Source organism: Roseomonas sp. CCTCC AB2023176 (assembly GCF_042259275.1).
Classification (GTDB): Bacteria; Pseudomonadota; Alphaproteobacteria; order Acetobacterales; family Acetobacteraceae; genus Roseomonas.
This window is the reverse complement of record NZ_CP170086.1, coordinates 1506222-1950851: the sequence shown is the minus strand read 5'-3', so window position 1 is coordinate 1950851 and position 444630 is coordinate 1506222. Positions and strand designations below refer to the sequence as shown.

The window sequence follows — 444630 nt, the reverse complement described above, 5'->3', positions numbered from 1 at the left end:
CCGCCCGCAGCAATTCGGAAAAGCCGATGTCGCAGCCCAGGACGTTGGAGCCGGCGCCGGTCGGGATCACCACGGCGTCCGGCGCGCGGAAGCCCAGATCCTCCCAGATCTCGTAGGCCAGGGTCTTCGTGCCGTGCAGGAAGAACGGGTGCCAGTTGTGGCTGGCGTAGAAGAAGCCGGACGAGGGGTCGTTGCCATACATTGCCCCTTGGCGCACGGCCTCGTCGGAGGTGTCCTGGCGCGTGCCGGGCACCAGCACGATCTCCGCCCCGGCGGCACGGGACTGCACGGTCTTCGCGGGTGACGTGGATTCCGGGACGAGGATGCGGGCGCGCATCCCGCCCGCCGCGGCATAGGTGGAGATCGCGGCGCCCCCGTTGCCCGACGAATCCTCCAGCACCGCGCCGATCCCCTGGTCGCGCAGCAGGGACAGCATCACCGTCGCGCCGCGGTCCTTGAAGGACCCCGTGGGCATCAGCCATTCGCATTTCAGCAGCGCATCCAGCCCATGCAGGCGCCGCATCACCAGCGGCGTCCGGCCCTCCCCCATCGTGATGGGGCGCGCGGGCTGGAAGGGCAGCGCGGCGCGGTAGCGCCAGAGGCCAGGCTGTTCGCGCTCGATATCGTCCGGGCCGATCCCCGGCAGGTCGGTCAGCAGAAGCGGCGCGCCGTCCTCGCCGCGCCAGCGGGGCTGCGCGAGCGGGTAGGTCCGGCCGGATCGGGGATCGAGGTAGTCGGCCACGGGCGCTCCTTGCTGGCGGCGTTCTGCCAAGGGATACGGGGGCATGACCGACCGCGATAGGGTGGCGACGCTCGCCGCCGACCTCGTCCGCCTGGACAGCCGATCCAGCCTGTCCAACCTGCCGGTCGCCGCCCGGATCGAGGCGGAGCTGGCGGGCTTCGAGGTCGAGCGGCTGGACTACGCGGACGCCGCGGGCGTGCCGAAGCGCGTCCTCGTCGCGCATCGGGGAGGGCCCGGCGGGATCGCGCTGTCCGGCCATATGGACACGGTGCCCGCGACGGGCTGGCAGGACGACCCGTGGTCCGGGGCAGTGGACGCGAACGGGCGCCTGCACGGCCTGGGTTCGACGGACATGAAGGGTCCCGTCGCCGCCTGCGTCGTCGCGGCCGCCGGGCTGCCCGCCGACGTGCCGGCGACCCTGCTGATCACGACGGACGAGGAGACGACGAAGCAGGGCGCGACGCTCCTCGCGGAACGGTCGGAGCTCGCCCGCCGCGCGGGGCTGCGCGGGATCGTGGTGGCGGAACCGACGCGGCTGGTGCCGGTGCGCGGCCACCGCGCGGCGATCAACTTCGCCGCGGTCGCGACGGGGGTGCAGGCGCATTCCTCGACGGGTCGCGGCGTCAACGCGAACTGGGCGCTGATCCCGTTCCTGGTGGAGTTGCAGGCGATCCAGGCGCGGCTGCGGAGCGAGCCGTCGCTGCAGGACGCCGCCTACGACCCGCCCTTCGCCGACTTCAACCTCGTGCTCGACAACCACGGCACCGCGATCAACGTCACGGTCGGGCGCGCGACGGCGCGGGTGAAGTTCCGCTTCTCGCGCGCGCTGGATCCGGAGCCGATCGTGGACGCGGTGCGCGCGGCCGCGGACCGTGCGGGCCTGGCGCTGGAGGTCGTGCGCGACGGCACGCCGCCGGAGGTCGAAGCGGACCATCCGATGGTCCGCGCGGCCGTCGCCGCGACGGGGCGGGAGGCGACGACCGCGCCCTTCGGCACCGACGCCACGCGCCTGAACGCCATTGCCCCGTGCATCATCCTCGGCCCCGGCGACATCGCGGAGGCGCATACGCCGGCCGAGGGCGTCGCGTTGGACGACCTCGCGGCTGCGGTCCCCGTGTTCCGGCAGATGCTGCGGGGCTGATCCGCCGCCGGCGCGTTTGACGCCCCGCCCGCGCCGCGGGAGCGTGGCGGCATCGAGCGCGGAGCGATCCCGATGGACATCGCCGGACTCCTGGTCTTCGCCGGGGCCTACCTCGTCGCCACCGCCTCGCCCGGGCCGGGAATCGCGGCGGTCGTCGCCCGCGTCCTCGCGCGGGGGCGGGGCGGAAGTGCCGCCTTCATCGCGGGGTTCGTCGCCGGCGACCTGATCTGGTTCGCCGTCGCCGCGACGGGGCTCGCCGTGTTGGCCAGCACCTTCGCCATCCTGTTCCAGGTCATCAAGTATGCCGGCGCCGCCTACCTGCTGTACCTCGCCTGGCGCCTCTGGACCGCGCCGGCCCAGGCGCCGTCCGACGTCGCGGCGCCGGTTGCGGAGGGTCCCGCGCGGCTGTTCCTGACGGGACTCGCGGTCACGCTCGGCAACCCGAAGGTCATCGTGTTCTTCCTGGCGCTGCTGCCGACGGTCGTGGACCTCGGCGCCCTCACGCCGCTCGGCTTCGCGGAACTGGCGGCGATGATCGCGGTGATCCTGTCCGCGGTGCTCGCGGCCTATACGGTCGCGGCGGCGCGGGCGCGGCGCCTCATCACGTCGCCCCGTGCGATGCGGCGCGTGAACCGCGGCACCGGCGTCGTGATGGCCGGCGCCGCGGTCGCCGTCGCGACGCGCTGAGCGCGCGTCAGGCGGCCTGCACCCCGACCTCGCGTGCGGCCTCGATCATCGCGCCGGACAGCATGGCGTAGGCGGCGGTCCAGGCGTCTTCGACCGCGGGGGTGAAGGCCTCGCCCAGGCCCTGCCGCAGGGTCCAGATCAGGGCCGCGCCGACCGTGGCATAGTGTTCCTCCCGCACGCCGTAGCCGACGTGGCGTCGGGCCAGGCCCTGCGCGGCCGGGACGACCGATCCGGGGTGGCCGAGGTTCATCACGACGAAGCCGAGCGTCGCCATGAGTTTCCGGCCCTGCTCCACCATGTCCGTGTCGCGGAACAGCGCGCGGAGCGCAGGGTCCACTTCGAAGAGGCGGCCGTAGAAGAGCGCGGCCGCGGTCTCCTTGATCGGCACGACCTTCGCGAAGCTCCGTTTGACGAGCTCGATCTGTTCGGGAGTCATCACGGTCTCTCGCATGTTCGTGGCCGCGATGTGCCCGGGGGAACTTACCTTCCGCAACCGCGTTCATGTCGCGTCCGTATCGCCCGCGCTTCGCAAATGACGCGGGAAACGATGCCCACCCGAAGACCGTTCCTGCGTTGAGGGACGGATCAAGGCTTCGAGGTGCCCATGAGCGATATGTCCACCTCTTCTTCCGCGGGCCATGCGCGGCACGCCGCGGGCGGAGCGTCGGCGAAACGCGTCAACCGCGGCAACTTCGCCGCGGACCCCGCACGCGCCGCGGCGGCGGGGCGAAAAGGCGGCCAGAGCGTGCCGCCGGAGAGCCGGTCCTTCTCGCGCGACCCCACGCTCGCCGCGACAGCGGGCCGCAAGGGTGGGCAGAGCGTGCCGGCGGAAAGCCGGTCCTTCTCGCAGGACCGGGACCTCGCGGCGCAGGCCGGACGCAAGGGCGGGCAGCGCTCGCACGGCGTGCGTGCGGCCGGCGATGGCGGGCCGGAGCCGGACCAGGACGGCTGAAGCGGAACGGCGCGCGGGACCGGGCGTCCGGAAAGGGCCAGGTCCCCACGCCGTCGTCCTGACGCGCCGGCCGCCGATAGCGGCCCTCCCCGAGCGGGCCCCGAGGGCCTAGAGGGGGGCGCATGCCACGCGCCTTCATCGCCGCCGGGGCCCTGCTGGGCCTGCTGTCCGTCGCGCTCTCCGCCTATGCCGCGCACGGGCTGTCGCCGGAGGCCGCGCGGCTGGCCGGGACAGCGCTGACGCAGGGCGGCTGGCACGCGCTCGCGCTCATCCTGACCGGCATCCTGGCGGAGCGCTGGGGCGGGCGGCTTCTGGTGGCGGCAGGCGCCTGCTTCCTGCTCGGCACGGTCCTGTTCTGCGGCGGGGTGTTGTTCGTCGCGCTGCGCGGGGTCTCGCCCGGGCCGGTCGCGCCGGTGGGCGGGACGCTGCTGATGCTCGGCTGGCTGCTGCTGGCGGTCGCCGCGCTGACGCGCCGCCCCTCGCCCGGCGCATGATCCGGGCGGCCTACCTCTCCGCCCCCGGCTTCGAGGCCGAACTCGCCGAGGACCTGCAACGTGCAGGGCGAGGCGTGTCGGGATGGCACGGACCGCTCGCGCTCTCGCCCGACCCGGTGCCGGATGCGGTCAACGCGGTGCCCTGGGCGCTGGAGGCCTGGGACGCGCCGCGGGAGATCGCCGTGCCCTCCATCAAGGCGGCCGCCGACGCGCTGCGCGCGATCCAGCGCAACTGGGCGCTGCTCGACGTCTCGCACCACCGCCGCGCCGCGCTGATCCGCGACGCGCTGCCGCCGCTGCGGCCGAAGCCGCTGGCCTTCCCGACGCCGGGGCCGACCTCCCACCTCGGCACCTGGACGCTGCTCTCGCCGGAACGGATGCTCGCGAGCCCGACGAAGACCAGCCCCTTCGCCAACGGCGCTGTCGCCTTCGTCGAGGACCGCGAGGGGCCGCCGAGCCGCGCCTACCTGAAACTGTGGGAAGCCCTGACCCGCCTGGGGCGCTGGCCCGGACCGGGCGAGACTTGCCTGGACCTCGGCGCCTCCCCCGGCGGCTGGACCTGGGCGCTGGCCCGGCTGGGGGCGCGCGTGACGGCGGTGGACAAGGCGGAGATCGAGCCGCGCATCGCCGCCATGCCCGGCGTCTCCGTCCGGCAGGAAAGCGCCTTCGGCCTGACGCCGGAGCCGGTGGATTGGTTGTTCTCCGACGTCATCTGCTACCCCGCGCGGCTGCTCGGGCTGGTGCGGCGCTGGATGGAGGCGGGGGCGGCGCGGAACATCGTGGTGACCGTGAAGTTCCAGGGCGGGACGGACCACGACACCGCCGCGGCCTTCGGCGCGATCGAGGGCGGGATGCTGTTCCACGGGGCGCACAACAAGCACGAGTTGATGTGGTGCTGGCCGCGGTGAGCGGCGCGCGGACCCCGAAGGACGAGGAGGACCGGCTCTACGCCGACCCCGACCTCGCGTCCTTCTACGACCTCGACAACCAGTGGCGTCCCAGCCTGGACGTCTGTCGCAGGCTCGCGCGGGGACGGGCGAGGGTGCTGGACCTCGGCTGCGGCACGGGGCTCTTCGCCGCGACCCTCGCGGGGGGGGAAGGCCTGACGGTCTGCGGCGTGGATCCGGCCGGGCCGATGCTCGACATCGCGCGCCGGCGTCCCGGCGGCGATCGGGTGGCATGGGTGCAGGGCGACGCGCGGACGGTGCGGCTGGAGCGGCCCTTCGACCTGGTCGTCCTGACGGGCCACGCCTTCCAGGTCTTCCTGACACGGGAGGATCGAAGCGCCGTGCTGCGGACGATCGCGGCGCATCTGGCGCCGGACGGCGTCTTCGCCTTCGACACGCGGAACCCGGACCTCGAGGCCTGGCGCCGCTGGACGCCGGACGACCTGCGGGTCCTCCACCATCCGGTCTTCGGCGCGGTGCGGGCCTGGAACGACGTGTCGCAGGACCCGGCGACGGGCGTCGTGACCTATGAGAGCTTCTACAAGGTCGTGGCCGACGGCCGGACGTTGCGTTCCGCGTCCCGCATCGCCTTTCCGGCACGGGCAGAGGTGGCGGATGCCATCGAGGCCGCCGGCCTCGTCGCGGAATCGTGGATGGGTGACTGGCACGGCGCGCCGCTCTCGCCGGAGGCCCCGGAGATCATCCCGATCGGCGGTTGGCCCTGCCCCGCCCGACGGACCTAGCCCCGCCCGTTCCCGAGCACCCGCAGCACCCCTGCGAAGCACAGCACCACCACCGGCGGCACGGCGATCAGCACCAGCATGTCCCGCGTCGCCGCGTCCCACGGCCCCGTCAGGCTGTCGTGGAACACGACGAAGGACAGCACCAGCCAGACGGCGATGATCAGCGCCGCCAGTTTCAGCGGCTGGTTCCCCAGCCCGAGGTCGAGGCGAAGTTTCAGGCCCATCCCCGCCCCCTAACGCCCCCCGGCGCCCGCGGCTACTGTCCCGCCGGTTCCGAAGCGGAGCCGAAGGGGGAGAATGCCGTGCGCGCGTGCTTCGTGGATGCCGGGGACGGCCTGGCCGCGGTGATGGAGCGGCTCCGGCGGCCGTCCGACGTGCCGGTTACGGTGAACCGCCAGCCCGACATCCGTCCCGACGCGTTGCCCGGCGTCCTGGCGGGGCATGGGATCGCGATCATCGACCACACCGCCTTGCCGACCGCGATCGCGAAGCAGGTCCCGTCGCTGAAGCACGTCGTCTTCCTCGGCACCGGCGCGCGGTCCTACATGAACCCGGAGGAGCTGGCGGCGGAATGCGGCGTCGCCGTCCACATCATCAAGGGCTACGGCGACACCGCGGTGGCGGAGATGGCCTTCGCCCTGATGTGGGCCGCGGCGAAGGGGCTCTGCCGCATGGATCGCGGCATCCGCGGTGGGCAGTGGCTGCGGACCGACGGCGTGGAGCTGACGGGCAAGACCGTCGGCCTCATCGGCTACGGCGGCATCGGCGCGGAGATGGCGCGGCTGTGCAACGGCGCGGGGATGCGCGTCATCGCCTGGAACCGCTCACCACGCGAGGCGCCAGGGGTGGACTTCGTGGAACTGGATGACCTGCTGTCGCAGTCCGACGTCGTCTCCGTCCACCTGCTGCTGAACGACGAAACACGCGGCTTCCTCTCCACCGACCGCATCGCCCGCATGAAGCCCGGCGCGATCCTCGTGAACACGGCCCGCGGCGCGGTGGTGGACGAGGCGGCGATGGAAGCCGCCGCCCGCGCCGGGCGCATCCGCGTCGCACTGGACGTGTACGGCACGGAACCCCTGCCCGCCGGCGCCTCCATCGCGACGGTGGAGGACGCGACGCTGTCCGCCCATTCCGCCTTCCGCACGCCGGAAGCGAGCGACAACCTCATCGAGGCCGCGCTGGAGCATTGCCGTCGCATCGCGCGGGAGGGCAAATAGGCGCGCCCCCCTTGGCGGAATGGTAGACGCAGGCGACTTAAAATCGCTTGCCCGTAGGGGCGTGTCGGTTCGAGTCCGGCAGGGGGGACCAGGCCGCCTCCTCCAGCACCAGCGCGCGCCGGCGCCGGGGCGGGTGCTGCCGTCGCGCTGCGGGACCTCGATCGGCGCGACCTCGACCCGCGCCGTACCGTCGCGCGTCATCCCGAGTTCCCGCGCGGTGCGCGGGCTGACGTCGAGGATGCGGCCGCGCGCATAAGGGCCGCGGTCCTCGACCTCGACGGTCGTGGAGCGGCCGTTCTCCAGGTTCGTCACCCGCGCGGTAGTGCCGAGCGGGAGCGTGCGGCTGGCCGCCGAATTGGAACGGACGTCGAAGGGCTCCCCGTTCGCCATCTCCTGCCCGTGCAGGCTGCGATGGTAGAAGGAGGCCGCGCCGCGTTGGGGGCGGCCGGAGGTGTCGTCGCCGGTACCGGCGCGTTGCTCCCGCTCATTCCGGTCGGTGTTCGTCGCATCTGCGTCGGGCATCGTCAGGATCGCGGCGGCGCAGGCCGCCAGCCACCACGTCGCGTTCCGCATCGCCCAAGCCTCCTCTCGCCGTCGTCCCGCAAGACCGGGCGCGACAACGCGGCGCGGCGGCGAAGGATGAGTCAGGCCCGGAGCGCCTCCTCACCCCCCGCGCGATCGCGAGGAGGCGGCGGTCGCCCATCGTCTCCCCGATCAGCATCAGCCCGACCGGCGGATCGCCGGGCATGTGGCAGGGCAGCGAGATCGAGCAGCGGTCGAGGAAGTTGCCGACCGCCGTGTTCCGCAGCAGCAGCAGGTTGATGCGCCCGAACTCCGATGCCTCCGCGATCTCGGAGATGCGCGGGGGGACCAGCGGCGTCGTCGGTGCGATGATCGCGTCGAACGGCGCGGTATGCGCGTCCGCTGCCGCGATGATCCGCGCGCGTTCCGTTCGCAGCGCGATCAGGTCGGCGGCGGTCATCGCCGCGCCGGCCTCGATGCGGGAGAGGACGAGCGGGTCGTACTCCCCGCGCTTGCGGGCGATCAGGTCGCGGTGGATCGCCCAGGCCTCGGACGCGGCGAAGGTGCCGCGGGCATTGGCGGCGGGGATCTGCGCGACCTCCGGCATTGCCACGTCCAACAGGCGCGCGCCCGCCGCTTCCAGGCGGCGCAGGGCCAGGTCGAAGGCGGCGATCACCTCCTGCTGCACGCCGTCGAACAGGTAGGTGGCCGAGGGGATTCCGAGCCGCAGCCCGGCGACGGGGATGGCGGGCGGCGGCGCCAGGTCCTCCTCCCCCGCCATTGCCGCGTCGAGCGTCGCGCAGCAGGCGGTCGTGGGCGCCAGCGGCCCGATGCTGTCGAGCGTCTGCGACAGCGGGAAGGCCCCGTCCGTCGGTACGCGCCGTGCCGTCGGCTTGTAGCCGGCGATCGCGCAATGCGCGGCGGGCACGCGGCAGGACCCGCCGGTGTCCGACCCGATGGAGCCGAACCCCATCCCGTCCGCGACCGCGACCGCTGCGCCGGAGGACGACCCGCCCGGCAGCCGCCCCGTCACGCGGTCCCACGGCGCCCGCGGCGTGCCGTGGTGCGGGTTGAAGCCGGTGCCGGAGAAGGCGAATTCCACCATGTTCGTGCGCCCCAGCACGACGAAGCCCGCACGTTCCAGCCGCGCGATCGCCGGCGCCGTCCGCGTCGCGGGCGCGGCGTCGCGCAGCGCGACGGAACCGGCCGTCGTCACCACGCCCGCCTGGTCGAACAGGTCCTTCACGCTGATCGGGATGCCCGCATAGCGACTCGGCGCGCGGCCTGCGCGGCGCAGCACGTCCATCGCGCCCGCGGTGGCCCGCGCCGCTTCCGCCTGCACGGCCAGGAAGGCGCGGGAGCCCTCACCGGCAGGATCGGTAATCCGCCCCAGGGCCTCCTCTGCCAGGGCGAGGGCCGTCGTCTCGCCGGCCTGGAGGCGCCGCGCCGCGGCTTCGATGGTCTCTAGGGTCATGTCCCGCATCATGGCGCGGGAGGCGGGCGCGTCCAGGGTGCGGGGGCTGACGCGGGGCGTCCGGCGCGGCACCATCGCCCCAACCATACCGGAGACGCCCGCCTTGCCCGACCCGTCACGCCCCGTCCTCATCACCGGCGCCTCCGGCAACCTGGGCCGCATGCTCGCGCGGGAATTGACGAAGGAGGGCTGGACGGTCCGCCTGACGGACATCGCGCCCTTCCCCGACCCGATGCCGGAGCGTGCGGCCTTCACGAAGGCCGACCTGTCGGACGGCGTGACCCTGCTGCGCCTGGCCGAGGGGTGCAGCCACATCCTGCACTACGGCGGCATCTCCAGCGAATATCCCTGGGAGGTCGTGGCGGGCCCGAACCTCCGCGGCCTGTTCCACGTCTATGAAGCCGCACGGCGCGAAGGCGCGCGGGTGATGTTCGCCTCCTCCAACCACTCCATCGGCTTCCACACGCGTCCCACCGGCAACAACGAATTGCTGGACTTCGACTGCGCCTTCCGCCCGGACGGCTTCTACGGCCTGTCGAAGGCCTATGGCGAACTGATGGGCCGCCTCTATTGGGACAAGCACGGGGTGGAGAACCTGAACGTCCGCATCGGCTCCTGCTTCCCGGAACCGGTGGATGAACGCATGCTCTCGACCTGGCTGTCCTATGCCGACCTCGCGCGGATGATGGCCTGCCTGCTGCGGACGGAGGCCGGGCGCGTCGGCCACGCCGTGGTCTGGGGCGCCTCGGCCAACCCGAAGACCTATTGGGGCGAGGACCATCGCGACCGCATCGGCTGGCAGCCGCAGGACACGGCGGAGGCCTGGCGCGACAAGGTCGCGGGCAAGGTCAGCGGCAACGTGGTGACCGAGCGCTACCAGGGTGGCGCCTATACCGCGATGGACTACACGCGCGGCGCGCCGTCGCCGCGCGATGCCTTCTCCCTCGAATAGCGGTGGTGCGGCTTTCAGGCGGCGGCTGGACGGCAGGGATCCTGCCGGACCGGGGCGCCGCCATGGCACGCCTGACCTGCGACGGGCGGGACGTGCTCGTGCCGTTGCCCGACGGCGCCGATCCCAACGCAACCTGGGCCGGTGCCTTCCTCATGCTGCCCTGGACGAACCGGCTGGATGAGGGACGGCTGCCCTATCCGGGTGGCGAGCACCGCTTCCCGATCAACCGCCCCGTCGAGGGCACGGCGCTGCACGGCCTGGGCCGCGAGGCAGCGTGGGACGTCGGCGACGTCTCGGCGGCGCGCGCCGTCCTGCACCAGCGCTACGCAGCTCACGGACAGCCCTACCGCTACGCCGCACGGCTGACCGTGACGCTCGGCGACGACGTGACGCTCCGACTGGATGTCACGAACGACGGCGAGGACGGGACGCCCTTCGGCACGGGCTGGCACCCCTTCTTCACCCGGCCGGAGGGCACGCGCCTGTCCTTCCGCGCGACCGGCGCGGTGTCGCGGGACACCCGCAACCTGCCCGTCGCGGTCGAGCCGTCGGACGGCGTGGACGGCGCGGAGGAGGCGATTTCCGGCCGGGACACGCACTACGTCGGATGGGACGGCACGGCGCACATGACGCTCGGCGACGCGGGATACGTGCTGCAAGCGGGCGGCGCCTGGGCGCGCAACCTGCAACTCTTCGCGCCGGGCGCCGCGGGCATCCTCTGCGTGGAGCCGGTGAGCCACGTGCCCGACGTGATCAACCGCCGCGCCTTCGCCGGATACGGCGACATGACCCGCCTCCCGCGCGGCGGCACGATCACCGGCGAGGTCACGCTGCGCCGCGGCTGAACGCGCCGTCGCGCCCGACCGTCGGTGACGTGATGCAACTCGCAACCCCCGCGTCGCACGCCGCGTTGTCGCGCGAACGCGAAGAAGGGACTGCCGCATCATGGCCGCGACCGCGAAGAAGACCGACCCGAAGCTGTGGGACCGCGTGAAGGCTCGCGTCACGAAGGGCAAGAAGGGTGGCGACGCCGGCGAATGGTCCGCGCGCAAGGCGCAGCTCGCCGTGCAGGAATACAAGAAGGCCGGCGGCGGCTACGAAGGCCGCAAGACCGAGGACAACCACCTCCGGCAGTGGGAGAAGGAGGACTGGGGAACGAAGTCCGGCCGCAAGAGCAAGGATAGCGGCGAGCGCTACCTGCCGAAGAAGGCGCGGGAAGATCTGTCGGACGACGAATACGCCCGCACCACCGCGAAGAAGCGGAGCGACACGGCGAAGGGCCGCCAGTTCTCGGCGCAGCCGCGCGACGTCGCGCGCAAGGCCGCAACGGCGCGGAAGGGTGCGGCGGCGAAGCGCACCACGGCCGCCCCGAAGCGGGCAGCCGCCGGCGCGAGGGGCCAGCCCGCGAAGGCGGCGGCTACGCGGCGCAGCCCCGCGACGAAGCGGACCGCCACGCCCCGCAGCGCGCCCGTGCGAAAGACGACGGCGCGGAAGGCCCCCGTGCGGAAGACGCCATCCGCCAAGGTCCCGACCAGGCGGACGACGGCCGCGAAGCGCGCGACCACCGCTCGCAAGCCTGCCGCCCGGACGACGAAGGCCGCGACACGGGCCCCGGCGAAGCGGAGCACAACGACGCAGCGCAAGCCCGCGGTGAAGCGCCCCGCCGCCACGAAGCGCCCGGCTGCGAAGCGTTCCGTCGCGACCCGCAAGGCGCCCGCGCGCCGCGCCGCGGCCAGCCGCGCGAGCACGCCCACGAAGCGCGCCCCAGCCCGCAAGGGTCCCCGCGCGTGAGCGGGACGGAGGACCGCGACGCGGTGGTGCGGGACTTCCGCGCCGCCGCGAACATGACGCCCGATGAACTCCGCGCCCATCTCGGCACGGAGGAGAGCCGGTCCGTCGGCTGGGTGCGTGAAGGAGAGACGGAATCCGTCGGGCACGAGATGGGCGGCCACATCGTCCGGCTGCTCGAGGCCGGTGGCGGGGAACCGTCGGAGGACGACGTCGCGCACATGCGGAAGGTGGTGGGCTACGTCCATCGCCACATGGCGCAGGGCGGGCCGGAAGACGACGCGGAGCATTCGCGCTGGCGGTATTCACTCATGAACTGGGGCCACGACCCGCTGAAGGCGCGGGGCGAAGCGAAGCCGAAGCGACGCGCCGCGCGAAAGGCGGTCACGCCGTCCCGCGCCACGGCCCAGCGGAAGCCGCCCGCCGGTCGCGCGAAGGCGCCGTCCCGCACGCGGGCGGCGCCGGCCCTTCGGAAGGCCGGCGCGGAGGCTTCGTCGGGCACCACCGCGGCCCCCGCGCCAAGCCGGCTCCGGCCCGAAAGGCCCGGACCAAGCGCGTGGCGGGTGCAAAGGCATCGGCTGGCCGGACCGCGGCGGCGCGTCCGAAGGCGACGGGGGCGGCAGCCCGGCGGTCGCCGGCCCAAAAGCCGGCGACGGGCGGCGCCGCCCCGGCACGCCGCACGGCTGCCGCGAAGACCCTGCCGGCCGCGTCGCGTTCGAAGCCCAGCAAGGCATCCGGTGCGGCGCCGGCCCGGAAAACGGCCGCGACGCGCAAGCCCGCCCCACGCCCGGCGTCAAAGCGCAAGGCAGCATCCGCCCCCGCGCGGAAGACGGCGCCCGCGAAGCGCGCGGCGGCCAAGCCCAGTCCGCGGAAGCTCGCTGCGCCTGCCCGGCCGCGGACGGCGGCGCGCGGAACGCCGGCGAAGAAGCCGGCGACGCGGAAGCCCCGCTGAACAGGATCGGGCCGGGGCACATCCCCGGCCCGCGCCCTACTCCGCCGCGAGCCGCGGCACCTCGGGCAAGAGGCGCCAGCCGTAGCGCGCGTCCAGCCCCAGGCGCCGCACGATCTCCACCCCGCGCGCCAGGTGCGCCGCGTCCAGCCCCCGCAGGGGCCGCCGCAGGTCGCCCGCCGGCAGGCCGACGGCCTTCATCAGCGACTTCACTGCGACCGGGTTGATGGCGGAATAGGTGAAGTGCAGCAACGGCAGCAGGCGCAGGTATGTCTCGCGGAAGACGATGCTCTGTGCCGGGTCGGTCCAGGGCTTCGACAGCGCGGCGATCCCCGCCGGGTCCAGGTTGCCCGTCATGTTCGCCGTCCCGTGCCCGCCGAGCGACATGGTCGGCACGACCAGCCCGAGGTTAGGGGAATCGCAGCACATCACCGCGCAGTCCGGGTTCGCCGCAAGCACCTGCGCCACCTGCCCGACGCGCGTCGTGCTTTCCTTCAGCACGACGATGTTGGGGTGGCGCATGAGGCGCAGCAGGTGGTCCCAGTGCAGGTCGGACTTCACGCGCGGCGGGTTGTTGTAGATGCCGATCGGCAGGTCCACCGCATCGGCGCATTCGCGGAAGAACGCCTCGATGTCATCCTCCGGCGCGCAGATGTAGGCCGGCGCCGCGAGGATCGCGCCGTCCGCGCCGTTCGCCCTGGCGTGCCGCAGGTAGGCGATGGTGGTGTCCGTGCTGTTGCCCGTGCAGCCGTAGAACAGCCGCATGCGGCCGTCCTTCATCGCCGCCGTCCGTTCCACGATCGCGCGCCGTTCCTCCGGCGTGAGCAGCGAGACCTCGCCGGTCGAGCCCATGATGAGGACCGCGGAGGTGCCGTTGGCGGCGTGCCAGTCCAGCAGCGTCCGGAACGCACCGAAATCGACGGAGCCGTCCGCGTTGAACGGCGTGATGAGGGCGACGAAGGAGCCTTCGAGGCGCATCTTGGACATGGGGGCGTTCCGATCGGTCGGCCGGAACATGCGCCGGGGGCCCTCCCCCGGCAACCACCCTGGCCCGGTCGGGCAGCGTGGGGCAGATTGCGGGCATGCAGCACGCCCTCATCCTCGGCGCCGGCATCATGGGGCTGTCCACGGCCTTCGCACTGGACCGCGCGGGCTGGCGCGTCACGGTCGTCGAGCAGGACGAGGTCCCGAACCCCCGCGGCGCCTCGGTGGACGACCACCGGCTGATCCGCCACGCCTACGGCACCCAGCGCCTCTACGCCCGCATGGTGGACGACGCCTATCGCGCCTGGGACCAGGTCTTCGACGCGGTGGGCGAGCGGCCCTACGTCCGAACCGGCGTCCTGGCCCTGGCGGGTGAAGATCGGTCCTGGATCGAGGCGAGCCGGGCCGACTACCGCGACGCAGGGCGGGAGGGGTGGGACCTGACCCCGGCCGAAGCCGCCGTGCGCCACCCCTGGCTCGTCCCGGACGGCCTCTCGACGGCCTTCGCGGCGCCCGGGGGCGGCGTCCTGCTCGCCCGGCGCATCGTCGCCGCGCTGCACCGGTATCTGACGGCGCGTGGGGTCACGTTCGTCCGCGCCGCCGCGCGCGACGCCGACCCGGCCCGCGCCCGCCTGGCGCTCTCCGATGGCACGGCGCTGGAGGGCGACGCGCTGGTCCTCGCTGCCGGCCCATGGGCGCCGCGCCTCCTTCCGGCCCTGTCCGGCCGGGTCGTCGCGTCGCGCCAGATCGTCGTCTATCTCGACCCGCCCGCCTCGCTCCGCGACGCCTGGGCGCAAGCCCCGATGCTGCTGGACCTGTCGGTGGCCGGCGGCTTCTACGCCGTCCCGCCCGTCGCCGGGACCGCGCTCAAGATCGGCGACCACCGCTTCTCCCGCTCCGGCGACCCGGACCAGCCGCGGGACGCGTCCGCCGAGGAACGCGACGCCATCCTCGCCCTCGCCGCGCCGCGCCTGCGCGACTTCGGCGCCTACCGCGTGCTCAAGGCCGGCGCCTGCTACTACGACGTGGAGGACCGGGAGGAGTTCGTCGTCGAACCGCTCTCCGATCGTTGCGTCGTCATGTCCGGCTTCTCCGGCCACGGCTTCAAGTTCGGCGCGGTGCTTGGGCAAGGCGTCGCGGCGGCGTTGACGAACCGGGCGCTGATGCCACACCTCCCGGGGTGGGCGGCCGGGCGCGAGAACCCGGTCCCCGGACTGACGGAGGAGGCCGCCCATGCTTGACGCCCCACACGCCGCATCCACCACCCATTCTTCCCCTCTGTCCCACGCGGACGCGCTGACCTTCGCCCTGACCCGCCTGCACGACCTGCCCGCGCTGACCGGCGGCGCCCTTGGGACCGAGGACGTGGCGGCGATCGTGGCCGAGGCGTCGCGGATGGCGGAGGAGGTACTCTCCCCGGCCGCGCCGAGGCCGACCGCCACGGCTGCGTCCTCGAGAACGGCCGCGTCCGCACCGCCCCGCACTACGCGGCGAAGGCAGGCCTGGCGCGAGGGCGGCTGGCAGTCCCTCCCGGCGCCGGCGGAACACGGCGGCCAGGGCCTGCCGCAGGCGCTCTGGGTCGCGGTGCTGGAACGCGCTTCCTCCGCCGACATGGCCTTCATGCTGCTGCCGATCCTGTCGGCCGGCGCGATCGAGCTGCTCGCGAAGCACGCGACGCCGGATCAGGCCGCGCGATACCTGCCGCCGCTCGTCTCCGCCGAGTGGAACGGCACGATGTGCCTGACCGAGCCGCAATCCGGCTCCGACCTCTCGACGCTGCGGACCAAGGCCGTGCCGGACGGAAACGGCGGCTTCCGGGTGAGTGGCCAGAAGATCTACATCTCCTTCGGCGAGCACGATCTCACGCCGAACACGCTGCACCTTGTCCTCGCGCGCCTGCCCGACGCGCCGCCGGGCTCGCGCGGCATCTCGCTCTTCGCGGTGCCGAAGATGCTGCGGGATGGCCGCCACAACGGCGTCCGCTGCGGCGGGATCGAGCGCAAGCCCGGCATCCACGCCGCGCCCACCTGCACCATGCTGTTCGAGGAAGCGGAGGCCGAGCTCATCGGCGAACCCCATCGCGGCCTGCCCGCGATGTTCGCCATGATGAACAACGCCCGCCTCGCCGTCGGCGTCGAAGGCGTCGGCCAGGCCGCGCGCGCCCTCGACCTCGCCGAAGCCTATGCCGAAACGCGCATCCAGGGCGGCGCCGCCATCGCCCGCCACGCCGACGTCGCGCGGATGCTATCGGAAATGCGTGCGGTCACGCTCGCCGCCCGCTTCCTCGCCCTGGACTGCGCCGTCGCGCTGGATCGCGGCGACGCCGACCGCGCCGCGCTGCTGACGCCGATCGTCAAGGCCTGGTGCACGGACCGCGGCATCGAGGTCGCGTCCATCGGCGTGCAGGTCCACGGCGGCGCGGGCTACGTGGAAGACTCCGGCGCGGCCCAGATCTGGCGCGATTCCCGCATCGCCGCGATCTACGAGGGCACGAACGGCATCCAGGCGATGGACCTCGCCGCCCGGAAACTGCCGAAGCTGCTGCCGGCCTTCCGCGCGCTGGCCGAGGAAGCCGCCGCCGCCGATCCGCTCCTCGCCGGCCCGTCCGCGGCTCTGGCGCGCGCGGCGGAGACCGTTTCCACCTCCCCTGACCCGGGGGAAGGTGCGGTCCCGCTCCTCGACGCCGCGGGCTGGATCCTCGGCGGCGCCTGGCTCGCCCGCGCCGCCGCCCTCGAGCCCGGCTTCGCCGAGGCGTCCCGCTTCTTCCTGCGCCGTATCCTGCCCCGCGCCGCGTCGCGCCTGCAGGAGGCGACGGCCGCCACCGAGGGCTGACGCGACCGGCGCGCCACCGCCGCGCCGTCCCTTGCGGACCGTCGCTCGCTATCGGTAGCGTCATCACGCCAGTGACCCGGAACACGAGGGATATGAACCCCGGCGAGCACCTCATCCCCCCAGACGAGTCCGGGGGCGATCTCCAGACCCGCCTGCACGTCCTCGAGATGACGGTGGCCGCCATCGCCGCGCGCCTGCCGAAGGCGGACCTGCAGGAGGTGGTCGCCCTCCTCGTCTTCGTCGCGAAGGGTGCCGATGCGGCGACGCAGTTGGAACAGCCGCCCGACGATACGGCCCTGCTCGAGGAAGCGGCGAGCCACGCGACCCGCATGCTCGACCGGATCGCGAAGTCCCGCGCCTCCGAACGCGGCTACCCCGTGCCGCTGTCGGAAACGTCGGGGGCCTGACGACCCGGGGCGGTCCTGGCCGCGTCCGGGGCGTTGCTCCCGGTGGCCCCGGAGGAGGGCAACGCCCTCCACCCAGGACAGCCAACGCCGCCCACCCTCAGCCCAGCCCGCCGTTCACGTGCAGCACCTGCCCCGTGACGTACCCCGCGGCCGGCGAGGCGAGGTAGGCCACGGCCTCCGCCACGTCCTCCGGCAGCCCGAGGCGGCCGAGCGGGATGCGCGCCACCACCGCTTCCCACTGCGCGGCGGAGTAGGCGGCGTGGGTGCCCGGGTCCTTCCGGGTGAAGCCCGGCGCGACCGCGTTCACCGTGATCCCATCCGGCGCGGCCTCGATCGAGAGGGCGCGCACCAGCGCCTCGACCCCGGCCTTGGCCGCGGCGCTGGCGGGGAAGGTCGCGACGTCCGTCCGGAACACGTGCGCGACGAAGGAGGAAACCGCGACGATCCGCGGCGCCGGTCGCCCCCGCAGGGCCGGCAGCGCCGCCCGCGCCAGCCGCAGGAACCCCCACAGGATCGGATCGAGCGAGGCGGCCATCCGCGGGTCGTCCAGGTCGCGCGTGGGCGTCTTGTCCGCGAAGCCGGCATTGGCGACGACGACGTCCAGCCCGCCGAACCGCGCCGCAGCCTGCGCGACGAGGGCCGCTGGCAGGGCGGGGTCGGCCATGTCGCCGAGCATCACCACCGCCTCGCCGCCGGCGGCCCGCACCGCCTCGGCGACCCGTCCGGCCCCGTCCTCGTTCTTCCGCGTGTGGACGAGGATCGCGATGCCCGGCCCCGCCAGGCGCCGGCAGCACGCCGCGCCGATTCCGGACGCCGCTCCGGTCACGAGGACCACCCGCCTTCCGTGATCGGTCACGCCGCTTCCTCCCCCGGTCCCGGCCCGCCGCGGACCCGCGGATGCCCGGCCCATGCTGGCCCCCTGCCGTTCCAGCCGATACGGCCCGCCCCGAACCCCGGCCGATGCCGTCCCCGCCCGGCCGGCGTCACGCCGCCGACCGGTCCCGATCCGGCGACGGGATGGCCTCGGCCGAGAGGACGCGATCGGCCGGCAGCCCGATCTCCACGACCAGCCCGGAGGCTTCCCAGTGCCGGGCGATGCTGCCGCCCAGTTGGCGCCGGATGGTGCTGTCCACCATGCGCACGCCGAAGCCCTGCCGCGGCGGGGGGCCGCTGATCGCGGGCCCCGCCTCCTCCGCCCAGCGCAGCCGCAGCGTGCCGGCCTCGGCCCGCCAGGCCAGGCGGACGCGCCCCTCCGGGCGGGACAGGGCGCCGGCCTTGGCCGCATTCGTCGCGAGCTCGTGCAGCACCATCCCGATCGGCTGCACGGCCAGCGCGGAGAGCGGCAACGCCTCACCCTCCGCAATCAGGGCTCCCCGGGGGAAGGCCGCGAACTCCCGCTCGACGACCGCGCGCAGGTCCGCGCCCTGCCACCCGCCCTCGGCCAGCAGGTCGTGCGCGCGGGCCAGGGCGGCGACCCGGTCCACTACGGCCCGCGTGTAGTCCTTCGGGTCGTCCGCCCGGGTCAGGTGCAGGATCGTGTTCACGACGGCCAGCACGTTCTTCGCGCGGTGGTCCACCTCCCGCGCGATCAGAAGGCGGCGTTCCTCGGCGCGCCGGCGGTCGTCCACGTCCTCCAGCACGCCGACCCATTCGGGGCGCTGGTCCGCCGCGGCGGGGTCCACCGGGGGCACCGGCACGCCGCGGGCGCGGCACCAGCGCCAGGAGCCGCCCGCCGTGCGGACCCGGTGCTCCACGTCCACCGGCGCCGCTTCCTCGAGTGCGAGGGACCAGACGTCACGGAGTTGCGGCAGGTCCTCCGGGTGCACCATGGCGTACCAACCGCGGTCGAGGGCCTTCTCCATCGGCTGGCCGGTGAAGGCGGACCAGCCCTGGGCGTCGCGGAGCCCCCGTCGGGCGCAACCCGCCACAGGACGATGGCCCAGGCTTCGGCGAGGGCACGGTTCCGCTGGGCGGCGGCGGCCTCTTCCAGCGCGGCCCGGCGTGCCGCGGCTTCCCGTTCCTCGGCGAGGCGCCGCGCCTCCCGCTCCTCCCGCCCGACCTGACGGTCCCAGATCCGAAGCAGGGCGAAGGTCGCGAGGCCCGCCGCCGCGGAGATCCCGCCGACCCAGAACGCGTAGTCGCGAATCAAGGCCGCGTCATGCGGGCTGCATCAGCAACCGCCCGGCAAGCGCCGCGATTCGGCGCCCATGCCGCACCAGCCCGATCGCCGTGCCGAGGGAGGCGATCATCGTGACGATACAGACACCGGCGTCCAGCCAATAGGCCCAACCCCCGACGAAGAGGGTCATCACCTTCGTGATGTGGGACGTCCCGCAGGCCAGGATGAAGATGACGAACATGACCCCGACGGAGCGGAAGGGCAGGGCCTCCGCGTGCCGCAGGAAGCGCCAGAGGGCGAAGGGGATGGCGAAATAGGCCAGGGCCACGCCGAGGTTCGCGAGCACCGTCGTCGCGATGATCGCGGGGTCCTGGAGCAGGCAGACCGCGTGCGGGGCGTAACCTCCCCAGTTCTGGACGAGGTCGTAGGTCAGGTCGGCAACGGTCTGCAGCATTCCTGGGACGTCCGGTCGAATTCGGTGGACGAGGGGGGGAACTTCATACCCGAAACAGGGCCGCCGCGTCTTGCCCTTGCACCTGTCCTTCGTGAACAAACCTTGGCAGAGACACGTCCACCCTGGTCACCTCACCCCTGCCCCGCCGTTCGGAGCCTTCCCCCGCCCGATGAATGCGCTTCCCCAGCCTGCGTACCGCCCGGACCGGCCCCATGCCGTGGTGATCGGGGCCGGCCCCGGAGGGCTGGCGGCGGCCATGCTCCTCTCCGCCCGCGGCCTGAGAGTTACGGTGCTGGAGCGTGACCCCGTGGTCGGCGGCCGCACCCGGACGATCGCGGCGCCTGGCGGCTACCGCTTCGACCTCGGGCCGACCTTCTTCCTCTATCCCCGCATCCTGTCGGAGATCTTCCGCGAATGCGGCGCGGAGCTGGAGCGGGAGGTCGAGATGATGCGCCTCGACCCGCAGTACCGGCTGATCTTCGAGGGGAAGGGGAGCAACACCACGCTCGACGCCACCCCCGACCTGGCGCGGATGGAGGAGCAGGTCGCCCGCCTCGACCCGCGCGACGCGGCGGGGGTCCGGCCCTTCATGGAGGAGAACCGCCGGAAGCTCACGGCCTTCCGCCCCGTGCTGGAGCGCGCCTTCACCCGCGCGACCGACGTCATGGCGGCGGACATGCTGCGGGCCCTGCCGCTGATGCGGCCCGGCAAGTCGGTGGACGGCGACCTGCGCCGGCACTTCCGCGACCCCCGGACGCGCCTCGCCTTCTCCTTCCAGACGAAGTACCTCGGGATGAGCCCGTTCCGGTGCCCCTCCCTCTTCACCATCCTCTCCTTCCTCGAATACGAGCACGGCGTGTTCCACGTGCGCGGCGGCATCGGCCGGGTGAGCGAGGCGATGGCGCGCGTGGCGGAGCAGGTGGGCGCCGACATCCGGCTGGGCACGCCGGTCGAACGAGTGGTCTTCGACGGCAAGCGCGCGACGGGCGTCGTCGCGGGCGGGCGGCACATCGCGGCGGACGCCGTGGTCATGAACGCCGACTTCGCCCACGCTATGCCGCAGCTGGTACCCGAATCCGTGCGCGCCCGATGGAATGATGGGCGGATCGCGAAGGCGCGCTATTCCTGCTCGACCTTCATGCTCTACCTCGGCGTGGAGGGGACCTTCCCCGGCCTCGCCCACCACTCGATCCTGCTGAGCCAGGAGTACCAGAAGAACATCCGGGACATCGAGGCGGGGATCGTGCCCGAAATCCCCTCCCTCTACGTCCAGCACGCCGCGGCGTCCGACCCGAGCATGGCGCCGCCGGGGCATTCCGCGCTCTACGTCCTCGTACCCGTGCCGAACATGCTGCACGGGCAGGAATGGTCGGAGGCCGACACGGCGGCCTATCGCCGCACGGCGCTCGACCGCATCCGCACCCTCGGCATCACCGACATCGAGGACCGTATCCGCTACGAGAAGATCGTGACGCCCCGCGACTGGCGCGACGAGTTCGCGATCGGCTTCGGCGCGACCTTCAACCTGGCGCACGACCTGCGGCAGATGCTGTTCTTCCGGCCGGGCAACCGCTTCAACGGCACCGAGGGGCTGTACCTCGTCGGCGGCGGGACGCATCCCGGCTCCGGCCTGCCGGTCATCTATGAGGGGGCGCGGATCAGCGCCGGCCTCCTCCTCCGCGACCTCGGCCTCGCGCCCGTGCCCACTCGAATCTAGCGCGACCCGCATCTAGGATTACCCCATGGCGAAGATCGCAGTCATCGGCGGCGGATTGGGCGGCCTCGCAGCCGCCTGCGTGGCGCAGGCCCGCGGGCACGAGGTCACGCTGTTCGACAAGAACCCCTGGCTCGGCGGCAAGGCGGCGGTCCTGAACCTGCCCGACCCCACCCGCCCCGGATCGAACCAGGGCTTCCGCTTCGACATGGGCCCGACGATCCTGACCGTGCCCCGCGTGCTTCGCCGCATCTTCGCGGAAGCGGGCCGGACGCTGCAGCAGGACCTGCCGCTGATCCGCCTGGACCCGCAATGGCGCTGCTTCTTCGAGGACGGCACGCGCATCGACCTGCGCGAGGACGTGCAGGCGATGGCGCGCGACATGGACGCCTTCGCCTCGGGCAAGGGTATGGGGGAAGGCTACAAGCGCTTCCAGGCCGTGTCCGAGAACCTGCACCGCATCAGCGAGGGCTTCTTCTTCTGGCGCCCGGTCGAGGGCATCTCCGACACGCTCGACTTCCGCGCCAATCTGAATCCCGACACGCTGCGGGACGTGATGGCGCTGCGCATGGGCCAGACGGTGGCGCAGGTCATCCGCGGGCACGTGCCGGATGCGCGGCTCGCGCAGATGCTGGACCACTACACCCAGTACGTGGGGTCCTCGCCCTACCTTGCCCCCGCGGTGATCGCGGGCATCGGGGACATGCAGGCGCATGAGGGGATCTGGTATCCCGTCGGCGGCACGCGCGCCGTCGCGGAGGGGTTGGCGAACCTCGCCGCCAACCTCGGCGCCGACCTGCGCCCCGGCACGGAAATCACCGGCCTCGACCTGCGCCAGGACGCGGGCGGGCAGCGCGTGGCCGGCGTCGTCGCGAACGGGGAGACGATCGCCTTCGACGCCGTCATCTCCAACATGGACGCCGTCCGCACCTACAAGGAACTGGTCGGCGGCAAGCCGGCGCGGAAGGTGGAACGCAAGGGCTTCCAGCCCGCCTGCTCCGGCGTCGTCCTCTACCTCGGACTCAACCGCCGCTACGACCACCTGGCGCATCACTGCTTCGTCTTCTCCCGCGACGCGGAGGAGGAATTCGACGCTATCTACAAGCGCGGCGTTCCCGCGCCCGATCCCACGGCCTACCTCGCCGCGCCCTCCGCGACGGATTCGACCGTGGCGCCGGAGGGTGGGGAGGCGCTCTACGTGCTGGTGCACACGCCGCACCTGCGACCGGGACAGGACTGGTCGACGATGCTGCCGCAGTACCGGCAGACCATCCTCGACAAGCTCAAGCGCACCGCGGGGATGGAGGATATCGAGGACCGCATCGTCGTGGAGCAGGCCCTGACGCCGCAGGATATCCACGAGCGCTACAAGGTGCTTGAAGGCGCGATCTACGGCCTCGCCTCGCACGGCCGGTTCACCGGCGCCTTCAAGCCGGGCAACCGGTCGAAGGAGGTGCGCGGCCTCTACCTCGCCGGCGGCGCGGCGCATCCGGGGCCCGGCATGCCGATGGTCATGATGTCCGGCTGGATCGCGGCCGACGCGCTGGACCGCGACCTCGGCGGGCGCGGCATGTCCGATGCGGCGCGGGTGGCCGGCACGCGGGACCGGCTGCTCCCCCCATTCCCCAAGCGGCGGAGTAACGGGCGTGGCGGACGCGGCGCCCGCCTCCCCCGTCGCGCTCCGCAGCGCGCGCCACTACGGGTTCTTCCACGTGGTGTTCTCGCGCTTCTTCGGGCGGCACATGGGCGCGCTGCGCATCCCGCCCTGGGGATTGCCGCAGGATCCGCCGGCGGGGACCCCGCTGATCGTACTCGCGAATCACCCGTCCTGGTGGGACGGCGTCGCCTTCATGCTGCTCTCCGCACGGCTCTTTCCCCGCCGCGAGATCTACATCCCCATGGATGCCGCAGCCCTCGGCAAGTACCGCTTCATGCGCCGCATCGGCTGCTTCGGGATCGAGCCGGGGCCGCGCGGCGCCGTCGCCTTCCTCCGCACGGCGAAGGAAGTGCTGGCCGCGCCCCGCGCGATGCTCTGGATGAACGCGCCGGGCCGCTTCCAGGACGTGCGCGACCGCCCCGTCTTCCTCGCCCCCGGCGTGACGCGCCTGACGGAGATGGCGCCCGATGCGGTCGTCGTCCCGCTCGCGCTGGACTACGTCTTCTGGACCGAACGCCGCCCCGACATGCTCGCGGCCTTCGGGGAGCCGCTGCATGCCGCCGACCTCAACGCGCTGGACCGCGAGGCGCGGGAGGAGGCGATCCGCGCTGCGCTCACCGCCACGATGGACCGGCTGGCGGAGGAGGCGATGACCCGCGACCCCGCCCGCTTCACCGTCGTCGCGGAGGGCGCCGAGGGCATGGGTGGCATCTACGAGGCCTGGCGCCGGACCCTCGCCGCCATCCGCGGCCGGCGCTTCGACCCGCGGCACGCGACGCCCCCGTCCACGCCATGATGCCGGATCTCGTCCCATCGCGCTGGAACTCGCGGCCATCCCGGCGGGGATGACGGCGCTGAACCTGCTGCTCCTGCCGCACGCGAAGGGCGTAGCCGCGACGGACACGCTGGTGTCCATCCTCATCCCCGCGCGGGACGAGGCGGAGAACATCGGCACCTGCCTCGACGCGGCGCTGGCCAGCACCGGCGTCGCGATCGAGGTCGTCGTCATGGATGACGGATCCCGCGACGGCACGGCGGAGATCGTCGCGGCCCGCGCCGCCGCCGACCCGCGCCTGCGGCTGGAACGCGCGCCGGCGCTGCCGCTCGGCTGGACGGGAAAGGTCCATGCCTGCCAGCGCCTCGCCGATGCCGCGCGCGGGACGCACCTGCTCTTCATCGACGCCGATGTCCGCCTGCAGCGGGATGCCGCCGCGCGCATGGCCGGCCATGCCGCGCGCACCGGCATCGCGCTCGTCAGCGGAGTCCCCCGCCAGGACATCGAGACGATCGGTGAGGCGCTGACCGTGCCCGCGATCAACCTGATGATGATGGGCTACCTGCCCGGCGCAGGCCGCGCCTTCACGCGGCACAAGGCGCTCGCCGCGGCGTGCGGACAACTGATCCTCGTCGAGCGCGGCGCCTACGACGCCGTGGGCGGCCACGCGACGTTCCGCGACAAGCTGCACGACGGCCTCTGCCTCGCCCGCAACCTCCGCGCCGCGGGGCACCAAACGGAAATCGTGGATGGCGCGGAGCTCGCGACCTGCCGCATGTACAAGTCCTTCGGCGAGGCCTGGCGCGGCTTCCTGAAGAACGCGCGGGAAGGCATGGCGACCCCCATCGGCCTGCCGATCTGGACCGTCCTGCTGTTCGGCGGCCACGTGCTGCCCTGGCTGCTGCTGCCCTCCGCGCAGGCCGCGCTTGCCCTGACGCTCACCTACATCATGCGTGCCGCCATAACGGTCCGCGCACGGGAACCCGCCTGGACCATCCCGCTGCATCCCGCGATCGTCCTCATGGCGCTGGCGATCCAGTGGACCGCGATGATCCGCGGCCTGCTCGGCCGCCCCGCGGGCTGGAAGGGGCGTGCCTACGGAGCGGCGCCCGGTGCTTGACACGAGCGTGCCTGAGGGAACGGCTGCCGTCGCGCTGCCCGCCACGCGCGGCCCGGACAGCGAGAATTTCCCCGTCGCCTCGCTGTTCCTGGCACCCGCCGTGCGCGCGCAGGTCCTGGCCTTCTACCGCATCGTCCGCACCGCCGACGACATCGCCGACAGCCCCGACCTGACGCCCGAGGAAAAACTACGGCGCCTGGACGTCGTGGATGCCGGCATTCCCGACGACATGCCGGAGGCGCGGGCGATGCTCACCGCCTTCCGCCGCGACTCCGTGAACCAGCGCTGCGCCGACTGGGCCGCGCTGGAGGATTACTGCCGCTACTCCGCCGAGCCCGTCGGCCGCTTCCTGCTGCGGGCCCACGGCGAGGCGCAGGGCCATGCCGAAGCCGACGCCCTCTGCACCGCGCTCCAGATCCTCAACCACGTCCAGGACATGGGCGTGGACCGCGACGAGATCGGCCGCATCTACATCCCCGAATCCTGGATGACGGAGGCGGGCGGCGAAGGCGCCGTCTTCACCGACCCCGCCGCGCGTCGCCCGCTGCTGGACGCGATGCTCGACCGCACCGAGGCGTTGCTGGAACGCGCCGCACGGCTGCCGCGCGTGCTCTCCTCCACGCGTCTCGCCCTGCAATCCGCCGTCACGCTGGGCTGCGCCTGGCGGTTGCTGGCGCGTCTCCGCGCCGCAGACCCGATGGCCGGCCGCGTCGCGCTGACGAAGACCGAATTCGCCGCCGCGCTGCTCGAATCCCCGCGCCGCGGCCTGTCCGACGACGCCGTCGTCCGCGCCCGCGTCACGCGCGCCGGTTCCTCCTTTGCCCGCGGCATGGCCGTGCTGAAGGGCGACCGGCGCCGCGCCCTCTATGCCGTCTACGCCTTCTGCCGCGCGGTAGACGACATCGCCGACGGCGCGATGCCCGTTGCGGAGAAACGCCGTTTCCTCGCCGCATGGCGCGCCAAACTCGATGCCCCGGACTGTGCCCTCTCCCGCGAACTCGCGATCGCCGCGGACCGCTTCGCCCTGCCGCGCGAGGAACTGGAGGCGATGATCGCGGGAATGGAGACGGACTCCACCCCCCGCGTCCGCATCGCGGATGATGGCGGCCTCGACCTCTATTGCCGCCGCGTGGCCGGCTCCGTCGGCGCGCTCGCCGTCCGCATCTTCGGCGCGCCGGAGGCGCACGAGTTCGGTCTCGCCCTTGGCCGCACCTTCCAGCTGGTGAACGTCCTCCGCGACCTGGACGAGGATGCGGAACGCGACCGCGTCTACGTCCCCCTCTCGCTCCTCGGCGAAGACGCGCCCGCCGCCGACCTCCTCCGCCGCCCTGCGCTTGCAACGGCCTGCACCACGCTTCTCCGCCGCGCCGAGGACGGCTTCGCCGAGGCCGACCGGACCCTCGCCACGCTGGACCGTCGAAACTGCGCCCGGCCATCGTGATGATGTGGGGCTACCGCCGTCTCCTCGCGCGCCTCGCCGCCCGCGGCTTTGCGGCGCCGCGTATCAGGCCGCGCCTGTCCGGCGGGGAACGGGTCCGGATGGCCCTCCTGGCCCTGGCCCCGGCACGGGTGGGCTGACACCCGCTCGGGTGCTGCGCAGGCTGTCCCGGGAGGAAGGCGTTGCCCTCCTCCCGGACCCACCCCTCAGCCGCGGGCGTCGGCGGAGTGGGGTCAGGGGCCGAGCCCCCTGGCGGATGGAGGTCCGGAGGGAGGCAGCGCCTTCCAGGGCCACCGAGAGCAACACCCGGCCCCGGCCTACCCCCCGCCCGCCCGCCATGGCACACCGCGCGGTATGGTGCGGTTTTCCCGCGTCTCGCTGCGATACCCAAACCCGCTCCGCGGCGATTCCGGCGCGGAGACGCTGCGCGACCTCTCCTTCACCCTCCCGCAGGGCTCCTTCACCTGGCTCACCGGTCCGTCGGGCGCGGGGAAGACCTCGCTCCTCCGGCTGATGCAACTGGCGCTGCGCCCGACCTCGGGCGAGGTCGAGGTCCTCGGGACGCCCGTCGCCCGCGCGCCCCGCGGCGCGCTGCCGGCGCTGCGCCGGCGGATCGGGGCGGTGTTCCAGGAATTTCGCCTCCTCCCCTACCTCACCGCCTTCGACAACGTGGCCCTGCCGCTGCGCCTCGCGGGCCGGACCGAGTCATCGCTGCGACCGGACGTGACCGAGATCCTCCGCTGGGTCGGGCTGTCGGAGAAGGCGGGCGCACTCCCCCCCAACTCTCGGGCGGGGAGCAGCAGCGCGTGGCCCTGGCCCGCGCCGTCGTCACCCGCCCCGCCCTGCTCGTCGCCGACGAACCCACGGGCAACCTGGACCCCGACCAGGCGCGCCGCGTCCTGGCGCTGCTCGCCGAGATGAACCGCCTCGGCACCACCGTCGTCGTCGCGACCCACGCGCAGGACCTGATGGCCGCGCATCCCGGGGAGGTCATGGCGATCGACGCCGGCCGCATCGTCGCCCATATCCCCTGGCCCTGGACCAGCGGGCCCGAGCCGGCGCCGGCGGAACCGCCGGCCCCCATCCCTGCGCCGCCGCCCCACCAGCGCCCGCGTGACATCTGGACCACCCGCGACCCCACCGCGCGGGGCGAGGCGGAGGCCTGACGGTGGCACGACGCCTCTCCCGCGACCCGCTCGGCCTGCGCCGCGCCCTCTCGGACCGGCTGCTGCCCGGCCTGGTCGCCGCGATGGCGCTTCTCGCTGCCCTCGCCCTGACCGGGGCGGGCGGCGCGGCCGCACTCGCCGACCGCTGGCAGGCCGGCGCCGCCGCGGCCGTGACGGTGCAGGTCCCCGACCCCTCCCCGGCGCGCTTGGCCGCAAGCCTTGCCCTCCTCCGCGACGACCCCGCCGTCGCCGCCGCCACGCCGGTGGACGCCGCCCGCGTCGCCGAACTCCTCCGCCCCTGGCTCGGCGACGCGCCGGGCATCGCCCTGCCCGGCGTGATCGAACTGCGCCTGCGCGCCGCTGCCCCGCCGCTGGACGACCTCGCCGCCCGCCTCGGCGAGGCGGTGCCGGGCGCGGAACTCGAGGCGCACGGCCTCTGGGTCGCGCGCCTCGCGGCGCTTGCGCGCTCGGTGCAGGGGGTCGCGATCGCGGTCCTCGCCCTCGTCGCGGCGGTCGCGGTCGCGGTCGTCGCGGTCGCGACCCGCTCCGGCCTCGCGGCGCGGCGGGACGCGCTGGCAGTGCTGCATGACCTCGGCGCCACGGATCGCGACATCGCCGGCCGCTTCGCGCGGCGCGTGGGGCTGCTGGCGGGGTCCGGCGCGCTGCTCGGGGCGGTCCTCGCCGTCCCCGCCCTCGCCGCCCTGGCCGGCATCGCCGCGCCCTTCACGGGGGCGGACCCCGATGCCGCCACCACCGGCGCGGCGCTGCGCGACCTGCCCTGGGCGCCCCTCCTCGCCCTGCCGCCCGCCGCGGCGGCGGCGATCGGCTGGGCGACGGCGCAGGCGACGGTCCGCCGCTGGCTGCGGCGCCTGCCGTGACCGCGCCCGAAGACCCGGGGCCACGCGCCGCGCGCCGCCCGTCCGCCGCCCCGCCGGGCGGCGCATCCCCCACGAGAAAGCCTCTCGCCGCCCTTGTTCGCGGTGACCTCCCGAAGGTGCTGCGCCGGGCCCTCGGCCTGGGCGCGGCCGTCGGCGCCGCCGCCGCGCTCGCGACGGGTCTCGGCCTCCTCCTCTTCGCGATCCGCGTCGCGGAGCCCGGACCGCCCGCCCCGCCCGGGCCCGGCATCGCCGTCCTCACCGGCGGGCCGGAGCGGGTGGAGCGCGGCCTCGCCCTGCTCGCCGAACGTCCCGATGCCCGCCTCCTCATCTCCGGAGTCGGGCACGCGGTCGTCCCGGCCGACCTGGGCGCGACCGGCGCCCGCATCACCCTCGGCCACACCGCCACAAGCACCCGCGGCAACGCGCGGGAGGTCGCGGCCTGGGCCCGCGACACCGGCCTGCGCCAGATCACCATCGTTACCGCCGGCTTCCACATGCCCCGCGCGCTGCTGGAACTGCGCCGGGCCCTGCCGGACGCCGCCTTCCAACCCCACCCCGTCCCGCCCTACCTGCCCCGCCCGACGCCGCTGCTGCGGGAATACGGGAAGCTCGTGGGCGCGGCGCTCGGCCTCTCCGCCCTCGTGGACCGCCCGCGCGGGGTGGAGGCGCCGGCCGCCCTCCGCCCCGCTCCGCAGGCCGCCCAGGACGGATCGGCGGGACCACCCAACCCGGAGCCTTCCCCCTGACGCTGCTGCGATCCGCCCTGTTCAACGTCCTGATCTTCACCCTGACGCCGGCGACGCTCCTGGTGGGCCTGCCGCTCCTGCTCGCGCGGCCCGAGACGCTCCTCACCTACATCCGGGGCTGGTCGCGGCTGACCCTGTGGCTGCTGCGGGTGATCTGCGGCGTCCGCTGGCGGATGACCGGCCTCGAGAACCTGCCGCCCTCGGGCCCCGCGCTGCTCGCGGCGCAGCACCAGTCGGCCTTCGACACGGTGATCTGGAACGCCGTCCTCCCCCGCACCGTCTACGTCATGAAGGTCGAGCTGCTGCGCATCCCCATCTGGAGCGCGATGGCGAAGCACGTCGGCTCCATTTTCGTGGACCGCGCCGCTGGCGGCGCCGCGCTGCGCGACCTCGTCCGCGCCGCGAAGGCCGCGGCCGCCGCGGGCCGGCAGATCGTCATCTTCCCCGAGGGCACGCGGACCGAGTTCGGGGAACGCCGCCCCTGGCAGCCGGGCGTCGCCGCGATCGTCTCGGCGACCGGACTGCCACTGATCCCCGTCGCCACGGATTCCGGCCGGTTCTGGGGCCGCCGCGCCTTCCGCAAGCGTCCGGGCACCATCACCGTCGCGATCCTGCCGCCCCTGTCGCCCGACCTGCCCCGCGCGGAACTCCTCCACCGCGCCCAGGCGGCGGTCGCGGAGGCCATCCCGGCCCCTGTGGACAAGGCGGTGGAAAGGGCGGCGGAGCCGGCTCCCAGGGCGCCCGAAGAGTCCCGCCCAAGCCTCTAACGAATCAGGGTTTTTCCACCGGCTCACCAGCCTGTGGGTAAAAATCCGTGTTGCCGATCAATGACTTGAATCCCGACCGGGGGCCCGCAGGCCCCTCCTGTGGATATCCTGTGGAAACCTCGGACGATTCACCCGCCGGACCGGCCGATCCTGTGGATGAATCCGGGGATGAAGCGGCGAGGAGCGCCGCGATCCGCTCCAGCCCCGCATCCCGCACGCCGAGTTCCCGGAGGTGCGAGACGGTGTTCAGGAGGTAGTCCCGGTTCGCGCCCATCACCCCGGCACCGCGGGCGATGACCGCCGCGGCGGCATCGGGCGCCAGATCCGCGCAATACTGCCCGGCCCGCCGGTCCGCGACGAAGGCGACGGCCCGCCGCGCTTCCCCCGTGTCCAGCAGCCGCACGGGGAGCAGGCGGCGGTGATAGACGCCGCCCGACATCTCCCGCTCGTCGAGATAGGCCAGGACCTCCGCCGCGCGGTCCGGGGCCACGCGGAACACGACCCCCCGGCAGGCCCCGCCCCTGTCCAGCCCGAGGACCAGACCCGGCGCCTCCGGCGTGCCGCGGTAGCTGTGCGACCAGATGCAGAAGCGCCGGTGGTAGCCCCGCAGCAGCGCCGGATGCGCCGACACGTGCGGGAAGCCCGGCTTCCAGATGAGGGAGCCGTAGGCGAAGACATGGAGGTGCCCGTCGGGATCGAGGGCCTCGGGAACGGAATCGGCGGTCATGCGATGGGCCGGTGGCGTGCGCCGTCCCTACGCCCCGCCGCGCGCCCCGCCAATCAGGGGGAACGCGGCCCCGTGCCCGCTTTCAGCCGCGAAGCCGCGACAGGATGGCGCATCCACCCCATAAATCGCCCGTGACCCTCCGCCCCTGGCTCCGCCCCGGCCGCCTCCTGCTCCTCACGGCCCTGCTGCTCGCGGTCCTCGCCGCCGGCCACGCGGTCCTCTGGAACACGATGGCAAGCCGCCTCCAGGCCGGGTTCGACATCTGGGCCGCCGCACGCCGTGCCTCCGGCTGGCGCGTCGAGCACGCGCCCCCGGTCCGCGGCGGCTGGCCCTTCGCCGCCACCCTCCGGCTGCCGGAGTTCCGCCTCTCCGGCGGCACCGCCACGCTGCCCGGCGGGATCGAATGGTCCTCCGCCGAGGTCGTCCTCGCCGTGCGGCTGCCCCGGCTGGACGAGCTGCAGATCCGCTCGGGCGGCCCCCAGCGCCTGCGCCTCGGCAACCTGGACCTCCCCTTCCGCGCCGACCGGCTGGAGGGCAGCGTGCCCCTTCAGGCCGACGTGCTGCCGAAGGGCGGGAGCTTCGGGGCCCGGCGCCTCCGCATCGGCACGCCCGCCGGCGGGGTGGAGATCGCCGAACTCGACCTCACCCTGGACACCCGCGCCTCCGCCATCGAGGGCGAGCCCGCCCTGACCGTGCAGGGTGAGGTCCGGGACGTGCTGCTGCCCACGGCCGGCTCGCTCGGCCGGGCGATCGCCCACCTCGCCCTCGATGCGAGCCTGACGGGTCCCGTGCCCGGCGGCCGCTCCCCCGCCACCCGCGCCGCGACCTGGCGCGACGCCGGCGGCACGGTGGAGATCCGCCGCCTCGACGCGACCTGGGGCCCCGCGACGGCGCGCGGCACGGCCACCGTGGCGCTCGACGAGGCCCTGCAGCCCATGGGGGCCGGCACGCTGCGCCTGACAGGCGCCAATGCCGTGCTCGACTCGCTCGTCGCGGCCGGCCTCGTTCCCGCCCGCTCCGCCGGGCTCGCGCGCGGCGTGATCGGCCTGCTGTCCCGCCCCGCAGAGGGTGGCGGTCCCCCGCAGATCGAAGTCCCCCTGACGCTGGAGGACCGGTCCCTCACCGTCGCCCGCATCCCCGTCGCCCGCCTGCCCCCGGTTGCCTGGCCGGCGGGGGGCGAGAGGGTCGGGCCGGGCTTCTGACGACGGGGCGCGTTGGGCCCGGGCTGGTTCTTGCGCGACTGGCCCCTGGGAGGGCTTCGCCTTCCCAGGGGCCAACCCGCGCGCCCCAAACCGGATCAGGCTCGACGCCGGCCGGCATCAGACCAGCGCGATCACCCGCCCATGCCCGCCGGTGCCGCCCGCGATCTTCGGCGCCCCCGCGACGAGCGTCGCCCCCACCGGCGGCACGTTCCCCAACCCCGCGACACACTCGATCCCCCAGCGCCCGCCGCCGAGCCAGGTCTTGTGGAAGTCGAAGGTCGTGGATCCCCCGTGGTCGAGCGACAGCGTGTCCACCGCGACGGCCGCGACCCCGCGCTCCGCCAGCGCGGGGATGATGTCCGGACGGAAGCCGGGGAAGCGCATGGCGTTGCCGGCATCCACGTTCCGGAATCCCGCGCCGCCCGCCCGCCCATCCCAGCCGGAGTTCAGCGCGACGCAGGCGCCCGGCGGCACGCGGCCGTGACGCGACTCCCAGGCCGCCAGGTCCTCCGCCGTCGCCTGGTAGTCGGCGTTCGCGGCGGCCCTCTCCCGCACGTCCAGCACGACCAGCGGGCACACCAGGCTCTCGACAGGGATGCGGTCCACCGTCGCACCGTTTTCCGAGAAGTGGATCGGCGCGTCGAAATGCGTACCGACATGCTCCCCGTAGGTGAAGCGGTTCAGGTTGTAGCCGTCCTTCGCGAAGGTCAGGATCCGCTCCTGCTGGAAGGCCGGATCACCACCGAAGGTCGGGAAGTCCGGCCGCAGCGTATGCGTCAGGTCCACGACCCGGCTGACCGGCGCGCTCCGCACCGCCTGCGCCACCGCCGGCCGCGCCGACAGCGCGAAGACCGACGCCGCGGCGGCGGCCGCCGCGAACATCCCGCGCCGCCCAAGGGACGTCGCCACCGACTTCATCACGCAGGCATCGCACATCGCAGGCCTCCTCCAACGTGTCGCGGGCCGCATCCTGCGGGATCGCGCGTCGCCCGCGCCAGCCCTCCGTAGCGCTCTCGGCGCCGCGTCAGGCCGGCGTCGGCAGCGGCTTGCCCTTCTGGAAGAGGTAGTTGACCGCGAGCTTCGACGTTGCCACCCCGTTCCGCAGCTCGCGCAGCCGACGAAGGTGCGGCGACGGGTCATGCAGGTTCCGTCCCAAGGGAGTCGCATCGCGCCCGCCCGACGCTGCCGACCCGCCGGCTCGCTCGGCGACTCAAGTCCCGTCCGTCGCACCACTTCCGCCCGGCTGCCCCACGCCGGCCACACGGGCTACGAACGATCGCGGCCTGGAAGGATACCCCGACGATGCGATTCGCGCCCCCTTGCCTGTTACTCGGTCTCACGATCCTGACCGCGTGCGAGACTGCGCCCGGCTCCGCGCCGCGGGCGGTGATGGCCTCCCCTGCCATGGCAGCGGCGGCCGTTCCGTCCCCCATGGCCGCCGGCGTCGCGTTGCCCCGGACGGAGGCGCCGCCCGATCCCGCCTCCGCGCGGAACGCGCCGCAGGGCGGGTTCCTGTCCGCCGCTGAAGCCCCGGTCTCGACGATCTCGCTCCACGGCGACACGGCATCCTATTCGGTCGTTCGGCGGCTCCTGCTCGATGGCTCCTGGCCGCGCCTGGGAAGCGGCGCCGAGCGCTTCGTCCGGGCCGAGGAGTTCATCAACGCCTTCCCCTACGACTACCCGTTGCCGGACGACCGGGCGCAGCCCTTCGCGCCCTTCGTCTCGGTCCATCCCTCGCCCTGGAACCCAGCCCGGCGACTGCTGCATGTCGGGCTGCGCACGGCGGCGCCGGTCGCGCGTCCCAGGGTGAACCTGACGCTCCTCCTTGACGTCTCCGGCTCCATGGCGCCGCCCGACCGCCTGCCGCTGGTTGTCGACGCGATGCGCGGGCTGGTGGAACGCCTTGGGCCCGGCGATCGCGTGGCCATCGTGACCTATGCGGGCAAGACGGCGGTGACCCTGCCGCCAACACCCGCGGACCGGCGCCCGGAGATCGAGACGGCACTGGCGAGCCTGCGCGCGGAGGGCGGCACGTCGGGCGGCGCAGGCCTCGCGCTGGCCTACGATCAGGCGGCGAAGTCCTTCGAGCCGGGCGCGGTGAACCGCGTCGTCCTCGCGACCGACGGCGACTTCAACCTCGGCGTGACGAGCCCGCAGGCGCTGGCCGACATGGTGACGCAGCGGCGGCGTGGCGGGATCTACCTGACGACGCTCGGCGTCGGGCTCGACAACCTGAACGACACGCGGATGAGCGCGATCGCCCGCGCGGGGAACGGGACCTACATCTACGCCTCGACGCCCGCCGAGGCGCGGCGGGCGCTGATCGAGGATTTCGCAGCGAACGTCATCCCCGTCGCCGACGACGTGAAGGCGCAGGTCGAATTCAACCCTGCGCTCGTCTCGCAATACCGCCTGATCGGGTACGAGACGCGGGTCCTCCGCCGCGAGGATTTCCGCGACGATTCGGTGGATGCGGGGGAGATCGGTTCGGGACGCAGCGTGACCGCATTGTACGAATTCATCCCGCGGGGCGGCGAGCCCGCGGTGGACCCGCTGCGCTACGCCCCCGCCGCACGCACATCGCCGGTGCCGCGCTCCGGCGAGTTCGCCTACCTGCGTCTTCGGTACAAGCTGCCGGGGGAGGCGCGGAGCCGCGAGACCGTACGTGCCATCACGCCCCGCGACGCGCGGCCGGACTTCGAGGCAGCATCCGGCGACGCGCGCTTCGCGGCGGCGGTGGCGGGCTTCGCGCAGCGGCTGCGCGCCTCGCCGCACGTCCGGGGCTGGTCCTGCCGGGACATGGCCGCGATTGCATCCGCCGCCCTGGGACGGGACGAGGACGGGCGGCGGGCGGAGTTCGTGACGCTGGTCCGGAGCGTCGCCGCGCAGCCCGGAGGTCCCTGCGCCGGGCCGTGAGGGCTGAGGCGCCGCGGGCCGCGACCGCGCCGCAACGGTCCATGCCTTGACCCCCCCTCACGCCTCCGCGATACCCCCCGCGCCCCGACGGCCAACCCCGCGTGGCATTCCCTCCAACCACGCGACAAGAGGCCGAACCAAGCCATGCGCGACTCGGGCGAATACCTCTTCACCTCGGAATCGGTGTCCGAGGGCCACCCGGACAAGGTGGCGGACCGCATCTCCGACACGGTCCTCGACACCTTCCTGGCAGAGGACCCCTACGCGCGCGTCGCGTGCGAAACCCTCGTCACCACCAACCGCATCATCATCGCCGGCGAGACCCGCGGCCCCGCCTCCATCACGCCGGAACTGCTGAGCCACAACGCCCGCATGGCCGTGCGCGACATCGGCTACGAGCAGGACGGCTTCCACTGGAAGACCGCGCATGTCGAATGCCACCTGCATGCGCAGTCCGCGCACATCGCGCAGGGCGTGGACGCCGCCGGCAACAAGGACGAAGGCGCCGGCGACCAGGGCATCATGTTCGGCTACGCCTGCACGGAAACGCCGGACCTCATGCCCGCGCCGCTCTACTACGCGCACCTGATCCTGCGCCGGATCAGCGAACTGCGCCGCGCCAACGACCTGTCCGTGAAGGGACTGCTGCCCGACGCCAAGTCACAGGTCACGCTGCGCTACGTGGACGGCAAGCCGGTCGGCGCGACCTCCATCGTGCTCTCCACCCAGCACGAGGAAGGGATGGAGCAGGCGCAGATCAAGGCGATGGTCCGCCCGGTCATCGAGAGCAGCCTGCCGCAGGGCTGGATGTGCCCGGAGGCCGAGCTCTACGTGAACCCGACCGGCACCTTCGTCATCGGCGGCCCCGACGGCGACTGCGGCCTGACCGGCCGCAAGATCATCGTGGACACCTATGGCGGCGCGGCCCCGCATGGCGGTGGCGCCTTCTCCGGCAAGGACCCGACGAAGGTGGACCGCTCGGCCGCCTATGCCGCCCGCTACGTCGCGAAGAACGTCGTCGCCGCCGGCCTGGCCGAGAAGTGCACGATCCAGGTCTCCTACGCCATCGGCGTCTCCAAGCCGCTCTCGGTCTATTTCGACCTGCACGGCACGGGCCGCGACGTGGAGGAGGCGAAGCTCGCCAAGGTTATCGACGGCCTCGTGAACCTCTCCCCGCGCGGCATCCGGGAACACCTGCACCTCAACCGCGCGATCTACGTTCCCACCTCCTCCTACGGCCATTTCGGCCGCACGCCCGATGAGGAGAAGGGCACCTTCACGTGGGAACGCACCGACCTCGTGGAGGAACTCCGCCGCGCTTTCGGGCGCTGACCCCGTGGCGCACTTCCTCTACCGCCTGTTCCCGCCGCGCCCCGACTTCCCGGCCGGCATGACGGAGGAGGAAGACGCCGCGATGGCCCGGCACGGGGCCTACTGGCTCGCCCAGATCAACTCGGGCGCCGCCACCGCCGTCGGGCCGGTCTTCGCGCCCGACGGCACCTTCGGCCTCGCCGTCTTCGACGCAACCGATGCGGAGGCGGCGGCCGGCATCGCCGCCGCCGACCCCGTCCTCTCCGCCGGCCTCGGCTTCACGCACCGCGTGGACCCGATGCCCTCCCTCCTCCGCCCCCCTCCGCGACGGTGAGCGACCGCCCGCCGGTCGCGGAGGGCATCCCGGACCGGCTCTACGGCCGTCGCCGCGGCCACCCCCTCCGCCCCCGCCAGCAGCGCCTGCTGGACCTGGCCCTGCCGCGGATCACCCTGCCCGACCCCGCATCCCCGCGTGCCGCCTTCGGCATCGCCCCCCGCGAACTCTGGCTCGAGGTCGGCTTCGGCGGCGGCGAGCACGCCCTCGAACTCGCCGCCCGCCACCCCGACATCGCCCTGATCGCGTCGGAGGTCTTCGAGAACGGACTCTGCTCCCTCCTCACCCGCATCATCCCGGAGGGCGAGGAGGACACCGCCCCGCTTCCCGGAAACCTCCGCCTCTGGCCCCGCGACGCGCGCCACCTGCTCGCGGCGATGCCGGACGGCGCGCTCGACCGCCTCCACCTCATGTTCCCCGACCCCTGGCCGAAGGCGCGCCATGCCAAGCGCCGCTTCGTCCACCCCGCCCTGCTGCCGCTGCTCGCCCGCGTCCTGCGCCCCGGCGCGGAATGGCGGATCGCGAGCGACGACCCGACCTATCAGGCCTGGGTCGAGGACGTGATGGGCGCCCAGACCCTCTTCGCCCGCGTCTCCCGACAGGACGCCCCGCCCCCCGACTGGCCCCGCACGCGCTACGAGGCAAAGGCGCTGCGGGAAGGCCGGACGCCCCTCTACTGGACCTTCCGCCGCGCCTGACCCGGGTCAGGGGATGTCGAAGATGTCCTCCCGGCGCTCGACGGCGGCGTAGGCCAGGTTCACCAGCCGGTTCGCCACCCCTGTCTCGCCCCGCTGGCAGGCCGCCGCCGCCCGCTCCAGCGCCGCCCGCGGCAGGTGCTCCAGCCATTCCAGGCGGAACAGGTGGAGGTCGGCATGCGCCATCGCCCGCTCGGCAAAGGCCATCAGCCGCGCCGTCTCCACGGGTGACAGCCCCTCCGGCCGCGGGCGGCGGTCGATGATGCAGGCCGCGCCGAGCGCATGGCCCTCCGGGTCCAGCAGGCGGGCACCGGCATAGAACCGGACGCCCAGCGGGCCGCACACCAAGGGGTTGCGGGCGAAGCGGAGATCCAGCCGCGCGTCCCGCACCACCAGCGGCTCCGCGCGCTCCAGCGCCTGCGCGCAGAAGGAGAGGGCGCGCGGCGTCTCGCGCACGCCGAGGCCGTACCCCGCCTTGAACCATTGCCGCCTCTCGTCCACGAAGGTGACGGCCGCGATGGGAACGCGGAAGGTATGCGCCATCTCTTCCGTCAGGCGGGCGAAGGAACCCTCCTCCCGCGTGTCGAGGATGCGGTAGCGGCGCAGGGCGGCCACCCGTGCCGCCTCGTCGCTGACGCGGCCGGCATCCGGTCGGGGGGACGCAATGTCCGGGATGGCGGGCCTCCCGCTGAGGATCTGGTTGCCGACGAGTAACGCTCGGCTTCGGGAAAGTTGTGCTTCCCGACACAGGCGGAAGGTTGCGTCGCTATTCCAACACGTCCACGCCGGTGAGGCCGCAGGAGAGGGCGGCGCGCAGGTCGCGCTCCGACAGCGCGACGCAGCCGGCCGTCGGGCCGTAGTCGCGCGAGGCGACGTGGAGGAAGATCGCGCTGCCACGGCCCCGCGCCACCGGATCGTCGTTCCAGCCGAGCACGCCGACGATGTCGTAGAGCGCGTCGGCCCGCCACAGCTCCTCATGCGACGCGTCGAAGGGCAGCCGGACCATGCGGTTGTACGAACGGTGCGCGGGGTCGTCGCACCAGCCATCATCACGGGCGATCGGCTCCACCGGCACGGCGCAGCGCGGCGGGGGACCACGGTCAGCGCGGTAGAGGACGCGGCGGAGCGGCATGGGGGAGAGCGGCGTGGCGCCGTCGCCCTCCTGCTTGTCGCGGCGCACCCCACCGCGGCCGATGGCGCAGCGCCAGCGGTCGCAGCCGAGGGTCAACAGGCCGTCGCGGACGGTTGCGAACACGATCAGGCCCCCGCGAGGGCCGCCTTCACCCTCTCCGGCGTGAAGGGTGCCTTGCGGATCCGGGCGCCCGAGGCGTCGAAGATCGCGTTCGCGACGGCCGCGCCGACGGAGCGCACCATCGGCTCGCCGGCGCCGGTGGAGGGGAGTTCGGGCCGGTTGATCAGCACGACCTCCACGGCGTCGGGCGTCTCGGTGATGTCGAGGATGGGGTAGGTCTGCCAATCCAGGCTCGTCACCATCTCCCGGCTGAAGGTCACCTCCTCCTTCGTCGCGCGGGAGAGGCCGTAGGTCAGGCCATTCTCGATCGTGCGGCGCAGGCCGGCGGGGTTGATGATGCGGCCACAGTCGTGGGCGCAGACCAGGCGGCGCGCGCGGATGGCGCCGGTGCGGCGGTCCACCTCGACCTCCGCGACGGTCGCGACGTGGGAGCCGTCGCGGCGGGAGAGCGAGACGCCGCGTCCCGTCACGACGTCGCCCGAGGCGCTGCGCGGGCCGGAGGGGCGCGCCTCCCACCCCGCCTTCTCCGCCGCGGCGCGCAGCACGGCGAGGTCGCGGGGATCGGTCAGGTGGCGCAGGCGGAACTCGACCGCATCCGTGTTCGTCAGGCGCGCGAGTTCGTCCACGAAGGATTCGGCGGCGAAGATCGTCTCTGGGCCCGACGGGTCGCGCAGGTGGCCCGTGCGGAGCGGCGAGGCGCGGTCCAGAAGCGGCGCCACGATGCCCCATTCCATCCGCTTCGCGCCGAAGGAATAGGGGGAGAGCGCAACGTAGTCGCCGGGGAAGAGCCATGTGTCGGCGGCCGCCTGCATGTCTCCCTGGAGCATGCGCGCCAGGCTGTCGCGCGGGTCGGACTCGCTGGTGGACACGCCGGTGCGGGAGAAGGCGCGGACGACGTGCTCGACGCCCGTCACACGGCCCTCGGCGTCGAGGGCGGCGCGGAGGCGGTGGACGGAGGCCGGGCCCTTCACGTCCCAGCCATGGCCTTCCGCGCGGGAATACTGCACGCGGACGGGCCGGCCGAGTTCCTTCGACAACACCGCGGCGTCGAAGGCGGCATCGCCCGCATCGTTACGGCCGTAGGATCCGGGGCCCTGCATCCAGACCGCGTGGACCTTGTCCGCGGGAAGGCCGAGGAGGCGCGCGACGCCGTCCCGCACCGCGTGGGGCTTCTGCGTGCCGGTGTAGACCGTGGCGCCGTCCGCGCGCACGTCGGCGAGCGCGACGCCCGGCGCCATGGAGGAGTGGGAGTGGAAGGGCCACTCGTATTCCGCAGTGTGGACGCGGGCGGCGGAGGAAACGGCGGCGGCGACGTCGCCCTGCTCCAGCGGCGCGTTGCGCGTGCGGACCGGGGCGTTGCGGATGTGGTCGTGCAGCGCGGCCTGATCGGGGAAGGGTGGCGTGACCTGCGTCCAGGTGACCTTCAGCGCGTTCGCGGCGCGGACCGCGTCCCACTCGCGCGGCGCAGCGACGGCGACGAAGCCGCGGTTGTGGACGATCCGGACGTTCGGGATGTCGCGGACCGAGGCTTCGTCCACCGACTGCGCCTCGGCCCCCGCGACGGGCGGGCGGACCATGCGGGCGTGCCACATGCCGGGCAGGCGGGCGTCGGAGGCGTATTCGTAGCGGGCGAAGACCTTGTCGGCGATGTCGCGGCGGGGCTGCGGCGTGCCGACCGCGGCGTAGGACGCCGGCGGCTTCGGCGCGCGCGCCCCTCGACGTTCAGGATGTTGCCGTAGCGACCGTTCCAGCGGAGTTCGGTGCTGAAGTATCGTCCCGCGACGAGGTCGCCGTAGGTGACGCGGCGCGCCGGTTCGCCGTCCACGAAGACCGCGCCGTCCGTGGTGCGGAGCCGCTCGACGGCCACGCCGAGCCGTTCGGCGGCCAGTTCCGTCAGCAGCAGGCGCGCCTCGGCCGCCGCGTTGCGGAGGGGAATGGAGCCCTGCGCGACGCCGGACGCGTTGCTGGCACCGCCCTGGTCCACGCAGCGCCGCGTATCGCCCATCACGACCGTCACGCGCGCTGGCGGGACGTCCAGTTCCTCCGCGACGACCTGGGCGATGGCGACGTCGAGGCCCTGCCCCACGTCCACCTTGCCGAAGAAGGCGGTGACGGACCCATCCGCGGCGACGGCGACGTAGGAGGAGAGCTGCGTCGGCAGCGGCGGCACGGGTTGCGCCGGCGCGCCCTGGGCGTGGGCGGGACGCGCCAGCATCTCCGGCGCGACCGGCGCGCCGAGGGAGACGACGAGGGCGCCGAAGCCGCCGAGCGCGGCGCGGCGGGAAAGGTGCGGCGAGTCCATCAGCCCGCCCTCCCCGTCGTGTCGGCTTGCGCCATCCCGTCCGCGGCGCGGCGCACCGCCTTGAGGATCGCGAGGTGGGTGCCGCAGCGGCACTTCAGACCGGTGAGCGCGTCGCGGATCTCCGGGTCCGTCGCGCGGGGGTTGTCGCGCAGGAAGGCGGCGGCGGTCATGATCCAGCCGTTGATGCAGGTGCCGCATTGCGGCACCTCCTCGGCGATGTAGGCGGCCTGGATCGGGTGCGGGCGTTCGGGCGTGCCGAGGCCGGCGAGGGTGGTGACGGCCCGGCCCTCCACCGCCGAGACGGGGGTGAGGCAGGAGCGCGTCGCCGCCCCATCCACGTGCACGGTGCAGGCGCCGCACTGGCCCAGGCCGCAGCCGAAGCGCGGGTTGTTCAGGCCGAGGTCGTCCCGCAGCGCGTAGAGCAGCGGCATGTCCGGATCGGCGCGGACGACATGCGTCCGCCCGTCCACGGTCAGGTTGACGTCCCGCTCCATTCCCAATCCTCCCGTTGCCCGCAGGGTTCCACGGGGCGGGGAGGCTTGGGAAGGGCGGTTACGGCATCAGGTGGCCGAAGCGGCGCTTCTTCGTCGCGAGGTAGCCGTCGTTCACGCCGTTGGCGGCGAAGAGGTGCGAGACGCGGCCCTCCACCTCGATCCCGCAGGCCGTGAGGCCGGCCACCTTGTCCGGGTTGTTCGTCATGAGCCGCACGCGTTCGATGCCGAGGGCGCGGAGCATCGTGGCGGCAACGAGGAAGGAGCGCTCATCCGCGCCGTAGCCGAGGGCGCGGTTGGCATCGAGCGTGTCGAGCCCGGTGTCCTGCAGCGCGTAGGCGCGGAGCTTGTTCACGAGGCCGATGCCACGACCCTCCTGCGCCAGGTAGAGCAGCACCCCGCCGCCTTCGGCCCCCATGCGGGCGATGGCGCCGCGGAGCTGCGGGCCGCAGTCGCAGCGGAGCGAGCCCAGCAGGTCGCCGGTGAAGCATTCGGAATGGGCGCGGCAGAGGGGCGCCTCCTGCTCCTCCGGCCGGCCGACGAGGATGGCCAGGTGCTCGATCCCGCCCTCGGCCGCGCGGAAGGCGACGATCCGGGCGTCCGGCGCGTCCTCCAGCGGCACGGTGGCCTCGGCGACGCGGGTCAGGCTCGTCGCGGCGGAGAGGGGGTAGGACAGGACGTCGGCTGCGGGGACGGAGAGAAGCCCGGCCAGTGCGCCGCCCGGCGCAGCGCGGGCCGCGACGACGGCCGGCAGCAGGCGGCCGATCTTCGCGAGGGCGATGGCGGCCGGGGCGAGGGTGTCGGAGGGGAGGGGTGCGAGGGCGGGCGGCTCCGGCAACAGCGTCTCCGCCACGGGGTCGGCGAGGCGGCGCAGGGCATCCTCGGACAGGAGGGCGTGCGGAAGGCGGAGGGCGACGGGCACCGCATCCACGGCCCCGAGGCCCTGCGCCACCGGACGGGACAGGACGGCGGCGGCGCGGGTCGGGGCGAGGAGCAGGACAGGCGGCGTCAGGGCGAGGGCTGCCAGCTCGGTGAGGCCGCGCGCGCCCACGGTTTCAGCGGCAACGAGGACGAGCGCCTCGCCGACGCCTTCCAGCACGACGGGCGTGCCGCGGCGCAGGTCGGACACCGCGCGGTGGACGCTGCGCATCGCACGGGCGAGCACGTCACCCGCGCGCACGTCACCGGCCCGCACTTCATTGGCCCGCACTTCATTGGCCCGCACTTCATTGGCCCGCACTTCATTGGCCCGCACTTCACTGGCCCGCACGTCACCGGCGTGCGCGTCGGGCACGTCGCGGGCACGCCCCGGGAAGGCGGGCGCGATGCGGGTGTCGGGGATCGCCGCAGACCGAAGACTTTCCGCCGCGCTGTGATTCGCAACCTTCACGACAAACCCCCGAGTTCGCTGATCGTTACGCTGCATGCGGTCGCCCGGACGCGAAGCGGGCCGAAGCGCGAGCGGAACAGGCGCCTTGAATGTGGCGTCACGGCGGCGTTACCAAGGCCTGACCCGGAATTATCTTGGGCTATGGCGTAACCTTGCGTGATGGCCGCATGCGGGGCCATATCGCGGATCGCAGAGGTGGCATTTCGCGTGCCGTGCCCCGCCCACCGGATGGAGAGTGCATGTCGGATCCGCGTCCCCTTCTCATCGTCGAGGACGACGCCGCGCTCCGCGCGACCCTCGCCGAGCAGCTGGCCGTGGACGGCGAGTTCCAGCCTGCAGAGGCCGGGACGATCGCCGAGGCCCGCGCGCTGCTCACCGCGAGCGACGCGCGGCAGGACGCCGTGCTGCTGGACATCGGCCTGCCCGACGGCGACGGGCGCGAGTTCTGCGCGGAACTCAGGCGCGGGGGCATCCGGGTGCCGATCATCATGCTGACCGGCGCGGATGGGGAGGCGGACGTGGTCCGCGGCCTCGATTCCGGCGCGAACGACTACATCGCCAAGCCGTTCCGCATCAACGAGCTGATCGCGCGCATCCGCGCGCAGCTCCGCGTCTTCGACAATTCCGAAGACGCGGTCTTCGTCATCGGGCCCTACACCTTCCGGCCCGCGGCGAAGCTGCTGCAGGACATGGGGCGCAACCGTCGCATCCGGTTGACGGAGAAGGAGTGCGCGATCCTGAAGTTCCTCTACCGCGCCGGCGGCAAGCCGGTCGGGCGGCAGATCCTGCTGAACGAGGTCTGGGGCTACAACGCCGCGGTGACGACGCACACGCTGGAGACGCACATCTACCGCCTGCGGCAGAAGATCGAGCCGGACCCGGCCTCGGCGGCGCTGCTGGTGACGGAGGGCGGCGGGTACCGGCTGGATCCGCAGGCCGGGCGGGTCGCAGCCTAGGAGCCGCGCGCCGGCCACGCGTCCGGGCCGGCGGACCATGCTCGTGAGCATCCCGGCCCTTGAACGTCACGGCCCTTGAACGTCACGGGGCGGCGCGTCGGGCCAGGGCCGCCGCCTCGGTGACGGTCACGCCGCCCGCGAGCGGGTCCGCGTGGCGATGCGCCAGCCGCCATTCGGGCCCCTCTCTCCGATAGACGAGCGTGACGCGGAGGGACCAGTCCTGCGCGGGCAGGCCGCCGACCTCGGCATGGGCGTGCTCGAGCAGCACCAGCACGACCATGTCGGCGGAGGCGTAGGACTGGAGCAGGTCCTGGCGCAGGGACCCGTTCCGGAAGAACCGCGCGATCGCGTCCCACTCTTCTTCCGTCCGGCGCCGCGGCGGCTGCGGACGGCCGCCGAAGGGGGACATGAGGGTGAAGTCGTCGCCGATGACGACATGGGCGCGGTACCCCTGCAGGTCGCCGCGCATCAGGGCGGCATTGCCCTGTTCGGACCGGAAGGCCAGTTCGGCGACGATGGCGGGAACCTCCCCGGCGCCGGAGGGATGCGCCGGCGCTGGGGTGCCGAGGGCCGTGCCCCCGAGGGCGGCGGCCAGGAGCATTCTCGAAGGTGAGGCGGTCATCGGGGCTTCCTCTCGGTGAAGGCTGGGCAAGGGGCCGGGTCGTGCCCCCTGCGGCGCGTGATCAAGCCTTCCTTCCCCTGAAGCCACCGATATGATTTCAGCGATATGCTGAATCAGATCGATCTGTCCCGGACCGACCTGAACCTCTTCGTCCTGTTCGAGGCGGTGATGGAGGAACGGCATGTCGGCCGGGCGGCGGAGCGCCTGCGCCTCACGCCGTCAGCCGTGAGCCATGGCCTCGGGCGGCTCCGGCGCCTCCTGGGCGATCCGCTGTTCCTGCGGACCCCGAAGGGCGTGGTGCCGACGTCCCGCGCCGCCGAGCTGGCCGGCCCGGTCGCCGAACTCCTGGCCCGCGCGCGGGGCGTGGTCGGCACGGCCGAACGGTTCGACCCCGCCAGGTCCGCGCGCCGCTTCACCATCGGCGCGCCGGACGGGGTCTCGGCGGTGATCCTTCCGCCCCTTCTCGAGGCCCTGCGCGGCCGCGCGCCGGGCATCGCCATCGGCGTGCGACAGGTCCTGCCGACGGAAGGGGAGAACGCGGTCGAGCGCGCCTGGCGCGGGGCGCTGGTCGAACTGGAAGCCCGGGCCATGGACGTCGCGGTCATCCCGACCGATGCCGTTCCCCCGCGCTTCGCGCGCCGGCCCCTCTACGAGGAGGATCTCGTCGTGGCCGTTCGCATCGGGCATCCCTTCGCGGCGGAGCCGAGCCTGGACCGGTACTGCGGCCTGCGGCACCTCCTCGTCTCGCATGGCGGCGATCCGGCGGGATTCATCGACGGGCTGCTGGCGGACCAGGGGCGGTCACGGCGGGTCGTCCTGACCGTGCCGAACTTCATGCTCGCGCTCGCCCTCGTCGCCGAGACGGATCTGGTGGCGGCGGTGCCGCGACGGCTGGCGGGGCTGCATGCGGCGCGCCTCGGGATCGCCGGGGTGGATCTTCCGGAGATCTCGGCGCGGTTCCGGCTGCACGCGGTCGTGCCGCGGCCGGCGCTGATGGACGCGGGCCTGGCCTGGTTCCTGGACACCCTGACGGCGTCGCTGCCATGACGATGTGGCTGTCCGTGCGGCGCGTGGTCCGGCGCCCGCCGGGGCTGGCCCGAGGCGGCCGGGTCAGCCTGCGCCTTGCGAGGCGGTCTCCTCCGTCACGCGCATGGTCGTCGGTTCGACGACGACCTCGGAGGCCGGGCCCTCGCTCGTGCGGCGGGCGGCGGTGACCCGGATGGGCTCGCCCTGCGATCCGACCTCCACGGTGCCCCAGGTCACGTAGCCCGCGGCGCGGAGGGCCGCTTCGATCCGGCCCGTCTCCTCCGGCGTCGGCGCGCGGGCCGAGGCCGGAGCAGCGAGGAACAGGGTAAAGAGCAGGGCGGGGAGGGTGTGGCGCATCGGCCGGCAACGGGCGGCCGCGGGCGGTGGTTGCGGTCGCCACGGTCCTTGGGCGGATCCAGGCAGGGCGATCGGCCGGAAGGCCCAACCTGCTGCTGAAGCGCAGACCTGGCACCGTCGGGGCCGGCGGCGGTTGGCCCGAGGCGGGCCTAGGCGCTACCGGCGACCTCCCGCAGGCAGGCGGACTCGGTGCGGGGCTCGGTGGAGTTGGCGCGGGCCGCAGCGTAGGCGACGCGCGGGGTGCCGCCCGCGCGGTAGAGCACGAGGTCCAGGGCGCAGTGCGCGCCGAGGTAGAGCCAGACCTCCGCGTCGCCATCCGGACGGCGGAGGGTGGGGGTGCCGAGGGCGGCGAGGATCGCGTCCGGCGCCTGGCCGAGCAGGGCGGATGCGGCCGCCGGCGTGCCCCCCGCGCCAAGGCGGCGGGGCGGCTCGAGCCGCGGTGGGCCGGCGGCCGAAGGACGGCCGAGGCCGTCGATCGTCGCGCGGTGCTCCTCGAGCACGCGGTTCAGGACGTCGGCGGCCTGCTGCTGCGAGGGCCCGGGACCGCAGGCCGTGAGGACGAGCAGGGCGGCGAGCAGGGGCGGGACCGCGCGGTTCACGTCTGTGGAGGGGTCGCGGGTTGGGGCGCCTGGCCAGAGCGGCCGAAGGCAGGTTCCCGCGGGCGCACCGGATGGGCGCCCGCGGGAGGGGGTCAGGTGCGGTCGGGCGCCTGGTAGGCCGGGGCGGGAGCTGGGGCACCGCCGGTGGCAGCCGCGGCCTGGGCGTCCGTCAGCATCTCCATGCGGCCGGAGAGCTGGCCGCCCTCCTCCACCGAGAGCTTGCGGGTGCGGGCGACGCCCAGGACCTTCCCGGTTGCGCGGATGACGAGGGAGCCGCGCGCGGTGATCGTGCCGTCGAAGACACCCGCGATCTCGGCGTCGTCCACCTGGACCTCGCCCTTGAAGACGCCGGCATGGGCGATCTGGAGTTCCTGGGCCTGGATCATCTGGCTCTCGACCGTGCCCTCGACGACCAGGCGCTCGGCGTCGGAGACGGTGCCCTGGAGGGAGATGCCCTTGCCGACGACGAGGGTGCGGCGCTCCGGCGAGGCCGCGCGGGCGGGGCGGGGCGGCATGGTGACGCCCGGGGTGGCGGCCGTCGGGGTGGTGGGCTTCGGCGGCACGCTCATGGACGCATCCTTGGCGGGGGTGGGCTGCTGCGGCCGGAAGGCCGGCATGGAGAGGTCGGCGTCGCGGGCGGGTTCGGGCTCGGTGCCGCCCTCGGCGGGGCGGCGGCGGAAGACGGACATGACAACTCCCCCAGAACGATGATGCGGGGGGCCGAAGCCCCTCGCGGCGCGGCGGGCCGGGTTGGTCGGCGCGCGTGGCACCCCTCGCCACGCGATCCGGCTATCACGGGGGGAGAGACGGCACAATCGGCGGAATGCGTCGCGTCGCGGGGAAAGCGGGGATAGCCGCGTGATTTCCCCGATCGCCGGGGCTTCGCGGCGACGGGGGGCGTGCTATCCGCGCGTCCGGCGAAACGGACAGCGTCGGCGTGAGCGCCGCAGGGGTCATGATGGCAGCAGGCAACGCGGCGCTGGACGTGCTGGGGATCGGCAACGCGATCGTGGACGTGATCGCGGAGGTGGACGAGGCGCTGGTGCAGCGGCTCGGCATGGCCAAGGGCACCATGGCGCTCGTGGACCGGGCCCGGTCGGCGGACATCCTGGCGGCGCTGCCGGGGCACACGGTGCGGAGCGGGGGCGGGTCGGCGGCCAATACCTGCGTCGCGGCGGCGATGCTCGGCGCGCGGGCGGGGTTCCTCGGGAAGGTCGCGGAGGACCAACTGGGGCATGACTTCGCGTCGGACATGCAACGGGTGGGGGTGCACTTCCCCACCGCGCGGCTGCAGGCCGGGGAACCGGGATACGCGCCGACGGCGACCTCCGTCATCCTCGTCACGCCGGACGGGCAGCGGACGATGAACACCTTCCTCGGCGCCTGCGTGGCCTTCGGGGAGGGCGACGTCGAGCAGGCGGCGGTGGAATCGGCGGCGGTGACCTACCTGGAGGGCTACCTGTTCGACCCGCCGGCGGCGCAGGCGGCCTTCCGGCGCGCGGCGGCGATCGCGCGGGCGGCGGGACGGCAGGTGGCGCTGAGCCTGTCCGACCCGTTCTGCGTGGGGCGGCACCGGGAGGCCTTCCGGGACCTGCTGGGGTCCTGCGACATCGTCTTCGCGAACGAGGCCGAGGCGCTGTCGCTGTTCGAGGTGTCGGACGTGCGGGAGGCGGCCCGGGCGCTCGGGAAGGCAGTGCCCCTGGCCGCCCTGACGCGGAGCGAGCACGGCAGCCTCGTGATCAAGGGCGAACATGTCGTCGCGGTCCGGGCGGAGCCGACGCGGGTCGTGGACACGACGGGGGCGGGTGACGCCTACGCGGCCGGGTTCCTGGCGGCGCATGTCCGCGGGCTGCCCCTGGCGGAGCGCGGGCGGTGGGGAAGCGTGGCAGCGGCAGAGGTCATCGGCCACGTCGGCGCGCGTCCCGTGGCGGACCTGCGGGAACTAGTCGCGGCGTAGTTCTGGCGCGCGGCGGCGCCTTCCACGCCGCGAAGGCGGATCGTCCCCTTGGCGGGCGCGGCGCTGCCCGTCGCGTCAGTCCACGGCGACGGGCAGCCGATCCAGCCCGCGGAAGACGAGGCCCGGTCGCCAGGCCGGCGGCTCGTCGGGCCGCGCTCGACGCAGATATGGAAAGCGCCGCAGCAGGGCGGTGAAGGCGACCGCCCCCTTTAGCCGCGCGAGGGGCGCGCCGACGCAGTAGCGCCCGCCCTGGCCAAAGGTCAGGTGCCGGTTCGGCGCGCGGCCGAGGTCGAGCCGGTCCGGATCCGCGAGCTGCGCCGGGTCCCGGTTGGCCGAAGCGATGACGCCGAGCACGACGGTGCCGGCGGGGATCGGCGTTCCCGCGATCTCCATCGCCTCGCGCGCGTACCGGTTCGTGGAGGTCTCGACGGGGCCGGAGAAGCGCAGCAGTTCCTCGACGGCGCCGGCCATCAGGCCGGGTTCCTCGCGCAGCCGCCGCATCGCCGCGGGGTCGTGGAACAGCGCGAGCGTGCCGTTGCCGATGAGGTTCACGGTCGTCTCGTGCCCCGCGGTCAGCAGCAGCGCGAGGGTCGAGAGCAGTTCGTCCGCGCTGAGCCGGTCGCCCTCCTCCTCCGCCGCGACGAGGGCGCTGACGAGGTCGTCCCTCGGCCGGGCGCGCGGCCCCTGGCGGACCGGCGGGGCTGATCCCGTTACGCGCCGGACCGGCGCAGGCCGGCCTCGTAGGTGGTGACGAGGGTTTCGGCGAGGGTCGAGGGATCCGCATCCGTCAGGCGGGCGGCGTTGCCGCTGCTCGCGAGGCCGACGATGCCCTCGAGCGCGGTCCAGAGGGTCGCGGCATGCCGGCGCCGTCGATCCGGGTCCGGGCAGAGCGGTGCGAGCGCCGCATCGAGGCGAGCGACGAGCGCCGTGACGGCGGCGTCCAGTTCGGCGTCGCCGGCACCCGAGACCTCGAGGACGGCGGCCCAGCGTGGGCGGTGGGCGATGGTGAAATTGAGGTAGGCGCGGGCGAGGGCAGCGAGGGGCCGCTCGGGACGGGTGCCCGCGAGCGCCGCATCGAGGGCGCGAAGAGTTTCGAGGTTGAGGGCCTGGAGCACGGCCTCGGTCCCCGGGAACAGGTTGTAGATCTGGCCGAGCGAGCAGCCGGCCGCCTCCGCGAGGCGGCGGGCGGTGATGGCTCGCCAGCCCTCGGCCTCCAGGATCTGTGTCGCGGCGGCCAGCACGGCGTCGCGCTGCGCGGAGCGGCCGGGGCGGGGCGCGGTTTTCTGAACGGTGTTCATTTCCGCCTTGAACGGTGTTCAGGAATCGGCTTGAGTGCGTTCTGAACGTTGTTCAGGACGGTCGCGATGAGTGTAGCCCAGATCCCCATCCACTTCGCCCATCCCGCGGCAACCCCCTTCCTGAAGGAGGTCCGGCGAGAGGTCGCGGCGGTGTTGGCGGCCCGGGGGGACAGCCGGCTCGCGGATGGCCGGCTCTGGTTGAAGGGGGTCGTCCTGTGCGCCGTGGCGATCGCCGCCTATGCGGCCCTGCTAGCCGGGGTGCTGCCGGCCTGGGCCTGCCTGGCCGCCGCGGCGGTCTGGGGCATCGCGACGCTGCTTTTGGCGATCAATATCGGGCACGACGCCGCGCACGATGTGCTGAGCCGCCAGCGCTGGGTGAACCGCTTGGCGCAGCACCTGACCTTCGCGCTGGTGGGCTGCGACGCGTCGCTGTGGCGGCTGCGGCACGTGCGGTCGCACCATGTCTTCCCCAATGCCGCGGGCTGCGACATCGACATTGACGAGAACCCGGTGCTGCGCCTGTCGCCGCACCATCCGCTGCGGCCCTGGCAGCGCTGGCAGCATCTCTACGCGCCCCTGGCCTACGCGCTCGTGGGGCTGCACACGACCTTCTTCGGGGACGTGGCATATTTGCGGAAGCGGGAACTGGCGGACCTGCGGGACATCCGGCACCCGCCGGGACGGATCGCTGCCTTCGTCCTGGGCAAGGCGATCTTCCTGGCCGTCACGCTGGTGATTCCCCTCACGGTCGTGGATCAGCCGTGGTGGCAGGTCGTCCTGGGCGCCCTGGTCTCCAGCGCGGCGGCGTCGCTGGCCTTCGTCATGCTGCTGATCGGGACGCATTTCGCCGAGGAGGCAGAGTTCCCCGTGCTCGGGCAGGACGGGGCGCTTCCCGGGGACTGGGCCGCGCACGCCGTCCGGACCTCGGTGGACTGGAGCCCGGGGAGCCGCATCGCCGCCTTCCTGTCGGGCGGGGCGAATTGCCACGTGGCACACCACCTGTTTCCGAACCTGAGCCATATCCATTACCGGACGGTGACGCCCGTGATCGCGGCCGTCGCGGCCCGGCACGGGCTGCCGTACCGGGCCATGCGGCCCTGGGACCTGGTCCGGTCGCACTTCCGGCTGTTGCGGAGGCTCGGGCGGGAGGAGGCGGGCTGAGGCGGTTCGCACTCGCAATCCGGCGCGCGAGTCGCTATGTGCGCCGCAACAAGCCGATAGGCCGATGCGCGTGACGGGCCGCCCCGACCGGGGGCGTCGCCGGCGCATCGGCTTGACCCGCGTCGGGTCGCGGCGAACGGCGATACGGTTCCGATGACGACTGACATCCGCAACGTGGCGATCATCGCGCACGTCGACCACGGCAAGACCACGCTGGTGGACAACCTGTTGAAGCAGGCCGGCGCCTTCCGCGCCAACCAGCACGTGGCCGAACGCGCGATGGACCGCAACGACCTGGAGCGCGAGCGGGGCATCACCATCCTCGCCAAGTCCACCGCAGTTGCCTGGAAGGGCACGAAGATCAACATCGTGGACACCCCGGGCCACGCCGATTTCGGCGGCGAGGTCGAGCGCATCCTGTCCATGGTGGATGGCGCGGTCGTCCTCTGCGATGCCGCCGAGGGGCCGTTGCCGCAGACGAAGTTCGTGCTGACGAAGGCGCTGGCGCGCGGACTGCGTCCCATCGTCGTCATCAACAAGGTGGACCGGCAGGACGCGCGCCCGGACGAGGTGCTGAACGAGTGCTTCGACCTCTTCGCCGCCCTTGGCGCCACGGATGAGCAGTTGGACTTCCCGATCCTCTACGCCTCGGGCCGTCAGGGCTGGGCGGATCCGGAGCTGGAAGGGGCCCGCCGCGACCTGTCGCCCATGTTCGACCTCATCCTCTCGCACGTGCCGGGGCCGAAGGTGGACCTGGACAAGCCCTTCGCGATGAACGCGTCGATCCTGGAGAGCGACAACTTCCTCGGCCGCATCCTCACGGGGCGGGTGGAGCAGGGCGTGGGCCGCCTGAACATGCCGGTGCGCGTCCTGCGGCAGGATGGGAGCGTCGTCGAATCCGGCCGCCTGACCAAGCTCATGACCTTCTCGGGCCTGGAGCGGGTTCCGGTGGAGGAGGTGCGGGCCGGCGACATCATCGCGATCGCGGGCCTGGCGGATGCCACGATCCCCGACACGATCGCGGCGCCCGAGGTGATGGAGCCGCTGCACGCCATCCCCGTGGACCCGCCGACGCTGGCCATGACCTTCCGCATCAATGACGGCCCGCTCGGCGGCCGCGAGGGCAAGAAGGTCACGTCCCGCCAGATCCGCGACCGGCTCTACAAGGAGACGGAGGGCAACGTCGCGATCAAGGTGACCGACAGCCAGGAGGCCGACAGCTTCGAAGTCGCCGGCCGCGGCGAGCTCCAGCTGGGCGTGCTGATCGAGCAGATGCGGCGCGAGGGCTTCGAGCTGACGATCGGCCGCCCGCGCGTCCTGACCCGCGACAGCCCGGAGACGGGCGAGCGCGAGGAGCCCTTCGAGGAAGCGGTCATCGACGTGGACGAGGGCTTCTCCGGCGTCGTCGTCGAGAAGATGTCGCAGCGGAAGGGCGTGATGCAGGACATGCGTCCGTCCGGCGGCGGCAAGGTGCGGCTGACCTTCCACATCCCGTCGCGCGGCCTCATCGGCTACCACGGCGAGTTCATGACGGACACGCGGGGCACGGGGATGCTGACGCGGCTGTTCCTGGGCTACCAGCCCTGGGCCGGGCCGATCGAGGGGCGGCGTAACGGCAGCCTCATCTCCAACTCCGATGGGGAGGCGGTGCAGTACGCGCTGTTCTACCTGCAGGAGCGCGGCGCGCTCTTCGTGGACCCCGGCGTGAAGGTCTATGTGGGCATGATCCTCGGCGAGCACTCCCGGGACAACGACCTGGAAGTGAACCCGATCAAGGAGAAGAAGCTCACGAACATCCGCGCCGCCGGCAAGGATGACGCGCTGCTGCTGATCCCGCCGCGCCGCATGTCGCTGGAACAGGCGATCGCCTACATCGAGGACGACGAGCTGGTGGAGGTGACGCCCTCCGCGATCCGGCTCCGCAAGCGGTACCTCGATCCGCACGAGCGCAAGCGCCACGCGCGGCGGGCGGAGAGCGAGGCGGCCTGAGGCCCGCCCGCGGGAGGGGCGCCGGGTGCGCCGGCCCGTCGAGGGGTGTGCCGGTCGTGAATCCGGTTGGTATCGTACGGGTGACTTCGGGAGGCTCTGCTTCCCGGACCCCTGCGCGGATGCTCGCATTCGCGCATAACACCGTCAGCGATCCATCCGGCAGCGATCCATCCGGCAGCGATCCATCCGGTCCGGACCGCCCTCCTGCCGGGACGGCGGGCGCAGCACGAAACGGCTCAGGACCAAGGCAGGCCGGCATGACCGGTCAGGGGTCGAGCACGGCATGGGGCAGGCCGGGGCCCGTGCCGCCGCGGATGGCCAGTTCCTTCAGGGTCCGGCGGTCGGGGCGAGGCGTTTCGGCGACGGGGTGGAAGGTCGTCTCGTCGCGCGGCGATCCGGGGCGGCCGTAGCGGCCGGTCGCGATGCCCGTGTTGATCGGGGTGGTGAAGGCGCGCCCCGCCGTCGCGGCGAGCAGCGGGGCGGTTTCGAAGGCGAGCACGACCTGATCCCGTGCGCGGTTCACGGCGGCGAGGCGGCGGGCTTGGGGCTCGGACAGCCAGAGGAAGACGTGGGCGTTGATCAGGCAGCGCCACCAATCGGGGCGGCCGGCGTAGGCGCCGCGCAGGCAGGCTGTCAGGGGTTCGTCGGGCATCCATTGGTCGCGCAGCGTGGCGCCCGGGAGGCCGTCGCGGGACAGGTGGACGAAGTGGCCTCGGCCGCGGTTCTCCGACAGCAGGCGGTCGGCGTCGGGGACGGCGTAGAGGGCGGCGAGGGCTTCGGCGGAGAGGAGACCGTCCCGCGCGATGCCCGGCAGGTTCGCGCGATCGGTGACGTGGAAGGCGCGGGGGAAGCGGGCGGCGAAGCGGGCCGCGCCGTCGCCCACGGGCCCTGGCGTCACGCCATGCCCAGCACGTGCTTCATGTCGTAGAGGCCGGGCGGCCTGCCGATGGCCCAGAGCGCGGCGCGGATGGCGCCGGTCGCGAAGACGCGGCGATCGAAGGCGCGGTGGGTCAGGGCGATGTGTTCCGAGCCGCCGGCGAAGAGGAGGGTGTGCTCGCCGACGACCTGGCCGCCGCGCAGCGCGGCGAAGCCGATGGCGCCGGTCTTGCGGGGGCCGGAATGGCCGTCGCGACCGGACTCGCGTCCCGCCTCCTCGAGCGTCGTGCCGCGGCCCTTCGCGACGGCGCGGCCGAGGCCCACGGCCGTGCCGGAGGGGGCGTCCACCTTCTGGCGGTGGTGCATCTCGACGATCTCGGCGTCGTAGGCTTCGGGCGGCAGGGCGGCGGCCATGCGCTCGGCCAGGGCGAAGAGGAGGTTCACGCCGGGGGCGAAGTTCGCGGCGTAGATGATGGCGGTGCGGGACGCGGCGTCACGCAGGGCGGATTCCTGATCGAGGGACAGGCCGGAGGTGCCGAGGACGAGGGGAACGCCCGCATCCGCGGCGGCGTGGGCGTGGGGGATCGCGGCCTCGGCATGGGTGAAGTCCACGAGGACGTCGGCGGTGCGGGCGAGGGCGGCGGGGTCGGAGGGCCAGTCCTCGCCGCGGCGGGAGGTTCCGCCGGCAAGGCTGGCGCCGGCCGCTTCCACTTCCTCCCGCAGGAGGCGGCCCATGCGGCCGGTGATGCCGAGGATGCCGATACGGGCGGTCATGCGGAGGTCTCGGGGTTGGCCGGGATTCGGGCAGGGCGGGACATGGCGGCGGCGGCGGCCTGGTCGCGGGGGTCCAGGGAGGCGGAGAGGCCTGCGACGACGCCGGCGACGTCGGCGGCGCTGCGGTTCTGGGAGAGCTTCCGCTTGCCCGTCAGGCGCTCGACCGTGAGGCGGAGGCCGACGATGCCCTTCAGTTGGGCGTCGGTGAAGGCGGGCGGGGCGTCCGTGACGGCCCAGGGGTCGGGGCGCGGGGCCTCGTGGTGGTCCGTCAGGCGGGTGACGAAGGCGCGGAGCGCTTCGTGGTCGTCGAGGATTTCGACGGGGCCCTCGGCGGTGATGACCTCGTAGTTCCAGGTGGGGACGACGCGGCCGTGTTCCTGCTTCGCCGGGTAGAAGGCGGGGGAGACGTAGGCCTCCACGCCGAGGAAGACGGCGCGGGCGCGGCCGGCGCCGCGCAGGGCGACGGCGTGCGGGTTGGCGCGGGCGAGGTGGCCGATGAGGACGTCGCCGTCCAGCAGGAGCGGGAGGGGGGTGAGGTCGGGGGTGCCGCCTTCCCCGTTGCTGACGAGGAGGGCGAGGCGGGCCTGCGCGATGAGGGCGCGGAGGATGTCCGGGTCGTCTTCGCGGAAGGCCGGGGGGACGTACATGGCGCGGCAGACTAGGCGGGTCCCACCGCGTGGGAGAAGTGCCACGCCTGCATGACGTTCCCGCGCGCAGGGCACGCGGCGGTGGCGGATGGCGGGACAGCGTGCGTAACGTTCACTCTTCCTACGAGAGAACGCGCCATGCCCGATCTGCCCGTCGTCGGCCGCAGCTTCATCTTCGGGCCCATGAACAACGATACCCGCCCGAACCACGACCACAACGACGCGACGGGCGCCTTCCACCCGGCGATGCGCGACTGGCAGCGCTTCTACGGGACGACGGGCACGGTCACGACGTGCTTCTTCAACAACGGGGCGGGGCTCGGGGCGGCGCGGGTGCAGCAGCAGATCCTCGACGCGATGTATGCCGGCGACAGCGGGAGCGCCGGCTACGACGCCATCTGCTACTTCGGGCACGGCACGAAGCAGGGGCTGGAGACCTGCGGGTGGTACGCGGATTCCATCGCGTCCTTCACCGATGCGGTGGATCGGCTGGGGGCGGTGGACTGCAAGGTCGTGCTCTACGCCTGTTCCTGCGCGGAGCCGGGCGGGATCGCGTATCGCATCTCCGAGAACCTGCGGGGGTGGTGGTCCTACGGGCTGAAGGTCTACGGGCATTCGCTGCCCGGGCATTCGACGCGGAACCCGACGGTGCGGGTCTATCCGAGCGGGGGTGGGGAGGTGGGGTTCACGCTGGCGCCGCCGCGGAAGATCCCGCAGTGGATCCATGCGATCCGCGACGACCTCAGAAGCACGCTGTGGGCGCGGTTTCCGTTCATGACGCAGGAGCAGATCGAGGCGGAGCTGTAGCCGCCTAGCCATCGCCCTCGTCCGGGATGTTGAGGACAGTGCCGCAGGCCTTGCAGTGCACCGCGTCGGCGTCGTGGCGCTGGAGGGCGCAGGTGGGGCAGGGGAAGCGCACCTTCGCCGGGCGGAAGAGGGCCTGGGCGAGGCGCAGGAAGAGCGTGACGCCGGCGAGCATGATGACGACCGTCAGCAGCCGGCCGAAGGTGTCGCGCGGGGTGATGTCGCCGAAGCCCGTCGTCGTGAGGGCGGTGACGGTGAAGTAGAGCGCGTCGCCGTAGTTCTTGATCGCGCCGTTGAGCAGGTGCTGCGATTCGTAGACGGCGGCTGTCATGACGAAGAGGAAGGTGGCGAGGTCGGTGGCGGCGACGAGCGCTTCCTCGTTCCGGCGGAAGCCGGGGAGGTCGGCGCGGAGTTGGGCGAGGACGCGGGGGGAGCGGGCCAGGCGCAGGAGGCGCAGGGCGCGGAGGAAGGCGGCGGAGTGGGGGAGGATCGGGGCCAGCAGCAGGGACAGGATCGCGACGAGGTCGGCGAGTGAGACGAGGCGCACGGCTTCGCGCAGGGGGCGGGGCGTCGCGGCGAAGCGGGCGGCGAATTCGGCGAGGAGGACGGCGCCGAGGGCGATGTCCACGGTCCAGACGAACCAGCCGGGGGTGAGGAAGGAGGTCGCGACGATCCAGGCGACCGAGGCGGTGTCGAGGGCGAGGAGGGCGTAGCGGAAGCGGACGGCGCCGGGGGCGGCGGAGCGGTAGAGGGTGCGCAGGCGGGCGCGCAGGGCGTGCTGGTGCGGGGCGGATGCGGGGACGGTCAGCATGGACCGCGCGACCGACGCGACAGGATGGGCGGTGTGGCGGGGGACGCGGCGGGCGCACGTTCCGGGCTCACGCGGCCGGTGCGGCCACATGAATCGCGGCTGCATGGATCATGGAGGGAGAAGCGATGTTCCGCCTCGAACGGCCCAACACGGCGCTGAACGATCCCCGGGTGTCGGCGACGGTCGGGGGGAGGACCTTCAAGCGCCGCTTCCAGATGGAGAACACCTGGGACATCTCCACCGACGAAACCGTCGAGCACATGGTGGAGTGGGTGGCGTACGTGGCGTCCCGTGCGACGGGCGGGAAGCTCAAGCACCTCGTCCTGTCGGGGCATGGGAACGAGGCCTACCTTCAGGTGGGGCGGGGCATCGGGCGAGCGGACCTGGTGAAGCTCGATCCCTGGAAGGGGAAGATCGAGAAGATCTGGCTGCCGAACTGCCTCGTCGCGCATATCGGGGCGACGCCGGAGCGGGACGGCAACCTGTTCTGCTCGGAGATGGCGAAGCGGGTGGGCTGCTACCTCGTCGCGGCGACGGAGACGCAGTGCGAGAGCCCCACCGACGTGCCGCCGGACATGATGACGAGCTTCGAGGGATTGCAGGTCTGCTACGGGCCGAACGGCGACCTGACCTGGCAGTCGCGCAACCCGTCCATGTGGATGCGGACGGCGCCGGACGGCAGCCAGCAATGCGTGCCGGTGCCGAACTGAGGCACCGGCGCGCGCGGGCGGGCGGCCCCTAGAGGGCACCGCCCCGGCGTCCTGCCATCGCGCCGAGGCGGAGGCGGAGGGCGTTGAGCTTGATGAAGCCTTGCGCGTCGAACTGGTCGTAGGCGCCCTGGTCTTCCTCGAACGTCACGACCTTCATGCTGTAGAGGCTGTTGGGGGACTGGCGTCCCGTGACGATGACGTTGCCCTTGTAGAGGGTGAGGCGGACGTCACCGGTGACGGAGGCCTGCGACGCGTCGGCCATGGCCTGGATCATGCGGCGTTCGGGGGCGAACCAGAAGCCGTTGTAGATCAGCTCGGCGTAGCGGGGCATCAGGCTGTCCTTGAGGTGGGCAGCTTCGCGGTCGAGCGTGATGGATTCGATGGCGCGGTGGGCGGTGTAGAGGATGGTGCCGCCGGGGGTTTCGTAGGCGCCGCGGGACTTCATGCCGACGAAGCGGTTCTCGACGAGGTCGAGGCGGCCGATGCCGTTTTCCTTGCCGAGGGCGTTGAGGCGGGTGAGGAGCGTCGCGGGGGAGAGGCGTTCGTTGTTGATGGCGACGGCGTCGCCGCGTTCGAAGGAGACGGTGATCTCGGTCGGCTTGTCCGGGGCGTTCATGGGGGAGATGGTGCGCTGCCACACCACCTCATCCGCCGCGACCCAGGGGTCTTCGAGGACCTTTCCTTCGCTGCTGCTGTGCAGGAGGTTGGCGTCCACGGAGAAGGGGGCTTCGCCGCGCTTGTCCTTCGCGATGGGGATCTGGTGTTCCTCGGCGAACTGGATGAGGCGGGTGCGGGAGGTGAGGTCCCATTCGCGCCAGGGGGCGATGACCTTCACGTCGGGCTTGAGGGCGTAATAGGAGAGCTCGAACCGCACCTGGTCGTTGCCCTTGCCCGTCGCGCCATGCGCGACCGCATCGGCGCCGACCTGTTCGGCGATCTCGATCTGGCGCTTGGCGATGAGGGGGCGGGCGATGGAGGTGCCGAGGAGGTAGCAGCCTTCGTAGAGCGCGTTCATGCGGAACATGGGGAAGACGAAGTCGCGGACGAATTCTTCCCGCACGTCGTCCATGAAGATGTTTTCGTCGCGGATACCCAGGAGGCGGGCCTTGTCGCGGGCGGGGCCGAGTTCCTCGCCCTGGCCGAGGTCGGCGGTGAAGGTCACGACCTCCGCCCCATAAGTGGTCTGGAGCCACTTGAGGATGACGGAGGTATCGAGGCCGCCGGAATAGGCGAGGACGACCTTCTTCACGTCCTTGACGCGCATGGTGTGGCTGGGTCCTGCGGTTGGGAGACGAGGCCGCGCGTCATGGGCGACGCGCGGGGTGTGCGGGGCGGGGGTGTGCCGCAGGGTGGGGCGGGGGGCAAGGCGGGGGCGTCACGGCCAGTTCCGGCGGAGCGACGGGTGGATGTAGCGGCGGCCGGCTGCCATGCGGTGGAGGCGCTTGAGAGTGATGATCGTGTCGCGGAGGCGGGCGCGCCAGGCGCGGTGGCGTTCGTCGGGGCGTTGTTGCCAGTCGTTGGCGAAGGCCATTCCCATCTTCCGCACGGCTTCGGACAAAAGCTGGTCGGGGAGGAGCCAGTAGGGGCCGGGAAGGGCGGATTGCAGGCCGACGCGCTTGATGAGGAACAGAAGGCGCAGGCCGCCGAGGCGGGCCGCACGGCGGCACGCGCGGACGATGAAATGCTCAATCCGACGCAGCGGGTGGTCCGGCGAGAGTTCGGGCCAAGCGAGGCTTTCCAGCAACGCGTGCCACAGCCGCTTGTGGGTCACCCGCCGAAAGAACCGGCTCACCGTGTCCGGCTTCCCGTATACTTCCGGCATCTCGCGCCATGGCACCCCGTAGCCGCGGCAGGCCATGTGGAAGATCGCGTCCATTCGCGCCCGCAGGTCGCCGACCTGACGGCCCTGGGGCGCACGACGCCAGACGTAAGGCCAGAGGGCACCCCATTCGGCGTCGCTCATCGGCGCCCAGGGGCGGGGCGGGGTGAAGGCCGAGGTCCGTGCGGTCATGTGGCGGGCTCCTCGGTCAGCAGCAGCCACATGTACTAGGATTATAGGCATGATGCAAGGATTTTTTAGAAAGCGCTTCGGGTGGGGGCAGCTGGCGTGGTAGCGATTATGGCTAGGTAGCTAGACAGGTGGAGCATTGAAGTCGCGACGTTCGATGCGAAGAACCGGCTGAGCGCGCTGCTGGATGAGGTCGCGCGTGGGGTCGAGGTGACGATCACGCGGCGGGGCGTGCCAATCGCGAAGCTGGTGCCGGTGGGGCCGACCTTCGACCGGGAGAAGGCGCAGCGGGCGGCGGAGGGGCTGCGGCGGGCGGGCGCGCGGGCGACGCTCGGTGGCCTGCGCATCAAGGATCTGGTGGACGAGGGAAGGTCTTGAGCTTCGTCCTCGACAACTCGGTCGCGCTGGCGTGGTGCTTCGCGGATGAGCCGACGCCGGCGGTGATGGCGTTGCTGGACCGGGTGGCCGAGACGGGGGCGGTTGCGCCGCTGATCTGGCCGTTGGAGGCGATGAACGGGCTACTGGTTGCGGAGCGGCAGAAGCGGTTGGATTCGGCGCTGCGGGCGGAGTTGGTGGGCTTCTTGCGCGAGTTGCCCATTACTCTGGATGGCGAGATGGCTGAGCAGGCGTGGGGCGCGACGCTGAGCTTAGCGCAATGACATGCGCTCTCTACATGTGACGCGGCATATCTGGAGTTAGCACAGCGACGCGGGTTACCGTTGGCAACGCGGGACCGGAGTTTACGGATGGCCGCCGCAAAGCAACGCATCGAACTTCTACAAGCCGACTAAGTCTTCCGGTCTAGATGGCTACCGAACGAAACAGATTCAGAGTGTCGAATGTACAAGCCTGCCAGATCCGTCGTAGTATATTTTCATAATTTTCAATTTATTGCATAGAGCATGGAGAGAGCAGGTGCAGTCCCTCGGCTCGTTCATAAGCGGACTACCCGTGGGTACGAACTCCGCACCATGTCAAATTCACACCACCGAAGGTGTTCATCTTTACAGCATCATCAACGAAGGAAAATTGCTTCCCAGACCTTGTAATGTCTTTGCCGGCGAATCACTGCTATATTTCTTCGCCGGGCGGCCATCATACAAATGGAAGGCTACGGGAGAGGCGTCACTGCATCAGCTTCCTGTCGCTTTTGTCTTCAAACCAATTGAATCCGCAAAAATTCGGCGCGTCTTTCCGTTTGATAGCGGAGCCTTTGTAAGTCAACTTTACCCGTCTTATATGCGGCGTTTCCAATTGAGCGATTTTGAGCTTACGGATGGTCAAGAAAGTATTACGAAGCTCGTCTCAACCTTCTTCGGCAACCAGTCATCTTATCTGTCTGGGCGAGCTAAGTCGGTCGAAACCCTTATAAGCGAATACAGCCTCACGCCGCGTCATGCAGCGATCAGCGCACTTGGTAGGCTGCTTCATGAAACCTACAGCGATAGATTTGACGACCGAAATCGATCAATTGAAGTGCAGGTGGCGCACGAAATACCTCTCGGTTTGGGTCAGTTGCTGGGTGTGGTGATACCACAAGCGTATTTCGACGATGATGACGTTCGTGCGTACTTCGAGGCATTCGCTTGCAATGTAAAACGGTATCGAATGTGGCCACTCAACGTAGAGGGCTACTTCTCGGAAATATACAGCAAGGTTGTTGAAATTTCTGAAGAGTGGGCCACTCCATGAGCGAGGATTACTGGCTAAAGGCAGGTATGCGCCTCACGCGGAAGCGTGAAGAACTATCGTTGCCAGTGTTCACGAAAAGTCATTCCAATTACATGTACATGGCGCAGTCGGATAATCGACTGCTAATTACGGCATTCCTTCAATTTCTCAACGAGTACGGGTATCGTCTGGACTTTGATCTTCCCGCAGAAGTCGTTCAGGAACCGTACAAGATAGGAAGTGAAGCGCCCATCGTCGTCTACACGGAAGGGCGAACACTGGTAGTTCGCGCGTCAAACGTATCGAATTCAATGAATGATCTCAGGTCCAGTGGAGCGAGTGAGGCCTTAATTGCTAATCTGCTAGAAACCGCCGAAATTGCTCGGGCCGGCAGAAGCGAGGTTGTCGCAGCCACGACCAAGCTCGAAATTGCTCTGGATAATCCTGATCTGAATCAAGTCAACCATTCAAAATACTGGGTCGATCTTTTCTGCCAAGCAGTTAAGGAAGCTTCGTATCAACCTGCGTTGGGTGACGCTATTGTACGGGGGAGGCTTGGTGATCTGGCGCGTGAGTGGTTCACGAGGTACTCACTAAGCGCGTCAGCTTCAATCCTCTACCGCATGTTCGACGTGGTCGATACAAACAGTGTGCTGGCGATAAATGACTTAGCTCATATAATGCAGCACACGATTATTTCCAGATTCATGCGCGAAGCCCGCCTGGACCCGCTCCCACCGACGTACACGCGTCTGTCTGATCGATTTGCGGCAAAGTATAGACAGATGAGTACTAGATCCGAAAGTTGGGTCCTTCCCGAGTACGCGGCTGGCAGTTTTAGCCCCATCTCAGTTATCTACGATGGGACTTTTGTCAAGCAGTATACTCGACTCATGTACGCAGATGACGCAAGGAACGATTTTGCATCGAGCTTGGCTATTGCAAGGCTCGCTTACGTCGATGCAGACCTACCAGTGGAGGCGCAGGATAGAGCCCGTTACTTCGCCCGTGAGCGAGAAGAGAAGCTGCGCGAGTATTACGCTGAATACTCTGGGCGCGTGATATCATGGCACACCACTAGCTTGCAGGCCGCAGCTTACGATAGAGACCAGTTCACGCCAAATGACGTCAGATTGAGTTGGGCGAGGAGACACTACAGACAGTTGCTAAATTTAGCGCGGATAAGGAATGTCCGAGATCGCTTTTCTCAAGAAACTCCCGGGCTCGGCCTGGGAACCAGAATTCAAGACTTTTACGCCAACCTAGACTCAATCTGACGCGAGATCGACGGCTTTTAGATCATCCCACCGTAGTTGTGAGCCGCCCCACCGCCTCCCGTAACGCTACCACCGCCTCCGCCGCCGGCTTTGCCCCGTGGATGACGAGGTGGCGGCCCAAAATCACGGCGGGGACGCCGCCAAGGCCCGCGACGCGGGCGATCTCGGCCTCCAGGGCCTCGCGTTCCGCGTCGCCCGCCAGCCACGCGGCGGCGTCGGCGTCGGCCGGCGATGCCGGCGATGGCGGCGAGGGTCACGGGGTCGCCGATGTCGCGGCCCTCCTCGAAGTAGGCGCGGAACAAGGACTCGGCGAGCGTGTCGGCGGCGGCGGGGCCGGCCACCTCCGTCGCCCAGCGGATCAGGCGGTGGCTGCCGCGCGTGTCGGGGGTGCGGGCGATGCGGTCGAAGCGGAAGGCCAGGCCTTCCTTCGCGCCCTCACCGGCGACGCGGGCGTCGAGGGCGGCGGAGCGTTCGGCGCTGCCGAACTTGCGGCGGCGGTATTCGGCGCGCTCGATCCCGCCCGGGGGCATGTCGGGGTTGAGGAGGAAGGGGTGCCAGCGCCTCTCGAAGTGCAGGCCTTCGGCGGCGAGGGTGGCGATGGCGGCATCCAGGCGGCGCTTCCCGATCCAGCACCAGGGGCAGATCGTGTCGGAGACGACGAGGAGGGGGTGCGGGGCGTCGGGCATGGCGGGGGAGGTGGGGTGGCGTCGCCGGCCATTCAGCGGGGCCGTTCAGGAGGGCCGTTCAGGGGGGGGCCGTTCAGCGGGCCCCCTTTACCGGGGATGCGCGAGGAGGCGGCGGAGGGCGTCTTTCAGGTCCTCCCCGATCGGGCCGAGGCGGGTGAGGATTTCGGCCTCATGCGCGCGGGCCGCGGCGAGCATGCCGGCGACGCGGGTGCGGCCGGCGGTCGTGATGGTGACGGTGGTGCGGCGGCGGTCCCCCGGGTCCGCGGTGCGGGCGACGAGGCCGGCGCGCTCCATGCGGTCGAGGAGCTTGGTCATGGTGGGCTGCTGGGTGAGGCAGGCCTCGGCGAGGGTGCCGACGGTGACGCCGGCCGGGCCGGAGAGGGTGGCGAGGACGCGCCATTCGCGGATGGAGAAGCCCATGCGGCGGAGGCGGGCGTGGAACTCGGCGGAGAGGTCTTGGGACGCGCGTGCCAGGAGGTAGAGGAGGTAGTCCTGGATGAAGGAGGCGGCGTCGGCCGGGTCGGCGGGGGCGTCCGGGAAAGCGGCGCGGTGGGGCACGGGGGGAGTGTGCGCCGCGATTCGGTGGTTGCGAAGCGGTGTTTCATGCGTTTTCATGGATTGAGCCTGGGAGGCGGCCCTGCACGACCGGATCGAGCATGAGTGGGTCGAGGCGTTTGCCGAGGTGCTGCGTCTCTGTGCGGTCGCGCCGGGCATGCCGGTGGCGGTGCTGGGGGAGAGCGGGTCGCGGGGGGTGAACCTCGACCTGGCGGAGCTGGCTTGTTTGCGGGTGGGGGCTCGGCCCGTGCGGTGCGTGGTGCCGATGCCGCCGGTGGGGGCGCTGCCGATCCGGTCCACGGGGGCGTCGCGGGCCCTGCGGGGGCATCCCGGGGCGATGGCGTTGCTGGCCGCCTGTCCGGTGGTGCTGGATTTGACCGTCGAGGGGTTGCTGCATGCGCCGGAGTTGCCGGCGATCCTGAAGGCTGGGTCGCGGGTCATGATGGTGTCGGACGAGCATCCGGAGGCGCTGGCGCGGCTGGTGCCTCGGGTGGGGGATGAGGTGCCGGTGAAGGCGGCGGTGAAGCGGCTGCGGGGGGCGCGGGAGATGCGGGTGACCTCGGCCGCCGGCACCGACCTGACGGTTGCGATGGAAGGGGCGGCGACGGCGGGGGTCTGGGGGTGGACGGACCGGCCGGGGACGGTGGCGCATTGGCCCGGCGGGGTGGTGGTGTCGTTTCCTCGGGCGGGGTCGGTGCGGGGGGTGGTCGTGCTGGATGCGGGGGACATCAACCTGACGTTCAAGCGGTACCTGGAGGCGCCGGTGCGGCTGGTGATCGAGGAGGATCATGTCGTGGCGGTCGAGGGGGCCGGGACGGATGCGGAGGTGATGCGGCGGTATCTCGCGGCCTTTGCGGAGGTGGAGGGGTCTCGGGCGGCCTATGCGGTGTCGCATGTGGGGTGGGGGCTGAATCCGCGGGCGCGGTGGGAGGCCCTGGCGATGTATGGGCGGCGGGATACGAACGGGACGGAGCTGCGCTGCGCGGCGGGGAACTTCCTGTTCTCGACGGGGGCGAACGAGTTCGCGGGGCGGTTTACGGAGGGGCATTTCGACCTGCCGGTCCGGGGCTGCACGATCATGCTGGATGGTGAGGTTGTCGTGCGGGACGGGGTTCCCGTGCACGAGGGAGGCTGACCATGGATGCTTTGCCTGCCGGCGTTGCGACGGATGCGCCGATCTTCGAGCCGCGGGCGTGGCGGTTGGGGGCGCGGGAGGCGGAGATCGTGGGGCGGGCGCGGGAGTTTGCGGGGCGCGTACTGGCGCCGCGTGCCGCGCGGTGGGACCGGGAGGCGGCGTTTCCCGCGGAGAATTATGCGGACATGGCGCGGGAGGGGTGGCTCGCGATCTGCGTGCCGGAGGAGGAGGGGGGGATGGGGGCGGATTTCCGGACCTATTGCCTCGCTGCGGCGGAGTTCGGGCGGGCCTGCGGGGCGACGGCGCTGACGTGGAACATGCACGTGTGCTCGACGCTGTGGACCGGGCCGCTCACGGATGATCTGGAGATGGAGGAGGGCGCGCGGGCGGCGCATCGGGTGCGGCGGGCGCGGCAGTTCGCGCAGATCGTGCGGGAGGGGGCGGTGTACTCGCAGCCCTTCTCGGAGGGCGGGGCGGCGGCGGCGGGTGGGGCGGCCTTCGGGACCACGGCGCGGCGGGTCGAGGGCGGGTTCGTCGTCAACGGGAAGAAGATCTTTGCCTCGCTGTCGGGGCATGCGGATCACTACGGCATCCTCGCCACCGAGGATCGGGGGGATGGGAAGCCGTCGCGGCGGGATACGCTGTACCTGGGCGTTCCGGCGAAGGCGGCGGGGGTGTCCGTCGTGGGGGAATGGGATCCGCTGGGGATGCGGGGGACGGTCAGCCGGACGCTGATCTTTCAGGACGTCTTCGTGCCGGAGGATTCGCTGCTGATGCCGGAGGGCGCCTACGCGCAGGCGGCGATCCGGTGGCCGCACATGTTCCTGACCCTGTCGCCGACCTACATGGGGCTGGCGCAGGCGGCGTATGATTTCTGCGTCCGCTACCTGCGCGGGGAACAGCCGGGGACGCCGCCGGTGAAGCGGCGGATGTACCCGACGAAGCAGATCGCGGTGGCGCAGATGCGGGTGATGCTGGAAGCCACGAAGGCGCTGTGGTTCCAGGCGGTGTCGGAGGCGGGACCGGATCCGTCGAAGGATTCCGTCCTGCGGGCTTGGGCGGCACAGCACGCGGTGATGGAGAATGCGCATGCGATCGCGTCGCTCGCGGTGCGGACCTGTGGGGGGCAGGCGATGCTGAAGACCCTTCCGCTGGAACGGATCTTCCGCGATAGCCGCTGCGGCGCGCTGATGTTGCCCTGGACGGCGGAGCTCTGCCTGGACCGCATCGGGCGCGACGCGTTGTACGAACGGGGCGAGACGAATGACTGACGACGCGTCGGGCGCTCCGGTGGGGCCGGGCCTCGCGGGTGCGGCGCGGGAGCAGGCGGGCCGGGAGACGTCGCAGCCCGGCGGCGCGGGCGTCGTGAGGCCGGACGTGCTGCTGGCGGGCCGGGACGTGGCGGGGCGCGAGGGGATGGACGCCGCGCGGCCGGACGAGGAGGCGGCCGACCCGCGGGGCGCCGTGCGCGAGGGTATCGTCGGGGCGCGGCCAGGCGACGAGCCGGCAGACACGGTGACGGCGGAGCGCGAGGGGATGGGCATCGCGCGGCCGGGCGCCGAGGCGGCGGCCGAGGGGATGAGCCTCGAAGAGGCGGCTGCGAAGGGCTTGCGGGGCTTGGCGCGGCTGCTGGCGGAGAAGGAGCCGCCGCGGCCCGTGCCCGCGCCGTTGCCGAGCGCGCTGCCGAGATTGCCGCCGGCGATGGCGGATGCCTCGCTCGGGCCGCTGATCGGGTTCCTTTCCGTCGAGACAGCGCCGGAGGCGCCGCCTGCGCCGCCGCGCGATCCGGCGCGGGCCGCTGCGTTTCCGCCGGTCTGGACGTGGCCCGGGCTGCACCGGCCCGACGAGGCGGCGCTGCGGCATGAGGGCGGGGTGCTGTCCTTCGGCGCGCTCGACGGCCTGGCGCGCGACATGGCGGCGGCGCTGCGGGCGCGGGGGGTCCGGCGCGGGGATCGCGTGGGGTATCTGGGGTTCAACCATCCGGCGCAGCTCGTCGTGCTGTTCGCGCTGGCGCGGCTGGGGGCCGCGATGCTGCCGCTGAACTGGCGGCTGGCGGCGGAGGAGCAGGCCTGGATCCTGCGCGATGCCGGCGTGCGGCTGCTGGTCGCGCCGCGGTCGCATCGCGATGCGGCGCGGGGGCTCGCGCCGGAGGGCGTGAACGCGGGCGACTTCGTGATGGACCCGACGGAGCCGCTACCGCAGCGGCAGGCGGGCATCACGGTGGGCGATGCATCCGACCCGCTGCTGGTCGTCTACACCTCGGGCACGACGGGGCGGCCGAAGGGAGCTGTGCTGGACGGCGCGGCGGTCGCGGCCAATGCGCGCAACGCCGCTTCGGTCTTCGGGCTGACGGCGGAGGATCACGTGCTGACGGTGCTGCCGATGTTCCATGTCGGCGGGCTGAACATCCAGACGCTGCCGGCGCTGTCCGTCGGTGCGACGGTCACGCTGCATTCGCGCTTCGACGCGGAGGCCTGGTTCGACGCGGTGGAGCGGGAGCGGCCCTCGCTGACGCTGCTGGTGCCGGCGGTGATGAGCGCGCTGATCCGGCATCCGCGCTGGGCGGAGGCGGACCTTTCGTCGCTGCGCGCGGTCGCGGCGGGGTCGTCGGACCTTCCGGCGCGGGCAGTGCAGGCGTTCCTGGCGCGCGGGATGCCCGTGCAGAACGTCTATGGCGCGACGGAGACGGCGCCGATCGCGATCGCGCAGGATGAGCGTGACGCCCTGGCGGCGCCGGGCGCGTTGGGTTTCCCGGCGCCGCTGACGGAAGCCGTCGCGGTGGACGCGGAAGGGCGGGCCGTCGCGCCGGGCGTCGCGGGGGAAATCGCGGTGCGCGGGCCCAACGTCATGCTGGGGTATTGGCGCGACGGGGCGGTGGACGCGTCCGCGCTGGCCGATGGCTGGTTCCGCACCGGCGACACGGCGATGCGCGACGAGGCCGGGCGGTTCCACCATGTCGGGCGGCTGAACAACGTCATCATCTCCGGCGGGGAAAACGTCTATCCTGCGGAAGTCGAGCGCGTGCTGGTCGATGCGCCGGGGATCGCGGAGGGCGCGGTCTGCGGCGTGCCGCATCCGCAATGGGGGGAGGTTCCGGTGGCCGTCGTCGTCCCCGGCGAGGGCTACGATCCGGAGGCGGTGCTGCGGCACTTCGAGGGGAAGCTCGCGCGCTACAAGCAGCCGCATCACGTCGTCACGGTGACGGACCTGCCGCGCACGGCACTGGGGAAGGTGGACCTGCCGGCGCTGCGGGCGCTGGCGGTGTCGTAGTTGCCGGCCTCGTGCGGACGGCGCATCCGGTCAGCGCTCCTTCTATTCTGCTACCGCGATGCAGGATGACCCCTACTGGACGAACATTGTTGGCTGGTCGGCGACCCGGGCCGACCTGCCTCGCCGCTTGCAGCAGGGCGAAGACGTGCGAGGGATCGACTGGCCCAATCTGATCGGGAGGTAGAGGGCGTAGGAGCGTCCGAGTTGCGCGAGGCTCGCACCCTGCTCCGCAAAGCTCTTGATGGAGCGCTTCGTGTCGCGGGTGGGCCTGAGCATCCGAGCCGAAGCGCTTGGCTCGACGACATCGGCGTCGCCCTGGGTGACGCGAGGTACTGCACGGAGGAGGGGATGGCCGCTCGCATCGATCTGAGCCTCATCCTGTCCGAAGCCCGTGAGGACCTGGACCTGTCCGACATGCCAACGCCAGGTCGTCCGCTTCCGACGGGCATTCGGCTCGAGGCGCGAGAAATCTGGGAGCGCCGCGTGTTGGCGCAGGACCTGCTGACGCGCCTCACCGGACCATAATGCGCGTCACGCGCGGAGGGAGTTCCCGCCCTCGACCGCCAGAACCGTGCCGGTGATGTAGGAGGCGCGCGAGGAGCAGAGGAACATGACGGCATTCGCCGCGTCCTCCGGTGCGGTGAGGCGGCCGAGGGGGATGCTGGCGGTCGTGGTGCGGATGTGTTCCTCGGAGAGCGGGGTGACCTCGGAGCCCGCGGCGAAGCCGGGTTCGACGAGGTTCACGCGGATGCCGTGCTCGGCGAGTTCGAGGGCGAAGCCCTTGGTGAGGCGTTCGAGGGTGGTCTTGGAGGTGCAGTAGAGGACGCGGGAGGGGCGCATCTTCCGCGAGGCGCCGGAGCCGATGTTGACGATGTTGCCGCGGACGCCCTGCGCCATCATCAGCCGGCCCATGTCGCGGGCGATGAGGAAGGGCGCGCGGCAGTTGATGCCGAACATCGCGTCGTAGTCGGCGGCCTCGGTCTCGAGCAGCGGCTTGCCGGGGTAGATGCCCGCGTTGTTCAGGACGATGTCGGGTGCGCCCCATTCGCGCGCGACGGTCGCGGCGAGGTCGGCGATGGAGGCGTCGTCCAGCAGTTCGGTGGCGTGGGTCAGGGTGTCGCGCAGGCTGAGGTCGGCGACCGTCCGGGTGAGCGCGTCGGGGCGGTTGTCGGAGAGGAGGAGGCGCGCGCCGGCCTTCGCGAAGGCCGCCGCTAACCAGCGCCCGTAGATGCCGGCGGCGCCGGTGATGAGGACGCGCTTGCCGTCGAACTCGCTCATGCCCGCTTTTCCGCCTTCAGCGCCTGCAGAAGGGCCACGATGTAGCCGTAGCAGAAGGCGAATGCGACGCCCTGCGGGTCGCGGCCGCTGATCTTCGGGACGTGGTCGGGCATCAGCATGTACGCGTAGCCGACGTCGTCGAGGATGCGGACGGCCTGCACCATGTCCATGTCGCCTTCCTCGGGGAAGGTCTCCATGAAGCTCAGCTTGCGTCCCCGGATGTTGCGGAAGTGGATGTTGAACAGCTTTCCCCGCTCGCCGAACCAGCGAATGACGTCGCCGACCTCGCGCGCCGGGTCGTCCAGCATCTCGCCGACGGTGCCGATGCAGAAGTTCAGGCCGTGATACGGGCTCTCCCGCAGTCCGACGAAGCGCTTCAGGCCCTCGACGGTGCCGAGGACGCGCGTCACGCCGCGAAAGCCCGGCGGGGTGTAGGGGTCGTGCGGGTGGCAGGCCAGGCGGATGCGGTTGGCGTCCGCGACGGGGACGACGCGTTCGAGGAAGTGGTCGATACGGGCCCAGTTCTCTTCTTCCGGCAGCACGCCGGCGATGGTGGGCGGTGCGGCCTGGTCGGCGCGGTCCCAGCGGAAGGACTCGTTGAGCGACCCGCCGCGGCCCGCTTCGAGCGGGGTGCGGGGGATGCCGATGATGTTCAGGTTGTACTTCGCGGCGGGAATGCCGGCGCGGGAGAGGTTTTCGATCAGGCGGCAGATGGAATCGATCTGGCGGTCGCGCTCCGGGCCCGCGGTCAGGATGTCCGGGGACTGCGATTCATCGATGGGGCGGGAGGACAGGGGCAGTTGCACCATGTCCAGCGTGAGGCCGAAGGATTCGACGTGCTCACGGTGGCGCAGCAGGATTTCGAGCGTCCAGTCGTGGGGGTTGCCGGGCGGGTCGGCGCAGACATGGGTGACGCCGAGCTGCGCGAAGACGCGGTAGTCGTCGTCGTCCCGCGCCGGGACCTGCGTGCCGACGTACATCCTGTTTCCCCCCGAACGCGGTGCGGGGCCGGGAAGTGCCCTTCCCGGCCCCGCATCGTCATTCCAGGGCGCGAGGCGCCCGGGGGCAAGACCGGCGGGTCAGCGCCCCGTCACGATCCGGCCGACGAGTTCCCGCACGGTGGGAATGAACCCGTTGGAGTAGAACGGGTCCTGCGCGAAGCGGTACGCGTTGTGGCCGGCGAACATGAGGTTCCGCTCGGTGTCGCCGCCATGGGCGATGTCCTGCAACGTCTTCTGGATGCAGAAGGAACGCGGGTCCGCCTTCTTGCCGTTCGAGTGGTCTTCCGAATGCTGCGACCAGTTGGAGAAGCGGCACTGCGACAGGCAGCCCATGCAGTCCACCTGGTCCTTCAGGATGGCGCTGGATTCCTCGCGCGTGACGAAGATAAGGGTCTCGTCCGGGGTGCGCATGGCCTCGGTGAAGCCGTCGGCTTCCCATTGGTGCACGCGGTCAAGGTCGGCGGAGACGAGGTAGACCGGGCGCTTGCGCGGCCCGACGCCGTAGGTGACGGCGTGCTCGCCCATGGGTTCGGTCGAATAGGCGACCTGGCGGGCGGAGCGGCCCTCCAGTTCCATCAGAAAGTCGTTGCGGACGGCGCTGCTGTAGAAGCCGGTCGGGGAGAAGTTCTGGAGCGACACGTCGCCCGGCTTCAGGCCCAGCAGGCGCTGCTTCCAGGAATCGGGGATCGGGCTTTCGCGCGTCACGAGGGGGCGGGTGCCGAACTGGAAGGCGATCGGGCCCAGTTCGGGGTTGTCGATCCAGTCCTGCCATTCCTCCAGCCACCAGACGCCGCCGGCCATGATGATGGGGACCTCGCCCAGGCCGAACTCGCGCATCTGCTGGCGGAGCTTGAGGACGCGGGGGTAGGGGTCCTCGGGGCGCCGCGGGTCCTCGGAGTTGGAGAGGCCGTTATGGCCGCCGGCGAGCCAGGGGTCCTCGTAGACCACGCCGCCGAGCCATTCGGAAGCCTTGGAGTAGGCGCGCTTCCAAAGGGCGTTGAAGGCGCGGGCGGAGGAGACGATGGGGTAGACGTGCACGCCGTATTCGCGCGCGATGTCCGCGAGCTTGTAGGGCATGCCGGCGCCGCAGGTGACGCCGTGGACGATCCCCTTGGCGCCGTCGAGGATGCCACGGATCACGCGCTCGGCCCCGCCCATCTCCCAGAGGATGTTGGCGTGGATGCGGCCCTGGCCGCCGGCGCGCTCGTGGGCCTCCTTCGCCTGGGCGATGCCGCCGGCGATGCCGTAGGCCACCAGTTCCTCATGCCGCTCCCGCCGGGTGCGGCCGTGGTAGAGCTGGGGGATGACGCGGCCGCCCGCGTCGTAGCTGTCGGCGTTGACGGCGGAGAAGGTGCCGATGCCGCCCTCCGCGGCCCATTCGCCGCAGGACGCACCGTTGGAGGCGGACACGCCTTTGCCGCCCTCGACGAGCGGCAGGACTTCGACACCGCCCATGCGGATGGGATTGATCGCCTTCACGGTCTGTTCGTGCCTTGTCCCCGACGTCCCGGGCATCGTGTCACCGGGCTGACATGTTCGGAAATATATGGCCGCGCGTCGGCTGCGGGAACAGGGAAGGCCCCCCATCGTTCCGCCTCCACGCCGCGACGGATCAACCGCCTTTGATGACGGCACCCGAGCCAGGGAAGGCCCGGGCGGTGCCGGCCCGGCCGGGGGAGTTGGTCCCCCGCCCAGGCCGGCGGTTCGGGTCAGTCGCGGCGGGGGCGGCGCTCGCCGCCCCGGTCACGGTCGCCGCCCCGGTCGCTGCGGTCGCGGCGGCCTTCGCCGCCCTCGCCCTCACCCTCGGCGCGGGGGCGGCGGGCGCCGACCTGCTCCGTGATGTCGGCGCCGGTCGCCTGGTCCACGACGCGCATGGACAGCTTGACCTTGCCGCGGTCGTCGAAGCCGATGACCTTCACGCGCACCTTGTCGCCGACAGAGACGACGTCGGAGGTCTTCGACACCCGCTCGTTGTTCAGCTCGGAGATGTGGACGAGGCCGTCCTTGCTGCCGAGGAAGTTCACGAAGGCGCCGAAATCCGCGACCTTCACGACCGTGCCGGTGTAGATCGCGCCGACCTCGGCCTCCGCGGTGATGCCGCGGATGATGTCGATCGCGTTCTGCGTCGCTTCCGTGCTGCTGGACGCGATCTTGATCGTGCCGTCGTCCTCGATGTCGATCTTCGTGCCGGTCCGCTCGACGATGTCGCGGATCACCTTGCCGCCGGTGCCGATGACCTCGCGGATCTTCTCCTTCGGCACGGTGATGACGGTGATGCGCGGCGCGGTCACCGCGACGTCGCTGCGGGAGCCCGACAGGCCCTTCGCCATCTCGCCGAGGATGTGGACGCGGCCGTCACGCGCCTGGTCGAGCGCGGTCTTCATGATGTCGAAGGTGATGGACGTGATCTTGATGTCCATCTGCAGGGCGGTGATGCCCTGCTCGGTGCCCGCGACCTTGAAGTCCATGTCGCCGAGGTGGTCCTCGTCGCCGAGGATGTCGGAGAGCACGGCGAAGCCGCGGTCCTCCTTGATCAGGCCCATCGCGATGCCGGCGCAGGGGCGCACGAGCGGCGCGCCGGCGTCCATGAGCGAAAGGGAGGTGCCGCAGACGGTGGCCATGGAGGAGGAGCCGTTGGACTCCGTGATCTCCGACACGACGCGGATCGTGTAGGGGAACTGCTCCTTCGGGGGCAGCAGCGGATGGATGGCGCGCCAGGCCAGCTTGCCGTGCCCGACCTCGCGGCGGCCCGGGGAGCCCATGCGGCCCGTTTCGTTCACGGAGTAGGGCGGGAAGTTGTAGTGCAGCATGAAGTCCTCCCGGTATTCACCGGCGAGGGCGTCGATGATCTGCTCGTCCTGGCCCGTGCCGAGGGTCGCGACGCAGAGCGCCTGCGTCTCGCCGCGGGTGAAGAGGGCGGAGCCGTGGGCGCGCGGCAGGATGCCGACCTCCGCCACGATCGGGCGGACGGTCTTCGTGTCGCGGCCGTCGATGCGGATGCCCGTGTCGAGGATGTTGCCGCGGACGACGTCGGCCTCGAGGTCCTTCATCAGGCCCTTGGCGGCGGAGGCGTCGATGCCCTCGGCCTCCAGCTTCGCGGCGATGTCCTTCTTGACCGCGGAGACCTTGCCCTGGCGGACGAGCTTCTGCGTCTCCTTGTAGGCCTCGGCCATCGCGGCGCGGCCGAGTTCGGAGATCTTCGCCTTCAGCGCGGCCTCGGCCTCGGAGGGCTCCGGCATCGGCCAGGCGTCCTTCGCGGCGCGCTCGGCCAGTTCGATGATGCCCTGGATCACCGGCTGGAAGGCGGCGTGGCCGAACCGCACGGCGCCGAGCATCACGTCCTCGGTCAGTTCCTTCGCCTCGGATTCGACCATCAGCACGCCCTCGGCGGTGCCGGCGACGATGAGGTCGAGCTCGCTCGTCTTGATCTGCTCGATCGTGGGATTGAGGATGTACTCGCCCGCGGCGTAGCCGACGCGCGCGCCGGCGATCGGGCCGAAGAAGGGGATGCCCGAGAGCGTCAGGGCAGCGGAGCAGCCGACCATCGCGACGATGTCCGGCGAGTTCTCGAGGTCATGCGACAGGACCGTCGCGACGACCTGCACCTCGTTCCGGAATCCATCGGGGAAGAGGGGGCGGATCGGGCGGTCGATGAGGCGGGAGATGAGGGTCTCGGCCTCGGAAGGCCGGCCTTCACGCTTGAAGAAGCCGCCGGGAATCTTGCCCGCGGCGTAGGTCTTCTCCTGGTAGTTCACGGTCAGCGGGAAGAAGTCCTGGCCGGGCTTCACGCCCCGCGCGCCGACGGCGGTGCAGAGGACGATCGTGTCGCCGAGGCGGGCGAGCACGGCGCCGTCGGCCTGGCGGGCGATCTTGCCCGTCTCCAGCGTCAGGGTCTTGCCGCCCCAGGGGATGTCCTTGCGGAAATAGGATTCGAACATGCATGCGTCCTGTCGCCCCGCGCGGCGCCCGGAACGATTCCGGGGCCGGCGGGGTGTGGGTGCGCGCGCGTGGGATGAAGGGGGTGTCCGCCTGCCCCCGTTCCCCCGGGTGACCCGGGTGGGGATGCCCGGCGTCTCGGGCGGCATGGGGTCCGCCCGCCCTCTCTCTCGAAAGGTCCCGCGGGTCGGGGGTCCATGTGGCCGGAAACGCCGCGGCGCGGTGGTTCCTGTCAGCCCACCGCCTGCGCGGAGGGCGGGCAGACCTGAGAAGGACTGCCCGGCGCGCCCCATATGCCCGGCCGGACCGCGGAACGCCAGCGGTTTCGCGGAATCGTCAGGACCCGCGCCACCGCTTCCGGTTGTAAGCGGCGCGGAAAAGGCCCACCTTCGGGTGGCCAGTTCATGGTCCGGCGGCGTTTCCGCACCCCCTCACCGGGGCCCGGGCCTGCATCACCCAGATCCTGGATCGGCAGCCCCGTGCGAACCCGCGCGGGGTTCCTCGTTCGACGAAAGACTAGACGACCATGGCGACCGGTACTGTGAAGTGGTTCAACGCGACCAAGGGCTACGGCTTCATCGGCCCCGATGACGGCTCGAAGGACGTGTTCGTCCACATCTCCGACGTTCAGCGCGCCGGCCTGCAGGGATTGAACGAAGGGGAGAAGGTCTCCTACGACGTCCAGCAGGATCAGCGCGGCAAGCTCTCGGCGAGCAATCTCCAGAAGGCCTGAGGCCTTTCCGGGAGGGTGACACCCCTCCCCGGCCGGAGACGGCCTGCCTACCCCGCCCCGCCCGACCCTTCCGTGTGAGGTCGCGGGGCGGACCACCCCTTCCCGTCCGGTCGGCGCCGAGATGGTGTCACGACCGGGTCACGCATCCGACACGGGTCCGCCGCGTTGCGGCAGGACACTCGGACCATGACGGGAAGACGCCGGCACCGCGTGACGCGCGGGCGGCCACTCAGGAACAAGATGAACAAGTCTATCGTACTCGATACTCACCACGCCTTCCGCGCGGATACGGCGGAAGCGAACAGGACGGCGATGAACCGTTCTTCGAACGGAGACGCCTCGCCGCAGGGCGGCGTCTTCACCCAGGAGGAGCTGCGCGACCTCGTCCTGCATTGGATGGGGTGATGGCAACGGGCCGGTCCTGACCTGACCAGGCCCGGGTTGCGCGAGCTCTAGGGTGGGCGGTGGCCGTTCCGGGCCACCGCACGCGTGGTACGGAAATGCCCGTGATCACGATCCGCTCCTTCGTCGAGGCCGATGCCGCGTCCCTGGCGGGTCTCATGCGCGAGATGGCCGAGGCGTACGGTGCGCGGGTCGCGCCCGAACGCCGCGTCGCGGACGAGATCATCGGGCAGGCGCACTCGCTCGATATTCTGGTCGCCCACCGCGGCGGGGCCATCGTGGGGTTCGCGACCTTCGCGCCCCTCCTCCCTGTCGCGGACCTCGCGCCGTTTCTCCTCGTGCAGCAGGTCTACGTCGCCGCGGCTGCCCGTCGCGAGGGCGTGGCGCGGCACCTCGTGGCGGCGGTGGCGCGGGTCGCCCTCGCGCGCGGGCTGAACGGGTCGAGTGGTCCACCGCGGCATCGAACGCCGCGTCCCCGGCGCTCTACGACGGTCTCGGCGCGATCGGTTCCGAGAAGATGCATGACGTCCTTTCCGGCGAGGCGCTCGCAGCACTGGTTGGCGAACCGGGGCTGGAGCGGGATCCGGCCTGACGCTGGTCCCTTCGCCGATCTCGCCGGCGGAAGAACCCGAGCCCCAGAAGTCCGGCACCGAAGAGGACGACCGATGCGGGCTCGGGGACGGCCTGGAGGCGGGAATGGGTCCAGACGCCCGAGAAGGTGCACCTCGGCAGGTCGTTCAGGTCTCCAAAGCAGGGGAGGACCGTGTCGCTCGTGAGGGCTCCGGACGCCGTCGCTCCCACCCCCGAGAGGAGGGTGCTGTTAAGGCTGCCACGGTAGTCCACGTCGCTGGACGTGACGTCACCGACGTCGTTGAAACTGAAGCCGAACGAGGCGTTGCCGTATACGTAGTCCGGCGTGGCGACTTCGAGGTCACCCGTCCCGAAGAGCTGGAAGCGGACGAGCCCTTCGACGTCCCCGCCGTAGTAAGGCGGATCGCGGCAGACATTGTTGCCCCCACATAGCAGGCTGAGGCCGAACCCGCCCGATCGCACGGCCGCGTCCTTCAGTTCGAGCGTGAGCGTGACGTTCGGGCCCGGGTAGCCGTCATCCGGATCCGCGTAGCTGCGGGACGTCGTGGTGAAGGTGTAGATCACGGAAGCCTGCGCGGCCGGTGCCGCAACGACGACCGTCAGCGCGGCGGTGGTCAGGAGCCTTGAGATGTCCATGACGTCTCCCCGGCGCAGCACGGAGCGCTTACGCGCAGCAACGCCGGCTCGGTCGTGACGCGTCAATTCACGTCGCAGGGACCTGCCCGAGGTTGCGTGAAGGTGCGTAGGACGCGGGCGCGGCTTCTGCCGCAATAAGGGCGTTCGCAATAAGGGCGGGTTGCCCCGGCCGTGCTCGTATTTCGGCGGGATCGCGAGGCGGTTCTCCGCGCCGAGTTCGCGCGCGGACGGGCCGGTAGAGGTCGCGCAGCACCGCGCGGGCCGGGATGACGGGGTCGGCCTTGCCCGCCGCGCGGATCACGGGGAGCCCACGGTGCCGTCGCGGCGGAAGCGGGCGAGTTCTGCGCTGTTCAGGCCCGCCGCGTCGGACCGGAAGTTCCATGTCCGGATGTCTCCCCGGGCACCTCCGCTGAGCGACCAGGAGAGTTCGGCGCCTGCGCCGCTCGCGCCAGGGCCGAGGCTGAAGACATAGAGGTCGCGGCGGACCGGGCCGGCGCCCGTCCCGCAGAACTCCTCCACGAACTCCGCCACGCCCTCGTTGGCCCGCACGCCGCGGACCTCCGTCAGGGCGCCGATCGGGGAGGCGACGAAGTCCAGCGCGCCGGGGCGGCGTGGCTGGAGCCTCACCGGCCCAGGCCGCGGGTCGCAACGGGGCACGGAGGCGGGGTCGCGGTCCGGGTCGCTCAGGATCTGCACCACCGCAATCCGTAGGCCGTGGTGCCAGCCGCGGTCGCGGTAGGCGGCCTCCAGCGCGCGGACCGCGGCGCGGGCGCCGAGCGTGCCGAGGTTGTCCGTGTAGCCGCCATCCACGATCTGCCCCACCGGCCCCGCGCCGCCCGGCCCTGCCAGCAGCCCCGGCGCGGAGATGTAGGGGAAGCGCGCGGAGTTCGAGGCGGCGACGGAGAGCGGAATGTCGCGCCCGAGCACGGCGAGGGCATCCACCGCGCCGGATGCAGGGGGCAGCCGCGGCGCCGCCGTCACGACGGGGTTGCCGCTTTCCTGATGCGTGCCCGTCGTGATCACGACGGGGATCGCCGGCCGCGCCGCGAACGGACCGGACGTGGCGGGACCGGGCGTGGTGGGACCCGGCGCGCCGGGCGCCGATGCTTGGGGCGCCGATGCCCCGGGTGCCGATCCAGCGGGCGCCGGAGCGTCAGGGAAGGTGCGTCGCACGAGGCCGCCGAGGAGCGTGCCCGCGTCTTCGCGGACCATCGCTTCCTCCCAGGAGCGCTCCAGCCAGCCAGTCCGCTCCACCGGGCGCCAGCCCAGCGCCGAGGAGACGAGCCCGGCCGGGAAGGCGAGGCGCCAGTAGGCGTCGCTGAAAAGCATGCCCGCGAGCGGTGCGGCGAGGTGGTCGCGCCCGAGCGCCTCGTAGAGCGCGTCGTGGCGCGTTGCGGGCTGCGGCGCGCGGCCCTCGATGCCCCGGCAGCCCGCGCCGTCCCGGGCGAGGGAGGCGGCATAGGCGGCGACGCCCAGCGCGCCGCCGCTCACCCCGCTGAGGGCGAAGAGCTGCCGCGCCGGGTCGAGATCTGCGCCTTCCGCCACTTTCCCGTCCGGGTCGATTCCTTCGAGTCTGCGCATGACCGAGGCCGTCCAGAGGGCGGCCCGGCTGGCCCCGCCCGCCGAGGCCACGACGACGGCGCGGACCGGCCCGTCGCCCGCGCGGGCGCAGTGCTCCAGCCAGGCGCTGGCCGCCTGCTCAAGGGTCGGGCGGCCGGACGCGGCCCCTTCCGGCAGGGGCGGCGTCCGGCGGTCATCGCGCACGACCGTGTTGAGCGTGATGCCGCCCGCGCCGACGAGCAGCGCGGCCCAGATCGCGAGGGCGGGCCAGCCCGTCTTCACGTGCACCAGCGTCGTCACGAGCGTGACGAAGGCCATCAGCCCCGCCAGCCCGAGGAGGGCGACGGGCGCGGCGCCGATCGCCTGGAGGGCGGGGATCGGGGCCCGCGGGAAGAGGAGCGCGCCCCCGACCATGGCGGCCAGGACCGCCAGGACTCCCAGACGAAGCGGGGATGGAACGGAAAGGCGCGTTCCACCTGTTCCCGGAGCGACGGGCGCGCGGGCGCATCACCTTGCCCATGCACCGGCGCCGGGTCGCGCCAGGGCGGGTGGTGGGGCGGCGCGTCGATCTCCTCGTCGTGGACGAAGAGCATCCGCAGCCACGGCGACCTCACCCCGCGGCGATTCCAGGCGAGCCCGACGAGGGCCACGGCGACGGCGACGGTCCCGGCGAGCAGGAGGACGAGGCGTCCCGTCCCGAACGCCTCCGTCCGCGCGAGGACGGTCCCCAGGACGGCGATCGGCGGCAGCACGGCCATGACCCGGGGCAGCGCCGTCTCGGTCGCGCCCCGCGGCGCGCCCTTCCAGGTGCGGCGCACCCGGGCAAGGTTGATGACCCAGCGCGTCCAGAACCAGGCGGAGACGCCGCTGAGGAAGAGCGCGACGAAGAACACGGGCACCTTCAGGATGGTATCCGTGCCGACAAGGAGATCGCGGGTCTGGGGTGGCACCGCGAGGGCGATGGTGCCGACGAGGCCCACGATGACCGGCACCCGCGCTTCCCAGATCCGCCGCCAATGCGGTCCCAGCCAGGCGAGGATTCCCGCGACGGCGGCGGCCCCGACCGTCGCGCCGAGGAGCACGATGTCGGGCCAGGCGGCGAGGGCTGAGATGCCGGCGAAGACGGCCAGGAACGCGAGGACCCGCAGCAACCGCATCCCCGGAGGGTCGCGGGGCCGGCGCTCCGCCGTCGAGTGCCAAGAATTAGATGGCGGGCAGCGGCTCCGCCGTCGCGTCGCGCATCGGCAGTTTGCCCCAGCCGCGCTCGTATTGCGGGGGGATCGCGAGGCGATCCTCCGCGCCGAGTTCGCGCGCGGCGCGGACGGGCCAGTAGGGGTCGCGCAGCACCGCGCGGGCCAGCATGACCAGGTCGGCCTTTCCTTCCGCCAGGATGGCCTCGGCCTGCGCGGGTTCGGTGATCATGCCGACGGCGGAGACGGGGAGGCCGGCGCCGCGGCGGACCGCTTCGGCGCCCGGGACCTGGTAGCCGGGCCCGACGGGGATCTTCGCACGCGTGGAGATGCCGCCCGACGTCACGTCCACGAGGTCCACGCCCATCGGCGCGACGCGGCGTGCCAGTTCGACGGATTCCTCCGTCGTCCAGCCATCCTCCAGCCAGTCGGTGTGGGAGACGCGGAGGAGGAGCGGGACGTCCGGCGGCACGGCGTTGCGCACGGCTTCCACTATGTCCCGCACGATGCGCGTGCGGCCGTCGAAGTCGCCGCCCCAGGAGTCGTTGCGGGTGTTCGAGAGCGGAGAGAGGAACTCGTGCAGCAGGTAGCCGTGGGCGGCGTGGATCTCGACCACGCGGTAGCCGGCGCGGACGGCGCGGCGGGCCGTCGCGGCGTGGGCGGCGATGACGTCGGCGATTTCCTCCTCCGTCATGGACCGGGGCGGCGGCATGCCGTCCATCGCGACGGCGGACGGGGCAAGGGTTTCCCAGCCCGGCTCGGCCGCGCCGCCGCGCCAGGGCGGGTTCTGGCTGCCCTTGCGTCCCGCATGGGCGATCTGGATGCCGGGTGCCGCGCCGACGGCGGCGATGGCGCCGGCGAGGCGCGCGTGGGGGGCGACCTGCGCTTCCTCCCACAGGCCGAGGTCGTGGGGGAGATGCGGCCTTCCGGCATCACGGCGGTGGCTTCGGTGATGACCAGCCCCGCGCCGCCGACCGCGCGCTGGAGGAGGTGCGCGAGGTGCCAGTCCGTCGGCTTGCCGTCGGTGCCCGCGCAGTACTGGCACATGGGGGAGACGGCGATGCGGTTGCGCAGCGTGACGCCGCGGAGGGTCAGGGGATCGAAGAGACGGGGCAAGGCGGGAACTCCGGTCAGCGCGCGGCGTCGCTCAGGAGGGGGCTTAGCACGAGCGGAGACGGGCCGAAGGGTGGCAGGCGGCCCAGGCGGTTCTCGACGACGGTGACGAGGGCGGAGCCCCGCTCACGCGGGAGGAGGATGCCCGTCGCGTCGGCGGGGTAGATCGTGAGGGTGACGGCATCGGCGATGTTGCCGCCGATCGCCTCAACCGCGCCGGGGGCGGCGCGGAGGACGATGTCGCAGTGCATCGGGCGGAATTGCCCGGCCTCCGGCACGCGGTCGCGCCAGGAGCGCAGGGGGGTGCGGGAGCGGTCGGCGCAGATCAGGTCGCCGGGTTCGGGGGCGCGTTCGCCGATGTCACGGGGGATGAAGGGGGCGGTCGCGGGGTATTCGCGGGCGTCGCGGATGATGGCGTCGAGGTAGAAGGAATGGGCGGCGGAGGGGGTGAACTCCCGCGTGTCCACGCCGGCGCTTCGCATCACGTAGGACACGAAGGCGGCGGACCAGGCGGGTTCGGCCCAGAGGCCGGCGGCGCCGCCGGGGGCGGCCACCCAGAGGGCGCGGTTGGCGGCGACGGCGCCGGCGGCCTCCGCATCGGGCACAGCACGCCAGTAGGCGAGGACACGGGGGAAGTTGTCGGGCAGGCCTTCCAGGCCCGACGGCGGGCGCGGCAGGTCGCGGCCGACGGTGATGCGGCCCCATTCCGCCCATTCGGCCTCGGCGATGCGGAGGATGCGGTCGCGGACCGAGGCGGGGTAGGCGATCGGCGGGTCGCGGCGCGGCGGGGGCGGGGCGACCGCGCAGGCGGCCAGCAGAAGGGGCGCGAGGAGCGCGGCGAGGCGTGCCGTCACCCGGTCAGCCCGGATCGCCGGCAGGGCCGAGCAGGGCGAGGAGGGTCGCGGCCGTGGACAGGGTGTCGCCCTCCGTCGCCGCGTCGGAGGCGACGACCTCCAGCGCGCCGTCGCGTTCGCGGATGCGGGCGGAGAGGGCGTCGAGGGTCCTCGCGATGCGGTCGTCGAGGCGGCCGGGCGGGATGGCGCCCGCGGCCGCCGCGGCCCGGAGCGCGCGCAGAAGGGTCGCCAGTTCGACGGTGGGGAGGCTTTCGGGGGCGACCGCCCCGCGGTCGTGCAGCAGCGGCGCTTCCATCAGCGCGACTGCGGCCTCCGGGGCGCGACGCGCGAGGCGCGCGGCGGCGAGGAGGGCGGTGGCGTCCTCCACCGGGCCGAGGCGGCCGGCCAGTTCGGCCAGGCGCGGGGCGTCGTCGCGGTGCAGAATCGCCGCCGCGAGGAGGGTGCCGGGGGGCGGGGTACCGGGACGGGCTAGGGCGCGGTCCACCGCACCGCGGAGCCAGGCGAGGAGGGGCGGGGACGGTGCCCGTGCCAGGGCCTCGGCGAGGGCGGCGAGCAAGGCGGGACTGGCGGTCGCCGCGGGATCGGTCGGGCCGGCCGAGGCGGGGTCGCGGAGCCGCGCGGCGGCGCCGGGGAGGGTCTCGGCGAGGCTGCCGCGGGCGAGCAGCCGGTCCTCGCCGACGCGCGCGGCGGTGCCGGGGCGGATCGGGCCGGTGTGGTAGCGCGGGGCGACCCAGTGCAGCACGGCGTCCTCCCCGCGGGCGTCAGAGAGGGCGTCCGAGCGGGCCTCCGAGCGGGCCTCCGGGGCCTCCCCGCGGGCGCGGATGTCCGCGAGGCGGGCGCCGGGACGGGGGCGGAGGTGGAGGGAGAGCGGCTCCGGCTCCTCCCCGGCCCAGAGGTGGAGGATCTCGGTCCCGCCGGGCGGGGCGAGCTGGACGGCGCCCCCCAGGGCGCCTGCGGCCCGGTCGGGGAGGGCGTGCCGCCGGGCGGCGTCACCGCGGCGGCGCGGACCGGCGGCACGAGCCGCGACAGCCCGTCGAGGGCGACGGTGACGCGCACGTTCCGGAAGGGGTGCCCCGGCGCGGCGCGCAGGATCACCGTGACGCGGAGCAGCGGGTCGGCGGCGGAGACGCGGTATTCGTACCGGACCGTTCCCGCGACGGCGCCGGCCACGCGGAGCGGTCCTTCGTGGAAGAGGACGGCCCCGCGGTCCTCGGGCTCGACCCCGGCCGAGGCAATGGCTTCCTCGACGTCCAGGACGGCGCGCCGGAGGCCGAGCCGGAACGGCAGGCCGCGGAGGCCCCCGGGCCAGAGGCGCAGGAGGTTGCCGGTGTGGTGGATGCCGCGGGCCGGATCCGCTTCCTCCCCCGCAGGTGCTGGACGAGCAGGCCGCGGGTGAGGTCGCCGGTGAGGACGTGCCAAGGGGTGACGACGCGGAGGGCGTCCGGGTCGGCCCGGGCGATCGTGACCCGGCTGACGGCGGGCGCGACGGAGCGGGGCAGGCCGGCCTCCGGGCTCGCCTCGGCGAGGGCGGCGAGGAAGCCGAGCGGGGCGGTGGCGAGGACGGGATCGGCCGCGCGGAGGTCGGCGGCGGCGAGGGCCGCGGCGGCGACGGCGTTGTCGAGCGCGCGGAGCGGAGCGTCCGGGGACGGCGTCGCGGCGAGGCCCGCGACCATGCGGTTCCCGACCGGGGCGCGGCGGAGCGTCGCGCGCAGGGCGGCCAGGAGCCCGTCCCGTTCCCGCGGGTGGAGGGGGGCGGCGACCGGATCGGGGGCGGGCGGCAGGTCGGGCATCGCGCGCGGTCGCCGGTTCCTCGAGGGATGTGGGGGACGGAAGCGGTCCCGGGCCGGGCGTGCTATCGCCCGAAGCGGTCGGGGCCGCCAAGGGGTGGAGACGCAGATGGGTACGCTTCCGGATGCCGATGCGGAGGGCGGGCGGCTGTTCTTCCGGTCTGAGACCTTCGCGCGGGGGAGCCGTCGGGCGCGGCCGGTGCCTCCCGTCGCGAGCGTGACGGAGCCGGCGCGGGACGTGCCGGTGCACGCGGAATGCGACGTGCTGGTGGTGGGCGGCGGGCCGGCCGGGACGGCGGCCGCGATCGCGTCGGCGCGTCGCGGGGCGCGGACGATCCTGCTGGAGCGCACCAACCACCTCGGCGGGCTGAGCACGGGCGGGCTGGTCATCTGGATCGACCGGATGACGGACTGGGACGGGGTGCCGGTGATCCGCGGCTTTGCCGAGGAGCTTCTGGCGCGGCTGCCGCGCGACGCCGTGGCGGGGCCGCCGCGGGAGGCATGGGGGTCGCGCGACGCGGCGACGGCGGCATGGTGGGGGCAGCGGACCGCGGCCTTCCACGGGATCGTCACGCATTCGCCGACGGTGGACCCGGAATGGCTGAAGCACGTGTCGCTGGAAATGGCGCTGGAAGCGGGGGTGGAGCCGCTGTTCCATTGCTGGGGGGCGGAGCCGGTGGTGCGTGGCGGCGCGGTGGTCGGCGCGATCTTCGAGAGCAAGCAGGGGCGGCGCGCGATCCTGGCGCGTGTCGTCGTGGACGCGACGGGGGATGGCGACCTGTTCGCCCGCGCCGGCGCAGCGCACGAGACGGCGGTGGACGAGCGGGACATCCATGGCTGCATCAACACGGCCTGGCTGTTCGGCGGCGTGGACATGCGGCGCTACCTGGAATGGCGGGCGGAGCGGCCGGACGAGTTTTCCGCGTTCCTGCGGATCGGGCGGGAAGCGGTGGGAACCTTCGACAAGGCCTTCGTGTCCTGGCGCGACGACGTCGCGCTGTTCATGGGGCCGCGTCTGGCGGGGTATTCGGGGCTGGACGTGGACGACCTGTCGGAAGTGGAGGTGCGGTCGCACCGGCTGATGGTCGCGCATCTCGACCTGTATCGCCGTCACGTGCCGGGGTTCGGGGGAGCGTTCCTGATGCTGTCGGCGCCGCAGATCGGGGTGCGGCATGCGCGGCGGCTGCGCGGGGTCGGCGCCGTCACGCGTGGCGATTGGGCCCCGGCGGGTGGCGAACGCATCTTCGTGGACGAGATCGGCGTGTCGCCGTCGCTGTCGCCGAAATTCGCGAATGTGTCGGTGCCCTACCGCGCGCTGGTGCCGGAGGGGGTGGACGGGCTGCTCTGCCCCGGGCGTCACCTGTCCTGCGACACGACGTCGCATTCCTTCCTGCGGGAGGTCCCGCAGTGCTGGCTCACGGGGCAGGCGACGGGGGTGGCGGCCGCGATCGCGGCGGATCGCGGGCTGGCGCCGCGGGCGGTCGACGTGCGGGAGTTGCAGGCGGGGCTGCGTGCGGCGGGGGCGCTGGTGCGGGAGCGCGTGGCGGAGAGCGCGTGACACGCCGGCCGTCCGCCGGGCGGCCGCCTGACGGGTGTCCGCCTGACGGGTGTCCGCCTGACGCGTGTCCACCTGGCGGGCGGCCGCGACGGCGCGTGAGCGTGCGTCACCGCTGCTGACGGTCCGGCAGACGCGTCGTCCCGTGCCCGGTCGCGACGATCACCTCGAGGGTCGGGAGGAGGAACAGGCCCGTCTCGATGACGCCGGGCACGTGCAGGAGGCGCGCTGACAGGCCTGCCGGATCGGCGATCGGCCCCGTCGGGCAGTCCGCGACGAGGTTGCCGCCATCGGTGACGAAGGGCGCCCCGTCCGCCGCGCGGCGCAGAACGGGCCGCATTCCCATCGCATCGAGGTGCGCGAGGGTCGCCTGCGAGCCGAACGGGGCGACCTCCAGCGGCAGCACGCCAACGCCGAGCCGCGGGACGAGCTTGGAATCGTCCACGACGATCAGCACGCGCCGGCTCGCGGCCGCGACGATCTTCTCCCGCAGCAGCGCGCCGCCGCGGCCCTTGATGAGGGCGAGGGAGGCGGCCTCGACCTCGTCCGCCCCGTCGATCGTCAGGTCGGGCACCGGGTCGCGGGCGAAGCCGGTGAGCGGAACGCCGAGGGCGCGGGCGAGGGAGGCGGTCCGCTCGGAGGTCGGGAGGCCCCGCACGCGCAGCCCGGCCGCGACGCGGGCCGCGAGCGCGTGCAGCGCCGTCTCGGCGGTCGTGCCGCTTCCGAGCCCGACGACCATCCCGTCCTCGACCTCGGCGACCGCCGCCTCGGCCGCGGCGCGCTTGAGGGCGTCCCGATCCGTCACCCGAGCGGCAGCCAGTGCCGCCCGTCACAGGCGAGGAGCTGCTCCGCCGCCTCGGGTCCCTCGCCTCCGGCGGCGTAGTCCTGCACCGGCGGCGGCGCGTCGAGCACGGGCTGGATCGCGGCCCAGCCGGCCTCGACGTTGTCGGCGCGCTGGAACAGCGAGGCATCGCCGGAGAGCGCGTCGTAGAGCAGCGTCTCGTAGCCCGTGGAGGGACGCACGCCGAAATGGCCGGCGTAGTCGAAGGCCATCCGCACGCCCGAGAGCCGCATCCGCGGCCCCGGGACCTTGGCGCTGAGGCCGAGGGAGACGCCCTCCTCCGGCTGGATGTGCAGGACGAGGACGTTCGGCGGGAGCGCGCCGACGGCGGTGCCGCGGAACAGCGCGTGGGGCGCCTGCTTGAGGTGGATCGCGATCTCCGTCCGCCGGGCCGCCAGCCGCTTGCCGGTGCGGAGGTAGAAGGGGACGCCGGCCCAGCGCCAGTTGTCGATCTCGAGCCGGAGCGCGACGTAGGTCTCGGTCGCGCTATCCGGGGCGACGTTCGCCTCCTCGCGGTAGGCCGGCACCGCCTCGCCCCGCAGGGCCCCCGCGCGGTACTGGCCGCGGACGACGGCGCGCGCGAGATCGTCCCCGCGCAGCGGGCGGATGGCCTGGACGACCTTCGCCTTCTCCGCGCGGATGGCATCGGCGCCGAGGGTGTTGGGCGGCTCCATCGCGACCATCGCGAGCAGCTGCATGAGGTGGTTCGGCACCATGTCGCGGAGCGCGCCCGTCGGCTCGTAGAAGCGTCCGCGGGTGCCGACGCCGACGGTCTCGGCGACGGTGATCTGGACGTGGTCGATGTGGTCGCGGCGCCAGAGCGGCTCGAAGAGGCCGTTCGCGAAGCGCAGCGCGAGGATGTTCTGGACCGTCTCCTTGCCGAGGAAGTGGTCGATCCGGAAGACCTGCCGCTCCTCGACGAGGCCGAGGATGCGGGCGTTGAGCGCCTTGGCGGAGGCGAGGTCGGTCCCGAAGGGTTTCTCGACGACGATGCGGCGGAAGGCGTCGGGGCCCTCCCCCATCAGGCCCGCCTCGGCGAGGCCGCCGATGATGACCTCAAAGAAGCGGGGCGGCGTCGCGAGGTAGAAGACAAGGTTGGCGTTCCCCTCCGTCTCCCTCCGCCGCGCGGCCCAGGCCGCGAGTTGCCGGTAGGTCTCCGGGTCCTCGAAGCTGCCGGTGAGGTAGGCGAGGCGACTGCGCAGCCAGGCCCATCCCTCCTCGTCGAGGCCGCCCTTGCCGCCGGCGTAGTCCCGCATCGAATCCGTCTGCTGCTCCTGCCAGGCCTCGTCGGTGCGCGCGTTGCGATCCACGCCGAGCACGGCGAAGCCGTCCGCGAGCAGCCCGGCCATGGCGAGATTGTGGAGCGAGGGCATCAGCAGGCGACGCGTCAGGTCGCCGTTCGCCCCGAAGATGACGAGCGTGCAGGGCGGCGCGGGTGCCGGGGACGATGCGGACGGCACGTGGATGCCGCGGTCAGGGGTCGTGTCCATCGGTTCCTTCAGAGGTCCAAGGGGATCGCGCCGCCCGCCGTAGGATGGGCGAGTCCAGGTGGGCCGCAACTCGTACCGTCAGGCCTTCCCATGCCGGCCGGCCGATCCCAGCCGAGGTGGCCACCCTCCGAGCAGCGCTGACGGGCGGCGCGGACGGCGGCGTGGTTCGGAAGGCGGTTGGGGGGACTTCTCGGACCCGCACCGTGGGCAGGGACCCAAGCCCGGCGCCATCAATCCGCCCGGATCACCGCCGTCAGGCGGTTGCCGCCGCCGGGGCGCGGTTCGTGCGACAGGGCGTCGGTCATGCGGCGCAGCAGGACGAGGCCGAGGCCGCCGACGGGGGCGTCTTCCAGATGTTGCGGCAGGGGGCGCGCGGGGGCGGCGACGGGGTCGAAGTCGCGCGCGGCGTCCTCGAAGGTCAGGGTGAGGGCGGCGCCGTCGAGGCGGGCCTCGATCGCAAGCGGATGCGGCGACGTGTCGTCGAAGCCGTGCATGCCGATGTTCAGCACGACTTCTTCGGTCACGAGCGCGGCGCGGTCCTGCAGGCGCTGGGTGGCGCCCCGGGCCGTCAGCCAATCGGCCAGGCGCGCCTGAGCCGCAGCGAGGCCGGCGAGGCCGGTCTCGGCCTCCAGCCGCAGCGCGGCCGACATGGTTCAGCCGACGTGGGTTCAGGCCGCGAGGGCGGCGCGGGCGGAGGCCTCGTCGGAGGCGACAGGGACCAGGCTCTCCATGGAGATCGTCTCGAAGACTTCCTGCGCCTGGGGCTGCGCGCCGTAGATCACGATCTGCCGGCCGCGCCGCTGCGCGACGCGGGCCGCGGCGAGGAGGACGCGCAGGCCGAGCGAGGCGAGGAAGGTGACGCCGGACAGGTCGAGGAGGATGTCCTTGTCGGCCCCGGACACCGTCGCGGTGAAGGGAAGCTCGATCGCCGAAGCGCCGGCGGCATCCAGCCGGCCGGTCATGGCGATCCGCATGGTGTCCGCCCCGTCCTCCACGACCTCGAAGCGCATGGCGGCCCCTCCCTCGATCCGGGCGGACCATGATGGGCCCGCGCCGAGGCCGCAACGGTCCGGCCGCGGGACTTCACGGAACTGCAACAGAAGCGGGCGTCAGTCCGCCTGGCCGCGGAACTTGCGGCCGCCGGGGTAGGGCCAGTCGGGGTCGCGGAACTCCTGGATCTCGAGCATGTAGCCGACGGGGTCGTGGAAGAACGCCGAGTAGACGGTGCGGCCGCCGCTCATGTCCGGCGGGCCGTCGAAGGTGACGCCCTTGTCGAGCAGGTCGCGGTACATCGCCTCCACGTCCTCGCAGAGGAAGGTGAACATCACGCCCTGCGTCCCGCGCGGGCGGTGCGGCAGGTTGCAGACGCCAAGGAAGGACGTGCCGCTGACGCGGAAGATGCGGCAGACGCCCTGGTCCAGCACCTGCTCCAGCTCCAGCACGTCCCGGTAGAAGGCGGCGTGCGCCTCGAGGTCGTCAGAATAGAGGAAGGTGACGGATTGCTCGATGGGCGGTCGGGGCATGCGGGTTTCCGGTTGCGGGGGTGGCGCTGGTTGCCTTGGAGAGAGGGCTTTGCCCTTCCTCCAAACCTCCCACCCACCAGGAGGCTTGCCTCCTGGACCTCATTCTGTTGGGGGGATGCCCTTGGTGATAGGGTCCAAGGGACGACCCCCCTGGCGGATGGAGGTCGGGAGGAAGGCAGAGCCTTCCTCCAGGGCCACCCGACGCAGCCCCCTCAATCCGCGAGCCGCACTCCCGTCGCCCGGGCGATCTCGCCCCAGCGGGTGCTTTCGGCCGCGATGAAGCGGGTCATGGCGGCGGGGTCGAGGGGCTGGACCGCGAAGCCGGCGGCGGCGACACCGCGGCGGACGGTCTCGTCCGCGGCGGCCGCGGTGAAGGCGTTGCCGAGGCGGTCCACGACGGCGTCGGGCGTCGCGCGCGGGGCGAAGATGCCGTTCCAGAGTTGCAGGTTGAAGCCGGGGACACCGGACTGCTCGAAGGTCTTGACCTCCGGCAACAGCGGTTCGGGGCCGCTGACGGCGACGGGGAGGACCTTGCCTTCCCGGATAAGGGGCAGGGCGGAGCCGGTGGCGGCGGCCATGGCGTCGAGGCGGCCGGCGGCGATCTCCACGAGGGCCTGGGGCGCGCCGCGATAGGGGACGTGCTGTCCCTTCATCCCGGTCTGCTGCACGACACCAGCCATGAAGAGGTGCCCGCCGGAGCCCGCGCCGACGGAGCCGTAGTTGATCTCGTTCGCGCGCGCATAAGCGATGAGGGCCTGGAGGTCCGTCGGCAGGCCGGGGCGGACGACGAGGACCTGCTGCGTGAGGCCGAGGAAGGCGACGGGGCGGAAGTCGCGGTCGGGGTCGAAGGGCAGGCGGTCCGTCAGGTGCCGGTTGATGGAGATCGGGCCATTGCCGCCGACGAAGAGGGTGTTGCCGTCGGCGGTGCTGCGCGCGACCTGCTCGGCGGCCAGCAGCCCGCCGGCGCCGACGCGGTTGTCCACGACGACCGCCTGGTTCAGCGGACCGGCGATGGCCGCGGCGTAGAGGCGCGCGAGGGTGTCGGGCGTCGTGCCCGCGGGGAAGCCGACGACGAGGCGGAGCGGCGCGGCCTGGGCAACGGCACGGTGGGCGAGGGACGCCGCGGAGGCGGCGAAGGCGAGAAGGGCGCGGCGCGAGGGGCGCGGCATCGGGTTCCTCCCTGGAGTCCGTGGCGGGCCGGCGTGAGGCGGCGGGGTGCCCGACCGTGTCGGGGCGCACCCGCCGTCGTCGCCGATTCTCGGGGCAGCGTCACGGCGCCGTGCGATTCCGCGCGGCGGCGATCGGCTCCGCGCCGGTTTCGGGCTGACGGGCGTCAGCGTCAACGGGTCCAGGTCATCGTTCGAGGGGCACTCGCCGCCTCGGGTGGTCCGCCCCGCTCCGATCCGCAGCGACGCGGCGCGCTCGCGCGCCAGGGCCCCTGCGCGCCTGGACGCCTGCGCGCCAGGGCCCCTGCGCACCAGGACCCCTGCGCACCAGGGCAGGTCCCGGGCGGACGATGCTGCGGCGTAACCACGTGTTCGTCGGTTGCGCGGGGCGCGGGGTGCGGGACAGCGTGGCGCGCCGGGTATCGGAAAGGGTTGGGCATGGTGGCGTTCCTCCGCGTCGTGGCGCTCGCGATCGGGCTGTTGCCGGTCCTCGGAGTGCAGGGGGCGCGGGCGGAGTACGCCAACCTGTTCGTCTTCGGGGACAGCCTGTCCGATCAGGGCAACCTGCGGACGCTCTCGGGCGGGCTCATCCCGGCGGCGCCGACCTACCCGGTCGGGACGTTCAGCAACGGGCCGACCTGGGCGGGCTACCTGTCCCAGTCGCTCGGGCTCGGCCCCGCGCGGCCGTCACTCCTCGGCGGGACGGATTACGCCTACGGGCTGGCGCGCACGGATTCGACCGCGCCGGGCTTCGGGCTGCCGGCCTTCCTCAACCTGCCGGGACAGGTGACGAGCTTCATCGACGGGCCGTCGAGCGCCGCGGGCGCGCTCTTCGCGGTCTGGGCGGGGGCGAACAACATGCTCCAGGCCCTCGCGGCGGCGCCGGGGCAGGCGGATCCGGCGGTCTTCCTCGCGACCGAGGCGCAGGCGGCGGCGGCGAACCTCCTCACCCAGCTCGAGCGGCTGCGGGCGGACGGCGCGGAGGACTTCCTCGTGCTGAACCTGCCGGATCTCGGCCGCACGCCGCGCCTCAACACGGAGCCGCAAACGGCCGCGGCGGGCCGGGCGGCGGCGCAGGCGTACAACGCCGCGCTCGCCGCGGGGCTCGCGGGCTTCGACGCGCAGCCCGGCGTGGAGGTGCGGCAGCTCGACGTCTTCGGGCTGTTCGACCGGGTCTTCGCGTCGCCGGCCAGTTTCGGCTTCACGGACGTCACGACGTCCTGCGTCACGGGGCCGACGCCCGCGATCTACGTGGACCCCGCCGCGGCGACGATCGGCTGCACGCCGGGCCAAGCCGCGGCGACGCTGTTCTGGGACCCCATCCACCCGACGACGGCGGCGCACCAGCAGATCGCGATCGCCGCGGCGGCGCTGGTGACGGTCCCGGAGCCCGGCACGCTCGGCCTCGTGCTGGTCGGCGTCGCGGTACTCGTCGCCGTGCGGCGCTGGGCCTGATCCTTTCGGTGTTGCGCGGGCTGTCCCGGGTGGAGGGCTTTGCCCTCCTCCCGGACCCACCACCCAGACCCACCACCCACCAGGGGGCGACGGCCCCCTGGACCGCATTCCGTGAGAGCGATGCCCCGGTTTGGGAGGTGGTCCGCAGGCGCGCTTGCGCCGCGTGGGGACCACCTCCCAAACCGGGGCGTCTACACAAAGGGGGTCCAGGGGACGCGTCCCCTGGCGGATGGAGGTCCGGAGGAAGGCAGCGCCTTCGTCCGGGGCCAAGCAGCGCAACGCAGCGAGGACCGAGCCCGACGCGACGAGCCGCTACGCCGCGCGGGGCAGGCGCAGGCCCATCAGTTCCGGGGCGCCAATCAGAGCGGCGAGGCGGTCTTCGGGCCAGTCGTCCGTGCCGTCGGGACGGCGGGGGAGGACCATCCAGCGCCAATCCGCGGTGCTGTCCACGACGCGGAGGCGCATGCCGTCGGGCAGGGTGGTGCCCCATTCGGCCATGACGCCGCGCGGGTCGGAGACGGCGCGGGCGCGGTAGGCGGCGGACTTGTACCATCCGGGCGGGTAGCCGAGCACGGCGCGCGGATAGCAGGAGCAGAGGGTGCAGACGACGAGGTGGTGCACATCCTCCGTATCCGCGAGCACGCCGAGGGGGAGGACGCCGCGCATGTCGAGGCCCATGACGGTCGCGGCGGCGTGGCCGTCGCGCAGCATGAGGTCGCGGTAGGCGGGGTCGGTCCAGGCGCGCGCGACCATGGCGGCGCCGATGGCCGGGGAGCCCTTCTCGGCGCGGGTCTGCTGATCGGCGATCTGCGCGGGGGTGAGGACGCCGCGGCCGATCAGCGCGGCCTCGAAGCGGTCGAGGAGCGCGAGGCTCTCGGGGCGCGGGTCGTGGCTCATGCGTCCTCCTGCCCCGGCGTGAGCCAGGTTTCGTAGAGTTCGACGAGGAGTTCGTCGTCGCCTTGCCCCGGGAAGGCGGCGGCGCGCGGAAAGGCGACGTGATAGAGGACGACGCGCGGGGCGGGGCGGGCGAAGGCGAGGTCGGAGGGGTCGGGATAGGCGCCGAGGGTGGCGGCGACGCGCCCGACGCGGCCGCGCAGGTAGTGTGGCGTGCGGACATGGGCGGGGCCGCGGGCTTCCGGCCAGTCGTCGCGGACCCGGACGGCATCGCCCGGGGCGAAGCGCGGTGCAGGGGTTCCGGGGATCGCAGGCTTCGGCGCGTCGCCGCCGGCGACGGCGCGGGGCGCGACGTTGCCTGCGGGGCCCGTCACGGGGCGCCCCCGGGCGACAGGTCGGCGGCGGGGATGATGCCCTTTTCGACCATCACGCCGGAGATCGCGCGGAGCCAGCGCTCGTAATAGGTCAGCGCGTGGTACTCCTCCTCCGGGATGGATTCGATGCCGCGGCGCATCTCGTCCACCGTCATCAGGCCGGCGGCGCCGAGGGCGAGGCGGATGGCGTCCACGCGCTTGCCGAAGGCGTCGTTCGGCGCGTCGTCCTCGATGTCCACGGCGGTGCAGACGAAGCGGGGGTGGCCGCCGAGGTCGTGATGGGACGCGCGGGGATCGCGTTCGCGCGTCGCATCGCGCGGTGGGGCGTCACGCGTCGCATCGCGCGGTGGGGCGTCACGCGTCGCATCGCGCGGTGGGGCGCCGCTCGTCGTGTCGCGCGGTGGGGCGTCGCGGATCGTGTCGTCGGTCACGACTTCACCTCCTCCTCCGGCAGGACGCCGAACATCTCGGAGCGGCGCATCCAGCCGCGGTGGTCGCCGACCTGCACCTCGCACCATTCGACACCCTGGGCGCAGTTCCGGATGCGGCCGATGACGCCGCCGCGCAGGCGTGCCACGGCGTTGGCGTTTTCCTCGGCGCGGCGGCGGAGGACGCGTTCCTCGCCCTGCACGACGAAGTTGCGGCGGCCCGTCAGGTTGGACTGGTGGACCCAGCCTTCGGTGCCGTCCACGTCGCGGATGCGGCGCCACAGCTCGAACTCCCGCACGATCTGCACAGGCAGGTCCTTGCGCTGGTAGGTCCATTCGATCGGGAAGCGCGTCCCCGGGCCCGTGCGCATGTTCACCTCGTCGGCCCGGAGGGCGGCGAAGCGTGGCAGGGGCAGGCCGGTGACCTGGCCGATGGGCGGAGGCGGCGGCTCGGGCGGGGGCGCCGGGGCGGCGGCGGCCGCGGCGGCAGCGGCCGCGGCACCGGCGGCAGCCCCGCCGGCGGCGGCGGTGCGGCCGCGGCGGTTGGCCTGGTTGCCCCGGTTCGCCTGATTGCCGGCGCCCTGGCGCGGGCGGTTCTGGCCGGCGGCCTGACCCGCAGGCCGCCGCGGCTGGTCGGCGCGCTGGCCAGGCCCGGGTGCATCGGCGCGGGCCGCGGGCGCGGGCGCCGGGGTTGCAGGCGCGTTGCGCGGCACGGGCGGCGGCAGGGTCTGGGCGATCGCCGGCAGCGCCCCGCCCCACAGGAGCGGGGCGCACAGCGTCAGGAGTATCGGAAGCACGTGCCGCATCGGGCGCATCACGCGGCAGCACGCGGGCGCGGTCAAGCGGTTCGGAGGGATTCACAGGGACACCACGCTGCCGTCGCCGACGGCTTCCAGAAAGGTCACGACGCCCGCCACCTCGACCCCGTGCTCGAGCGCGGACGGCGCGATCGCCTCGGCGCGGAGGCCGGCGTCGCAGGCGATGCGGCGGATGCCGAGATCGGCGGCGGCCTCCCGCAGGGTCGCGATGCCCGCGACGCCGCGGGTGGCGAGCAGCGCCTCCCGCGGGTCCGTCAACAGGGGGGCGTCGGCGCGGAACAGGGCGAGGCCGGCATTCGTCGCGAAGAGCACGACGGACCGCCCAACCGCCGCGGCGCCGGTCGCGAGCACGAGGGCGTAGTGCGCGGGCTCATGCCCGGCGGAGCGGAGCAGGATGCCGAGGGTCCGGGCGGGCATGGCGCGTCATGCCCCGGCGCGCGGGCCGGGTCCACCGCGGCGGCGGCCCCTGCCCGGGTCCGTTGGGGCATGAGGCCGGGCCGCATCGGTCCTGGGCCGTTGGTTCCCGTGCGGCGAGGTTGTCCGGCGGCGGGGTGATGACGCCTGACGATGAGGGGCGCACGCGTCCCCTGAACCGAGGGCGGCCTGAGCGTCATGCGCCGGTTGGCCCGGCGTCCGGTGCAGCGGCCCGGGGCGGCCCGGTGGATGCGGCGTCGGGCATGGCCCCGGCGGGCTGGCGATGTGGGAAGCGAAGCATTCGCACGGGGCCGGCGCTGTAAAGGTACCCTGTGTCAGCCGGGTTGCGACGTCGGGCATGGCCGCCGGCGGCCTGGCGATCCGCGTAGGGGCGCGTTCGGGTGGGGGCGGGAAATGGGGGTCACACGGCGTCGGCGGGGTGGCGCCCGCCTACCGCGCCCGCCGGCAGGTCACCCGCGTGGGTGCCGCGCTCCGCGCCGCCCGGGGCCGCAGGCTCAGGGCCGGCACCAGCCCCGGGCCGCAGAGCCCGCGCACCACGCCGGCCGGCAGGGTGACCGCACCGCCGCGGCCCCCACCCGGCGCCCAGCTGCGCCAGGGCCACGCGGCGGGAATAGGGCACGCCGCGCGCCTCCTCGGCGGAGTGGTACCGCGCGACGGCGGTGCCCCATTCCCCCGTCTGCGCCCGGAGCGAGAGCAGGAAGCGGGCGGCGTAGCGGACGTTCGTCGGCGGGTCGAAGGCAGCGTCCAGGTCGGGGAAAGCGTCGGGGTGGTGGAACAGGTTCACCTGCATACAGCCGACATCCACCGACCGCGTCCCGGCGGCGAGCAGGGCGGCGACGGCGGCCACGGCCTCGGCCTTCGTGGCGGCGAACCGGCCTTCCCCCGCCACGTTCCAGGTCCAGGGCCAGGGGACCGGCCGCCCGGTCGCCGGGTCCGCCCGGCCGCTCTCCACGATCGCGACAGCACCGAGCAGCCCAGCCGGGACGCCCGACCCGGGCTCGACGGCGGCGATCGCGCGGCGGCATGCCTCCGCCTCCTGCGCCCGCGCCGCAACGGGAATCAGGAGCGCGAGGGAGAGGAGGAGGGGCCGGAACCGACCGGTCATGCCGCGGATGCACGCCCTCCGCGCCCCTGGGTCAACCCGCGCCGCCCGCCCTGTGCCGAACGTGATGCGGCGTTCCCTCGCCGGCCCCGCTTCCCGTCGCCGCCGCGCGGGGGCACAAAGGGATGGTGACCTGGAGCATCCTAGCGCGCGACCCCGCCACCGGTGAGCTGGGCGTCGCCGTGACCACGAAGTTCTTCGCCGTCGGCGCGCTCTGCCCGCGGGTGGAGGCGGGCGTCGGCGCGGTCGCGACGCAGGCGCTCGTCAACCCGATGCTGGCCCCCGCGTGCTGGACCGGCTGCGCGCGGGGGACGGGCCGGAAGAGGTCGTTGCCGGGGTCATCGCGGCCGATCCCGGCGGAGCGGCACGACAGTTGCACGCGCTGTCGGCCGACGGGCGCTCCGCCCGTCACACGGGGGCGAACTGCGTGGACTGGGCCGGGCACGTTGCGGGGACCGATGTCTCGGTCGCCGGCAACATGCTCGCCGGTCCGCGCGTGGTGGAGGCGACGCTGGAATCCTTCCTCGGCAGCACGGGGCGGCCGCTGGCCGAGCGGTTGATCGCGGCCCTCGACGCCGGACAGGCCGCTGGCGGCGACAAGCGGGGCAAGCAGTCGGCCGCGCTGGTCATCGCCAGCCACGACCCCTATCCCGACCTCGATCTGCGCGTGGACGACCATCCGGAGCCGCTGGAGGAGCTACGGCGCCTCTACGGCGTGGCGCGGGGCCATTTCGTGCACTTCCGGCGCCACATGGCCGGGGCCGACCATCCCGGCGTCTTCGACCGGGCCGTGATGAACGCCCTCGTCGCGAAGGGCATGGAAAACGCGGCGCGCGAGGGCGGCGGCGGGTGACCCCGCCGGCCCTCGATGTCCGGGACCTGTCCGTCACCTTCGCCACCGAGCGCGGGGCGTTGCGGGTGCTGGACGGCGTGTCCTTCTCGCTCACCGCGGGCAAGACCGTCGCGCTGGTCGGCGAGAGCGGGTGCGGCAAGTCCGTCGCCTCGCTCGCCGTCATGGGGCTGCTGCCGGGCAACGCGGCGATCGGCGGCGCAATCCGGCTGGAGGGGCGCGAGATCGCGGAACTGCCGCCCGAGCCGCGGCGCGCGTTGCGCGGCCGCGAGCTCGCGATGATCTTTCAGGAGCCGATGACCTCCTCAATCCCGCCTTCACCGCGGGGGAACAGGTCGCGGAAGCGCTGCGGCTGCACCGCGGCCTCGACCGCGCGGCGGCGATGCGGGAAGCGGTCGCGATGCTCGACGCCGTGCGGATTCCCGAGGCCGCGCGGCGGGCGCGGCAGTACCCGCACCAATTGTCGGGCGGCATGCGGCAGCGCGTGATGATCGCGATGGCGATCGCCTGCCGCCCCCGCGTCCTCATCGCCGACGAGCCGACGACGGCGCTGGACGTGACGGTGCAGGCGCAAATCCTGTCCCTGCTGGACGATCTGCGGCGGGAGACGGGGACCGCGGTCCTGCTGGTCACGCACGACCTCGGCGTCGTCGCCGACCATGCGGACGAGGTCGTCGTGATGTATGCGGGGCGCGTGGCCGAGACCGGACCCACGGCGCAGGTCCTGGCGACGCCGCAGCACCCCTACACGATCGGGCTGCTCGGCGCGGCGCCGCGGCTGGACGGGCCGCGCGGCGGGCGGCTGGCGACCGTGGAGGGCACGGTGCCCGACCTGGCGAATCCGCCGGAGGGCTGCCGCTTCAAGGCGCGCTGCCCCTTCCGCATCCCCGTCTGCGACACCGTGCCGCCCCTGCGCGCGATCGTGCCGGGGCAAGCCGCGTCCTGCCACCGCGCGCCGCTCGACGCGCTGCTGGAGGCGGCGTGAGCGCGCTGCTCGAACTCGAGGGCGTGACGCGGCACTTCCCGGTGCGCGACGCGATGGGGCGCCGCCGCGGCGCGGTCCGCGCGGTGGACGGCGTCTCCCTGCATGTCGGGGAAGGCGAGGTCCTCGCCGTAGTCGGTGAGTCCGGCTGCGGGAAGTCCACGCTGGGGCGCGTGGCGCTGCGGCTGGAGGAAGCGGATTCGGGGACCGTCCGCTTCGCGGGCGAGGATTTGCGGGGCCTGTCGCCGGCGGCGCTGCGCGCGCGACGCCGCGACATGGCGATGATCTTCCAGGATCCCTATGCCAGCCTGGACCCGCGCATGACCGTCGGCGCGGCGGTCGCGGAACCGCTGCGCCTGCACGGCATCGTCCCCCGCGCCGGCGAACGCGCACGCGTGGCGGACCTGCTGGCGCGCGTCGGCCTCCGGCCGGAACACGCGGAGCGCTGGCCGCACGAGTTCTCCGGCGGGCAGCGGCAGCGCATCGCGATCGCCCGCGCGCTGGCGAGCGGCCCGCGGCTGATCGTGGGGGACGAGCCGGTCAGCGCGCTCGACGTCTCGGTGCAGGCGCAGGTCATCAACCTGCTGCAGGACCTCATCCGGGAGTTGCGGCTGGCCTTCATCCTCATCAGCCACGACCTCGCGGTGGTGCGGCACGTCGCGGACCGGGTGGTCGTGATGTACCTGGGGCGCGTGGTGGAGGAAGGGGCGACGGACGCGATCTTCGGCAACCCCCGTCACCCCTACACGCGGGCGCTCCTGGCCTCGATCCCCGGCGCGGGCGGCGCGGCCGCGGTGCGCGGCGACCTGCCGAGCCCGATCAACCCGCCCCCGGGTGCCGCTTCCACGCGCGCTGCCCCTACGCGCAGGCCATCTGCTCGCAGGACGACCCGCCGCTCGTCGCGGGCGCCACGGCGGACGACCCCGCGCATCGCGCGGCCTGTCACTTCCAGGATACGCTGCCGCCCGCCACCCCGCCCGCGGACCATCGCGGCGGGGGCGAGCGCCTGGCCCGCCTGCAAGCCTTCTTTAGCCGAACCGTCACGGGAGATGCCGCATGAAGCGCCGCCTCGCTCTCATCCTCGCCGCCCTGGCCGGGCTTGCCGCTATGCCGGCCGTCGCCCAGCAGGCCGGGGGCAACCTGCGGATCGGGCTGCGCGAGGATCCCGACATCCTCGACCCCACCCTGGCCCGCACCTTCGTCGGCCGCATCGTCTTCGCCAGCCTCTGCGACAAGCTGTTCGACATCAACGAGCGGCTGGAGATCGTGCCGCAGCTCGCGACGGGCTACCGGTGGGAGGACCCGACGACGCTGATCATCACGCTCCGCGAGGGCGTGCGCTTCCATGACGGGGAGGTGATGGACGCGGAGGCCGTGCGCTACTCGCTCAACCGGCACCTGACGCTCCAGGGATCGTTCCGCCGCGGCGAGATCAACTCGATGGAATCGGTCGAGGTCGTGGACCCGCGGACCGTGCGCATCAAGCTCCGCGCGCCCTTCGCGCCCTTCGTGTCGCAGCTGACGGACCGCGCGGGGATGATCGTCTCGCCCAAGGCCGCCGAGGCGGCGGGCCGCAACTTCGGCACGCGCCCCGTCTGCGCCGGCCCGTTCCGCTTCGTCGAGCGCGTGGCGCAGGACCGCATCGTCGTCGAGCGCTTCCCGGATTACTGGGACGCCGGCCGCATCCACCTGAACCGCATCACCTACCTGCCGATCACCGACACGACGGCGCGGCTGGCGAACCTGCAATCCGGCGCACTGGAGATGATCGAGGTCACCTCCCCGTCCGACGTGCCGGCGATCCGCCGCGACCGCCGCCTGCGGCTGTCGGAGGTGGATGAGCTGGGCTACCAGTCCATCACCATCAACCTCGGCAACGGCGCGCGGGCGCAGACGCCGATGGGGCAGAACCCGCGGGTGCGGGAGGCCTTCGAGCTGGCCATCGACCGCACCGCGCTGAACCAGGTGGTCTATGAGGGCCTCTACGCGCCGACGGCGCAGGCCGTGCCCCCGTCGTCGCCCTACCATGTCCGCGCGCTGACGCCGGAGCCGCGCAACGTCGAACGCGCCCGCGCCCTGCTGCGCGAGGCCGGGGTGCGCACGCCGCTCGCGGTGGAGATGACCGTCGCCAACAACCCGGAAGCCCGGCAGGTCGCCGAGGTCATCCAGGCCATGGTGCGCGAGGCCGGCTTCGACCTCCGCATCAACGCGATGGAGTTCGCCTCCTCCCTCCAGGCCGCGGAGCGCGGGGAGTTCGAGACCTACTACCTCGCCTGGTCCGGCCGGGCCGATCCGGACGGGAACATCTGGACGTTCGTGCATTCCCGCGGACCGCAGAACGACGGCCGCTACTCGAACCCCGAGGTGGACCGGCTGCTGGACGCGGCGCGGGCCGAGACGGATGTTGAGAAGCGCCGGGACCTGTACGCGCAGATGTGGCAGATCGCGCTGCGGCAGGACCGCCACCGCATCTACCTGTGGCACCGCAAGAACATCTTCGCCCACACCGCGCGGCTGGAGGGTTTCCGCGCGATCTCCGACGGCATGATCCGCGTACAGGACCTCAGGCTGCGCTGACGTCATGTGGGGCTGGCTGCTGCGGCGCCTGGGGCAGGTCATCCCCACGCTGCTGATCCTCTCGATCCTCATCTTCGCGCTGCAGCAGCTCATGCCCGGCGACCCCGCCCTCATCCTCGCGGGGGAGGAGCGGGGGGACGCGCGCGTGCTGGCGGAGATCCGGGCGGAACTCCTGCTCGACCGGTCCCTGCCGGAACAGTACCTGCACTGGCTCTGGCGCCTGCTGCACGGCGATCTCGGCTTCTCCTGGCGCATCCGCCTGCCGGTCGGCGAGCTGATCCTGGAGAAGCTTCCGGTCACCCTCCAGCTCGGCCTCATGGCCTTCGTCATCGCCGTCATCATCGGCGTGCCGGCGGGGATCGTCTCCGCGGCCTACCGCGACCGGCCGCTGGACTGGGTGGCGAATGCGGTGTCGCTCGCCGGGATCTCCACCCCGAACTTCTGGCTGGGGATCATGATGATCCTGCTGTTCTCGGTGGAACTGGGCTGGCTGCCGCCGTCGGGCTACGTGCCGCTGACGGAGGACTGGCGGCAGTCCCTCCTGACGACGATCATGCCGGCCTTCGTGCTGGGCAGCGGCATCGCCGGCGTGCTGATGCGCCACACCCGCGCCGCCATGATCGGCGCGCTGTCGCAGGACTACGTCCGCACCGCCCGCGCGAAGGGCCTGAAGGAGCGGGTCGTGGTCGCGAAGCACGCCCTGCGCAATGCCCTCATCCCCGTCGTCACCCTCGGCACGATCGAGTTGGGCCGGCTGCTGGCCGGCGCGGTGCTGACGGAGCAGATCTTCACCATCCCCGGCTTCGGCAAGCTGATCGTGGATGCGGTGTTCAACCGGGACTACCCGGTCGTTCAGGGCGTGGTGGTCGTCACCGCGCTGATCTACGTCGCGCTCTCCCTTATCGGCGACCTGCTCTACATGGCCGTCAACCCGCGGCTGCGCGTGGCATGAGCGCCAGCCAAGCCCCGCGCGCCGTCGGCGCGACCGTCGTCACCACTACCGTCCCGAAGCCGGACAGCCCGGCCCGGCGCGCGCTGCGGCGCTTCCTCCGCCACCGGCTCGCGGTGTTCGGGCTGGTGGTCGTCGTGCTCTTCGTCCTTGCCGCGCTCCTCGCGCCGTGGATCGCGCCCTACGACCCCACGGCGACGTCCTGGTCCCGCATCCGCAAGCCACCCTCGGCCGATTTCTGGTTCGGCACGGACGAGAACGGGCGCGACGTGTTTTCCCGCGTCCTCTGGGGCGCGCGGGCGTCGCTCGCGGCCGGGGCGGTGTCCGTGACGGCCGCGGCCCTCGCGGGCATCCCCGTCGGGCTGGTCGCGGGTCTCGCGGGCGGCTGGGTGGACACGATCATCTCCCGCATCACCGACGCGATGCTGTCCGTGCCCTTCCTCATCCTCGCGATCGCGCTTGCCGCCTTCCTCGGGTCGGCGCTCGAGAACGCGATGCTCGCCATCGCCATCTCCGCGACGCCCATCTTCGTCCGCCTCGCCCGCGGCTTGGCGATGGAGGCGAAGGCGACCGAGTGGTTCGAGGCGTCGCGCGCCCTCGGCAACCCGCCCTGGCGCAACGCCGTCGTCCACGTGCTGCCGAACATCGTCCCGCCGCTGCTGGTGCAGGGGACCCTCGCGATCGCGGAGGCCATCATCGCGGAGGCCTCGCTCTCGTTCCTCGGCCTGGGGCAGCAGCCGCCGCAGCCCTCCTGGGGGTCCATGCTGAACGCGGCGCAGCGCTTCCTGTCCCAGGCGCCGTGGATGGCCATCTATCCGGGCGTCGCGATCTTCCTCGCGGTCCTCGCCTTCAACCTGTTGGGGGACGGGCTACGGGACGCGCTGGACCCGCGGTCGCGCGGGCGATGAGGGCGGGCTGACGGGGCCGGCTGACGGGGCGGGCGTTCCGCGGCACGCTCCGGCACGCCCCATGCCCGATTCACCCTCCCTCCTCGCGCGGCAGATCGCGCGGCTGCACCGGCTGCCGCGTACGGCGCCCCTGATCGTCACGGTCTGGGGCGACGCTGTGGTGCCGCGCGGCGGCTCCCTCTGGCTCGGGACGCTGGAGCGGATCATGGCGCCCTTCGGCGTCAACCCGGGCGGGTTACGCACGGCCATGTCGCGCCTGGTCGAGGATGGCTGGCTCGAACGCTCCCGCCAGGGACGCCTGTCCTTTTACCGGCTGGGGCCGCGGGGCGAGGAGTTCGCCGCGGCCGACCGCCACATCTATGCGCCGGAGGAACGGCCCTGGGACGGCCGCTTCCGCCTCGTCCTCGGCCCGGCTGACGGGGCGCGGGCGGCGCTGCTCGGGGCGGGGTGGGGCACGGTCGGACCGGACCTCCTGGTCGGGCTCTCGGCGGCGTCGGAAGGTTCGGAGGCGGAGAGCGGGCTGCGGATCGAACTGGACTCGGCGGCCGTCCAGTTGCGCGCCGTCGGCCGCGCGGCGGATGCGCGGGCGCTTGCCAACCGCGCCTGGGCGCTGGAGGCGGTCGCCGCGCGCTACGCCCGCTTCGCCGCGGCCTTCGCGCCACTGGACGGGGCGGAACCCCCGCCGGAGGAGGCGCTGCCGCTCCGCATCCTCCTCATCCACGAGTTCCGCCGCGTGGCCCTGCGCGACCCGAACCTGCCGGCGGCGCTGTTGCCCGAGCCATGGCCGGGCGCCGAGGCCCGCGCCCTCGCCGCGCGCCTCTACCGCGCTCTGCTGCCGGCTTCCGAGGCCTGGCTGGCTGCGGAGGGTCGGGCGGAGGCCGGGTCGCTGCCGCCGCCGGGCCGTGCCCTGGCTGGACGTTTCGCCGCGGCCTGACGCGTTACAGAATTATCTTGAAGGTCCGGCGTTCTGTGACATATCTTCGGATGCAGGAGGACCGCGCCCATGTACACGCAGGCCCTGAACCAGAAGGACGCCACCGCCCCGAAGGTGGCCGAGGATCCCGCGCTGGTGGAGCGCTTCGAGGCGCGCGTCGCCTCCGAGGACAAGATCGAGCCGAACGACTGGATGCCGGAGGCCTATCGCCGCACCCTCATCCGCCAGATCAGCCAGCACGCGCATTCCGAGATCATCGGCATGCAGCCCGAGGGCAACTGGATCACCCGCGCGCCGTCGCTGCGCCGCAAGGCCGCGCTGCTGGCGAAGGTGCAGGATGAGGGCGGGCACGGGCTTTACCTGTACGCCGCGGCGGAGACGCTCGGCGTGACGCGGGAAGAGTTGTTCGAGGGGCTGATCACCGGCCGGGCGAAGTACAGCAGCATCTTCAACTACCCGACGCTCACCTGGGCCGACATCGGCGCGATCGGCTGGCTCGTGGACGGGGCGGCAATCATGAACCAGATCCCGCTCTGCCGAACGTCCTACGGCCCCTACGCCCGCGCCATGGTCCGCGTCTGCAAGGAGGAATCCTTCCACCAGCGCCAGGGCTACGAGATCATGCTGACGCTCTCGCGCGGGTCAGCGGAGCAGAAAGCGATGGCGCAGGACGCGCTCAACCGCTGGTGGTGGCCAAGCCTGATGATGTTCGGCCCGCCCGACGCGGAATCGCAGCACACCGAGCAGGCCATGCGCTGGAAGATCAAGCGCTTCACGAACGACGAACTGCGCCAGCAGTTCGTGGACGCCACGGTGCCGCAGGGCCACTTCCTCGGCCTGACCTTCCCCGATCCGGAACTGCGCTTCGATGAGGCGAGCGGCCATTGGCGCTTCGGCGAGATCGACTGGGAGGAGTTCCGTCAGGTCCTCGCCGGCAACGGCCCGTGCAACCGGCAGCGGCTGGCGACCCGCCGCGCCGCCCACGAAGCGGGTGCCTGGGTGCGGGAGGCCGCGCTGGCGCATGCCGCGAAGCGCCGCGTCCGCAAGGCGGCTTCGGCGATGAAGGCCGCCGCCGAATGACCGAAGCGCCGATGCCCCTCTGGGAGGTCTTCATCCGCGCGCGCTCCGGCATGTCCCACCGTCACGCCGGCTCCGTGCACGCGCCCGATGCGGAGATGGCGCTGCAGGCCGCGCGCGACACCTACACGCGCCGCGGGGAAGGCCTGTCCATTTGGGTGGTGCCGAGTGCCGCCATCGTCGCCAGCGATCCGGCCGACAAGGACGCGCTCTTCGAGCCCACCGCGAGCAAGGCCTACCGCCACCCCACCTTCTACGAGGTGCCGGACGAAGTGGGGCACATGTGACCGCGATCACGGTTGCCGAGACGCCGGTGCTCCTTCACGCGCTGCGGCTCGCGGACGGCGCGCTGGTGCACGGCCACCGTCTGTCGGAATGGACGGGCAAGGCGCCGACGTTGGAGGAGGAACTGGCGCTGGCCAACGTCGCGCTGGACTATATCGGCCAGGCCCGCGCCTTCTACGCGCACGCCGCGGAACTGGAAGGGCGCGGGAGGACGGAGGACGACCTCGCCTACCTGCGCGACGCGCCGCAGTACCGGAACCCGCTGCTGGTCGAACTGCCGAACGGCGACTTCGCCTTTTCCATGCTCCGGCTGCTGTTCCACGCGGCCTTCCTGCACCCTTTCTGGCGCGCCCAGGCCGCCTGCGCCGAGCCGACGCTGGCTGCCATCGCCGCGAAGGCGGAGAAGGAAGCGGCCTATCACCTGCGTCACGCCGGGGAATGGTGCATCCGCCTCGGCGACGGGACCGACGAATCGCGCCGCCGGATGCTCGCGGCGCTCGACGAGCTCTGGCCCTACACCGGCGAACTGTTCGAGACGGACGAGGCCGACCGCGACCTGATCGCCCGTGGCCTCGCGCCCGATCCCGCCGCCATCCGCCCGGACTGGGACGCGACGATCGCGCGCGTCTTCGACGAGGCCGCCCTGCCCCTGCCGAAGCCCGGCGCCTGGATGCAGCGCGGCGGCCGGAGCGGCGCGCACACCGAACATCTGGGACACATGCTCGCGGTCATGCAGCACCTGCAGCGGGCCTATCCCGGGGCGACGTGGTGAGCGCCGGCGGGACCGTCGTGCCCTTCCCGTCGCGCGCCGCGCCTGCGCCGACGACCCACGAGGACGCGCACGCGCCCGTGCCGCTGGACCGCGAACGCCTGCGCCGCCGTACCTGGGACGCAGCCGCGACGGTGCCCGATCCGGAAATTCCCGCGATCAGCATCGCCGACCTCGGCGTCCTCCGCGACGCCCGCGTCCGCGATGACGGCGGCGTCGAGGTGGACATCACGCCGACCTATTCCGGCTGTCCCGCGATGGACATGATCGCGGTGAACGTCGAGGTCGCGCTGCGCGAGGCCGGGCTGCCCGATCCACGCGTGAACCTCGTCCTCTCACCGGCCTGGACGACGGACTGGATGACCGATGCGGGGCGCGCGGCCCTGCACGCCTACGGTATCGCCCCGCCCGCCAAGGCCGCCTCCCGCCGCGTCCTTTTTGGCATGGACGATGACGTCGGCTGTCCCCGCTGCGGCAGCGCGGAGACGGACAAGATTTCCGAGTTCGGCTCCACGTCCTGCAAGTCGCTCTGGCGCTGTATGGCCTGCCGGGAGCCCTTCGACCACTTCAAGTGCCTGTAGGGGCCGGGATGAACGCCGTCTCCACGCGCTTCCACCCGCTGCTCGTGACCGAGGTCCGGCGGGAGACGCCCGATGCGGTTTCCGTTGCGCTGAAGCCGCCGCCGCATGCGGATTTCGGCTTCACGCCGGGGCAGTACCTCACTTTCCGCCGCGTCGTAGGGGGCGAAGAGATCCGCCGCTCCTACTCGATCTGCGCCGGGCTGGATGACGGCGAGCTCCGCGTCGGCATCAAGCGCGTCCCCGGCGGTGCCTTCTCCGCATGGGCCAACGCGGACCTGCGCGCCGGCGACGTGCTGGACGCGATGCCGCCGGAGGGGCGTTTCGGCTTGGTGCCCGACGCCGCCACGCCACCGCGCACGGTGGTCGGCGTGGCGGCGGGCAGCGGGATCACGCCGGTCCTGTCGATCGCGGCATCGCTGCTGTCGCGAGAGCCGCGGTCCCGCTTCGTCCTCCTCTTCGGCAACCGCGGCGCGGAGGACGTGATGTTCCGCACCGCGCTGGAGGACCTGAAGGACCGGCACCTGTCGCGGCTTTCCGTCGTGCATGTGCTGTCGCGGGAGAAGCACGAACTCGCCGCGCTGTATGGCCGCCTGGATGCGGCGCGGATCGCCTCGCTTCTCCCCGGCCTCGTCCGTCGCGGCGAGGTCAGCGACGCCTTCCTCTGCGGGCCCGCGGGGCTGCCGGAGGCGGCGACGGAGGCCCTGACCACCTTCGGCCTCGATCCCGCCCGCATCCATGTGGAGCGCTTCGCCGGGGGTTCGCCCGCCGCGCCGCGCGCGCCCGTCGCGCCGGAAGCCACGCCCGTCGCGACGCTGGAGGTCACGGCGGAGGGGGTCACCCGCATTCTTCCGATGGCCGAGGGGGAGACGATCCTGGAAGCCGGCCTCCGCGCCGGCCTCGACCTGCCCTGGTCCTGCCGGGGCGGCATGTGCTGCACCTGCCGCGCCAGGCTGACCGAGGGCGAGGCGGCGATGGACCTGAACTATTCGCTCCAGCCCTGGGAGATGGAGGCGGGTTTCGTCCTGACCTGCCAGTCGCGGCCACGGACCGCGCGCGTCGCGGTGGATTACGACGCGGCGTAGCGGTTCGCGCCGAGACCGATGGCGAGAGGGGCCTCGGGGCGGGCCATGCCCTCCCCGGCCCCGCGCCTGCGACGAAACCGACCCCGGAGCCGCGATCGGGGGTGAGGTGCCCGGCGCTGCCGACGGGGCGTGCCGAAGGGGAGAAGTTGCCCGGCGAGTGACAGCCTGGGAGAGGGCAGAGCCTTCCCCCAGCGCCGCCCTGCCTTACCCCTGAGCGTCCGGCGACAGCACCATGCACTGCCCGCGCACGCGGGAGCACGCGGCCTGCGCCGCGTCCCGGGTCAGTCCGGTGACGCGGGCACGGAAGAGGGTCCCGCGGCCCTGCGACACGGCCGTGACCATCGCGCGGCCGTTGCCGGCGCCGGCGCGGGCGGTGCCGGCCGCGTCGCGCGCCAGATTCTCGGACGCGAAGGCGCCGACCTGGATCGCCCAGTTTCCGGCGGAAGGCGTCGCGGCGGCCGTCGTGCGGACGCCCGGCGGCAGCGGGCTCGCATTGGCCTGCGGGAAGAAGGAGAAGCCGCGCGGCGAGGGGGCCGGCGCGACGGCGGCCAGCGCCTGCGGCCGGGGCGGCATGAAGGGGGAGCGCGGCGCCTCGGCGAAGCCGCGGGGCGGGGCTTCCGGCGGGTTCGGGATGGGGTCCATCCGCGTCACCTCGGGCTCCGGCGGGTTCGGGATCGGCGCCATCGCGACGACGTTCGGCCCGAGCGAGGCCACGGCCGTCCGTGCCGGGGGAGCCTCCGGCGGGTTCGGAATCGGCTCCATCCGGGCGACGACGTTGACGGGTTGCGAGGGCTGAACCTGTGCCATCGCCAGCCGCTCGGCGACGCGCTGCTCCCGCTGGTCGCGGAGCGCGAGCATCGTGCCGCTGTCCATGCGGCGCGGCCCGGCCGGGATGTTCAGCGGCAGTTCGGCCGCCGCATAGACCTCCGCCGGCGCGCGGCGGGTGGGGGACGCGCCCTCGATGCGCGGCCCGATGCGCGCGACGTAGTTCCGCGTCTCGGCCGGGAGAGAGCCGCTGCCCCAGAGGTAGTTCTCCAGCCGCCGCGGGCCGCCATTGTAGGCCGCAAGGAAGCCGGGCGAGCCGTAGAGGTTGTACATCTCCCGGATGTAGGCCGTGCCGGCCATGATGTTGTCCCAGGGATGGTAGGGGTCGTCGCCGAGCGCGTGCTTGCGCTGCAGTTCCGCGTAGGTGCCGGGCATCAGCTGAAGCAGGCCCATCGCGCCGACGCGCGACGTCGCGCTGACCCGGCCGGCCGATTCCTGGCGCATCACTTCCCGGATCCAGCGCTCCGGCACGTCGAAGCGGGACGAGGCCTCGCGGATGTAGGGGCCCCAGGGGTCGGACGGCGGCCCCGGCGGATCGTAGGAGGTGGGGCGGGAGGCATGCCGTGCGGTGGGCGTCTGCGGCCCGGCCTCCTGGCTCGCGCAGGCTGCCAGGAGCGCGAGCCCCGACAGCGCCGCGAAGGTCCGGACCGACCGGGACAGAGTCCCGGCGCCGCGCGCAACTCCTGCTGCCATGCCCCCTCGGTCCCCCTTCCTGTGCCGGGCGGCGCGCCGGGTTTTCCCGACGGCATCGTCCGGCGCGGTCCCTGCCTGCGCCACGCCCCCGCGTGACGCATCCGCCCCCGCCATCACGCGCGGTGGGCCGGCAGAGCCCGAGTTCAACGAGATCAGCGCTACCGGATGGTGAAGGCCGCGGCAAGGAGACTTTGCGGCGGTGTTGCCACGATGCCGCACCGGCCCGTCGTCCGCTGGCCGGAACGGCAGGCCGGCCGCGCTCGCCCCGAGGGCCGGGTTGCGCCATCCTTCCGCGTTGTACGCCCCGCCCCGCCCCGCTTCGCCCGCCCCGCTTCGCCCGCATCGCCTCGCCCGCATCGCCTCCATCCATGCCGGAGCTTCCGATGGCCCGATCTGCCCCGCTCGTCGCCCTGCTCGCCGTCGCCCTGGTCGCCGTCGCGGGGCTCCCGGCCTGCGCGCCGGATGCGGCACCCGGCGCCGCCGCGGTGCGCCCGGTTGCCGGATCGACCTACGGGACGGTCGTCGGTGCGCGTCCGGCCGTCCGGGCGACAGGGGGCGCCTGGCGCGCAAGTCTCCTCGCGGGTCTCGGGCTCCCAGGCGCGGCCGGCACGGCGCCCGCCGCCGGACAGATCGCCCCCGGACAGGCTGCCGTCGAATACGTCGTGCGCGAGGACAGCGGCGGCGAGATCGCGACGATCCAGGCGGAGGGGGACGGGCTCGCGGTCGGGGACCGGGTCGCGATCGATCGGGGCGACCGCACCCGCCTGATCCGCGTCGGCGACAGGCCGGCCCGGGCGGGCCCGCCGCAGCCTGCCGCCGGAGCGTCCGGGACACGGGCTGGTGCGGCACGGGCAGGCGGCGGCATGGCCTGAGGGCCGGCGCCCGCCGCTGGCCGGGGAAACGGGGGCGGTCTATAGGCCCGCGCCATGCCAGAGGGCCACGCCATCTCCACCGCTCCGGTCGCCGCCGGCGCGCCCACGCCCCGCGGCGGCCAAGGCCGGATTTATCGCTTCGACGCGGCGCGGCCGGAGCGCCTGCGCCTCGCGGTCACCGATGTCGTGGACGGGTTCACCTCCTGGCGCCTGGCCTCAGCGCTCGCGCGGCTCGACCTGAAGAACCGATACCGCGGTTCCGTCCTCGGGCCCCTCTGGGTCACGCTCTCAACGGCTGCGATGCTGCTCGGGATCGGCCTGCTCTACGGGCAGCTGCTGGGTATCGCGCTGGGCGAGTACCTGCCCTACCTCGCGGTCAGCCTCGTCGCGTGGGGCGTCATCTCCGGCACCGTGCTCGACAGCTGCGGCGCGATGATCCAGGCTGAGGGGATCGTCCGCCAGCTGCGCGTGCCGCATTCCGTCCACGCCCTGCGGTGCGCGGTGCGCAATGCCATCGTCGCGCTGCACAACCTGCCGCTCATCCTCCTCGTCTTCCTCGTCTTCGGGCACTGGCCGGGCGCGGAGGCCATCATGGTGATCCCCGGGCTCGTCCTCCTCGGCATCAACGCCGTGGCTTCCTGCTTCCTCCTCGGCATGGTCTGCGCCCGCTTCCGCGACATCGGCCAGATCGTCGCGAGCGTCATGCAGCTCGCGTTCTTCATGACGCCGGTGATCTGGAAGCCGGACCAGCTGCGGGTCGGGCACGTGTTCCTCCTGCTCAACCCCTTCTACCCGCTGCTGGAGGTGGTGCGCGGCCCGCTGATCGAGGGTGGCGCCTCGGCCGGCATGTGGGCCGCCGCGGTCCTCGTCACCCTCGTCCATGCCGGGGTGGCCTTCGCCTTCTTCGTCCGCTTCCGCGGCCGCCTGGCCTTCTGGGTCTGACGCGCGTGGCGAGCATCGCGGCACGGGGGCTCACGATCGAGTTCCCGCTCTACCACCACGGGGCGCGGTCGCTGAAGAAACGGCTGCTGGCCGGCGTCAACGTCCGGGTCAGGACGGATGCCGCGAACCGCGTCGTCGTCTCGGCGCTCCGCGACCTCGACTTCGAGATCGGGAGCGGCGAGCGCGTCGCGCTCGTCGGGCATAACGGCGCGGGCAAGTCCACGCTGCTGCGGACCATGGCCGGCATCTACGAGCCCGCGGGCGGGCAGCTGGAGGTGGAGGGCAGCGTCGGTTCCCTCATCGACCCGGCGGCCGGCATGGATGGCGACAGCACGGGGCGGGAGAACATCCGGCTGCGCGCGCTCTACCGCGGCATGGACGACGCGGCGGTCGCGCGGCTCGAGGAGGAGGTGATCGGCTTCGCGGGCCTCGGCGAGTTCATCGACGTGCCGATCAAGGGCTACTCCGCGGGGATGCAGGTCCGCCTCTCCTTCGCGCTCGCGACCGCGATGCAGCCGGAGATCCTGCTGATGGACGAATGGTTCTCGGCCGGCGACGCGGATTTCATGCAGAAGGCCGAGGCGCGGCTGGTGGACCTCGTGCACGGCGCGGACGTGATGGTCATCGCCACGCACGACTTCGCGACGGCGCGGCGCTGGTGCCGGCGCGCGATCCGCCTGGAATCCGGCCGGATCGTCGCGGACGGGCCGGTGGAGGATGTCCTCGGCCCTGCCTGATGGGCGTCGCCCGCGCTATGTCGCGGCGGGCGGCAGGGTGCGGAGCCACGCGACGAGCGCATCCGCGGCGCCGGCGGGGTCGGCGAGGGGTCGGCCGGCCTCCCGCGCCCGGGCGGTCAGAGCGGAGTGCCGCGCGGGGTCGAGCGCCTTGGCCATGGCGGCGGCCAGGGCCTCGGCGGTCGGCGCCGCGGCGACGATCCCGGTTTCCCCGTCCCGCACCTGCTCCGCGAGGCCGCCCACGGGGGTGACCACGGGAGGCACGCCGAGAGCCAGTGCGATGGGGACGACGCCCGACTGGCTCGCCTCGCGGTAGGGCAGGACGAGGACGCGCGCGGTGGCGAGGAGGGCCGCGATCGCGTCCTCCGCGACCCAGCGCGCCTCGACGGTCACGCCGGGGAGGGCGGCGAGGCCCGGGGCGCAGGCTTCCGGATCGCCTTCGCCAACGACGCGGAGGGTGGCGTGGGGATGCCGGGCGCGGAGGCGGGGCCAGGCGTCGCGCAGGAGGTCGAGGCCCTTGTAGGCCCGGAGGCGGCCGAAGAAGAGCACATCGGTCGTCGGCATGCCGGCCGCCGCCGGCGGGGCGAGGCCGGGCAGCGGCAGCCGCAGGACCGGCAGGCCGGGCCGTCGCGCGGCGACCGCCGCCGAGACGGCCTCAGAGAAGGCGATCGCGCCGGACGCCGAGCCGAGTTCCCGGCGCAGCCGCCAGTCCCAGGCGAAGGCCGGGTCGCCCGGATGCGGCGTCGCGTCGTGGATCGCGGCGACGTAGCGCAGCCCTGCCCGCGGCAGGGCCGGGGCGACCAGCGGCGTCCAGACGTGGTTCATCGCGGAGACGACGGCGTCGGCCCCCATCGCGCGGGCCTGCGCGACGAGCCGGCGGCGGAGCAGGGGCACGCGCAGCGTGGCGGGCAGGAGGTCGGCGGCGCCGGCGAAGGTCGGGACGGCGTCGAGCGGGGCGGGCAGCGCGCGGAATGCGTCCAGCAGTTCGTTCCGCTCGGCGAGGGAGAGGCCGAGCGCCACGTCGCCGCGGGCGGCGAGGCCGCGCGCGAGGTGGAGGGCGAAGCTCGCCCCGCCCCCGCGCCGGCCCCAGTACCAGAGGAGGATGCGCATCGGCCGGCCGGTAGCACCGGGCGGGGGCGCGCGACACCCGCCGCGGCCGCTGGCGGCCGGCCCGCACGCGCCCGGGCCTCCGCCGCCCTGCCCCGCCCCCGCGCGCGCCTGCCCCCACGCGGCCCTCGCGCCATGCGCCCTGACCCATGCGCCTTGGTCCCATTCGCCTTGGCCCACGCGCCCTGACCCCGCGCAGCCGGCTCCGGCCCGCCCGCCGTCGTGCGCCCAACGGTCCTGCCCCTGCCGTCCTGCGTCCGCCGTGGTGCTCTCGCCGTCGTCCGCCCCAAGGTCGTACCCGGCTGTCTCGCGCCCGGCTGTCGTACGCCCGATGTCCCGCGTCCGAGAGTCGTGCGACCGACGGAACGGGTTGGCGAAGCCGCGGCGTGGTTGCATAGAGGCGGGATGGCGCTTCGCCGCTTCGCCCTCCTTCTCCTCGCGGCCGTCGCGGCCGTGGTGCCGGCTGCGATGGCCGCTGCGGCGTCGCCGACGGGCTGCCCAGCCGCCCCGGTCCAGGCCCTGCCGCTGCCCCGGCTCGCCGATGCGGTGCGGGCGGGCCGTACCGCGACGATCGTGGCGCTCGGTTCCTCCTCCACGCAGGGGGCGGGGGCAAGCACGCCGGATGCGGCCTATCCCGCGCGGCTGGAGGCGGCGCTGCGGCGAGGGGGCGTGGCGGTCCGGGTCGTCAACCGCGGGCGCGGTGGCGAGGACGTCGTCGAGATGCTCATGCGGCTGGAGGCGGACGTCCTGGCGGAGCGGCCGGACGTCGTGATCTGGCAGGTCGGCACGAACGCGGCGATGCGGAACCACCCGCTGGACCGGTTTACCCTGCTACTGCGCGAGGGCGTCCGGGAATTGCAGGCCGCCGGCGCCGACGTGGTGCTGATGGACAGCCAGCAGGGCCCCTGGGCGGCCCGGGCGCCGATGCGCGACACCTTCGACCGGGCGCTCGCGGACATGGCGGTCGAGAAGGGCATCCCCCTCTTCTCGCGCCGCAGGCTCATGGACGTCTGGGCCGCGGCCGGGACGGTGCCCGAAGCCATGCTGGTGCAGGACGGGCTTCATCACAACGACCGCGGCTATGCCTGCCTCGCCGAGGCGGTGGCGCGGGGAATGCGCGCGGCCCTGCCCGGCCGCTGATCGACGAAAGGCTGCGATGATCCATCCCGCGACCGACTCCGCGGCCGCGGGGGCGGCCGATCGCTCTCCGGCCTGGCGCCGGAGGGCACCGCGCCGGCCCGCATCCTCCGCGGCGTGACGCAGGCGGGGGCGGAGGAGATCCTGTCCTCGCTCGCCCCCGCCGCGGCGTCCTACCTGCGGGAGACAGGGTTTCGCGGCAAGGTGGGGCAGGTCGCCCTGGTGCCCGGACCGTCGGGGGCGGAATCGGCGCTGGTCGGGCTGGGCGACGATCCCGGCTCGCCCTGGGGCTACGGCGCCGCCCCGATGGCGCTGCCGGAGGGGAGCGCCTGGATTCTCGGCGAGGGCTGCGAGGCCGCCGCAGCGACGCTGGGCTGGGCGCTCGGTGCCTATCGTCCCGCGCGGCACAAGGCGCCGTCGCGGCGCCCGGCGCTGCTGGTGACCCCGCCGGGGACGGGGGAGGTGCGCGCCCTCGCCCTCGCGGCCCTCCGCGCGCGCGAGCTGATCAACCTGCCGGCTGCCGACCTCGGCCCGGCGGAGCTGGCCGCGGCGGTGCGGGAGGTCGCGGAGGCCTGCGGCGGCACCTACGAGGAAATCGGCGGCGCCGCGCTCGAGGAAGGCTACCCCGCCGTCGCCGCGGTCGGCCGGGGGTCGCACCGCGCCCCGCGCGTCGCGATGCTGCGCTGGGAGGGGGCGCCGGACGGCCCGCTCGTCGCGATCTGCGGCAAGGGCGTCTGCTTCGATACGGGCGGGCTCGACCTGAAGCCGCCGGCCGCCATGCTGCGGATGAAGAAGGACATGGGCGGGGCGGCGATCGCCCTGGCGCTGGCCGAGACGCTCATGCGGCGCCGCGCGCCGGTGCGGCTGCTCCTCCTCGTGGGTGCGGTGGAGAACGCGGTCTCGGCGACGGCGATGCGGCCGCTGGACGTGCTGCGGACCCGGGCCGGGATCACGGTGGAAGTCGGGAACACCGACGCGGAGGGGCGGCTGGTGCTGGCTGACCTCCTGGCCCGCGCGGCAGAGGAGAAGCCCGATCTCCTCCTCGACCTCGCGACGCTCACGGGCGCGGCCCGGGTGGCGCTGGGGCCGGACCTGCCGGCGCTGTTCTGCGACGACGACGGGGTGGCCGAGGCGTTGCTGCGCGCGGGGCGGGAGAACCGCGACCCGCTGTGGCGACTGCCGCTTCATTCCGAATACGGCTCCTGGCTCGACTCGAGTGCCGCCGACATCAGTAACGTGGCCACGAAACCCATGGCTGGAGCGGTGATCGCAGCCCTGTTCCTCAGACGATTTGTTCCAGACGGCATCCATTGGGCGCATCTGGACGTTTATGCATGGAACGATTCGGGTCGGCCCGGTCGGCCGGAGGGTGGAGAGGCGCAGGGCCTGCGTGCCCTGACCGCGGGGGTGACGGCGCTGCTGCCGATACTCCGCACCCCCTGAGCTGGCGGGGCGCCCGGGACGGAGCCGGTGGTTTCCCGCGGGGGTTGCGTCATCGTGATGACGTTCGATCTTCCATTCGGGGGCCGAGAAGAAGGAATGAGGGCCCATGCCCGTACAGAGCACCCCGGACCAACTCATCGGAATTCTCCGCGACACGATCGTCGCCCTGGTGCGGCGGGACGGTCCCGACCTGTCCGCGCGCCAGCTCGGCGTCTTCCTGACGGTCTATCTGGGCGAGGGGCCGCACACCGTGCGTGGCCTCGCGGCCGCGCTGAACGTCTCCAAGCCCGCCATCACCCGGGCGCTGGACCGCCTTGGTGAACTGGACTTCGCCCGCCGCAAGACGGACCCGCAGGACCGGCGCTCCGTGCTGGTGCAGCGTACCGTGAAGGGCTCCGCCCTGCTGCGCGAGATGCGGACGATCATGTCGGAGGCCGCCGCGGCGGCGCCGGAGGTTTCCGATTTCCCCGACCTCGACGAGGTGGGGGGTACAGCGGAGTTAAAGCGGGTCGGCTAGAGCGCTGCCCACCCGACTGGCATCAGGCCCAGCGCTCCAGCACGTTGTTCGAAGAGTAGCTTCACCGTTCCGAGCGACACCGCTCTGCGCGGATTTGCTCCAAGGCCGGCCGTCGCGGGCGGCGACAGGCCGGTCCGGTGCCGCGCGCGGGAGTGTGAACGGGTCTGGTGCGGGGGTGGCGAGGGCTGCCGGCTGCCCCGGTCTGCGCCTATCCCTTCGGCCCCGGGTCGGGATCGGCCGCGCCGCTGGCCGGGTGACCGCCGTAGGCGGGCAGTGACCACCCACCGCCGAGCGCGGCGGCACGGATGAGGAAGGCGAGGAGCGCGCCGGCGCCGATCGCGACGCTGCGGCCCGTTCCCACCGCTTCCAGGGCCAGGAAGGCACCGGCGCCCGCCGCGGCGGCCGTCGCGTAGATCTCCCGCCGGAGGATCAGGGGGATCTCATCGCAGATCACGTCGCGGATGAGGCCGCCGAAGCTTGCGGTCATCACGCCCATGAGGATCGCGGTCCACGCGGCGGCACCGGCGCGGGCGGCGGCCTCGGCGCCCAGGACCGCGAAGACGGCGAGGCCCGCGGCATCGGCCCAGAGGAGGACGGCGACGCGCCGCTCCACGCGTGGGGCGAGGAAGAAGACGGTCAGCGCCGCGATGGCGGCGAGCGTCGCGAGGTCCGGCCGCGACAGCCAGGCGACGGGCAGGCCGAGCATCAGGTCGCGCAGCGTGCCGCCGCCGAAGGCCGTGACGCCGGCGACGAGGAGGAAGCCGACCGGGTCCATCCGCTTGCGCGCCGCGGCGAGGGCGCCGGCGGTGGCGAAAGCTGCGGTGCCGACCCAGCCCAGCCCTTCGAGGACGAGGTCGAAGGGCGCGGCCAAGGCCCGGCTATTCGGCGGCGACGGGGGCGGTGCGGCGTGCCTCCCGCAGCACCTCGCTCCGGGCCGAGCCGACGCAGAGGAGGGAGGCGACGAGGAGCAGGGCGACGGTGGGCAGGACGAGCCAGGGCAGGCCGGCGTCCAGCATCAGGCCGAAGGGGACGGGGGTGATCGCCCCACCCAGGGGCAGGCCGGAGGAGATGAAGCCGAACACCTTGCCCATCTGCCCCGGCGGCGCCGCGTTCTTCACCATGACGTCCCGCGGCGTGCGGGAGGCGCCGAGCGCGGCACCCGCCAGCAAAGCCACCGCCGGCACCGCCGCGTGCGGGATCGGCAGGGTGCCGAGCGCGAGGAAGAGCGCGATCGCGACCCCTGTCAGCCCGACGACGAAGGTGAGGTGCCGCGTGTAGCGGTCCGCGAACCAGCCGCCGACCAGCACGCCGCCGGTGGCGCCGGTCATGTAGCCCGTCAGCGCCATCGCCCCGACGGCGACGGGCACGCCCCAGAGTTCGTCGAGGACGGTGACCAGGAAGGACTGGATGCCCGACCCTGCCATGGAGGAGAGGAGGAAGAAGCCGAAGAACAGCAGCATGGGCCGCGACAGCAGGACCTGCCGCCCGACCGGTGCGCCGTCCTTCGGCTTGGCGCGCACCTGGTCCTGCAGGATGCGCGACTGCCAGAGGATCGCGGCGACGACGGGAACGCCGAGGAGACCCACGATCAGCAGCGCGACGCGCCAGTTGGCGAGCGCGGCGAGGAAGACGATGAGCGGCGGCGCGAGGGCGAAGCCGAGATTCCCGGTGAAGGTGTGCAGCGCGAAGGCCCGGCCCATCCGCGACTGGTCCACGGAGGAGCCGAGGATCGCGTAGTCCGCGGGGTGGATGACGGAGTTGCCGATCCCCGACACGACGGCCAGGACGAGGATCATCCAGTAGGACGGCGCGAAGGCCATGGCGGAGACCGAGAGCGCCATGATGAGCGTCCCGCCGACGAGGAAGGGCCGTGCACCGTGGCGGTCCACAAGGAAGCCGACGGGCGTCTGCCCGACCGCCGTCACCGCGCTCATCAGCGCGACGGAGAGGCCGAGGGCGGCGTAGGAGACGCCGAACTCGTCGCGCCAGATCGGGAAGAGCGGCGCGAGGCAGAGCATGTAGAAGTGGGAGAGGAAGTGGCCGGTCCCGATCAGGCCGATCACCGCCCAGTCCTTCCCGCCCGGTGTCCCGTCGGAGGCCTCGGTCGCGGGGGGGATGGCCGCTGGCATGAGGTGGAACCTGCGTCGGGGGTGAGGGGCGGTCAATCGCGCATCGCGCAGGGGTGACGCGCGGCCGCCCGGGGCGGGGCGCGAGGTGCGGCGGGCCATGGGGACCGCGGCGCTGCGGGACGAGGCCCCGCCGGTGCTTCCGGCGGAGGAGGCCCTGCGTCGAAACCCCGGCTTCGAGGCCCCAGGTTCGAGGCCCCGGCTTCCGCCCCGCTTCCCCCGCGGCGCGCGGGATGCGACGTAGCGCCCCGAACGGAGAGGACCGGCCCCCGCATGCCCCGTACCCTTCGAGTCGCGGTCCAGATGGACCCGATCGAGAGCATCAACATCGACGGCGACAGCACCTTCGTCCTGATGCTGGAGGCGCAGGCGCGGGGCTACCCGCTCTGGCATTACCACGTCCGCGACCTGGCCTTCCGCGCGGGGCGGGTGACGGCGCTGGCGCGGCCCGTCGAGGTGCGGCGGGAGCGGGGCAACCACTACACCTTCACCGGACCGGCGGAGGAGCTGGACCTGGCCACGACGGACGTCGTCCTGATGCGCCAGGACCCACCCTTCGACATGGCCTACATCACCGCGACGCACGTGCTGGAGCACATCCACCCGAAGACGCTCGTGGTGAACGACCCGGCTTCGGTGCGCAACGCGCCGGAGAAACTGTACGTCACGCACTTCCCGGACTTCATGCCGGAGACGCTGCTGACGGCCGACCGTCGCCGCATTCAGGCCTTCCGGGAGGAACACGGCGACATCATCGTCAAGCCGCTCTTTGGCAATGGTGGCGCCGGCGTCTTCCACCTTCGGCCCGACGATCCGAACATGAACGCGCTGGTCGAGATGTTCACGGAGCGGTCGCGGGAGCCGCTGGTGGTGCAGAAATACGTCCCCGCGGTGCGGGAGGGGGACAAGCGCATCATCCTCGTGGACGGGGAGGCGATGGGCGCCATCAACCGCGTGCCCGCGAAGGGCGAGGCGCGGTCCAACATGCATGTCGGCGGGCAGGCGGTGCGGACGACGCTGACGGACCGGGAGCGCGAGATCTGCGCGCGGCTCGGCCCGGAACTGCGCGCGCGCGGGCTGATCTTCGTCGGCATCGACGTGATCGGCGGGTACCTGACCGAGATCAACGTGACGTCGCCGACGGGATTGCAGGAGGTCGCGCGGTTCGACGGCGTGCACCTGGAACGCGCGATCTGGGACGCGATCGAGGCGCGGCTGCCGGCGCGGTAGGCGCGGCCGCGGCCCGTCCGCGCCGCGCAGCACAGATGGGGCGCAGACGGGCCGCAGCATCACGAAGGCGTCACGGCGACATCCCGCGGCGCCGTGGCAGGTTGCGGCCCGGATCTCCACGGGAACGCGTCATCCATGCCCTTCGCCAAGGCCGCCGACGGCACCGCGCTGCACTACAACGACTGGGGGTCGGGCCATCCGGTCGTGATGATCCACGGCTGGCCGCTGTCGGGCGCGATGTGGGAATACCAGGCGCTGTTCCTCGCCTCCAACGGCTGCCGCGTCGTCGCCTATGACCGTCGCGGGTTCGGGGAATCGGGCAAGCCCTGGACGGGCTACGACTACGACACCTTCGCGGACGACCTGGCGGCGATCCTGGACGGGCTGGACCTCCAGGGCGTCACGCTCGTCGGCTTCTCGATGGGCGGCGGGGAGGTCGCGCGATACCTCTCGCGCCACGGCGCGGGGCGCATCGCGCGCGCGGTGCTGGTGGGTGCGGTGACGCCCTTCCTCGCGCAGACGCCGGACCATCCGGCAGGCGCGCCGGCCTCGGTCTTCGAGCAGATGATCGCGGGGCTGGTGGATGACCGGGCGTCCTTCCTGGCGTCCTTCGGCAAGAAGTTCTTCGGGGCGGGGCTGCTGAACTTCTCCGTCTCCGGCGCGACGCTGGACTGGGCGCAGCGGCTGGCGCTCATGGCCTCGCCCAAGGCCACGGTGGATTGCGTGCGGGCCTTCGGCGGCACCGACTTCCGGCAGGACATGGTGGCCTTCACCGTGCCGACGCTCATCATCCACGGCGACGCGGACGACATCGTGCCGATCGACATCTCGGGACGGGCGGCGGCGCGGCTGGTGCCCGGGGCGCGGCTCGTCGAATACCCCGGCGCCCCGCATGGGCTGTTCTTCACCGAACGGCTGCGGCTGAACGCGGACTTGCTGAACTTCATCACCACAACCTGACCCCGACCTGACCCCGACCTGATTGGGGCCGAAGCCGGTCCGGAGGGGCGGGGGGCCTTGCCTTCCCCGCCCCTCCACCCCCCTATCCGGGGTGTGACACTCGACCGACGCACCCGTTCCTGGATCCTGCACCGCCCCAATGTCCGGGCGAGCGAGGGCGAGATCCTCCGCAAGCTGACCCGGGCCATCATGGCCACCTGCCTCTGGAACCCGGAGGAGGAGGGGATCGGCTGGTCCTTCGGCGACATGCGGTTCCTGACGGTCGTCGCGGACATCCCGGGGACGGATGACGCCGCCTATGCCCAGGTCTTCTCCGCGCCCTTCGCGTCCTCGGCGATCGAGGTCGCCTCGGGGCGGCTGGCGCCGAAGGGGACCTTCGGGGCGTTGCCTGTTTCCGGCGGCAAGCGGGCGGCGGTGATGCGGAAGCTCGGCCTGACCCTGCCGAAGCGGGGGCGGGAGGACTGGTCGCGCGACCTGCCGCCCCTGGACGAGGCGGGCTGCGCCTCGCTCGCCCGGACGATGTACGCGTCGCTGACGGAGGGGCTGGGCTGGAACCCCGGCCAGGCCCTGCACGCCGCGGTCCTGCACGAGACCTCGCTGTCCGAGACCGAGGCCTTCCTGGAAGGGCTGCGCCCCATTCATGTCGAGGGGGTGCTGCGCGAGGCCGGGCTGGAAGTGGTGGAAGGCGAGGACGAGGAGGACGGGCACCCCGCCTTCCTGGTGCAGCACGGCGCGCCGCTGCCCTTCCAGGTGGAGCTCGTGGACGCGGTGCGGGAGGAGGACGAGGCCCCGGACCTCGCCTACAACTACGGGACGCTGATCTTCTCCCTCGCGATCTCGGTGGAGGAGGGGGATGCGCTGGCGCTCGCGCTGGCCCTGCACGGGCTGACGCAGTGGGCGCGGGTGGAGCTTCCGGACGACAACCGGGTGGTGGTGAACCGCCGCGACAGCCTGGAGGGCGTCACGCCCGAGGGCCTGCGGGCCATGCTGGACCGGTGGCTGGAGGAGCTCACGGCCGTTCGCAGCCGGCTGGAGAAGGGGCCTGCGGAGGCGGACGAGGAAGAGTGAGGCGGGCGCGAAAAATGATCGCGCGATTCACCGCCGATTCATTTCGCTGAGTGAATCCTCCCTCCGCGGGCCAGGAAGGCCGCGATCGCGGAGGGAAAAACCCCCATGGCCATGAACTCGGTCAACACCAACCTCGGCGCGCAGGTCGCGCTGCAGTCGCTCAACCGCACGAACGACGCGCTGGCGGTGACGCAGAAGCGCGTCTCCACGGGCTATCGCGTCGCCGATGCGAAGGATGACGGCGCGGCCTTCGCGGTCGCGCAGACCGTGCGGGCGGACGTCGCCGGCCTGACCTCCGCCAACGAGCAGATGGGCGGCGTGAAGGGCATCCTGGACACGACCTTGGCGTCGCTGAACAAGGTGTCGAATGCGATGCAGGAGGTGCGGTCGGTTCTCGTCAAGCTTGGCGACAGCGCCCTGAACGCCACGCAGCGCACGCAGTATGAGGCGCAGTATTCCGCACTGCGGACGCAGATCACGAACTTTATCTCCGACGCGACCTACAACGGGCGATCGCTGCTGACGACCGCGACCGCCTCCGGCGGCGGCGACATCGCGACGACGCGTAACGAGATGGGGACGACCTACACGCTGACGGCGGTGGACGGGTCAGGGTCGCTCGTCGTCGCGGCGACGCCGACGGATGCGGCGTCGGCCGTGACGGCGCTCGGCGCGTCCGGCGACTTCGCGACGAAGATGGCCTCCATCAACTCGGCGCTGAACACCTTCGGCAACGACAGCAAGTTCCTCGACAGCCAGATCGCCTACAACAAGGAACGGCTGGACGCGATGGATGCGGGCCTCGGCGCGCTGGTGGATGCGGACCTGGCGAAGGAAGCGGCGCGCATGCAGGCGTTGCAGATCCGGCAGCAGTTGGGGACGCAGTCGCTGGGGATCGCGAACCAGGCGCCGCAGACGCTGCTGTCGCTGTTCAGGGGGTGACGGGGGCGGTGCCGGCGCACCGGCCCTGACCTCCGTCAGACGCCGAGGGACTCCGCCGCGCCACGCAGGAAGCCGCCGAGCGCTGCGTGGAACTCCGGCTCATCGAGCAGGAAGGCGTCGTGGCCCTTGTCCGATGCGATCTCGACGAAGGAGGTGCGGGCGGCGGCCCGGTTCAGGGCCCGGACGAGCGCGCGGCTTTCCGCCGTCGGGAACAGCCAGTCCGATGAGAAGGAGCAGAGGAGGAAGCGCGTGGGCGTGCCGCGGAAGGCGGCCGACAGGTCCCCGCCATGTTCCTGCGCCAGGTCGAACAGGTCCATCGCCCGGGTGATGGTCAGGTAGGAATTGGCGTCGAAGCGTCGCGTGAAGGTGCTGCCCTGGTAACGGAGGTAGGATTCCACCGCGAAGACGTCTTCCAGGAAGGTCAGGGCCTTCGCGCCCTGCAGGCGGCGGCCGAACTTCCGGGTCAGCGCGCTCTCCGACAGGTAGGTGATGTGCGCGACCATCCGCGCGACGGAGAGGCCTTGCGCCGGGACGCGCCCGTCCTCCCAGTAGCGGCCGCCGTTCCAGTCGGGGTCGGAATGGATCGCGGCGCGTCCGACCTCGTGGAAGGCGATGTTCTGGGCGGAGTGATGGGCCGCCGTCGCGATGGGGGCGCAGGCGAAGACGCTGTCCCGGTAGGTCGCAGCCCATTCGAGCGCCTGCATCCCGCCCATGGAGCCGCCGACGACGGCGAGCAGCCGCGCGATCCCGAGGTGCTCGACGAGGCGCTTCTGGGCGCGGACCATGTCGCGGATGGTGATGGTCGGGAAGTCGGTGCCCCAGGGGCGGCCCATGCCGTTGCCCTCGGCGTCGGTCATCTCCTCGCGCGGGCCGGTGCTGCCCATGCAGCCGCCGAGGACGTTGGCGCAGACGACGAAGAAGCGGTCCGTATCCAACGGCTTTCCGGGGCCGACCACGGCTTCCCACCAGCCTGCCTTGCCCGTCAGCGGCTGGCGTTCCGCGACGTACTGGTCGCCCGTGAGCGCGTGGCAGACGAGGATGGCGTTGGACCGTTCCGCGTTCAGCGTGCCGTAGGTGCGGTAGGCCACGACCAGCGGCGCGATCGTGACGCCGCAGTCCAGCGCCAGCCCGCCCGGGAAGGTGGCGCGCTGGTGCTCGACCTCCGGGAAGGGGGCGACGGCATCCATGGGCGCGGGTGATACCGGCGGCGGGCGCGGGGCGGAAGGGCGAAGGCCCGGTCGCCGGGCGCCACGCCAGGCCGCCGCCCGGCGGCGCGGCGTCAGGCCGGCAGCCGCCAGGCGCCGGCCCATTGGACGGCGACGAGGGCGAGCCCGAGCGCCAGGCCGAACCAGTGCGGCGCCGGCAGCCAGGGCAGGACGCCCTCCAGCAGCGCGGGAAAGACGAGGAGCAGCCCGGCGAGGGTGAAGCCTGTCCTCTCGAGGATCGTGAGCCGGGTGCGGGCGAACCCCTGGCAGGCCGCCGCCAGCGCGGCGAGGCCGAGGGTCGCGAGGATGATCTGCCAGGCCACGTCACCCCAGTTCATCTGCGGGGTGAGGGAGAGGAGCAGGCCGACGCCCTCCGGGTCCGTCACGAAGACGAAGGGCAGCACGAAGGCGGGCAGCGTGTACTTCCAGGCCTGGAGCGTCGTGGAATAGGGACCGGCGCCTGTGATCGCCGCCGCGGCGAAGGGGGAAAGGGCGGTCGGCGGCGAAACCTCGCTCAGCACGGCGTAGTAGAAGACGAACATGTGGGCGGCGTAGTCGGGCACGCCGAGTTTGGTCAGCGCCGGTGCCGCAACGACGGCGCAGATGATGTAGGACGCGGTCACCGGCACCGCGAGCCCGACGATCCAGACGACGAGCGACGTGACGAGCGCCGTCCCGAGCAGCGTCCCGCCGCCAAGGTCCACCGCGATGTCGGCGAATTTCAGCCCGAGGCCCGTCAGCGTGATGACGCCGACGATGATGCCCGCGCAGGCGCAGGTCGCGGCGATGCCGACGGATTGGATGGCGCCGGAAGCCAGCGCCTCCGTCAGCCGGGACGGTCCAAGCGCGGTGTCCCGCCGCAGGAAGGACAGCACGACCGCAACGCCCATGGCGTAGAGCACCGCGAGCGTCGCGGAATAGCCCATCACCATGAAGACGATGATCGCGACGAGGGAGGAGAAGTGGAAGCCGTAGCGGCGCACCAGTTCACCCGCCGGCGTCGCAGCGGGGATTTCGACCGCCGCGCTGCCGGCGGAAAGGCGGCGCTGGTCCAGCTCCACCATGAACAGCAGCGATGCGTAGTAGAGGATCGTGGGCACCGCGGCCATGCGCAGCACGTCGAGGTAGCCGATCTTCAGGTACTCGGCGATGAGGAAGGCGGCGGCGCCGAGCACGGGCGGCGAGATGATCGCGCCGAGTCCGCCCGCCGCCAGCAGTCCCCCGGCGTCGGAAGCCTTGTAGCCCACCCTCTTCATCATCGGCCACGCGACGGTGCCGAGCGTGACGGTCGTGGCCACGCCCGAACCCGAGGGCCCGCCGAGGAGGAAGGAGGACAGGACCACGGTACGCCCGGCTGAACTCGCCTTCCCGCCGGTGATCGCGAAGGAGAAGTCCACGAAGAACTTCCCGGCACCGCTCAGCTGCAGGATCGCGCCGTAGATGGTGAAGAGGATGATGAGGGTCGCCGAGACGTCCACCGCCGTCCCGAAGATGCCGTCCAGCCCGATCGTTAGGTGGGGGATCAGGCGCTCGGCATCGTAGCCGCGATGGGCCCAGGGGGGCGGCAGCAGGTGGCCGAACCAAGCATAGGCCATGAAGGCGAGGGCGACGACGGGCATGACCCAGCCCGTGGTGCGGCGCGTCACCTCCAGCACGAGGGCAATCAGCGCCCAGCCGACGATCAGGTCCATCGGCTCCGGAAAGATCATCCGGTCCTGAAGGTCGTCGCCGCCGGCGATGAGGTAATAGGTGACGTACACCGACGCTGCGATCAGCAGCGCGTCCCAGGGCATGAAGCGGTGCCGGAAGCGCCGCGCGACGGGGAACAGGTAGAAGCCGATCGCCAGGGCGAAGCCGACATGCATGAAGCGCAGCGTCGTCGTCGGCACGATGTCCCAGGCGGCGTAGAGGTGGAACAGGCTCATCACCACCGCGATGGCCGTGCCGATGGCCGCGAGGATGCCGCGGAAGCGGTTCTGGGCGCCCTCCTCCTCCTCGATCAGCGCCTCGACCTTCGCGGTGGTCGCGGCGTCGAGCGATCCCGGCGCGACCTCCGGCGGCAGGGCGGAGCCCATGGCGGCCCCGGGCGGGCCGTCGGACGGCGCGTTGCGGTTGACGCCGCCGACGGCGGACGCCGGTGCGTCCGGCTCAGACCTCCGGCGCATCAGCCCCTCCGGCCATCGGACGCGGACCCCGACATTACGCCAGGGTCGCCCCGAGGCCCTTCCAGAAGGCTTCCGCCGCGGGGTGCCAGGGCACGCCGGCGGCCGCGGTCTTCTGGACGTCCAGGGTGAAGCTCCGCGCCTCGGAATGCGTGCGGACCAGGTCCTCCCGCGCCTCCCAGGTCACGCGCAGCAGGCTGGTCACCATGTCGTTCGGCATGTCGGAGCGGACGGCCAGGATGTTCGCGACGGACATCTGCTTGTTGTCGGTGCGCTGGCCCGGATAGGTGCCGGCCGGGATGACCTCGTTGAAGTAGACGGGGCCGTACTTCTCCACGATCTTCGGCGTGTACTCGTCGTGGTCGATGAGGACGAGCTGCGTGCCGGGCGTCGCGCCGAGGTCGGTGATCGCGCTCGTCGGCACGCCGGAGACGAAGAAGTAGGCGTCGATCTTCCCGTCCTTGATGGCGTTCGTGGATTCGGCGGGGGAGAGGCGTTCGCGCGCACGGAAGTCGCGCTGCGGGTCCAGGCCCGCGGCCTCGATCAGCCGGAAGGCCATGACCTCGGTGGCCGAGCCCGGCGCGCCGGTGGAGACGCGCTTGCCGCGCAGGTCCGTGATCTTCGTGATGCCCGTGGAGGACACTGTCACGGCCTGCATGCGGTTCGTGTAGATCACGGCGATCGCGCGGACCGGCACGGGGCGGCCGCGGAAGCGTTCGTTCCCCCGCTCCGCGTCCACGGCCGCGTCCACCTGCGTGAAGACCAGCCCCACGCGGTTCGCGCCGAGGAGCTGGAGGTTGGCGACGGAGCCGCCGGTCACCTCCACCGTCGCCGACATGCCGGGGATGCGGCGGGAGAGGATGTTCGCGAGGCCGCCGCCGAGCGGGTAGTACACGCCGCCCGTCGTGCCGGTCGCGATCGCCATCTGCTGCGCCTGCTGCGCGCGGGCGACTCCCGGCGCAGCCAGCGTCGCAGCTCCCGCGGCCAGCAGGCCGCGGCGCGGCGTCCCAGCGTGCATCCCGTTCCTCCCGGTGATGATTTCGTGACAGCATAGGGCCGCCGGGCGCGGCGGCAACGGGGCCTCAGCGCGCCCCGCGCACCGTCGCCAGGATCGCCGCCCCGGCCGCGAGGAACAGCACCACCGTCGCCATGCCCCAGCGCTGGCTTTCGGTCGCCGCCGTGACCGCTGCCAGCACCGCGGGGCCGATGAAGCCCGTCACGCGGCCGGACAGGGCGAAGAGGCCGAAATAGGCCGCGACCTCGTCCGGCGGCGCCATGCGGGCCATCAGGGTGCGGGACGCCGCCTGCGCCGGTCCGAAGAACAGGCCGAGGACCAGCGCCAGTCCCCAGAACAGGGCGGGCGTCTGCACGGTGACGAGGGCGGCGCCGATCACGACCATGCAGGCCAGCGCGATCAGCACGGTGCGGCGCGATCCCAGCCGATCCTCGACCAGACCGAAGGCCGCGGCGCCGAGGCCCGCCGTCACGTTCATCATGATCCCGAAGAGGATGACCTGGTCGAAGGTCAGCCCGTGCACGCCCGCGGCGAAGATGGCGCCGAAGGCGAAGAGGGTGTTCAGCCCGTCCGTGTAGAACAGCCGCGCGATGAGGAAGCGCAGCATCATCGGCCGCGACGGCAGGCCGCGGAGGACGGACAGGACCTCGGCGAGCCCCTGCCGCGCCGCGGCGCCGATCGCGGGACGCGCGCCCGGCGGGTCGCGCAGGGACAGCAGCACGGGGAGCGAGAAGGCCATCCACCACACGCCGACCAGCAGCGCCGTCGCCCGCACGTGCTCCGCCGCCGCGCGGTCCAGGCCCAGCGGCGACGGGTTCGGGCGCACGAGGACGTAGAGGCATATCACGAGGCAGGCGAGCCCGCCCGCATAGCCCAGCCCCCAGGCAAGGCCGGAGACGCGGCCCATCCGCTCCGTCGTCGTCACAGAGGGGAGGAAGGAATTGTAGAAGACCGTGCCGACCTCGAAGGCGATGGTCGCCAGCCCGACGCAGGCCAGAGCCCAGAGCGCCGAGGAGGGCTCCGGACGCGCGAACCAGATCAGCGCCGTGAAGCCCGCGCCGAGGACGGTGCAGAGGCCGAGCATGAAGCGCCGGCGCCCCCCCGCATCCGCGACGGCGCCGAGGATGGGCGAGAGGATCGCGATGGCGATCCCCGCCACCGTCTGCATCGCGCCCCAGGAGGCCTGCCCGGTGACGGGATCAGGCGCGATGCCCTGGGAGAAGTATGTCGCAATGACGAAGGTCGTCACGACCGTCGGGAAGGCGCTGTTCGCCCAGTCGTAGAGCGCCCAGGCGAATTCTTTCCGATTCACGCCGCTGGCTTCATGCCGCGCGGGACAGGGCGCGGAGGGCGACGGTGACGGCGGCGAGGTCGGGCTGCATCGCCGCCTCCCGCGCCAGACGCACGGCGTCCGGCGGCGGCTCGGGCGCGGCGCCGGAGAGCGCCGCGCGCGCGATCCGGGCCTGGAGCGCGCCGAGGTCGTCCAGCAGCGCGGCCCGGGCGCGAGGCCCGAAGGCCCCCGGCGCCGGCGCGTTCGCCGCGGCGGCCCGCAGCGCGTCCAGGGCGAAGCCCCGCCCCGCCGCGTCCCAGGCCTCCGCCGCCGCCTGCGGCGCGACGCCCGCGCCCGCGGCGAGCCGCACGATGCCGATGGCCGAGGACAGCGCGCCTGCCCGCCCGACCAGCCGCGCCGCGTCGGCGGGGAGGGACGGGTTCTCGGGCACGGGCACCGCCGTCACCAGCGCCTCGACGCCCGGCCGCAGCGCGGCTTCGGCATCCGCGAGGTTCGCCGGCGCTTCGGAGAGCAGTTCGGACGCCGCGGCCTCCTGCAGGCCGCGCAGGGTCAGCAGCGCGCGCGTCTTCTCGTCGGCCGGGATCGGCGCCGCATCCACGCCCGACGCGGCGGCGGAAATCCCGAACAGGCTGTCGGCGAGGTAGGCCGCGCGCGTGGCCGCGACCGGATCGCCGTCGCCTGCCAGCCGCGCCAGGCCCGCGCAGCCCACCCGGTTGGCGACGCGGTTCGCGAGGATCGTCGCGACGAGGTTGCGGCGGAGACGGTGCGTCGCGATCAGGTCGCCGTAGCGTTCCTGCAGGGCCGTGGGGAAATACGCCACCAACAGCGGCACCAGGGCGGGGTCGTCGGCGATCGGCGCTTCCTCGACCGCGTCGGTCAGCCAGAGTTTCGCGACGGGCAGCAGCGCCGCGATCTCCGGCCGCGTCAGCGCATCGCCGGCCGCGATGCGTTCCGCCATCTGCGTCGCGGAAGGCAGGCCGAGCACGGCGCGGTCAAGCAGCCCCGCCGCCTCGAGACGCGTCATCAGCGCGGCCTGGGCCGGGAGGGCTTCCGCGCCGGCCGCGACCTCCAGGCTCACCGCCTCGAACTGCGCGGCGTTGTCGGCCAGCACCAGGGCGCCGACCTCCTCCGTCATCTCCACCAGAAGGTCGTCGCGCTGGCGGCGGGTCAGTCGGCCTACGCGCTCCGCCTCCGCCAGCAGGATCTTGATGTTCACCTCGTGGTCGGAGGTGCTGACGCCCGCGGAGTTATCGAGCGCGTCGGTGTTCAGAGACACGCCGCGACCACCATCGCCCTTCTGGGCCGCCTCGATCCGCCCGGCCTGGGTGACGGCGAGGTTCGCGCCTTCCCCGACGACCTTCGCGCGGATGTCCTCGCCGTTGATGCGCAGCGCGTCGTTGGCGCGGTCGCCGGCCTCGGCGTTGTTCTCCGTGCTCGCCTTCACGTAGGTGCCGATGCCGCCGAAGTAGAGCAGGTCCACCTCGGCCTTCAGGATGGCGCGCATGACCTCCGCCGGTTCCGCACGGTCCTTCGCGAGGCCGATCGCGGCCTGCACCTGCGGCGAGAGGGGGATGAATTTCGCGTTGCGCGGGAAGACGCCGCCGCCCTCGCTTACCAGCCGCACGTCGTAATCGGCCCAGGAGGAACGGGGCAGCGCGAAGAGCCGCGCCCGCTCCTCGAAGGACCGGTCGGCATCGGGGTTGGGGTCGAGGAAGATGTGACGGTGGTCGAAGGCCGCGACGAGCCGCGTCTGGCGGGAGATGAGCAGGCCGTTGCCGAAGACGTCGCCGGACATGTCGCCGACGCCCACGCAGGTGAAGGGCTGGGTGAAGATGTCCAGCCCGCGCTCGGCGAAGTGGCGGGCGATCATCACCCAGGCGCCCTTGGCCGTGATGCCCATGACCTTGTGGTCGTAGCCCTGCGATCCGCCGGAGGCGAAGGCGTCACCGAGCCAGAAGCCGTACTCGGCCGACAGGCCGTTCGCGATGTCGGAGAAGGTGGCCGTGCCCTTGTCGGCGGCCGCGACGATGTAGGGATCGTCAGGATCGCGCCGCACGACGTCCGGCGGCGGCACGACCGATCCGTCCGCGCCGAAATTGTCGGTCACGTCGAGCATGGCGCGGATCAGCGTCCGGTAGGCTGCGATGCCCGCCGCCATGAAGGCCTCGCGATCGCTTGCGGGCGGGACGGTGCCCTTCAGCACGAAGCCGCCCTTCGCGCCGGTCGGCACGATAATGACGTTCTTCAGCCGCTGCGCCTTCATCAGGCCGAGGATTTCCGTCCGGAAGTCCTCGCGCCGGTCGGACCAGCGGATGCCGCCGCGCGCGACGGGGCCGGCGCGGAGATGGCAGCCCTCCATGTGCATCGCGTGGACGAAGATTTCCCGCCAGGGCCGCGGATCCGGCATCTCGCCGGCGCGCGCGCTCTCGAACTTGAGCGAGATGTAGTCCTTGCCCTGGAAGTAGTTGGTGCGCAGCACCGCGTCGACGGCGGTGCGCAGGCGGGACAGGATGCGGTCCGTGTCGGGATCTGCGGTGCGCTCGATCAGGGCAGACCAGGCTGCGTCCAGCGCGGCCTCGCCGCGGTCCGCCGCGGCCGGGTCGAAGCGGCGGTTGAACAGGTCCACGAGGATCCGCGCGGCCTCGGGGTTCGCGACCAGCGCGGATTCCACCGCGCCCTGGCTGAACGCGAAGCCGACCTGCTTGCACCAGCGGAACACGGTGCGGAGCAGCCAGGCCTCCCGCCAGGTCACGCCGGCGCGCAGCACCAGCCGGTTGAAGCCGTCCGCCTCGCCCCGCGCGTCCAGCAGCGCGGAGAGCGCGTCCAGCAGTTCGTCGAAGCGGTCCTCGACCGCGTCCGTCCCGGCCTCCAGCGTAAAGAGGTGCAGCACGACGGGATCGGCCCCGCTCGGCGTCAGGCGATAGGGCTGCTCCTCGATCGCGCGGAGGTCGAGGCTTTCGAACAGCGGCAGGGCATCCGCCAGCGGCAGCGCCGCGCCCGGATTGGCAAGGCGCAGGACGAGCCGGCGTGGGCCCTCGCCGGGCACGCGCGCGACGGTCGCCGCGGGCCGGCCGGAGCCGAGCGCAGCCTCGGCCAGCCGCAGGTCGGCGATCGCGGTTCCGGCCGGTATCGCGTCGGCGTAGGAAGGGGGAAGGCGTCGGCCCAGCGGGCGGCGAGGCGCGCGCCCTCCGCCTCGCCGACCCCCTCGGCCAGCGCGTCGGCCAGCGCATCGGGGAAGCCGCGTGCCGCGCGGGTGATCGCGGCCTCCAAGGCCGCGGCATCAACCTCCGGTGACGCGCCGGGCGTCGTGCCGATGACGTAGTGCACCCGGGCCAGCGGCGAATCGCCGAGCGCGATGTAGAAGGCGGAGAGGCGGCCACCATAGGCCGAGGCCAGCAGACGGCCCACGCGTTCGCGTAGCCGCGTGTCGAAGCCCTCCCGCGGCATCCAGACGATCGCGGAGACGAAGCGGCCGAAGGGATCGGGGCGCAGGGCCAGCGCGGGGCGCGGGCGGATCGTCAGGTCCAGCGCGACGCGGGCGCCGGCGAGGATTTCCTCCTCGGTCGCCTGGAACAATTCATCGCGCGGCCAGGTGTCGAGGATGGACTGGAAGGCGCGTGCGTCATGCGTGTCCGGCGCTGCGCCCGAGACCTTCAGCACCCGCGCGACTTTCGAGTTCAGCCAGGGGATGCCGCGCGGCGAGCGGTTGTACGCCGTGGCGGCGAAGAGGCCGAAGAACAGCCGAACGCCCGTCACGCGGCCATCCGCACCGAGGACGCGGGTCGCAATGACGTCGGCGTAGCTGGGACGATGCACGCGCACCCGGACATTGGCCTTGGCGATCGTCAGCGCGATGGGCTGGGCCAGCGCCTCGCTCACCGCGGGCGGCACGGCGGACATGTCGCGCAGCGCATCGAAGACCGTCGCGCCGTCGTCCCGCAGAAGGCCCAGCCCGTCCTCAGCCACGGGGCCCGTCGGGGTCAGGCGAAGCAGGCGGTGGCCGAGGAGGACGAAGTTGCCCTCGCCGAGCCAGCGCAGGAAGGCGGCCGCCTCCGCGCCGTCGGGCAGGGCGGCGATCTCGCCTTCGGCCGATGTCAGGCGGTCCAGCATCGGGGCGAAGTCGGAAACGGCGACGCGGACCTCCGTCATCGCCTGGACCAGCGCGGCCTCCACCCCCGGCCAATCGGCAGGGGCGGGGGCGCCGGGGCCCATGCGGCGGGCGGCGCCGGGCGCGACCTCGATCCGCATCATGCTCTCGTTCGGGCCGCCGGGGACGGCGGGCCCCGCGTCGCGCAGCCGCCCCGCCGCGTCGCGCGCGACGCCGAGGATCGGGTGCAGCAGCCGCCGGACCGTGCGGCCGGAGAGGGTCAGGGCGGCGAGCGCGCTATCCACGAGGAACGGCATGTCGTCCATGACGACCTCGACCACCGCCCCGGCCCCGCGGCCCGTCACGCCGGACGGCCCGCCCGGGGCAGTCACGCGGATGCGCGGCTCGCCCGGCTTGCGGGTTTCGGCGAGGGAAAAGAGGGAGGCGGCCTCCGCTGCCAGCGTCTCCGGCGCGAGGCCTGCGAGCTCGGCGACGGGCATGCCCTCGGCCAGGGCGTGAAGGATGCCGGCTGCGGCCGGCGGCAGGGCGGGGCCGAGCCGGGTGAGGGCGGCCTCGGCCTCCCGAAGCAGCTCCCCGCGCATCCCGGCCCCCTGCCCGGTCCCGTGGGGGAGCGCTCCGTCGTCCGGCATGGCGGTGTTCCCGTCCCTGGCTTGGGCGGGAACATGGCCACCCCCGCCCGGCCCGCGCAAGCAGGCGGCTGACCCTGCCACCATTCCGTCACCGTGACGGCGGCGAGACGCATGACGGGCGGGCCGGCGCGGGCTAGTTTGGGGGCATGTCCCTCACCCTCGCCGAACTCCTCGCGCCGATGGACCCCGCGCGCTTCTTCGCGGAATACCATGACAAACAGCCGCTCCTGGTCCGCGGCACGCCGGGCAAGTTCGCGGGGGTCCTGTCCTGGCGGGGCATCGACCGGCTGTTGGACCAGTCGCATATCTGGTCGTCGCATTCCCTCAAGATGCAGATGGACGGGCAGGCGGTGCCGCCGGAGGCCTATTGCGTCCGCGCGACGTCGCGCGACAACGCGCCGGTGCTGCAGCCCCATGCGGAGCGCGTGCGGGAATGGGTGGCGCGCGGCGCGACGATCGTGCTGAACGACGTGGACAGCCTGACGCCCGGCCTGGCCTCCGTGTCGCGCGCGCTGGAGGATGCGGGACTCGGCCGCGCGCAGGCGAACGTCTACATCTCCTTCCAGGCGCACAAGGCCTTCCCGTCGCACTTCGACACGCACGACGTCTGGGCGGTGCAGGTCGAGGGCGAGAAGAGCTGGAACATCTGGTCCGGCCGCGCCGACTACCCCATCGCGCACCCCGCCTTCCGTTCGCTGGGCCAGGCGCACCACGATCGCTCGAAGGGCGAGTTGAAGGAGAAGGTGCTGCTGCGCGCGGGTGACCTGCTCTACCTGCCGCGCGGCTGGTACCACGACGCGCTGGCGGAGGGCGCGACCTCCGTCCACGTCGCCTATGGCACGAACGCCGTGCTGGGCGTCGAATTCGCCCAGATGCTGGCGGAGCGCGCGATGGGCGATCCGCAGTTCCGCGCCCCGCTGCCGCGGCAGGACGGGACGCCGTCCGCGCAGTTCGCCCTGACGCAGCGTGCGGCGCAGTTGGGGCAGAAACTGGCGGAGTTCGCGCGTGACCCGGCGGTGCTGCAAGCGCTGGCAAAGCATGTCGCCGAGGCTCGGTTCCCGCGCGGGGGCAACCATCTGCTTGGCGCGCGCGGACTGGAACCGCCGCGCGGGGTGGAGGATGCCTCGCCGGCCGTCGATGGCGAGGCGCCGGCCTTCCGCGTCATCGCCGGCGAGGCGAAGCCCGTGCGCCGCGGTGCGGAATGGGTGCTCAAGACCGGCGCCGGGGCGACGTCCCTGTCGCCGCAGGAGGCGGAGGCCGCGGGCTGGATCCTGTCGCGGCGCGACGTGGACCCGGCGGCCCTGCGCGCCGCCCATCCAACGGTGGATGCGGAGGCCTTGCTGTCGCGCCTGAAGCAGGCCGGCGTGTTGGCCGCGGCATGAGGTTCCTGTCCTTCGCCATCGCCCTGCTCGCGGCCGGTCCTGCCGCCGCGCAGGGCACGCCGCCCCGCCCGGCCCCCGGGCCCGCGCTGCCGCCCTTCCAATGCGTCGGCGCCGAGGCGCTGGAGGAGGATGTCTTCGAGGTCCCCTTCACCGCTGCCAGCGACCGTGTCGGCGATGCCGCGCGCACGCCGCTGGCGCTCGCCGTCGAGTTGCTGAAGCGGGAGCCTGACCGCAACGCCTGCATCCTCGGCCACGCGAACCGCGAGGGCGGGCAGCAGACCAGCGTGAACCTTGCCGCGCGCCGTGCGCGCGCGGTTCGGGACGCCCTGCAGCGGGCCGGGATTCCGGAAGCGCGGCTGCGGTCGGAGGCGCGCGTCGCCGGCTTCAGCCGGACCACCGGCAACGCGGTGGCGCGCAGCGTATCGGTCGTCATCATGCCCGTCAGCGCACCCCGGCCCGAGCGCGTAGCGCCCGAACCCGCCGCGCGTCCCGCCGAGCCGGCGAACCGCCCCGCCGCGCCGATCCCGCCGACCGAAGTGGCTCCGCGCCCCGCGGCACCACCCCCCGAACCCACGTCCCGCCCGGAGCCGGGTGCGGCGTCCCCTCCTGGTCCGGCGCCGACACCCGCCCAACCCGCGCCGGCCGTCCCTGACCCGGCGCGCGAGGATGCCGAAGCCCATGGTGCGGCGCCGGCGGCGGGTGGTAACCCGCCGGCTCCCGCCCCGACGAACCGATGACCGACGCACCCCCGTCCGGCCCGGCCCCGTCGCTGGTGGAATCCGCCCTCGCCCTGGGCTTCGCGGGGCTGTCGCCCGACGCCGTCCTGGCGCTGCGCGAGGGCAAGGAATGGCGCCACTTCCCGGCAGACCGTCCCGACCGCTTCGCGCACCTGCTCTCGGTCGCCGACCTCGACGCGCACCTCGCGACCGATGCGGCGCGCCTGCCGCGCGTGACCATGGCCGACAGCCGGCGCCGCGGCAGCGCCGCCGTCCCGCCCGAGGATTTCACGCGGGAGGACGGGCGCGTCGAGCCGGCCCGGCTGCACGCCCTGTTCGACGGCGGCGTGACCCTCGTCGTCTCCCAGTTCCACGAGACGCACCGGCCGCTCGGCCTGTTTTGCCGCGGGCTGGAGCGCGCCTTCCTGCACGCCGTGCAGAGCAACATCTATCTCACGCCCGGCGGCAAGCATGGTCCGGATGGGGGCGGCGCGCAGGGCTTCCGCCCGCACTTCGACACGCATGATGTGCTGGTGCTGCAGGTCCGGGGACGCAAGCGCTGGCGCCTCTGGCCCGGCGAGCCGCTGCCGCGCCCGACGCGCCGCACGCCCTGGCACAACCAGGTGGAACCGCAGGGCGAGGCCGCCGAGGTCGTGCTGCACCCCGGCGACGCGCTCTACGTGCCCCGCGGGATCATGCACGACGCCGTCGCGGTGGGGGAGGAACCGTCGCTCCACGCGACGATCGGCCTCCTGGAACCCTCGATCGCCGAGGCGATGCGGATGCTGCTCGACGTCGCGGAGGATGAGGACGCCGCCTTCCGCGCGGCGACGCCGACCTGGCGGCTGGACGATCCGGACGCCGTGGCGGGCCTCGTCGCCTCCCTCGCGGCGCGGCTGGCGGAGCCGGAGCGGCTGGCGCAGCTCCGCGCCCGGCTTCTGAACCGGCTGGCCGATGAGCGGATTGCCCTGTCCGCGCGCGGCCTGCTGCCCGAGCCCTTCGACCCGTCCCGCCCCGTCGCCCTGGCCGAGACGGCGCACCACCACGTCCTTGCCGCGCCCGAAGGTGCCGTCCTCCGCGCCGCGGGCGTCGAGGAACGGCTGACGATGGTGGAACTTGAGGCGCTGGAAGCGATGGAGGACGGCACGCCGCCCGCGGCGATCGGGCCGGTCGCGGTGGCGCTGGCGGAGCGGTTGCGGCGTGTCGGCGTGATGCGCTGAGGGGCCCTGCGAGAAGGCGCTGCCTTCTCCCAGACCCTCATCCGCCAGGAGGCTTGCCTGCTGGACCTCAATCTACTTGCGGATTCCATTGGCTGAGGGTTGGTCTCCACGCGCGCTTGCGCCGCGCGGAGACCAACCCTCAGCCAAGGGCGTTCGATGGAACGGGGTCCAGGGGACGAGTCTCCTGGCGGATGGAGGTCCGGAGGAGGGCAGCACCCTCCTCCAAGGCCGTCACCCCATCCCCCGAGCCGTCGCCGCCGCCTGGCCCAAATCCTCCACGAACCGGTCGTACTCCCTAGCCTTCGCCGCCTCGTCCGGCAGGCGGAGGAGGTAGGAGGGGTGGACGGTCGGGTAGAAGGGCCGCCCGTCCGTGTTGCGCAGCAGCGATCCGCGCATCTTCGTCACGGGCATGGCGCGACCGGAGACGGCGCGAAGGGCCGTCGCGCCGAGGGTGACGATGAGGCGGGGCTGCACGATCTCGATCTCGCGCTGCAGGAAGGGGCGGTACCACGTGATGTCGCCGGCATCGGGCGACTGGTGCAGGCGTCGCTTGCCGGTCGGCGTGAACTTGAAGTGCTTCACGGCATTGGTGACGTAGGCCTCGTCGCGCGCCACTCCCGCCTCGCCCAGCGCGCGGTTCCAGAGGCGTCCCGCGGGGCCGACGAAGGGGTGGCCCTGGATGTCCTCCTCGTCGCCGGGCTGTTCGCCGATGAACATCAGCAGCGGATGCTGCGGGCCCTCGCCCATGACGGGTTGGGTGCTGTTGGCCGTCCAGGCCGGGATGTCGTTGCGGTCGAGGAGGTCGCGGCGCAGCGCGGCCAGGGCCTCCGCGTAGTCGGCCGGCGTGTCGAGAGGCAGGAGGGAATCGGGCATGGCTCCCGCCTCAACGCCCGGATCGGAGTCGGGCTTCGCGGAAATGATCCCGGGCGCGGACAGGCTCGCGCCGGGCGCGGACAGGCTCGCGCCGGGCGCGGACAGGCTCGCGCCGGGCACATGCAGCGCGCGTTGGCGGCGGGGTGCGGGCTCGGCGGCGCCGGCGGCGATCATCTCCGCCACCCGCTTCGGCGCGTCCTGGATCAGGCGGGGGATGTCCCGGGCCTCCGGCAGGTTGCGCCAGTACTTCTTCGGCATCTCCGCCCGCATCGCCTCGGGCTTGAGCCGCGCGGGGTTGAAGATCGCGGCGAAGTAGGCGCGCCACATCGTCTCCGCCGCATCCTCGGCCGGCGCATCGGCGCGCCGGGCACCGGGGCCGAAGCGGATCACCTCCCCGTCCCAGTGCGCGGAAACGGTCGGCGTCAGGATGGACCAGCGCAGCGAGGCGAAGCGGCGGGCGAAGAAGTCGGCCTCGGCGCGGAGGATGTGGTGCTCCGGCTCGAACCACGCGACGAAGCGCGTGTTCGGGTCGGGCGCGGGGAAGGGCGTGGCCGACGCGACGGAGGGCATGGGATCGGTTAACGGCGCGGGCGCCTGCTCCTCCGCGGCGTCCAGCATCGGGGCGGCGTCATCCAGCGCCCCCATGTCGCGGAGCGCGAGCGCGACCGCCTTCGCGTTCCGCGGCGCGGCCGGCACGTTCGGCGCGCGTTCGGCCCGCACCGCCTCCCGGATCGGGGCGGAGAGCGCGCCGTCATCCTCCACCCGCACCTCCCGGAAGCGGACGAAGGCGTGCATCTTGTGCGCGTCGCGGCGGACGGCGCGCGCCATCGCCTCGGCCCGCGCGACGTCGGCATCGGTCGCGACCTCCAGAAGCCCGCGGTCGGCCTGCAACCGGTGCAGCAGCGAATGCAGCAGCGTGAACCGGACGGGGTCGCGGTGGCGGATGACCAGCCGCGCGAGGTTCGGAAAGTCGCGGGGAACGCGCGGCGCCTCGATCCCCGGTGGCGGCTCGGGCGGCGGCGGGCCGCCGAACAGCGGCACGGGCTCACCATCGACGCGCCAGGCCACCTCCTCCGGCGGGATGCCTGCCATGACGAGGCTCCGCGCAGCGACGCGCCAGCCCTCGAAGTCATCGGGCAGGTCGAGGCTGACGCTATACATGCGCGAACAAGGAGGGCTGGTAGGGCTTGGCCAGCGCCGCGACGAAAGCGGGATCCACCCGCTCGGCGATCCCCTCCCGCGGCGCGACGATGGCGCGCAGGTCCGCGCGGTCCAGCAGCCCTCCCTGTCCTCGGTGATCCGGCGCGCAGACGAAGGGCGCGACCTTGCGCAGCGGCACGCGCAGGCGCGCAAGGTCCGACAGCCGCACGGGCCCCGAACGCCGCGCCGCGATGATCCGGTCCACATTGCGCGTGCCGAGGCCGGGAACGCGCAGCAGCAACTCCCGCGGTGCACGGTTCAGGTCCACGGGGAACTGGGCGCGGTGCTTCAGCGCCCAGGCCAGCTTCGGGTCGACGGCGAGGTCGAGCATGCCACCTTCACCGCCCGCGACGATCTCCTCCGTGCTGAAGCCGTAGAAGCGCATGAGCCAATCGGCCTGATACAGCCTGTGTTCCCGCACCAGCGGCGGCGGGGAAGGCGGCAGCAGCGACGATGCGTCGGGGATCGGCGAATACGCGGAGAAGTACACCCGCTTCAGCCGGTACGACCCATACAGGTTCGCGGAAGTCGTCAGCACCGTCTCGTCCGTGGACGCGTCGGCGCCCACGATCATCTGCGTGGACTGCCCGGCCGGTGCGAAGCGTGGCGGCGCGGCGCGGGTGGCCTCCTTCTTCGCCTCGGCATAGGCATCGATGCGCGTGCGCAGGCCGGCCATGGCGACGCGGATGGCGCGCCCGTCCTTCTCCGGCGCCAGTGTCTTCAGCGACTCGACGGCCGGCAACTCCACGTTGATGGACAGCCGGTCGGCGTAGCGCCCGGCCTCCGCCAGCAGCGCGGGGTCGGCGTCAGGGATGGTCTTGAGGTGGATGTAGCCCTTGAAGCCGTGCACCTCCCGCAATTCACGGGCCACCCGCACGATCTGTTCCATCGTGTAGTCGGGCGAGCGGATGATGCCGGAGGAGAGGAATAGCCCCTCGATGTAGTTGCGCCGGTAGAAGTCGAGCGTGATGTCCACGAGTTCCCGCACCGTGAACCGCGCGCGCGGGACGTTCGAGGTCGCGCGATTGATGCAGTACGCGCAGTCGAAGACGCAGGCGTTCGTCAGCAGGACCTTGAGCAGGGAGATGCATCGCCCGTCCGGGGCGTAGGCGTGGCAGATGCCCATCCCCTCCGTGCTGCCCAGGCCACCGGCCTTGCTGTCCCGCTTCTCCGTGCCCGAGGAGGCGCAGGAGGCGTCGTACTTCGCGGCGTCGGCGAGGATCTCGAGCTTGCGGAGGAGGTCCAAGATTCGCGTCCTGTCTGGAACCGGAATGTGGGGACGGGTCCCGATTCAGGCAAGCACAAACGGGGAACGCCCGCTCCGGCCGGTTCGTCGCCCCGTTGGGGCAGCCTGTTGCATCGACCCATAGCGGGCGCCGCACCGCACGTTCCGCTCCAAGGCTCCGCTCCAAGGCAAGGATTCGCGTTCGTGACTGCCCCGCCCGGGCCGGGCAGCCTTGCCCCGGTCCCCTCGCGGCCCAACTCCCCAACGGATGGCTGAAGCACACCTGAACCGGATCGCGACGGCGACGCCGCGCCACGAGGTCCACGACACGTTCCGCCGCTTCGCCGGCTACCAGATCACCGAGCCGAAGATCCACACTGCCTTCGCCCGGCTGGCCGAACGGTCGCAGGTCAACACCCGCTGGTCCGTCCTGGAACCCCTGCCCGACGCGACCGGCACGGCCGATGGCTTCTACCGCCTGGACCGCTTTCCCAGGACGGGCGAACGCATGGCGCGCTACGAGCGCGAGGCCCCCGCCCTTGCGGGCATGGCCCTGGACCGGCTGGCTTTCGACGGGTCGGAGGTCACGCACCTCATCCTCGCGACCTGCACCGGCTTTGCGGCTCCGGGCCTGGATCACTGGATCATCCGGGAATACGGCCTGCCGAACGACGTGGAGCGGACGATCGTCGGCTTCATGGGCTGTCAGGCCGCGATCAACGCGCTGAAGCTCGCGCGGCACGCCGTGCGCTCCGATCCCCGCGCCCGGGTGCTGGTCGTCAACCTCGAATTGTGCTCGCTCCACCTCCAGCCGAGCAGCGAGGTGGAACAGCTCCTCTGCTTCCTCCTCTTCGCCGATGGCTGCTCGGCCGCCCTCGTCACGGCGGAGGAGGAGGGCTTCCGGATGGACGGCTTCCACGCCGCGCTCTTCCCCGACGCATCGGACCAGATCACCTGGCACATCGGCGATGCGGGCTTCGACATGACGCTCGCCGGGACGGTCCCCCTGACCCTCGCCCGCGCCCTGCCGGACCATACGCGCGCCATCCTCGGCGGGGCCAACCACGGGGACATCGACCTTTGGGCCGTCCATCCCGGCGGCCGCTCGATCCTCGATGCCGTCATGCATGGCCTCGACATCCCGCCCGAGGGCCTCGATACCTCCCGTACGGTCCTGCGTGACAACGGCAACATGTCCTCCGCCACCGTCATGTTCGTGCTGGAGCAGATGCTGGCCCGCTCGGAGGCCGGGCAGCGGGGCGTCGCCCTCGCCTTCGGCCCGGGCCTGTCCGCCGAGACGATGCGGTTCACGGCCTGCTGACATGCTCCGCGCCCGCAGCACGGCCGAGGAGTGGATGGACGACGAGGCCGCGACGGAGGCCGATTTCCGCGGGGCCTTGAGCGACCTCGAACGGATCAACCGCGTCACCCTCGCCTACCGCCCGACGCTGCGATGGCTGGATGATCTGGTCCGTCGGACCGGCGCGTCGTCGCTCTCCGTCCTCGACGTCGGCGCGGGCGGCGGCGACATGCTCCGCGCGGTCCGGCGCTGGGCCGACCGGCGCGGGGTCGCCGTGACCCTGACCGGCCTGGATCGCTCCCCCTGGGCGGAGCCCGCGGCGCGCGAGGCGGGGACCGAGGCGGACTGGATTACGGACGATCTTTTCGCGCTCGATCCCGCCCGCCGCTTCGACGCCGTCATCTGCTCCCTCTTCACGCACCACCTGCGCGACCCGGACCTCGTCCGCTTCCTCCGCTGGCTCGACGCGCGGGCGGAGCGGGGCTGGATGATCTCCGACCTGCACCGGCATCCCATCCCCTTCGGCGCGGTCTGGGCGGGGGTGCGGCTGTTCCGGATGCATCCGATGGTGATCAGCGACAGCACCATCTCCATCGCCCGCGGCTTTTCCCGCGCCGACTGGGAACGGCTGGTCGCCGAGGCGGAGGTCGAGGCGACGATCCGCTGGGCCGTGCCCTTCCGCTGGACCGTCTCGCGCATCCGGGCATGACGGACGCGGAGGTCATCGTGCTCGGCGCCGGCCCGGCGGGCTGCGCGGCGGCAACCGGCCTGGCCCGCGCGGGCCGCGACGTGCTGCTGCTGGAACGCGACGCAGTGCCACGGGAGGTCGTCTGCGGCGAGTTCCTGGGACCCGATGCCGTGGCCGCCCTGCGTGTCCTCGGCCTCGACGCGGCGGCGATGGAAGCGGTGTCCATCACCTCACTGCGTATCGGCGCAGGAATGCGCGAGGCCGCGGCGCCACTTCCGTTCCCCGCCTGGGGCCTGCCCCGGCGCGTGCTGGACGGCGCGCTGCGCGACGCTGCGGCGCATGCCGGGGCGGGCCTGTACGTCGGCAGGGCCGTGGTCGCGGCCGAGCGCAACGGCGGCCTGTGGCACCTGCGCCTGCGCGACGGCGCCGCGCTGACCTGCCGCGCCCTGGTGCTGGCGACGGGCAAGCACGCCCTGCGCGGCCATCCCCGCCTGCCGGCCCGCGACGGTGCGACCGGGCTGAAACTGCACCTGCGCGGGCTTGACCTCGCCGGCACCGTCCACCTGCTGCCCTTCCCGGGCGGCTATGCGGGGCTGCAGCCCACCATCGGCGGTGCGAACCTCTGTGCCGCCATCCGCGACGCGCCGGGGGAGGCCGCGCGCGACACGCGCGCCCTCCTCGCCCGGGTGGCGGCGGGGTCGGCCCTCGCCGCGCGCCTGCTGTCCGGCGCGGAGCCGGCGACCGACCGTCCCCTGGCCGTCGCGGGCGTTCCGTACGGCTTCCTGCACCGCGCCGCGGCCGGGCCACCCGGCCTCTATCGCGTCGGCGACCAGGCGGCGGTCATCCCGTCCCTCACCGGCGACGGGATCGCGATGGCGCTGCATTCCGGCCTCGCCGCCGCGCGCGCGATCGTCGCGGGCCGACCCGCGGCAGAGCACCACGCCGCCTGGGGGGCGGCGGCACGCGCCCCGATGGCCTGGGCCGGGCTGACCTCCTTCGTCCTTCACCGCGCCCCGGCGACGCTCGCCGTGGTGGCCACCGTGCCGGGCCTGCCCGCCCTCTTCGCCCGCCGCACCCGCATCGCGGCGTGACGGTTTGGGGAAGCGCGCGCCCCGCGGTAATGGCCGCCGCGAACGGTTGAGGACCCGCGATGCCCTACGATCCCACCCCCCGCCAGCTCCACTACGTCTGGGGCGGCATCTTCACCGACGGCTCCTGGCGCGACCTCGAGCCGAACACGGAGGAATCCTACGGCCCCTTCCACGACGCGAAGGAAGCGGAGCGCGTCTGGAACGAGAAGGCGCGCCGCAACATCGACATCGCGAACCACCGCCTTTTCGTCATCGCCATCCCACGTCCGGGTGCCGCGCCCGGCGGCCGGGGCTGACGGCCGCCGGGCCCCGCGCCGGAACCGGCGGGGCCCGTTGACGATTCCGTGATCAGGCGGAGATTCGTCGCGCGCCGCCCTCGCCACCGCATCCGGCGATGCCACCGTCCCGTAGCGGTGGGGATGGTACGGCGGGTTCGATGACGGGTTGTGGTCGGCGCGTGATGACGCGGGATGAGGTCGCGTCGGCGGAGCCTTACCCGTCCCCTGCCCCCGGTTCCGACCCCCTGGCGCGCGCCCGCGCCCGGATGGAGGAGACGGGCCAGTGGCACCCGCGCCAGTCCATGGGCCGCCGCTGGTCCATCGGCTGCGTCGCGCTGGAGATCACGCAGCGCTGCAACCTCGACTGCACGCTCTGCTACCTCTCCGACCATTCGGAGGCCGTGCGCGACATCCCGCTGGAGGAGGTGTTCCGCCGCATCGACCTGATCCGCGACCACTACGGCGCGGATACCGACGTGCAAGTCACGGGCGGCGACCCCACGCTGCGGGATCGCGCGGAACTCGTCGCGATCGTCCGCCGCGTGCGGGAACGGGGGATGCGCCCCAGCCTCTTCACCAACGGCATCAAGGCCACGCGCGACCTACTGACGGAACTCTGCGAGGCCGGCCTCGTGGACGTCGCCTTCCACGTGGACCTGACGCAGGAGCGCAAGGGCTACGACAGCGAATTCGCGCTGAATGCGGTGCGAGAGGAATACATCGGACGGACCCGCGGCCTGCCGCTGTCCGTCTTCTTCAACACCACGGCCTTCGACGGCAACTTCCACGAGATCCCGGGCGTCGCCGCCTTCTTCGTCCGCTACGCCGACGTCGTGCGGGTCGCCAGCTTCCAGCTGCAGGCCGACACCGGCCGCGGCACGGTCCGCGCGCGGCGGAACCCCATCACCATCGCGACGGTCGCCGATGCCATCCGGACCGGCGCCGGGGCGCCCATCAACTTCGACACGCCGATCGCCGGCCACGCGGACTGCAACCGCTACGCCATGACCCTCGTCGCGAACGGGCGGGTGCATGACTTGTACGGTGAGGACGAGGCGCTGGCGACAATCCTCCATGCGACGGCCGGCGTGCAGTTCGACCGGCAGCATCGTGGGCGTGCCACGGTCGCGTTGGCGCGGCGTCTCGCGGAGCGGCCCGGTGCCACGCTGCGGCTGCTGCCCTGGGCGGCGCGGCGCCTCTGGGCCATGCGCCGGGACCTGATCGCCGCGCGCGGGCGGGCCCACAAGCTGTCCTTCTTCCTCCACGACTTCATGGACGCCGAACACCTGGACTGCGAGCGGATCGGCGCCTGCGTCTTTATGGTCGCGACGGCCGACGGCCCGGTCTCCATGTGCCTGCACAACGCGAAGCGGGATGCCTTCATTCTCAAGCCCCTTGCGACGCAGGAGGGCGGCTGGTGGGACCCGCTGAGCGGGGCCATCACCGCCGAGCCCGTCGCGCCGGAGCCGGTGCTGACGCGCAAGAACGCCCGCGGGCGGCGGCGCCTGGAGATCAACCACGCCCGCAGGGAGCCGGCGGAATGAACAGGCCGGGACGACGCATGATGCTGGCCGGTGCCGCCCTCCTCGCCGCGCCGCGGATCGCCGGCGCGCAGGGCGCCGATCCCGCCTGGTTCGAAGCGTGGGAGACCGTGCTGCGCCGCCGCGTTGACGCGCAGGGCCGCGTGGATTTCACGGGGATCGCCGCCGATCCCGGCCCGCTTCCCACGATCGTCGCGGAAATCGGGCGCGCGGGGTCGGAGGACTCCCGTTCCCCCACCCACCTGCTGGCCTGGCGGATCAACGCCTACAACGCCCTGGCCATGCACGGCATCGTCCTGCGCGGCATCCCCCAGAGCCTGGACTTCCTCGGCCGCTTCGGCTTCTTCGCGAACACCAGCATCCGCGTCTCAGGCCGCGACACCTCTCTCAAGTCATTCGAGGACGACGTGATCCGCCGAATGGGCGAGGAGCGCGTGCACTTCGCCCTGAACTGCATGGTCCGCGGCTGTCCCCGCTTGCCGCAGGAACCCTTCCGCGCCGCGCGGCTGGATGCGCAGCTCGCCGGCGCGGCGCGGGAGTTCTGCGAGAGCGGGTATCAGGTCCGCCCCGACGCGCCCAACCGCGCGGTCTGGGTGTCGCAGATCTTCGACTTCTTCACGCGGGACTTCGTGCCGGCCAAGGCGCCCTCCGTCCTTGCCTATGTCAACCGCTGGCGACGGGAACCCCTGCCGGACGACTGGACCGTCCGGTACTTTCCCTATGACTGGACCATCAACCGCCAGCCCGGTGCCGCGGGGTGATGTGCGCAGGGCCCTCACGACCGCTCTCGTCATCGGCTTCGCCTGGGCGCTCGCGCTGCTGCACGGAGCGGCCGCGCTCGGCAAGGCGCTGGATCTCCGGGGCTTCGTCGCGGTCGCCGACGCCTACCGGCTGGTGCCGCCATTCCTGACGATGCCCGGCGCGCTGTCGCTCACCCTCGCGGAGGCCGGGATCGCGCTCGGCCTGGTGCTGCCGCGCTTCCGTCGTCCCGCCGCCATCGCCGCGGGTGCCCTCGCGCTCACCTACGGCGCAGCACTGATCGCGACGCTGCTCCGCGGCATCCCGCTCGAGAACTGCGGCTGCTTCGGCGTCTTTCTCGCCCGTCCCCTGACGGTTTGGAGCCCGGTCGAGGACCTCGTCCTCGCCGCGTTGTGCTTCGCCGTCGCGCGCCTCTCGCCGGTGCCGGCATGACCCGGCGTGAGCTGCTTCTCCTCGCCGCGACGCCGGAGGTGGAGTTTCCACCTGCCCTGGACGCTGCGGGAACGCGCCTTGTCCTGAACGGCACGGCGCGCCGCACCTGGTCCATCCTGCGGATCGAGGTCTATCGCGCCGCCCTCTACCTACCCGCGCCGTCGAACGACGCAGCGGTCATCCTCGGTACTTCCGCGCCGCGGCTGGTCGAGGCGCGCTACCGCCGGGACGTGCCGCTCGACAGCGTCGTCGCGGCCTGGGAAGCCACGGCCGGCGCGCCCCTGCCCGCCGCCTTCCGCGCCTGGCTCCGCCCGATCGCGGCGGGCGACGTGGAACGGCAGTTCTTCCGCGGCGATGGCGTCGTGCTCTCCGGCCCCGGGCGGCCGGAGGCCTTCCAGCCCGGCATGGCCTTCGCGCGCCGGCTCCTTGCCACCTGGATCGGCATGGAGGCCGATCCGGACGTGCGCCGCGGCCTGCTGGGGGGCGGAGCGTGACCGTGACCCGGCGGCGGACGAAGCTGCCGCGACGGGGGTGCCCATCCGCCGGCCCCGCCTCAAATGGGGCAGGAGCCCCCTTCCATGCTATCCGGGAACCGCGCAGCCGCGGTCGGGAGTCCTGATGCAGTCGATCTACTGGGTGATGTCCTGGGCCTGCCACCGCAAGTGCAAGCACTGCTACGAGGACAAGTTCCGCCCCTATGTCCGCGGTGCCCTGGAAGGCGTGGTATCGGAAGCCGAGCGCGCCTTCCCCCGCATCATCGCGAACCTGCCGGAGCGCATGCGCTACCTCGACCTCGACGACGTCGGCGAGGACGGGGGGCCGCGGGAGAAGACGGGACGCATCATCCTATCCGGCGGCGAATCCCTGATAGACCCCGTGCGGGAACGCGTGACCTACCCGATCATCGAGGCGCTGGCGGACCGCTACCGCGACCGCGGCGGCGTGAAGATCGTTGTCCAGACCACGGGCGACCTGCTGACGCCGGAGATCGTGCGGGACCTCGTGGACCGCGGCGTGTGGCTCATCTCCGTCTCCGGCGTCGATGACTTCCACGTCGGCATGGAAGGCGAGGACAAGCAGGCCGCCTACCGCGCGCGCCTGACCGCGATGATGGAGGCGGAGGGCATGCGCCCCTCCATCCGCGCGACGACGCATGGCAGCATGATGGACCAGGACGGCCCGATCTTCTCCTTCTTCGGCGCGCAGCCCGGGTCCTGGATCGGCAAGCTCTGGCCGCGCGGTCGCGCCTGGGACAACGGGCTGTCCACCGCGACCCTCGCGGACAATTTCTGCAACAACTGGTCGGGCGGGCAGAACTTCCTGCGCTATGGCTTCTCGGGGTCCGAGGTGTCGCTTGAGCCCAACGGCAACGTCTATCCGTGCTGCATCAAGACGAAATTGCCGCTGGGCAACGTGGCTGAGGAACGGTTGAAGGACATCCTCGAATCCCTCGCCGGCGACCCGGTCTACGAGGCGATCAACGCCGGCCAGCCCGAGCGCATGGGCCTTTCCCATGGCTGGAGCATCGAGACCTTCCTGGAGAAGTCGCGCACGACGGACCCGATGGGCCGCCCCTACGCCAACCTCTGCGTCGGCTGCGACAAGTTCCACGAGGAAGTGCTGGCCCCCCGCATCGAGGCCGCGCGCGTCCGGCGCCGCGCCCGTGTCAGCGAGCCAGTTCCCGCGGAGTGAGGAGGTCCACGATGAACGCCACCCGCCGCAGCCTGCTGCTCTCCGCCGCCGCGCTGCCCTTCGCGGCGCGGGCCCAGGCGCCGGGCCACCCGCTGCTGGCGGCGCCGTGGGAGGAGGTGCTGCGCCAGGCGCGTGGGAAGCCCTGCTTCTACAACGCCTGGGCCGGCGACGACCGCACGAACGCCTTCATCGAATGGACCGCAGGCCGTCTGCGGGCGTTGCACGGCGTGGACCTCCGCCACGTCCGCCTGCGCGACACCGCGGAAGCCGTGACCCGCGTCGTCGCGGAGAAGGCGGCGGGGCGGAACGAGGCCGGCACCGTGGACCTCATCTGGATCAACGGGCCGAACTTCCTGGCGATGAAGGAACAGGGGCTGCTCTTCGGCCCCGTCCTGGATCGCCTGCCGAACGCGCGCTTCATCGACCGCGAGGGCAAGCCCGCGACGATGACGGACTTCACCGTCCCGGTGGACGGGCTGGCTGTTCCCTGGCGCCTCGGCAAGGTCGTCTTCATCCACGACGCCCAGCGCCTGCCGAACCCGCCGATGACGATGGCGGCGCTGCCGGACTGGGCCCGCGCGAACCCGGGACGCACGACGCATCCCAACGTCCGCAACTTCATGGGCGCGACCTTCCTGAAGCAGGCGCTGCTGGAACTCTCCCCTGATCCGGCCGCCTTGCTGCGCCCCGCGACGGATGAAGCCCTGCGCCCTGCCGCGGACCTGCTCTGGGCCTGGTACGACCGCCTTCGCCCGCGTCTCTGGCGCGGCGGCCGGGCCTTCCCGGAAAGCGGCCCGGCCCAGCGTGCGCTGATGACGGACGGGGAGATCGACCTCTACATCGCCTTCAACCCCGCCGAGGCCGTCGTCGCCATCGCCGGCGGTACGCTGCCGCCGACGGCGCGCGCTTACGTCCTGTCCAGCGGCACGATCGCGAACTGTTCCTTCAATGCGATCCCCTACAACGCCGCGAACGTTGCCGCCGCCATGGTCGCCGCCGACTTCCTGCTGGGCGCCGAAGCGCAGGCCCATGCGCTGGACCCGCGCGTGCTCGGCGCACCCACCGCGCTCGACGTCGGCGTGCTGCGGGCCGTCGACCGTGCGAAGTTCGAGGCGATCCCCTCCTCCCCTGCCATGCCGACGGGCGTCGCGCTGGGGCGCGACCTGCCGGAACCGCACCCGTCCTGGATGACGCGGCTGACGACGGAGTGGGAGCGCCGCTACGGCCGCTGACCCGTGCTGCGCGTCGCCCCTGCGCTGACCGTCGCGCTCTTCGTGGGGCCGATCGCGGCGGGGCTGCTGGCGACGGCGCTGCCGGCCTTCGGCTGGCTGCCGGCGCTCGGCGGTACCGCCCTCTCCCTCGACCCCTGGCGGGCGCTGCTGGACGCGCCGGGCTTGCCGCGCGCGGTGGGACTGACGCTGCTTACGGGATTCGGCGCGACGATCCTTTCGCTCGCGGTCGTCGTCCTCTTCCTGATCGCGGCGCAGGATGCCCGGTGGTTCCGGCGCGTGCAGGCCGCGCTTTCCCCGTTCTGGCGACGCCGCACGCGGCGCTGGCCATCGGCTTCGCCTTCCTCGTCGCGCCGTCGGGGATGCTCGTGCGGCTGGTCTCGCCCTGGGCGACGGGATGGACGCGGCCGCCCGACGTCGCGACGGTGAACGACGAATGGGGCCTCGCCCTCATCCTCGGCCTCGTCGTGAAGGAGGTTCCCTACCTCCTCCTCATGGCTTTCGCCGGGCTGTCGCAGGTGCCCGCCGCGGGCGCGCTGCGCGTCGCGCGGTCCCTCGGCTACGGGCCCGCCTCCGCCTGGCTGAAGGCGGTGCTGCCGATGCTCTACCCGCTGCTGCGGCTGCCAATCTATGCGGTGCTGGCCTTCTCGCTCTCCGTCGTGGACGTCGCGCTCATCCTCGGCCCCGGATCGCCACCGACGCTCGCCGCCTTCGTCGTGCGGTGGATGACCAGCCCGGACCTGTCGCTGTGGTTCCCGGCGGCGGCGGGGGCGTTGCTGCTTCTGCTGCTCGTCCTCGGTGCCATCGCCCTCTGGCGCGGCGCCGAATGGGCCACCGCCGCGCTCGGCGGCGCTGGATCGCGGCGGGCGGGCGCGGCGGATCGGCGCGAGGACTGCGGATCGCCGGGCCGTCGCTCGTTGCCCTGATCCTCGCGGCCAGCGCCGCCTCGATCGTCTCCCTCCTCCTCTGGTCCCTCTCCGGCGCCTGGCGCTTCCCGGACGCGCTGCCCATGGCCTTCACCACTGCGACCTGGGCCCGCATGTCCTCCGCCGTCGCGGACCCAGCGGCCGTCAGCCTGATGGTTGGCCTGCTCTCCACCGCCGCCGCGATCCTCCTGGCCCTGGCCTGCCTGGAGGCCGAATCGCGCCACGGCTTCCGGCCGGGCCGCCGTGCCCTCGCGCTGATCTGGCTGCCGTTGCTGCTGCCGCAGCTGTCCTTCCTCTTCGGCTTTCAGGTCGCGCTGGTGCGCGCCGGGCTGGATGCGACCACCTTCGCCGTGGTCTGGGCGCACCTGCTCTTCGTGCTGCCCTACGTCTTCCTCTCCCTCGCCGATGCCTGGCGCGCGATGGATCCGCGCTACGCGCGCACCGCCGCGGCGCTCGGCGCGGGGCCGTGGCGGATCTTCCTGCGCGTGAAGGTGCCGCTGGTGCTGCGGCCGCTCTCCGTCGCCGCGGCCATCGGCTTCGCGGTGAGCATTGGCCTCTACCTTCCCACCCTCTTCGCCGGCGCCGGCCGTATCGCGACGCTGACGACCGAGGCCGTCACCCTCGCCGCCGGGTCAGACCGCCGTATCCTCGGCGTCTATGCCGCGGCGCAGGCGGCCATGCCGCTGCTGGCCTACGCGCTCGCCGCGGCAGTCCCGGCCTTGCTCCACCGGAACCGGCGGGGCATGCGGCCCACGTGACCTTGGTCCTGGAGGATGTGCGGATCGCGCTGGGACCGACGATCCTCGTCGCGCTGCCGCATGTCACCGTCGCGCCGGGGGAAGCGGTGACGGTCATGGGCCCCTCCGGCTCCGGCAAGTCCTCGTTGCTGGCCTGGGTGTCCGGCGCGCTGGACCGAGCCTTCTCCGCCTCCGGCCGCGTGACGCTGGAGGGCGAGGACGTGACGCACCTGCCCGCCCACCACCGGCGCATCGGCATCCTGTTCCAGGACGACCTTCTCTTCCCCCACCTGTCTGTCGGCGAGAACCTGGCCTTCGGCCTGCCCGCCGCGATCCGCGGCCGGGCCGCGCGGGCGGCGCGGGTCTCGGCAGCGCTCGAGGACGCCGAACTCCCCGGCTTCGCCGACCGGGACCCCGCGACGCTGTCCGGCGGCCAGCGGGCCCGCGTTGCGCTCATGCGCACCCTGCTGACCGAACCCCGCGCGCTGCTGCTGGACGAACCCTTCGGCAAGCTGGACGCCGGTCTTCGCGACCGCGTCCGCCGCTTCGTGCTGGATCGCGCGCGGGCGCGCGGCCTGCCGGTGCTGCTCGTCACGCATGATCCGGAGGATGCGGCGGCCGCGGGCGGGGCCGTCCTGCACGTCGGACGGTCATCGCCCCCGGCCACCGGGACGGAGCGGGATAGGTCCCGCGTGGACCTGGATGGCGGATCGGCCCGGGCGTCGCCGTTCAGCTGGATGGGGATCGGGCGGGTGGGCTTCTCGGTCGTCGCGCTGGATTGCGCGCCGATGCACGCCCGCCGGTTCACGCCCGCCGGTTGCTGCGCGTCGCCTCTCGGGATCGGTGAGGGACGCGCTGCGGCTTCGCGGCCTTTCGTGATCCCTCCTCTCGCCCTCACGGTCGGAACCACGACCCGGCGGCAAGCGGGCGTACGATGCCGGCGAAACGACCCGGGTGCGACGATACGCGTGCGACGCTGCGGGCGCGATGATGCCAGGGCCGGGACGAACCGCCCCAGGTCGGGCCGGCACGGCCGCGGGCCGGACCGGTCAGCCGCGCAGGAGCGCGAGTGCAGCGGCCAGCTTCGGCGTGCCGGGCACGGCCGCGAGCAGGCGCTCGCGGTGTGCTTCATAGATCACGAAGGATCGCTCCACGAACATCCGGAGATCCATCGGCGCAGACACGCCGTCCGGCCCGACCACGCTGCGGAAGAGGGTGTGTCCGGGCACGCCGATGCGGCGCCCGATCTCCGGATAGACGGGGAAAACGGGGTGGTTCCAAAGCCGCTCCCCCACGATGTCCGACAGGTCGTCGTAGTCCGGCGCCGCTTCCCCGCGCTGGCGCAGTACCAGCCGGACGGTGTCCGTCACCGGCGCCGCGCGGGGGTGGTTGACGGTGAACATGAACGCGCCGCCCCGCTGCCAGGCGCCGATGCGGTCCGAGATGTCCAGGCCGAGCCGCGCGTGGTGCCGGATGAGCTTGATCCGCTCAGCCTCGTATTCCTCGAAGTAGCCGAGGCGCGCGTAGGTCAGGGCGCCAAAGAGGCGGACCGTGCGCGCCACGTCCAGCCCCGCTGCGAAGCCCGCCGCGGCGATCGCGGAGTGATAGACGTTCAGCGGCGAGGGGAGCGGCCCCGCCTCGTCCCGGACGTAGATGCAGTCGGGCTGGAAGCCGCCGAAGAGGATCCCAGGCACGAAGACCACGTCGGGCCGCGCCGCGAGCATCGCGTCGCGCCGGAGCGGCCCGAGCCGTTCGTCGAAGATCGGGTGGGAGAAGACGCGGTCGTAGGCCGGAAGGCTCGCCGCGATCTCCGCGGCACCCGCGATGACTTTCGCGTCGCCGATGTTGTGGCGCACGATCTCCGCGCCGGGATGGAAGGCCGCGAGGGCATCGGCGACGAGCGCGGATTGGCAGTTGCCGACGACGCAGATCTGCATGCGGTCGTCAGCGGGACGGTCGGGCGAGGTAGAGTTCCTCGTCGCAGACGGTCAGCAACGGGTCGCCGACGTCGTCCTGCGTATCCGTCTCGGGCACATTCGTCTCGGGCGCGTCCGTTTCGGGCGCGTCCGTTTCGGGCGCGTCCGTTTCGGGCGTGGCCGGACCGGATGTGGCCGGACCAGGCGTCCCCGGGTTGGGAGCGTCGGAGCCGGGTGCTTTCGGGCTGGGTGCCACGGCCGGCACCTCGGGCGGCGTCGTTCCGTCCAGCGGCGGTTGCGCCGCTGCCTCGGCTGCCGGCGGGTCCGCACCGGCGAGCAGGTGGCGCGTGAACACGGCCATCACGGCGTTCACGACGCGCGGCAGGACCGTGCGCCGGTCCTCGTCGAAGGCACGGGGCCCGAGGCTCGTGACGAGGTCGTAGGAGGGGAAGTAGGCGACGCCGGGCAGCCGCCGCGACACCTCCTCCGCCGCCACGCGCAGCTTGGACTTGGATAGGATGGTGGCCGGCAGGACGTGCCGGTCGCCCGCCGTCGCGACGAGCGGGACGGGTGAGACGGTCAGCAGGACGCGGGCGGCAGGGTTCACGTCGCGGAGGCGGCCGACGAAGCCGGCGAGATCCGCCTCGACCTCGGCCGCGGAGAAGTCGTGGAACCGGCAGGGCCCGCCCTCCGCCACCACGCCCGGCGCGATGGGGTAGGCGGTGCCGTCGGCCTCGCTCAGCCAGGCCTCGGTCAGGCCGAGGGTGAAGACGAAGACGGCGCAGTCCTCCAGCACCCGCCGCACGGCGTCGAGGTGGGGGAGGCGGGCGGCGAGCGCGTCCTCGGGCGTGGCGAAACCTTCTGGGGCGATGCGTGGGCGCAGCGCGTCCACGTACCGGCCGTCCGGGCGGCGCCAGACCGGATCGGCGGGCCGGCGCAGGCCGTAGGCCTCGTCCACCAGCTGCACCAGTTGCCGGGCGGTGTAGATGTTGCCGTAGCGTGCGGAGAAGAGCGCGTCCCCTTCCGGCCGCGGGTCGCCGTGGCCCTCGGCGCGCAGCGGGGTGAAGCCGCTGCGGCGCAGGTGCCGCGCGAGGTGCTGCGCGAAGCAGGAACCGGCGGTCGCGACGGGGTCGCGCGGCCCGATCCGGAAGGGCATGGACACCACGGGATCCACGGCCGGCGGCGGAACGGCGGCCACGGCGCGGGCCCAGAAGGCCCAATCCGGCCGGTCGGCGTAGGGGTGCTGCATGGCATTGCAGCATCGCACCGCGGCGCGGGGGAGGAAGCGGGACGGCGGCGGCGGAGCCGACGCCGCCGAGCATGAGGCATGCGCCGCCGGGGTGGGCCGAGGGACGTGCCGCGTCGCATCGACGCCGCGACCCCGCGCAGGCCGGGATGTCTGCCGGCGGCCTTTGCGGCGTTCCGCGCGGGCCGGGTGTCCTGGCCATCGGGGATCCCGGCCGTCGAACCCGGAGGTCGCAACCCCCGCCGCGGGCGTGGGTTAGTCCGGGCTCTCACTTTGGAGGAAGCCATGGCGGATAAGCAGCAGCGCGGCGACATGCCGCTGGTGGCCGGGAACCGCCTTCCTTCGAGCCCCGAGGTGACGGAGGGCGGCAAGGCCCCCACCCCCACGGAGGGCGGCCACGGCCACGCGAAGGGCGCGGCGTCCCGCGCCGAAGCGGAGGGAAACCCGACCGACGGGACGAGCCGCGCGACCCAGGGCAAGGCCGAGAAGGATCACGCCGCCAGCGTGGGCGCGGGAAAGCCGCGGTCGGAGAAGGCGTCGCACGACAACGACTGATGCGGGCCCGCACCGGTCGTGACGTCGTTGGATCGCGATCGCGCCGGTGAGCCCGGGCGGGCCTGCCTTCCGGCCCCGGCCCTTCGCTGGCGCCCGCGTTCAAGCGGGCCCGACGGAAGGCTCCCCGTCGGGCCCGACCAGAACGCGCCGTGATCCAGGGGCACGTGCGTCACTGGCGGGAACGGTTTGGGAAGGGCAGGGCCCTTCCCGCCGCACCAACCGCGATCAGCCCTCCCAGCGCGCGAAGGACAGGAAGATGTGGTCGGCCACGGGATAGCGCGCCGCCAGTTCGGCCGGCGCCTCCGAGCGATCCGTCTCCCAGGTATCCGCCACGACGGCGTTGGGCTGCCACCGCGAGAACTCGGGCTGCCGCTGGTTCGGAAAGCCCGACTGGATGCCGATCACGACGGTCGCGTGGCGCCGCGATTCGCTGGTGAAGGTGCCGCCGCGCCGGAAGATCATGATCAGATCAATCGGCGCCACGCCGGCCTCGCGCAAGGCCATGTAGGTCGCGCCCGCCTGATACTGGCAGTTCCCGCCGCCCAGCTTGATGGCGAGGTAACCCATGGCCTCGGCCATCTCGGTCCGGATCGGGTCGGTGCAGTTGCCCTGGGAGATCACCGATTCAGGGATGCCCCAGGCATCCACGGCCTCGTCGATCTCGACGTTCGCGGCGCGAGAGGCGAAGACGCGCTTCACCTCGCCCGCGAACGCCGAGAGACCGAGCATCCCGCCGCCACCGGCGAAGGCCGACTGGTCCGACATGAAGCGGTTGCAGGCACCGAGAGGCAGGCGACGGCGTACCGCCGACATGGCGGCCGTGGCGGCAATCGGCCAGTGGTTCTTCACGGCATAAATGTTGGCCGCGAGCTCTCGCGCCGTCGCGCGCACCTTCGCCTCGTCGTACGGATGCTTCGTCATGTTCCCTGGCGTGTCCTCAAGTCTCACCGAACGGGACGGGCGCTTACTGCGGCCCCACCCGGTGCGGAAGTCGCGGAACTGTCGCGTGCGTCGCCCCGCTTTCAGCGCGCCGGAAGCAGCGCGTCGGAGGCTGCGCGCAAGACGTCCACGCCGTGCTCGGGGACCAGCACCGCCCCATCCTCGCCCCGCGTCTCCCGCGCATTCACACGGACCACCGGCAGCGGCCCGAGGACACCGGCGATGCGGGCGCGCAGGCCGGCATGCGCGTCTTCGCCAGGTTCGGCATGAGTGAGGACGACGAGGGCGGGAATGCCCTCGGCGCGCAATGCCTCCGCGAGCGCGGCGAGGGTGCCCGCACCGGCATGTGCGCGTCCGGTCTCGGCGTTCAGGACGAGCCAGGCGAGGTCGGGACGTTCCCCCGGCCCGAGCGCGGCGAGAGCCTGCCGCAGCACGACGGCCTGCGCCTGGCCCGCCGCCGTCTCGAGGCCGCGCGTATCGCCGAGCGCGGCGGGCCAGGCAGGTCCCGCGTGCCAGGTGGTCCGGACGGTGACTGGCGCGCCGGAACGGGCCTCGGCCGAATCAATCCCGAGGACGGCGTTGACGAGGGTGCTCTTCCCCGCCCCCGTCGGGCCGAGGAGCAGCACGCGCGGCAGACCGGCAAGCGCGTCCGGCGCGCGCAGGTGCTCGCCGAAGGGCCAGAGGGCGGCGGCCGTGCGGCGGAGCCAGGACAGCACCCCGCCGATCATCGGCCGCTCAGCGGAACTGGATGGGCGGCGCTTCCTCGTTCATGTCGGGCATCGGCACGTCGATCCGCACGGTCGAGGGGTCCACGCCCGTCCCCTGGTCGAGCCAGTAGGTCACGCTCTCCGGCCAGAAGATGACGACGGCGACGAGGATGAGCTGCAGCAGCAGCCAGGGCACCGCGCCCCAGTAGATGTCGCGCGACCGCACTTCCTTCGGCGCGATGCCCCGCAGGTAGAACAGCGCGAAGCCGAAGGGCGGGTGCATGAAGGATGTCTGGAGGTTGATGCAGAGCAGGACGCCGAACCAGACGAGGTTGATGTCCATTTTCGCCGCCACCGGCGCGAGCAGCGGCACGATGATGAAGGCGATCTCGAAGAAGTCGAGGAAGAAGGCAAGGAAGAAGACGAAGACGTTCGTGAAGATCAGGAACCCGGTCTGGCCGCCCGGCAGCTTCGCCAGCAGGTGTTCCAGCCACAGCCCGCCATCCACGCCCTGGAAGACGAGGGAGAAGACGGTCGCGCCGATGAGGATGAAGATCACCATGGCGGTGATCCGCATCGTGTTCGACATGGCCTCGCGCAGCAGCTTCCAGGAATAGCGGCCGTTGATCATGGCGAGGAAGACGGCACCGACCGCGCCCATGGCACCGGCTTCCGTCGGCGTGGCGAGGCCGAGGAAGATCGTGCCGAGGACGAGGAAGATGAGGACGATCGAGGGCACCATCCCCTTCGCGACGCGCCAGTAAAGGGCGGGCCCGCGCTGTGTCAGCGCCTCGTCCGGCAGGGGCGGCACCTTGTGCGGCGCGAAGATCGCGACGCCGACGATGAAGCCGATGAACAGAAGGACCTGGAGGATCGAGGGTCCGATAGCCCCCGCATACATGTCGCCGACCGACTTGCCGAGCTGGTCACCGAGCACGATGAGGACGAGGGAGGGCGGGATGAGCTGCGTGATGGTACCGGAGGCCGCGATGACGCCCGTCGCGATCCGCATGTCGTAGCCGTACTTCATCATGATGGGCAGGGAGATCATGCCCATCGCGATGACGGAGGCCGCGACGGTGCCGGTGATCGCGCCGAGGACGGCGCCCACGATGATGACGGCGAAGGCGAGCCCGCCCGGGACCTTGCCGAAGAGCTGCCCCGTGCCTTCCAAGAGATCCTCCGCCAGCCCGCAGCGTTCGAGGATCGCGCCCATCAGGGTGAAGAAGGGGATGGAGAGCAGCAGGTCGTTCGACAGGATGCCGAAGATGCGCAGCGGCAGGTTGTAGAGGTAGGCCGTCGTGAAGAAGCCGAGCTCGATGGAGATGAACCCGAAGAACAGCCCGACCGCCGCGAGCGAGAACGCCACGGGGAAGCCGATCACGAGGAACAGGATCATGCCGCCGAACATCAGCGGCGGCATCATCTCTTCGGTCATGTCAGGTGGTCCGTCGGGTGATGGGGCCGCTCACTGCAGCGGCCGTTCGTAGGCGAGGACGACCTCCGCCTCCGCCGGCTTCTCGCCGAAGAGGATGGCGAGGCGCTTGATGAGTTCCGAGAGGCCCTGGAGCAGGATCAGGAGGAAGCCGAGCGGCAGGATCAGCTTCACGGGCCAGCGCAGCAGGCCGCCGGCGTTCTGCGACGTCTCGTTCCGGAAGAAGGAGTCCAGGAAGAACGGCCAGGTCATCCAGGCCATCAGCCCCATCGCCGGCAGCAAGAAGATGGTGATGCCGAGGATGTCCACCCAGAGCCGGTAGCGGTCCGAGAGCGACCCGAAGAGGATATCCACCCGCACGTGCTCGTTGCGGTTGAGCGTGTAGGAGGCGCCGAGCATCACCATGCCGGCGAAGAGGTACCACTGCACCTCCAGCCAGGCGTTGGAGGAGTAGGACACCCCGTAGCGGACGAAGGCGTTGCCCGCCGAGATCGCGACCGCGAACAGCGTCATCCAGTCCGCGGCCTTGCCGAAGACCGCGTTGATGCTGTCCACCACGCGCGAGAAGGCGAGCAACGGCTTCATTCCTGACGGTCCCTCAGCGCCGCGGCGCCTGGGCCGGCTGCGCGGCCTGCTGCTGCTCCATCGCCTGCATCAGGTAGACGAAGCTGTCGTAGGAGTTCTCGGCGACGCGGAACCACTGGAGCTGCGTGTCGCGATAGGCGCGGAAGTGGTCCCACACCTTCTTGAAGCGCGGGTTGGTGGCCGAGGTCTCCTCATACAGCTCCATCGCCGCGCGGTAGCAGGCCTGCATGACCTCCCGCGGGAAGGCGCGGAGCTGCGCACCGCCGGCGACGAGGCGGCGGAGCGCCGGCGGGTTCTGCGCGTCGTACTTCGAGATCGTCTCGATCATCGCGTCCCGGCATGCGCTCTCCATCACTTCCTTGTAGAGCGCGGGCAGTTCCTCGTACTTCGCCTTGTTGATGTGCATGGAAAGGTTCAGCCCGCCCTCCCACCAACCGGGGTAGTAGTAGTAGGGCGCGACGCGGTTGAAGCCGAGCTTCTCGTCGTCGTAGGGCCCGACCCATTCGGCCGCGTCGATCGTGCCGCGCTCGAGCGAGGGGTAGATGTCGCCGCCCGCGATCTGCTGCGGCACGGCGCCGAGCTTCTGGATGACGTTGCCGGCGAAGCCGCCGATCCGCATCTTCAGGCCCTGGAGGTCCTGCACCGTGCGGATTTCCTTGCGGAACCAGCCGCCCATCTGCGCGCCCGTGTTGCCCGCGGGGATGGAGACGATGTTGTAGCCCTCGAAGAACTCGCGCATCACCTCGCGCCCGCCGCCGGCGTAGAGCCAGGACGTGATCTGGCGGAAGTTCGCGCCGAAGGGAATCGTGCCGTCGAAAGCAAAGGTCGGGTCCTTGCCGACGAAATAGTAGGAGGCGGTGTGCGAGCACTCGATGGTGCCCTGCTGCACGGCGTCCACGGTTCCGAAGGCCGGCACGACCTCGCCCGCCGCGAACATGCGGATCTGGAACTTGCCGTCGGTCAGCGCGGCGACGCGCTGCGCGACGCGTTCGCCGGCGCCGTAGATCGTGTCGAGCGACTTCGGGAAGGAGGAGGCGCAGCGCCAGCGGATATCCGGCATGGACTGGGCGAGGGCGGGGGTCGCCAGCGGGGTCAGCGCGGCGGCGACCGCCACCGGGGCGCCCGCGGCACCGCGGGCGAGCAGGCTGCGACGATTCATCGTGGGACGTGTCTCCTCGGCCGCCGCGTTCGCGCGGCTTGGCTGGCGCGTCATTAATGCGCAGCCTCCATGCTGCCTAGGGGTTGCAAGGGCGGGTCGTTTTCAGGGCGGGCGCGTGACGGGAACGTAATCCGTGCCTCGGCCGCCCGCCGTTCACCCGTCCTTCACCATCGCTCCCGGAGACTACCCCGCACCGGCCGAGGAACGGATCCGGCAGCCCCTCAGGCAGCCCCTCAGGCAGCCCCTCAGAAGGAGGTCGCGATGAATCATCCCGCCACGTCCCGCGCCGGACGCGCCCCGGCGCGCGTCCCGTCCAGCCTGCCGCCGGTCGAAGGCGCGGCTCTTGCCGAAGGACCGGGCGGCGTCGTCCTGCACCTGCGTGCGCAGGGTGGCGGCACCTTCCGCCTGCCGCTCTCGCCCGACGCGCTGCGCGAGATCGCGGCGCTGGCGACGAGCGTCCTGACGACCGGCCTTTCGACGAAGGGCGCGGTTGCACCTTCGGGCAGCGCCGGCGTGCACTGACGCCCCTACAGCAACCCGAGCACCGCGAGCTCCCGGCGGAGCTTCGGCGGCAGCGCCTCGACGCCCTCCGCCCGCGCGGCGCCCGCGGCGATGTCGGCGGGGGCCGCGGCGGCGTCGAGGTAGCGCCAGCCCTGGAAGGCCTTCACCGGCCGGCACTCCACGTGCACCAAGCCGGGGTCCAGCATCAGGGCGGCGCCCTTCGTGCCGTCCTCCTTCGTCGCATCCTCGATCGCCAGGATCCGCTGCCGTACGCACAGGATCCCGGCGACGACCCAGTAGATCGAGCCGCCGGCGCAGATCTCCTCGGCACGGCGCGGGACCATGCGGGTCACGTGGCGCAGCGGGCCGTGCCGCGCGCGCTCGGCCTGCAGGCGCGCGAGGGTCGCCACGTCCTTCGGCCCGACCGAGAGCTTCATCAGGTGCAGCACGGGCCCGATCTGCCCCCGCGGCGCAGGCCGCGCAAGGTTGCGCCGGGGGACCTGCCGACCCTATCTCCCTGCCCCTTCCAGAAGGACATCGCAGCATGGGCCACCGCGTCGCCGTCGCCGGCGCCACGGGCAATCTGGGGCGCGAGGTGATCCGCACCCTGTCCGAGCGTGCCTTCCCCGCCGACCGCGTCGTCGCCCTGGCCTCGGGCCGCGCCGTCGGCAGCCAGGTGTCGTACGGGGAGGACGCGGTGCTCACCGCCGCGTCGCAGGAGAAGCACGACTGGTCCGGGACCGACCTGCTCTTCGTCGCGCCCGGCGCGACGGCGCCCGCGGCGCTCGCGACCCGCGCGGCGCGGGCGGGTGTCCTCGTCGTTGACCTCACCGGCGCCTCCGGCGCCCCGCCGATCGTACCGGAGGTCAACCCGGAAGCCCTGTCCCGCGCGATGGAATCGGGGCGGATCCTGTCCTCCCCGGGCCCGGCGGCGACGCTGCTCACCCTCGTCGCGAAGCCGCTGCACGACCTGTTCGGCGCGACGCGCGCGGTCGTCACCGGCCACATCCCGACCTCGGAGGCCGGGAAGGAGGCGATGGACGAGCTTTTCTCCCAGACCCGCGCCTTCTACGTGAACGACCCCTTCCCGCCCGAGCACCTGCCCAAGCCCATCGCCTTCAACCTGTATCCCGGCGTCGGCGGGCCGGAGGACGACGGCTCGACGGACGAGGAACTGCGGCTGGTCGAGGAGGTGGCCGGCCTGCTCGGCCTGCCGGTCACGGCGACCCTCGTCCGCGTTCCCGTCTTCATCGGCGCCACCCTCGCCGTCCACCTGACCTTCGAGCGGGAGGTGGACGAGGACGCGGCGCGCGAGGCCCTGCGGGACGCCCCCGGCCTCGCCGTACTCGACCGGCGGGAGGAGGGGGGCTACGTGAGCGCCGCCGAGTCCGCGGGGGAGGACCTGGTCTACGTGTCCCGCCTTCGCCGCGACCCGACGGTATCAAACGGCCTCGCGCTCTGGATCGCCGGCGACAACCTCCGAAAGGGTGGGGCGCTGAACGCCGTGCAGGTCGCCGAGGAAGCGCACCAGCACGACCTGATCGGGGTCTGAGGCCGGGCCGCGCGCAAGTAAGCGCACGGCGCAGACCCGATCGAAAGGGCAACGAATGGACCGGTGCCGCATTGACGCTTTCCCGCACCGCACCATAGAAGCGCGGCGACTGTCGCGCCTTCCGCGGCGTTAGGGGTGGTGATGGCCCAGGTCCACGACGCGCGCGACGCGCTCTACGACGGCAAGCGTACCGACGGCTCGGCGATCCGCCGTCCCATGTCGCCGCACCTTCAAGTATACGACATGTACCAGATGAGCAGTTTCCTCTCGATCGGGAACCGCATCGTCGCGGTGATCTGGTCGGTCGGGCTGCTGTTCATGGTCTGGTGGCTCGTCGCGGCGGGTTCGGGGCCGCGGGCCTATGCCTCGGTGCAGGGCTTCCTGGGATCGTTCATCGGCGTCATCGGGCTGTTCGGGCTGACGGCGGCGGCCTGGTACCACACGCTCGCGGGCGTCCGGCACCTCGTCTGGGACGCGGGCTACGGCTACTCGATCCCCGACATGTACCGCAGCGGCTGGGCCGCCCTGATCGGCACCGCGGTGCTGACGGTCCTGACCTGGATCATCATCGTCGTCGCCTGGGCGTCGTAGGGAAGGGGGCAGCATGAGCGAACACCTCACCCCGCAGCGGCTGGAAAGCCCGCTCGCCCGCGCGCGCGGCCTCGGCTCGTCCAGGGGCGGCACGCATCACTGGTGGCTGCAGCGCGTCACCTCCATGGCACTGCTGCCCCTGACGCTCTGGTTCGCCTTCGCCGTCGCCTCCCTCGCGGGCTCGCCCTACGAGGTCGTGGCGCGGTGGATCGGTCAGCCGTTCAACGCGACGCTGCTGATCCTGACGGTGGCGATAGGCTTCCATCACACGGCGAGCGGCCTTCAGGTCGTCGTCGAGGACTACGTCCGGCCGGAAAGCCGCCGCGCCCTCGTCATCCTGGCGATGAAGGGGCTGTTCCTGCTCCTCGGCGTGCTCTCGGTGCTCTCCGTTCTCCGGCTCGTCTTCCGGGCGTGAAGGCTGCGGGCCACAGCCCCGCCGCATCCCGGGACCCGGAGCTTGACCGGCCGTTGCGAGCCTTTCGCAACGGTGAAATTCCCGGCAAGTCGCTGATCCCGCGTCCTTCCCGCTGCCGCGGGACACCCCACATCCACTCTAACGCGGCGTCGGTATCGTCCGACGTCCCGCGCGCTACCCGGCAGTCCCCGGGCCGGCGCGCCGCACCCCTCGCGCCGCGCAGCGCGCGATCCGTTGCCGCGCCCTCCGGCGCGGAAGTCGCAGAGAGCGAGCGATGAACGCCATCTCCCCCGTGCCCCCCTGCCCCGGCGTCAACGGGCAGGCCTACCGGATTGTCGACCACACCTACGACGTCGTCGTGGTCGGTGCCGGCGGTGCCGGCCTGCGCGCGACCTTCGGCATGGGCGCGGCCGGGCTGAAAACGGCCTGCATCACGAAGGTCTTCCCGACGCGCTCGCACACGGTCGCCGCGCAGGGCGGCGTCGGCGCCGCGCTCGGGAACATGGGCGAGGATGACTGGCGCTGGCACATGTACGACACCGTGAAGGGGTCGGACTGGCTCGGCGACCAGGACGCCATCGAATACATGTGCCGCGAGGCGATCCCCGCGATCATCGAGCTGGAGCACTACGGCGTGCCCTTCTCGCGCACCGAAGATGGAAAGATCTACCAGCGGCCCTTCGGCGGCCACATGCAGAACTACGGCAAGACGCCGGCGATGCGCGCCTGTGCCGCGGCCGACCGGACGGGCCACGCGATCCTGCACACGCTCTACCAGCAGTCGCTGAAGCACAACTGCGAGTTCTTCGTGGAATACTTCGCGATCGACCTCATCATGGATGAGGAGGGCGCCTGCCGCGGCGTCGTGGCCTGGTGCCTGGAGGACGGGTCCATCCACCGCTTCCGCGCGCAGAAGACCGTGCTGGCGACCGGCGGCTTCGGCCGCGCCTGGTTCTCCTGCACCTCCGCGCACACCTGCACGGGCGACGGCAACGGCATGGTGCTGCGCGCCGGCCTGCCGCTGCAGGACAACGAGTTCGTGCAGTTCCACCCGACCGGCATCTACGGCTCGGGCTGCCTCGTGACGGAAGGCGCCCGCGGCGAGGGCGGCTACCTCACCAACTCCGAGGGCGAGCGCTTCATGGAGCGCTACGCGCCGACGGCGAAGGACCTGGCATCCCGCGACGTAGTGTCGCGCGCCATGTCCATGGAGATCCGCGAGGGCCGCGGTGTCGGCCCGCATAAGGACCACATCCACCTGCACCTCGAGCACCTCGGCGCCGAGCTGCTGCACGAGCGCCTGCCCGGCATCTCCGAGACCGCGAAGATTTTCGCCGGCGTGGACGTGACGAAGGAGCCGATCCCGATGCTCCCGACCGTTCACTACAACATGGGCGGCATCCCGACGAACATCCATTGCGAAGTCCTGCGCCCGACCGCGCAGGACCAGGATGCGACCGTGCCCGGCCTGATGGCGGTCGGTGAGGCGGCCTGCGTGTCCGTGCACGGCGCGAACCGCCTCGGCACCAACTCGCTGCTCGACCTCGTCGTCTTCGGCCGCGCCGCGGCCCATCGCGCCATCGAGACGGTGCGGCCCGGCGGGTCGCAAGCGCCGCTTCCTTCGGACTCGGCGGAGAAGGCCCTGTCCCGCCTCGACCGCGTGCGGCACGCCAGTGGCTCGACCGCGGTCCCGGAATTGCGCGTGCAGATGCAGCGCACCATGCAGAACCACGCCGCGGTCTTCCGCACCTCCGACCTGCTGAAGGAAGGGGTGGAGAAGATGCAGAAGGTCGCCGCCGGCTACGGCGACATCCGGATCAAGGACCGGTCGCTGATCTGGAACTCCGACCTCGTCGAGGCGATGGAGCTCGACAACCTCATCGGCAACGCGCTGACGACGGTGGTCGGCGCCGAGGCCCGGCACGAGTCCCGCGGCGCCCACGCGCATGAGGACCACCCGGAGCGCGACGACCAGAACTGGATGAAGCACACCCTGGCGTGGGTGGACGACAATTACCGCACGCGCCTCGACTACCGCGAGGTGAAGATGCGCACCCTCACGAACGAGGTGCAGGTCTTCCCGCCCAAGGCGCGCGTCTACTAAGGAACCCGCATTCCCATGGCTACCTTCACGCTTCCGCGGAACAGCACGATCGCGCCGGGCCACACGCACAAGGCGGAGCCCGACGCGACGAAGGTGCGTTCCTTCAAGATCTACCGCTGGGATCCGGACACCGGCGAGAACCCGCGCATGGACACCTTCGAGGTGGACATGGACAAGTGCGGGCCAATGGTCCTGGACGCGCTGATCAAGATCAAGAACGAGACGGACAGCAGCCTCACCTTCCGGCGCTCCTGCCGGGAGGGCATCTGCGGCTCCTGCTCGATGAACATCGACGGGCTGAACACCCTCGCCTGCCTCAAGCCGGTCGAGGACGTGCAGGGCGAGGTGCGCATCTACCCGCTGCCGCACATGCCCGTGGTGAAGGACCTCGTCCCCGACCTGACGCAGATCTACGCGCAGCTGCGGGAGATAGAGCCCTGGCTGAAGTCAGACACCCCGCCGCCGCCGGACAGCGAACGCCTCCAGTCGAAGGAGGAGCGGTCCCGCCTCGACGGCATGTGGGAATGCATCCTGTGCTTCTGCTGCTCGACGGCCTGCCCGTCCTACTGGTGGAACGGCGACCGGTTCCTCGGGCCGGCGGTGCTGCTGCAGGCCTATCGCTGGATCGCGGATTCCCGTGACGAATACACGGGCGACCGCCTGGACAAGCTGCAGGACCCGTTCCGGCTCTACCGCTGCCACACCATCATGAACTGCGCCCGCACCTGCCCGAAGGGCCTCAACCCCGCGGCGGCCATCGGCCAGATCAAGAAGCTGCTCGTGGAGCGCGAGGCCTGATCCACCGGGACGGGGACGCGTGACCCACGCGTCCCCCTCATCGGTGCCTTGGGTCGTCGTCATCGGCGCCGGTCCCGCCGGGCTGATGGCGGCGGAAGGGCTCTCGGACCACGGCATCGCGGTCACGATCCTCGACCGCATGCCGAGCCCCGCGCGAAAACTGCTGATCGCCGGGCGCGGTGGCCTCAATCTCACCCATACCGAACCGCTCGACCTCTTCCTCTCCCGCTACGGCACGTCGCGCCCGCGGCTCGAACCGCATATCCGTGCCTTCCCGCCGGAAGCGGTGCGGGAATGGGCGGAAGGCTTGGGCCAGGAGACCTTCGCCGGCACCTCCGGCCGCGTCTTCCCCCGCGCGATGAAGGCCGCGCCGTTGCTGCGCGCCTGGCTGCGCCGCCTCGACGCGCGCGGGGTGCGGCTGATGACGCGCCACACCTGGACCGGCTGGTCCGGGGACGGCGCCCTCACCGTCGACCGCCCGGGCGATGCGCCGCTGCACCTGCGGCCCGACGCGACGATCCTCGCCCTCGGCGGCGCTTCGTGGCCGCGCCTCGGCTCCGACGCGGCCTGGGTCCCCTCCCTGACCGCCCGCGGCGTCACCGTCGCACCCTTCACGCCCTCGAATGCCGGCGCCCTCATCGCGTGGTCGCCCACCCTGCGGGACCGCTTCGCGGGCACGCCGCTCAAGCGCATCGCCGCCATCGCCGGCGGCCGTACCGTTCGCGGCGAAGCCCTCATCACCGCGGCCGGCCTGGAGGGCGGTGCGATCTACGCGCTCTCTCCCGAATTGCGGGGCGGCACGGTCCTGCACCTCGACCTTCGCCCCGACCTGCCGCAGGAGGAAGTCGCGCGCCGCTTCGCCGCCCCCCGCCGCGGCCAGTCCCTCGCCAACCACCTGCGCCGGACCCTCGCCCTCCCGCCCGCCGCCATTTCCCTCCTGCGCGAGGGCCTGCCCGACCCGTCCGACACCGCCGCCCGCATCAAGGCGCTGCCTCTCCCCGTGACCGGGCTCGCCGGCCTGGGCCGAGCCATCTCCTCCGCCGGGGGCGTGCGGTGGGGCGAGGTCGCAGACGACCTCTCCCTCCGCACCCTGCCGGACATCTTGGTCGCAGGCGAAATGCTGGACTGGGAGGCCCCGACCGGCGGCCACCTCCTCACGGCCTGCTTTGCCACGGGCCGCGCCGCGGCGCAGGGCGTCCTGGCCCGCCTCCGCCGAATGCCGGCCTGACCCGCCTCGCGCCTGCTGCGCCGCACAACTCCGGGGCAGGCCGGAACGTTCCCGGACGGCTCCCCGGGAAACCCGCCATGAAGATCCTCGCCGGCTGCGACCTGTCCTACCGGACGTCCGGCCCCGCCACGCTCATCCTCAACGTCCAGCCCGCCCGCCAAGCGCGGCAGGCGATCCTGCGCGAAACCCTGACGATCTCGCCGGAGGACACCCGCCGCGAAACCTGGGAAGACCCCGTCACGGGCAACCGCTACCTCCGCCTCCACGTGGCCGGGGGCGTCACGCTCCGCCTGGTGCACGAGGCCGAGGTGGAGCTGACGCCCGGCGACGCCGACCCCACGACCATCCGCGACGTGCCGGTCTCCGAACTCCCGCCCGAGGTCCTGCCCCACCTTTGGCCCTCCCGCTACTGCGAGTCCGACCGCCTGGAACGCCTCGCGCGGCGGGAGTTCTGTGACGCCCCGAATGGCCACGCGCGGGTCACCGCCATCTGCAACTGGGTGAACGACCGCATCGCCTACGTCTCGGGCGCCAGCCAGCCGACGACCACGGCGACGGAGACGCTCCTCTCCGGCGCCGGGGTCTGCCGCGACTTCGCGCACCTTTCCATCGCGCTTTGCCGCGCCCTCGGAATCCCCGCGCGCTTCGTCTCGGCCCACGCGCCGGGACTCGTGCCGCCGGACTTCCACGCGGTGTTCGAGGCCTGGCTCGGCGACCGCTGGTGGCTCTTCGACGCGACGCGGCAGGCGCCGCTCGACGCCCTCGTCCGCATCGGCCAGGGCCGCGACGCTGCCGAGGCCGCCTTCGCCGAACTCCACGGCCCCATCGTGCCGGAGGCCATGCAGGTCCACGCGCAGGTCGTCGAAGGCCCGGACCCCGCGACGGCACCGCGCACCACCGCGGCGATCGCGGCCTGAGGGCGGTTCGGTCTGGCGATGTTGCGCCGCGTGGCCCGGAGGAAGGCGCTGCCTTCCTCCGGACCTCCATCCGCCAGGGGACGCGTCCCCTGGTGGGTGGTGGGTCCGGGAGGAGGGCAAAGCCCTCGACCCGGGGCAACGAACGCAACACCACAGGACGGAGCCAGCCCGCCCTCGCGCGCTACCGCCCGCGGAAGGCTGGCTTGCGGCGCGCGTTGAAGGCCGCGACGGCCTCGGCGAAGTCTTCCGTCCGCGGGAAGACGTCCAGTTCGGCGCGGTCGGCGTCGGTGATCGGCAGCCCGCCGCGCAGGGCGCGCAGCGCGCGCTTGTGGAAGCGGTTGGCGAGCGGCCCGCCCTCGCCGATCGTCGCGGCGAGCGCCTCGGCTTCGGCGAAGACCTGCTCGTCCGGCACGAAGCGCGTCAGCAGGCGGCGTTCGCGCGCCTCCTCGCCGGTGTAGGTGCGGCCTTCCACCAGCATTTCCATCGCGACGGCGTAGCCCGCGATGCGCAGCAGCGGGTCCAGCCCCTCATGCGGGTAGAAGAGCGAGAGGTTGCGCGCCGGGATGCCCATCCGCGTCCCCGGCCCGCCCACGCGGAAGTCGCACATCAGGGCGAGGCCGCAGCCGCCGCCCATCGCCCAGCCTCGCACGGCCGCGACGACGGGATGCAGGCAGCGCTCGATGGACAGGAAGGCCGCGACCAACGCGTCGTTGTAGGCGCTCTCGCGCTCCGGCGTGCCACGCTCCGTCGCGAAGGCGCCGACATCCGCGCCGGCGGAAAAGGCCTCGTCGCCCTCCCCGCGCAGGATGACGCAACGCAGGTCCGTGTCGCCGGACAGCGCGTCGAAGGCCCCCGCCACGCCGCGCCACATTGGCAGGGTGAGCGCGTTGCGCTTCGCCGCGCGGGCGATGGTCACGGTCGCGACGAAGCCGTCGCGGGAGACATGCAGGTCCGGGTGGCTCATCGCGCCGGTGCTTGCCACGACGTGCGGCGGGCGGGGAGGGGCGGCCTCTCCGGTTCCGGCAGCGTCTCCCAGCGCGGCGGGGCCGCGCTGCAATCCCGCGCCGGGTCGCGGAAGCTCCAGTCGCGGATGAACTCACACTCCCCCATGAGGAAGCGCGCGATCGGCGTCTCTCGGAGGTGATCCGCCCCCGCCACGACCGCAGCGCCGAGCAGCACGAGCACGACCACCCAATCCCGCGCCCGCATCAGGCCACGCGTTCCCGCCAGACCCCCGCCCGCACGCTCGCGCCGACCACGGCGCCATAGGCCAGCAGCCCCAGCGCGATCGCGGCGAAGACGCCCGGAAGCCCGAAGCCCGCGCCGAGCACCGCGCCCCCGCCCGCCGCCAGCCCGATCCGGGCCAGCGCCGCGGCGAAGGGTCCGCTCATCCGCCCCGCGCCCTGGGCGGCGAAGTACAGCGCCATCCCCGCCCCGAAGACGCCGAAGGCCGGCCCGACGATCTGCAGGTAGAGCACCGCCAGTTCCCGCACCGCCGCGTCTGCCGTGAAGGCCGCGGCCACGACGGGCGCGAAGGCCGCGCAGCCCCCGCCGATCGCCAGCGCGATCCCGCCCGCCAGCAGCCCGCCGCGCCAGGCCGTGGTGCGCGCCGCCGCCCAGGCCCCCGCGCCGACGCGCCGCCCGACGAGCGTCACCAGCGCCGCCCCGATCCCGAAGGCCAGCGGCACCATCAGGAACTCGAGCCGCACCCCGATGCCGTAGGCCGCCAGCGCCGCCGTCCCGTGCGCCGCGACGAGGCCTGTGACCAGCAGCGTCGTCACGTTCGCCATCAGCGCCATGACCGAGGCCACGATGCCGACCGAGAGGATGCGCCGGAACAGCGCGGGCTCCAGCGGCGGCAGGCCGCCGGAGGACAGCCCTAGCTTCCCCCGCCACACCACCCGCGCCATCGCCACGCAGGCGCCAAGGAAGGCCAGCGCATAGGCCATCCCCGCCCCCGGCAGCCCGAACCCGCCGAACGGCCCTATGCCCAGCATCAGCACCGCTGACATCCCGGCATCCGCGACCCAGGTCAGCGCGAGGATGCGCGCCGGCGTCGCCATGTCCCCCGTCCCGCGCAGCACGGCCGCCAGCGTGTTCGCGAGCCAGGGCAGTACCGCCGCCGCGAAGATCCAGACGGCGTAGGAATAGGCCAGGTCCACCGGCGCCCCCTCCCGCCCCACCAGCCGGAACAGCGCGGGCCCGAAGGCCAGGACCAGCACCGTGAAGGCCAGGCCCATCCCCGTCCCGATCAGCACGGCGTGCCAGGCCAGCGCCCGCGCTTCCTCGGCCCGCCCCGCGCCGAAGGCCCGCGCGATGGAGGAGGCGACGCCACCGCCCATCGCCCCCGTGCTCATCATCTGCAGCAGCAACAGCAGCGGCAGCACCAGCGCGTAGGCCGCCTGCGCGCCGGTCCCGATCCGCCCGGCCAGCGCGATCTCCACCGTCTGCGCCCCACCCTGCAGGAGCGCCACGCCCACGGTCGGCAGGGACAGCCGGATGATCTCGCGGAACGACGCCGGGGGCAGTGGGGCAGCGGTCATGCGGGCCGTCCGGCGGGGGAGGGGTCCAGCGTGACCCCCGGCGGCAACCCCGTCCACCCCGCCCCGTTCATGCCCCGACCCTTCCGCACGCATAGGAGAGAGCCATGGCCTCGTCGGAGCACGAGCAGCGCCAGAAGGTGCGCGACATGATCAAGGACGTCGAGGTCGCGACCCTCGTCACCCATCACGGCCAGCACCTTCGCGCCCGCCCGATGTGGGGCGCGATGATCGACGCGGACGGCAAGACCCTCTGGTTCTTCTCCAAGGCCGGCACCGAGAAGAACCAGGAGATCGAGCAGAACCCGGAGGTCCTGCTCTCCTACTCCGATCCCAAGGCGCAGAACTACGTCTCCCTCGCCGGCCGCGCGCGCGTCGTGCGCGATGCCGCGAAGCAGAAGGAACTGTGGAAGGAGACGATGCGGACCTGGTTCCCCGACGGGCCGGAGGACGCTTCCATCACGCTCATCGCCGTCGAGGCCGAGAGCGCGGAATACTGGGACAGCCCCTCCTCCACGCTGCTGCACGCCTATGGCTACGTGAAGGCCGTGGTCACCGGCCAGCCCCCGCAGGGCGGCGAGAACGAGCGCGTCCGCTTCAACGCCTGATCGCTGCGTCGCCGGTGCGCTGCGTCGCCGGTGCGCTGATGCGGTGCCGCACTTGCCCTGGGCTGCTTCCGGGGCGATGTGCGGGCGGCCCCGGAGGAAGGCGCTGCCTTCCTCCGGACCTCCATCCGCCAGGGGACCCGTCCCCTGGACCCCACTCTGTTGAACGCCCTTGGTGATGGGTCTCTCCACGCGCTTGCGCGGCGTGGAGAGACCCATCACCAAGGGCATCCCCCGATAGATCGCGGTCCAGGAGGCGAGCCTCCTGGTGGGTGGGAGGTTTGGAGGGAGGGCGAAGCCCTCTCTCCAAGGCAACCGGCACAACACCTCCCGAAAGCAGGCCAGGACACGTGACGGACGGAACCCGCCCCGCGACCGCACGCGGCGTGAGCCTCGTGGAGGGCCCCGTGGCGCGGGTCCTCGCCGTCAGCACGGCGCCGCTGGCGGCCGCCCTCGTCATCATGTTCGGCGTCCAGCTCGCCGAGGCCTGGCTCGTCGGGCGGCTCGGGCCCGCGGCGCTCGCGGCCCTCGGCTTCGCCCTCCCCCTCGTCATGACCGCGATGAGTTTCGGCATCGGCCTCGGCGCCGGCGCCTCCGCCGTCATCGGCCGGGCCATCGGCGCGCGGGAGGAAGGGGTGGCGCATCTCTCCGGCCACGTGCTGCTCCTCGCGGCGGGGCTCGCGGTGATCGTCGCCGTACCGGCCTGGCTCGCCGCCCCGGCCCTGGTGCGCGCGATCGGGGCGGAGGGGGAGGCGGCCTCCCTGGCCCTCTCCTACCTGCGCATCTGGCTCCCCGGCCTGCTGCCGCTTCTCGTCGGCATGGCCGCGCTGAGCCTGCTGCGGGCGGCGGGGGACACTCGGTTCCAAGGGGCGGCCCTGGCGGGGGCGGGGGTGCTCGCCTTCGCGCTGGACTGGCCGCTGGCCTTCGGGGTGCCGGGGCTGCTGCCGGGCCTCGGGCTCGCGGGCGTCGCCCTGGCGGCGGCGCTGTCCTGGTGCGCCATGCTTGCGGTCGCCATCCCACGGCTGCGGCACCTCGGGTTGATCGGCGGCCGCCGCGGGGCGGGGCCGGGCCTCGCCGAGGCGACGCGGCGCGTGCTGCGGGTCGGCGTCCCCGCCGCCGCGACCAACGCGATCATCCCCCTCGCCGCGGCGCTCTTCACCGCCCTGATCGCCCGGCATGGGGAGGCGGCGGTGGCCGGCTTCGCGCTGGGCACGCGGGCCGAGGCGCTGGCGATGACGGTGCTCTTCGCCCTTTCCGCCGTCGCCAACCCCTTCGCCGCGCAGAATGCGGGGGCCGGGCGGCTGGAGCGGGTGCAGGCGGGCCTGCGCGCCGCGCTGACCTTCTGCGCGGGCTACGGCGCCCTCGTCGCGCTGCCCCTCTGCCTCGCCGCGCCGGTCCTCGCCCGGTGGCTCGCGGCGGGGCCGGAGGTCGCGGAATCCGCCGCTCTCTACCTCCAAATCATGCCCTGGGGCTTCGGGGCGGTCGGCGCGATCGCCGTCGTGAACGCCGCCCTGAACGGGCTGGAGCGGCCGATGTCCGCCGTCGCCGTCTCCCTCGCCCGCACCTTCCTCCTCGGCGTGCCGCTGGCCTGGCTCGGCAGCCGCCTGGGCGGGGAGGTCGGAACACTGGCAGGGATCCTCGCGGCGAACCTGCTGGTGGGGATCGGCGCGGCGGCCTGGGTGCTGCGCAGGACGGGACGTGGGGGCGTCGGGGCGACCGGAGCCACGCGACTCGCCGTCGGTTGAGACTGTCTCAGGGGTTCTTGGTCCGGTCTCCGACCGCGGTGGTCCTGACCTGCCTCCGGGAGGCTCGGGGCCCGTACGTTCCGCCAGCGCGGATGAACGCCTCGTCACCCCGTTCCGTGCATCTTCCCCGGTCGAGGACACTGCAAGCGGGCTCCGGCCAGGCCGTGCAGGTCGGTCGCGGTCAGGGACGCCTTCGCCCGGCATGCGGCGCCAGGGAGGCCGGCTGCGCCGCTACTTCGTCCCGAACAATCGGTCCCCTGCGTCGCCCAGGCCCGGACGGATATAGGCGTGCTCGTCCAGTTCGCGGTCCACGGCCGCGGTGAAGACGGGCACGTCCGGATGCGCCGCCGCCATCACGCGCAAGCCCTCCGCAACGGCGAGGAGACAAACGAAGCGCACGTCCCGCGCCCCAGCCGCACGCAACCGGGCGACCGCAGCGGCCGCCGAGTTCCCGGTCGCAAGCATCGGGTCCACGACGATGACAGGGCGTTCCGCGATATCCTCCGGCAGCTTCAGGTAGTACTCGACCGGCCGCTTCGTGACGGGATCGCGGTAGAGCCCGATATGACCGACGCGGGCCGAGGGGATCAGGTCCAGGATGCCCTCCGCCAGCCCGTCGCCGGCGCGGAGGATGGACACGACGCAGAGCTTCTTCCCCGCGAGCGAGGGCGCCATCATCGGCTCTAGCGGCGTCTCGACCGGGATGGAGGCCAGCGGCAGGTCGCGCGTGACCTCGTAGGCCATGAGGTGCGCGACCTCCCGGCACAGGCGGCGGAACTCCGCCGTCGGCGTCTCCCGCCGCCGCATCAGGGTCAGCTTGTGCTGGACGAGCGGGTGGGAGACGACCGTCAGGCGCGGGTGCATCGCCGGACGGTAGGCGGATTCCACGGGACGCGCGACCACGCGGTCACGCCCGCCCGTAGGTGTCCTCGAGCCGCACGATGTCGTCCTCGCCGAGGTAGGAGCCGACCTGGACCTCGATGAGGTTCAGCGGGATCATCCCCGGGTTCTCCAGCCGGTGGACGCAGCCGAGCGGCAGGTAGACGCTCTCGTTCTCGCGCACCAGGAGGCGCTCGGCGTCGCGCTCGATGATCGCGGTGCCGTTGACGACGACCCAGTGCTCGGCGCGGTGGAAGTGCTTCTGCAGGCTCAGCTTGCCGCCCGGCCGCACCTGGATCTTCTTCACCTGGAAGCGGTCGCCGAGGATCAGCCCCTCGTAGTGGCCCCAGGGGCGGTAGGCGCGGCGATGGGTCGCGACCTCTCCCCGCCCTGCGGCCTTCAGCGCGTCCACCATCCCCTTCACGTCCTGGGCCCGGTCGCGCGGCACGACGAGCACCGCGTCGTCCGTCGTCACCACGACGAGGTCACGCGCGCCGACGACCGCCGTCAGCACGCCGTCGGACCGCACGTAGCAGCCCTCCGTGTCCAGCAGCTCGACGTGGCCGGGCCCGTGGACCGCGTTGCCCCGCGCATCCCGCGGCGAGGCGGCCCAGAGCGCGTCCCAGGATCCCACGTCCGACCAGCCGAGATCGCAGGGCACGACGGCCGCGCGGTCGGTGCGCTCCATCACCGCGTAGTCGATCGAGATCGCCGGCGCCTCCGCGAAGGGTGCGCCGAGGCGCACGAAGTCGAGGTCGCGCGTCGCGGCCGCCAGGCCCGCGCGCGCGGCGTGCAGGATTTCCGGCGCCAGCCGCTCGAGCTCCGAGACCAGCACCCGGGCCTGCGCCACGAACATGCCGGAGTTCCAGAGGTGCCGCCCACCCGCGACGAAGGCCGCGGCCCGTTCCGGGTCCGGCTTCTCGACGAAGGAGGCGACTGCGGAGACGCCTTCGAGCTCCGGCAGCGCCTCGCCTGCCTCGACGTAGCCGAAGCCCGTCTCCGGCGCGGTCGGGCGCATGCCGAAGGTGACGATCCGCCCCGCGCGCGCCGCCGCCGCCGCGCGCGCCAGCGCCGCGTGCAGGGCGGGGACGTCCGCGATCGCGTGGTCGGCCGCGAGGATCCACAGCACCGCGTCCGGGTCCGCTTCCTCCGTCACGAGGGCGGCGGTCGCGATCGCGGGCGCCGAGTTGCGGCCGGCCGGTTCCAGTACGATCCGGGCGTTGGCGATCCCGGCTTCCCGCACCTGCTCGGCGACCGTGAAGCGATGCGCTTCCGAGCAGACGATGACGGGCGGCGCGAAGCCCAGGCCCGTGGCCGTCACGCCCCGCGCGCGATCCATCGTGACGCGGAGCATGCTGTGCTCGCCCAGCAGCGGCTGCAGCTGCTTCGGGAAGTTCTGCCGCGAGAGGGGCCAGAGCCGCGTCCCCACGCCCCCGGACAGGATCACCGGGACGACCTTCTGCTCCGACACGCGTGTTCCCCTCGGGCGATGGTGGGCCAGGGATCGACCGCACCCGTCCTGGCGGGCGCGCCGGGGAGGGTTGATCGGGCCCGCGGGCCGCGGACCCGCCCCTTGCTCCCGACGGACCGCCGGCGCGGCGAGGTGTAGGGCGTCGCCGCGTGCCGAGGAAGTCCCGACGGTGCTTCAGCCCAACGATCCTTGAGCCCCGCGCTGCCTGAACCCGAGGGTCCTTGAGGAGGCGTGGCGATCGCGGCAGAAGCCGCGCATGCCGCGGACGGTGACCGGAACGGGCGCGCCCCGCGGGGAGCGGGGGGCGGCGCGGGCACCGCTGTGCGCCGCGCTCGCGCTCGCGATCCTCCTCGGCTTCGGCGCGCTGATGCTCGCCCGGCCCTCGGCCGGGGAGGCGGGACGCGTCCTGCTCTACGTCCTCCTGTTCAACCTCCTGCCGGGGGTCGCGGCCGCGCGCCTGCTGCTCGGGCCGGCGCGCGGGGCGGCGGATGTCGCGCTGCTGGCGCTGCCGGCCGGGATCGTGGCCAACCTGCTCGCCGCGGTCCTGGCCTGGCCGACCGGCGCGTCCTGGCTGCCCTGGACCCTGCCGCCCGCCGGCGCCGCCCTGCTGGCGATGACGATCCGACGCGGCCGGGAGGGGCCGAGATGGCCCGCATGGAAGGACGTGCCGCGCTGGGCAGGCGTCGCGCTCCTCCTCGCAGTCACCTCCCTCGTCGGGATGGCGAACGTGCTCGCCGGAGATCCGGGGGACGCGTTCTCCTTCCACTCCGCCTTCCAGGCGATCATCGTCCGCGGGCTTGAGCGCGGCTGGCCCGCGCCGAACCTGCTGCTGCCCGACACGAACTGGTCCTACAACCACGCCGCCCATCTCTGGGTGCTGGGCGCGGCGCGGGTGACCGGCGTGCCGGTGGACGCCCTCGTCGCGCGGTACGGGCCGGTGGTGCTGGCGGGCGCGGCGGCGGCGGGGCTGGTGGCGGCGGGACGCATCGCGCTGGGACTTCCGGGCTGGGCCGCGGCCCTGGCGCTCGGGCCGGTGTTCTGGGTGGCGGGCATCCCCGCGGTGCTGGGACAGGTCTTCGGGACCTTCGTGCCGTTCAGCGGGGTGCTCCTGCTCTCGCCTTTCCTCGCGCTGGCGGTGTTCCTCATCGCGGTGATCGCGGTCGTGGAGTGGCCAGGGGGGGATTCCGGGGAGCAGTCCGGGGGACGGTACGGGCTGCCGCTCCTGCTGTTCGCCCTCTGCTTCCTCGGCACCGGCGCGCGGGCGGCGCTGCCGCCGGTGCTGATCTGCGCGCTCGGCCTGCGGGCCGCCGTCGCGCTCTGGACCCGGCGCACGGTCCCCTGGCGCGAAACGGCCGACGTCGCCGCCGCGATCCTCGGCTTTGCGGCGGGGCTCTGGCTCTTCTTCCGGCCGGATGCGGGGCTGAACGGGCTGGGCTTCGTGCAGTTCAACGGCCACCCGTTCCGCTACCTGACCGAGCCGTCGCAGTACCTCCTGACCCTGCCGCACCTCCTGACCGGGGCCGGGCTGCCGGCGTTGGCGGCGGGGGTGATCGCCTTTCTCGTCCTCGCACTGGGGCAGGCGGGGTTTCTCGCGCCTGCCCTGCCGGCGGGTCTCGCCCGGTACGAGGACGGACGGGGCGGGGATAGACGGGGCGGGGATGGGCGGGGCGGGGATGGGCGGGGCGCCGCGGTCTTGCTGCTGGCGGGGGCGGCCTTCGCGGGGATCAGCGCGCTCTTCCTCACCGAGGCGCCGGGCTACAGCCAGTTCTCCTTCGTGCACTTCGCCAACGCCTCGCTCGCGCTGCTCGGAGCCCTCGGGCTGTCGCGGCTGGTCGCGGACCGGGGCTGGCGGCGGCCGGCGGGGCTCGCGGCGCTGGTGTCCGTCGCAGCGCTCGCCGTGCTGCACGCCGGGCAGTTCCGGGGCCCGGCGCTCGACTGGCTCGCGGCCCGCGCGGTGCCGGGCCTCGCCGCCCCCGTGCCGCCCGTCGCGACCTGCCTCGACCCGGCCGATGCCGCCCTGATGGAACGGGTGACAGAACCGCGGGCGGTGGTCATCCTCATCCCCCGCACGCCGGACGGCACCTTCCTCTGCCGGACCTTCTGGGCCGTGGCGCGGAGCGGGGTGCAGGGGATGAGCCACTACGCCCTGACCTTCGTGCCCGGCCGCGCCGAGGGGCCGCTGGGCCGGCTGCTCGCCGAGCGAGGGGGGATCATGACGGCGGCCCTCGCCACCGCCGCGGGGGGAGCCCTGCCAGGGGCGGAGATGCTGCGGCTGCGTGCCACCCTCGACCCGGCGCGGCCCGCCTACGCCCTGACCGACACCTCGCTTGTTGGTGTGCCGGACGGCGCCGAGGTCGTCGCACGGGGCGTTGCCTTCACGCTCTGGCGCCTGCCGGGCGGGGGATGAGGCGGTGTGGCGCTGTTCGCCTCGGAGGGTTTGCCCTCCCTCCAAATCTCCCCCCATCAGGAGGCTCGCCTCGTGGACCTCACTTCATTTGGGGATGCCCTCAGCCGGGGGCGTTCAGGGAATGGGGTGCAAGGGACGCGTCCCCTGGCGGCTGGAGGTCCGGAGGAAGGTAGCCCCTTCCTTCGGGGCCACCTGCGCAACACTCCGGCAAAGGCATATCCGCCCCCGCCGGATCGGGTCTATGAGCCGCCGCCATGCAGAAATACGCGCTGATCTTCGCCACGCTGTTCCTCACCGTGGCAGGGCAGTTGATCATCCGCGCGAGGGCCGTCGCCGCCTCGGCCGGCGTGACGCCGGACGACCGGCTGGCCTACCTCCTCGCGATGTTCACCGACGTCGCCGTCTGGTGCGGGCTGGGCTGCGCGGTGCTCGCGGCGGTGTGCTGGACCCTCGTGCTGCAGCAGGCGACGATCGCGGTCGCCTATCCGTTCCAGGCACTGTCCTTCGTCCTCGCCCCGCTCGGCGCCCTGATCCTCTTCGGGGAGGCGATCACGCCGGGGCAGTTCGCGGGGATGGCGCTGATCGTCGCGGGCGTCACGCTCTCGGCCGTTTCGCAGGGGTGACGGGCGGCGCGAAGGTTGCCCGGCCTGCCCCGCCCGCCTAAAGACTCCGCGCCGGATCACGTGGGACGGCACGACGCGTTCCAAGGCCCGTTCGGTTCCCGTACAGCATGATCCAGGTCGCACAGGTCACCCGTTCCGACCTCATGGGGGGCCGCTTCACGGGCTTCTCCGTCCGCCACCTCCTGGCGGAGCGCGGGATCGAGTCCCGGCATCTCGTCTTCGATCCGCTCTCGGACGACCCGGCGGTGACGCGCATCCTGGACTATCCGGGCAGCCGGCGCTTCGTCGCGGCGGCGTCGCGGGCGGAATACCGGCGCGGGCACCACGCGCTGTTCCAGGCGCACAGCCTCGGTCTTCCGGCGCACCGAGCGTTCCGCCGGGCCGACGTCGTGCACTACCACGTCATCCATGACGGCTTCTTCAGCATCGCGGCGCTGCCGCTGCTCACGCGCCTGAAGCCGAGCGTCTGGACCTGGCACGACCCCTGGATCATGACGGGCCACTGCATGCACCCGATCGAGTGCGGCCGCTGGCGCACGGGCTGCGGCGCCTGCCCTGACCTGCGCCGGCCCTTCGAGATGGCCTTCGACAACACCGCGCGGTCCTTCGCGGTCAAGCGCCGCATCGTCAACGCGACGCGTGCAGACATCGTGCTGGCGTCGCGCTGGATGATGCGGATGGCCGAGGCATCCCCGATGGCACGGGGCGCACGTCTGCATCATGTTCCCTTCGGCGTGGACCTCTCGCGCTTCGCGCCGCGCGACCCCGCGCCGGCCCGCGCCGCGCTGGGCATCCGTCCGGACGACGTCGTCGTCGCCGTGCGCGGCTTCGGCAGCCCGCTGAAGGGCACCGCGGAACTCGTGCAGGCGCTGGAGGCGGTGACGGCGCCGATCACGCTGCTGCTGATGCAGGATGACGGCGCCTTCGACCGGCTGATCGGGCGACACCGCATCGTCAGCCTGGACTGGTCGAACGACGAGGAGGCGCTGATCCGGGCCTATGCCGCCGCCGATCTCTTCGCCATGCCCTCGACCGGCGAGGCCTTCGGGATGATGGCGGTGGAAGCCATGGCCTGCGGCAAGCCCGTCGTCGTCTTCGAGGGCACGGCGCTGCCGGAGGTCACCTTCGCGCCGGAATGCGGCATCGCCGTGCCGCTGCGCGACGTCGCGGCCCTGGCGGCGGCCGTGCAGTACCTCGCGACGGACGAGGCGGATCGGCTGGCCCGCGGGCGCCGCGCGCGCGAGCTGGCCGAACGGCACTACTCGGCCGATCTCTATGCCGATCGCCTCGCGGACCTCTACCGCGCCAAGGCCCGACGAGACGACACGGGCGAACGCGCAGCCCCGATGGACGCCGCCGCATGAAGATCCTGCTGCTGACGGACATGCCGCCCTGCACGAACTACACGGCGGGGATCGTGCTGTCGCAGATTGTCGGGGTCCTGCCGCCCGGCAGCGTCGCCTGCTTCTGCGCGCTGAACCCGGAACTGCAGAACGTTGCCCTCGACCCCGCGCTGGACTGGATGCCGCTGGAATACGCGGCGAAGCCGCGCGAAGCCGGTGCGTCGCCCGGCACGCGGCTGCGCGAGGTCCGGTCCTTCGTCGCGGAGCGGACGCGGGAGAGGGTCGCGATCCCCCCATCGTGGACCAGGCCGTCGCCTTCGCGCGCCGCCACGGCTGCGACACCGTCTGGGCGGTGCTGGAAGGCCAGACGATGGTCCGCCTGGCCTCGCGGGTCGCCGACGCGCTGGGGGGCCGCTCCACACCCATGTCTGGGACCCGCTGGCCTGGTGGCTCAAGGCGCACCACGTGGACCGCTGGACCGGCCGCGCGATGCAGGCCGAGTTCGACGCGACGATCCGCCGCAGCCGAGCCGTCGCCACCGCGTCCAACGCGATGTCGGCGGAGTACGAGCGGATCTACGGCGTGCGCAGCATCGCGCTCATCGCCTGCCACGACCGCGGCCGTTCCTTCGCGCCGGAGCCGCGGATGCGGCGGGACGGGGAGATGGTGGTCGGCATGGCCGGGCAGTTCTACGCGGACGCGGAGTGGCAGACGCTCGTCCGCGCGCTGAACGCGACGGACTGGACCGTCGGCGGGCGTTCGGTGAGCCTCCTGGTGCTGGGCCATGCCGTCCCGGACTCGCCGATCCCGAAGGGCCGGTCTCGCTTCCTCGGCTGGGTGCCGCAGGAGGAGGCGATCCGTATCCTGTCGGGGGATGCCGACGTGCTGTTCTGCCCTTACCCCTTCGCCGAGGACATGGCGGAGGTCTCGCGTCTTTCCTTTCCGTCGAAACTCGTCTCCTACCTCGCGGCCGGGCGCCCCGTGCTGTTCCACGGGCCGTCCTTCGCCGCGCCGGCGAAGTACCTGACGGAGCGCAAGGCGGGCGTCGTCACCCTCGGCTCCGGCGCGGCGAACGTGCACAACGCGCTGGAACGCCTGGCGACGGACCCCGCCCACTACGCTGCGCTGGCAGAGGCCGGGCACCGGGCTTTCCTCGAGGACTTCACGCTAGAGCGGATGCGGGAGCGCGCGCTGTCCTTCTTCGGGACGACGATGGAGGCGCTGACCCCCGCCGCCCCGCCGGAACCCTTCGACTACGACAGCCCGGCGGCGCAGATCCCGCCGCCGCGGGAGGACTTGCCGGACACGGTCCGCCTGCGCCGCGCGGTCGTGGCGCGCCTGGACCGCACGCCGGCGCGGCCGCTCATCGGCATCGCGCGGCGTTCCGTGCACGCGTACAACCGGCTGCGCTGGGCGCCGGCGCTGATCTGGTCCCTGCACGGGCAGGTGCAGTCCGTGGAGGCAGGGCTGAAGCACCTCGGCACGCGGCTTGACGACGTGCTGGAAGAGGCGCGCAGCACCATCGACCGCGAGGCGAACCGCGCCGCCGTCGCCGAGGAGGCGCGCCGGGTCGCGGAGGTGCGGAGCCGCGAGCTCTCCGTCTCCGTCGCCGTGCTGCACGAACAGCTCGCGGCCTCGGCGAAGGCCTACGCGCATCTGGCGGAGGTGAACACCAGCCTGAACCGCCGCTTCGACAGCGTGGCCTCCAGCGCCCTCGGGAAGCTCGCCTTCGTGGAGGAAGGCGTGCGTCGCCTGTCCGGCGAGGCTGGCACCGGACAGGCAGGCACCGGCGCGGCCGGCGGCGGGGCGGACCGCTACCTCGACCTGCTGGAGGGCATCCTGACCGGGACGCTCCTCGGCGACGCCTCGATCTCGCCCTTCGCCGGCCCGGGCTACGACCCGAACGTGCGAATGCTCGGCCGCGACTGGCCGGAACACGCGCTGACGATGATCGGCACCGTGCGCATGCGCAACATCCGCACGCTGCTGGAGACGCTGCTGCGCGACGGCGTCCCGGGCGATCTCGTCGAGACCGGCGTGTGGCGCGGCGGCGCCTGCCTCTACATGCGCGCGATCCTGCAAGCCCATGGGGACCGCGACCGCCGCGTCTGGGTCGCGGACTCCTTCCGGGGACTGCCGGAACCGGACGCCGAGGCCTTCCCGGCCGATGCGGGCGACACCCACCACACCCAGGCCGACCTCGCCGTCTCGGCGGATCAGGTGCGCGCCAGCTTCGCGCGCTTCGGCCTGCTGGACGGCCAGGTCCGGTTCCTGGAGGGCTGGTTCAAGGACACGCTGCCCGCAGCGCCGATCGAGCGGATCGCGCTGCTACGCCTGGACGGCGACATGTACGAATCCACCTGGCAGGCGCTGGAGGCGCTGTACCACAAGGTTTCGCCCGGCGGCTTCGTCGTCGTGGATGACTACATCCTGCCGGCCTGCGCGAAGGCGATCGACGACTGGCGCGCGCGGGAAGGCATCACCGCCCCCTTGGTCGAGGTGGACGGGGCCGCGGTCTACTGGCGCCGTGAGTAGCGCGGCCGCGCCGGGGGCGGGCCTGCGTCCCGAATGGGACCTGATCAAGTGCTACGGCGTCGTCCTCGTGCTCGCGATCCACGTCTCGGCCTCCGGCCTCTACGCCTGGGGGCAGGTGCCGCGGGGCGACTGGTGGGCTGCGGTGACAATCAACGGTTCCTCCCGCACCGCCGTCCCGCTCTTTCTCATGGCGAGCGGCGCGGCGCTGCTGGACACGCGCAAGACAGTGGACATCGCGCGGTTCCTGTCGCGGCGCGTTCGCCGCGTGGTCGTGCCGCTGCTGTTCTGGTCGCTCCTGTACCTCGCCTTCAGCGCCTGGCGGATCGGCCAGCCGGACAGCCTGGCGGAGGCGTTGCGGCGCCTGCTGGCCGGCAGCAGCTTCTACCATCTGCCCTTCCTGTACTGGCTGCTCGGCGCCTATCTCTGCGCGCCCGTCCTCGCACCCTTCGCGGAACGCGCGGGGCGCGGGGCGACGGGCTACTTCCTCGCGCTCTGGTTCGGCGTGTGCGTCGCAGCGATCGTGGCGTCGCGTACGGGCTACGTCATCGGCGTGCAGGTGCCGGTGGCCGTCGGCTTCCTCGGCTATTTCGTGGCGGGGCGCCTGCTGCGCGACGTCGCGATCGAGGGGCGCGCGATCCCTGCCTGCCTCGCCGTGGCCGCGGCGGGGCTGCTGGCGACGCTCCTCCCGACGTTCCAACTCACGAAGAAGGCGGGGGCGTTGGTCGAGATCTTCCTGGACCCCGTCGCGCCGAACGTCGTGGCGATGACCCTCGCGACCTTTCTCCTGCTGACGAGCGGCCCGGTACGGCGGGGGCTCGCCCGCTCCCCGCGCCTCGTCGCCGTACTGGGCTTCGGGGCAACGATCAGCTTCGGGATCTACCTGATCCACCCGCTGCTTCTGACCATCATGCTGCAGGGCAACGGCCTGGCCTGGAACAGTTTCGGGCCCTGGATCGGTATCCCGCTCGGCGTGGCGGCGCTGCTCGTCCTCTCGGGCGGCACGACCTGGCTGATGCAGCGCGTCCCCGGCCTTCGGCAGGTCGCCGGCTGATCCGGCCGTCTCCCGCTCAGCGCCGGCGCGACAGCGTGGTGAGGATCAGCGCCGTCCCCCAGCCGAAGGCGCCGTTGATCAGGAGGCCCCGCAGCAGCGCGTTCGCGTTGCCCCCCGCGAACATCGCGCCGCCCTTGATCATCGGCACGATGGTCCAGCCGACGAGCGCCGCGCAGGCGCCGACGGCGAAGCCCGTCAGCAGCGGCGGCAGGCGCGTCATCCGCAACAGCACGCCGATGACGATGCCGTAGAGCCCACCCCAGAAGCAGAGGTTCACCAACACCGGCACGCCGTAGGGCGGCACGCGGGTGGCGAGGTTCCAGGGCCGGGCGTTGATCCAGCCGAGCTCGCGCATCCCCCAGATCGTCCCCTGATGGAAGATCAGCACCGAGAGCACGGCGGCGGCGAAACCGATGACGATCGCCCGCCCGAGGGTGGAAGCCATCCGCGAATCCTGACCTGTGGGAGGGCGCAGGCCATCACGCGGGGGCGGATGCCGCAAGCCGTCGCGGCCGCAGCAGCGGCAGGAGGATGAGCGCCGCCCCCCAGCCGAAGGCGCCGTTGATGAAGGCCACGCGCAGGACGCCCGGGAGATTCCCGCCCGCGAAGGCCGCACCCCCTTCAGCGGCGCCACGACCGCAAGCGAGACCAGCGCCGCCCCGAAGACGCCGAGGAGGAAGCCGGACAGCAACACCGGCGCCCGCGTACGCGCCAGCAACACCGCCAAGGCCACGCCCCAGAGCCCGCCCCAGAACATCGCGTTGACGATGAACGGCACGCCGAGGGGCGGGACGGGGCCGGTGGACCAGGCGATGCCCGCCGGCACCCAGCCCGCCAGCGCCATGAGCCAGACCGTGCCCTGGTGCACCACCACCACGGACAGCGCGCCCGCGAGGAACCCCACGATCATCGTCCGCATGTCGCGTTCCCGCCTGCTACGCCCCTTCTTCGCCGCTCCGGGCCCGGACGTCACGCGGCGGCACGGGGCATCGGCAGCGGGATCAGGCGGCGTGCCGCACCGCCCGTCGGCGGAACGACCGGTGCAGCCGCGCCGCCAGTTCCCAGGCCGCGTGGATCGCCGCCGTCCCGTCCTCGCCGCCGCGCCGCAGGAGGACGCGGCCGTTCCGGACTTCAAGCGGCGACTCCACCTCCGGCACGCCGCGGAAAAAGGACGCAGCCGCGGCGGCCGGTCCGACCTCCATGCGCGCCACGCCGAGGCGGGCGAGGCGGCCGCGCAGCCGCTGCACGTCGAGCCAGGCCTCGACCTCCGGCGGCGGCGGGCCGAAGCGGTCAGCGATCTCGGCGGCCAGGTCCTCGATCCCCGCGGCGTCGTGGCGGCGCAGGAGGTTCGTGGCGCGCGCGTGCAGTTCCAGGCGCAGCGCTTCCTCCGGCACGTAGTCCGCGGGGATGCGCGCGGAGGTCGGCAGGACGACGTGCGGCAGCAGCACGTCGCGGCGCTTGCGGCCGCTTGCGGCGCGCAGCGCGTCCTCCAGCAGGTGCGCGTAGAGGTCGAGGCCGAGCAGGCGGAGGTGGCCCGCCTGCTCCTCCCCCAGCAGGTCGCCGGCGCCGCGCAGGTCCAGGTCGCACGCCGCGATCGCGAAGCCGGCGCCGATGCGGTCGAGCGATTCCAGGGCGCGCAGCCGCTTCATCGCGGTCTCGCCCGGCCGGTCGTCGGGGTCTGTCAGCAGCCAGATCGCGCCGCGCACGCCGCCGCGCCCGACGCGGCCGCGGATCTGGTGCAGTTGCGCCAGGCCGAAGCGCTCGGGCCGCCAGACCAGCATGGTGTTGGCGCGCGGCACGTCCAGTCCGTTCTCGATGATGGAGGTCGCGAGCAGGACGTCCGCCTGCCCGTTGGCGAATCTGATGAGGGCGTCGTCGGCCTCCGCCGGCGGCAGGTCGCCATGCGCCTCCAGCACGCGCAGGCGCGGGACGTTCGCCTTCAGCCGGGCGCGCATCGGCGCCATGTCCTCGATGCGCGGGACCACCACGAAGGACTGGCCGCCGCGCCTGCGTTCGCGCAGCAGGGCGGTCGCCAGCAACGCGTCGTCCATCGGCGCGACGGCGGTGCGGATGGGCTGCCGCCGCGCCGGGGGCGTCGCGATGACCGAGAAATCGCCGAGACCCGTGATCGCGGCGCCGAGGGTGCGCGGGATGGGCGTCGCGGTGAGGGCGAGGAAGTGCACGCCCTCCGCCATGGCGCGCAGCGCCGCCTTCTGCTTCGCGCCGAAGCGGTGTTCCTCATCGGCGCAGACGAGGGCCAGTTCCTTGAAGGCGACGGTCTTCGACAGGAGGGCGTGGGTGCCCACGACGATCCGCACGGACCCGTCCTTCAGCCCGGCGCGCACGCGCCTGGCGTCCGCCGCCGATGTCAGCCGCGAAAGGCCCTCGACCATCACGTCGAAGCCGGCGAAGCGGCGCCGGAACGTGTCGAGATGCTGGCGCGCCAGCACCGTCGTCGGCGCGAGGACCGCGACCTGCGTGCCGGCGAGCACTGCCGCAGCCGCGGCGCGCAACATCACCTCCGTCTTGCCGTAGCCGACGTCGCCGCAGACCAGCCGGTCCATCGGCCGTCCGCGCGCGAGGTCCGCCAGCACGTCCTCCGCCGCTGCCGCCTGGTCCGGCGTCGGCGTGTAGGGGAAGCCTGCGACGAAGCGCGCGTAGGCCCGCCGGGGCGGCTTCAGGATGGTCGCCGTGCGCGCATCGCGTGCCTCCGCCGCCTCGGCCATCGCGCGCGCGGCCGCCTCGATCGCCGCGCCGACCGCCTCCCGGCGCTTGGCCCAGGTATGGCCATCCGCGGCGTCGAGGGTAACGGCTTCCGCCTCCGCGCCGTAGCGCCAGACCCGGTCGATTTCCTCGGCGGGGACGAGGCGGGTCGTGCCGTCCTTGAACTCCAGCCGCAGGTGTTCGGCGGCGGGAACCTCGGTGCCGTCCGGCGCGGGGGCGCCTCGACCGCCTCGATGCCGCGCAGCGAGGCGAGGCCGTGCTCGATATGCACGACGGCGTCGCCCGGGCGCAGCGTCGCCTCGCCGAAGGCGGCGCGCTGCAGCCGTTCCCGTCCCGGCGCGCGGGCGGGCAGCACCTCGGCCGCCGCGACGACGACGGTCCCCTCCGTCCCGAAGCCCTCGGTCAGCGGCGCGCGGAGCCAGGCGACAATTCCCGGCGGCAGGGCACGGAAGGCCAGCCAGCCCGGCACCTCGACCGGTGCCTGGCCACGGCGGCGGCGCATGAGCCGGAACAGCGTGTTCGCGCGCACCCCCGCGCCGGCCAGCGCCACGCGGCATCCCGCCGCGCTGCGCTGTTCCACGAGGTCGAGGAAGGCCTCCTCCGGCTCGTCTTCCTCCAGGAAGGCCGGGCGCTCCACCTCCTCCGGCGCCTCGGCGTGGATCAGCCTCCGCCCCTTCAGCGCCGCCTTCCATGCCGCGGCGTCGAGCGTCAGGCGCGCAGGCTCCACGATCTCCGGCGCGCCCTCTTCCGCCCCGACGGCGATGCGCAGGCGGAAGGCGTCCGCGACCTCCGCCGCGCGGCGATCGCGCGCCTCCTCGAACTCGGGCTCGGCGACGATCTCCGTTTCCGGCCAGAGGTCGAAGACGGAGACCAGGCGCGGGGTCAGGGCCGCCAGCGCGTGCTCCAGGCCGGGGATACGCTCCGGCAGGTCTTCCCCAGCCAGCGCGACGACTTCGGAGGCCGGCGGCAGGACGACCTCCTCGCTCTCCGCCTCGCTCCGCTGCGTGACGGGGTCGTAGCGGCGGATGGCCGCGATCCGGCCGTCCTGCACCTCCAGCCGGTACGGTGCGGCCTCTTCGCGCGCGGGGAAGACGTCCAGGACTTCGCCGCGCGGCCCGAACTCGCCAGGGGAGTCGACGAGGTCGTCGTCGCTGCCGTAGCCGAGGCGGCGCAGCGCGTCGGCCATGCCCTCCGCGTCCAACGTTTCGCCCCGGCGCAGGACCAGCGGCGCGGCGCGCGCGGGTTCGGGCAGGCGTTGCCCCGCGGCCTCGACGGAGGTCACCAGCAGCCTCTGGCCGGGGGCCGTGGCCATTCGGTGCAGCGCCGCCATCCGCTCACCCATCACGGCGGCGGAGGGCGACACGCGGTCGTAGGGCAAGCAGTCCCAGGCCGGGAGGTGGATGACCTCGACGCCCTCACCCAGCGCCCGCGCAGCCTCCGCCAGCCGCGCCGCGCGGGAGGGCGAGCGCGCGAGGTGGATCACGCCGCCCGGCGCCCCCGCCGCCCGCTCGATCAGGCGTGCCGCGAGCAACGCCTCCGGTTCGTTGTCCATCCGCTTCCCCCGTCCCCGCGATCGGGCGGGCGAGGGAAACGCGCGGCAGGGGAAAGGGGTGCGTCCGTGGGGTGCTTCCGTGCCGGCCGCGGTCAGTGCCGGAAGTGGCGCATTCCCGTCAGCACCATCGCCAGCCCCGCCGCGTCGGCCGCCGCGATCACCTCGGCATCGCGCATGGAACCGCCGGGCTGGATCACCGCCGTAGCGCCCGCCGCCGCGGCGGCCTGCAACCCGTCCGCGAAGGGAAAGAAGGCGTCGGAGGCGACGACCGATCCGCGCGCGAGCGGTTCGGGCAGGCCGGCGGCCTTCGCGGCCTCCTCGCTCTTCCAGGCCGCGATGCGGGCGGAATCCACGCGGCTCATCTGCCCCGCGCCGATGCCGACGGTGGCGCCGCCCTTGGCATAGACGATGGCGTTGGACTTCACGTGCTTGCAGACGCGGAACGCGAAGAGCAGGTCGCGCATTTCCTGATCCGTCGGTGCGCGCTTCGTGACGACGCGCAGGTCGGATTCCGCAACCCGCCCGGCATCGCGCGACTGCGCCAGGAAGCCGCCGCCGACGCTGCGGAACGTCATGCCCGGCGAGGCCGGGTCGGGCAGGCCGCGCGCCAGCAGCAGGCGCAGGTTCTTCTTCGTCGCGAAGACGGCGCGCGCCGCGTCGTCCGCATCCGGCGCGATGACGACTTCGGTGAAGATCGCCGCGATCCGGCGCGCCGCCGCCTCATCCAACGGCCGGTTCGCCGCGACGATGCCGCCGAAGGCCGAGACGGGGTCGCAGCGCAGCGCGGCGTCCCAGGCCGCGGACAGGTCCTGGCCTTCCGCAACGCCGCAAGGATTGGCGTGCTTGACGATGACGATCGCCGGCCGCTCGAACTCCGCGACGCATTCATGGGCCGCGTCCGTGTCGTTCAGGTTGTTGTAGGACAGCTCCTTCCCCTGCACTTGGTCCGCCGTCGCGATGCCCGGGCGGTGCGTGCCGTCGAGGTAGAAGGCGGCGGACTGGTGCGGGTTCTCGCCGTACCGCAGCGTTTGCTTCAGCAGGCCGGGGAGGGAGAGGCGTTCGGGGAAGTCCGTCCCCTCCTGCCCCGCGAACCAGCGCGCGATCGCCGCGTCGTAGGCCGCGGTGCGCGCATAGGCCGCGGCCGCAAGGCGCCGGCGCGTGGCATGGGTGGTGCCGCCGGTCTCCGATACCTCCCGCGCGACCTCCGCGAGCTGCGCGGGCTCCGTCACCACCACGACGTCGGCGTGGTTCTTCGCGGCGCTGCGGATCATGGCGGGGCCGCCGATGTCGATGTTCTCGACGCAGTCGTCGAAGGACGCGCCGCGTGCGACCGTCGCCTCGAAGGGGTAGAGGTTGACGCAGACCAGGTCGATCGGCGCGATCCCGTGCTCGGCGACCTGCGCGGCGTGTTGCGGGAGGTCGCGCCGGAACAGCACGCCGCCATGCACCTGGGGAACCAGGGTCTTCACCCGCCCGTCGAGGATCTCCGGGAAGCCGGTGTGGTCGGAAAGTTCCACGACCGGCACGTCCGCGTCACGCAGGGCTTTCGCCGTGCCGCCGGTGGAAAGGATCTCCGCCCCGGCCCCGGACAGGACCCTGGCGAATTCCACCAGCCCCGTCTTGTCGGATACGGACAACAGGGCGCGACGGATGGGGCGCGGGGCGTCGGTCATCGCCGCGCCATAGGCCGGACGGACGGCCCGCGGAAGGCTCGGGCCATGCCCCGCGCGCACGGCTCCGTCCCGCGGCGCAGCCCCATGCCTCATGCGGGGCCTCATGCGGGGCCGACCGCACCATCCCTTGTTGTCGGTAGCGGAGGTCTCCATTGCAACCTGGCCGAAACGCCCGTTGCGCAGCGCGGGGTGGGTCATCTTATGCTGCGGCATGGAAGACCGTCTGCCCTCGCCCCGCCCCGCTGCGCCCCATCGACCGGGCCGCCGGTGGTACTCCGCGCTCCTCGCCCTGCTGCTGGCGCTCGCTCCAGCTGGCGCCTTCGCCCAGGCGCAGATGTTCCCCGGGGACGGCGGGACGGTGGGTCGCGGGAACGAGCTCCCGGGCAGTCCGGTCACTGCCTGGACGCTGGCCGCCGACCGGCTGGGGAGTGGCGGGCCCAACTTCCGAACCCGCGCGATCATGCACCTCGCCATGCACGATGCGCTGAACGCGGCGGAGCCCCGCTTCGCGCGCTGGGCCCGTCCCGTCCAGGGCGAGCCCGCGCCGGGCGGCGCCTCCCCCCGCATCGCCATGGCGGCCGCCGCCTACCAGGTGCTGATCGCCCGCCATCCTGAGAAAGCGGCCGTGGAGGCGGACTCGATCTACCGGGCGGCCATTGCCTCGGAACCGCCGGGGCCCGGCGTCCAGGCCGGCATCCGCCTGGGCAACGCCATCGCCCGTGCGCGCCTCGCCGCCTATCCCAACCCGACGACCACGCCCGAGCCCTTCCCCGGCGCCTTCGGCGTCGGCCAGTGGCGCCCGACGCCCCCGGACAACCTCAGCGCCTTCATGCCGCGCGAACGGCCCTTCCTGCAGGACGCCGCCTCGATCGTCCCGAACCCTCCCAACCCCGTCGGCAGCCCCCGCTACCTCGGCGACCTCGAGGAGGTGCGGATCATCGGCGGCTCGGAGTCTCGCATCCGCACCGACGACATGGCCGATGCAGCGTCCTTCTGGGCCTACCACTCGGTCCAGCGTGGCTATGCCGACCTGATCATCCGGCTCCTCGCCGAATACCCGATGGACCTGCACGGGGAAGCGCGGGCCATGGCGGTTTTCAGCGTCGCGATGGCCGATTCCGTCATGGTCGCCTGGGACGCGAAGCGGCGCTTCTCCTCCTGGCGCCCCGTGACCGCCATCAACCTCGGCTCCCCCGGCGTGCCGCGCGACGCGTCCTGGACGCCGTTCCTCGCGACGCCGCCGCATCCCGAGCATCCGTCTGGCCACGCGTCCGACTGCTCGGCGGGGGCCACGGCCATCGTGGGCGTCTTCGGCCGCGACCTCGGGCCGATCGAGTACGTCGGCGTCGGTGCCCCCGGCAACCGCTGGCGGCGCTTCGGCCGGGTCTCCCAGACCGCGACGGAATGCGCGAGCAGCCGCCTCTGGGCCGGTGCGCATTTCCCGACCGCGAACAACGAGGGGCTTCGGCTCGGCGCGGAAGTGGCGCGGCGGGCCCTGGCGACCATGCAGCCCCTTCCGGGCCGCGGCGGCCCGGCGGTCACCACGGGACCCGCGCCGGGCGTCCGGCGCGTGGTGGACACCCCGGCCGGCCGGTAACGGAAAGGGCGACGGACCGGGCCGGACCCAGCGCGCTGCGGCGGGGGCGACGAGCCGGCACGGCGGGCCGGCCGCGCGGGCCGGGCCACCGTCCCGCATCGTGGCAGGCGCGGACGCTGCCGCCGTTCCCACCCGCGCCGCGCTTCCCCTACGGTCCGCCGCAGCCCCGCGCCGAAGGACGGGGCGCCGGAGGAGACCGCCGTGCACCGTCGTCCCATCCTGGCCGGCCTGGCGGCCGCCCTATCCGCGACCGGGGCGCGAGCGCAGGCTCCGCCGCCCGCCTTCGACCACACCCTCCGCATCGTCGTCCCGAACGCGCCGGGCGGGACGAGCGACATCCTGGCCCGCCTCATCGCCCCTGAACTGTCCCGCGCCATCGGCCAGAACGTCGTGGTGGAAAACCGGGCCGGGGCCGCCGGCAACATCGGCGCCGATGCCGTCGCGAAGAGCCCGCCGGACGGCCATACCCTGCTGCTGCTGGATGTCGGGGCGCTGGCGATCAACCCATCGCTGTTCCCGCGGCTGCCCTTCGACTTGGCGCGCGACCTGGCGCCGGTCACGATGCTGATCTTCGCGCCCTACGTGCTGGCGGTGCGGAACGGGCTGCCGGTGACTGACGCCGCGTCGCTGGCCGCCTTCGCACGCGCCAACCCGCGCGGGCTGAACGTCGCCAATTCGGGGGTGGGCGCCCTGAACCACCTCACGGCGGTCGAGGTCGCGGCACATCTCGGGCTGAACGCGGTGCAGGTGCCCTATCGCGGCGGGGCACCGGCGCTGACCGCCGTCGCGGCGGGGGAGACGGACCTGATCGTCAACGGCGCGACGGCGACGCTGCCCTTCGTCACGAACGGTTCCATGCGCGGCATCGCCGTGTCCGGCGAGGCCCGCCTGCCGGCCGTCCCGAACCTGCCGACCTTCCGGGAACTGGGCTGGCCGATGGCGGATGCCGGGACGTGGCAGGGCGTGCTGGTGCAGGGCGCGACGCCCCGCCCGGTGGTGGAGCGCCTGGCCGCCGAGCTGCGCGGCGTCCTGGCGATGCCGGCCGTCGCGTCCCGCGTCGCCGACCTCGGCGGCGAGCGGCGGACGGAGGGGCCGGAGGCGCTGCGCGCCTTCCTCGCCCGGGCGACCGAGGAGTACGGCCGCACGGTCCGCACCCACGGCATCCGACCGGAATGACGCTGGGGAGGACTCGGCACGGGTCCGTGAGTCACGGGGATGATTCCGCCCGATCCCCGGACGGGAAGGAGTCCCGGGGACGAGGAGGCACATCCCGTCCCCGTGCGGATAGAATCCTCGGCCCGCCGCACCCGATCCGGGGATGAACGGGGCGACTCGTCGGAGACTCCGCGAGTCGCCTTCTGCTCCGGCCTGTGGACAAGGCTGCGGATCGGATGGGGACGGGGATGCGTCCCCATTCCCCACAGGCATCCACCAACTACCCCCACCTTCTATTAAATCTTCCTTTTAAGAAGCGAGGGCGATCCCCGTGACGAGCGCCCCCGACGAAGCTGTGACGAAAGGACCGCCGCGGCGTTCGGCTTCCGGCTACGCTCCACACCTGCCGACGGATCACCCGACCACCGATGTCCGACACGCCCCCGCGCGCCCGCCTTTCCGCCCCGCCGGGCTTCTCGGCCGAGGTGCCCGCCGCCGCGGCGCCGGCGGGCGGGCCGAGCCTCGTCTATGTCGGCATTGCGATCGTCGCGGTCCTCTACGTCGCGCGGGACCTGCTGATCCCGCTCGTCCTCTCGATCCTGCTGGCCTTCGTGCTGGCGCCCGTGGCGCGGGCGTTGCGCAAGGCGGGGGCACCGCGTGTCGCCTCCGTCCTCGTGGCCGTGCTGCTGGCGGTCGGGATGATCTCGGCCTTCGCGGTGCTGATGGGGCGGCAGCTTGCCGACCTCGCGAACGAACTGCCGGTCTATCAGGCGACCGTCTCCCGCAAGCTCGACAGCCTCTTCGGCGGCGGGGGCGGGCTGCTGGGCCGCGCCTCAGACCTGCTGCGCGACCTCGGGGAACGGCTGGGGCCCCGCGCGGAGGTGCCGGCCGGCCCGGGAACCGGCGCCGCCGCCCCGCCCCTGCCCGTGGAGATCCGGGAGCCCGCGCCGGGCGTCCTCACCCTCATGCAGCGGGTGATCGGGCCGCTCCTCGGGCCCGTGGCGACGACGGGCATCGTCGTCGTCCTCGTCATCTTCCTCCTCCTCTACCGGGAGGACCTCCGGGACCGCCTGATCAAGCTCATCGGCTCGCGCGACCTCCAGCGCACGACCGCCGCGCTGAACGAGGCGGCGGCGCGGCTCTCCCGCTTCTTCCTCGCCCAGGTCGCACTGAACGCGGGCTTCGGGGTGTTCATCTCGATCGGCCTTTGGGCCATCGGCATCCCCAACCCGCTGCTCTGGGGAATGGTCGCGGGGCTGATGCGCTTCGTGCCCTTCATCGGCGGCGTCATCGCGGCAGCCTTCCCGCTGCTGCTGGCCGTCGCGGTGGACCCGGGCTGGACGATGCTGATCTGGGTCGTCGCGCTCTTCGCCGTATCTGAACCCATCATGGGCCAGGTGTTCGAGCCGCTGATCTACGGCCATTCCACCGGCCTCTCCCCGGTCGCCGTGCTGCTGGCCACCGCCTTCTGGGCTTGGCTCTGGGGTCCCGTCGGGCTGCTGGTGGCGACGCCGCTGACGGTCGGGCTCGTCGTGCTCGGCCGGCATGTGGACCGGCTGGAGTTCCTCGACGTGCTGCTGGGCGACCGCGCGGCGCTGGAACCCGCCGAGGCTTTCTATCAGCGAGCGCTTGCCGGCGACGGGGACGGGCTGGCGGAGCAGGCGGACCTGCACCTGCGGACCCATCGCGTCGCGACCTACTACGACGAGGTGGCGCTGCGCGGGCTGGCCCTGGCGCAGGAGGACGCCTCCCGCGGCGTGCTGGACCGGGGGCGCCTGGACGCCTTGCGGGCGCGGGTGGACGACCTCCTCGACGACCTCGCGGAACACGAGGACGACGTGGTCGAGGGGCCGGTGACCGAGGGGCCGGTCGCGCCGGACGACCCGCCGGCGCCGCCCGAGGCCGACACCGAGGCGGTGCCGCCAGGCTGGGCCACGCCGGGGGCCGTGCTGCTGGTGGCCGGGCGCGGGCGGCTGGATGCGCAGGCGACGGCGATGCTCGGCCAGGTGCTGGCGCGGCGTGGCTTCGGCGTCGCGGCCCTGCCGAACGACGCGCTGCGGGATCCCGACCTGGCGACGCGCCATCCCTCGGTGCGGGCGGTCGTCTTCTCGGCACTCGAGGGCGGCAGCGGCGCCGCTTCGGCCCGCTATGCGTTGCGGCGCCTGCGGCGGCGCTTCCCCGCGGCGCTGACGGTCGTCGGCCTCTGGGGCGCGACGCGGGACAGCCCGACCTACCAGGCGCTGAAGGCGGAGGCGGAGACGATCCCGGAAGCGCATACCCTGCGCGACGCGGCGGCCCTGCTGCTCCGCCAGGCGCGGGTGCAGGAACCGCTGGAGGCGGAGGCTGCCTGAACCCCGGACCTGGCCTGCGGCAGGCGCCCGTCGGACGGTTCGGATGCCCGGGAACGTTGCACCGGGGGGCAAGCCTCAATATCTCCCGGGCATGCGCCCGTTCGCCCATCCGGACGTGGCGGCGGTCCCCCTCGCTGCCGTCCTGCACGCCCTGTCCGACCCGGACCGCCTGGCCCTGGTCCGCAACCTCGACAGCGCGGCGGAGGGGCTGTCCTGCACGGATTCCTGCGGGGCGGTGCGGCTGCCGAAATCGACGCTGGCGAACCACTACCGCGTGCTGCGGGAAGCCGGGCTGGTGCGGTCCCGTCCGGACGGGAAGCAGGTGATCAACACGCTGCGGCGGACGGAGATCGAGGCGCGGTTTCCGGGGCTGCTGGAGGCGGTCCTGCGGGCGGCTGTGCCGGGGTGAGCGGGTGGCCCCGGGGGTGTGCCTTGCCCTCCCCGGAGCCATCCAACCAGGGGCGAGCGCGCTCCTGGAACGCGATCTGCTTGGGTGTTTCCGGTTGAGGGGGCGCGAAGGGCGCTTCTTCAACCCCGGACCCCGAAGGGCCGGGGCGGCCGGGGGATACGTTCACGACCCGGCGGAGGATCCGGGCGGCAGGCCCCGGGGTTACTCCACCCTCGTCACGCCGGCACCGTTCCCGCCGCCCGGTCTCCCGGAAAGCGCAGCCGCACCGGATCCACCCGAGGCCCGTCGAGCCATCCCAGCATCCGCAGCCGATCGCGGTCGCCGGCCAGGAAGCGTTCGCCGATGTCGCGGCGCCAGCGGATTTCGGGGATGAGGACGTTCTCGGCACGGCGCATCGCGGCGGCGCGCGCGGCCTCGACCGTGGGTCCCGTGCCCGTGACGATCATAGGGTTGCCAGAGCGGCGCATGGCCAGGATCTGCCGGCCTTCGCGCCGCACGTCCACGGGGTGGTAGTAGCGCAGCTCCTCGCCCGCCGGCTCCCGCAGGAAGAAGACCGGCGCGTCCTCCTCCGGCGCGCAGCGCTCATGGTGCGCGGGGAAGGGCGGGATGGTGAGGACGAGGCAGACGGACCAGCCGGGCACCGTGGGGAACGTCCCGGCGCCGCCCCGTCCTCCCTTGGACGCCATGCGGTCGAACAGGTCGCCCCAGCCGTCGCGCTGCATCGCGGCCAGCACGGCGAAGCCCGGGTTGCCGAAGCGGCAGGTGAACTCCAGCGGCCAGACGCCGCGCTCATCCACCATCAGGTTCAGGTTGACGTAGCCGACATGGCTGGCCCGCCGCAACACGGGAGCCACGCGCGCCAGCGTCGCTTCGAAGAGTGGTTCGGAGCCCTCGTAGGAGGCCAGCGTCCCCATCTCCCCCGTCATCTCGCCGCGCTCCCCGTCGAAGAAGCGCTTGTGTTCGAAGTCGATGCAGGCGGGGCGGAGGAAGTCCTGGCCGTCGAAATAGGCGCCGATGCCGACCTCGACGCCGGAGAGGCGCTCCATCAGCAGCACGCGCCTCGGGTCGTCGGCATCCGCCGCGGCCTGGTCGCGCTCGGTGCGCGCGAGCATGAAGTCCACGTCGAGGCCGCGCGGATGTTCGCCCACGAAGGTCGTGCGCCCCACCGCGTCGTGCTTCAGGACGAAGCGGCCGGGGTTGTCGCGCAGCCAGGCGCGGGCGGCGGCCGCGTCGGGAAAGGACCGGGCCTCCGCGACCTGCAGGCCGGCGTCGCGCAGCACCTGCTGGCCGAGTGCCCGCTCCTCCTCCAGCCGGTCCCCGAAGGCGGAACCGCCGATGACGCGGTAGCCCTGCGCCCGCAGCTCGTCCTGGATCGCGCCACGGCCGATGCGCTCGAAGACGATGATGCCGTCGCGCCCGACCCAATCCAGTTGCGCGCGCCAGTCCGGCACGGGGTCGAGCCAGCCGGCGAAGGCGCGGTCGTCGTATTCCTCCGCATGCACCCGGACCTCATGGCCTTCGCGCATGAGGGTAAGCCAGATGTCGCCGAGGTAGAGCCGCGGCCCGATCGCCAGGATGCGCACGATCCTCTCCGTTCCGGCTCTGCCGGGAAGCGCCCGGCGGGGGCGGGTGGTTGCGCCGGGTGGACCGGCGCGGATCAATGGGGGCGGGTCAGTCGCGGATGGTGACGCCGGCTTCCCGCACCAGCGTGGCCCAGCGGGGGATTTCGGCGGCGACGAAGGCCTGGAAGGGCTCAGGCGGCATCGTCTCGACGCCGAAGCCCGCGGCGGTGAGGCGCGCGCGGATGGCGGGGTCGGTCAGGGCGACTTCGGTCGCCTCGTAGAGCGTCTGCCGGATCGGCATCGGCGTTCCCCCCGGCGCGAAGAGGCCGAACCAGGCGTCGGCGGAAAGGTAGTCGTAGCCCTGTTCGCGCAGCGTCGGCACATCCGGAAGCTCCGTGAAGCGCCGGTCGCCGCCGACGCCGAGGACCCGCAGCCGCCCGTCCGCGACGAGGGACGCCACGCTCGCCCAGGTCGCCATGGAGAACTGCACAACGCCCGCGACGAGGTCCGCGACCGCCGGCGCCGCCCCGCGATAGGGCACGTGCACCGCGTTGAGGTTCTGCCGGCGCGAGAAGGTCTCGGCCATCAGGTGCGCCGCGGAGCCGACGGAGGAGGAGGCGTAGGACAGGTTCGTCCCGGACCGCGCCATGGCGATGAGTCCCGCCACATCCCGCGCCGGCGAGGCCGCCGGTACGACGAGCACGTGCGGCACGCGGGCGAGGAAGCAGACCGCCGCGAAGGAGGCGGGATCGTAGGGCAGGTTCGGGATCAGCGACGCGTTGGCTGCGTGCGTCTGGTTGTTGCCGAGGGCCAGCGTGTAGCCGTCCGGCGCCGCGCGGGCGACGTAGTCCGTCCCGATCGAGCCGCCACCACCCGGGCGGTTTTCCACGACCGCCTGGCCGGAGAGCGGCGGTTCGGCCCATTTGGCCGATAGGGCCCGCGCGAGCACGTCGGTCGTGCCGCCCGGCGGGAAGGCGGAGACGATGCGGATGGGCCGGTCGGGGTATCGACCTTGCGCAACGGCCGGGCGGTCAAGGGCAGGCAGGGCGAGGAACGGCGCGGCGAGCGCCGTGCGGCGGGCGATCATGTCGCGGGCGTAGCGCAGGCTTGGCGGGGGCCGGAAGCGGGTGCGTCGCGCCCCACGCGATCGTGTGGATCGGAACGGAGGCGTTACGGGGTCGGGCCGCATGATCGGCGTGACGTGGAGCCGGGGAACCCGCCCGGCCGCGTCGGCATCGCTCCCGGCCCACCCGGTCTCGCCGGCATCGCGTGCGCCGTCGCCTCCGGCCGGACGGGCTGGCGGCCTGATATCGCGTGCCGGCCGGGACGCGGGGCTGCGCTGCCGCGGGGACGCTGCGTGGTCAGGCCTCAGGCTCGTTCCGGGCCGCGTATCGTCCGCATCGATGGACCTGAGTCGTTGCCGGAGGGGGGCGGACGCATCGGTCTGCGCGGATCGGCCCTACGCGGCCCGGAGCCCGCGCCGCAGCCGGGCGAAATCCCGCGGTGCGTCCAGCGCGGCGACGCCCACCGGCACATCCCCGCGCAGGTAGACCGAGGCGCCCGTGCCGCCGACCGCTACCCGGTCCGCCGCCATCGGATTGCCGGCGACTTGCAGCGTGTGCCCGTGCTGGGTCGTCCAGAACCAGGGGATCGGGGGCGGCTCCGCCTCCAGCCCCAGGATCGCCCGCGCGGCGGCGCGGGCCGAGGAGGCGGCGTGCGCCCAGGATTCGTTCCGCGGCGCCCCGTCCACCGAGGCCACGTCGCCGATCGCGAAGACCCGGTCATCGGCAGTGCGGTAGGACGCGTCCACGGGGATGCCGTCCGGCCCGCCGAGACCTGCGGCGTCCGCCAGCGTCGTTTCCGGCACGATCCCGATGCCGATCACGACGACGTCGGCGAGCAGTTCCGTCCCGTCGTCCAGCGTCACGCCCAGCGGATCCGGCGTCAGCGACGCGGCGCGGCGGCCCAGGTGCAGGCGGACGCCGGCATCCCCGTGGATCGCGGCGAGGCGTGCTGCCATGTCCTCCGGCACGTTGCGGGCCATCAGGCGGGGCGCGGCTTCCACCACGTCCACCTCCAGGCCGAGATGGCGGAGGGAAGCCGCTGCCTCCAGCCCGATCACCCCGCCGCCGAGGACCACCGCGCGACGCGCTTCGAGGGCCGCGGCACGGAGGGACCGCGCGTCGGCCGTGTCGCGCAGGGTGAAGACGCGGGGATGCGGGGGAAGGACAGGCGCCGCGGGCGGCCGCCCGTCGCGAGGATCAGGTGGTCGAAGGGGAGGGCCGCCCCGTCGTCCAGCGCGACCATCCGGTTACGCCGGTCCAGCGCGGTGGCGCGCCGGCCCGGGCGAAGGGTGACCCCGCGCGCCGTCCAGTCGGGGCAGACGGGCGGCGGGGCTGCGGCGGCACCGGTCAGCAGTTCCTTCGACAGCGCCGGGCGTTCGTAGGGCGGATCGGGTTCCTCGCCCACGATCGTGACCTCTCCCCCGAAGCTTAGGTCGCGGAGGGCGATGGCTGCGGCGCCGCCGGCATGGCCGCCGCCCACGATGACGACGCGCATCTGGCGGCTCCTCCCTATTCCGCGTTGGTGAACGGGTTTGACATTCGACAATACGAACGACAAGTAGGCGGCGCAGAACACCGCCGGGGGAGGCGCCCGATGGACGTACCGATGGATGCCCCGGGCACTGCCCACCCCATGTTGGACCGCGCCTGGCCACGGGACGCCGCGGGGCGCGTGCCCTACTGGGTCTATACGGACCCGGAGGTGTACCAGGCCGAACTCGAGAAGATCTGGTACGGCCCGCACTGGCTCTATGTCGGCCTGGAATGCGAGATCCCTGAGGTCGGTGACTGGAAGACGACGACGCTCGGCGAACGGCCCGTCGTCATGGTGCGGTCCGCGCCCGGCGAGATCAGCGTCGTCGAGAACCGCTGCCGCCACCGCGGCGTGAAGTTCTGCCAGGCGCGGTTCGGGCACTCGAAGGAACTGCTCTGCCCCTATCACCAGTGGGCCTACGAGCTGAACGGCAACCTGATGGGCGTGCCCTTCCGCCGCGGCGTGAAGCGCCAGGGCGGCATGCCGCCGGACTTCGACCCGAAGGACTGGGGCCTGAACCGCCTGCGGGTGGAGGAGGTGAACGGCGTCGTCTGGGCCACGTTCAGCGACGCGACGCCGGCCTTCCGCGAATACCTCGGCGAACGCTTCTGGAAGCACTACACGCGCGTCTATGACGGGCGGAAGCTCGCGGTGCTCGGCTACAACCGCCAGCGCATCCCCGGCAACTGGAAGCTGATGCAGGAGAACATCAAGGACCCGTACCATGCGGGCCTGCTGCACGTGTTCTTCGTCACCTTCGGCCTGTTCCGCGCGGACCAGAAGAGCGCGACCGAGGTGGATGACGAGCATGGCCGCCACGGCATCCTGATTTCCCGCAAGGGAGAGCAGGTGAAGAACGACGTCACGGCAGACCTGAAGAACTTCCAGGGCGACCTGCGCCTGGCCGACCCGCGCATCCTCGACGTCGTGCAGGAATTCCCGGGGGAGGAGACGGTCGGGATGATCACCGTCTTCCCCTCCGTCATCCTGCAGCAGCAGGTGAACTCCCTCACGACCCGCCAGATCGTGCCGTCCGGCCCCGGCGCCTTCGACTTCCACTGGACGCATTGGTGCTACGCCGACGACACGGCGGAGATGCGGCGGCGCCGGACGCGGCAGGCCAACCTCTTCGGACCCGCGGGGTTCGTCTCCGCCGATGACGGCGAGGTCATCGAGATGTCGCAGCAGGGGATCGCGACGGCCGCGCCGGGCGACGCGGCGCTGGTGGCCATGGGCGGACGCGACTACGGCAGCGTGGACCACATGGTCACGGAAGTCGGCATCCGCGGCATGTACCGCTATTGGCGGGGAGTGATGGGGCTGTGAGCGCCGTTCTCGAACGGGCGCCGACGCTGGAGGAAGTCCGTGCCTTCTACGACGACTACGTCGAGGCGCTGGACGACGTCCGCCTGGAGGAATGGCCGGACTTCTTCTGTGCCGACTGCACCTACCAGGTCATCCCGCGCGAGAACCACGAGCGCGGCTATGCCCTGTGCACCATGATGGCGGAATCGCGCGGCATGCTGCAGGACCGCGTCACCGGCCTGACGCGGACGCAGATGTACGCGCCGCGATACTACCGGCGCTTCCTCTCCGGCCTGCGGATCAAGTCGCAGGGGGAAGAGGGCACGCGCGTCCGCATGAACGTGCTGATGGTCCAGACCCTGGTGGACAAGCAGAGCGAGGTCGTGCTCTGCGGCGTGTCCCACGACCTGCTGGTGCGGGATGGGGACCGGCTGCGGCTGAAGGAGCGCATCGTCGTCATGGACTCCGAGATGGTCCCCAACTCCCTCATCTACCCCGCATGACGCGGTTCGTCCGCGCGGCCGCGCTGGCCGAGCTGCAGGGCGCCGATGGCGTCCTGGCCGCGAACGTCGAGGGACGCAGCCTCGCCCTCTACCTCGTGGACGGGGAGGTCTTCGCGACCGACGACCTCTGCACCCACGGGGCGGCGCGGCTGTCGGAAGGCTACCTCGACGGCGACCTGATCGAGTGCCCGTTGCACCAGGGCCTGTTCAACGTGCGCGACGGATCGCCGGCGGGCGCGCCCTGCACCGTGCCCGTGAAGTCCTACACGGCGAAGGTCGAGGGCGGCGAGATCCTCATCGGGATCGAGGAATAGCGGCTCTCACCGCCCCGCGGCGATCAGGACCATCATCGGCCGCTCCATTTCCTCCGCCAGTGAGGGCTGCGCCGCCACCTGTTCCGGCGTCGGGCACCATTCCTCGACCCGGTGGATCGCGAGGCCGGCGCCGACCAGCGTGTTGAGGGTGGTGCCGAGCCTGCGGTGGTGCTTCACCACGCCCGGCGCCAGCCAATCCGTCACGCGGCGCCCCTCCCGCGCGTAGCCGTCCACGGGCCAGGTGCACCGTCCGTCCTCCGCCGTCATCCAACCCGGGCGGGAGGAGGCCATGTAGATCGGATGCTCGATCGAGAAGACCAGCATCCCGCCTGGCACCAGCGCGCGGGCGATCACGCCGGCGAGGCGCCCGAAATCCTTGACGTAGTGAAAGGCCAGCGACGAATAGGCGAGGTCGAAGGCCGCCTCCGGCAGGTCCAGCGCGTCCAGGTCGGCACGCGCGTATTCGACGGCCGCGTCCTCCGTCTCCGCCCGCGCGCGGGCCAGCATGTTCTCCGACAGGTCGAGGCCGAGGACCCGCGCCGCGCCCTCCGCCGCGGCCCAGCGCGCGAACCAGCCGAAGCCGCAGCCCAGGTCCACCACGCGCAGCCCCCGCGTCGGCGGCAGCATCGCGCGCAGGGCCGGCCATTCCGGCGCGCCGTCCAGACCCAGGACGGATCGCCGCAGCCGACCGTAGCCCTCGAAGAAGGCGTCGGTATCGTAGATGTTCTGCGCCATGCCCGTCCCTTCCCAACCGCCCGCCCGAGCCCGCGCCATCGGCTTCGCGCCGGGGGTCCTCCCGCCTGGCCCGCTGAACGCCATCACCGACGTCGCGGGAGTGCGGGTCGGCCAGATCACCGTGCATGAGGGCGAGGCGACGCGCACCGGCGTCACCGCCATCCTACCCCACCGCGAGAACCCCTTCACCCACCGCGTCCCCGCCGCGGTGTTCACGATGAACGGCTTCGGCAAGATGGCCGGCGTGACCCAGGTGCAAGAGCTCGGGGAACTCGAGACGCCGGTCGTGCTGACGAACACCCTCGCCGTCGGCCGCGCGGTGGAGGCGGTGGTGGACTGGACGCTTGCCCAGCCCGGCAACGAACGGGTCCGCAGCGTGAACGCCCTTGTCGGTGAGACGAATGACGGCCGCCTGAACGACATCCGGCGCCGCGGGGTGACGGCGGAGCACGTGTCGCAAGCCATGGCATCCGCCACCGACGGCCCCGTCGCGGAAGGCTGCGTCGGCGCGGGCACGGGTACCGTCGCCTTCGGCTGGAAGGGTGGCATCGGCACGGCGTCCCGCATGCTGCCGGCCTCGTACGGCGGCTGGACGGTCGGTGCGACGGTGCAGGCCAACTACGGCGGCGCGCTGACGATGGATGGGCTGCCCGTCGGGCGCCTGCTCCGCCGTTTCTACCTCTCCGACCACCTGCCGCAGGCGGCGGATGCGGATGGCTCCGTCATCGTCGTGCTGGCCACCGATGCGCCGCTCTCGGACCGTAACCTGCACCGCCTGGCGCGGCGCGCGATGGCGGGGATCGCACGGACGGGCGCCGCCTTCTCCGACGGCTCCGGTGACTATGCCATCGCCTTCGCGACCCATCCCGGCGTGATCCGTACGCCGGAGCGGCGCGCGGCGATGGCGAGCGTCGCGGACTGGCCGAACGACCGGATGTCCCCTCTCTTCGTCGCGGCGATCGAGGCGACGGAGGAGGCGGCGCTGAACGCCCTGACGACCGCGACGACGACGGAAACGCGCCTGGACGGTCGACGGGTGGTCGTCCCCGCCCTGCCTTTGGAGCAGGTCCTCGCGCTGCGCGCCGGCCGCGGTTGACCGGGGATCCCGGCGACCGCGGGCCCGCGTGGACCGGGTCGCAGCGCCGCGACGGCAATACGGGGGCCGTCTCGGGCCGGCCGTTGGCTTCGACGGGACGGGGTCAGCGTTCGAAGAAGGGACTTGCCGCTCCGAGCGAGGCGCCTCCGTCGGCCTGCACCGCTGTCCGACAGCGGGGCCGCGGGCACGGCGCCCCAGCACTTCCTTGGAAGAGCAGGTTTACCGTTCCCATCGATTCCGCCCTGCGCGGATCTGCGTCAGGCGCGCACCGCTGCGGCGATGGCGGCTGCGATCTCCTCGTCGCCCAGTGACGTCTCCCAGTCCTCGGGCAACTGCACCCGGACGGAGCGTGCGCCGCCGCTCGGCGTGCAGACGACGTGGACGTGGTCCGGCGCACCCTCCACGCGGGCCGCGTCGGTCTTCGCTTCGTCTTTCCCGAGGCCGGAGAAGACCTGGATCGCGGTCCAGGTGGTGCCCTCGGGGTCCGTCACCTCGCGCGGCATGCGGCGATCCTCCCACACCCCGCAACGCGCGACGGCGCGGATCGTCGCGACGCCGGGCCGCGGCTGCGCTATGCCGCGGCATGCGGCCCCTGGCCGCCCTGACGGGAGAACCGGACGATGCCGATGGAATTCATCAACCCGCCGAACGTGCACGACACGGCCGGGCGTTACCACCACGCGGCGCTCATCACCGGCCCGGCGCGGCGCCTCGTGCTCTCGGGCCAGGTCGGGACCGCACCGGACGGGACGATCCTGGAGGGGGTGGAGGCGCAGGCGCGGCAGATCATGGCGAACATCCGCGCCATCCTGGAATCGCAGGGCATGGGGCTGGCCAACGTGGCGAAGATCACGGCTTTCCTGACCGACCCGTCGCAGATCCCGGCCTGGCGCGCTGCGCGGACGGAAGCCTTCGGCGGTGCGGCGACGGCGAGCACGCTTTTGATCGTGGCCGGGCTCGCCGATCCGCGCTTCCTGCTGGAGGTGGAGGCCGAGGCGGTCGGCTGAGCGCCGGTCAGCGCCGCGGGGGCTGGCCGAGGCAAGGGGCGAGGCGGCGGCGCAGATCGTCGCGCTGCCCCGCTTCCAGCGTAACCGTCGCGACGATCGGCGGGCCGCCGGGGCGGGTGTTGCCCTGGTGCCAGACGATCGTCCCCGGCCCGTCCAGCACGCGGGCGACGGCCTGCCGCACCGCTGCCAGCCGCGCCGCATCGCCCCGGATCGGCGCGGCGATGCCGAAGCCGAAGGGAAGGCCTTCGCCAGGCCGGGCGTTGTCCTCCACGCCGATCCAGCCGGAGGCCGCAAGGGGCGCGCTGGCGAGGGCCTGGGGCCGCGTCGCGCCGATTCGCGTGTGCCGGCCCGCATCCGCATCCGGCCCTTCGAAGGCATCGAAGTCGAAGACGGGACGAAGGGCGTCGTGGGAGGACACGAACATCTCCAGCGACAGCGCGCCGGTGACACCGGGGCCGCTGCCGCTGCAGGCGAAGACCAGGCGCGCTGGCCGACGGTCGCCCCCGTCTGCGCCTCGCCGGCGAAGGTCAGCGCGCCGGGGCTTTGGGCCGGTGCTGCGGCGGGCAGGAGCGTGAGCAGCGCGGCGGCGAGGAGGCGGGGCGTCATGGCGCGGGCAGCGTAGACGCGACCCAAGGGCCGTGTCGTCTGCCGCAGGAAAGGCTTCGCCCACCAGGGGCGGGCACGCCCCTGGGCCACGATCCCGATCAATGATCCAGCCAGTCCCGCACCTGCGCGCGCAGGAACTCGGCGTCGGGCGGGTTCGGGATGGGGTTGCCGGCGCGGTGGCCCCAGATGCTGGGGATGGGGCGCAAGGCGGCGTGGCGGAGATGGGATAGCTCGGCCTCGTTGTCCGCGACGCGGAAGTACTGGTCGGTCTCGCCGGGCATCAGCAGCACGCGCGCGGTGATCGAGCGCAGCGCGGCCGGAAGGTCGCCGCCGAAGCGCGGGTGGTCCGCGATGTCGCCGGCGCTCCACGTCCGCAGTTGCGCGTAGAGGTCGGCGGCCTTGCGGCGGGCGTAGCGTTCGACCCAGTCCTTTCGCAGGTAGGTCTCGAGGTCCGGGTGGCCGAGCGCGGTCAGGTGCAGGTTGGCGCGGTAGAAATCCTGGCTCAGCGCCATCGTCGCGTAGATGCGGCCGAAGGCGCTGATGGCGCCGGCCGGTTCGGCGGAGAAGCGGCCGTTGCCGAGGTGCTCCGGCGCCGCCTCCAGCGTCGCCATGAGGCAGTCGAGGAAGATGCGGTTGTGGACCGCCGTGCGGGCGGAGCCGCAGTTGACGACGATGCGGGCGACCTGGTCGGGGAAGGCCGTCGCCCAGTGGTAGGCCTGTTGCGCGCCCATGGACCAGCCGTAGACGGCGTGCAGGCGCTCGACGCTGAAAACCTCGGCCAGCAGGCGCCGCTGCGCGCCGACATTGTCCCAGGCGGTGACGAGATCGGGGTAGTCCGGCGTGTTGGAGGGCGAGGAGGACAGCCCGTTCCCGAACATGTTGGGGATGACGACGAACCACCGCCGCGGGTCCAGCACGCCGGACGGCCCGATCAGCCATTCGATGTCCGGATGCTGCGCGGAATAGGACGTGGGGTACAGCACGACGTTGTCCCGCGCCGGCGAGAGCGTGCCGTGAGCGCGCCAGACGATCCGCGCGTCCGACAAGGTTCCGCCGCGATGCAGCGGCAGGTCGCCGAGGGAGAAGGTCCCTTCGGCGACGGGCCAGTCGGTCAAGGCGCTAACCTTTCGCGCGGAGTTCGCGGATGTGGTCGCGGTGCCAGGCCGCGTAGCCCGGGCCGATATGGGCGAGCTTCTCCTTCAGGATCGCATGCGCCTCGGCCAGGCGATGGAACGGGATGAACGGGTAGAGGTGGTGCTCCGCGTGGAAGGGCATGTTCCACATCAGCAGGCGCACGATAGGGGAGGTCATCATCGTCCGGGTGTTCGTCAGCCCGTTCGAATCCTCGGTGCAGCCGGTATGCTCCGTCAGCAGGTAGAGGCGCAGGATCGGCTGCCCCAGCATCTGCGGCCCGATCAAGTAGAGGAACACCGCGAGCGGCCCGAAGGCGACCGCGGCCAGGACCGCCAGCGCCACCGTCAGGGCGGAGGAGGCGCGGATGGAGGCGATGATCCGCGGGTGCATCGCCTCGTGCAGGAAGCGGTAGCGGGACAGGTCACCGCGCCAGGCATCGGCCCAGAGCGTCATCCGCGCGCGCCAGTAGGTCAGCCCGGACATGCGGGCGAGGTAGGTGCCGAAGTCGCCCGGCGGGGGCGGCGTCAGTTCCGGGTCGTTCCCCGGGTCCTGGGTGTGCTTGTGATGGGCCAGGTGGAACTGCTGGTAGAAATGCCAGTTGTTCGTGGAGGGCAGGGTCGCGATCCAGCCGACGACCGCGTTGACCCGACGCGACTTGAAGGCGGTGTAGTGACAGGTCTCGTGCAGCGGGGCGAAGAGCGCGGCCTGGACGATCCCCATCAGCAGCATCGCCACTGGCAGCAGGTACCAGGGGGAGACAGCGATCAGCGCGCCGCAGGCCAGGATCAGCCCCAGGTGGATCGCCGCCCGCGCCGCGCCGAGGGCGTCGGACCGGGTGTTCAGGTACATCATCTCCCGCGGCTTCGGTGCCGCGTGCGGTGCGCCGATGCCTCTCGCGTCAGCGTGGGTCGCGCTCATCGTTGGTCCCCCGATCCATCCCAGGGTTTAGCAAGCGTTCCGCAGCAAGCAATCGGCGGGCCGGGGATCGTTCCGGATGCGGGTGGGATGACCCGGCGGCGCGTCGCGCCTACCCTGCGGTGACTCGCTGGGGGATGATGGGTTGGACGAGCGGATCCTGATCTGGGGCGCGGGGGCCATCGGGGGCACGGTCGGCGCCTTCCTCCGCCGTGCGGGGCTGGACGTGACCTTCGTGGACGTGGTGCCGGAGCACGTGGCGGCCATGCGGGACCCCGTGCGCGGGCTGCGCATCACCGGCCCCGTCGCGGAGTTCACGGTCACCGCGCCCGCCTTCACCCCGGACGAGGTGCGGGGCACCTGGGACAAGGTCTTCCTCTGCGTGAAGGCGCACCACACGGCGGATGCCGCCCGCGCGCTCGCGCCGCACCTTTCGGAGGGGGGTTACGCCCTGTCCCTCCAGAACGGCCTGTGCGAGCGCGTCATCGCGGAGGTCGTCGGCGCCCCGCGGGTCATCGGTGCCTTCGTCAACTTCGGCGCGGACTACATGGGCCCGGGCGAGATCGCGCTTGGCAACCGCGCCGCGGTCGTCCTCGGCGAGATGGATGGGCGGATCACGCCGCGCCTGACCGCCCTGCACGGGACGATGCGGATCTTCGAGCCCGACGCGATCGTGACGGAGGACATCAACGCCTATCTCTGGGGCAAGCTCGGCTATGGATCGCTGCTTTTCGCCCAGGCACTGGGCATGGCGGGGATCGCCGATTGCCTCGCCCGCCCGGAACTGGACACCCGTTTCCGCCGCCTGGGCGAGGAGGCGATGACCGTCGCGGCGGCCGAGGGCGTGACGCCCCGCGGCTTCAACGGCTTCGACCCCGACGCCTTCCGCCCCGGGGCGCCGATGGAGGCGACGCGGCGGAGCCTCGCGGCGATGTCGGAGTTCAACCGGGGTTCGGCGAAGACCCATTCCGGCGTCTGGCGCGACCTCGCGGTCCGCAAGCGGCGGACGGAGGTGGACGCGCAGATGGCCGTGGTGCCGCAGGTCGGCGCGGGGCACGGCATCCCGTGCCCCGGCTTCGACCGCCTCGTCGCCCTGATCCACGAGGTCGAGGAAGGGCGACGTCCCCTCCACGACGACAACCTGCTGGAGCTGATCCCGTGAACATCCGCTTCGACGGAGAGGTCGTCGCCGTCTCCGGCGCCGGCCACGGCCTGGGCCGCTGCATCGCCGAACGCTTCGCCGGCCTCGGCGCCCGCGTCTTCGGCTGCGACGTGAACGAGGCGGGGCTGCGGGAGACGGAACTGGCCGGCGTCACCGTGTCCACCGTGGACCTGACGGACCGCGCGGCGGCGGCGGCCTGGATCGGCTTCATCGAGGCCGCGGCGGGCGGGCCCGTCTCCATCCTGGTGAACAACGCCGGCGGCGTGGCGGGGCAGGCGCACCGTCCGCTCGAGACGATCGCGGACGCGGACTGGGACCGCATCTTCGCCGTGAACCTCGGCGCGGCCTTCGCGCTGTCACGCGCGGCGGTGCCGGGGATGAAGCGGGCGGAGCGGGGGCGGATCGTCAACATCTCCTCCGGCGCGGGGCTCCAGCCCTCGCTGACCGGCATCCAGGCCTATGCCTGCGCGAAGCACGCGGTCGTGGGGCTGACGCGGCAACTGGCGCATGAGCTCGGGCCGTTCGGGATCACGGTGAACTCGGTCGCGCCGGGCTTCATCCCGAGCAATCCCGATTCGCTCCGGCAATGGCAGGGCTACGGCGAGGACGGGCAGCGTTCCCTCGTGGACCGCATCGCGATGAAGCGCCTCGGCACGCCCGACGACATCGCGAACGCCGTCGTCTTCTTCGCATCCCCCCTCGCCGACTTCGTCAACGGGGAAATCCTGAGCGTGAACGGCGGGCGCTGAATCTGGCGCGGGCTGGGACGCTGAAACCTCTCGCGGGTCCGTGAGAGGCCGTGCTAGCCAGGGCTCAGGGATTGGCGTGTCTGCCGGGGGATCCGATGCGGGTGGTTCTGGTATTCCTTGGCGCGTTGATGTCGGGCTGCGCGCTCTCGCAGCAGGCGCGCTGGTCGGACGACCCGACACGGCCGCACTGGATGCCGGTGCCGCAGGAGCGCTACGAACGCACGCCACTGCCGGCCGCATCCTTCCGCGACGGGCTGGCCTGATCCGCGCGGCGCTTGCGCCGCGACGCCCGCCGACAAACATGACGGGGGATCATGTCGGTCCTCCGCACCGGGCTTCTGCTCTTCGGCCTTTTCTGGCTCCTGCCTCTCGCCGTCTCCGCGGTCCTGTATCAGGTGCGGAACCCCATTGCGGACTGGTGGTCGGCCGACAGGTCCTCGGCCGGGCTGCTGCCGCCCGCGCGCGGAACGGGCGCGGTGGTGCGCGTCTTTGCGGCGCCGACGGTGCGCTGGCGCGGCGTTTTTGCCGTCCATTGCTGGATCGTGTTCAAGGATGCCGGCGCGGCGTCCTACACCCGCTACGACTACACGGCCTGGGGCGCGCCCGTCCGGATGAACGGGTTCGAGCCGGATGGCCGCTGGTTCGGCCGCGTGCCGGAGGTGGTCTTTGCCGCGGACGGGGCGGCCGCGGAGGCGATGATCCCGCGCATGCGGGACGCGATCGCGGGCTATGCCTGGCGCAACCTCGGCGACTACCGCGCCTGGCCCGGGCCGAACTCCAACACCTTCGTCGCCGCCGTGCTGGACGCGGTGCCGGGTATCGGCATGACGCTGCCGCCGACCGCGATCGGGAAGGATTTTCCCTATGACGGCCGTTGGATCCGCCCGACGCCGTCGCGCACGGGGGTCACCCTGACGCTGGGCGGCTACGCGGGCGTCTCGCTGGGATGGGTGGAGGGGCTGGAGATCAACATCCTCGGCGCGGTTGCGGGCGTGGACGTCCGCCGCCCGGCGATCAAGCTGCCGGGGCTCGGGCGGATCGGAATGCGCGGACCCGACGGCTCGGGCGTGCCGCCGGCGCTGGACGCGGCGGCGCCGACATCCTGACTCAGGTGCCGCAGAAGGTCTGCGTCACTCGTTCCGCCGGCTTGGCCGGGATCGCGTAGCGGCCGGCGTCGCGCTCCTCGTAGGGGCGCGTGACCTCGGCCAGCAACCGCTCGAACGGTCCGTCATCGTTGCGGGCCGCGGCGGCCAGCGCTTCCTCGACGAGGTGGTTGCGCGGGATGACCAGCGGGTTCACGCGGCGCATCGCGTGACGGCGGGTGACGCCATCGACAGGCTCCTCCGCCAGCCGCGCCCGCCAGCGCGGGGCCCATTCGTCGTAGGCGGCGGGGTCGCTGAACAGGATGCGCACCGCGGCGTCGGCCGCAGGGTCGGCGGCAGCGTCGCAGAGGCGGCGGAAGGTCAGGGTGAAATCCGCCTCGCCGTCGGCCATGCGGCGCAGCAGGTCTTCGACGAGCGCATCGTCGCCGTCGCGCGCCGTGGCGAGCCCGATCTTCGCGCGGAGCCCGGCGGCATAGGCTTCCGTGAAGATCGGCGCGAAGCCGGACAGCGCGGCCTTCGCGCGCTCCATCGCGTCTTCCTGCCGGTCCGAGAACAGGGGCAGCAGGCATTCGGCGAGACGCGCCAGGTTCCACTGCACGATCCCCGGCTGGTTCCCGTAGGCATAGCGACCCTGGTAGTCGATCGAGGAGAAGACGGCGCCGGCGTCATAGGCCTCCAGGAAGGCGCAGGGGCCGTAGTCGATCGTCTCGCCGGACACCGTCGTGTTGTCCGTGTTCATCACGCCGTGTACGAAGCCCAGGTGCAGCCAGCGCGCGACCAGCGCGGCCTGGCGTGCGACGACGCCGGCGAGGAAGGCCTCGTAGGGCCGTTCCGCGTGCGCCGCCTCCGGATCGTGCCGGGCGATCGCGTAATCCGCGAGGATGCTCAGGGCGTCCACGTCCTGGCGCGCCGCGAAGTACTGGAAGGTGCCGACGCGGATGTGGCTGGCCGCGATCCGGGTCAGGACGGCGCCGGGCAGCACGGTTTCGCGCAGCACGCGCTCGCCGGTCCGCACGGCCGCGAGGGATCGCGTCGTCGGCACACCCATGGCGTACATCGCCTCGCTGATGATGAACTCGCGCAGCACCGGGCCGATCGCCGCACGGCCGTCACCGCGACGGGAGAAGGGGGTGGGACCCGATCCCTTCAACTGGATGTCGCGTCGCGTCCCGTCGCGCGCGACGACCTCCCCCAGCAGGATCGCGCGGCCGTCGCCCAACTGCGGCGTGAAGCCGCCGAACTGGTGGCCGGCATAGGCCTGGGCGATCGGGTCTGCCCCTTCCGGCACCGCATTGCCGGCCAGCGCCGCGACGCCGCCCGGGCTTTCGAGGGCGTCCGCGTCGATGCCGAGCAACTCCGCCAGGGGACGGTTGACGCGCACCAATCGCGGTGCGGCCACGGGAGTAGCGGGTAGCCGCGCGAAGAACCGTTCCGGCAGGCGGGCATAGGTGTTGTCGAAGGTGATCCCCAGCGACACCCGGCGCACTGCGTCGCGGTCCAGGGTCGGGGTGCCCAGCGCGGGGTCCGGCAAGTCCATGGCGTCTCTCCTGCACCCGCGGACATGGGGTCGCGCGCCCGCCGCTTCACCGGACGAACGCGCGACCCTGCCCCGATGCCTCAGGGCATCGGGGATCCGAAGCGCGTGACCGACAGGTCGTAGCCGGCATGACGATACCAGCGCCGCTCCAGGTCCAGCGGCAAGGCGCGCAACCGTGGGTCGGGGTCTGCCTGATGCGCGAGCGTCAGGTTGGCGTGGCTCGTGACGAGCATCCGCGTGCCGTCCTCCACGGGCATCGGGTTCTCGTGCCAGGTTGCGCGGTGCAGCTGGATCGCGGCGTCCCCGGGCACCCAGAAGGCTGCCAGTTCGTCCAGCGCGGGCAGGCCGCCCTCCTCCCGCGCACCGGGCCGGGCGACGACGGTGTGGAAGCCCTTGCCGCCAACGGGGATGAAGGTCTGCGTGAGCTGCTGGTGCCGTTCCAGGAACAGCACGCCCGCCCCGCGGTCTCGGCCGAGGAAGATGAACCATTCCGTCGGCTGGTCGCTCTCGAATCCCTCGCGGAACAGGTCGAGCCGGTCGCCATAGGTGTTGATTGGCAACCGGCGCCGGCCCTCCGCGGTCAGCACCTGGCCGAAGGGCGCGAAGGCCTCCGGCGTCAGCGCCTGCACCGTCAGCGCGCGGCTGGTGTGGACCGGCAGCGTCTGTGCAGGCGCCGCGCCGGCCGTCGCGAAGCGGTTGGCGGGGTCGAGGGGCGGGATCGGGCGCATGGTCGTGGTCTCCGGGGCCGCGCCCTGCGCGGCCGTGGCGAGGGTTGCGGCGGCCGCGGTGCCGAACAGCGTGCGGCGGGTGGCGTCGGGCATCGTGGTCTCCTGCGGGGCGCCGGGATCGGCGTGGGGCGCGAGGTAGGGCAGGCCGCCGCGCGGCTCCTCCGGCGGATTGCGGCGCAATGCGAGGACGGCGCGGCTGGACGGGCGCGCCGGTCGGCGCGACGCTTCGCGGTGTGATCCCGACGGCGAACCTCGCGACCCTGCTGCGCTGGACCGCGCGGCGCTTCCCCGACCGTCCCGGCCTGATCCAGGGCGCCCGGCGCTGGTCCTGGGCGGAGCTCGACCGGCGTGTCGCGGCGGCCGCGGCCGGGCTTGCCGCGCGCGGCGTGCGGCCCGGCGATCGCGTGCTGGTCCACGCGAAGAACTCGCCGCCGATGTTCGAGACGATGTGGGCCTGCTGGACCATCGGCGCGGTCTGGGTGCCCACGAACCATCGACTGTCACCGCCGGAGGTCGCGTGGCTCGCGCAATCGTCGCGCGCCGTCGCGCATGTCTTCGACGACGCCTTTCCGGAGCACGCGGCGGCTGCGCGCGAGGCCAATCCCGCCTGCGCCGCGGAGATCGCGATCGCGACGGACTGGGACGCGATGGCATCAGCCGACGCGCGGGCCGACCATGCGGACGTCTCCCGCGACCACCCGCTCTGGTTCTTCTACACCTCGGGCACCACGGGCCGCCCGAAGGCGGGGGTGCTGACCCACGGGCAGATGGGCTTCGTGGTGAACAATCACCTGGCCGACCTGCTGCCGGGCCTGACGGAGCGGGACGCCTCCCTTGTCGTCGCGCCGCTGTCACACGGGGCGGGCATCCACGCGATGTCCAACGTCGCCCGCGGCGCCGCGACGGTGCTGACGGAATCGGAACGCCTGGACCCGGAGGAGGCCTGGCGTCTCGTCGCGGAACACCGCGTGTCCAACATGTTCACGGTGCCGACGATCCTGACGGCACTGACGCGGCACGATGCGGTGGACCTGCACGACCATTCGTCGGTGCGCCACGTCATCTATGCCGGCGCACCGATGTACCGGGAGGACCAGCGCCACGCGCTGCGCAAGCTCGGCAAGGTCATCGTGCAGTATTTCGGCCTCGGCGAGGTGACCGGGAACATCACCGTGCTGCCGGCGGAGATGCACGACGAGGACGATGCCAGGATGCCCGTCGGCTCCTGCGGCTACCCCCGCACCGGCATGGATCTGGCGATCCTGTCCGATGACGGCACGCGCCTTCCGCCCGGCGAGGACGGGGAGATCGCGGTGCGCGGCAACGCCGTCTTCGCCGGCTACTTCGAGAACGATGCGGCGAACGCGGCGGCCTTCAAGGACGGCTGGTTCCGCACCGGCGACCTCGGCCACCTCGACGAACGGGGGCTCCTCTACATCACGGGACGCCGGTCCGACATGTACATCTCCGGCGGCAGCAACGTGTACCCGCGGGAGGTGGAGGAAGTGCTGCTGACCCACCCCGCCATCGCGGAGGCCTGCGTCGTCGGCGTCCCTCACTCGAAATGGGGCGAATGCGGCGTGGCCGTGCTGGTCCCGCGCGACGGCGCCGTTATCGAGGAAGAAGCGGTGCGCGCCCTGCTCCCCGGCCGCCTCGCCCGCTACAAGTGGCCGGAGCGGATCGTGGTGTGGGACGCGCTGCCGCGGTCCGGCTACGGCAAGGTGCCGAAGAACGAGGTGCGGCGGAGGCTCCTCGATGACGCGTGACCGCGTGCTGGTGGCCGGCGCCGGCCCTGTCGGGCTGACCGCTGCGCTGTGGCTCGCGCGCGCCGGCGTGCCGGTGACGGTGCTGGAGAGACGGGATTCGCTCAACACGGCGTCCCGCGCTTCCACCTTCCACCCGCCGACCATCGCGATCCTGCACGCCCTCGGCGTTGCCGGCGTAATCCTGCGGGAGGGTGCGCTGGTGGACCGCATCCAGCACCGTTCACCCGATGCCGTGCTCGCGGAGTTCCGCCTGGACCTGCTGGCGGACGAAACGCCGTTTCCCGCCCGCCGCCACCTGGAACAGGCCCGCCTGACCCCGGACATGGCGGCGGCCCTCCCCCAAGGCTCGCTGCGCTTCGACGCCGGGGTGGCAATGGTCGACCAGGACGGGGACGGCGTGACGGCCGTTCTGGAATCGGGCGTACGCGTCACGGGCCGCCTGCTGATCGCCGCCGACGGCGCGCGCAGCCGTGTGCGCGACGCGCTGGGCATCGGCTTTCCCGGCACCGATTACCCGCACAAGGTCCTGCGCGTGATGACGGAGGACGACCTGATGCAGCGCCTGCCCGGCCTGGCGCCGATCTCCTACCTGCACAACGGCCGCTTCTCCGCCTCCTTCCTCCGCATGCCCGACCTGTGGCGAATCATTCTCCGCGTGCCCGCGGAGGTGCCGGAGGAGGTCGCGATGGCCGATGACTGGACCCTCGCCCGCCTGCGGGACGTCCTGCCGTCCTGGACGCGCCTGCCGGCGATCGCGCGCCGCGACGTGTACGGCGCCAGCCGGCGCGTGGCCGACCGCGTCGTGCAGGGCCGCATCGTGCTGATCGGCGATGCCGCGCACGTCACCAACACGCGCGGCGGCATGAACATGAATGCCGGCATCCACGACGCTGCGGCGGTGGCACGGGCCATCGCCATGTCCTGGCCCGCCCTCGATCTCCGCGCGGTCCATGCCGCGGCGGCCGAACGGCACCGCGTCGCGCAGGACATGCTGCTGCCGCGCACCGACCGCAGCGTCGCCGCAACGGCGGACTGGCTCGCCGACCTCCGTGCGCTCGCGGATGACCCTCGGCGCGCCAGGGCCTATCTGCGGGAAACCGCGATGCTGGACATGCTCCCGCGCGACCTGGTGGCCGGTCCCCGCGCACGGGTCACGACGTGACCGATCTCCCGCCCGACATCGCCGGCCTGCGCGACGGCACGAGCCTCGGCGTCCTCGTCCCGCCCGCGAACCCGGCGGTGGAGCCGGAGCTGCATCGCCTCCTCCCACCCGACGCGCGCCTCCACGCCGCGCGGCTGCCGGTCCTGGCGGGCGACCTCGCCGCGCGGAACCGCGCCTATCCCGGCGCCTATGGCGACACGCTGCCCGCCTTCGGCGACCTGCGGCTTTCCGCCATCGCCGTCGGGCTCACGGGCGCCTCCTACCCGCTCGGCATCGCCGGTGACCGCGCGCTTTGCGCGGCACTGTCGCACAAGGCGGATGCGCCCGTCGCCACGGCGGGGATCGCGCTGGTCGAGACCCTCGCCGCCCTGCGCGCGCACCGGATCGGCCTGCTCTCGCCCTATTCCGAGGCCCTGACCGACGACGCCGTGACCTACTGGGCCGGCACCGGCGTCACCGTGGCGCAGGTCGTGAAGGTCCCCGGCACCTTCCGTGCCTACACGATCGGAACCGAGGAATTGACCGACCTGCTGACGCACTTCGCGCCGGACCTCGACGCCGTGGTGATGAGCGGGACGGGCATGATCACCCTTCCCGCCATCCTCGGCCGCCCCTGGCCGGTGCCCGTGCTGTCCTCGAACGTCGCGACGGCGTGGTGGCTGTGCCGCGCCGCGGGCCTCGGCCTCTCCGCGCTGCTGCGACGCCTGGTGCCCGCGTGATCCCGCGCGACGGCCAGCCCGCGCCCGACGGGCCGCGCGTGGCCGCGCCGCTCTCCGCACAGGTCGCCGCGCTGCTCGACCATCTCTGGATGCACCCGCCCGCGCCGGAGGTCCTGGCGCGCGCACGCCTTCTCCTCCTCGATACGCTGGCCTGCGCGATCGCCGGTGCCGCCGCGCCGGAACTGCGCGCCCTCGCCAGAGACCTCGCGCGCTCCGGCCCCGGCACCCTGCGGCCGACCGGGATCAGCGAGACACTCGACCCGCCATCGCTCGCCCTCCTCCTCGGCACCGCCGCCTGCTGGGACGAGGCCTGCGAGGGCCTCGCCCGTGCCCATGGCCGCCCGGGGCTGCACACCATCCCCGCGGTCGTCGCGCTGGCCCTGCGGGACGGCGCGACGCTCGGTGCGACGCTCGACGCGATCGTCGTGGGCTACGAGGTCGCCGGCCGCCTCGGCGAGGTCCTGCGGATCCGCCCCGGCATGCACGTGGACGGCACCTGGGGGGCTTCGGGGCCGCGGCCGGCGCGGCGAGCATCGCCGGCCTCGATGTTCCTGGCACGATGGCCGCGATCCAGCACGCCGCCTGCGGCGTGCCCGCCAGCCTCTACCTGCCGATCGCGCGGGGCGCGATGAACCGGAACCTCTACGCCGGCCAGGCCGCGGCGCGGGCGCTCGAAGCCGTCGCAGCCATCCGCGCCGGGATCGCCGCGCCCCCCGACGCGCTGGAGGAAACGGCGCGGGTGCTGTTCGGGCTCGACCCCGGCCGGCTGGCCCTCGCGCCGCCGGCGGAACCTGTCCTGCTCCAGGGCTACCTCAAGCCCTTCGCCGGCGTCCGTCACGCCCACTACCCCGCCGTCGCCGCGATGGCGTGGCGCGCCCGGCACGGCGGCACCGACGGCATCACGGCGATCGGGATCGAGACCTATTCCGAAGCCATCACCTATGCCGGCAACCGCGCTCCGGGCGGCGCGATCCAGGCGCAGTTCTCGCTTTCCTGGGCGACGGCCCAGGCGCTCCGCGCCGGGACGCTCGGCCCGGAGGCGTACCGGCCCGCGGCGCTCGCCGATCCGGAAACGCGGCGCCTGGAAGCGATCGTCGCCCTCGCGGTCGATCCGTCGCGGGACGCGTCGGGCACGCGCGGCGCGCGCCTCCGCGTCGCCCGGGGACCGGAGGAGACCGAGGTCGTCGTGGACGGCATCCCCGGCGAACCGATGGACGAGGCGGGCGTCCGTGCGAAGGCGATCGCCTATGCCGGGCCGGTGATCGGCCGCGATGCCGCGGCGCGGCTCGCCGAGGCCATCCTGACGGCCCGGGCCGACGCATCCTTCGCCTCCTGCTTCGCCGGGCCCGCGTCCGGGCCGACCTGATGGTGGGGGCCGGGTCGGCGCGGGGCGGTCCCGCGCCGGACGCGGCCTACCGGGTCGCGAAGCGCCCGAACCCCTTGCGCAGCGGCAAGGCGCGCCAGGTCCCCGGCAGGGTTGCGGAGAAGACCGCGGGCAGGCGCCCGGCGAGCGGCAGGCTCTCCATCCCGACGGCGCAGCCCGCGTGCGAGGCGGGCAGGCGCACGCCGGCGAAGGCCTGCGTCCCGCGGTAGAAGGCCGGGAACACCGCGACCTCCCCGGGCGCGAGGGCGAGGGTGGAATCCAGCGGTTGCCAGACCTCCGGCCGATGGTCGTAGGCCAGCCGCAGCGCCGCCGGCGCGGCCGGGCAGGACGGACCGCCGAGGGCCAGCACGACCCGCCGCGCGGCGGCGCGCACGTCGTGCTGGATGCCGACCTCCGCGATGCGGTTCGTCATGGAATCCGGCGGAGCGTCGAGAACGGCGCGCGCCTCCTCCGGCGGCGGGATGCGCCAGAGGATGGACCCGTCCGGCCCGTCCTCCCGCACCGGTGCGAGGGGGTACGCGCCTGATCCAGCAGCGCCCCGATCTCGGCGGTCAGCGCGCGCTGCTGGAGGGCGGCGAGGCCGGCATACAGCCCCGCCGCGCCGCCGAGCACCAGCACGACGCCGGCGAGCACGTGCGGCGCGACGGGGCGCAGCCGGCGCCATTCCACGATGGCAACGGGAATGGACAGCAGCCCGATCACCCAGACGAACTCCAGGTGGAACAGGTGCCGCGTGGAGAACTGGATCGCCGGGTAGGTCACCAGTGCGGCCAGCAGCAGGGTGAGGCCGGTCGCCTCCCGCCCGCTCCGCGCGGCGCTGCGCCACAGCCAGGCGAGGACGCCGAGAAGGCCCAGAAGAGGCAGCCAGGCCTGGTCGAAGAGGGCATAGGCTGGCTCCGCCCATCGCACGACGGGCACGTCCAGCCGGATCGGCACGCCGGGGTCCGGATGCGCGCGCGAGGCCGCGACGAGCGCGGGGTAGCCGAGGATCCACGCCGCCCCCTTCAACGCCCCCGCCGCGAAATCAGCGGGAAAGAGCGGCGCCCATTCCAGCAGGTTGCGCGACGACAGCGTGATCGCGCCGCTGATGTCGTAGGCCGGGCGGTGCGACCGTTCCCGCGTGTCCCAGCCGGGGTCGCGCAGGCGCTCGGTCGCGGCGATCCCGCTCAGCGTGAGTTCGTCGGAATAGGCCTGGCCCAGCATGTAGGGCGCGGGGCGGAGCAGGGCGAAGGCGCGGAAGGGCTCCGTCGCGCCCTGCGCCGCGAGGAAGCCGCCGTTGGACCCGCTGCCCTGCACGAGGACCGGCGCCGCGAGCAGCAGGAAACCCCCTAGGAAGGCGCCGAGGGACGCCGCCCGCGGCACGAGGCGCTGCCGCGACGCGACCGTGAGGAAGAGCAGTCCGAGCGGCACGAGGAGGGCGAGGTCCGAACGGAAGCCGTAGCCGATGCCCGCGACGGCCCCCGCCGCCCCGGCGAGCAGGACCGCCCGACCACCGGTCCCGCGTGCGCCGAGGACGAGCAGCGCGATCGCCCAGAGGAAGAACGGCCCCTTCGAGAAGTCGCGGAGGTAGAACATCTGGCTGATCGCGGCGGGCGAGAGCGTGATCGCGACGGCGGCGAGCAGGGCGAGGAGCCGCGGCAGGAACAGTCGCGCCAGGACGAAGCCCCCGCCGCATAGGCCGCGCCGAGGAGTGCCGCGAGCGGCAAGAGGCTCATCTGGTGCGGGCCGAGCAGCCGCCAGAGCGCGGCCGCCGACCAGCCGAGGTAGAGTTGCTGGGTGAAGAAGAAGCCTGCGGGCCCCGTCGGTGCGTCCGGCCCGATCGTCGCGCAGTCGAAGGACGGCGCGGTGCGGCGCAGCAGGAAGTCAGCCATCTCCGCCGAGAGGGCGAGCGGGTGCCGGAAGCCGCGGCCGCAGGCGGCCATCAGCGTCTCCGGCGTGAACATCTGGTAGAAGAAGACCGACCCCACCCCGCGGACGAGCAGCGCGGCGACGAGCGCGCCGAGCGCCGCGACGGGCAGCAGGAGCCAGAGGTCGCGGACGCGGCCGGGGGCGCCCGCCGCGGGCCGCGGCGACGTCACCCCGCCGTCGCGACGGCGAGGCAGCTCGTCCCGAAGGGGATGGGCCGGCCGGAATCGAGGCGCCGGAATTCCGCATCCAGCAGCCGGTCCACGGCGCGGGCGGCGGCGCCGTCCGGCATGTGCTCGGCCTCCGCCCGCTCCGCCGAGCCGGGGCGGCGCAGGCGCAGGAGGGAGGGCAGCGTGCGCAGCAGCAGCACCGGCGCGACGAGCGGCGCGAAGAGGTAGGACGCGAAGTCCACGCGGAAGCCCGTATCCCCCAGCATGCGGCGCAGGCGCGCGAGGGTGTAGCGGCGGAAGTGCCCGGCCTCCAAGTCGTCGGTCGAGAACAGGAAGCCCAAGGCGGGGACCGTGATGAACAGCCGGCCGCCCGGGCGCAGCAGGCGGCGGATGGCGGACAGCGCGGCGGCCTCGTCCTCCAGATGTTCGAGGACGTCGAACAATCCGGCGCCGCCGGCGCTGCCCTCCGGCAGGTCGGCATCCTCCAGCCGCGCGCAGATCACCGGCGCGATCCCGCGGCGATGCGCGGCCAATGCCCCGTCCAGGCCCGGCTCCACCAGCGCGCAGTCCACGCCTGCCGCGACCAGGGCCTTCGCGACGAATCCGTTGCCGCCGCCGACGTCGAGGAAGGGCCCTGCCGCGCCGTGGCGGCGGACGAGTGAGACGATGCAGCGGTTGCGGTGGCGGAACCAGAACGAACGGTCTTCCACCTGCAGGCACAGCGCATTGCCGTGCGCGGGATAGGACACCGGGGCGCTGCTGCGCGCAAACCAGATGCCGGGGTCGCGCCGTTCCAGCGACGCGGCCGCGGCGACCAGGTCCTGCGCGGTCGCGGTCACGCCGCCTCCCGCGTCTCGTAGAAGTCGCGGATGCGGGCGGCGACCTCCGTCACCTCCGCATCCGTCAGGTCGAAGTAGAGCGGCAGGCGGAGGAGCCGGGCGCTGGTGTCGTCGGTCACCGGCAATTCGGTCCGCGGCACGCCGATCGTCCCCGCGAAGGGCGCGGAATGCAGCGGGACGTAGTGGAAGACCGACAGGATGCCGGCCGCGCGGAGATGCGCGATCAGTGCCGTGCGCTCCGCGATGTCACGGGCCAGCACGTAGAACATGTGGTGGTTCGGCGTGCAGTCCGGCGGCGTCCAGGGCAGCCCGATCAGCCCGCGCTGGGCGAGCGGCGCGAGGGCGCGGGCGTAGGAGTCGCAGATCGCACCGCGGCGGGCGGTGATCCGGTCCATGTTCTCCAACTGGCCCAGGAGATAAGCCGCCAGCATGTCGGAGGGGACGTAGGAGGAGCCGACATCGGTCCAGGTGTACTTGTCCACCTGCCCGCGCAGGAACTGCGATCGGTTCGTGCCCTTCTCCCGCAGGATCTCCGCGCGCTGCGTCAGCGCGGGATCGTTGACGACCAGGGCGCCGCCCTCGCCGCAGGAGAAATTCTTCGTCTCGTGAAAGGAGTAGCAGCCGAGCTGGCCGATCGTGCCGAGCGGGCGGCCCTTGTAGCGGGCGTTCACGCCCTGCGCCGCGTCCTCCACCACCATCAGGCCGTGGCGATGGGCGATGGACATGATCTCGTCCATCTCGCAGGGCACGCCGGCGTAGTGGACGGGGAAGATGGCCTTCGTGCGCGGGGTGATCGCCCGCTCGATCAGCCGTTCGTCCAGGTTGTGCGTGTCGGCGCGGACATCCACGAAGACGGGCTTCGCGCCGCGCAGCACCACCGCGTTCGCCGTGGAGACGAAGGTGAAGGAGGGCATGATGACCTCGTCCCCGGGACCGAGGTCGCAGAGCAGCGCCGCCAGTTCCAGCGCCGCGGTGCAGGACGTCGTCAGCAGCACGCGATGCGCGCCGAAGGCGTCCTGCATCAGGCGCTCCGCCTTCTTCGTGAAGGGACCGTCGCCGCTGGCATGGCCGCCGGAGATGGCCTGGGCGACGTAGGACAGCTCGGCCCCCGCGATGCAGGGCTTGTTGAAGGGGATGCGGATCGGCGTCGTCACGTGAGCGGACCCTTCGGGCACCAGTGCAGGGTGGTGGAGGGTTCCGGGAAGCGGAAGCCCAGCGCGACGTAGAGGTTGAGCGCGGCGTGGTTGTGGGAGGAGATGCTGGTTGAGACCTCCGTCACCCCTTCCGCCGCGTGGCGGGCGAGGACGGTCCGCCAGATGCGCCGTCCCAGGCCCTGCCCCCCCAGCCCTGGCGCGAGGCCGACGAGCGACCAGAAGCGTGCCGCCGCCGACGGCGTCTCCACCACCATGAAGCCGGCGATGCGGCCGCCGACCACGGCCTTGATGACGCGCTGTGCCGGGTTGCCGAAGGCACGGTCGGCCCAGGCGGTGTAGCGCCGGTTGCCGATGGCGGGGCCGACCATCGGGTCGGCGTGGAAGCGGCCATCCCCGAAGGTCTCGGCGGCAATGGCGCGGATCGCGTCGCGGTCGGACGACGCGGCGTCCTGCACGGCGACCTCCGGGTCCGCGACGAAGTCCGACAGGCGCGTCGTGGCGGGACGGTAGTTCAGTTCGATGAAGCGGAAGCCGCGCGCTTCGAGGAACCCGCATTCCGCGACCTGCCGGTGCGCCAGCCGCGCGCTGACGAGGACGACGCCGCGTTCCGCGCACCAGTCGGGAAAGGCCGGCCAGGCGTCGGCTGCCGCCCCGGGGTCGTGCAGCGTCAACGACGCGATGGCGGCAGTCTCGCCGACCGTCTCCCGGTCCCAGGGCGCGAGGTGGTAGGCCATGTCGAAGCCGGGGCGCGACAGACGTTCCGTCACCACCTCGAACACCCGCCGCGCCTCCTCAGCCCGGGCCGCCCGGCCCGGTCGTCTCGGCCACGACGTAGACCGGCCGGTCCATGCTGCGGAAGTGCATCCGCGCGAGGTATTCCCCGAAGACGCCGAGGGCGAAGAGTTGCGCGCCGGAGAAGATCGCGATCATGGACGCGATGAAGGCGAAGCCCGGCGCCTCCCCCCCGCGGATGAGGTAGTTCACGAAGACCAGCAGCAGGATCAGCCCGCCGAACAGGACGAAGAGGAACCCGACGAGGGATGCCACCTGCAGCGGCATGGTGCTGAACCCCGTCATCAGGTTCACCGCGTGCACCACCAGCTTGCGCAGCGTGTAGCCGGACACCCCGATCGTCCGCGGCTCGTGTCGCACACGGATGGCGGCGAAGCGCGTGGTCGCCCAGGTCAGCAGCACGTCGATCGAGACGTAGGGGCTTCGGTAGTCCCGGAACCCGTCCCGCAGCCGCGTGCGGAAGGCGCGGAAGGCGCTGACGTTGCGCGCGGTGTCGGCCCCCATGGCTTCCGTCAGCGCGATCTTCGTCAGGCGGGAGGCCAGGTTGCGCAGGACGCCGTGCTGTTCCTCCCGCGGCGCGCCGTAGACCACGTCGGTGTCCGGCCCCAGCGCCGTCAGCAGCGCCGCGATCTCCGTCACCGGGTGCTGGAGGTCGTCGTCCATCGTGACGACGACGTCGTGCCGCGCGGCGCGGATGCCGGCGAGGAGCGCGTTGTGCTGGCCGTAGTTGCGGCTCATCCGGATGCCCCGCACGCGCGGGTCGGCGCGGGTCAGGCCCTCGATCACGTCCCAGGATCCGTCGCCGCCGCCATCCTCCACGAAGATGATCTCGTGATCCGTCGAGAGGGTCGGGAGGGTCTCGGACAGCCGGCGGTGCAGTTCCGCCAGCGTCCCCTCCGACCGGAAGACGGGGATGACGACGGACAGCGTGGTCACGTGCCGGCGGGCTTGGACCAGACCACGCGGTTCACGTAGTCGATGTAGGATAGGACGATCCGGACCACCTTCGCCGAGACGTCCCCCGCCTCGTAGTCCGGCACGGCGCCGGCGCGGCGCGTGCCGATCCCGTCGCGGGCGCAGCGGATGGCATCGAGCAACCTGTCCGGGTCCAGCGAGCACATGACCAGCGTGCCGGCGTCCATCCCCTCCGGCCGCTCATGCGCGTCCCGCAGCGTGACGGCCGGCAGGTCCAGCAGCGACGCCTCCTCCGTGATCGTGCCGCTGTCCGACAGGACGCAATGCGCGTGCTGCTGCAGGTGCACGTAGTCGGAGAAGCCGAAGGGCGGCAGGAAGCGGATGAGCGGCGAAAGCCCTTCCCCCACGTCCTGCGGCAGCCGCTTGCGGGTGCGGGGATGGGTGGAGGTGACGACCGGCCAGCCGAATTCCCGCGCGAGGCGGTCGAGGCAGGCCAGCAGGGCCGCGATCCGCTCCGGGCTGTCCACGTTCTCCTCCCGATGGGCGGAGACGATGAAGTACTTCCCGCTCTCCAGCCCCAGCCGCGACAGGATGTCCGATCCCGCAATCTGGTCGCGGTAGCGGTGCAGCACCTCCGCCATGTGCGACCCGACCTTGAAGGTCCGCTCCGGCGGCAGGCCCTCGGCCAGCAGGTAGCGGCGGGCGTGCTCCGTCAGCGTCATGTTCACGTCGCTGAGGTGGTCGATGACCTTTCGGTTCAACTCCTCCGGCACGCGCTGGTCGAAACAGCGGTTCCCCGCCTCCATGTGGAAGACCGGGATCTTCCGGCGCTTCGCCGCGATGATGGCGAGGCCGGAATTGGTGTCGCCGTAGATCAGCACGGCTTCCGGCTTCTCGGCCTCCAGCACCGCGTCGGCGGTGGTCAGGACGCGGGCGATCGTGTCCACCGGCCCGCCGCCGGCCGCGTTCAGGAAGTGGTCGGGCTTGCGGATGCCCAGGTCGTCGAAGAAGACCTGGTTCAGCTCGTAGTCGTGGTTCTGTCCCGTATGGACCAGAATGTGGTGCGTCAGCCGGTCCAGCCGCTCGATGACCAGGCTCATCTTGATGAGCTCGGGCCGTGTGCCGACGATCGTCAGGACCTTGCGCATCGAGGTCAGGCGTATTCGGTCGCGGGCTCGCCCCGCAGCTCGGCCTTGACGTAGTCGAGGTTCCGCAGCAGCCGCACCACCTCGTCCAGGTCCATGCGCTGCGTGTTGTGGCTGGTATAGTCCTCGGAGACGGAGATGCGCTCCTCCCCCTGGCTGAAGAACTTGTCGTAGTTCAGGTCCCGCGCATCGGCGGGGATCCGGTAGAAGCCGCCCATGTCCTCCGCGCGCGCCATCTCCTCGCGCGACACCAGGCTCTCGTACAGTTTCTCCCCGTGCCGGGTGCCGATGACGCGGATGGCGGTGCGGCTGTCGAAGATGCGTCGCACGGCCTCCGCCAGCACCCCGACGGTGCAGGCCGGGGCCTTCTGGACGAAGATGTCGCCCGGGCGCGCATTCGCATAGGCGAAGAGGACGAGGTCCACCGATTCGTCGAGCGACATGAGAAACCGCGTCATGTTGGGGTCGGTCACCGTCAGGTCCCGCCCTTCCCTGATCTGCTTGACGAAGAGCGGGATGACCGACCCGCGGGACGCCATGACGTTCCCGTACCGCGTGCAGCAGAGCACGGTGCTGCCGGCGCTGCGGCTTTTCGCGACGACGACCTTCTCCATCATCGCCTTGGACAGGCCCATGGCGTTGATCGGGTACACCGCCTTGTCCGTGGACAGGGCCACGACGCGGGAGACGCCACAGGCGACGGCGGCGCTCACCACGTTCTCTGCGCCCAGCACGTTCGTGCGGACCGCCTCCATCGGATGGAACTCGCAGGACGGCACCTGCTTCAGGGCGGCCGCGTGGAACACGAAGTCCACCCCCCGCATCGCGTCGTGGACGGACCCGTAGTCCCGTACGTCGCCGAGGAAGAACTTCACGCGCCCATCACCCAGCAGGTTCCGCATGTCGTCCTGCTTCTTCTCGTCGCGGGACAGGATGCGAATTTCCCCGACCGGCGCCTGGAGGAAGCGGCGCACCACGGCGTGGCCGAAAGATCCCGTGCCGCCCGTGATGAGGACCGTGCGGTCGCGGAGGATTCCGGCGAGGTCGGTGTTCATGCGAACCACTCCTGATCGCGCATCGTCGCGATCATGTCGGGCCACTCCAGCGGAACCCAGCCGGTGGCCTGGCGGAAGCGCGTGCTGTCGAGCGAGCGATCGAGGACGAGGCGATCGTCTGCCTCGATCCGCGTGTCGCGCCCGTAGGCGTCGCGCAGCAGCACCAGCAGGTCATGCTTCGTGACCGGCGCGACGGAGACATGCCACACGCCGCGCAGGCCCGGGTTCGGCAGGACGTGCCGCAGCATCACGCGCGACAGCTCGTCCGTCGTCAGGCCGCTGAACACGGCACGCGTGAAGCCGCGCACGCTCCCGGTCTCGCCCAGGAACCAGTCCACGAGGCCGTGGCGGGACCCGAGCTCCCGCCCGATGATGCTCGTGCGCAGCGTGACCGCGTGCGGCTCGTCCACCTCGCCCAGCAGCTTAGACCGGCCGTAGAGGTCGTCGGCGTCCGGCCGGTCGGCCTCCGTGTAGTTGCCGCGATCGCCCAGGAAGACGCAGTCGGTGGAGACGTGGATCACCCGTGCCCCGGCCAGCGCGCAGAGCCGCGCGAGGCGGTGCGGGAACAGGGCGTTGATCGGCAGCGCGGCCAACGGGTCCTTCGCGTTGCCCAGCTGCTTCACCAGCCCCACGGCGTTGACGACGACGTCCGGCCGCACCCGCGCGATCGCGGCGGCCAGCGCGTCGGTGTCCAGCACGTCCACGCCGGTCACGAAACCATTCTGCAGGCCGGCGGGAAAATGCCGCCGCGCCGCCTCGCCGCGAAGGGTCGCGAAGGCCTTGATGCCCGGCGCGGCCGCGAAGGTCCGGTAGGCGGCATGCCCCAGCATCCCGCTGCCGCCCAGGACGAGAACCTTCATGCGAAAAGATACTCCCGTGCGGGGCGGGCCCCGGCGGTCCCGTGCGCCGCGGCGCCGGCGTCCCGAAGAACGCTGGTACCCCACCCGGCAGGCCGCGCGCTGTAGCGCCCGGTCCTTCGGGGTGTCAACGCGGCGCGAGGGTCCCTGACGCGGCCCGGCACCTGCACGCCCGGCGGGCCACTCCCAAGCCGGGCCGCACCGCCCTATACGCGATGCGTGCCGGTCATGGGGGACAGGGTGACGAGCGACGGCGATGCGCTGCGCCGGACCATCCTGGGCGCCACCTCGCTCAGCCGCCGTGTCCCGGATTACCGTCACTTGGCCGATGGAAGCCCGCGCCTGTCCTGCGGCGCGCTGCGCGACGCGGTGCTCGGCGCGGCCCGCGGCCGCCGCGTCCTCGTCCTCTCGGCCAGCCAGGATGCCTACGCCGTCACGACCGGCGGCGTGCAGAACGTGATGCGGGAGGAGGAGAGGGCGGTCCGCGCCGGCGGCGGCTGCTACCTGCACGTCTGCCCCGCTGCCCCGCTGCCGCTGCTGGCCCCTGCCGTCGATCCGGCTGCCTTCGGCCTCCGCCTCTCGCTCGACGGGGCCGGGGCCGGCCACGTCGCTGCTGCCGACCTCCTGGCCGTCCTGCGGGAGGAGCGCGACAGCCTCCCGCCCTGCCGGATGGTAGTCCACCACCTCATGGGACACTCGCCCGAGTTGCTTCAGGCCCTGGCCGGATCCGCTGCCGGGCCGCCCCCCTTCGCATCGCCTCTGGTCTGGGTGCACGACTTCTTCACGCTCTGCCCCAACTACGCGCTGCTGCGGAACGACGCAGTGTTCTGCCGCGCGCCGGACCTGCATTCGTTCGGCTGCACCGTCTGCGCCTACGGTCGGGATCGGCTGGGCGGGATGGGGCGGGTCCGCGCCTTCTTCGCCGCTCTCCGCCCGACCGTCCTTGCCCCGTCGCGGAGCGCCCTCGACCTCTGGCTCGAACGCGGTGCCCTCCCGCATGCGCGGGCCGAGGTGATCCCGCTCGCCCGCCTCGGCGCGGCGGAGGCTTCCGTCCCGCGCCGCCCGGGGCCGCTCCGCGTCGCCTTCCTCGGGCAGCCGGTCCACCACAAGGGCTGGGGCGCCTTCCGCGACCTCGCCGCGGCGCATGCGGGCGATCCGCGTTACGCCTTCTTCCGCCTCGGGCTGGACGGCGATGCCGCGGCGAACGTCACCGACCTGCCCGCCGGGGTCACGCGCGGGGATCCGGAGGCCATGACCCGGACCCTGGCCGAGGCCGACGTGGACGTCGTGATGAACTGGTCGCTCGCCCACGAGACCTTCTCCTTCACCACCCTCGAAGCCCTCGCCGCCGGGGCCTTCGTCGTGGCGCGTCGCGGCGCGGGCAATGTCTGGCCGCTCGTCGAGGCCGAGGCGCCGGGCCACGGCCTGGCTCTCGAGACGGAGGGCGCGCTCCGGGCCCGCTTCGCCGAGGCCTCCTGCCGGAGGGTCCGCCGGCGGCGCGGATCCGGCGCCGCATCGCCTTCGGGGAAGGGGCCGCGCCGCTCCTCCTGGCGTTGCCGTGACGGTCCGCGTCCTTACCGTCGCCCGGGCCGGGGAGGCGGCAGCGGCGCGCGTCCTCGCCCGGTCCGTCCGCCGGCATCATCCGGACTGGGTGACGTGCCTCTGCCCGGACGGCCACGGCGCGGACTGGGGAGGGGACGGTCCGTTCCACGAGGTCCTCGACCCCGTCGAGGGAATCCATCCGGCGGCCGCCCTCCTGCGTGCGGGGGAGGGCATCGTCCTTCTCTTGCCTCCGACCTCCGTCCTCGCCTCCCCGCTGGAAGAGGTTCTCCCCGCCCTCGGGGTGCACCCCGTGGTCCTCACCCCCGCGGCCGCGACGACGGGCCGCGGCCTCGTCGCCCTCCGCATGGGGTACGCCCAGGCTGGCGATGTCCGGACCGGGGATGCCCAGGCCGCCCACGCCCCGACTGGCGGTGCCCCGACTGGCGGTGCCCTGACTGGCGATGCCCTGACTGGCGATGCCCTGACTGGCGATGCCCTGACTGGCGATGCCCTGACTGGCGATGGCCTGACTGGCGATGCCCTGACTGGCGATGCCCTGACTGGCGATGCCCGGACCGGCAATGCCCGGACCGGCGACGCCGATGCCGGCGACGCGCGCCGCTGGGTGGAGAAGTGGCTGCTCCGGGCCGGGCCTCCGCCCCCCATGGCCGCGGAGGCCGTCCTGCGCCATGCCGGCTACGACCTGGACGTCGCCGGCCTGGACCGGATGCCCGCCGCGATAGGCCTCGACGGCGCGCTCCGCGTCGGGGGGAGCCGGCGCGCACCCTGTCCTTCCCGCCGCCGGAGGAAATGGAAGCCGCGGCCGCGGGCCTCGCCCCGGGCCGGGCGGAGCCGCTCGAACTGCTGCGCTGGTACCGCGCCGTCCTGGAGGAGGAGCGCGCCGGCCTCCCGGCGCCAGGCCCCGCCGCGCTGGAGTACCGGCTCTGGCAGGAGCGCGAGACGGCGCGCACGACGGCGGAGCGGTTCGCGGCCGCCCAGGATCGGCTCCGGGTCGTCGAGGACAGGCTCGCCGCGCTCGAGGGCAGCACCAGCTGGCGCGTCACCGCGCCGCTGCGCGAGGTCCTGCTGCAGGTCAGGCGGTGGCGCGGCGGACCTCGGTGAGCCGGCCGGCCCGGGACGCGGCCGCCTGCCACGGAACGGGGCCGCCGGCCCTCCGGCCCGCCCTACTCCCCCGGCCGGCCGGCGGGGAACCGAAGCGTGACGAGCGTGCCGCCCTCCGCGGGCGCGACCCGGGAGAACCGGCCCCGCAACTGCGCCGACAGCCCGCGGAGGAGCCGGGTACCGAGCCCCGCATCGCGCGCCACGGAGCGCGACGCGCCCCGTAGCGCGGTCTCCGGCTCGTCCGCCGCGGTCAGGCCGATCCCGTCATCCCCGATGGTCAGGACGAAGTCCTCCCCCTCGCGGACCAGGCGGACCCGGATCGTCCCCGACCGCTCCTCGGGAAAGGCGTATTTCAGGGCGTTCGTTACGGCCTCATTCACGACCAGCCCGAGCGGGACGGCACGGTCGGAGGGCAGCAGGAGCCGCTCCGCCTCCGCCATCACCGCCACGGGCCGCAGCCCCTCCCCCACCTGCGCCGCCTCGATGTCGGCGCAGAGCCGCGGGATGAAGTCGCCCGTGTTCACCATCGCCGGATCGCCCTCGGCCGTGTCCTCGACCGGCGTGAGGTGCGTGTGCACCCGGGCCATGGCCATGGCGTGCGTCGCCGCTTCCAGCAGCCCCTCCCGCGCGGCCTCGGACGGCGCGGCGCGGGCGCGTAGGTTGAGGAGGGCGACGAGCGCGTTGAGGTCGTTCCGCGTGCGGTGCCGAAACTCCCGCAGCAGCAGGGTCCGGGCGCGCTGCGAGCGGCTGAAGTTCTCGACGGCGACGTGCAGCGCCTCGATGATGAAGGCCATCGTCGCGCCGATCACGACGAAAAGCGCCAGCGCCAGCGTGTCGCGCGGGTCTGCGATCCGGAACGATCCGACGGGCTCGAGATAGAAATAGGTCGCGAGGGTGGCCGAAGCGAAGGTCGCGACGAGGCCCGAGCCACGGTCGAACAGCGTGGAGCAGAGCAGGATCGCGACGAAGAAGAGCAGGAAGGGATAGCCCGGCGGCAGCATTCCCGCGGCAACCTGCCGGATCAGGAACAGCATCAGGACGATCGCGATCGTCGCGGCGAAGCGGATGATGGTCGGCAGCCCCCGGGAAAACCCGACGACCCGGTGGACGAGTTCGTGGAATGGCATTGCCTCGGGGTAACGCGTCGCATGCCATGAGGCGGCGTGCCTCAACCGCTCGTGTTCCCGCTCGGTCCGGCGGCCCGGGCCCGGGTCGCGACCAGGAGCGCCCCGCCGAGGGTAAGGGTCACGACGGCCGGCGCGACGAGGCCCGCGCCGGCGAGCAACGCCCCGCCGCCGACGAGGTTGAAGGCGGCGTGGAGCAGGATGGCGACCGCCAGGGCGTAGGCCACGGGCGAGAGCTGCCCCGCCAAGCGCCCGAGCCCCCAATGCAGCGCGAGGGAGCCCAGGGCGCCGAGGGGCAGCGCCGCATGCCAGGGCAGGAAGCCGAGCTTCGCCACGGCCTCCCAGACCCCGAAGGCCAGGCCGGCCGCGCCCCAGGGCACGCGCAGCCAGTGCCGGGCGAGCCACTTGGCCGGTTCCTCGGTGACAGGGGCTAGGATGACGAGGAAGGCGAGGAAGAGGGGGATCCCGCCGAAGCCCGCGACCCAGGCCAGCCATTCCGCCGCCTTCTGGACGGTCAGCGCGGCGAGCGCGGCGATCAGGCCGGCCACCCCGGCGCGGAGGACGGTCCGGCCCGTCAGGATCGCGTCGGTCAGGAGCGCCTCAGAAGGGCTTCACGATGACCATGATGACGATAAGCAGCAACAGCACCGTCGGGACCTCGTTCACGATGCGCCAGTAGCGCTCGGACCGCGTGCGCCGGTCCGCCGCGAAATCCTTTCGCGCCGTGGTGAGGTGGTGCAGCGCGGCGGTCATCAGGACGAAGCCGAGGATCTTTCCGTGCCACCAGCCGGCGCGCCAGTCCACGACGCCGGGCGTCAACACCAGAAGGATCCCGAAGACCCAGGCGGCGATGGAGGCGGGCGTCATGATGCCGCGCAGAAGGCGGCGTTCCATCACCTTCAGTGTTTCCGACAGTTCGCCGCCGACGGGCGCCGTCGCGTGGTACACGTAGAGGCGCGGCAGGTAGAACATGCCGGCCATCCAGGCGAAGACCGAGACCAGGTGGAACGACTTGGTCCAGGGATAGAGCGGCGCCAGGAACTCTCCGAGCCAGGCCATTCAGGCGATTCCGATCAGCCGCGGCAGCGCCGCCATGTCCGTGAAGGTCTCGGCCGCGCCGGCCTCCAGCAGGTCCAGCGCCGGCGTGTCGTGCGCGAAGCCCAGCACGCGGCAGCCCGCGGCGACGCCGGCGCGGGTGCCGACGGCCGAGTCCTCGATCACCACGCAGTCCCGGGACGCCGCGCCGCAGGACGCCGCGGCGGCGACGTAGATGTCGGGGTGCGGCTTGGGGCGCGGCACGTCCTGGAACGAGAAGACGCGTTCCCCGAAGGCGTCGCGCAGGCCGAGCGCGCCGAGCTTCGCGAGCAGTTCGCGCCGTCCGGCGTTGGACGCGACGGCGATGGGCAGACCCGCCGCGGCGATCGCCGCCACCGCTTCCCGCGCGCCGGGGATGGCGGGGACGTCTCGCGCCACCTCCTCCGCGATCCGGCCGGCGATGAGGGACGGCCATTCCGACGGCAGCCGCCCGACCTTCGCCTCGACGAGCGGGACCATGTCGGGCCAGGACAGGCCCATGAAGGCGTCCTTGCTCGCCTCGGCGGTCAGGGGCCAGCCGCGGGAGGTCAGGTCCTCCGCCACGATCGCGTTCACGAGCATCTCGGAATCGGCCAGCACCCCGTCGCAGTCGAACAGGACGGCCGCAGGGCGGCGCGGCGTCACGCGACCGTCGCCGCGTCGCGCGCCGGGCGAAGCGCCGGGCGCCCCTCATGCGGGCAATCCCGCCGGTCCTTCGGGCATTGCCGCCCACCGGCGAAGGAGCAGAGGCGGCCGCCGCGGTGCCCGCCCAGCGTGATCTCGGATCCCCGCGTTTCCGCCCGCGCGCGGCGGATGAGGTCGGCGGTGGCGGCGATGAAGGCCGCGTCGCTGTTCTGCGCGGGAACGCGGAAATAGGCGGGGACGCCGGCCTTGTGCGCGACCTCCCGGTACTCGACGTCGAGCTCGACCAGCGTCTCCGAATGCTCCGACACGAAGGCGATGGGGCAGACGAGGAGGGCGACGCCCTCATGCCCCGCGCGCTCGATCTCTTCCTCGGTGGACGGCCCGATCCACTTCTGCGGCGTGACGCGGGACTGGTAGCAGACGACGTGGTCCACCGGATCGCCCAGCGCCTCCGTCACCGCGGCGACCGAGCGCTCCACCTGCCACTGGTAGGGGTCGCCCCGCTTCACGATGCTCTCCGGCAGGCCGTGGGCGGAGTAGAGAAGGCGGAGCGGCACGCCCTCCGGCAGCGCAGCCCGCGCCTCGGCCAGCGCGCGGCGGACGATGGCAGCGGTGGAGCGCGCGAAGCCGTCGTCCGAATGCCAGCAGCACAGCGCGGTCGTCGGCACGTCCAGGCCGGCGCGCTTCGCCACGCGGTTCCATTCGTCGAGCGAGGAGCCCGTCGTCGTCGTCGAGAACTGGGGGTAGAGCGGGAGGAGGACGACCTCGTCCGGCGCCCATTCCTGAACTGCGGCGACGGCCGCTTCGGTGAAGGGGTGCCAGTAGCGCATGGCGATGAAGCAGCGGTAGGTCGCGTCCTCCTCCGCCAGGGCGGCTTCGAGGGACCGCGCCTGTTCCTCCGTCAGTTCCAGGAGCGGCGACTTGCCGCCGAGCACGGCGTAGTTCTCCTGCGCCGCAGGCGTCCGGCGGGCCGCCACGAAGCGCCCGAGGGGGCGGCGGATGATCCCGGGCACCCGCAGGATCGCCGGGTCGGTGAAGAGGTTCGTCAGGAAGGGCCGCACCGCGTCGGGCCCGTCCGGGCCGCCGAGGTTGAACAGCACGACGGCCACCCGCGGGGCGGGCCGGCCCTGCGGCGGGATGGCATCCATGGTCGGGGGACATGACATTCCCACCGGGGCGGTCAAGGGCGATCGGCCGGTTCCGCGATATTCGGCCCCCTGCCCGCGAAGCGCGGCCCACCCTGCACGCCCAGCGCGGCCCACGCCGCGCGACGCGCGCGACCGCGTTCCGGTTGACCGCGGAAGCCCGCCGGGTGTGCCGTCCCGCCGCGCGACGGAGGGCCGGCACGATGGCGGGCGATGGAGCGGGGCGGGGGCAGACCCGCGCCACGGACCGGGACGGGATGAGGCTGGAGAACCACGTCTTCGAGCGCCTCCGGGACCTCTTGCCCACCTCGATCGCCACCCGGACGGAGCTGGGGGCCGTCGTGTGCCGGGCGCGCGACGGCGGGCTGAGCGACGCGGAGGTGAAGGTCGGCCTTGGCAACACGGTGGACATCGGCCAGCGCGAGCCGAACTGCGGCTGCCCGGCCGGCACCACCCCTGTCGCCTTCTGGCACACCCACCCCGTGGAGCTGTTCGGCACGGGACCCGGCACGATGCACGGGGAGGCAGATTTCAGCCCGCCCGACCTCGACATCGCCGACGACCTCGGCATCCCCGCCTTCCTCGGGTCCTGGGACGGGCATTTCCGGCGCTACGACCCGGTCCCCCGCAAGTCCGTGGCATTGCCGGGCGGCGGCAGCGCCCAGGTCCTGCGGACGGACGCGGAAGGAAACGTGGTGAAGGAGGTCCGCAAGCCCAGCACCGTCCTGCCGCGGATGCTGCCGACCTCCGCGCCGCGGGCGCATCGCGGGCCCGGGCCCCTGATCATCAACGTCGCGCCCCCGCGCTGAGCGCGACCCCGTTGGGTCCGGGAGCCGGGTTGCCCCGGGGCGCGCGCGGCGCCTACCTCCCGGCCTTGACACGGCGGGCGATGGCCCGCCCCCGAACCATCTCCGGACTCCCATGAGCGAACAGCACACCGAAGCCGGCGCCGCGCCCACCGGGGCCGAGGCAGCCGCCCCCGCATCCGACCTTCCTCCCCCGAACGCCGAGGCCGCCGCGGCCGCGCTGGCGGACGAGCTGAACGCCATGCGCGACAAGTGGCTCCGCGCCGAGGCGGAGATGCAGAACCTCCGCGCCCGCCATAAGCGGGAACTGGACGACGCTCGCGCCTATGCCGTGACGAAGTTCGCCCGCGACGTGGTCGAGGCCGCGGACAACCTGCGCCGCGGCCTGGACGCCCTGCCGCCCGCGGGCGAGGGCGAGGATCCGGTCGTCGGCAAGATCCGCGGCGGCATCGAGGGGGTCGAGCGCGCCTTCCTCGGTATCCTCGAGCGCAACGGAATCGCGCGGGAGGATCCGGCCGGGAAGCCCTTCGACCCCGAGAGGCACCAGGCGATGGCCGAGCAGCCCGCGCCGGAGGGCGTGGCGCCAGGGACCGTCGTCACGGCCTGGACGCCGGCCTGGACGCTGAACGGCCGGCTGCTGAAGCCGGCGATGGTGGTGGTCGCGGGGAAGGCGGGATGACCCGCTAAAGGGGCGTCGCCTCCAGCCGGGCGAAGGCGACGAGGTCGTCCTCCGCCCGACGCCGGATCGCGGGATGGGCCGCGGCGGCCCCGGGCGGCGGCGCGGGCCAGCGGCGCACCTCCACCGGCCGCGTCGCGAAGCCCGCCGCCGAGAAGGCGGCCTCGATCGCGGAGAGGCCGAGTCGGTTCACGTACAGGCCGCTGCGCGCCCCCAACCCGCCGTCCCAGAACCATGGCGGGAAGCGCAGCGTGTTCAGCGCCCCGCCGACATGGTCGTGAAAGTCCACCGCGTGGGTGCCGAGCGCCTCGGGCGAGGAGATGCGCCGCAGCTCGGACAGCAGCCCCGCCAACGCGTCGCGCCGGACATGTTCCAGCACGACGTCCGAGATGACGAGGTCCACCGACCCGTCGGGGATGGCCGCGAGTACCTCCGTCCCACCGAGAAGCAGGCGCGCCCCGCAGGCCGCCAGAGCCTCCTCCCGGGTCCGCGCCGCGGCGATGGAGGGGGCGGGCAGGCCGGCGGCGCGGGCCAGATCGGCGACGCGGGCATAGGCCGCGGGGTCGCCGGGCGCATCGTCCTCCACGTCCGCGAACCAGACCGGGCCGCAACCCAGCGCGGCATAGGCTGGCGCGCGGGTGACGAGCCGCCCCGGGCCGAGTTCCAGCACCCCCGCGGCGGGCGTCCCCGCAGGGCCGCGAAACGCGCCACGCGGGCCCTCGGCTCGTGCAGCAAGCGGCCCTCGGCGTCGGCGACGAAGGAGTGGCGGTTGACGCCGACCCGGCGCAGGGTGGCGTGCGGCAGGCGCAGGGCGGCGACCGCAAGCTTCGCTGCGACCTTGCCCCACCAGGGGATCCCCGCCCCCGCTGCATAGTCCACGGGGACGATGTCCTCTCGCAGCCCCTCCTCCATCACCGCGTCGCTCCTGGCTCAAGTCCGGCCCAGGCCTTGTCGGCGCGGACGCGCCTGAATACATGCAGGGCGGCGGGCGACCTATGCCCGCATCCCCATCCGATCTGAAGAATGGGGTCCCCACCCACGGCGCCGCACTCAGGGCCGCAGCGGGGACCGCCGAAAGGAGAGCATACGGATGAGCAAGGTCATCGGAATCGACCTCGGCACCACCAATTCCTGCGTCGCCATCATGGAAGGCGGCGACACCAAGGTGATCGAGAACGCGGAGGGCGCGCGCACCACCCCCTCCATGGTCGCCTTCGCGAAGAACGGCGAACGCCTCGTCGGACAGTCCGCCAAGCGCCAGGCGGTCACGAACCCCACCGACACGCTCTACGCGGTCAAGCGTCTCATCGGCCGCCGCTTCGACGACACGATGGTGCAGAAGGAGAAGGGCCTCGCCGCCTTCAACATCGTGCGGGCCGACAACGGCGACGCCTGGGTGGAGTCGCGCGGCGAGAAGATGGCGCCGCAGCAGGTCTCCGCCTACGTCCTCGGCAAGATGAAGGAGACCGCCGAGGCCTATCTCGGCGAGAAGGTGACCCAGGCCGTCGTCACGGTCCCCGCCTACTTCAACGACGCCCAGCGCCAGGCGACCAAGGAAGCCGGACGCATCGCCGGCCTCGACGTGCTGCGCATCATCAATGAGCCGACGGCCGCGGCGCTGGCCTACGGCATGGACAAGAAGAACGGCGGGACCATCGCGGTCTACGACCTCGGCGGCGGCACCTTCGACGTCTCCGTGCTCGAGATCGGCGACGGCGTCTTCGAGGTGAAGTCCACGAACGGCGACACCTTCCTCGGCGGTGAGGACTTCGACCAGCGGGTGATCGACTACCTCGCGGACGAGTTCAAGCGCGAGAACGGCATCGACCTGCGCTCCGACAAGCTCGCGCTCCAGCGCCTGAAGGAGGCGGCGGAGAAGGCCAAGATCGAGCTGTCCTCCTCCAAGCAGACCGAGATCAACCTGCCCTTCATCACGGCCGACGCCTCCGGGCCGAAGCACCTGGTGCTGCAGCTGTCGCGCGCGAAGCTGGAGTCCCTCGTGGACGACCTGATCCAGCGCACGCTGGAGCCCTGCCGCAATGCGCTGAAGGATGCGGGCCTCGCGGCCGGCGAGATCGACGAGGTCATCCTCGTCGGCGGCATGACGCGCATGCCCAAGGTGATCGAGGCGGTGAAGGGCTTCTTCGGCAAGGAGCCTGCCCGCAACGTGAACCCGGACGAGGTCGTCGCGATCGGCGCCGCGATCCAGGGCGCGGTCCTGAAGGGCGAGGTCAAGGACGTCCTCCTCCTCGACGTCACCCCGCTGTCGCTCGGCATCGAGACGCTGGGCGGCGTGTTCACGCGCCTGATCGACCGCAACACGACGATCCCGACCCGCAAGTCCCAGACCTTCTCGACCGCCGACGACAACCAGACGGCGGTGACGATCAAGGTCTTCCAGGGCGAGCGCGAGATGGCCGCGGACAACAAGCTCCTCGGCAATTTCGACCTCACGGGCATCCCGGGGGCGCCGCGCGGCGTGCCGCAGATCGAGGTGACCTTCGACATCGACGCGAACGGCATCGTCTCCGTCTCGGCGAAGGACAAGGCGACGGGCAAGGAGCAGCAGATCAAGATTCAGGCCCGCTCCGGCCTGTCGGACGCCGATATCGAGCGGATGGTGAAGGAGGCCGAGGCGAACGCCGAGGCCGACCGGCGCCGCCGTGAGCAGGTCGAGACCCGCAACGCGCTGGAAGCCGCCGTGCACTCCACCGACAAGACCCTGAAGGAGGCCGGGGACAAGCTCTCCGACGCCGACAAGGGGGAGGTCGAGGGCGCGCTGGCGAACGCCCGCTCGGTGCTGGAAGGCGGCGACGTGGACGCGATCAAGTCGGCGACCGAACGCCTGCAGACCGCGGCCATGAAGATGGGCGAGGCCCTCTACAAGGCGCAGGCCGAGGCGGCGCAGGCGGCGGGTCCGTCCGCCGGCGGCGATGCGGGCGCGGCCGGTGGCGCGAATGCCGGCCCCGGCGGTCAGGCGGGCGGGAAGGTCGTGGACGCGGAGTTCGAGGACCTGAACAAGCCCGGCGGTCCTGGATCCTCTGGCCCCAAGAAGGGCTGAGGGTAGGCACGCGCATGGAGCGCCCGGCACCGCACACGCGGCGCCGGGCGTCCCTGCCTGCCGTCCCTCGCTGAGGCGAGACACATCATGGCCAAGCGTGACTACTACGAGGTCCTCGGCGTCGCCCGCGACGCGAACGAGGACGCGCTCAAGAAGGCCTTCCGCAAGCTCGCGATGCAGTACCACCCGGACCGCAACCCGGGCGACAAGACCGCGGAAGCCCAGTTCAAGGAGATCAACGAGGCCTACGACGTCCTGAAGGACGCGGAGAAGCGGGCGGCCTATGACCGCTACGGCCACGCGGCCTTCGAAGGCGGCGGGGGCGGCGGCCCGGGCGGCAATCCCTTCGGCGGCGCCGGTTCGCCCTTCGAAGACATCTTCGAGCAGATGTTCGGCGACCTCGGCGGCCGCCGCGGGCGGGGCCAGGCTACCGGTCGCGGCGCGGACCTGCGGACGGAAGTCGTCATCTCGCTGGAAGAGGCCTTCGCCGGCACGAAGACCACGATCCGCGTGCCGACGGCCGTGTCCTGCGAGGCGTGCAGCGGCAGCGGCGCGGATGGCGGCAAGGCGAACAGCGAGACCTGCGGCACCTGCAAGGGCCAGGGGAAGGTCCGGGCCCAACAGGGCTTCTTCCTCGTGGAGCGCACCTGCCCCACCTGCTCCGGCACCGGGCGCATCGTGAAGAACCCTTGCAAGGTCTGCGCGGGCGCCGGGCGCGTGCAGCGCGACCGCAACCTGAACGTGACGATCCCCGCGGGCGTGGAGGACGGCACGCGCATCCGGCTTGCCGGCGAGGGCGAGGCTGGCATGCGCGGCGCGCCGTCCGGCGACCTCTACGTGGATGTCGGGATACGCCAGCACCCGCTCTTCATCCGCGACGGCAACAACATCTTCGTCAAGGTACCGCTGCGGATGACGCAGGCCGCCCTTGGCGGGAATGTGGACGTGCCGTCCATCGACGGCGGGCGGGCGCGCGTCACCATTCCCGCGGGCACGCAGGCCGGCGACCAGTTCCGCCTGCGCGGGAAGGGCTTCTCCGTCCTGCGCTCCGCGGTGCGGGGCGACATGTACGTCCAGGTCTCCGTCGAGACCCCGCAGAGCCTGACCGCACGCCAGCGCGAGTTGCTGGAGCAGTTCGAGGCGGAGGCCGAGAAGAACGAGAAGACCTCGCCGGAGAGCGAGGGCTTCTTCTCCAAGGTGCGCGAGTTCTGGGACGGCCTCGGGCGCTGAGGCGCCCGTGTATCGCGTGCCCGGCGAAGTGAAGCGCGATCCGGCGAGGCGATGGGCCTTGCCGGATCGCGTCTTCTTCGCCTGCGGTGCGTGCCACGTCCTGACTCATGCATTCCTCGAACGCGTCGGCACGGGGACGTGGCAGGCCCTCTGGCTGAAGCCCGCCGCCGGGTACACCGGCAACCACATCGTCGCGGCCGGCCCGGGCCTGATCTTCGACTATCACGGCCTGGCGGAGCGCGAGGCGTTCCTGCGCCACACCTGGGCGAAGGCGCGGCGCTGGTGGCCGGGATGGGACGCGACGCTCGTCCCGCTTCCGCCCGCCATCCTCGTCTCGGAAGCCCTGTCCCGCACCTATGGGGGGCTCTGGCTGCGGGAGCCCCGCCAGTTCCGGCACGACGCGCTGCCCCGCGCGCATGCTTTCCTGAACCGCTCTCCCGCCGTGGCCTCCCTCTCCGCTAGCCGCGGCTCCTCCTGATCCGTAACGTTCCGCCTCGGGAGAGACGTCACGGAGGCCGGGCGTGAGCAGCACCAGGGTGACCTACGAGCGCGGCACGACCTATGTCCGGGAGAACGAGAACCAGAACAGCGCCCGGGCCCTCGTCGGTACGATGACGGTAGGTGGCTATGCCTTCGACACCCTGGAACGGTACAGCCCGACCGGGCTGGACTACGTCCATCTTCCCGCCGGCGACCACACGCGGGCCGTCATGTACTGGTGGCGACCCGGTCCACCCGACCGCAAGAAGTTCAAGACCGACGAGGAGTACGACGCCGAGGTCAAGCGGCGCGCCAAGAACCCGGGCAAGCGCGTCATCAATCCCTGGGCCTCGGCACCCCACCAGAGCATCCTCGTCCATTACGGGGAGACGCCGAGCTGGTGGGAGGGCTGCATCGGGCCGGGCTGGCTCGCCCGGGCCGGACAACGCTGCACGCTGACGGAATCGGCCGACGCCATGGAGTTCATCTTCACCCTCTGCGGCGGGACCTGGGGCGAGAAGAACCTTTGGGACGCGAATGCGCCGCGCGTCTGCCTCCGCGTCGTCAACGCCTTCCCCGACCGGGCCAGGCTTACGGCGTACTGACGCGGAACCGGCCGCCACGGCTTGCCACCCGTAACGGGGTGACGCAGGCTCCCCCGGCAGCCTGGACCGACGAAGCGACATCGTGACCCGCCCTCTCCGCCTGCTCTGCTTCGGGTCGGGTGGCGTCGGTGGCTTCTACGGGGCCCTCCTCGCCGCCTCCGGCACGGCCGAGGTGTCCTTCGTGGCGCGGGGCCCGCACCTCGCCGCGATGCGCGAGGGCGGCCTGACGATCGAGCGCGACGGCGACCGCCCCCGATCCACCTGACGGAGCCGGTCGTCTCGGACGATCCGGCGCGGCTGCCGCAGCCGGACCTCGTCCTCCTCGGCGTAAAGCTGCCGGACACGGCGGCGGCGATAGCCGCGCTGCGTCCGGTGATGCGGCCCGGCACCGCGATTCTCTCGCTCCAGAACGGCGTGACGAAGGACGACGTGCTGCGCGTCATCTTCGGCACCGAAGCGGTGATGGGCGGCGTCACCTACGTCTCGACGCGCATCCTCCGCCCCGGCGTCATCGGCCAGACCGGCCCGTTGCAGCGCCTCGTCCTCGGCGAATACGACGGCACGCGGACCGATCGCGTCGCCGCGCTGCTCGACGCCACCGCGCGCGCCGGCGTGGCGGTGGAGCACGCGCCGGACATCCGCGTCGCCATCTGGCAGAAGTTCACCTTCCTCGTCGGCCATTCCGGCACCACGGCCGCCATGCGCCTGCCGATCGGGCCCATCCGCGAGAACCCGCGCACGCGTGCCTTCCTGCGGGACGTGATCGCGGAGGTCGTCGCCGTCGCCCGCGCGGCAGGCGTCGCGCTGCCCGACGATGCGGTGGAAGGGGCGCTCCGGCGCGCCGACACCGTCCCGCCGGGCATGACCTCCACGATGCACGAGGACCTGGAGGCCGGGCGCCGGCTGGAGCTGCCCTGGCTCTCTGGCACGGTCGTGGACCTCGGTCATCTGCACGGCGTGCCGACGCCGTACAACCGCGCGATCCGCGACATCCTGGCGGCCTATGCCGATGGTCCGCCCCGGCCGCCGTCGAAGGCCTGAGCGGCTCGCCTGGGACCGGCGAAGGACCGACTTGCACAGCCCCGATCGGCACAGCCCCGATCGACACAGGCCCGACCGGCGGATGGCTGGCGAGCGACCGGTGCCCCGCGAACCCCGGACCTGCCCGGGCGTTTGTCGGGGACAGGAGGCCGCTCATGACCACGATCGATCCCACCCCCGTTTCCGCCAACCTCGCCGTCAGCGCGGACAGCGACCGGCGTCTGATCTCCGCCCATCGCGTCCAGGGCACGGCGGTCTATGACCGGAACGACAACCGCCTCGGCACGGTCGAGGACGTGATGATCGACAAGCGCTCGGGCCAGGTCGCCTTCGCCGTCATGTCCTTCGGCGGCTTCCTTGGCCTTGGCGAACGCCACCACCCCCTGCCCTGGTCCGTCCTGACCTACGAACCGCGCCTGGGCGGCTACGTCGTCGGCCTGACGCGGGAGGAGCTTGAGGGCGCGCCGCACTACGAGCCGAGCGCGGCCGCGGACCTGTCGGACACCGAGGGCCGGCGCGTCTACGACCACTACAAGCAGCGTCCCTTCTACCTCGACGTGGCCTGAGCCGCGGCGTCGCGGCAGCGCCGCGTTCCCTTCGCCGTCGCGCGACGGCGAAGGGAACGCGACGTGCGTGGCCCGCACCTGGCGCGCGTCAGAGCTTCGTGCCGCCGCCCGCCTGTACCACCTGCCCGGTGACCCATCGCGCGGCCGGCGAGGCGAGGAAGGCCACGACCTCCGCCACGTCCTCCGGCTTGCCGATGCCGGACAGCGCCTGGATGGCCGCGACGGTGGCCGGCCCGGTCTCGCTGCGCAGCCAGGCCGACATCTCCGTGTCGATCGCGCCCGGCGCGACCGCGTTCACGGTGATGCCGCGCGGTCCGAGTTCCTGCGCGAGTTGCAGGGTCATCGTGTCCACGAAGCCCTTCGTCGCGGCGTAGGCGCTGATGCCCACGAAGTTCCGGGACGCGACGACGGAGGACAGGTTCACGACGCGGCCGCCCTCGCCCATCCGCGCCACCGCCGCGCGGGTCAGCAGGTAGGGTGCGCGGATGTTCACGGCGATGTGGCGGTCGAGCAGCGCCTGGTCCGTCTCCTCGAGCGACGCGAAGACGGCAATGCCCGCATTGTTGACGAGGATGTCGAGCGGCCGGCCCGCGAGCCAGCCGTCCAGCGCGGATATCAGGCCGTCCACCGCCGGCTGACCCTCGGCGAGATCCGCGCCGATCGCGACCGCGTCCGTGCCGCCCGCGCGAAGTTCGCCGATGACGGCCTCCGCCTCTGCCGCGCGGCTTCCGTAGCCGACCGCAACCGCCGCCCCCGCCGCCGCCAGCCGCCGCGCGATGGCGCGCCCGATGCCGCGGGAGCCGCCGGTCACAAGCGCCGTCTTGCCCTGTAGAGAATCGGTCATGGTTCGCTCCTTTGGAACTGAGGGAGCATAAGGGTGGTCAGCGCCGACAGTTCAATAATCTGGAACCGAGGGGCGTGATGGGTCCCGTGAATGGCGCGGTGCTGCCCGCTTCGTGGCCATCCGCTCCGGCTCGCGCGTGGCCGGCGCGGGTTGGCCGCCGCCGACGGCAGCATGGCCTCGGCGCGTGACGACATGCCGGAGTGCGGACGGCGCATTTGCAGCGGAAGCCGCGCGGTCCTATTCACGACGCGTCCTGACCGCAGCACGCATGACCGACTCACCGCCCCGCCCGAACGAGACCCAGCGCTACGATTTCGCTGCCGCCGAGCCGCGCTGGCAGGCGGAGTGGGATCGGCGCGCGCTCTTCTCCGTGCCCGACGTGCCGCCGGAGGGGTCGCGGCCCTACTACGTGCTGGAGATGTTCCCCTACCCGTCGGGGAAGATCCACATGGGGCACGTGCGCAACTACACGCTGGGCGACGTGCTGGCCCGCTACAAGCGCGCCCGCGGCCACCTGGTGATGCACCCGATGGGCTGGGACGCCTTCGGCCTCCCCGCCGAGAATGCGGCGCGGGAGCGCGGCATCCACCCGGGGAAGTGGACCTACGACAACATCGCGAACATGCGCGCCGAGCTGAAGCGCATGGGGCTGGCGCTCGACTGGTCCCGGGAATTCGCGACCTGCGACCCCGAATACTATGGCCAGCAGCAGGCGCTGTTCCTCGACATGCTGGAGGCCGGCCTCGTCGAGCGGAAGGAGTCCTGGGTGAACTGGGACCCCGTGGACGGCACGGTCCTGGCGAACGAGCAGGTGATCGATGGCCGCGGCTGGCGCTCCGGCGCCCCGGTCGAGAAGCGCCTGCTGTCGCAGTGGTTCTTCTCGATCACGAAGTACGCGCAGGACTTGCTGGACGCGCTCGGCACGCTGGACCGCTGGCCGGAGCGCGTGAGGACGATGCAGGCCAACTGGATCGGCCGCAGCGAGGGCGCGCGCGTCCGCTTCGCGCTGACGGAAGCCGTGGACGGCGCGCGGGAGGTGGAGGTCTTCACCACCCGCCCCGACACGCTCTACGGCATGTCCTTCCTCGCCGTCGCGGCGGAACACCCGATCGCGCAGGCCGCCGCGGCGCGCGACCCGGGGGCCGCCGCCTTCATCGCTGAATGCCGCGCGATGGGGACGAGCGAGGCCGCGATCGAGCAGGCGGAGAAGCGGGGCTACGACACCGGCTTCCGCGTCGCCCATCCCTTCATCGAAGGCGCGACCTTCCCCGTCTGGATCGCGAACTTCGTGCTGATGGAATACGGCACCGGCGCGATCTTCGGCTGCCCGGCGCATGACCAGCGCGACCTGGATTTCGCGCGGAAGTACGACCTGACCGTCACGCCCGTTGTCCTGCCGCGCGGCACCGATCCCGCGGCTTTCGCCGTGGCGGACGAGGCCTTCACGGATGACGGAACGATCTTCAACTCCGGCTTCCTCGACGGCCTTGATGTATCCACCGCCAAACGCCGGGTGATCGAGGCGCTGGAGGCCAAGGGCATGGGCACCGGCGTCGTGAACTGGCGGCTCCGCGACTGGGGCGTCTCGCGCCAGCGCTACTGGGGCTGCCCGATCCCTGTGATCCACTGCGAAGCCTGCGGCGTCGTCCCCGCACCGCGCGACTCCCTGCCGATCCGGCTGCCGGAGGACGTGGACTTCTCGCGCCCCGGCAATCCGCTGGACCACCACCCGACCTGGAAGCACGTGGCCTGCCCGTCCTGCGGCGCCGCCGCGCGGCGCGAGACGGACACCTGCGACACCTTCGTGGACAGTTCCTGGTACTTCGCCCGCTTCTGCTCCCCGCGCGCGGCCGATCCGGTGACGCGCGCGGCGGCCGATGGCTGGCTGCCGGTGGACCAGTATATCGGCGGGATCGAGCACGCGATCCTGCACCTGCTCTATTCCCGCTTCTTCACCCGCGCGATGTCGGCGACCGGCCACCTGCAACTGGCCGAACCCTTCGCCGGCCTGTTCACGCAGGGCATGGTCCAGCACGAATCCTACAAGGGCATGGATGGCCGCTGGCTGTATCCCGAGGAAGTGGAAAGGCGCCCCGATGGCGTGGCCGTCGTCCGCGGCACGAACGAGCCGGTGACGGTCGGCCGTGTCGAGGCGATGTCGAAGTCCAAGCGCAATACCGTGGACCCCGGCGCCATCATCGGCCGCTACGGCGCGGACACCGCGCGCTGGTTCATCCTTTCCGACAACCCGCCGGAGCGGGACATGGAATGGTCGGAATCCGGCGTCGCCGGCGCGCACCGCTTCGTCCAGCGGGTATGGCGCATCGTGGGGGGAGGCGCTGGGCGACGGCTCCGGCGACCGCGCCGTCCGCTCCGCCGCGCACCGCGCCATCGCAGCCGTCACGACGGCGCTGGAGACCTTCGCCTTCAACGTCGCCGTCGCGCGGCTGCGTGAGCTCGCGAACAGCATCGAGGACGCACGCACCGCCTCCGCCGCCGCCCGGCGGGAGGCCTGCGGGATCCTCGTGCGCCTGATCGCACCGATGATGCCGCACCTGGCGGAGGAGTTGTGGTCCCGCCTGGAGCCGTCCGACGGCAGGCTGGTGGCCGAACTGCCCTGGCCCGAGGCCGATCCGGCGCTCCTCGCCGCGGAGACGGTGACGATCGCCGTGCAGGTCCTCGGCAAGCTGCGCGGCACCGTCACGGTCGCGGCCGACGCGGACGAGGCCACGGTGCTGGCGGCGGCCGAAGCGGAGGAGAACGTGGGGCGCGCGATCGGTGGCAAGCCCATCCGCAAGCGCATCTACGTCCCCGGGCGCGTGGTGAACTTCGTTGTCTGACCGTTTGCCGCGCCGCGCCGCGTTGGGGGGCTCCTGGCCCTGTCCGGCTGCGGCTTCCGCCCGCTCTACGCGCCGGAGAACGACGTCCCGGCCGCCGCCGAACTCGCGGCCATCCGGATCGCGCCCATCCCCGAGCGTCGCGGCCAGCTCCTCCGGCAGGAGCTGGAGCGGCGCTTCCAGGCTCGCGCCGGCGCGGCCGAGGCACGCTACGTCCTGACCGTCTCCATCCTGCCGGCCGCGGACCTCCAGGGCTTCCGGCGGGATGGCAGCCCCTCCCGCGTCCGCTCCACCTACACGGTGCCCTTCACGCTCAGCACGATGGCCGTGCCGCCGGTGCCCGTCGCCACGGGCAGCGTGACGGCCTTCGACGCCTACAACATCCCGGACCAGCAGTTCTTCGCGGCCGTCCAGTCCGCCTCCGCGGCCGATCGTCGCCTGGTGGAGCAGATCGCGCGGGACCTGACGGAGCGCCTGACCCTTGCCCTGCAGGCGCGGGGCTGACCATGCGTCGGCGGCAGCCCGGCGGGACGGGGCCAGCTGCGCCGAGCCGGGCCCCGGCCCGCTGAGCCCATGGCCCGCCTCGACGCGAAGCGCCTCCCGGCCTTCCTGAAGGCCCCGGGTCCCGTGCGCGCCGTCCTCCTCTTCGGGGAGGATGCGGGCTTGGCGCGGGAACGCGCCGACGCCCTGCAGGCTGCCGTGGTGCCGGAGGCCGATCCGTTCCGGCTCGCCGACCTGCCGCGGGAGGCGGTTGTCCAGCGCGGGGTCCTGGCCGGGGAGGCAGCGGCGCTCGCGCTCACAGGCGGGCGGCGCATCGTGCGCGTGCGGGACGCGACGGATGCCGTCACGGCACCGTTGCAGGAGGCCCTGGACGGGCCGGGCGAGGCGCTCATCCTCCTCGAAGCCGCCGACCTCACCAAACGCTCCAAGCTCCGGGTGATGGTGGAGGGGCACAAGGACGCGGTCGCCATCCCCTGCTACCGCGAGCGTGGGGCCGACCTCGTCGCCACCATCGCCGCCCTGCTGAAGGAGGGGGGCGTCACGGCCGAACCTGCCGCCGTGTCCTGGCTTTCCACGCGGCTCGGCGAGGATCGCGGGGCCATGCGCCGGGAGATGGAGAAGCTGATCCTCTACGCCGGTCCCGGCGGCCGGCTGGCCGAGGAGGATGTGCTGGCCTGCATCGGCGACGGCAGCGCACTGGAACTGGACGAGGCGATCTACGCCGCGACCGCCGGCGACATCGCCACGGCCGACCGCGCGCTGGAGGTTGCGATGGCGGAGGGCGCGCACCCCGTGCAGGTCCTCCGGGCCCTGCTCCGGCACGTCCAGCGCCTGCACCTGGCCTCCATCGCGGGCACGGGCGCGTTGCAGCCGCCGGTCTTCTTCCGCTGGAAGGGCGTCTTTGACCGGGCGCTGCGCCTGTGGCGGGCGGACGCGCTGGCCACCGTCATGGAGCGCCTGCTGGAAGCCGAGAAGGCCGTGAAGTCCGGCGGCACCGGGCGTCCCATCCCGGACGGTGCCATCGCCCGCAACGCCGTGCTGACCATCGCCCGTCAGTCCGCCGCCTTGTCGCGCCGCGGGTAGCAGGAACGCGGGCTGGGGGAGGTCCTGGCCCCGTGTGCCGGCGCCCGCGAGGTGGCCTGGGGCCTGCGGATCGCCATCCTTCCACGCGGGCCCAAGGCATTCACACACGCCGACGTGAATTCAACCGGGGCGTGAGCGGTCGATAGCGTCGTGGCGCCCTGCCCAACCCGGACAGGGCGCCTTCGACCGGAGGACCCGATGTCCCGACGCACCCTCTTCGGCCTGACCGGGGCGGCTCTGTCCTAGCCCGTCTTCGCCGCGGGATGGCCGGAAAGGCCGGTTACCCTCGTCATTCCCTTCGGTGCCGGGGCGGCGCCGGACGTGATCGGGCGGCTGCTGGCCGAGCGGCTGGCGGTGCTCTGGGGACAGCCGGTCGTCGTGCAGAACGTGCCGGGCGCCGCGGCCACGCTCGGTGTGGACCGCGTGGCGCGCGCGGTGCCGGACGGGCATGTAATTGGGCTGACGGGGGACGGCGCGATGGTCGTCCGGGTCAGCATGGACCCGCCGCCGCCCTACGATCCGATGCGCGACCTCGCGCCGATCAGCCTGCTGGTCCGCACCCGCAACCTGCTGGTTGTCCATCCATCGGTACCCGCGACGAACCTGGCGGAATTGGTCGCGCTGGCGAAGGCGCGGCCGGGACAATTGAGCTACGCGCATCCGGGCATCGGGTTCTCCTCCCACCTTGGCATGGAGATGCTGAAGCAGGCGGCAGGCCTGGACATCGTCGCCGTGCCCTACGCGAACGAGGGGACGATGTTCGCCGACCTGCTCGCCGGACGCGTGCAGGTCATGATGGGAAGCGGCGCGGGGACCGTTCCGCGGGTGCGGAGCGGAGAGGTGCGGGCCATCGCCGCCACCTCCGCCGAACGCCTTCCGTCCTTGCCGGACATCCCGACGATCGCGGAGTCCGGCTTTCCCGGCTTCGAGGCCGTGGCCTGGTTCGGCCTGATCGCGCCGGGCCGCACGCCGCCGGATATCGTCAGGCGGATCGGGGAGGACGTCGCGGCCGTGCTGGCCGAACCCGCCACCAGGACCCGGCTGGAGGATCTGGGGCTCGTCGTCGTGGGCAGCACGCCGGCCGCCTTCGCAGCGTCCATCCCGGTCGAGATCGGCCGGATGGCGGAGGTGCTGCGGCCGCTCGGCCTGCTGCGCGGCCGCTGACGCGACGGAGCGTCAGGCCGTATCGACCGCGAGGTCGGTGGCCCACCAGTCATGCACCGGCATCTGGAGCGGGCGGAGGAGCCGTTCCTGGAAGCGGGTGGGAAGGCGCAGGCCGGCCACCCTGCGATGTTCCCACGCATCCACCTCGGCCACGGCGCCGCGGGTGGATTCGAGGCCATCCAGCGAGAAGCGGACGCGCCGCATCAGACCGTCGGATCGGCCGAGGTAGAGGAGCAGCCGCTCCGACGGGGAGAGGCCGAGGCCCGGCGTGATGCGGACGCGGAGGGTGTCGCAGGCCTGGGGCTGGCCACCGACGGTGATATCCTCGGCGCCCGTCCGTTCCGCGACCACGGACCGGGCCGTGCGCCACGGTCCAGCGAGCAGGAGGGGGCCGAGGAGGAAGAGGGCATAGCCGTCGGCGACGAGGGCGGCGGCCGCGCGGCGTTCGGCGTCGGTCGCCTCGCGGCCGTCGAAGCGGACGCTCACGCTTCCTGGCGGGGACGGGGTCCAGTGCCGCTCGACGTCCTTCCGACCTTCGGGACCGCGGTAGGATTGGGTGACGAGGCCTTCCGTGGGGGCGATCCGCTCCTCCGACGCGCCGCGGTGGCCGAGGTCCACGAGAGCGGGTTGCAGGCGGTCGATGAGCGGCGCCCAGGTCCCGTCGTAGGAGACACGGACCGCACGGACGGCGTGGAAGTCGCCCATCCCATGCGCCGCTGCAGCGCGGGCGAGCAGGTCACGGCCGTCCCCGGTTTCCGCCGCCGGCCCGTCCGGCAAGGGCCCGGCGCAGCCGGCCAGCGTGGCCGCGAGGAGCGAACGGCGCGGGAACACGGGGTGGCCCGTCAGCCCCGCAACAGCCGGATGACTCCGTCCAGCTGGTCGAGGTCGCGGTAGGCGATCGTAACCTTCCCCGCCCGTCCCCGGTGCTCGATGGCGATGCGGAGACCCAGGTGTTCGGAGAGTTCCTTCGCGAGGGCCCGCGTCTCCGGGTCCTGGGCCCGGCGCTCGCGAGCAGCGCCGGCGCTGGCGGCCAGGGCCTCGGTCTGGCGGACGTTGAGCCCGCGGGTGACGACGAGGTCGGCGAGGCGGACCGGGTCCTCGGCCGTCAGCAGGGCGCGGGCATGGCCGGCGGTGAGGGAACCGCGACCCAGCATGTCCCGCACTTTCGGCGGAAGGTTCAGCAGGCGCAGCGTGTTCGCGACGTGGGAGCGGGATTTGCCTACTGCGTCGCCGAGGCCTTCTGCCTTCAGGCCGAACTCCTCCATCAGGCGCCGGTAGCCCTCGGCTTCCTCCAGGGCGTTCAGGTCCTCGCGCTGGAGGTTCTCGACAAGGCCGGCTGCCATGGCAGCGCGGTCGTCGAGGTCCCGCACGACGACCGGGACTTCATGCAAGCGGGCCATCTGGGCCGCGCGCCAGCGGCGCTCTCCCCCGACGATCTCGTAGGTCCCGCCCGCGCCAGGGCTGGGGCGGACGAGGATGGGCTGGAGGATGCCGTGCTCCCGGATGGAATCCGCCAGTTCGCGGAGGCTGTCTGGGTCCATGGGCCCGCGGGCCTGGTAGGGTCCGGGCTGCAGGGCTTCGATCGGAAGCACCTGTGGCGCGGCGGCGCTGGTCTCGGCGGGACCGTCGCCGAGGAGGGCGGAGAGGCCCATGCCGAGGCCGCGTGGTTTCTTGCTCATGCGGCTGTCGCCTTGGCGCGCGCGCGGTCCCGCCGGAGCAGTTCCGCCGCGAGTTGGATATAGGCCTGCGCCCCCGGCGACTTCACGTCGTAGAGCAGCACGGGCAGGCCGTGGGAGGGCGCCTCGGACACGCGGACGCTCCGAGGCACCACCGTCTCGAAGACGCGATCCTTGAAGAAGGCACGGACGTCGCGCGCGACCATCTCGGACAGGTTGTTCCGGCGGTCAAACATCGTCAGCACGATGCCGTCGAGGGAAAGGTCCGGGTTCAGGGCGCGGCGCACCCGGTCCACCGTGCGCGTCATCTGGGAGATGCCCTCGAGCGCGAAGAACTCGGTCTGGAGGGGCACGAGGACGGACTGGGCAGCGACGAGGGCGTTGAGGGTCAGCAGGCCGAGCGAGGGCGGGCAGTCCATCAGGACGTAGTCGTAGCGGGCGACGACCTCCGGTTCCTTCGTCAGTGCGTCCTTCAGCCGACGTTCGCGATCCGCCATGTCCACCAGCTCGATTTCGGCGCCGGCCAGGTTGTTGTCGGCCGTCAGCACGTCGAGCCCCGGGACCTTCGTGGGCACGAGCAGCGTGCTGAGGGGGCGACCTTCGACGAGCATGGCGTACGATCCGGCGCCCCGATCGGCGCGCGGCAGGCCAAGGCCTGTCGAGGCATTGCCCTGAGGGTCGAGGTCCAGGAGCAGCACGCGCTTCGTGGTCGCGAGGGCGGTCGCGAGGTTGATGGCGGTCGTCGTCTTGCCGACGCCGCCCTTCTGATTGGCAACGGCGATGCGGCGGGACGGCTTCTTGGGGGGGCGTTCAGGGCCCGGCACGTCGGATTCCGGAGAGGCGAAGGAGGGTGGCGTCCGGATCGGTCCGGCTCGCGAAACGCTCCACCTGCATTGTCCAGTCCGGGGCGGCGGCGGTCAATTCAGCCTCGGCCGTTCGCCCCTTGGGAAGAATGGCGACTCCGTCGGGGGCGAGGAGGCGGGCGGCATACGCCAGGAGATCCGGCAAGGGAGCCAGGGCGCGCGCCGTCACGACGGCGACCGGCGGCAGCGCGACGGTTTCGATCCGCTCTGCATGCACCCAGACCTGCCGGAGGCTGAGTTCTGCGGCCGCGCTCGTCAGGAAGGCCGCCTTGCGCCGGTCCGATTCCACGAGGTGCCAAGGGCGTTCCGGCTGCGCGATGGCCAGGACGAGACCCGGGAAACCGCCGCCCGTGCCTAGGTCGGCAGCCGGCAGATTGCCCGGAGGTAGGAGGCCGAGGATCTGCAGGCTGTCCACCACGTGACGCTGGCGAATCGCGGGACCATCCCTCTCGGCCGCAAGATTGATCCGGCTGTTCCAGCGCAGGAACAGCGACAGGAAGGCCTCGAGCCGCACGTCCGTTTCACGTGAAACAACCGGATCCGGGCAGGGCGTCCGTCCACCGACGGTGCTGCGCTGGCTGGGACGCTTCACTCCGCAGCGACCGGGCGCGTGCGCCGGAGATGGCCGGCGAGGGCCACCAGGGCCGCGGGCGTCACACCAGGGACACGGCCGGCCGCCCCTAGCGTTGCGGGTCGTGCTGACCCCAGACGCTGACGCATTTCCAAGGACAAGCCTCCTACGACGGAGAAGTCGAGATCAGGTGGAACCCGCAGGCGCTCCTCCCGATCCAGCGCGGCGAATTCGGCGGCCTGACGCAGGAGATACGGCGCATAGAGCGCCTCGGCCCTCAGCTGGTCCCGCACGGCCGGTTGCAGGCCGCGAAGCCAGGGAAAGGCGGCGTCGAGGAGGGAATCGGTGGCGGCGGGAAGCGCCATGACCTCGAGCAGGCTGCGGGGTACCCCGTCCTGGTTCACGGCCAGTCCGGCAGCGGCCAGGCTGGCGGGCGTCGAGACCGTCGCCCGGGCCCGGGCGATCGCGTCGGCCACCGAGGCAGCGAAGGCGCGATGTGCGGCGGCCCGAGCCGGGCCGACGACACCCCATCGGATGCCGGTCTTCGTCAGGCGGAGCCCGGCATTGTCGGCCCGCAACCGCAGGCGGTGCTCCGCCCGCGCCGTCAGCATGCGGTAGGGTTCGGTCACCCCCTGGTTGACGAGGTCGTCCACGAGGACGCCCGTATAGGCCTCCGTCCGGGTGAGCACCCGCGGCTCGTCGCCGCCGGCCGCGCGATGGGCCGCGTTGATGCCGGCGACCAGACCTTGGGCGGCGGCTTCCTCGTAGCCCGTCGTGCCGTTGACCTGGCCCGCGAGGAACAGCCCCCGCACCGTCTTCACCTCGAGGCTCGGCCAGAGCGCGCGGGGATCGAGGTGATCGTATTCGATCGCGTAGCCGTGGCGCAGGATCACGGCCCGTTCCAGGCCGCGGATGCTCGCGACCACCGCGTCCTGAACCTCCCTCGGCAGGCTGGTGGAGATGCCGTTCGGGTAGACGGTCGGGTCGTCCAGGCCCTCGGGTTCGAGGAACACCTGATGACGCTCCCGTTCGGCGAAGCGGACGACCTTGTCCTCGATGGAGGGGCAGTAGCGCGGGCCGCGTCCCGCAATCTGCCCGCTTTGGACCGGCGCGCGGTCGAGATTGGCGCGGATGATGGCGTGCGTGGCGGGGCTGGTCGCCGTGATTCCGCAGGTCACCTGGGGGTTCGGCAGGATGGTGGTCAGGGTGGAGAGCGGCTCGGGTGGGTCGTCGCCGGGCTGGGCCTCCACGCCGTGCCAATCCACCGTCCGACCGTCGATACGGGGAGGCGTTCCTGTCTTGAGGCGGGCGACCGGAAGGCCCAGCGCCTCGAGGCAGCGGGCCAAGCCGAGCGACGCCGGATCGCCGTGCCGCCCGGCTGGCCAGCGCTCCGGCCCGAGATGGATTTCTCCGCGGAGGAAGGTGCCGGCCGTCACGACGACGGCAGCGCAGCGGATGGTCCGGCCGTCGGACAGCCCGACGCCTTCGACGCCCTGCCCCTGGCCGAGAAGGAGCGTCTCGGCCGCACCTTCAGAGACGTGCAGCCCCGGGGTCTCGCGCAGCAGGTCCTGCACGGCCTGGCGGTAGAGGGACCTGTCTGCCTGAACCCGCGGGCCACGGACGGCCGGCCCCTTGCTGCGGTTCAGGACCTTGAAATGAATGCCCGCCAGGTCGGCGGCGCGACCCATCAAGCCGTCCAGCGCATCCACCTCGCGTACGAGGTGTCCCTTGCCCACGCCGCCGATGGCGGGGTTGCAGGACATCTCGCCGACCCGGTCCCAACGATGGGTCAGCAGGAGCGTGCGCGCGCCGCAGCGCGCCGCGGCCGCAGCCGCTTCGGTGCCCGCGTGCCCTCCCCCGATCACGACGACGTCGAACGCGGCAGTCATGCGCACGCTATAGCGGAGGCCCCGCCGGGCGTGCAGGTCACTTGCCGACGCAGAAATCGGCGAAGAGTCGGTCCAGCACATCCTCCGCACCGACACGGCCGGTGAGGCGGCCCAGGGCATCGAGGGCGGCGCGGAGCGCCTCCGCCCGTAGCTCCGGCAGGGGAGCGATGGATGCTTCGTCCAGCCAATCCGCCGTGTCGCGCAACGCCGCCCGGTGCCGGGGCCGGGTCAGCAGGGCGGCGCCGGCACTGGGCGTCAAGGCCTGGGCCTCGGCTTCGATGCGGTCGCGTAGCTCGCGCAGGCCCTGGCCCGTCCGGACGGAAACGGGAAGCGCGCGCCAGGCGGATGGCGGGGGGGCCAGGTCGGCCTTTCCGCCAACGACGATGCAGTGCCGGCGGGCGATCAGCGCAAGCGTCGCATCGTCCGCGGGCGCATCGCAGGCCAGCACGGCGACGACGATGTCGGCAGCCTCACCACGGTCCAGGGCGCGGCGGATGCCTTCGCGCTCGATCTCCTCGACCGTCTCTCGCAGGCCGGCGGTGTCTGCGAGGGTGATCGGGAGGCCGGCCAGGACGATCCGTGCCTCGACGACGTCCCGGGTGGTTCCCGGCTGGGCGGAGACGATCGCCGCCTCCCGGCCCGCGAGGGCATTGATGAGCGATGACTTGCCGGCATTGGGCGCCCCGAGGATGGCGATATCCAGCCCTGTCCGGATCCGTTCGCCCCCCTGGTCTGCCGCTAGCTGCGTGCGGATTTCGGCAGCGAGGGATGCGGCGCCTCCGGAGTCCTCGGAAGCCTCGGGCGTGCCGTCCTCCGCAAATTCGATCGCGGCCTCGGCCCGCGCCAGCAATCCAGTAAGGCGGGTCGCCCAGGCATCACACTGCCGGGCCAGTGCTCCGCCGAGGTTGCGAAGGGCCTGACGCGCCTGCGCCGCGGTTTCCGCATCGATAAGGTCGACGACGCTCTCCGCTGCGGTCAGGTCCATGCGGCCGTTCAGGACGGCCTGACGCGTGAACTCTCCCGGTTCCGCCGGACGTGCACCGAGGTCGGCGAGCCGGTCCAGCACCGCGCCGACGACCGCCGTCCCACCGTGCAGATGGAATTCGGCGACGTCTTCGCCGGTGTAGGAGTGCGGGCCGGGGAACCAGAGGATAAGGGCTTCGTCCAGGATGTCCCCGTCAGCGCCTCGCAGCCGGCGCAGGCTTGCCACGCGGGGCGAGGGCAGGCGGCCCGCGACGGATGTCAGGATGCTCCGCGACCCAGGCCCGGAGATCCTGACGACGGCGAGCGCCCCGCGGCCCGATGGGGTAGCCAGCGCGACGATCGTATCCAAGGTCAGGCCTTGCCGGGCGGGACGTCCTTCTCCGTGAGCATCAGCCGGGTGACGCGGCCCCCGTCCCGCACATGGATGGCGAGGATCTCGTCCACGTCCTGCCGCGTTTCGGCCCGATACCAGACGCCTTCCGGGTAGACGACGAAGGTCGGACCGAACTCACACCGGTCCAGGCACCCAGCCGAGTTCACCCGAACGCCGGGCAGCCCCATCTCCTTCGCCCGTGCCTTCATGTAGTCGCGCAAGCCCTCGGCCCCCCGTGCTGCGCAGGAGCCGCGTCGGTGGCCGTCCGGTCGGCGGTTGGTGCAGGCGAAGAGGTGGACGCGGAAGTAGGGTGCCGGATCGGCCGTTGTTTCACGTGAAACGGCGACATCGTGGGACACGGGCAGGGGCATCCAAAGGGAGGGGTTGGCCGCCGAGGCGCCACCCATGTGCCCCATCCCTCACGCTTCATCCAGGGGCGACCCGCGGAAGACGCGGTGCTTGACGCCGGGCCGTCCCGGGGTGAGGAATCGGGCGCCCCGCATGCCCCAGCTCCCCCTCCTCTCACCGCTTGGCATGCTTACCCTCTCCGAAGAGGATGGAGCGATCGTCGCGCTCGACTGGGGACGTGGCCGCGATCGGGATGAAACGCCTCTCCTGCGTCGGGCAGCCGACCAGCTGCAGGACTATTTCGACGGGTTGCGGACGGCGTTCGACCTGCCCTTGGCACCGCACGGATCAGCTTTCCGCCTTCGCGTCTGGACCGCGCTTCGTGCCATCCCCCCCGGCGAGACCCGGACCTATGGTGACCTGGCGCGTGAACTCGGGACCGCATCGCGGGCCATCGGTGGCGCGAACGGGGCCAATCCGATCCCGATCATCATTCCCTGCCACCGCGTCGTAGCCTCGGGCGGCGCCCTCGGCGGCTATTCCGGCGGGGACGGGGTTTCGACCAAGCGCTGGCTCCTTGACCTGGAACGGCGGACCCGCCCGGGGTTGCCGGATCTTCTGGCGCCGGCTTCGCCCTGCCGCGACCTGCGGCCTACGAGCTGAACCAACCTCTCGCCGAGAAAGCCCGCCATGATGCGCGCCATCCGCCTGCACGAGACCGGTGGTCCCGAGAAACTCGTCTGGGAGGAGGTCCCGATTCCCTCGCCCAAGCCGGGCGAGGCGCTGGTGCGCCACGAGGCGGTCGGCCTGAACTTCATCGACATCTACTTCCGCACGGGGCTGTACAAGGCGCCGCAGATGCCGGCGACGCTCGGGATGGAAGCCGCCGGCGTCGTGGAGGCCGTGGGCAACGGCGTGACCGATCTGCAGGTGGGTGACCGCGTGGCCTACGCCATGGGGCCGATCGGTGCCTATGCGGAGGCCCGGGCGATCCGGGCGGACCTTCTCGTCAAGTTGCCGGACGACGTCCCTTCGCAGACCGCTGCGGCGATGATGCTGCAAGGGCTGACGGCGCAGTACCTCCTCCGCCGCACCTATGTCGTGAAGCCGGGCGAGACAATCCTGGTCCATGCCGCGGCGGGCGGCGTCGGGTTGATCCTGGTCCAATGGGCGAAGGCACTCGGCGCCACGGTGATCGGGACGGTCAGCACGGAGGAGAAGGCCGCGCTGGCCCGCAGCCACGGGGCGGACCACGTGATCCTGGCATCCGAGGACCTCGCCACCCGGGTCGGCGAGATCACGCGGGGGAGCCGGCTCCCCGTGGTCTATGACAGCGTGGGGCGCGACACCTGGACCGCCTCGCTCGACTGCCTCGCGCCGCTTGGCCTCATGGTATCCTACGGCAACGCGTCGGGCCCCGTGACCGGCGTGGATCTGGGGGTGCTCTCCGCGAAGGGCAGCCTCTACGTGACGAGGCCGACGCTCGCCACCTACGCGGCGAAGCGGGCCGATCTGGTCGCCATGGCCGACGACCTGTTCGACGTCGTCCGATCCGGGAAGGTCCGGATCAACGTCAACCAGACCTATGCCTTGCAGGACGCAGCGGAAGCGCATCGTGCCCTTGAGGGAAGAAAAACGACGGGCAGTACGGTGCTCCTGCCATAACTGTTCCCGAAATCAGGGCGGCTACCGTTCTTTTCATGGTCCGGAAATTTTCCTGTCAGTACCGGACGAGGTAGCGGTAACGATAGACTTCCGTCATCCCAGATCCGGCATAGAGGGTGAGTGCCGGCGCGTTGCTCGGGGCAACCTGCAGCCAGCACCGCGTTGCGCCGCGTGCCATGCCCCATCCCGCCAGAGCACCCAGGACGGCACGGCCCAGGCCGGTGCGACGCGCGGCCGGGGCCGTCGCGACGTCGAAGATCCCCAGCAGGCCGTCATCGGCTACGGCATGCCCGACCGCGGCGGGCTGGCCATCCCGCCGCAGTACCAGCCAAGCTGCCGGCCGCGAGAGCAGCGGCACCGCCTCCACCTTCTCCTGCCGGCGGGCCTGCGTCTGGTGCTCTGCGGTGGCGAGGACGGAGAGCCAGTCATGCGTTGGGGCATCCGCCCATTCGGCGTCTTCCGGCTCGATCGGCGGAAGGGTGCCCGCCAGGATCACCGCCCCCTCCACCTCCCGATAGCCCCGGGCCTGCAGCAGTTCCACCAAGCCGGGCGGGTCCAACGGCGTGCTGCGGAAGCGCGCCGGCAGGCCGAGGTGGGTGTAGTGCGCCTCAATCCGCGCCACCCGTGCCTCCAGGCCGGGATCGGACGCGGGATCGAGCGAACAGGCCGCGTTGCCGCGCCCGGTGCCGCCGCGGAAGGCGCGGACGACGAACGGCCCGTCCCAGGCGACCCGGGGCGCCGGGACGGCGTTCAGCGCAGCACGCTCCAGCCTGGCGATGCCGTCGGTCGGTCCAAAGGCTGGGGCGCCGCCGTACATGCCGCCATTCTCGCCGGGGCGGCAGGGCCGTCCACCCCGGCCCCGTGGAGGTCGGCGCCCTTTGGAGGTTTTCGGCCGCCCGGAGGTCAGACGCCCCGGAGGTTAGGCCGCCCGGAGGCCCAGGCGGCGCACGAGGTCGCTCTCCCGCTCGAACAACGTCCGCAGGAACGTGCCGTAGGCCGCGGAGTCCATGTAGTCCGGCGTCATGTCGAACCGCTCGAGCGCCGCGAGGTGCGTCGGGTCCTGCACCGCTGCAGCCAGCGCCTCCTGCAGCGACCGGGTGGCCGCCGGATCCATCCCCGCCGGTCCGACGATCCCGTAGGGCGAGGTGATGACCATGTCGCGGTAGCCCAGCTCCAGCAGCGTCGGCGCCTGCGGCCAGCGCCGCAACCGCTCCCGCGTCCAGACGTGCAGCCACTTGGCCTGCCCGCCGTCCACAAGTGTGCCGAGCCCCGACCCGCCGGCCATCATGTCGAGATGCCCGCCGAGGATCGCCTGCGCCCCGTCCGCGTCGCCGCGGTAGGAGACGTGGTTGAACTCGACGCCTTCGCGCGAGGCGAGTTCGGCGAAGGCCACGTGCGGCGTCCCGTTGGCGCCGGTGTTCCCGGCCGAAACCGATCCAGGCTCGCGCTTCGACTGCGCGATCACGTCGGCCCAGCCGTTCGGGAAGCGGTCCGCCCGGCAGATCGCGCCGAAGGTATAGCCGGTGACGTGGACCACCGGGGTGAAGTCCTTCAGCACGTCGTAGGTCGTGCGCTGCAGGATCTGGATCCGCACGGCCGATGCCGGCAGCTGCGTGAGCGTGTAGCCATCCGGCCGCGCCCGCGCCACGGCCTGCGCGCCGAGGATGTTCCCGGCCCCCGGCATGTTCTGGACGATGACGGGCTGCGGCAGCCGTCTCGAGGCCGCTTCGGCGAGCGCGCGCATCGTGACGTCCGTCGTCCCGCCGGCCGGGAAGGGCACGATCAGCGAGATCGGCCGGCTCGGGAAGGTACCCTGTGCCAACGCCGCCGCGGGAAGGATGGCCGGGGCGGCCAGCGCGGCGCCGAGGGCGCGCCGGGACAGGCCGGTCCGGGCAGACGGGGCGCGCGCAAGACGGCGGTGATCCTCGGACATGGCTGCCTCCCTCGGGCACTTCGGACGCCCTTTGCGAATCAGGATGGACCGCCCCCCGGCGGGTTAGCAACCGGCCGCCCCCCACCGGTGCCCCGCCGGTCCGACCGCGCGGGTCCAGCGCGCCGTCCGGGCACGACCGCCGGCGCACGGCAGGCCGCTTTCCCGCGGGACGCCGAGGAAGTTGGAAACGGGGCCGCAACCGGTCGAACCCGCGTGACGTTCTATCGCCATCGTCCCAGTAACGAGAGGAACGCACCATGATGACCCGTTTTGCCCTGGCGGCTGCCGCCACCCTGATTTCCGGCGCCACCTTCGCGCAGGGCCTGACCAGCACCGCCCCGACCCCCTCCGCCCCCTCGGGCGTGACGCGGAACGAGGGTGCGGGCTCGACCGGCATGGCGGCCTCCCCGGGCGTGCCGGTCGGCAGCCTCGGCGGCGCCCCGAACTCGCCGACCTCCCAGTCCGGCGTGCCGCAGGGCACGATCAACCAGAACGAGAGCAGCTCCGCGGGCAGCAGCTCCGGCCAGGGTGGCGGCGCGGCCCGCTGACGCGGCCAGGGCAGGCTTCCGCACCGGGACACCGGTGATGGGCTAGGCCGGCTCGCCGAACGGCACGGGCCGGGCACGTGACCGACGACCCTCGGACGCAGCGCCCGGACCCGACGCAAAGAGGGCCTGCCCCGGCGACGGGGCAGGCCCTTTCCGCATCCGCACCCAGGCCCGCCGCGATGCGGCGGGCGGGCGACGACTTAGGTGTTCATGGCGTCGAAGAAGTCCTGGTTGTTCTTCGAGTACTTCAGCTTCTCCAGCAGGAACTCCATCGCGTCCTGCGTACCCATCGGGTTCAGGATGCGGCGCAGAACCCACATCTTCGACAGGGCCGAGCGGTCCACAAGCAGCTCCTCCTTGCGGGTGCCGCTCTTCGTGATGTCGATCGCCGGGAAGGTCCGCTTGTCTGAGAGCTTGCGGTCCAGGACGATCTCCGAGTTACCGGTGCCCTTGAACTCCTCGAAGATCACCTCGTCCATGCGCGATCCGGTGTCGATCAGCGCGGTCGCGATGATCGTCAGCGACCCGCCTTCCTCGATGTTGCGCGCGGCGCCGAAGAAGCGCTTGGGGCGCTGCAGCGCGTTCGCGTCCACGCCGCCCGTCAGCACCTTGCCGGAGGACGGCACGACGGAGTTGTAGGCACGGCCGAGGCGGGTGATGGAGTCGAGCAGGATCACGACGTCCCGCTTGTGCTCGACCAGGCGCTTCGCTTTCTCCAGCACCATTTCCGTCACCTGCACGTGGCGGGTCGCCGGCTCGTCGAAGGTGGAGGCCACGACCTCGCCGCGCACGGTGCGCGCCATGTCCGTCACCTCCTCCGGCCGCTCGTCGATGAGCAGGACGATGAGGAAGACTTCGGGGTTGTTGGCCGAGATGGACTTGGCGATGTTCTGCAGCATCACCGTCTTGCCGGTGCGCGGCGGCGCCACGATCAGCGCGCGCTGGCCCATGCCGATCGGGGAGACGAGGTCGATCACGCGGTGCGTGTTGTCCTTCATCGGCCCCTTGGCCTTGCTCTCCTTCTCGGCCGCCGGGGTCTCGAGCTCCGGGTTCTCCATCTTGAGACGCCGTGTCGGGTAGAGCGGTGTGAGGTTGTCGAAGTTCACCCGGTGCCGCACGGCCTCGGGCGGCTCGAAGTTGACGGTGTTGACCTTCAGCAAGGCGAAGTAACGTTCACCGTCCTTCGGTGCGCGGATCTGCCCTTCCACCGTATCGCCCGTGCGCAGCGCGAAGCGGCGGACCTGGGCGGGGGAGACATAGATGTCGTCGGGGCCCGGCAGGAAGTTGGACTGCGGGTTGCGCAGGTAGCCGAAGCCGTCGTTCAGGATCTCCAGCGTGCCGTCGCCGTAGATCGCCGTGTCGCTGTCCGCGAGCGTCTTGAGGATCGCGAACATGATGTCCTGCTTGCGGAGCGAGGAGGCGTTCTCGACGCCGACCTCCTCCGCGAAGGCGAGCAGGTCGCCGGGCGTCTTCGCCTTGAGTTCGGATAGGTGCATGTCTGTGTGGCTGGACCCGGAAGGGTGAGGGTGGTGTGCGGGGGAGGTGTCGCGGAACCGATGGATCGGGGTTCTGGATGAACCCTCCGCCGGGCGGCGGGGTTCCGGTGCGGGGGCTCGGGCCGATGGTCCGGGCAGCCCTTCCGCTGAGGCATAAGCCTAGGGGGAGCGCCCCCGGACGGTCAAGGTATCGTCCGTGCCCCGGACATGGACTTCCCGTGTTCCCGGCACAAGGTCCCGCGCCCCGTTGCGGGGCGGGACGGGGCGGCCGATCTTTCGGGCATGGCCACTTCGCCCCGCACCCTCCTCGACAAGCTCTGGGACGCTCACCGGATCATCGAGGGGCGGGACGGCGCGCCGGACCTGCTCTGGGTGGACCGGCACTTCGTGCACGAAGGGTCCTTCCACGGCTTCGACAAGACGCGAGCGCGGGGGCTGCCCGTGGCGCGGCCCGGCCTGACCTTCGGCGTCGCGGACCACTACGTGCCGACGCGGGACCGCGGCCGGCCGATCGGGGACGCCGCGATCGCCGACGTGGTCGGGCGCCTCACGCGTAACACGGCGGAGCACGGCATCCGCCTCTTCGGCCTCGACGATCCGCGGCAGGGGATCGTGCACGTGATCGGGCCGGAGCTGGGCCTGACGCTGCCCGGCCTCCTGATCGTTTGTGGCGATAGCCATACCGCGACGCACGGGGCCTATGGCGCGCTGGCCTTCGGGATCGGGGCGAGCGAGGTCGCGCAGGTGCTGATGACCCAGGCGCTGTGGCAGGTGCGGCCGCTGCGGATGCGGGTGACGGTGGACGGTATGCTCGGGCCCGGCGTGTCGGCGAAGGATCTGGCGCTCTCGATCATCGCGCGGATCGGCGCGGATGGGGCGGCGCGGCACGCGGTGGAATATGCGGGCTCGGCCATCCGCGCGCTGTCCATCGAAGGGCGTCTGACCCTCTGCAACATGGCGATTGAGAGCGGGGCACGCTCCGGCCTGGTTGCGCCGGACGAGGTGACCTTCGACGCGGTCCGCGACCGGGAGTTCGCGCCGCACGGGCCCGCCTTCGAGCGCGCGGTGGAGGACTGGCGGGGGCTGGCGACGGATGACGGCGCGGTCTTCGACCGGGAGGTATCGCTTCACGCCGACGAGATCGCGCCGACCGTCACCTGGGGCGTGACGCCGGAGGACGCGCTGCCGGTCACCGCGACCGTGCCGGACCCGGGCCGCATTCCCGATCCGGGCCGCGCGGCGCATGCGCGGTCCGCGCTGGACTACATGGGCCTGCGCCCGGGCCAGGCGATCAGGGAGATCCGCGTGGACAAGGTCTTCATCGGGTCCTGTACCAACGCGCGGATCGAGGACCTCCGGGCCGCGGCCACCGTGCTGGCCGGGCGGCGTGCTGTGGTGCCGGGGATCGTCTCGCCTGGCAGCAGCGCGGTGAAGCGCCGCGCGGAGGAGGAAGGCCTGGACCGGATCTTCGCCGAGGCCGGGCTGGAATGGGCGGAGAGCGGGTGTTCGATGTGCGTCGGGATGAACGGCGACCTGCTGAAGCCGGGTGAGCGCTCGGCCTCCACCACCAACCGCAATTTCCGTGGGCGGCAGGGGCCGGGGTCGCGGACGCACCTGATGTCGCCGGCGATGGTCGCGGCGGCCGCGGTGACGGGGCACCTGACGGACGTGCGACCGTTGCTGGAGGGGCGCCCGGTCTGATGCGGCCCTTCACGACTCTGACGGCCCCCGCGGTCCCGCTGCCGCTTGCGGGCGTGGACACGGACCAGATCATCCCCGCCCGCTTCATGAAGCGCACGCGCGCGGAGGGCTACGGCGACGCGCTGCTGCACGACCTCCGGCGGGACGGGTCGGGCGCGGTTCGGACCGACCTCGCGCTGAACGACCCGACGCGGGCGGGGGCGCGAATCCTGGTCGCGCGGCGCAACTTCGGCGGCGGATCGTCGCGGGAGGCCGCGGTCTATGCCCTGGCCGATGCGGGCTTCGACTGCGTCGTCGCGCCATCCTTCGGCGACATCTTCTCGGCCAATGCCGTGAACAACTTCGTCCTGCCGGCGCGCGTGGAGGAGGGGATCGCGGAACGGCTGCTGGCGCTGCTCGAGGGCGGGCTGCGCGAGCTGACCGTGGACCTGGAGGCGCGGGAGATCGCGGCGGATGCGGAGCGCTTCCCCTTCGCCGTGCGCGAGGACTGGCGGACGAAGCTGCTGCGCGGCTGGGACGACCTGGACCTGACGCTGAACGAGGCCGAGGCGATCAGGACCTTCGCGGCCGGGCGGGCGGAGCGATACCCCTGGAGCGTTCCGGGCTGATGGCGCTGCCCGCATGCGGCCGTGCCAGGGCGCAGACGCGACGTATCACCGCCCCGTCACGCCCCGCGGCTTGCGGCCCCCGCTCGGCACGTGGCAGATCGAAGCATGCCGCCCCGACGCACCGCGTCCGACCTCACCACCGCCGTCCCGCGGGGTGGGGCGACGACCATGCGGGCGCGGCACCACGGCAGCCCCGTGGCCGGAACCGAGGATCGCTGAGTTGAGCGCCGTCGCGGGCAACCCCTTCGCCAACCCCGTCATCGAACGCGGCGAGGCCGCCTTCCGCCAGCACCGCCGCGAGCGGCTGCGGATGACGCTGCTCGGCCTCGCAATCCTGATCGCCTGCTTCCTGGTGGCGGCCTGGGTGAGCGAGGCAAGGCCGGCTTCCATCGCGGCGGGGCTGCCGCGGGTCGGGGAATACTTCTCCCGCATCGTGCCGGACCTTCGCTGGGCCGTTCTGTTCCGGGACTGGGAGACCGAGGGCTCCCTCGCCTCCTGGTTCTACCGGGCGGACAAGTGGGCGCTGCTGCTGCTGGAAACCGCGAACATGGCGGCGATGGCGACGGCCATCGGCGGTGCGATCGCCCTGGTCCTCTGCTTCTTCGCGTCGCGCAACATCGCCCGCAACACCTGGTCCTACGTGCTGGCGCGGCGCGGGCTGGAGGCGATGCGGACGGTGCCGGAGATCGTCTACGCCCTCATCCTCGTCTGGGCCTTCGGGATCGGGCCCTTGGCCGGCATCGTGGCGATCGCGATGCACACGACGGGGGCGCTCGGCAAGCTGTTCTCGGAGGTTGTGGAGAACGCGGACCTGAAGCCCTGGGAAGGCGTGCGGGCCGCCGGCGGCACCTGGGCGCAGGGCGCACGCTACGCGATCCTGCCGCAGGTCGCGCCGAACTTCCTCTCGTATCTCCTGCTGCGCTTCGAGATCAACGTGCGCGGCGCCTCCGTCATCGGCTTCGTCGGCGCGGGCGGGATCGGGCAGGAGCTCTACCTCGTCATCGCGCAGAACTACTACGAGGAGATTTCGGCGATCGTCCTGATGATCGTGGCCGTCGTCATCCTGATCGACCTGCTTTCCGACCGCCTGAGGAAGCGCATCATCGGGGAGGCGCGGGCGTGAGCGTGACCCTGCCGGCCGACGTCGCGCGCTGGCGCGGCTCCCACCCCGGGGCTTTCCCGACGGCGCGGTCGCGCGCGGTCCGGGCGGCGGCGATCGCGGCCTTCGCGGGCTGGTTCGTCTGGGCGCTCTGGCTGTTCGACATCACGCCGGGGCGGTTGTGGAACGGGCTGTCCGGGCTCTTGACGATCGTCCGGCTGATGGTCCCGCCCTCCCCCGGCGAGCTGTGGCAGGACATCCTGAAGGGCATCGCCGAGAGCGTGGCGATGGCCTTCGTCGCGACGGTCCTCGCCGCCCTCTTCGCCATTCCGCTCGGCTTTCTCGGCGCCCGGAACGTCGTGACGAGTTTCCTCCTGCGTTTCTCGCTGCGGCGGATCTTCGACACGGTCCGGGGCGTGGACCAGCTGATCTGGGCGCTGGCCTTCGTGCGTGCCGTCGGGCTCGGGCCGCTGGCGGGCGTGATGGCGATCTTCATCTCGGACCTCGCGGTGCTCTCGAAGCTCTACGCCGAGGCGATCGAGAACGCGGAGAAGCGACAGGCCGAGGGCATCACCGCGGCCGGCGGGTCCCGCCTCATGGCCATCCGCTTCGGCATCCTGCCGCAGGTGCTGCCGCTGATGCTCGCGCAGGCCCTGTACTTCTTCGAGAGCAACACGCGCTCCGCGGCCATCCTCGGCGTGGTGGGGGCGGGCGGGATCGGGCTGCAGATCGCCGAGCGGATCCGCGTGCGCCACTGGGACGAGGTGGCCTTTATCATCATCCTGATGGTCATCACGGTGATGGCCATCGACTGGATCAGCGGCAAGCTCCGGCGCCGGCTGATCGGCGGGCGGGAGATGCTGGGGAACTGACGCGCCCCGCCGCGTCACCTCCCCGCCGCGTCACCTCCGCTCGCGCCGCTCCTCGATCGCGTCCAGGACGACCTCCGGCGCGACGTCCCGTTCGATCTCCCGCGCCTCCGGGTCGGGGATCGGCACGTCGAGGTGCTGGGCGACGGCGTGCAGGACCTGCGCCATCTTCGTCAGCTCGTGCTCCGTCAGCAGGGTGATCTGCAAGTCGAGGTCGGCGCGGGCTTCCGCGACCTCCGCCATCCGGTTCTGCGAGATGAGGACGAAGGTCGAGAGGAAGATCGCCTCGACCGAGGCGATCATCGCGAGGACGACGAAGGATTCGTCCCATTTCGGGACGCCGGGAATCCAGCCCAGGTTCGCGACGATCCATCCGCCGAAGATGGCGAGGTGGATCAGGACGAAGGTCATGCTGCCGGTGAAGCGCGTGATGGCGTCGGCGAGCCGTGCCTGCCAGGGCGCCGTCTCCGCCTCGCGCCGACGGCGTTCCTCCAGCGCCTCGATGTTGCGGCGGAGGGAGGAGTTGAGCGTGTCCGGGCCTGGCGGCGGCACGGTGGGCGTTGGCATGGCGTGAGCTCCCCGGCCCGTCGGGCGGGCCCGGGAGGATCAATCGCTCCGGCGCGTCGTGGTTGCCCGCGACGCCCGCACGATCAGGCCGCGTCCTCGCGCCGGTCGCGGGCCTTCACGTAGGCGATGGCGGCGTGTTCCGCGCAATAGGGCTTGGGAGCCAGGGCCTCCGCGCCGCAGAAGCGGAAGCTCGCGTCGCCCGGCTCACCGATCGGCCAGCAGCAGGTGCGGGTGCCCAGGCGCTGGAAGGGACGTACGACGGCGGTGGGCGGCGCCGCAGGCGCGCGCGGGGCGATGGCGCGCGGCGCCGGGGCGGGTCGCTCCACGCGGGGCGCGGGGGCCACGGCCTCCGGTGCGGCGGTCACGACGGGAGCCGGGCGATCCTCCCGCTGGATCGGGCTGGGGCGCGCGGCGAGGTGCAGCCGGTGCGCCTTACCCACGACGGCGTTCTTCGAGATGCCCATCCGCCGCCCGATCTCCGCGGTGGAATGTCCCTCGGCCCAGAGGGCTTTCAGCGTCTCGATCGCCTCGTTCGTCCAGTCCATGCCACCGTCCCCACAGCAACTTCCCCTACAAGATACAGTAGGTCGGGCGGTTGCGACCCCACAAGATAGCCGAGTCGGTTCCGACTCCGAATCTTGTGGATGATTCGGGGCACAGGCCTGTGGACAGGTCTGTGGGCATGTCGCGCGTCAGAACCCTGACGCGCGACCTTCACACGGCGTCAGAAGATCAGGCCCTTCTTCAACATCCCGTGCACGCCTTTCTCTCCGTTCACCGTCTGCGTGACGCGGAAATCCACGGCGAGGGAGCAGAACTGGTAGGCGTCGGCCGCCGAGAGGTTCGTGCGGGAGGTGATGAAGGCGATCATCTCCCGCAGGGCCTGCTTCATCGCGAGGTCCAGGTCCTCGTTCAGGCCCATCGTGACGTAGTGGGTCGGCGTCTCCGCCCGCGGGAAGCGCAGGATGGGGTCGGAGGCGCCGCCTCCCTTTTCCACGCTCAGCCGGAAGGTGCCGTTGAGGCACATCTCCAGCGCGTTGATGCAGACCTCCCCGTCGCCCTGCATGCCGTGGCCGTCGCCGGCGGAGAACAGGGCGCCCGCGACATGGACGGGCAGGAACAGCGTCGTGCCGGCGACGAGTTCCTTGTTGTCGAGGTTGCCGCCATGGGCGCGGGGCTCCTTCGTCGAGATCCGGCCCCATTCGCGGGGGGGGGCGACGCCCATCACGCCGAAGAAGGGCGCGAGCGGGAGGGTGATGCCGCCGCCCATGGGGATCGTCGCGGTCCGCGCCGTACGGTCCACGGGGATGTGCAGCATGCGGGCGTAGGGGAAGTCCTCCGGCAGCGTGCCGAAGAGAGGGCGGAACCCGCAGAAGCCCCAGTCGCAGCCTGGCTCGATCGCCAGGATGTCCACGCGGAGCATGTCGCCGGGTTCGGCGCCGCGGACCTCGACGGGGCCGGTGACGATGTGCGGGCCCATGCGCGGCGGGTCGGCCGCATGGATGGCCGCGAGCGTGTCGGGCACGTGCATCCCGCTTTCCGGCTTGGGCATGATCTCCGGCGCGCCGGAGACGCATTCCAGCACCACCGTGTCGCCGGAACCCACCGTCGCGACGGGCGGGAAGGACGCGTCGAAGGCGCCGAAGCGGATGGTCTGCGGGGTGGCGGGAATGCGGGTCGGCTCGGCCATGCGTCGGGGACTCCGGGTTCGGGTGGCCGTCCAGGGTTCCTGCCGTCGGGCGTCGGCGCAAGCCGCGCGCGGCGCGTGACGGCGGGATAATGCGCCCTCGCGGCGCTTCCGGCCCGCCTTGCGCCGGCCGCCGGGCCGTACGACCTCCGGACGCGCGGCCGGAGACGGCCGGCGACACCGATCAGGGAAGAGAAGATGGCCGTCACCGACGTGAAGTACTCCGTGGGCGCCACCGCGACGGGCGGGGGCCGCGACGGTCGTTCCAAGTCCGATGACGGCGCGCTCGACGTAACGCTCGCCGTGCCGAAGGCGATGGGTGGTTCGGGCAACGGCAACAATCCGGAGCAGCTCTTCGCGGTGGGCTACGCGGCCTGTTTCCTCGGCGCGATGCGCTTCGCGGCCTCGCAGGAGAAGATCCAGTTGCCGGCCGACACGACGGTCTCGACGAAGATCGGCATCGGACCGCGCCCGGATGGCGGCTTCGGGATCACGGCGGCGCTGCAGGTCCACATCCCCGGGATGGACAAGGCGGAGGTCCAGCGAATCGTCGAGAAGGGCCACCACATCTGCCCCTACTCCAACGCCATCCGCGGCAACGTCGACGTGGGGCTGGAAGTCGTCTGACGGTCCGGCGCGGGCGGGGGTCCCAGCCCGTCCCGTGCTGGCAACCCGCGATCGTCCCGCTATGTTCGCAGGTGCAACATGGGACTTGCGCCGTGGACGGGTCGGACGAGGCGGGGGCGGGCGGTGCCGACCTGATGGGGGCCGACCTGATGGGGATGGTCGCCGCCGCGCGCGATGCGGCGGCGGACGACCCCTTTGCGAACCCCGCGCTCGCCGTCGCATTGGCGATCAGCCGGCGCCTGGATGACGGCGCGCTGGACCTGCCGGGGCTGCGGCGCGCGCTGGCGGCCATGGGGCGCGACGCCTTCGCCGACCGAGCGGCGCGGCTGGCACGCTCGGTCGGCGGGACGGAAATCGGCGCTCCCGACGCCGCGCTGACCGCGGTCGCCATGCGGGTCGCGCGGCCCGACCCGGACGACAGCCCGGTCCGCTTCGCCGACTTCCGTGCGGCCTGCGAAAGGCCCCGCGCCGCGGCCGTCTTCACGGCGCACCCGACCTTCTCCCTCCCGCGACGGACGAGCGCGGCCCTGGCCGAGGCCGCCTGCGGCGCGGCGATCCCGGACGACCTGACCTTCCGCCCCTCCGCGCCCGACCTGGCGGAGGAGTTCGACCAGGCCACCGCCGCGATGATGAACGGCCGCGACGCGCTGGACCGGCTGGCGGCCTCCTTCCTCGGCGTCGCGCGGGGGATCTGGCCGGACCGCTGGGCGGCGCTGCGACCGCAGCCCGTCATCCTGTCGTCCTGGGTCGGCTACGACACGGACGGGCGGACCGACATCGGCTGGCAGGACTCGCTGCGGCTGCGGCTGCGGATGAAGGAACTGGCCCTCGCCCGCCTGGCCGCGGGGATGGAGGCGCTGCCCGACCCCGTCGCGGCCCCGCTCCGCGCGCGCCTGGCGACAGCGCTGGACGCGGTGCGCGCGCAGGTCGCGGCCTGTCCCCCTCCTTCCATCGGCCCCGGCATGCCCGATGCCGGGGCCGCGCGGGCCTTCGCGCAGGCCCTGATCGGGCGGCGGGAGGAGGCGATGACCACGCCCGCGCCCCTGCTGCCGCTGTTCGAGGCCGCGATCGCGGCGGCTGAGGACGAACGGGCGCGGCTGGTCCTCGCCGTCGCGCGGGCCGGGCTGGTCGCCCATGGCCTGTCGCTGGCGCACACCCATGTCCGGCTGAACGCGACCCAGCTGCATAACGCGGTGCGCCTGCGCGTCCCGGCGCTGGCGCCCGACGACCCCGCGCGCCGGCGCGCCCTCTTCACCGCCATCAACGCCGCGCTCGACGAGGTTCGGGCGGAGCCGGTGGATTTCGGCGGGCTGCTGACGGAATCGGCCAGCGCCATGCGGCTGATGATGACGGTCGCGCAGATCGCGAAGCACGTGGACTCGTCCCAGCCCGTCCGTTTCCTCGTCGCGGAGACGGAGAGCGGCTTCACGCTGCTGGCGGCGCTTCTCCTCGCGCGGATCTGCGGGGCGGAGGGACATGTCGAGATCTCCCCGCTTTTCGAGACCGCGGAGGCGCTGGAGCAGCGCGGCGAGCGGGTGTTGGAGGAGGCGCTTCGCTCGCCGCATTGGCGCGCCTATCTACGCTCCGTCGGGCGGCTCTGCCTTCAGTTCGGCTATTCCGATTCCGGCCGCTACGTCGGCCAGCCCGCGGCGAGCCACCTCATCGAGCGGCTGAAGCTACGCGTCGCCGACCTGCTGGCGCGGCACGGGCTCTCGGGCCTGGAGGTCGTGCTGTTCGACACGCATGGCGAGGGGCTGGGGCGCGGCGGCCATCCAGACGGTCTGGCGGCGCGGCTGGACTACCTGGACCCGCCGGCCGTGCGCGCCGCCTTCGCCGCCGCGGGCACGCCGACGCGGCTGGAGACCAGCTTCCAGGGCAGCGACGGCTACCTGCTGTTCGGCACGCCGGCCCTGGCGCACGCGACGGTCGCGCGGATTGCCGAACACGCCTTCACGCCGCCCGATCCGACGCCGGACCCTGTCTATGCCGAGGGCGACTTCGCCGCGGACTTCTTCGCGGGCATGCGCGCGGGCATGGCAGCGCTGCTGGAGGACCCTGGCTACCCCGCCCTCCTCGGCGGCTTCGGTCCGGCGTTGCTGGACCGCACGGGATCGCGCCCAGCGGCACGGCAAAGCGACACGGGCGGCCCCGTGGTCATCCGCCACGTCCCGGAACTGCGCGCCATCCCGAACAACGCGGTGCTGCAGCAACTCGGGTTCCTGGCGAACCTGACGCATGGCCTGGGCGGCGGCGCGGCGCGGGAACCAGAGACCTTCGCGGACTTGCTGGCACATTCGCCGCGCTTCGCGGGCGCCATGGCCTTCGCGCGGGCGGGGCTGGCGCTGTCGGACGCCGACGTGCTGCGGGGCTACGCGGGCAGCCTGGACCCCGCGACCTGGCTGGACCGCGCCGCGCGCACCCGCCGCCCGGGCAGGGCCGCCGCGCTCACCGCGGTCGCGCGGGCGTTGGAAACGCAGGGGCTCGGCGACCCCGTGCGCCGCGTGTTCCGGCGCCTGCTGGAGGACGCGTCGTCGCTGCGCCGGGCCTGGCCCGGGGACGTGAAGACGGGCGATGCCCCGCGGATGAGCGACCGGCTCTTCGCCGTCCACGCGGTACGGCTGGCGCTGATCCACCGCATCTGGCTGCTCGCCGTCTCGGTTCCCGAGTTTTCCCCCCGCCACGGCGTCACCCGCGCCGCGCTGGTGGACCGGCTGTTGCGTTTGGACGTGGACGGCGCGGCCTCCGTCCTGGACGAGGTCTTCCCTGCGATGGACCCGCCGGGCGCGGAACTGGACTTCGCCGAACCACCGACCCCGCGCCGCGGCGGCTACGCGCGGGAGCGCGAGGGACTGATCGAGCCGCTCCGAGTCCTCTTTGCCCTCGTGCGGGAGGCGAGTGCGGTGGTGTCGCTGGAGTGCGGGGCCTTCGGTTAGCGGTCCTCCAGCCCCAGTTCCTCCTGCACCAGGCTCGCCCAGTAGGCGGAGCCGAGCGCCAGGGCGCCGTCGTTGAAGTCGTAGTGGGGCGTGTGGACGTTGTGGAAGGACCCGTCGGGGTTCACGCCGTTGCCGATGCGCATGAAGACGCCGGGCTTCTCCTGCAGCATGAAGGCGAAGTCCTCGCCGCCCGTGCTGAGGCGGACCTCGCCGACCTTCGCCTCCCCGACGAGCGCGGCCGCGGCGGTGTTGGCGACGGGGATCTTCTCCGCCGTGTTCACGGTGGGTGGGCAGAGCGGTTCGTAGGCGAACTCGGCCGTGCAGCCCTGCGTCGCGGCGAGGGTCTGCGCCAGTTCCTCGAGGCGGCGGCGCATGGTGGCCTGGGTCGCTGGCTGGAAGTAGCGCGCGGTGCCGCGCACCACGACTTCCGACGGCATGACGTTCGGGGAGCCATGGGCGCCGGCGGCGACGTGGCCCACGCTGAGCGCCGCCGGCTCGATCGGGCTGAGGTTGCGCGGCAGGATGGTCTGCACGGCCAGAAGGAAGTGACCGAGCACGACGGTGGCGTCCGTCGCGAGGTGCGGTGCCGCACCGCCATGGCCGCCCGTGCCGCGGAAGGTGACGGTCCAGAAGTCGGAGCCCGCGAGGATCGGCCCGGCCCGCGTCCCGAATTCCCCGACCGGCATGCCAGGGGAGTTGTGCAGGCCGTAGACCGCGTCCACGGGGAAACGGTCGAACAGCCCGTCGCGGATCATCGCGGGCGCGCCGGTGCCGGCTTCCTCGGCGGGCTGGAAGATGAAGTGGACCGTGCCGGCGAAGTCGCGATGGCGCGAGAGGTAGCGCGCGGCGCCGAGCAGCATCGCCGTATGCCCGTCATGCCCGCAGGCGTGCATCTTGCCCGGGACCCTGGACTGGTAGGGAAGGCCGGTCTGCTCCTCGATGAACAGCGCGTCCATGTCGGCGCGGAGGCCGATGGCGCGCTGCCCCGGACGGCTGCCCTGGAGCGTGCCGACGACGCCGGTGATGCCGATGCCCTCGGCGACGTCGAGGCCCCATTCCCGCAGCTTGCCCGCGACGATCGAGGCGGTGCGAACCTCCTCGAACCGCACCTCCGGGTGCATGTGGATGTCGCGGCGGAGGGCGATGAGCTCGTCGGCGTAGGTGCTGATCTCGTCGAGGATGGCCTGGCGCGACATGGCGGTTCGTCTCCCGGCTGGACGGGGACGATGATGACCGCGATCGGCCGCCGGGGGAAACCCCCGGGGGTCACGCTTTGCGGCGGGCGCTGCGGGCGCGTTGACCGTCCCGCCGCCCCGTGTCCGAATGACTGCACGTCGCCGGCCACAAGGCGACCGCCCGGGGGCGCGGCGCCGTCACGAACCGTGATGGAGGCTTCATGCGTACGAATAACGGCCTGCCGCGCCGCGCGGTCTTGGCGCTGCCCGCTTTGGCGCTGCCCGCTTCGGCGCTGCCGGGGGCTGCGCTTCTCGCTAGCGGTTCGGCCCAGGCGCAGGGGGCGAGCGATACGCTGACCCTCGCGGTCGCGGCGCCGCCGACCTCGCTCGACCCGCATTATCACACGCTCTCCCCCAACAACATGGTGGCGGAGCACTTCTTCGACCCGCTGGTCGGCCGCAGCGCCAGCGCGCAGTTGCGCCCTGGCTTGGCGGAATCCTGGCGGGTGCTGGACGACAACACCTGGGAGTTCAAGCTCCGCCGCGACGTCAGGTTCAGCAACGGCGACGAGTTCACGGCGGAGGACGTGGTCTTCACGCTCAACCGCGTGCCGCGGGTGGTGAACTCCCCGGGGTCCTTCACGATCTACACGCGGGGCGTCGCGTCGTCCGAGATCGTCGATCCCTACACGATCCGCTTCAAGACGAACGGCGTCTATCCGCTGCTGCCGCAGGACCTGAGCCAAGTCTACATCATCTGCAAGGCGGTGGGTGAGAACGTCAGCACCGGCGACTTCAACAACGGCCGTGCGGTGATCGGCACGGGGCCGTTCAAATTGGCCTCCTATTCGCCCGACGACCGCGTGGTGATGACGCGCAACGATTCCTATTGGGGCGAGAAGCCGGACTGGGCGCGGGTGATCTACCGCTTCGTCACGAATGACGGCGTGCGGGTCGCGTCGCTGCTGTCGGGCGACGTGCAGATGATCGACGTCGTGCCGCCGGCCGACACGCCGCGGCTGCGCGGGACGCAGGGCGTGACGTTCTCCGAGATCGCGAGCCTGCGTTGCATCTACCTGAAGCTGGACACCGAGCACGATTCCTCGCCCTACATCACCGGGATGGACGGGCAGCGACTCAATCGCAACCCGCTGCGGGACCTGCGGGTGCGGCAGGCGCTGTCCATCGCGATCAACCGGCCGGCGATCGTGGACCGGGTCATGCAGGGCGTGGCGGTGCCGACGGGGCAGATGATGCCGGCGGGCGCCAACGGCTACGTCGCGGACCTGCCCGCGCCGCCCTACGACCCGGACCGCGCGAGGGCGCTGCTGGCGGAGGCTGGCTATCCGCAGGGGTTCCAGATCGGCCTGATCGGGCCGAATAACCGCTACGTGAACGACAGCCAGATCATCCAGGCGATCGGGCAGATGTGGCAGCGCATCGGCGTGCGCACGCGCGTGGAGGCCATGCCCTTCGCCGTGCTGGCGCAGCGCCAGGCACGGAACGACATGTCGGCGATGCTCATCGGCTGGGCGACGGCGGGCGAGCCCTCCACCGCGCTGCGCGGCAACCTGACCACGCGCATCCCGGACAAGGGCTTCGGCACCGTGAACTTCAACGGCTATTCCAACCCCGGCGTGGACGCGCTGGTCGAGGAAGGGATGCGCACCGCGGACGACGAGCGGCGGGAGGACATCTTCAAGCGCGCGATGCGCATGGCGATGGAGGACGTGGCGCTGGTACCGCTTCACATGCAGAAGAACGTCTGGGCGCTGCGCGGTCCGCTGACCTATGAGGCGCGGGCGGACGAGTACACGATGGCGGCGGGCGTGAAGCGCGCGCGGTGAGGCCGGCGCGCGTCAGGACGCCAATTTCAGGGTGACGATCCCGCCCGCGATCGCCGCGATGCCGGCGACGCGGGCGGCCGTCAGCGGCTCCCCGAGCAGGACGACGCCGAGGATCGCGGTGCCTACGGCGCCGATGCCGGTCCAGACCGCATAGGCCGTGCCGACCGGCAGGTCGCGCACGGCGAGCGCCAGCAGCCACATGCTCGCGACCATCGCGGCGATCGTGGCGACCGAGGGCCAGAGGCGGGTGAAGCCGCCACTGACCTTCAGGCCGATGGCCCAGCAGACCTCGAGCAGGCCGGCGGCGAGCAGGGTCCACCAGGCGGCATTCATGCGGCGGTTCCTCTCCGGCGGGCTTGGGTAAGGCCCATTTCGGGGCGATTGCCGGCCCCATCAACGGAGACTGGACGTCTCCCACCCACCCTTGAATGGGGGGGGACGACCCGAGCGGTTCAGGCTGCCTTCGGCCGTTCTTCCGCGGGTGATGCCGCCCCGGCGGCCTTCTCGGCCTCCGCGACGCAGGCCGTCACGGCCTCGTGCAGCGACGGGCTGTAGAGGTCGGCGCCCACGCTTCGTTGCAGGGCGCGGTCCTTCAGCACCGGCGCGTCGGCGGGCCAGAGGCCGACGAGGAGCGGCGCTCCCGGCAGCCGCGTCCGGAGACGGCGCAGCAGGTAGCGCAGGTGCGCCGGCTCCCCGCTGATGTCGAGGTAGGAGACGCAGGCCATCACGGCGCCCGCGGCGTCCAGTTCGGTGATCCGGTTCCGCGCGACGTCGGCATAGGAGACGACGCGCGTGCCAAAGCCCCGCAACCGCAGCAGTTGGGCGAGCATCGCCGCCGCCGGCTCATCCAGCGGCCCGCGCCCCGCGATGCAGAGGACGGCGCCCGGCGCGCGCCAGGCCGGGGGAAGGTCGGCCGGCATGGGCGGCGGCGCGGTGCGCGGCACCTCCCGCTCGGCGCGGGAGAGGCTGACCTCCGCCGCGGCGGGGGATGGGGAGGGCGCCTCCCCAGACGGCTTCGGCTTCGTGGTGGGCGCGTCCGGGTGGTCCGCGAGGTCGCCGACGAGGCTGAGGGCCGCGTCCTTCACCCCGACCGCGCGCTCGGGCGCGAGCACGCCGCGCCCGATGTCGTTCGCGGCGAGTTGCAGGCCCTTCAGCGCGACCTCGTCATAATAGGCCGTGAGGGAGCGGTCCTTCAGCAGGGTCTCCGCACCTTCCAGCGCCTCGTCCGGATCGGCCGCGAGCATGCGCTGGTAGAAGGACTCCGCCGGCGTGAGAGCCGGCCGGTCGCCGAGCGCGACGTCGAGGAACTCCAGCCGGTCCACGTGTCGCCCGAGTACGACGAGGCAAAGTGTCAGCGGCATCGACAGGATCAGCCCGACCGGCCCCCAGATCCAGGACCAGAAGATCGCGGAGACGATGACCGAGACGGGCGAGAGGCCGGTCGAGTGGCCGTAGAGCAGCGGCTCCACGACCTGCGCGATGACGATGTCGGTGACGAGGAAGAGCGCTGCGGTCCAGAGGACGATGGTCCAGCCCGGATCCACCGCCGCGGCGAGAAGGAGCGGCAGCCCGAGCCCGATGAGCGTGCCGACATAGGGCACGAAGCGCAGCAGCCCGGCCAGCACGCCCCAGAGGAACGGGGAGGGTACGCCGATCAGGAACAGCCCGGCGGAGACGATCGCCCCGAAGGTCGCGTTCACCGCAACCTGGGTGAGGAGGTAGCGCGAGAGGCGTGCCGCCGCGTCGTCCAGCGCCACCGTCGTCCGGTGCAGGTCCGTCGCGCCGGCGAGGCGGATCACGCGGTCCCGCAGGTCCTCCCGCCGCAGCAGGATGAAGATCGTCACGACGAGGACGATGCCCGCCGTCGCCAGCGGATGCAGGACGGGCGTGAGGACGCCGAGGAGCGCGAGGGGCGAGGTCGTGCCGCCCGAGGCGGCCGGTGCCGGGGCGGCGGGCGCGGCCTGGCCAGGCTGCGGCTGCGCCGGGGCGAGGCGGGAGAGGCCGTCCATCACGCCGGAGAGCGGACCCATCGCGAGATCCTGCAGTGCCGCGAGCTTGCGCTGCACGGCCGCCGCGTAACGCGGCACGTCGGCCGAGAGGGCCGCGAGCTGCCCGACGATGACGTAGCCCACAAGGGAAATCGCGCCGAGCGCGAGCAGCACGGCCAGCGCCACGGCGGCCGCCCGGGGCACGTGCCAGCGTTCCAGCAGCCGCGTGATCGGGGCGAGAACGAAGGATAGGAGGATCGCCAGCGTGATGGGGATGAGGACGTCCTGGCCGAGCGAGAGCGCGGCGACGATGACGACCCCGACCGAGAGCGCGAGGAGGGTGGCGAGCGCCGGCGTGTCGGCCGCCGGGATCTGCCCGCGCGGCGTCGCCGGTCGGTCGGGATTCGCCGTGGCGGCCATGTGCTCCTCCGCGCCGGGTCGCGAGAGGTGAAACGCGGCGACGGCGCTTCGGCTTCAGCGGTCCGCGTCAGCCCAGGGTGCGGGCGGCCGCCTGGCCCGCGACCCGGCCGAGCGCAACCGCGGTGAGGAGGCCGTTGCCGGAGAGGTAGCCCGAGGCATGCGGGCCGGAGACACCGCAGGCCGCGCCGCCCGCGGCATACAGGTTAGGGAGGGGGACACCGTCGGCGCCGAGAACGCGGGCCTGCCCGTCCACCACCAGCCCGCCCTGGGTGTGGAACAGCGCGCCGGTGACGCGGACCGCGCGGTAGGGCGGCGCGAGAGGGGGCTGCCCGCGAAGAGTCGGCCGAGGCGGTCGGTGGCACCGGCCGTCTTCAACGCGGCGACGTCGTCCAGCGTGGTGCGCAGGGCGTGGGGCGGCAGGCGGGTCGCGGTGGCCAGCGCGTCCGGGTCGGGCGCGGTCAGGATGGCGCCGGCCTCCTCGGCGTTCCGGAAATCTTCGAACTGCCGGCAGATGCGGGCGATGCGGTCGTCGAAGATCGTCCAGGCCGTCGCTTCCGGCTGGCGCAGGACGGCGGCGGCGGCTTCGGAATAGCCGTGGGATTCGTCGTGGAAGCGCGCGCCTTGCAGGTTCACCTGGAACCCGCCCTCGGCGACGGTGGCCCAGGTGATGAGGATGCCGGCGGGGTGCGCGACGGAACCGTGGCCCTGGTGGCCCGGGAGATCGCGCGTGGCCGCGCCCAGCGCCTCCCCCCATAGGATCGCGTCGCCCTGGTTGCCGGGGTGGCCGAAGTAAAGCGCGCCGGCGAGTTCGGGGATGTGGCGGGCAACGAGGTCCTTGTTCCCGCCATAGCCGTTGCAGGCGAGGATGAGGGCGTCGCAGCCCACGCTGTCCTCGGTCCCGTCGGGGCGGGTGATCGCAACGCCGGTGATGCGGCGGGCGTCGTCGGCGTGGAGCGCGGTGACGTGGGCTTCGGTCAGGATCGTGACCTCCGCGGCCTCGGCGGCCGCGCGCAGGCGGTCCATCAGTTCCGCGCCGCTGCGGGACGGCAGGCCGTGCATGCGGTGCGCGGAATGGCCGGGGTAGAGGAAGTCCGTGATGACGGAGAAAGGCAGGCCGTGCCGGTCCGCCAGCCATTCCAACGTCGGGCCGGTGGTCGCGGTGACGAGGCGGACGAGGGCGGGGTCGGGCATCCCCTCCGCCTTGCGCATCACGTCCTCGGCGAAGCGGCCAGGGTCGTCGGCGATGCCGTCGTCCCGCTGCCAGCGCGTGCCCGCCGCGGGGACCAGGCCGGCGGAAAGGGCGGTGGAGCCGCGGGGGAGCGCGTCGCGTTCCAGCACCAGCGGGTCCAGCCCGGCTTCCCGTACCGTGAGGGAGGCGATCAGGCCGGCGGCGCCGGCGCCGACGATCACGACGGGGAAGGAGGCCTCGTAGCCGGGCCGTGGCGGCAGGACGCGCATCGTCACATGCCGAGATAGGCGCGGCGGAGGTCGGCGTTCTCCCGCAGGTCGGCCGCGGTGCCGGAGAGCGCGGCGGCGCCGTTCTCCAGCACCGTCGCGCGGGAGGCGATCTCGAGCGACTGCACGACGTTCTGCTCCACCAGCAGGACGGACAGGCCGTCCGTGTTCAGGCGGCGGATGAGGGCGAACATCTCCTCCACAAGAAGCGGAGAGAGGCCGAGGGAGGGTTCGTCCAGGATCAGCAGACGCGGCTCGGCCATCAGGCCGCGGCCGATGGCGAGCATCTGCTGTTCCCCGCCGGACAGCGTACCCGCGCGCTGGGCGATGCGTTCGCGCAAGCGCGGGAAGGTCGCATAGACGCGGTCCAGGTTGCGGGCGCGGTTGGCCTTGGCGCGGCGATAGGAGCCGAGGATGAGGTTCTCCGCGACCGTCATGTCGGGGAAGATCTTTCGCCCCTCGGGCACGTGGATCAGGCCGGCTGCCACGACGGCGGCGGGGCTCGCCGGCAGCGGCGCACCGGCGAAGGCGATGGTGCCGGCGGTGGGGCGGAGGACGGCGGACAGAACCTTGTTCAGCGTCGTCTTGCCCACGCCGTTGGCGCCGAGCACCGCCACGATCTCCCCCGCGCCGACCGTCAGGTCGAGGCCGCGGAGGACTTCCGTGAGGCCGTAGCCGGCCTTGAGGCCCCGGACCTCAAGCATGGGTCTGGTCCTGGAGGCGGGCGGCGGCGCCGTGGCCGAGATAGGCTTCGACGACCGCAGGGTTGGCCACGACCTCGGCCGGCGTGCCCTCGGCAATCATCCGGCCCTGCGACAGGACGTGGACGTGGCCGCAGAGGCTCATCACGGCCTGCAACACATGCTCGATCATCAGGATCGTCACGCCGTCTGCGCGGATGCCCTGGATCACCGGGACGATGTCGCGGATCTCCGACGGGTTCAGGCCGGCCAGGACCTCGTCCAGCAGCAGCAGGCGCGGGCGGGTGGCCAGCGCGCGGGCGAGTTCCAGGCGCTTGCGCCCCGCGACGGTCAGTCCCGCGGCGGGGCGGTCCAGCATGGGGGCGAGGCCGACACGCTCCGCAACCGCTTCCGCCGCGGCGAGGGCGGCGTTGCGGCGGGGTTCGCGCAGGTGGGCGCCGACGGCGATGTTCTCCCGCACCGTCAGGCCGGCGAAGGGCTGCACGATCTGGAAGGTGCGGGCGATGCCGATCTCGGCCCGCCGGTGGGTCGGGACGGCGGTGATGTCGGCGCCGTCATAGGTGACCTGGCCCGCATCGGGCTTCCGGAAGCCGGAGATGACGGTGAAGAGCGTGGTCTTCCCCGCGCCGTTCGGGCCGATGAGGCCGGTGATGCTGCCCTCCGGCACGGTGAGCGAGGCATCGTCCACCGCCACGAGGCCGCCGAAGCGGACGGTGGCACCGTGGACGTCCAGCAATGGAGTCACCGGCGAAGCCCCAGGCCGCGGAGCAGGCCGATCAGCCCGCGCGGGGCGAAAGCGACGGCGAGGATGAGGAGGACGCCGAAGAGGACGAGGTCGATCCCGGGAATGGCACCCGCGCCCAGCTTCGCGGCTTCGCCGAGGGAGTGCAGCGCGACGGCGCCGATCACCGGTCCCCAGACCGTGCCGAGGCCGCCGATGATCGGGGCCAGCAGCGCCTCCACGCTGATCCAGGTGCCGTAGGCGATGTTGGCGTCGAGGAAGAGAAAGTACTGGGCGTAGAGGCCGCCGGCGGCCGCCGTCACGCCCGCGGAGAGGGTGATGGCGTGCAGTTTCGTCGCCAGCGTGTCCACGCCGAGCGCCCGGGCCGCGTCCTCGTTCTCCCGCAACGCCACGAGGCGAGCGCCGAAGCGGGAGGCGTTGATCCAGGCGGTCAGCAGCAGCGCGCCGCCGACGAAGGCCAGCGCCAGCCAGTAGAAGGAGCCGCGGTCCGCGAACTGCATGTTGGCGGGGCGGGCGTCGAGGCGGGTGAGGATTCCCGCCGCGCCCCCGGTGAAGTCCCAGGCGTTGGCGAGGATCCGAAACACCTCGGCGAAGGCGAGGGTGACGAGGGCGAAGTAGGACCCCCGCAGGCCGGCGCGGAAGGACAGCGTCCCAATAACCCGCCCGACGGTCGCGCCGAGCGCGATGCCCGCCGCGAAGGCCGCCCAGGCATTCACCCCGAAGCGGGCCTGGAGGAGCGAGGTGGCATAGGCCCCTGTCCCGAAGAAGGCGGCGTGGCCGAAGGAGAACTGCCCCCCGAAGCCTGCCAGGATGTTCCAGCCCTGTGCGGCCAGCGCGACGATCAGCGTGAAGACGGCGAAGTTCAGCACCGTGTTCGCGGTCACGAACAGCGGCAGCGTCGCGGCCGCCGCGAGGACGGCGGCGACGGGGATCAGGTCGCGCGGGTTCACGCGCCCTTCCTCACGCCCTGGCCCCGAACAGCCCCTGCGGCCGCAACAGCAGCACGAGGATGAAAAGAACGAAGATCCCGATCTGCCCGAGCGATTCGCCGAGGAAGAGGCCGCACAGCGCCTCGATGGCGCCGATCAGCAGCCCGCCCAGCAGCGCGCCGGGGATGGACCCCATGCCGCCCAGGACGACGATGGTGAAGGCGACGAGGACGTAGGCCCGCCCGAACTGCGGCTGCACCGTGAGTTGCGGCATCAGCAGGCAGGCCGTGACCGCGAGGCAGGCGAGGCCGATCCCGAAGGTCACCGCATAGACCTGCGCCACGTTGATCCCAACGAGGGACGCACCCAGCCGTTCCTTCGCGACGGCGCGGATGGCGCGGCCGATGTCGGTGTGGGTCAGCACCAACCACAGGATGACCGCGACGGCGACCGCGACGCCCATGCCGACCAGCTTCGCCTGGGACAGCAGCAGCGGCCCGAGCTCCAACACCTCGAAGGCCGCATCGCCGGGGATGGAGCGGGGATCCGAGCGGAAGAGGGCGAGGAGCGCGTTCTCCAGCACGATGGACAGGCCCAGCGTGACGAGGAGGATGGCGTTGTCGTCCCCGCGGCTGGCCGTGCCGATCACCAGACGCTGCAGAAGGTAGCCCGCGACGAAGGCCGCGGGCACCATCGGGATCAGCGCGACGTAGGGGTTCAACCCGAAGGCGGTGACGAGGGCCCAGACCGCGTACATGCACACTGTCAGCAACGCGCCATGCGCGAAGTTGATGATGTGCAGCACGCCGTAGACGAGCGTCAGGCCGAGCGCGATGAGGGCGTAGACCGCCCCCGTCATCAGCCCGTTGAGGACGGCCTCCGCGACGATGGCGGGGGAGTACAACCCCGGCTTATCCGCGCGCCGGGAAGACCGGCTGGGCGTTCGCGAATTCGGACGGGAAGATCACCTTGATGTCGCCGCCCTGCACCTGCGTGTTCACGGGGCCCGCGCCGGTGTTCTGGCCGTTCTCGAACTTCGTCGGGCCGTAGGGCATGATGTGGTCCGAGAAGGTCGAGGCGGCCAGCGCCTCCAGCACCGGCCCGCGCTCGGCGGAGCCCGCACGGCCGATGGCGTCGGCGACGAGCTTCACGCAGGAGTAATTCAGCGGGATGTTGTAGGCCCAGAAGCGGCCGCCCGCTTCCACCTGGCGCTTCAGCTCCTCGGCGCGGGGCTTCCGCGGGTCGTGCCAGTGGTTGCAGTCCATCACGAGGTCGGCGGCATCCGCGAATTCCCGCACGAAGCGGAAGTTGGACGCCGCGCCGTTCAGCACGGCATAGACGCCCTTCGGACGGATGCGCTGCTGGCGCATGGTGCGGGCGAGCAGCACGAATTCCCCGTAGTAGGACGACGGGATCAGCAGGTCCGGGTTCAGGCTGCGGATGCGGAGCGCAACGTTGGACATATCGCGCGCCGGTGTCGGGTGGGCGATGGTCTCCAGGATCTCGAAGCCGTGCTTGGGCAGTTCGTTCTGCATAAGCCGCGCGAGGCCGGAGCCGAAAAGGCCGTCCTCATGCACCAGCACGACGGTCTTCGCGGGCTTGCCCGCGGCGTCGTTGAGCTTCACCAGGTTCTCGACCGCGACCCGCATCACCGTGCCGAAGCCCGGCGCGAAGCGGAAGGTATTGCGTAGGCCGCGGGTGACGATGGTGTCGGCGACGCCCACGTCCACGACGTAGGGCAGGTCGTAGCGCGCCGCGGCCTGGGTCGTCGCGAGGCAGATGGGGGAGGCGAAGCCGCCGACGATCGCCGTCACGCCGGCCGCCGCCATGCGCTCGACTTCCGCGACGCCGGCCTCGGGGTTCGAGCGGGCGTCCCCGAAGACCATCTCGATCTGCCGGCCGCCGATGCCGCCGGCGGCATTGATCTCGTTGATCGCGAACTCCGCGCCCATGCGTCCCAGTTCGCCGTCCTGCGCCAGCGCGCCGGTGACGGGCTGGAGGATGCCGAGCTTGATCGTGCTGGCCTGCGCCCGGACCGCTGGCGCGGCGAGGAGGGAGGCGGCGCCCAGCAGCGCGGTGCGGCGCGTGGGGGCGAAGCGGAACTCGGTCATGCGGGTGCGCTCCGGGACGTGGGTTGTTGAACGGTGGGGCAGGGCTGGCCGTCGCGTGCAAGAAACAAACCGCCGGGTGTCTGTCAAAGGGGGCGGGTTGGCGCGCGCGCCGGACCGGCCGATCATCGCCCGACGGAGGAGCCCCATGACGATCGTGACCCCTGGCGTGGTTCCCGCATCCGAGCTGCTGCGGGAAGGCCGGCCCGACTGGCTGGCGGAATGGGGGCGCTTCGCGGCCTCGGTCCGCTTCGGCGACCTGCCGGGGGACGTCGTGGCCCGGACGAAGCTGGTCCTGCTGGACTGCCTCGGCGCCATCGCGGCCGGGCACCGGGAGCCGGAGATGCGTGCCTTCGTCGCCCGGCTGGACGCGGGGACCTACCCCGCCGTCGGCTCCGGGCGCCGCCTGACCGGGAACGCCGCCGCGCTGGCGGACGGCACCGCGGGCACGATGCTGGAACTGGACGAAGGCAACCAGTACGCCCGCGGCCACCCCGGCATCCACGTCGTCCCCGCGGCCCTCGTCGCAGCGGCGCGGGAGGGGGCTTCGGGCTGCGACCTGCTGCTGGCGATTGCCCTGGGCTACGAGATGGGATCCCGCATCGGGATCGCGAGCAAGCTGCGGGTCACCATGCACCCGCACGGCACCTGGGGGACGACCGGCGCGGCGATGGCCGTCGCGCGGCTGGGCGGGGCGCGCGACGAGGAGGTGATCGAGACGATTAACGTCGCGTCCTCCCTCGGCCTCACGACCTCCCGCCGCACGATGCTGGAAGGCGGGACCGTCCGGAACGTCTATGCCGGCGTGTCGAACCAGTTGGGACTGGTCGCCTGGGACCTCGTGCGATCCGGCTTCGTGGGGGAACGCGACGGGATCGGGACGGTCTTCGGTACCGTCATCGCCGACGACTTCCGGCCAGCCGAGATGGTGGCGGAGTTGGGCGCCCGCTGGGAGATCGCGCGCAACTACTTCAAGCGCCACGCGGCCTGCCGGTACACGCACGGCGCGCTGGACGCGTTGGCCGACATCGCCCGGCAGGCCGGCGGGCGATTGGATCCTGCCTCCGTCGGGTCGGTCGAGGTGGATACCTATGTCTGGGCGGCGCAGCTGGACCACCCGGAGCCGCGGAACATGCTGGCGGCGAAGTTCTCCCTTCCCTTCGCGGTCGCGACGTCGATCGTGCATGGCGGGGCCGGGCTGGACGCTTTCCGCGACGATGCGCGGCGTGACCCGGCGGTGGGGGACCTGGCCCGGCGCGTGACGGTGCGGGAGGACGCGGCGCTGACCGCGATGCTTCCGGGCCTGCGGCCGGCCCGTCTGCGCGTAACGCTGGCGGATGGGCGCGTGCTTTCAGCCGAGGCGCTGACGAACCGCGGCGACACCGAGGACCCTTACGGCCCGGAGGAGGTCACGGAAAAGTTCTTCGAACTTGCCGGCCCGACCTTCGGGACGAAGGGGGCGCGCCGGATCGTGGACGCGATCGAAGCGCTGGACCGCAGCGACAGCGCCGTCCTTCTGGCCGCGCTCGAAGCCCCGGCATTGACAGCGGCATGACGCTGGGGCCCTACGCCTGGGTAACGAGGAGTGGGGCAGAGTGGCGGAGCTGGTGACCTTGGACCCCGTGACCCTCGCCGTCCTGAAGGGAAGGCTGGAGGGAATCGCGGACGAGATGGACGCCACGCTCTTCCGCGCCGCCTTCAACCCGACGATCGCCGAAGCGCACGACGCCTGCCACGGCATCTACGACGCGGCGACCGGCGCGACGCTCATCCAGGGCAAGTCGGGCCTGCCGATCTTCGTCGGCGTCATGGCCTTCGCGACGCGCGCGGTGATCGAGCGCTTCCCCGACGCCGAGGCGGGCGACGTGTTCTGCTTCAACGATCCCTATCTCGGCGGCACGCACCTGTCGGACATGCGGCTGATCGCGCCGCTGGTTCGGGACGGGCGGGTGTTCTGCTGGCTTGGCAGCGTGGGGCACTGGCACGACCTCGGCGGGCCGGTGCCGGGGAACTACAACCCCTCGGCGACGGAGTACTTCCAGGAAGCGGTGCTGATCCCGCCGGTGCGGCTGGTGACGCGCGGCGTGCTGAACCGGGACATCCTGGAGATCATCCGCGCGGCGTCGCGCCTGCCGGACGTGGCGAACGGCGACCTGCAGGCACAGTTGGCCGCGCTGGAACTCGGCATCGCCCGGATGAACGCGCTGCTGGATGAACAAGGGGACGCGCTGGTCGGCGCCGCGCTGACCGAACTGCAATCCCGCGCCGCGCGACAGATGCGCGCGGCGCTGGCGGCCCTGCCGGACGGCGAGTGGCAGGAAGAAGACTTCCTCGACAATGACGGGCGCACCGACGTGCCGCTGCGGATCGCGGTGACGGTGCGCAAGCAGGGGGAGCGGCTGACGATCGACTTCACGGGATCGGCGGCGGCCTGTGCGGGGCCGGTAAACATTTCCCGCGCGACGACGGTCGCCAGCGTCTACGTCGCGCTGAAGCACCTCTTTCCGGAGGTCGCGGCCAATTCCGGCGTCATGGAGCCGATCGAGGTGATCGTGCCCGAGGGGTCGCTGCTGGATGCGGACCGGCCCAAGCCCACCGGCGGCTATACCGAAACCATCCTGCGCATCATCGACGTGCTGTTCTGCGCCTTCGCCCGCGTCCAGCCCGGCGCGGCTTGCGGGAATGCCTATGGCACCATCAACGCGCTCTCCATCGCCGGGCGGCGGCGCGACGGGCGGCCCTGGGTGCTCTTCTCCTTCTTCGGCGGCGGGCATGGCGGCAATCCGGAGGGCGACGGGCTGTCCCATGGCAACCCGCCGATCGCGACCGCCATCATCCCGCCGGTCGAGGTGATGGAGGCCGCCTATCCCGTGCTCTACCGCCAATGGGCGCTGCGGGACGGATCCGGCGGTGCGGGGGAGCAGCGCGGCGGCCTCGGCGCGATCTATGAGATCGAAGTGCTGGAGGAGCAGGCCGAGGCCTTCATCTTTGCCGAGCGGGCGCGCTTCGCGCCGCGCGGCGTGCTGGGCGGCGGCAACGGCGCGCCGAACCACCCTTCCTATCGCCGTGACGGCACGTGGGAGGCACCGCCCTTGGGATCGAAGGTCACGGGCGTCGCGCTTCGCCGCGGGGACCGCGTGCGGCTGGAAACGCCGGGCGGCGGGGGCGCGGCGACCCGTCGCGGCGTGACGCGACCCTGGCCGACCGCGACCGCCGCATGGGATTCGCGAAGTGACCGATCGCCTGGTCGTCGGCGTGGACGTCGGCGGGACGTTCACTGACCTGTTCCTGTTCGACGAGTCGACTGGCCAAGCGACGGTCGGCAAGGTTCCGTCCACGCGCGGGCGGGAGGCGGACGGCTTCGCGGGCGGCATCGCCGGCCTCGCGCCACTGCCGCGCATCTCCGCCATCGTCCACGGCACGACGGTCGGTACCAATGCGCTTCTGGAACGCAAGGGTGCGCCAGCCGGGCTGATCACGACGCGCGGCTTCCGCGACGTGCTGGAGATGCGACGCCGCGACCGCCGCCAGACCTGGGGCCTGACGGGCAACTTCACCCCCGTCATCCCGCGTGACATGCGGATCGAGGTGGAGGAGCGGATGCTGGCCGATGGCAGCGTCCACACGCCCCTCGACCTGGACCAGGTGCGTGTAGCCGCGCGGGACCTGCTGGCGCGCGGCGCGCAGGCCGTCTGCATCGTCTTCCTCCACGCCTACGCCAACCCGGTGCACGAGATCGCGGCGCTGGACGCCGTGCGGGAGATCTGGCCCAACCCGCACGTCGCCGCGTCGCATCAGATCTTGATGGAGCTGCGGGAGTTCGAGCGAACCTCCACCACCGCGCTGAACGCCGTGCTGCAACCGGTCGTCGGCGGCTACCTCGGCGCCCTGGACGAGCGGCTGCGGGGGGGCGGCTTCCGCGGCGAGTTTCTGGTTGTTCAATCCAACGGCGGCGTCATGTCGGTGGACACGGCGCGCGCCCTGCCGGTCCGCACCGCGCTTTCCGGCCCCGCGGCCGGCGTCATCGCGGCCTCCCGCATTGCAGTCGCCGCGGGCTTCCCGGACGTCATCACGGGGGATGTCGGCGGCACCTCCTTCGACGTCTCCCTCGTCGCCGGCGGCCAGCCCGCGCTGGCGGCGCAGAGCACGCTGGACTTCGGCACGGTGATCCGCACGCCGATGATCGAGATCACGACGATCGGTGCTGGCGGCGGCTCCATCGCCCACGTGGACGCGGCGGGCATCCTGCAGGTCGGCCCGGAAAGCGCGGGGTCCATCCCCGGCCCGGTCTGCTACGGCGCGGGCGGGACGCGGCCGACCGTCACCGACGCCAACGTCGTCCTGGGCCGCATCAACGCGGAGCGGCCGATCGGCGGGAAACTCGCGCGCCTCGACGCGGAGGCGGCGGCGCGCGCGCTGGAGGAGCATGTCGGCAAGCCGCTGGGGCTGGACGCCGTCGCGGCTGCGGAGGCCGTCATCCGCGTGGCCAACGCCCACATGGCCCGAGCCTTGCGGCTGGTGTCCATCGAGCGGGGGCACGACCCCAAGCGCTTCTCCCTCATGCCCTTCGGTGGTGGCGGCGCACTGCACGCGGGCGCGCTGATCCGGGAGGTCGGCCTGGCCCGGGCGCTGGTGCCGCGATACCCCGGCGTGACCTCGGCGCTGGGATGCGTCATGGCGGACATGCGGCACGACCGCGTGCGTACCCTGAACCGGCCGCTGGAGGTGCTGGACGTCGCCGCGCTCGGGCAGGAGATGGAGGCGGCCGCGCGCGACCTCTTCGCCCTTCTGGACCGTGCGGGCGTTGCCTTCACGGGGCGGCGCGCGATGCACGAGCTCGACATGTCCTATGTCGGCCAGACACATACCGTCGCCGTACCGCTCCCGGAGGGGCCGCCGACGCGGGAGGGCATCGTCGCGGCCTTCGAGACGACCTACCGCACCGCCTATGGCCGCACGCTGCCCGGCGCCGCCATGCGCGTGCTGAACCTGCGATCGGCCGCGATCGGGGAGCGGCCGCAAGTGGACCTCCTCTCCCTCGCGCCCGCCGCGGATGCCACGGTGGACGGCGCCCGGCTCGGCAGCCGCCGCATCCGCTTCGGCGCATGGCACGACGCCACGGTCTACGACCGCCTCGCCTTGCCCGTCGGCGCCGTCATCCCCGGCCCCGCCGTGCTGGAACAACCGGACACCACCATCCTGGTCGAACCGGGCCAGCACGGCCACGTGGACCGCTTCGGCAACCTGATCCTGGAGGCCGCATGAACGAAGCACCTTCGAGCGATCGGGCGCTCCTGCTCTGCGACCTGCAGAACGACTTCATCCACCCCGACGGCGCCTATGCGCGCGGAAACCAGAAGTCGGCCGACATCGCCGCCCTGCCGGCGCGCCTGAAGCCCTTGGCCGATCGGGTGCGCGCGGACGGCGCCTGGATCGTCTCCACCCACTTCACGCTGGTTCCCGGCAAGGGCGGGGAGCCTTTCATCTCCCCGCACCTGAAGACGCTCCGCCCCTTCCTGCGCCGCGGCGACTTCGCCCCAGGCTCCTGGGGCAACGCGCTGGTCGAGGAGCTCGCGCCGGCCGACCTCTCGGTCGAGAAGGTCGCCTATTCCGCCTTCTACCAGACGCGCCTGGACTGGGTCCTTCGCCGCGCCGGCATCCGGCGCCTGCTCGTCGCGGGGATCGTCACCAACGGTGGCGTCAGCAGCACCGCGCGCGACGCCCATACTCGCGACTATGAGGTGACCACGCTGGCGGACGGTTGCGCCGCCTTCGACCGGACGACGCACGAGGCGGCGCTGGCGGCCCTGCGCAGCATCGGGCCCGTCGTCACCGTCGCCGAGGCGCTCGGCGGGTAGCCCGCTACTCCTCCCGGTCCAGCGCGTAACCCGCGCTGCGGACCGTGCGGATCACGTCGGCCTCGCCATCCCCGTTCACCGCCTTGCGGAGGCGGCGGATATGCACGTCCACCGTCCGCAGCTCCACGTGGATGTCGCGCCCCCAGACCGCGTCCAGCAGCTGCTCGCGGGAGAAGACGCGGCCGGGGTGGGAGAGGAAGAACTCCAGCAGCCGGTACTCCGTCGGTCCCAGGTGCAACTTGCGCCCGTTGCGCATCACCCTGTGGGCATCCTGGTCCATCTGGATGTCCTGCCAAGCCAGCACGCCCTTCGGCGCCGCCGCCCCGGAGCGGCGCAGCAGCGCGCGGATCCGGGCCATCAGCGCATCCACCGCGAAGGGCTTGGCGATGTGGTCGTCGGCGCCCGTATCCAGCGCCCGCACCGCGTCGCCATCCTCCGTCCGCGCGGTCACCATGATGATCGGCAGGTCGCGGGTCTCGGCGCGGCGGCGGAGCTGGCGGCAGACCTCCAGCCCGGACATGGCCGGCAGCATCCAGTCGAGGAGGATGAGGTCCGGCTTCGCCTCGGACACGCGGAGAAGCGCCTCCTGCCCGTCCGTCGCCTCCTCCACCCGGAAGCCCTGTTTCTCCAGGTTGTAGCGGAGGAGCGTGAGCAGGGGCGCCTCATCCTCCACGACGAGGATGGTGGGGCGCGCCCCACCGAAGGATGAACCGTCGGGCATCGGCGTCCTCCCGCTCAAGGATCGTTCAGGCCCGCGCGGGCATCGGGTCGGCCGAGACGTCGGCCTTCGGCCGATCCTCCGGCAGAACGTCGCCCCGCACGGCGTAGTAGACGGTCTCGGCGATGTTCGTCGCGTGGTCCCCGATCCGCTCGAAGTTCTTGGCGATGAACAGCATGTGGGTCGCCGCGGTGATGTTCCGCGGATCCTCCATCATGTGCGTCACCATTTCACGGAAAATCGAGGTGTAGAGGTCGTCCACCGGCGCGTCGGCAGCCCAGACCCGTTCCGCGAGGTCGGCGTCGTCGCGGACCAGCGCATCGATCGCGTCCTTCAGGTTGCGCTGCACCAGCTGCGACATCCACTGGAAGCCGTTCAGCCCGCCGTTGAAGGTCTGCTGGGACACGACGATGGCGCGCTTGGCGACATTGCGCGCGTAGTCGCCGATCCGCTCGATGTCCTGCGACACCTTCAGGGCGGCGACGATGAAGCGCAGGTCCACCGCGACGGGCGCGCGGGTTGCCAGCAGGCGCACGCAGAAGGTTTCGACCTCCCGCTCCAGCGTATCGATCGGGCCGTCGCGCCCCACGACCTCGCCCGCGAGATCGGGGTCACGGCGCGCGAGCGCGTAGCCCGCATCGGCGACCTGGCGCTCGGCCAGGCCGCCCATCCGGGCGATCATTTCCCGCAGCCGCCGCAGGTCGGCGTCGTAGGCCGCGGAGATGTGGTGGGGCTGGTCCTGGGGCATCGATTCCGCTCCGCTCAGCCGAACCGGCCGGTGATGTATTCCTGCGTCCGGGCGTGCTTCGGCGCGGTGAACATCTGCGCGGCCGGCGCGACCTCGATCAGCTCGCCGAGGTAGAAGAAGGCGACCTGATCGGCACAGCGCGCGGCCTGCTGCATGTTGTGGGTCACGATGACGATGGTGAAGTCGCGCTTCAGCTCGTCGATCAGTTCCTCGATCTTGAGGGTGCTGATCGGGTCGAGCGCGGAGGTCGGCTCGTCGAACAGGATGACGTCCGGCCGCACCGCGATGGTCCGCGCGATGCAGAGACGCTGCTGCTGGCCGCCGGACAGCCCCATGGCCGAGGTGTTCAGCCGGTCCTTCACCTCGCCCCAGATGGCGGCGCGGGACAGGGCCCATTCCACCCGCTCGTCCATCTGCGCCTTGCCCAACTTCTCGTGCAGGCGGATGCCGAAGGCGATGTTCTCGTAGATCGTCATGGGGAAGGGCGTGGGCTTTTGGAAGACCATGCCGATCTTCGAACGTAGCGAGTTCAGGTCCACGTCGTCGCTGACGATGTTCATCCCGTCCATCATCGCTTCGCCCTCCGCGCGCTGGCCGGGGTAGAGCGAGTACATGCGGTTCAGCACGCGGAGCAGCGTGGACTTCCCGCAGCCGGACGGGCCGATCATGCCGGTGACCTGCCGGTCCGGAATGTCGAGGGCGATGCCCTTCAGGGCCTTGTTCGCGCCGTAGTAGAAATCGAGGTTGCGGATGGCGATCCGCGCCTGCGCGATCGTCGCGGAGGAGCGGGCGGTCATCCCGCCGAAGGAGGCGTTGGAGGCCTTCGCCGTCTCCGCCACCCCGGCAGCGATCTGGCCGGCCGCCGCGGCTTCCAGGCCCGCAGGCGGCGGGACGGGCGCCGGGGTCTGGGCCGGGGCGCGGGTCATCCCGGTATCGCTCATGCTCATTCCCTTCAGGACCTTTGGCGCAGTACGGAGCGCGCGAGGATGTTCAGCCCCAGCACGCCGAGGGTGGTGATGAGGGCGCCGGCCCAGGCGAGGACGATCCAGTCCTCATAAGGGCTTCCGGCGTAAGAGTAGATCGTCACGGGCAGCGACGACATCGGCGCCGAGAGGCTCAGCGACCAGTTGAGGTTGCCGAGCGAGGTGAAGAGAAGCGGCGCCGTCTCCCCCGCCACGCGGGCGACAGCCAGCAGCACGCCGGTGATGATCCCCGAGATCGCAGCGCGCCAGCAGACCAGCACGATCATCTTCCACTTCGGCGCGCCGAGGCCGATCACGGCCTCCCGCAGCGTATTGGGGATCAGGCGCAGCATGTCCTCCGTCGTCCGCACGACGACGGGGATGACGATGATCGCGAGCGCCGCCACCCCGGCCCAGCCCGAGAACCCGCCGAAGGGCAGGACGAGGAACTGGTAGACGAAGAGCCCCACGAGAATGGAGGGCGCGGAGAGCAGGATGTCCGACACGAAGCGAACGACATTCCCGAGCCGCGACTCCCCCGCGTACTCCGCGAGGTAGGTTCCGACCAGAAGCCCGATCGGCGTTCCGACGAGCGTGGCCAGGCTCACCTGGATGAGGCTCCCGATGATCGGGTTCAGCAGCCCGCCCCCCGATCCCGGCGGCTTCGTCACCTGGGTGAAGACGTTCAGCCCGAGGCCCGAGAAGCCCTTCCAGAACAGGGTCGCGAGGATCGAGACGAGGAAGAGCAGCCCGAGCACCGTCGCGGCGATGCACAGCCAGCGGATGATCGCATCCGTGCGCTTGCGTCGCCGCCCGAGGGCGGAGGCAACGCTCACCTCCTTCGAAGGGCCCCCGAGTGTGGGCGCGGTGGTGGCGGACATGCCGTCAGACCCTCAGCCTGGAGCGGAGCAGCCATCGCGAGACGGCAAGCACCACGAAGGAGATGACGAAGAGGATGAAGCCCAGCGCCAGCAGCGCGGAGAGCTTCAGGCTCCCCGCCGCACTCTCCCCGAACTCCAGCGCGACGAGGGATGCGATGGTGTTGCCGGGTCCGAAGAGGGAGGAGGCGATCCGGTTCGCGTTGCCGATGACGAAGGTCACGGCCATCGTCTCGCCGAGCGCGCGCCCGAGCCCCAGCATGATGCCGCCGACGACGGAGGTGCGGGTATAGGGCAGGACGACGTTGCGCATCACCTCCCACCGCGTGGCGCCGAGGCCGTAGGCGCTTTCCTTGAAGACGCCGGGAACCTGCATGAAGACGTCGCGCATCGTCGCGGCGATGAAGGGCAGCACCATGATCGCGAGGATGAGGGCCGCGGTGAGCAGGCCCGTGCCGAAAGGCGGACCCTGGAACAGGTCGCCGATAACCGGCAGTTCGCCGATGCTGTCGATGATCGCGGGCTGCACGACCTGCGCCATGACCGGCACGATCACGAAGAAGCCCCACATGCCGTAGATGATGGAAGGCACCGCGGCCAGCAGCTCGATCGCCGTGCCGACGGGCCGGCGCATCCATTCCGGCGCGAGTTCGGTCAGGAAGAAGGCGACACCGAAGGCGAGCGGCACGGCCATCAGCAGGGCCAGCACCGCCGTCAGGATCGTGCCGTAGATCGAGACGCCGGCGCCGAAGACCTCCTGCACCGGGTCCCACTCGGTCGAGGTGACGAAGGACAACCCGAAGGCGCGGAAAGCAGGTAGGCCGCCCATGAACAGCTCGATGATGATGGCGCCGAGCAGCAGGAGGACGAAGACGCCCGAGGCCTTGCAGGCCAGGGCGAAGGCGGCGTCGCCGCCGCTGGACCCCGCCGCGTCGTGGGACGCGGGGGAGGCCGGGATGACCTCGGCGACGACGACCTGTGCACGGGGCCTGCCTGCCTCCTCCGCTCAGCGCGCCGGCCAGGCCGGCTGGCCGTTCACCCGGATCTGCGCCCAGGCCGCGCGGACGGCATTGTGCACCTCCGCGGGCAGCGGAATGTACTCGAGCTGCCGCGCCGCGTCCCCGCCGTTCGTGTAGGCCCAGTCGAAGAAGCGGAACACGTTCGTCAGCTTCACCGCTTCGGTCGGGTTCGTCGGCACGAGGATGAAGGTCGGCGAGACGATCGGCCAGGAGGCCGTGCCGTGCTGGTCGATGATGCTCGCGGCGAAGCCCGGGACGTTCCAGTTCGCGTTCGTGGCAGCGGCCTGGAAGCTCTCCATCGTCGGCGCGACGAATTGTCCCGCCTTGTTGCGAAGCTGCGTGGTGACGAGTCGGTTCTGGGTGGCGTAGGCGTTCTCGACGTAGCCGATGGCGCCGCGGGTGTTGCGGACCGTGCCCGCCACGCCCTCGTTGCCGCGGGCGCCCGTGCCGGCTGGCCAGCGGACGCTCGTCGCGGCGCCCGGGCCGTCCTTCCAGGCCTGCGACACGGCGGAGAGGTAGGAGGTGAAGACGAAGGAGGTGCCCGACGCGTCGGCCCGGTAGACCGGCGCGATCGCCGTGCTCGGCAGCGTTACGCCCCGGTTGAGCTCGACCAGCTTCGGGTCGTTCCAGCGGGTGATCCGTCCCGCGTAGATGTCGGCCAGCAGCTCACCCGTGAGCTTCAGCTGGTCGTTCTCGACGCCCTGGATGTTCACGATCGGCACGACCGAGCCCATGACCGTCGGGAACTGCATCAGGTTCCCCTCGGTCAGCTGCTGCTGCGACAGCGGCGCGTCGGAGGCGCCGAAGTCGACCGTGCGGTTGCGGATCTGGTTCACGCCGGCGCCCGAGCCGACGGACTGGTAGTTCAGCGTGATCCCCGCCGCGCGGGCACCCTCGCCCCAGCGCTGGTAGACCGGGTTCGGGAAGGACGCGCCGGCCCCCGTGATCTGAACCGCCTGCGCCATCGCGGGACGGCTGATCAGGGCCGGCAGGGTCAGGAGGGCAGGGGCGGACAGAAGAAGGTTGCGTCGGTTCACCGTGTGGGACTCCCTGGCGTTGCGGCGCGCTTCTAGGCGGGGGTGGCGACGCCCGTGTTGCGAATAGATGACGCTTGGATGACAGGAAGCGGCCGGTCGATCCGCCTACGGATCGGTGCGACGGGCTGCCTGCTTCTTGGCGCCCAAGGGCTTCGGCTTTACACCCGGCGCCCCATGCCCGACGGCCCACCCGCATCCACGCCCCGGCGCGCCGACCTGCCGACGCGCCCCGGTGACTGCGGCCCGGCCGGGGGTATCGGGCCGGAGAAGACCGCCCGCCGCGCCGGGCGCCGCCCCATCCCACTGTTCCGCGCCCGCTCCTCGGAAGCCACCGCATGACCGTGATGCCCCGCCCCTCCATCCTCTCCGTCGAGCCCTATGTCGGCGGGGAGTCGAAGGTCCCGGGCGTGAACCGGATCGTGAAGCTGTCCTCGAACGAGGGCGCCTTCGGCCCGCCGCCCCGCGCGATCGACGCGATCTCCCGCATGGCAGAGGACGCGCATCGCTACCCCGACGGCGGCGCGACCGCCTTGCGTGAGGCGATCGGCCGCGCCCACGGCCTGGACCCCGCCCGGATCGTCTGCGGCAACGGGTCGGACGAAATCCTGGCCCTCCTCATCCTCGCCTATGGCGGCGAGGGGACGGAGCTCGTCATGTCCGCCCACGGCTTCCTCATGTACGACCTGACGGGCCGCTGGGCCGGCTGCCGCGTCATCAAGGTGCCGGAGAAGGACCTGGCCGCCGACGTGGACGGCCTACTGGCCGCCGTCGGGCCGCGCACGCGCCTCCTCTGCCTCGCGAACCCCAACAACCCCACCGGCGCCCTGCTGCCGCAGTCCGAGGTGAACCGCCTTCGGGCGGGCCTGCGGGACGACGTGCTGCTGGTGCTGGACAGCGCCTATGCCGAATACGTGGACGACCCGGGCTACGACCCCGGCGTCGGGCTGGTGGATTCGGGTACCAACACGGTGATGACCCGCACATTCTCCAAGATCTACGGCCTCGGCGGGATGAGGCTGGGCTGGGCCTATGCCCCGGCTGGCGTCGCAGACGTGCTCAACCGCGTGCGCGGCCCCTTCAACGTGAACGCCGCCGCGATGGCCGCCGGGATCGGCGCGTTGGAGGAGCCGGGCTGGGTCGCGAAGAACGTCGCGCACAACGCGGAATGGCGCCGCCGCCTGTCCGATGGCCTGGCGGGGATGGGCATCAAGCCCTGGCCGAGCCACGGCAACTTCGTCCTCGCCGATTTCGGCTCGCCTCAGGCGGCGCAGGCTGCCGACGTGCACCTGCGGTCCCGCGGGCTGATCGTGCGGGCGATGGGGGCCTACGGCCTGCCCTCCTGCCTGCGCATCACCATCGGCACGGCGGAGGAATGCACCTCCGTCCTCGACGCCCTGGCCGACCGGCCGCAGCATGCCTGATGGCCAGGCCCTCGCTGCGGCACCTGTCGCCGCGGCCGGCGCGGCGCCGCTGTTCCGGCGCCTCTGCATCATCGGTCCCGGCCTGATCGGTTCCTCCATCCTCCGCGTGGCCCGGGAGAGGGGGACATCGCCGGCCACCTCGTCGCGACCGCGCGGTCCGAGGCGACCGTCGCCCGCGTCCGCGAACTAGGCATCGCCGACACCGCCACGACCGACCCCGCCGAGGCGGTGGAGGGCTGCGACGGCGTCATCCTCTGCGTCCCCGTCGGCGCCTATGCGGCGGTCATGGCGAAGATCGCGCCGCGCCTCGCGCCGGGCTGCGTGCTGACGGATGCGGGCTCCACCAAGGGCAGCGTCGTTCGCGACCTGACGCCGCTGGTGCCGCCGGGCGTCCACCTCGTCCCCGCGCACCCCATGGCCGGCACGGAGCATTCGGGGCCCGATGCCGGCTTCTCCACGCTGTTCCAGGGTCGCTGGTGCATCCTGACGCCGTTGCCGGGAACCGATCCCGAAGCCGTGGCACGCGTCCGCGAACTCTGGACCCGCGCGGGCTCGACGCTCGAGACGATGGACCCCGCGACGCACGACAAGATCGTCGCCATCGTCTCCCACCTGCCGCACATGATCGCCTTCTCGATCGTTGGTACTGCGGACGACCTGGCGCAGGAGACGCGGGAGGCGGTGCTGCGCTTCGCGGCCTCCGGCTTCCGCGACTTCACGCGCATCGCGGCGTCCGACGTGGACATGTGGCGCGACATCTTCCTCAACAACCGCGAGGCGCTGCTGGAGATGCTGGCGCGCTTCACCGAGGACGTGCAGGCCATGGGCCGCGCCGTGCGCTGGGGCGAGGCGGGGTTCATCGAGGACCGCATCCGCCGCGGCCGGAAGATCCGGCGCAGCCTGATCGAGATGAAGCAGGCCTGATACGGCCTCAGGCCGCGCGGTCGCTCCGCGCGGCGGGGTACCAGTCGGGGTTCAGGACCTACATGTCGAAGTCGTATCGGGGCGCGTCATCGGCACCGCGCAGGACAGGCGGAATCGGCTGTCCGTCAACCTCCAGGTCCTTCCGATAGAGCCGGAGCGCGGCGTTCCAGGGACGCGCATAGAGATCGGCCCGACGCGCGTAGAGGCTCGGCGAATCATCCGGGCCAAAACGGGCCCTGATATCGGCGCGGAAGGCCGCGACCTCCTTCATCCCGTGGCGCCGCGGGTCCTCGTCCGGGGAGAATTCCAGCTTCAGCAGATGCTCGATCAGGCGGCGCATCAGCCCTTCGACCTGCCGGCGGAGCTCCTTCCCCAAATCCTCGATCTCCTCGGCGATGTGCTCCAGGTCCAGCGCGTTGGGCCGCAGCTCCGCCGGCCAGCGGCGCAGCAGCGCCGCCTGGTCCTGCGTCCAGGCGTACCAGTCCTCCTCGTAGAGACGGGCGGGGTCGGTCATTGGGCCGACGATATGGCGCAGCCTCCCCCGCGCACCAGCCTGACCGGCCATCCGACGACGCACGGACCAGGTGACGGTTTGCCCCGGGCACCCCGCCCCGGACATAACGGCGCCCTCACCCCTGGAGCCCCGCATGTCCGCCCCGACCGCCAGCCTCGCCGCGGCCGCCCCTCTCGCCCCCGCCGCGCTCGCCGACGCCGTCGCCGCGCGCTACGCCGGCGCTTCCCGCTGGGCGCGCGGCTTCGTCCGGGGAAAGCTCCGGCATGACCCCGCGACGGAGGCCATCCTATCCCTCGCGCGGTCGCGCGGGGCGCTGGGGGAGGTACTGGACCTCGGCTGCGGGCGCGGCCAGCTCGCCCTCGCCCTGCTGCTGGCAGGCGGCGCGGCGCAGGTCACGGGCTTCGACCTGAATGCGGCCAAGGTGGCGGAGGCCGAGGCGGCCTCGCGAGGCCTCCCCGCCCTCTTCGCCGCCGCCGACCTTTCGACGGCGGAACTGCCGGAAGCGGACACCGTCATGCTCGTGGACGTCCTCTACCAGATGCCGGAGGCGGCGCAGTTCGACCTGCTGCGCCGCGTGGCCCGCGCCGCCCGCCGCCGCGTCCTCATCCGCGCCTTCGATCCGGACCGCGGCTGGCGCAGCGCCTTCGCCCACGCGATGGAACGGGCCGGCCGCGCCATCCGCGGCGACGAGGCCGCGAACCGGCCCGTCCCCGTCCCGGCCCTCGAAGCCGCGCTGCGGGAAGCCGGCTTCACGACGAGCGTCACCCCGTGCTGGCGCGGGACTCCGCTGCCGAACGTCCTCCTCGTCGCGGAGCGCGCGTCGTGAGGGGCGCGGTCGCCGCGGCCCTCGTCGCGCTGCTGGCCGGACCCGCAGCCGCGCAGGTCGCGCCCTTCCTCCCCGCCGCGGCGGCCGCGCCGGAGACGCCCGCCGGGGAAGTCCGCCTTCCCGTCTTCGAGGCGGGGATCGCCGGCGGCGTCGGCTCCCTCCCCGACTATCCCGCGGCCGACCGCAACCGGGTCCGCGGCATCGCCCTGCCCTACGTCATCTACCGCGGGGACATCCTGCGCGCCGACGACCAGGGCGTGCGCGGCCGCCTGCTGCGGGGCGAGCGCATCGGCCTCGACCTCTCCTTCTCCGGCGCCGTCGCGACCTCCTCCGACGACAACCCCGCGCGCCGCGGGATGCCGGACCTGGACTGGCTCGGCGAGGTCGGGCCGGCGCTGCGGATCACCCTTTGGCGCCAGCCGGACCACCCGCGCCGCGTGAACCTGGAACTGCCGGTGCGCGCGGTCTTCTCGACCGACCTGACGCAGGTCCGGTTCCGCGGCTTCACCTTCAGCCCGGAACTGGCCTTCGAGGACCGCAGCCTGATCTGGCCGCGCGCCCGCTTCCGGGTCGGCATCGGCCCGATCTTCGCGACCGAGCGCTTCCAGGACTATTTCTACGAGGTCGCGCCGCGCTTCGCCCTGCCGACCCGCCCGGCCTACGACGCGAAGGGCGGCTACCTCGGCGCGCGGGCGCAGTTCTCCTACCGCGTGCCGGTGGGGCGGGACGTCTCGGTCGTGCTCGGCGGGCGGGTGGAAAACTTTTCCGGCGCGGCCAACGCGGACTCGCCGCTGCACCGGCGCGACTGGAACGTTACGGGCGTCGCGGGCTTCGCCTGGTCCTTCTACACCTCGACCGCGACGGTCGCGTCCTCCGCCGATCCCTTCGACTGACCTTCGAGACCCGCGAGGCGTCGCGCTTCCTCCAGCCGCTCGACGAGCGGCACGGAGACGCGCGTGGCGTGGATCGCTGCCAGACGCCGCGCGGTGATGGGCCGGTTTGCGCGCAGGAAGGCCGCGGACAGCCACCCTACCCCCGGCGCCCGCCCCTGCGGCTCCGCCTCGTCGAGGTCGTAGGGGTGGCAGTAGGTCCAGGCGAGCGGCCCCTGCAGCCGAGGCAGCATCGCCCGCAGGTCGAAGGGCGGGAGGTAGCGCAGGTACATCCCCCCGAGCGGCGGCACCGCGACCCCCCAGACCGTCGCGACGGGCGCCGGCAGTTCCAGCAGGCCGCAGGCCCAGGCGAATGGCCGCCGGGGCGCCTCGGGGACCCCGTGCAGGAAGCCGCGCGCCGGCAGCAGGGAGGAGGAGTAGGCGTAGCCCGCCTCGGACACCGCTTCCGCCGCGGCGTCCGTGGTCAGGGAGAAATAGGGCGCGCGGAAGCCCGTCACCGCGGTGCCCGTCAGGTCCTCCAGCACCTCCCGCGCCCGCCGCGCCTCCCGCGCGATCGCCGCGGCGTCCAGGCCGCCCAGCGGCAGGTGACGGAGGCCGTGGGACGCCACCTCGTGCCCCCGCGCAGCGATGGCGCGGACCAGGCCAGGGTCCTCCTCCGCCACGCCCCCGAGGACGAAGAAGGTGCCGCGGACGTCCCAGCCATCCAGCCGGTCCAGCAGGGCCCGCGTCACCGCCCCGTGGCGTTGTCCGGTCGGATCGGTGGGCGAGGGCTCCACGTCGCAGGTGAACGTGACCGCGAGCGGCAAGGCCGCGAAAGGGTCCCGGCCCGCTGCGGTCGCGCGGATGTCAGGACTCGGTGCGGACGTGCAAGCGTTGTGACGCACGTGACCCTGATCTAGGTTGCACTCAGGCACCAGGCCCGGTTTCACAGAGTTTCAAGGCTTTGCGCCATGGGCCATCGTAGCCGGCGGCTCCGACGCCGGGAAAGGGCCGCGAAGGCCAGGGGAGATCACACGGGTGGACGGGACTGGCGTGGTGCCGACGGGGGTTTCCCCGCTCGAAGCGGAAGTGGCGGCGTTGATCGTGTCGGCCCTCCAACTCGAGGTGGGGGCGGAGGAAATCGACCCGGAGGCGCCGCTTTTCGGTGAGGGGCTGGGTCTCGACAGCATCGATGCGCTGGAGATCGCGCTCGCCGTGTCGCGCCGCTATGGCTTCCAACTGCGCTCGGACGACGAGCGCAACGGGCGGATCTTCGCCTCGCTCCGCGCGCTCTCGGCCCATATCGCGCGCAGCCGCGTCACCTGAGCACCTGGGCGCCGTGACCCGCGCGGCGGCATTCCTCCTCTCGCCCGGCGGCGTTCGCCTCGCGCTCGGCCTCGCCTTGACCGGCGGGCTGGCGCTGGCCGAATCGCCCGTGGCGACCGGCGTGCTGGCCACGGCACTGGTCCTGCTCGCCGTCGAATCCTTCCTGCCGCCTCGCGGGCGCCGCGCGCTGCTGCTGGCGGCGGGGCCGATCCTCCTCCTCTCGGCCTTCGAGCCCGCGGCGGTGGCGCACGCCATCCCCGCCCTGCTGCCTGCGGTGGGCTTCGCCGCGGCGTCCTGGTGGTTCGGCCGCAGCCTCCTGCCGGGACGCGAGGCGCTGATCGTCCTATGGAACCGCCACAACCCCTCGGCCCGGGCCACGACCTCCGACGCCTATGCGCGGCGGCTGACGCTTGTCTGGGCCGCGGCGCTCGGCCTGATGGCGCTCGCGAGCCTCGCGCCGCTCCTGCCCGGCGGTCCGGCGGCGGGGCGCGTAGCCGTGGTGAACCAGATCCTCTGCCTTTGCCTCTTCCTTGGGGAACACGTGGTGCGCGGCGTCATGATGCGTGCTTTCGCCTGGCCGACGGACACGGTGCGCGCGGTCTGGCGCGCGGAAAGGGCGGGACGTGCAGGCTGATCCCACCTTCCCCCTGGTCGCGCGGGAGGGCGGGGCGGTCATCGCCCATCGCGGCGACGCCCGCGTGACCGTCGCCGCCTATCTCGGCGACGTCGCGGCGCTCGCGGACCGGTTGCCCGCGGTGCCCTGCGTCCTGAACCTCTGCGCCGACCGCTACCTCGCCCTCGTCGCCTTCGGGGCGGCGCTGTCACGCGGGATCACGACCTTGCTGTCCGCCGACCGCTCGGCACACCGCCAGCGCGAACTGGCGGCACGGTACCCCGCGGCGGCGATCCTCTGCGACGACGCGGCCGCGGATCGCGGCCCGCTGCCGCTGGTTCGCGTGAGGTCGGAGGGAGTGGGGCGGGGCCCGAATCCGGCGATCCCGGCGGACCTGATCGCCGCGATCGGCTTCACGTCGGGCAGCACCGGCGAGCCCGCGGCGCATGAAAAGCCCTGGGGCGCGCTCGTCGCCGGGGCGCGAGCCGCGGCGCGGCGCTTCGGGCTGGACGACCCGTCGCTGTCCCCCGCCGTCATCGCGACCGTGCCCCCGCAGCACATGTACGGCTTCGAGACGACGATGGCCCTGCCGCTGCACGGCCACGCCGCCGTCACGGCCGACCCCTACTTCTTCCCCGTCGAGGTCGCCGAATCCCTTGCCCGGACCGCCGCCGCGGGGTCCCGCCGCCGGGTGCTGGTCACCACGCCGCTGCAACTCCGCGCCTTCGTCGCGGCCGGTATGTCCGCGCGCCCCGACGCCGTGATCTCCGCGACCGCGCCGCTCGCCCCCGCGCTGGCCGCCGAGGCGGAAGCGGCCTGGAGCTGCCCCGTGCTGGAAATTTACGGCGCGACGGAAGTCGGCTCCGTCGCCTCCCGCCGCACGCTCGGGGGCGAGGCCTGGACGCCCTATGACGGCGTCGCGTTCCGCGCGGCGGGCGAGGACACCCTCGTCACTGTCCCCGGCCTGCCGGAGGAGGTTCCGCTGGCCGACAACGTCGCGCTGGCCCCGGACGGCACCTTCCGCCTGCTCGGCCGCCGCGCGGACCTCGTGAAGCGCGGGGGCAAGCGCGCCTCGCTCGGCGCCCTGAACCGGCTGCTGGCCGAGGTCGAGGGCGTGCAGGACGGTACCTTCTTCGCGCCCGACGACCTCGACGCCAACCCTTCTGCCCGTCTTGCAGCCTTCGTCGTCGCGCCGGGGCGCACGGCGGCGCAGATCGTCGCCGCCCTGCGCAACCGGGTCGAGGCAGTGTTCCTGCCGCGGCCTGTCGTGCTTCTCGATGCGCTGCCACGCGACGCCGTGGGCAAGCTGTCGCGCCGGCGCCTGGCCGCGCTGCGCGACGGGCATGGGGAGGAGGCGCCATGAACGAGGTCACCGACCGCTTCGCCGTGCCGGCCTCGCATCCTTCCCTGCCCGGCCACTTCCCCGGCCGCCCGGTGGTGCCGGGCGTCGTGCTGCTCGACCGCGTCTTTGCCGCCGCGCTGCGCGCCGGCCTGCCGCCGCCGGCGCGCATCGCCAGTGCCAAGTTCACCCGCCCCGTGCTGCCGGAGGAGACGGTCACGCTGACGCTGCGCCGCACGCCCGGCGGCCGCATCGCCTTCGCGGGATCCTGCGGCGATGCCCGCGCCTTCGCCGGCGAGTACGAGCCGTGAGCACGACGACGACCTGGAGCGCGCCGCGCGAGCGCGGCTCTGCCGCCGCGCTGCGGCTGATGGAGTGGATCACCCGCTTCGGTGGCTGGCGCGTCTCCCACGCGCTGCTCTACCCCGTGACGCTGTACTTCCTGCTGTCGTCCCCCGCGCAGCGGCGCCACGCCTTCGCCTTCCAGGCGCGCGCCCGGGGCAGGCCCGCGCGCTGGCGCGACGTCTGGGCGCAGTACTTCGCGTTCTCCGCAGCGCTGGTGGACCGCCTTTTCTTCCTGACGGGCCGCACGAAGGGCTTCGAGGTCCGCGTGACGGGGCTGGACGCCCTGCAGGCGCGCATCGAGGCGGGACAGGGCTGCATCCTCCTCGGCGCCCATGTCGGCTCCTTCGAGGCGATGCGGGCGCTCGCCGCCGCCGGCTGCCCGGTCGAGGTCCTGGCCCTGATGCATGACCCCAGCGCGGCCTCGGCGAACGCCTTCTTCGCGCGCCATGCCCGCCCCGGCACGCCGGCGGTCCTCCAGATCGGGCAGGCCGATGCGATGCTGCGCGCGAAGGAATGCCTGGAACGCGGCGGGCTTGTCGGCATCCTCGCGGACCGCGCGCCGGCGATCGGCGCCCATGATCCGGCCTGCCGAAGCGTCGTCGCGGACGTGCTCGGCGCCCCCGCCTCGCTGCCGGCGGGGCCGCATATCCTGGCGGGCGTGCTCGGCGCGCCGGTCTTCCTCGCCTTCGGCATCCGCCGCGGCCCCCGCCGCTACGAGATCCGCTTCGAGCCCTTCGCCGAGCGTTTGGTGCTGGACCGCGCCGACCGCCAGGGATCCATCCGCCGCTCCGTCGAGCGCTACGCCGAACGGCTGTCCGCCGTGGCGCGCGCCCATCCCGACAACTGGTTCAACTTCAACCGGTTCTGGGACGCGTGAGGCGCCGCGTCCTGCTGTGGCTCGGCGCGGCCGCGCCGATCGCCGCGCGCGCACAAGATGCGTTGGACGCGGTGATGCGCGCGCTGGCGTCCGTGCGCGTGTCGCGCGCGCGGTTCGAGGAAGCGAAGGAGATCGCGGGCCTTGGCGGTACGCTGGCCTCTGCCGGTGTCCTGTCCTGGCAGGCGCCGGACCTCATCGAGCGGCACACGACCGAACCCTTCGAGGAAATCCTGACGATCCGGGGCGAGCGCCTGACCTACCAGCGCCCAGGGCAGAACATCCGGCGCGAGTTCGCCCTGAGCACGGCGCCCGAATTGCGTCCGCTGGCCGAAGGCCTCCGCGCCGTGCTGGCGGGCGACCTGCCGGCACTGCAGCGCGACTTCGAGGTGGAGTTTTCGGGGAATCCCGCCGCCTGGACCCTGCGCCTGGCGCCCCGGGCCTTCGCGGCGCGGGCGGCGGTGCAGCGCGTGACCTTTTCGGGCGAGGGGGGGACGATCCGGCGGGTGGAGACGGTGGGGAACGAGTCCACGACGATGGTCGTCACGCCGCTGCCGTGAGGGGTGGGGTGGGTGATTCCCGGGAGGGCTTTGCCCTCCCGGCCCCTCCCACCAGGGGCGAACGCGCCCCTGGACCGCGATCTATTTGGATGTCCCGGGCTGGTGGACCCCCGAAGTGGGGTCCACCAGCCCGGGACGCTAAGCAGTTCGCGGGGTCCGGGGGTGCGCTCACCCCCCGACGGAGGGATCTGGGGAGGCAGAGCCTCCCCGGGGCCGCTCGCGCACGTGACCGCACTCCTCCGCCCCCTCCTCGCGCTCGCCCTGCTCGGCGCTCTCCTTGCCGCCCTCTTCCGCGTCGTCGAGGTCCGCACCGACATGGCGGACTTCCTCCCCCCGCCCGCACCCCCGCCGCGACCTTCCTGCTCGACGAACTCCGCGGCGGCGCGGCGACGAGCGTGCTGCTGATGGGCATCGAGGGCGCGCCGGAGCCGGACCTGGCCCGCCTGTCCCGCGCGCTCGGTGACACGCTGCGCGCGACCGGCCGCTTCGCCCTCGTCGCCAACGGCGCCGAGGACATCGGCGCGGAGGAGCGCGACCTCCTCTTCCGCTACCGGTACGCCCTGACCGACGCGGCGCTGGACGGGCCGGCGCTTCGGCGGGGCATGACGGCATTGCTGGAAGGCCTGCGCTCCGCTGCCTCGCCGATCCTCGCCCGCTACGGCTTCGCCGATCCGTCGGGCGCCTTCCTGTCGCTGCTGAACGGCTGGCTCGGCGGGTCCACGGTGCAGGTCCGCGGCGGTGCCTGGTTCGCGGCGGGGAACGGCCCGCCCCGCGCCCTGCTCGTCGCGCGCACGAACGCCGCGGGCTTCGACGTCGAAGCGCAGGCGGAGGCGGTCCAGGCGGTGCGCGACGCCTACGCGGCCGCGAGTCCCGGACCAGCACGGCTGCTGCTCTCGGGTCCTGGCGTCTTCGCTTCCTCCGCCGCGGCCGCGGTACAGGCGGACGTGCAGCGCGTCTCGCTTCTCTCGGGCGTGCTGCTGCTGGCCTTCCTGCTGTGGCGCTACCGCTCGCCGACGCTGCTGCTCGCGGCGGGGGTGCCGCTGGTTGCCGGCATCATCGCGGGCACGCTGGCGGTCGCGCTCGTCTTCGGGCGCGTGCAGGGCGCGGCGCTCGGCTTCGGGATCACGATGCTCGGCGTCGTCGTGGACTACCCGATCCTTCTCCTGACAGGCCGCCGCCCCGGCGAGACGACGGCAGAGGCCGCGCGGCGCATCTGGCCCTCCCTGCGGCTGGCGGCCGGGGCGGCGGCGCTGGGACTGACGGCGATGGTCGCCTCCGGCTTCCCGGGCCTGGCCCAACTCGGCCTGTTCGGCGCGGCGGGGCTGGCCGCCGGCGCCGCGGTGACGCGCTGGGTCCTACCGGCGCTGCTGCCGGCGGGCGGGGCGGTGCGGCCCCTGCCCCGCTGGATCACCGCCGGGCTTGAGGGGGTGCGCCCCCTGCCGCTGGCGGCGCTGGCGCTGGCCGTCGGCTGGCTCCTCCTCGCCGGCCCGCCGCGATGGGAGGACGACCTCGCGAACCTTTCCCCCGTGCCGGAGGCGCCGCGCCGGCTGGACGCCGAGCTCCGCGGCCAGTTGGGGGCGCCCGACGCCCGCTACCTCGTCGCCCTCCGCGCGCCGACGGCGGAGGCGGTGCTGGTCGCGTCGGAGCGTCTGGCGGGGGCTCTGGCCCCGTTGCTGGCCGATGGGCGGCTGGCAAGGCTGGACCATCCGGCGCGCTACCTGCCCTCCGCCGCCGCCCAGGCCGCGCGCGCCGCCGCCCTGCCGGAGGCCGCGGCCCTTCGGACGCGCGTCGAGGAGGCGCGCGCCGGCCTGCCCTTCCGCCCCGGCGCCTTCGACCCCGTCCTGGCGGCCGTGGAGGAGGCGCGCACCCTACCCCCGTTGACCGTCGAGGACCTGTCGCGCGCCCCGGTCCTCGCCGCGCGCCTGTCGCCCCTGCTGGCGCGGACGGAGGCGGGGTGGCGCGGCCTCGCCCTCCTCTCCGGCCCGCGGGACCCGGCGGAGGTCGCCGCGACCCTGTCGGCGCTGGGCGACCGCGCCATCCTCTTCGTGGACGCGAAGGGGGAGACGGAGGCGATGGTGGCCGCGACCACGCGCGGCGCCCTGGCCTGGTGCGCGGTCGGCGGCGCGGGGGTCTTCGGCCTGCTGGCACTGGGCCTCCACAGCCCGTGGCGGGCGGCTCGGACGGTCCTGCCGATCCTTGGCGCGTTGATCATCGCCCTCGCCGGCCTCGCCGTGCTGGGCGAACGCCTGACGCCTTTCCACCTCGCGGCCCTGTTGCTCACGGCGGGGGTGGGCATGGACTACGCCATCTTCCTAGCCACCCGGCCCGCGGAGCCGGAGGAGGCGGAGCGCACCCTCGGCGCCGTCTTCAACTGCACCGTGACGACCCTGCTGACCTTCGGCCTGCTCGCGACCTGTGAAACCCCGGTCCTGCGGGGCATCGGGGTGACCGTGACGATCGGCGTGGCCGCGGCCTTCCTGCTGGCCGTGGCATTGCGATCACGAAAGGCGTGACAGCCGCCCCTTCCCGGCCCGGTAACACGCCGTATCTTGCGGCGATGACCTTCCCCCTCGCCATCGCGGCCCGCGCCGCCGTCGCCGCGACCGGCGCCGGCATCGCGGCCACGCGGGCGGCGCTGCACGGGCGGCGCACCGGACTGGCGCCGGCCGGGATGCCGGACCTGCGCTCCGACATCCATGTCGGTCGCGTGGCGGGGCTGGAGGACGCGGCCCCGCCGCCGCACCTCGCGCGTTACGACTGCCGCAACAACCGACTGGCCGAACTCGCCCTGCGCGGCGACGGGTTCGAAGCGGCGGTGACGGAAGCGGCGGAACGGCACGGGGCGCATCGGGTCGCCGTCGTCCTCGGCACCTCCACCGCCGGCGTCGCACAGACCGAGGACGCCTATGCCCGGCGCGACGCCGCCGGCGCGCTGCCGGCCGATTTCGACTTCGCCCATACCCACGACCTGCACGCCCTGCCGCGCTACGTCCGCGCGCGGCTCAACCTGCGCGGGCCAGCAATCGCTGTGTCCACCGCCTGCACCTCCGGCGCACGCACGGTGATCGAGGCGGGGGACCTGATCGCGGCCGGCCTGGCAGACGCCGTGGTGGTGGGCGGCGTGGACACGCTCTGCCGGATGACGCTGCATGGCTTCAACGCGCTGGAGCTGCTCTCGAGCGGCCCGACGCGCCCCTGCGCGGCCGACCGCACTGGCATCTCGATCGGCGAGGCGGCGGGGCTGCTGCTGCTGACGCGTCCCGAGGACGCGCCGGCCGGCGCGCCGCTCATCCTCGGTGCGGGCGCCAGCAGCGACGGGCACCACATGTCCTCCCCGCATCCGGAAGGCCTCGGCGCCATCACCGCCATGCGCGGGGCGCTGGATGCCGCGGGCGTTCGGGTGGAGGACGTGGACTACGTCAACCTGCACGGCACTGGCACACGGGCCAACGACGCGATGGAGGACCGGGCGGTCTCCGCCCTTTTCGGCGGCACCGTGCCGGTCTCCTCGACGAAGGGCTGGACTGGCCACACCCTCGGCGCCTCCGGCGCGCTGGAGGCGATCTTCGCGACGATCTGCCTGGAGGACGACCTGATCCCCGGCTGCCTCGGCGTGGAGGAAGCGGACCCGTCCTTCTCCATGCAGGTCGCGACGGCGAACCGCGCGGCGCCGGTGCGGCGGGTGCTGTCCAACTCCTTCGGCTTCGGGGGGAGCAACGTCGCCCTCCTCATCGGCCGGGCGTGACCCGGGGGCTTCGAGCGGCTTGAGGGTTCCCCGTTGAGAGTGTGGGTCGCCGCGGCATCGGTGCTCGGCCCCGGCCTGCCGGGCTGGGAGTCGAGCCTGCCCGTGCTACGCGGCGAAGCAGCCTGGGCAGACGCGCCGCTGACCCTGCCGCCCCCTGCCGCCCTGCCGCCGACGGAACGGCGGCGGACGAGCCAGGCCGTCCGCCTTGCCCTCGCGGTCGGGACGGAGGCCGCGTCGCTCTCCGGCTTGGCGCCGGACTCGCTGGATACGGTCTTCGCCTCCTCGAACGGCGACGGGCAGGTGGTCGGGTCCATCCTTGAGGAATTGTCGCGTCCGGACGGGGCGATCTCGCCCACGCAGTTCCACAACTCCGTCCACAACGCCGCGGCGGGGTATTGGGGGATCGCGGTGGGGTCCACGCGGCCGTCCGTCTCCGTGGGAGGCTACGACGATTCGGTGGCGACGGGGCTGTTGACCGCGGCGTCGCACGTCGCGGCGCGTCGCGTGCCGACGCTCCTCGTCGCCTACGACGCGCCGCTGACGGAACCGCTGGCCTCCGTGCGCGCGACGGGGTGCCCCTTCGCAGCTGCGCTGGTGCTGACGCCGGCGCCGGGAGGTCGGGTCGCCCTGGATGTGGAGACGTCGCCCGATGAAGCCGCGCTGCCGCAAGGACCCGTGGCCACCCGCAACCCCGCGGCGCGGCTGCTGCCCGTGCTGGAAGCGCTGGCGCGGGGCCGGGCCGCGCGGCTGGCGCTGCCGCTGATGGATGGCGGCTCCCTCGCCGTCTCCGTGATCCCGTGCTGACGCCCGTGCGGGTCGCGGGCCTGATCCCGCATGACGGTGCGATGGGGTTGCTGCGGCACGTGCTGTCGCATGACGCGACCTCGATCGCCTGCGACGCGGCATCGCACCGTGATCCTGCCAATCCGCTGCGGCGCGACGATGTCCTGCCCGCCATCGCCGGCGTGGAATACGCGCTGCAGGCGATGGCGGCGCATGGGGCGCTGACCGGCGGCGGCGGGCCGCAGGCGCCCGGCTACCTCGCCAGCCTGCGTCGCGTCGCGCTGCACGTCGCGCGCCTCGACGAGTTGGCCGGTGATCTGCGCGTCGAGGCCCGCGCGCTGTCCATGGAGGCGACGGGCTTCGTGTACGACTTCACCGTCTCGGCCGCGGGCCGCGCCCTGCTGGACGGGCAGGCCGCGATCATCCTGCCGGCAGAGCCCTGCGGATGATCCGCGCCGTGGTCTCCGGCGGCGCATCCCCGATCGGCGCCGCGATCTGCCGCGCGCTCGCGCGCGACGGCCATCACGTGATCGTCCACGCCAGCACCGATCCCGCGCGGGCCGCGTCGGTCGCCGACGCGATCCGCGCGGAGGGTGGCAGCGCCGAAGCCGTCGCCTTCGACCTGACCGACGCGGCCGCGACGGCCACCGCGCTGGCCGCCTTGGTTGAGGGCGGCACGATCCAGACCGTGATCCACAACGCAGGCGCGCATGACGACGTGCCGATGGCCGCGATGACGCCCGCGCAATGGGACCGCGTGCTGGACGTGTCGCTCAACGGCTTCTACCGCCTGGTGCAGCCGCTGCTGCTGCCGATGATGGCGACGCGGCGGGGACGGATCGTCGCTCTCTCCTCCGTCTCCGCGATCATGGGGAACCGGGGGCAGGTGAACTACGCCGCCGCGAAGGCCGGGCTGATCGGCGCGGTGCGCGCGCTCTCCCTCGAATGCGCGCCGCGCGGCGTGACGGTGAACGCGGTGGCCCCTGGCATCATCGAGAGTCCGGCGACGGCCGCCGTGCTGACGAAGGAACAGGTGCGCGCCCTGGTCCCTGCACGGCGGGCCGGAACGCCGGAGGAGGTGGCGGAGCTCGTCGCCTTCCTCTGCTCGGACCGCGCGGCCTACGTCACGGGGCAGACCATCTCGATCAACGGCGGGATGGCCTGATCGGGGCCGCCCGCCGGCTGGGCGGCACTGCCCTTCTGCCGAACCCACACCCTGCCGGGGGACGACCTGCCCCTCGCCCCGTGATTCGGACCGGGTAGCTGCGGCGGGGCAGTGTCGGGGTTCCCGGTCGCAACGGGCCTGGGAACGGAGCCCCCGGATCGGGTCCGCGCCGACACGGCCCTGGCACGAGGCCTGAGCCGCGGCGCCCGCCCCGCTACTCCGGGCGGATGCCCGCATCGCGGATCAGGCGGCCCCACATCTCCGTGTCCTCGGCCAGCACGCGGGCGAGCATGGAGGCGTCGCCGGTTTCGATGGCGACGCCCTGCTCGGCCATACGGGCGCGCAGCGCCGGGTCGTCGGTCGCCGTCTTCAGCGCCGCCGACAGCCGCGCGACGACGGGCGCCGGCGTGCCCACGGGTGCGAAGAGGCCCTGCCAGAACGTCGCGTCGAAGCCCGGCAGCGTGTCCGCCACGGGCGGGACGTCCGGCAGCAGGGCGAGCCGGTCGAGGCCGGAGACGGCCAGCGGCCGCGTCGCCCCTTCGCGGATCGCGGGGATCGCCTCCAGCGCCGCCTGGAACATGGCCCCGATGCGGCCCTGGCGGAGGTCGATCAGCGCGGGGGCGCCGCCGCGGTAAGGCACGTGGACGACCTCGATCCCCGCCCGGGTCCGGAGCAGTTCCAGCGCCAGGTGGTTCACGGCGCCCGTCCCGGAGGAGCCGAAGTTCAGCCGCCCCGGGTTCGCCTTCGCCCAGGCGATGAGCTCGGCGACGTTGCGGACCGGCAATCCGGGATGGACGTGCAGCACGAAGGCGGATCGGTAGGCGAAGCCGACCGGCAGCAGTTCCGCCCTGGGGTCCCGTGGCGTCAGGCTCGGCTGCAGCGCCGGGTTGATGGCGAGCGACGAGGCGCCCATCAGCAACACGTAGCCGTCCGGCCGGGCCCCCGCGACAGCGGTGGAGGCGACGGCAGTCGCCCCGCCCGTCCGGTTCTCCACGACGATCGGGTGGCCCAGCTCCCGCTGCATGCGTTCCGCGATGGAGCGGGTCGTCAGGTCGGTGAGCCCGCCCGGCGCGTAGCCCGTGATCACCGTGATCGGCCGGGTGGGGTAGGCATCCTGCGCCGCGGCGGGGAAGGCGAGCGGGGCCAGGGCGGCGCCCAGCAGGGGGCGGCGGGGGGTGGGCATCGGCGTTCCTCGGTGCGTCTCTTGCTTGGCCTCGATCCTGGCGGGGGCGGCGATGCCGGCGCAAGGCGTCACCGTTCTGTCGTCGCCTTGCCGTGCGGCATGGGCTAGGGATCGGGGAAAGAGACGGGGCGGGCATGCTGGAGATCCGGAACCTTACGCGCCGGTTCGGGGCGCGCACGGCGGTGGATGGGGTGACGCTGAGCATCCCGGACGGGCAGATGGTCGGCATCATCGGCCGCTCCGGCGCGGGGAAGTCCACCTTGCTGCGGATGGTCAACCGCCTGACGGAGCCATCCGAGGGCGCGATCCTGCATGACGGCGTGGACGTCACGACGCTGAAGGGCAAGGCGCTGCGGGACTGGCGGACGGCCTGCGCCATGATCTTCCAGCAGTTCAACCTCGTGCAGCGGCTCGACGTGCTGACGAACGTGCTGGTGGGGCGGCTGAACCACCGGCCCGGCTTCATGGGGACGCTGACCTCCCTCTTCCTCCGCTTCTCGCCGGAGGAACGGGCGATGGCCCTCGCGGCGCTCGACCGTTTCGACCTGGCGGACCAGGCGCTGCAGCGGGCCGATACGCTGTCCGGCGGGCAGCAGCAGCGCGTGGCGATCGCACGCGCCCTGCTGCAGGAACCGCGGATGATGCTGGCGGACGAGCCGATCGCATCCCTTGACCCGCGCAATGCGCAGGTGGTGATGGACGCGCTGCGCGACGTGAACCGGCGGGACGGGTTGACGGTGCTGGTGAACCTTCATCACCTCGACACCGCGCGGCGCTATTGCGACCGGATCGTCGCGATGCAGGCGGGGAAGGTCGTCTTCGACGGCCCGCCGGCCGCCCTGACGGGGGAGCGGGTGCGCGAGATCTACGGAGTGACCGAGGAGCAGTTCGAGGCGGAGGCCGAGGCGGCGCTGCGCGGCGTGAAGGAGCCGGTGGCGGCGCCGGCGTGAGTCACCGATCCGTCACGCGACGGTAAAATCAGGATCACGGTGGGCGAATATGCCCGCGTGCGGCGCGCGCCCTCGCGCGAACGGAGTTCCTCGATCATGATCACCCGCCGCACCCTCGCCGGCCTCGCCGCCGGCCTGCCCCTGCTTCCCGCTGCCCTGCGCGCCCAAGGGACGAACGCAGACGCGCCGGTGGCGATGCCTCAGCCGGGGCGCCGTCCCTGGGCCGACCAGGTCCAGACCATTCGCCTCGGGCTGCTGGGTGGCGAGAACGAGGGTGACCGCCTCGGCCGCTACGAGGCCTATCGCGGACTGCTGGAGCGCACCTTCGCCGTCCCCGTCCGCCTCTTCCCCGCCGCCGACTATGCCGGCGTCATGCAGGCCTTCTCCGCGCGGCAGATCGAGGGCGCGTCCCTCGGCGCCGCGGCCTATGCGGGCGCCTGGCTCGACACCAATGGCGGCGTCGAGCCGCTCTTCGTCGCGCGCGAGGCCGATGGCGGGATCTCCTACATCTCCGTCATGGTCGTGCGCGCGGATTCCGGGATCACGAGCCTCGACGGCATGCGCGGAAAGTCGCTCGCCTGGGCGGACCCGAACTCGACCTCCGGCTACCTCGTGCCGCGCTCCGAGCTGCGCAGCGCCGGGCTCAACCTCGACCAATACTTCTCCCGCACGGGGTTCGGCGGCGGGCACGAGCAGGCGGTGGTCGCGGTGCTGCAGCGCCAGTACGACGGCGCGGTCACCTGGGCTTCGGGCCAGGGCGAGGAGAGCCAGGGCTTCACCCGCGGCAACCTCCGCGCGATGGTCGAGAAGGGCATGCTGAACATGCGCGACCTCCGCATCATCTGGAAGTCGCGCCCGATCCTGAACGGGCCGATGACCGTGCGCCGCGACCTGCCGCAGGGCTTCAAGGACGACTTCTCCGCGTTCCACCTCGCGCTCGCGACGGCGCATCCGGACATCTACAACCAGGTCGAGCGTGGCGGCGGCCGCGGCTACGCCCGCGTGACGCACGAGCAGTTCGAGCCGATCATCCAGCTCCGCCGCGAAGAGGCGGCGGAGCGTCGCCGCCGGACCTGACGGGCGCGACGCGGGCTGGTCCGGAGCGGGTGGTTCCCGGGGGAAGGCGCGGCCTTCCTCCGGATCTCCATCCGCCAGGGGAATCGTCACCTGGACCTCATCCCATCGACGTCATTGGTGACGGGGCCTCTCCACGCGGCGTAAGCGCGCGGGGAGAGTTCCGGTCAGCACGATCAGGTCCATCGACTGAGGTCCAGGAGGCCTGCGAAGCAGTGCTTCCCAGCCTGGCGAGTGACGGTTCGGGGGAGGGCAGAGCCGTCCTCCAAGGCCGCCGAAGCTACCCCCGAACGTTGGACGCCACGCCCAGCCCTGCCGCCGTGTCCGCGATGGACTGCCACACCGCGTGCGGCAGCGGCACGCCTTCGCGGAGGCGGGACTGCATCGTGCGCGTCTCCGGTTGGCCGGGAAGGAGTACCGGTTCCGACGGCTCGGCCGGGCGGGAGGAGGCGACCCAGTCCGCGTAGGCGCGGGCGGAGCGGTGGAACTCCTCCTCCGTGCCGAAGTGCTTCGGGGAGAGGTAGATCGAGAGCATCCCGTTCGCGATGCGCGCGCGTTCGCCGATGGGACCAGCGGGGCCGCCGCCGGTAAGGCAGCCCGCCAGCATCTCGCACATCAGGGCCAAGCCGGAGCCCTTGTGGTCGCCGAAGGCACGGATGGCTCCGGGGCCGGCGGAGGGATCGCGCGGGCCGACAGGCGGGTATTCGCCGTAGAGAGTGTGGGGGTCGCCGGAGAGGCGGCCATCCGGCTCGATCAGCGCGTCGGGCGGAAGAGGCTTGCCGCCATTGGAGGCGACGAGGACCTTGCCTTCGGCGACGCTGGACGTCGCGAAATCCAGGATCAGGGGTTCGCCGGGAAGCGGCACGCCGACGGAGAAGGGCGCGGTGGAGAAACGCCGATCCACGCCCCCGAAGGGCGCGACAAGGACGGAGCCCGCGACGTTGACGAAGTGGACGGAGACGAGGCCAGCGGCGATCGCCATCTCCGCGTAGTCGCCGGCGCGGCCGATATGCCCGGCGTTGCGCAGCGCGACGATGCAGGACCCGTTCTCCGTCGCGCGGGTGATGCCGAGCTGCGCGGCCTGTTGCGCGACGGTCTGGCCGAGGCCGAAGCCGCCGTCGAGGAGGACGAAGGACCCGCCGTCGGTGACCATCTCGACCGTGGCGCCGGCGCGGACGAAGCCCTTGCCGAGCCATTCGACGTAGCGCGGGACGCGAACCACGCCGTGGCTGTCATGGCCGCGCAGGTTGGCGCCGACGAGGTGGTTCGCGACGCGCGTCGCCTCCGCTTCCGCGCAGCCGGCAGCGCCCATGATCCGCGCGACGAAGGATTCCAGCGCGTCCGCGCCGATGCGGATGCCGTCCAGGACTTCTGCCATGCCGTTTCCCCCTTGTTGTCCCCTGGGGCGCCGGCACGCCGGAGCGCGCGGGCCTGCCCCTCCTGCGGGGGCACGGGCCCGTCGGACCGGGGGCGTCCCCGCCGCCGTCCGGCAGGATGCGCCGGGGCCGTGCGCGTGGCTACGGGGGCAGGGCGCCGAGCGCGCGCTCCGCGGCGAGGACCACGTCGCGGATCTCGGCATAGGCCGCCTCGGCGCGCCCGGTCAGGAAGGCATGGGCGGCCTCGGTCGGGACGAGCAGGGTCAGGCGCGCATCGCCGGCGTGGCGGAGGCGCCGCAGCAGCCCGCGCTGGACGGCGCGGTCCACGGCCCGGGTGACCGTCGCCGCACCGATCACGCCGTGGGAGGTGGCCGAGAGTTCCTTATGCGTCAGAGGTCGTCCCTCGAAGGCGGCATCGAGCGCCTCGATGACGACCCAGGCGACCTCACGGGACCTGACGGAGGGCCGGCCGACCTGGCGAATGCTCGTCAGGTTGCGGCGGAGCATGGTGGCGTGCGCGCGAGCGGCCGCGGCCGCCATGACGGAGATGCGCCGGTCGCGGGCCTCGTTCCGGACGCTCATCAGAACAGCATGACAGCGCCCTGGGGGCTGCGTCATTGCTTTTCGGGGGTGCGGTCGGGGGTGCGGTCGGGGGGCAGGGCGTCGCGCACGGCGCGCAGCAGGTCCCGGGCGGCGGTCAGGCCCGCCTCCTCGGCGCGGCGCGAGAGGCAGGCGAGGCGCGGGGCGAGGGTGTCGCGGATGGCCAGGGGAATGGCCGGTGGCGTCTCGGGCGACGGGTCGGTCAAGCCATGCGTCCGGGTGGTGGCGCGGCGCTTTTCCCGGCGCAGGCCGCGGGGCGCCACCGCCCGTCGCTTCCACAGTGGAAGTGGCCGTCGATTTCCGATGGGGAGGGTCGGTTATCCGCGGCCCGTTTCGGCGGCGCGCGCGGCCTGCGGGGCGCGCCGCGGCGGTCGCGCGGGGATCACGGAGATGCCTTGAGCATCCGGGGACGGGAGCGCCCAGGGCGGCATTTCCGGTCCACCACCGGTGGCAAAGGCCCGGTGCCGCTTGCCACGGCCCGCATGACGGGCACCGCCCCTACCTCTCTTCACGGCCCGGCCGATGCGGCCGGTGCCGGGATTCGCCGGGTTCAGGGGATCGCGGCGACGGATTGCGCCTGCGGCGCGATGTTCCGGTTCCAGGTCGGGGAGGTCAGGATTTCGCTGATGCAGACATGCGGCGGCATCTTCGCGGCGAAGACGACCATCGCCGCGAGATCCTCGGGCTGCAGCATGCGCGCGCGTTCCTCCGCGCTCGGCGGCACCGGTCGGAGGTCGAGGATCGGCGTCGCGACTTCCCCGGGGCAGATGCAGGTGGAGCGGATGCCGTGGATCCCGTTCTCGAGGTTCACGGCGGCGGAGAGAGCGACGAGGCCGTGCTTCGCCGCGGTGTAGGCGGGGCCGGAGAGGAAGGAGACCGACTTCCCGGCCATGGAGGCGACCTGGATGATCAGGCCGCCGCCGCGGGCGCGCATCGCGGGCAGGACGGCATGCGTCGTCAGGAAGGGCGCGGTGAGGTTACCGTCCACCATCATCCGGATCGCGTCGGGGTCGAGCTGGTGGAGGTAGCGGCGCTTCAGGTTCACGCCGGCGTTGTTGACGAGGATGTCGGGGCCTTGGTCGCCCAGCGATGCGGCCATGCGCGTGACGTCGTCCGCGCGCGTCAGGTCACCGGGGAGGACGATCGCGTCGTCGCGGCCGAGCATGTCAGCGGTTTCGCGCAGCGGGGCCTCGCGCCGGCCGGTGAGGGCGACGCGCATGCCCTCCCGCGCCAGGGCGATGGCGACCGCGCGCCCGATGCCCGTTCCGGCGCCTGTCACCCAGGCCGTCCGCCCTGCCAGATCCGTCACGCGTGCCGTTCCCTTCCCATGCGCGCGGGAGGCTACACCCGCCGCGGCCCAGCTGTCGTCGGGGCGGGCCGCGGATGGCCGCGCCGCGTGCCAGCGGGCGGGACCGCCGCGCCTCAGGCCACGCGTCAGGCCGGGGCGGGGCGGGCCCGGCGCAGCAGGAGCGTCGCGACGACGAAGACGTTCGCCGCGTTCCAGGCCACGCCGTTCAGGAAGGCCGCGCGGTAGCTGCCCGTCAGGTCGAAGACGACGCCTGAGAGCCAGCCGCCGAGCGCCATGCCGACGAGGGTCGCCATCAGAACGATGCCGAGCCGGGCGCCGACGTCCCGCGCGGGGAAGTGTTCGCGGATGATGACGGCGTAGGAGGGGACGATGCCGCCCTGCATCAGCCCGAAGAGGGCGGAGAGGACGTAGAGCGAGGCGAGTCCGTCGAAGAAGAGGAAGAGCGAGAGGGAGGCGCCCTGGAGCACGCCGCCGAGCAGCAGCGTGCGCAGGCCGCCGATGCGGTCCGCGATGAGGCCGGAGGCGAGGCGCGAGGCGATACCGCAGGCCAGCATGAGGGAGAGCATCTCCGCCCCGCGCGCCACGCCGTAGCCGAGGTCGGCGCAGTAGGCGACGATGTGGACCTGCGGCATGGCCATCGCGACGCAGCAGGCGACGCCCGCCGTGGCGAGCACGGCCGTCAGCGCGTTCCGCGTGAGGCCGAGCGGGTGGTCCGGCGCGCCGCCCTCGGCTGCCGCGCCGCCCCGGGTGCCCGGGGCGCGGGCGCGGAGGGCCAGCGCCAGGGGGAGCATCGTGGCGAGGAGGGTAACGCCCACCACCACGTGCGCGGTCCGCCAGCCATGGGCGGCGATGAGCCAGGTCAGGACTGGGGGCCAGACCGCGCCGGCGAGGTAGTTGCCGGAGGCGGCGAGCGCGACGGCGATGCCGCGCCGCCGGTGGAACCAGAGGGATGCGTCGGCCATGAGCGGCCCGAAGGCCGCCGAGGCGCCGAGGCCGCCGATCATGATGCCTTGCACCAGGGCGAAGATGGTCAGGCCCGGCGCAGCCGCGGCGGCGAAGTAGCCGGCCGAGAGCATCACCGTTGCGCCGAGCAGGGGGCGCATGGCGCCGTAGCGGTCCACCAGTCGGCCCATGAGGATGCCGCCTGCCCCGAAGCCGAGCATCGTGAGGGCATAGGGCAGAGAGGCGCCGCCGCGGGTCGCGCCGAATTCGGCTTGCACGTGGGGCAGCGCGACGACGACCGACCACATGCCGACGCCGCCGAGCGTCGAGAGTGCGACGACGGCGGCAAGGCGGATCCAGGCAGTGCGGGAATCGAGGAGCGTCACCGTTCCCGGCGCGTGTTCGACCGGCATCCTCTCCTTCCTGTCTGGGGTGTTCGCGGGCCGGCGGTCATACCTGGCGGCGACTGGGGAAATCCGGCCAGGGCGGGATGGGGCCGACGCTTGACGACAAGTCCTGACGGAACCTCGCCGGTGCGGAAACCGAACGTTTATTAGAAGGGCGGCATACCCGCATCGCGAAAGGTGCAGAGCATGCTGGCCGATATTCCCCTGGATCGTACGCAGGCCCTCGAAGCGGGCCGCACCGCTGCCGGCGAGGCGGTGGATCGCCTGCCCCTGCCCGTGGCGGCGTGGACGATCATCGGCCTGTCGGGACTTCTCTGGTACGGCGTCTTCGCCCTCGTCACCGCGCTTTAGCCTCGCGCGGGCCGCGCGGGGACATCCGGATCACAGCACCCGTCCCGACCCGGGGTCGAGGAGGTGCATCTGGTTCATGTCGGCGGCCATGGGAAGCGGCACGCCGGGCTGGGCGGGGGCCGACGGGTCCACGCGGGCGCAGATCGGGGCACCGGCCATGTGGAAGTGCACCAGCGTTTCCATCCCCATCGGCTCGGTCACCTCAGGCGTCGCCGAGAGGGTGGCGACGTTCGGGCGGTCGAGGTTGCGCAGCTCCGTCAGGTGCTCGGGGCGGATGCCGAAGATGATGTCGCGGCCTGCATGGGGCTGGTAGCGGCCCGTGCGCTCGGCGGGCACGGGCAGGACGATGTCGCCGGGCAGGTGGACGCGGAGGGCGCCTGAGCCGTTCTCGAGCCGGGCGGGGATGAGGTTCATGGCAGGGCTGCCGATGAAGGAGGCTACGAACCGGGTGGCCGGGTGGTGGTAGAGCTCCTGCGGGGGTCCGACCTGCTCGATGACGCCGCCGTTCATGACGACGACGCGGTCGGCCAGCGTCATGGCCTCGACCTGGTCGTGGGTGACGTAGACGGTCGTGGTGCGGACGGTCTGGTGGACCTTCTTGATCTCGGTGCGCATCTGGACGCGGAGCTTGGCGTCGAGGTTGGACAGCGGCTCGTCGAAGAGGAAGACCTTGGGGTCGCGCACGATGGCGCGGCCCATGGCGACGCGCTGGCGCTGGCCGCCCGAGAGGGCCTTGGGCTTGCGGAGCAGCAGTTCGCCGATGTCGAGGATGCGGGCGGCCTCGTCCACGCGGCGCTTGATCTCGGCCTTCGGGAACTTTCGGAGTGTCAGGCCGAAGGCCATGTTGTCGTAGACGGTCATGTGCGGATAGAGCGCGTAGTTCTGGAACACCATGGCGATGTCGCGGTCGCGCGGGGGGACGTCGTTGACGACCGCGCCGCCGATCAGCACCTCGCCGCCGGAGATGTCCTCGAGGCCCGCGATCATGCGCAGCGTGGTCGACTTGCCGCAGCCGGACGGGCCTACGAGCACGACGAATTCATGGTCCGCGATGTCGAGGTCGATCCCCTTCACCGCCTGCACCCCGCCTTCGTACTCCTTCACCAAACGGCGAAGCGTTACCTGCGCCATACGCCTCTCTCCCGTCCCTATCCCTTGGTCGCGCCGGCCGTCAGGCCCGCGACGTAGTAGTCCATGAGGAACGCATAGACGACGACGGGCGGCAAGGCCGCGAGCAGCGCGCCGGCCATCAGTTGGCCCCAGGCGAAGGTGTCGCCCCGGATAAGCTGCGACACCACGCCGATCGTCAGCGGCATCTCGTCCGGGCGCGTGATGAAGGCCGTCGGGTACACGAAGGCCGCCCAGGATACGGTGAAGGCGAAGATCGTGGCTGCGATAATGCCGGGCAGGGCCACCGGGATGAAGATGCGGGCGAGCATCTGGAGCCAGCCCGCGCCGTCGATCAACGCGGCCTCATCCAACTCCTTCGGGATCGAGGCGAAGTAGCCGATCATGATCCAGGTGCAGAACGGCACCGTCAGCGTCGGGTAGATCACCACCAGCCCCCAGGTCGAGTTCAGCAGCCCGAGGCTGCCGACGATCTGGTAAAGCGGGATGAAGAGCAGCGTGTCGGGGACGAGATAGGTCAGGAACACGCCGGTCGCGAGAAACTGCGACCCCGGGAAGCGCATGCGTGACAGCGCGAAGGCCGCGGGGACCGAGATCAGCATCGTCAGGATCACGACGCAGACCGTGACCTTCATGCTGTTGTAGAAGAAGCCCCGGAACATCGGATTGCCGAGGATCTCCGCGAAGTTCGCGAGCGTCGGCGACCGCACGATCCAGGGATTGCCGCCGAGGTCCGCGATCTCGGCCGAAGGCTTCAGAGCGGTCATCAGCATGTAGAGCGGTGGAGTCAGCATGACGACCGCGGCGAAGATGAGGGACACGTAGGCGCTCCAGAGCGCCCAGCGCCGCTCGGCGCGGAGTGACCCGACGCGGCGGGAGAAGCCGGCGACCGTCGCGCTCACGCCCCAATCTCCTTCGTCCGCTTGTTGATGCCGCGCAGCATGAAGAAGGCGACGACGGCCAGCAGCGGGAACATGAAAAGCGACACCGCGGCGCCGCGCGGGATGTTGCCGGAGAGGATGCCGACCTGGAAGGCGTAGGAGGCGAAGACGTGGGTCAGGTCCCGCGGCCCGCCGTTCGTCAGCACCCGCACGATGTCGTAGTTCGCGAAGGTCACGATCAGGCTGAACAGCACCGTGATGGAGATGATGTTCTGCATCATCGGCAGCGTGATGAAGCGCAGGCGCTGCCAGGACGAGGCGCCGTCGATATCCGCGGCCTCATACAAGGCTTCCGGCACGGATTTCAGCGCCGCGAGGTACATGATCATGAAGAAGGGCGCGCCGTACCAGACATTGACGATGATGATGGAGATGCGGGCCCACCAGGGCTCTCCGAGCCAGGGCACGGCAGGCACCGCGAAGATCGCGAGCAGCCAGTTGATGGAGGAATAGGTCGGCTCGAACATCCACCACCAGCCGAGCGTCGAGAGCGCGGGCGGGATGACCCAGGGCACCAGAAGCATGCCGCGCCAGATCCGCTGCCCCTTGGTGGGGATGTGGTGCAGCATATGCGCCAGCCAGAAGCCGATCAGCGCCTTCAGGATCACGGCGGTGATCGCGAAGAAGCAGGACTGGAAGATGACCTGCCGGAAGGTGTCGTTTTCCAGCAGGATGTCGAAGTTATCCAGGCCGATGAAGGCGGTCATCCGCCGGTTCAGCGTCGCGAGGTGGATCGCAAAGCCCGCCGGCCAGACGACGAGCCCGCCGATCACCGCGATCAGCGGCAGGGTCAGCAGGAAGGCGACCGTGCTTTTCCGCCGCGCCATGCCGCGCAGGCTGCTGCGCGGCGCCGGACGGGAGGCGGGGATCGTCCCCGCCCTCCCGAGGGTCGCCTCCGACGGCATCCCAGTCTCAGCCGCGGCGCATGTTGTTGATCTCTCGCTCCAGCCAGTTCAGGGCGGTTTCGATGTTCTCGCCGCCCTGCGCGACGCGGGCGATGACCTTCGTGTTCAGCGCCTGGATGTACATCTGCTGCGCCAGCTCCGGTGGGGCGGGGGAGAAGGCGATGGAGGGCCGCGCGTTGTGATGCGGCTTCAGCGGATAGTTGAAGACCGTGCCGACCGGCGGCCCCTCGGTTTCCCAGACCTTGAAGTCGCTCATGGAGGCGAAGGGCGGGATGTCGTAGCCCGACGACTTGTTCGTCGTGGCCTCCGCGCTGTCGCGCTCGGTGATGAACTCCAGGAAGGCCTTCGCCGCGGTCTTGTTGCGGGAGAAGTTCCAGATGCCCGTCGTGTAGGGAAGGTAGGCGATGAAGCGCCCTTCCGGCCCGCGCGGCATCGGCACCGTCCAGCACTGCTCCGCGACCTGCGGGGCGTCCCGCTTCGCGACGGCCCAGGCCGAGGGCGGGTTGAAGATGAGGGCCGAGCGGCCCGAAATCAGCGCGCGGTTGTTGGATGCGTCGTCCCAGGCCCAGACGTCGTTCGGCAGGAAGCGGGAGAGGCGGACGGCGTAGTCCACGACCTGCCGGAGCTTCTGGTTGCCGCGGATCGTCGGCTCACCCTTCTCGTTCGTGATGGTGGCGCCGTAGGAGAGGAAAAGGGCGCCGACCCAGTCCACCGCGTCGGTGAACTGCCCCATCGGCAGGCCGAAGGAGACGCCGGCCTTGTGGCAGGCCTCGGCGGCGGTGAGGAAGGTGTCCCAGGTCCAGTTGTCGGCGCCCTGCCCCGGGCGGCCCTCGGCGGGCCACATCGCCTTGAAGTCCAGGCCGGCATGCTGCCGCATGAGGTCCAGCCGAACGCAGGCCGGCTTGTTCTGGGATCCCGAGGTCGCAGGCACGCCGCGCCAGGCGCCGTTGCGCTTGACGAGGAACTCGGCGACCGGCGAGATCGGTCCGTACTTCGCGACAAGCCGGTTGATGATGTCGTCGCAGGGCTCCAGCTGGTCGGCATAGGCGCCGGGGTCCCAGGGCGTGAGCGAGATGGCGTCATGCCCGTTGCGGGACTGCGCCTGCGCCGCGGCCGTCAGCTGCAGCTGGTTGCCCGTGGTGTTGATGAAGTCGAGCGCGACGTTGACGCGGTTCTGCTCCCCCCAGCGGGAGGCGAGAGTCGTGAGCGCGTCGTTGCCGCCCGGCACCCAGTGATCCCAGAAGGCGATTCGCAGGTTGCCGCCCGTACCCTGGGCGTGGACCATGGGCGCACCGAGCGTACCGGCCGCCAGAACCCCCGCGCCGGCGCGCAGCGCGCCGCGGCGGGAGAGATTCCCGTTGGACATTCCCCGACTCCTCCTCGGCGGCCGGTTCGTCGTTCCCCCGCGGGGCGCGCCCGGTTCTCACCTGCTGGGAGGTTACGCAGGCCACACGGCGCCGTGCAACGGTCGCGACGCCGGATGAAGTATTCGTCAGACGCCCAGGAGGACGGCCCCGCCGAAGGATTCCTCGACGAAGCGCCGGACGTCAGGGTGGCCGTATCCCTCGGCCAGCCGCTTCGCCCAGGGGGCTTCCGCATCGGCGCGGCGCACGACGACGAGGCAGGTGTAGGGGTTCGTCGCGGCTTCGGCGGCCGTCTCGGCCGCCAGCGCTTCGCGCGCGGGGTTCAGGCCGGCGGGCACGGCGTAGTTGCCGGTGATGGCCGCGGCGTCCACGTCGTCCAGCGCGCGGGTGATCGTTGCGGCTTCCAGCTCCACGATCCGGATGCGCCGGGGGTTCGCGGTGATGTCGGCGACGGTCGCGCGGAAATCGGCACCGGGGCGGAGGGTGACGAGCCCGGCCCGCGCCAGCAGGACGAGGGCGCGTCCGCCGTTCGTCGGGTCGTTTGGGATCGCGACGCGGGCGCCGTTCGGCAGATCCTCCAGCCGCCGCACCTTGCGGGAGAAGACGCCCATGGCGGTCAGGACCGTGCGGCCAACGGGCACGAAGTCGTAGCCGCGCTGCTGCTTCTGCGCGTCGAGGAAGGGCTGGTGCTGGTAGGTGTTGGCGTCGAGGTCGCCCGACTGCAGCGCCGCGTTGGGCTGGATGAAGTCGCCGAACTCGGTGATCCGCACGGGAATGTTGTCGCGGGCCAGGACGTCGCGGACGCGCTCGAGGACCTGGGCGTGGACGCCGGAGGTGACGCCGACGCGGATCGGGAAGCCCCCGGCGCCGGGAATGCGCGGTTGCGCGAGGGCGGGCCTGGCGAGCAACAGGGCGGAGGTGGCGAGCAGGAGCTGGCGGCGGTTCATCGCGGTTCTCCGTCAGAAGGCCGGCACGACGGCGCCGGAGAAGGTCGTCTCGACGAATCCCTTCACCTCGTCGTTCTGGTAGGCGCGGAGCAGCCGCGCGACCCAGGGGGCGGTGCGGTCAGCGTCCCGCACGGCGATGAGGTTGGCGTAGGGGCTCTCGGCGCTCTCGATCGCGATCGAGTCGCGCACGGGGTTCAGCCCGGCCTGGAGCGCGAAGTTGGAGTTGATGGCGGCGGCCTCCACCTCGTCCAGCGCGCGGGGGAGCTGGGCGGCTTCGAGTTCGACGATGCGGAGGCGGCGGGGGTTTTCGGTCACGTCCGCGACCGTCGCCCGGAAGTCGGCGCCGGAGCGGAGGGAGAACAGGCCGGCCGAGGCGAGCAGCACGAGGGCACGGCCGCCATTCGTCGGGTCGTTCGGGATGGCGACGCGGCCGCCGGCGGGAATCGCGGAGGCCTGGCGGTGGCGGCGGGAGTAGAGGCCCATCGGGAAGACCATCGTCTTGCCGACGGAGACCAGCGGCAGGCGGCGGTCGCGGACCTGCTGATCGAGGAAGGGCTGGTGCTGGTAGGAGTTGGCGTCGAGGTCGCCGGCCGCCAGCGCGGCGTTGGGCTGGATGAAGTCGGAGAATTCGACGATGCGGATCGCCAGGCCGTCGCGCGCCGCGATCTCCCGCACCTTCTCCATCACCTGCGCGTGCGGTCCGGCTGTAACGCCGACGCGCAGCGGGCGGGCGGTGGACCCGGCCTCCTGCGCCAGTGCGGCGGCGGGCAGCAGGGCGGCGGCGGCGAGGAGAGTGCGGCGGGCAAGCATGGCGGTTCCCTTCAACGGCGTGACACGCGGCGGACCAGCCAGTCGCCGAGCGACTGGAGTCCCTGGACGAAGAGGATGAGGACGGCGACGACGGTCGCCATGACCTCGGGCATGAAGCGCTGATAACCGAAGCGGATGCCGAGGTCCCCGAGGCCGCCGCCGCCCACCGCCCCGGCCATGGCGGAATAGCCGACGAGGCCGACGAGGGTGACGGTGACCGCCGCGATCACGCCGGGCAGGGCCTCGGGCAGGACGACCCGCGTCAGGATCTGCGTGCGGCTCGCGCCCATGGCGCGGGAGGCCTCGATGACGCCGCGGTCCACCTCGCGGAAGGCGTTCTCGAAGAGGCGCGCGATGAAGGCGGTGGCGGCGAGGGCCAGCGGGACGAGCGCGGCGCCGGTGCCGATGGAGGTGCCGGCGACGAGGCGCGTGAAGGGCACGATCGCGACCATCAGGATGATGAAGGGCGTGGAGCGCACGGCGTTCACGACCAGTCCCAGCGGGCGGTTCACCCAGGGGGGGCGAGAGGCCGCCGGGGCCGGTGGCGTAGAGCAGCAGGGCCAGGGGCAGGCCGGCGGCGATCGCCACCAGCACGCCGCCGAAGGTCATGAACAGCGTCTGCCAGGTCGCCTCGATCAGCAGGTCGGTCAGCGCGGGGGGCAGCCAGGGGATCATGCGGCGCTCTCCAGCATCGCGGCGCCGATCTCCGCGACGTCGAGGCCGAGGGAGCGCATCCAGGCGGCGGCCGCGTCGATCGCGGCGGGGGCGCCGTAGGCAGCGAGGGCCATGAGGCCGTAGGGCTCCCCCGCGATCTCGTCGATGCGGCCGGAGACGATGTTGAGGTCCACGCCGAAGCGTCGCGAGGCCTCGCTGACGACGGCGCGCGTGCTGGACGGGCCGGCGAAGAGCACCTGCAACAGGCGCCGTTCCTCCCCGGGGCCTGGCTCGGGCAGGCGGGCGACCGTTCCCTGCGGGACGACGTGGCCGATGACCTCCGCCACGAAGCGTCGCGTCGTCGGGTGGGCTGGGCGTGTGAAGACGTCGAAGACCCGGCCCTGTTCAATGACCTGCCCGGCCTCCATCACGGCGACGCGGTCGCAGATGGCCTTCACCACGGACATCTCGTGGGTGATCAGCAGGACCGTCAGGTCCAGCCGGTCCCGAAGGTCCTTGATGAGGGCGAGGATCTCCCCCGTCGTCTCCGGGTCCAGCGCGCTCGTCGCCTCGTCGCAGAGGAGGATGCGGGGGCGGGACGCCAGAGCGCGGGCGATGCCGACGCGCTGCTTCTGGCCGCCCGAGAGCTGCGCGGGGTAGACGTCTCGCTTCTCCGTCAGGCCGACCAGGGGCAGGACCTCGCGCACGCGTGCCTCCCGCTCCGCGCGTGGGATGCCGGCGATCTCCAGGGGGAAGGCGACGTTGCCCGCGACGGTCCGGGACGACAGCAGGTTGAAGTGCTGGAAGACCATGCCGATGCCGCGGCGTGCCCGGCGGAGGGACGCCGCGTCCAGCGCGGTCAGGTCCCCGCCGAGCACGCGGACCGTTCCGGAATCCGGCCGTTCCAGCAGGTTCACGGTGCGCAGCAGCGTGGACTTGCCCGCGCCGGAGCGGCCGACGATCCCGAAGATCTCCCCGGGCGCGACGTCCAGCGACACCCCATCCAGCGCGCGCACGGCGGGGCCGCGGGCCGCGAAAATCCGGCGGAGGTTGCGCAGTTCGATCGCCGGCGCGGGGCCGGGCGGGGCGGGCTGGGGCATGGCGCGGGATCGGGAGGAGGTCAGGCCGCGCGCGTCTGGCACGGGCGGAAGGCGCCGCACACCGAAGATTCCGCGATGCCCCAAATGCGCCGGCGCAACCCCATTCTCCCGCTTCACATCGTGTTAAGTACGAAACCACATAGAAGGCACGTTCAAGCCCGTCAACCGGCGGGGCTGCCTTGCCGGCCCGGCCTCCGCGCCGCACGATCGGCCGATGCAGACCTTCGACGCTCTGGTGATCGGCGCGGGCATCGGCGGCGCCACGGCCGCCTACCACCTCTCCGCGACGCGGCGCGTGGCGCTGCTGGAGGCGGAGGAGAGCGCAGGCTACCACACCACCGGGCGTTCCGCCGCGATCTGGATCCTGAACTACGGAACGCCGGATGCACGGCTACTGACGGCGGGATCCGGCGACTTCTTCCGGGCGCCGCCGCCGGGCTTCGCGGAGGCGCCGCTGATGTCGCCGCGGCCCGTCATCCACCTGGCGCCGCCGCAAAAGGTTGCGGAGCTGGAGGCAATGATCCGGGACGGCGCGGGGGTGGAGCCCATCGCGATCGAGGAGGAGGTCCGCGCGATGGTGCCGCCGCTGCGGGAAGGCTACGCGGCAGCCGCCGCGATCGAGCGGCACGCCTTCGACATGGACGTGGCCGCCCTGCATGGCGGCTTCCTGCGGGCGCTGCGCGCCCGCGGCGGCACGATGGCGCTGCGGCACCGCGCCGGGCGGTTGTGGCACGCGAACGGCGCCTGGCACGCGGAGACGAGCGGCGGCGGGACCTTCGCTGCGCCGGTGCTGGTGAACGCCGCGGGCGCCTGGGGCGACGAGGTCGCGCGGATCGCCGGCGTCGCGCCGCTCGGGCTGCAGCCGAAGCGCCGGACGGCGGCGATCGTGGATCCCGCCCCGCACGTGCCGAAGGACTGGCCGCTGCTCGGTGACGTCGGGCATTCCTGGTACGCGCGGACGGAGGCACGGACGAAGCTGATGATCTCCCCGGCCGACGAGACGGACAGCGACCCCTGCGATGCGCAGCCGGACGAGCTGGACGTCGCCATCGCCGTGGAGCGCTTCCAGGAGGCGATGGACCTCCCGGTCCGCCGGATCGAGCACCGCTGGGCGGGGCTGCGGACCTTCACGCCGGATCGGGGCCTGGCGATCGGGGCGTCGGAGCGGACGGGCTTTTTCTGGAACGTCGGCCAGGGCGGGTACGGGATCCAGACGTCTCCCGCCGCCGGGCGGCTGCTCGGCGCGTTGGTGAACGGCGAGGATCCGGGGGACCTCACGCCCATCGTCCCCCTCGTGGACCCCCGCCGCTTCGAAGCAAGGGTTGCCGCATGAGCGCCGTGATGGACACCGTCCTCCCCACCCATGCCGACGTGCGGACCGCCGCCGAGCGGCTCGCCGGCCGCGTCGTGCGCACGCCGATGCTGCGGCACCCCGTGCTGGACGCCGCGGTTGGCGGGACCGTGCTGCTGAAGCCGGAGCCGTTGCAGCGCACGGGGTCGTTCAAGTTCCGGGGCGCGACGAATGCGGTGCTGCGGCTGCCGGAGGCCGCGCGGGGTGGTGGGGTCATCACCCATTCCTCCGGCAACCACGGCCAGGCCATCGCGGCGGCCTGTGCGGCGGCGGGCGTGCGCGCCCTCATCGCCATGCCGGCCGATGCGCCGTCCATCAAGGTGGAGAGCACGCGGCGCTGGGGGCGGAGATCCTGCCCTTCGACCGCGCCACGACGGATCGCGAGACGCTGGCGACCCGGCTGGCCGAGGAGCGCGGCGGCACGGTCATCCCGCCCTTCGACCACCCCGACGTCATCGCGGGACAGGGCACGCTTGCGCTGGAACTGTTCGAGGATGCGGCGGCGGCGGGCCTGACGCTGGACGCGCTGGCGGTCTGCACCGGCGGCGGCGGCCTGATCGCAGGCTGCGCCCTGGCAGCGGAGGGGGCGAGCCCCTCGACGCAGGTCTATGCGGTCGAGCCGGAAGGATGGGACGACACGGCGCGATCGCTTGCCTCGGGCGAGCGGATCAAGAATGACGGAAAGGGCGAGACGATCTGCGACGCGCTGCTGTCCATGCGGCCGGGGGAGTTGACCTTCGCCGTCAACCAGCCACGCCTCGCCGGTGCGGCGGTGGTGACGCGGGAGGAGGTCTTCGCGGCGATGCGCTTCGCCTTCGACCACCTGAAGATCGTGGCTGAGCCGGGCGGCGCGGTGGCGCTGGCGGCGGTGCTGGCCGAGAAGATCCCGGCACGTGGCCGCACGATCGGGGTGGTGATCAGCGGCGGGAATGTGGACCGGGCCGTCTTCGCGCGCGCCCTGGCGAACTGAGGCACGGAAGGCGCCACCCCTCGCGGAGCGGCGCCGTCGCATGACGCAGCGGCGCAGGTTGCGTCAGGCGTTCTTCGCCCAGTCGTGGCCGTGGACGAGGCCGTCATCGTGCCCGGCTTCGTGCGGCACGTATGTCGTAGGCGTGCGGGACTTAGCCGCGAGATGCGGCGGCTCGCCCGACCAGTTGTGGTTGTGAACCAGGCCGTCGTCGTAGCTGTCGTGGTGCATGGCTGTCTCCTCTGATCAATCCGCGGCCGCGGGAAGCGGGGCGGGTTCGTCGCGCCCTTGGCGCGCAGGGGTGTCGTGGTCCTGGCGCGCGGGCTCATGGAACTGCGCGGCCTCGGTGGAATGCTTCATGGCTGTCGTGCTGGCCTTGCCGCCGGATGCGGCCGTCGCAACCGCGTCGAAGTAGGGCACGCCGACCTCGCGCTGGTGGCGGACGGCGGTGAAGCCTTCGGCCTCCGCCGCAAACTCGGCCTGCTGGAGCTCGGAATAGGCGCCCATCCCGCGCTCGGCGTAGCCGCGCGCTAGCTTGAACATGGACAGGTTCAGGCTGTGGAAGCCGGCAAGGGTGACGAACTGGAACTTGTAGCCCATCGCGCCGATCTCGCGCTGGAAGCGCGCGGCGGCCTCGACGCCCATCTTCCGCTGCCAGTTGAAGGAGGGCGAGCAGTTGTAGGCCAGCATCTTGCCCGGGAACTCGCGGTGGATCGCCTCCGCGAAGCGGCGCGCGTCGTCGAGGTCGGGGTCCGACGTCTCCCACCACAGAAGGTCCGCGTAGGGGGCGTAGGCCAGGGAACGCGCGATGGCGTAGTCCTTTCCGACGCCGGGCTTGATGCGGAAGAAGCCTTCCGACGTGCGATCATCGGAGATGAAGGGGCGGTCGCGCTCGTCCACGTCGGCGGTCAGGAGCTGCGCTGATTCGGCGTCGGTGCGGCAGAGCAGGACGGTGTCCACACCCTCCACGTCCGCTGCCAGCCGCGCAGCGTTCAGCGTACGGATGTGCTGCGAGATGGGGACGAGGACCTTGCCGCCGAGGTGGCCGCACTTCTTCTCGGAGGCCAATTGGTCCTCGAAGTGCACGCCGGCGGCGCCGGCCTCGATCATGGCGCGCATCAGTTCGTAGGCGTTGAGGGCGCCGCCGAAGCCGGCCTCGGCGTCCGCGACGATGGGCGCCATCCAGTAGGTGTCGTCGCCCCCGTTCTTCGTACCGTGGCCTTCGAGCGTCGCCATCTGGTCGCAGCGGCGCAGCGCATTATTGATGCGGCGGATAACGGTCGGGACGGAGTCTACCGGATACAGCGACTGGTCCGGGTACATCTGCGCCGCCGAGTTCGCGTCCGCTGCGACCTGCCAACCCGAAAGGTAGATCGCCTTCAGCCCCGCCTTGACCTGTTGCACCGCCTGCATGCCAGTCAGCGCGCCGAGGGTGTTTACGAAGGGCTCGTCGCGCAGGAGTTCGCGCAGCCGGCGCGCGCCCATCTCGGCGAGGGTGTGCTTGACCCGGAAGGACCCGGCGAGACGCTCGACCTCGGCCGGCGCGTAGTCCCGGCGGATGGTGTCGGTGGAATGGTCGGTCATACGATCCTCTGGTGGCCCCTCGGCTACCGTGAAAACTTGACACGCCAACGCCGGGGAACCAGGGGGTGTTACGAAAGGCAGAGTGCAAGGAGGTAGATCGCTTGACCCTCGCCGGCTCGGATTAGTAAACTTTGTAAATGTCGCGCCCCCAGATCGGCCGGACGATTCGCCGGCTCCGCGCCGAGCGGTCGCTCACCCAGCAGGCGTTGGCGGCTCGGCTCGGTATCTCCGCCTCCTACCTCAACCTGATCGAGCACGATCAGCGCACCGTCACCGCGAGCCTGCTGTTCAAGCTGACCGAGGCGCTGGGCGTGGAACTCGCCGCGCTCTCGGGCCAGGCAGAGCGGCAGTTGGAAACGACGCTGCGCGAGGTCGTCTCGGATCCCGCGCTGGCGCTGGAGGCGGTGCCGGAGGAGGAGCTGCGGGCCCTCGCCGGCACGGCGCCGAACGCGGCGCGCGCCGTGCTCGCGCTCTACCGCGCCTGGCGCGTGGCGCGGGAGGATGCGGCGGGAATCTCGCTTCCGTCCGGCCGCCGGGTCATCTTGCCGAACGACGAGGCGCGCGACTTCTTCCACGAGCGTGCGAACCACTTCCCCGCGCTTGAGGCCGTGGCGGAACGCATCGGCGCGGAGATCGGTACGCGTCCTTCCGAGATGAACCATGCGGTCGCCGAACGCCTGCGTGGCCGCCACGGCGTGCAGGTCACGGTGGGACCGCTGCCTGGGGCCATGCGACGCTACGATCCGGAGGCGCGAAGGCTGTCCCTTGCGGAAGCCCTGCCGCGCGAGAGTCGCGGCTTCCAGATGGCCTTCCAGTTGATGCTGCTGGAGGCGCGGGAGGCGGTGGATGCACTCCTTTCCCCCGCGCCGTCCACGCCGGATGCGGCGGCGCTGATACGCGTCGGGCTCCTGAACTACGCCGCCGCGGCGCTGCTCATGCCCTATGCGCCGTTCATGCACGCTGCGTCGGAACTGCGTCACGACGTGGACCTGCTGGCCGCGCGGTTCGGCGTGTCCTTCGAACAGGCCTGCCAGCGGCTGACGACGCTGCAGCGCGACGGGGCGCGGGGCGTGCCGTTCTTCTTCCTGTCGGTGGATCCGGCGGGAAACATCGGCAAGCGCTTCTCCGCGACGTCCTTCCCCTTCGCGCGGTTTGGCGGGTCTTGCCCGCGCTGGGTGGTGCACACCGCCTTCCAGACGCCGGGTGCGCTGCGGGTGGAGGTGGCGGAACTGCCGGACGGCGCCGCCTTCCTCTGCTTCGCGCGCACCGTCACCGACCCCGCGCTGCGCTGGGGCGAACCGCGGCCGACCCACGTCATCGCGATGGGCTGCGACGTCGGCCGCGCCGCGGACGTGGTCTATGCCGACGGGCTTGACCTGAACGCGGCCCGCGTCGGCATCGGCCTGTCCTGCCGCCTCTGCGACCGCGCGGATTGCCGCAGCCGCGCCTTCCCGCCCCTGGAACACCGCCTGGTCGTGAACCCGGAGGAGACGGGGGTCACGCCCTACCGTTTCGAGCGCGCCGGGCGCGGCTGAACCGGCGTGTCAGCCGACGCGCGGGTGACCTGCCGCCCGGAACGCCGCCTCGAACCGCGCGGCGTCCCCGGGCCGCCGGAAGTACCACTGGCCCGTGAAGTTGCGCGGGACCCAGCCGGGGTAGAGCCGCTCCACCTCGCGCAGCGCGGTGCGCGCCTCCTCCAGCCTTCCGGTTTCGGCACAGGCGACGACGAGGGAGTGGAAGCAGGGCGCGTAGTCCGGCAGCCGCGCGGCGCACCAGCGCAACTCGTCCAGCGCTTCCTCGGGCCGGCCGGCGAGGACGAGGGTGCGACCGAGCACGGCGCGAAGCGAGGCGGGGCGAAGGGGTTCCAGGGCCAGCGCCTGTTGCAGGGCCTCCGCCGCCTCCTCCGCGAAGCCGGCCTGGGCCAGCACCTCCGCGCAGGTCGCGCGGGTCGCAGAGTACGCGGGCCGTCCCGTCTGCGGGGCGGCGCGCGCCGTCTGCACCGCCTCCTCCCACCTCCCGTTGATCGCGAGGGTGAAGGCGAGCCGCGCGAGGCAGAGCGGTGAATCCGGCTCCAGCTGCGCGCCGCGCCGCGCGTAGCGGAGCGACAAGTCCCGCGCCGCATCGCCGGACGGGTCGCCCCAGCCGTAGAGCGCGCCGCGGGCGACCGTGTAGGCCTGCCACGCATAGGCCAGTGCGTAGTCGGGGTCGCGCTCGATCGCCGCGTCGAACATCCCGCGCGCGGCGATCGTGTCGGCTTCCGTTCCGCGCCCGTGCAGTTCCTTGCCGAGCCAGGTCAGCTCCCGCGCCGTGCGTTCCGCGTGCGGCTTGAGGGTGGCGCGGCGGAAGCATTCCAGGTCCACCTGCCGGTAGATCCGGATGACGAGGGATTGCAGCACGTCCGGCGGCAGTTCCGGCCCGGCCGCTTTCGGGTGTCGCAGCCGCTCCGCCCAGAAGGCGGTGCCGTCGGCGGCGTCCAGCCGCGCGGTGACCTGCCAGTCCGTCCCGGCGTCCCGTACTTCGCCCTGCAACTGCAGCCCGACGGCCTGCCCGGCGGGGGACGGGACGACTCGCAGGTCCTCGAAGCGGCTGAAGGCCGCGATGAGGTCCGAGGTCAGCGCCTCGGCGAACACCGAAGCGGCGGGCGATGCGTCCGGGCGTTGGAAGGGGCGGACGATCAGGCTGTCGCGACGGAGGGCGGCGGGGCTCGGGACGGCGGCCGCTGGCGTTGCGGCGGCCTCGGGCTCCGGCCCCTCGCGCCGCACTTCCGCGGCCAGCACGTAGCCACGCCGGGGCAACGTGCGCAGCACGTGCTCCGCCCGGTCGCCGAGCGCCCGGCGCAGATCGCTGACGCATTGCGTCAGGCTGTCGTCGGAGACGATCACGTCGGGCCAAAGCGCGTCGAGAAGGTCGGCCCGCCGCAGCAGCCGCCCCGGCTGCTCGACCAGGTGGCGCAGCAGCGCAAAGGCCTTGGGGCGCAGGACGAGGTCCTCCTCGCCGCGCCGCAGCGTCCCGCGCGCGGGGTCGAGGCGGAAGGCGTCGAAGCGGTAGGCCACCGCCGGCTCGGCCCTATCCATCCCTCTCCTTTCCACTGCCGTCGCGGCAGCGCGCCGAACGAGTTCCGAACGATCTCCGAACGATACCGTGCCACGGCGTTCGGTGGATTTCAGCGGGGGATTCAGGATTTCGGGCGGCTGCCCCGCCTATTCCGCCGCCACCGCGCCGGGCGGATGCGCCGCCCGCAGAACGAGAGGGAAGCAGGGCATGTTCGTCGTCCTCGGGATCGTCGGCTTCGTCGCCATCCTCGTCAGCCCGATGCTGTTCCGACCGGACCGGGTGCGCGACTGACGGCGGGCTGCTTCGGGCCTGAGCCGATCTCGTTGGTGTGGTGCGGGTGACTCCGGGAGGGCAGGGCCCCCCTTGCGCCTCCAGCGCAACACCAACGAGATCGGCTCAGGCCCGGAGCAGCCCGGGGTGCCAGCGCCCGCCCTCCTGGCGTCAGGCGAAGGGATTCCGGATCCGCTCCGGCCTCGCGACCTCGACCTGCTCCGGCAGATCTTCCGCCTCCAGGACCCCGACCACCGCGTCCAGGATCGCCCGGAGATGCCGCGCCCGCGCGAGCCCCGCCTGGTCGCGCGTCAGGTCGAGCGACCCGTGGAGCGACACCCGGTCCAGTCGGTTCTCGACATTCAGGCCCCCGACGGAGAAAGCGGTTGCCTCGTCCGCGAAGGGCCGAAGCGGCGCGTCGTCCGACTTGCGTGTCATGGCCGCACCTTCCTCATCGGCGCCCGAAGATGCGTCGGACCGCCGCGACGAGCACGACCGCGACCACGCCCGCGGCAACCAGCGTCGTCACCCCGAAGCCCGCGACCTGCGGCCCCCTCGCCGGCTGGGCGGGGGTGGGCGCCGGGGCGGCTGCGACCGCGCCTTCCTCCGAGCAGAGGCCGTGGCGCGGCGGGGCGCGTGGGTCGGGAAGGTTCAGGGCCCGCGCCTCGAGCGCGGCGGGGAGGCCTGGGAAGGCGTCGAGTCCCGCGAGGTCGCGCAGTTCCGCCGGGGACACCTCCCGCCAATCCGCCCCGGGCCGGTTGGCTGTGACGTAGGCCGCGGAGCCGCGGCCCGGAACATACACTGCCTTGAACAGGGAGGTCGGGACGAGGACGCGGCCGCCGATGCGGTCGATGCTGTCCCCGGCGAAGATCGGGCCGGTGACGACGTAGGCCTCGCCCTCCTTCTCGACGAGGTGGCGCACGGCGGTCTCGATCCTCTCCCACAGGCAGCGGTTCGAGGCGGGGTGCTGCGGGACCATGTTCGCGAGCGAGAAACTCTCGGACATGGCGGTCGGCGTGGGCATGTCGCCGGAGGGTGCCATGTGCCCGCGGTCGTAGCCGGAGCGCGCGTAGTCCGAGAGGTCGGCGCGTTCGTCCTGCGGCAGCCGCGATTCCTCGTGGAACGAGCCTTCGCGGCGCATGTCGCGGGCCGCGGCAAGGCGCGCGCGGGTGAGGTGTTCCGCGGCGGCCAGGGGCGTGCGCGAAACGCCGCTGTGCAGGATGGCGAAGCCTTCGAAGCAGAGTTCCCGCACCTCGCGCCCGAGGGCGGGGCGGGTGATGTCCGGGGCGGTGCCGTTCGCGAAGTGGCCAGGGCAGGCGGTGCGGGCCGCGGCGGGCGCGGCGAGTGCAAAAAGGACGGCGAGGGCGATGCCAGGTACGGCCGCGAGACCGGCCGCCCGGGCCTTCACCCCAGCATCCGCCCGATCACCTGGGCCGTGTAGTCCACCACGGGGATGACGCGGCCGTAGTTGATGCGAGTCGGGCCGATGACGCCGATGGCGCCGACGATACGCTCCCGCCCGTCGCGGAAGGGGGCGACGACCATGGAAAGGCCGGAGGTGTCGAAGACCCCGTTCTCCGCGCCGATGAAGATCTGCACGCCCTGGCCGCGCTGCGCCAGTTCCAGAAGCCGCAGCATCGTCTCCTGCGTCTCCAACTGGTCGAACAGCGCCTGGATCTGCAAGACGCGCTGCGCCTCGTCCAGGTTCTGGAGGAGGCGGGACTGGCCGCGGAGGATGAGGGAGCCGCCGCCCCCGCCGGACCAGGTGGCGAGGCCGGCCTCCACGATCTCCTGCGTCAGGGCGTCGAGGGTGGTGCGGTTGGCGGCGATCTCCTCGGCGACGTTGCTGCGCGTCTCCTCCAGCGTGCGGCCGGCGAGGCGGGCGTTGAGGTAGTTCCCGGCTTGGGTGAGCGCGCCGGCGGGGAGGCCGGGGGGACCTGGATGACGCGGTTCTCGACCTGGCCGCGCTCCCCGACCAGGACGACGAGGGCGCGTCCCGGGCCGAGGGGGACGAACTCGATGTGGCGGACCGCGCTGTCGGCGGAGGGCGCGACGACGAGGCCCGCGGCGCCGGCGAGGCCGGAGAGCATCTGCGACGCCTCGGCCAGCGTGTCCTGGAGGGAACGGCCGGAGGCGGCGCATCGGGCGGAAATCGCCTCGCGCTCCTCTTCCGTCAGGTCGCCGAATTCCAGCAGGCCGTCCACGAAAAGGCGCAGGCCGCGGTCGGTCGGCAGGCGCCCGGCGGAGGTATGCGGGGCGAAGAGCAGGCCGGCCTCCTCCAGGTCCTGCATCGCGTTGCGGATGGTGGCGGGCGAGAGGGCCTGGGGCAGGCGGCGGGACAGCGTGCGCGAGCCGACGGGCTCGCCCGTCTCGACGTAGAGTTCCACCACCTGCCGCAGGATGGCGGCGGCGCGGTTGTTCAGGCCCGCCGGCATGGGGGCCGGGGTGCTGGCGGGCGTGGCGATGCTGTCGCGGATGCTGCGCGGCTTGGGCTGTGGGCCCATGGCGCGATGAACCCCCTGTTTTTCCTTGGGGAAAAGGTAGGGACCGGGTTGAGGGGCGTCAACGCGGGCGGGACCGGGCCCCGGAGGCCGCCACAATTCGACACGGGCGGGACATACCACCGTCTCATCCCCGCGGTCCCATGCGGGCGTCGAGGGCCGGAGGGCGGTGTGGTGCGGCGGATCGCGGCGGTGCGGGGCGTACCAGAGAGGGGGCCTGGGCCCTCGCCCTGCCGTCCTGGCTGGTGGCGGTGCCGTTGACAGGGGGCGGCACGGGCGTGTTCCTCCCGCCCCTTCCCGAAGAGACCCCCTCCGCATGTCCTCCCCTGCCTGGAAGCGGCCTTCCGGCCGCACCGCCGACGCCCTCCGCACCCTGAAGCTGGAGCCGGGCTTCGCCCGTCATGCGGAGGGGTCCTGCCTCGTCCGCATGGGGGTAACGGAGGTGCTCTGCACCGCGAGCGTGGAGGGGAAGGTGCCGCCCTTCCTGCGCGGCAAGGGGCAGGGTTGGGTCACCGCGGAATACGGCATGCTGCCACGCGCCACCCATACGCGCGGGGACCGCGAGGCGGCGCGCGGCAAGCAGTCGGGACGCACGCAGGAGATCCAGCGGCTGATCGGGCGGTCCCTGCGGGCGGTCGTGGACCTGAAGGCGATGGGGGAGATGACGGTGACCCTCGATTGCGACGTGCTGACGGCGGATGGGGGGACGCGCTGCGCCTCGATCACCGGGGCCTGGGTGGCGCTGGCTCTGGCCTTCCGGCACCTGCGGGCGAACAACGTCCTGGCGCGGGACCCGCTGCGCGACCAGGTCGCGGCCGTGTCCTGCGGGATCTACGAGGCCGTGCCGGTCCTGGACCTGGACTACGCCGAAGACAGCGCGGCACATACGGACGGCAACTTCGTGCTGACCGGGTCGGGCGGGATCGTGGAGGTGCAGGCGACGGCGGAGGGGGCGCCGTTCTCGGATGCCGAACTGACCTCGCTGCTGGCGCTGGCGCGGAAGGGGACGGCGGAGATCTTTGCCCGTCAGCGGGAGGCGCTGGGGCCAGAACCGGCGATGACCGGCGCGTCCGGTGGGCAGACCGCGATGGCGGCGGCGCTGGCGGCCGCGGCGGCGAAGGCCGGGAAGGCGTGACGCCGCGTCGGCTGGTCGAGCGCCGGATCGTCCTGGCCACCCACAACAAGGGGAAGGCGCGGGAGAACGCGGCGCTGCTGGCGACACGCGGGGTCGACGTGGTGACCGCTGGAGAACTGGGCCTACCGGAGCCCGCGGAGACGGAGACAACCTTCATCGGCAACGCGACCATCAAGGCGCTGGCCGCGGCGCGGGCGGCGGGGCAGGTCGCGATGGCCGATGACAGCGGGTTCTCCGTCCGCGCGCTGGACGGGGCGCCGGGCGTCTATACGGCGGACTGGGCGCAGCAGCCGGACGGGTCGCGCGACTACGCGCAGGCCATGGCCAAGGTGGAGCGGCTGGCGCGGCACGACCGCGACCGTGCGGCATGGTTTTCCTGCGCGCTGGTGCTGGCCTGGCCGGACGGGCACGTGGAGGGCTTCCTGGGCGAGGCGCACGGCACCTGGGTCTGGCCGCCGCGGGGCGACCGGGGTTTTGGTTATGACCCGATGTTCGTGCCCGCCGGGGGAACGCAGACCTTCGGGGAGATGGAGCCCGCGGCGAAGCACGCGATCAGCCACCGCGCGGCCGCCTTCGCGAAACTGGCATCCGCCTGCCTGGACTGACACGCGAATCCTGTTCGCGGCGTCCCGGATATCCCGCGTCGTCAGGCGCTCACCGCCGTGCCCGGGCCATGAAGCGCGGCGAACAAACACGGGCCGGGATAACCTCCGCTTAAGGGAATGGGAGTCACAACGGCGGCCGGGCAGAAGGCCGGGATCGTGGCGAAGGGCAAGGGCGGGAAGGCCGGTGGTGGCACGACCATCGTCCTGAAGCGGATCGAGGAAGCGGGGCACGGGCACCACGGCGGCGCCTGGAAGGTGGCCTACGCCGACTTCGTGACGGCGATGATGGCTTTCTTCCTGCTCATGTGGCTGTTGAACGCGACGACGGAGGAGCAGCGCCGGGGCCTCGCCGACTTCTTCAACCCGACGAACGTCATGGCGCGGTCCCAGAGCGGGTCGGGGCAGCCCTTCGGCGGGCAGACGCCGAACGAGACGGTGGGGATGGCGTCCTCGACCGGCACGCCGCGGGTCGAGACGGGACCGCGGCCGCAGGTGATGGACATCGAGGAGGACGAGACGGAGACGCCGGCCCAGCCGCTCCCGCGTCGGGACGCGCCGCCCGGCCCAGACGACGAGGCGACGCCGGCACGCGTGCCCTCCGCGGCGCGGACGGGGCCGGGGCGGGATGCGCGCGGCGGGGATGCGGCGCAGGCCGGCGCGGGGCGGAGCGAGGCGGAGGCGGCCGACATCGCCCGCGCCTCCGACGCCGCGCTGCGGGCGGAGGTGGAGCGGCGGGAGCGCGAGACGCTGGAGCGTCTGGCGGATCAGGTGCGCGCGGCGGTGCGGGACGACCCGGGCCTCGCCGACCTCGCACGGCAGATGCAGGTGGAGGTCACGCCGGACGGGCTGCGCATCCAGATCCTGGACGCGGAGCGGCAGCCGATGTTCGCGCTGGGCGGGGCGGCGCCGGAGCCGCGCGCGCGAGCATTGCTGGCGCGCGTCGGCGGGGTGATCAACCGCGTGCCGAACGGCGTTGCGATCACCGGGCACACCGATGCCACGCCGTTCCGGACGGGCGACCGGACGAACTGGGACCTTTCGGCCGACCGGGCCAACGCGACGCGGCGGCTGCTGCTGGAAGGCGGGGTTGCGGAATCGCGCATCCGCGGCGTTTCTGGCATGGCGGCGAGGGAGCCGTTGATGCCGGAGGATCCGACCAACGCCGCGAACCGGCGCGTCTCCATCCTGCTGCTGCGGGAGCATCATGGTGGCGCGCCCGGAGGCGCGCCAGGCGCGGACAGGCTCGCGCCGGGCGCGGACAGGCTCGCGCCGCGATGACGACGATCGGCGGCTTCGTCTTCCTGCTCGTCACCGTCTTCGGCGGCTACACCATCGCAGGCGGCAAGTTCGGGATCATCCTGCATTCGCTTCCCTACGAAGCGATGATGATCGGGGGCGCCGCGATCGGCGCCTTCGTCATGTCGAACTCGATGCACGACGTGAAGCACACGCTCGCGGGCTTCGGGAAGATCCTGAAGGGCGCGCGATTCCACAAGGGCGACTACGTGGACATGCTCTCGCTCCTCTACTTCTTCGTGCGGCTGGTGCAGACCAAGGGTGCGATGGCGCTGGAGCCGCATATCGAGAAGCCGGAAGACAGCCCGGCCTTCGCGAAGTTCCCGAAGATCAAGGAGGACCATCACGCCGTCTCGATGATCTGCGACTACCTCCGCATGGTCGGCATGAACGCCGACGACCCGCACCAGATCGAAGACGTGATGGCGCGGGAGCTGAAGAAGCTGAAGGAGGAGGAGATGCACCCCTCCCACGCGATGCAGAACATCGCGGACGCGCTGCCGGCGCTGGGGATCGTCGCGGCGGTGCTCGGCGTCATCAAGACGATGGCGGCGATCGACCAGCCGCCAACGGTGCTCGGCGGGATGATCGGCGGCGCGCTGGTCGGGACCTTCCTCGGCGTCTTGCTGGCCTACGGGCTGATGGGGCCGATGGCCACGCGGCTGAAGGGCGTGGTGGAGGAGGAGGCGAAGTACTACGAGGTGATCCGCGCCGTGCTGGTCGCGCACCTGCACGGGAATGCTCCGCAGGTGTCCGTGGAAACGGGGCGGAAGGTCGCGCCCTCCCCCTGCATGCCGAGCTTCCAGGAGTTGGAGTCGGCATTGCAGGAGTTGCAGATCGCTTGACGGCAGGGTCCGCGGCGGGCACCGGGCGCGCATGCTCGATCCCGCGCCGCCCGCCCCGTTCCATGACCTGCTCGGGCTGGAACTGATCGAATGGCGTGACGGCTTCGCGCGCGTGGCCTGTGAGGCGGGGCCGCGGCACATGAACCGCTCGGGGATCGTACATGGCGGGGTGTACCTGGCGCTGATCGATCAGTCGGCGGCCTATGCGGGGCTGTATTGCACGGTGCCGGGCAACGTGCGTCGCGCGGTGACGGTGGACCTGGACTGCCGGTTCGCGGGGCAGGCCGGCGAGGGGCGGATCGTGGCGGAGGGGCGCGTCGTCTCCTCCGGGCGCAACATCTTCTTCGCGCGGACGGAGGTCTTCTCGTCGGACGGCCGGCTGCTCGCCTTCGGGGCGTCCACCCACCGTTACCGGCGGGGGAGCCATCTGCCGGAGGGCGTTCCGGTGGACGCGCCGGTCGAGAAGGACTGACGCCGCGTTGACGGTCGTTTCACCTCGCTCCTAGCTTCCCGGCAGCGGGGGAGTGCGCGTATGCCGGGCGAGGTGATGGACGAGGCGCAGGACTTCCTGCCCGAACACGACCTGCGCCCCGATCGCAGCACCGCCCTGCCCCCGGGACTGCAGTCCCGCGGCTACCTGCTGGGGCAGGGCAACATCCCGCTGGAAGTGCTGGTGCTGGAGGCGGCGCCGAGCAGGACGGCGCTGCGCGAAGCCTGGCGGGCCCGGAACGGCGGGCGAGCGGCGCCGCTGCTGGTGGTCGCGCTGAACGGGCATGACGCGACGCTGTGCGGCTATGCCGCGGAGGCGCTGGGCATCTACCCGATGGGCCGGGCGCAGGCGGAGCGCGTCTGCGCCCGCGCGCTGGAGGAGCCGGACCGCAACGCCGCCCTCCGCTACCTGGCCGACGCGCTGCCTGCGTCCCGCACCGACACCGATCTGCCGGGCTTCCGGAACGAAGGGCTGCTAACCGACCACGTCCTGCGCCACCACGCGGCCGGCGCCGGGACGGAGATCGAGGCGGCGCGACGGCAAGGCGAGGCAGCGGCGGGTGCCAAGGACGGCGAATTGCTGCGGCGCCTGGGCTTCAAGGCGGAGAAGCTGACCTCAACCACCTCGGTCCTCCTGGCGGGGGAGCAGCGGCGGGCCGTCGCGGTGCTGCTGCAACGGAACGAGGTGGAGGAAGCGGCCTCGGACCGCTTCGGCGGGTGGTCGCCGATCATGTCGGCGCTGGATACGGCGGACAAGCAGGGCCTGCCCTGGGTCGTGATGGTCCAGGGCGATCGCGTGCGGCTGTACCCGCGGGAACTCGGCGTCGGCGTCGGGCGGCGGGGGCGCACCGACACCTGGGTGGAAGTGCGGACGGACCTGATCCGCCAGGACCAGGCGGCCCTGCTGGCGCTGGTCTTCTCGGCGGAGGCGTTGCGGGAGAACGGGTCGCTCGAACGCCTGCTGGCGGAGAGCAAGCGCTTCGCTGCGGCGCTGGCGGACAAGCTGCGGGAGCGGATCTACGACGAGGTGGTGCCGCGCCTCGCGACTGCCCTCTTCGCGGCGCGGGGCGTGCGGCAGCCCACCCCCGACGACCTGCGCCTGACCTACGCGATGGCGCTGACGACGCTGTTCCGCCTGCTCTTCGTCGCCTATGCGGAGGATCGGGACTTCCTCCCCCGCACGAACGAGGGCTACCGCCGCTTCGCGCTGAAGACCCTGGCGGCCGAGCTGCATGAGAACCCGCCCGGGCCAGCGACAGGAACCCAGCGCTGGGACGACGTCCGGCAGTTGTTCGACGGCGTGCGGGACGGGCGGCCGGACTGGGGCCTGCCGGCCTATGGCGGGGCGCTGTTCTCCGACGATTCGGGGGTGTCCCGCGCCGGGGCGGAACTGGCGCGGACCACGCTGGCCAACGCGGCCTTCGAGCCGGTGCTGCGCGCCCTGCTGCTGAACGATCCCCGCGACTTCGCGGTGCATGGCGGGCCGGTGGATTTCCGGTCCCTCCGCGTGCGGGAGTTCGGGACGATCTACGAGGGGCTGCTGGAATCCGAACTCGCGATCGCCGAGGCGGACCTGGCGATCCGGCGGCAGGGCGGGGAGGAGGTCTATGCGCCGGCACGGGCCGGGGAGCCCGTGGCGGTGAAGGAGGGGCAGGCCTACCTGCACAACCGGTCCGGCGCGCGGAAGTCCTCTGGCAGCTACTACACGCCGGGCTTCGCGGTGGACCACCTGCTGGATTCCGCGCTGGCGCCGGCGCTGGAGGCGCATCGTGCCCGCGTGCTGGCGGAGCCTGACGACATCGAGGCATCCCGCGCCTTCTTCGATTTCCGCGTGGCGGATATCGCGATGGGGAGCGGCCACTTCCTGGTCGCGGCGATGGACCGGGTGGAGCAGGCGCTATCGTCCCTGCTGGTGGCGCGGCCCCTGAATGGGGTCAAGGCGGAGCTGGCGACCCTGCGGGAGGCCGCGTTCCGCGCCCTGCGCAATGGGCGGGAGGCCGAGCCCGGCGCGCCGGAGCCCGTAACGCTGTCGGACCAGCAATTGCTCCGGCGCCTCGTTGCGATGCGCTGCATCTACGGCGTGGACCTGAACCCGCTGGCGGTGGACCTCGCGCGGCTGTCGCTATGGATCCACGGCTTCGTGCCGGGGCTGCCGCTGGCGATGCTGGAGGCGCGGCTGCGGCACGGGAACGCGCTGGTGGGGGTCGCGACGGTGCGGCAGGTGGAGGAGCGGTTCCGGGAAGCGGGAACGCTGCTATTCCCGGTGGACGCGCAATCGCTGCTGGGCGACGCGATGGAGCACCTGGCGCGCCGCGCGCGGCTGGCGGACACGACGCCGGCGGACGTGGCGAAGGCGCGCGACGCGATGGCGGCGGCCGAGGTCGCGCTGGGGCCGACGAAGGCGCTGTTCGACATCATGGTCGCGGAGCGCGTGGCGCCGCGGGAGATCGCCTTCCAGTTCGAGACCTGGGACCAGGAGAGGCCGCGCATCCAGAGGCACCCGGCGTTGCGCAAGGCGCGGGAGGTGCTGGCGGGGCTGGACGTGCTGCACTTTCCCGTGGCGTTCCCGGAGGTGTTCACGGGGACGAACCCGGGTTTCGACGTGATCCTGGGGAACCCGCCTTGGGAGAAGCCCATGGTGGAGGTTCACGAGTTCTGGGCCCGACATTTTCCCGGACTGCGCGGCTTGAACACTGCAGAGCGAGAGTTGCGCCTCGCGCATCTTCGACGCGATCGGCCGGATCTTGCTGCCGAGTTGCTGGCGGAACGAGCGGAAGCCGAACGTGAGCGGACCGTCCTGACGTGCGGGTTCTTTCCTGGAATGGGACGAGGCCACGCCGATCTCTACAAAGCCTTTGCGTGGCGCTTCTGGCAACTGGCTGCTGAGCGAGGTGGTCGATTTGGCGTCGTACTGCCGAGAGCCGCGCTCACCACGCCAGGGCTTGAGGATTGGCGCCGCGATCTTTTTCGCGAAAGTTCGTCTGTCGAGGCGACCACCCTGGTTAATCGGAGCGGATGGGTTTTTGGCCAGGTTCACCACCAGTTCACTATCGCGCTCCTCAGTGTATGCCGGCCTGGATCTCGGATATCCGGCGTCGTGTTGCGTGGCCCTTATGCCGCCCGTCGTGAGTTGGAGGCTGGCATCACGCGGCAGCCGCAACAGGTAGAACCCGCGGCGGTGTTGGAATGGACTACCCTGGCTACCCTGCCGCTCCTGCCGAGTGAGCAGAGTCTCCCGGTCTTCACGACGATGCGTCGAGCACCGCGTCTGGCCGAGGTACCTACCGGCGGATGGCGCGCCCGTGCAGAGCAAGAACTGAACGCCACTTCGGACCGCGGCCTCATGACACTTGAGTACGATCGTCATGTTTGGCCTGTTATGAAAGGCGAGAGCTTTGACGTCTGGGAGAACGATCGCGGTTCCAAAACTTACTTTGCATGGGCCATTCCTGAGGAGGTTCGGGCCCACTTGATATCCAAGCGGCTCCGGAGTGCACGCCGCAGCAGCGAATCGACATATGCGGCCCTTCCCGCCGAATGGCTCCGCGACGAAAAGACGCTCGGTTGCAATAGACCGCGAATCGCATTTCGTGACGTAACGCGTGCGACCGATAGTCGCACGGTCCGCGCAGCACTTCTGCCGCCCCGGGTCTTCGTCAATCACACCGCTCCTCATCTGATCTGGGCGGGTGGTGACGAGATGGATCAGGCGTTTCTGTTGGGCATGCTCTGTTCGGTCCCGCTCGATTGGTACGCTCGGCGCTTTGTGGAACTCCACCTGACCTTCGGCATTCTCTACGATCTACCTGTTCCCCGCCCCGACCGCGCCAACCCTCACTGGCGCCGTGCCGTCACCCTCGCCGGCCGGCTCGCCGCCTCCGACGACCGCTTCGCCGACTGGGCCGCCGCCGTCGGCGTCGCGCATGGCCCACTCGACACTACGGAGAAGCAGCGGCACATCGAGGAACTCGATGCCGTCGTCGCCCGCCTCTACGGCCTCACCCCGCCGCAACTGACGCACATCTTCGACACGTTCCACGAATGGACGCGGGAGGAGCAGCAGCGCGACTGGAACGCCCGCCGTGACCGCACCGTCGCGATGCTGGAACGCCTGCCGTGAACGATGGCCCCGAACCGCATCGCGCCGGCGCGCCGTCCTTCATCACGAACCAGGACGGCAACACCCTCCTCGCCGCGTTTGGGCGTGCCATCCCCGATCCGTCCGGCGCGTCCGGCTTCGCCGAGAGCACGCCCGCCCTGGCCGAGGTCGCGCTCGTCACGGCCTTCCTGACGCTGCAAGGCTTCGGCGCGGTATCGCGGCAGTTGGACCGGGCCGAGAAGGTCCGGCTCCTCCTCGGTGCCGAGCCGTTCCCCGAAGCCGTCCGCGCCGTACGCCGTCCCGGCGACCCGCCCCCGCACGGTTCGAGAGGCGTGAGGTGGCCGAGGCCATCCGCACGCTGGAAGGTGGCCTGCGGCGGGAACGCGACCGCACGCCGTTTTCCGCAGCCTCCCGCCAGGCGCGGCGCGACATGGCGCGGATGCTTCGCTCGGGAAAGCTGGAGACGCGGCTGTACCAGAAGGCCTTCCTGCACGCGAAGGCGACGCTGCTGGACGGGTTCCAGCCCGCACTCATCGCCGGATCCTCCAACCTCACCCGCGCGGGGCTGGAGAGGAACCGGGAACTCAACCTCGGCCTCCAGGACCCTGGTGTCTTCGCACAGGCCCGCGCCTGGTACGACGCGCTGTGGGAGGACGCCGTCCCCTACGACTTGGCCGCGCTGTTCGAGGAAGGGGAGGCCGAATACCCCCCGCACCTCATCTTCCTGCGGATGCTCTGGCAGCTCTACGGCGCCGAATTGGATCAGGAGAGGCAGGAGGTCGGTGACATCCCGCTGACGGCCTTCCAGAAGCACGGCGTGCACCGCGCGCAGACCATCCTGCGGCAGTATGGCGGCGTCATCGTCGCGGATGAGGTCGGGCTGGGAAAGACCTTCATCGCCGGGGAGATCCTCAACGCCTGCGCGCGGAACCGGCAGCGCGCGCTGCTCGTCTGCCCCGCCGCTCTGCGCGACACGACCTGGAAACGCTTCCTGCACGAGTACGGCACCAGCCGCTTCATCGAATGCGTGTCCTTCGACGAATTGTCGCGCGACCGCCAGTTCCACGATCCGCGCCGCCCGCTCGCAACGCAAGCGGTCCTGGGCGAACCGATCGAGGATTACGCGCTGGTCGTGGTGGATGAGGCGCACAACTACCGCAATCCCGGCGCGCCCTACCGCGCCGAGGTTCTGACAAGGCTGCTGGCCGGGCCGCGGAAGGACGTGGTGCTGCTGACGGCGACGCCGGTGAACAACTCGCTGTGGGACCTGTACCACCTCGTGCACTTCTTCCTGAAGCAGCACGGCGCTCTGGCGCCGCTGGGCATCGTGGACTTCCACGAACGCTTCAAGGACGCGGCGCGGCAGGATCCCTACGACCTCTCGCCCGACTTCCTCTACCCGGTCATCGATGCCGTCACGGTCAAGCGCACCCGCGCCTTCGTGCGGAAGCACTATTCCAACGAGGAGATCGTGATCGGCGGCGTGAAGCGCCCGATCCAGTTCCCGAAGGCCGTGCCGATCAGCGTCCGCTACGACCTGGACCGCGCGGCGCCCGGCCTGTTCGACGCCGTGGCCGATGCGCTGGACCCCGAACACGGGCGGCACGTCCTGTCCTTCGCCCGCTACACGCCCGACGCCTACCTGCTGGACGCGACGGAGGAGGAGCGGGAGGCCGCCGGCGCTGCTTCCGGCCTTCTGCGGTCGGGGCTGCTCAAGCGCTTCGAGTCCTCGGCGCACGCGTTCCGGCTGTCGCTGGACCGGATGGTCGGGGAACACGACGCCTTCCTGGACGCGCTGGCGAAAGGCAAGGTCGTGACCTCCGCCTTCCTGCGAGAACTCTCGGGTGACGAGGACGCCTTCGACGACCTGCTGGAATCCGGTGACCTCGCCGACGCCGCGGATTACGACGCGCGCGCGCTGCGGGACGCGGTGGAGCGGGACCGGGCGATCCTCGCCGGTCTCGCCGGCCGCGTCGGCGCGCTGCGGGACCGGGACGATCCGAAGCTGCGGGAGGTCGTGAATGAATTGAAGACGATCGTCGCGGAAGCCCGCGGCGACGCGGCGACGGACGAGGATGAGCGGCGCAACCGGAAGGTCCTGGTCTTCTCATATTTCGCGGACACGGTGGACTGGCTGCGGGGCGCCCTGCGGACGGAGGTCGGGCGGGACAAGGCCCTGTCCGCCTATGCCGGCCGCATCGCTGCCGTCGCGGGCGGCGGGCTGGACGACGAGGTGAGCCGCAACGTCGCGGTCTGGGGCTTCGCGCCGGAAACTTCCGACCCGCCGACGCCGCATGAGGACCTGTTCGATATCCTCGTCACGACCGACGTGCTGGCGGAGGGCATGAACCTCCAGCAATGCCGCCACATCATCAACTACGACCTGCCCTGGAACCCGATGCGGCTGGTGCAGCGGCACGGGCGCATCGACCGCATCGGGTCGCGGCATCCCCGCGTGTTCCTCCGCACCGTCTTTCCGTCGCGTCGGCTGGATGACCTGCTGGCGCTGGAGAAGCGGGTCATGGCGAAGCTGACCAGCGCGATCCGCACGATCGGGCAGGCGACGCCGCCGCTGGACGGCGCGACGGCCGGCGAACAGGTCTTCGCCGAGATCCGCCGGCTGGAGGCCGAGGATGGGACGCTGTTCGATCGCGGGGGGACCGAGGCGGCGGCGCAGACCGGCGAGGAATACCGGCAGCGCCTCCGCACCGCCCTGCTGTCGGATCGGGATGCGATCACCAGCCTTCCCGGGCAGGTCGGCAGTGGCTTCCGTCGGGGCACGCGCCGCGGCGTGGTCGTCTGCGCGGAGGTCGAGACGGTGGATTCCCGACGATCCTTCCTGCGCTTCGTGCCGGCGGATGCGGCCTGGTATCCCGAGACCCGGGTGGTGCGGGAGGTCGGGACCTGCCTTCGCCTCGCGGATTGCGAGGAGGGCACGCCGCGCCACCTGCCCGCGGGCCTCACGGACGGCATCTTCGCCTTCTGGGCCGCGGCGCAGGCCGACATCGTGACGGAGTGGGACGCGCTGACTGACCCGGCCAACCTGCAGCCGGCGGTGCGGCCGCTGAACCGTCAGGTCGCTGCCTTCCTCCGCGCCCATCCGGTGCCGGGGATGGAGACGGGCATGCTGACACGGGCGCTCGACATCCTGGAATCCCCCTGGCCGCGGCGGGAGGAGATGCTGCTCCGTGAGCGCTTTCGGGACCGCGACCGTCCGAACGAGGTCCGGGCCCGGAGCCTGATCGACTGGATCATCGGCACGGGGCTCGAGGCCTCGGTGCCCCCGGCACCGTTGCCGCCCATTACGACGGAGCACGTGCGGCTGGTCTGCTGGATGGGCCTGGACGTGGCGTGAGGCGTCCATACCTGCATCCCGACCGTATGGCTTCCGGAGGTGCCCCGATGCTCGACCGCCGTGCCCTGCTTGCCCTGCCGCTGATGGCGCCCGCCCTGGCGCGGGCCGCCGATCCCAACCTGGCCGACTTCACCCTGACACGGCTGGAGGGCGGGGAGATGCGCCTGGCCGAGTTCCGCGGGCGCGTGCTGCTCATCGTCAACACCGCGTCCTTCTGCGGCTTCACGCCGCAATACGCGGGGCTGCAGCGCCTGCAGGACCGCTTCGCGTCGCGCGGCTTCGCGGTGATCGGCGTCCCTTCCAACGACTTCAACCAGGAAAGTGACGACGAGCGGAGGATCAAGGAGTTCTGCGAGGGAATCTACAGCGTGGAGTTTCCGCTGGCGGGCCTGACCCATGTGCGCGGGCGCGCGGCGCATCCGGTCTTCCGCTGGCTCGCTTCGGCGGGCGGCGGGGCGCCGGGGTGGAACTTCCACAAGTACCTCGTCGCCCGCGACGGTCGCCGCGTGACGGGCTTCCCGACGAGCGTGGAGCCCGACGCGCCGGCGCTGATCCGGGGGATCGAGCGGGCGCTGGCCGAAGCCGCGCCGGCCGCCTGAACCCGCGTCAGAACTCCGACAGCAGCCGGCCGAAGCCGTCCATCCGGTCGGCAATCCCGTTGGTGCGCAAGGCGTGCCAGTAGGTCGCGGTGTTGATCGCGATCACCGGCTTGCCGAGCCAGAGCTCGGCGTAGGGCGCGAGGCGCACCATGGACAGGTTCGTGCCGACCTGGACGATGGCGTCCACGTCGTCACCGTCCAGTTCCCTCAGGGCCTCGATGCAGCGCGCCTCCGTGACCTCGGCGATCGCGGTCCAGGAGGTGCAGCGCAGCGCGATGTCGCGCGTGACGGTGAAGCCGACGTCGCCAAAGTAGCGGGCGACCTCAGTGTTCATCGCGGGCCAGTAGGGGGAGAGGATCGCGATGCGCTTCACGCCGCCATAGGCTTCCAGCGCGGCGCGGCAGGATTCGCTGCCGACGCTGACGCCGATGCCTGCGACCTCCTCGACCGACCGGATGAAGTGGTCGCAGCCCGGCTTGCCGTCGAAGAAGGTAACGGCCGACATGCCCATGACGAGGTAGTCGGGCGCGCAGGTCATGACGGAACGCACGGCATCGGCCACGTTGGCGGCGATGATCTCGGCGCCGGCGCGGAAGGTCTCGTTGCTGACGGCGCCGGCGTTGGGCGTGAAGATGCGGGAGGTGTGGTTGGTGACGCCGTGGGGGCGCATCGCCTCCAGGTCCGGCTGGACGACCGTGTTGGTGGAGGGGGCGATGACCCCGAACTTCCGCCGCCAACCCTGGACATCCGGCATCCGCCCGCTCCTCCTTGCCCTGCCGGAACCATAGGGGCAGGGTGCCGCGCCGCAAGCATGGAGGCCCCCGTGACCGTCACTGCCATGACCGGCACCGCCACGCGCCGCGCCCTGCTGGGGGCTGCCCTCGTCGCACCGGGCCTCGCCCGGGCGCAGGGAGGCGCCGGGGATTACCCGAGCCGGCCCATCCGCTTCATCGTGCCGGGCCCGGCCGGCGGGGCGGGCGACGTGCTGTCGCGACTGCTGGGGGAGCGGCTGTCGCACCGGCTGGGACAGCCCATCGCCGTGGAGAACCGGCCGGGCGCGGGGACGAATGTCGGCATGACCGTCGTCGCCCGGGCGGCGCCGGACGGCTACACGCTGGGGCTGGGATCCATCGCGTCGAACGCGGTCAACCGGTGGCTGTACCGGAACATGCCCTTCGACGCCGAGAAGGATTTCGCGCCGGTCTCGCTCATCGCGCTGGTGCCGAACCTGATGGTGGTGTCGCCCGGCCTGCCCGTGCGGAGCGTGGCGGAGTTCATCGCGTATGCGCGATTGCGCCCGGGAGAGATCAACTACGGCTCGATCGGCGCGGGGTCGTCGCAGCATCTTGCGGGCGCGCAGTTCGGGCTGGCGACGGGCATCCAGATGCAGCACGTGCCGTACAACAACTCGGGGCAGCTCAACACGGACATGATGGAAGGGCGCGTGCAGGTGCTGTTCCAGTCGGTTTCCGCCGTCGCGGAGATGGCGCGGAGCGGGCGGATGCGACCGCTGGCCGTGACGGGGACGGAGCGGGTCGCGGCCTTCCCCGACATCCCGACGCTGACCGAGGCCGGCGTGCCCATCGTCTCCACGGGGTGGTTCGGGGTGGTCACGCCGGCGGCGGTGCCAGCACCGATCCTGGCAAAGTTGAGCGAGACGACGGTGGCGTCGCTGAACGAGCCGGAGCTGCGGGCACGGATCGCCGGGCTGGGATCGGTGCCACGGCCCGGGACGCCAGAGGAATTCGCCCGCTTCATGGCGGAGGAGAGCGCGAAGTGGCGCCCCGTCATCGAGGCAACGGGGGCTACGGCGGACTAGCGCGGACTTGGGCGGGGCAACAGCCGCCGGCCCGTGGCGTTATAGCCCTGGTTAAACCGCGAACCAGGAGCAAAGCCATGGGCCTCTTCTCGAAGCCGATCAAGACGCTGGACGACCTCTTCGTCCACACGCTGCAGGACATCTACTACGCCGAGAACCAGATCACGAAGGCGCTGCCGCAGATGATCGCGAAGGCGACGGACGCGCAGCTGAAGCAGTCCTTCGAGCTGCACCTGCAGGAGACGCGCAACCAGATCACGCGTCTGGAAAAGGTATTCCAGATGCATGGCCAGCCCGTGAAGGGCGTCACCTGCCAGGCGATCGACGGCATCATCTCCGAGGCGCAGGAGATCATGGGCGACGTGTCGGACAAGGAAGTGCTGGACGCGGCGATGCTGTCCTCCGCCCAGGCCGTCGAGCACTACGAGATCACGCGCTACGGCACGCTGATCGCCTTCGCCAAGCAGCTTGGCCGCAACGACTGCGCGGCAGTGCTGGAGGAAAACCTCGCGGAGGAGAAGGCGACGGACAAGAAGCTGACCATGCTCGCCGAGGGCAAGGTCAACCGCATGGCGGCCTGACGCCTCTGCGCCGCGCCGGTCGTCCGCAGGGACGGCCGGCGCGAAGCGTCTCAGGCGTAGGTCCCTTCGACCTCCGCCCGCGTCATGAGATCCGCGTATTTCTGGCCCATGTCGAAAAGGTTGGCCTCGTGCGGGCCGATCGCGCGGTCACCCACGCCGTCCGTCACGACGACGGTGCGGAAATTGTGCGATACCGCATCCACGACGGAGGCGCGGACACACCCGGACGTGGTGCAGCCCGTCACCAGCAGCGTATCCACGCGCCGCATGGCGAGGAACCCGGCCAGCCCCGTGCCGAAGAAGGCGCTGGCGTTCTGCTTGCGGACGACGAGCTCGCCCTGCGTCGGCGCCAGGGCGGGTACGATGGCGGAGAGCGGATTGTCCTCGGTCAACTTCGCAAGCGGCGGAACCTTCCGCACGAAGGCGCCGGCATCGGACCCGTCCTCGGCGAAGACGACGCGGGTATGGGCCACGGGCCAGTCGCGCGCGCGCGCAAAGGCCAGCAGGGCTCGGGTGTGCTCGATGGCCGGGGCGATGTTGCCGCCACCGAAATGCACGGGATCTGCGAAGCCGTTGACGAAATCGACGATCAGCAGCGCGGGCGCGACGCCGAGGCCGGATCGCGCGCCCATGCCCTGGCGGGCGTAGATGTCCAACTCGCTCAAGCGACCTTCTCCAGGTCCCGCAGCGACTGGATCATGGAGGTGCGGAGGAGGAAGGCGTGGTGCTTCTCCCGGTCCTCCACGATCCCGCGCATGGAATCCTGGTGCGCCTTGCGGACTGCCGGGTCGCGCTGGTTCAGCATCTCCCGGTTCCGCAACGCTTGCTGCTGCACGACGTCAAGCGCGACCTTGCGGCGCTGGCGTTCGTAGCGGCCCATGGTCTCCAGCGGCGCGCCGCGCCAGACCATGATCAGCTTCTCCGACACGTTGAAGGCGTCGTGGATGCCGCCGTTCATGCCCATCCCGCCCAGCGGGTTGTTCACGTGCGCCGCGTCGCCGGCGAGGAAGACGCGGCCCATGGCATAGTGCTCGGCGACCCGTTCGTGGACGCGGTAGGCGGTGCGGTGGACGATCTCGTAGGGGCCGTCCTTTGGAAGGACGGCCTGCATCCGCTGCTCGACCCGCGCGTCGGAGAGCATCAGGTCCTCCGGCTCCTCCGGATCGGCGGGGACCAGCACCCGCCAGCGGGAGCGGTTGCGGAGAAGCACCAGCCATTCGTCCGGGTCGGACAGGTAGGCGATGTTGGCGAGGTCCGGCATGGCCTCGTGGAACGGGTAGGGCGTGGAGACGGTGAGGAAGAGTTCGGGGATCGTCATCCCGTCGAACCCGATGCCGAGCGACTTGCGAACCGCGCTGCGCGCCCCGTCCGCACCGATGAGGAAGCTGCCGCGAATGATGTGCGAGACCTCACCCGCGTCCGTCGCGGTCAGCGTCACGCCGGAATCATCCTGGCGCACCGCGGCGGCCTTCAGCCCGTAGGTGAAGGTGACGTCGGGGTTGCCCGCAAGCCGGTCGCGCAGCAGGCGTGTCAGGCGCCACTGTTCGCACTGCAGGCGATAGGGGTGGTTGGTGTCGTCCTTCAGCAGGGTCAGGTCGAAGGTCGCGACCGGGCCAGCCTCGCGGTCGCGGTACTGCCAAGTCGGGCAGACCAGGCCCTGTTCGATCAGCGCGTCCGTCACCCCAAACCGGTCGAGCATGTCAAGCGTGGGGGAGTGGAAGGTGGAGGCGCGGATGCCGTCGGGCAGCGCCTCCTCGGCCTCGACGACGGTGACGGGGATGCCGGCCTCCGCCAGGCAGGTCGCCGCGACGAGGCCGACCGGGCCGGCGCCGACGACGATGACGCGGGATTCGGGCATCCTGTCTCCTTCAGCGGGCGGGCTGGCTCCGGCCCTGGCGGGCAACGGTTTCCGCCCAACTCCAGGCGCCCAGGGCCGCGCCGATCATGCCCCAGGTGGCGTTGAAGTTCAGGACCGCCATGACGCCCAGCGCGACGGCGAGCGGCCGCACGACGAAGGGCGCGCGCAGGAAGGACCAGAATCCCAGCACCAGCGCCGCGGCGCCCCAGAGCTGCCAATGCTGCAACCACAGCAGCCCTGCGCGCGGATAGCAGCCCACCGGCGCGCGGGAGAGGTCGAGGCAGAGCGAGCCCCATTCCCGCGGCTCCACCCCGACGGCGCGGTAGAGGATCATGGCACCGACCGCCGCAACGACGGCGGCGAGGGCGAGGAGGTCACGTTTCGTCACCCGCATGTCCCATCGCATGGCTTGATCCCCTGCGGGGCGCAAGCACCTCTGCGGGATGAATCTTCCGTTCCTGTCCCGCCCGCCGATCGTTGCGGTGGTGCGGATGGCCGGCGTGATCGCGCCGCGCGCCGGCGGACTCGCCGGCCCCACCCTCTCCGCCGCGGCGCTGGACCCGGTGCTGGAGAGGGCCTTCGGCCTGAAGCGGCTGGCGGGGGTGGCGCTGGTCATCAACTCGCCCGGCGGGTCGGCGGCGCAGTCCTCCCTCATCGGCGCGCGGGTGCGGCAGCTGGCGGAGAAGAAGGGCGTGCCGGTCATCGCGGTCGTCGAGGACGCGGCGGCCTCCGGCGGCTATTGGCTCGCCTGCGCGGCAGACGAGATCGTGGCGGACCCGACCTCCATCATCGGCTCGATCGGCGTGATTTCCGCGGGCTTCGGGTTCGAGGAGGCGATCGCCCGGATCGGGGTGGAACGGCGCCTGGTGACCGCGGGGGAGGACAAGTCCTTCCTGGATCCCTTCCGCGCGCCGGACGCGGTGCAGCAGGAGCGCCTGCGGGACCTGTTGGCCGCGATGCATCGGGAATTCATCGGATGGGTCGAGTCGCGGCGCGGCGATCGGCTCAAGAAGGCGGAGGCGCTGGGGGAGCCGCTCTTCACCGGGCGGTTCTGGATCGGGCGGCGGGCGCTGGAACTGGGGCTGGTGGACCGCCTGGGCACGCTGCGCGACGAGGTCCGGCGGCGGTTCGGGGAGGAGGCGAAGATCGTCCCCCTCGGTGCCCGGCGGCCGCGCTTTCCGTGGCGGTTGCTGACGGCCGGGGCGCCGTCCGGCCTTTCCCTGCCCGATCCGGCGGCCTGGGCGGAGGGTGCCCTGGCCGCGGCGGAGGCACGCGCCGCCTGGACGCGCCTGGGGCTTTAGCCCCGTCGCGGCCCCGTCCAGGCGGGCGGGACGGCGATCGGGCCGGCGACAGGCGCGAGCGCCGGGCCGCGGCGGCCATTGCCGGGGGTGTCCCGGTGACGGCCGGCGCACCGGCCTGGCATCGTCCCCCTCCCCGCCGCAGCGACGCGAGACGGCGGGTCACGGATGGCGCGGCGGCCGGGGACTGGGCACGCCCGGGCCTTCCTTGCGGGTTGCGCGGCGCGGCGTCATAGGAACGGCCGAACCGTAAGCCGCATCGGACGGAATGGCCGAACCGCTTCCCTTCCAGGACATGATCCTGGCGCTGCACGCCTACTGGTCGCGCCAGGGCTGCGCGATCCTGCAGCCCTACGACATGGAAATGGGCGCGGGCACGTTTCATCCGGCGACCACACTGCGGGCGCTGGGCCCGAAGCCCTGGCGTGCGGCCTACGTCCAGCCGTCCCGCCGCCCATCGGACGGGCGGTACGGGGAGAACCCGAACCGCCTCGGCCACTACTACCAGTACCAGGTCATCCTGAAGCCCTCCCCGCCCGACCCGCAGACGATGCTGATCGAGTCCTACCGGGCCATCGGCATCGATCCACTGCTGCACGACCTGCGGTTCGTCGAGGATGACTGGGAAAGCCCGACGCTCGGCGCCTGGGGCCTGGGGTGGGAGGTCTGGTGCGACGGGATGGAGGTGACGCAGTTCACCTACTTCCAGCAGGTCGGCGGCATCCCCTGCGCCGTCCCCTCCGCCGAGCTGACCTACGGGCTGGAGCGGCTGGCGATGTACATCCAGGGCGTCGAGCGCGTGTACGACCTGCGGTTCAACGCGGCCGGCCTGACCTATGGCGACGTGTTCCTGCGGAACGAGCGGGAGTATTCAGCCTACTCTTTCGAGCGCGCGGACGTGACGCAGCTGTTCCGTCACTTCGTTGACGCCGAGGAAGAATGCGCTCGGCTCTGCGATGCCGACCTGCCGCTGCCGGCCTATGACCAGTGCATCAAGGCGTCGCACACCTTTAACCTGCTGGACGCGCGCGGTGCGATCAGCGTGGCGGAGCGCGCGTCCTACATCGGGCGGGTGCGGACGCTGGCGAAGCGGTGCTGCGAGGGATGGCTGAAGGGGGAGGCGGCGTGACGAACGACGAGGACGTCGTCATCATGGGCGATGCCATCCGCATCCAGGGCGCGACATTGGAACAGCATGAAAGGCTCGCGGCGATGCTCCGGGTCGCTCCGGAGGAGGCGTCGAGGATCGCGGTGAGCGAAGCGCTCGCGGACATGCGGACCCGCTGATGTCCGACCTCCTGCTCGAACTCTTCTCGGAGGAGATCCCCGCGCGAATGCAGGCGCGCGCCGCGGAGGACCTGCTTGCGCTAGTGATGGAAACGCTCTCACCGCTGCTGGGCGAGGGTGGGACCGTCCGGAGCTACCACGGGCCGCGCCGCATCGCGCTGGGGGTGGACGGACTGCGGGCGGAGGTTCCTGCCGAGCGCGTCGAGGAGCGCGGTCCCCGCACGGGCGCGCCGGAGGCGGCGCTGGCCGGCTTCCTGAAGAAGAACGGCGCGGCGCGCGAGGACGTCGTTGAGGATGGCGGCTACTGGGTGCTGCGGCGGGAACGCCCGGCGGTGCCGCTGGCGCACGTGGTTGCGGAAGCCGTGCCGCGCGCGATCCGCCGCCTGCCCTGGCCCAAATCCATGCGCTGGGGGACGAGCGAACTGACCTGGGTGCGGCCGCTGCAGCGCATCCTCTGCGTGCTGGACGGGGCGGTCGTGCCGTTCTCGCTGGCGCAGGGCGGGGATGCGTCGCACGGGCTGGCGAGTGCGGACCTGACGGAAGGCCACCGGATCATGGCGGGCACCGTGCCCTTCGCCGTGACGGGGCGCGCGGACTACGAGGCCGGGCTGCGCGAGCGGCACGTCGTACCGGACGCGGCGGAGCGGGAGCGGATCATCGAGGACGGCGTCGCCGCGCTCGCCGCGGTGGAAGGGCTGGAGGTCGTGCCGGATCGCGGGCTGCTGGCCGAGGTCGCGGGGTTGGTGGAATGGCCGGTGCCGCTGCTCGGGCGCATTGACGACGCCTTCATGGACCTACCGCCGGAGGTCATGCGCACGACGATGCGCGTGAACCAGCGCTACTTCGCGCTTCGGCACCCGGACGGGCGCGCGGCGGCGCGGTTTGCGCTGGTCGCGAACATCGCGGCGAAGGACGGCGGCGACGCGATCGTCGCGGGCAACGAGCGCGTGCTGCGGGCGCGGCTGTCGGATGCGCGGTTCTTCTGGGACCTGGACCGGCAGCAGAGGCTGGATGACTTCCTGCCCAAGCTGGAGGGCGTGGTGTTCCACGCGAAGCTCGGCACGCAGGCTGATCGGGTGCTGCGGCTGGAACGGTTGGCGCGGCATATCGCGCCGATGGTGGGGGCCGACCCGGAATTGGCGGCACGGGCGGCCCGGCTGGCGAAGGCGGACCTCGCGACAGGGATGGTGGGTGAGTTTCCCGAGCTTCAGGGAGTGATGGGGCGCTACTACGCGCTGCATGGCGGCGAGGACCCGCGCGTCGCAGAGGCGATCGGGGCGCACTACAAGCCTTTGGGGCCGGGCGACGCGGTTCCGACGGAGCCGGTCGCGATCGCCGTAGCGCTGGCGGACAAGCTGGACCAGTTGGCCGGGTTTTTTGCCGTCGATGAGCGGCCGACGGGCAGCGGCGATCCTTATGCTCTCCGGCGTAGCGCACTGGGCCTCATCCGGATGGTTAGGGAGAATGGCCTCCGCCTGCCGCTTAAGGACGTTTTCGAGTTTGCTCTGTTCAGTGATCGTCCCGATCAGATTATGATGACGATCGCGGGCACTCTCCTGAGTGTCGCTGCACAACCGGAAATCGCCGCGCGGGGCGATCTTGAACGCGCTACAGGCAAGCGCCTGGGCAGTTTCGGTCAGGGTCTGAGTTTGCCGCTTGCGGAGATTGTGGCTGGCCTGATGGACTTCCTCGCCGACCGCCTCCGCGTCCAACTTCGCGCTGACGGCGCCCGGCACGACCTCGTCACGGCCGTGTTCGGCACCTCCGGCGACGACGACCTGAACCGCCTCCTCGCCCGCGCCGATGCCGTCCGCGACTTCCTGGCGACGAGCGACGGCGCCGACCTCCTGACCGCCTATCGCCGCGCCGCGAACATCCTCCGCATCGAGGAACGCAAGGACAAGGCAACCTATCCCGCCCAGGTGGACCCGGACATGCTGGCCCTCGGGGAGGAGCGCGCCCTCGGCGCCGCCCTCGACACCGCCCGCCCCGCCGCGACCGCCGCCCTGGCGCGGGAGGACTTCGCCGGCGCCATGGCCGCCCTCGCCCCCCTCCGCGCCCCGGTGGACGCCTTCTTCGACCGGGTGACGGTGAACGATCCGGATGCCAACCTAAGGCGCAACCGGCTCGGACTGCTCGCGTTGCTGCGCGACGCCATGAACGACGTCGCGGACTTCTCCAAGATCGAAGCCTGAGGAAACAAGACGCATGACGCAGTGGGTCTACGGCTTCGGTGCCGGCCGCAACGAAGGCCGCGCCGACATGCGCAACCTCCTCGGCGGCAAGGGCGCGAACCTGGCTGAGATGGCCTCCATCGGCCTTCCCGTCCCGCCGGGCTTCACCATCACGACCGAGGTCTGCACCCACTACACGAAGAACAAGGGGCAGTACCCGACGGAACTGGACGCGCAGGTGCAGGCGGCGCTGGCGCGGATCGAGGATGCGGTCGGCGCGAAGTTCGGCGACTCCGACAATCCGCTCCTCGTCTCCGTCCGCTCCGGCGCCCGCGTGTCCATGCCCGGCATGATGGACACGGTCCTGAACCTCGGACTGAACGACGTGACGGTGGAAGGGCTCGCCAAGGCCTCCGGCGACCAGCGCTTCGCCTGGGATTCCTACCGTCGCTTCATCCAGATGTTCGGCTCCGTCGTCCTCGGCGTGGACCACCACCGGTTCGAGGAGATCATCGACGAGGCGAAGATGGCGGCCGGCGCGACGGAGGACACGCAGCTCTCCTCCGACGATTGGCGCCGCGTCGCCGACGAATACAAGCACATGGTGCAGCAGGTCACCGGTAACCCCTTCCCGCAGGAGCCGACGGCCCAGCTTTGGGCCGCGATCGGCGCGGTCTTCGGGTCCTGGATGAACCAGCGGGCGATCACCTACCGCCGCCTGCACGATATCCCGGAGGAATGGGGCACTGCCGTCAACGTCCAGGCGATGGTCTTCGGCAACATGGGCGGCGACTGCGCGACCGGCGTCTGCTTCACCCGCGACCCCAGCACGGGTGAGAACATCTTCTACGGCGAATACCTCATCAACGCGCAGGGCGAGGACGTGGTCGCCGGCATCCGCACGCCGCAGCCCATGTCCAGCCTGAAGGCCAAGCCGGGCGAGCGCAGCATGGAAGAGGCGATGCCGCAGGCCTACGCGGAACTCGTGGCGGTCCGCGCGACGCTCGAGAAGCACTACGCGGACATGCAGGACATCGAATTCACGGTCCAGCGCAACAAGCTTTACATGCTCCAGACGCGCAACGGGAAGCGCACGGCGGCCGCGTCGCTCAAGATCGCCGTGGACATGGCGGAGGAAGGGCTGATCGACCGCAAGGAAGCGGTGAAGCGCGTGAACCCCTCGGCCCTCGACCAGCTGCTGCACCCGACGCTGGATCCCAGCGCACCGCGCAAGTTGCTGGGGCGGGGCCTGCCCGCGTCGCCGGGTGCCGCCTGCGGCGTCGTCGTGTTCTCGGCGGATGAGGCGGAAGCGCGCGCGGCCAAGGGCGAGGCCGTGATCCTCGTACGCATCGAGACCTCGCCCGAGGACATCCACGGGATGCACGCGGCGCGCGGAATCCTGACGACGCGCGGCGGCATGACCTCGCACGCCGCCGTCGTCGCGCGCGGCATGGGGCGGCCCTGCGTCGCCGGCGCGGGCGGCGTCGTGGTGGATTATTCGGCGCAGGCGCTCTCGGCCGGCGGCGTCACCGTTCAGGCCGGCGGGACGATCACGCTGGACGGCGCGACGGGCGAGATCTTCGCCGGCTCCGTCGCGATGATCGAGCCGAAGATGTCCGGCGACTTCGCGACGCTCATGACCTGGGCCGACGAGGTCCGCCGCATGAAGGTCCGCACCAACGCCGAGACACCGCTGGACGCCGAGACCGCCCGCAAGTTCGGCGCGGAGGGCATCGGCCTCTGCCGCACCGAGCACATGTTCTTCGACCCCGAGCGCATCGGCGCCGTGCGCCAGATGATCATGTCGGAGACGGAAGGCGGCCGCCGCGACGCGCTGGCCAAGCTCCTGCCTTTCCAGCGCAAGGACTTCGAGGACCTGTTCCGCATCATGGCGGGCCTGCCCGTCACGATCCGCCTCCTCGACCCGCCGCTGCACGAGTTCTTGCCGCACAAGGACGAGGAGATGGCGGAGGTCGCGGAATCCCTCGGTGCCGACGTCCAGACCATGCGCCGGCGCGCCGCCGACCTGGCAGAGGCGAACCCGATGCTCGGCCACCGCGGCTGTCGCCTCGGCATCACCTACCCCGAGATCACGGAGATGCAGGCGCGTGCGATCTTCGAGGCCGCGGTGACCATCGCGAAGGAGACGGGCAAGGCGCCGGTGCCCGAGGTCATGGTCCCTCTCGTGATGACGCGGAAGGAACTGGAGATCTGCCGCGCCCAGATCGAGAAGGTCGCGGAACAGGTCTTCGCGGAAACCGGCACGACGATCGAATACATGATCGGCACGATGATCGAACTGCCGCGCGCCGCCATCACCGCCGACAAGATCGCGGAATGCGCCGACTTCTTTTCCTTCGGCACGAACGACCTGACGCAGACGACCTTCGGCCTCTCCCGCGACGACGCTGGCAAGTTCCTGCCGCTCTACGTCGAAAAGGGTATCCTGCCGAAGGACCCCTTCGTCTCGATCGATATCGAAGGCGTCGGCGCGCTGGTGCAGACCGCCTCCGAGAAGGGGCGCAAGGTGAAGAACGCCCTGAAGCTCGGCATCTGCGGCGAGCATGGCGGCGACCCCGCCTCGATCTCCTTCTGCGAGAGCGTGGGCCTCGACTACGTCTCCTGCTCGCCCTACCGCGTCCCCGTGGCGCGGCTGGCAGCGGCGCAGGCTGCGCTGAGCGGGGGCGGGGACCGGACGGCTTGAGGGAGGGCGCTTGTGGCCCCGGAGGAAGGCGCTGCCTTCCTCCGGACCTCCATCCGCCAGGGGACTCGTCCCCTGGACCCCACTCCATTGAACGCCCTTGGTAATGGGGTCTCTCCACGCCGCGCAGGCGCGTGGAGAGACCCCATCACCAAGGGCATCCTTCAATAGATCGAGGTCCAGGAGGCGAGCCTCCTGGTGGGTGGGAGGTTTGGAGGGAGGGCAAAGCCCTTTCTCCAAGGCGACCAGCGTTACCCCAGGCTGAGCCCCGTCTCCCGCATCAACTCCCGCAGCAGCGCCCGCTCCCGCGTCACGCGGGCCGCGAGGCCGTCGGAGTCGGTCGGGGTCCGAACGGCGCCCATCGAGGCGAGGCGCGCCTGCACCTCGGCATCGGCGGTCGCGTGGTCCAGGGCGGCCTCGAGTTGCAGCCGCACCGGGTCCGGCGTGCCGGCACGGCAGAAAATCGCGTTCCAGCTCGTCAGGTCGAAGCCGGGGAAGCCGGCTTCGGCGATGGTGGGCACGCCCTCGATCCCGCCGCGGCGCTCGGCACTCGTCAGCGCTATGGCTCGGGCGCGGCCGGCTTCCAGCACGGGGCGGAGCGATCCGGCGGAGAGGTAGCCGGAGGGCAGGGTTCCCGCGGCCAGGTCGCGGGCGACCTCGGCACCGCCGCGGTAGGGGACGTGTTCCATCCGCAGGCCGGACCGGTGCGCCAGCAGCACGCCCGCGAGGTGCCCCGTGTTGCCGACCCCCGGGGAGCCGTAGACCATGCCGTCCTGCGACAACCGGGTCGTGTCGAGATAGCCGGCGAGGTCACGGATGCCCGTGCGGCTGCCGACCGCCAGGAGATAGGGCAGGTCCGCGACGGACCCCACGGGGGCGAAGGCCGTCTCGTAGTCGAAGGGCAGGTTGCGCTGCACGAACTGGGCGATCACGAAGGACGCGGCGTCGAAGAGCAGCGTGTTCCCGTCCGCCGGGGCCTGGACGACGGCCGTGGCCGCCAGGGCCCCCGCCGCGCCGGCGCGGTTCTCGACCACCACGGGGACACCGAGAAACTCGCTCATCCGCGGCTGGACGAGGCGAGCCATAGTGTCCGAATTGCCGCCGGCGGCGAAGGCGACGACGATGCGGATCGGACGGCTGGGGAAGGCGGGTTGCGCGTGAAGGGCGGGGCACGGCAGGCCAGCCGCGAGGGCCGTCGCGAAGAGGGTCCGGCGGGGAAGCGTCATGGCCCGCCGAATGTGCCCCTGCCCCCCGCATCGGTCGAGGGCACGCATCCGTGAGAAGCCGCCGATGACCGGCCTCACGCTTCGCCCAATGACCGAGACGGACATCCCCGCGGTTCGTGCGCTGCACGACGCGGCCTTTGCCGCTTCCGTTTCTGATCAGCCGGTGCGGGATGCGCACGCCGCTCTCGTCGCCGCGCCGGACTACGTGGCGGACTTGCGGCGCAGCGACGTCTGGCTTGCGGAGCGCAGGGGTACGCCCCTGGGCACCGCGGGCTGGGTGCCGCAGGACGGCGCCGCGCGGATCCGCAAGGTCTTCGTGCACCCCGCCGCCTGGCGCCAGGGCCTGGCGACGCGGCTGGTTCGAGCGGCGGAAGCGCGGGCTGTGGCGGCAGGCCAGGGGCGCTTCGTCCTGCGTGCCAACCTGTTCGCTGTGCCGCTCTACCAGCGCCTCGGCTACGTCGCGGTCGAGGACGGCGTGATGGAACTTCCGGGCGGCCTCACCACCCCCGTCCTCTTCATGCGGCGCGATGCGGATCAGGACCGGACAGCGGCGGACGCGCCGGCAACCGCGCGCGGCGGCCCGGCATAGGCGATGGTCGCGAAATCCCGCACCCGTGCCTCGACCTGGGCGAAGGCCGTGCGCTGGGCTTCAGGCAGCGGCGCGTCCGGCGATCGGGTCCGGTGCTCCAGCCACCGCGCGACGGTGCCCGCCCCGCGCCGATGCGCCGCGGCGACCAGGCCGGATTCGGTGATGGTGAGCGGCGTGCCATCCATGCCCGTCACCTGCTGCCCTGCGGCGGCGAGGGATCGGTTCGCGGCCAGCATCCGTTCGGTGCGGCCGAGATAGGCGGCCATCGCCGCCTCCTGCGCGCCGGGGGAGGCAAGGAATGTCTCCTCGGATGTCACACCGTGGGCGGCCGCGCGCTCGGTCCAGGCGCCGGAGGCGTCGCGCCAGCCAATGTCCTGCAACGCGACCGGCACGAACTGGTAGCGGCCCAGCGCGCCGGAGGACGGGTTGCGCGCCGCCCATCCGGCGCCGGCGCTCTCCAGCGCCGCGATCCGGTCGCGAAAGGCGTCGGGGACGCGCGCGACGACCGTGCTGCTGGCCCGTGGGGTCGGACCCACCTCGGGCGAGCGCGTCCGATCCGGCGCGGCGGCGACCCGGACCTCGAACGGTGCCTGCGCCCGGGCCAGGGCGCGCTTGAAGTCACCGGTCTTGGCCACGGGCTTGCCCGCGCGGGCGGTGCGCTCCGCCGCGGGCGCCGCCACGGTCGCGGTCGCGCTCATGTCAGCCAGACTGCCGGCCCGAGACTAACGCGGGATGAAGCGAAGACGGGGAAACCGCGCCATGGGGCACCCGTTCGGGTGGCACCCCCGCCATCCCGCCCCGTCTCCGAAAGTCCTCCTCATGTCCGAACAAGAACTTCAGCCGCCGCAGTCGCAATCGCACCAGCCGGGCCGCGAGTCCGAGATGACGCCGCGCCCGCAGTCCCACATGGAGAACTGGAAGGCCTCCGGAAAGCTGGAGGGCAAGAAGGCCATCGTGACAGGGGGCGATTCCGGCATCGGCCGTGCGGTCGCGATCGGCTTCGCGAAGGAGGGGGCCGACGTCGTCATCCTCTACAAGGACGAAGACCAGGACGCTGAGGAAACGGCGCGTCACGTCCGTTCCGCCGGTCGCCGGTGCGAGATCATCGCCGGCGACGTCGGCGACCCCGGCTTCGTAAAGGAGGCCGTAGCGCACGCCGTCCGTTTCCTCGGCCGCGTGGACATTCTTGTGAACAATGCGGCGGAGCAGCACGAGGTGGACTACCTCGGCGACATCGAGGAGGCGCAGGTCGAACGCACCTTCCGCACGAACATCTTCGGCTATTTCTGGATGGCAAAGTACGTGCTGCCGCACATGCCGGATGGCGGCGCCATCATCAACACGACGTCGATCACGGCCTATCGCGGCTCGCCGCAACTGGTGGACTACGCGTCAACCAAGGGCGCGATCCTCGCTTTCACGCGGAGCCTCGCCGGGCAATTGATCGAGAAGCGGAAGATCCGCGTCAACGCCGTGGCGCCCGGGCCGATCTGGACGCCGCTCATCCCCGCCTCCTTCGATGAGAAGCGGGTGGCGTCGCACGGCGCGTCGTCGAAGATGGGCCGCGCGGGGCAGCCGGACGAGGTCGCGCCGTCCTACATCTTCCTCGCCTCGGAGGCCGACAGTTCCTACATCTCGGGTCAGACGCTGCACCCGAATGGCGGGGACGTGGTGAACGGATAGCGATGCCAGGTCGCGCCGGCCGCCGCGGGATGCGGCCGGCGCCTTGGTCCGGCCCTGACGGGCCGTGCCTTCAGGGCCGGATCGCCGTCTTCCCGAACGGCCCGGCCTGCATCGGGGCGTGCTCGACGGCCGCCTCGGCGCGATCGAGGCCGAAGGTCGTCACCTCGTACCTCTCCAGGCTGACGAGGCCCGCGCGGATGGGGGAAACCAGACGCGGCACGGTGTCGGCCGGGTAGAGCAACTGACCCCGGACCGTGATGCCGTTGCGCATGAGCCAGGGGTAGGGAAGTTCCAGCCCCGTCCCGCCCGCCATGCTGACGCCGCCCATCAGGATGACGCGCCCGCCCGGTCGGACCGCCATCGCCGCCGTGCGCACCCAGGCCGGGCTCCCCGCCAGCGGCAGGATGTCGAGGACGATGTCCAAGGGGCCGGCGACGTCGGCCATGGCGTGCTGGTCGGTCTCTTCCTCTCCTAAGCGGGCTGGGCGTAGGCGCCCCCGGTCCGAGCAGTCAGGCCGCTTCGGTCAGGCGCATCCAGGCCGGCACCGCCGGCCGCAGCAGCGCATCGCCGCAGGTCAGCACGGCGCCCGCCGTGTCCAGCCGCAGAAGCGCCAGGCCGCGGTCGGCGCGTGACGACCGCATCTCCCCGACCTCGCGCCCGTCCAAGGTGACAACCGCGTCGCGGGGCGGCGCCGTGCCCTCGATCGCGACCGGGAACAGGCGGCGCTTCAGCAGGCCGCGGTAGCGGGTCCGGGCCGTCAGCTCCTGGCCCATGTAGCAGCCCTTGGTCCAGGAGATGCCGCGCAGCTCGTCGAAGCCGCCTTCCAGCAGCACGGATTTCTCCCGGTCCAGGTCGCGCGTGCCGTCCGGGACGCCGAACGTCAGGCGGTGCAGGTCGTAGCCCTCTCCGGCCGTCGCCTGGCCCCGGGGCACGACGCGTCGCCAGCCGAGGTGCGGCAGCCGCGGATCGGCCCAGGCACCGGCCGGCAGGGGCGCACCATCCCAGCCCGCTTCCACCGTCAGCGCGTCGGACACGTCGCGCAGCGCCACCTTCGAGCGCAGGCGGAAGCGGGACAGGCGTTCTACGACCAGCCCAGCATCATCGCGCGGCAGGTCGAGCAGCAGCCGGTCGTCCTCGGCGAAGATCAGGAAATCGGCCAGCCACTTGCCCTGCGGCGTCAGCAGCGCCGCCCAGACCGGCAGCGGCCCCGCCACGTCGCCGGAGACGAGGCCCTGGAGGAAGCCCACGCGGTCCTCCCCCGTCACCTCCACCACGCCGCGGCCCGCCAGTGTCTCGACTGTCATGACCGAAAGGTCGGGCGGCGGGGGCGCCCCTGCAAGCCGGGGCGGCGCGTGCTATGGGGCGCCCGTCGCGATGCGCATCCTCTTCGTCACCTCCACCCGGATCGGGGACGCCGTCCTCTCGACGGGGCTGCTGGATCACCTTCTCCGCACCCATCCGGCGGCGCGGATCACGGTCGCCTGCGGCCCGGTGGCCGAGGGCGTCTTTGCACGGATGCCGGGGCGGGAACGGACGATCGTCGTCGAGAAGCAGCCGCTCTCGTTGCACTGGCCGCTGCTGTGGTCGCGCGTGGCCTTCACTCGGTGGGATCTGGTCGTGGACCTCCGCGGCTCCGCGCTGGGCTGGATGGTGCCGGCGGCGCGGCGTGCGGTGATGCGGGGCGGGCGGCGCCCGGGGCATCGGCTCGGGCACATCGCCTCCGTCCTCGGCCTCGAGCCGCCTCCCCTGCCCGTTGCCTGGTGGGACGAGGCGGATGCGGGGCGCGCCGCCGCGCTCCTCCCCGGCGGTCCCTGGCTGCTGGTCGGCCCGACCGCCAACTGGGCCGGCAAGGTCTGGCCTGCCGAGCGCTTCGTGGACCTCGCCCGTGCCGTCACGACTGGCCCTCTGGCCGGCGCGCGGGTGGCCGTGCTGGGCGGACCGGGACACGCGGAGCGCGCGATGGCCACGCCGGTCCTCGACGCCCTGCCGGGGTCCGTGGACCTCGTGGGCGCCCTGACGCTGCCGGAGGCCGCGGCCTGCCTGTCCCGCGCCGCGCTCTTCGTCGGCAACGATTCCGGGCTGATGCACCTGTCGGCGGCCGCGGGGACGCCGACGCTCGGTCTCTTCGGTCCGACCCCCGCCTCCGAATACGGCCCGGCCGGGCGCCGCGCCCGCGCGGTCCTCGCCGACGGCTCCCCGGGAAGTGCCCCGATGGAGGCCCTGCCCGTGCGGCGCGTGCTCGACGCGGCCGAGGCCCTGCTGCGATCGCCCGTGGTCGCTTGACCGGCGCGGCGTGATCCTCGTCCTAGCCCAGGCTTTCCCGCCGGACACCGGCGGGATCCAGTCGGTCATGGGGCATCTTGCCGAAGCCCTCGGGCGATCGGGCGAGGAAGTCATGGTCTTCGCCGACCGGGTCCGCGACGGCGGAGATGCAGCCGCGCCGGCCGGTGCGCCCTACACCGTTCGACGCTTCACCGGCCCGAAGCCGATTCGGCGGCGCTGGAAGGCGCTCGCCGCGCGCCGGATCATGCGGCAGGGTTCCGTGACGGGCATCGTGGCCGATTCCTGGAAAAGCCTGGAGTTCCTGCCCCGCCCCGGCGTGCCCATCGTGGCGCTGGCGCATGGGATGGAGTTCCCGTCCCATCCACGCTCCGGCAAGGGTTCACGCATCCGGCGTTCGCTGGCCGCGGTGACTGCCGTGGCGGCCAATTCCAGCTACACGGCGGACCTCGTCCGTGCCGTGATCGGCGACGCGGGGCCACCTATCACCGTGGTGAACCCCGCCGTGCCGTCGCAGCCCGAACCGACCGAGGCGGCCCGGCAGGAGGCAGCGTCGCTCCTGGCAGATGCCTCGCCCGTCCTCCTCACCCTCGCCCGGCTGGAACCAAGGAAGGGCGTGGACCGGGTGATCGAGGCCCTGCCGTCCCTCGCCGCGCGTCATCCCGGGCTGATCTACCTCGTCGCCGGCGACGGGCCCGATGCGCCGCGGCTGCGTGCCCTGGCCGCGGAGCGGGGAGTGGCGGAGCGCGTCCGCTTCCTTGGCCGGGTCGCGGAGGAGGTGAAGCCCGCACTCCTCGCCGCCGCCGACCTCTTCGCCATGCCCGCGCGGCGGGAGGGCGATTCGGTGGAGGGATTCGGGGTCGTGTACCTGGAAGCAGCCTGGTTCGGCGTGCCCTCCCTCGCTGGGCGGGAGGGCGGCGCGGCGGATGCCGTGCGCGACGGTGAGAGCGGGGTTCTCTGCGACGGCGCCGATCCCGCTGCGGTGCAGGACGCGATCGGGCGGCTGCTGGACGACTCCGCGTTGCGGCGCAGGCTGGGCGATGCGGCGCGCGACGCGGTGCGGAACGCAGGAGGCTGGGACGCGGTCGCCGCGCGGATCCTGGGCCTGCTGCGCGGTCAGCCGCCCGCCTGATCCCCCGGCTTGGCGTCGAGGAAGGGCGCGACGACATCCCGCACCTCGCGGCTTGGGACGACCGGCACGATCTCGAAAGTGACGCCCGTGCCGTGCCACGACAGCACCCATCGCTGCAGCAGTCGCGCGTCGTCGCATTCCATCAGTTGGAAACAGCGGCTGAAGCCCGCCTCGATCCAGCTGTCCACGAATCGCAGGCCCTCCGGCAGCGCGCGGCCGGCGTCGCGGAGGCGGCGATAGGCGGGAAGAGGGTCGCCCCCTGCGAAGCGCTCGACGACCATGAACAGCATCGCGCGTCAGGCCCCCGGCAGGTCGCGCACGAAGGCGCGCCAGTCGTGGCGGCGGGCCGCGGCGCGTTCGGTTCCGTCCGGCAGCTTCGCGTAGAGCGAGAGGACGCCCTTGGCCCAGAGCGCATCGAACATCCTGTCTTCGGACAGGGCGAGCGCGGCGCTGCGGTCGAAGACGTCGTCCTTGATGCGCGGCTGGATCTTCCACAGCCACCAGCCCGATCCGGCGATCAGCACGGCGAAGCCGGCCCAGGTGTGGATCCAGATGGTCGCGAGCGCGCTGAGAAGGAGCGTCGCGATGGGCACCGCGACGTTCGGCATCACGCGATAGACGGGCGAGCCCGGCGCATTCATCTGGCGGATGTTGACGCCCAGCTTCACTTGCTCCGCATCGAGCAGGGTGCGGAGGCGCTGGAGTTCGGGGCCGACGGCCGCAGGAGACGTGTCGCTCACGGTGCGCGGGGCGCCTCGGCGCGCCGAGCGGGCGTCAGGCTTGCGGGCGTCAGGCTGGCGGGTGGCAGGGTCGGGGCGCCGCCGGTCGGTGCGGCCTCCGTGACGTCGAGGGGTCGCGGCGCGAGGGGTTCCCCCGCCTCGACCGCGGCGGGCAGGCCGTCATCGGGGGGCGGCGTCGCGTCTGCGGTGCCGGTGGCGCGGAGGTTGAAGGCGGCTTCCATCAGGGCGCGCGTATAGGGCTGTTGCGGGTTGCCGACGACGGCTTCCGTCTCCCCGGCTTCGACGACCTTCCCGTCCTTCATCACCATGATCCGGTGCGACAGGGCGCGGACGACGCGGAGGTCATGGGAGATGAACAGGTAGGCCAGGCCGCGCCGGGCCTGGAGGTCCCGCAGGAGGTCCACGACCTGCGCCTGCACCGAGACGTCGAGCGCCGAGGTCGGCTCGTCCAGCACGACCAGATCGGGGGAGAGGACGAGGGCGCGGGCGATCGCGATGCGCTGGCGCTGGCCGCCGGAGAATTCGTGGGGGTAGCGGACCGCCGTCGCGGGATCGAGGTTCACCTCCCGCAGCGCCGCGGCGACACGGGCCTCACGGTCGGTACGGGACAGGTCGGGTTCGTGCACGGCCAGGCCCTCGCCCACGATCTCGCCGACCGACATGCGCGGGGAGAGGGAGCCGTAGGGGTCCTGGAAGACGATCTGCATGCGGCGGCGGAGCGGGCGGAGGTCCGACCGGGACAGGCCGTCGATGCGGCGCCCGTCGAGCGTCACGGCGCCGGCGCCACGTTCCAGTTGCAGCAGCGTCAGGCCGAGCGTGGTCTTGCCGCTGCCCGATCGCCGACGACGCCGAGCGTCTCGCCGCGGCGGAGGGCGAGGGAGACGCCGTCCACGGCCTTGACGTATCCGACGGTGCGGCGGAGCAGGCCGCGGCGGATGGGGAAGTGGACGCGCACATCTTCCGCACGCAGCAATGGGGGCGTCTCCGCCGCGAGCGGCGCCGCGCGGCCGTGGGGCTGCGTCTCGATCAGCAGGCGCGTGTAGGGGTGGGACGGGTTCGCGAAGACGGCGGCGACGGGGCCCTGCTCCACCGCCTCCCCGTCCTTCATCACGACGACGCGGTCGGCGTGGCGGCGGACGATGGCGAGGTCGTGCGTGATCAGCAGCATCGCCATCCGCATCTCGCGCTTCAGTCGGGCCAGCAGATCGAGCACCTGCGCCTGGATCGTGACGTCCAGCGCCGTGGTCGGCTCGTCCGCGATCAGCAGGCGCGGGTCGTTGGCCAGCGCGACGGCGATCATCACGCGCTGCCGCTGGCCGCCGGACAACTGGTGGGGGTAGGCGTCCAGCCGCTCCGCCGCGGCGCCGAGGCCGGCGCGGCGCAGCAGTTCCAGCACCCGCGCGCGCAGCGCCGGACCGCGCATCGGCTGGTGCAAGGTGATGGCTTCGGACACCTGCCGCCCCACGGTGTGCAGCGGGTTCAGGGACGTCATCGGCTCCTGGAACACCATGCCCGCGACGCCGCCGCGGAGGCGCTGCAACTCGGACTCCGGCGCGCGCAGCACGTCCACGCCATCGAGCGCGACCTGGCCCGCCGGGTTGGTGCCGCCGGGGCCGAGGAGACGAAGGCAGGACAGCGCGGTCACCGATTTGCCGGAGCCGGACTCGCCGACGAGGGCGACCGTCTCGCCCGGCATCACCTCGAACGAGATGCCGCGCACGACGGGGTTGCCGCGGAAGGCGACCGTCAGGTCCCGGACGGCGAGGAGCGGGGCGCCCCCTCCGCGCGGGACGGGGCGCCGGCGGCCGGCTGCGTCAGCGGCGATCTCCCCCAACCGGGGGGAAAAGCCGGGCGCGGGTGCGTGCGGTCCAGCCGGGCTCGCGCGGCTCCTGGGGCGTCGTCTCCCAGGCTGCAGCGGACCACCAGGGCGCCCCGGCGGAGGGCACGCGGACGCGGCGGTCATCCTCGTCCGGGAAGAGCGGCGCGGGGGGCTTGGTCCACCAGGGGCCGCCGGCATTCGTCCCCGCGGCGCGGCGGGGTGGGGCGGCGTGGACGCGCACGTGCTCGGTTCGGGCCTTTGCCCACCAGGGGGCGCCGGGGGCTTGGCGGGCGCCGTCCGGGCCGGGCGGATGCCCACCATCCGGGTGGGGCGGAGCGGGATCTGGCGGACTGGGAGCGGCGGCTCCGGCGGGATGGCGCGCCGTTCGCGCGCAGGGGACCACCAGGCGACGGGGCCGGTGGGGGGCGGGGTCCTCCTCGATGACCGGTTCCGGAGGGGGCGACGGCGATTTGGGGCGCAGCGTGCCGGGAAGGGTGCCGGTTTCCATCGCGACGCGCCGGCGCGCCTCGGCGGTCGCGGCGGACCACCAGGGCGCGTCGCCGGCGGCGAAGGCGCCGTCTGCGGCGCGGGTGCCCTCCGCCGGCGCGGCGCGCGGCGGCGCGTCGAGACTCGGCGGCGGGCCGAGGAAGAGGGAGTCGTTCAGGCCGGACGTGGGGGTTCTGGGATCGCTCATCGGGTTCCACCGGGGAGTTTACGCGGGTCGAAGGCGTCGCGGACGGCCTCGCCGATGAAGGCGAGCAGCGTGAGCGTGCCGCCCAGCACGACGAAGGCCGTGATTCCGAGCCAGGGGGCGCGGAGGTTGTTCTTGGCCTGCGCCACGAGCTCACCGAGGGAGGCGGAGCCGGGCGGCAGGCCGAAGCCAAGGAAGTCGAGCGAGGCCAGCACCGTCACCGAGCCCGCGAGGATGAAGGGCAGCATCGTGAGGGTCGCGACCATCGCGTTCGGCAGGATGTGGCGAGCCATCAGGCGCGCATCCGACACGCCCAGCGCCTTCGCGGCGCGGACGTAGTCGAAGTTGCGGCCGCGCAGGAACTCCGCGCGCACGACGCCCGTCAGCGTCATCCAGGAGAAGAGGAGGAGGAAGACCAGGAGGGAGGCGAAGGAGGGCTCGATGACGCTCGCGAGGATGATGAGCATCAGGAGCTGCGGCAGGCCCGACCAGATCTCGATGATCCGCTGGAAGGCCAGGTCCACCCAGCCGCCGTAATAGCCCTGCACCGCGCCGGCCATGACGCCGATGATGGAGGAGAGCGCCGTCAGCGTGAAGCCGAAGAGGACGGAGATGCGGAAGCCGTAGATCACCCGCGCCAGCACGTCCCGCGCCTGGTCGTCCGTGCCGAGCCAGTTGCGGCCATCGGGCGGGGAGGGCGCGGGGCGGCCGAGGTCGCGGACGACGGTGCGGTGGTGGAAGGGAATGGGAGGCCAGAGGGCCCAGCCGCGGTCCGCCACTTCCTTCGCGAGTTCCGGGTCGGTCCAGTCGGCGGTGGTGGGGAAGCCGCCTTCGATGATGTCGCTCTCCGCATAGTCGCGGGCGATGGGGAAGAACCAGTGCCCGTCCACGCGGGCGACGATCGGCCGGTCGTTCGCGACGACCTCGGCGAAGAGCGTGACGAGGAGGAGGATCGCGAAGACCCAGAGCGACAGGCGGCCCCGCCGATTGGCGCGGAAGTTTGCGATGCGGCGCTGGTTGAGCGGGCTCATGCCAGGGTCAACGGCGCGCCGAGAAGTCGATGCGCGGGTCCACGAGCGTATAGGTCACGTCGCTGACCAGCTGCATGACGAGGCCGATGAGCGTGAAGATGTAGAGGGTCGCGAACATCACGGGATAGTCCCGCCGTATCGCCGATTCGAAGCCGAGCAGGCCGAGCCCGTCGAGGGAAAAGACGATCTCCACCAGCAGCGCGCCGGTGAAGAGGATGCCGATGAAGGCGGCCGGGAAGCCGGCGATGATGATAAGCATCGCGTTGCGGAAGACGTGCCCGTAGAGCACGCGTGGCTCGTCCGCGCCCTTGGCCCGGGCGGTCAGGACGTATTGCTTGCTGATCTCGTCGAGGAAGGCGTTCTTCGTCAGCATCGTCAGGCCCGCGAAGCCGCCAACGACCAGTGCGATCGTCGGCAGGACCATGTGCCAGGCGTAGTCCAGCGCGCGCTGGAAGAAGGGCAGGTCGGAGGCGCCGGAGGACGTCAGGCCGCGCAGCGGGAAGACCTGGAAGAAGGACCCGCCGGCGAAGAGGACGACGAGCAGGATCGCGAAGAGGAAGCCGGGGACGGCGTAGCCCAGCAGCACGGCGCCGGAGGTCCAGGCATCGAAGCGCGTCCCGTCCCGCACCGCCTTGCGGATGCCGAGGGGGATGGAGACGAGATAGATGATGAGCGTGGACCAGAGCCCGAGCGAGATGGAGACCGGCATCTTTTCGAGGATCAGGTCCACCACGGGGCGGTCGCGGAAGAGCGAGCGGCCGAAATCGAAGCGCAGGTAGCCGCTGATCATCTCCATGAAGCGCACATGCGCCGGCTTGTCGAAACCGAAGGTGCGCTCGATCTCCGCGACGATCGCGGGGTCCAGGCCGCGGGCGCCGCGGTAGGTGGAGCGGGGGCCGTCGCCGCTCCCGCCGCCTCCCGAGCCGAGGCTGCCGGACTCGCGCGTCTGGACGGGCCGGGTCTCCCCTCCGCCCTCGCCCGTCAGCCGACCCAGCGCGGTGTTCCCGTCGCCGCGCAGTTCCTGGAGCATCTGCTCGACCGGGCCGCCCGGGGCGAGCTGCGTCACGGCGAAGTTGATCAGGATGATGCCGAACAGCGTCGGCACCAGCAGCAACAGGCGTCGGAGGATATAGGCGGCCAAGGGTGTCTAGCTGCGGCGCGCTTCGGCCAGCGCCCGCTCGCGCGCCGCGTCCACCCACCAGGAATCGAGGCCGAGGCCGCGGCGCGGGTTGCGCTCGGGCCGCCCGAACTTGTCCCACCAGGCGATGCGGAAGGTGCGGGAATGCCACTGCGGGATGGCGTGGTGGCCCCAGAGAAGCACGCGGTCCAGCGCGCGCGTGCGGACACGAAGTTCCTCCAGGTTCGGCGCGGCGATCAGCAGGTCAACCAGCGCATCCACCACGGGGTCCTTGATGCCGATGGTGTTGCGAGACCCGTTCTCGTCGGCCTTGGCCGAGGTCCAGAAGTCGCGCTGCTCGTTGCCCGGGGATTCCGACTGGCCGAAGACCTCGACCGTCATGTCGTAGTCGAAGGCGTCCATGCGGACCTGGTACTGCGGCGGATCGACGGTGCGGACGCGCGCCTCGATGCCCAGGCGCTGAAGGTTCTGGATGTAGGGCAGCGCGATCCGCTCGAAGGTCGCGCCGTTCAGCAGGATCTCGAAGTCGAAGCGCTGGCCCGCCGCGTTCGTCAGGCGGCGGTCGCGGATGGTCCAGCCCGCGGCGCGCAGCAGGTCCAGTGCACGGCGCGCCTGGTCGCGGATGTTCCCAGTGCCGTCGGTGACGGGGACCTTGAACTCCTGCGTGAAGACCTCGGGCGGCAGGCGGTCGCGGAAAGGCTGGAGGATTTCGAGTTCCCGCCCCTGCGGCAGGCCGGAGGAGGCGAATTCTGAATTGGAGAAGTAGGACGTCGTGCGCGTGTACGCCTCGTAGAAGAGGTTCTTGTTCATCCACTCGAAGTCGAAGACGAGGCCCAGCGCCTCGCGCACGCGCCGATCCTGGAACAGGGGGCGCCGCTCGTTCATGATGAAGCCCTGCAGGCCGGTCGGCAGCTCGTGCCGGATCTCGTCGCGCTTCACCAGGCCGCGGCGCACCGCGGGGAAGTCGTAGCCGGTGGCCCATTCCCGCGCGACGTTCTCGGTCCGGAAGTCGTAGGCGCCGGCCTTGAAGGCCTCCAGCGCGACGGTCGCGTCGCGGTAGTAGTCGTAGCGCAGCACGTCCCAGTTCGACGTGCCCTTCATCGTGTTGAGGTCCCGCGCCCAGTAGTCGGGCACGCGGCGGTAGGTGACGGAACGCCCGGCCTCGAAGCGGTCCACCTTGTAGGCACCGGAGCCGAGCGGGGCCTCGAGCAACGGGCGGGAGAAGTCGCGCCCCTCCCACCAATGCTTCGGCAGGACGAGGATCTGGCCGAGGATCGTGGTGAGTTCCCGGTTCTCCGCGTCCTTCACGCGGAAGGTCACGCGGCGGGGGTCCTCTGCGACCACCTCCGTCACGTCGCCCCAATAGGCGCGGTAGAACGGGCGGCCGGAGGTGCGGAGGATGTTGAAGGTCCAGACCACGTCCTCCGCCGTGATCGGGCGGCCGTCGTGCCAGCGGGCGATGTCGCGCAGCACGAAGGTGACGGAGCGCCCATCGGCCGGCAGCTCGACGTATTCCGCGACGTGGGCGTATTCGCCGCTCGGCTCGTCCGGATTGACGCGGAGGAGGGGGTCGTAGAGCGATCCCGCGCCGTTGGCCGGCGTGCCCCGCAGGATGAAGGGGTTGAAGCTGTCGTAGGAACCGAGGGCGTGGAGGGTGATCTCCCCGCCCTTCGGCGCGTCCGGGTTCACCCAGGGGAAGTGCGGGAAGCCCTCGGGCAGGGCAGGTTCGCCAAGGAGCGAGAGGGCGTGGGCCCGTCGCGGGGCCGCCGATGCCTGTCCAGCGGTCCCTTGGGCCAAGGCCCCGGAAGCCGGGAGGGTGGCGGCGAGGCCGGCGGCGAACCCGGCAGACAGCACGTCACGGCGGCGCATGGGCGTAGAGGATGGGGGTTCGGCGGTTACGCGCCAAGCAGGCGCGTGGCGGCCGGCAGCAGGGCGGGGTCGCCCACGGCCAGGACGTCGCCCGCCGAGTCCAGGGTGAGCGCCCGCCCGCGGTGATCCGTCACCCGGCCGCCCGCGCCTTCGACCACGGGCACCAGGGCCGCCCAGTCCCAGGGCTTCATCGTCGCATCCACCACTACGTCGATCAGCCCGAGGGCGAGCAGGCCGTAGATGTAGCAATCGCCGCCCCAGGTCACCCGCCGGGCCGCGCGGCGGAGCGCGAGGAAGCCGGCATCGGCGCCGTCCGGGAAGATGTCGGGGGCGGTGCTGGCCAGTTCGGCGCCGCCGATGTCCGGGCAAGGGCGGCAGCCCACCGTCCCACCGAAGGGGCCGCGGAAGGTCGTGCGGCGACCCTCGACGCCGATCCATCGCTCCCCCGTCGCGGGCTGGTCGATGATGCCGAGGACCGGGCGGCCGCGGTGCAGCAGGCCGATGAGGGTTCCGAACAGCGGCCGCCCCGTGACGAAGGCCCGGGTCCCGTCGATGGGGTCGAGGACCCAGACCCATTCGGCGTCGGCCTGATGGCTGCCGTACTCCTCCCCGATCACGCCGTGTGTCGGGTGGGCCTTCGCGAGGTGGTCGCGGATCGCGCGTTCTGCCGCGCGGTCGGCCTCCGTCACGGGGGAGGCATCGCCCTTCGATTCGACCAGCAGGGCGGAGCGGAACAGGGGACGGATGGCGGCGCCGGCGAGGTCGGCGGCCGCCTCCGCGGTCCGGATCAGGTCGTCCAAGGCGGGCGGCCCGATCGCGGGGGCATCAGGGCAGCGGCTTCGGGTTCGCGTCGAGGCTGCGGAGGTAGACGATGACGTTCGCGCGCTGCTGCGCGGAGTTCAGCCCGGCGAAGGCCATGCGGGTCCCGACGATCGCGCGGGCCGGGCCGGCGAGGAAGGCGTTCAGCGCCTCGTAGTCCCAGGGCTTGTCCTTCAGGCTCGCCATCGCGGCGGAGTAGTTGAAGTCGCTACGGTGGGCGTGCGGCCCGCCGAGCACGCCGTAGAGGTTCGGGCCCACGGCGTTGCGGCCGCCTTCGTTGAAAGAATGGCAGGCCGCGCACTGGCGCTGGGCGATCGTCCGGCCTTCATCGGCGCTGGCGCTTGCCAGCAGCGGCGCGATCGGTTCGACCGCCGGGGCGGCCGCTGCCGCGGGCGCCGCGGCCGGGGCCGCGCCGGGGATCTCCGGCACCTGGATTGCCGGCTGCGCGATGCGGTGGGGTTGGACGATCAGCCCGCCGACCACGCCCGAGACCATGAAGGCGATGCCGGCCGTCAGTACCGCCGCGAAGGCCTTGTTCGCTTCGAGCGCCATTGTCCTGTCTAGGTCCTGTCCGATCCGTCGTACCGCCGCGGCACCGGCGCGGGATCACCCCGCGCGCGTTTGCGCACCCCGGCCGCCTCGACTAGAAGCCCGCGGCCCTCATTAGTGTCGGAAGGTTCCGGCGACAACCCGTGGCCCGCCCCTGTTGATCCGCTCGCCGTGAACCCGATCGTCATCATTCCCGCGCGCCTCGCCGCGACGCGGCTGCCCGGCAAGCCGCTTGCCGAGATCGCGGGCCGGCCGATGATCCTGCACGTGCTGGAGCGGGCGCGCGAGGCGGGGATCGGGCCCGTCGCAGTGGCCGCGGGCGACGCGGAGATCGTCGCGGCGGTCGAGGCTGCCGGCGGCACCGCCGTGCACGTCCCGGACGACGTGCCGAGCGGGACGGACCGGGTGGAGCGGGCGGCGCGCATCCTGGACCCCGGGCGGCGGCACGACGTGGTCGTGAACCTGCAGGGCGACTTCCCGACGCTCGACCCCGCTGCGCTGCAGGCGGTGCTGGAGCCGCTGGCCGACCCCGCGACGGACATCGGCACCCTCGTCTGCCCCATCGCGGACGAGGCCGAACTCCGCACGGACAGCTTCGTGAAATGCGCCTGCGCCTTCCGGGACGTCGAGGGGGGCGCGGCACGGGTAGCGCCGGCGCTCTACTTCTCCCGCGCGCCCGTGCCGTCGGGTGAAGGGCCGCACTGGCATCACATCGGCATCTACGCCTTCCGCCGCGGCGCGATCGAGCGCTTCGTCGCCCTGCCGGCGAGCGCGCTGGAGCAGCGCGAGCGGCTGGAACAGTTGCGCGCGCTGGAAGCGGGGATGCGCATCGGCGCGGCCCGCGTGGCGCATGGCCCCTTCGGCGTGGACACGCCGGAGGACCTGGAGCGCGCGCGTCGGATCATCGCGGAAGGGGTTTCGGCTTGAGCCAGGTCATCGCGTTCCAGGGCCTTCCAGGCGCCTATTCGGACCTTGCCTGTCGCGACGCCTATCCGGGCTGGACCACGCTGCCCTGCCCGTCCTTCGAGGCGGCGATGGCCGCCGTGCGGGACGGGCGCGCGGACCTGGCCATGCTGCCCTGCGAGAACTCGCTCGCGGGACGCGTGCCGGACATCCACCGGCTGCTGCCGGAATCAGGCCTGCACGTGGTGGGCGAGCATTTCGAGCGGGTGGAGCACTGCCTGCTCGCGCCGGGGGCGCGACCATGCAGACCGTCAGGCGCGCGCATTCGCACCCCGTGGCGCTGGGACAGGTGCTGAACCTGCTGCGCGACACGGGCATGCAGCCGGTGATCGAGGCCGATACCGCCGGCGCCGCCGCGCTGGTCGCTGAGCGCGGCGGGGTGGAGGACGCGGCGATCGCGTCGTCCCTCGCGGCGGAGATCTACGGTCTGCGGATCCTTCGCCGGAACGTGGAGGACGCGGCGCACAATACGACGCGGTTCTACGTCATGTCGCGCGAGCCGGTCGTGCCGCCGGTGGACCATCCGGACCCCGTGACGACCTTCGTCTTCCGCGTGCGGTCGGTGCCGGCCTCGCTCTACAAGGCGCTCGGCGGTTTCGCGACGAACGGCGTGAACATGACGAAGCTCGAATCCTACATGCTCGACGGGCGTTTCACGGCGGTGCAGTTCCTCTGCGACGTGGACGGGCATCCGGAGCAGCCGGGCCTGCGTCGGGCCTTCGAGGAGCTGCGGTTCTTCTCGCGGGAGGTGCACGTGCTGGGGTGCTATCCGGCGCATCCGTATCGGCTGGGGCAGGCGGGGGATGCGGATTGAGCCTCACGAGGCGCCGGGGCAGCTCCGCTGGCGCATGAGGTCCCGCAGGCGTTCGTTGCGGCGCTCCAGCGCCTCCGTCTCGGTCCGCTGCGTCGTGCCTGTGTCGATGAAGGTCGCGGCAGCCAGCGGTCCCATGAGAAGCAACCCGACGTTGTCTCGGGCCCGGCGCTCGACCTCCCCCCGCAATTCCCCAAAGCGGGCATTGTTCGACGCAAACTCGCCGGCAAGGTGATCGCAACTGAGCCGGTCATCGAGTGGCGATGACACCGCGACGGGCTCCGGTTGTCGCGCTCCGCACGCCGACACGAGCAGGGACAGGGCTAGCGCGAATGACATTCTGGTCATAAAGGGCAAGATAATTCACGAACCCGTGTGGAACCAGACCTCGATGGCCTCGATCTGCCGCCTGCCAGCTCTTGCGCTGCTTGTCATGCTGGCCGCTTGCGCCAGCGGCGCCACCCCGGGCGCTATGACGCCTCCGATCTCGGAAGCGACCCTGATTTCCCAGAACTCCGCTCTGCGCAGCGCCGTGGACGTCGGGCGTGTCACGGGAGGGAGCGAGACCAACCCACTCCTGGCATCCTCCGTTTCGGATGCCGATTTCGCTACGGCTTTGCGCCAGAGCCTTCGGACCCACGCCATGCTCGCCTTGGGCGGCGAGCGCTTTCGTCTTGAGGCGACGCTCCTCGAGCTTCGTCGCCCGTTCGGCGGCTTCGACCTCGAGGTGACGGCGGGCGTCTCGTACCGCCTCATCCGCGTCGCCGATGGTCAGGAGGTTTTCACGCGGGAAATCCGGAACGCCTACACCGCCCCGTTTAGTTCCTCCTTCCTGGCCGTTGAGCGCCTCCGCCTCGCGAACGAAGGCGCTGTCCGCGAGAACATCCGACAGCTGTTGTCGGCGCTGGTGACGGAGGAACGGGTTAACCCCGGCGCGTTCAGTCCGGGCGGTCGTCCGGGCGTCTGAACGGCCCTCCCGATCGGGGGAGGACGGGCGTTGCTGCCTTCCCCCCTCTTCCGCCTTGCCCTATCACCGCCGGCAATCGAAACGCCCAGGGAAAGGAACGTCCCCCTTCCATGACCAATCGTGTCAATCGCCGCGGCCTGCTGGCCGCTGCGCCGGCTGCCGCCGTGCCCGCCCTCCTCACGACCCAGGCCCTCGCCCAGGCCCCCGCCGCGCCGGCCATCGTCACGGCGCCGGAGGTCCGCTGGCGCCTCACCTCCTCCTTCCCGCGCTCGACCGACATCCTCTTCGGCACGCCGGAGACCATCGCGCGCCGGGTCGGGGAACTGACCGACGGCAAGTTCCGCATCCAGTGCTTCCCGGGCGGCGAGATCGCGCCGCCGCTGGCCGCGCTCGACGCCGTGCAGAGCGGTTCCATCGAGTGCGCCCATACCGCTGCTTACTACTACATCGGTAAGGACCCCTCGCTGGCGTTCTTCACCGCAATGCCCTTCGGGCTGAACACGCGGCAGAACACCGCCTGGCTGCGCTTCGGCGGCGGCCAGGACATCATGAACGAGATGATGCGCGAGTATAACGCGATCGCCTTCCCGGCCGGCGACACCGGCGCGCAGATGGGCGGCTGGTTCCGGCGGGAAATCCGCTCGCTCGACGAGATCCGCGGCCTGAAGTTCCGCATCACCGGCCTCGCGGGCCAGGTGTTCCAGAAGATGGGCGCGACGCCTTCGGTCGTGCCGGCGGCGGACATCTATCCCTCGCTGGAGCGCGGGACGATCGATGCGGCCGAGTTCGTCGGCCCGCATGACGACGAACGCCTGGGCCTGTCCCGCGTGGCGCCGAACTACTACGCCCCGGGCTTCTGGGAGCCGGGCGCGCGGCTGCACTTCATCGCGAACCAGCGTGCCTGGGACGCGCTTCCGAACACCTACAAGGCCGCGATCCAGGTCGCGTGCGGCGAGGCCGATGCCGAGATGGTCGCGCGCTACGACGTCGCGAACCCGCAGGCGCTGCGCCGCCTGATCGCGGCGGGCACGCAGCTTCGCTTCTGGCCGCGGCCCATCCTGGAAGCCGCCTGGCGCGCGACGAACGAGGTGTACGAGGAAATCGGCGCCCGCAACGAGCGCTTCAAGCGGATCTGGGAAGGCTACCGGCGCTTCCGCGACGAGGTCTACACGTGGCACCGCGTTTCCGAGAACTCCTTCGACAACTTCGCCTTCACCGCGAGCCAGACGGTTCGTTGAGGCGTCGTCCGCTGACAGCCGGCGCATCGCGTGCTTGAAGGGGGCGGGGGCCCCCTTTCATAACCATGGGCGGTCCCCGCCCTTTTCGTTTCCGGGACCGCTCCATGGACCTCTCCGCGCTGTTCGCCGCCCTTCTCATGGGCGTGGTGGAGGGGCTGACCGAGTTCCTGCCAATCTCCTCCACCGGCCACCTGATCCTGCTGGGGGAGGTCATCGGCTTCCAGGGCCCGCCCGGGCGGGTGTTCGAGATCTCCATCCAGCTCGGCGCCATCCTCGCGGTCGTCGTGGTCTTCTGGCGCGACCTGATCCGGATCCTGCTGGGCATGTGGAAGCCGCGAACGCCGGAGCGCTACGTGGCGGAGGGCGTCGTCCTGGCCTTCCTGCCCGCCGCGGTGATCGGGGCGACCCTGCACGGGACGATCACACGGCTGCTCTTCTCCCCCCTCGTCGTCGCGGTCGCGCTGGTCATCGGGGGCCTCATCATCATCTGGATCGAGCGCCGGCATCGGGAGCCGACGATCCGCAGCGTCGCGGAGATCGGCCCGACCTCCGCCCTCATGATCGGCTTCGGGCAGGCGCTGGCGATGATCCCCGGCACGTCCCGGTCCGGCGCTACGATCATCGTCGCCCTCCTGATCGGGGTGGAGCGGCGGGCGGCGGCCGAGTTCTCCTTCCTGCTGGCGATCCCGACCATGCTGGCCGCAACCGCCTTCTCCCTGTTCAAGGCTCGAAACGAGATAGACGTTTCAGGATTTGGACAAATTCTGGTAGGCTTCGCCGCGGCCTTCGTGGTGGCGCTTCTGATCGTGCGTTGGCTGCTCTCGGCCATCTCCCGCATCGGCTTCACGCCCTTCGGGTGGTATCGTGTGGTCCTGGGCGGGGTGATCCTCGTCGCGCTCCTGGTGTGAGGCGCTGATGCAGATGTCGGATAGGGGATGGTGAGGATGCGGGTCTTGTCTGGCCTGTCCGTGGTGGCCGTGCTGGCGGGGCTGACCGGGCCGGCCGCGGCCCAGCTCTGGCCCAATGGCGGCGGGCCGAGCACCGACGTGCTGCGGAACTCGATCGACCAGTTCCAGCGGCTGGCGCCCCCGCCGATCGAGGCGGAGCGTGTCGCGACCCTGGCTCTTCCGCCGGTCGAATCGCGGGTGGATGTGGGCGTGCCCGTCCTGGCGCTTCCCGACACGGCGCCGGCGCGACCGGCCGTGCGGACCGAACGCCGCGCCGAGCGGCGGGCCACCCAGCGTCGGACGACACGGGTCGCCGAAGCGGCGCCGCGCCGGTCCGTGCGCGCGACCGATGACGGCCGGCTGGAGCGGGAACTCGAGACGCTGCAGCGCCGGGTGGACGACCTGCAACGGCAGCTCGACACGGAACGGGCCCGCCAGGCACCCGCACCGCAGCGCAGCAGCGGCCTGCCATCCTTCAACCCGATCTCGCCCGCCGCGGCGGCTACCCTGCCGCCGGTCGGCGTACCGCCGGCCCCGACCGCCACGCTGCGGTGAGCTGAGGATTTCCTGCGCCGCATCCCCTTGAAACGGGACGCGAAGGCAGGCGTGCTTCCTACCTGCGCCGCCATTCCGGCGGTGCGTGAAAAGGCGTTGTAATGACCGTCCGTTCCCTGTTCGCGCTACCGGCCCTGGCCCTGCTCGCCGCCTGCGCCTCCGACCCGCCGCCCCGTCCCACCCCGGTCGCCGCGGCGCCCCCGCCGATGCCGGCCCCCGCGCCTGCCCCGATGGTGACCGGCGCCGATGGCCGCTACGCCGGCGTGGCGCGCCTGGCCGCCGGCTCGCCGCGGTCCTGCCGCATCCGCGCGATGAACGTCTCCGCGAATGTCGCGGGTGACCAGGTGACGGTCATGAACGGGCGCAACACCATGACCGGCACCGCCGGGCCGGGCGGGACGGTGACGTTCTCCGACGGCTCCATGAGCAACGCCCGCATCGAGAACGGCATGATCATGGGCGAGGCGATGCGCGGCGAGTGCCGCTACAACGTCTCGCTGCGCAAGGTCACCACGCGCCAGCCGGTGCGCCGCGGCGGCCGGGCCATGTGACGGACCGGACGGCCGAGCCGTCCGGTGCGCCGGGGGACGCCTGAGGGCGTCCCCCGTTTCGTTTCAGGCGATCCCGGTCGCGTCGCGGTCCTCTCGGACGGGTACCGGCCCGCGCCTCCGCCGGGGCGGCCACCGGTGCGAGCGGGGCGGCCCCGGTCGCGGCGGTCATGCCTGGGCGGGACGGCGGGTGACCGTCACACGTCGAGGTTCGCGACCTTCAGCGCGTTGTCCACGATGAACTCGCGCCGCGGCTCCACCACGTCCCCCATCAGGGTTGAGAAGACGCGCCCCGCATCGTCCACATCCTCCACCGCCACGCGCAGCAGCGTGCGGGCTTGCGGGTCGAGCGTGGTCTTCCACAACTGCTCCGGGTTCATCTCGCCCAGGCCTTTGAAGCGCTGGATGGTCAGGCCCTTGCGGCCCTGCGCCAGCACGCGATCGAAAGCCGCAAGCGGGCCGCGGGCCTCGGCGCGGGTCGCGTCGAAGTGCAGCGTCGCGGATATCCCGAAATCGCGCATCAGGGTCTCGCGCCGCTCCTCGAGCCACCGTGCCTCGGCGGAGCGCAGCGCGACGGGGTCGAGGCGGTGGCTTTCCGTCACGCCGCGCACGACGCGGCGGACCATCAGGCCGTCATCGTCCAGCGTCACGACCCATCCACGCTCGGTCGGCGCGGCCATGGCGTTCAGGCGCTCGACGAGCACCGGCGCGGCCTCCGGGTGCGGCTCCGCACCGATCGCGCCGGCGACGGCCGCAGCCTCCACGATCTCGACCGGCACATGCGCGGCCAACCTCTGGATCCGCCGCGACGCCGCGCGCCAGGCATCGACCTCGGCAGCCAGCGCCTCCGCCGCGATCTCCCGCCCGTCGGCATAGGCCAGACGGGCGCCGGAGAGCGCCTTCTCCAACAGGTACTCTTCCAGCGCGCGGTCGTCCTTCAGGTACCGCTCCTCGTTCCCACGCTTGGCGCGGTAGAGCGGGGGCTGCGCGATGTAGAGATACCCCGCCTCGATCAGTTGAGGCATCTGCCGGAAGAAGAAGGTCAGCAGCAGGGTGCGGATGTGGGACCCATCCACGTCCGCGTCCGTCATGATCACCACGCGGTGGTAGCGCAGCTTGTCCAGCGAAAAGCCGCCCCGCGCCGGTTCCCCGTCGCCGATGCCCGTGCCGAGCGCGGTGATGAGCGTCCCAATCTCGGCGGAGGACAGCATCTTGTCCATCCGCGCCCGTTCCACGTTCAGAATCTTGCCCTTGAGCGGCAGGATCGCCTGGTTCGCGCGATTGCGGCCCTGCTTCGCGGAGCCGCCGGCGGAGTCGCCCTCAACCAGGAACAGCTCGGACTTCGTCGGGTCCTTCTCCTGGCAGTCCGCGAGCTTGCCCGGCAGCGTGGAGATATCGAGCGGGTTCTTCCGCCCGACCTTCTCCCGCGCCAGTTGCGCCGCGCGCCGCGCGGCCGCGGCCAGAACCACCTGCTCGATGACCAGCCGCGTCTCCTTCGGATGCGTCTCGAACCAATGGGTCAGCGCGTCGTACACGGCGGCCTGCACCACCGGCGTGACCTCCGAACTGACCAGCTTGTCCTTCGTCTGCGACGAGAACTTCGGATCGGGTACCTTGACCGAGAGGATGCAGGTCAGCCCCTCCCGCATGTCCTCGCCCGAGAGCTCCACCTTCTCCTTCTTCGCCATGTCCTCGGCGATCTTCGTCACGGCGCGCGTCAGCGCGGCGCGGAAGCCGGCCTGGTGCGTGCCGCCATCCTTCTGCGGGATGTTGTTCGTGAAGCACAGGGTCCGCTCGCGCGGCGAACGGTTCCACCACATCGCCATCTCCACGCGGATGCCGACGTCCGACTCCTTGCTGACGAGCGAGATCGGCGGCTTGAACAGCGGCTCCTCCGCCGCGTCCATCCACTCGACGAACGCGACCAGCCCGCCCTCGTAGCAGAAGGCCGTCTCCTTCACGTCGGCGTGGCGCTCGTCGCGCAGCACGATCTTCAGGCCGGAATTGAGGAAGGCCAGTTCCCGCAGGCGCTTCTCCAGCACCGCGAACTCGAACTCGACCTTCGTGAAGGTGCCGGAGGACGGCTTGAAGGTGACCTCGGTGCCGGTTGCGTGCCCGGACGGGCCGACGACGCGCAGCGGCTGCACCGTCTCCCCGTGCTCGAAGCGGATGAAGTGCTCTTGCCCCTCACGCCAGATGCGGACTTCCATCCATTCGGACAGCGCGTTCACCACGGCAGCGCCCACGCCGTGCAGGCCGCCCGAGACCTTGTAGGAGTTCTGGTTGAACTTGCCGCCCGCGTGCAGCCGCGTCAGCACGACCTCGGCCGCAGAGACGCCTTCCTCCGAATGGATGTCGGTCGGGATGCCGCGGCCATCGTCGGTCACGGTCACGCTGCCGTCGCCGTTCAGCACCAGGCGGCACATCGTGGCGAAGCCCGCCTGCGCCTCGTCCACCGCGTTGTCGATGATCTCGAAGGCCATGTGATGCAGGCCGGAGCCGTCATCGGTGTCGCCGATGTACATGCCCGGCCGCTTCCGCACGGCCTCCAGGCCACGCAGCACGGTGATGGAGGCGGAATCATAGGCTTCGGGCGGCGGGGTGCGGGCGGCTTCGGACATCAGGACCTTTCGGCCGCGCGCCGCGGTCGGCGCCCCGGGGGTGCGGACAACGGTGGCGCGGACAGCGGGGGCGCGAACTGGGACTCGTCCCGACGTACATAATGATTGCGCGCGCGCGAAACCACGGCCGGGTCACTGGAAACAGCGGCGGGACAGCGGTTTAAGGGGCGGTGAGCGGCTCCGGGAGGAGCGCGTAGCCCGGCGCGAGGGTGGCGCCCTCCGGCACCAGCCGGTCTGCCAGGACGGGAATCTCCGCCACCGGCCTCCCGTCCCCGTCCGACAGGCGCAACGCGAATCCGCCGATCGCTGCCGCGGGCCGGCCGCCGTTCAGCACCCAGATCTGCACGGGCCAGGAGGGTCGTCCGGACCCCGGCTCCTGCCCCGGCTGCACCCAGGCGAGCGTCCCACCATGCGCGAGGCCGAGGAAGGCCTCGTCGAAGGCCTCCTCCGTCACGCCCTCCAGCCGCAGCCGCAGGCGCTGCACGGGGCCGCCGTCGCCGCCGTAGGCCAGGATGCCGAGCGTGCCGGGCGCCGGCGGCTCGAGCCCGGCATCGAAGGCCGCCCAGCGGCGCAGCGCGGCGCGGGCATTGGGCGCCTCGAGGAAGGCCGAGGTCCCCGTCGGCACCGGCCCCGTCGCCCGGTAGAGAGGCGCCCCGGTGGGCAGGAACCGCAGGCGGAAGAGGTTCGGCGCGGCGCAGCAGCCGTACTGCACCGTGACGAAGTGCCGGTCGCCGAAGCGTGTGCCCTCGCTCCCCGGGTCCTCAAATGTGGCGAGGTGCCGGGGCTGCGGGCCCGAGAGGTCGTCCAGGGTCACGGAAACGCGGCCCTCCGTCCCCTCCGAGTCCGTCCGGACCGTCGTGTCGGTGACGACCGTCAGCAGGCGCGGGGAGGACCTCTCGCCGTCGAAGGCGCCGAAGGTTTCGTAGCGCAGGTTGCGCACAGTGAAGGCATAGGCATCCTCCCCCGCGCGCCGGACCTCGTAGCGCGACGGGGCGGAACCGGCATGCAGCGGCGGTTCCTCCGGCGTCTGCGCCAGGGCGGGCCAGGCCAACAAGGCCAGGACGGGCAGGGGCAGGACGGGGAAGACGATCCACATTCCCCGCACGATGTCGCGCGGGCCATCCCGCGGAAAGGTCGTTCCGGCTCAGCCCACCGGATCGGCCGACCACACCCCCGTCTTCGCCCCGACGAGGGTGAGGAGCGCCTGCCGCCGCACGAAGCCGATCCGTCCCACCGGCCCCGCGAAGACGTCGCGCAGGGCCCCGAGGCCGGGGAGGGCTGACTGGAAGACCGGCGTCAGCGCGCGGCTGGCCCGGCGGTAGTAGGCCGTCCGGCCCCGCCGCATCGCCCAATACGCGCGCAGCCGGTCCGGCACCGGCCCCTCGGCGCGGAGAGCGTCGCGCAGCGCCACCGCGTCCCGCAGTGCCTGCGTCGTTCCCTGCCCCAGTTGCGGCGAGGTCCCGTGCGCAGCGTCGCCGATCAGCAGGACGCGCTGGCCATGCGGCGGATCCGCCCAGACGTCGCGGTAGGTCGCGTGGTTCAGCGCCTCCCGCGGCAGGTCCGCCACCAGGGCTTCCGCCTCCGGCCAGGCGCGGGCGACCGCGGCGTGCCAATCGGCCAGCGGCGCCCGGTGCCAGGAGGCCATGCGGTCGTTCCGGACGCTCCAGTACAAGGCGCCGATGCAGCGGCCCTCGGCGACACCGGTCGGCGGGACTCCGAGCATCACCCCGGTCCCGACGCAGCGCTGCCCAAGGACGTGCCCGGGCCAGTCCGGCGGCAGCGCGACCGTCGTCCACAGGCAGCCCCAGGGATACAGGCGGGACTGTGCCGCCGCCCGCAGCGCCGTGTGCGTCCCCGCCGCGACGAGGAGGAGGTCGTAGGTCCTCTCCTCCCCGTTTTCCAGCCTCGCCACGGGTGCCTCCCCGTCCCGCACGTGGGCGACAGACCTTCCGGGCATCAGAACGGCCCCCGATCGTTCGGCCGCGCCCAGCACCGCGGACCAAATCGCGGCCCGGGCCAGGCCCAGCCCGTGCAGCCCGGGGGCGAGGAGGCCGTAATCCAGGTCGAGCAGCGTCCGGCCGCCGGGCGTCCGCGCCTCCAGCCGCGTGATGCGGGAGGCGACGGCGGCGACCCCTTCCAGCACGCCGAGCTCCGCCAGCACCCGCGCGCCTGGCGGCTGCAGGAGCAGCCCCGCGCCCATCGGGCTCGGCCGTTCCGCGCGCTCCAGCACCTCCACCGCATGCCCGTCGCGCGCGAGGAAGGCGGCGGTTGCCAGGCCCGCGATCCCCGCACCGACGATCCCGATCCGCACGCGCCGGTCCCCCCGTCCGCAGGCCGCTGACCGGCCGCGGTCTACGCGGCCCCGGCGCCGTTGGCCACGCGCCGCCACCCCGGTTCCGTGCGGGCCCCGCCGATGCTGCCCCGCGTGGGTCCCCACTCGACCCGATCCGCCTTGGGCGGGCGATTCCGGGCGGCTTCACCCCCTGGATGCTCCGCTACGATGCAGTGGCGCTGCCGCGGCCTGGGGCGGGGAATCCGGCTCGCGTCCAGGCCCTCGCGGCGGAACACCGCGTCCTGGGCCGCCGTCCTCACGGCCCCGGACGCGTGGCCTGCCTCACGCATCGCCCGCCAGGCTGCCGCGGCGCCCCTTCCAGTGCCGGTAGGCGACCGGCGCCAGGGCCAGCAGCGCCAGGCCGAGAAGCGGCAGCAGGACGGAAGGCTGAAGGATGACGGAGAGGTCGGGGCGGCGCCCATCCGCGAGGATCCCGCCGATCCCGGCGCCGACGGAGGCGAAGACGAAGGAGCCGGGGATGATGCCGATCGCCGTGGCGGCGGCGAAGGTGCGGAGGCGCATCCCCATCAGCGCGGGGGCCAGGTTCACGAGCCAGAAGGGCAGGAGCGGGAGGAGGCGGAGGGCGAGGAGGTAGGAGAAGCCGTCGCGCTGGAGACCCGGCCGGATCCGGGAGAGGAGGCGGCCGAAGCGGGCTTCCAGCCAGTCGGCGAGGGCGTAGCGCGCGGCGAGGAAGACGAGGACGGCTCCGGTGGTGGCGCCGAGGATGGCCGCGGTGCCGCCGAGGGCCGTGCCGAACAGCAGCCCCCGGCCATCGTCATGACGACCGCGCCGGGAAGGGAGAGTGCGACGGCCGCGGCGTAGGCAAGACCGTATGCGATGGGGGCGAGGGTCCCATGGGCCTCGATCCAGGCGCGGAGCTGGGTCTGGCGAGCGGCAAGGGATTCGAAGGTGAGTTCCCGGTGGAGGCCGAGGGCGTAGGCGGCCGCGAGGCCCGCGAGGATGAGCAGCAGCGGCCAGGCGCGCGCGAGCGCCGGACGGCGCTTCGCGGTGGCCGGGTCGGCCGTCGGGGTGGTCATGCCGCCATCCATAACCTGCATTACGCGCGGGGGCGGGGTGGGGATACGCGGGGGGCGGTCACGAGAAAGGATGTCGGTGTGTCAGGCGCGTGTCCGCCGTGCCGTCGGCGATGCGCGCGGGGGCTCGGCCGAGAACCGCGGCGGGGTGCCGGCGTTCGTCGTCCGCTTCGTCCCGGAAGGTCCCATGGCCGGTCTCCTGCCCAAGCTCCTGTCGCCGAGGGCGCACCGGCGCTTCGACACCTTCGTTCCGCCGGGGACCGCCCTGGCGGCGCTGCTGATGGCGCGGCGTGACCCGGTGGCGGCGACGCTCATCCTGATGGTCGGCGCCGTCGAGGGCACGGCGATGCTGACGACGGACTACCCGCCGCGGACGCTGCTAGGCTGGATGAGCCTGCGGCAGCACGTGCGGGTGGCGAACCTGCACGGCGGGCTGATCGCGGCGATGGGGCTGCTGGTGCCGGGGATACGCCCCTGGAACCGGGCGCTGATCCTCGGCATGGCGGCGCTGCCGTGGGTGCTGAACGCGATGACGCGGGTGCCGGAGGAGGAGGTGCGGGGCCGGGCGGTGCGCGACGATTCGGGACGGGTGAGGCGGCCGGTCGGGGCGCCCTGAACGTGGTTCTCGCTCGTCCGGTCGCCTCCCGGACGGTGTTGCGCCTGTTGCTGCGGGAGACGGGCGTTGCCCTCCCCGGGGGCCACCGGACCCACCCTCCCGGAAGGCGACTGGACGAGGGCGGCCCCCGCTCAGGCCGAGTGGCGCCGCAGGAAGGACAGATCCAGGCGATCCTTCAGGGCCAGCGCGGAGCGGCCATGCCAGTGCAGGGGACCGACGCCGGCGAAGCCCGTGCCGTCGCCGAGGTTCATGATCCAGAGGTAAGGTCGGCGCGGGCGGTAGCGGCGGGCCGGCGTGCCCTCGGCAACGGCGAGGAGGTTGTGGAGGAGGGTCGGGGCCTGCCGCACGGCGAAGACGCCGGCGCGGGGGAGGGGTTCGCCCTCGAAGGCGATGCAGTCACCGGCGCCGTGGACCCGCGGGTCAGCGGGGGAGCGGAGGTGGGCGTCCACGGTCAGGGCGCCGTCGGGCGAGAGGGGCAGGTCGAGGGCGCGCAGGACGGGCGGCGGACGGAGGCCCGTGGCGAGGACCAGGGCGTCGTAGGGCAGCGCGCCGGTGTCGATCTGCGCCGTGCCGTGGGCGGCGGCGATGAGGTGGCCCGGGCGGAAGGCGACCCCGCGGTCGGTGAGGAGGCGGGTGACGCGGCGGGCGATCCGGTCGGGCCATTGCCGCAGCGGCGGGCCGCCGAGGACCGTGACCTCGGCCCGCGCGCGGCGGCGGGTGGCGAGGCCGGCGACGCTGGCGGCGATCTCGCAGCCGGTGACGCCGCTGCCGGCGACGACGACGCGTGCGGGGGAGCCGCCGGCGAAGATCGCCTCGAGGTGCGGGCGGAGGGCGAGGAGCGAGGCGATGGGCTTGGCGGGGAAGATGCCCGGTCCCTCGAAGGGCGGGGCCTCGATTCGGCTGCCGAGGGCGAGGGAGAGGACGTCGTAGGGCTCGGTCGTGCCGTCGGTCAGATGCGTGCGGCGGGCGGGGCGGTCGAGGGCCATCAGCTCGGCCTGGACGAAGCGGACGCCGTGGCGGGCGCAGAGCGCGGCCACGTCCACCTGGTCCTCGGCGGGCGCGCGCTCCCCGTTCAGCACGCCGGTCGCGAGGCCGGAATACCAGAAGGGATTGGGCGCAACGCAGGTGACCGCGTGGCCGCGCGCGTGCAGGCGGGCGGCGTGGCGCAGCACGTGGAGGTGCGCGTGGCCCGCGCCGAGGAGGAGGATCGTCGCGATGGCCGGTGGCTTCCTGTGCGGCCCGTTCTACGCGGGGCGCCGCGGCCGGACTATGGTGCGGCGGTGCTCTCCGTCATCGTCCCCCTCGCCCCCGACGAGACCGAGGAGGGGCCGCTGCTGGAAGCGCTGCGCCACCTGCCGGCGGGGAGCGAGGTGATCGTCGTCCGGTCGGGCGGCGCGGCGCGGGCGCGGCCAGGCGCTTGGCCCGAGGGGATCGCCTTTCGGGAGGTGACATCGGGGCGGGGGCGGGCGCGGCAGATGAACCTCGGCGCGCGGGAGGCGCGCGGGGAGTGGCTGTGGTTCCTGCATGCCGATACGCGGCTGGACGCGCGGGCGATCGCTGCCCTGGGCGCGTTCACCGGGCGCGGGGAGCCGGCGCTCGGCTGGTTCGGGCTGCGGTTCCGGGATGGGCCGGCGCTGACGCGGGTGAATGCGGCGGGGGCGAACCTGCGCTCCGCCTGGCTCGGCATCCCGTTCGGGGACCAGGGCTTCGTGATCCGGGCGGCGGATTTCGCGCGGCTCGGCGGCTACGACGAGGCGGCGCCTTACGGGGAGGATCACCTGCTGGTCTGGGCGGCGCGCGGGGCGGGGCTGCCGCTGCGGCGGGTCGGCGCGACGCTCTCGACCTCCGCGCGGAAATACGCGCGGAAGGGGTGGGGACCGACGACCTGGCTGCACGTGCGGCTGACGGCGGTGCAGGCCTGGCGTGCGTGGCGCGCGATGCGGCGGGCGGGGCGCCGGGCGTGAGCGGCGCGACGGGCCGGACGGCGGGCGTCAAGGACGGCCGGGCCGGCATCGGCATCTTCGTGAAGACGCCGGGCCTGTCGCCGCTGAAGACGCGGCTGGCGGCGACGCTGGGGGCGGAGGCGACGCTGCGCTTCTACCGGCTGGCGGCGGCCTCCGTCCGGGCGGCGGCGCTGGCGGCGGGCGATGCGGTGGCGCCCTACTGGGCGGTCGCGGAGGCGGAGGCGCTGGCGCATCCCGAATGGGCGGGACTGCCCACCCTGCCGCAGGGCGAGGGCGGGCTCGGGGAGCGGATGGCCGCGATCTACGCCGCGCTGCTGGAACGGCACGGGCGGGCGATCCTGATCGGGGCCGATGCGCCGCAGGTGACGCCGGGATTGCTGCGCGACGCGGTCCGGGCGCTGGACGCGTCGCCCTACGTGATCGGGCCGGCGGAGGATGGCGGGTTCTGGCTCTTTGGCGGACGGGCCCCGGTGCCGGACGCGGTCTGGACGGGCGTCGCCTATTCCCGGGACGACACGGCCGCGCGGTTCCTGGCGGCGCTGGCGCCGCACGGGGGCGGCGGCGCGGGCCGCGACGCTCGCCGACGTGGACATGGCGGCGGAACTGGTGGCGCTCGGTGCGGTGCTGGAGGGGCCAGGCGAGTGGGTCGAGGAGCAGCGGGCGTTGCGGGACTGGCTGCGCGGGCTGAGGCGCGAGGCGTGAGGGTTCCTGCTTCCGACGGGGTGCGGGGGTCAGGCCGGGCGAACGGCCATGGCCGGCGCGCGCGTGGCCTCCGGCGGGGGCTGACCCGCCTCGGCGGCGCGACGTGATGGCGCGGCGACGGCAGCTCTACCTCGACCTCGACGGGGTGCTCGCGGATTTCGACCGCGGCGTGCGCGCGGTGACGGGACGGGATCCGGCGGGACTGCCGCTGAAGCGGATGTGGGCGGCGCTCGCGCAGGCGCCGGACTTCTTCAACACGCTGGAGACGATGGGGGATGCGGAGGCTCTGTGGCGCTTCTGCGCGCCGCACCGGCCGATGATCCTGACGGGCCTGCCGCTCGGCGACTGGGCGCCGGAGCAGAAGCGGCGCTGGGTCGCGCGCGTGCTCGGCGCCGAGACGCTGGTCATCACCTGCATGAGCCGCGACAAGCCGCGCTGGTCGGGGCCGGGGCACGTTCTGGTGGACGACCGCGCCTCGGCCCGCGCGGGGTGGGAGGCGGCGGGCGGGGATTTCGTGCACCACGTCACAGCGGCGCAATCGGTGGCGGCGTTGCGGGCGTTGGGGTTCGACGACGCTGGCGACAGCGAGACCGGCCCGTCGGGCTGACGCGCCGGCCCTGATCAGGCGGCCCAGGCGGGCAAGGGCACGTTCCAACGGCCGGCCTCGGCCGCAAGGTCCTCGATCGTCTTCGCCGGCAGGTGCAGGCCGTCGCGTCGGTGGCGTTCCTCGTTCCGGGCTTCGAGCTCGCCGGGGTAGAGGATGTCGTCCACGCCCTCGATGCGCGGCGTGGCCTTCAGTTCGGCGATCATCGCCTCCATCCGGCGCTCGAAGGCGTCGCGTGGGCCGAAGGCCGCGACGTCCAGCGCCATGACGAAGTGACCGGAGCGCGAGCGCTTCTCCGCCTGGTAGGGGCCGTTCACCTCGGTGAGCATGCCCGAACCTGACAGGCCCCCGGCCAGGACGTCCATCATCGCGGAGATGGCGTAGCCCTTGTGCCCGGCCATGGGGAGCAGCACGCCGGCGAGGGCGGCGACGGGGTCGTTGGTGCGGCGGCCTTCGGAGTCCAGCGCCCATTCCCCGGGGATCGGCAGGCCCTTCTGACGGGCGAGGAAGATCTTGCCCCGCGCGACGGCGGTGTTGGCGATGTCGAGCATCAGCGGCGCGTGGCGGCCGGCGGGCGCGGCGATGGACCAGGGATTGTTGCCGACGACCTTCTTCCGGCCGCCCCAGGGCGCCATGGCGGGGGAGCCGTTGGCGACGAGCATCCCGATGCAGCTCTGTTCCGCCGCCATGCGCGTGAAGTATCCGAGCGCGCCGTGGTGGTTCGATTCGCGGACGGAGACGACGCCGACGCCATGCTTCCGGGCACGCGCGACCGCCTCGTCCATCGCGCGCTTCGCGATGACCTGGCCCACGCCGTCATGACCGTGCAGGACGGCGATGGCGCCGGCATCCGCGACGAGTTCGGGCTGCGTGACCGGGCGCATGGTCCCGGCGCGGACGCGGTCGAGGTACCAGGGGGCGCGCATCACGCCGTGCGAGGAATGACCCCAGAGGTCGGCGCGGACGAGGCTGTCGGCGACGAGGGCGGCATCGGCCTCCGGCAGGCCGGCGGCGCGGTTGAGCGCGGCGACGAAGGCGGCGAGGGCCTCCGGGATGACGCTGGGCATGCGGTTGGGCCTCCTGCCGTGGCCCCGCCTCCTGCGTCCCTTCGCGCGGCGCGTCGAGGGGAGGAAGTCACTCCTCCGCTTTGGTTCTCAGCCTTGGTCCTCAGCCTCGGGCCGTCACCTCGGCCAGCAGTTCGCGAACGAGGAGCTCGGCCTCGACGTGGCCATGCGCCTCGGCGAAGAGGCGGAGGGCCTGGACCGAGCGGATGAGGTTCGCGGTTTCCCGCGGCGGCAGTCGCGCGTGCTGGCCCGCCGCGGCGGTTGGCCTGGGAAGCGGCAAGAGGGTCGGAGGGCCTGGCGCATGCGGGGCCGTCGCATTCTGCGGGGCGTCGCTCATCGAGATAGAATGGTCAGCCCAGGCGACGTTGCAAGACCGAATCGTACGGGCGCCTGGCCGAAGCCGGGCGGCGCGGCCGGGCGTCAGCCAAGGATCGCGGCCTCGACGAAGCGCTGGACCAGCGCGGGATCCTTCACCCCGCGGCTCCGCTCGACCCCGGAGGAGACGTCCACGCCGGGAGCGCCGGAGATGCGAAGGGCTTCCGCGACGTTGTCCGGCGTGAGGCCGCCGGCGAGGAGCCAGGGGCGGGGGATGGGACGGGTCGCGGGGAGCGACCAGTCGAAGGAGCCGGCGTTGCCGCCGGGGCGGGTCGCGTCGGGCGGGGGCTTGGCATCCAGCAACAGGTGGTCGGCGACGGGAGCGTAGGCGTCCACGGCGTCGAGGTCGGCGGGGACGGCGATGCCGATCGCCTTCATCAAGGGGAGGCCGAAGCGGGTCCGGAGGGCGGCCAGGCGTTCCGGGGGTTCCGAGCCGTGGAGCTGGAGGATGTGGAGGGGGAGGGCCGCCAGCACGGCCGCGATCTCGTCGTCGGTCGGGTCCACGAAGAGGCCGACGCGGAGCGGGCCGCCGGCGCTGGGCGCCGGGGCGCGGGCGGCGAGCGCGGCGGCCGCATCGGGCGCCTGATGCCGTGGGGAGGGCGGGAAGAAGACGAGGCCGATCATGTCGGCGCCGGCGGCGACCGCGGCGCCCAGGCCCTCGGCGGTGGTGATCCCGCAGATCTTGACGACGGGGCGGGCGTTCATGCGGCGAGGGTGGCCGCGATGGCGGCCGCGGCGGCGACGGGGTCGGTTGCAGCGGTAATGGGGCGGCCGATGACGAGCCAGTCGGCGCCGGCGGCCACGGCTTCCTCCGGCGTCGCGACGCGGGACTGATCGCCCCTCGCGCTCCCGGCGGGGCGGACGCCGGGGACGACGAGGAGCGGCTGTGCGCCGTGTGCCGCGCGGATCAGCGGCACCTCGGGCGGGGCGCAGACCAGGCCGTCGGCGCCGGCGTCGAGCGCCAGGCGGGCGAGGCGGAGGACCTGCTGGGCGGGACCGCCGGCGACGCCGGTCTCGGCCAGCGTCGCGGCGTCGGTGCTGGTGAGGACGGTGACCGCGAGGATGGCCGGGCGGTCCGGGCCCGCGGCATCCTCGGCCGCGGCGCGTGCCGTGGCGATCATCGCGGGGCCGCCGGCGGCGTGGATCGTGAGCATCGCGGGGCGGAGGGCACAGGCCGAGCGGACGGCGCCGGCGACGGTGTTGGGGATGTCGTGGAACTTCAGGTCGAGGAAGACGGGGCGGTGGCGCGCGATGCGGGCGACGGTCGCCGGGCCGCAGGCGACGAAGAGCTCGAGGCCGATCTTCACCACGCCGACATGGGGGGCGAGGGCGGTGGCCCAGCGCTCGGCGGTGGCGGGGTCGTGGGTGTCGAGGGCGGCGATGAGGCCGGCCCGGTTCGGGCGCGCGAGCATGGGCGGGTCTCCGGCGTATGGCTGGGATAGGACGGATCGGCGGCGGGCGGGAGGTGGGGCGGCGCGCCCCGGCCATGCGGGGGGAACGGGCAGTAGGGGAGCGGCAAGGAGTGCCCGGGTAAGGCGCAGGCATGGCCGTGACGGAAGAACGCGTGATTCGCCTGGAGCGCGAGGCCCTGGCCGAGGCGGTCTCGCGGGACGGCGCGCTGGCGCCCGGGGGCGTTCTGCTCGACGTCCCGCGCCAGATGCTGCGGGTCACCCGGGCCGACGGGGCGGTGCAGGAGCTGTCGGGGGCGGGGCTGGCGGTCTTGATCCTGCGGCACCTTGCCCGGCTGCGCGTGCCCGTGCCGCGGGATGCGGACAAGCGGGTTGCCGTCGGGGAGGAGGGGGTGTCCCTCTCATCATGCGCCGGCTGCACCGCGTACGGACCTGACGCGCGGGAGGGCGGAACGCACGGGTGCGGAGCCGCTTCGGGCGGCCGGGCCGCTGCTCCACCGGCGTCGTGCACTCGCTCCCGCGGACGACATGCGTCTCGGAACGGGCCCGGAGGCGGCGTCGGGAAGCGCGCGGCGCGCCGCCCGGGGCGTTCGGCACGCGGTTGAACGGGGCGTGACGAGCCGGCCTTCGGGCCGCAGGATGGCGGCGCCGTTGCCGGAGGTCGCCCGCCATGATCACCGCCGAGATGAACCGCCGCCTGACCCAGGTGGGGCCGGGCACCCCGGGCGGGGCGTTGCTGCGCCGCTACTGGCAGCCGATCGCGCTGCGGGAGGAGATGGAGGGGCCCCGGCCCGTGCGTCCCGTGCGGGTGCTGGGCGAGGACCTCGTCCTGTTCCGGGACGACGAAGGGCGGCTGGGGTTGATCGACCGGGGCTGCCCGCATCGTGGCGTGGACCTGGCATACGGGCGGCTGGAGGATGGCGGGCTGCGCTGCCCCTTCCACGGCTGGCTCTTCGCCCATGACGGGCGCTGCCTCGAGACGCCGGGGGAGCCGGAGGGGACCACCCTGCACACGCGGGTGCGCACGCGGTCCTACGCGGTGACGGAGCGGTCGGGGATCGTCTGGGCGTATCTGGGGCAGGGCGAGGCGCCGGCTTTTCCCGCCTTCGACTGCTTCGTGGCGCCGGAGAGCCACGTCTTCGCCTTCAAGGGGCTGATCTCCTGCAACTGGCTGCAGGCGCTGGAGGTCGGGATCGACCCGGCGCACGCGTCCTTCCTGCACCGGTTCTTCGATGACGGGGACGGCAAGGACAGTTACGGCGTGCAGTTCCGTGCGAATTCGGATGGCTCGGACCTGCCGATGACCTACGTGATGCGGGAATACGCGCGCCCCCGGATCGAGGTGGAGAACGCGGATTGGGGGCTGCGTCTGACGGCGCTGCGGACCGTCAGCGACACCGTCACGCATGTGCGGATCACCAACCTGTACTTCCCGCAGGCCTTCGTGATCCCGATGAGCCCGACGATGACGATCACGCAGTGGCACGTGCCGGTGGACGACACGCGCTGCTACTGGGTCGCGATCTTCACCTCCTTCGCGGAGCCGGTGGACCACGCGAAGATGCGGCGCGACCGGCTAGAGGCCTATTCGCTGCCGGACTACGTGCCCAAGAAGGGCGCGCAGAACAACTACGGCTTCGATCCGCACGAGCAGGAGACGGCGACCTATACGGGCATGGGGATGGACATCAACGTCCACGACCAATGGGCGGTGGAATCCATGGGCGCGATCCAGGACCGCACGAAGGAGCACCTGGCCTCGACGGACAAGGCGATTGCCGCGAACCGGCGGCTGCTGCTGCGCGCGATGGAGGCGTTGGAGGAAGGGCGCGCGCCGCTGATGGCGACGCCGGAGGCCGCGGGGCTGACGGGACCGGCGACGATCGACGGGATGGCGCCCGCGGAGCGGTGGCAGGCGCATTGGCGGGACGCCGTGGCGCGCCGTCGCCATGCGGCGCCCTGGGGCGCGCCGGCGCTGGCGGCGGAGTGACGGCGGCGGACGGGACGCTCGCCGAGCGCGCGGGCTTCGCCGGGGGCGAACGGGACCGGCGCGCGGCGGAGGTCGTGCGGCGTGCGGAGGCGGACGGGATCGGCGTCGTCCGGCTCGTCTGGGCCGATCAGCACGGGGTCACGCGGGGGAAGACGGTGGTCGCGGCGGACCTGCTGCGCGCGTTGCGTGACGGCGTCGCGGTGACGACGACGCTGCTGCTGAAGGACACCGCGCACCGCACGGCCTGGCCGGTGTTTTCCGCCGGCGCGGGGATGGGCATGGCGGAGATGCAGGGGGCCGCCGATTTCTGGCTGCTGCCGGACCCCGCGACCTTCCGCGTGCTGCCCTGGGCGCCGCACACGGGCTGGGTGCTGTGCGACGGCGTCTTCGCGGACGGTCGCGCCGTGCCCGACCTGCGCGGTGTGCTGCGGCGGGCCGTGGCCCGCGCTGCGGGAATGGGGTTCGGTTTCGTGACCGGCGTCGAGTTGGAGTTCCACCTGTTCCGCTTGGTGGACCCGCACTTGGCGCCTGAGGATGCGGGGCAGCCGGGGACGCCGCCGGAGGTGTCGCTGCTGACGCAGGGCTACAACTACCTGACGGAGTGGCGCTACGACGCGCTGGACCCGGTGCTGGAGGTGCTTCGCGCGGCCGTGCAGGGGCTGGGCCTGCCGCTGCGGAGCCTGGAGGTGGAGTACGGGCCCTCGCAGGTCGAGTTCACCTTCGAGGCGCGGGAGGCCACGGAGTCGGCCGACAACGTCGTGCTGTTCCGCAACGCGGTGAAGCAGGTCGCGCGTCGCCACGGGTACCACGCCACCTTCATGTGCCGGCCGCGCATTCCCAACGTGATGTCGTCGGGGTGGCACCTGCATCAGTCGCTGACGCGCGACGGACGCAATGCCTTCGCGGGCGAGGGTGGGACAGTGTTGAGCGCGACGGCCCGCCAGTATCTCGGTGGGTTGCTGCGGCACGCGCGGGCGGGGGCGGCGTTCTCGACGCCGACATTGAACGGGTACCGGCGCTACCGACCGCTGTCGCTGGCGCCGGACCGGGCGGTCTGGGGGATGGACAACCGCGGCGTGATGGTGCGGGCGCTCGGGCGGCCGGGCGATCCGGCGACGCGCCTGGAGAACCGGGTGGGGGAGCCGGCGGCGAACCCGTACCTCTACATGGCGTCGCAGCTGCATTTCGGGCTGGACGGGATCGCGCGCGGGATCGATCCGGGGCCGCCGGTCGATGCGCCCTATGAACATGCGGCGGAGACCTTGCCGCGGTCGTTGGGCGAGGCCCTGGCGGCGCTGGAGGCGAGCGACGTGGCTCGTGAGGCGATCGGGGGCGACGTCGTGGACTGGTTCCTGCGCATCAAGCGGCAGGAGATCGCGCGCTTCGAGGCCGAGGTGTCGGAGTGGGAGCAGCGCGAGTATTTCGACCTCCTCTGAACGAACGCACTGGCCGGCCATTGCGGCGCTCGTCGGCGCGGGCGTGGCGGCCGCGCTGCAGGTCGGCAAGGTCGCGCCAGTGCTGCTGCCGGTGGCCGCGGAGTTCGGGGTGGGGTTGGCCGGCGCGGCGGGGCTGATGTCCGTCTTCGCTGCCTTCGCGGCGGTGCTGGGGCTGCTCGCGGGGTCGGTGGCGGCGCGCGCGGGGTTGCATCACGCGCTGCTGGGCGGGCTGGGCGCGATGACGGCGGCGGGGTTGGTTGCGGCGGTCGCGCCGGGGATCGGGCTGCTCTACGCCGCGCGGTTCGTGGAGGGGGCGGGGTTCCTCGCGGTGAGCGTGACGGCGCCGGCGCTGGTGGCGCAGCGCGCGGTGGGCCGCGATCGCGGCCTCGCGATGGCGGCCTGGAGCACCTTCATGCCGACGGGCACGGCGCTGGGCCTCGCGATGGCGCCGGTCGTCGAGGGATTTGGCTGGCGCACGGCCTGGGGTGTTGCGGCGATGCTGCCGATGGTCGCGGGCGTCGCGGTTGCTTCGCTTGTCGCGCGGGACGCGGCGCCGCGTGCGCCGGGACGCGTGGCGGTGCCGCTGCGGGCGCTGATCCGGGCGCGGCTACCGTTGCGCGTCGCGCTGTGCTTCGCGGCCTATACGGTGCTGTGGGTCGGGCTGATAGGGTTCCTGCCGTCGCGTCTGGTGCAGGTCGGGGGGCTGTCGCTGTCGCTCGCGGGCTTCGCGGGGGCTGCGGCCTCGGCGGCGAACATCGTCGGGAATCTGTCCGCGGGCTGGGCGATGCGAAGGGGGCATGCGCCGGGCGGGCTGGCGACGGCGGCGGTGGTCGTGCTGACGGCCTGTTCGATGGCGGCCTTCCTGCTGCCGGCGTGGTGGTCGGCGTCGGCCGCGCTGGTGGCCTGCGGGGTGGGCGGGATGGTGCCGGCCTCTCTCTTCGCGATGGTGCCGCGGAGCGTGCCGGACGCCGCTCTGACGGCGCCGGCGCTGGGGTTGGTCGTTCAGTGCAACAACATCGGCAACACGCTGGGGCCGCTGCTCATCGCGTTCGCGGCGGGGTTCGGGTGGGCGGCGGTGACGGCGCCGCTGCTGCTCGCGGGCGCGGCGTTCCTGCTCTGCGTGCCGCCGCTGCGGCGCCTCGCGGGGTGATCGGGCGCGCGGTCATGCCGCGGTGCAGCAAGGATTCTGCTGGATCGCGGCGTTCGCGTTGCGCTCCCATGACGCCGCGCCAAGCGGAACCAACCCGCGGCGCGGGGAAACGTCTGTACCATGGCCTTTGCGCTGCTGACCGATCGCGTCGAGGATCGGACTCTCGCACGGGAGATCGCGTCCCTGTCGGGGACCTCGCCCTTCCCGTTGCGGCGGGCCCTGGCGGAAGGCACGCCGCTGCTTCGGGTGGAGGTTCCGTCCTTGCCGCGCGAGGCGATGGAGCGGGCGCGGGAACTGTGGTCGGTGATGCGCGTGCTGACGGCACGCGGCATGCGCACGCGGTTCGTGGATGCAACGGGGCGGGACGTCCCGCCCGCCGCGGTGCTGCGCGCCTACCGGTCCGTCGCGACGAGTGACGCGTCGTCGGCCGCGTGAAAGCGCCGCCGTCGCGCAGTGGATCGCGACTTCACGATGGATGATCGACGCGGACCATCGAAATGAACGACAAGTCCGATGATCCGCGCGAAAATCATGAAGACTCCACATTATCGGGCTTCCGCTCCGCCCCGATGAGCCGCTAGCGTCGACGCCGTTCGCCGGTCTGCACGGCCGCGCGCGTGGTTGTATCCGCGGTTGCATCCGGGGTTGCGACCGTCGCGTGCCGAATGCCGGTGTGGTTCGGCGACGTGATTCGGAGTGGGAGGTAAACCATGGACGGTGATGCAGCGCGGAGCGTCGGGCAGTGCCCGGTCGCACACCAGCCGGGACGGCGCTACACGAGCTACGGCGGGCGATCCAACCGCGACTGGTGGCCGAACGGGCTGAGCCTCAACATCCTGCACCAGAACCACCCTGCGGCCGACCCGATGGGCGAGCCGTACCGGCCGGTGCAGCGGTTCAACTACGCCGAGGCGTTCAAGACGCTCGACCTGAATGCGGTCCGCCAGGACGTGATCGCGGTCATGCGCACCTCGCAGGAATGGTGGCCGGCGGATTACGGGCATTACGGGCCGCTGTTCATCCGGATGGCGTGGCACTCCGCCGGAACCTACCGCACGGCCGACGGACGCGGCGGCGGGGGCGCTGGCACCATCCGCTTCGCGCCGCTGAATTCCTGGCCCGACAACGGCAACATCGACAAGGCGCGCCGGCTGCTGTGGCCGGTGAAGCAGAAGTACGGCGAGAGGCTGTCCTGGGCCGACCTGATCATCTTCGCGGGCAACGTCGCGATGGAGGATATGGGCTTCAAGACGTTCGGCTTCGGCGGCGGGCGCGTGGACGCCTGGGAGCCGCCGGAGGACGTGTACTGGGGCACCGAGCACGAGTGGCTGTCGGACAAGCGGTATTCGGAGAAGCGGGAGTTGGACTACCCGCTGGCCGCGGCGGAGATGGGCCTTATCTACGTCAACCCGCAGGGGCCGAACGGGCGGCCTGACCCTGCGGCGGCGGCGCACGACATCCGCCTGACCTTCGGGCGCATGGCGATGAACGACGAGGAGACGGTCGCGCTCATCGCGGGCGGCCATACCTTCGGCAAGTGCCACGGCGCGGCGGAGCAGACCTTCGTCGGCAAGGAGCCGGAGGGCGCCGACATCGTCGAGCAGGGCCTGGGCTGGCGGAACGACCACGGCAACGGGCACGGGATGCACGCCATCACCTCCGGCCTCGAGGGTGCATGGACCGCAGAGCCGACGAAGTGGGACAACGGCTACTTCGACAATCTCTTCGGCTTTGAGTGGGAGGTGACGAAGAGCCCGGCCGGCGCCTGGCAGTGGAAGCCGGCGAACGGCGCCGCGGCGGACCAGGTGCCCGACGCGCATGATCCCTCGAAGCGCCACGCGCCGATGATGGCGACGACGGACATCGCACTGCGCGTGGACCCGGCCTACGAGAGGATCTCCCGCGACTTCCATGCGAACCCCGACAAGTTCGCTGATGCCTTCGCGCGGGCCTGGTACAAGCTGACGCATCGCGACATGGGACCGCGCAGCCTCCTCGTCGGCGACGAGGTGCCGGCGGAGGAACTGCTGTGGCAGGACCCCGTGCCGGCGGTGGATCATCCGCTGATCAGTGACGCCGACGCAGCGGATCTGAAGAAGCGGCTGCTGGCGTCCGGCCTGACGGTGCAGCAACTGGCGCTGACAGCCTGGGCTTCGGCGTCCTCCTTCCGCGGGTCGGACAAGCGCGGCGGGGCGAACGGGGCGCGCATCCGGTTGGCGCCGCAGAAGGACTGGGCGGTGAACGAGCCGGAGAAGCTCGCCGTGGCGCTCGCGCAGATCGAGAAGGTCCAGGGCGAATTCAACGCGGCGCAGTCCGGCGGGAAGCGGGTCTCGCTCGCGGACCTGATCGTCCTCGGCGGCTGCGCGGCGGTGGAGGAGTCGGCGCGGAAGGCGGGGCACGACGTGACCGTGCCCTTCCGCCCGGGCCGCACCGACGCGACGCAGGAAAAGACGGACGTCGAGTCCTTCTCGGTGCTGGAGCCGGAGGCGGATGGGTTCCGCAACTGGCTGCGGCCCGGCCGGACCGAGCAGGCGGAGGAGTTGCTGCTGGACAAGGCGCAGCTGCTGAACCTCTCGGCGCCGGAGATGACGGTGGTCGTCGGCGGCATGCGCGCGATGGGGGCCAATGCGGGTGGCACGGACTACGGCGTGATGACCCAGCGGCCCGGCGCGCTGACGACGGACTTCTTCCGCAACCTGCTGGACATGAGCCTCAAGTGGAAGGCGGTGTCGGAGGCGAGCGACGTCTTCGAAGGGCATGACCGCAAGACCGACGAGAAGCGCTGGACGGCGACGCGGGCGGACCTCGTGTTCGGGTCGAACGCGCAGTTGCGGGCGATCTCGGAGGTGTATGGCTCCGACGGGGCCGACGCGAAGTTCGTGCACGACTTCGTGGCGGCCTGGGTGAAGGTGATGGAGCTGGACCGCTTCGACCTGCGGTAAGCGGCGCCGTTTCGTGAGCGGGGGCGGCCGGGACGCGGCCGCCCCCAACCGCGGCGGTGGGACCCTTTGGCCCTGCCGCCGCGGGCCTTCCGGGCCAAGGGGCGTTTCCGCCCGCGGCCGATCGGGTCTAAACGCGGGGCGATGTCCCGCCGGCCCGCGCCCGAGTCGCACCCCACCCCCGTCCTGATCGCCACGACCGAGGAACTCGTCCCCGTCTGCGAGCGGCTGCGGCAGGAGCCCTTCGTGACCGTGGACACGGAGTTCATGCGGGAGCGGACCTACTGGCCCGAGCTCTGCGTCGTGCAGTTGGGCGGGGCGGCCGACACGATCGTGCTGGACGCGATGGCGCCGGGGCTGGACCTCGCGCCGCTCGGGGCACTGCTGGCCGACGAGAGCGTGGTGAAGGTCTTCCACGCCTGCCGGCAGGACATCGAGATCTTCCTGCTGAAGTTCGGGCGTACGCCTGCGCCGGTCTTCGACACGCAGGTCGCGGCGATGGTGGCGGGGTTCGGGGACCAGGCCTCCTACGACAGTCTCGTCCGGGCGCTGGCGGGGGCGGCGATCGACAAGGCGCACCGGTTCTCCGACTGGTCGGCGCGGCCGCTCTCCGCGGCGCAGGTCGCTTATGCCGCAGCGGACGTGACGCATCTGCGGCAGGTGTATGTCGCGCTGGTGGACCGGCTGGAGCGCGAAGGGCGGCTGGACTGGGTGCGGGAGGAGATGACCGCCCTGATGGACCCCGCGGGCTACGTGACGGAGCCGGAGCGGGCCTGGGAGCGGCTGCGGCCCCGCACGGGGAACCGGCGCTTCCTCGGGGTGCTGCGGGCCATCGCCGCCTGGCGGGAGAGGGAGGCGCAGCGGGTCAATATTCCCCGGGGCCGGCTGTTGCGGGACGAATCGCTGCTGGAGGTCGCGGCGACCGCACCGGCCGACGCTGCGGGGCTGGCGCGGGTGCGGGGCGTGACGGAGGGCTTCGCCAAGGGCAAGTCCGGGGCCTCCCTGCTCGCCGCCATCGAGGAGGCGAAGGGCCTGCCGGAGGAGGCCCTGCCGGAGGCGCCGCGGGAACGCTCGGGGCCGGCGGCATCCCCCGCCCTCGTCGCGCTGCTGAAGGTCCTGCTGGCCGCGAAGGCGGAGGAGCACGACGTCGCGCCGAAGCTCCTGGCCGGGTCGGATGACCTCGAGCGCCTGGCATCCGAGGCGCCGGAAGACCTGCCCGCCCTGCATGGCTGGCGCAGGACGGTCTTCGGGGAGGACGCGCTGGCCCTGCGGGAGGGACGGCTGGCCCTGGGCGTGGACGGCCGCCGCGTCCGCCTGATCCGGCAGGGCTGATCCGCGTGGGATCACGACCCCCTGACACCCTCTGTGCTTGCGCTGGCGGCCCCGCTGCGTTAGCGCCACACGGCCTTCCGACCAGGACATCCCATTCATGGGCAGGGGCCCCCTCCTGAGCGCAGACCCCCTGCGCGACCACAAGCGCGCCGTCCTCGATGCGGATTCGGTCCGCGAGGCCTATCGCCGCTGGGCCGGCGTGTACGATGCCGTGTTCGGCGGCGTCTCCGCGCCCGGGCGCCGGCGCGCGGTGGAGGCCGTCAATGGGCTTCCCGGTACACGGGTGCTGGAGGTCGGCGTCGGCACCGGCCTGGCGCTGCCGAAATACCGCCGCGACAAGCGCGTCGTCGGCGTGGACCTGTCGCGGGAGATGCTGGAGAAGGCGCGCGACCGCGTCGCAGGCGAGCGCCTGTCCCACGTCGAGGGGCTGCTGGAAATGGACGCGGAGAGCATGGCCTTCGCCGACGCGTCCTTCGACATCGCGGTCGCCATGTTCACCGCCAGCGTCGTGCCCGACGCGAAGCGGCTCTTCGCCGAGATGTCGCGCGTGGTCCGACCGGGCGGGCATCTGCTGTTCGTGAACCACTTCTCGGCGCAGGACGGGCCGCGTTGGTGGGTGGAACGCGCGATGGCGCCGCTCGCGCGCGTGTTGGGCTGGCACCCGGATTTCGCGACGACCGACCTGCTGGACGGGACGGCGATCGTGGAGGCGATCGAGCCCTGCGCGCCGATCGGGCTGTTCACGCTCGTGCGCGTCCGCAACGGGGCGGCGGGCGGCGACTGACGCCGCCGCTCGCGGATCGTCGCGGGCAGGAAAGGCAAGGTTCGGGAGTGCGCCGTGCCCGTCGCGTTGTGCTTGCTGCACCGCACACAGGTCCGTGTTCGTACTGAAACGAAGCGGAAGCGGCGTCGTTCGGCCGTTGCAATGGCACAGGACGAAGACAAGACGCGGGGTGCGACGGCAGATGAGCCGCGACTGCCGCGGGACGAGCGGATCCGGATCTCGGGCACCGACCCGACGGACCTGCTGACGCATCGCGACGACATCTTCTACGCCGCGGTCGCGGCGACGCGGATGCCGATGACCGTCACGGATCCGCGGCAGCCCGACAATCCCATCGTGTTCTGCAACCCGGCCTTCACGGTCATGACCGGCTACGGGGAGGGCGAGGTCGTCGGGCGCAACTGCCGCTTCCTGAACGGGCCGGAGACCGACCGCGACGTGCTGGACGAGGTGCGGCGTGCGGTCGAGAACTGCGAGGAGATCGCCGTCGAGATCCTGAACTACAGGAAGGACGGCTCGACGTTCTGGAACGCCCTCTACGTCTGCCCCGTGTTCTCGCCGGAAGGGGAGCTGATCTACTACTTCGGCTCGCAACTCGACGTCTCCCGCCGCCGCGACGCGGAGGAGGCGCTGCGGCAGTCGCAGAAGATGGAGGCGCTGGGGCAGCTCACGGGCGGCATCGCGCATGACTTCAACAACCTCCTGCAGGTCATGCTCGGCTACCTGGAGATGGTGGAGACCGGGTTGGACCGGGACCCGCCCGATCCGGTGCGGCTCAAGCGCGGCGTGGGCGCGGCGCGCGCCGCGGCGAGCCGCGCGGCGACGCTGACCCAGCAATTGCTCGCCTTCGCGCGGAAGCAGCGGCTGGAAGGTGCCGTCGTCAACCTGAACGAGTTGCTGGAAAGCGTGCGCACGATGATCGAGCGCGCCCTGGGCGACGTGGCACGGCTGGAGGTGCGGCTGGCGCCCCACCTGTGGAACTGCCGCCTGGACCGGAACCAGGCCGAGGTCGCGCTGCTCAACCTCGTCATCAATGCCCGCGACGCGATGGCGAGGCTCGGCGGCGGGCGGCTGGTGGCCGAGACGCGCAACGCAACGGAGGAAGAACTGGCGTTGTCCGGGCTGTCCGGGCCGCACGTCGCGGTGAGCGTGACCGATACGGGCACGGGCATGAGCCCCGCCGTGCTGGCGCGCGTGATGGAGCCCTTCTTTACCACGAAGGAGGAAGGGCGCGGCACGGGTCTGGGCCTGTCCATGGTCTACGGCTTCGTGCGGCAGTCGGGCGGCGTGGTGCGGCTGGATTCGGAGCCGGGGCGCGGCACGACGGTGCACATGCTGTTCCCCGCGACGGACGAGCGGGCGCCCGCCGCGCCCCGCCCTGCCCCGCGGGCCAGCGACCGGCGCGGGACGGAAAGCATCCTGGTCGTCGAGGACCGGCCGGAGGTGGCGGGCCTCGCGGCCGTCATGCTGGAGGAGCAGGGCTACCGCGTGACGGTCGCCCATGACGCGAAGCAGGCGCTGGAGAGGATCAACGGGACGAACGCCTTCGACCTGCTCTTCACCGACCTGATCATGCCGGGTGGCGTCAACGGCGTGGTGCTGGCGCGCGAGGTGAAGCGGTTGCGGCCGAAGATGAAGGTGCTGCTGACGACGGGACAGGCGCATATCGCGGCGGAGCGAGGGCAGGACCCGGCGGACGAGTTCGACGTGATCAACAAGCCCTACAACAGGGAAGCGCTGATCCGCCGCGTCCGGACGGTGCTGGACGGGGCGACCGGGATCGGGTGATCCCGGCCGCCTTGGCCGGTTACGGCGCGGGGCAATGCGCCCCGGTCGCGGCCCAGGCGCGCAGGATGGCGCCGAATTCGGCCTGGGTGCCGGGTGCCGGGTGCCGGTTCGCGGCCCGGGCCGGGGTTCCAGCCCCAGCCGACGAGGCTGTCCTCGGCCATGTGGTGCAGCAACGCGGCCATGTCCTTCCCGCCGTTGCGTCCCGTGTCCTTGATCTGCTCGCAGATCTGGCCGAGCGAGCGGCCCTGCCACGCCATGGAGCGCGGGGCGAGGTGCCATTCGGGGTGGCCGGGGACGCGGGCGGGGTCGAAGTTCGCCGGGCCGTGGCAGGTGTTGCAGGCCATGCCGGGCATGCCGTGATTCGCGGCGCCGCGCAGGACGACGGGCTGGTGCAGCTGCATCCGGTCGGTCTGCAGCGGGCGGTCGCCGGCGGGGTGGCAGTTCACGCAGCGCGGGTGCTGCAGGACCCGGCCCGCCTCAGTGAATAGGGCGACGGAGCGTTGGCGCGCGTCCGCGATGCCGTCGAAGGAGGACGGGGCGCGGAGGGCGTTCGCCGGTGCGGGCGTGCTCGCCGCGACCTGGGTCACCTGGCCCGAGGCCTGTTCCGGGATCAGGGCCGTAGCCCCGACCGCCGCGCCCGCCAGCAGCGCGACGGTGGCGAGGATCGAGCGCGCGCGCATCAGGCGACGCCCGCGCGGACGAAGGGCAGGCGCCTTTGCCGCTCGCCGGTCAGTCGCGCCAGTGCGTTCGCGACGGCCGGGGCGATGGGCGGCACGCTCGGCTCGCCGACGCCGGTCGGAGGTTCGCGCGACTCGACGATCGTGACCTCGATCTCCGGCATCTCGTTGATGCGGAGGCTGCGGTATTCGTCGAAGTTGCTGGGGACCACGCGGCCTTCGACCAGCGGGACCTCGGCGTAGAGGGCGTGGCCCAGGCCGAAGCCGATGCCGCCTTCCATCTGCGCGCGGATGACGTCCGGGTTCACGGCGACGCCGCAATCCACGGCGCACCAGACCTTGTGGACACGCGGGCCGTCCGCCGCGTCGCCGCGGGAGACCTCGGCGATCTGGGCGACGAAGGTGCCGAAGCTCTCGACCACCGCCACGCCGCGGGCGCGGTCGCCGTGGGGGCCGGGGCCGTTCCAGCCGGCGAGCTGCGCGACGGCGCGGAGGACGCCGGCGGCACGGGGAACGCGGTCCATCATCTCCAGCCGGCCGGCGACGGGGTCCTTGCCCGCCAGTTCCAGCAACTGGTCCACGAAGGTCTCGACGGCGTAGCCGGTATGGGTGTGGCCGACCGACCGCCACCAGAGGACGGGGACGCCGGTGTCCGTCGTGTGCAGGTCGCAACGGAAGTTCGGGACGGCGTAGGGGATTTCCTGCGATCCCTCGACCGAGGTGGGGTCGTAGCCCTCCGGCATCAGGACGCTCTCGAAGGGTGAGCCCTTGATGATGGACTGGCCGACGACGGTGTCGGTCCAGGCCTCGATGCGGCCATCGCGCACGGTGCCGCGCATCCGGTGCAGCATGAGGGAGCGGTAGTAGCCACCGCGGATGTCGTCCTCCCGCGTCCAGACGAGCTTGACGGGGCGGCCGGGCCCGATGGCCTTGGCGCATTCGGCCAGTTCCGCCGCGAGGTGGGCGGTGGTCTGCGCGCGGCGGCCGAAGGAGCCGCCGGCCAGCAGCGTTTCGATCGCCACGTTCTCCATCGGGATGCCGAAGACGGCGGCGATGGCGCCCTGGTCGAGGGTCTGCACCTGGCTGCCGAAGCGCGCCTGTGCCCGCGTGCCGTCCCACCGCATGAAGCCGTCCAGCGGTTCCATCGGGGCGTGGGTGAGGAAGGGGAAGACGTACTCGGCCTCGACCACCTGGCCGCCGCGGGCGAGCGCGGCTTCGACGTCGCCGTGTTCCCCCACGACGCGTCCGGTGGCGCGGGCGAGGGTGCGGTACTCCTGGATCAGGTCTTCGCTGCCGCGGCGTTCGGCACGGCTTTCGTCCCAGGTGATCCGCAGGGCTTCGCGGCCCTGGCGTGCCGCCCAGAAGCCCTGGCCGTAGACTGCGATGCCGGAGGGGATGCGGCGCACGGCGACGACGCCGAGCACGCGAAGGGCGGCGGAATCGTCGAGCGTGGCGACGGTCGCGCCAAAGCGCGGGGGATGGGCGACGAGGACCGTCAGCATCCCCGGTTCATGTACGTCCATCGTGAAGGTCGCGCTGCCGTCGGTCTTGGCGGCGCTGTCCAGGCGGCGGGGCGTGCCGGTGCCTTCCTTGCCGATCAGGCGGTAGGCGGCGGGGTCCTTCAGCGGCACGTTCTCCGGAACGGGAAGGCGCGACGCGGCCTCCGCGAACTCGCCGAAGCGGCCCTGGCGGTTGCTCGCGGCGTGGCGGATCACGCCGCGCTCGACCGTCAGCGCGTCCTGCGGCAGCCCCCAGGCCTCCGACGCCGCGCGGAGGAGCATGGCGCGCGCCGTGGCACCCGCCTTCCGCATCGGTTCGAAGGAACTGGCGATGGCGGTGGAGCCGCCAGTGCCCTGTACGCCCATCAACGCGTTCGCGTATTTCGTGACGTCGGCCGGCGCGTGCTCCGCGCGGATGCGGGACCAGTCGGCATCCATCTCCTCGGCGACGAGGGTGGCGAGGCCGGTGAAGGGACCCTGGCCGAACTCGATGTGCTTGACGATGACGGTGACCATGTCGTCGGCACCGACGCGGACGAAAGCGTTGGGGGCGAGGACGGGTGCCGCGCCGGTTCCGCGCAGGATGGCGGCCGCGCCGGAACCCGCGGGCGCCTGGGCACGGGCGGGCGGCGAGAGGGCGACGCCGATCAGCAGGCCGGCGGCGGCTCGGAACGAATCACGGCGGGAGAGGTGGGTCATGGCTCAGGTCCTCTCCAGCGCGCGGGCCGCGTCGTGAATGGCGGCGCGGATGCGGACATAGGTCGCGCAACGGCAGAGATTGCCGGCCATGGCGCCGTCGATGTCGGCGTCGGTGGGCTTGGGAACTTCGCGCAGCAGGGCGACGGCGCTCATCACCTGGCCCGACTGGCAGTAGCCGCATTGCGGCACGTCGCGCGCAACCCAGGCTTCCTTGACGGCCTCGGCCTCCCGTCCCGCGACGCCTTCGATCGTCGTGACCTCCCGACCTTCCAGCGCGGAGACGGGGAGGGAGCAGGAGCGCAGCGGCGTTCCGTCCAGGTGCACGGTGCAGGCGCCGCATTGCGCGATGCCGCAGCCGAACTTCGTGCCGGTGAGGCCGGCGGCCTCGCGGATGACCCAGAGCAGGGGTGTTTCGGGCTCGGCCTCGACGCGCATCGCGCGGCCGTTCAACTTGATGTCGTAGGCGGGCATGCCCGGCACCTCTCAACGGAAGATGCCGGTAAACATGTATCAACCGAGACGATCGGTGGAAGCGAAAGAAGCCTGCCCGGATGGGCAGGCTCCTCACCAACGCGCGAGCGCCGTGACATCGAAGTGTCACGACATGGCGGTGACCGGTGCTACTGCACGCGGATGTTCCGTGCGCGGATGACGTCGCGCCACTTCGCGTTCTCCGCGACGTTGTAGGCGTTCCACTCCTCCGGCTTCATGGTCTCCGGCACCGTGGCGAGGGCGGCGAGACGTTCGCGCGTGTCGGGAGCGGTGGCCGCGGCGACGAAGAGGCCGTTCAGGCGCTGCACGATCGGATCGGGCGTGCCGGCCGGGACGAGGACGGCGATGTGCTCCGCGACCTCCACGTCGTAGCCCTGTTCCTTGAACGTCGGGATGTTCGGCGCGACGGGGGAGCGCTGCGCACTGCTGATCGCCAGCGCGCGGAGGTCGCCGGACTGGATGAGCGGCAGCACGCCGGACGCCGCCTGGACGATCATCTGCGCTTCGTTCGCGAGCGTCCCCTGCACCGCGGGCGCGCCGGCGCGGTAGCCGACATCGGTCATCGTGATGCCCGCGGCGTTGAGGAACAGCTCCGTCGCGAGGTGAGTCGAGGAACCGGTTCCCGAATTGGCGTAGACCATGCGGTTGTCCGGGCGCTTCGCGGCTTCGACGAACTGCGCGAGCGTCTGGTGCGACGAGGCCTTCGGCACGCAGAGGATCATCGGCTGGGAGGCGATCAGCCCGACGCCGGTGAAGGAGCGGTCGTTGTCGTAGGGCAGTTGGTAGAGATGCGGCGCCATCGCGTAGGTGGACACCGTGCCGACGAGGACGGTGTAGCCATCGGGGCGCGACCGCGCGACGGAGGAGAAGCCGATCGTGCCGTTGGCGCCGGCGCGGTTGTCCACGACGAAGCCGCGGCCGGTGTCGCGCGTCAGGCGCTCGGCCAGGATGCGGGCGACGGCGTCGGTGGAGCCGCCGGCAGCCCAGGGGACGACGAGGGTGACGTTGCGCTCGGGGTAGGTGACCTGTGCAAGCGCCGCGGCTGGCGCGAGGGCAAGTGTTGTGAGGCCGAGGTGGCGGCGGGTGATCATGCTGGCGTTCCCCGAAGATTGTTCGTTCTGGCGGCGCATGGTGTGCGTCAGGCGCGGGTGCCGTGCAAGCTGATCAGGCGCGCGGCGCGTGGGGGTCCAGCACGGCGTCGGGCAAGGACATGACATGGCCGGACCAGGTCCAGACGAGGGCGCATTCCACGCGGCGGCCGGGCCAGGCGGCGCGGAGGACGGCGCGGTAGGCGGCCATCTGGCGGAGATAGGCCGGCGACACGTCCTCCGCCTGCGTCGGCGGGGGGCGGTTGGTCTTGTAGTCCACGACGACGATGCGGTCCGGGCCGATGCACAAGCGGTCGACCTGCCCCGCGATGGCGCGGCCGCCGATGGTGCCGGCGAGGGGGCTTCGGCGAGGGATCCCGGGGCGAAGGCGTCTGGGAGCGCGGGGTGTTCGAGGACACCGCGCACCTCGCGCCACGTCGCGTCCTGTTCCTCCTCGGTCAGGCCGTGACCTGGGCGGGCGAGGTGGCGGCGGGCGATCGCCTCGCGAGCGTCCTGCGGGTGACCGGGGAGGAATTGCAGCAGGGCGTGGATGAGTTGGCCGCGGCGGAAACGGCGGCCGCCGGGGTCGGCCGCGCCGTGCGGGGCGGCGGCGGGGCCTTCCTCACCCTCGACGCGGGACGGGGCGATAGGGTCCTCGCTCGCCTCGGGCGGGGCGGCCTCGGTGGCCCAAGCGGGGAGGCGTGCGGCCTCGGCGCGGATGACGGCGGGTTCGGGCTTCGGATCCACGGCCTGCGGGCAGCGGATGTGCCAGCCCTCCTCGCCGAAGAGGCCGGCGCCGGCGTAGCCGAAGCCCGTGGGATCGAACGGCACGCGCGCGTAGCCATCCTCGCCGCGTTCATGGCCGCGGAAGAAGCCGTCCTTCACGCATTGGTGCCAGGGCGGATGGGGCGTCGCCTTGGCCGGCGCGATCCCGCAGACGATCAGCCGATCCTCCGCGCGGGTGAGCGCGACGTAGAGCAGGCGGTTCTCCTCCTCGTTCGCCGCCTCCTCGGCGGTGTCCTTCGCGCGGCGCCAGGCCTGGGCCTGGAACTCCTTGCGCGGCGCCCAGAGGGGGATGGCAGGCTGGTTCGCGCCCGCACCGCTGCTGCCCGTCCACATCAGACTGTCGCGCGCGCCGCCACGGCCGATGTCGGGAATGATGACGACGGGGGATTCCAGACCCTTGGAACCGTGCGCGGTCATGATGCGGACGGCGTCGCCGGCGTTCTCGGCCTCCCGCTTCACCGTCGCGCCGCCGGCGCGGAGCCAGTGCAGGAAGCCTTGCAGGGAAGGCGGGTTCCTCGCCTCGTACCGGAGGGCGGCGGAGAGGAGTTCGTCCAGCGCTTCGGCGGCCTCGGCACCGAGGCGGGCAAGAAGGCGGGCGCGGCCGCCGCCCTCGCCGAGGACCTCGCTCATCAGCGCGTGGGGCGTGACGTAGTCCGCGCGGTCGCGGAGGTTCGCGATGAGGTCGGCGGCGCGGCCGAGCGGGGTTTGCTGACCGCGGTGGACGAAGAGGGCCGACCACAGGCGGCCCTCGCGGCCGTGGCAGACGGAAAAAAGTTCGTCCTCGGTCAGGCCGATCAGCGGCGACTTCAATACGGCGGCGAGGGAAAGATCGTCCTCCGGCAGCAGCAGCACGTCGAGCAGCGCCATGACGTCGGCGACGGCGATCTGGTCCACCAGCTTGAGGCGGTCCACGCCGCCGACCGGCACGCCGCGGAGTTTAAGGGCGGAGACGAGCAGTTCCACGAAACGGGTGCGGCGGCGAACGAGGACCATGACGTCGCCCGGCCCGATCGGGCGGTCGCCGCGGGCGGGCAGGGTTTCGTGCCGGATCATGTGGCGGATACGGGCGGCGAGGGCGTCGGCGAGCTGCGCTTCCGCGTCGCCGGCGCTGACCGGCGTGTCGGGGACGAACCAGGCGGGTGGTTCGTCCTTCGTGGGGCGTTCCAGCAACGGCCAGATCTCGACATGGCCGGCGTGACCCGCACGGTCGGTGGAGTGCTCCAGGCGGATCTCACCCTCCACGACGCCCTGGCGCGCGGGCCCATCCTCGAAGACGCGGTCGACGAGGGACAGGATGGGGGAGCAGGACCGGAAGGAGACGGAGAGTGGGACGGGGACGAAGGTGCCGCCACCTTGTTCGATGAGGGTCTCGAAGGTGGTCTGGCGGTTCAGGAACCCCCGGGCATCGGCACCCTGGAAGCCGAAGATGCTCTGCTTCGCGTCGCCGACGGCGAAGAAGGTGCGCGCGCCCGCTTCCCGCGTGCCGGTGCCGGCGAAGAATTCCTGCGTGATCGCCTCGGCGATGCCCCATTGCGCGGGGTTCGTGTCCTGCGCCTCATCGAGCAGGATGTGGTCGAGGCCGCCGTCGAGCTTGAACAGCACCCAGGCAGAGCCGGGGTCCTTCAACAGCGCCTGGGCGCGCGCGATCAGGTCGTCGAAGTCCAGCGCGCCGCGGCGGGATTTCCGCGATTCATAGTCGCGCAGCACCGGCCGCGCGGCGGAGAGAAGCGCACCCGTCGCGGCGCGAAGGCGGTGCGCGGTGCGGCGCACCTCCAGTTCCATGAGGCGCGCGCATTCCCGCGTGAAGCATTCATCCGCCTTCACCAGCGCAGCGCGGGGCGTGCCCTCGTTGGTGTGGAGGCACGACCACCATTCATCGGGCGAGCGGTGCTCCGGCGGATGGGACAGCAGCGTCAGCATCCGCGTGCCAAGGTCGCGCGCGGTCTTGGTCTTGTGCTCGGCCAGCAGGCGGGCGGCGGCGACGACCTCGTCGGGCGGGGCGCAGAACTGCGCGGCGACGTCGTCCTCGCATTCGCCGTCGGGCAGGCCGAGACAGCCATGAAGAAGCGTCGCCACATCCTGCGATCCGGCGAGGATCGGCTCGACACGCGTCCGATGCTGGTTCAGGTCGCGGATGACGCGGCCCAACGCATCGGCCGAGATGAGGCGCGAGAGGGCGCCGAGCGCGTCTTCCTGGATGGCGCCACCGGCGAGCGCGGCTTCGCGCGCCTCGGCCAGCAGGGCGTCGCTGTCCGCTTCCTCCAGCATCGCGAAGCCCGGTGGCAACTGCGCTTCCAGCGGGAAGGATTGCAGCAGCGACTGGCAGAAGGAGTGGATCGTCAGGATCCGCATCCCGCCAGGCTGTTCCAGCACGCGGCAGAAGAGGCGGCGCGCGGTGGCCAGCTCGGAAGCCGTCGCCCTCTCGCCGATGACTTTTTCGACCTCCTCCCTCAAGGCTTGGTCGGACATGGCGGACCACTGCCCCAGGCGCTTCGCGAGCCGCGTCTGCATTTCCGCTGCCGCGGCCTTGGTGAAGGTGAGGCAGAGGATGCGGCCGGGCTCCGCGTCCTCCCGCAGCAGCAGGCGGAGGACGCGGTCCGTCAGGACCTTGGTCTTGCCCGATCCCGCCGAGGCGCCGACCCAGGCGGATATGCGGGGGTCGGAGGCGGTCTGCTGCGCGATGGTTGCGCGTTCGCGGGCATGCAGCGCCTCGTTCACGCGTCGCCCCCGTCGCCTGCGACGGCGCCGCCCCATTCGCGGATGCGGGAGAGGTGGTCGTATTCATCGCCCTTCGGCGCGCGGGACGGATGGGGGCGCGCGAGGAAGGGACGCTTGGAGAGGAGGAAGGACCGGACGAGGTTGTCCACCTGGATCAGCGTGTCCTCCGTCACCTCCTCCAGCGCCTGGCCCTTGGGCTTGAAGACGTGGACGGCCCCGGCCTCCCACCCGCCGGAGACGTGCCAGTGGGCGAGTTCGGAGACGGCCATCGCCGGCACACCGTCGAAGGCGCCGCGCGCGGCCATCGCGGCTTCCAGCGGCAGTTGCGGTGCGCGGCCATCGGCCATCTGCGCGTGGGACGGCGGCGTACCGGTCTTGAGGTCGAGAATGGCCAGCGTGCCGTCTGTCAGGACGTCCACCCGGTCCGCGCGGCCCTGGATCGTGACGCCGCAATCCAGCGTCAGGCTGCCCGACACCTCCGCGCGACGGGTCGTGACGTGGCTCCGCGCGCGCTCCGTCGTCAGGACGAAGTCGGCGATACGCGACAGGCGCGGACGCCAGTAGGCGACGAGGCCGGGGCGCGGCGCGATCTCCTGGAGCGCGTGGTCCATCGCGACAGCGAAGTGGGCCACCGCCAGCTCGCACCACGGGTCGCCGCCGCAAAGCGTCAGCCAGCGGGCGACCATCGTGTGGATGAGATTGCCGTAATCCGCCGCATCCGCGTCGGCGTCGAGGTCGTCCAGCGGCTGCAGCCTCAGCACCCGCTTGGCGTACCACGCGTAGGGGTCCGACTTCATCAGCCAGACATCGGTGACGGAGAGGCGGCGCGGCCGCGCGGCGACGGGTGGGTTCGGCGCGGGGCGGGCGCAGGGGCGCGCTTCATCGGGCATGTCGAGCAGCGTGGCCCAGCCCGCGGCCGGCGAGGGTTCCAGCCCGACGAGGCCCTGGCCGCCGAGGAAGGTTTCGGTGCGCGTTATCCAGCGCGCAGGCACGGTCGGCGCACCGGCGCGCTTGCGGGCGCGGGACAGCGTCGTGCGCGGGGCCGAGAGGGCGGAGAGGAAGAAGTCGGAACAGACGCGGCCGATGCGGCATTCCGGCGCGGGCAGGCCGAATTCACGGCGCATCGGGCGGCTCATCCAGGGGCCGGGGTCGGTGGCGAGCGGCCAGACCGACTCCTCCAGCGCGCCGAGGACGACGCGGTCGAAGGATTGCAGCCGCGCTTCCAGCAGGCCGAGGATCTGCACGCGCGGGTGGCTGCCGCCCTTGCGGCCCCGCACGCTGCGCACGCCCGGGGCGAGCGGGCCTTCCAGCAGCGCGTCGAAAAGCGGGGGCCAGGCATCGGCGCGCAGCGGCGGAAGTTCCGCCATCGCCGGTTCGAGGCCGGCGAGGTGCTGCGCCAGCGGCTCGCCTTCCTCTCCGGCGTAGAGGCGTTCGGCGCCGGGCTGCGCGTCCGTGGCGCAAAGGGCTTCCGCGGCTTCGAGGTGCGCGGCCAGCAGGTCGGCGGCGGGACGGACGCCCGGCCCGAGTTCGGCGAAGTCGCCGAGCGCGGCTTCCAGCGCGTCCAGCAGCGCGCGGGCGCGGTCGCGCAGGTCGGTGTTGCGTACCGGCGCGATGGCGGCGCGAAGGCCGGCAAGGCCGGGCGCCGGTCGGGGGCCGCGCAGCGCGGCGCGCTCCAGGTCCCGCGCCGCGCGCGTCCAGTCGCCGCGCGCCATCCCGCCGGCGCAGAGCGGGTGCTTCAGGCAGGCGAGCAGCGGGACCGGCGCGAAGCGTTCCTCCACCATTCGCGCGACGAGTCGCAGGAAGGCGCCGGCCGGCGTGGTGCCGAGGGGCTGGCCCGCGGAATCGTCGGCGATGACGCCGTGACGCAGCAATTCGACCTGCACGCGCCGCGCGAGGTCGCGGTCCGGCGTGATCAGGGCAGCGCGGGCATTTGGGGTTTCGAGGGCTTCACGCAGCAGCAGGGCGATGGCAGCGGCCTCGCCGGCCTCGTCCGGTGCGGTCAGCAGGTCGAGGCCCGGCAGGGCGGGGCGCCAGCGTTCGGGTTCCCGGTCCTGCCAACAGGCGATGGCGGGTTCGGGACGCAGCGCGCGGGCGAGGAGTTCGGCCCGTAACGCCAGCGGGTCCAGATCCTCGCGTGGCGTGCCCGGCCAGGGGCGCAGATCGTCCGGGACGATGCCGAGCGTGCGGAGCAGGCCGGCGGTGCCGTGCAGCGGGTGCGAATGGGCCTCGCAGAGGTGGTCCCACATGTCCCGCGGCACCGTCTCGCCGCCGCCGTGCAGGATGACGGCGCCGCGCGGCAGGTGGGCGACGACCCGAAGAAGCTCAGCCGCGGCGGGGATCGTGCCGCCGGCGCCGATGCCCGCGACGATCACGGGATCGGCTGGCGGGTCGTCGCGCCAGGCGCGCGCCTGGGCTTCTAGCGCGGCGACGCGGCGCGGGCCGATGTCCATCAGGCCCTGACGGTCCAGCCAGGCATTCCAGTCCTGGATGATCGCGACGAGGAACTTGTGCGTCAGTTCCCAGTGCCGTGCGAGGTCGCCGGCGACGAGGTCCGGGATCGTCGCGGGGTCGCAGCCTTCCAGCGCCGTTTCGTCGAGCAGGCGCGCGAGTTCGGCGGCCAGGCGCCAGGCCTTGTCCGGCGTGTCGGGACCGCCGAAGCGCGGGGGGATGTGCATCACGCGCTCGGCCAGGACGGCGAGGCGGCGGGCCGCGTCCACCGCGGGCGGCTGGTCGAGCAGGACGGGGAGCGACAGCTCCTCCCCATCCTCCGTGGACAGGCCGGCGAGGGCTCGGAGACGAGGCAACAGGAGCGCCTCGCGCCCCGCGGCCTTCAGGAAGGCCTCGCGCAGCGACCGCGCGGCGCGGCGGGTGGGGAGGAAGATGGAGACGCGCGCAAGGGCGGCGGGATCGGTGTCCTCCCCCACCAGCGCGACGACGCCGCGCGCCAGGTCATCCAGGAAGGGTCGGTGCGCCGGGATCTCGAACAGGTTCAAGCCCGGCCCCCTCCCTCACCCCATGCGTGGATCCCGCGGCGGAGCATACACACTTCCCCGCCGCCGTTCACGGCCGCGGCCGTCGCGTTGGGAAGCCACCCGCACGAAACCGGCTGCCCCTGCGTCGCACGCCCGACGGGCGACGTGCTCCGGCGACACGACGACGCCCGCGCGGACTCCGCCATTCCCCCTGACCGGCAGCGTGAGTGCTAGAACAACTTCACCAGCCCCGTGTCCAGCATCCTCTCCGCCCGTTCCAGGTCCGGCGGTGTCGAGAGGTGGAACCAGGCGCCGTCGTGGACGAGGCCGTAGAGACGCCCGGCCTCGATCGCGCGGAGCCAGGGTTGCATGAGGCCGAAGCGGCCGGGGGCGCAGCCCTCCAGCAGCGAGGACGCCATGATCTGCACGCCGGTGTAGACGTAGGGCGCGATCTCCCTCTCCTTCGGACGACGGACGCGGCCGAGCGGGTCGAGCAGGAAGTCGCCCGTCCCGACCTCCCCGTTCACATGGGCGGAGCGGACGAGGAGGAGGAGCGCATCCATCCGCTCCGGCTCGAAGGCCGCGGCGAGGCGGAGGAGGGCGGGCGTGGGACCGTCGAGCCAGTAGGCGTCGCCGTTCACGACCGCGAAGGGGCCGGCACCGAGGCGCGGCAGGGCGTTCAGGATGCCGCCGCCGGTTTCCAGCAGGTCGGGTTCCACGACGACCTCGCAGCGCGGGCGCGCGCGGGTCGCGACGGCGGCGACGATCTGGTCGGCCAGATGATGCGCGTTGACCACGGCGGTCCCGATGCCCGCATCGTCCAGCCGGTCCAGCGCGTGGTCCAGCAGCGTCCGGCCGCGCAGGGTCAGCAATGGCTTCGGCGCCGCGTCGGTCAGCGGCCGCATGCGGGTACCGAGGCCGGCGGCCAGCACCATCCCGTGCGTCAGGTGGATCATGCGGCGGCCCTCGGGTTGGCGCGCTGATATCGCGGAACCTCCGAGTCGAGGAAGCGCGCCAGCGGCGCGGTCGCGGGGTGTTGCAGGGCGGCGTCCAGCAGCCGCCAGCAGCGGGGGCCGTGGACGAGGTAGCGCGGCTTGCCGTCGCGCCGGTCGAGCCGGACCCAGAGGGCGGCGACCCGCAGGTGGCGGACCGCCGCCATCGCCGCCATCGCCGCGCGGAACGTTGCGGCGTCGAGTTCGGGGCGGAGGGAGAGGTAGCGGTCCAGCGCGGCGTCCCGGACCTCCGGCGCGACGTCGCGGCGTGCGTCCTCGAGCAGGGAGACGACGTCGTAGGCCGGGTGGCCGACGGCCGCGTCCTGGAAGTCCAGGATGCCCGTCGCGCAGACGCCTGGGCGGTCCAGGCGCATGAGGTTGGCAGGGAACCAGTCGCGATGGACGAAGGCCGTACCCTCGAAGGGGGCGATGGTGTCGCGGATGGCGGCGGCGAAGGCGTCGCGCCGGGTGGGCGTGGGGGCAGTGCCGAAGGCCGCGGGCCACCACCAGTCGAGGAAGGTGGCGGCCGCCGCGCGCGACATCGCCGCGCCGTCCCACGGCGGCAGGTCCGGGGGTGGTGGTGCGGCGTGCAGGACGGCCAACGCCTCAATCGCGGCGAGGTAGAGGGGCGTCGGGTCCGCGCCCGCGTCCAGCAGCGCGGCGTGGGTGTCGTCGCCCAGATCCTCCAGCAGCAGCAGGCCGCCCGGCGGGTCGGCGGCTATGACCTCGGGCGCGGAGAGGCCGAGGCTGCGGAGATGGGCGGCGATGTCCACGAAGGCGCGCAGGTCCGCCTCGGCCGAGGCGAGGCCGACGGCGGCGGCCTCCGACCCGTCCATCAGGATCGCGGGATGCGGGCCGCCGCGGAGGCGGAGGTAGCGGCGGTGGCCCGCATCGCCCGGCAGCGGGGCGGGGGTGGCGGCCCGGTAGCCATGGGCGGCGAGGAAGTCGGCGACGGCGGTCACGGACGGAGGGAAGCCATGCGGTCGGGATTCCAGCCGGAGAAGGTGGCGCGCCGGGCCTCCGGCGCCTCCCCGAAGGCGAGCGTGATGCGGAGGGAGTCGGGCGGGGCAAGGTCGCCCAGGCGGTCCGGCCATTCGACGAGGACGACGCCCTCCCGCGCTTCCTCCCAGCCGAGTTCGCGCAAGCCGGCGGGGCCGTCCAGGCGATACAGGTCGAAGTGATGCGCGGGGCCCGCCGGGAGGTCGTAGGTCTGGACGAGGGTGAAGGTCGGGGAGGGCACTTCCAACGCCGGATCGCCGGCGGCAGCGCGCAGGACGGCGCGGGCCAGGGCTGATTTCCCCGCGCCCAGCGGCCCGTCCAGCAGCACCGCATCCCCCGGCCGCAGCACCGCCGCGAGACGCGCGCCGAGGGCGGCGGTCGCGGCCTCGTCGGGCAGGTCTAGGGTCAGGGGTGGCATGCGGGGCGGGGGTATGGCGCGGGTCGCGGGGGCTGAACAGGCCGCCCCGCGCCCCCGACCCCTTCCCCTCCCCGTCCCCCGCCGTATGTCGCGGCGCATGACCGCCCACATCGAGACCGACGTCGCCATCATCGGCGCGGGCCCCGTCGGCCTGTTCGCCGTCTTCGAATGCGGGATGCTGCGGATGAAATCCGTGGTGATCGATGCGCTCGACGCGATCGGCGGACAATGCGCGGCGCTGTATCCGGAGAAGCCGATCTTCGACATCCCCGCGCACCCCCGCGTGTCCGGCGCCGACCTGATCGAGCAGCTGCGTGAACAGGCGCAGCCCTTCGACCCGATATACCTCACGGGCCGCCGCGTGGAGCGGCTGCTGGAGGAGGACGGGCACTTCACGCTCGGCACCAGCGCGGGCGACGCGATCCGCGCCAAGGCCGTGATCATCGCCGCGGGCGCCGGCGCCTTCGGACCGAACCGGCCGCCGCTTCCGGACTTGGAGCGCTACGAGGCGTCCGGTGCCGTGCGCTACATGTGCTCGCGGCGGGAGGACTTCCGGGACAAGCGCGTGGTCATCGCGGGCGGCGGCGATTCCGCGGTGGACTGGGCGCTGTCGCTGAAGGAAATCGCGGCGAAGGTGATCGTCGTGCATCGCCGGCCGAAGTTCCGCGCCGCGCCGGAATCGGTCGCCCAGTTGGAAGCGGCGGCGGCGCGGGGCGAGGTCGAGATGGCCATTCCCTACCAGCTGCACGGGCTGAAGGGCGACGGGGCGCGGCTGTCCCACGTCACCCTCGCGACCCTGAAAGGGGAGGAGCGGGACGTCGAGGCCGACTTCCTCCTCGCCTTCTTCGGGCTGTCCATGGAACTCGGCCCGATCGCGGAATGGGGCCTCGGCATGGACAAGCACCACGTGGCCGTCGCGCCGGCGACGCTGGAGACCGACCGTCCCGGCATCTACGCGATCGGCGACGTCGCGACCTATCCGGGCAAGCTCAAGCTGATCCTGCAGGGCTTCTCCGAGGCGGCGATGGCTGCCCACGCCATCCATCCCCGGATCTTCCCGGGCGAGGCGCTGCATTTCGAGTATTCCACGTCGAAGGGTGTTCCCGCGCATGCCTGAACAGAGGGGACGTGAAGGCCGGCTCGTCATCGGGACGAAGCGCTACTCCTCCTGGTCCATGCGCGGCTGGCTGGCGGTGCGGCTGGCGGACCTGGATGTGGAGGAGGTGCTGATCCCTCTCGCCGGCGGCGGGGGGACGGCGGCGCTGAAGTCCGCGACCCCAGCGGGGCTGGTGCCCTACCTCGAACACCGCGGGGCCCGGGTGTGGGAAAGCCTCTCGATCGCAGAATACTGCGCCGAGCTCGCGCCCTCGCTCTGGCCGCAGGACCGCGCGCTCCGCGCCCTGCTGCGAAGTGCCGCGAGCGAGATGCATGCGGGATTCCGCGCGCTGCGCCAGAACATGCCCATGAACCTCGGCCGCGACTTCTCGGGGCGCGGGCGCACGGTCGAATCCATGGCCGACGTGGCGCGGGTGGAGGCGCTCTGGGCCGAATGCCTCGACGCGACGGGCGGGCCTTTCCTGCACGGCGCGGCGTTCGGCGTGGCGGACGTGATGTACGCGCCGGTGGTCACGCGCTTCCTGACCTACGCGCCGCCGGTGACGGGGCGCTCGCGCGGCTACATGGACGCGGTGCGCGCCCACCCGCTCGTCGCCCGCTGGTACGACGAGGCGGCGGCGGAGCCCGCTTCCTGGCTGCTGCCCCACTACGAAGCCGGGCCGGGCGCGACGCCTTGAGCGGCGCGACGGGCCTCGACCATGTCGGGCTGCTGACGCGCGACGGGCCGGCGCTCTGGGGAGTCTACGAACGGCTGGGCTTCACGCTGACGCCGGTGTCGCGCCAGTCGAACGAAGGCGGGCCGCTCGCGACCGGGAACCGCTGCGCCATGCTGCGGCACGGCTACCTCGAACTGCTGGCGCTGATCGAGCCCGCCCTGCCGGACAACGGCGTGGGCCGGATGATCGAGCGCTTCGAGGGCGCGCACATCCTGGCCCTGGGGATGGAGGATCCGGAGGGGAACCTCGCCCGCCTGCGCCGTGCCGGGTTGGAGATCGCGGGGGTCGCGCCGCTCTCGCGCCCGGTCACCGATGACGGCCCGGTCGCGCAGTTCGAGCGCCTGCCGCTGCCCGACGCGCCGGAGGGGCGCGTGCAGCTGGTGCGGCACCTGACGCCCGATCTGCTGTGGCAGCCTCGATGGACCGAGCACGCGAACGGCGCGACGGAACTGCGGGAGGCGATCCTCGTCGCGGACCGTCCGGCGGAGAGCGCGGCGCGGCTGTCCCGCCTCGCTGGCCTGGCCCTGGAACCCGACCGGGATGGCGGCTTCGCGCTGCCCCTGCCGAACGGCCGCGTGCGCGTGCTGGCCCCGGAGGTGTCGGCCGTGATCCTGCCCGGGGTGGAGATGCCGTCGCGGCCAGCCATCGCCGGGATCGTGCTGGGCACCACGGATGCGGGGACGACGCGCCGGCACCTCGGCCACCTGCCGCTGCGGGAGACGCCGGCGGGGGTAATGGTGCCGCCGTCGCACGCGGGCGGCGTGGCGCTGGTCTTCGCGCGATGACGGCCCATGGCACCCACGGCGCGCGCGGGGTCGGACGGTCGCTGCGGGTCTACTACGCGCCCGGGCGGGCTGCGGCGCTGGACGCCTTCCTGTCGCGATTCGTAGGTCCGGGGGACCTGGCCTTCGACGTCGGCGCGCATGTCGGCGACCGGACCGCCTCGTTCCGTCGCCTCGGCGCGCGGGCCGTCGCCGTGGAACCGCAGCCCTCGCTCCTGCGGGCGCTGCGGCTGATCTTCGGGCGCGATCCCGGCGTGACGCTGGTCGCGGCCCTGGTCGGCCCGGAACCGGGCGAGGGCGTGCTGCGCCTGAACACCGCCAATCCGACCGTCGCCACGGCCTCCGACGCCTTCGTTGCCGCGGCGGATGGCGCGGCGGGCTGGGAGGGGCAGGTCTGGGACGCGGAGATCGCGCGGCCCGTCACCACGCTCGACGCGCTGATCGCAGCGCATGGGGAGCCGGCCTTCGCGAAACTGGACGTGGAGGGCTACGAGGCCGAGGCGCTGGCCGGGCTGTCGCGGCCGCTGCGCTCGCTGTCCTTCGAGTTCACGACGATCCAGCGGGGTGTGGCGCGGGAATGCCTGGAACGGCTCGCATCGCTCGGCCCGTACCGGTTTAACGCCTGCCTCGGCGAGGACATGCGGCTGGCCCTGCCGTGCCCGGTGGACGCGGGGGCGATGGCGGAATGGATCGGCGCCCTCCCGCATGAGGCGAACAGCGGGGACGTCTATGCCTCGCTCGATGCGGCGCGGGTCGCTCCCTGATGCAGGCCTCCGCGGCCTTCCAGCACCTGGGCTTCGCGCTGCTGCTCGCGGGCTTTTCCGCCGTGCTCGTGCGGCTGATGATCGCGTTCCCCATCCTGGACGACCCGGCGCGCCGGGCCGCGACGGCGCATACCGTGCCGACGCCCAAGGGTGGGGGCGTCGGCATCGTCGGCGCGTTCATCCTGGGAATGGTCGTCCTCTACGGCACCGCACGCTTCGCGCGGATCGCGGATCCCGAGTTCGTCGGCGTGATCCTCGCCGCGCTGGCGATCGCCACGGTCGCGTTGGTGGACGATCTGCGTGACCTTCCGGCCAGCCTGCGCCTGCTGGCGCAGAGCGCGGCCGCCCTCGTCGCGATGGGGACGGGGCTGGTGATCCATCGTCTTGCCCTGCCGTGGATCGGCGTCGTGGAGCTCGGCTGGCTCGGGCCGTTGCTGACGCTGTTCTGGATCGTCGGCTGCACCAATGCCGTCAACTTCATGGACGGGATGGACGGGCTGGTCGGGGGCACGCTGCTGGTCGTCTGCGCGGCGCTCGCCGTGATCGCAGCGGGGCAGGAGGGGTGGTTCATCTATGCCGCCGCCCTGTTCCTGGCGGCGGGGCTGGCGGGCTTCGTGCCCTTCAACCTGCACCCGGCACGGATCTTCATGGGGGATGTCGGGGCGCAGTTCCTCGGCTTCATTCTCGCCGTGCTGGCGGTGGCGGCGTCGCGCTTCGATGCCTCGGGCATTTCCTTCCTCATCGTGCCGCTGCTGCTCTTCGCGATCCTGTTCGACGCGGGGTTCACGTTGCTGCGCCGCGCGGCCATACGGGAACGGCTGGCGGCGGCGCATCGGACGCACCTGTACCAACTGGCGCAGCGCGCCGGCATGGGCGTGCGGTCGGTTACCGCGATCCATGGGGGCTTCGTGCTGCTGCATGCCGGGCTCGCGCTCGTCTTCCCGCTGCTCCGGCCCGGGCTGAAGCCGTTGGTCGTCGTGCCGGCGCTGGTCGTGCAGTTGCTCTGGCTGGCCTATGTCGCGGCCCGGGTGCGCCGCGCGGGCCTCACGTGGCGGGCGGGGTAATGACCTCGACGGTCATCAGGCGGTCGTCGATCCCGACCCACTGCTCGGACCGCCAGACGGCGCCGGTCGCAGGGTCGGCCCAGAAGCGGTTCACGAAGCGGGCACCGCCGCCGCAGCGCTCCTCGACGTAGAGGGCGTCCTCGGCCAGCGCGGCGCGTAGGCGGCATTCGAGGGAGACGCCGAAGCGCATCCGCTGCGGGTCCCGCGCGCCGGTCATCAGGTCAACGAGACGCCGCGCGGTCGCGGGCTGGTCGAGCAGCGCCGTCGCGGAGGCCAGCGGGTCCGGCCCGTCGAAGCGCGTCGCCGCGACCCAGGTGGAGAGGCCGGCCGTCGCGACGACGCGCGCGCCGTCGGTACCCATCACCGTCCCGTCCGCCGAGCGCCAGAGTCGCTGCTCCCCGTTCGCCTGGAGGAGGGTGAACACCTTCCGCTGGCTGCCGTAGGAAACGAGGAGGGAGGGGCCGCCCGGGACGGTGTCGCCCGGCTCGTCCAGGTTGCCCTCGGGCGGGTCATAGCGAGGGGGCTCCGCATCCCCGCCCGGCAGGGGCGGAAGGAGGACGGCGAGACGCAGGGCATTGCCGACGAGGCGGCCGGCCTCCCGTGCCGAGCGCGAGTCCTCGCAGCCGCAAAGGAGGAGGGAGAGCAGCAGGAGAGGCAGGACGCGCATCGAGCAAGAATAGGCCCGACCTCACGATTCTGTGAAGGTGGGGGCGGCGGTCGCGCGGCCCGGCCGTCAGGCCCAGGGCAGGCCGCCCGCTGCTGCGCCGCGGCCCGTCGTGACGGTGCGGGCGACCGGGTCCCAGCGCCAGCCATCCGCGGGCCGGACGGTCACGCCGCCGACGAACCGTGCGGCGGGGACGTGCCGTTCCTCGCCGGACAGCACGGCTTCCCCCGCGGCGTCAGGGCGTGAGGCGGGTCGCGGGTGATCAGCCGGCCGGTGCCGCCGCGCAGGCGTGCCAGCACGTCGCGGAGGATCAGGTCGGTCAGGTGGAAGGCGGGGTCGGACAGCCCGAGGCGCTCGACCAGCGCCGCCTCGCTCCGCGCGCCCTCCGAGACGGCGCGGAGCACGAGGCGTTCGGTGAGCGCCAGCCCGTCGCTCGTCCAGGGCAGGTCCTGAAGGTGCCGGCGCAGGGCGCGCGCCATGTGCGGGAAGGGCAGCGAGCGTCGCGACAGGGCGTCCAGCGGCGTGGGATCGGAGGCGGTGAAGGCACGCCAGGCCTCAGCCCCCGCCTCGACGGCCGACCAGGGGAGCGGTTCGGGGTCCAGCGCGTCCCGTTCGTCCTGCGGCAGGTGCGCGAAGGGGCGCAGGCCGTCGGAGGGCATGAGGAAGAGGCGGCCCGCCAGGGCGGGCAGGTCGGCGAGGAGCGACAGGACCCGCAGCAGCACCGCCTGGTCCCAGAGGTCGCCTTCGAACCACAGGAGCACGCGGGCGTAGCGGGTCAGGCCGCGCAAGGCGGCGTATTCGGTGCCGAGACGGGCGCGCACCGCGCCGACGTCGTGCGCGTAATGCGCAGCGACGAAGCCCGCGCGGGTGGAGACATAGGCCGGGATGGGCTCGTCATGGACGGGGCCCTGGCAGACGGGGTCGGCGATGCAGAGGTAATCGCCGGGGATGCGGCTGCGGAGGTCGTCTCCGCAGCGGATCGACGCCGTCGCCTCCTCCGTCACAGCGCGCGGCTCCCGATGTCGCGGCGGCAGAAGCCGTCGGGCCATTCCACCGCGTCCACGGCGGCATAGGCCGCGTCCCGGGCGGCGCGAAGCGTCGGGGCGCGGGCGCCGATGCCGAGGACGCGGCCGCCCTGTGCTACGAGGGTGCCGTCCGCGCGCCGCGCCGTGCCGGCTTGGAAGACGCGTGCCCCGGGGATCGCGGCGGCGCGGTCGAGGCCCGCGATCGTGCCGCCCTTGGCCGGCGTGCCGGGATAGCCCCGGGCCGCCATGACGACGACGAGGGACGGATCGGCGGACCAGCCGAGCGCGAGGTCGCGCAGCCGGCCGCGGCAGGCGGCGTCCAGCGCCGCGAGGAGGTCGCCGTCCAGCCGCATGAGGATGGCCTGGCATTCCGGGTCGCCGAAGCGGACGTTGAATTCGATGAGGCGTGGTCCGGTCGCGGTGACCATCAGGCCGGCGAAGAGGACACCGCGGAAGGGTGTGCCGCGGCGGGCCATCTCGGCCAGCGTGGGGTGGATGATGCGGTTCATCACGTCGTCGCGCATCGCGTCGTTGAAGACCGGCGGCGGGGAGTAGGCGCCCATGCCCCCGGTATTGGGACCGGTGTCGCCGTCCCCGACCCGCTTGTGGTCCTGCGCCGCGGCGAGGGGGACGGCGTCGGTGCCGTCGCAGAGGGCGAAGAAGGAGACCTCCTGCCCTGTCAGGCACTCCTCGATCACGACGGTCGCGCCGGAGGCGCCGTGGACGCGGGCCTCCATGATGTCGGCGATCGCCGCCTCCGCCTCCCCGACCGTCGCGGCGACGACGACGCCCTTGCCGGCGGCGAGGCCGTCCGCCTTCACGACGATGGGGGCGCCCTTGGCGCGGACGTAGGCGCGGGCGGCGGCGGGGTCGTCGAAGCGGGCCCATTCCGCGCCGGGGACGCCGGCGGCGGACGTGACCTCCCGGCAGAAGGCCTTGCTGCCTTCCAGGCGCGCGGCGGCGGCGGAGGGGCCGAAGCAGACGATCCCCGCGGCCGCGAGGGCATCGGCCAGCCCGAGCGTCAGCGGCGCCTCGGGCCCGACGACGACGAGGTCCGCGGCGTTGTCGCGGGCGAAGGCGACGAGGGCGGGGATGTCCTCGACGCCGATCGGGACGCATTCCGCATGCTCGGCGATGCCGGGGTTGCCGGGGGCGGCCCAGAGACGGGTGAGGAGGGGAGAGGCCGCGATGCTCCGGGACAGCGCGTGTTCACGCCCCCCGCCGCCGACTAGCAGAACCCGCATCCGCACCCCCGCCCCGAAGCGGGCGGCGTGATGGCACGGCCGGCGCGGGGTGCCAACGCGACGTGCCAAGGCGGGCTGCCAAGGCGGAATGGCGGGGTAGGGTGCCAAGGTAGGGTCGGGGGCGTTACCCTGGCCCGGACCGATGCCCGACACCCCCGCCAGCAACGTCCCCGAATACTCCGTCGCCGAGCTCTCCGGCGCGGTGAAGCGCACGCTGGAATCCGCCTTCGGGCGGGTGCGGGTGCGCGGCGAGATCACTGAGCTGAAGGTCTATCCCTCCGGCCATACCTACCTGACGCTGAAGGACGAGGCCGGGACTCTGCGGGCGATCATCTGGCGCGGGTCGCTGCGCGGCGGTGTAAAGCCCGAGAACGGGGTCGAGTTCATCGCGACCGGCAAGATCACGGCTTCCGACAAGCGGTCGGACTTCGCGCTGGTGATCGAGCGGCTGGAATACGCCGGCGAGGGTGCGCTGCTCGCGCGGATCGAACTGCTGCGCCAGCGCTTCGTGCAGGAGGGGCTGTTCGACGAGGCCCGGAAGAAGCCGATCCCGTTCCTGCCCGACGTCATCGGCGTCGTGACGAGCGAGAAGGGCGCGGTCATCCAGGATATCCGCACGACCATCGCGCGGCGGTTCCCCCGCCCGATCCTGCTCTACCCCGTGCAGGTGCAGGGGGCGGGGTCGGCCGAGGCGGTGGCCGCGGCGATCGCGGCGATGGGGGCGCTCTCGCCGCTCGGGGCGGTGCGGCGGCCCGACGTGCTGATCGTGGCGCGTGGCGGCGGGTCGCTCGAGGATCTGATGGCCTTCAACGAGGAGGTGGTCGTACGCGCCGCGGCGGCCTGTCCGATCCCGCTGATCTCCGCGGTGGGGCACGAGACCGATACGACGCTGATCGACTTCGCTTCCGACCGGCGGGCACCGACGCCGACGGCGGCGGCCGAGATGGCGGTGCCGGCGCGCGAGGAACTGGCGGCGGCGGTGCATCAGCGGGGGCTGCGGCTCGGGCAGGCCGGGGCGTCGGTGCTGAACCGGGCGCGGCTGCGGCTTTCGCGTGCCGGGGCGGGGCTGCCGGACCTGCCGGGGATGCTGCGCGCGGCGCGGGACCGGCTGCACGACCGTGGGGAGCGGCTGCGGCTCGCGCCACGATCCCTGCTGGCGACGAAGCGCCGGGCGCTGGAGAATGCGGCGGGGCGTCTGCCGCGGCCGCAGGAGGCGATCGCCGCGCGGCGCGCGACGCTGGATCTGCTTGGGCAGCGAGCCGGTGCGGCGACGGCGCGGCTGATCGCGCGGCAGTCGAATGCGCTGGCCCGCGTGCCCGACACGCGTCCGTTGCTGCGTGCGCGGCTTCGCGACGCGACGGGGGCCTTGGGACGCGCGACGGACCGGCTGGCCGGGGCGGCGCGGGCGGACCTGGCGGAGCGGTCGGAGGCGCTGGCGCGGGTGCCCGATCCCATGCCCTACGTGCAGGGGCAGTTGCGCACCTGCCGGGCGTCGCTCGGCGGGCTGGCGGCGCGGCTGGAGGCCGCCTCCTATCAGTCGGTGCTGGACCGCGGCTTTGTCCTGGTGCGCGACGAGTCCGGCGCGGCGGTGACGCGGGCGGCGGCCGTGGCGGCGGGCGCGCGGCTGTCCGTACAGTTCGCGGACGGGACGGTGCAGGTGACCGAGGGTGAGGGAACGCCGTCGCGCGGCGCGGAGGAGAAGCCGAAGCGCGCGGCGAGGTCGAAGGACCAGGGAAGCCTGCTGTGATCGGACGTCGCGCCGCGCTGGCGCTGCCCGCCCTGCTGGCCGCACGCCCCGCGGCGGCGCTGGTGCTGCCCGAGCGGATCACGCAGGGGATGCTGGTGGTCGGGCGCGCGCCGCGCGGAACCCGGGCCGCGGCCTTCGAAGGGCGGGCGATCCGCGTGGCGCCGGAGGGAACGCTGGCGTTCGGGACGGCCCGCGACGCAGGGCCGGAGGCGACGATCACCCTGACGAATGCCGAGGGGCGGCCGGAGACGCGGCGCATCACCGTGATGCCGCGGCAATGGGACATCCAGCGGCTGAACGGCATCCCCGACCGCTTCGTCTCCCCGAACGCGGAGGCGATGAACCGAATCCGCGCCGAGCAGGAGAGGCTGAACGCGGCGCGGCGGACGGATACGCCGGTGCCGCACTTCGCCGAGGGCTTCGCCTGGCCGGCCACGGGGCGGATCAGCGGGATCTACGGCAGCCAGCGCGTGTTGAACGGGCAGGCGCGGGCGCCGCATCTCGGGCTAGACGTCGCGGTGCCGACAGGGACGCCGCTGGTCGCGGCGGCCGCGGGGCGGGTGACGCTGGCGGAGGACCTCTACTTCACCGGCAACACCATCCTGATCGAGCACGGGCACGGCATTACGACCTTCTACGCCCACATGTCGCGGATGGACGTGCGGGTCGGGCAGGAGGTGTCGCGGGCCCAGCCGATCGGGCTGTCCGGCGCCACGGGGCGGGTGACGGGGCCGCATCTTCACCTCGCGCTGTTCTGGTTCAACGTGGCGCTGGACCCACACCCCGTGCTGCCGGGTGGGCTGACGGAGGGTTGGCGTTAAGCCGGGATTTACGTCCCGTCCCGATCATTGGGACATGTCCACCACGCTGATCACGCACGCTGCCCCGCCCATCATCGCGGTCTTCGCGGATGAGGACGTCGCGCTCGACGCCATCGCGGCGGAGCAGGCGACCCTCATCACCTCCCCTGCCCCGGGGGTCGTTGTCGTGCGTCCGCGGGCAGGGCTCCGCGAGCGGCTCTACGCGGCCGGGGCTGCCATCGTCGTCGCCTGACCGGACGGCCGCGGCTCGCAGCGGTCGCCGGATGCGCACTGAAACCTGCTTGGGTCGCGGTGCTACTGTGACATCACGGACCTGTGAGCAATCTTATCAGGAATATAGAGACAGAATTCGGGTCGCAGGACTGTTTTTCTGCGAAAAGAGTTGTGCTGCCGGCCCGTCATACACGTGAAACTTGCAGTCATGACCTCGCCAAAGTAACGGGAACGTGATCTCAAGGTTTCGTGATCACGAGTCCAGCAATGGCTTACATCGCGCAAGCGTAATGAGCTCCGGTCAAAGTATCGTCTTCCTTCCGGAACAAGTTACGGATCGCGATGGAACCGCCGTCCCGCGACGGCCTGCCTGACGGAGGATCGGCCTTCCCGCCGAACCTCCCTGCCGGAATGAGTGGAGCGCCCCCGAGGGATCGCTGACCTCCCTTCGGAAGTGGCCATGTCATGACAAGCGTGATCGCGGTGACCCGGACGGGGAACCAAGACATTGACGGCATCCTCGATGGCGTCGCCTGGGATGTCAGGCAGCTGACCTTCAGCTTCCCCACGGTCGTCTCCGCCTACCCCACCGGCTACGGCATCGGCGAGACCGGCACCTTCGGCGCGATGAGCGCGGTCCAGCAGTCCGCCGTCCGCGGCGTGCTGACCGCGGTGGCGTCCCTCACGAACCTCGACTTCGTCGAGAAGAGCGGGAGCGAGGCGCCCGCCGCCGAACTTCGCTTCGCGCTGTCCGACAAGCCGTCCACCGCCTGGGCCTACGACCCCAGCCCTTCGCCGATCGGCGGTGACGCGTGGTTCCACAAGACGGGCGGCCTCTACGCCGCGCCGGCGCGCGGCAACTACGCCGGCTACATCTTCCTCCACGAGACCGGCCATACGCTCGGCCTGAACCATGCCCATGGGGGAGAGGGGCTCGGCGACATGACGGCCGAGCATGACTCCATGGAATATTCGATCATGAGCTACCGGAGTTTCGTCGGCGCGGGGACCTCCTCCGTCACGAACGAGACCTGGGGCTACGCCCAGACCTTCATGATGTACGACATCGCCGCGCTGCAGCGGATGTACGGCGCGGACTTCACGACGAACGCCGGCAACTCGGTCTACACGTGGAACGCGGCGACTGGGGAGATGTCGATCAACGGCGTCGGACAGGGCGCGCCGGGTGGCAACCGCGTGTTCATGACGATCTGGGACGGCGGCGGAAACGACACCTACGACCTGTCGAACTACGCAGGCGGCGTCAGCATCGACCTGCGGCCCGGCGAGTGGACCACGACCAGCTCCGTCCAGAAGGCAAACCTCGGCGGCACGAAGTACGCCGCGGGGAATGTCGCCAACGCGCTGCAATACAACGGCGACGCACGGTCTCTCATCGAGAACGCGACCGGCGGCGCGGGCCAGGACACGATCTTCGGGAACGACGCCGCGAACCTGCTGGATGGGCGCGGCGGCGTTGACACGGCCGTGCTGTCCGGCAGCAAGGCGGAATATGCCTTCGCCGGCACCACGGCGAACTTCACGGCCGCGCGCGGTGGCGTCGCGGACACGCTGCTGAATATCGAGTTCGTCAAGTTCCTCGATAGCGGCGAGACGGTGGACGTGGCCACCCTCGGCCTCGCGGGCGTGGCGCCGCCTTCGCCTCCGCCGCCACCGCCGCCGGGCGGCAGCACGGTCGTGCTCACCGCCACCGGCGTCACGGGCACGGCGGGCGACGACGCGGTGCCACTGGTGACGGTGGTCTCCGCCTTCCTGGCCGACCTCGGCGACGGCAACGACCGGCTTACGCTGTCCACGGCCGGGGCAAACACGCTGATTGTCTCAAACGTCGAGACGATCACGGGCGGCTCCTACGCCGATACCATCACGCTCGCCACGGCGCTCGTCGGCGGCACGATCAGCCTCGGCGCCGGCAGCGACCGCCTCAACCTGTCGTCGGCCGGCCCGAACGACGTGACCACGACGAGCGTCGAGCTCGTCGTCGGCGGTTCGGCGGCCGACCGGGTCGTGGCGGCGGGTCCGGCCGCGCGGCTGGAGGGCTGGGGCGGCAACGACACGCTGCTCGGCGGCGCGGGGAACGACACCCTCGTCGGCGGCGGCGGGAGCGATCTGCTCGACGGCGGGGCGGGCTCCGATCTCGTGCTGCTGGACGGCAAGCAGTCGGACTACGTCTTCGCCGGCACGGCCGCGGGCTTCACCGCGACCGCCGGCGGCGTCACCGACACCCTTCTCAACGTCGAGTCCGTGAAGTTCGTCGGCTCGGGCCTGACGGTGAGCGTGAGCGGCCTGAGCTTCTCGACGGCCGAGGCCGTGGCGGCACCGCCCGCATCGTCTCCGACCTCGGGCGTCATCAGTGCCGGCAGCGTCACGGGAACCGCGGGCGACGACACGATCACGCTGACGAAGGCGGTCTGGGGCTTCGATGCGGACCTCGGCGGCGGCAAGGACACGCTCATCCTGTCCTCGGCAGGGTCGAATTCGCTGACCGTCGCGAACATCGAGGCGATCACCGGCGGGTCCTACGCCGACACCCTCACGCTGAAGACGGCGCTGGCCGGCGGCACCATCTCGCTCGGGGCGGGGAGCGACATGGTTACCCTCTTCTCCGGGGCGAACAACGACGTGACCGTCAACTCCGTCGAGACCGTCTATAGCGGCGCGGGGAACGACCGCATCGTCAATTCCGGGCCGGGCGCGCGGCTGGAGGGCGCCGGGGGTAAGGATACGCTCGTCGGGGGGAGCGGTGCGGACCAGCTCTATGGCGGGGCCGGGGCGGACGTTCTGAACGGCGGCGGCGGTGCGGACCGGTTCATCTTCAAGGCGGCGGAGTCGACGGCGGCCGCGCCGGACCGGATCACCGATTTCGACGGGGCCACCGACCTCCTTGTCTTCTCCGGGATGCAGAAGGGTGGGTTCGACTTTCGCGGCGACGCCGCCTTCACCGCGACCGCGCGGTCCGAGGCGCGTTTCGACGAGACGTCACACCTGCTGAGCGTGGATGTGAACGGAGACGGCACGGTAGACATGGCGGTGATCCTGGACCACGTGGCGCTCGCTTCGCTCTCGAAGGCGGATTTCCTCTGGACGTGAGGCCGGCCGATCCGGGCTTGCCGTGCTCCGGTCATCCCGGGGGCACGGCTTCCCGGATCGCGGCTATGCGAGCCTTCGTGCATCGGCGGGGCGTGCGCGCGCCCACCCTCTTGCCCATTCGGCGGACGCCGCGCCCAATGCGGTTCCGGCGATTGGTGCCGAAGCGCCCGCACCGCCCTCCCCGGGTCTCCTGATCCGTCGTGTCGCCCGGGGGAATGCCCCCGTAGCTGTCGCGCTGCCGCACGGTGGGGCCGTTGGCGGATCCCGGCCCCGCGTGCACTCAGCAGCTCCGTGGCAGCAGCGCCTCGGCCATCAGGGGCAGTTGGTGCTCCAGCACCAGCCGCCCGGGATGCGTGCGGCAGCCGATCCGCGTCGCGGCGGCCAGAAGCGGTGTCACGGCGGGTTCCATGATGACCTCCGCCACCGACATCCCGGGCGAGAGCGCGGCGGGGTCGAGCGGCGTGCGAGGGTCGCCGGACATCCCGACCGGCGTCGCGTTCACAATGAGGTCGCAGCCGTCCGGATCGGGACCGGTGGCCACGACGTCCGCGCCCTCCGCCGAGAGCCGCGCCGCCAGCGCCGCCGCGCGCGCCGCGTCCACGTCGTGCACGCGCAGCGCGGCAAGGCCGGCATCCATCAGCGCCACCGCGATCGCGCCGCCGACGCCGCCCGCGCCGACCATGAGGGCGCGCCGTCCCCGCGGCTCGAACCCCGTGGCGCGGAGGCCGGCGACGAACCCTTCCCCGTCCAGCATGTCCGCGTGCCAGGTGGAGCCGGGCATGCGGCGTAGGGTGTTCGCCGCGGCCGCGCGGCGCGCGCGGGGCGTGGCTGTCTTGGCGGCGGCAAGGGCGGCGGGCTTGTGCGGGACGGTGACGACCAGCCCGGCCAGGGTGGGCACACGGGACAGCGCGTCCAGCAGGGCCGGCAGGTCGGCCGCGGCGACCCGCATCGGTACCACCACCGCATCGTCGCCGCGGGCGCGCAGCAGCGTCGTGAGGGTCGCGGGCGACTTCACCTGTTCCACCGGGTCGCCGAGAATGGCGATGACGCGGGTGCGGCCGGTCGGCCAGTCCTGGATCACGCGATGGTCCCCTGCCGCATCGGCTCCGCTCCGGCTCCGCGTGCCCGGTGGCGACCGGGGCCGCCGGCAGCCCACGCCGAGGCGGAGCCCTTGCCAATGATCCGGTCGCCGGCAGCAACCGCGCGATGGTTGCCGAGCGGCCGGCCGCGCCGACCAGGGCCACGATGACGCGGGCGGCCCTGTGCGCGGGCAAGCGGCGGCCCGTCGATGATCGTGGCCCGTCGCATCACCGCCACCCATCCGCCGGATCGCCGTGCATCATCCGCTCCCTGCGCGCCAGCACTCGGCGGTGTGGTCGTCCACCACACCGGAGGCCTGGAGGAAGGCGTAGGTGATCGTGGAGCCGACGAAGCGGAAGCCACAGCGCGACAGGTCCTTGCTGATCCGGTCGGAGAGCGGCGTCGTCGCGGGCACGGGTTCCCCGCGACGGCGGCGGGTCACGACGGGCCTGCCGTCCACGGTAGCCCAGAGCCAGTGGGCGAAGGACCCGTGTTCCTCCTGGATCGCGAGGAAGGCACGGGCGTTCGTGACGGTCGCCTCGATCTTCCCGCGGTGGCGTATGATACCGGGGTCGGCGACGAGCGCCTCGATCCGCGCCGCATCGAAGGCCGCGACGGCGGCGGGGTCGAATCCCGCGAAGGCGCGGCGGTAGCCGTCCCGCTTTCGCAGGACGGTGTCCCAGGACAGCCCGGCCTGCGCACCTTCGAGCGTCAGCAGTTCGAACAGGGTGCGGTCGTCGCGGACCGGCACGCCCCATTCCGCGTCGTGGTAGGCGGCAAGGCGGTCATTTGTGCACCAGGCGCAGCGGGCGCGGTCATCCATGGCTGAAGGTCGCCTCCGTCTCCCGCCGGAAGGCGATGACCGCATCGGTGGCGTCGAAGGACACGTCGTCCCACCGCACCGTCGCCCCGGCCTGCACGTCGCGGCGGAGGGTGACGCCATGCGCGAGCCCGATCGGCAGCGCGCCCGCGGTCAGGGATGCGCGGGCTGAGGTCAGGCGACCGTACACGCAGTAGCCGCCCTCGCCGTCCAGCACCTCGCCCGCGCGGAGGTCGCGCTTGGCCGTAGCGACCACGTCGCCGCCAAAGCCACGCGTGGCGCCGGTCGGTTCGCCACGCAGGGCGACGCTGGCGACGGAGATGCCGAGCTCGAGGCCGATGAGGTGATAGGGCTTGTACATCGCGGCATAGTTCCCGCTAGCGTCGGTCTTCAGGCCGTATTCCGAGAAGCAGCGGCGCACGTACTCGTCCGGCGCGGCGAACACGGCGTAGACGCCCCAGCGCAGGTCGCGGAAGACGGGCCGGCCGTCGCGTTCCAGCGACGACACGACCTCCACGGTGCCGCGTCGTTCCAGCACGCCGCCTTCCGCACGCGGCCGCAGCACTTGCGGCAGGTCGTCCACGCCACAGGGCGGGAAGAGGAGCCCATCCTCCGGCGGCACCAGCCCCGTCGCGTTGGCGACGGCGGCCATCTCCAGCGCGGACTTGGTGCCGTCGAGGAAGGAGTTGAACATCCGCGCGTTGAAGTCGCCCGCGGCGACCTGGGCTTCCGTGAAGCCGTAATGGCCCCATACGGTGTCAGGAGTGGAGGCGTGGTAGGCCGGGAGGTACTTCGTGCCCTTGCCCGCGCAGACGACCTCCAGCCCGATGGCGCGGGCCCAGTCCACAATCTCCGCGATGAGGGCGGGCTGGTCGCCATACGCCATGGAATAGACGACCCCTGCCTCCGCCGCGCGGCGCGCCAGCAGCGGGCCGGCGAGCACGTCGGCCTCCACGTTCACCATCACGACGTGGCGGCGATGCGCGATGCAGGCGAGGGCGTGGCGGATGCCCGCGGCCGGGTGGCCCGTCGCCTCGACCACCACCTCGAGATCCGCCGCGATCAGGGCGGCCGCGTCGTCGGTCACGAAAGTCGTATCGCTGGACAGCGCCTCCCCGAACGACCGCGCGCCGTACCGCGCCTCCTCCCACCCCACGCGTGCCAGCGCGGCCCGCGCCCGCCCGGGGTCGAGGTCCGCGATTCCCACGACGTGCAGCCCCGGCATCCGCCCGGCCTGGGCGAGGAACATGGAGCCGAACTTGCCGGCCCCGATCAGCCCGACGCGGACCGGCCGGCGTTCCGCCGCACGGGCCGAGAGCAGCGCATGCAGGTTCATGGCGCAGGGACCTCCTCGATCACCCGGAAGACGGGCTTGCCCGCGGCGCGGAAGCGTTCGGCCTCCTCATCCCCACCGCGGGAGGCACCGCCGATCCGCAGGCAGGCGTCGTAGCGCTCAGCGAGCGCGAGGGAGAGGGGCATCATGACCTCGTCGAAGCCGCCACCCGCCTCGATCACGGGGAGCGCCATGTTCACGCCGATCACCGGCACGTGGCCCATCCGGTGCAGCGCCAGCGCAGCCTCGTTCATCGCGCGCAGGTTGGCGGCGCGTTCCGCCGTGCCCGCGCCCCCGGCGGTATAGGGACCGGACACCATGATCCACATGGCTGCGGCCGAGCCGAGCTGACGCGTCAGAACATCGTGTTCCCGTTTGCCGCGGTCTCCGGCACCTCCTGGATCACGTCCCAGTGCTCGACGATCCGGTCGCCCTCAACGCGGAAGATGTCCACGATGGCGCGGCCGCGGTCGGACGGGTTGGACTGCGAGTGGACGTGCAGGAAGACCAGGTCGCCATCGGCTGCCGACCGCACGATCCGCGAGCGTGCCTGCGGATTTGCCGCGAGGATTCGGCTGAAGACCGCGACGAAGGCGGCGCGCCCGTCGGGGACGCGCGGATTGTGCTGCCGATAATCCTCGCTGAGATACCGCTCCGCTGCGGAGAGGTCGTGCCGGACGAAGACGGCCTCGTAGAATGCGACCACCAGGCGCCGGTTCCGCTCTTCCCGCTCCACGTCGCGCCGCGGGGCCTGAACCTGGGGCTGGGCCTGGGCCAGGCTTACCTGCATCGCGGGAAGGAGGGCGGCGGCGATCGCCGTACGGCGCGCGATGGGCATGACGGGTTGCTTCCAGAAACGGACCGAAAGAGCGCACGCGGCACCCCGCCCCGTCAACGCACCGCTGGCCAGGGGTGGCATCCCCGCTGCACACTCCCTGCATGGGCTTCGCGCAGACCATCGGCGGCACACGCCACGTCTTTCCGGACCTGCGCGACCTCCTCGCGAAGGCGACGCCGTTTCGGTCCGGCGATGCGCTGGCCGGGGTTGCGGCGGGCAACGCTGAGGAGCGGGTAGCGGCGCAGCGGGCCCTGGCCGACCTGCCCCTGGCACGGTTCCTGGACGAGGCGGTGGTGCCCTACGAGGCCGACGAGGTCACGCGCCTCATCCTGGACGAGCATGATTCGCAGGCCTTTGCGCCGGTGCGGCACCTGACCGTCGGCGGCTTCCGGGACTGGCTGCTGGGGGAAGCGACTGAAGCTGACCTGGCTGCGCTCCGCACTGGCCTGACGCCGGAAATGGTCGCCGCGGTGTCGAAGATCATGCGGCTACAGGACCTCGTCGCCGTCGCAACCAAATGCCGCGTGACCACGCGCTTTCGCAACACGATCGGCCTGCCCGGCACGCTATCGGTCCGCCTGCAACCCAACGATCCGGTGGACGACCCGCGCGGTGTCGCGGCGCAGGTGCTGGACGGGCTGCTGATGGGCGCCGGCGATGCCTGCCTCGGCGTCAATCCGGCGACGGACCACGTGGACACGGTCTGCCGCCTACTCGACCTGCTCGATGCCGTCCGCACCCGCTACGACATCCCGACGCAGACCTGCGTGCTGTCGCACGTCACCACGACGATCGCGGCGATCGAGCGCGGCGCCCCGGTGGACCTCGTCTTCCAGTCCGTCGCGGGGACCGAGGCGGCGAACCGCGGCTTCGGCATCGACCTCGCCCTGCTGCGGGAAGCGCAGGACGCCGCGCGTTCCCTGCGCCGCGGCCCGGATGACGCGAACCTGATGTATTTCGAAACCGGCCAGGGCAGCGCGCTGTCGTCCGACTCCCACCACGGCGTGGACCAGCAGACGCTGGAATGCCGCGCCTATGCCGTCGCGCGTGCCTTCGCCCCGCTGCTGACGAACAGCGTCGTCGGCTTCATCGGGCCGGAATACCTCTACGACGGCAAGCAGATCACCCGCGCGGGGCTGGAGGACCACCTGTGCGGCAAGCTCCTCGGCCTGCCGATGGGCGTGGATGTCTGCTTCACGAACCATGCCGAGGCCGATGCGGACGACACCGACGCGCTGCTGACGCTGCTGGGCGTCGCGGGCGTGACTTACGTCATGGGCGTCGCGGGGTCGGACGACGTGATGCTGGCCTACCAGTCCACCTCGTTCCACGACGCGCTCTATGCACGCCGGGCGCTGGGGCGCCGCGCCGCGCCGGAATTCGAGGCCTGGATGGAGCGGATGGGCATCGCCCCCGACGCGCCGTCGCAGCCCAGCCTGCCGTCACGCCTCTCGCCCGCGCTGATCGGCCTCGAATGAGCCGCCAGGTCACGCCCGCCGTCGGTGACGCCGCCGTCGCCTTCCTGCGCCGCCACACCACGGCACGCGTGGCGCTGGGACGGCGGGGCGCGGCCCTGCCGACGGTGGCGCACCTGGACCTCCAGGAAGCACATGCCCGCGCGCGGGACGCGGTGCATTCGACCCTGGACGAGAACGCGCTGGAAGCCGCCGTCGCGCCTCTGGGACTGCCTGTGCACCGCGTCGCTTCCGCGGCTCCGGACCGCCGCACCTACCTGCTGCGCCCCGACCTCGGCCGCCGCCTCGCCCCCGGCACGACCCTCCCCCGCGCGGAGGGAAGCGTCGCGCTGGTGGCCGGCGACGGCCTCTGCGCCATCGGCGTCGGGCGGTGGGCGCCGCCGCTTCTGCACGCGCTCGTCCCGCTGCTGCGGCGCGACGGCTTCACGCCCGGGCCGGTCGTCATCGCCCGCCAGGCCCGGGTCGCGCTCGGCGATGCGGTGGGCGAAGCGCTGGGCGCGGCCGCGGCCATCGTCCTGATCGGCGAGCGTCCCGGCCTCTCAGCGACCGACAGCCTCGGTGCCTACGTCACCTGGGAACCCCGCACCGGCCGGCTGGATTCCGAACGCAACTGCATCAGCAACATCCGCGCGGACGGCCTCTCCCCCGTTGAGGCAGCGGCGAAGATCGCCTGGCTCCTCGCCGCCGCCCGCGACCTCGGCGCGACGGGGACGGCGTTGAAGGACGATCAGCCCCTGGGCCAGCGCCTGGCCAGGACGGGGGATGGTGCATCCGTGAACAATTCGTGACCAAGGCGTCGCGATAACCCGTGCATTCCCGCGTCGTGCTACCCAAATGGCTACTACGGGGCACGCGCTCCGGCTTGTACCCGGACCCGTTGCTCATGGGCCCGGACCGCTCGCCGCGCCGCATCTCGCGCCACCGTCCGACACTGTTCCAGGCTTCCCATGCTGTCCCCCGGGAGCAAGGCTCCCCTCCGGTTCCGCCGCGTGTCCCGCGCGGATACCGCCATCCTCGGTCGCATCCCGCTCGACCCGGCCCTCGTCACCCGTTTCCTAGGCTCGCTCGACGCCGTTTCGGATTCCGTACGGAAGGGCGTGGCCCATGTCCTCGTCATCGCGGAGTCCGCGGGGCGGCCGATGGGCTTCACCGTCACCCACCCCGACCCCGGGTCAGGCGGATGCTGGTGGGTCGCCTACCTCGCCGTGGCCGACCGGGCGCGCGGCCAGGGCCTCGGGCGCCAGCTCCTCTCCCGCGCCCTGCGGGCCCTCTCGGCTGTTCCCGGCTGCCGTGAGATCCGGCTCCTCGTGGACCCGGAGAACGGGCCAGCCCGCCGTCTCTACGCCGCGATGGGCTTCGTTTCCGCAGACGAGACGGTTGGGCCGGAGGAGGTCTTCGTCCTCCGGCTCCGTCCCGCGGCCCCGGAGCGTCGGCCGCGGCCGCGCGCGGCGTCACCCTTCACCAAGCGCCGGCGCCTCCGTGTCCGGCCGAACCCTGGGCCGCATGCGGCGCGGGTGATCGGGCTGACGCGCGGGCCACCCGCTGCGGCCTGACCCCGCTCGGGCCTGGACCTGTCTCAGCCCCACTGTCGTCGGCATCAACGGGTCCGGACCGTTGTCTGGAGAGCAGATTTACCGCTCTGCGCGGATCTGCTTTAGCGCTCGCAGCGGATGAAGACGGTGGACCGCCCCGCGATCTCCCCCACATCCGCCGCGCTCCGCTCCGGCCCGTCGCTGCGCGCAGGAGTCGGCGTGATCCCCGCGGCGACGAGGAAGGCGGCCGCGCGTTCCCCCTTCACCGCGAAGTTGATGTTCTGCGCGATGTCGCCGGTGCGCCCCGCCACCGCCTGCGCGTTCAGCTTCGACACGACGACGCCGACGATGTGCCCCTGCATGTCCAGCAGCGGCCCGCCGGAATTGCCAGGCTGGACGGGTGCGGAGATCTGGTACTGGTTCGGGTTGTCCCGCAGCCCCGCCAACCCGTTGATCTCCCCGCGCGTCAACTTGGGGTCGGAGGACAACAGGCCGGAAAGCGGGAAGCCGTAGGCCACGACGCTTTCTCCCCGCCGCACCGCGGGCGACTGCCGGAAGGGCAGCGCGGGCCCGTTCAGCCCGGGCACGGCCAGCAGCGCGAGGTCGAGGCCCGTATCCACCCGCGCCGGCGGCACGGCTGAGAAACTCCGCCCATCCGGCGCGCGCACGACGACGCGGTTGCAGTTGTCGACGACGTGGTGGTTCGTCATGACCCGCTCGTTCGCGACGAGGAAGCCGGTGCCGGTCGCCGCGCGGGCGTTCGGATTCGGCGTCGCCTGCGGCGCAGGTGGGTTCGCACCGCCCGGCACGCCGGCTTGGCTGGCGGGCGGGCGCGCGGCTGGGGCGCCAATGGCGGCCGCGGCGACCGTCACCGTGCGGTCGGCACCGCAGATGTCCTGGCCGCGCGCCACCGCTTCCCGCCCATCCGCCAGCACCAGGCGCACGTCGAAGCGGCAGCCCGCCTCGGCGTTTGGGCGTAGCCGGAACTCCCCGCCTTCCGCCAGGTTCTGGCGGATCAGGTTATCCCCCAGTTCGGACGGCCGGAGCGGACGGCGTGCAGCGCCGTCACCTCCTGCCCCGTGCGGTTGACGACGCGGAACGGCTCGGGCGCCGGGGTCTGGGTGGGCGCCTGGGCGAGCGCCGGGAGGGCGAGGAACAGGGCGGAGGCGAGGAGGAGGGGGCGCATGGCCTCCCGAATGTGCGGCGCCCCCGTCCCCGCTTCAATCCGGCGTGCGCGGCAGGGCTGGAAGCCGGACCGTCACGCGTCGGTCACCGACCTGTCGCGGCCGGCGGTCATGTTGCGGTGCAATGCAGACCCGCCGTGCCCTCCTCGGCGCCCTCGCCGCGCCAGCCTTCCTCCCGCACGTCGCGGGCGCGCAGGCCGATCCGCGCCCCGTGCTGCGCGTCGCGGTCCAGGCCCTGCCGCCGACGCTGGAGCCGCTGGAGACGATCTCCAACGTCGGATTGCGGCTGACGGACAACGTCTTCGACACGCTCTGGCGCCGCGACTTCCTCGCGGAGATGCGGGAGGGCGGGTCGCATCTCGGCCCCTACCTCGCGACCTCCCTGACGCGGCGCGACCCGCTGACCTGGGTGGCGGACCTCCGCCCAGGCGTACGCTTCCACGACGGGTCCGAGATGACGGCGGAGGACGTTCTCTCCACCTTCTCCGCAGCGCGGATGTGGGGGCCGGAGGTCCCCTATTTCGAAGGCCGCCTGACCTTCGGCCACCTCGCCGGCGTCGAGTTGGAGGGCCGCCACCGCGTCGTCTTCCGCACGCGCACGCCCGACGTCGTCATGCCCCCGCGGCTCGCGGCCTACGGGGGATGGGTGCATTCGGCCCGCGCGGCGTCCGAAGGCGGCGCGGCGGGGATGCGGACACGCCCGATCGGCACCGGCCCCTACCGCTACGCGTCGTTCCAGCGCGACGCACGCGCGACGCTGGAGAGCCACGACGACTGGTGGGGCGGCCGCCCGCCCGCGCGCGGCGCCGTCTTCACCGTCGTGCCGGAAGCGTCGTCACGCCTCGCCGGCGTGCTCGCCGGCGACTTCGACATCGCGACGAACCTGCTGCCGGAACAGATCGAATCCCTCCGGCGCAACCCATCCGTCGAGGGCATCTCGGTCAACCTCGACCTGGCGCACATCCTCTTCTACGACACGCGGCGCCCGGCCCTGCGCGACGCGCGCGTGCGGCAGGGGCTGAACCACGCGGTGGACTACGACGCGTTGGGACGCGCGCTCTGGGGCCCGGACTTCCGGCGCATGGCCGCGCTGCAGGTCCCGGCCTTCGGTGACCTGTACGAGGCGGAGCGCCGCGGCTTCGCCTACGACCCGGACCGCGCGCGCCGCCTGCTGCGCGAAGGCGGCTACCGCGGCGAGGAGATCGTGATCCGCATCGCGCCGACCTACTACCTCAACATCCTCCCTGCGGTGCAGGTCATCCAGGGCATGTGGTCGGCCATCGGCGTGAACTCCCGGCTTGAGACGCGGGAGAACGCTGCGCTGGTGCAGCAACCCGGCGCCGACGTGCGGCCTGTCTCCGTCGCCTTCCGCTTCGCCGACCCGCTGGGCGGCGGCCTGGCCGTGCACCTCGCGCGCGAGCAGGTCATTCAGTCCGGCGGCTTCTGGACGCCGACGCGCTTCAACGAACTGGTGGATGCCTTCCGCGCGGCCTCCGAGCCCGAGGACCGGAAACGCCTCTGGCACGCGCTACTCGACGAGTTCGAGGCGGAGGCGCCGGCGCTGATCCTCTACCCCGCGCGGGAGATCTTCGCGAAGCGCCGCGCGGTCCGCTTCACGCATTACCCGCTCTACTACCTCGACCTGCGACCCACGAACCTGGGGTTCACCGCATGAATGCGACGCTGGCTGTCCTGTCGGACCTGCACCTCTCCCCCACCCATGGCTTCTTCTGGGACAATTGGCTGCGCGCGCGGGACGCCGTCGCGGCCGGGGCGCCCGAGGCGACGATCGTCAACGGCGACCTCTGCATCAACGGCCCCGACGATTCGGCGGAGCTCGCCTTCGCCGCCCGTGTGCTGCGCCGCCTGCCCGGCATCGTGCATGCGCTGCCTGGCAACCACGACGTCGGTGACGAGCCGCCGGGGCAGGACGCGCACCAGATCGTCAACGCCGCGCGCCTGTCGGCCTGGACGCGCCATGTCGGCCCGGACCGCGTGGCGTTCGACCTCGGCGCCTGGCGCGTGCTGGGGATGAACGCGCAGCTCTGCGGCAGCGGGCTCCCTGCGGAGGAGGAGCAGTGGACCTGGCTCGCCTCCGCGCTGGACCACGCGGAGCGGCCCGTCGCGCTGTTCCTGCACAAGCCGTTGTTCCTGGAAGACCCGGGCGAGAACAGCCCGACGATCGCGAGCCTGAACCCGGAACCCCGCGCGCGGCTACTCTCCCTGCTGCGCGGCGGCCCGGTGCGGATGATCGTCAGCGGCCACCTGCATGCGCGGCGCGACCGCGTCGTCAACGGCATCCGCCATCTCTGGGTGCCCGCGACCTCCTTCCTCGGGGCGGGCGGGCATGGCGGCGAGCCCTCGGTCGGCGCGGTCCTCCTCGACCTGTCGGGCCCCGAGGCCGTCGCGACGGACCTGCCAATCCCCGGCTTGGTCGCGCACGACCTGACGGCCATCAAGGGCCATGGCCACTACGCCTTCCTCCGCGACATGCCGCCCTGCCCGCCGCGCACCGAGGACCTGCCCCGGGTCGCGGCGGACATGGGGTCATTCGCCTAGGCCCATCGCGGCCAGCGTCGCCTCGTGGAGCGGATTCCCCCGCTCCCCGAAGTCGAACAGCAGATCGAAGTGGTTGGACCCCGGCCGGGGCGGCACGACGGTCACCCGGTTCCCGGCCTCGTGCAGCGCGACGGCGAACTCCGTCGTCTGCCGCTTGAACTCGCCCGTCTCCGTGTCGCCATGGGCCAGCACGACATCGAGGCCCGCGGGCAGCGGCAGAAAGGCCGGCGAGTTGCGGCGCGCCGCCGCTTCGTCAAGCCGCATCCATTCGTTCACGTGGGTCTGCGGCAGCGGCATCAGGTCAAAGAGGCCGGACAGCAGCGTCCCGCCGACCACGGGCGGCAGCCCGACCCCCGTGACCATCAGCATCGCCGCGAGGTGCCCGCCCGCGCTGCTGCCGGCCACGTGAATACGCTCGGGGTCGCCACCATGGGCCGCGATGTTCTCCGCGACCCAGCGCAGCGCGCGGCGGCATTCCTCGACGATCTGGTCCAGCGTCGCCGCCGGTGCCAGCGTGTAGTTCAAGCTGACAACGCAGGCGCCCGCCGCCGTGAAGCCCGGCGCCATGGATCCCGAATCCGCCGAATCCAGCGCCCGCCAGTATCCGCCATGGACGAAGACCAGAACCGGCGCCGACCCGCTGCCTTGCGCCGGGTAGACATCCAGCCGCTCGGCCTCGGTCGCGCCGTAGCGGTGCGTGGACCAGCGCAGCACGGCTTTCGCCGCGTCGGTCCGCGTGCGGTATTCCGCGACGATGTCGTTGACCGTCGGCGTCGTCGCGCGGGCATTGTATCCCGCGTCGAGCGCGGCGGGGCCCATGTCGCGCCAGGATGCGGAGAGGCCGCTCATTCCGCGCGCACCCCGGCCAGGCGCACCAGGCGCCGCTTCGCCTCGAAATCCGCCGCCACCATCGCGAGCGAGGCCTCCGGCGTCGCCGCGTGAACCGTGTAGCCGTTCGCCGTCAGGTGCCGATCGCGAATGAGGGGCTCGTCGAGCGCCGCGGCCGCGTCACGCTGGATGCGCGACAGCAGCGCTGCCGGCGTTCCCGCCGGGGCGAAGAGGCCGAACCAGGTGCGCGGGTCCAGTTCCCCATAGCCCGCTTCATCGAGCGTCGGCACATCGGGCAGTTGCGGGAAGCGCGTCGGGCGCCCCACGGCCAGCGCGACGATCCGCCCATCCGCCAGCGCGTCGCGCGAGGACGCGATGCCCGAGAGAGTCATCTGCACCTCCCCCTGCACCGTCGCGAGAACGGCGGGGCCGACGCCCCGATAGGTCACGGCCTGGATCTGCGTACCCTCCCGCGCCCTCAGCCCGTCGAACAGCAGGTTCGGCTGGCTGCCCGGGCCATAGGACCCGTAGTTCAGCCGCCCCGGCGCCGCCTTCGCGGCGGCGACCAGCCCCGCCATGTCGCGCGCCCCGACGGAGGGATGCACCAGCACCATCTGGTGCACGTCCAGCAGGTACGACACGGGCACGAGGTCCCGCATTGGGTCGTGCGGCAGCCGCGCCCCGAGATGCGGGTTCGAGGTGATGGACGAATCCGACGTCATCAACAGCGTGTGCCCGTCGGGCGCCGCCTTCGCGACCTGATCGGTTCCCGGGATCGTCGCGCCGCCGGGACGGTTGTCCACCGTCACGGGCTGCCGCCACACCACCGAAAGCCGGTCCGCCATCGCCCGGCACAGTACGTCCAGCCCTCCGCCGGGCGGGTAGGGCACCACGATCCGGACCGGGCGGGACGGCCACTCGCCCTGGGCAAGGGCTGCGGCAGGAAGGATTAGCGGCGCGGCGAGGAGCCCGCGGCGGGGGAGGAGCGGTCGCATCGCAACACCCTGCCGCGCCGCGCGGCGCGACGGAAGCGGTGGGCTTTGCTTGATCGTGCTGGTGGCCCCTGGGAGGGCAAAGCCTCCCGGAGCCAACCGCACCACGCCAGCCGCATGACCTATCCGAACAGGTGCCGCAGCAGCCGCGCGGCCGTTGCCCCCGGCGCCTCCAGCTTCGCCAGATGCCCGATCCCCGGCTGCACCTCCATCACCGCCCCCGGGATCGCCCCGCAGAGGTTGCGCCCGACCTCAGGCGGGTTCACCCGATCCTCGCTCCCCACCAGGATCAGCGCCGGGGCTGTCACCCGCGGCGCGTGGTCCAGCGAATCCGTCCGGTCGCTGCACCGCGCCGACCGCATCAGCCCCTTTTCATGGGTGGCGCAGAGCACCTCCCGCACCCATTCGCCGACCGCCTCCGGCGTCCCGGGCGCGACGAGATTCGCCCAGCGGACCCGCGCGAGCTCCATGCCGCCGCGTGCGATGCTGTCCCCGCGCATCGCCAGCATCCGCGCCCGCTCGGCCTCCCCTTCCACCGCTGCCCGCGGGAGGCACCGAGGAGCGCGAGCCGGTCCACCCGCCCCGGATGCTCCGCCGCCAGCACCGTCGCCACCATTGACCCGAAGGAGGACCCGATGACATGCGCCCGGCCCACCCCCAGCGCGTCGAGCAACGCGACGGCGACCCGGGCGTAATCCTCGACCGCAGGTGCTTCCGCGGCGAAATTGGCTGAAAGCCAGTACCCCGGCGCGTTCCAGGCGATGACCCGGGCCCGCGCCGCCAGCGCTGGATAGAGGAACCGCCATCCCGTGGCGTTCGACCCGATGCCGTGCAGCAGCAGCACGGTCGCGGGCCCCTCCCCGGCTTCCATGTAGGACAGGCGCCCGTGTTCCAGCCCGAGCGCGGCCGCATCCAGCTCGACGAAGCGCGTCTCCGGCAGCGGCTTGGCGATCGTCCCGTCCGGATGCCGCACCACGCCCGCCCCTCCAGCCCGTTGCCGGCAGCGTAGCGGGCTGCGGTCGCATCGCGAAAGATGGGTCGGCCGGCGTCGTCCCGCCCGGACGGCGCGATCGCCCCGGAGTCAGCCACCCTCCACGGCGCGCAGCCACAGCGTCGCCCGCGTACCGGCCCCGGGCGCGCTGTCGATCCGCATCGCGCCGCCCGCCCCTTCGGCGAAGCGCCGTGCCATGGCGAGACCCAGGCCGGTGCCCTTGCCGGCCGGCTTGGTCGTGAAGAAGGCCTCGCCCGCCCGCGCGAGGGTCTCCGCGTCCATTCCCGGCCCGTCATCGGCGACGGTGATCCGGACGTGCCGCCCAGGCCGCAGCCCGGCCGGGTGCGGCGGATCGGCCGGCACGTCCTCCAGGGCCGCGGTGATCGTGATACGCCCACCGCCTAGCGGCTCCATCGCGTCGCGCGCGTTGGCCGCGAGGTTCACGAGCACCGCTTCCAGCTCCCCGCGGTCGGCGTGCACCCGCGGCAGGCCCGCCGGCGGCGACCGCATCGCGACCTCGATCCCGAGGCCGATCGTCGCGCGCAGCAGGTCCGCCGTGGCCCGTAAGGCCGGCACGGGGTCCAGCGCCTCCACCACCGTCCTGCGCGAAAGGTCGGTCATGCGCCGCATGAGCGCCTCGCCGCGATCGGAGAGGCCCGCCATCAGCTCGGCGACGCGCCCGACAGCCGCCGCGTCGTCCGGCCTGCGGCGGAGGAGCAATCCCGCGGCACGCACGGATTGCAGGACGTTGTTGAAATCATGCGCGATGCCCGCCGCGATCTGGCCGAGCGCGCCGAGCTTCTCCGCCTGGCGCAGCCGCGATTCGAGGTCCGCCCGGGTCATCGCCGCGATCCTTTCACGCGCGGCGCCCTCGATCTCGCGCTCCAGCCCCTCGCGCCGCCGCTGCATGGCGTGGACATAGGCCGTCGCGCCGAGCAGTAGGATCGCGGCGCCGATCGCGGCCAGGGCCGGGACGGCCAGTGCCTCCCACCGCGCCCATTGCAGCCGGTCATCCGGCACGCCGTAGGCGACAAGGACGGGGTAGCCGGCCACCTGCGCGACGGCCACGTGCTGCAGGCGGTCGTCGGCACGGGACAGCGCCGTCACGACCGTGCCCCGCACCGCCGCCTCGGTGGCCGTGCGGAGCCAGTCCGGCGCCACGCGTCGCGCCAGCGCCTCGGCCGGCAGCGGCGGCTGGCGGCTGAGGATGTCCCCGGCCTCCCGGATCAGCGCGACGGAGTCGCCGCGATGCAGGAGGGCGAGGCGCGCGAGGTTCTCGAAGCTCCGCTCCTCGAAGGCGGAAGCAGCGGCGCCACCCGGCTCCCGCCCCGGCTCCTCCGGCAGGTTGCGGCTCAGCACGAAGACGCGCCGGCCGCTCGGCCGCGTCGTGAAGACCCCGCTGACATAGGTGCCCGAGACGCCGGCGCGGTGGGCCTGCACGTAGTCGCGGTCGCCGAGGTCGAGCATCGGAACGGGCGGCGGGATGCGGGAATGCGCGACCATCCGTCCCGCCGGGTCCGTCACGACGAGGCCGGAGGTCGTCGGCGTCGCCGTGTCGAGGGCACGGAGCGAATCATGAAGGTAACGGTCGAGCGTCATGCCGTCGTAGCCGACGCCACCGACCCGCTGCTGCACGGCGAGGAGGATGGCTTCCTGGATCTCGAAGCTCGCGCGGATCTGGCTGGCCAGGAGCAGCGCAGTCCGGCGGGCCGCATCCAGCACGTCGGTCTCGGCCGAGCGCCGGACCCCCGGCGCCACCACGGCCAGCATGGTGGCTGGCAACAGAACGGAGAGGATCAGGACCAACCTCGTCCGCCGCATCGTGCGACGGCGCGGGCGCGACAGGCCTCCGGCGGACGGCTCCATGGAAGGGGTCAAGCGGTTCGACGGGGGACGGAACTCGGCATCGTGGCGGAGACTACCGCCGTCACGGCCGGCGAACGACCGTCACCGGTCCGGACGCACCGCGCGAACCGTCGCGCGGCACGTCACAGTTGCGTGAGACGACGGGGCGGATCAGACCCGGCCGCGGACGAGCCCGCGCTCGAGCACCGCGACGTGCTCGTTGATGTGCCCGACGGCCATGATCGCGACGGCCCGCAGGCCCGGCATCTCCCCGGTGTTCTGCGCGATGGTGTTGTAGATGCCGAGCGCCTCGCGGTGCCCGGTCAGCTGCGCGTTCACCAGCAGGCGGTCGAAGTTTGGGCCGGCCGAGGCGGACTGGAGCTGCGAAACGATCGCCGCCTGGTCCTGCCGCAGCGGCTGCGGCGGCGGCTGCACGCCGGTCAGCGCTGCCATGGCCTGCATGACGCTGCGCTGCTCCGCGTCCTCGAAGCCGCAGAATTCCCGCAGCGGGGCGGAGCGGGCGCGCTGTTCGCCGAGCTGCGCCGTCTGCATCAGGAACGTGCCGCCCTGAAGTGCCTGCAGCGTGAGCGCGTTCGCATCGCCCGCCCGCGTCGCGAGCCCGGGGCTGGGCGCCACGGCCATGCCGCCCATCGCAGGGCTGCGGGACATCGCCTGATCCGCGCAGGCGGCGAGCGGTGCGGCGGCCGCGACGAGGCCGAAGATTCGACGATTCAACATAAGCTACTTCTCCGAAGGCGTTGAGGCAGCCGAACAAGGCCCCTCGTCCCGGCTGGTTTCCCTTGCGCCTGCGGAAAGGGCCCCACGAAAGGCGGACGTCAGTCCGCCGCGACGCGCGCCGGATCCAGCACGACCTGCGGCACGTCGTAGGCGAGAAGTTCGCCGTGCAGCCGTGGCATGTCCGCCGCGAAGAGACCGCGCGTCACGCCCGCTGCGACCCGCGGCGCCGCGATCGCCATCGCGTTGATCGAGGCGCCGGCAGGGCCGAAGGACATTGTCGTGCCGAAGCCGAACAGGTGGATGTCACGGATCCACGGCGTCCGTCCCGGCTCACGCTCGGTGAAGGCGCTGCTCGGATCGAGGTAGGGAAAGCGCAGCAGCCGCTCGTCTCGTTCGCTGTCCGGCGGCACGAAGCGGTCGCCCCAGGTCGCGACGTTGTCCGCGCAGTTCGCGAGGCACGGCACGGAGGCCGCGTCCATCCGCGTGCCCGTGCCGCAGATCAGGAAGTCCGCCGTGAAGGGGCCGCGCGGCGTGTCGAGGATCACGCGGCCATCCGCGCCACGCGCGCCGGTCCAGGGGCGGCCGACATGCATCGTGAAGTTCGGATGGCGCGTGACGCGGGCGTAGGTGTCGGCCGGGAAGCCCTCGCGCAGGCCGAGGATGAAGGACAGGAACCGCCAGCGCCATTCGTCCGGCATCTCGCCCATGTGCCGCAGGAAGCCGGCGAAGGTGAGCCAGCGATAGGGCTGGATGATCATCGGCTCCGCACGTCGGCAGAACAGGTCCACCGTGGTTGCGCCGGACTCGAGCGCGACCGCGGCATTGTCGAAGGCGGAGGCACCGGCGCCCAGCACCGCGACACGCTTCCCGCGCAGCGCGGCGAAGTCGATCTGCTCCCAGGCATGGGCACGGAAGCGCGGCGGGAGCGCCGCCACGAAGTCGGGCAGGTACGGCGCGCCGACGCCTTCCTGACCGGTCGCCAGCACGATCTTACGCGCATGCATCGGACCGTCGGAGGTCTCGACGCGGAGGCAAGGCAGCCCGTCATCCGTCGCCGCGGGGGAGATCGCCCCGGCCGCGACGCCGTTTCGCACGGGAATGCCCACGACGCGGCGGAACCAGAGGAGATAGTCGTTCCACGATTCCCTCGGGATCAGCCGCATGTCCCGGAAATGGTCGGCGCCGTGGATCGCCTCGTGCCAGGCCTGGTAGGTGAGGGAGGGGATGTTCAGGTCCGGCCCCGTCTGGTCCTTCCAGGACCGCAGCGCGTGCATCCGGGCGTAGGTGGTCCAAGGACCTTCCCGTCCCTCCGGGGCGCGATCGAGGACGAGGATGTTCCGGACCTTGTCGCGCAGCAGCGCGAAGGCGACGGCGATGCCGCATTGCCCCGCGCCGACCACGAGGCAGTCCAGCACCGGCGCACCGCCGATCGTCTTCGGTTTCAGCCACTCCGCCCGGGGATGCGCGATGAGGTCGAGGTCGCGCGCGATATCCGCTTCGAGTTCGGCAAGGTTGCGCGGGGCGGGCATGGGCGTCTCCGGGAGCCGCCGACTGTGCGGCGGGCATCACCGGCAGGCAAACCGCGCGCCGCGGACCGTCCGGCGACAGCCGGCCCGTTCCGCGTAGCCCGTTCCGCTAGAGGATGAACCAGCCCTCGACCGGCTTGGTCCCGCCGACGCTCGAGACGTCGATCTCCAGGTCCGCGACTCGGTCCCCGTCCGAGTCGCCGAGGATCGCGTACTGCCCATAGGAGACGACGGCGTACCGGAGCTCTCCGGCAAGGCCGGAGAACGCGTTCGTGCCGACCCAGGTGAAGCCCTGCCCGTTCGGGAGTTCGGCGAGTGTCTCGTACAGCGACAGGTCGATCCGGTCCCCTTCCGAGTACCGGAAGTCGAGGATGGCATCCGCCGAGAAGTCGCCGGGCTTGCTGTCGCCGTTGTAGAAGACGAACCGGTCCGCGCCCGACCCGCCGATGAGCAGGTCGCGCTCGGTCCCGCCGATGATCACGTCGTTGCCGCCGCCGCCGTCCAGCTGGTCGTTCCCGCTGTCGCCAAGGAGCCTGTCCGTCCCGTCCTCGCCGTACAGCCGGTCGTGGTCGGCGCCGCCGGCGAGCGTATCGTTGCCCGTGCCGCCGTACTC

Annotated in this window: 426 protein-coding genes, 1 tRNA gene and 19 pseudogenes (2 of these 446 running past the window's edge); 229 read left to right on the top strand and 217 right to left on the bottom strand. The window is 72.4% G+C overall.

What is annotated here, in order from left to right; all coding sequences use genetic code 11:
- Positions 1-742, bottom strand: partial view of a pyridoxal-phosphate dependent enzyme gene (locus ACE7GA_RS09795; RefSeq protein WP_376098913.1) — the 5' portion only. Its footprint begins 401 nt before the window's first position; the window shows 742 of its 1143 coding nt (coding positions 1-742); it begins with the start codon at positions 740-742; its stop codon lies off the left edge, out of view.
- Positions 743-785: 43 nt separating this feature from the next.
- Here ACE7GA_RS09795 and ACE7GA_RS09790 point away from each other — a divergent pair, with 43 nt between their 5' ends.
- Positions 786-1883, top strand: a complete 1098-nt coding sequence (locus ACE7GA_RS09790; RefSeq protein ID WP_376098911.1) for a M20/M25/M40 family metallo-hydrolase — start codon at positions 786-788, stop codon at positions 1881-1883.
- A gap of 72 nt (positions 1884-1955) precedes the next feature.
- Entirely contained in the window at positions 1956-2570 is a 615-nt protein-coding gene (locus ACE7GA_RS09785; RefSeq protein WP_376098909.1) for a LysE family translocator, read from the top strand.
- 7 nt (positions 2571-2577) lie between these two features.
- On the opposite strand, the gene ACE7GA_RS09780 is transcribed toward ACE7GA_RS09785, so the two are convergent.
- Positions 2578-3006 carry a globin family protein gene (locus ACE7GA_RS09780; protein ID WP_376098907.1) on the bottom strand — a complete coding sequence of 143 codons (429 nt, stop codon included), beginning with the start codon at positions 3004-3006 and terminating at the stop codon, positions 2578-2580.
- A 168-nt stretch (positions 3007-3174) separates the two neighbouring features.
- Between ACE7GA_RS09780 and ACE7GA_RS09775 the strand changes: the two genes are divergently transcribed.
- The 4 genes from ACE7GA_RS09775 to ACE7GA_RS09760 all read left to right on the top strand — a co-directional run bounded on the left by ACE7GA_RS09775 (position 3175) and on the right by ACE7GA_RS09760 (position 5706).
- Positions 3175-3522 (top strand): general stress protein, encoded by a 348-nt coding sequence (locus tag ACE7GA_RS09775; protein WP_376098905.1) that lies wholly within the window; start codon positions 3175-3177, stop codon positions 3520-3522.
- Positions 3523-3644: 122 nt separating this feature from the next.
- Entirely contained in the window at positions 3645-4016 is a 372-nt protein-coding gene (locus ACE7GA_RS09770; RefSeq protein WP_376098903.1) for a DUF423 domain-containing protein, read from the top strand.
- On the top strand, positions 4013-4924 hold the full coding sequence (locus ACE7GA_RS09765) for an SAM-dependent methyltransferase (RefSeq protein WP_376098901.1): 912 nt from the start codon (positions 4013-4015) through the stop codon (positions 4922-4924). Before ACE7GA_RS09770 ends, ACE7GA_RS09765 begins: the two co-directional genes overlap by 4 nt.
- A complete protein-coding gene (locus ACE7GA_RS09760; protein ID WP_376098899.1) occupies positions 4909-5706 on the top strand; it encodes a class I SAM-dependent methyltransferase in 798 nt (265 codons plus the stop codon). Before ACE7GA_RS09765 ends, ACE7GA_RS09760 begins: the two co-directional genes overlap by 16 nt.
- Here the strand turns inward: ACE7GA_RS09760 and ACE7GA_RS09755 are convergent.
- Positions 5703-5930 carry a hypothetical protein gene (locus tag ACE7GA_RS09755; protein WP_376098897.1) on the bottom strand — a complete coding sequence of 76 codons (228 nt, stop codon included), beginning with the start codon at positions 5928-5930 and terminating at the stop codon, positions 5703-5705. The two genes, ACE7GA_RS09760 and ACE7GA_RS09755, sit on opposite strands and share 4 nt — an antisense overlap.
- Positions 5931-6008: 78 nt before the next feature.
- Here ACE7GA_RS09755 and ACE7GA_RS09750 point away from each other — a divergent pair, with 78 nt between their 5' ends.
- Together ACE7GA_RS09750 and ACE7GA_RS09745 are read left to right on the top strand one after the other, a co-directional pair.
- Positions 6009-6926 (top strand): NAD(P)-dependent oxidoreductase, encoded by a 918-nt coding sequence (locus tag ACE7GA_RS09750; RefSeq protein WP_376098895.1) that lies wholly within the window; start codon positions 6009-6011, stop codon positions 6924-6926.
- A 5-nt stretch (positions 6927-6931) separates the two neighbouring features.
- Positions 6932-7017 (top strand) — tRNA-Leu (locus ACE7GA_RS09745).
- A 68-nt stretch (positions 7018-7085) separates the two neighbouring features.
- On the opposite strand, the pseudogene ACE7GA_RS09740 reads toward ACE7GA_RS09745, so the two are convergent.
- A pseudogene (locus ACE7GA_RS09740) lies at positions 7086-7448 on the bottom strand (septal ring lytic transglycosylase RlpA family protein); the annotation flags it as partial.
- Entirely contained in the window at positions 7411-8922 is a 1512-nt protein-coding gene (locus ACE7GA_RS09735) for an amidase (RefSeq protein WP_376098893.1), read from the bottom strand. The pseudogene ACE7GA_RS09740 and the gene ACE7GA_RS09735, both read right to left, overlap by 38 nt.
- Between ACE7GA_RS09735 and ACE7GA_RS09730 the strand changes: the two genes are divergently transcribed.
- From ACE7GA_RS09730 to ACE7GA_RS09715, 4 genes are all read left to right on the top strand, one after another.
- A complete protein-coding gene (locus ACE7GA_RS09730; protein WP_376098891.1) occupies positions 8921-9874 on the top strand; it encodes an NAD-dependent epimerase/dehydratase family protein in 954 nt (317 codons plus the stop codon). The genes ACE7GA_RS09735 and ACE7GA_RS09730 overlap by 2 nt on opposite strands.
- Before the next feature lie 5 nt (positions 9875-9879).
- Positions 9880-10719 (top strand): aldose epimerase, encoded by an 840-nt coding sequence (locus ACE7GA_RS09725; RefSeq protein WP_376098889.1) that lies wholly within the window; start codon positions 9880-9882, stop codon positions 10717-10719.
- Between the two features lie 100 nt (positions 10720-10819).
- Entirely contained in the window at positions 10820-11665 is an 846-nt protein-coding gene (locus ACE7GA_RS09720) for a hypothetical protein (protein ID WP_376098887.1), read from the top strand.
- A 53-nt stretch (positions 11666-11718) separates the two neighbouring features.
- Positions 11719-12699 carry a DUF3140 domain-containing protein gene (locus ACE7GA_RS09715; RefSeq protein WP_376100195.1) on the top strand — a complete coding sequence of 327 codons (981 nt, stop codon included), beginning with the start codon at positions 11719-11721 and terminating at the stop codon, positions 12697-12699.
- Here ACE7GA_RS09715 and ACE7GA_RS09710 read toward each other — a convergent pair.
- Complete coding sequence (locus ACE7GA_RS09710; protein WP_376098885.1) at positions 12651-13598, bottom strand: 4-hydroxy-tetrahydrodipicolinate synthase family protein; 948 nt, start codon at positions 13596-13598, stop codon at positions 12651-12653. The two genes, ACE7GA_RS09715 and ACE7GA_RS09710, sit on opposite strands and share 49 nt — an antisense overlap.
- A gap of 95 nt (positions 13599-13693) precedes the next feature.
- Between ACE7GA_RS09710 and ACE7GA_RS09705 the strand changes: the two genes are divergently transcribed.
- The 3 genes from ACE7GA_RS09705 (at position 13694) to ACE7GA_RS09695 (ending at position 16834) form a co-directional block, all read left to right on the top strand.
- Complete coding sequence (locus ACE7GA_RS09705) at positions 13694-14836, top strand: FAD-dependent oxidoreductase (RefSeq protein ID WP_376098883.1); 1143 nt, start codon at positions 13694-13696, stop codon at positions 14834-14836.
- Positions 14829-16427: an acyl-CoA dehydrogenase family protein gene (locus ACE7GA_RS09700; RefSeq protein ID WP_376098881.1), complete on the top strand. Its 1599-nt coding sequence runs from the start codon at positions 14829-14831 to the stop codon at positions 16425-16427. Before ACE7GA_RS09705 ends, ACE7GA_RS09700 begins: the two co-directional genes overlap by 8 nt.
- Before the next feature lie 92 nt (positions 16428-16519).
- Positions 16520-16834 (top strand): hypothetical protein, encoded by a 315-nt coding sequence (locus ACE7GA_RS09695; RefSeq protein ID WP_376098879.1) that lies wholly within the window; start codon positions 16520-16522, stop codon positions 16832-16834.
- Between the two features lie 97 nt (positions 16835-16931).
- Here ACE7GA_RS09695 and ACE7GA_RS09690 read toward each other — a convergent pair whose 3' ends face one another.
- The 3 genes from ACE7GA_RS09690 to ACE7GA_RS09680 form a co-directional block, all read right to left on the bottom strand.
- The gene (locus ACE7GA_RS09690) at positions 16932-17690 is read right to left on the bottom strand and encodes an SDR family NAD(P)-dependent oxidoreductase (protein ID WP_376098877.1); all 759 of its coding nucleotides are present in this window, start codon (positions 17688-17690) and stop codon (positions 16932-16934) included.
- A 127-nt stretch (positions 17691-17817) separates the two neighbouring features.
- Complete coding sequence (locus ACE7GA_RS09685) at positions 17818-18762, bottom strand: HWE histidine kinase domain-containing protein (protein ID WP_376098875.1); 945 nt, start codon at positions 18760-18762, stop codon at positions 17818-17820.
- Positions 18763-18990: 228 nt separating this feature from the next.
- Positions 18991-19407 (bottom strand): hypothetical protein, encoded by a 417-nt coding sequence (locus tag ACE7GA_RS09680; RefSeq protein WP_376098873.1) that lies wholly within the window; start codon positions 19405-19407, stop codon positions 18991-18993.
- 169 nt (positions 19408-19576) lie between these two features.
- Here ACE7GA_RS09680 and ACE7GA_RS09675 point away from each other — a divergent pair, with 169 nt between their 5' ends.
- From ACE7GA_RS09675 to ACE7GA_RS09625, 11 genes and pseudogenes are all read left to right on the top strand, one after another.
- Positions 19577-21124, top strand: coding sequence for a phytoene desaturase family protein (locus tag ACE7GA_RS09675; protein WP_376098871.1), 1548 nt, complete (start codon positions 19577-19579; stop codon positions 21122-21124).
- Positions 21125-21149: 25 nt separating this feature from the next.
- Positions 21150-22622: pseudogene (locus tag ACE7GA_RS09670) on the top strand (phytoene desaturase family protein); the annotation flags it as partial.
- A 145-nt stretch (positions 22623-22767) separates the two neighbouring features.
- Positions 22768-23574: a lysophospholipid acyltransferase family protein gene (locus tag ACE7GA_RS09665; protein ID WP_376098869.1), complete on the top strand. Its 807-nt coding sequence runs from the start codon at positions 22768-22770 to the stop codon at positions 23572-23574.
- A 49-nt stretch (positions 23575-23623) separates the two neighbouring features.
- Positions 23624-24673, top strand: coding sequence for a glycosyltransferase (locus ACE7GA_RS09660; protein ID WP_376098867.1), 1050 nt, complete (start codon positions 23624-23626; stop codon positions 24671-24673).
- Positions 24666-26114, top strand: coding sequence for a squalene/phytoene synthase family protein (locus ACE7GA_RS09655; RefSeq protein WP_376098865.1), 1449 nt, complete (start codon positions 24666-24668; stop codon positions 26112-26114). The genes ACE7GA_RS09660 and ACE7GA_RS09655 overlap by 8 nt, the downstream gene beginning before the upstream one ends.
- A 2-nt stretch (positions 26115-26116) precedes the next feature.
- Positions 26117-26251, top strand: coding sequence for a hypothetical protein (locus tag ACE7GA_RS09650; protein WP_376098863.1), 135 nt, complete (start codon positions 26117-26119; stop codon positions 26249-26251).
- 214 nt (positions 26252-26465) lie between these two features.
- On the top strand, positions 26466-27032 hold the full coding sequence (locus tag ACE7GA_RS09645) for a cell division ATP-binding protein FtsE (protein ID WP_376098861.1): 567 nt from the start codon (positions 26466-26468) through the stop codon (positions 27030-27032).
- Positions 26918-27277: a hypothetical protein gene (locus ACE7GA_RS09640; RefSeq protein WP_376098859.1), complete on the top strand. Its 360-nt coding sequence runs from the start codon at positions 26918-26920 to the stop codon at positions 27275-27277. Before ACE7GA_RS09645 ends, ACE7GA_RS09640 begins: the two co-directional genes overlap by 115 nt.
- A gap of 2 nt (positions 27278-27279) precedes the next feature.
- Positions 27280-28155, top strand: coding sequence for an FtsX-like permease family protein (locus ACE7GA_RS09635; protein ID WP_376098857.1), 876 nt, complete (start codon positions 27280-27282; stop codon positions 28153-28155).
- A 116-nt stretch (positions 28156-28271) separates the two neighbouring features.
- Complete coding sequence (locus ACE7GA_RS09630; protein ID WP_376098855.1) at positions 28272-28901, top strand: YdcF family protein; 630 nt, start codon at positions 28272-28274, stop codon at positions 28899-28901.
- A gap of 62 nt (positions 28902-28963) precedes the next feature.
- A complete protein-coding gene (locus ACE7GA_RS09625; RefSeq protein ID WP_376098853.1) occupies positions 28964-29668 on the top strand; it encodes a lysophospholipid acyltransferase family protein in 705 nt (234 codons plus the stop codon).
- Positions 29669-29672: 4 nt separating this feature from the next.
- Here ACE7GA_RS09625 and ACE7GA_RS09620 read toward each other — a convergent pair whose 3' ends face one another.
- On the bottom strand, positions 29673-30395 hold the full coding sequence (locus tag ACE7GA_RS09620) for a gamma-glutamylcyclotransferase (protein WP_376098851.1): 723 nt from the start codon (positions 30393-30395) through the stop codon (positions 29673-29675).
- Between the two features lie 131 nt (positions 30396-30526).
- Here ACE7GA_RS09620 and ACE7GA_RS09615 point away from each other — a divergent pair, with 131 nt between their 5' ends.
- A complete protein-coding gene (locus ACE7GA_RS09615) occupies positions 30527-31597 on the top strand; it encodes a DUF2125 domain-containing protein (protein ID WP_376098849.1) in 1071 nt (356 codons plus the stop codon).
- A gap of 117 nt (positions 31598-31714) precedes the next feature.
- Here ACE7GA_RS09615 and ACE7GA_RS09610 read toward each other — a convergent pair whose 3' ends face one another.
- Together ACE7GA_RS09610 and ACE7GA_RS09605 are read right to left on the bottom strand one after the other, a co-directional pair.
- The gene (locus ACE7GA_RS09610) at positions 31715-32533 is read right to left on the bottom strand and encodes a cyclase family protein (RefSeq protein WP_376098847.1); all 819 of its coding nucleotides are present in this window, start codon (positions 32531-32533) and stop codon (positions 31715-31717) included.
- A gap of 88 nt (positions 32534-32621) precedes the next feature.
- Positions 32622-32753 carry a hypothetical protein gene (locus tag ACE7GA_RS09605; RefSeq protein WP_376098845.1) on the bottom strand — a complete coding sequence of 44 codons (132 nt, stop codon included), beginning with the start codon at positions 32751-32753 and terminating at the stop codon, positions 32622-32624.
- A 275-nt stretch (positions 32754-33028) separates the two neighbouring features.
- On the opposite strand from ACE7GA_RS09605, the gene ACE7GA_RS09600 reads away from it, so the two are divergent.
- The 4 genes from ACE7GA_RS09600 (at position 33029) to ACE7GA_RS09585 (ending at position 36856) form a co-directional block, all read left to right on the top strand.
- The gene (locus ACE7GA_RS09600; RefSeq protein WP_376098843.1) at positions 33029-34513 is read left to right on the top strand and encodes a von Willebrand factor type A domain-containing protein; all 1485 of its coding nucleotides are present in this window, start codon (positions 33029-33031) and stop codon (positions 34511-34513) included.
- A 144-nt stretch (positions 34514-34657) separates the two neighbouring features.
- A complete protein-coding gene (metK, locus tag ACE7GA_RS09595) occupies positions 34658-35845 on the top strand; it encodes a methionine adenosyltransferase (RefSeq protein ID WP_376098841.1) in 1188 nt (395 codons plus the stop codon).
- A gap of 4 nt (positions 35846-35849) precedes the next feature.
- The gene (locus ACE7GA_RS09590) at positions 35850-36158 is read left to right on the top strand and encodes a YciI family protein (RefSeq protein WP_376098839.1); all 309 of its coding nucleotides are present in this window, start codon (positions 35850-35852) and stop codon (positions 36156-36158) included.
- Positions 36155-36856, top strand: coding sequence for a tRNA (guanine(46)-N(7))-methyltransferase TrmB (locus ACE7GA_RS09585; RefSeq protein ID WP_376098837.1), 702 nt, complete (start codon positions 36155-36157; stop codon positions 36854-36856). Before ACE7GA_RS09590 ends, ACE7GA_RS09585 begins: the two co-directional genes overlap by 4 nt.
- A gap of 6 nt (positions 36857-36862) precedes the next feature.
- On the opposite strand, the gene ACE7GA_RS09580 is transcribed toward ACE7GA_RS09585, so the two are convergent.
- From ACE7GA_RS09580 to ACE7GA_RS09555, 6 genes are all read right to left on the bottom strand, one after another.
- Positions 36863-37468 carry a GAF domain-containing protein gene (locus ACE7GA_RS09580; RefSeq protein ID WP_376098835.1) on the bottom strand — a complete coding sequence of 202 codons (606 nt, stop codon included), beginning with the start codon at positions 37466-37468 and terminating at the stop codon, positions 36863-36865.
- A 151-nt stretch (positions 37469-37619) separates the two neighbouring features.
- Positions 37620-38111 (bottom strand): L,D-transpeptidase, encoded by a 492-nt coding sequence (locus tag ACE7GA_RS09575; RefSeq protein WP_376100193.1) that lies wholly within the window; start codon positions 38109-38111, stop codon positions 37620-37622.
- Positions 38111-39643, bottom strand: coding sequence for a xanthine dehydrogenase family protein molybdopterin-binding subunit (locus tag ACE7GA_RS09570; protein ID WP_376100191.1), 1533 nt, complete (start codon positions 39641-39643; stop codon positions 38111-38113). The genes ACE7GA_RS09575 and ACE7GA_RS09570 overlap by 1 nt, the downstream gene beginning before the upstream one ends.
- Positions 39529-40407, bottom strand: coding sequence for a molybdopterin cofactor-binding domain-containing protein (locus ACE7GA_RS09565; protein WP_376098833.1), 879 nt, complete (start codon positions 40405-40407; stop codon positions 39529-39531). The genes ACE7GA_RS09570 and ACE7GA_RS09565 overlap by 115 nt, the downstream gene beginning before the upstream one ends.
- Positions 40407-40901, bottom strand: a complete 495-nt coding sequence (locus ACE7GA_RS09560) for a (2Fe-2S)-binding protein (RefSeq protein ID WP_376098831.1) — start codon at positions 40899-40901, stop codon at positions 40407-40409. The genes ACE7GA_RS09565 and ACE7GA_RS09560 overlap by 1 nt, the downstream gene beginning before the upstream one ends.
- A 58-nt stretch (positions 40902-40959) precedes the next feature.
- A complete protein-coding gene (locus tag ACE7GA_RS09555; protein WP_376100189.1) occupies positions 40960-42048 on the bottom strand; it encodes a GTP cyclohydrolase II in 1089 nt (362 codons plus the stop codon).
- A 479-nt stretch (positions 42049-42527) separates the two neighbouring features.
- Between ACE7GA_RS09555 and ACE7GA_RS09550 the strand changes: the two genes are divergently transcribed.
- Complete coding sequence (locus tag ACE7GA_RS09550; protein WP_376098829.1) at positions 42528-43244, top strand: response regulator transcription factor; 717 nt, start codon at positions 42528-42530, stop codon at positions 43242-43244.
- Positions 43245-43326: 82 nt separating this feature from the next.
- Here ACE7GA_RS09550 and ACE7GA_RS09545 read toward each other — a convergent pair whose 3' ends face one another.
- Positions 43327-43866 carry a YybH family protein gene (locus tag ACE7GA_RS09545; RefSeq protein ID WP_376098827.1) on the bottom strand — a complete coding sequence of 180 codons (540 nt, stop codon included), beginning with the start codon at positions 43864-43866 and terminating at the stop codon, positions 43327-43329.
- Between the two features lie 105 nt (positions 43867-43971).
- Here ACE7GA_RS09545 and ACE7GA_RS09540 point away from each other — a divergent pair, with 105 nt between their 5' ends.
- Positions 43972-44913: a LysR family transcriptional regulator gene (locus tag ACE7GA_RS09540; protein WP_376098825.1), complete on the top strand. Its 942-nt coding sequence runs from the start codon at positions 43972-43974 to the stop codon at positions 44911-44913.
- 63 nt (positions 44914-44976) lie between these two features.
- Here ACE7GA_RS09540 and ACE7GA_RS09535 read toward each other — a convergent pair whose 3' ends face one another.
- From ACE7GA_RS09535 to ACE7GA_RS09525, 3 genes are all read right to left on the bottom strand, one after another.
- Positions 44977-45249 (bottom strand): hypothetical protein, encoded by a 273-nt coding sequence (locus ACE7GA_RS09535; protein ID WP_376098823.1) that lies wholly within the window; start codon positions 45247-45249, stop codon positions 44977-44979.
- A gap of 149 nt (positions 45250-45398) precedes the next feature.
- The gene (locus ACE7GA_RS09530; protein ID WP_376098821.1) at positions 45399-45848 is read right to left on the bottom strand and encodes a hypothetical protein; all 450 of its coding nucleotides are present in this window, start codon (positions 45846-45848) and stop codon (positions 45399-45401) included.
- A gap of 92 nt (positions 45849-45940) precedes the next feature.
- A complete protein-coding gene (locus ACE7GA_RS09525; protein WP_376098819.1) occupies positions 45941-46537 on the bottom strand; it encodes a polymer-forming cytoskeletal protein in 597 nt (198 codons plus the stop codon).
- A 266-nt stretch (positions 46538-46803) separates the two neighbouring features.
- Here ACE7GA_RS09525 and ACE7GA_RS09520 point away from each other — a divergent pair, with 266 nt between their 5' ends.
- Positions 46804-47805, top strand: coding sequence for an adenosine kinase (locus ACE7GA_RS09520; RefSeq protein WP_376100187.1), 1002 nt, complete (start codon positions 46804-46806; stop codon positions 47803-47805).
- 75 nt (positions 47806-47880) lie between these two features.
- On the opposite strand, the pseudogene ACE7GA_RS09515 reads toward ACE7GA_RS09520, so the two are convergent.
- Positions 47881-48462: pseudogene (locus ACE7GA_RS09515) on the bottom strand (cytochrome P450); the annotation flags it as partial.
- Between the two features lie 53 nt (positions 48463-48515).
- On the bottom strand, positions 48516-49103 hold the full coding sequence (locus tag ACE7GA_RS09510) for a TetR/AcrR family transcriptional regulator (RefSeq protein WP_376098817.1): 588 nt from the start codon (positions 49101-49103) through the stop codon (positions 48516-48518).
- 66 nt (positions 49104-49169) lie between these two features.
- On the opposite strand from ACE7GA_RS09510, the gene ACE7GA_RS09505 reads away from it, so the two are divergent.
- Positions 49170-50264: an acyl-CoA desaturase gene (locus ACE7GA_RS09505; RefSeq protein ID WP_376098815.1), complete on the top strand. Its 1095-nt coding sequence runs from the start codon at positions 49170-49172 to the stop codon at positions 50262-50264.
- 153 nt (positions 50265-50417) lie between these two features.
- On the top strand, positions 50418-52253 hold the full coding sequence (gene typA / locus ACE7GA_RS09500; protein WP_376098813.1) for a translational GTPase TypA: 1836 nt from the start codon (positions 50418-50420) through the stop codon (positions 52251-52253).
- Between the two features lie 265 nt (positions 52254-52518).
- On the opposite strand, the gene ACE7GA_RS09495 is transcribed toward typA, so the two are convergent.
- From ACE7GA_RS09495 to ACE7GA_RS09485, 3 genes are read right to left on the bottom strand one after another with little or no spacing between them, the layout of a single operon-like run.
- Positions 52519-53136 (bottom strand): DUF7002 family protein, encoded by a 618-nt coding sequence (locus ACE7GA_RS09495; RefSeq protein ID WP_376098811.1) that lies wholly within the window; start codon positions 53134-53136, stop codon positions 52519-52521.
- A gap of 11 nt (positions 53137-53147) precedes the next feature.
- Positions 53148-53903 (bottom strand): 4-hydroxy-tetrahydrodipicolinate reductase, encoded by a 756-nt coding sequence (dapB, locus tag ACE7GA_RS09490; protein WP_376098809.1) that lies wholly within the window; start codon positions 53901-53903, stop codon positions 53148-53150.
- A complete protein-coding gene (locus ACE7GA_RS09485; RefSeq protein ID WP_376098807.1) occupies positions 53900-54550 on the bottom strand; it encodes an FMN-binding negative transcriptional regulator in 651 nt (216 codons plus the stop codon). The genes dapB and ACE7GA_RS09485 overlap by 4 nt, the downstream gene beginning before the upstream one ends.
- A gap of 138 nt (positions 54551-54688) precedes the next feature.
- Between ACE7GA_RS09485 and ACE7GA_RS09480 the strand changes: the two genes are divergently transcribed.
- Positions 54689-55357 (top strand): hypothetical protein, encoded by a 669-nt coding sequence (locus ACE7GA_RS09480; RefSeq protein ID WP_376098805.1) that lies wholly within the window; start codon positions 54689-54691, stop codon positions 55355-55357.
- 4 nt (positions 55358-55361) lie between these two features.
- On the opposite strand, the gene ACE7GA_RS09475 is transcribed toward ACE7GA_RS09480, so the two are convergent.
- Positions 55362-56165 carry a potassium channel family protein gene (locus ACE7GA_RS09475; protein WP_376098803.1) on the bottom strand — a complete coding sequence of 268 codons (804 nt, stop codon included), beginning with the start codon at positions 56163-56165 and terminating at the stop codon, positions 55362-55364.
- A gap of 125 nt (positions 56166-56290) precedes the next feature.
- Here ACE7GA_RS09475 and ACE7GA_RS09470 point away from each other — a divergent pair, with 125 nt between their 5' ends.
- Positions 56291-56875, top strand: a complete 585-nt coding sequence (locus tag ACE7GA_RS09470) for a hypothetical protein (protein ID WP_376098801.1) — start codon at positions 56291-56293, stop codon at positions 56873-56875.
- A 28-nt stretch (positions 56876-56903) separates the two neighbouring features.
- On the opposite strand, the gene ACE7GA_RS09465 is transcribed toward ACE7GA_RS09470, so the two are convergent.
- A complete protein-coding gene (locus ACE7GA_RS09465) occupies positions 56904-58139 on the bottom strand; it encodes an argininosuccinate synthase (protein ID WP_376098799.1) in 1236 nt (411 codons plus the stop codon).
- Positions 58140-58250: 111 nt separating this feature from the next.
- A complete protein-coding gene (locus tag ACE7GA_RS09460; RefSeq protein WP_376098797.1) occupies positions 58251-58886 on the bottom strand; it encodes a transposase in 636 nt (211 codons plus the stop codon).
- A gap of 135 nt (positions 58887-59021) precedes the next feature.
- On the opposite strand from ACE7GA_RS09460, the gene ACE7GA_RS09455 reads away from it, so the two are divergent.
- From ACE7GA_RS09455 to ACE7GA_RS09440, 4 genes are all read left to right on the top strand, one after another.
- Positions 59022-59261 carry a type II toxin-antitoxin system Phd/YefM family antitoxin gene (locus ACE7GA_RS09455; RefSeq protein ID WP_376100185.1) on the top strand — a complete coding sequence of 80 codons (240 nt, stop codon included), beginning with the start codon at positions 59022-59024 and terminating at the stop codon, positions 59259-59261.
- On the top strand, positions 59258-59542 hold the full coding sequence (locus tag ACE7GA_RS09450; protein ID WP_376098795.1) for a type II toxin-antitoxin system VapC family toxin: 285 nt from the start codon (positions 59258-59260) through the stop codon (positions 59540-59542). Before ACE7GA_RS09455 ends, ACE7GA_RS09450 begins: the two co-directional genes overlap by 4 nt.
- A 292-nt stretch (positions 59543-59834) precedes the next feature.
- The gene (locus ACE7GA_RS09445) at positions 59835-60575 is read left to right on the top strand and encodes a hypothetical protein (RefSeq protein WP_376098793.1); all 741 of its coding nucleotides are present in this window, start codon (positions 59835-59837) and stop codon (positions 60573-60575) included.
- On the top strand, positions 60572-61831 hold the full coding sequence (locus tag ACE7GA_RS09440; RefSeq protein WP_376098791.1) for a hypothetical protein: 1260 nt from the start codon (positions 60572-60574) through the stop codon (positions 61829-61831). The genes ACE7GA_RS09445 and ACE7GA_RS09440 overlap by 4 nt, the downstream gene beginning before the upstream one ends.
- 17 nt (positions 61832-61848) lie before the next feature.
- On the opposite strand, the gene ACE7GA_RS09435 is transcribed toward ACE7GA_RS09440, so the two are convergent.
- Positions 61849-62517 carry a DsbA family oxidoreductase gene (locus ACE7GA_RS09435; protein WP_376098789.1) on the bottom strand — a complete coding sequence of 223 codons (669 nt, stop codon included), beginning with the start codon at positions 62515-62517 and terminating at the stop codon, positions 61849-61851.
- Positions 62518-62604: 87 nt separating this feature from the next.
- On the bottom strand, positions 62605-63075 hold the full coding sequence (locus ACE7GA_RS09430; protein ID WP_376098787.1) for a MarR family winged helix-turn-helix transcriptional regulator: 471 nt from the start codon (positions 63073-63075) through the stop codon (positions 62605-62607).
- 124 nt (positions 63076-63199) lie between these two features.
- On the opposite strand from ACE7GA_RS09430, the gene ACE7GA_RS09425 reads away from it, so the two are divergent.
- From ACE7GA_RS09425 to ACE7GA_RS09410, 4 genes are all read left to right on the top strand, one after another.
- Positions 63200-64207, top strand: a complete 1008-nt coding sequence (locus ACE7GA_RS09425) for a 2,5-dihydroxypyridine 5,6-dioxygenase (RefSeq protein ID WP_376098785.1) — start codon at positions 63200-63202, stop codon at positions 64205-64207.
- A gap of 2 nt (positions 64208-64209) precedes the next feature.
- Positions 64210-65478, top strand: coding sequence for an acyl-CoA dehydrogenase family protein (locus ACE7GA_RS09420; RefSeq protein WP_376098783.1), 1269 nt, complete (start codon positions 64210-64212; stop codon positions 65476-65478).
- Positions 65471-67477: a class I adenylate-forming enzyme family protein gene (locus ACE7GA_RS09415; protein ID WP_376098781.1), complete on the top strand. Its 2007-nt coding sequence runs from the start codon at positions 65471-65473 to the stop codon at positions 67475-67477. The genes ACE7GA_RS09420 and ACE7GA_RS09415 overlap by 8 nt, the downstream gene beginning before the upstream one ends.
- Before the next feature lie 348 nt (positions 67478-67825).
- Positions 67826-68002, top strand: a complete 177-nt coding sequence (locus ACE7GA_RS09410; protein ID WP_376098779.1) for a hypothetical protein — start codon at positions 67826-67828, stop codon at positions 68000-68002.
- A gap of 6 nt (positions 68003-68008) precedes the next feature.
- Here ACE7GA_RS09410 and ACE7GA_RS09405 read toward each other — a convergent pair whose 3' ends face one another.
- The 4 genes from ACE7GA_RS09405 to pnp form a co-directional block, all read right to left on the bottom strand.
- Entirely contained in the window at positions 68009-68755 is a 747-nt protein-coding gene (locus ACE7GA_RS09405; protein ID WP_376098777.1) for an SDR family NAD(P)-dependent oxidoreductase, read from the bottom strand.
- Complete coding sequence (locus ACE7GA_RS09400; RefSeq protein ID WP_376098775.1) at positions 68752-69735, bottom strand: mannonate dehydratase; 984 nt, start codon at positions 69733-69735, stop codon at positions 68752-68754. Before ACE7GA_RS09400 ends, ACE7GA_RS09405 begins: the two co-directional genes overlap by 4 nt.
- 99 nt (positions 69736-69834) lie before the next feature.
- Positions 69835-71235: an NAD(P)H-dependent flavin oxidoreductase gene (locus ACE7GA_RS09395; protein WP_376098773.1), complete on the bottom strand. Its 1401-nt coding sequence runs from the start codon at positions 71233-71235 to the stop codon at positions 69835-69837.
- 230 nt (positions 71236-71465) lie between these two features.
- Complete coding sequence (gene pnp / locus ACE7GA_RS09390; protein WP_376098771.1) at positions 71466-73694, bottom strand: polyribonucleotide nucleotidyltransferase; 2229 nt, start codon at positions 73692-73694, stop codon at positions 71466-71468.
- Positions 73695-74218: 524 nt separating this feature from the next.
- Here pnp and ACE7GA_RS09385 point away from each other — a divergent pair.
- The 3 genes and pseudogenes from ACE7GA_RS09385 to ACE7GA_RS09375 all read left to right on the top strand — a co-directional run.
- Complete coding sequence (locus ACE7GA_RS09385; RefSeq protein WP_376098769.1) at positions 74219-74425, top strand: cold-shock protein; 207 nt, start codon at positions 74219-74221, stop codon at positions 74423-74425.
- A gap of 240 nt (positions 74426-74665) precedes the next feature.
- Positions 74666-74830, top strand: a complete 165-nt coding sequence (locus ACE7GA_RS09380) for a hypothetical protein (RefSeq protein ID WP_376098767.1) — start codon at positions 74666-74668, stop codon at positions 74828-74830.
- 95 nt (positions 74831-74925) lie between these two features.
- Positions 74926-75201: pseudogene (locus ACE7GA_RS09375) on the top strand (GNAT family N-acetyltransferase); the annotation flags it as partial.
- Positions 75202-75310: 109 nt separating this feature from the next.
- Here the strand turns inward: ACE7GA_RS09375 and ACE7GA_RS09370 are convergent.
- The 7 genes and pseudogenes from ACE7GA_RS09370 to ACE7GA_RS09340 all read right to left on the bottom strand — a co-directional run bounded on the left by ACE7GA_RS09370 (position 75311) and on the right by ACE7GA_RS09340 (position 82561).
- Positions 75311-76054, bottom strand: coding sequence for a PEP-CTERM sorting domain-containing protein (locus ACE7GA_RS09370; protein ID WP_376098765.1), 744 nt, complete (start codon positions 76052-76054; stop codon positions 75311-75313).
- A 297-nt stretch (positions 76055-76351) separates the two neighbouring features.
- Positions 76352-78028 carry a hypothetical protein gene (locus tag ACE7GA_RS09365; protein ID WP_376098763.1) on the bottom strand — a complete coding sequence of 559 codons (1677 nt, stop codon included), beginning with the start codon at positions 78026-78028 and terminating at the stop codon, positions 76352-76354.
- A complete protein-coding gene (locus ACE7GA_RS09360) occupies positions 77932-78771 on the bottom strand; it encodes a hypothetical protein (protein WP_376098761.1) in 840 nt (279 codons plus the stop codon). The genes ACE7GA_RS09365 and ACE7GA_RS09360 overlap by 97 nt, the downstream gene beginning before the upstream one ends.
- A gap of 46 nt (positions 78772-78817) precedes the next feature.
- Positions 78818-79851 (bottom strand): annotated as a pseudogene (locus ACE7GA_RS09355) (NADH:flavin oxidoreductase/NADH oxidase).
- An 83-nt stretch (positions 79852-79934) separates the two neighbouring features.
- Positions 79935-80771 carry a DUF2272 domain-containing protein gene (locus tag ACE7GA_RS09350; RefSeq protein WP_376098759.1) on the bottom strand — a complete coding sequence of 279 codons (837 nt, stop codon included), beginning with the start codon at positions 80769-80771 and terminating at the stop codon, positions 79935-79937.
- Positions 80772-80775: 4 nt separating this feature from the next.
- A complete protein-coding gene (locus ACE7GA_RS09345; RefSeq protein WP_376098757.1) occupies positions 80776-81513 on the bottom strand; it encodes a hypothetical protein in 738 nt (245 codons plus the stop codon).
- A gap of 349 nt (positions 81514-81862) precedes the next feature.
- A complete protein-coding gene (locus ACE7GA_RS09340; protein WP_376098756.1) occupies positions 81863-82561 on the bottom strand; it encodes a hypothetical protein in 699 nt (232 codons plus the stop codon).
- Positions 82562-82667: 106 nt separating this feature from the next.
- On the opposite strand from ACE7GA_RS09340, the gene ACE7GA_RS09335 reads away from it, so the two are divergent.
- Positions 82668-84116, top strand: coding sequence for an FAD-dependent oxidoreductase (locus tag ACE7GA_RS09335; protein ID WP_376098754.1), 1449 nt, complete (start codon positions 82668-82670; stop codon positions 84114-84116).
- 106 nt (positions 84117-84222) lie between these two features.
- Here the strand turns inward: ACE7GA_RS09335 and rpiA are convergent, their stop codons facing one another.
- The 6 genes from rpiA to ACE7GA_RS09305 form a co-directional block, all read right to left on the bottom strand.
- On the bottom strand, positions 84223-84918 hold the full coding sequence (rpiA, locus tag ACE7GA_RS09330; protein ID WP_376098752.1) for a ribose-5-phosphate isomerase RpiA: 696 nt from the start codon (positions 84916-84918) through the stop codon (positions 84223-84225).
- Complete coding sequence (gene zwf / locus ACE7GA_RS09325; RefSeq protein ID WP_376098750.1) at positions 84915-86444, bottom strand: glucose-6-phosphate dehydrogenase; 1530 nt, start codon at positions 86442-86444, stop codon at positions 84915-84917. The genes rpiA and zwf overlap by 4 nt, the downstream gene beginning before the upstream one ends.
- A gap of 230 nt (positions 86445-86674) precedes the next feature.
- A complete protein-coding gene (locus ACE7GA_RS09320; protein ID WP_376098748.1) occupies positions 86675-87094 on the bottom strand; it encodes an ATP-binding protein in 420 nt (139 codons plus the stop codon).
- An 18-nt stretch (positions 87095-87112) separates the two neighbouring features.
- Entirely contained in the window at positions 87113-87454 is a 342-nt protein-coding gene (locus ACE7GA_RS09315; RefSeq protein ID WP_376098746.1) for an STAS domain-containing protein, read from the bottom strand.
- A gap of 99 nt (positions 87455-87553) precedes the next feature.
- Positions 87554-87967: a VOC family protein gene (locus tag ACE7GA_RS09310; protein ID WP_376098744.1), complete on the bottom strand. Its 414-nt coding sequence runs from the start codon at positions 87965-87967 to the stop codon at positions 87554-87556.
- Between the two features lie 212 nt (positions 87968-88179).
- Positions 88180-89136 (bottom strand): Bug family tripartite tricarboxylate transporter substrate binding protein, encoded by a 957-nt coding sequence (locus ACE7GA_RS09305; RefSeq protein ID WP_376098742.1) that lies wholly within the window; start codon positions 89134-89136, stop codon positions 88180-88182.
- 435 nt (positions 89137-89571) lie between these two features.
- On the opposite strand from ACE7GA_RS09305, the gene ACE7GA_RS09300 reads away from it, so the two are divergent.
- Positions 89572-90588, top strand: a complete 1017-nt coding sequence (locus ACE7GA_RS09300) for an SGNH/GDSL hydrolase family protein (RefSeq protein WP_376098740.1) — start codon at positions 89572-89574, stop codon at positions 90586-90588.
- Between the two features lie 312 nt (positions 90589-90900).
- Here ACE7GA_RS09300 and ACE7GA_RS09295 read toward each other — a convergent pair whose 3' ends face one another.
- The 6 genes from ACE7GA_RS09295 to ACE7GA_RS09270 all read right to left on the bottom strand — a co-directional run bounded on the left by ACE7GA_RS09295 (position 90901) and on the right by ACE7GA_RS09270 (position 94642).
- Positions 90901-91485 (bottom strand): nitrile hydratase subunit alpha, encoded by a 585-nt coding sequence (locus ACE7GA_RS09295; RefSeq protein ID WP_376098738.1) that lies wholly within the window; start codon positions 91483-91485, stop codon positions 90901-90903.
- Positions 91482-91856 (bottom strand): SH3-like domain-containing protein, encoded by a 375-nt coding sequence (locus tag ACE7GA_RS09290; RefSeq protein ID WP_376098736.1) that lies wholly within the window; start codon positions 91854-91856, stop codon positions 91482-91484. Before ACE7GA_RS09290 ends, ACE7GA_RS09295 begins: the two co-directional genes overlap by 4 nt.
- Entirely contained in the window at positions 91853-92287 is a 435-nt protein-coding gene (locus ACE7GA_RS09285) for a hypothetical protein (RefSeq protein WP_376098734.1), read from the bottom strand. Before ACE7GA_RS09285 ends, ACE7GA_RS09290 begins: the two co-directional genes overlap by 4 nt.
- Positions 92284-93126 (bottom strand): SH3 domain-containing protein, encoded by an 843-nt coding sequence (locus ACE7GA_RS09280; protein ID WP_376098732.1) that lies wholly within the window; start codon positions 93124-93126, stop codon positions 92284-92286. The genes ACE7GA_RS09285 and ACE7GA_RS09280 overlap by 4 nt, the downstream gene beginning before the upstream one ends.
- 15 nt (positions 93127-93141) lie before the next feature.
- Positions 93142-93519 carry a hypothetical protein gene (locus tag ACE7GA_RS09275; protein ID WP_376098730.1) on the bottom strand — a complete coding sequence of 126 codons (378 nt, stop codon included), beginning with the start codon at positions 93517-93519 and terminating at the stop codon, positions 93142-93144.
- Positions 93520-93937: 418 nt separating this feature from the next.
- Positions 93938-94642 carry a transglycosylase SLT domain-containing protein gene (locus tag ACE7GA_RS09270; RefSeq protein ID WP_376098728.1) on the bottom strand — a complete coding sequence of 235 codons (705 nt, stop codon included), beginning with the start codon at positions 94640-94642 and terminating at the stop codon, positions 93938-93940.
- A gap of 122 nt (positions 94643-94764) precedes the next feature.
- Between ACE7GA_RS09270 and ACE7GA_RS09265 the strand changes: the two are divergent.
- From ACE7GA_RS09265 to ACE7GA_RS09205, 13 genes and pseudogenes are all read left to right on the top strand, one after another.
- Positions 94765-95492, top strand: a pseudogene (locus ACE7GA_RS09265) (DUF1028 domain-containing protein).
- Positions 95489-95725: pseudogene (locus ACE7GA_RS09260) on the top strand (ATP-binding cassette domain-containing protein); the annotation flags it as partial. The pseudogenes ACE7GA_RS09265 and ACE7GA_RS09260, both read left to right, overlap by 4 nt.
- The gene (locus ACE7GA_RS09255) at positions 95623-96474 is read left to right on the top strand and encodes an ABC transporter ATP-binding protein (RefSeq protein WP_376098726.1); all 852 of its coding nucleotides are present in this window, start codon (positions 95623-95625) and stop codon (positions 96472-96474) included. The pseudogene ACE7GA_RS09260 and the gene ACE7GA_RS09255, both read left to right, overlap by 103 nt.
- A gap of 53 nt (positions 96475-96527) precedes the next feature.
- Positions 96528-97271: pseudogene (locus ACE7GA_RS09250) on the top strand (ABC transporter ATP-binding protein); the annotation flags it as partial.
- A gap of 256 nt (positions 97272-97527) precedes the next feature.
- Positions 97528-99048: an ABC transporter substrate-binding protein gene (locus ACE7GA_RS09245; protein WP_376098724.1), complete on the top strand. Its 1521-nt coding sequence runs from the start codon at positions 97528-97530 to the stop codon at positions 99046-99048.
- A 4-nt stretch (positions 99049-99052) separates the two neighbouring features.
- Positions 99053-100000 (top strand): ABC transporter permease, encoded by a 948-nt coding sequence (locus tag ACE7GA_RS09240; protein WP_376098722.1) that lies wholly within the window; start codon positions 99053-99055, stop codon positions 99998-100000.
- A complete protein-coding gene (locus ACE7GA_RS09235; protein WP_376098720.1) occupies positions 99997-100905 on the top strand; it encodes an ABC transporter permease in 909 nt (302 codons plus the stop codon). The genes ACE7GA_RS09240 and ACE7GA_RS09235 overlap by 4 nt, the downstream gene beginning before the upstream one ends.
- Before the next feature lie 61 nt (positions 100906-100966).
- Positions 100967-101839 (top strand): PaaX family transcriptional regulator C-terminal domain-containing protein, encoded by an 873-nt coding sequence (locus ACE7GA_RS09230; RefSeq protein ID WP_376098718.1) that lies wholly within the window; start codon positions 100967-100969, stop codon positions 101837-101839.
- A 69-nt stretch (positions 101840-101908) separates the two neighbouring features.
- The gene (gene paaA / locus ACE7GA_RS09225) at positions 101909-102919 is read left to right on the top strand and encodes a 1,2-phenylacetyl-CoA epoxidase subunit PaaA (RefSeq protein WP_376098716.1); all 1011 of its coding nucleotides are present in this window, start codon (positions 101909-101911) and stop codon (positions 102917-102919) included.
- Positions 102916-103203, top strand: a complete 288-nt coding sequence (gene paaB / locus ACE7GA_RS09220; RefSeq protein WP_376098714.1) for a 1,2-phenylacetyl-CoA epoxidase subunit PaaB — start codon at positions 102916-102918, stop codon at positions 103201-103203. The genes paaA and paaB overlap by 4 nt, the downstream gene beginning before the upstream one ends.
- A complete protein-coding gene (gene paaC / locus ACE7GA_RS09215; RefSeq protein ID WP_376098712.1) occupies positions 103200-103973 on the top strand; it encodes a 1,2-phenylacetyl-CoA epoxidase subunit PaaC in 774 nt (257 codons plus the stop codon). Before paaB ends, paaC begins: the two co-directional genes overlap by 4 nt.
- The gene (paaD, locus tag ACE7GA_RS09210; RefSeq protein ID WP_376098710.1) at positions 103970-104551 is read left to right on the top strand and encodes a 1,2-phenylacetyl-CoA epoxidase subunit PaaD; all 582 of its coding nucleotides are present in this window, start codon (positions 103970-103972) and stop codon (positions 104549-104551) included. The genes paaC and paaD overlap by 4 nt, the downstream gene beginning before the upstream one ends.
- A gap of 8 nt (positions 104552-104559) precedes the next feature.
- Positions 104560-105633 (top strand): 2Fe-2S iron-sulfur cluster-binding protein, encoded by a 1074-nt coding sequence (locus ACE7GA_RS09205; protein WP_376098708.1) that lies wholly within the window; start codon positions 104560-104562, stop codon positions 105631-105633.
- A gap of 204 nt (positions 105634-105837) precedes the next feature.
- Here ACE7GA_RS09205 and ACE7GA_RS09200 read toward each other — a convergent pair whose 3' ends face one another.
- The gene (locus tag ACE7GA_RS09200; RefSeq protein ID WP_376098706.1) at positions 105838-107151 is read right to left on the bottom strand and encodes a transglycosylase SLT domain-containing protein; all 1314 of its coding nucleotides are present in this window, start codon (positions 107149-107151) and stop codon (positions 105838-105840) included.
- A gap of 383 nt (positions 107152-107534) precedes the next feature.
- On the opposite strand from ACE7GA_RS09200, the gene ACE7GA_RS09195 reads away from it, so the two are divergent.
- Genes ACE7GA_RS09195 through ACE7GA_RS09185 form a run of 3 tightly spaced genes read left to right on the top strand, consistent with a single transcriptional unit; the run spans position 107535 to position 109702 of the window.
- Positions 107535-108023 carry a hypothetical protein gene (locus ACE7GA_RS09195; protein WP_376098704.1) on the top strand — a complete coding sequence of 163 codons (489 nt, stop codon included), beginning with the start codon at positions 107535-107537 and terminating at the stop codon, positions 108021-108023.
- Positions 108024-108077: 54 nt separating this feature from the next.
- Entirely contained in the window at positions 108078-108965 is an 888-nt protein-coding gene (locus ACE7GA_RS09190; protein WP_376098702.1) for an ABC transporter permease, read from the top strand.
- A gap of 5 nt (positions 108966-108970) precedes the next feature.
- Positions 108971-109702 (top strand): ABC transporter ATP-binding protein, encoded by a 732-nt coding sequence (locus tag ACE7GA_RS09185; RefSeq protein WP_376098700.1) that lies wholly within the window; start codon positions 108971-108973, stop codon positions 109700-109702.
- 15 nt (positions 109703-109717) lie between these two features.
- On the opposite strand, the gene ACE7GA_RS09180 is transcribed toward ACE7GA_RS09185, so the two are convergent.
- Positions 109718-110809, bottom strand: coding sequence for a glycosyltransferase (locus tag ACE7GA_RS09180; RefSeq protein ID WP_376098698.1), 1092 nt, complete (start codon positions 110807-110809; stop codon positions 109718-109720).
- 402 nt (positions 110810-111211) lie between these two features.
- Here ACE7GA_RS09180 and ACE7GA_RS09175 point away from each other — a divergent pair, with 402 nt between their 5' ends.
- The 3 genes from ACE7GA_RS09175 (at position 111212) to ACE7GA_RS09165 (ending at position 113903) form a co-directional block, all read left to right on the top strand.
- On the top strand, positions 111212-111946 hold the full coding sequence (locus ACE7GA_RS09175) for an SGNH/GDSL hydrolase family protein (RefSeq protein ID WP_376098696.1): 735 nt from the start codon (positions 111212-111214) through the stop codon (positions 111944-111946).
- Between the two features lie 114 nt (positions 111947-112060).
- Positions 112061-113386, top strand: a complete 1326-nt coding sequence (locus ACE7GA_RS09170) for a M17 family metallopeptidase (RefSeq protein WP_376098694.1) — start codon at positions 112061-112063, stop codon at positions 113384-113386.
- Between the two features lie 106 nt (positions 113387-113492).
- Positions 113493-113903, top strand: a complete 411-nt coding sequence (locus tag ACE7GA_RS09165) for a MarR family transcriptional regulator (RefSeq protein ID WP_376098692.1) — start codon at positions 113493-113495, stop codon at positions 113901-113903.
- 208 nt (positions 113904-114111) lie between these two features.
- Here ACE7GA_RS09165 and ACE7GA_RS09160 read toward each other — a convergent pair whose 3' ends face one another.
- Both ACE7GA_RS09160 and ACE7GA_RS09155 read right to left on the bottom strand, forming a co-directional pair.
- Positions 114112-114774, bottom strand: a complete 663-nt coding sequence (locus tag ACE7GA_RS09160; RefSeq protein WP_376098690.1) for a trimeric intracellular cation channel family protein — start codon at positions 114772-114774, stop codon at positions 114112-114114.
- A 7-nt stretch (positions 114775-114781) separates the two neighbouring features.
- Positions 114782-116032 carry an MFS transporter gene (locus ACE7GA_RS09155; RefSeq protein ID WP_376098688.1) on the bottom strand — a complete coding sequence of 417 codons (1251 nt, stop codon included), beginning with the start codon at positions 116030-116032 and terminating at the stop codon, positions 114782-114784.
- A gap of 270 nt (positions 116033-116302) precedes the next feature.
- On the opposite strand from ACE7GA_RS09155, the gene gshB reads away from it, so the two are divergent.
- From gshB to ACE7GA_RS09135, 4 genes are all read left to right on the top strand, one after another.
- A complete protein-coding gene (gene gshB, locus ACE7GA_RS09150) occupies positions 116303-117259 on the top strand; it encodes a glutathione synthase (RefSeq protein WP_376098686.1) in 957 nt (318 codons plus the stop codon).
- Between the two features lie 135 nt (positions 117260-117394).
- Positions 117395-118219, top strand: coding sequence for an alpha/beta fold hydrolase (locus ACE7GA_RS09145; RefSeq protein WP_376098684.1), 825 nt, complete (start codon positions 117395-117397; stop codon positions 118217-118219).
- A 93-nt stretch (positions 118220-118312) separates the two neighbouring features.
- A complete protein-coding gene (locus tag ACE7GA_RS09140; protein WP_376098682.1) occupies positions 118313-119287 on the top strand; it encodes a hypothetical protein in 975 nt (324 codons plus the stop codon).
- Positions 119288-119392: 105 nt separating this feature from the next.
- Positions 119393-120229 (top strand): flagellin, encoded by an 837-nt coding sequence (locus ACE7GA_RS09135; protein WP_376098680.1) that lies wholly within the window; start codon positions 119393-119395, stop codon positions 120227-120229.
- Positions 120230-120264: 35 nt separating this feature from the next.
- Here the strand turns inward: ACE7GA_RS09135 and ACE7GA_RS09130 are convergent, their stop codons facing one another.
- The 6 genes from ACE7GA_RS09130 to ACE7GA_RS09105 all read right to left on the bottom strand — a co-directional run bounded on the left by ACE7GA_RS09130 (position 120265) and on the right by ACE7GA_RS09105 (position 130639).
- Positions 120265-121416 carry a homoserine O-acetyltransferase gene (locus ACE7GA_RS09130; protein ID WP_376098678.1) on the bottom strand — a complete coding sequence of 384 codons (1152 nt, stop codon included), beginning with the start codon at positions 121414-121416 and terminating at the stop codon, positions 120265-120267.
- A gap of 92 nt (positions 121417-121508) precedes the next feature.
- On the bottom strand, positions 121509-123599 hold the full coding sequence (locus tag ACE7GA_RS09125) for a TRAP transporter permease (RefSeq protein ID WP_376098676.1): 2091 nt from the start codon (positions 123597-123599) through the stop codon (positions 121509-121511).
- 34 nt (positions 123600-123633) lie between these two features.
- Positions 123634-124614 carry a TAXI family TRAP transporter solute-binding subunit gene (locus ACE7GA_RS09120; RefSeq protein WP_376098674.1) on the bottom strand — a complete coding sequence of 327 codons (981 nt, stop codon included), beginning with the start codon at positions 124612-124614 and terminating at the stop codon, positions 123634-123636.
- 64 nt (positions 124615-124678) lie between these two features.
- Entirely contained in the window at positions 124679-125923 is a 1245-nt protein-coding gene (locus tag ACE7GA_RS09115) for an MFS transporter (protein WP_376098672.1), read from the bottom strand.
- Between the two features lie 10 nt (positions 125924-125933).
- A complete protein-coding gene (locus tag ACE7GA_RS09110; protein ID WP_376100183.1) occupies positions 125934-128885 on the bottom strand; it encodes an NAD-glutamate dehydrogenase domain-containing protein in 2952 nt (983 codons plus the stop codon).
- The gene (locus tag ACE7GA_RS09105) at positions 128816-130639 is read right to left on the bottom strand and encodes a hypothetical protein (protein ID WP_376098670.1); all 1824 of its coding nucleotides are present in this window, start codon (positions 130637-130639) and stop codon (positions 128816-128818) included. Before ACE7GA_RS09105 ends, ACE7GA_RS09110 begins: the two co-directional genes overlap by 70 nt.
- A gap of 146 nt (positions 130640-130785) precedes the next feature.
- On the opposite strand from ACE7GA_RS09105, the gene ACE7GA_RS09100 reads away from it, so the two are divergent.
- The 3 genes from ACE7GA_RS09100 to ACE7GA_RS09090 are packed head-to-tail and all read left to right on the top strand — an operon-like array spanning position 130786 to position 133957.
- A complete protein-coding gene (locus ACE7GA_RS09100) occupies positions 130786-132021 on the top strand; it encodes a cupin domain-containing protein (protein WP_376098668.1) in 1236 nt (411 codons plus the stop codon).
- On the top strand, positions 132018-132758 hold the full coding sequence (locus ACE7GA_RS09095) for an OmpA family protein (RefSeq protein WP_376098666.1): 741 nt from the start codon (positions 132018-132020) through the stop codon (positions 132756-132758). The genes ACE7GA_RS09100 and ACE7GA_RS09095 overlap by 4 nt, the downstream gene beginning before the upstream one ends.
- Positions 132755-133957 (top strand): cupin domain-containing protein, encoded by a 1203-nt coding sequence (locus tag ACE7GA_RS09090; RefSeq protein WP_376098664.1) that lies wholly within the window; start codon positions 132755-132757, stop codon positions 133955-133957. The genes ACE7GA_RS09095 and ACE7GA_RS09090 overlap by 4 nt, the downstream gene beginning before the upstream one ends.
- Before the next feature lie 231 nt (positions 133958-134188).
- Here the strand turns inward: ACE7GA_RS09090 and ACE7GA_RS09085 are convergent, their stop codons facing one another.
- Together ACE7GA_RS09085 and ACE7GA_RS09080 are read right to left on the bottom strand one after the other, a co-directional pair.
- Positions 134189-135991, bottom strand: coding sequence for a UdgX family uracil-DNA binding protein (locus ACE7GA_RS09085; protein ID WP_376098662.1), 1803 nt, complete (start codon positions 135989-135991; stop codon positions 134189-134191).
- Complete coding sequence (locus ACE7GA_RS09080) at positions 135984-137276, bottom strand: putative DNA modification/repair radical SAM protein (RefSeq protein WP_376098660.1); 1293 nt, start codon at positions 137274-137276, stop codon at positions 135984-135986. Before ACE7GA_RS09080 ends, ACE7GA_RS09085 begins: the two co-directional genes overlap by 8 nt.
- A gap of 247 nt (positions 137277-137523) precedes the next feature.
- Here ACE7GA_RS09080 and ACE7GA_RS09075 point away from each other — a divergent pair, with 247 nt between their 5' ends.
- From ACE7GA_RS09075 to ACE7GA_RS09010, 14 genes and pseudogenes are all read left to right on the top strand, one after another.
- Positions 137524-138576 (top strand): type III polyketide synthase, encoded by a 1053-nt coding sequence (locus tag ACE7GA_RS09075; RefSeq protein WP_376098658.1) that lies wholly within the window; start codon positions 137524-137526, stop codon positions 138574-138576.
- Between the two features lies 1 nt (position 138577).
- Entirely contained in the window at positions 138578-139264 is a 687-nt protein-coding gene (locus ACE7GA_RS09070; RefSeq protein ID WP_376098656.1) for a methyltransferase domain-containing protein, read from the top strand.
- Positions 139261-140334 (top strand): NAD(P)/FAD-dependent oxidoreductase, encoded by a 1074-nt coding sequence (locus tag ACE7GA_RS09065; protein ID WP_376098654.1) that lies wholly within the window; start codon positions 139261-139263, stop codon positions 140332-140334. The genes ACE7GA_RS09070 and ACE7GA_RS09065 overlap by 4 nt, the downstream gene beginning before the upstream one ends.
- A gap of 59 nt (positions 140335-140393) precedes the next feature.
- Complete coding sequence (locus ACE7GA_RS09060; RefSeq protein ID WP_376098652.1) at positions 140394-140630, top strand: DUF4170 domain-containing protein; 237 nt, start codon at positions 140394-140396, stop codon at positions 140628-140630.
- 164 nt (positions 140631-140794) lie between these two features.
- Positions 140795-142156: a radical SAM protein gene (locus ACE7GA_RS09055; RefSeq protein ID WP_376098650.1), complete on the top strand. Its 1362-nt coding sequence runs from the start codon at positions 140795-140797 to the stop codon at positions 142154-142156.
- A complete protein-coding gene (locus tag ACE7GA_RS09050) occupies positions 142153-142914 on the top strand; it encodes a DUF547 domain-containing protein (RefSeq protein WP_376098648.1) in 762 nt (253 codons plus the stop codon). Before ACE7GA_RS09055 ends, ACE7GA_RS09050 begins: the two co-directional genes overlap by 4 nt.
- Position 142915: 1 nt before the next feature.
- Positions 142916-143344: a MauE/DoxX family redox-associated membrane protein gene (locus ACE7GA_RS09045; RefSeq protein ID WP_376098646.1), complete on the top strand. Its 429-nt coding sequence runs from the start codon at positions 142916-142918 to the stop codon at positions 143342-143344.
- Positions 143341-143838, top strand: a complete 498-nt coding sequence (locus tag ACE7GA_RS09040; RefSeq protein WP_376098644.1) for a chalcone isomerase family protein — start codon at positions 143341-143343, stop codon at positions 143836-143838. The genes ACE7GA_RS09045 and ACE7GA_RS09040 overlap by 4 nt, the downstream gene beginning before the upstream one ends.
- 124 nt (positions 143839-143962) lie before the next feature.
- Positions 143963-145036 (top strand): radical SAM protein, encoded by a 1074-nt coding sequence (locus ACE7GA_RS09035; protein WP_376098642.1) that lies wholly within the window; start codon positions 143963-143965, stop codon positions 145034-145036.
- A gap of 11 nt (positions 145037-145047) precedes the next feature.
- Positions 145048-146268, top strand: a complete 1221-nt coding sequence (locus ACE7GA_RS09030; RefSeq protein WP_376098640.1) for an ABC transporter substrate-binding protein — start codon at positions 145048-145050, stop codon at positions 146266-146268.
- A gap of 3 nt (positions 146269-146271) precedes the next feature.
- On the top strand, positions 146272-146694 hold the full coding sequence (locus ACE7GA_RS09025) for a hypothetical protein (protein ID WP_376098638.1): 423 nt from the start codon (positions 146272-146274) through the stop codon (positions 146692-146694).
- On the top strand, positions 146634-147191 hold the full coding sequence (locus ACE7GA_RS09020; protein ID WP_376098636.1) for a hypothetical protein: 558 nt from the start codon (positions 146634-146636) through the stop codon (positions 147189-147191). The genes ACE7GA_RS09025 and ACE7GA_RS09020 overlap by 61 nt, the downstream gene beginning before the upstream one ends.
- The gene (locus ACE7GA_RS09015; RefSeq protein WP_376098634.1) at positions 147092-147949 is read left to right on the top strand and encodes an ABC transporter permease subunit; all 858 of its coding nucleotides are present in this window, start codon (positions 147092-147094) and stop codon (positions 147947-147949) included. The genes ACE7GA_RS09020 and ACE7GA_RS09015 overlap by 100 nt, the downstream gene beginning before the upstream one ends.
- A gap of 95 nt (positions 147950-148044) precedes the next feature.
- Positions 148045-148374 (top strand): annotated as a pseudogene (locus ACE7GA_RS09010) (ATP-binding cassette domain-containing protein); the annotation flags it as partial.
- 603 nt (positions 148375-148977) lie between these two features.
- Here ACE7GA_RS09010 and ACE7GA_RS09005 read toward each other — a convergent pair.
- Both ACE7GA_RS09005 and ACE7GA_RS09000 read right to left on the bottom strand, forming a co-directional pair.
- Positions 148978-149865, bottom strand: a complete 888-nt coding sequence (locus tag ACE7GA_RS09005; RefSeq protein WP_376098632.1) for a WcbI family polysaccharide biosynthesis putative acetyltransferase — start codon at positions 149863-149865, stop codon at positions 148978-148980.
- Positions 149866-149872: 7 nt separating this feature from the next.
- On the bottom strand, positions 149873-151093 hold the full coding sequence (locus ACE7GA_RS09000) for a GSCFA domain-containing protein (RefSeq protein WP_376098630.1): 1221 nt from the start codon (positions 151091-151093) through the stop codon (positions 149873-149875).
- A 282-nt stretch (positions 151094-151375) separates the two neighbouring features.
- Between ACE7GA_RS09000 and ACE7GA_RS08995 the strand changes: the two genes are divergently transcribed.
- Complete coding sequence (locus tag ACE7GA_RS08995) at positions 151376-151645, top strand: hypothetical protein (protein ID WP_376098628.1); 270 nt, start codon at positions 151376-151378, stop codon at positions 151643-151645.
- Between the two features lie 225 nt (positions 151646-151870).
- On the opposite strand, the gene ACE7GA_RS08990 is transcribed toward ACE7GA_RS08995, so the two are convergent.
- The 5 genes from ACE7GA_RS08990 to ACE7GA_RS08970 all read right to left on the bottom strand — a co-directional run bounded on the left by ACE7GA_RS08990 (position 151871) and on the right by ACE7GA_RS08970 (position 156470).
- Positions 151871-152566 (bottom strand): hypothetical protein, encoded by a 696-nt coding sequence (locus ACE7GA_RS08990; protein WP_376098626.1) that lies wholly within the window; start codon positions 152564-152566, stop codon positions 151871-151873.
- A gap of 101 nt (positions 152567-152667) precedes the next feature.
- A complete protein-coding gene (locus tag ACE7GA_RS08985; protein WP_376098624.1) occupies positions 152668-153300 on the bottom strand; it encodes a GTPase domain-containing protein in 633 nt (210 codons plus the stop codon).
- A 19-nt stretch (positions 153301-153319) separates the two neighbouring features.
- Positions 153320-154729, bottom strand: a complete 1410-nt coding sequence (locus ACE7GA_RS08980) for a TRAP transporter large permease subunit (RefSeq protein WP_376098622.1) — start codon at positions 154727-154729, stop codon at positions 153320-153322.
- 30 nt (positions 154730-154759) lie between these two features.
- A complete protein-coding gene (locus tag ACE7GA_RS08975; RefSeq protein WP_376098620.1) occupies positions 154760-155311 on the bottom strand; it encodes a TRAP transporter small permease subunit in 552 nt (183 codons plus the stop codon).
- Positions 155312-155324: 13 nt separating this feature from the next.
- Complete coding sequence (locus ACE7GA_RS08970) at positions 155325-156470, bottom strand: TRAP transporter substrate-binding protein (protein WP_376098618.1); 1146 nt, start codon at positions 156468-156470, stop codon at positions 155325-155327.
- Between the two features lie 261 nt (positions 156471-156731).
- Between ACE7GA_RS08970 and ACE7GA_RS08965 the strand changes: the two genes are divergently transcribed.
- Positions 156732-156992, top strand: a complete 261-nt coding sequence (locus ACE7GA_RS08965) for a hypothetical protein (RefSeq protein ID WP_376098616.1) — start codon at positions 156732-156734, stop codon at positions 156990-156992.
- 5 nt (positions 156993-156997) lie between these two features.
- On the opposite strand, the gene ACE7GA_RS08960 is transcribed toward ACE7GA_RS08965, so the two are convergent.
- Positions 156998-157420 carry a DUF1489 family protein gene (locus ACE7GA_RS08960; protein ID WP_376098614.1) on the bottom strand — a complete coding sequence of 141 codons (423 nt, stop codon included), beginning with the start codon at positions 157418-157420 and terminating at the stop codon, positions 156998-157000.
- A 95-nt stretch (positions 157421-157515) separates the two neighbouring features.
- Between ACE7GA_RS08960 and ACE7GA_RS08955 the strand changes: the two genes are divergently transcribed.
- From ACE7GA_RS08955 to ACE7GA_RS08925, 7 genes are all read left to right on the top strand, one after another.
- Positions 157516-158523, top strand: coding sequence for an aspartate-semialdehyde dehydrogenase (locus ACE7GA_RS08955; protein WP_376098612.1), 1008 nt, complete (start codon positions 157516-157518; stop codon positions 158521-158523).
- A 141-nt stretch (positions 158524-158664) separates the two neighbouring features.
- The gene (gene sdhC / locus ACE7GA_RS08950) at positions 158665-159114 is read left to right on the top strand and encodes a succinate dehydrogenase, cytochrome b556 subunit (RefSeq protein WP_376098609.1); all 450 of its coding nucleotides are present in this window, start codon (positions 158665-158667) and stop codon (positions 159112-159114) included.
- 13 nt (positions 159115-159127) lie between these two features.
- Positions 159128-159529: a succinate dehydrogenase, hydrophobic membrane anchor protein gene (gene sdhD, locus ACE7GA_RS08945; RefSeq protein WP_376098607.1), complete on the top strand. Its 402-nt coding sequence runs from the start codon at positions 159128-159130 to the stop codon at positions 159527-159529.
- 274 nt (positions 159530-159803) lie between these two features.
- Complete coding sequence (sdhA, locus tag ACE7GA_RS08940; protein WP_376098605.1) at positions 159804-161633, top strand: succinate dehydrogenase flavoprotein subunit; 1830 nt, start codon at positions 159804-159806, stop codon at positions 161631-161633.
- Positions 161634-161648: 15 nt separating this feature from the next.
- Positions 161649-162431 (top strand): succinate dehydrogenase iron-sulfur subunit, encoded by a 783-nt coding sequence (locus ACE7GA_RS08935; protein ID WP_376098603.1) that lies wholly within the window; start codon positions 161649-161651, stop codon positions 162429-162431.
- Between the two features lie 43 nt (positions 162432-162474).
- The gene (locus tag ACE7GA_RS08930) at positions 162475-163659 is read left to right on the top strand and encodes a TIGR03862 family flavoprotein (protein ID WP_376098601.1); all 1185 of its coding nucleotides are present in this window, start codon (positions 162475-162477) and stop codon (positions 163657-163659) included.
- Between the two features lie 77 nt (positions 163660-163736).
- Positions 163737-164576: a transglutaminase family protein gene (locus tag ACE7GA_RS08925; RefSeq protein ID WP_376098599.1), complete on the top strand. Its 840-nt coding sequence runs from the start codon at positions 163737-163739 to the stop codon at positions 164574-164576.
- A 181-nt stretch (positions 164577-164757) separates the two neighbouring features.
- Here ACE7GA_RS08925 and ACE7GA_RS08920 read toward each other — a convergent pair whose 3' ends face one another.
- From ACE7GA_RS08920 to ACE7GA_RS08910, 3 genes are read right to left on the bottom strand one after another with little or no spacing between them, the layout of a single operon-like run.
- A complete protein-coding gene (locus ACE7GA_RS08920; protein WP_376098597.1) occupies positions 164758-165540 on the bottom strand; it encodes an enoyl-CoA hydratase/isomerase family protein in 783 nt (260 codons plus the stop codon).
- The gene (locus ACE7GA_RS08915; protein WP_376098595.1) at positions 165537-165785 is read right to left on the bottom strand and encodes a hypothetical protein; all 249 of its coding nucleotides are present in this window, start codon (positions 165783-165785) and stop codon (positions 165537-165539) included. The genes ACE7GA_RS08920 and ACE7GA_RS08915 overlap by 4 nt, the downstream gene beginning before the upstream one ends.
- Complete coding sequence (locus ACE7GA_RS08910; RefSeq protein WP_376098593.1) at positions 165785-167119, bottom strand: MATE family efflux transporter; 1335 nt, start codon at positions 167117-167119, stop codon at positions 165785-165787. The genes ACE7GA_RS08915 and ACE7GA_RS08910 overlap by 1 nt, the downstream gene beginning before the upstream one ends.
- Before the next feature lie 104 nt (positions 167120-167223).
- On the opposite strand from ACE7GA_RS08910, the gene ACE7GA_RS08905 reads away from it, so the two are divergent.
- Positions 167224-167724, top strand: coding sequence for a pyridoxamine 5'-phosphate oxidase family protein (locus tag ACE7GA_RS08905; RefSeq protein ID WP_376098591.1), 501 nt, complete (start codon positions 167224-167226; stop codon positions 167722-167724).
- Positions 167725-168107: 383 nt separating this feature from the next.
- Entirely contained in the window at positions 168108-169466 is a 1359-nt protein-coding gene (locus tag ACE7GA_RS08900; protein WP_376098589.1) for an MATE family efflux transporter, read from the top strand.
- Between the two features lie 231 nt (positions 169467-169697).
- Here ACE7GA_RS08900 and upp read toward each other — a convergent pair whose 3' ends face one another.
- Both upp and ACE7GA_RS08890 read right to left on the bottom strand, forming a co-directional pair.
- Positions 169698-170330 (bottom strand): uracil phosphoribosyltransferase, encoded by a 633-nt coding sequence (gene upp / locus ACE7GA_RS08895; protein WP_376098587.1) that lies wholly within the window; start codon positions 170328-170330, stop codon positions 169698-169700.
- A 43-nt stretch (positions 170331-170373) separates the two neighbouring features.
- Positions 170374-171816 carry a mannose-1-phosphate guanylyltransferase/mannose-6-phosphate isomerase gene (locus ACE7GA_RS08890; RefSeq protein WP_376098585.1) on the bottom strand — a complete coding sequence of 481 codons (1443 nt, stop codon included), beginning with the start codon at positions 171814-171816 and terminating at the stop codon, positions 170374-170376.
- A gap of 256 nt (positions 171817-172072) precedes the next feature.
- On the opposite strand from ACE7GA_RS08890, the gene ACE7GA_RS08885 reads away from it, so the two are divergent.
- The 3 genes from ACE7GA_RS08885 (at position 172073) to ACE7GA_RS08875 (ending at position 176210) form a co-directional block, all read left to right on the top strand.
- Positions 172073-174223 (top strand): hypothetical protein, encoded by a 2151-nt coding sequence (locus ACE7GA_RS08885; RefSeq protein ID WP_376098583.1) that lies wholly within the window; start codon positions 172073-172075, stop codon positions 174221-174223.
- A 254-nt stretch (positions 174224-174477) separates the two neighbouring features.
- Positions 174478-174846, top strand: coding sequence for a hypothetical protein (locus tag ACE7GA_RS08880; protein ID WP_376098581.1), 369 nt, complete (start codon positions 174478-174480; stop codon positions 174844-174846).
- A 107-nt stretch (positions 174847-174953) separates the two neighbouring features.
- Positions 174954-176210, top strand: a complete 1257-nt coding sequence (locus ACE7GA_RS08875) for a glycosyltransferase (RefSeq protein WP_376098579.1) — start codon at positions 174954-174956, stop codon at positions 176208-176210.
- 37 nt (positions 176211-176247) lie between these two features.
- On the opposite strand, the gene ACE7GA_RS08870 is transcribed toward ACE7GA_RS08875, so the two are convergent.
- Positions 176248-176520 (bottom strand): hypothetical protein, encoded by a 273-nt coding sequence (locus ACE7GA_RS08870; protein WP_376098577.1) that lies wholly within the window; start codon positions 176518-176520, stop codon positions 176248-176250.
- Between the two features lie 134 nt (positions 176521-176654).
- Here ACE7GA_RS08870 and ACE7GA_RS08865 point away from each other — a divergent pair, with 134 nt between their 5' ends.
- Positions 176655-178724 carry a TylF/MycF/NovP-related O-methyltransferase gene (locus ACE7GA_RS08865; RefSeq protein ID WP_376098575.1) on the top strand — a complete coding sequence of 690 codons (2070 nt, stop codon included), beginning with the start codon at positions 176655-176657 and terminating at the stop codon, positions 178722-178724.
- Positions 178717-179775: an acyltransferase gene (locus tag ACE7GA_RS08860; protein ID WP_376098573.1), complete on the top strand. Its 1059-nt coding sequence runs from the start codon at positions 178717-178719 to the stop codon at positions 179773-179775. The genes ACE7GA_RS08865 and ACE7GA_RS08860 overlap by 8 nt, the downstream gene beginning before the upstream one ends.
- Before the next feature lie 16 nt (positions 179776-179791).
- On the opposite strand, the gene ACE7GA_RS08855 is transcribed toward ACE7GA_RS08860, so the two are convergent.
- The 4 genes from ACE7GA_RS08855 to purH all read right to left on the bottom strand — a co-directional run bounded on the left by ACE7GA_RS08855 (position 179792) and on the right by purH (position 185724).
- The gene (locus ACE7GA_RS08855; RefSeq protein ID WP_376098570.1) at positions 179792-180694 is read right to left on the bottom strand and encodes a hypothetical protein; all 903 of its coding nucleotides are present in this window, start codon (positions 180692-180694) and stop codon (positions 179792-179794) included.
- 82 nt (positions 180695-180776) lie between these two features.
- Positions 180777-182501: a DEAD/DEAH box helicase gene (locus tag ACE7GA_RS08850; RefSeq protein WP_376098567.1), complete on the bottom strand. Its 1725-nt coding sequence runs from the start codon at positions 182499-182501 to the stop codon at positions 180777-180779.
- Positions 182453-184051 carry a hypothetical protein gene (locus ACE7GA_RS08845; RefSeq protein WP_376098564.1) on the bottom strand — a complete coding sequence of 533 codons (1599 nt, stop codon included), beginning with the start codon at positions 184049-184051 and terminating at the stop codon, positions 182453-182455. The genes ACE7GA_RS08850 and ACE7GA_RS08845 overlap by 49 nt, the downstream gene beginning before the upstream one ends.
- Before the next feature lie 92 nt (positions 184052-184143).
- Positions 184144-185724, bottom strand: a complete 1581-nt coding sequence (purH, locus tag ACE7GA_RS08840; RefSeq protein WP_376098561.1) for a bifunctional phosphoribosylaminoimidazolecarboxamide formyltransferase/IMP cyclohydrolase — start codon at positions 185722-185724, stop codon at positions 184144-184146.
- A 211-nt stretch (positions 185725-185935) separates the two neighbouring features.
- On the opposite strand from purH, the gene ACE7GA_RS08835 reads away from it, so the two are divergent.
- The 4 genes from ACE7GA_RS08835 to ACE7GA_RS08820 all read left to right on the top strand — a co-directional run bounded on the left by ACE7GA_RS08835 (position 185936) and on the right by ACE7GA_RS08820 (position 191236).
- Positions 185936-187321: a vanadium-dependent haloperoxidase gene (locus ACE7GA_RS08835; protein ID WP_376098558.1), complete on the top strand. Its 1386-nt coding sequence runs from the start codon at positions 185936-185938 to the stop codon at positions 187319-187321.
- Between the two features lie 201 nt (positions 187322-187522).
- Positions 187523-188497 carry a Bug family tripartite tricarboxylate transporter substrate binding protein gene (locus tag ACE7GA_RS08830; protein WP_376098554.1) on the top strand — a complete coding sequence of 325 codons (975 nt, stop codon included), beginning with the start codon at positions 187523-187525 and terminating at the stop codon, positions 188495-188497.
- A gap of 407 nt (positions 188498-188904) precedes the next feature.
- Positions 188905-190827, top strand: a complete 1923-nt coding sequence (locus ACE7GA_RS08825) for an AI-2E family transporter (protein WP_376098551.1) — start codon at positions 188905-188907, stop codon at positions 190825-190827.
- A gap of 91 nt (positions 190828-190918) precedes the next feature.
- Positions 190919-191236, top strand: a complete 318-nt coding sequence (locus tag ACE7GA_RS08820; protein ID WP_376098547.1) for an ArsR/SmtB family transcription factor — start codon at positions 190919-190921, stop codon at positions 191234-191236.
- A 215-nt stretch (positions 191237-191451) separates the two neighbouring features.
- Here ACE7GA_RS08820 and ACE7GA_RS08815 read toward each other — a convergent pair whose 3' ends face one another.
- The 4 genes from ACE7GA_RS08815 to ACE7GA_RS08800 form a co-directional block, all read right to left on the bottom strand.
- Positions 191452-192819 carry a hypothetical protein gene (locus tag ACE7GA_RS08815; RefSeq protein ID WP_376098545.1) on the bottom strand — a complete coding sequence of 456 codons (1368 nt, stop codon included), beginning with the start codon at positions 192817-192819 and terminating at the stop codon, positions 191452-191454.
- An 88-nt stretch (positions 192820-192907) separates the two neighbouring features.
- The gene (locus tag ACE7GA_RS08810; protein ID WP_376098543.1) at positions 192908-193885 is read right to left on the bottom strand and encodes a Bug family tripartite tricarboxylate transporter substrate binding protein; all 978 of its coding nucleotides are present in this window, start codon (positions 193883-193885) and stop codon (positions 192908-192910) included.
- 372 nt (positions 193886-194257) lie between these two features.
- Positions 194258-194998, bottom strand: a complete 741-nt coding sequence (locus ACE7GA_RS08805; RefSeq protein WP_376100181.1) for an FAD-dependent oxidoreductase — start codon at positions 194996-194998, stop codon at positions 194258-194260.
- Positions 194917-195357, bottom strand: a complete 441-nt coding sequence (locus ACE7GA_RS08800) for an FAD-dependent oxidoreductase (RefSeq protein ID WP_376098541.1) — start codon at positions 195355-195357, stop codon at positions 194917-194919. The genes ACE7GA_RS08805 and ACE7GA_RS08800 overlap by 82 nt, the downstream gene beginning before the upstream one ends.
- Positions 195358-195456: 99 nt before the next feature.
- On the opposite strand from ACE7GA_RS08800, the gene ACE7GA_RS08795 reads away from it, so the two are divergent.
- Genes ACE7GA_RS08795 through ACE7GA_RS08785 form a run of 3 tightly spaced genes read left to right on the top strand, consistent with a single transcriptional unit; the run spans position 195457 to position 197518 of the window.
- Entirely contained in the window at positions 195457-196722 is a 1266-nt protein-coding gene (locus ACE7GA_RS08795; RefSeq protein ID WP_376098537.1) for an aromatic ring-hydroxylating dioxygenase subunit alpha, read from the top strand.
- Entirely contained in the window at positions 196719-197204 is a 486-nt protein-coding gene (locus ACE7GA_RS08790) for an aromatic-ring-hydroxylating dioxygenase subunit beta (RefSeq protein ID WP_376098534.1), read from the top strand. The genes ACE7GA_RS08795 and ACE7GA_RS08790 overlap by 4 nt, the downstream gene beginning before the upstream one ends.
- Positions 197201-197518: a non-heme iron oxygenase ferredoxin subunit gene (locus ACE7GA_RS08785; RefSeq protein WP_376098531.1), complete on the top strand. Its 318-nt coding sequence runs from the start codon at positions 197201-197203 to the stop codon at positions 197516-197518. The genes ACE7GA_RS08790 and ACE7GA_RS08785 overlap by 4 nt, the downstream gene beginning before the upstream one ends.
- 6 nt (positions 197519-197524) lie before the next feature.
- Here ACE7GA_RS08785 and ACE7GA_RS08780 read toward each other — a convergent pair whose 3' ends face one another.
- The gene (locus ACE7GA_RS08780) at positions 197525-198253 is read right to left on the bottom strand and encodes a class I SAM-dependent methyltransferase (protein WP_376098528.1); all 729 of its coding nucleotides are present in this window, start codon (positions 198251-198253) and stop codon (positions 197525-197527) included.
- On the opposite strand from ACE7GA_RS08780, the gene ACE7GA_RS08775 reads away from it, so the two are divergent.
- A complete protein-coding gene (locus ACE7GA_RS08775) occupies positions 198252-199349 on the top strand; it encodes a P1 family peptidase (protein ID WP_376098525.1) in 1098 nt (365 codons plus the stop codon). The two genes, ACE7GA_RS08780 and ACE7GA_RS08775, sit on opposite strands and share 2 nt — an antisense overlap.
- A gap of 257 nt (positions 199350-199606) precedes the next feature.
- Here the strand turns inward: ACE7GA_RS08775 and ACE7GA_RS08770 are convergent, their stop codons facing one another.
- Complete coding sequence (locus tag ACE7GA_RS08770) at positions 199607-199852, bottom strand: hypothetical protein (protein ID WP_376098522.1); 246 nt, start codon at positions 199850-199852, stop codon at positions 199607-199609.
- 117 nt (positions 199853-199969) lie between these two features.
- Here ACE7GA_RS08770 and ACE7GA_RS08765 point away from each other — a divergent pair, with 117 nt between their 5' ends.
- Entirely contained in the window at positions 199970-200356 is a 387-nt protein-coding gene (locus ACE7GA_RS08765; protein WP_376098519.1) for a RidA family protein, read from the top strand.
- A gap of 7 nt (positions 200357-200363) precedes the next feature.
- Here the strand turns inward: ACE7GA_RS08765 and ACE7GA_RS08760 are convergent, their stop codons facing one another.
- From ACE7GA_RS08760 to ACE7GA_RS08750, 3 genes are all read right to left on the bottom strand, one after another.
- On the bottom strand, positions 200364-200774 hold the full coding sequence (locus tag ACE7GA_RS08760) for a hypothetical protein (protein ID WP_376098516.1): 411 nt from the start codon (positions 200772-200774) through the stop codon (positions 200364-200366).
- Positions 200775-201060: 286 nt separating this feature from the next.
- The gene (locus ACE7GA_RS08755; protein WP_376098513.1) at positions 201061-202077 is read right to left on the bottom strand and encodes an alpha/beta fold hydrolase; all 1017 of its coding nucleotides are present in this window, start codon (positions 202075-202077) and stop codon (positions 201061-201063) included.
- A 4-nt stretch (positions 202078-202081) separates the two neighbouring features.
- On the bottom strand, positions 202082-203014 hold the full coding sequence (locus ACE7GA_RS08750; RefSeq protein ID WP_376098510.1) for a fatty acid desaturase: 933 nt from the start codon (positions 203012-203014) through the stop codon (positions 202082-202084).
- 142 nt (positions 203015-203156) lie between these two features.
- On the opposite strand from ACE7GA_RS08750, the gene ACE7GA_RS08745 reads away from it, so the two are divergent.
- From ACE7GA_RS08745 to ACE7GA_RS08730, 4 genes are all read left to right on the top strand, one after another.
- Positions 203157-204173 carry a ketopantoate reductase family protein gene (locus ACE7GA_RS08745; protein ID WP_376098507.1) on the top strand — a complete coding sequence of 339 codons (1017 nt, stop codon included), beginning with the start codon at positions 203157-203159 and terminating at the stop codon, positions 204171-204173.
- A complete protein-coding gene (locus ACE7GA_RS08740; protein WP_376098504.1) occupies positions 204170-204922 on the top strand; it encodes an SDR family NAD(P)-dependent oxidoreductase in 753 nt (250 codons plus the stop codon). Before ACE7GA_RS08745 ends, ACE7GA_RS08740 begins: the two co-directional genes overlap by 4 nt.
- A gap of 95 nt (positions 204923-205017) precedes the next feature.
- Positions 205018-205185, top strand: a complete 168-nt coding sequence (locus tag ACE7GA_RS08735; protein WP_376098501.1) for a hypothetical protein — start codon at positions 205018-205020, stop codon at positions 205183-205185.
- 51 nt (positions 205186-205236) lie between these two features.
- Positions 205237-206028: a DUF3750 domain-containing protein gene (locus ACE7GA_RS08730; protein ID WP_376098498.1), complete on the top strand. Its 792-nt coding sequence runs from the start codon at positions 205237-205239 to the stop codon at positions 206026-206028.
- Position 206029: 1 nt separating this feature from the next.
- Here ACE7GA_RS08730 and ACE7GA_RS08725 read toward each other — a convergent pair whose 3' ends face one another.
- Together ACE7GA_RS08725 and ACE7GA_RS08720 are read right to left on the bottom strand one after the other, a co-directional pair.
- The gene (locus tag ACE7GA_RS08725; RefSeq protein WP_376098495.1) at positions 206030-207562 is read right to left on the bottom strand and encodes a YdiU family protein; all 1533 of its coding nucleotides are present in this window, start codon (positions 207560-207562) and stop codon (positions 206030-206032) included.
- An 80-nt stretch (positions 207563-207642) separates the two neighbouring features.
- Entirely contained in the window at positions 207643-208383 is a 741-nt protein-coding gene (locus ACE7GA_RS08720) for an ureidoglycolate lyase (RefSeq protein WP_376098492.1), read from the bottom strand.
- A gap of 140 nt (positions 208384-208523) precedes the next feature.
- Between ACE7GA_RS08720 and ACE7GA_RS08715 the strand changes: the two genes are divergently transcribed.
- The 5 genes from ACE7GA_RS08715 to ACE7GA_RS08695 are packed head-to-tail and all read left to right on the top strand — an operon-like array spanning position 208524 to position 213303.
- Positions 208524-210056 carry an acyl-CoA synthetase gene (locus ACE7GA_RS08715; protein WP_376098489.1) on the top strand — a complete coding sequence of 511 codons (1533 nt, stop codon included), beginning with the start codon at positions 208524-208526 and terminating at the stop codon, positions 210054-210056.
- Positions 210046-211218, top strand: coding sequence for an FAD-dependent oxidoreductase (locus ACE7GA_RS08710; RefSeq protein WP_376098486.1), 1173 nt, complete (start codon positions 210046-210048; stop codon positions 211216-211218). Before ACE7GA_RS08715 ends, ACE7GA_RS08710 begins: the two co-directional genes overlap by 11 nt.
- Positions 211215-211937, top strand: a complete 723-nt coding sequence (locus ACE7GA_RS08705; protein WP_376098483.1) for a hypothetical protein — start codon at positions 211215-211217, stop codon at positions 211935-211937. Before ACE7GA_RS08710 ends, ACE7GA_RS08705 begins: the two co-directional genes overlap by 4 nt.
- Complete coding sequence (locus ACE7GA_RS08700) at positions 211934-212569, top strand: MmgE/PrpD family protein (protein WP_376098480.1); 636 nt, start codon at positions 211934-211936, stop codon at positions 212567-212569. Before ACE7GA_RS08705 ends, ACE7GA_RS08700 begins: the two co-directional genes overlap by 4 nt.
- A complete protein-coding gene (locus tag ACE7GA_RS08695; RefSeq protein WP_376098477.1) occupies positions 212497-213303 on the top strand; it encodes a hypothetical protein in 807 nt (268 codons plus the stop codon). Before ACE7GA_RS08700 ends, ACE7GA_RS08695 begins: the two co-directional genes overlap by 73 nt.
- Before the next feature lie 46 nt (positions 213304-213349).
- On the opposite strand, the gene ACE7GA_RS08690 is transcribed toward ACE7GA_RS08695, so the two are convergent.
- Both ACE7GA_RS08690 and ACE7GA_RS08685 read right to left on the bottom strand, forming a co-directional pair.
- Entirely contained in the window at positions 213350-213733 is a 384-nt protein-coding gene (locus ACE7GA_RS08690) for a hypothetical protein (protein ID WP_376098474.1), read from the bottom strand.
- Complete coding sequence (locus tag ACE7GA_RS08685; RefSeq protein ID WP_376098471.1) at positions 213730-214896, bottom strand: hypothetical protein; 1167 nt, start codon at positions 214894-214896, stop codon at positions 213730-213732. The genes ACE7GA_RS08690 and ACE7GA_RS08685 overlap by 4 nt, the downstream gene beginning before the upstream one ends.
- A 201-nt stretch (positions 214897-215097) precedes the next feature.
- On the opposite strand from ACE7GA_RS08685, the gene ACE7GA_RS08680 reads away from it, so the two are divergent.
- Positions 215098-215271: a hypothetical protein gene (locus tag ACE7GA_RS08680; protein WP_376098468.1), complete on the top strand. Its 174-nt coding sequence runs from the start codon at positions 215098-215100 to the stop codon at positions 215269-215271.
- Between the two features lie 124 nt (positions 215272-215395).
- Here the strand turns inward: ACE7GA_RS08680 and ACE7GA_RS08675 are convergent, their stop codons facing one another.
- From ACE7GA_RS08675 to ACE7GA_RS08645, 7 genes are read right to left on the bottom strand one after another with little or no spacing between them, the layout of a single operon-like run.
- Positions 215396-216235 carry a methyltransferase domain-containing protein gene (locus tag ACE7GA_RS08675; RefSeq protein WP_376098465.1) on the bottom strand — a complete coding sequence of 280 codons (840 nt, stop codon included), beginning with the start codon at positions 216233-216235 and terminating at the stop codon, positions 215396-215398.
- Entirely contained in the window at positions 216232-217389 is a 1158-nt protein-coding gene (rffA, locus tag ACE7GA_RS08670; protein ID WP_376098462.1) for a dTDP-4-amino-4,6-dideoxygalactose transaminase, read from the bottom strand. Before rffA ends, ACE7GA_RS08675 begins: the two co-directional genes overlap by 4 nt.
- Positions 217386-218168 carry a GNAT family N-acetyltransferase gene (locus ACE7GA_RS08665; protein ID WP_376098459.1) on the bottom strand — a complete coding sequence of 261 codons (783 nt, stop codon included), beginning with the start codon at positions 218166-218168 and terminating at the stop codon, positions 217386-217388. The genes rffA and ACE7GA_RS08665 overlap by 4 nt, the downstream gene beginning before the upstream one ends.
- Positions 218169-218181: 13 nt before the next feature.
- Positions 218182-219117, bottom strand: a complete 936-nt coding sequence (locus ACE7GA_RS08660) for a glycosyltransferase family 2 protein (RefSeq protein ID WP_376098456.1) — start codon at positions 219115-219117, stop codon at positions 218182-218184.
- Complete coding sequence (gene wecB, locus ACE7GA_RS08655) at positions 219114-220244, bottom strand: non-hydrolyzing UDP-N-acetylglucosamine 2-epimerase (protein WP_376098453.1); 1131 nt, start codon at positions 220242-220244, stop codon at positions 219114-219116. The genes ACE7GA_RS08660 and wecB overlap by 4 nt, the downstream gene beginning before the upstream one ends.
- Positions 220245-220249: 5 nt before the next feature.
- Complete coding sequence (locus ACE7GA_RS08650; protein WP_376098450.1) at positions 220250-221296, bottom strand: polysaccharide biosynthesis protein; 1047 nt, start codon at positions 221294-221296, stop codon at positions 220250-220252.
- Entirely contained in the window at positions 221293-222156 is an 864-nt protein-coding gene (locus ACE7GA_RS08645) for a dTDP-4-dehydrorhamnose reductase family protein (RefSeq protein WP_376098447.1), read from the bottom strand. Before ACE7GA_RS08645 ends, ACE7GA_RS08650 begins: the two co-directional genes overlap by 4 nt.
- 237 nt (positions 222157-222393) lie before the next feature.
- Between ACE7GA_RS08645 and ACE7GA_RS08640 the strand changes: the two genes are divergently transcribed.
- Positions 222394-224817 (top strand): hypothetical protein, encoded by a 2424-nt coding sequence (locus ACE7GA_RS08640; RefSeq protein WP_376098444.1) that lies wholly within the window; start codon positions 222394-222396, stop codon positions 224815-224817.
- Between the two features lie 62 nt (positions 224818-224879).
- Here ACE7GA_RS08640 and ACE7GA_RS08635 read toward each other — a convergent pair whose 3' ends face one another.
- From ACE7GA_RS08635 to hemH, 5 genes are read right to left on the bottom strand one after another with little or no spacing between them, the layout of a single operon-like run.
- Positions 224880-225944 carry a sensor histidine kinase gene (locus ACE7GA_RS08635; RefSeq protein ID WP_376098440.1) on the bottom strand — a complete coding sequence of 355 codons (1065 nt, stop codon included), beginning with the start codon at positions 225942-225944 and terminating at the stop codon, positions 224880-224882.
- A gap of 41 nt (positions 225945-225985) precedes the next feature.
- Positions 225986-226489, bottom strand: a complete 504-nt coding sequence (locus tag ACE7GA_RS08630) for a hypothetical protein (protein WP_376098437.1) — start codon at positions 226487-226489, stop codon at positions 225986-225988.
- A gap of 52 nt (positions 226490-226541) precedes the next feature.
- On the bottom strand, positions 226542-227000 hold the full coding sequence (gene hemJ / locus ACE7GA_RS08625) for a protoporphyrinogen oxidase HemJ (RefSeq protein WP_376098434.1): 459 nt from the start codon (positions 226998-227000) through the stop codon (positions 226542-226544).
- Entirely contained in the window at positions 227001-227660 is a 660-nt protein-coding gene (locus ACE7GA_RS08620) for an HAD family hydrolase (protein WP_376098431.1), read from the bottom strand.
- Positions 227657-228808 carry a ferrochelatase gene (gene hemH, locus ACE7GA_RS08615; RefSeq protein WP_376098428.1) on the bottom strand — a complete coding sequence of 384 codons (1152 nt, stop codon included), beginning with the start codon at positions 228806-228808 and terminating at the stop codon, positions 227657-227659. Before hemH ends, ACE7GA_RS08620 begins: the two co-directional genes overlap by 4 nt.
- 200 nt (positions 228809-229008) lie before the next feature.
- Here hemH and ACE7GA_RS08610 point away from each other — a divergent pair, with 200 nt between their 5' ends.
- Positions 229009-229614, top strand: a complete 606-nt coding sequence (locus tag ACE7GA_RS08610; protein WP_376098425.1) for a DUF4329 domain-containing protein — start codon at positions 229009-229011, stop codon at positions 229612-229614.
- 112 nt (positions 229615-229726) lie between these two features.
- The gene (locus ACE7GA_RS08605) at positions 229727-230290 is read left to right on the top strand and encodes a nucleotide exchange factor GrpE (RefSeq protein WP_376098422.1); all 564 of its coding nucleotides are present in this window, start codon (positions 229727-229729) and stop codon (positions 230288-230290) included.
- A 4-nt stretch (positions 230291-230294) separates the two neighbouring features.
- Here ACE7GA_RS08605 and ACE7GA_RS08600 read toward each other — a convergent pair whose 3' ends face one another.
- A complete protein-coding gene (locus tag ACE7GA_RS08600; RefSeq protein WP_376098419.1) occupies positions 230295-230957 on the bottom strand; it encodes a methyltransferase domain-containing protein in 663 nt (220 codons plus the stop codon).
- Between the two features lie 420 nt (positions 230958-231377).
- Here ACE7GA_RS08600 and dnaK point away from each other — a divergent pair, with 420 nt between their 5' ends.
- From dnaK to ACE7GA_RS08565, 7 genes are all read left to right on the top strand, one after another.
- Positions 231378-233348 carry a molecular chaperone DnaK gene (gene dnaK / locus ACE7GA_RS08595; protein ID WP_376098416.1) on the top strand — a complete coding sequence of 657 codons (1971 nt, stop codon included), beginning with the start codon at positions 231378-231380 and terminating at the stop codon, positions 233346-233348.
- 84 nt (positions 233349-233432) lie between these two features.
- A complete protein-coding gene (gene dnaJ / locus ACE7GA_RS08590; protein ID WP_376100179.1) occupies positions 233433-234578 on the top strand; it encodes a molecular chaperone DnaJ in 1146 nt (381 codons plus the stop codon).
- A gap of 7 nt (positions 234579-234585) precedes the next feature.
- A complete protein-coding gene (locus tag ACE7GA_RS08585) occupies positions 234586-235056 on the top strand; it encodes a hypothetical protein (RefSeq protein WP_376098413.1) in 471 nt (156 codons plus the stop codon).
- Positions 235057-235099: 43 nt separating this feature from the next.
- Positions 235100-235663, top strand: coding sequence for a hypothetical protein (locus ACE7GA_RS08580; protein WP_376098410.1), 564 nt, complete (start codon positions 235100-235102; stop codon positions 235661-235663).
- An 82-nt stretch (positions 235664-235745) separates the two neighbouring features.
- Positions 235746-235928, top strand: a complete 183-nt coding sequence (locus ACE7GA_RS08575; protein WP_376098406.1) for a 2-dehydropantoate 2-reductase N-terminal domain-containing protein — start codon at positions 235746-235748, stop codon at positions 235926-235928.
- Positions 235919-236704: a ketopantoate reductase family protein gene (locus tag ACE7GA_RS08570; protein ID WP_376100177.1), complete on the top strand. Its 786-nt coding sequence runs from the start codon at positions 235919-235921 to the stop codon at positions 236702-236704. Before ACE7GA_RS08575 ends, ACE7GA_RS08570 begins: the two co-directional genes overlap by 10 nt.
- A 155-nt stretch (positions 236705-236859) precedes the next feature.
- A complete protein-coding gene (locus ACE7GA_RS08565) occupies positions 236860-237270 on the top strand; it encodes a PRC-barrel domain-containing protein (RefSeq protein ID WP_376098403.1) in 411 nt (136 codons plus the stop codon).
- Positions 237271-237358: 88 nt separating this feature from the next.
- On the opposite strand, the gene ACE7GA_RS08560 is transcribed toward ACE7GA_RS08565, so the two are convergent.
- The gene (locus ACE7GA_RS08560; RefSeq protein ID WP_376098400.1) at positions 237359-238114 is read right to left on the bottom strand and encodes an SDR family oxidoreductase; all 756 of its coding nucleotides are present in this window, start codon (positions 238112-238114) and stop codon (positions 237359-237361) included.
- 268 nt (positions 238115-238382) lie between these two features.
- Here ACE7GA_RS08560 and leuS point away from each other — a divergent pair.
- The 4 genes and pseudogenes from leuS (at position 238383) to ACE7GA_RS08540 (ending at position 243699) form a co-directional block, all read left to right on the top strand.
- Positions 238383-240954, top strand: a pseudogene (leuS, locus tag ACE7GA_RS08555) (leucine--tRNA ligase).
- A gap of 33 nt (positions 240955-240987) precedes the next feature.
- Complete coding sequence (gene lptE / locus ACE7GA_RS08550; RefSeq protein ID WP_376100175.1) at positions 240988-241455, top strand: LPS assembly lipoprotein LptE; 468 nt, start codon at positions 240988-240990, stop codon at positions 241453-241455.
- A gap of 69 nt (positions 241456-241524) precedes the next feature.
- On the top strand, positions 241525-242535 hold the full coding sequence (gene holA / locus ACE7GA_RS08545) for a DNA polymerase III subunit delta (protein WP_376098397.1): 1011 nt from the start codon (positions 241525-241527) through the stop codon (positions 242533-242535).
- 321 nt (positions 242536-242856) lie between these two features.
- Positions 242857-243699 (top strand): Bug family tripartite tricarboxylate transporter substrate binding protein, encoded by an 843-nt coding sequence (locus ACE7GA_RS08540; protein ID WP_376098394.1) that lies wholly within the window; start codon positions 242857-242859, stop codon positions 243697-243699.
- Positions 243700-243711: 12 nt separating this feature from the next.
- Here ACE7GA_RS08540 and ACE7GA_RS08535 read toward each other — a convergent pair whose 3' ends face one another.
- The 7 genes from ACE7GA_RS08535 to ACE7GA_RS08505 form a co-directional block, all read right to left on the bottom strand.
- Positions 243712-244530 carry a hypothetical protein gene (locus ACE7GA_RS08535; protein WP_376098391.1) on the bottom strand — a complete coding sequence of 273 codons (819 nt, stop codon included), beginning with the start codon at positions 244528-244530 and terminating at the stop codon, positions 243712-243714.
- Between the two features lie 11 nt (positions 244531-244541).
- Entirely contained in the window at positions 244542-245378 is an 837-nt protein-coding gene (locus tag ACE7GA_RS08530; protein ID WP_376098388.1) for a ParB/RepB/Spo0J family partition protein, read from the bottom strand.
- Positions 245375-246199 (bottom strand): ParA family protein, encoded by an 825-nt coding sequence (locus ACE7GA_RS08525; RefSeq protein ID WP_376098385.1) that lies wholly within the window; start codon positions 246197-246199, stop codon positions 245375-245377. Before ACE7GA_RS08525 ends, ACE7GA_RS08530 begins: the two co-directional genes overlap by 4 nt.
- Positions 246186-246752 carry a 16S rRNA (guanine(527)-N(7))-methyltransferase RsmG gene (rsmG, locus tag ACE7GA_RS08520; RefSeq protein WP_376098382.1) on the bottom strand — a complete coding sequence of 189 codons (567 nt, stop codon included), beginning with the start codon at positions 246750-246752 and terminating at the stop codon, positions 246186-246188. The genes ACE7GA_RS08525 and rsmG overlap by 14 nt, the downstream gene beginning before the upstream one ends.
- 74 nt (positions 246753-246826) lie before the next feature.
- Positions 246827-248698, bottom strand: coding sequence for a tRNA uridine-5-carboxymethylaminomethyl(34) synthesis enzyme MnmG (mnmG, locus tag ACE7GA_RS08515; protein ID WP_376098379.1), 1872 nt, complete (start codon positions 248696-248698; stop codon positions 246827-246829).
- Between the two features lie 37 nt (positions 248699-248735).
- The gene (gene mnmE / locus ACE7GA_RS08510; protein WP_376100173.1) at positions 248736-250037 is read right to left on the bottom strand and encodes a tRNA uridine-5-carboxymethylaminomethyl(34) synthesis GTPase MnmE; all 1302 of its coding nucleotides are present in this window, start codon (positions 250035-250037) and stop codon (positions 248736-248738) included.
- Positions 250034-250414: a ferredoxin gene (locus ACE7GA_RS08505; protein ID WP_376098376.1), complete on the bottom strand. Its 381-nt coding sequence runs from the start codon at positions 250412-250414 to the stop codon at positions 250034-250036. Before ACE7GA_RS08505 ends, mnmE begins: the two co-directional genes overlap by 4 nt.
- Before the next feature lie 142 nt (positions 250415-250556).
- Here ACE7GA_RS08505 and ACE7GA_RS08500 point away from each other — a divergent pair, with 142 nt between their 5' ends.
- Together ACE7GA_RS08500 and ACE7GA_RS08495 are read left to right on the top strand one after the other, a co-directional pair.
- Entirely contained in the window at positions 250557-251066 is a 510-nt protein-coding gene (locus ACE7GA_RS08500; protein ID WP_376098373.1) for a methylated-DNA--[protein]-cysteine S-methyltransferase, read from the top strand.
- A gap of 27 nt (positions 251067-251093) precedes the next feature.
- Positions 251094-252068 carry a quinone oxidoreductase gene (locus tag ACE7GA_RS08495; RefSeq protein WP_376098370.1) on the top strand — a complete coding sequence of 325 codons (975 nt, stop codon included), beginning with the start codon at positions 251094-251096 and terminating at the stop codon, positions 252066-252068.
- A 55-nt stretch (positions 252069-252123) separates the two neighbouring features.
- Here ACE7GA_RS08495 and ACE7GA_RS08490 read toward each other — a convergent pair whose 3' ends face one another.
- Complete coding sequence (locus ACE7GA_RS08490; RefSeq protein WP_376098367.1) at positions 252124-252885, bottom strand: GNAT family N-acetyltransferase; 762 nt, start codon at positions 252883-252885, stop codon at positions 252124-252126.
- A gap of 102 nt (positions 252886-252987) precedes the next feature.
- On the bottom strand, positions 252988-254001 hold the full coding sequence (locus ACE7GA_RS08485; protein WP_376098363.1) for a tripartite tricarboxylate transporter substrate binding protein: 1014 nt from the start codon (positions 253999-254001) through the stop codon (positions 252988-252990).
- Between the two features lie 257 nt (positions 254002-254258).
- Between ACE7GA_RS08485 and ACE7GA_RS08480 the strand changes: the two genes are divergently transcribed.
- Positions 254259-254549, top strand: coding sequence for a hypothetical protein (locus tag ACE7GA_RS08480; RefSeq protein WP_376098360.1), 291 nt, complete (start codon positions 254259-254261; stop codon positions 254547-254549).
- Positions 254550-254749: 200 nt separating this feature from the next.
- On the opposite strand, the gene rho is transcribed toward ACE7GA_RS08480, so the two are convergent.
- Positions 254750-256045 carry a transcription termination factor Rho gene (rho, locus tag ACE7GA_RS08475; RefSeq protein ID WP_376098357.1) on the bottom strand — a complete coding sequence of 432 codons (1296 nt, stop codon included), beginning with the start codon at positions 256043-256045 and terminating at the stop codon, positions 254750-254752.
- Positions 256046-256327: 282 nt separating this feature from the next.
- Here rho and leuC point away from each other — a divergent pair, with 282 nt between their 5' ends.
- The 4 genes from leuC to phnE (ACE7GA_RS08455) all read left to right on the top strand — a co-directional run bounded on the left by leuC (position 256328) and on the right by phnE (ACE7GA_RS08455) (position 260325).
- On the top strand, positions 256328-257746 hold the full coding sequence (gene leuC, locus ACE7GA_RS08470) for a 3-isopropylmalate dehydratase large subunit (protein ID WP_376098354.1): 1419 nt from the start codon (positions 256328-256330) through the stop codon (positions 257744-257746).
- Positions 257746-258354, top strand: a complete 609-nt coding sequence (leuD, locus tag ACE7GA_RS08465) for a 3-isopropylmalate dehydratase small subunit (RefSeq protein ID WP_376098351.1) — start codon at positions 257746-257748, stop codon at positions 258352-258354. The genes leuC and leuD overlap by 1 nt, the downstream gene beginning before the upstream one ends.
- 220 nt (positions 258355-258574) lie before the next feature.
- Positions 258575-259477, top strand: coding sequence for a phosphonate ABC transporter, permease protein PhnE (gene phnE, locus ACE7GA_RS08460; protein WP_376098348.1), 903 nt, complete (start codon positions 258575-258577; stop codon positions 259475-259477).
- The gene (phnE, locus tag ACE7GA_RS08455; protein WP_376098345.1) at positions 259474-260325 is read left to right on the top strand and encodes a phosphonate ABC transporter, permease protein PhnE; all 852 of its coding nucleotides are present in this window, start codon (positions 259474-259476) and stop codon (positions 260323-260325) included. The genes phnE (ACE7GA_RS08460) and phnE (ACE7GA_RS08455) overlap by 4 nt, the downstream gene beginning before the upstream one ends.
- Before the next feature lie 30 nt (positions 260326-260355).
- Here the strand turns inward: phnE (ACE7GA_RS08455) and ACE7GA_RS08450 are convergent, their stop codons facing one another.
- The 3 genes from ACE7GA_RS08450 to ACE7GA_RS08440 form a co-directional block, all read right to left on the bottom strand.
- Complete coding sequence (locus ACE7GA_RS08450) at positions 260356-260889, bottom strand: DUF1003 domain-containing protein (protein WP_376098342.1); 534 nt, start codon at positions 260887-260889, stop codon at positions 260356-260358.
- Between the two features lie 83 nt (positions 260890-260972).
- Positions 260973-261434: a GcrA family cell cycle regulator gene (locus tag ACE7GA_RS08445; protein WP_376098339.1), complete on the bottom strand. Its 462-nt coding sequence runs from the start codon at positions 261432-261434 to the stop codon at positions 260973-260975.
- Between the two features lie 179 nt (positions 261435-261613).
- Positions 261614-262579 carry an acetamidase/formamidase family protein gene (locus tag ACE7GA_RS08440; protein ID WP_376098336.1) on the bottom strand — a complete coding sequence of 322 codons (966 nt, stop codon included), beginning with the start codon at positions 262577-262579 and terminating at the stop codon, positions 261614-261616.
- A gap of 195 nt (positions 262580-262774) precedes the next feature.
- Here ACE7GA_RS08440 and ACE7GA_RS08435 point away from each other — a divergent pair, with 195 nt between their 5' ends.
- Positions 262775-263203, top strand: a complete 429-nt coding sequence (locus tag ACE7GA_RS08435; protein ID WP_376098333.1) for an organic hydroperoxide resistance protein — start codon at positions 262775-262777, stop codon at positions 263201-263203.
- A gap of 71 nt (positions 263204-263274) precedes the next feature.
- Positions 263275-266136: a phosphoenolpyruvate carboxylase gene (locus ACE7GA_RS08430; protein WP_376098330.1), complete on the top strand. Its 2862-nt coding sequence runs from the start codon at positions 263275-263277 to the stop codon at positions 266134-266136.
- On the opposite strand, the gene ACE7GA_RS08425 is transcribed toward ACE7GA_RS08430, so the two are convergent.
- Positions 266133-267332 (bottom strand): M20 aminoacylase family protein, encoded by a 1200-nt coding sequence (locus ACE7GA_RS08425; protein WP_376098327.1) that lies wholly within the window; start codon positions 267330-267332, stop codon positions 266133-266135. The genes ACE7GA_RS08430 and ACE7GA_RS08425 overlap by 4 nt on opposite strands.
- A 200-nt stretch (positions 267333-267532) precedes the next feature.
- Between ACE7GA_RS08425 and ACE7GA_RS08420 the strand changes: the two genes are divergently transcribed.
- Positions 267533-269158 (top strand): ABC transporter substrate-binding protein, encoded by a 1626-nt coding sequence (locus ACE7GA_RS08420; RefSeq protein ID WP_376098324.1) that lies wholly within the window; start codon positions 267533-267535, stop codon positions 269156-269158.
- Positions 269159-269170: 12 nt separating this feature from the next.
- Here the strand turns inward: ACE7GA_RS08420 and ACE7GA_RS08415 are convergent, their stop codons facing one another.
- From ACE7GA_RS08415 to ACE7GA_RS08375, 9 genes and pseudogenes are all read right to left on the bottom strand, one after another.
- Positions 269171-269491 carry a DMT family transporter gene (locus ACE7GA_RS08415; protein WP_376098321.1) on the bottom strand — a complete coding sequence of 107 codons (321 nt, stop codon included), beginning with the start codon at positions 269489-269491 and terminating at the stop codon, positions 269171-269173.
- 119 nt (positions 269492-269610) lie between these two features.
- On the bottom strand, positions 269611-271566 hold the full coding sequence (locus ACE7GA_RS08410; protein WP_376098318.1) for an AI-2E family transporter: 1956 nt from the start codon (positions 271564-271566) through the stop codon (positions 269611-269613).
- 67 nt (positions 271567-271633) lie between these two features.
- Entirely contained in the window at positions 271634-271846 is a 213-nt protein-coding gene (locus ACE7GA_RS08405) for an FAD-binding protein (protein WP_376100171.1), read from the bottom strand.
- Between the two features lie 161 nt (positions 271847-272007).
- Positions 272008-273024, bottom strand: a pseudogene (locus tag ACE7GA_RS08400) (FAD-dependent oxidoreductase); the annotation flags it as partial.
- Between the two features lie 2 nt (positions 273025-273026).
- Positions 273027-273725, bottom strand: coding sequence for an ABC transporter ATP-binding protein (locus ACE7GA_RS08395; protein WP_376098315.1), 699 nt, complete (start codon positions 273723-273725; stop codon positions 273027-273029).
- Positions 273718-274467 carry an ABC transporter ATP-binding protein gene (locus ACE7GA_RS08390; protein WP_376098312.1) on the bottom strand — a complete coding sequence of 250 codons (750 nt, stop codon included), beginning with the start codon at positions 274465-274467 and terminating at the stop codon, positions 273718-273720. The genes ACE7GA_RS08395 and ACE7GA_RS08390 overlap by 8 nt, the downstream gene beginning before the upstream one ends.
- Entirely contained in the window at positions 274464-275414 is a 951-nt protein-coding gene (locus tag ACE7GA_RS08385; protein ID WP_376098309.1) for a branched-chain amino acid ABC transporter permease, read from the bottom strand. Before ACE7GA_RS08385 ends, ACE7GA_RS08390 begins: the two co-directional genes overlap by 4 nt.
- Before the next feature lie 10 nt (positions 275415-275424).
- Positions 275425-276297 carry a branched-chain amino acid ABC transporter permease gene (locus tag ACE7GA_RS08380; RefSeq protein WP_376098306.1) on the bottom strand — a complete coding sequence of 291 codons (873 nt, stop codon included), beginning with the start codon at positions 276295-276297 and terminating at the stop codon, positions 275425-275427.
- 7 nt (positions 276298-276304) lie between these two features.
- The gene (locus ACE7GA_RS08375) at positions 276305-277504 is read right to left on the bottom strand and encodes an ABC transporter substrate-binding protein (protein WP_376098303.1); all 1200 of its coding nucleotides are present in this window, start codon (positions 277502-277504) and stop codon (positions 276305-276307) included.
- A gap of 145 nt (positions 277505-277649) precedes the next feature.
- On the opposite strand from ACE7GA_RS08375, the gene ACE7GA_RS08370 reads away from it, so the two are divergent.
- Genes ACE7GA_RS08370 through ACE7GA_RS08355 form a run of 4 tightly spaced genes read left to right on the top strand, consistent with a single transcriptional unit; the run spans position 277650 to position 283359 of the window.
- Positions 277650-279056: an MmgE/PrpD family protein gene (locus tag ACE7GA_RS08370; RefSeq protein WP_376098300.1), complete on the top strand. Its 1407-nt coding sequence runs from the start codon at positions 277650-277652 to the stop codon at positions 279054-279056.
- Positions 279057-279108: 52 nt separating this feature from the next.
- Positions 279109-280782, top strand: a complete 1674-nt coding sequence (locus tag ACE7GA_RS08365) for a hydantoinase B/oxoprolinase family protein (protein WP_376098297.1) — start codon at positions 279109-279111, stop codon at positions 280780-280782.
- Positions 280733-282766, top strand: coding sequence for a hydantoinase/oxoprolinase family protein (locus tag ACE7GA_RS08360; RefSeq protein WP_376098294.1), 2034 nt, complete (start codon positions 280733-280735; stop codon positions 282764-282766). The genes ACE7GA_RS08365 and ACE7GA_RS08360 overlap by 50 nt, the downstream gene beginning before the upstream one ends.
- Positions 282763-283359 carry a cysteine hydrolase family protein gene (locus ACE7GA_RS08355; RefSeq protein ID WP_376098291.1) on the top strand — a complete coding sequence of 199 codons (597 nt, stop codon included), beginning with the start codon at positions 282763-282765 and terminating at the stop codon, positions 283357-283359. The genes ACE7GA_RS08360 and ACE7GA_RS08355 overlap by 4 nt, the downstream gene beginning before the upstream one ends.
- Positions 283360-283363: 4 nt before the next feature.
- On the opposite strand, the gene phoB is transcribed toward ACE7GA_RS08355, so the two are convergent.
- The 6 genes from phoB to pstS form a co-directional block, all read right to left on the bottom strand.
- Positions 283364-284080, bottom strand: a complete 717-nt coding sequence (gene phoB / locus ACE7GA_RS08350; protein WP_376098288.1) for a phosphate regulon transcriptional regulator PhoB — start codon at positions 284078-284080, stop codon at positions 283364-283366.
- 25 nt (positions 284081-284105) lie between these two features.
- On the bottom strand, positions 284106-284825 hold the full coding sequence (phoU, locus tag ACE7GA_RS08345; protein ID WP_376098285.1) for a phosphate signaling complex protein PhoU: 720 nt from the start codon (positions 284823-284825) through the stop codon (positions 284106-284108).
- Positions 284826-284839: 14 nt separating this feature from the next.
- Positions 284840-285622, bottom strand: coding sequence for a phosphate ABC transporter ATP-binding protein PstB (pstB, locus tag ACE7GA_RS08340; protein ID WP_376100169.1), 783 nt, complete (start codon positions 285620-285622; stop codon positions 284840-284842).
- A gap of 155 nt (positions 285623-285777) precedes the next feature.
- Positions 285778-286668 (bottom strand): phosphate ABC transporter permease PstA, encoded by an 891-nt coding sequence (gene pstA, locus ACE7GA_RS08335; protein ID WP_376098282.1) that lies wholly within the window; start codon positions 286666-286668, stop codon positions 285778-285780.
- Between the two features lie 4 nt (positions 286669-286672).
- On the bottom strand, positions 286673-287623 hold the full coding sequence (gene pstC / locus ACE7GA_RS08330; protein ID WP_376100167.1) for a phosphate ABC transporter permease subunit PstC: 951 nt from the start codon (positions 287621-287623) through the stop codon (positions 286673-286675).
- 48 nt (positions 287624-287671) lie between these two features.
- The gene (gene pstS / locus ACE7GA_RS08325) at positions 287672-288721 is read right to left on the bottom strand and encodes a phosphate ABC transporter substrate-binding protein PstS (RefSeq protein ID WP_376098279.1); all 1050 of its coding nucleotides are present in this window, start codon (positions 288719-288721) and stop codon (positions 287672-287674) included.
- Between the two features lie 335 nt (positions 288722-289056).
- Between pstS and hisC the strand changes: the two genes are divergently transcribed.
- A complete protein-coding gene (hisC, locus tag ACE7GA_RS08320) occupies positions 289057-290142 on the top strand; it encodes a histidinol-phosphate transaminase (RefSeq protein ID WP_376098276.1) in 1086 nt (361 codons plus the stop codon).
- Positions 290135-291066: pseudogene (locus ACE7GA_RS08315) on the top strand (prephenate/arogenate dehydrogenase family protein). Before hisC ends, ACE7GA_RS08315 begins: the two are co-directional and overlap by 8 nt.
- A gap of 58 nt (positions 291067-291124) precedes the next feature.
- On the opposite strand, the gene ACE7GA_RS08310 reads toward ACE7GA_RS08315, so the two are convergent.
- Positions 291125-291580, bottom strand: coding sequence for a DUF29 domain-containing protein (locus ACE7GA_RS08310; RefSeq protein WP_376098274.1), 456 nt, complete (start codon positions 291578-291580; stop codon positions 291125-291127).
- Positions 291581-291713: 133 nt separating this feature from the next.
- Here ACE7GA_RS08310 and ACE7GA_RS08305 point away from each other — a divergent pair, with 133 nt between their 5' ends.
- On the top strand, positions 291714-292406 hold the full coding sequence (locus tag ACE7GA_RS08305) for a methyltransferase domain-containing protein (RefSeq protein WP_376098271.1): 693 nt from the start codon (positions 291714-291716) through the stop codon (positions 292404-292406).
- Positions 292403-293299, top strand: coding sequence for a MipA/OmpV family protein (locus ACE7GA_RS08300; protein WP_376098268.1), 897 nt, complete (start codon positions 292403-292405; stop codon positions 293297-293299). The genes ACE7GA_RS08305 and ACE7GA_RS08300 overlap by 4 nt, the downstream gene beginning before the upstream one ends.
- Here the strand turns inward: ACE7GA_RS08300 and ACE7GA_RS08295 are convergent.
- Positions 293251-294102, bottom strand: a complete 852-nt coding sequence (locus ACE7GA_RS08295; RefSeq protein WP_376098265.1) for a polysaccharide deacetylase family protein — start codon at positions 294100-294102, stop codon at positions 293251-293253. The two genes, ACE7GA_RS08300 and ACE7GA_RS08295, sit on opposite strands and share 49 nt — an antisense overlap.
- Before the next feature lie 211 nt (positions 294103-294313).
- On the opposite strand from ACE7GA_RS08295, the gene ACE7GA_RS08290 reads away from it, so the two are divergent.
- The 12 genes from ACE7GA_RS08290 to fabG all read left to right on the top strand — a co-directional run bounded on the left by ACE7GA_RS08290 (position 294314) and on the right by fabG (position 304025).
- On the top strand, positions 294314-294601 hold the full coding sequence (locus ACE7GA_RS08290) for a phosphopantetheine-binding protein (protein WP_376098262.1): 288 nt from the start codon (positions 294314-294316) through the stop codon (positions 294599-294601).
- Positions 294602-294614: 13 nt separating this feature from the next.
- Positions 294615-295235, top strand: coding sequence for a hypothetical protein (locus ACE7GA_RS08285; protein ID WP_376098259.1), 621 nt, complete (start codon positions 294615-294617; stop codon positions 295233-295235).
- Positions 295225-296577 (top strand): AMP-binding protein, encoded by a 1353-nt coding sequence (locus ACE7GA_RS08280; RefSeq protein ID WP_376098256.1) that lies wholly within the window; start codon positions 295225-295227, stop codon positions 296575-296577. Before ACE7GA_RS08285 ends, ACE7GA_RS08280 begins: the two co-directional genes overlap by 11 nt.
- The gene (locus ACE7GA_RS08275) at positions 296574-296864 is read left to right on the top strand and encodes a hypothetical protein (protein WP_376098253.1); all 291 of its coding nucleotides are present in this window, start codon (positions 296574-296576) and stop codon (positions 296862-296864) included. The genes ACE7GA_RS08280 and ACE7GA_RS08275 overlap by 4 nt, the downstream gene beginning before the upstream one ends.
- The gene (locus tag ACE7GA_RS08270; protein WP_376098250.1) at positions 296861-297775 is read left to right on the top strand and encodes a hypothetical protein; all 915 of its coding nucleotides are present in this window, start codon (positions 296861-296863) and stop codon (positions 297773-297775) included. The genes ACE7GA_RS08275 and ACE7GA_RS08270 overlap by 4 nt, the downstream gene beginning before the upstream one ends.
- Entirely contained in the window at positions 297772-298332 is a 561-nt protein-coding gene (locus tag ACE7GA_RS08265) for a LolA-related protein (RefSeq protein WP_376098247.1), read from the top strand. The genes ACE7GA_RS08270 and ACE7GA_RS08265 overlap by 4 nt, the downstream gene beginning before the upstream one ends.
- Before the next feature lie 225 nt (positions 298333-298557).
- Positions 298558-298737, top strand: a complete 180-nt coding sequence (locus ACE7GA_RS08260; protein ID WP_376098244.1) for a hypothetical protein — start codon at positions 298558-298560, stop codon at positions 298735-298737.
- Positions 298737-300845, top strand: a complete 2109-nt coding sequence (locus tag ACE7GA_RS08255) for an MMPL family transporter (protein ID WP_376100165.1) — start codon at positions 298737-298739, stop codon at positions 300843-300845. Before ACE7GA_RS08260 ends, ACE7GA_RS08255 begins: the two co-directional genes overlap by 1 nt.
- A gap of 44 nt (positions 300846-300889) precedes the next feature.
- Positions 300890-302077 carry a beta-ketoacyl-ACP synthase gene (locus tag ACE7GA_RS08250; protein WP_376098241.1) on the top strand — a complete coding sequence of 396 codons (1188 nt, stop codon included), beginning with the start codon at positions 300890-300892 and terminating at the stop codon, positions 302075-302077.
- 39 nt (positions 302078-302116) lie between these two features.
- Positions 302117-302881, top strand: a complete 765-nt coding sequence (locus ACE7GA_RS08245; protein WP_376100163.1) for a beta-ketoacyl synthase chain length factor — start codon at positions 302117-302119, stop codon at positions 302879-302881.
- On the top strand, positions 302875-303309 hold the full coding sequence (locus tag ACE7GA_RS08240; protein WP_376098238.1) for a phosphotransferase: 435 nt from the start codon (positions 302875-302877) through the stop codon (positions 303307-303309). The genes ACE7GA_RS08245 and ACE7GA_RS08240 overlap by 7 nt, the downstream gene beginning before the upstream one ends.
- Positions 303306-304025 (top strand): 3-oxoacyl-ACP reductase FabG, encoded by a 720-nt coding sequence (gene fabG / locus ACE7GA_RS08235; RefSeq protein WP_376098235.1) that lies wholly within the window; start codon positions 303306-303308, stop codon positions 304023-304025. Before ACE7GA_RS08240 ends, fabG begins: the two co-directional genes overlap by 4 nt.
- 214 nt (positions 304026-304239) lie before the next feature.
- Here fabG and ACE7GA_RS08230 read toward each other — a convergent pair whose 3' ends face one another.
- Positions 304240-305208 carry a Bug family tripartite tricarboxylate transporter substrate binding protein gene (locus tag ACE7GA_RS08230; protein ID WP_376098232.1) on the bottom strand — a complete coding sequence of 323 codons (969 nt, stop codon included), beginning with the start codon at positions 305206-305208 and terminating at the stop codon, positions 304240-304242.
- Between the two features lie 134 nt (positions 305209-305342).
- Between ACE7GA_RS08230 and phnC the strand changes: the two genes are divergently transcribed.
- Positions 305343-306158: a phosphonate ABC transporter ATP-binding protein gene (gene phnC / locus ACE7GA_RS08225; protein ID WP_376098229.1), complete on the top strand. Its 816-nt coding sequence runs from the start codon at positions 305343-305345 to the stop codon at positions 306156-306158.
- 96 nt (positions 306159-306254) lie between these two features.
- Positions 306255-307235, top strand: a complete 981-nt coding sequence (gene phnD / locus ACE7GA_RS08220) for a phosphate/phosphite/phosphonate ABC transporter substrate-binding protein (RefSeq protein ID WP_376098226.1) — start codon at positions 306255-306257, stop codon at positions 307233-307235.
- A 277-nt stretch (positions 307236-307512) separates the two neighbouring features.
- Here the strand turns inward: phnD and ACE7GA_RS08215 are convergent, their stop codons facing one another.
- The 5 genes from ACE7GA_RS08215 to ACE7GA_RS08195 form a co-directional block, all read right to left on the bottom strand.
- Positions 307513-308610 carry a malate/lactate/ureidoglycolate dehydrogenase gene (locus tag ACE7GA_RS08215; protein ID WP_376098223.1) on the bottom strand — a complete coding sequence of 366 codons (1098 nt, stop codon included), beginning with the start codon at positions 308608-308610 and terminating at the stop codon, positions 307513-307515.
- Positions 308611-308749: 139 nt separating this feature from the next.
- The gene (locus ACE7GA_RS08210; protein WP_376098220.1) at positions 308750-309190 is read right to left on the bottom strand and encodes a hypothetical protein; all 441 of its coding nucleotides are present in this window, start codon (positions 309188-309190) and stop codon (positions 308750-308752) included.
- A gap of 32 nt (positions 309191-309222) precedes the next feature.
- On the bottom strand, positions 309223-309471 hold the full coding sequence (locus tag ACE7GA_RS08205) for a hypothetical protein (RefSeq protein ID WP_376098217.1): 249 nt from the start codon (positions 309469-309471) through the stop codon (positions 309223-309225).
- Positions 309472-309758: 287 nt separating this feature from the next.
- Entirely contained in the window at positions 309759-310517 is a 759-nt protein-coding gene (locus ACE7GA_RS08200; RefSeq protein ID WP_376098214.1) for an SDR family oxidoreductase, read from the bottom strand.
- A 125-nt stretch (positions 310518-310642) separates the two neighbouring features.
- Positions 310643-311872 (bottom strand): MFS transporter, encoded by a 1230-nt coding sequence (locus ACE7GA_RS08195; protein ID WP_376098211.1) that lies wholly within the window; start codon positions 311870-311872, stop codon positions 310643-310645.
- A gap of 171 nt (positions 311873-312043) precedes the next feature.
- On the opposite strand from ACE7GA_RS08195, the gene ACE7GA_RS08190 reads away from it, so the two are divergent.
- Positions 312044-312217: a hypothetical protein gene (locus tag ACE7GA_RS08190; protein WP_376098208.1), complete on the top strand. Its 174-nt coding sequence runs from the start codon at positions 312044-312046 to the stop codon at positions 312215-312217.
- Positions 312218-312247: 30 nt separating this feature from the next.
- Here ACE7GA_RS08190 and ACE7GA_RS08185 read toward each other — a convergent pair whose 3' ends face one another.
- The 8 genes and pseudogenes from ACE7GA_RS08185 to ACE7GA_RS08150 all read right to left on the bottom strand — a co-directional run bounded on the left by ACE7GA_RS08185 (position 312248) and on the right by ACE7GA_RS08150 (position 320066).
- Complete coding sequence (locus tag ACE7GA_RS08185; RefSeq protein WP_376098205.1) at positions 312248-313348, bottom strand: ABC transporter ATP-binding protein; 1101 nt, start codon at positions 313346-313348, stop codon at positions 312248-312250.
- A 17-nt stretch (positions 313349-313365) separates the two neighbouring features.
- On the bottom strand, positions 313366-314247 hold the full coding sequence (locus tag ACE7GA_RS08180) for a carbohydrate ABC transporter permease (protein ID WP_376098202.1): 882 nt from the start codon (positions 314245-314247) through the stop codon (positions 313366-313368).
- Positions 314244-315191, bottom strand: a complete 948-nt coding sequence (locus ACE7GA_RS08175) for a carbohydrate ABC transporter permease (protein ID WP_376098199.1) — start codon at positions 315189-315191, stop codon at positions 314244-314246. The genes ACE7GA_RS08180 and ACE7GA_RS08175 overlap by 4 nt, the downstream gene beginning before the upstream one ends.
- Before the next feature lie 7 nt (positions 315192-315198).
- Positions 315199-316557, bottom strand: a complete 1359-nt coding sequence (locus ACE7GA_RS08170; RefSeq protein WP_376098196.1) for an ABC transporter substrate-binding protein — start codon at positions 316555-316557, stop codon at positions 315199-315201.
- Between the two features lie 126 nt (positions 316558-316683).
- A complete protein-coding gene (locus ACE7GA_RS08165; protein WP_376098193.1) occupies positions 316684-317502 on the bottom strand; it encodes a MetQ/NlpA family ABC transporter substrate-binding protein in 819 nt (272 codons plus the stop codon).
- Between the two features lie 12 nt (positions 317503-317514).
- Entirely contained in the window at positions 317515-318312 is a 798-nt protein-coding gene (locus ACE7GA_RS08160; RefSeq protein WP_376098190.1) for a MetQ/NlpA family ABC transporter substrate-binding protein, read from the bottom strand.
- 11 nt (positions 318313-318323) lie between these two features.
- Positions 318324-318987: pseudogene (locus ACE7GA_RS08155) on the bottom strand (methionine ABC transporter permease).
- Complete coding sequence (locus tag ACE7GA_RS08150; protein ID WP_376098187.1) at positions 318984-320066, bottom strand: methionine ABC transporter ATP-binding protein; 1083 nt, start codon at positions 320064-320066, stop codon at positions 318984-318986. Before ACE7GA_RS08150 ends, ACE7GA_RS08155 begins: the two are co-directional and overlap by 4 nt.
- Before the next feature lie 214 nt (positions 320067-320280).
- Between ACE7GA_RS08150 and ACE7GA_RS08145 the strand changes: the two genes are divergently transcribed.
- A complete protein-coding gene (locus ACE7GA_RS08145; protein WP_376098184.1) occupies positions 320281-321399 on the top strand; it encodes an NAD(P)/FAD-dependent oxidoreductase in 1119 nt (372 codons plus the stop codon).
- A pseudogene (locus ACE7GA_RS08140) lies at positions 321396-322387 on the top strand (threonine/serine dehydratase). The gene ACE7GA_RS08145 and the pseudogene ACE7GA_RS08140 overlap by 4 nt, the downstream one beginning before the upstream one ends.
- 63 nt (positions 322388-322450) lie before the next feature.
- Here ACE7GA_RS08140 and ACE7GA_RS08135 read toward each other — a convergent pair.
- Together ACE7GA_RS08135 and aceA are read right to left on the bottom strand one after the other, a co-directional pair.
- On the bottom strand, positions 322451-322615 hold the full coding sequence (locus ACE7GA_RS08135; RefSeq protein ID WP_376098181.1) for a hypothetical protein: 165 nt from the start codon (positions 322613-322615) through the stop codon (positions 322451-322453).
- A gap of 15 nt (positions 322616-322630) precedes the next feature.
- Entirely contained in the window at positions 322631-323968 is a 1338-nt protein-coding gene (gene aceA, locus ACE7GA_RS08130) for an isocitrate lyase (protein ID WP_376098178.1), read from the bottom strand.
- A 137-nt stretch (positions 323969-324105) separates the two neighbouring features.
- Here aceA and ACE7GA_RS08125 point away from each other — a divergent pair, with 137 nt between their 5' ends.
- The gene (locus ACE7GA_RS08125; RefSeq protein WP_376098175.1) at positions 324106-325503 is read left to right on the top strand and encodes a short-chain fatty acyl-CoA regulator family protein; all 1398 of its coding nucleotides are present in this window, start codon (positions 324106-324108) and stop codon (positions 325501-325503) included.
- A 9-nt stretch (positions 325504-325512) separates the two neighbouring features.
- Here the strand turns inward: ACE7GA_RS08125 and ACE7GA_RS08120 are convergent, their stop codons facing one another.
- Positions 325513-327042, bottom strand: coding sequence for a winged helix-turn-helix domain-containing protein (locus ACE7GA_RS08120; RefSeq protein ID WP_376098172.1), 1530 nt, complete (start codon positions 327040-327042; stop codon positions 325513-325515).
- A 67-nt stretch (positions 327043-327109) separates the two neighbouring features.
- Here ACE7GA_RS08120 and ACE7GA_RS08115 point away from each other — a divergent pair, with 67 nt between their 5' ends.
- Positions 327110-327313, top strand: coding sequence for a hypothetical protein (locus tag ACE7GA_RS08115; protein WP_376098169.1), 204 nt, complete (start codon positions 327110-327112; stop codon positions 327311-327313).
- Positions 327314-327463: 150 nt separating this feature from the next.
- Here the strand turns inward: ACE7GA_RS08115 and ACE7GA_RS08110 are convergent, their stop codons facing one another.
- The 3 genes and pseudogenes from ACE7GA_RS08110 to hrcA form a co-directional block, all read right to left on the bottom strand.
- The gene (locus tag ACE7GA_RS08110) at positions 327464-327730 is read right to left on the bottom strand and encodes a hypothetical protein (protein ID WP_376098166.1); all 267 of its coding nucleotides are present in this window, start codon (positions 327728-327730) and stop codon (positions 327464-327466) included.
- 13 nt (positions 327731-327743) lie between these two features.
- Complete coding sequence (locus ACE7GA_RS08105; RefSeq protein ID WP_376098163.1) at positions 327744-328700, bottom strand: DNA/RNA non-specific endonuclease; 957 nt, start codon at positions 328698-328700, stop codon at positions 327744-327746.
- Positions 328697-329796, bottom strand: a pseudogene (hrcA, locus tag ACE7GA_RS08100) (heat-inducible transcriptional repressor HrcA). The gene ACE7GA_RS08105 and the pseudogene hrcA overlap by 4 nt, the downstream one beginning before the upstream one ends.
- Positions 329797-330109: 313 nt before the next feature.
- On the opposite strand from hrcA, the gene rph reads away from it, so the two are divergent.
- The 8 genes from rph to ACE7GA_RS08060 all read left to right on the top strand — a co-directional run bounded on the left by rph (position 330110) and on the right by ACE7GA_RS08060 (position 342216).
- Complete coding sequence (gene rph, locus ACE7GA_RS08095) at positions 330110-330928, top strand: ribonuclease PH (RefSeq protein WP_376098160.1); 819 nt, start codon at positions 330110-330112, stop codon at positions 330926-330928.
- The gene (gene rdgB, locus ACE7GA_RS08090) at positions 330925-331533 is read left to right on the top strand and encodes an RdgB/HAM1 family non-canonical purine NTP pyrophosphatase (protein WP_376098157.1); all 609 of its coding nucleotides are present in this window, start codon (positions 330925-330927) and stop codon (positions 331531-331533) included. The genes rph and rdgB overlap by 4 nt, the downstream gene beginning before the upstream one ends.
- A gap of 117 nt (positions 331534-331650) precedes the next feature.
- Positions 331651-332811, top strand: a complete 1161-nt coding sequence (locus ACE7GA_RS08085) for a flagellar motor protein MotB (RefSeq protein ID WP_376098154.1) — start codon at positions 331651-331653, stop codon at positions 332809-332811.
- The gene (motA, locus tag ACE7GA_RS08080; RefSeq protein ID WP_376098151.1) at positions 332808-333674 is read left to right on the top strand and encodes a flagellar motor stator protein MotA; all 867 of its coding nucleotides are present in this window, start codon (positions 332808-332810) and stop codon (positions 333672-333674) included. The genes ACE7GA_RS08085 and motA overlap by 4 nt, the downstream gene beginning before the upstream one ends.
- A 31-nt stretch (positions 333675-333705) precedes the next feature.
- The gene (locus ACE7GA_RS08075; protein WP_376098148.1) at positions 333706-334146 is read left to right on the top strand and encodes a PaaI family thioesterase; all 441 of its coding nucleotides are present in this window, start codon (positions 333706-333708) and stop codon (positions 334144-334146) included.
- 75 nt (positions 334147-334221) lie between these two features.
- Complete coding sequence (locus tag ACE7GA_RS08070) at positions 334222-338283, top strand: Eco57I restriction-modification methylase domain-containing protein (RefSeq protein ID WP_376098145.1); 4062 nt, start codon at positions 334222-334224, stop codon at positions 338281-338283.
- Between the two features lie 316 nt (positions 338284-338599).
- Positions 338600-341617 (top strand): helicase-related protein, encoded by a 3018-nt coding sequence (locus ACE7GA_RS08065; RefSeq protein WP_376098142.1) that lies wholly within the window; start codon positions 338600-338602, stop codon positions 341615-341617.
- Positions 341618-341664: 47 nt separating this feature from the next.
- Complete coding sequence (locus ACE7GA_RS08060; RefSeq protein ID WP_376098139.1) at positions 341665-342216, top strand: glutathione peroxidase; 552 nt, start codon at positions 341665-341667, stop codon at positions 342214-342216.
- 7 nt (positions 342217-342223) lie between these two features.
- Here ACE7GA_RS08060 and ACE7GA_RS08055 read toward each other — a convergent pair whose 3' ends face one another.
- Positions 342224-342970 carry an arylmalonate decarboxylase gene (locus ACE7GA_RS08055; RefSeq protein WP_376098136.1) on the bottom strand — a complete coding sequence of 249 codons (747 nt, stop codon included), beginning with the start codon at positions 342968-342970 and terminating at the stop codon, positions 342224-342226.
- A 69-nt stretch (positions 342971-343039) separates the two neighbouring features.
- On the opposite strand from ACE7GA_RS08055, the gene ACE7GA_RS08050 reads away from it, so the two are divergent.
- A complete protein-coding gene (locus ACE7GA_RS08050; RefSeq protein ID WP_376098133.1) occupies positions 343040-344035 on the top strand; it encodes a Bug family tripartite tricarboxylate transporter substrate binding protein in 996 nt (331 codons plus the stop codon).
- A gap of 77 nt (positions 344036-344112) precedes the next feature.
- Complete coding sequence (locus ACE7GA_RS08045) at positions 344113-344616, top strand: ferritin-like domain-containing protein (protein ID WP_376098130.1); 504 nt, start codon at positions 344113-344115, stop codon at positions 344614-344616.
- Between the two features lie 50 nt (positions 344617-344666).
- Here the strand turns inward: ACE7GA_RS08045 and ACE7GA_RS08040 are convergent, their stop codons facing one another.
- Genes ACE7GA_RS08040 through ACE7GA_RS08030 form a run of 3 tightly spaced genes read right to left on the bottom strand, consistent with a single transcriptional unit; the run spans position 344667 to position 346862 of the window.
- Positions 344667-345248, bottom strand: a complete 582-nt coding sequence (locus tag ACE7GA_RS08040) for an isochorismatase family protein (protein ID WP_376100161.1) — start codon at positions 345246-345248, stop codon at positions 344667-344669.
- Positions 345249-345277: 29 nt separating this feature from the next.
- Positions 345278-346474 carry an FAD-dependent oxidoreductase gene (locus tag ACE7GA_RS08035; protein ID WP_376098127.1) on the bottom strand — a complete coding sequence of 399 codons (1197 nt, stop codon included), beginning with the start codon at positions 346472-346474 and terminating at the stop codon, positions 345278-345280.
- 10 nt (positions 346475-346484) lie between these two features.
- Entirely contained in the window at positions 346485-346862 is a 378-nt protein-coding gene (locus ACE7GA_RS08030; protein ID WP_376098124.1) for a hypothetical protein, read from the bottom strand.
- A gap of 55 nt (positions 346863-346917) precedes the next feature.
- Between ACE7GA_RS08030 and ACE7GA_RS08025 the strand changes: the two genes are divergently transcribed.
- From ACE7GA_RS08025 to ppdK, 5 genes are all read left to right on the top strand, one after another.
- Positions 346918-347775, top strand: coding sequence for a S49 family peptidase (locus ACE7GA_RS08025; protein ID WP_376098121.1), 858 nt, complete (start codon positions 346918-346920; stop codon positions 347773-347775).
- A gap of 265 nt (positions 347776-348040) precedes the next feature.
- Positions 348041-348901, top strand: coding sequence for a glycine--tRNA ligase subunit alpha (locus ACE7GA_RS08020; RefSeq protein WP_376098118.1), 861 nt, complete (start codon positions 348041-348043; stop codon positions 348899-348901).
- On the top strand, positions 348898-349059 hold the full coding sequence (locus ACE7GA_RS08015) for a hypothetical protein (RefSeq protein WP_376098115.1): 162 nt from the start codon (positions 348898-348900) through the stop codon (positions 349057-349059). The genes ACE7GA_RS08020 and ACE7GA_RS08015 overlap by 4 nt, the downstream gene beginning before the upstream one ends.
- The gene (glyS, locus tag ACE7GA_RS08010; RefSeq protein ID WP_376098112.1) at positions 349059-351254 is read left to right on the top strand and encodes a glycine--tRNA ligase subunit beta; all 2196 of its coding nucleotides are present in this window, start codon (positions 349059-349061) and stop codon (positions 351252-351254) included. The genes ACE7GA_RS08015 and glyS overlap by 1 nt, the downstream gene beginning before the upstream one ends.
- 13 nt (positions 351255-351267) lie before the next feature.
- Positions 351268-353937: a pyruvate, phosphate dikinase gene (gene ppdK / locus ACE7GA_RS08005; protein ID WP_376098109.1), complete on the top strand. Its 2670-nt coding sequence runs from the start codon at positions 351268-351270 to the stop codon at positions 353935-353937.
- Positions 353938-354185: 248 nt separating this feature from the next.
- Here the strand turns inward: ppdK and ACE7GA_RS08000 are convergent, their stop codons facing one another.
- On the bottom strand, positions 354186-355160 hold the full coding sequence (locus ACE7GA_RS08000) for a Bug family tripartite tricarboxylate transporter substrate binding protein (RefSeq protein ID WP_376098106.1): 975 nt from the start codon (positions 355158-355160) through the stop codon (positions 354186-354188).
- A gap of 64 nt (positions 355161-355224) precedes the next feature.
- Between ACE7GA_RS08000 and ACE7GA_RS07995 the strand changes: the two genes are divergently transcribed.
- Positions 355225-355749, top strand: coding sequence for a GNAT family N-acetyltransferase (locus tag ACE7GA_RS07995; RefSeq protein ID WP_376098103.1), 525 nt, complete (start codon positions 355225-355227; stop codon positions 355747-355749).
- On the opposite strand, the gene ACE7GA_RS07990 is transcribed toward ACE7GA_RS07995, so the two are convergent.
- Complete coding sequence (locus tag ACE7GA_RS07990; RefSeq protein WP_376098100.1) at positions 355695-356447, bottom strand: hypothetical protein; 753 nt, start codon at positions 356445-356447, stop codon at positions 355695-355697. The two genes, ACE7GA_RS07995 and ACE7GA_RS07990, sit on opposite strands and share 55 nt — an antisense overlap.
- 121 nt (positions 356448-356568) lie before the next feature.
- Between ACE7GA_RS07990 and ACE7GA_RS07985 the strand changes: the two genes are divergently transcribed.
- Entirely contained in the window at positions 356569-357432 is an 864-nt protein-coding gene (locus ACE7GA_RS07985) for an SDR family oxidoreductase (protein ID WP_376098096.1), read from the top strand.
- 70 nt (positions 357433-357502) lie between these two features.
- Here the strand turns inward: ACE7GA_RS07985 and ACE7GA_RS07980 are convergent, their stop codons facing one another.
- Positions 357503-357877: a hypothetical protein gene (locus ACE7GA_RS07980; protein ID WP_376098093.1), complete on the bottom strand. Its 375-nt coding sequence runs from the start codon at positions 357875-357877 to the stop codon at positions 357503-357505.
- Positions 357878-357941: 64 nt separating this feature from the next.
- Positions 357942-358736, bottom strand: a complete 795-nt coding sequence (locus tag ACE7GA_RS07975; RefSeq protein WP_376098090.1) for a YgfZ/GcvT domain-containing protein — start codon at positions 358734-358736, stop codon at positions 357942-357944.
- Between the two features lie 70 nt (positions 358737-358806).
- Here ACE7GA_RS07975 and ACE7GA_RS07970 point away from each other — a divergent pair, with 70 nt between their 5' ends.
- Both ACE7GA_RS07970 and ACE7GA_RS07965 read left to right on the top strand, forming a co-directional pair.
- A complete protein-coding gene (locus ACE7GA_RS07970; protein WP_376098087.1) occupies positions 358807-359715 on the top strand; it encodes a glycosyltransferase family 9 protein in 909 nt (302 codons plus the stop codon).
- Between the two features lie 10 nt (positions 359716-359725).
- Positions 359726-360844: a glycosyltransferase family 4 protein gene (locus ACE7GA_RS07965; RefSeq protein WP_376098084.1), complete on the top strand. Its 1119-nt coding sequence runs from the start codon at positions 359726-359728 to the stop codon at positions 360842-360844.
- Here the strand turns inward: ACE7GA_RS07965 and ACE7GA_RS07960 are convergent.
- The 8 genes and pseudogenes from ACE7GA_RS07960 to ACE7GA_RS07925 form a co-directional block, all read right to left on the bottom strand.
- The gene (locus tag ACE7GA_RS07960; RefSeq protein ID WP_376098081.1) at positions 360829-361134 is read right to left on the bottom strand and encodes a DUF3303 domain-containing protein; all 306 of its coding nucleotides are present in this window, start codon (positions 361132-361134) and stop codon (positions 360829-360831) included. The two genes, ACE7GA_RS07965 and ACE7GA_RS07960, sit on opposite strands and share 16 nt — an antisense overlap.
- A 6-nt stretch (positions 361135-361140) precedes the next feature.
- Positions 361141-361584: a hypothetical protein gene (locus tag ACE7GA_RS07955; protein WP_376098078.1), complete on the bottom strand. Its 444-nt coding sequence runs from the start codon at positions 361582-361584 to the stop codon at positions 361141-361143.
- A 194-nt stretch (positions 361585-361778) separates the two neighbouring features.
- Positions 361779-363409: pseudogene (locus ACE7GA_RS07950) on the bottom strand (ABC transporter ATP-binding protein); the annotation flags it as partial.
- 684 nt (positions 363410-364093) lie between these two features.
- Positions 364094-365125 carry an ABC transporter permease gene (locus ACE7GA_RS07945; protein ID WP_376098075.1) on the bottom strand — a complete coding sequence of 344 codons (1032 nt, stop codon included), beginning with the start codon at positions 365123-365125 and terminating at the stop codon, positions 364094-364096.
- 7 nt (positions 365126-365132) lie between these two features.
- Positions 365133-366266, bottom strand: a complete 1134-nt coding sequence (locus ACE7GA_RS07940) for a microcin C ABC transporter permease YejB (protein WP_376098072.1) — start codon at positions 366264-366266, stop codon at positions 365133-365135.
- 6 nt (positions 366267-366272) lie between these two features.
- On the bottom strand, positions 366273-368132 hold the full coding sequence (locus tag ACE7GA_RS07935; RefSeq protein ID WP_376098069.1) for an extracellular solute-binding protein: 1860 nt from the start codon (positions 368130-368132) through the stop codon (positions 366273-366275).
- A gap of 26 nt (positions 368133-368158) precedes the next feature.
- Positions 368159-368932, bottom strand: a complete 774-nt coding sequence (locus ACE7GA_RS07930; protein ID WP_376098066.1) for an inositol monophosphatase family protein — start codon at positions 368930-368932, stop codon at positions 368159-368161.
- A 25-nt stretch (positions 368933-368957) separates the two neighbouring features.
- The gene (locus tag ACE7GA_RS07925; protein ID WP_376098063.1) at positions 368958-369503 is read right to left on the bottom strand and encodes a c-type cytochrome; all 546 of its coding nucleotides are present in this window, start codon (positions 369501-369503) and stop codon (positions 368958-368960) included.
- A 168-nt stretch (positions 369504-369671) separates the two neighbouring features.
- Here ACE7GA_RS07925 and ACE7GA_RS07920 point away from each other — a divergent pair, with 168 nt between their 5' ends.
- Together ACE7GA_RS07920 and ACE7GA_RS07915 are read left to right on the top strand one after the other, a co-directional pair.
- Positions 369672-370427 carry a 3-deoxy-manno-octulosonate cytidylyltransferase gene (locus tag ACE7GA_RS07920; protein ID WP_376098060.1) on the top strand — a complete coding sequence of 252 codons (756 nt, stop codon included), beginning with the start codon at positions 369672-369674 and terminating at the stop codon, positions 370425-370427.
- A pseudogene (locus ACE7GA_RS07915) lies at positions 370424-371277 on the top strand (prephenate dehydratase). Before ACE7GA_RS07920 ends, ACE7GA_RS07915 begins: the two are co-directional and overlap by 4 nt.
- Positions 371278-371280: 3 nt before the next feature.
- Here the strand turns inward: ACE7GA_RS07915 and ACE7GA_RS07910 are convergent.
- Positions 371281-371544, bottom strand: coding sequence for a hypothetical protein (locus ACE7GA_RS07910; RefSeq protein WP_376098057.1), 264 nt, complete (start codon positions 371542-371544; stop codon positions 371281-371283).
- A gap of 103 nt (positions 371545-371647) precedes the next feature.
- Between ACE7GA_RS07910 and ACE7GA_RS07905 the strand changes: the two genes are divergently transcribed.
- The 5 genes from ACE7GA_RS07905 to ACE7GA_RS07885 all read left to right on the top strand — a co-directional run bounded on the left by ACE7GA_RS07905 (position 371648) and on the right by ACE7GA_RS07885 (position 375532).
- Positions 371648-372241, top strand: a complete 594-nt coding sequence (locus ACE7GA_RS07905) for a hypothetical protein (RefSeq protein ID WP_376098055.1) — start codon at positions 371648-371650, stop codon at positions 372239-372241.
- Positions 372242-372351: 110 nt separating this feature from the next.
- Positions 372352-373479 (top strand): TRAP transporter substrate-binding protein, encoded by a 1128-nt coding sequence (locus tag ACE7GA_RS07900; protein WP_376098052.1) that lies wholly within the window; start codon positions 372352-372354, stop codon positions 373477-373479.
- Positions 373480-373583: 104 nt separating this feature from the next.
- A complete protein-coding gene (locus ACE7GA_RS07895) occupies positions 373584-374387 on the top strand; it encodes an undecaprenyl-diphosphate phosphatase (RefSeq protein WP_376098049.1) in 804 nt (267 codons plus the stop codon).
- Between the two features lie 36 nt (positions 374388-374423).
- The gene (locus ACE7GA_RS07890; protein WP_376098046.1) at positions 374424-374981 is read left to right on the top strand and encodes a hypothetical protein; all 558 of its coding nucleotides are present in this window, start codon (positions 374424-374426) and stop codon (positions 374979-374981) included.
- A 101-nt stretch (positions 374982-375082) separates the two neighbouring features.
- Positions 375083-375532 (top strand): hypothetical protein, encoded by a 450-nt coding sequence (locus ACE7GA_RS07885; protein ID WP_376098043.1) that lies wholly within the window; start codon positions 375083-375085, stop codon positions 375530-375532.
- Positions 375533-375726: 194 nt separating this feature from the next.
- Here the strand turns inward: ACE7GA_RS07885 and gyrB are convergent, their stop codons facing one another.
- The 4 genes from gyrB to ACE7GA_RS07865 form a co-directional block, all read right to left on the bottom strand.
- A complete protein-coding gene (gene gyrB, locus ACE7GA_RS07880) occupies positions 375727-378150 on the bottom strand; it encodes a DNA topoisomerase (ATP-hydrolyzing) subunit B (protein ID WP_376098040.1) in 2424 nt (807 codons plus the stop codon).
- Between the two features lie 160 nt (positions 378151-378310).
- Entirely contained in the window at positions 378311-379246 is a 936-nt protein-coding gene (locus ACE7GA_RS07875) for a hypothetical protein (protein WP_376098037.1), read from the bottom strand.
- Between the two features lie 48 nt (positions 379247-379294).
- Positions 379295-380461, bottom strand: a complete 1167-nt coding sequence (locus ACE7GA_RS07870) for an FAD-dependent oxidoreductase (protein ID WP_376098034.1) — start codon at positions 380459-380461, stop codon at positions 379295-379297.
- Positions 380462-380764: 303 nt separating this feature from the next.
- A complete protein-coding gene (locus ACE7GA_RS07865) occupies positions 380765-381208 on the bottom strand; it encodes a TVP38/TMEM64 family protein (RefSeq protein WP_376100159.1) in 444 nt (147 codons plus the stop codon).
- 495 nt (positions 381209-381703) lie between these two features.
- Between ACE7GA_RS07865 and ACE7GA_RS07860 the strand changes: the two genes are divergently transcribed.
- Complete coding sequence (locus ACE7GA_RS07860; RefSeq protein ID WP_376098031.1) at positions 381704-382132, top strand: hypothetical protein; 429 nt, start codon at positions 381704-381706, stop codon at positions 382130-382132.
- A gap of 131 nt (positions 382133-382263) precedes the next feature.
- Here the strand turns inward: ACE7GA_RS07860 and ACE7GA_RS07855 are convergent, their stop codons facing one another.
- Positions 382264-383304 (bottom strand): NAD(P)/FAD-dependent oxidoreductase, encoded by a 1041-nt coding sequence (locus tag ACE7GA_RS07855; protein WP_376098028.1) that lies wholly within the window; start codon positions 383302-383304, stop codon positions 382264-382266.
- Here ACE7GA_RS07855 and ACE7GA_RS07850 point away from each other — a divergent pair.
- The 3 genes from ACE7GA_RS07850 to ACE7GA_RS07840 are packed head-to-tail and all read left to right on the top strand — an operon-like array spanning position 383266 to position 385405.
- On the top strand, positions 383266-384096 hold the full coding sequence (locus ACE7GA_RS07850) for a glycosyltransferase family 2 protein (RefSeq protein ID WP_376098025.1): 831 nt from the start codon (positions 383266-383268) through the stop codon (positions 384094-384096). The two genes, ACE7GA_RS07855 and ACE7GA_RS07850, sit on opposite strands and share 39 nt — an antisense overlap.
- Positions 384060-384905 (top strand): DUF2064 domain-containing protein, encoded by an 846-nt coding sequence (locus ACE7GA_RS07845; protein WP_376098022.1) that lies wholly within the window; start codon positions 384060-384062, stop codon positions 384903-384905. Before ACE7GA_RS07850 ends, ACE7GA_RS07845 begins: the two co-directional genes overlap by 37 nt.
- Complete coding sequence (locus ACE7GA_RS07840) at positions 384905-385405, top strand: hypothetical protein (protein WP_376098019.1); 501 nt, start codon at positions 384905-384907, stop codon at positions 385403-385405. The genes ACE7GA_RS07845 and ACE7GA_RS07840 overlap by 1 nt, the downstream gene beginning before the upstream one ends.
- A gap of 14 nt (positions 385406-385419) precedes the next feature.
- Here ACE7GA_RS07840 and ACE7GA_RS07835 read toward each other — a convergent pair whose 3' ends face one another.
- The 4 genes from ACE7GA_RS07835 to pyrF form a co-directional block, all read right to left on the bottom strand.
- Positions 385420-386469 carry an Ldh family oxidoreductase gene (locus ACE7GA_RS07835; RefSeq protein ID WP_376098016.1) on the bottom strand — a complete coding sequence of 350 codons (1050 nt, stop codon included), beginning with the start codon at positions 386467-386469 and terminating at the stop codon, positions 385420-385422.
- 100 nt (positions 386470-386569) lie between these two features.
- A complete protein-coding gene (locus ACE7GA_RS07830; RefSeq protein WP_376098013.1) occupies positions 386570-386803 on the bottom strand; it encodes a hypothetical protein in 234 nt (77 codons plus the stop codon).
- An 83-nt stretch (positions 386804-386886) separates the two neighbouring features.
- Positions 386887-387546 (bottom strand): phosphoribosylanthranilate isomerase, encoded by a 660-nt coding sequence (locus tag ACE7GA_RS07825; RefSeq protein ID WP_376098010.1) that lies wholly within the window; start codon positions 387544-387546, stop codon positions 386887-386889.
- Complete coding sequence (pyrF, locus tag ACE7GA_RS07820) at positions 387543-388253, bottom strand: orotidine-5'-phosphate decarboxylase (RefSeq protein ID WP_376098007.1); 711 nt, start codon at positions 388251-388253, stop codon at positions 387543-387545. The genes ACE7GA_RS07825 and pyrF overlap by 4 nt, the downstream gene beginning before the upstream one ends.
- A gap of 667 nt (positions 388254-388920) precedes the next feature.
- On the opposite strand from pyrF, the gene ACE7GA_RS07815 reads away from it, so the two are divergent.
- The 8 genes from ACE7GA_RS07815 to ACE7GA_RS07780 all read left to right on the top strand — a co-directional run bounded on the left by ACE7GA_RS07815 (position 388921) and on the right by ACE7GA_RS07780 (position 399669).
- On the top strand, positions 388921-390240 hold the full coding sequence (locus tag ACE7GA_RS07815) for a Rieske 2Fe-2S domain-containing protein (RefSeq protein WP_376098004.1): 1320 nt from the start codon (positions 388921-388923) through the stop codon (positions 390238-390240).
- A complete protein-coding gene (locus ACE7GA_RS07810; protein WP_376098001.1) occupies positions 390237-391676 on the top strand; it encodes a glutamine synthetase family protein in 1440 nt (479 codons plus the stop codon). Before ACE7GA_RS07815 ends, ACE7GA_RS07810 begins: the two co-directional genes overlap by 4 nt.
- A gap of 43 nt (positions 391677-391719) precedes the next feature.
- On the top strand, positions 391720-392826 hold the full coding sequence (locus ACE7GA_RS07805; protein ID WP_376097998.1) for a CynX/NimT family MFS transporter: 1107 nt from the start codon (positions 391720-391722) through the stop codon (positions 392824-392826).
- Between the two features lie 120 nt (positions 392827-392946).
- The gene (locus ACE7GA_RS07800; RefSeq protein ID WP_376097995.1) at positions 392947-393261 is read left to right on the top strand and encodes a hypothetical protein; all 315 of its coding nucleotides are present in this window, start codon (positions 392947-392949) and stop codon (positions 393259-393261) included.
- A 275-nt stretch (positions 393262-393536) separates the two neighbouring features.
- Positions 393537-395768: a catalase/peroxidase HPI gene (gene katG / locus ACE7GA_RS07795; protein WP_376097992.1), complete on the top strand. Its 2232-nt coding sequence runs from the start codon at positions 393537-393539 to the stop codon at positions 395766-395768.
- A gap of 141 nt (positions 395769-395909) precedes the next feature.
- Positions 395910-397097: a ribonuclease D gene (gene rnd / locus ACE7GA_RS07790; RefSeq protein WP_376097989.1), complete on the top strand. Its 1188-nt coding sequence runs from the start codon at positions 395910-395912 to the stop codon at positions 397095-397097.
- Between the two features lie 97 nt (positions 397098-397194).
- Positions 397195-397881 carry a class I SAM-dependent methyltransferase gene (locus tag ACE7GA_RS07785; protein ID WP_376097986.1) on the top strand — a complete coding sequence of 229 codons (687 nt, stop codon included), beginning with the start codon at positions 397195-397197 and terminating at the stop codon, positions 397879-397881.
- 141 nt (positions 397882-398022) lie between these two features.
- Positions 398023-399669: a histidine kinase famiy protein gene (locus ACE7GA_RS07780; protein ID WP_376097983.1), complete on the top strand. Its 1647-nt coding sequence runs from the start codon at positions 398023-398025 to the stop codon at positions 399667-399669.
- On the opposite strand, the gene ACE7GA_RS07775 is transcribed toward ACE7GA_RS07780, so the two are convergent.
- The 10 genes and pseudogenes from ACE7GA_RS07775 to tsaE all read right to left on the bottom strand — a co-directional run bounded on the left by ACE7GA_RS07775 (position 399603) and on the right by tsaE (position 413009).
- On the bottom strand, positions 399603-400349 hold the full coding sequence (locus ACE7GA_RS07775) for a hypothetical protein (RefSeq protein ID WP_376097980.1): 747 nt from the start codon (positions 400347-400349) through the stop codon (positions 399603-399605). The two genes, ACE7GA_RS07780 and ACE7GA_RS07775, sit on opposite strands and share 67 nt — an antisense overlap.
- A complete protein-coding gene (locus ACE7GA_RS07770; RefSeq protein WP_376097977.1) occupies positions 400349-402544 on the bottom strand; it encodes a molybdopterin cofactor-binding domain-containing protein in 2196 nt (731 codons plus the stop codon). Before ACE7GA_RS07770 ends, ACE7GA_RS07775 begins: the two co-directional genes overlap by 1 nt.
- Before the next feature lie 3 nt (positions 402545-402547).
- Positions 402548-403015: a (2Fe-2S)-binding protein gene (locus ACE7GA_RS07765; protein ID WP_376097974.1), complete on the bottom strand. Its 468-nt coding sequence runs from the start codon at positions 403013-403015 to the stop codon at positions 402548-402550.
- Positions 403016-403164: 149 nt separating this feature from the next.
- Complete coding sequence (locus tag ACE7GA_RS07760; RefSeq protein ID WP_376100157.1) at positions 403165-404127, bottom strand: Bug family tripartite tricarboxylate transporter substrate binding protein; 963 nt, start codon at positions 404125-404127, stop codon at positions 403165-403167.
- 73 nt (positions 404128-404200) lie between these two features.
- Positions 404201-404404, bottom strand: a complete 204-nt coding sequence (locus ACE7GA_RS07755) for a hypothetical protein (protein WP_376100155.1) — start codon at positions 404402-404404, stop codon at positions 404201-404203.
- Positions 404405-404541: 137 nt separating this feature from the next.
- Positions 404542-407664, bottom strand: a pseudogene (gene addA / locus ACE7GA_RS07750) (double-strand break repair helicase AddA); the annotation flags it as partial.
- Positions 407625-410621 carry a double-strand break repair protein AddB gene (gene addB, locus ACE7GA_RS07745; protein ID WP_376097971.1) on the bottom strand — a complete coding sequence of 999 codons (2997 nt, stop codon included), beginning with the start codon at positions 410619-410621 and terminating at the stop codon, positions 407625-407627. The gene addB and the pseudogene addA, both read right to left, overlap by 40 nt.
- A gap of 209 nt (positions 410622-410830) precedes the next feature.
- Positions 410831-411556: a nucleotidyltransferase family protein gene (locus ACE7GA_RS07740; protein WP_376097968.1), complete on the bottom strand. Its 726-nt coding sequence runs from the start codon at positions 411554-411556 to the stop codon at positions 410831-410833.
- Positions 411553-412554 (bottom strand): aminoglycoside phosphotransferase family protein, encoded by a 1002-nt coding sequence (locus ACE7GA_RS07735; protein WP_376097965.1) that lies wholly within the window; start codon positions 412552-412554, stop codon positions 411553-411555. The genes ACE7GA_RS07740 and ACE7GA_RS07735 overlap by 4 nt, the downstream gene beginning before the upstream one ends.
- A complete protein-coding gene (gene tsaE, locus ACE7GA_RS07730) occupies positions 412551-413009 on the bottom strand; it encodes a tRNA (adenosine(37)-N6)-threonylcarbamoyltransferase complex ATPase subunit type 1 TsaE (RefSeq protein WP_376097962.1) in 459 nt (152 codons plus the stop codon). The genes ACE7GA_RS07735 and tsaE overlap by 4 nt, the downstream gene beginning before the upstream one ends.
- A gap of 97 nt (positions 413010-413106) precedes the next feature.
- On the opposite strand from tsaE, the gene ACE7GA_RS07725 reads away from it, so the two are divergent.
- From ACE7GA_RS07725 to ACE7GA_RS07705, 5 genes are read left to right on the top strand one after another with little or no spacing between them, the layout of a single operon-like run.
- Positions 413107-414126, top strand: a complete 1020-nt coding sequence (locus ACE7GA_RS07725) for an NAD(P)/FAD-dependent oxidoreductase (protein WP_376097959.1) — start codon at positions 413107-413109, stop codon at positions 414124-414126.
- A complete protein-coding gene (locus ACE7GA_RS07720; protein ID WP_376097956.1) occupies positions 414119-414802 on the top strand; it encodes a glutathione S-transferase family protein in 684 nt (227 codons plus the stop codon). The genes ACE7GA_RS07725 and ACE7GA_RS07720 overlap by 8 nt, the downstream gene beginning before the upstream one ends.
- Positions 414799-415626 (top strand): VOC family protein, encoded by an 828-nt coding sequence (locus ACE7GA_RS07715; RefSeq protein ID WP_376097954.1) that lies wholly within the window; start codon positions 414799-414801, stop codon positions 415624-415626. Before ACE7GA_RS07720 ends, ACE7GA_RS07715 begins: the two co-directional genes overlap by 4 nt.
- Positions 415623-416387, top strand: a complete 765-nt coding sequence (locus ACE7GA_RS07710) for an FkbM family methyltransferase (protein WP_376097952.1) — start codon at positions 415623-415625, stop codon at positions 416385-416387. Before ACE7GA_RS07715 ends, ACE7GA_RS07710 begins: the two co-directional genes overlap by 4 nt.
- Entirely contained in the window at positions 416387-417451 is a 1065-nt protein-coding gene (locus ACE7GA_RS07705; protein WP_376097950.1) for a glycosyltransferase family 4 protein, read from the top strand. Before ACE7GA_RS07710 ends, ACE7GA_RS07705 begins: the two co-directional genes overlap by 1 nt.
- Here ACE7GA_RS07705 and ACE7GA_RS07700 read toward each other — a convergent pair.
- The 3 genes from ACE7GA_RS07700 to purD form a co-directional block, all read right to left on the bottom strand.
- Positions 417432-418118 carry a YjbF family lipoprotein gene (locus ACE7GA_RS07700; RefSeq protein ID WP_376097948.1) on the bottom strand — a complete coding sequence of 229 codons (687 nt, stop codon included), beginning with the start codon at positions 418116-418118 and terminating at the stop codon, positions 417432-417434. The two genes, ACE7GA_RS07705 and ACE7GA_RS07700, sit on opposite strands and share 20 nt — an antisense overlap.
- 161 nt (positions 418119-418279) lie before the next feature.
- On the bottom strand, positions 418280-419119 hold the full coding sequence (locus ACE7GA_RS07695) for a hypothetical protein (RefSeq protein ID WP_376097946.1): 840 nt from the start codon (positions 419117-419119) through the stop codon (positions 418280-418282).
- Complete coding sequence (gene purD, locus ACE7GA_RS07690; RefSeq protein ID WP_376097944.1) at positions 419116-420384, bottom strand: phosphoribosylamine--glycine ligase; 1269 nt, start codon at positions 420382-420384, stop codon at positions 419116-419118. Before purD ends, ACE7GA_RS07695 begins: the two co-directional genes overlap by 4 nt.
- 142 nt (positions 420385-420526) lie before the next feature.
- Between purD and xseA the strand changes: the two genes are divergently transcribed.
- From xseA to ACE7GA_RS07670, 4 genes are all read left to right on the top strand, one after another.
- The gene (gene xseA / locus ACE7GA_RS07685) at positions 420527-422131 is read left to right on the top strand and encodes an exodeoxyribonuclease VII large subunit (RefSeq protein WP_376097942.1); all 1605 of its coding nucleotides are present in this window, start codon (positions 420527-420529) and stop codon (positions 422129-422131) included.
- Positions 422128-422952: a M23 family metallopeptidase gene (locus tag ACE7GA_RS07680; protein WP_376097940.1), complete on the top strand. Its 825-nt coding sequence runs from the start codon at positions 422128-422130 to the stop codon at positions 422950-422952. The genes xseA and ACE7GA_RS07680 overlap by 4 nt, the downstream gene beginning before the upstream one ends.
- Positions 422953-422986: 34 nt before the next feature.
- Positions 422987-423184, top strand: coding sequence for a hypothetical protein (locus tag ACE7GA_RS07675; RefSeq protein WP_376097938.1), 198 nt, complete (start codon positions 422987-422989; stop codon positions 423182-423184).
- Positions 423185-423630: 446 nt separating this feature from the next.
- Positions 423631-426276, top strand: coding sequence for a M10 family metallopeptidase C-terminal domain-containing protein (locus tag ACE7GA_RS07670; protein WP_376097936.1), 2646 nt, complete (start codon positions 423631-423633; stop codon positions 426274-426276).
- A 280-nt stretch (positions 426277-426556) separates the two neighbouring features.
- Here the strand turns inward: ACE7GA_RS07670 and ACE7GA_RS07665 are convergent, their stop codons facing one another.
- The 5 genes from ACE7GA_RS07665 to ACE7GA_RS07645 form a co-directional block, all read right to left on the bottom strand.
- Entirely contained in the window at positions 426557-427357 is an 801-nt protein-coding gene (locus ACE7GA_RS07665) for a shikimate dehydrogenase family protein (protein WP_376097934.1), read from the bottom strand.
- Between the two features lie 258 nt (positions 427358-427615).
- Positions 427616-428179, bottom strand: coding sequence for a DNA-3-methyladenine glycosylase I (locus tag ACE7GA_RS07660; RefSeq protein ID WP_376097932.1), 564 nt, complete (start codon positions 428177-428179; stop codon positions 427616-427618).
- On the bottom strand, positions 428172-429512 hold the full coding sequence (locus ACE7GA_RS07655) for an NAD(P)H-dependent oxidoreductase (RefSeq protein ID WP_376097930.1): 1341 nt from the start codon (positions 429510-429512) through the stop codon (positions 428172-428174). The genes ACE7GA_RS07660 and ACE7GA_RS07655 overlap by 8 nt, the downstream gene beginning before the upstream one ends.
- Positions 429509-429838, bottom strand: a complete 330-nt coding sequence (locus ACE7GA_RS07650) for a hypothetical protein (protein WP_376097928.1) — start codon at positions 429836-429838, stop codon at positions 429509-429511. The genes ACE7GA_RS07655 and ACE7GA_RS07650 overlap by 4 nt, the downstream gene beginning before the upstream one ends.
- Before the next feature lie 26 nt (positions 429839-429864).
- Entirely contained in the window at positions 429865-430347 is a 483-nt protein-coding gene (locus tag ACE7GA_RS07645) for a nuclear transport factor 2 family protein (protein ID WP_376097926.1), read from the bottom strand.
- 101 nt (positions 430348-430448) lie between these two features.
- Between ACE7GA_RS07645 and ACE7GA_RS07640 the strand changes: the two genes are divergently transcribed.
- The 3 genes from ACE7GA_RS07640 (at position 430449) to ACE7GA_RS07630 (ending at position 433375) form a co-directional block, all read left to right on the top strand.
- On the top strand, positions 430449-431825 hold the full coding sequence (locus tag ACE7GA_RS07640) for an ethanolamine ammonia-lyase subunit EutB (protein ID WP_376097924.1): 1377 nt from the start codon (positions 430449-430451) through the stop codon (positions 431823-431825).
- Positions 431822-432610 (top strand): ethanolamine ammonia-lyase subunit EutC, encoded by a 789-nt coding sequence (gene eutC / locus ACE7GA_RS07635; RefSeq protein WP_376097921.1) that lies wholly within the window; start codon positions 431822-431824, stop codon positions 432608-432610. The genes ACE7GA_RS07640 and eutC overlap by 4 nt, the downstream gene beginning before the upstream one ends.
- Before the next feature lie 159 nt (positions 432611-432769).
- Positions 432770-433375 (top strand): GNAT family N-acetyltransferase, encoded by a 606-nt coding sequence (locus ACE7GA_RS07630; RefSeq protein WP_376097918.1) that lies wholly within the window; start codon positions 432770-432772, stop codon positions 433373-433375.
- Between the two features lie 101 nt (positions 433376-433476).
- On the opposite strand, the gene ACE7GA_RS07625 is transcribed toward ACE7GA_RS07630, so the two are convergent.
- Together ACE7GA_RS07625 and ACE7GA_RS07620 are read right to left on the bottom strand one after the other, a co-directional pair.
- The gene (locus ACE7GA_RS07625) at positions 433477-434298 is read right to left on the bottom strand and encodes a trypsin-like peptidase domain-containing protein (RefSeq protein WP_376097915.1); all 822 of its coding nucleotides are present in this window, start codon (positions 434296-434298) and stop codon (positions 433477-433479) included.
- Positions 434299-434369: 71 nt separating this feature from the next.
- Positions 434370-434540 carry a hypothetical protein gene (locus tag ACE7GA_RS07620; RefSeq protein ID WP_376097913.1) on the bottom strand — a complete coding sequence of 57 codons (171 nt, stop codon included), beginning with the start codon at positions 434538-434540 and terminating at the stop codon, positions 434370-434372.
- Between the two features lie 122 nt (positions 434541-434662).
- On the opposite strand from ACE7GA_RS07620, the gene ACE7GA_RS07615 reads away from it, so the two are divergent.
- On the top strand, positions 434663-436213 hold the full coding sequence (locus tag ACE7GA_RS07615) for an ABC transporter substrate-binding protein (RefSeq protein ID WP_376097910.1): 1551 nt from the start codon (positions 434663-434665) through the stop codon (positions 436211-436213).
- A complete protein-coding gene (locus ACE7GA_RS07610; protein ID WP_376097907.1) occupies positions 436210-437097 on the top strand; it encodes a metallophosphoesterase family protein in 888 nt (295 codons plus the stop codon). Before ACE7GA_RS07615 ends, ACE7GA_RS07610 begins: the two co-directional genes overlap by 4 nt.
- Here the strand turns inward: ACE7GA_RS07610 and ACE7GA_RS07605 are convergent.
- From ACE7GA_RS07605 to ACE7GA_RS07570, 8 genes and pseudogenes are all read right to left on the bottom strand, one after another.
- Positions 437086-437946 carry an alpha/beta hydrolase gene (locus tag ACE7GA_RS07605; RefSeq protein ID WP_376097904.1) on the bottom strand — a complete coding sequence of 287 codons (861 nt, stop codon included), beginning with the start codon at positions 437944-437946 and terminating at the stop codon, positions 437086-437088. The genes ACE7GA_RS07610 and ACE7GA_RS07605 overlap by 12 nt on opposite strands.
- Positions 437943-438920: a Bug family tripartite tricarboxylate transporter substrate binding protein gene (locus tag ACE7GA_RS07600; protein ID WP_376097901.1), complete on the bottom strand. Its 978-nt coding sequence runs from the start codon at positions 438918-438920 to the stop codon at positions 437943-437945. Before ACE7GA_RS07600 ends, ACE7GA_RS07605 begins: the two co-directional genes overlap by 4 nt.
- A 119-nt stretch (positions 438921-439039) precedes the next feature.
- Positions 439040-439426 (bottom strand): hypothetical protein, encoded by a 387-nt coding sequence (locus tag ACE7GA_RS07595; RefSeq protein WP_376100596.1) that lies wholly within the window; start codon positions 439424-439426, stop codon positions 439040-439042.
- A pseudogene (locus ACE7GA_RS07590) lies at positions 439426-439788 on the bottom strand (alpha/beta fold hydrolase); the annotation flags it as partial. The gene ACE7GA_RS07595 and the pseudogene ACE7GA_RS07590, both read right to left, overlap by 1 nt.
- Positions 439789-439998: 210 nt before the next feature.
- Complete coding sequence (locus tag ACE7GA_RS07585; protein ID WP_376097898.1) at positions 439999-441690, bottom strand: ATP-binding protein; 1692 nt, start codon at positions 441688-441690, stop codon at positions 439999-440001.
- 234 nt (positions 441691-441924) lie between these two features.
- A complete protein-coding gene (locus ACE7GA_RS07580) occupies positions 441925-442491 on the bottom strand; it encodes a DUF4142 domain-containing protein (protein ID WP_376097895.1) in 567 nt (188 codons plus the stop codon).
- Positions 442492-442589: 98 nt separating this feature from the next.
- The gene (locus ACE7GA_RS07575) at positions 442590-444020 is read right to left on the bottom strand and encodes an FAD/NAD(P)-binding protein (protein ID WP_376097892.1); all 1431 of its coding nucleotides are present in this window, start codon (positions 444018-444020) and stop codon (positions 442590-442592) included.
- A 106-nt stretch (positions 444021-444126) separates the two neighbouring features.
- A protein-coding gene (locus ACE7GA_RS07570) for a calcium-binding protein (RefSeq protein ID WP_376097889.1) crosses the window boundary here: on the bottom strand, positions 444127-444630 show its 3' end. It continues 669 nt past the right edge of the window; 504 of the gene's 1173 nt are visible here — the last part of the coding sequence; the start codon falls outside the window, past its right edge — the gene reads right to left on this strand; its stop codon occupies positions 444127-444129.

Coding starts and splice junctions, on each gene's coding strand:
- ACE7GA_RS09790 (WP_376098911.1), top strand. CDS start 786: ATGACCGACCGCGATAGGGTGGCGACGCTCGCCGCCGACCTCGTCCGC.
- ACE7GA_RS09785 (WP_376098909.1), top strand. CDS start 1,956: ATGGACATCGCCGGACTCCTGGTCTTCGCCGGGGCCTACCTCGTCGCC.
- ACE7GA_RS09780 (WP_376098907.1), bottom strand. CDS start 3,006: ATGACTCCCGAACAGATCGAGCTCGTCAAACGGAGCTTCGCGAAGGTC.
- ACE7GA_RS09775 (WP_376098905.1), top strand. CDS start 3,175: ATGAGCGATATGTCCACCTCTTCTTCCGCGGGCCATGCGCGGCACGCC.
- ACE7GA_RS09770 (WP_376098903.1), top strand. CDS start 3,645: ATGCCACGCGCCTTCATCGCCGCCGGGGCCCTGCTGGGCCTGCTGTCC.
- ACE7GA_RS09765 (WP_376098901.1), top strand. CDS start 4,013: ATGATCCGGGCGGCCTACCTCTCCGCCCCCGGCTTCGAGGCCGAACTC.
- ACE7GA_RS09755 (WP_376098897.1), bottom strand. CDS start 5,930: ATGGGCCTGAAACTTCGCCTCGACCTCGGGCTGGGGAACCAGCCGCTG.
- ACE7GA_RS09730 (WP_376098891.1), top strand. CDS start 8,921: ATGTCCCGCATCATGGCGCGGGAGGCGGGCGCGTCCAGGGTGCGGGGG.
- ACE7GA_RS09735 (WP_376098893.1), bottom strand. CDS start 8,922: ATGACCCTAGAGACCATCGAAGCCGCGGCGCGGCGCCTCCAGGCCGGC.
- ACE7GA_RS09720 (WP_376098887.1), top strand. CDS start 10,820: ATGGCCGCGACCGCGAAGAAGACCGACCCGAAGCTGTGGGACCGCGTG.
- ACE7GA_RS09715 (WP_376100195.1), top strand. CDS start 11,719: ATGACGCCCGATGAACTCCGCGCCCATCTCGGCACGGAGGAGAGCCGG.
- ACE7GA_RS09710 (WP_376098885.1), bottom strand. CDS start 13,598: ATGTCCAAGATGCGCCTCGAAGGCTCCTTCGTCGCCCTCATCACGCCG.
- ACE7GA_RS09705 (WP_376098883.1), top strand. CDS start 13,694: ATGCAGCACGCCCTCATCCTCGGCGCCGGCATCATGGGGCTGTCCACG.
- ACE7GA_RS09700 (WP_376098881.1), top strand. CDS start 14,829: ATGCTTGACGCCCCACACGCCGCATCCACCACCCATTCTTCCCCTCTG.
- ACE7GA_RS09695 (WP_376098879.1), top strand. CDS start 16,520: ATGAACCCCGGCGAGCACCTCATCCCCCCAGACGAGTCCGGGGGCGAT.
- ACE7GA_RS09680 (WP_376098873.1), bottom strand. CDS start 19,407: ATGCTGCAGACCGTTGCCGACCTGACCTACGACCTCGTCCAGAACTGG.
- ACE7GA_RS09675 (WP_376098871.1), top strand. CDS start 19,577: ATGAATGCGCTTCCCCAGCCTGCGTACCGCCCGGACCGGCCCCATGCC.
- ACE7GA_RS09660 (WP_376098867.1), top strand. CDS start 23,624: ATGACGGCGCTGAACCTGCTGCTCCTGCCGCACGCGAAGGGCGTAGCC.
- ACE7GA_RS09650 (WP_376098863.1), top strand. CDS start 26,117: ATGTGGGGCTACCGCCGTCTCCTCGCGCGCCTCGCCGCCCGCGGCTTT.
- ACE7GA_RS09645 (WP_376098861.1), top strand. CDS start 26,466: ATGGTGCGGTTTTCCCGCGTCTCGCTGCGATACCCAAACCCGCTCCGC.
- ACE7GA_RS09620 (WP_376098851.1), bottom strand. CDS start 30,395: ATGACCGCCGATTCCGTTCCCGAGGCCCTCGATCCCGACGGGCACCTC.
- ACE7GA_RS09610 (WP_376098847.1), bottom strand. CDS start 32,533: ATGTGCGATGCCTGCGTGATGAAGTCGGTGGCGACGTCCCTTGGGCGG.
- ACE7GA_RS09600 (WP_376098843.1), top strand. CDS start 33,029: ATGGCCGCCGGCGTCGCGTTGCCCCGGACGGAGGCGCCGCCCGATCCC.
- metK (WP_376098841.1), top strand. CDS start 34,658: ATGCGCGACTCGGGCGAATACCTCTTCACCTCGGAATCGGTGTCCGAG.
- ACE7GA_RS09565 (WP_376098833.1), bottom strand. CDS start 40,407: ATGGACTCGCCGCACCTTTCCCGCCGCGCCGCGCTCGGCGGCTTCGGC.
- ACE7GA_RS09560 (WP_376098831.1), bottom strand. CDS start 40,901: ATGGAGCGGGACGTCAACCTGACCGTGGACGGGCGGACGCATGTCGTC.
- ACE7GA_RS09555 (WP_376100189.1), bottom strand. CDS start 42,048: ATGCGCAGCGTCCACCGCGCGGTGTCCGACCTGCGCCGCGGCACGCCC.
- ACE7GA_RS09550 (WP_376098829.1), top strand. CDS start 42,528: ATGTCGGATCCGCGTCCCCTTCTCATCGTCGAGGACGACGCCGCGCTC.
- ACE7GA_RS09545 (WP_376098827.1), bottom strand. CDS start 43,866: ATGACCGCCTCACCTTCGAGAATGCTCCTGGCCGCCGCCCTCGGGGGC.
- ACE7GA_RS09540 (WP_376098825.1), top strand. CDS start 43,972: ATGCTGAATCAGATCGATCTGTCCCGGACCGACCTGAACCTCTTCGTC.
- ACE7GA_RS09535 (WP_376098823.1), bottom strand. CDS start 45,249: ATGCGCCACACCCTCCCCGCCCTGCTCTTTACCCTGTTCCTCGCTGCT.
- ACE7GA_RS09525 (WP_376098819.1), bottom strand. CDS start 46,537: ATGTCCGTCTTCCGCCGCCGCCCCGCCGAGGGCGGCACCGAGCCCGAA.
- ACE7GA_RS09520 (WP_376100187.1), top strand. CDS start 46,804: ATGATGGCAGCAGGCAACGCGGCGCTGGACGTGCTGGGGATCGGCAAC.
- ACE7GA_RS09510 (WP_376098817.1), bottom strand. CDS start 49,103: ATGAACACCGTTCAGAAAACCGCGCCCCGCCCCGGCCGCTCCGCGCAG.
- ACE7GA_RS09505 (WP_376098815.1), top strand. CDS start 49,170: ATGAGTGTAGCCCAGATCCCCATCCACTTCGCCCATCCCGCGGCAACC.
- typA (WP_376098813.1), top strand. CDS start 50,418: ATGACGACTGACATCCGCAACGTGGCGATCATCGCGCACGTCGACCAC.
- dapB (WP_376098809.1), bottom strand. CDS start 53,903: ATGACCGCCCGTATCGGCATCCTCGGCATCACCGGCCGCATGGGCCGC.
- ACE7GA_RS09485 (WP_376098807.1), bottom strand. CDS start 54,550: ATGTACGTCCCCCCGGCCTTCCGCGAAGACGACCCGGACATCCTCCGC.
- ACE7GA_RS09480 (WP_376098805.1), top strand. CDS start 54,689: ATGCCCGATCTGCCCGTCGTCGGCCGCAGCTTCATCTTCGGGCCCATG.
- ACE7GA_RS09475 (WP_376098803.1), bottom strand. CDS start 56,165: ATGCTGACCGTCCCCGCATCCGCCCCGCACCAGCACGCCCTGCGCGCC.
- ACE7GA_RS09470 (WP_376098801.1), top strand. CDS start 56,291: ATGTTCCGCCTCGAACGGCCCAACACGGCGCTGAACGATCCCCGGGTG.
- ACE7GA_RS09465 (WP_376098799.1), bottom strand. CDS start 58,139: ATGCGCGTCAAGGACGTGAAGAAGGTCGTCCTCGCCTATTCCGGCGGC.
- ACE7GA_RS09460 (WP_376098797.1), bottom strand. CDS start 58,886: ATGACCGCACGGACCTCGGCCTTCACCCCGCCCCGCCCCTGGGCGCCG.
- ACE7GA_RS09440 (WP_376098791.1), top strand. CDS start 60,572: ATGAGCGAGGATTACTGGCTAAAGGCAGGTATGCGCCTCACGCGGAAG.
- ACE7GA_RS09435 (WP_376098789.1), bottom strand. CDS start 62,517: ATGCCCGACGCCCCGCACCCCCTCCTCGTCGTCTCCGACACGATCTGC.
- ACE7GA_RS09420 (WP_376098783.1), top strand. CDS start 64,210: ATGGATGCTTTGCCTGCCGGCGTTGCGACGGATGCGCCGATCTTCGAG.
- ACE7GA_RS09415 (WP_376098781.1), top strand. CDS start 65,471: ATGACTGACGACGCGTCGGGCGCTCCGGTGGGGCCGGGCCTCGCGGGT.
- ACE7GA_RS09410 (WP_376098779.1), top strand. CDS start 67,826: ATGGCCGCTCGCATCGATCTGAGCCTCATCCTGTCCGAAGCCCGTGAG.
- ACE7GA_RS09405 (WP_376098777.1), bottom strand. CDS start 68,755: ATGAGCGAGTTCGACGGCAAGCGCGTCCTCATCACCGGCGCCGCCGGC.
- ACE7GA_RS09400 (WP_376098775.1), bottom strand. CDS start 69,735: ATGTACGTCGGCACGCAGGTCCCGGCGCGGGACGACGACGACTACCGC.
- pnp (WP_376098771.1), bottom strand. CDS start 73,694: ATGTTCGAATCCTATTTCCGCAAGGACATCCCCTGGGGCGGCAAGACC.
- ACE7GA_RS09385 (WP_376098769.1), top strand. CDS start 74,219: ATGGCGACCGGTACTGTGAAGTGGTTCAACGCGACCAAGGGCTACGGC.
- ACE7GA_RS09380 (WP_376098767.1), top strand. CDS start 74,666: ATGAACAAGTCTATCGTACTCGATACTCACCACGCCTTCCGCGCGGAT.
- ACE7GA_RS09370 (WP_376098765.1), bottom strand. CDS start 76,054: ATGGACATCTCAAGGCTCCTGACCACCGCCGCGCTGACGGTCGTCGTT.
- ACE7GA_RS09365 (WP_376098763.1), bottom strand. CDS start 78,028: ATGGTCGGGGGCGCGCTCCTCTTCCCGCGGGCCCCGATCCCCGCCCTC.
- ACE7GA_RS09360 (WP_376098761.1), bottom strand. CDS start 78,771: ATGCGGTTGCTGCGGGTCCTCGCGTTCCTGGCCGTCTTCGCCGGCATC.
- ACE7GA_RS09340 (WP_376098756.1), bottom strand. CDS start 82,561: ATGCCCGACCTGCCGCCCGCCCCCGATCCGGTCGCCGCCCCCCTCCAC.
- ACE7GA_RS09335 (WP_376098754.1), top strand. CDS start 82,668: ATGGGTACGCTTCCGGATGCCGATGCGGAGGGCGGGCGGCTGTTCTTC.
- zwf (WP_376098750.1), bottom strand. CDS start 86,444: ATGGACACGACCCCTGACCGCGGCATCCACGTGCCGTCCGCATCGTCC.
- ACE7GA_RS09320 (WP_376098748.1), bottom strand. CDS start 87,094: ATGTCGGCCGCGCTGCGGCTGGAGGCCGAGACCGGCCTCGCCGGCCTC.
- ACE7GA_RS09315 (WP_376098746.1), bottom strand. CDS start 87,454: ATGCGCTTCGAGGTCGTGGAGGACGGGGCGGACACCATGCGGATCGCC.
- ACE7GA_RS09310 (WP_376098744.1), bottom strand. CDS start 87,967: ATGCCCCGACCGCCCATCGAGCAATCCGTCACCTTCCTCTATTCTGAC.
- ACE7GA_RS09305 (WP_376098742.1), bottom strand. CDS start 89,136: ATGCCGCGCCCCTCGCGCCGCGCCCTTCTCGCCTTCGCCGCCTCCGCG.
- ACE7GA_RS09300 (WP_376098740.1), top strand. CDS start 89,572: ATGGTGGCGTTCCTCCGCGTCGTGGCGCTCGCGATCGGGCTGTTGCCG.
- ACE7GA_RS09295 (WP_376098738.1), bottom strand. CDS start 91,485: ATGAGCCACGACCCGCGCCCCGAGAGCCTCGCGCTCCTCGACCGCTTC.
- ACE7GA_RS09275 (WP_376098730.1), bottom strand. CDS start 93,519: ATGCCCGCCCGGACCCTCGGCATCCTGCTCCGCTCCGCCGGGCATGAG.
- ACE7GA_RS09270 (WP_376098728.1), bottom strand. CDS start 94,642: ATGACCGGTCGGTTCCGGCCCCTCCTCCTCTCCCTCGCGCTCCTGATT.
- ACE7GA_RS09245 (WP_376098724.1), top strand. CDS start 97,528: ATGAAGCGCCGCCTCGCTCTCATCCTCGCCGCCCTGGCCGGGCTTGCC.
- ACE7GA_RS09240 (WP_376098722.1), top strand. CDS start 99,053: ATGTGGGGCTGGCTGCTGCGGCGCCTGGGGCAGGTCATCCCCACGCTG.
- ACE7GA_RS09235 (WP_376098720.1), top strand. CDS start 99,997: ATGAGCGCCAGCCAAGCCCCGCGCGCCGTCGGCGCGACCGTCGTCACC.
- ACE7GA_RS09230 (WP_376098718.1), top strand. CDS start 100,967: ATGCCCGATTCACCCTCCCTCCTCGCGCGGCAGATCGCGCGGCTGCAC.
- paaA (WP_376098716.1), top strand. CDS start 101,909: ATGTACACGCAGGCCCTGAACCAGAAGGACGCCACCGCCCCGAAGGTG.
- paaB (WP_376098714.1), top strand. CDS start 102,916: ATGACCGAAGCGCCGATGCCCCTCTGGGAGGTCTTCATCCGCGCGCGC.
- ACE7GA_RS09205 (WP_376098708.1), top strand. CDS start 104,560: ATGAACGCCGTCTCCACGCGCTTCCACCCGCTGCTCGTGACCGAGGTC.
- ACE7GA_RS09200 (WP_376098706.1), bottom strand. CDS start 107,151: ATGGCAGCAGGAGTTGCGCGCGGCGCCGGGACTCTGTCCCGGTCGGTC.
- ACE7GA_RS09195 (WP_376098704.1), top strand. CDS start 107,535: ATGGCCCGATCTGCCCCGCTCGTCGCCCTGCTCGCCGTCGCCCTGGTC.
- ACE7GA_RS09190 (WP_376098702.1), top strand. CDS start 108,078: ATGCCAGAGGGCCACGCCATCTCCACCGCTCCGGTCGCCGCCGGCGCG.
- ACE7GA_RS09180 (WP_376098698.1), bottom strand. CDS start 110,809: ATGCGCATCCTCCTCTGGTACTGGGGCCGGCGCGGGGGCGGGGCGAGC.
- ACE7GA_RS09175 (WP_376098696.1), top strand. CDS start 111,212: ATGGCGCTTCGCCGCTTCGCCCTCCTTCTCCTCGCGGCCGTCGCGGCC.
- ACE7GA_RS09165 (WP_376098692.1), top strand. CDS start 113,493: ATGCCCGTACAGAGCACCCCGGACCAACTCATCGGAATTCTCCGCGAC.
- ACE7GA_RS09155 (WP_376098688.1), bottom strand. CDS start 116,032: ATGCCAGCGGCCATCCCCCCCGCGACCGAGGCCTCCGACGGGACACCG.
- gshB (WP_376098686.1), top strand. CDS start 116,303: ATGCCCCGTACCCTTCGAGTCGCGGTCCAGATGGACCCGATCGAGAGC.
- ACE7GA_RS09145 (WP_376098684.1), top strand. CDS start 117,395: ATGCCCTTCGCCAAGGCCGCCGACGGCACCGCGCTGCACTACAACGAC.
- ACE7GA_RS09135 (WP_376098680.1), top strand. CDS start 119,393: ATGGCCATGAACTCGGTCAACACCAACCTCGGCGCGCAGGTCGCGCTG.
- ACE7GA_RS09130 (WP_376098678.1), bottom strand. CDS start 121,416: ATGGATGCCGTCGCCCCCTTCCCGGAGGTCGAGCACCAGCGCGCCACC.
- ACE7GA_RS09125 (WP_376098676.1), bottom strand. CDS start 123,599: ATGCGCCGGAGGTCTGAGCCGGACGCACCGGCGTCCGCCGTCGGCGGC.
- ACE7GA_RS09120 (WP_376098674.1), bottom strand. CDS start 124,614: ATGCACGCTGGGACGCCGCGCCGCGGCCTGCTGGCCGCGGGAGCTGCG.
- ACE7GA_RS09105 (WP_376098670.1), bottom strand. CDS start 130,639: ATGCCGGACGACGGAGCGCTCCCCCACGGGACCGGGCAGGGGGCCGGG.
- ACE7GA_RS09100 (WP_376098668.1), top strand. CDS start 130,786: ATGTCCCTCACCCTCGCCGAACTCCTCGCGCCGATGGACCCCGCGCGC.
- ACE7GA_RS09095 (WP_376098666.1), top strand. CDS start 132,018: ATGAGGTTCCTGTCCTTCGCCATCGCCCTGCTCGCGGCCGGTCCTGCC.
- ACE7GA_RS09090 (WP_376098664.1), top strand. CDS start 132,755: ATGACCGACGCACCCCCGTCCGGCCCGGCCCCGTCGCTGGTGGAATCC.
- ACE7GA_RS09085 (WP_376098662.1), bottom strand. CDS start 135,991: ATGTATAGCGTCAGCCTCGACCTGCCCGATGACTTCGAGGGCTGGCGC.
- ACE7GA_RS09075 (WP_376098658.1), top strand. CDS start 137,524: ATGGCTGAAGCACACCTGAACCGGATCGCGACGGCGACGCCGCGCCAC.
- ACE7GA_RS09070 (WP_376098656.1), top strand. CDS start 138,578: ATGCTCCGCGCCCGCAGCACGGCCGAGGAGTGGATGGACGACGAGGCC.
- ACE7GA_RS09065 (WP_376098654.1), top strand. CDS start 139,261: ATGACGGACGCGGAGGTCATCGTGCTCGGCGCCGGCCCGGCGGGCTGC.
- ACE7GA_RS09060 (WP_376098652.1), top strand. CDS start 140,394: ATGCCCTACGATCCCACCCCCCGCCAGCTCCACTACGTCTGGGGCGGC.
- ACE7GA_RS09055 (WP_376098650.1), top strand. CDS start 140,795: ATGACGCGGGATGAGGTCGCGTCGGCGGAGCCTTACCCGTCCCCTGCC.
- ACE7GA_RS09050 (WP_376098648.1), top strand. CDS start 142,153: ATGAACAGGCCGGGACGACGCATGATGCTGGCCGGTGCCGCCCTCCTC.
- ACE7GA_RS09040 (WP_376098644.1), top strand. CDS start 143,341: ATGACCCGGCGTGAGCTGCTTCTCCTCGCCGCGACGCCGGAGGTGGAG.
- ACE7GA_RS09035 (WP_376098642.1), top strand. CDS start 143,963: ATGCAGTCGATCTACTGGGTGATGTCCTGGGCCTGCCACCGCAAGTGC.
- ACE7GA_RS09030 (WP_376098640.1), top strand. CDS start 145,048: ATGAACGCCACCCGCCGCAGCCTGCTGCTCTCCGCCGCCGCGCTGCCC.
- ACE7GA_RS09015 (WP_376098634.1), top strand. CDS start 147,092: ATGGGCCACCGCCGCGCTCGGCGGCGCTGGATCGCGGCGGGCGGGCGC.
- ACE7GA_RS09005 (WP_376098632.1), bottom strand. CDS start 149,865: ATGCAGATCTGCGTCGTCGGCAACTGCCAATCCGCGCTCGTCGCCGAT.
- ACE7GA_RS09000 (WP_376098630.1), bottom strand. CDS start 151,093: ATGCAGCACCCCTACGCCGACCGGCCGGATTGGGCCTTCTGGGCCCGC.
- ACE7GA_RS08995 (WP_376098628.1), top strand. CDS start 151,376: ATGGCGGATAAGCAGCAGCGCGGCGACATGCCGCTGGTGGCCGGGAAC.
- ACE7GA_RS08990 (WP_376098626.1), bottom strand. CDS start 152,566: ATGACGAAGCATCCGTACGACGAGGCGAAGGTGCGCGCGACGGCGCGA.
- ACE7GA_RS08980 (WP_376098622.1), bottom strand. CDS start 154,729: ATGACCGAAGAGATGATGCCGCCGCTGATGTTCGGCGGCATGATCCTG.
- ACE7GA_RS08975 (WP_376098620.1), bottom strand. CDS start 155,311: ATGAAGCCGTTGCTCGCCTTCTCGCGCGTGGTGGACAGCATCAACGCG.
- ACE7GA_RS08970 (WP_376098618.1), bottom strand. CDS start 156,470: ATGAATCGTCGCAGCCTGCTCGCCCGCGGTGCCGCGGGCGCCCCGGTG.
- ACE7GA_RS08965 (WP_376098616.1), top strand. CDS start 156,732: ATGAATCATCCCGCCACGTCCCGCGCCGGACGCGCCCCGGCGCGCGTC.
- ACE7GA_RS08955 (WP_376098612.1), top strand. CDS start 157,516: ATGGGCCACCGCGTCGCCGTCGCCGGCGCCACGGGCAATCTGGGGCGC.
- sdhC (WP_376098609.1), top strand. CDS start 158,665: ATGGCCCAGGTCCACGACGCGCGCGACGCGCTCTACGACGGCAAGCGT.
- sdhD (WP_376098607.1), top strand. CDS start 159,128: ATGAGCGAACACCTCACCCCGCAGCGGCTGGAAAGCCCGCTCGCCCGC.
- sdhA (WP_376098605.1), top strand. CDS start 159,804: ATGAACGCCATCTCCCCCGTGCCCCCCTGCCCCGGCGTCAACGGGCAG.
- ACE7GA_RS08935 (WP_376098603.1), top strand. CDS start 161,649: ATGGCTACCTTCACGCTTCCGCGGAACAGCACGATCGCGCCGGGCCAC.
- ACE7GA_RS08925 (WP_376098599.1), top strand. CDS start 163,737: ATGAAGATCCTCGCCGGCTGCGACCTGTCCTACCGGACGTCCGGCCCC.
- ACE7GA_RS08920 (WP_376098597.1), bottom strand. CDS start 165,540: ATGAGCCACCCGGACCTGCATGTCTCCCGCGACGGCTTCGTCGCGACC.
- ACE7GA_RS08915 (WP_376098595.1), bottom strand. CDS start 165,785: ATGCGGGCGCGGGATTGGGTGGTCGTGCTCGTGCTGCTCGGCGCTGCG.
- ACE7GA_RS08910 (WP_376098593.1), bottom strand. CDS start 167,119: ATGACCGCTGCCCCACTGCCCCCGGCGTCGTTCCGCGAGATCATCCGG.
- ACE7GA_RS08905 (WP_376098591.1), top strand. CDS start 167,224: ATGGCCTCGTCGGAGCACGAGCAGCGCCAGAAGGTGCGCGACATGATC.
- upp (WP_376098587.1), bottom strand. CDS start 170,330: ATGCACCCGCGCCTGACGGTCGTCTCCCACCCGCTCGTCCAGCACAAG.
- ACE7GA_RS08885 (WP_376098583.1), top strand. CDS start 172,073: ATGCCGCGGACGGTGACCGGAACGGGCGCGCCCCGCGGGGAGCGGGGG.
- ACE7GA_RS08880 (WP_376098581.1), top strand. CDS start 174,478: ATGCAGAAATACGCGCTGATCTTCGCCACGCTGTTCCTCACCGTGGCA.
- ACE7GA_RS08875 (WP_376098579.1), top strand. CDS start 174,954: ATGATCCAGGTCGCACAGGTCACCCGTTCCGACCTCATGGGGGGCCGC.
- ACE7GA_RS08855 (WP_376098570.1), bottom strand. CDS start 180,694: ATGCGGACGATGATCGTGGGGTTCCTCGCGGGCGCGCTGTCCGTGGTG.
- ACE7GA_RS08850 (WP_376098567.1), bottom strand. CDS start 182,501: ATGGCCGAGGCGGCGGAGGCACGCGATGCGCGCACGGCGACCATCCTG.
- ACE7GA_RS08845 (WP_376098564.1), bottom strand. CDS start 184,051: ATGGACAACGAACCGGAGGCGTTGCTCGCGGCACGCCTGATCGAGCGG.
- purH (WP_376098561.1), bottom strand. CDS start 185,724: ATGACCGACGCCCCGCGCCCCATCCGTCGCGCCCTGTTGTCCGTATCC.
- ACE7GA_RS08835 (WP_376098558.1), top strand. CDS start 185,936: ATGGAAGACCGTCTGCCCTCGCCCCGCCCCGCTGCGCCCCATCGACCG.
- ACE7GA_RS08825 (WP_376098551.1), top strand. CDS start 188,905: ATGTCCGACACGCCCCCGCGCGCCCGCCTTTCCGCCCCGCCGGGCTTC.
- ACE7GA_RS08820 (WP_376098547.1), top strand. CDS start 190,919: ATGCGCCCGTTCGCCCATCCGGACGTGGCGGCGGTCCCCCTCGCTGCC.
- ACE7GA_RS08810 (WP_376098543.1), bottom strand. CDS start 193,885: ATGATCGCCCGCCGCACGGCGCTCGCCGCGCCGTTCCTCGCCCTGCCT.
- ACE7GA_RS08800 (WP_376098541.1), bottom strand. CDS start 195,357: ATGCGCGTCGTCATCGTGGGCGGCGGCCATGCCGGCGGCGCCGCAGCC.
- ACE7GA_RS08795 (WP_376098537.1), top strand. CDS start 195,457: ATGGACGTACCGATGGATGCCCCGGGCACTGCCCACCCCATGTTGGAC.
- ACE7GA_RS08785 (WP_376098531.1), top strand. CDS start 197,201: ATGACGCGGTTCGTCCGCGCGGCCGCGCTGGCCGAGCTGCAGGGCGCC.
- ACE7GA_RS08775 (WP_376098525.1), top strand. CDS start 198,252: ATGCCCGTCCCTTCCCAACCGCCCGCCCGAGCCCGCGCCATCGGCTTC.
- ACE7GA_RS08780 (WP_376098528.1), bottom strand. CDS start 198,253: ATGGCGCAGAACATCTACGATACCGACGCCTTCTTCGAGGGCTACGGT.
- ACE7GA_RS08770 (WP_376098522.1), bottom strand. CDS start 199,852: ATGCCGCGCGAGGTGACGGACCCCGAGGGCACCACCTGGACCGCGATC.
- ACE7GA_RS08765 (WP_376098519.1), top strand. CDS start 199,970: ATGCCGATGGAATTCATCAACCCGCCGAACGTGCACGACACGGCCGGG.
- ACE7GA_RS08750 (WP_376098510.1), bottom strand. CDS start 203,014: ATGAGCGCGACCCACGCTGACGCGAGAGGCATCGGCGCACCGCACGCG.
- ACE7GA_RS08735 (WP_376098501.1), top strand. CDS start 205,018: ATGCGGGTGGTTCTGGTATTCCTTGGCGCGTTGATGTCGGGCTGCGCG.
- ACE7GA_RS08730 (WP_376098498.1), top strand. CDS start 205,237: ATGTCGGTCCTCCGCACCGGGCTTCTGCTCTTCGGCCTTTTCTGGCTC.
- ACE7GA_RS08725 (WP_376098495.1), bottom strand. CDS start 207,562: ATGGACTTGCCGGACCCCGCGCTGGGCACCCCGACCCTGGACCGCGAC.
- ACE7GA_RS08720 (WP_376098492.1), bottom strand. CDS start 208,383: ATGCCCGACGCCACCCGCCGCACGCTGTTCGGCACCGCGGCCGCCGCA.
- ACE7GA_RS08710 (WP_376098486.1), top strand. CDS start 210,046: ATGACGCGTGACCGCGTGCTGGTGGCCGGCGCCGGCCCTGTCGGGCTG.
- ACE7GA_RS08695 (WP_376098477.1), top strand. CDS start 212,497: ATGGCCGCGATCCAGCACGCCGCCTGCGGCGTGCCCGCCAGCCTCTAC.
- ACE7GA_RS08690 (WP_376098474.1), bottom strand. CDS start 213,733: ATGACGAACCGCATCGCGGAGGTCGGCATCCAGCACGACGTGCGCGCC.
- ACE7GA_RS08685 (WP_376098471.1), bottom strand. CDS start 214,896: ATGTTCTACCTCCGCGACTTCTCGAAGGGGCCGTTCTTCCTCTGGGCG.
- wecB (WP_376098453.1), bottom strand. CDS start 220,244: ATGCGCAAGGTCCTGACGATCGTCGGCACACGGCCCGAGCTCATCAAG.
- ACE7GA_RS08650 (WP_376098450.1), bottom strand. CDS start 221,296: ATGAACACCGACCTCGCCGGAATCCTCCGCGACCGCACGGTCCTCATC.
- ACE7GA_RS08645 (WP_376098447.1), bottom strand. CDS start 222,156: ATGAAGGTTCTCGTCCTGGGCGGCAGCGGGATGCTGGGGCATGCCGCC.
- ACE7GA_RS08635 (WP_376098440.1), bottom strand. CDS start 225,944: ATGCCATTCCACGAACTCGTCCACCGGGTCGTCGGGTTTTCCCGGGGG.
- hemJ (WP_376098434.1), bottom strand. CDS start 227,000: ATGGCCTGGCTCGGAGAGTTCCTGGCGCCGCTCTATCCCTGGACCAAG.
- hemH (WP_376098428.1), bottom strand. CDS start 228,808: ATGGATGCCATCCCGCCGCAGGGCCGGCCCGCCCCGCGGGTGGCCGTC.
- ACE7GA_RS08610 (WP_376098425.1), top strand. CDS start 229,009: ATGGCGGGCGATGGAGCGGGGCGGGGGCAGACCCGCGCCACGGACCGG.
- ACE7GA_RS08605 (WP_376098422.1), top strand. CDS start 229,727: ATGAGCGAACAGCACACCGAAGCCGGCGCCGCGCCCACCGGGGCCGAG.
- dnaK (WP_376098416.1), top strand. CDS start 231,378: ATGAGCAAGGTCATCGGAATCGACCTCGGCACCACCAATTCCTGCGTC.
- ACE7GA_RS08565 (WP_376098403.1), top strand. CDS start 236,860: ATGACCACGATCGATCCCACCCCCGTTTCCGCCAACCTCGCCGTCAGC.
- ACE7GA_RS08560 (WP_376098400.1), bottom strand. CDS start 238,114: ATGACCGATTCTCTACAGGGCAAGACGGCGCTTGTGACCGGCGGCTCC.
- holA (WP_376098397.1), top strand. CDS start 241,525: ATGGCCCGCCTCGACGCGAAGCGCCTCCCGGCCTTCCTGAAGGCCCCG.
- ACE7GA_RS08530 (WP_376098388.1), bottom strand. CDS start 245,378: ATGAGCAAGAAACCACGCGGCCTCGGCATGGGCCTCTCCGCCCTCCTC.
- mnmG (WP_376098379.1), bottom strand. CDS start 248,698: ATGACTGCCGCGTTCGACGTCGTCGTGATCGGGGGAGGGCACGCGGGC.
- ACE7GA_RS08500 (WP_376098373.1), top strand. CDS start 250,557: ATGCCCCAGCTCCCCCTCCTCTCACCGCTTGGCATGCTTACCCTCTCC.
- ACE7GA_RS08495 (WP_376098370.1), top strand. CDS start 251,094: ATGATGCGCGCCATCCGCCTGCACGAGACCGGTGGTCCCGAGAAACTC.
- ACE7GA_RS08490 (WP_376098367.1), bottom strand. CDS start 252,885: ATGTACGGCGGCGCCCCAGCCTTTGGACCGACCGACGGCATCGCCAGG.
- ACE7GA_RS08485 (WP_376098363.1), bottom strand. CDS start 254,001: ATGTCCGAGGATCACCGCCGTCTTGCGCGCGCCCCGTCTGCCCGGACC.
- ACE7GA_RS08480 (WP_376098360.1), top strand. CDS start 254,259: ATGATGACCCGTTTTGCCCTGGCGGCTGCCGCCACCCTGATTTCCGGC.
- rho (WP_376098357.1), bottom strand. CDS start 256,045: ATGCACCTATCCGAACTCAAGGCGAAGACGCCCGGCGACCTGCTCGCC.
- leuC (WP_376098354.1), top strand. CDS start 256,328: ATGGCCACTTCGCCCCGCACCCTCCTCGACAAGCTCTGGGACGCTCAC.
- leuD (WP_376098351.1), top strand. CDS start 257,746: ATGCGGCCCTTCACGACTCTGACGGCCCCCGCGGTCCCGCTGCCGCTT.
- ACE7GA_RS08450 (WP_376098342.1), bottom strand. CDS start 260,889: ATGCCAACGCCCACCGTGCCGCCGCCAGGCCCGGACACGCTCAACTCC.
- ACE7GA_RS08445 (WP_376098339.1), bottom strand. CDS start 261,434: ATGGACTGGACGAACGAGGCGATCGAGACGCTGAAAGCCCTCTGGGCC.
- ACE7GA_RS08440 (WP_376098336.1), bottom strand. CDS start 262,579: ATGGCCGAGCCGACCCGCATTCCCGCCACCCCGCAGACCATCCGCTTC.
- ACE7GA_RS08435 (WP_376098333.1), top strand. CDS start 262,775: ATGGCCGTCACCGACGTGAAGTACTCCGTGGGCGCCACCGCGACGGGC.
- ACE7GA_RS08425 (WP_376098327.1), bottom strand. CDS start 267,332: ATGTCGCGCCAGGCCATCCTCGACGAGATCAGCACCTACGCCGACGAG.
- ACE7GA_RS08420 (WP_376098324.1), top strand. CDS start 267,533: ATGCGTACGAATAACGGCCTGCCGCGCCGCGCGGTCTTGGCGCTGCCC.
- ACE7GA_RS08415 (WP_376098321.1), bottom strand. CDS start 269,491: ATGAATGCCGCCTGGTGGACCCTGCTCGCCGCCGGCCTGCTCGAGGTC.
- ACE7GA_RS08410 (WP_376098318.1), bottom strand. CDS start 271,566: ATGGCCGCCACGGCGAATCCCGACCGACCGGCGACGCCGCGCGGGCAG.
- ACE7GA_RS08395 (WP_376098315.1), bottom strand. CDS start 273,725: ATGCTTGAGGTCCGGGGCCTCAAGGCCGGCTACGGCCTCACGGAAGTC.
- ACE7GA_RS08375 (WP_376098303.1), bottom strand. CDS start 277,504: ATGACCGAGTTCCGCTTCGCCCCCACGCGCCGCACCGCGCTGCTGGGC.
- ACE7GA_RS08370 (WP_376098300.1), top strand. CDS start 277,650: ATGACGATCGTGACCCCTGGCGTGGTTCCCGCATCCGAGCTGCTGCGG.
- ACE7GA_RS08355 (WP_376098291.1), top strand. CDS start 282,763: ATGAACGAAGCACCTTCGAGCGATCGGGCGCTCCTGCTCTGCGACCTG.
- phoB (WP_376098288.1), bottom strand. CDS start 284,080: ATGCCCGACGGTTCATCCTTCGGTGGGGCGCGCCCCACCATCCTCGTC.
- phoU (WP_376098285.1), bottom strand. CDS start 284,825: ATGCCCCAGGACCAGCCCCACCACATCTCCGCGGCCTACGACGCCGAC.
- pstB (WP_376100169.1), bottom strand. CDS start 285,622: ATGACCGCCCGCTCCTCCGCGACGATCGCGCAGGCGCGGATCGCCATC.
- pstA (WP_376098282.1), bottom strand. CDS start 286,668: ATGTCCGCCACCACCGCGCCCACACTCGGGGGCCCTTCGAAGGAGGTG.
- hisC (WP_376098276.1), top strand. CDS start 289,057: ATGACCGTGATGCCCCGCCCCTCCATCCTCTCCGTCGAGCCCTATGTC.
- ACE7GA_RS08310 (WP_376098274.1), bottom strand. CDS start 291,580: ATGACCGACCCCGCCCGTCTCTACGAGGAGGACTGGTACGCCTGGACG.
- ACE7GA_RS08305 (WP_376098271.1), top strand. CDS start 291,714: ATGTCCGCCCCGACCGCCAGCCTCGCCGCGGCCGCCCCTCTCGCCCCC.
- ACE7GA_RS08275 (WP_376098253.1), top strand. CDS start 296,574: ATGAACGAGGTCACCGACCGCTTCGCCGTGCCGGCCTCGCATCCTTCC.
- ACE7GA_RS08255 (WP_376100165.1), top strand. CDS start 298,737: ATGGGCATCGAGGGCGCGCCGGAGCCGGACCTGGCCCGCCTGTCCCGC.
- ACE7GA_RS08250 (WP_376098241.1), top strand. CDS start 300,890: ATGACCTTCCCCCTCGCCATCGCGGCCCGCGCCGCCGTCGCCGCGACC.
- fabG (WP_376098235.1), top strand. CDS start 303,306: ATGATCCGCGCCGTGGTCTCCGGCGGCGCATCCCCGATCGGCGCCGCG.
- ACE7GA_RS08230 (WP_376098232.1), bottom strand. CDS start 305,208: ATGCCCACCCCCCGCCGCCCCCTGCTGGGCGCCGCCCTGGCCCCGCTC.
- phnC (WP_376098229.1), top strand. CDS start 305,343: ATGCTGGAGATCCGGAACCTTACGCGCCGGTTCGGGGCGCGCACGGCG.
- phnD (WP_376098226.1), top strand. CDS start 306,255: ATGATCACCCGCCGCACCCTCGCCGGCCTCGCCGCCGGCCTGCCCCTG.
- ACE7GA_RS08215 (WP_376098223.1), bottom strand. CDS start 308,610: ATGGCAGAAGTCCTGGACGGCATCCGCATCGGCGCGGACGCGCTGGAA.
- ACE7GA_RS08210 (WP_376098220.1), bottom strand. CDS start 309,190: ATGAGCGTCCGGAACGAGGCCCGCGACCGGCGCATCTCCGTCATGGCG.
- ACE7GA_RS08195 (WP_376098211.1), bottom strand. CDS start 311,872: ATGCCGGTCGAACACGCGCCGGGAACGGTGACGCTCCTCGATTCCCGC.
- ACE7GA_RS08185 (WP_376098205.1), bottom strand. CDS start 313,348: ATGGCGCAGGTAACGCTTCGCCGTTTGGTGAAGGAGTACGAAGGCGGG.
- ACE7GA_RS08175 (WP_376098199.1), bottom strand. CDS start 315,191: ATGCCGTCGGAGGCGACCCTCGGGAGGGCGGGGACGATCCCCGCCTCC.
- ACE7GA_RS08170 (WP_376098196.1), bottom strand. CDS start 316,557: ATGTCCAACGGGAATCTCTCCCGCCGCGGCGCGCTGCGCGCCGGCGCG.
- ACE7GA_RS08165 (WP_376098193.1), bottom strand. CDS start 317,502: ATGAACCGCCGCCAGCTCCTGCTCGCCACCTCCGCCCTGTTGCTCGCC.
- ACE7GA_RS08160 (WP_376098190.1), bottom strand. CDS start 318,312: ATGCTTGCCCGCCGCACTCTCCTCGCCGCCGCCGCCCTGCTGCCCGCC.
- ACE7GA_RS08150 (WP_376098187.1), bottom strand. CDS start 320,066: ATGCCCCAGCCCGCCCCGCCCGGCCCCGCGCCGGCGATCGAACTGCGC.
- ACE7GA_RS08145 (WP_376098184.1), top strand. CDS start 320,281: ATGCAGACCTTCGACGCTCTGGTGATCGGCGCGGGCATCGGCGGCGCC.
- ACE7GA_RS08135 (WP_376098181.1), bottom strand. CDS start 322,615: ATGCACCACGACAGCTACGACGACGGCCTGGTTCACAACCACAACTGG.
- aceA (WP_376098178.1), bottom strand. CDS start 323,968: ATGACCGACCATTCCACCGACACCATCCGCCGGGACTACGCGCCGGCC.
- ACE7GA_RS08125 (WP_376098175.1), top strand. CDS start 324,106: ATGTCGCGCCCCCAGATCGGCCGGACGATTCGCCGGCTCCGCGCCGAG.
- ACE7GA_RS08120 (WP_376098172.1), bottom strand. CDS start 327,042: ATGGATAGGGCCGAGCCGGCGGTGGCCTACCGCTTCGACGCCTTCCGC.
- ACE7GA_RS08110 (WP_376098166.1), bottom strand. CDS start 327,730: ATGACACGCAAGTCGGACGACGCGCCGCTTCGGCCCTTCGCGGACGAG.
- rph (WP_376098160.1), top strand. CDS start 330,110: ATGTCCTCCCCTGCCTGGAAGCGGCCTTCCGGCCGCACCGCCGACGCC.
- ACE7GA_RS08085 (WP_376098154.1), top strand. CDS start 331,651: ATGGGAGTCACAACGGCGGCCGGGCAGAAGGCCGGGATCGTGGCGAAG.
- motA (WP_376098151.1), top strand. CDS start 332,808: ATGACGACGATCGGCGGCTTCGTCTTCCTGCTCGTCACCGTCTTCGGC.
- ACE7GA_RS08075 (WP_376098148.1), top strand. CDS start 333,706: ATGCTCGATCCCGCGCCGCCCGCCCCGTTCCATGACCTGCTCGGGCTG.
- ACE7GA_RS08070 (WP_376098145.1), top strand. CDS start 334,222: ATGGACGAGGCGCAGGACTTCCTGCCCGAACACGACCTGCGCCCCGAT.
- ACE7GA_RS08060 (WP_376098139.1), top strand. CDS start 341,665: ATGCTCGACCGCCGTGCCCTGCTTGCCCTGCCGCTGATGGCGCCCGCC.
- ACE7GA_RS08055 (WP_376098136.1), bottom strand. CDS start 342,970: ATGCCGGATGTCCAGGGTTGGCGGCGGAAGTTCGGGGTCATCGCCCCC.
- ACE7GA_RS08045 (WP_376098130.1), top strand. CDS start 344,113: ATGGGCCTCTTCTCGAAGCCGATCAAGACGCTGGACGACCTCTTCGTC.
- ACE7GA_RS08040 (WP_376100161.1), bottom strand. CDS start 345,248: ATGGGCGCGCGATCCGGCCTCGGCGTCGCGCCCGCGCTGCTGATCGTC.
- ACE7GA_RS08035 (WP_376098127.1), bottom strand. CDS start 346,474: ATGCCCGAATCCCGCGTCATCGTCGTCGGCGCCGGCCCGGTCGGCCTC.
- ACE7GA_RS08025 (WP_376098121.1), top strand. CDS start 346,918: ATGAATCTTCCGTTCCTGTCCCGCCCGCCGATCGTTGCGGTGGTGCGG.
- ACE7GA_RS08020 (WP_376098118.1), top strand. CDS start 348,041: ATGGCCGAACCGCTTCCCTTCCAGGACATGATCCTGGCGCTGCACGCC.
- glyS (WP_376098112.1), top strand. CDS start 349,059: ATGTCCGACCTCCTGCTCGAACTCTTCTCGGAGGAGATCCCCGCGCGA.
- ppdK (WP_376098109.1), top strand. CDS start 351,268: ATGACGCAGTGGGTCTACGGCTTCGGTGCCGGCCGCAACGAAGGCCGC.
- ACE7GA_RS08000 (WP_376098106.1), bottom strand. CDS start 355,160: ATGACGCTTCCCCGCCGGACCCTCTTCGCGACGGCCCTCGCGGCTGGC.
- ACE7GA_RS07995 (WP_376098103.1), top strand. CDS start 355,225: ATGACCGGCCTCACGCTTCGCCCAATGACCGAGACGGACATCCCCGCG.
- ACE7GA_RS07990 (WP_376098100.1), bottom strand. CDS start 356,447: ATGAGCGCGACCGCGACCGTGGCGGCGCCCGCGGCGGAGCGCACCGCC.
- ACE7GA_RS07985 (WP_376098096.1), top strand. CDS start 356,569: ATGTCCGAACAAGAACTTCAGCCGCCGCAGTCGCAATCGCACCAGCCG.
- ACE7GA_RS07980 (WP_376098093.1), bottom strand. CDS start 357,877: ATGGCCGACGTCGCCGGCCCCTTGGACATCGTCCTCGACATCCTGCCG.
- ACE7GA_RS07975 (WP_376098090.1), bottom strand. CDS start 358,736: ATGACAGTCGAGACACTGGCGGGCCGCGGCGTGGTGGAGGTGACGGGG.
- ACE7GA_RS07970 (WP_376098087.1), top strand. CDS start 358,807: ATGCGCATCCTCTTCGTCACCTCCACCCGGATCGGGGACGCCGTCCTC.
- ACE7GA_RS07960 (WP_376098081.1), bottom strand. CDS start 361,134: ATGCTGTTCATGGTCGTCGAGCGCTTCGCAGGGGGCGACCCTCTTCCC.
- ACE7GA_RS07945 (WP_376098075.1), bottom strand. CDS start 365,125: ATGAGCCCGCTCAACCAGCGCCGCATCGCAAACTTCCGCGCCAATCGG.
- ACE7GA_RS07935 (WP_376098069.1), bottom strand. CDS start 368,132: ATGCGCCGCCGTGACGTGCTGTCTGCCGGGTTCGCCGCCGGCCTCGCC.
- ACE7GA_RS07925 (WP_376098063.1), bottom strand. CDS start 369,503: ATGGCGCTCGAAGCGAACAAGGCCTTCGCGGCGGTACTGACGGCCGGC.
- ACE7GA_RS07900 (WP_376098052.1), top strand. CDS start 372,352: ATGACCAATCGTGTCAATCGCCGCGGCCTGCTGGCCGCTGCGCCGGCT.
- ACE7GA_RS07895 (WP_376098049.1), top strand. CDS start 373,584: ATGGACCTCTCCGCGCTGTTCGCCGCCCTTCTCATGGGCGTGGTGGAG.
- ACE7GA_RS07890 (WP_376098046.1), top strand. CDS start 374,424: ATGCGGGTCTTGTCTGGCCTGTCCGTGGTGGCCGTGCTGGCGGGGCTG.
- ACE7GA_RS07885 (WP_376098043.1), top strand. CDS start 375,083: ATGACCGTCCGTTCCCTGTTCGCGCTACCGGCCCTGGCCCTGCTCGCC.
- gyrB (WP_376098040.1), bottom strand. CDS start 378,150: ATGTCCGAAGCCGCCCGCACCCCGCCGCCCGAAGCCTATGATTCCGCC.
- ACE7GA_RS07875 (WP_376098037.1), bottom strand. CDS start 379,246: ATGTGGATCGTCTTCCCCGTCCTGCCCCTGCCCGTCCTGGCCTTGTTG.
- ACE7GA_RS07860 (WP_376098031.1), top strand. CDS start 381,704: ATGGCCGGTCTCCTGCCCAAGCTCCTGTCGCCGAGGGCGCACCGGCGC.
- ACE7GA_RS07840 (WP_376098019.1), top strand. CDS start 384,905: ATGGCGCGGCGACGGCAGCTCTACCTCGACCTCGACGGGGTGCTCGCG.
- ACE7GA_RS07835 (WP_376098016.1), bottom strand. CDS start 386,469: ATGCCCAGCGTCATCCCGGAGGCCCTCGCCGCCTTCGTCGCCGCGCTC.
- ACE7GA_RS07830 (WP_376098013.1), bottom strand. CDS start 386,803: ATGAGCGACGCCCCGCAGAATGCGACGGCCCCGCATGCGCCAGGCCCT.
- ACE7GA_RS07825 (WP_376098010.1), bottom strand. CDS start 387,546: ATGAACGCCCGCCCCGTCGTCAAGATCTGCGGGATCACCACCGCCGAG.
- pyrF (WP_376098007.1), bottom strand. CDS start 388,253: ATGCTCGCGCGCCCGAACCGGGCCGGCCTCATCGCCGCCCTCGACACC.
- ACE7GA_RS07815 (WP_376098004.1), top strand. CDS start 388,921: ATGATCACCGCCGAGATGAACCGCCGCCTGACCCAGGTGGGGCCGGGC.
- ACE7GA_RS07800 (WP_376097995.1), top strand. CDS start 392,947: ATGGCCTTTGCGCTGCTGACCGATCGCGTCGAGGATCGGACTCTCGCA.
- katG (WP_376097992.1), top strand. CDS start 393,537: ATGGACGGTGATGCAGCGCGGAGCGTCGGGCAGTGCCCGGTCGCACAC.
- rnd (WP_376097989.1), top strand. CDS start 395,910: ATGTCCCGCCGGCCCGCGCCCGAGTCGCACCCCACCCCCGTCCTGATC.
- ACE7GA_RS07785 (WP_376097986.1), top strand. CDS start 397,195: ATGGGCAGGGGCCCCCTCCTGAGCGCAGACCCCCTGCGCGACCACAAG.
- ACE7GA_RS07780 (WP_376097983.1), top strand. CDS start 398,023: ATGGCACAGGACGAAGACAAGACGCGGGGTGCGACGGCAGATGAGCCG.
- ACE7GA_RS07775 (WP_376097980.1), bottom strand. CDS start 400,349: ATGCGCGCGCGCTCGATCCTCGCCACCGTCGCGCTGCTGGCGGGCGCG.
- ACE7GA_RS07770 (WP_376097977.1), bottom strand. CDS start 402,544: ATGACCCACCTCTCCCGCCGTGATTCGTTCCGAGCCGCCGCCGGCCTG.
- ACE7GA_RS07765 (WP_376097974.1), bottom strand. CDS start 403,015: ATGCCCGCCTACGACATCAAGTTGAACGGCCGCGCGATGCGCGTCGAG.
- ACE7GA_RS07760 (WP_376100157.1), bottom strand. CDS start 404,127: ATGATCACCCGCCGCCACCTCGGCCTCACAACACTTGCCCTCGCGCCA.
- ACE7GA_RS07740 (WP_376097968.1), bottom strand. CDS start 411,556: ATGATCCACCTGACGCACGGGATGGTGCTGGCCGCCGGCCTCGGTACC.
- tsaE (WP_376097962.1), bottom strand. CDS start 413,009: ATGCCACCCCTGACCCTAGACCTGCCCGACGAGGCCGCGACCGCCGCC.
- ACE7GA_RS07725 (WP_376097959.1), top strand. CDS start 413,107: ATGACCGCCCACATCGAGACCGACGTCGCCATCATCGGCGCGGGCCCC.
- ACE7GA_RS07720 (WP_376097956.1), top strand. CDS start 414,119: ATGCCTGAACAGAGGGGACGTGAAGGCCGGCTCGTCATCGGGACGAAG.
- ACE7GA_RS07710 (WP_376097952.1), top strand. CDS start 415,623: ATGACGGCCCATGGCACCCACGGCGCGCGCGGGGTCGGACGGTCGCTG.
- ACE7GA_RS07705 (WP_376097950.1), top strand. CDS start 416,387: ATGCAGGCCTCCGCGGCCTTCCAGCACCTGGGCTTCGCGCTGCTGCTC.
- ACE7GA_RS07700 (WP_376097948.1), bottom strand. CDS start 418,118: ATGCGCGTCCTGCCTCTCCTGCTGCTCTCCCTCCTCCTTTGCGGCTGC.
- purD (WP_376097944.1), bottom strand. CDS start 420,384: ATGCGGGTTCTGCTAGTCGGCGGCGGGGGGCGTGAACACGCGCTGTCC.
- xseA (WP_376097942.1), top strand. CDS start 420,527: ATGCCCGACACCCCCGCCAGCAACGTCCCCGAATACTCCGTCGCCGAG.
- ACE7GA_RS07675 (WP_376097938.1), top strand. CDS start 422,987: ATGTCCACCACGCTGATCACGCACGCTGCCCCGCCCATCATCGCGGTC.
- ACE7GA_RS07670 (WP_376097936.1), top strand. CDS start 423,631: ATGACAAGCGTGATCGCGGTGACCCGGACGGGGAACCAAGACATTGAC.
- ACE7GA_RS07660 (WP_376097932.1), bottom strand. CDS start 428,179: ATGGATGACCGCGCCCGCTGCGCCTGGTGCACAAATGACCGCCTTGCC.
- ACE7GA_RS07655 (WP_376097930.1), bottom strand. CDS start 429,512: ATGAACCTGCATGCGCTGCTCTCGGCCCGTGCGGCGGAACGCCGGCCG.
- ACE7GA_RS07650 (WP_376097928.1), bottom strand. CDS start 429,838: ATGTGGATCATGGTGTCCGGTCCCTATACCGCCGGGGGCGCGGGCACG.
- ACE7GA_RS07645 (WP_376097926.1), bottom strand. CDS start 430,347: ATGCCCATCGCGCGCCGTACGGCGATCGCCGCCGCCCTCCTTCCCGCG.
- ACE7GA_RS07640 (WP_376097924.1), top strand. CDS start 430,449: ATGGGCTTCGCGCAGACCATCGGCGGCACACGCCACGTCTTTCCGGAC.
- eutC (WP_376097921.1), top strand. CDS start 431,822: ATGAGCCGCCAGGTCACGCCCGCCGTCGGTGACGCCGCCGTCGCCTTC.
- ACE7GA_RS07630 (WP_376097918.1), top strand. CDS start 432,770: ATGCTGTCCCCCGGGAGCAAGGCTCCCCTCCGGTTCCGCCGCGTGTCC.
- ACE7GA_RS07620 (WP_376097913.1), bottom strand. CDS start 434,540: ATGCGCCCCCTCCTCCTCGCCTCCGCCCTGTTCCTCGCCCTCCCGGCG.
- ACE7GA_RS07615 (WP_376097910.1), top strand. CDS start 434,663: ATGCAGACCCGCCGTGCCCTCCTCGGCGCCCTCGCCGCGCCAGCCTTC.
- ACE7GA_RS07610 (WP_376097907.1), top strand. CDS start 436,210: ATGAATGCGACGCTGGCTGTCCTGTCGGACCTGCACCTCTCCCCCACC.
- ACE7GA_RS07605 (WP_376097904.1), bottom strand. CDS start 437,946: ATGAGCGGCCTCTCCGCATCCTGGCGCGACATGGGCCCCGCCGCGCTC.
- ACE7GA_RS07600 (WP_376097901.1), bottom strand. CDS start 438,920: ATGCGACCGCTCCTCCCCCGCCGCGGGCTCCTCGCCGCGCCGCTAATC.
- ACE7GA_RS07595 (WP_376100596.1), bottom strand. CDS start 439,426: ATGCTGGCGATGCGCGGGGACAGCATCGCACGCGGCGGCATGGAGCTC.
- ACE7GA_RS07580 (WP_376097895.1), bottom strand. CDS start 442,491: ATGTTGAATCGTCGAATCTTCGGCCTCGTCGCGGCCGCCGCACCGCTC.
- ACE7GA_RS07575 (WP_376097892.1), bottom strand. CDS start 444,020: ATGCCCGCCCCGCGCAACCTTGCCGAACTCGAAGCGGATATCGCGCGC.